This window comes from Peristeroidobacter agariperforans (assembly GCF_004138335.1).
Taxonomy (GTDB): Bacteria; Pseudomonadota; Gammaproteobacteria; order Steroidobacterales; family Steroidobacteraceae; genus Steroidobacter; species Steroidobacter agariperforans.
This window is the reverse complement of the sequence record NZ_RYFW01000001.1, coordinates 859294-1320666: the sequence shown is the minus strand read 5'-3', so window position 1 is coordinate 1320666 and position 461373 is coordinate 859294. Positions and strand designations below refer to the sequence as shown.

The 461373-nt window shown below is 62.3% G+C and carries 400 protein-coding genes, 3 pseudogenes and 3 riboswitches (2 of these 406 cut by a window edge); of the genes and pseudogenes, 187 read left to right on the top strand and 216 right to left on the bottom strand.

Going from position 1 to position 461373, the window contains the following annotated elements; translation table 11 throughout:
• Both EK373_RS05715 and EK373_RS05710 read right to left on the bottom strand, forming a co-directional pair.
• Positions 1-849: the 5' portion of a serine hydrolase domain-containing protein gene (locus EK373_RS05715; RefSeq protein WP_198683091.1), read on the bottom strand. Its footprint begins 444 nt before the window's first position; the window shows 849 of its 1293 coding nt (coding positions 1-849); it begins with the start codon at positions 847-849; its stop codon lies off the left edge, out of view.
• Positions 850-860: 11 nt separating this feature from the next.
• Positions 861-2252: a GntP family permease gene (locus EK373_RS05710; RefSeq protein ID WP_129641757.1), complete on the bottom strand. Its 1392-nt coding sequence runs from the start codon at positions 2250-2252 to the stop codon at positions 861-863.
• Positions 2253-2375: 123 nt separating this feature from the next.
• Here EK373_RS05710 and EK373_RS05705 point away from each other — a divergent pair, with 123 nt between their 5' ends.
• Positions 2376-3647, top strand: a complete 1272-nt coding sequence (locus EK373_RS05705; RefSeq protein ID WP_157994234.1) for a metal-dependent hydrolase — start codon at positions 2376-2378, stop codon at positions 3645-3647.
• On the opposite strand, the gene EK373_RS05700 is transcribed toward EK373_RS05705, so the two are convergent.
• Positions 3641-4030 carry a hypothetical protein gene (locus tag EK373_RS05700; RefSeq protein ID WP_129641755.1) on the bottom strand — a complete coding sequence of 130 codons (390 nt, stop codon included), beginning with the start codon at positions 4028-4030 and terminating at the stop codon, positions 3641-3643. The genes EK373_RS05705 and EK373_RS05700 overlap by 7 nt on opposite strands.
• Positions 4031-4250: 220 nt before the next feature.
• Between EK373_RS05700 and EK373_RS05695 the strand changes: the two genes are divergently transcribed.
• Positions 4251-4721 carry a c-type cytochrome gene (locus EK373_RS05695; protein ID WP_157994233.1) on the top strand — a complete coding sequence of 157 codons (471 nt, stop codon included), beginning with the start codon at positions 4251-4253 and terminating at the stop codon, positions 4719-4721.
• A gap of 84 nt (positions 4722-4805) precedes the next feature.
• The gene (locus tag EK373_RS05690; RefSeq protein ID WP_157994232.1) at positions 4806-5114 is read left to right on the top strand and encodes an antibiotic biosynthesis monooxygenase family protein; all 309 of its coding nucleotides are present in this window, start codon (positions 4806-4808) and stop codon (positions 5112-5114) included.
• Between the two features lie 10 nt (positions 5115-5124).
• Here EK373_RS05690 and EK373_RS05685 read toward each other — a convergent pair whose 3' ends face one another.
• Together EK373_RS05685 and EK373_RS05680 are read right to left on the bottom strand one after the other, a co-directional pair.
• Positions 5125-5754 (bottom strand): FMN-binding negative transcriptional regulator, encoded by a 630-nt coding sequence (locus tag EK373_RS05685; RefSeq protein ID WP_129641752.1) that lies wholly within the window; start codon positions 5752-5754, stop codon positions 5125-5127.
• Between the two features lie 10 nt (positions 5755-5764).
• A complete protein-coding gene (locus EK373_RS05680) occupies positions 5765-7339 on the bottom strand; it encodes a winged helix-turn-helix domain-containing tetratricopeptide repeat protein (RefSeq protein ID WP_129641751.1) in 1575 nt (524 codons plus the stop codon).
• Positions 7340-7485: 146 nt separating this feature from the next.
• Here EK373_RS05680 and EK373_RS05675 point away from each other — a divergent pair, with 146 nt between their 5' ends.
• Positions 7486-7710, top strand: a complete 225-nt coding sequence (locus tag EK373_RS05675; protein WP_129641750.1) for a tautomerase family protein — start codon at positions 7486-7488, stop codon at positions 7708-7710.
• A 50-nt stretch (positions 7711-7760) separates the two neighbouring features.
• Here the strand turns inward: EK373_RS05675 and EK373_RS05670 are convergent, their stop codons facing one another.
• The gene (locus EK373_RS05670; RefSeq protein ID WP_129641749.1) at positions 7761-8018 is read right to left on the bottom strand and encodes a hypothetical protein; all 258 of its coding nucleotides are present in this window, start codon (positions 8016-8018) and stop codon (positions 7761-7763) included.
• Between the two features lie 190 nt (positions 8019-8208).
• On the opposite strand from EK373_RS05670, the gene EK373_RS05665 reads away from it, so the two are divergent.
• Complete coding sequence (locus EK373_RS05665; RefSeq protein ID WP_129641748.1) at positions 8209-9069, top strand: alpha/beta fold hydrolase; 861 nt, start codon at positions 8209-8211, stop codon at positions 9067-9069.
• Positions 9070-9078: 9 nt separating this feature from the next.
• On the opposite strand, the gene EK373_RS05660 is transcribed toward EK373_RS05665, so the two are convergent.
• On the bottom strand, positions 9079-10278 hold the full coding sequence (locus tag EK373_RS05660) for an alpha/beta hydrolase-fold protein (RefSeq protein WP_129641747.1): 1200 nt from the start codon (positions 10276-10278) through the stop codon (positions 9079-9081).
• A gap of 98 nt (positions 10279-10376) precedes the next feature.
• Between EK373_RS05660 and EK373_RS05655 the strand changes: the two genes are divergently transcribed.
• Positions 10377-11345, top strand: a complete 969-nt coding sequence (locus EK373_RS05655; RefSeq protein WP_129641746.1) for a threonine dehydratase — start codon at positions 10377-10379, stop codon at positions 11343-11345.
• Positions 11346-11347: 2 nt separating this feature from the next.
• Here EK373_RS05655 and EK373_RS05650 read toward each other — a convergent pair whose 3' ends face one another.
• A complete protein-coding gene (locus EK373_RS05650) occupies positions 11348-12040 on the bottom strand; it encodes an MmcQ/YjbR family DNA-binding protein (protein WP_232831023.1) in 693 nt (230 codons plus the stop codon).
• Between the two features lie 261 nt (positions 12041-12301).
• Here EK373_RS05650 and EK373_RS05645 point away from each other — a divergent pair, with 261 nt between their 5' ends.
• A complete protein-coding gene (locus tag EK373_RS05645; RefSeq protein WP_129641744.1) occupies positions 12302-13507 on the top strand; it encodes a glycosyltransferase in 1206 nt (401 codons plus the stop codon).
• Between the two features lie 14 nt (positions 13508-13521).
• Here EK373_RS05645 and EK373_RS05640 read toward each other — a convergent pair whose 3' ends face one another.
• Together EK373_RS05640 and EK373_RS05635 are read right to left on the bottom strand one after the other, a co-directional pair.
• Positions 13522-13959: a hypothetical protein gene (locus EK373_RS05640; RefSeq protein ID WP_129641743.1), complete on the bottom strand. Its 438-nt coding sequence runs from the start codon at positions 13957-13959 to the stop codon at positions 13522-13524.
• Positions 13960-14324: 365 nt separating this feature from the next.
• The gene (locus EK373_RS05635) at positions 14325-14750 is read right to left on the bottom strand and encodes a PaaI family thioesterase (RefSeq protein ID WP_129641742.1); all 426 of its coding nucleotides are present in this window, start codon (positions 14748-14750) and stop codon (positions 14325-14327) included.
• A 37-nt stretch (positions 14751-14787) separates the two neighbouring features.
• Between EK373_RS05635 and EK373_RS05630 the strand changes: the two genes are divergently transcribed.
• On the top strand, positions 14788-15249 hold the full coding sequence (locus EK373_RS05630; protein ID WP_157994231.1) for an SRPBCC family protein: 462 nt from the start codon (positions 14788-14790) through the stop codon (positions 15247-15249).
• On the opposite strand, the gene EK373_RS05625 is transcribed toward EK373_RS05630, so the two are convergent.
• Positions 15241-15936 carry a class I SAM-dependent methyltransferase gene (locus tag EK373_RS05625; protein WP_129641740.1) on the bottom strand — a complete coding sequence of 232 codons (696 nt, stop codon included), beginning with the start codon at positions 15934-15936 and terminating at the stop codon, positions 15241-15243. The two genes, EK373_RS05630 and EK373_RS05625, sit on opposite strands and share 9 nt — an antisense overlap.
• 276 nt (positions 15937-16212) lie before the next feature.
• On the opposite strand from EK373_RS05625, the gene rsgA reads away from it, so the two are divergent.
• Together rsgA and EK373_RS05615 are read left to right on the top strand one after the other, a co-directional pair.
• Positions 16213-17259 carry a ribosome small subunit-dependent GTPase A gene (rsgA, locus tag EK373_RS05620; RefSeq protein ID WP_129641739.1) on the top strand — a complete coding sequence of 349 codons (1047 nt, stop codon included), beginning with the start codon at positions 16213-16215 and terminating at the stop codon, positions 17257-17259.
• 115 nt (positions 17260-17374) lie between these two features.
• Complete coding sequence (locus EK373_RS05615) at positions 17375-17764, top strand: TraR/DksA family transcriptional regulator (RefSeq protein WP_129641738.1); 390 nt, start codon at positions 17375-17377, stop codon at positions 17762-17764.
• Between the two features lie 18 nt (positions 17765-17782).
• On the opposite strand, the gene EK373_RS05610 is transcribed toward EK373_RS05615, so the two are convergent.
• The 7 genes from EK373_RS05610 to EK373_RS05580 are packed head-to-tail and all read right to left on the bottom strand — an operon-like array spanning position 17783 to position 22523.
• Positions 17783-18325 (bottom strand): DUF4136 domain-containing protein, encoded by a 543-nt coding sequence (locus tag EK373_RS05610; protein ID WP_129641737.1) that lies wholly within the window; start codon positions 18323-18325, stop codon positions 17783-17785.
• A gap of 8 nt (positions 18326-18333) precedes the next feature.
• A complete protein-coding gene (locus tag EK373_RS05605; protein ID WP_129641736.1) occupies positions 18334-19101 on the bottom strand; it encodes a hypothetical protein in 768 nt (255 codons plus the stop codon).
• Positions 19102-19118: 17 nt separating this feature from the next.
• Positions 19119-19418, bottom strand: coding sequence for a DUF4342 domain-containing protein (locus EK373_RS05600; RefSeq protein ID WP_129641735.1), 300 nt, complete (start codon positions 19416-19418; stop codon positions 19119-19121).
• Between the two features lie 21 nt (positions 19419-19439).
• Complete coding sequence (locus tag EK373_RS05595; RefSeq protein WP_129641734.1) at positions 19440-20180, bottom strand: LytR/AlgR family response regulator transcription factor; 741 nt, start codon at positions 20178-20180, stop codon at positions 19440-19442.
• Positions 20181-20191: 11 nt separating this feature from the next.
• On the bottom strand, positions 20192-21256 hold the full coding sequence (locus tag EK373_RS05590) for a sensor histidine kinase (protein WP_129641733.1): 1065 nt from the start codon (positions 21254-21256) through the stop codon (positions 20192-20194).
• Positions 21256-22140 carry a LiaF transmembrane domain-containing protein gene (locus tag EK373_RS05585; RefSeq protein WP_129641732.1) on the bottom strand — a complete coding sequence of 295 codons (885 nt, stop codon included), beginning with the start codon at positions 22138-22140 and terminating at the stop codon, positions 21256-21258. The genes EK373_RS05590 and EK373_RS05585 overlap by 1 nt, the downstream gene beginning before the upstream one ends.
• On the bottom strand, positions 22137-22523 hold the full coding sequence (locus EK373_RS05580) for a LiaF transmembrane domain-containing protein (RefSeq protein WP_129641731.1): 387 nt from the start codon (positions 22521-22523) through the stop codon (positions 22137-22139). Before EK373_RS05580 ends, EK373_RS05585 begins: the two co-directional genes overlap by 4 nt.
• Before the next feature lie 233 nt (positions 22524-22756).
• Here EK373_RS05580 and EK373_RS05575 point away from each other — a divergent pair, with 233 nt between their 5' ends.
• On the top strand, positions 22757-23701 hold the full coding sequence (locus EK373_RS05575; RefSeq protein WP_129641730.1) for a hypothetical protein: 945 nt from the start codon (positions 22757-22759) through the stop codon (positions 23699-23701).
• Positions 23702-23753: 52 nt separating this feature from the next.
• On the opposite strand, the gene EK373_RS05570 is transcribed toward EK373_RS05575, so the two are convergent.
• From EK373_RS05570 to EK373_RS05560, 3 genes are read right to left on the bottom strand one after another with little or no spacing between them, the layout of a single operon-like run.
• Positions 23754-24671 carry a recombination-associated protein RdgC gene (locus EK373_RS05570; RefSeq protein ID WP_129641729.1) on the bottom strand — a complete coding sequence of 306 codons (918 nt, stop codon included), beginning with the start codon at positions 24669-24671 and terminating at the stop codon, positions 23754-23756.
• Positions 24610-25836 carry an S-adenosylmethionine:tRNA ribosyltransferase-isomerase gene (locus tag EK373_RS05565; protein ID WP_129641728.1) on the bottom strand — a complete coding sequence of 409 codons (1227 nt, stop codon included), beginning with the start codon at positions 25834-25836 and terminating at the stop codon, positions 24610-24612. The genes EK373_RS05570 and EK373_RS05565 overlap by 62 nt, the downstream gene beginning before the upstream one ends.
• On the bottom strand, positions 25833-26567 hold the full coding sequence (locus EK373_RS05560) for an SDR family oxidoreductase (protein ID WP_129641727.1): 735 nt from the start codon (positions 26565-26567) through the stop codon (positions 25833-25835). Before EK373_RS05560 ends, EK373_RS05565 begins: the two co-directional genes overlap by 4 nt.
• 85 nt (positions 26568-26652) lie before the next feature.
• On the opposite strand from EK373_RS05560, the gene EK373_RS05555 reads away from it, so the two are divergent.
• The gene (locus EK373_RS05555; protein WP_129641726.1) at positions 26653-27222 is read left to right on the top strand and encodes a helix-turn-helix domain-containing protein; all 570 of its coding nucleotides are present in this window, start codon (positions 26653-26655) and stop codon (positions 27220-27222) included.
• A gap of 87 nt (positions 27223-27309) precedes the next feature.
• Here EK373_RS05555 and EK373_RS05550 read toward each other — a convergent pair whose 3' ends face one another.
• Together EK373_RS05550 and EK373_RS05545 are read right to left on the bottom strand one after the other, a co-directional pair.
• Positions 27310-28320 (bottom strand): NADP-dependent oxidoreductase, encoded by a 1011-nt coding sequence (locus EK373_RS05550; protein WP_129641725.1) that lies wholly within the window; start codon positions 28318-28320, stop codon positions 27310-27312.
• An 83-nt stretch (positions 28321-28403) separates the two neighbouring features.
• A complete protein-coding gene (locus tag EK373_RS05545) occupies positions 28404-28973 on the bottom strand; it encodes a DUF3617 domain-containing protein (protein ID WP_129641724.1) in 570 nt (189 codons plus the stop codon).
• Between the two features lie 83 nt (positions 28974-29056).
• Between EK373_RS05545 and ligD the strand changes: the two genes are divergently transcribed.
• Genes ligD through EK373_RS05530 form a run of 3 tightly spaced genes read left to right on the top strand, consistent with a single transcriptional unit; the run spans position 29057 to position 32928 of the window.
• Positions 29057-31888: a DNA ligase D gene (gene ligD / locus EK373_RS05540; protein WP_129641723.1), complete on the top strand. Its 2832-nt coding sequence runs from the start codon at positions 29057-29059 to the stop codon at positions 31886-31888.
• A gap of 9 nt (positions 31889-31897) precedes the next feature.
• Complete coding sequence (locus EK373_RS05535; RefSeq protein ID WP_129641722.1) at positions 31898-32731, top strand: CAP domain-containing protein; 834 nt, start codon at positions 31898-31900, stop codon at positions 32729-32731.
• Positions 32728-32928: a DUF3565 domain-containing protein gene (locus tag EK373_RS05530; protein WP_129641721.1), complete on the top strand. Its 201-nt coding sequence runs from the start codon at positions 32728-32730 to the stop codon at positions 32926-32928. Before EK373_RS05535 ends, EK373_RS05530 begins: the two co-directional genes overlap by 4 nt.
• Before the next feature lie 39 nt (positions 32929-32967).
• Here the strand turns inward: EK373_RS05530 and EK373_RS05525 are convergent, their stop codons facing one another.
• On the bottom strand, positions 32968-33642 hold the full coding sequence (locus EK373_RS05525; RefSeq protein ID WP_129641720.1) for a hypothetical protein: 675 nt from the start codon (positions 33640-33642) through the stop codon (positions 32968-32970).
• A gap of 597 nt (positions 33643-34239) precedes the next feature.
• Between EK373_RS05525 and EK373_RS05520 the strand changes: the two genes are divergently transcribed.
• Positions 34240-37182: a TonB-dependent receptor domain-containing protein gene (locus EK373_RS05520; protein WP_198683087.1), complete on the top strand. Its 2943-nt coding sequence runs from the start codon at positions 34240-34242 to the stop codon at positions 37180-37182.
• Here EK373_RS05520 and EK373_RS33000 read toward each other — a convergent pair.
• Positions 37179-37334, bottom strand: coding sequence for a hypothetical protein (locus EK373_RS33000; RefSeq protein WP_157994230.1), 156 nt, complete (start codon positions 37332-37334; stop codon positions 37179-37181). The two genes, EK373_RS05520 and EK373_RS33000, sit on opposite strands and share 4 nt — an antisense overlap.
• A gap of 264 nt (positions 37335-37598) precedes the next feature.
• A complete protein-coding gene (locus EK373_RS05515) occupies positions 37599-38969 on the bottom strand; it encodes a S8 family serine peptidase (RefSeq protein WP_129641718.1) in 1371 nt (456 codons plus the stop codon).
• Between the two features lie 130 nt (positions 38970-39099).
• On the opposite strand from EK373_RS05515, the gene EK373_RS05510 reads away from it, so the two are divergent.
• The 3 genes and pseudogenes from EK373_RS05510 to EK373_RS05500 form a co-directional block, all read left to right on the top strand.
• Positions 39100-39606, top strand: a complete 507-nt coding sequence (locus tag EK373_RS05510; RefSeq protein WP_129641717.1) for an RNA polymerase sigma factor — start codon at positions 39100-39102, stop codon at positions 39604-39606.
• Positions 39607-39615: 9 nt separating this feature from the next.
• Positions 39616-40359: an anti-sigma factor family protein gene (locus EK373_RS05505; RefSeq protein WP_129641716.1), complete on the top strand. Its 744-nt coding sequence runs from the start codon at positions 39616-39618 to the stop codon at positions 40357-40359.
• 75 nt (positions 40360-40434) lie between these two features.
• A pseudogene (locus EK373_RS05500) lies at positions 40435-41760 on the top strand (phospholipase D-like domain-containing protein); the annotation flags it as partial.
• A gap of 15 nt (positions 41761-41775) precedes the next feature.
• Here the strand turns inward: EK373_RS05500 and EK373_RS34130 are convergent.
• From EK373_RS34130 to EK373_RS05475, 5 genes are all read right to left on the bottom strand, one after another.
• On the bottom strand, positions 41776-42456 hold the full coding sequence (locus tag EK373_RS34130; protein WP_157994229.1) for a thermonuclease family protein: 681 nt from the start codon (positions 42454-42456) through the stop codon (positions 41776-41778).
• Positions 42449-43096 (bottom strand): ABC-type transport auxiliary lipoprotein family protein, encoded by a 648-nt coding sequence (locus EK373_RS05490; RefSeq protein ID WP_157994228.1) that lies wholly within the window; start codon positions 43094-43096, stop codon positions 42449-42451. Before EK373_RS05490 ends, EK373_RS34130 begins: the two co-directional genes overlap by 8 nt.
• An 8-nt stretch (positions 43097-43104) precedes the next feature.
• On the bottom strand, positions 43105-44040 hold the full coding sequence (locus EK373_RS05485; RefSeq protein ID WP_129641712.1) for an MlaD family protein: 936 nt from the start codon (positions 44038-44040) through the stop codon (positions 43105-43107).
• Positions 44041-44046: 6 nt separating this feature from the next.
• Positions 44047-44817, bottom strand: a complete 771-nt coding sequence (locus tag EK373_RS05480) for an ABC transporter ATP-binding protein (RefSeq protein WP_129641711.1) — start codon at positions 44815-44817, stop codon at positions 44047-44049.
• Positions 44818-44962: 145 nt separating this feature from the next.
• A complete protein-coding gene (locus tag EK373_RS05475) occupies positions 44963-46081 on the bottom strand; it encodes an ABC transporter permease (protein ID WP_129641710.1) in 1119 nt (372 codons plus the stop codon).
• Between the two features lie 107 nt (positions 46082-46188).
• Between EK373_RS05475 and EK373_RS05470 the strand changes: the two genes are divergently transcribed.
• A complete protein-coding gene (locus EK373_RS05470; RefSeq protein WP_129641709.1) occupies positions 46189-47304 on the top strand; it encodes a mechanosensitive ion channel family protein in 1116 nt (371 codons plus the stop codon).
• Between the two features lies 1 nt (position 47305).
• Here EK373_RS05470 and otsA read toward each other — a convergent pair whose 3' ends face one another.
• Positions 47306-48718: an alpha,alpha-trehalose-phosphate synthase (UDP-forming) gene (otsA, locus tag EK373_RS05465; RefSeq protein ID WP_129641708.1), complete on the bottom strand. Its 1413-nt coding sequence runs from the start codon at positions 48716-48718 to the stop codon at positions 47306-47308.
• A 349-nt stretch (positions 48719-49067) separates the two neighbouring features.
• Between otsA and EK373_RS05460 the strand changes: the two genes are divergently transcribed.
• Entirely contained in the window at positions 49068-50045 is a 978-nt protein-coding gene (locus EK373_RS05460) for a malate dehydrogenase (RefSeq protein ID WP_129641707.1), read from the top strand.
• Between the two features lie 236 nt (positions 50046-50281).
• Positions 50282-52756: an acyl-CoA dehydrogenase gene (locus EK373_RS05455; protein ID WP_129641706.1), complete on the top strand. Its 2475-nt coding sequence runs from the start codon at positions 50282-50284 to the stop codon at positions 52754-52756.
• A gap of 26 nt (positions 52757-52782) precedes the next feature.
• On the opposite strand, the gene EK373_RS05450 is transcribed toward EK373_RS05455, so the two are convergent.
• A complete protein-coding gene (locus EK373_RS05450) occupies positions 52783-53352 on the bottom strand; it encodes a dihydrofolate reductase family protein (RefSeq protein ID WP_129641705.1) in 570 nt (189 codons plus the stop codon).
• A 390-nt stretch (positions 53353-53742) separates the two neighbouring features.
• Entirely contained in the window at positions 53743-54267 is a 525-nt protein-coding gene (locus EK373_RS05445) for a hypothetical protein (RefSeq protein ID WP_129641704.1), read from the bottom strand.
• A 512-nt stretch (positions 54268-54779) separates the two neighbouring features.
• On the opposite strand from EK373_RS05445, the gene EK373_RS05440 reads away from it, so the two are divergent.
• The 3 genes from EK373_RS05440 (at position 54780) to EK373_RS05430 (ending at position 57043) form a co-directional block, all read left to right on the top strand.
• The gene (locus tag EK373_RS05440; RefSeq protein WP_157994227.1) at positions 54780-55172 is read left to right on the top strand and encodes an EthD family reductase; all 393 of its coding nucleotides are present in this window, start codon (positions 54780-54782) and stop codon (positions 55170-55172) included.
• Positions 55173-55433: 261 nt separating this feature from the next.
• Complete coding sequence (locus tag EK373_RS05435) at positions 55434-55874, top strand: DUF4399 domain-containing protein (RefSeq protein ID WP_129641702.1); 441 nt, start codon at positions 55434-55436, stop codon at positions 55872-55874.
• Positions 55871-57043 (top strand): DNA polymerase IV, encoded by a 1173-nt coding sequence (locus EK373_RS05430; protein WP_129641701.1) that lies wholly within the window; start codon positions 55871-55873, stop codon positions 57041-57043. The genes EK373_RS05435 and EK373_RS05430 overlap by 4 nt, the downstream gene beginning before the upstream one ends.
• A 13-nt stretch (positions 57044-57056) precedes the next feature.
• Here EK373_RS05430 and EK373_RS05425 read toward each other — a convergent pair whose 3' ends face one another.
• The 3 genes and pseudogenes from EK373_RS05425 to EK373_RS05415 form a co-directional block, all read right to left on the bottom strand.
• On the bottom strand, positions 57057-57380 hold the full coding sequence (locus EK373_RS05425) for a helix-turn-helix domain-containing protein (RefSeq protein ID WP_129641700.1): 324 nt from the start codon (positions 57378-57380) through the stop codon (positions 57057-57059).
• Positions 57377-57778, bottom strand: a pseudogene (locus tag EK373_RS05420) (type II toxin-antitoxin system RelE/ParE family toxin). The gene EK373_RS05425 and the pseudogene EK373_RS05420 overlap by 4 nt, the downstream one beginning before the upstream one ends.
• A gap of 108 nt (positions 57779-57886) precedes the next feature.
• The gene (locus EK373_RS05415) at positions 57887-58450 is read right to left on the bottom strand and encodes a hypothetical protein (protein ID WP_129641699.1); all 564 of its coding nucleotides are present in this window, start codon (positions 58448-58450) and stop codon (positions 57887-57889) included.
• Positions 58451-58867: 417 nt separating this feature from the next.
• Here EK373_RS05415 and EK373_RS05410 point away from each other — a divergent pair, with 417 nt between their 5' ends.
• Genes EK373_RS05410 through EK373_RS05390 form a run of 5 tightly spaced genes read left to right on the top strand, consistent with a single transcriptional unit; the run spans position 58868 to position 66894 of the window.
• Entirely contained in the window at positions 58868-59476 is a 609-nt protein-coding gene (locus EK373_RS05410) for a FlhC family transcriptional regulator (protein WP_129641698.1), read from the top strand.
• Between the two features lie 12 nt (positions 59477-59488).
• Positions 59489-60442 (top strand): NAD(+) diphosphatase, encoded by a 954-nt coding sequence (gene nudC, locus EK373_RS05405; RefSeq protein ID WP_129641697.1) that lies wholly within the window; start codon positions 59489-59491, stop codon positions 60440-60442.
• Complete coding sequence (locus EK373_RS05400; protein WP_198683086.1) at positions 60421-61359, top strand: NRDE family protein; 939 nt, start codon at positions 60421-60423, stop codon at positions 61357-61359. The genes nudC and EK373_RS05400 overlap by 22 nt, the downstream gene beginning before the upstream one ends.
• 40 nt (positions 61360-61399) lie before the next feature.
• On the top strand, positions 61400-63124 hold the full coding sequence (locus EK373_RS05395; protein WP_198683085.1) for an autotransporter assembly complex protein TamA: 1725 nt from the start codon (positions 61400-61402) through the stop codon (positions 63122-63124).
• The gene (locus EK373_RS05390) at positions 63124-66894 is read left to right on the top strand and encodes a translocation/assembly module TamB domain-containing protein (protein ID WP_129641695.1); all 3771 of its coding nucleotides are present in this window, start codon (positions 63124-63126) and stop codon (positions 66892-66894) included. Before EK373_RS05395 ends, EK373_RS05390 begins: the two co-directional genes overlap by 1 nt.
• A gap of 99 nt (positions 66895-66993) precedes the next feature.
• On the opposite strand, the gene EK373_RS05385 is transcribed toward EK373_RS05390, so the two are convergent.
• Both EK373_RS05385 and EK373_RS05380 read right to left on the bottom strand, forming a co-directional pair.
• Positions 66994-67860, bottom strand: coding sequence for an alpha/beta fold hydrolase (locus tag EK373_RS05385; RefSeq protein ID WP_129641694.1), 867 nt, complete (start codon positions 67858-67860; stop codon positions 66994-66996).
• A 3-nt stretch (positions 67861-67863) separates the two neighbouring features.
• Complete coding sequence (locus tag EK373_RS05380) at positions 67864-68553, bottom strand: NUDIX hydrolase (RefSeq protein WP_129641693.1); 690 nt, start codon at positions 68551-68553, stop codon at positions 67864-67866.
• Positions 68554-68603: 50 nt separating this feature from the next.
• On the opposite strand from EK373_RS05380, the gene rarD reads away from it, so the two are divergent.
• From rarD to EK373_RS05310, 14 genes are all read left to right on the top strand, one after another.
• The gene (gene rarD / locus EK373_RS05375; protein ID WP_129641692.1) at positions 68604-69527 is read left to right on the top strand and encodes an EamA family transporter RarD; all 924 of its coding nucleotides are present in this window, start codon (positions 68604-68606) and stop codon (positions 69525-69527) included.
• Positions 69528-69635: 108 nt separating this feature from the next.
• Entirely contained in the window at positions 69636-70091 is a 456-nt protein-coding gene (locus EK373_RS05370; protein ID WP_129641691.1) for an arginine repressor, read from the top strand.
• Between the two features lie 63 nt (positions 70092-70154).
• On the top strand, positions 70155-71375 hold the full coding sequence (gene argG / locus EK373_RS05365; RefSeq protein ID WP_129641690.1) for an argininosuccinate synthase: 1221 nt from the start codon (positions 70155-70157) through the stop codon (positions 71373-71375).
• Between the two features lie 42 nt (positions 71376-71417).
• Positions 71418-72500 (top strand): hypothetical protein, encoded by a 1083-nt coding sequence (locus EK373_RS05360; RefSeq protein WP_129641689.1) that lies wholly within the window; start codon positions 71418-71420, stop codon positions 72498-72500.
• Positions 72497-73561 (top strand): N-acetyl-gamma-glutamyl-phosphate reductase, encoded by a 1065-nt coding sequence (argC, locus tag EK373_RS05355; protein ID WP_129641688.1) that lies wholly within the window; start codon positions 72497-72499, stop codon positions 73559-73561. Before EK373_RS05360 ends, argC begins: the two co-directional genes overlap by 4 nt.
• A gap of 23 nt (positions 73562-73584) precedes the next feature.
• Positions 73585-74751 (top strand): aspartate aminotransferase family protein, encoded by a 1167-nt coding sequence (locus EK373_RS05350; protein ID WP_129641687.1) that lies wholly within the window; start codon positions 73585-73587, stop codon positions 74749-74751.
• 38 nt (positions 74752-74789) lie between these two features.
• Positions 74790-75788: an N-acetylornithine carbamoyltransferase gene (locus EK373_RS05345; RefSeq protein ID WP_129641686.1), complete on the top strand. Its 999-nt coding sequence runs from the start codon at positions 74790-74792 to the stop codon at positions 75786-75788.
• A gap of 57 nt (positions 75789-75845) precedes the next feature.
• A complete protein-coding gene (gene argB, locus EK373_RS05340) occupies positions 75846-76766 on the top strand; it encodes an acetylglutamate kinase (RefSeq protein WP_129641685.1) in 921 nt (306 codons plus the stop codon).
• The gene (gene argH / locus EK373_RS05335; protein WP_129641684.1) at positions 76763-77950 is read left to right on the top strand and encodes an argininosuccinate lyase; all 1188 of its coding nucleotides are present in this window, start codon (positions 76763-76765) and stop codon (positions 77948-77950) included. The genes argB and argH overlap by 4 nt, the downstream gene beginning before the upstream one ends.
• A 25-nt stretch (positions 77951-77975) precedes the next feature.
• The gene (locus tag EK373_RS05330; RefSeq protein WP_129641683.1) at positions 77976-78404 is read left to right on the top strand and encodes a hotdog fold thioesterase; all 429 of its coding nucleotides are present in this window, start codon (positions 77976-77978) and stop codon (positions 78402-78404) included.
• A 43-nt stretch (positions 78405-78447) separates the two neighbouring features.
• Positions 78448-78747 carry an LPS translocon maturation chaperone LptM gene (gene lptM, locus EK373_RS05325; RefSeq protein WP_232831020.1) on the top strand — a complete coding sequence of 100 codons (300 nt, stop codon included), beginning with the start codon at positions 78448-78450 and terminating at the stop codon, positions 78745-78747.
• The gene (polA, locus tag EK373_RS05320) at positions 78747-81488 is read left to right on the top strand and encodes a DNA polymerase I (protein WP_129641681.1); all 2742 of its coding nucleotides are present in this window, start codon (positions 78747-78749) and stop codon (positions 81486-81488) included. Before lptM ends, polA begins: the two co-directional genes overlap by 1 nt.
• Positions 81489-81635: 147 nt before the next feature.
• Positions 81636-82160, top strand: a complete 525-nt coding sequence (locus tag EK373_RS05315) for an outer membrane beta-barrel protein (RefSeq protein ID WP_129641680.1) — start codon at positions 81636-81638, stop codon at positions 82158-82160.
• Between the two features lie 35 nt (positions 82161-82195).
• Entirely contained in the window at positions 82196-82840 is a 645-nt protein-coding gene (locus EK373_RS05310; RefSeq protein ID WP_129641679.1) for an outer membrane beta-barrel protein, read from the top strand.
• A 409-nt stretch (positions 82841-83249) separates the two neighbouring features.
• On the opposite strand, the gene yihA is transcribed toward EK373_RS05310, so the two are convergent.
• Complete coding sequence (gene yihA / locus EK373_RS05305) at positions 83250-83864, bottom strand: ribosome biogenesis GTP-binding protein YihA/YsxC (RefSeq protein WP_129641678.1); 615 nt, start codon at positions 83862-83864, stop codon at positions 83250-83252.
• 94 nt (positions 83865-83958) lie between these two features.
• On the opposite strand from yihA, the gene EK373_RS05300 reads away from it, so the two are divergent.
• The 4 genes from EK373_RS05300 to EK373_RS05285 are packed head-to-tail and all read left to right on the top strand — an operon-like array spanning position 83959 to position 87349.
• Complete coding sequence (locus EK373_RS05300; RefSeq protein WP_232831019.1) at positions 83959-84585, top strand: c-type cytochrome; 627 nt, start codon at positions 83959-83961, stop codon at positions 84583-84585.
• Positions 84586-84625: 40 nt separating this feature from the next.
• Positions 84626-85501, top strand: a complete 876-nt coding sequence (locus EK373_RS05295) for a thiol:disulfide interchange protein DsbA/DsbL (RefSeq protein WP_129641677.1) — start codon at positions 84626-84628, stop codon at positions 85499-85501.
• A 15-nt stretch (positions 85502-85516) separates the two neighbouring features.
• Entirely contained in the window at positions 85517-86500 is a 984-nt protein-coding gene (locus EK373_RS05290; protein WP_129641676.1) for a magnesium transporter CorA family protein, read from the top strand.
• A complete protein-coding gene (locus tag EK373_RS05285) occupies positions 86501-87349 on the top strand; it encodes an NYN domain-containing protein (protein WP_129641675.1) in 849 nt (282 codons plus the stop codon).
• On the opposite strand, the gene EK373_RS05280 is transcribed toward EK373_RS05285, so the two are convergent.
• Together EK373_RS05280 and EK373_RS05275 are read right to left on the bottom strand one after the other, a co-directional pair.
• On the bottom strand, positions 87350-88306 hold the full coding sequence (locus EK373_RS05280) for an endonuclease/exonuclease/phosphatase family protein (protein ID WP_129641674.1): 957 nt from the start codon (positions 88304-88306) through the stop codon (positions 87350-87352). It lies immediately after the preceding gene.
• A gap of 47 nt (positions 88307-88353) precedes the next feature.
• The gene (locus EK373_RS05275) at positions 88354-88824 is read right to left on the bottom strand and encodes a hypothetical protein (protein ID WP_129641673.1); all 471 of its coding nucleotides are present in this window, start codon (positions 88822-88824) and stop codon (positions 88354-88356) included.
• A 634-nt stretch (positions 88825-89458) separates the two neighbouring features.
• On the opposite strand from EK373_RS05275, the gene EK373_RS05270 reads away from it, so the two are divergent.
• From EK373_RS05270 to EK373_RS05255, 4 genes are all read left to right on the top strand, one after another.
• Positions 89459-91762, top strand: coding sequence for an ATP-binding protein (locus EK373_RS05270; RefSeq protein ID WP_129641672.1), 2304 nt, complete (start codon positions 89459-89461; stop codon positions 91760-91762).
• Positions 91763-91825: 63 nt separating this feature from the next.
• Positions 91826-92245, top strand: coding sequence for a response regulator transcription factor (locus EK373_RS05265; protein ID WP_198683083.1), 420 nt, complete (start codon positions 91826-91828; stop codon positions 92243-92245).
• On the top strand, positions 92235-92684 hold the full coding sequence (locus EK373_RS05260) for a chemotaxis protein CheX (protein WP_129641671.1): 450 nt from the start codon (positions 92235-92237) through the stop codon (positions 92682-92684). The genes EK373_RS05265 and EK373_RS05260 overlap by 11 nt, the downstream gene beginning before the upstream one ends.
• A 61-nt stretch (positions 92685-92745) precedes the next feature.
• Entirely contained in the window at positions 92746-94257 is a 1512-nt protein-coding gene (locus EK373_RS05255) for a TonB family protein (RefSeq protein ID WP_129641670.1), read from the top strand.
• On the opposite strand, the gene EK373_RS05250 is transcribed toward EK373_RS05255, so the two are convergent.
• The 8 genes from EK373_RS05250 to EK373_RS05215 form a co-directional block, all read right to left on the bottom strand.
• The gene (locus EK373_RS05250; RefSeq protein WP_129641669.1) at positions 94254-95612 is read right to left on the bottom strand and encodes an NTP/NDP exchange transporter; all 1359 of its coding nucleotides are present in this window, start codon (positions 95610-95612) and stop codon (positions 94254-94256) included. The genes EK373_RS05255 and EK373_RS05250 overlap by 4 nt on opposite strands.
• Positions 95613-95628: 16 nt before the next feature.
• Positions 95629-97104: a M16 family metallopeptidase gene (locus tag EK373_RS05245; protein WP_129641668.1), complete on the bottom strand. Its 1476-nt coding sequence runs from the start codon at positions 97102-97104 to the stop codon at positions 95629-95631.
• An 11-nt stretch (positions 97105-97115) separates the two neighbouring features.
• Positions 97116-98486 carry a M16 family metallopeptidase gene (locus EK373_RS05240; protein ID WP_198683082.1) on the bottom strand — a complete coding sequence of 457 codons (1371 nt, stop codon included), beginning with the start codon at positions 98484-98486 and terminating at the stop codon, positions 97116-97118.
• A gap of 177 nt (positions 98487-98663) precedes the next feature.
• Entirely contained in the window at positions 98664-100481 is a 1818-nt protein-coding gene (locus EK373_RS05235) for a putative Ig domain-containing protein (protein ID WP_129641666.1), read from the bottom strand.
• Positions 100482-100707: 226 nt separating this feature from the next.
• Positions 100708-100811, bottom strand: a riboswitch (cyclic di-GMP riboswitch).
• A gap of 121 nt (positions 100812-100932) precedes the next feature.
• A riboswitch (cyclic di-GMP riboswitch) is annotated at positions 100933-101017 on the bottom strand.
• Between the two features lie 327 nt (positions 101018-101344).
• The gene (locus tag EK373_RS05230) at positions 101345-102514 is read right to left on the bottom strand and encodes a putative Ig domain-containing protein (protein ID WP_129641665.1); all 1170 of its coding nucleotides are present in this window, start codon (positions 102512-102514) and stop codon (positions 101345-101347) included.
• A 183-nt stretch (positions 102515-102697) separates the two neighbouring features.
• Positions 102698-102799, bottom strand: a riboswitch (cyclic di-GMP riboswitch).
• Positions 102800-102977: 178 nt separating this feature from the next.
• A complete protein-coding gene (locus EK373_RS05225; RefSeq protein ID WP_129641664.1) occupies positions 102978-105578 on the bottom strand; it encodes an HD domain-containing phosphohydrolase in 2601 nt (866 codons plus the stop codon).
• 248 nt (positions 105579-105826) lie between these two features.
• Entirely contained in the window at positions 105827-106261 is a 435-nt protein-coding gene (locus tag EK373_RS05220; protein WP_129641663.1) for a response regulator, read from the bottom strand.
• Entirely contained in the window at positions 106258-108297 is a 2040-nt protein-coding gene (locus EK373_RS05215; protein WP_129641662.1) for a S9 family peptidase, read from the bottom strand. The genes EK373_RS05220 and EK373_RS05215 overlap by 4 nt, the downstream gene beginning before the upstream one ends.
• A gap of 441 nt (positions 108298-108738) precedes the next feature.
• Between EK373_RS05215 and EK373_RS05210 the strand changes: the two genes are divergently transcribed.
• The 3 genes from EK373_RS05210 (at position 108739) to EK373_RS05200 (ending at position 113075) form a co-directional block, all read left to right on the top strand.
• Complete coding sequence (locus EK373_RS05210; RefSeq protein ID WP_129641661.1) at positions 108739-110787, top strand: energy transducer TonB; 2049 nt, start codon at positions 108739-108741, stop codon at positions 110785-110787.
• 102 nt (positions 110788-110889) lie between these two features.
• Positions 110890-112329, top strand: a complete 1440-nt coding sequence (locus EK373_RS05205) for an MATE family efflux transporter (protein WP_129641660.1) — start codon at positions 110890-110892, stop codon at positions 112327-112329.
• Between the two features lie 35 nt (positions 112330-112364).
• Positions 112365-113075 carry a cytochrome b/b6 domain-containing protein gene (locus EK373_RS05200; protein ID WP_129641659.1) on the top strand — a complete coding sequence of 237 codons (711 nt, stop codon included), beginning with the start codon at positions 112365-112367 and terminating at the stop codon, positions 113073-113075.
• A 65-nt stretch (positions 113076-113140) separates the two neighbouring features.
• On the opposite strand, the gene EK373_RS32995 is transcribed toward EK373_RS05200, so the two are convergent.
• The 8 genes from EK373_RS32995 to EK373_RS05165 form a co-directional block, all read right to left on the bottom strand.
• Positions 113141-113311, bottom strand: coding sequence for a hypothetical protein (locus EK373_RS32995; RefSeq protein WP_157994226.1), 171 nt, complete (start codon positions 113309-113311; stop codon positions 113141-113143).
• A 129-nt stretch (positions 113312-113440) separates the two neighbouring features.
• Complete coding sequence (locus EK373_RS05195; RefSeq protein WP_129641658.1) at positions 113441-113821, bottom strand: VOC family protein; 381 nt, start codon at positions 113819-113821, stop codon at positions 113441-113443.
• 46 nt (positions 113822-113867) lie between these two features.
• Complete coding sequence (gene malQ / locus EK373_RS05190) at positions 113868-116060, bottom strand: 4-alpha-glucanotransferase (RefSeq protein ID WP_129641657.1); 2193 nt, start codon at positions 116058-116060, stop codon at positions 113868-113870.
• The gene (glgX, locus tag EK373_RS05185) at positions 116061-118226 is read right to left on the bottom strand and encodes a glycogen debranching protein GlgX (RefSeq protein ID WP_129641656.1); all 2166 of its coding nucleotides are present in this window, start codon (positions 118224-118226) and stop codon (positions 116061-116063) included. It abuts the gene before it with no gap.
• Between the two features lie 92 nt (positions 118227-118318).
• Complete coding sequence (glgB, locus tag EK373_RS05180; protein WP_129641655.1) at positions 118319-120217, bottom strand: 1,4-alpha-glucan branching protein GlgB; 1899 nt, start codon at positions 120215-120217, stop codon at positions 118319-118321.
• 106 nt (positions 120218-120323) lie between these two features.
• The gene (locus EK373_RS05175) at positions 120324-122795 is read right to left on the bottom strand and encodes a glycogen/starch/alpha-glucan phosphorylase (RefSeq protein WP_129641654.1); all 2472 of its coding nucleotides are present in this window, start codon (positions 122793-122795) and stop codon (positions 120324-120326) included.
• 12 nt (positions 122796-122807) lie between these two features.
• A complete protein-coding gene (locus EK373_RS05170; RefSeq protein ID WP_129641653.1) occupies positions 122808-123428 on the bottom strand; it encodes a Cif family virulence factor in 621 nt (206 codons plus the stop codon).
• Positions 123429-123578: 150 nt separating this feature from the next.
• A complete protein-coding gene (locus EK373_RS05165) occupies positions 123579-124040 on the bottom strand; it encodes an OsmC family protein (RefSeq protein WP_129641652.1) in 462 nt (153 codons plus the stop codon).
• Between the two features lie 174 nt (positions 124041-124214).
• Between EK373_RS05165 and EK373_RS05160 the strand changes: the two genes are divergently transcribed.
• From EK373_RS05160 to ybaL, 3 genes are all read left to right on the top strand, one after another.
• Positions 124215-130091, top strand: coding sequence for an alpha-2-macroglobulin (locus EK373_RS05160; protein ID WP_129641651.1), 5877 nt, complete (start codon positions 124215-124217; stop codon positions 130089-130091).
• Positions 130088-132409 carry a penicillin-binding protein 1C gene (gene pbpC / locus EK373_RS05155; RefSeq protein WP_129641650.1) on the top strand — a complete coding sequence of 774 codons (2322 nt, stop codon included), beginning with the start codon at positions 130088-130090 and terminating at the stop codon, positions 132407-132409. Before EK373_RS05160 ends, pbpC begins: the two co-directional genes overlap by 4 nt.
• Positions 132410-132520: 111 nt before the next feature.
• On the top strand, positions 132521-134275 hold the full coding sequence (gene ybaL / locus EK373_RS05150) for a YbaL family putative K(+) efflux transporter (protein ID WP_129641649.1): 1755 nt from the start codon (positions 132521-132523) through the stop codon (positions 134273-134275).
• 15 nt (positions 134276-134290) lie between these two features.
• Here ybaL and EK373_RS05145 read toward each other — a convergent pair whose 3' ends face one another.
• Positions 134291-134707, bottom strand: coding sequence for a GNAT family N-acetyltransferase (locus EK373_RS05145; protein WP_129641648.1), 417 nt, complete (start codon positions 134705-134707; stop codon positions 134291-134293).
• 108 nt (positions 134708-134815) lie between these two features.
• Between EK373_RS05145 and EK373_RS05140 the strand changes: the two genes are divergently transcribed.
• Positions 134816-135229, top strand: a complete 414-nt coding sequence (locus tag EK373_RS05140) for a hypothetical protein (RefSeq protein ID WP_129641647.1) — start codon at positions 134816-134818, stop codon at positions 135227-135229.
• Positions 135230-135436: 207 nt separating this feature from the next.
• Here EK373_RS05140 and EK373_RS05135 read toward each other — a convergent pair whose 3' ends face one another.
• The 8 genes from EK373_RS05135 to EK373_RS05100 form a co-directional block, all read right to left on the bottom strand.
• Positions 135437-136213 (bottom strand): DUF4261 domain-containing protein, encoded by a 777-nt coding sequence (locus EK373_RS05135; RefSeq protein WP_129641646.1) that lies wholly within the window; start codon positions 136211-136213, stop codon positions 135437-135439.
• A 54-nt stretch (positions 136214-136267) separates the two neighbouring features.
• Complete coding sequence (locus EK373_RS05130; protein ID WP_157994225.1) at positions 136268-137677, bottom strand: M48 family metalloprotease; 1410 nt, start codon at positions 137675-137677, stop codon at positions 136268-136270.
• A gap of 2 nt (positions 137678-137679) precedes the next feature.
• Positions 137680-139179 (bottom strand): glycerol kinase GlpK, encoded by a 1500-nt coding sequence (glpK, locus tag EK373_RS05125; protein ID WP_129641644.1) that lies wholly within the window; start codon positions 139177-139179, stop codon positions 137680-137682.
• A gap of 12 nt (positions 139180-139191) precedes the next feature.
• Positions 139192-139602 carry a hypothetical protein gene (locus EK373_RS05120; RefSeq protein WP_129641643.1) on the bottom strand — a complete coding sequence of 137 codons (411 nt, stop codon included), beginning with the start codon at positions 139600-139602 and terminating at the stop codon, positions 139192-139194.
• Positions 139599-139916 (bottom strand): hypothetical protein, encoded by a 318-nt coding sequence (locus EK373_RS05115; protein ID WP_198683080.1) that lies wholly within the window; start codon positions 139914-139916, stop codon positions 139599-139601. The genes EK373_RS05120 and EK373_RS05115 overlap by 4 nt, the downstream gene beginning before the upstream one ends.
• A gap of 66 nt (positions 139917-139982) precedes the next feature.
• Entirely contained in the window at positions 139983-142115 is a 2133-nt protein-coding gene (locus EK373_RS05110; RefSeq protein ID WP_129641642.1) for a putative bifunctional diguanylate cyclase/phosphodiesterase, read from the bottom strand.
• Between the two features lie 193 nt (positions 142116-142308).
• A complete protein-coding gene (locus EK373_RS05105; RefSeq protein WP_129641641.1) occupies positions 142309-144216 on the bottom strand; it encodes a gamma-glutamyltransferase family protein in 1908 nt (635 codons plus the stop codon).
• Positions 144217-144328: 112 nt separating this feature from the next.
• On the bottom strand, positions 144329-147154 hold the full coding sequence (locus EK373_RS05100; RefSeq protein ID WP_198683079.1) for a TonB-dependent receptor: 2826 nt from the start codon (positions 147152-147154) through the stop codon (positions 144329-144331).
• A gap of 275 nt (positions 147155-147429) precedes the next feature.
• Here EK373_RS05100 and EK373_RS05095 point away from each other — a divergent pair, with 275 nt between their 5' ends.
• Positions 147430-148215: a FadR/GntR family transcriptional regulator gene (locus EK373_RS05095; RefSeq protein ID WP_129641640.1), complete on the top strand. Its 786-nt coding sequence runs from the start codon at positions 147430-147432 to the stop codon at positions 148213-148215.
• A gap of 52 nt (positions 148216-148267) precedes the next feature.
• Here the strand turns inward: EK373_RS05095 and EK373_RS05090 are convergent, their stop codons facing one another.
• Entirely contained in the window at positions 148268-150007 is a 1740-nt protein-coding gene (locus tag EK373_RS05090) for a M28 family peptidase (RefSeq protein ID WP_129641639.1), read from the bottom strand.
• A 58-nt stretch (positions 150008-150065) separates the two neighbouring features.
• Between EK373_RS05090 and EK373_RS05085 the strand changes: the two genes are divergently transcribed.
• The 3 genes from EK373_RS05085 to EK373_RS05075 all read left to right on the top strand — a co-directional run bounded on the left by EK373_RS05085 (position 150066) and on the right by EK373_RS05075 (position 153966).
• Positions 150066-150542, top strand: coding sequence for a flavodoxin family protein (locus EK373_RS05085; protein ID WP_232831018.1), 477 nt, complete (start codon positions 150066-150068; stop codon positions 150540-150542).
• A gap of 211 nt (positions 150543-150753) precedes the next feature.
• On the top strand, positions 150754-151323 hold the full coding sequence (locus EK373_RS05080) for a hypothetical protein (RefSeq protein ID WP_129641638.1): 570 nt from the start codon (positions 150754-150756) through the stop codon (positions 151321-151323).
• Positions 151324-151443: 120 nt separating this feature from the next.
• Positions 151444-153966, top strand: coding sequence for an Ig domain-containing protein (locus EK373_RS05075; RefSeq protein ID WP_198683077.1), 2523 nt, complete (start codon positions 151444-151446; stop codon positions 153964-153966).
• Here the strand turns inward: EK373_RS05075 and EK373_RS05070 are convergent.
• Together EK373_RS05070 and EK373_RS05065 are read right to left on the bottom strand one after the other, a co-directional pair.
• The gene (locus EK373_RS05070) at positions 153960-154304 is read right to left on the bottom strand and encodes an ArsR/SmtB family transcription factor (RefSeq protein WP_129641636.1); all 345 of its coding nucleotides are present in this window, start codon (positions 154302-154304) and stop codon (positions 153960-153962) included. The genes EK373_RS05075 and EK373_RS05070 overlap by 7 nt on opposite strands.
• A complete protein-coding gene (locus EK373_RS05065) occupies positions 154285-154731 on the bottom strand; it encodes an SRPBCC family protein (protein ID WP_129641635.1) in 447 nt (148 codons plus the stop codon). Before EK373_RS05065 ends, EK373_RS05070 begins: the two co-directional genes overlap by 20 nt.
• 112 nt (positions 154732-154843) lie before the next feature.
• Between EK373_RS05065 and EK373_RS05060 the strand changes: the two genes are divergently transcribed.
• Together EK373_RS05060 and EK373_RS05055 are read left to right on the top strand one after the other, a co-directional pair.
• Entirely contained in the window at positions 154844-155467 is a 624-nt protein-coding gene (locus EK373_RS05060; RefSeq protein ID WP_129641634.1) for a DNA-3-methyladenine glycosylase, read from the top strand.
• Positions 155468-155536: 69 nt separating this feature from the next.
• Complete coding sequence (locus EK373_RS05055) at positions 155537-157987, top strand: YgiQ family radical SAM protein (RefSeq protein ID WP_129641633.1); 2451 nt, start codon at positions 155537-155539, stop codon at positions 157985-157987.
• Positions 157988-158095: 108 nt separating this feature from the next.
• Here the strand turns inward: EK373_RS05055 and EK373_RS05050 are convergent, their stop codons facing one another.
• Positions 158096-159283, bottom strand: coding sequence for a lipid A deacylase LpxR family protein (locus EK373_RS05050; RefSeq protein WP_129641632.1), 1188 nt, complete (start codon positions 159281-159283; stop codon positions 158096-158098).
• A 404-nt stretch (positions 159284-159687) separates the two neighbouring features.
• Between EK373_RS05050 and EK373_RS05045 the strand changes: the two genes are divergently transcribed.
• Positions 159688-160650, top strand: coding sequence for a LysR family transcriptional regulator (locus tag EK373_RS05045; RefSeq protein ID WP_198683076.1), 963 nt, complete (start codon positions 159688-159690; stop codon positions 160648-160650).
• Positions 160651-160666: 16 nt separating this feature from the next.
• Here EK373_RS05045 and EK373_RS05040 read toward each other — a convergent pair whose 3' ends face one another.
• Entirely contained in the window at positions 160667-161263 is a 597-nt protein-coding gene (locus tag EK373_RS05040) for a class I SAM-dependent methyltransferase (protein WP_129641630.1), read from the bottom strand.
• 104 nt (positions 161264-161367) lie between these two features.
• On the opposite strand from EK373_RS05040, the gene EK373_RS05035 reads away from it, so the two are divergent.
• From EK373_RS05035 to EK373_RS05015, 5 genes are all read left to right on the top strand, one after another.
• Positions 161368-161772 carry an Hsp20/alpha crystallin family protein gene (locus tag EK373_RS05035; RefSeq protein ID WP_232831017.1) on the top strand — a complete coding sequence of 135 codons (405 nt, stop codon included), beginning with the start codon at positions 161368-161370 and terminating at the stop codon, positions 161770-161772.
• A 134-nt stretch (positions 161773-161906) separates the two neighbouring features.
• On the top strand, positions 161907-164312 hold the full coding sequence (gene lon / locus EK373_RS05030; protein WP_129641629.1) for an endopeptidase La: 2406 nt from the start codon (positions 161907-161909) through the stop codon (positions 164310-164312).
• 548 nt (positions 164313-164860) lie between these two features.
• On the top strand, positions 164861-166855 hold the full coding sequence (locus EK373_RS05025) for a PrkA family serine protein kinase (protein ID WP_129641628.1): 1995 nt from the start codon (positions 164861-164863) through the stop codon (positions 166853-166855).
• Between the two features lie 103 nt (positions 166856-166958).
• Positions 166959-168140, top strand: a complete 1182-nt coding sequence (locus EK373_RS05020; protein ID WP_129641627.1) for a DUF444 family protein — start codon at positions 166959-166961, stop codon at positions 168138-168140.
• 7 nt (positions 168141-168147) lie between these two features.
• Entirely contained in the window at positions 168148-169554 is a 1407-nt protein-coding gene (locus EK373_RS05015; protein WP_198683074.1) for a SpoVR family protein, read from the top strand.
• Positions 169555-169566: 12 nt separating this feature from the next.
• Here EK373_RS05015 and EK373_RS05010 read toward each other — a convergent pair whose 3' ends face one another.
• Entirely contained in the window at positions 169567-170442 is an 876-nt protein-coding gene (locus EK373_RS05010; protein WP_129641626.1) for an NmrA family NAD(P)-binding protein, read from the bottom strand.
• Between the two features lie 181 nt (positions 170443-170623).
• Here EK373_RS05010 and EK373_RS05005 point away from each other — a divergent pair, with 181 nt between their 5' ends.
• Genes EK373_RS05005 through EK373_RS04990 form a run of 4 tightly spaced genes read left to right on the top strand, consistent with a single transcriptional unit; the run spans position 170624 to position 173451 of the window.
• Entirely contained in the window at positions 170624-171607 is a 984-nt protein-coding gene (locus EK373_RS05005; RefSeq protein ID WP_129641625.1) for a LysR family transcriptional regulator, read from the top strand.
• A gap of 41 nt (positions 171608-171648) precedes the next feature.
• Entirely contained in the window at positions 171649-172527 is an 879-nt protein-coding gene (locus EK373_RS05000) for a hypothetical protein (protein ID WP_129641624.1), read from the top strand.
• An 8-nt stretch (positions 172528-172535) separates the two neighbouring features.
• Positions 172536-173075: an NUDIX domain-containing protein gene (locus EK373_RS04995; RefSeq protein WP_129641623.1), complete on the top strand. Its 540-nt coding sequence runs from the start codon at positions 172536-172538 to the stop codon at positions 173073-173075.
• Positions 173076-173082: 7 nt separating this feature from the next.
• Positions 173083-173451 carry a YfeK family protein gene (locus EK373_RS04990; protein WP_129641622.1) on the top strand — a complete coding sequence of 123 codons (369 nt, stop codon included), beginning with the start codon at positions 173083-173085 and terminating at the stop codon, positions 173449-173451.
• 12 nt (positions 173452-173463) lie between these two features.
• Here the strand turns inward: EK373_RS04990 and EK373_RS04985 are convergent, their stop codons facing one another.
• A complete protein-coding gene (locus EK373_RS04985; protein WP_129641621.1) occupies positions 173464-174141 on the bottom strand; it encodes a glutathione S-transferase in 678 nt (225 codons plus the stop codon).
• A gap of 276 nt (positions 174142-174417) precedes the next feature.
• Here EK373_RS04985 and EK373_RS04980 point away from each other — a divergent pair, with 276 nt between their 5' ends.
• From EK373_RS04980 to EK373_RS04965, 4 genes are all read left to right on the top strand, one after another.
• On the top strand, positions 174418-175638 hold the full coding sequence (locus tag EK373_RS04980) for an efflux RND transporter periplasmic adaptor subunit (RefSeq protein WP_129641620.1): 1221 nt from the start codon (positions 174418-174420) through the stop codon (positions 175636-175638).
• A gap of 92 nt (positions 175639-175730) precedes the next feature.
• On the top strand, positions 175731-178913 hold the full coding sequence (locus tag EK373_RS04975) for an efflux RND transporter permease subunit (RefSeq protein ID WP_129641619.1): 3183 nt from the start codon (positions 175731-175733) through the stop codon (positions 178911-178913).
• The gene (locus tag EK373_RS04970) at positions 178906-180351 is read left to right on the top strand and encodes an efflux transporter outer membrane subunit (protein WP_129641618.1); all 1446 of its coding nucleotides are present in this window, start codon (positions 178906-178908) and stop codon (positions 180349-180351) included. Before EK373_RS04975 ends, EK373_RS04970 begins: the two co-directional genes overlap by 8 nt.
• 107 nt (positions 180352-180458) lie before the next feature.
• Complete coding sequence (locus EK373_RS04965; RefSeq protein WP_129641617.1) at positions 180459-184847, top strand: DEAD/DEAH box helicase; 4389 nt, start codon at positions 180459-180461, stop codon at positions 184845-184847.
• A 21-nt stretch (positions 184848-184868) separates the two neighbouring features.
• Here EK373_RS04965 and EK373_RS04960 read toward each other — a convergent pair whose 3' ends face one another.
• On the bottom strand, positions 184869-185663 hold the full coding sequence (locus EK373_RS04960) for a head GIN domain-containing protein (protein ID WP_129641616.1): 795 nt from the start codon (positions 185661-185663) through the stop codon (positions 184869-184871).
• 314 nt (positions 185664-185977) lie between these two features.
• On the opposite strand from EK373_RS04960, the gene EK373_RS04955 reads away from it, so the two are divergent.
• The 3 genes from EK373_RS04955 to EK373_RS04945 all read left to right on the top strand — a co-directional run bounded on the left by EK373_RS04955 (position 185978) and on the right by EK373_RS04945 (position 190409).
• On the top strand, positions 185978-187231 hold the full coding sequence (locus tag EK373_RS04955) for a diguanylate cyclase (RefSeq protein ID WP_129641615.1): 1254 nt from the start codon (positions 185978-185980) through the stop codon (positions 187229-187231).
• Between the two features lie 166 nt (positions 187232-187397).
• Positions 187398-188414 carry a class 1 fructose-bisphosphatase gene (gene fbp / locus EK373_RS04950; RefSeq protein WP_232831016.1) on the top strand — a complete coding sequence of 339 codons (1017 nt, stop codon included), beginning with the start codon at positions 187398-187400 and terminating at the stop codon, positions 188412-188414.
• Positions 188415-188561: 147 nt separating this feature from the next.
• The gene (locus EK373_RS04945) at positions 188562-190409 is read left to right on the top strand and encodes a beta-ketoacyl-[acyl-carrier-protein] synthase family protein (RefSeq protein WP_129641614.1); all 1848 of its coding nucleotides are present in this window, start codon (positions 188562-188564) and stop codon (positions 190407-190409) included.
• An 18-nt stretch (positions 190410-190427) separates the two neighbouring features.
• On the opposite strand, the gene EK373_RS04940 is transcribed toward EK373_RS04945, so the two are convergent.
• Positions 190428-190805, bottom strand: coding sequence for a hypothetical protein (locus EK373_RS04940; protein ID WP_129641613.1), 378 nt, complete (start codon positions 190803-190805; stop codon positions 190428-190430).
• A gap of 221 nt (positions 190806-191026) precedes the next feature.
• On the opposite strand from EK373_RS04940, the gene EK373_RS04935 reads away from it, so the two are divergent.
• A complete protein-coding gene (locus EK373_RS04935) occupies positions 191027-192241 on the top strand; it encodes a GGDEF domain-containing protein (protein ID WP_129641612.1) in 1215 nt (404 codons plus the stop codon).
• Here EK373_RS04935 and EK373_RS04930 read toward each other — a convergent pair.
• A complete protein-coding gene (locus EK373_RS04930; RefSeq protein ID WP_129641611.1) occupies positions 192238-193383 on the bottom strand; it encodes an ATP-binding response regulator in 1146 nt (381 codons plus the stop codon). The two genes, EK373_RS04935 and EK373_RS04930, sit on opposite strands and share 4 nt — an antisense overlap.
• A gap of 194 nt (positions 193384-193577) precedes the next feature.
• Positions 193578-194459 carry a LysR family transcriptional regulator gene (locus EK373_RS04925; protein ID WP_129641610.1) on the bottom strand — a complete coding sequence of 294 codons (882 nt, stop codon included), beginning with the start codon at positions 194457-194459 and terminating at the stop codon, positions 193578-193580.
• A gap of 196 nt (positions 194460-194655) precedes the next feature.
• Between EK373_RS04925 and EK373_RS04920 the strand changes: the two genes are divergently transcribed.
• The 4 genes from EK373_RS04920 to EK373_RS04905 all read left to right on the top strand — a co-directional run bounded on the left by EK373_RS04920 (position 194656) and on the right by EK373_RS04905 (position 198951).
• Positions 194656-195789: a citrate/2-methylcitrate synthase gene (locus tag EK373_RS04920; protein WP_129641609.1), complete on the top strand. Its 1134-nt coding sequence runs from the start codon at positions 194656-194658 to the stop codon at positions 195787-195789.
• Positions 195790-196068: 279 nt separating this feature from the next.
• The gene (gene ilvB / locus EK373_RS04915; protein ID WP_232831015.1) at positions 196069-197778 is read left to right on the top strand and encodes a biosynthetic-type acetolactate synthase large subunit; all 1710 of its coding nucleotides are present in this window, start codon (positions 196069-196071) and stop codon (positions 197776-197778) included.
• A complete protein-coding gene (locus EK373_RS04910) occupies positions 197778-198134 on the top strand; it encodes a tRNA-binding protein (protein ID WP_129641608.1) in 357 nt (118 codons plus the stop codon). Before ilvB ends, EK373_RS04910 begins: the two co-directional genes overlap by 1 nt.
• A 28-nt stretch (positions 198135-198162) precedes the next feature.
• A complete protein-coding gene (locus EK373_RS04905) occupies positions 198163-198951 on the top strand; it encodes an acyl-CoA thioesterase (protein WP_157994223.1) in 789 nt (262 codons plus the stop codon).
• Here EK373_RS04905 and EK373_RS04900 read toward each other — a convergent pair.
• Both EK373_RS04900 and EK373_RS04895 read right to left on the bottom strand, forming a co-directional pair.
• Entirely contained in the window at positions 198948-199613 is a 666-nt protein-coding gene (locus EK373_RS04900) for a MarC family NAAT transporter (protein ID WP_129641606.1), read from the bottom strand. The genes EK373_RS04905 and EK373_RS04900 overlap by 4 nt on opposite strands.
• Before the next feature lie 31 nt (positions 199614-199644).
• Entirely contained in the window at positions 199645-200352 is a 708-nt protein-coding gene (locus tag EK373_RS04895; RefSeq protein WP_129641605.1) for a TetR/AcrR family transcriptional regulator, read from the bottom strand.
• Between the two features lie 175 nt (positions 200353-200527).
• Here EK373_RS04895 and EK373_RS04890 point away from each other — a divergent pair, with 175 nt between their 5' ends.
• The 3 genes from EK373_RS04890 to EK373_RS04880 all read left to right on the top strand — a co-directional run bounded on the left by EK373_RS04890 (position 200528) and on the right by EK373_RS04880 (position 205329).
• Positions 200528-202837, top strand: coding sequence for a TonB-dependent receptor (locus EK373_RS04890; RefSeq protein WP_129641604.1), 2310 nt, complete (start codon positions 200528-200530; stop codon positions 202835-202837).
• 81 nt (positions 202838-202918) lie between these two features.
• A complete protein-coding gene (locus EK373_RS04885; protein ID WP_129641603.1) occupies positions 202919-203677 on the top strand; it encodes a 3-hydroxybutyrate dehydrogenase in 759 nt (252 codons plus the stop codon).
• A gap of 425 nt (positions 203678-204102) precedes the next feature.
• A complete protein-coding gene (locus EK373_RS04880) occupies positions 204103-205329 on the top strand; it encodes an MFS transporter (RefSeq protein ID WP_129641602.1) in 1227 nt (408 codons plus the stop codon).
• On the opposite strand, the gene EK373_RS04875 is transcribed toward EK373_RS04880, so the two are convergent.
• From EK373_RS04875 to EK373_RS04830, 10 genes are all read right to left on the bottom strand, one after another.
• On the bottom strand, positions 205326-207146 hold the full coding sequence (locus tag EK373_RS04875) for a sensor histidine kinase (protein ID WP_129641601.1): 1821 nt from the start codon (positions 207144-207146) through the stop codon (positions 205326-205328). The two genes, EK373_RS04880 and EK373_RS04875, sit on opposite strands and share 4 nt — an antisense overlap.
• 82 nt (positions 207147-207228) lie before the next feature.
• Entirely contained in the window at positions 207229-207411 is a 183-nt protein-coding gene (locus tag EK373_RS04870) for a hypothetical protein (protein WP_129641600.1), read from the bottom strand.
• Positions 207412-207425: 14 nt separating this feature from the next.
• Positions 207426-208259 carry a DUF4159 domain-containing protein gene (locus EK373_RS04865; RefSeq protein WP_129641599.1) on the bottom strand — a complete coding sequence of 278 codons (834 nt, stop codon included), beginning with the start codon at positions 208257-208259 and terminating at the stop codon, positions 207426-207428.
• Between the two features lie 15 nt (positions 208260-208274).
• Positions 208275-211937 carry a DUF4175 family protein gene (locus EK373_RS04860; protein ID WP_129641598.1) on the bottom strand — a complete coding sequence of 1221 codons (3663 nt, stop codon included), beginning with the start codon at positions 211935-211937 and terminating at the stop codon, positions 208275-208277.
• A complete protein-coding gene (locus EK373_RS04855; RefSeq protein ID WP_129641597.1) occupies positions 211934-214012 on the bottom strand; it encodes a BatA domain-containing protein in 2079 nt (692 codons plus the stop codon). Before EK373_RS04855 ends, EK373_RS04860 begins: the two co-directional genes overlap by 4 nt.
• A 3-nt stretch (positions 214013-214015) precedes the next feature.
• Positions 214016-214915: a DUF58 domain-containing protein gene (locus EK373_RS04850; protein ID WP_129641596.1), complete on the bottom strand. Its 900-nt coding sequence runs from the start codon at positions 214913-214915 to the stop codon at positions 214016-214018.
• The gene (locus EK373_RS04845; protein ID WP_129641595.1) at positions 214912-215913 is read right to left on the bottom strand and encodes an AAA family ATPase; all 1002 of its coding nucleotides are present in this window, start codon (positions 215911-215913) and stop codon (positions 214912-214914) included. Before EK373_RS04845 ends, EK373_RS04850 begins: the two co-directional genes overlap by 4 nt.
• The gene (locus EK373_RS04840) at positions 215913-218168 is read right to left on the bottom strand and encodes a tetratricopeptide repeat protein (protein WP_129641594.1); all 2256 of its coding nucleotides are present in this window, start codon (positions 218166-218168) and stop codon (positions 215913-215915) included. Before EK373_RS04840 ends, EK373_RS04845 begins: the two co-directional genes overlap by 1 nt.
• On the bottom strand, positions 218165-219079 hold the full coding sequence (locus EK373_RS04835) for a hypothetical protein (protein WP_129641593.1): 915 nt from the start codon (positions 219077-219079) through the stop codon (positions 218165-218167). The genes EK373_RS04840 and EK373_RS04835 overlap by 4 nt, the downstream gene beginning before the upstream one ends.
• Positions 219076-221352 carry a hypothetical protein gene (locus EK373_RS04830; protein WP_129641592.1) on the bottom strand — a complete coding sequence of 759 codons (2277 nt, stop codon included), beginning with the start codon at positions 221350-221352 and terminating at the stop codon, positions 219076-219078. The genes EK373_RS04835 and EK373_RS04830 overlap by 4 nt, the downstream gene beginning before the upstream one ends.
• A 124-nt stretch (positions 221353-221476) precedes the next feature.
• Here EK373_RS04830 and EK373_RS04825 point away from each other — a divergent pair, with 124 nt between their 5' ends.
• The 5 genes from EK373_RS04825 to EK373_RS04805 all read left to right on the top strand — a co-directional run bounded on the left by EK373_RS04825 (position 221477) and on the right by EK373_RS04805 (position 225122).
• Complete coding sequence (locus tag EK373_RS04825) at positions 221477-221902, top strand: encapsulin-associated ferritin-like protein (RefSeq protein ID WP_129641591.1); 426 nt, start codon at positions 221477-221479, stop codon at positions 221900-221902.
• The gene (locus EK373_RS04820) at positions 221899-222726 is read left to right on the top strand and encodes a family 1 encapsulin nanocompartment shell protein (protein ID WP_129641590.1); all 828 of its coding nucleotides are present in this window, start codon (positions 221899-221901) and stop codon (positions 222724-222726) included. Before EK373_RS04825 ends, EK373_RS04820 begins: the two co-directional genes overlap by 4 nt.
• A gap of 230 nt (positions 222727-222956) precedes the next feature.
• The gene (locus tag EK373_RS04815) at positions 222957-223844 is read left to right on the top strand and encodes a LysR substrate-binding domain-containing protein (protein ID WP_129641589.1); all 888 of its coding nucleotides are present in this window, start codon (positions 222957-222959) and stop codon (positions 223842-223844) included.
• 242 nt (positions 223845-224086) lie between these two features.
• A complete protein-coding gene (locus EK373_RS04810; RefSeq protein ID WP_129641588.1) occupies positions 224087-224425 on the top strand; it encodes a hypothetical protein in 339 nt (112 codons plus the stop codon).
• Positions 224426-224648: 223 nt separating this feature from the next.
• On the top strand, positions 224649-225122 hold the full coding sequence (locus EK373_RS04805) for a DUF5658 family protein (protein ID WP_129641587.1): 474 nt from the start codon (positions 224649-224651) through the stop codon (positions 225120-225122).
• Positions 225123-225129: 7 nt separating this feature from the next.
• Here the strand turns inward: EK373_RS04805 and EK373_RS04800 are convergent, their stop codons facing one another.
• On the bottom strand, positions 225130-225537 hold the full coding sequence (locus EK373_RS04800; RefSeq protein ID WP_129641586.1) for a hypothetical protein: 408 nt from the start codon (positions 225535-225537) through the stop codon (positions 225130-225132).
• A gap of 227 nt (positions 225538-225764) precedes the next feature.
• Here EK373_RS04800 and EK373_RS04795 point away from each other — a divergent pair, with 227 nt between their 5' ends.
• The 4 genes from EK373_RS04795 (at position 225765) to EK373_RS04780 (ending at position 229844) form a co-directional block, all read left to right on the top strand.
• The gene (locus EK373_RS04795) at positions 225765-227819 is read left to right on the top strand and encodes a response regulator (RefSeq protein WP_198683072.1); all 2055 of its coding nucleotides are present in this window, start codon (positions 225765-225767) and stop codon (positions 227817-227819) included.
• Position 227820: 1 nt separating this feature from the next.
• The gene (locus EK373_RS04790) at positions 227821-228501 is read left to right on the top strand and encodes an alpha/beta hydrolase (protein WP_129641584.1); all 681 of its coding nucleotides are present in this window, start codon (positions 227821-227823) and stop codon (positions 228499-228501) included.
• 61 nt (positions 228502-228562) lie between these two features.
• Positions 228563-228700 carry a DUF3096 domain-containing protein gene (locus tag EK373_RS04785; protein WP_129641583.1) on the top strand — a complete coding sequence of 46 codons (138 nt, stop codon included), beginning with the start codon at positions 228563-228565 and terminating at the stop codon, positions 228698-228700.
• 226 nt (positions 228701-228926) lie between these two features.
• A complete protein-coding gene (locus EK373_RS04780; RefSeq protein ID WP_198683071.1) occupies positions 228927-229844 on the top strand; it encodes a DMT family transporter in 918 nt (305 codons plus the stop codon).
• A gap of 55 nt (positions 229845-229899) precedes the next feature.
• Here EK373_RS04780 and EK373_RS04775 read toward each other — a convergent pair whose 3' ends face one another.
• The gene (locus EK373_RS04775) at positions 229900-230289 is read right to left on the bottom strand and encodes a UrcA family protein (RefSeq protein ID WP_129641582.1); all 390 of its coding nucleotides are present in this window, start codon (positions 230287-230289) and stop codon (positions 229900-229902) included.
• Between the two features lie 322 nt (positions 230290-230611).
• On the opposite strand from EK373_RS04775, the gene EK373_RS04770 reads away from it, so the two are divergent.
• The gene (locus tag EK373_RS04770; RefSeq protein ID WP_129641581.1) at positions 230612-231682 is read left to right on the top strand and encodes a sensor histidine kinase; all 1071 of its coding nucleotides are present in this window, start codon (positions 230612-230614) and stop codon (positions 231680-231682) included.
• A 24-nt stretch (positions 231683-231706) separates the two neighbouring features.
• On the top strand, positions 231707-232531 hold the full coding sequence (locus tag EK373_RS04765; RefSeq protein WP_129641580.1) for a LytR/AlgR family response regulator transcription factor: 825 nt from the start codon (positions 231707-231709) through the stop codon (positions 232529-232531).
• On the opposite strand, the gene EK373_RS04760 is transcribed toward EK373_RS04765, so the two are convergent.
• A complete protein-coding gene (locus EK373_RS04760; RefSeq protein ID WP_129641579.1) occupies positions 232476-233399 on the bottom strand; it encodes a DMT family transporter in 924 nt (307 codons plus the stop codon). The genes EK373_RS04765 and EK373_RS04760 overlap by 56 nt on opposite strands.
• 69 nt (positions 233400-233468) lie before the next feature.
• Positions 233469-235025 (bottom strand): proline--tRNA ligase, encoded by a 1557-nt coding sequence (gene proS / locus EK373_RS04755; protein ID WP_129641578.1) that lies wholly within the window; start codon positions 235023-235025, stop codon positions 233469-233471.
• A gap of 156 nt (positions 235026-235181) precedes the next feature.
• On the opposite strand from proS, the gene EK373_RS04750 reads away from it, so the two are divergent.
• Positions 235182-235424 (top strand): helix-turn-helix domain-containing protein, encoded by a 243-nt coding sequence (locus EK373_RS04750; protein WP_129641577.1) that lies wholly within the window; start codon positions 235182-235184, stop codon positions 235422-235424.
• 8 nt (positions 235425-235432) lie between these two features.
• Here the strand turns inward: EK373_RS04750 and EK373_RS04745 are convergent, their stop codons facing one another.
• The 3 genes from EK373_RS04745 to tagH are packed head-to-tail and all read right to left on the bottom strand — an operon-like array spanning position 235433 to position 239109.
• Entirely contained in the window at positions 235433-236944 is a 1512-nt protein-coding gene (locus EK373_RS04745) for a serine/threonine-protein kinase (RefSeq protein WP_129641576.1), read from the bottom strand.
• A gap of 42 nt (positions 236945-236986) precedes the next feature.
• Positions 236987-237712: a PP2C family protein-serine/threonine phosphatase gene (locus EK373_RS04740; RefSeq protein ID WP_129641575.1), complete on the bottom strand. Its 726-nt coding sequence runs from the start codon at positions 237710-237712 to the stop codon at positions 236987-236989.
• 5 nt (positions 237713-237717) lie between these two features.
• Positions 237718-239109 (bottom strand): type VI secretion system-associated FHA domain protein TagH, encoded by a 1392-nt coding sequence (gene tagH / locus EK373_RS04735; protein WP_129641574.1) that lies wholly within the window; start codon positions 239107-239109, stop codon positions 237718-237720.
• Between the two features lie 108 nt (positions 239110-239217).
• Between tagH and EK373_RS04730 the strand changes: the two genes are divergently transcribed.
• Both EK373_RS04730 and EK373_RS04725 read left to right on the top strand, forming a co-directional pair.
• On the top strand, positions 239218-239844 hold the full coding sequence (locus tag EK373_RS04730) for an SRPBCC family protein (protein ID WP_157994222.1): 627 nt from the start codon (positions 239218-239220) through the stop codon (positions 239842-239844).
• Positions 239845-239960: 116 nt separating this feature from the next.
• Positions 239961-240740: a hypothetical protein gene (locus EK373_RS04725; RefSeq protein ID WP_129641572.1), complete on the top strand. Its 780-nt coding sequence runs from the start codon at positions 239961-239963 to the stop codon at positions 240738-240740.
• A gap of 2 nt (positions 240741-240742) precedes the next feature.
• On the opposite strand, the gene EK373_RS04720 is transcribed toward EK373_RS04725, so the two are convergent.
• Positions 240743-243232, bottom strand: coding sequence for an ABC transporter permease (locus EK373_RS04720; RefSeq protein WP_157994221.1), 2490 nt, complete (start codon positions 243230-243232; stop codon positions 240743-240745).
• Positions 243229-243906, bottom strand: coding sequence for an ABC transporter ATP-binding protein (locus tag EK373_RS04715; RefSeq protein WP_129641570.1), 678 nt, complete (start codon positions 243904-243906; stop codon positions 243229-243231). The genes EK373_RS04720 and EK373_RS04715 overlap by 4 nt, the downstream gene beginning before the upstream one ends.
• A gap of 139 nt (positions 243907-244045) precedes the next feature.
• Here EK373_RS04715 and EK373_RS04710 point away from each other — a divergent pair, with 139 nt between their 5' ends.
• Both EK373_RS04710 and EK373_RS04705 read left to right on the top strand, forming a co-directional pair.
• Positions 244046-244663: an arylesterase gene (locus tag EK373_RS04710; RefSeq protein WP_407676188.1), complete on the top strand. Its 618-nt coding sequence runs from the start codon at positions 244046-244048 to the stop codon at positions 244661-244663.
• Positions 244664-244686: 23 nt separating this feature from the next.
• The gene (locus tag EK373_RS04705) at positions 244687-246381 is read left to right on the top strand and encodes an AMP-binding protein (protein WP_129641568.1); all 1695 of its coding nucleotides are present in this window, start codon (positions 244687-244689) and stop codon (positions 246379-246381) included.
• On the opposite strand, the gene hemE is transcribed toward EK373_RS04705, so the two are convergent.
• The 9 genes from hemE to EK373_RS04660 form a co-directional block, all read right to left on the bottom strand.
• Positions 246378-247463, bottom strand: a complete 1086-nt coding sequence (gene hemE, locus EK373_RS04700) for a uroporphyrinogen decarboxylase (RefSeq protein WP_129641567.1) — start codon at positions 247461-247463, stop codon at positions 246378-246380. The genes EK373_RS04705 and hemE overlap by 4 nt on opposite strands.
• A 26-nt stretch (positions 247464-247489) precedes the next feature.
• Positions 247490-248653 (bottom strand): deoxyguanosinetriphosphate triphosphohydrolase, encoded by a 1164-nt coding sequence (locus tag EK373_RS04695; protein WP_129641566.1) that lies wholly within the window; start codon positions 248651-248653, stop codon positions 247490-247492.
• Positions 248650-249750, bottom strand: a complete 1101-nt coding sequence (gene aroB / locus EK373_RS04690; protein WP_129641565.1) for a 3-dehydroquinate synthase — start codon at positions 249748-249750, stop codon at positions 248650-248652. The genes EK373_RS04695 and aroB overlap by 4 nt, the downstream gene beginning before the upstream one ends.
• Positions 249747-250295, bottom strand: coding sequence for a shikimate kinase AroK (gene aroK / locus EK373_RS04685; protein WP_129641564.1), 549 nt, complete (start codon positions 250293-250295; stop codon positions 249747-249749). Before aroK ends, aroB begins: the two co-directional genes overlap by 4 nt.
• Before the next feature lie 169 nt (positions 250296-250464).
• A complete protein-coding gene (gene pilQ, locus EK373_RS04680) occupies positions 250465-252687 on the bottom strand; it encodes a type IV pilus secretin PilQ (protein ID WP_198683067.1) in 2223 nt (740 codons plus the stop codon).
• A 20-nt stretch (positions 252688-252707) separates the two neighbouring features.
• Positions 252708-253229: a pilus assembly protein PilP gene (locus EK373_RS04675; protein WP_129641562.1), complete on the bottom strand. Its 522-nt coding sequence runs from the start codon at positions 253227-253229 to the stop codon at positions 252708-252710.
• 37 nt (positions 253230-253266) lie between these two features.
• Positions 253267-253926: a type IV pilus inner membrane component PilO gene (locus tag EK373_RS04670; protein ID WP_198683066.1), complete on the bottom strand. Its 660-nt coding sequence runs from the start codon at positions 253924-253926 to the stop codon at positions 253267-253269.
• Entirely contained in the window at positions 253923-254534 is a 612-nt protein-coding gene (locus EK373_RS04665; RefSeq protein WP_129641561.1) for a PilN domain-containing protein, read from the bottom strand. Before EK373_RS04665 ends, EK373_RS04670 begins: the two co-directional genes overlap by 4 nt.
• 1 nt (position 254535) lies before the next feature.
• Complete coding sequence (locus EK373_RS04660) at positions 254536-255597, bottom strand: pilus assembly protein PilM (protein WP_198683065.1); 1062 nt, start codon at positions 255595-255597, stop codon at positions 254536-254538.
• 525 nt (positions 255598-256122) lie between these two features.
• On the opposite strand from EK373_RS04660, the gene EK373_RS04655 reads away from it, so the two are divergent.
• Together EK373_RS04655 and EK373_RS04650 are read left to right on the top strand one after the other, a co-directional pair.
• On the top strand, positions 256123-258600 hold the full coding sequence (locus tag EK373_RS04655; protein ID WP_129641560.1) for a penicillin-binding protein 1A: 2478 nt from the start codon (positions 256123-256125) through the stop codon (positions 258598-258600).
• A 45-nt stretch (positions 258601-258645) separates the two neighbouring features.
• Positions 258646-259266, top strand: a complete 621-nt coding sequence (locus EK373_RS04650) for a hypothetical protein (RefSeq protein ID WP_129641559.1) — start codon at positions 258646-258648, stop codon at positions 259264-259266.
• Positions 259267-259366: 100 nt separating this feature from the next.
• On the opposite strand, the pseudogene EK373_RS34195 reads toward EK373_RS04650, so the two are convergent.
• From EK373_RS34195 to EK373_RS04615, 7 genes and pseudogenes are all read right to left on the bottom strand, one after another.
• A pseudogene (locus EK373_RS34195) lies at positions 259367-260663 on the bottom strand (citrate synthase).
• Between the two features lie 340 nt (positions 260664-261003).
• Positions 261004-262491 (bottom strand): M48 family metalloprotease, encoded by a 1488-nt coding sequence (locus tag EK373_RS04640; protein WP_157994220.1) that lies wholly within the window; start codon positions 262489-262491, stop codon positions 261004-261006.
• A gap of 252 nt (positions 262492-262743) precedes the next feature.
• Positions 262744-262944 (bottom strand): 50S ribosomal protein L31, encoded by a 201-nt coding sequence (gene rpmE, locus EK373_RS04635; RefSeq protein ID WP_129641557.1) that lies wholly within the window; start codon positions 262942-262944, stop codon positions 262744-262746.
• 456 nt (positions 262945-263400) lie between these two features.
• Positions 263401-264558 (bottom strand): radical SAM family heme chaperone HemW, encoded by a 1158-nt coding sequence (hemW, locus tag EK373_RS04630; protein ID WP_232831014.1) that lies wholly within the window; start codon positions 264556-264558, stop codon positions 263401-263403.
• Between the two features lie 10 nt (positions 264559-264568).
• Positions 264569-265174, bottom strand: a complete 606-nt coding sequence (rdgB, locus tag EK373_RS04625) for an RdgB/HAM1 family non-canonical purine NTP pyrophosphatase (RefSeq protein WP_129641555.1) — start codon at positions 265172-265174, stop codon at positions 264569-264571.
• 10 nt (positions 265175-265184) lie between these two features.
• Positions 265185-265910 (bottom strand): ribonuclease PH, encoded by a 726-nt coding sequence (gene rph / locus EK373_RS04620; protein WP_129641554.1) that lies wholly within the window; start codon positions 265908-265910, stop codon positions 265185-265187.
• A 36-nt stretch (positions 265911-265946) separates the two neighbouring features.
• Positions 265947-266693, bottom strand: a complete 747-nt coding sequence (locus EK373_RS04615) for a PP2C family protein-serine/threonine phosphatase (RefSeq protein ID WP_157994219.1) — start codon at positions 266691-266693, stop codon at positions 265947-265949.
• A 139-nt stretch (positions 266694-266832) separates the two neighbouring features.
• Here EK373_RS04615 and EK373_RS04610 point away from each other — a divergent pair, with 139 nt between their 5' ends.
• The 4 genes from EK373_RS04610 to EK373_RS04595 all read left to right on the top strand — a co-directional run bounded on the left by EK373_RS04610 (position 266833) and on the right by EK373_RS04595 (position 270327).
• The gene (locus EK373_RS04610) at positions 266833-267687 is read left to right on the top strand and encodes a YicC/YloC family endoribonuclease (protein ID WP_232831013.1); all 855 of its coding nucleotides are present in this window, start codon (positions 266833-266835) and stop codon (positions 267685-267687) included.
• Entirely contained in the window at positions 267684-268313 is a 630-nt protein-coding gene (gene gmk, locus EK373_RS04605) for a guanylate kinase (protein ID WP_129641551.1), read from the top strand. Before EK373_RS04610 ends, gmk begins: the two co-directional genes overlap by 4 nt.
• Positions 268314-268424: 111 nt before the next feature.
• Positions 268425-269156 (top strand): SIMPL domain-containing protein, encoded by a 732-nt coding sequence (locus EK373_RS04600; protein WP_129641550.1) that lies wholly within the window; start codon positions 268425-268427, stop codon positions 269154-269156.
• Between the two features lie 31 nt (positions 269157-269187).
• Complete coding sequence (locus tag EK373_RS04595) at positions 269188-270327, top strand: hypothetical protein (RefSeq protein WP_129641549.1); 1140 nt, start codon at positions 269188-269190, stop codon at positions 270325-270327.
• Positions 270328-270336: 9 nt separating this feature from the next.
• Here EK373_RS04595 and EK373_RS04590 read toward each other — a convergent pair whose 3' ends face one another.
• The 6 genes from EK373_RS04590 to EK373_RS32990 form a co-directional block, all read right to left on the bottom strand.
• On the bottom strand, positions 270337-270624 hold the full coding sequence (locus tag EK373_RS04590) for an NfeD family protein (RefSeq protein ID WP_129641548.1): 288 nt from the start codon (positions 270622-270624) through the stop codon (positions 270337-270339).
• Positions 270625-270823: 199 nt separating this feature from the next.
• Positions 270824-272749: a tRNA uridine-5-carboxymethylaminomethyl(34) synthesis enzyme MnmG gene (mnmG, locus tag EK373_RS04585; RefSeq protein ID WP_129641547.1), complete on the bottom strand. Its 1926-nt coding sequence runs from the start codon at positions 272747-272749 to the stop codon at positions 270824-270826.
• 86 nt (positions 272750-272835) lie between these two features.
• Positions 272836-274200 carry a DUF3999 domain-containing protein gene (locus EK373_RS04580; protein WP_157994218.1) on the bottom strand — a complete coding sequence of 455 codons (1365 nt, stop codon included), beginning with the start codon at positions 274198-274200 and terminating at the stop codon, positions 272836-272838.
• Between the two features lie 32 nt (positions 274201-274232).
• Positions 274233-276986: a DUF2339 domain-containing protein gene (locus tag EK373_RS04575; RefSeq protein ID WP_129641545.1), complete on the bottom strand. Its 2754-nt coding sequence runs from the start codon at positions 276984-276986 to the stop codon at positions 274233-274235.
• Positions 276987-277061: 75 nt separating this feature from the next.
• A complete protein-coding gene (locus tag EK373_RS04570) occupies positions 277062-278141 on the bottom strand; it encodes a DNA topoisomerase IB (RefSeq protein ID WP_129641544.1) in 1080 nt (359 codons plus the stop codon).
• Between the two features lie 16 nt (positions 278142-278157).
• Complete coding sequence (locus EK373_RS32990; RefSeq protein WP_157994217.1) at positions 278158-278322, bottom strand: hypothetical protein; 165 nt, start codon at positions 278320-278322, stop codon at positions 278158-278160.
• 136 nt (positions 278323-278458) lie between these two features.
• Here EK373_RS32990 and EK373_RS04565 point away from each other — a divergent pair, with 136 nt between their 5' ends.
• Positions 278459-280492 (top strand): S9 family peptidase, encoded by a 2034-nt coding sequence (locus EK373_RS04565; RefSeq protein WP_198683063.1) that lies wholly within the window; start codon positions 278459-278461, stop codon positions 280490-280492.
• 9 nt (positions 280493-280501) lie between these two features.
• Here EK373_RS04565 and EK373_RS04560 read toward each other — a convergent pair whose 3' ends face one another.
• Entirely contained in the window at positions 280502-281392 is an 891-nt protein-coding gene (locus tag EK373_RS04560) for a hypothetical protein (RefSeq protein WP_129641543.1), read from the bottom strand.
• A complete protein-coding gene (locus EK373_RS04555; RefSeq protein ID WP_129641542.1) occupies positions 281389-282780 on the bottom strand; it encodes a metallophosphoesterase family protein in 1392 nt (463 codons plus the stop codon). The genes EK373_RS04560 and EK373_RS04555 overlap by 4 nt, the downstream gene beginning before the upstream one ends.
• Before the next feature lie 86 nt (positions 282781-282866).
• Here EK373_RS04555 and EK373_RS04550 point away from each other — a divergent pair, with 86 nt between their 5' ends.
• Both EK373_RS04550 and EK373_RS04545 read left to right on the top strand, forming a co-directional pair.
• Positions 282867-284978, top strand: coding sequence for an ATP-dependent helicase (locus tag EK373_RS04550; protein WP_129641541.1), 2112 nt, complete (start codon positions 282867-282869; stop codon positions 284976-284978).
• Between the two features lie 38 nt (positions 284979-285016).
• Entirely contained in the window at positions 285017-287020 is a 2004-nt protein-coding gene (locus EK373_RS04545) for a C1 family peptidase (RefSeq protein ID WP_129641540.1), read from the top strand.
• On the opposite strand, the gene EK373_RS34190 is transcribed toward EK373_RS04545, so the two are convergent.
• The 15 genes from EK373_RS34190 to EK373_RS04475 all read right to left on the bottom strand — a co-directional run bounded on the left by EK373_RS34190 (position 286950) and on the right by EK373_RS04475 (position 300043).
• Positions 286950-287426 (bottom strand): DUF192 domain-containing protein, encoded by a 477-nt coding sequence (locus EK373_RS34190; RefSeq protein ID WP_407676187.1) that lies wholly within the window; start codon positions 287424-287426, stop codon positions 286950-286952. The genes EK373_RS04545 and EK373_RS34190 overlap by 71 nt on opposite strands.
• A gap of 78 nt (positions 287427-287504) precedes the next feature.
• The gene (locus EK373_RS04535; protein ID WP_157994216.1) at positions 287505-288248 is read right to left on the bottom strand and encodes a type II secretion system F family protein; all 744 of its coding nucleotides are present in this window, start codon (positions 288246-288248) and stop codon (positions 287505-287507) included.
• Positions 288249-288409: 161 nt separating this feature from the next.
• Entirely contained in the window at positions 288410-289258 is an 849-nt protein-coding gene (locus tag EK373_RS04530) for a type II secretion system F family protein (RefSeq protein ID WP_129641537.1), read from the bottom strand.
• Between the two features lie 16 nt (positions 289259-289274).
• Entirely contained in the window at positions 289275-290567 is a 1293-nt protein-coding gene (locus EK373_RS04525; protein WP_129641536.1) for a CpaF family protein, read from the bottom strand.
• A gap of 25 nt (positions 290568-290592) precedes the next feature.
• Complete coding sequence (locus EK373_RS04520) at positions 290593-291141, bottom strand: hypothetical protein (protein ID WP_129641535.1); 549 nt, start codon at positions 291139-291141, stop codon at positions 290593-290595.
• On the bottom strand, positions 291138-291332 hold the full coding sequence (locus tag EK373_RS33310; protein WP_129641534.1) for a hypothetical protein: 195 nt from the start codon (positions 291330-291332) through the stop codon (positions 291138-291140). The genes EK373_RS04520 and EK373_RS33310 overlap by 4 nt, the downstream gene beginning before the upstream one ends.
• Positions 291333-291582: 250 nt before the next feature.
• Positions 291583-292734: a hypothetical protein gene (locus tag EK373_RS04510; protein WP_157994215.1), complete on the bottom strand. Its 1152-nt coding sequence runs from the start codon at positions 292732-292734 to the stop codon at positions 291583-291585.
• 8 nt (positions 292735-292742) lie between these two features.
• Positions 292743-294986, bottom strand: a complete 2244-nt coding sequence (locus tag EK373_RS04505) for a TadE/TadG family type IV pilus assembly protein (protein WP_129641532.1) — start codon at positions 294984-294986, stop codon at positions 292743-292745.
• Between the two features lie 34 nt (positions 294987-295020).
• A complete protein-coding gene (locus tag EK373_RS04500) occupies positions 295021-296082 on the bottom strand; it encodes a type II and III secretion system protein family protein (protein WP_129641531.1) in 1062 nt (353 codons plus the stop codon).
• A 3-nt stretch (positions 296083-296085) separates the two neighbouring features.
• Positions 296086-296883, bottom strand: a complete 798-nt coding sequence (gene cpaB, locus EK373_RS04495; RefSeq protein WP_157994214.1) for a Flp pilus assembly protein CpaB — start codon at positions 296881-296883, stop codon at positions 296086-296088.
• A gap of 26 nt (positions 296884-296909) precedes the next feature.
• Positions 296910-297056: a hypothetical protein gene (locus EK373_RS32985; protein WP_157994213.1), complete on the bottom strand. Its 147-nt coding sequence runs from the start codon at positions 297054-297056 to the stop codon at positions 296910-296912.
• On the bottom strand, positions 297053-297748 hold the full coding sequence (locus EK373_RS04490; protein ID WP_129641529.1) for a hypothetical protein: 696 nt from the start codon (positions 297746-297748) through the stop codon (positions 297053-297055). The genes EK373_RS32985 and EK373_RS04490 overlap by 4 nt, the downstream gene beginning before the upstream one ends.
• Before the next feature lie 3 nt (positions 297749-297751).
• Entirely contained in the window at positions 297752-298552 is an 801-nt protein-coding gene (locus EK373_RS04485) for a hypothetical protein (protein ID WP_129641528.1), read from the bottom strand.
• A gap of 2 nt (positions 298553-298554) precedes the next feature.
• Positions 298555-299763 (bottom strand): pilus assembly protein TadG-related protein, encoded by a 1209-nt coding sequence (locus tag EK373_RS04480; RefSeq protein WP_129641527.1) that lies wholly within the window; start codon positions 299761-299763, stop codon positions 298555-298557.
• Positions 299750-300043: a Flp family type IVb pilin gene (locus EK373_RS04475; RefSeq protein WP_198683062.1), complete on the bottom strand. Its 294-nt coding sequence runs from the start codon at positions 300041-300043 to the stop codon at positions 299750-299752. The genes EK373_RS04480 and EK373_RS04475 overlap by 14 nt, the downstream gene beginning before the upstream one ends.
• Before the next feature lie 153 nt (positions 300044-300196).
• Here EK373_RS04475 and EK373_RS04470 point away from each other — a divergent pair, with 153 nt between their 5' ends.
• Positions 300197-301486, top strand: coding sequence for a metal-dependent hydrolase family protein (locus EK373_RS04470; protein WP_129641526.1), 1290 nt, complete (start codon positions 300197-300199; stop codon positions 301484-301486).
• 12 nt (positions 301487-301498) lie between these two features.
• Here the strand turns inward: EK373_RS04470 and EK373_RS04465 are convergent, their stop codons facing one another.
• Positions 301499-302347, bottom strand: a complete 849-nt coding sequence (locus EK373_RS04465) for a dienelactone hydrolase family protein (protein WP_129641525.1) — start codon at positions 302345-302347, stop codon at positions 301499-301501.
• A 93-nt stretch (positions 302348-302440) separates the two neighbouring features.
• Positions 302441-303511 (bottom strand): bifunctional DNA-binding transcriptional regulator/O6-methylguanine-DNA methyltransferase Ada, encoded by a 1071-nt coding sequence (ada, locus tag EK373_RS04460; RefSeq protein ID WP_129641524.1) that lies wholly within the window; start codon positions 303509-303511, stop codon positions 302441-302443.
• 223 nt (positions 303512-303734) lie between these two features.
• Here ada and EK373_RS04455 point away from each other — a divergent pair, with 223 nt between their 5' ends.
• A complete protein-coding gene (locus EK373_RS04455) occupies positions 303735-304637 on the top strand; it encodes a c-type cytochrome (RefSeq protein WP_129641523.1) in 903 nt (300 codons plus the stop codon).
• A gap of 10 nt (positions 304638-304647) precedes the next feature.
• On the opposite strand, the gene EK373_RS04450 is transcribed toward EK373_RS04455, so the two are convergent.
• From EK373_RS04450 to rpmH, 7 genes are read right to left on the bottom strand one after another with little or no spacing between them, the layout of a single operon-like run.
• On the bottom strand, positions 304648-305733 hold the full coding sequence (locus tag EK373_RS04450; RefSeq protein WP_129641522.1) for a hypothetical protein: 1086 nt from the start codon (positions 305731-305733) through the stop codon (positions 304648-304650).
• Positions 305734-305789: 56 nt separating this feature from the next.
• The gene (locus EK373_RS04445) at positions 305790-306170 is read right to left on the bottom strand and encodes an eCIS core domain-containing protein (RefSeq protein ID WP_129641521.1); all 381 of its coding nucleotides are present in this window, start codon (positions 306168-306170) and stop codon (positions 305790-305792) included.
• 14 nt (positions 306171-306184) lie between these two features.
• The gene (gene mnmE, locus EK373_RS04440; protein WP_129641520.1) at positions 306185-307546 is read right to left on the bottom strand and encodes a tRNA uridine-5-carboxymethylaminomethyl(34) synthesis GTPase MnmE; all 1362 of its coding nucleotides are present in this window, start codon (positions 307544-307546) and stop codon (positions 306185-306187) included.
• Between the two features lie 14 nt (positions 307547-307560).
• Positions 307561-309276: a membrane protein insertase YidC gene (yidC, locus tag EK373_RS04435; protein WP_129641519.1), complete on the bottom strand. Its 1716-nt coding sequence runs from the start codon at positions 309274-309276 to the stop codon at positions 307561-307563.
• Positions 309269-309511, bottom strand: a complete 243-nt coding sequence (yidD, locus tag EK373_RS04430) for a membrane protein insertion efficiency factor YidD (protein WP_129641518.1) — start codon at positions 309509-309511, stop codon at positions 309269-309271. Before yidD ends, yidC begins: the two co-directional genes overlap by 8 nt.
• Positions 309496-309966 carry a ribonuclease P protein component gene (gene rnpA / locus EK373_RS04425; RefSeq protein ID WP_232831011.1) on the bottom strand — a complete coding sequence of 157 codons (471 nt, stop codon included), beginning with the start codon at positions 309964-309966 and terminating at the stop codon, positions 309496-309498. Before rnpA ends, yidD begins: the two co-directional genes overlap by 16 nt.
• Complete coding sequence (gene rpmH, locus EK373_RS04420) at positions 309905-310039, bottom strand: 50S ribosomal protein L34 (protein ID WP_116811218.1); 135 nt, start codon at positions 310037-310039, stop codon at positions 309905-309907. Before rpmH ends, rnpA begins: the two co-directional genes overlap by 62 nt.
• Positions 310040-310294: 255 nt before the next feature.
• On the opposite strand from rpmH, the gene dnaA reads away from it, so the two are divergent.
• The 4 genes from dnaA to gyrB all read left to right on the top strand — a co-directional run bounded on the left by dnaA (position 310295) and on the right by gyrB (position 316511).
• Positions 310295-311662, top strand: coding sequence for a chromosomal replication initiator protein DnaA (gene dnaA / locus EK373_RS04415; RefSeq protein WP_129643323.1), 1368 nt, complete (start codon positions 310295-310297; stop codon positions 311660-311662).
• 219 nt (positions 311663-311881) lie between these two features.
• A complete protein-coding gene (gene dnaN, locus EK373_RS04410) occupies positions 311882-312979 on the top strand; it encodes a DNA polymerase III subunit beta (RefSeq protein WP_129641516.1) in 1098 nt (365 codons plus the stop codon).
• Positions 312980-313000: 21 nt separating this feature from the next.
• Entirely contained in the window at positions 313001-314065 is a 1065-nt protein-coding gene (recF, locus tag EK373_RS04405; RefSeq protein WP_129641515.1) for a DNA replication/repair protein RecF, read from the top strand.
• Between the two features lie 28 nt (positions 314066-314093).
• Complete coding sequence (gene gyrB / locus EK373_RS04400) at positions 314094-316511, top strand: DNA topoisomerase (ATP-hydrolyzing) subunit B (RefSeq protein ID WP_129641514.1); 2418 nt, start codon at positions 314094-314096, stop codon at positions 316509-316511.
• A 66-nt stretch (positions 316512-316577) separates the two neighbouring features.
• Here the strand turns inward: gyrB and EK373_RS04395 are convergent, their stop codons facing one another.
• The 3 genes from EK373_RS04395 to glyQ are packed head-to-tail and all read right to left on the bottom strand — an operon-like array spanning position 316578 to position 320371.
• Positions 316578-317336 (bottom strand): lysophospholipid acyltransferase family protein, encoded by a 759-nt coding sequence (locus EK373_RS04395; RefSeq protein ID WP_129641513.1) that lies wholly within the window; start codon positions 317334-317336, stop codon positions 316578-316580.
• An 18-nt stretch (positions 317337-317354) separates the two neighbouring features.
• Complete coding sequence (gene glyS / locus EK373_RS04390; protein ID WP_129641512.1) at positions 317355-319436, bottom strand: glycine--tRNA ligase subunit beta; 2082 nt, start codon at positions 319434-319436, stop codon at positions 317355-317357.
• Positions 319433-320371, bottom strand: coding sequence for a glycine--tRNA ligase subunit alpha (glyQ, locus tag EK373_RS04385; RefSeq protein WP_129641511.1), 939 nt, complete (start codon positions 320369-320371; stop codon positions 319433-319435). The genes glyS and glyQ overlap by 4 nt, the downstream gene beginning before the upstream one ends.
• A gap of 415 nt (positions 320372-320786) precedes the next feature.
• Between glyQ and glnA the strand changes: the two genes are divergently transcribed.
• The 5 genes from glnA (at position 320787) to EK373_RS04360 (ending at position 326258) form a co-directional block, all read left to right on the top strand.
• Entirely contained in the window at positions 320787-322199 is a 1413-nt protein-coding gene (gene glnA, locus EK373_RS04380) for a glutamate--ammonia ligase (RefSeq protein WP_129641510.1), read from the top strand.
• A gap of 176 nt (positions 322200-322375) precedes the next feature.
• On the top strand, positions 322376-323110 hold the full coding sequence (locus EK373_RS04375) for a DUF4124 domain-containing protein (protein WP_157994212.1): 735 nt from the start codon (positions 322376-322378) through the stop codon (positions 323108-323110).
• A gap of 77 nt (positions 323111-323187) precedes the next feature.
• Entirely contained in the window at positions 323188-324303 is a 1116-nt protein-coding gene (glnL, locus tag EK373_RS04370) for a nitrogen regulation protein NR(II) (RefSeq protein ID WP_198683060.1), read from the top strand.
• Positions 324272-325687: a nitrogen regulation protein NR(I) gene (ntrC, locus tag EK373_RS04365; protein WP_129641508.1), complete on the top strand. Its 1416-nt coding sequence runs from the start codon at positions 324272-324274 to the stop codon at positions 325685-325687. Before glnL ends, ntrC begins: the two co-directional genes overlap by 32 nt.
• 115 nt (positions 325688-325802) lie before the next feature.
• Positions 325803-326258, top strand: coding sequence for a tRNA (cytidine(34)-2'-O)-methyltransferase (locus tag EK373_RS04360; RefSeq protein WP_129641507.1), 456 nt, complete (start codon positions 325803-325805; stop codon positions 326256-326258).
• Positions 326259-326261: 3 nt separating this feature from the next.
• Here the strand turns inward: EK373_RS04360 and EK373_RS04355 are convergent, their stop codons facing one another.
• The 5 genes from EK373_RS04355 to EK373_RS04335 form a co-directional block, all read right to left on the bottom strand.
• Complete coding sequence (locus EK373_RS04355; protein ID WP_129641506.1) at positions 326262-326657, bottom strand: VOC family protein; 396 nt, start codon at positions 326655-326657, stop codon at positions 326262-326264.
• A gap of 4 nt (positions 326658-326661) precedes the next feature.
• The gene (gene gpsA / locus EK373_RS04350) at positions 326662-327684 is read right to left on the bottom strand and encodes an NAD(P)H-dependent glycerol-3-phosphate dehydrogenase (RefSeq protein ID WP_129641505.1); all 1023 of its coding nucleotides are present in this window, start codon (positions 327682-327684) and stop codon (positions 326662-326664) included.
• A gap of 7 nt (positions 327685-327691) precedes the next feature.
• Positions 327692-328189, bottom strand: a complete 498-nt coding sequence (gene secB, locus EK373_RS04345) for a protein-export chaperone SecB (protein ID WP_129641504.1) — start codon at positions 328187-328189, stop codon at positions 327692-327694.
• Positions 328190-328266: 77 nt separating this feature from the next.
• The gene (gene grxC / locus EK373_RS04340) at positions 328267-328533 is read right to left on the bottom strand and encodes a glutaredoxin 3 (protein ID WP_129641503.1); all 267 of its coding nucleotides are present in this window, start codon (positions 328531-328533) and stop codon (positions 328267-328269) included.
• Positions 328533-328979: a rhodanese-like domain-containing protein gene (locus EK373_RS04335; RefSeq protein ID WP_129641502.1), complete on the bottom strand. Its 447-nt coding sequence runs from the start codon at positions 328977-328979 to the stop codon at positions 328533-328535. The genes grxC and EK373_RS04335 overlap by 1 nt, the downstream gene beginning before the upstream one ends.
• A 181-nt stretch (positions 328980-329160) precedes the next feature.
• Here EK373_RS04335 and EK373_RS04330 point away from each other — a divergent pair, with 181 nt between their 5' ends.
• The 3 genes from EK373_RS04330 to EK373_RS04320 all read left to right on the top strand — a co-directional run bounded on the left by EK373_RS04330 (position 329161) and on the right by EK373_RS04320 (position 332861).
• Positions 329161-330267 (top strand): murein hydrolase activator EnvC family protein, encoded by a 1107-nt coding sequence (locus EK373_RS04330; protein ID WP_157994211.1) that lies wholly within the window; start codon positions 329161-329163, stop codon positions 330265-330267.
• A 263-nt stretch (positions 330268-330530) separates the two neighbouring features.
• Positions 330531-331823 (top strand): S41 family peptidase, encoded by a 1293-nt coding sequence (locus tag EK373_RS04325; RefSeq protein ID WP_129641500.1) that lies wholly within the window; start codon positions 330531-330533, stop codon positions 331821-331823.
• Between the two features lie 6 nt (positions 331824-331829).
• A complete protein-coding gene (locus EK373_RS04320; protein WP_129641499.1) occupies positions 331830-332861 on the top strand; it encodes a GGDEF domain-containing protein in 1032 nt (343 codons plus the stop codon).
• A 4-nt stretch (positions 332862-332865) separates the two neighbouring features.
• Here EK373_RS04320 and EK373_RS04315 read toward each other — a convergent pair whose 3' ends face one another.
• A complete protein-coding gene (locus EK373_RS04315; RefSeq protein WP_129641498.1) occupies positions 332866-333264 on the bottom strand; it encodes an MAPEG family protein in 399 nt (132 codons plus the stop codon).
• 105 nt (positions 333265-333369) lie between these two features.
• Between EK373_RS04315 and EK373_RS04310 the strand changes: the two genes are divergently transcribed.
• The gene (locus EK373_RS04310) at positions 333370-333744 is read left to right on the top strand and encodes a phage holin family protein (RefSeq protein WP_129641497.1); all 375 of its coding nucleotides are present in this window, start codon (positions 333370-333372) and stop codon (positions 333742-333744) included.
• Here EK373_RS04310 and EK373_RS04305 read toward each other — a convergent pair.
• The 7 genes from EK373_RS04305 to dtd all read right to left on the bottom strand — a co-directional run bounded on the left by EK373_RS04305 (position 333728) and on the right by dtd (position 341154).
• The gene (locus EK373_RS04305) at positions 333728-335674 is read right to left on the bottom strand and encodes an OPT family oligopeptide transporter (protein WP_129641496.1); all 1947 of its coding nucleotides are present in this window, start codon (positions 335672-335674) and stop codon (positions 333728-333730) included. The genes EK373_RS04310 and EK373_RS04305 overlap by 17 nt on opposite strands.
• Positions 335675-335678: 4 nt before the next feature.
• Positions 335679-337496: a M2 family metallopeptidase gene (locus tag EK373_RS04300; protein ID WP_129641495.1), complete on the bottom strand. Its 1818-nt coding sequence runs from the start codon at positions 337494-337496 to the stop codon at positions 335679-335681.
• An 18-nt stretch (positions 337497-337514) separates the two neighbouring features.
• Positions 337515-338993 (bottom strand): peptide MFS transporter, encoded by a 1479-nt coding sequence (locus tag EK373_RS04295; RefSeq protein ID WP_129641494.1) that lies wholly within the window; start codon positions 338991-338993, stop codon positions 337515-337517.
• A gap of 165 nt (positions 338994-339158) precedes the next feature.
• Positions 339159-339926, bottom strand: a complete 768-nt coding sequence (gene tatC / locus EK373_RS04290) for a twin-arginine translocase subunit TatC (RefSeq protein ID WP_129641493.1) — start codon at positions 339924-339926, stop codon at positions 339159-339161.
• A gap of 8 nt (positions 339927-339934) precedes the next feature.
• Complete coding sequence (gene tatB / locus EK373_RS04285; protein ID WP_129641492.1) at positions 339935-340363, bottom strand: Sec-independent protein translocase protein TatB; 429 nt, start codon at positions 340361-340363, stop codon at positions 339935-339937.
• 20 nt (positions 340364-340383) lie between these two features.
• Positions 340384-340614: a twin-arginine translocase TatA/TatE family subunit gene (gene tatA, locus EK373_RS04280; protein WP_129641491.1), complete on the bottom strand. Its 231-nt coding sequence runs from the start codon at positions 340612-340614 to the stop codon at positions 340384-340386.
• 78 nt (positions 340615-340692) lie between these two features.
• Positions 340693-341154 carry a D-aminoacyl-tRNA deacylase gene (dtd, locus tag EK373_RS04275; RefSeq protein ID WP_129641490.1) on the bottom strand — a complete coding sequence of 154 codons (462 nt, stop codon included), beginning with the start codon at positions 341152-341154 and terminating at the stop codon, positions 340693-340695.
• 507 nt (positions 341155-341661) lie between these two features.
• Here dtd and EK373_RS04270 point away from each other — a divergent pair.
• A complete protein-coding gene (locus EK373_RS04270; RefSeq protein ID WP_129641489.1) occupies positions 341662-342477 on the top strand; it encodes a UDP-2,3-diacylglucosamine diphosphatase in 816 nt (271 codons plus the stop codon).
• Entirely contained in the window at positions 342474-343511 is a 1038-nt protein-coding gene (locus tag EK373_RS04265; RefSeq protein ID WP_129641488.1) for a glycosyltransferase family 4 protein, read from the top strand. Before EK373_RS04270 ends, EK373_RS04265 begins: the two co-directional genes overlap by 4 nt.
• A gap of 260 nt (positions 343512-343771) precedes the next feature.
• Here EK373_RS04265 and EK373_RS04260 read toward each other — a convergent pair whose 3' ends face one another.
• Entirely contained in the window at positions 343772-345433 is a 1662-nt protein-coding gene (locus tag EK373_RS04260) for a cation:proton antiporter (RefSeq protein ID WP_198683059.1), read from the bottom strand.
• A 148-nt stretch (positions 345434-345581) separates the two neighbouring features.
• Between EK373_RS04260 and mrcB the strand changes: the two genes are divergently transcribed.
• Both mrcB and EK373_RS04250 read left to right on the top strand, forming a co-directional pair.
• The gene (gene mrcB / locus EK373_RS04255) at positions 345582-347894 is read left to right on the top strand and encodes a penicillin-binding protein 1B (protein WP_129641486.1); all 2313 of its coding nucleotides are present in this window, start codon (positions 345582-345584) and stop codon (positions 347892-347894) included.
• 172 nt (positions 347895-348066) lie between these two features.
• Positions 348067-348498, top strand: coding sequence for a tetratricopeptide repeat protein (locus EK373_RS04250; protein ID WP_129641485.1), 432 nt, complete (start codon positions 348067-348069; stop codon positions 348496-348498).
• A 9-nt stretch (positions 348499-348507) separates the two neighbouring features.
• On the opposite strand, the gene EK373_RS04245 is transcribed toward EK373_RS04250, so the two are convergent.
• From EK373_RS04245 to uvrD, 3 genes are all read right to left on the bottom strand, one after another.
• A complete protein-coding gene (locus EK373_RS04245) occupies positions 348508-349956 on the bottom strand; it encodes a TrkH family potassium uptake protein (protein ID WP_129641484.1) in 1449 nt (482 codons plus the stop codon).
• A 196-nt stretch (positions 349957-350152) separates the two neighbouring features.
• Positions 350153-351541 (bottom strand): Trk system potassium transporter TrkA, encoded by a 1389-nt coding sequence (gene trkA, locus EK373_RS04240; protein WP_129641483.1) that lies wholly within the window; start codon positions 351539-351541, stop codon positions 350153-350155.
• A complete protein-coding gene (gene uvrD / locus EK373_RS04235; protein ID WP_129641482.1) occupies positions 351538-353706 on the bottom strand; it encodes a DNA helicase II in 2169 nt (722 codons plus the stop codon). Before uvrD ends, trkA begins: the two co-directional genes overlap by 4 nt.
• Before the next feature lie 213 nt (positions 353707-353919).
• On the opposite strand from uvrD, the gene EK373_RS04230 reads away from it, so the two are divergent.
• Positions 353920-354693 carry a COG3650 family protein gene (locus EK373_RS04230; protein ID WP_129641481.1) on the top strand — a complete coding sequence of 258 codons (774 nt, stop codon included), beginning with the start codon at positions 353920-353922 and terminating at the stop codon, positions 354691-354693.
• Position 354694: 1 nt separating this feature from the next.
• Here EK373_RS04230 and EK373_RS04225 read toward each other — a convergent pair whose 3' ends face one another.
• From EK373_RS04225 to EK373_RS04175, 11 genes are all read right to left on the bottom strand, one after another.
• A complete protein-coding gene (locus EK373_RS04225) occupies positions 354695-355915 on the bottom strand; it encodes a VanZ family protein (protein ID WP_157994209.1) in 1221 nt (406 codons plus the stop codon).
• A gap of 15 nt (positions 355916-355930) precedes the next feature.
• Entirely contained in the window at positions 355931-356836 is a 906-nt protein-coding gene (locus EK373_RS04220) for a heme o synthase (RefSeq protein ID WP_129641479.1), read from the bottom strand.
• 107 nt (positions 356837-356943) lie between these two features.
• Positions 356944-357933 carry a COX15/CtaA family protein gene (locus EK373_RS04215; RefSeq protein ID WP_129641478.1) on the bottom strand — a complete coding sequence of 330 codons (990 nt, stop codon included), beginning with the start codon at positions 357931-357933 and terminating at the stop codon, positions 356944-356946.
• Between the two features lie 100 nt (positions 357934-358033).
• Positions 358034-358423 (bottom strand): cytochrome C oxidase subunit IV family protein, encoded by a 390-nt coding sequence (locus EK373_RS04210; protein WP_129641477.1) that lies wholly within the window; start codon positions 358421-358423, stop codon positions 358034-358036.
• A gap of 38 nt (positions 358424-358461) precedes the next feature.
• The gene (locus EK373_RS04205; RefSeq protein WP_129641476.1) at positions 358462-359136 is read right to left on the bottom strand and encodes a heme-copper oxidase subunit III family protein; all 675 of its coding nucleotides are present in this window, start codon (positions 359134-359136) and stop codon (positions 358462-358464) included.
• Positions 359137-359149: 13 nt separating this feature from the next.
• Positions 359150-359842 (bottom strand): cytochrome c oxidase subunit 3, encoded by a 693-nt coding sequence (locus EK373_RS04200; RefSeq protein ID WP_129641475.1) that lies wholly within the window; start codon positions 359840-359842, stop codon positions 359150-359152.
• A complete protein-coding gene (locus EK373_RS04195) occupies positions 359839-361608 on the bottom strand; it encodes a cbb3-type cytochrome c oxidase subunit I (protein ID WP_129641474.1) in 1770 nt (589 codons plus the stop codon). The genes EK373_RS04200 and EK373_RS04195 overlap by 4 nt, the downstream gene beginning before the upstream one ends.
• 58 nt (positions 361609-361666) lie before the next feature.
• Complete coding sequence (locus tag EK373_RS04190; protein ID WP_129641473.1) at positions 361667-363019, bottom strand: c-type cytochrome; 1353 nt, start codon at positions 363017-363019, stop codon at positions 361667-361669.
• A 55-nt stretch (positions 363020-363074) separates the two neighbouring features.
• Complete coding sequence (locus tag EK373_RS04185) at positions 363075-363629, bottom strand: hypothetical protein (RefSeq protein WP_129641472.1); 555 nt, start codon at positions 363627-363629, stop codon at positions 363075-363077.
• A gap of 124 nt (positions 363630-363753) precedes the next feature.
• On the bottom strand, positions 363754-364368 hold the full coding sequence (locus EK373_RS04180; RefSeq protein ID WP_129641471.1) for a hypothetical protein: 615 nt from the start codon (positions 364366-364368) through the stop codon (positions 363754-363756).
• On the bottom strand, positions 364352-365107 hold the full coding sequence (locus tag EK373_RS04175; protein WP_129641470.1) for an SURF1 family protein: 756 nt from the start codon (positions 365105-365107) through the stop codon (positions 364352-364354). The genes EK373_RS04180 and EK373_RS04175 overlap by 17 nt, the downstream gene beginning before the upstream one ends.
• A 44-nt stretch (positions 365108-365151) precedes the next feature.
• On the opposite strand from EK373_RS04175, the gene EK373_RS04170 reads away from it, so the two are divergent.
• Positions 365152-365352, top strand: coding sequence for a twin transmembrane helix small protein (locus EK373_RS04170; RefSeq protein ID WP_129641469.1), 201 nt, complete (start codon positions 365152-365154; stop codon positions 365350-365352).
• Between the two features lie 97 nt (positions 365353-365449).
• On the opposite strand, the gene EK373_RS04165 is transcribed toward EK373_RS04170, so the two are convergent.
• The 8 genes from EK373_RS04165 to bioB all read right to left on the bottom strand — a co-directional run bounded on the left by EK373_RS04165 (position 365450) and on the right by bioB (position 372145).
• Complete coding sequence (locus EK373_RS04165; protein WP_129641468.1) at positions 365450-366334, bottom strand: cytochrome c oxidase subunit 3; 885 nt, start codon at positions 366332-366334, stop codon at positions 365450-365452.
• 45 nt (positions 366335-366379) lie between these two features.
• Positions 366380-366919 carry a cytochrome c oxidase assembly protein gene (locus EK373_RS04160; RefSeq protein ID WP_129641467.1) on the bottom strand — a complete coding sequence of 180 codons (540 nt, stop codon included), beginning with the start codon at positions 366917-366919 and terminating at the stop codon, positions 366380-366382.
• A gap of 1 nt (position 366920) precedes the next feature.
• A complete protein-coding gene (locus tag EK373_RS33930) occupies positions 366921-367046 on the bottom strand; it encodes a hypothetical protein (RefSeq protein WP_269813032.1) in 126 nt (41 codons plus the stop codon).
• Positions 367046-368641 (bottom strand): cytochrome c oxidase subunit I, encoded by a 1596-nt coding sequence (gene ctaD, locus EK373_RS04155; protein ID WP_129641466.1) that lies wholly within the window; start codon positions 368639-368641, stop codon positions 367046-367048. Before ctaD ends, EK373_RS33930 begins: the two co-directional genes overlap by 1 nt.
• Before the next feature lie 6 nt (positions 368642-368647).
• Positions 368648-369514 (bottom strand): cytochrome c oxidase subunit II, encoded by an 867-nt coding sequence (gene coxB / locus EK373_RS04150; protein WP_129641465.1) that lies wholly within the window; start codon positions 369512-369514, stop codon positions 368648-368650.
• Positions 369515-369609: 95 nt separating this feature from the next.
• Entirely contained in the window at positions 369610-370131 is a 522-nt protein-coding gene (locus EK373_RS34185; protein ID WP_129641464.1) for a DUF2244 domain-containing protein, read from the bottom strand.
• Positions 370132-370197: 66 nt separating this feature from the next.
• Positions 370198-371073 (bottom strand): malonyl-ACP O-methyltransferase BioC, encoded by an 876-nt coding sequence (bioC, locus tag EK373_RS04140; protein ID WP_129641463.1) that lies wholly within the window; start codon positions 371071-371073, stop codon positions 370198-370200.
• Between the two features lie 13 nt (positions 371074-371086).
• Positions 371087-372145: a biotin synthase BioB gene (gene bioB, locus EK373_RS04135; protein ID WP_129641462.1), complete on the bottom strand. Its 1059-nt coding sequence runs from the start codon at positions 372143-372145 to the stop codon at positions 371087-371089.
• A gap of 129 nt (positions 372146-372274) precedes the next feature.
• On the opposite strand from bioB, the gene EK373_RS04130 reads away from it, so the two are divergent.
• Complete coding sequence (locus EK373_RS04130; protein ID WP_129641461.1) at positions 372275-373015, top strand: double zinc ribbon domain-containing protein; 741 nt, start codon at positions 372275-372277, stop codon at positions 373013-373015.
• A gap of 17 nt (positions 373016-373032) precedes the next feature.
• Here the strand turns inward: EK373_RS04130 and ubiA are convergent, their stop codons facing one another.
• The 5 genes from ubiA to rpoZ all read right to left on the bottom strand — a co-directional run bounded on the left by ubiA (position 373033) and on the right by rpoZ (position 380249).
• On the bottom strand, positions 373033-374064 hold the full coding sequence (gene ubiA / locus EK373_RS04125; protein ID WP_232831009.1) for a 4-hydroxybenzoate octaprenyltransferase: 1032 nt from the start codon (positions 374062-374064) through the stop codon (positions 373033-373035).
• A 996-nt stretch (positions 374065-375060) separates the two neighbouring features.
• A complete protein-coding gene (gene recG / locus EK373_RS04120; RefSeq protein WP_129641460.1) occupies positions 375061-377187 on the bottom strand; it encodes an ATP-dependent DNA helicase RecG in 2127 nt (708 codons plus the stop codon).
• Between the two features lie 60 nt (positions 377188-377247).
• Positions 377248-377631: a Rid family detoxifying hydrolase gene (locus EK373_RS04115; RefSeq protein ID WP_129641459.1), complete on the bottom strand. Its 384-nt coding sequence runs from the start codon at positions 377629-377631 to the stop codon at positions 377248-377250.
• Positions 377632-377756: 125 nt separating this feature from the next.
• The gene (gene spoT, locus EK373_RS04110; protein ID WP_129641458.1) at positions 377757-379928 is read right to left on the bottom strand and encodes a bifunctional GTP diphosphokinase/guanosine-3',5'-bis pyrophosphate 3'-pyrophosphohydrolase; all 2172 of its coding nucleotides are present in this window, start codon (positions 379926-379928) and stop codon (positions 377757-377759) included.
• Between the two features lie 30 nt (positions 379929-379958).
• Positions 379959-380249, bottom strand: a complete 291-nt coding sequence (rpoZ, locus tag EK373_RS04105; protein ID WP_129641457.1) for a DNA-directed RNA polymerase subunit omega — start codon at positions 380247-380249, stop codon at positions 379959-379961.
• Between the two features lie 162 nt (positions 380250-380411).
• Here rpoZ and EK373_RS04100 point away from each other — a divergent pair, with 162 nt between their 5' ends.
• The 15 genes from EK373_RS04100 (at position 380412) to EK373_RS04030 (ending at position 394320) form a co-directional block, all read left to right on the top strand.
• Entirely contained in the window at positions 380412-381047 is a 636-nt protein-coding gene (locus EK373_RS04100) for a c-type cytochrome (protein ID WP_129641456.1), read from the top strand.
• Between the two features lie 54 nt (positions 381048-381101).
• Positions 381102-382094, top strand: coding sequence for an oxidoreductase (locus tag EK373_RS04095; protein ID WP_129641455.1), 993 nt, complete (start codon positions 381102-381104; stop codon positions 382092-382094).
• A gap of 9 nt (positions 382095-382103) precedes the next feature.
• A complete protein-coding gene (gene rsmG, locus EK373_RS04090; RefSeq protein ID WP_129641454.1) occupies positions 382104-382736 on the top strand; it encodes a 16S rRNA (guanine(527)-N(7))-methyltransferase RsmG in 633 nt (210 codons plus the stop codon).
• Positions 382737-382848: 112 nt separating this feature from the next.
• The gene (locus EK373_RS04085; protein ID WP_129641453.1) at positions 382849-383658 is read left to right on the top strand and encodes a ParA family protein; all 810 of its coding nucleotides are present in this window, start codon (positions 382849-382851) and stop codon (positions 383656-383658) included.
• Between the two features lie 15 nt (positions 383659-383673).
• Positions 383674-384612 carry a ParB/RepB/Spo0J family partition protein gene (locus EK373_RS04080; protein WP_129641452.1) on the top strand — a complete coding sequence of 313 codons (939 nt, stop codon included), beginning with the start codon at positions 383674-383676 and terminating at the stop codon, positions 384610-384612.
• A 98-nt stretch (positions 384613-384710) separates the two neighbouring features.
• Entirely contained in the window at positions 384711-387053 is a 2343-nt protein-coding gene (locus EK373_RS04075; protein ID WP_129641451.1) for a DUF5916 domain-containing protein, read from the top strand.
• A gap of 209 nt (positions 387054-387262) precedes the next feature.
• Positions 387263-387631 (top strand): ATP synthase subunit I, encoded by a 369-nt coding sequence (locus EK373_RS04070; RefSeq protein WP_157994207.1) that lies wholly within the window; start codon positions 387263-387265, stop codon positions 387629-387631.
• Positions 387632-387652: 21 nt separating this feature from the next.
• Positions 387653-388495: a F0F1 ATP synthase subunit A gene (gene atpB / locus EK373_RS04065; protein WP_129641449.1), complete on the top strand. Its 843-nt coding sequence runs from the start codon at positions 387653-387655 to the stop codon at positions 388493-388495.
• A 59-nt stretch (positions 388496-388554) separates the two neighbouring features.
• Positions 388555-388830, top strand: a complete 276-nt coding sequence (gene atpE / locus EK373_RS04060) for a F0F1 ATP synthase subunit C (RefSeq protein WP_116808431.1) — start codon at positions 388555-388557, stop codon at positions 388828-388830.
• A 61-nt stretch (positions 388831-388891) separates the two neighbouring features.
• Positions 388892-389371 (top strand): F0F1 ATP synthase subunit B, encoded by a 480-nt coding sequence (locus EK373_RS04055; protein ID WP_129641448.1) that lies wholly within the window; start codon positions 388892-388894, stop codon positions 389369-389371.
• A 24-nt stretch (positions 389372-389395) separates the two neighbouring features.
• Positions 389396-389932: a F0F1 ATP synthase subunit delta gene (locus EK373_RS04050; protein ID WP_129641447.1), complete on the top strand. Its 537-nt coding sequence runs from the start codon at positions 389396-389398 to the stop codon at positions 389930-389932.
• 39 nt (positions 389933-389971) lie between these two features.
• Entirely contained in the window at positions 389972-391513 is a 1542-nt protein-coding gene (gene atpA, locus EK373_RS04045) for a F0F1 ATP synthase subunit alpha (protein ID WP_129641446.1), read from the top strand.
• An 8-nt stretch (positions 391514-391521) separates the two neighbouring features.
• On the top strand, positions 391522-392385 hold the full coding sequence (gene atpG / locus EK373_RS04040) for a F0F1 ATP synthase subunit gamma (protein ID WP_129641445.1): 864 nt from the start codon (positions 391522-391524) through the stop codon (positions 392383-392385).
• Positions 392386-392424: 39 nt separating this feature from the next.
• The gene (gene atpD / locus EK373_RS04035; RefSeq protein WP_129641444.1) at positions 392425-393843 is read left to right on the top strand and encodes a F0F1 ATP synthase subunit beta; all 1419 of its coding nucleotides are present in this window, start codon (positions 392425-392427) and stop codon (positions 393841-393843) included.
• Positions 393844-393900: 57 nt separating this feature from the next.
• Positions 393901-394320, top strand: a complete 420-nt coding sequence (locus EK373_RS04030) for a F0F1 ATP synthase subunit epsilon (RefSeq protein ID WP_129641443.1) — start codon at positions 393901-393903, stop codon at positions 394318-394320.
• 491 nt (positions 394321-394811) lie between these two features.
• Here EK373_RS04030 and EK373_RS04025 read toward each other — a convergent pair whose 3' ends face one another.
• The 3 genes from EK373_RS04025 to EK373_RS04015 form a co-directional block, all read right to left on the bottom strand.
• Complete coding sequence (locus EK373_RS04025; RefSeq protein ID WP_129641442.1) at positions 394812-395549, bottom strand: esterase/lipase family protein; 738 nt, start codon at positions 395547-395549, stop codon at positions 394812-394814.
• Positions 395550-395553: 4 nt separating this feature from the next.
• A complete protein-coding gene (locus EK373_RS04020) occupies positions 395554-395889 on the bottom strand; it encodes a hypothetical protein (RefSeq protein ID WP_129641441.1) in 336 nt (111 codons plus the stop codon).
• Positions 395890-396085: 196 nt separating this feature from the next.
• The gene (locus EK373_RS04015) at positions 396086-396640 is read right to left on the bottom strand and encodes a cysteine hydrolase family protein (RefSeq protein ID WP_129643317.1); all 555 of its coding nucleotides are present in this window, start codon (positions 396638-396640) and stop codon (positions 396086-396088) included.
• Positions 396641-396756: 116 nt separating this feature from the next.
• Here EK373_RS04015 and EK373_RS04010 point away from each other — a divergent pair, with 116 nt between their 5' ends.
• A complete protein-coding gene (locus tag EK373_RS04010) occupies positions 396757-398223 on the top strand; it encodes a protein adenylyltransferase SelO family protein (RefSeq protein WP_129641440.1) in 1467 nt (488 codons plus the stop codon).
• A gap of 7 nt (positions 398224-398230) precedes the next feature.
• On the opposite strand, the gene EK373_RS04005 is transcribed toward EK373_RS04010, so the two are convergent.
• Together EK373_RS04005 and EK373_RS04000 are read right to left on the bottom strand one after the other, a co-directional pair.
• Positions 398231-399190 (bottom strand): response regulator, encoded by a 960-nt coding sequence (locus EK373_RS04005; RefSeq protein ID WP_129641439.1) that lies wholly within the window; start codon positions 399188-399190, stop codon positions 398231-398233.
• A gap of 168 nt (positions 399191-399358) precedes the next feature.
• Positions 399359-400534 (bottom strand): methyl-accepting chemotaxis protein, encoded by a 1176-nt coding sequence (locus tag EK373_RS04000; protein ID WP_129641438.1) that lies wholly within the window; start codon positions 400532-400534, stop codon positions 399359-399361.
• 228 nt (positions 400535-400762) lie between these two features.
• Between EK373_RS04000 and EK373_RS03995 the strand changes: the two genes are divergently transcribed.
• The 3 genes from EK373_RS03995 (at position 400763) to glmS (ending at position 407497) form a co-directional block, all read left to right on the top strand.
• Positions 400763-404083 (top strand): LpqB family beta-propeller domain-containing protein, encoded by a 3321-nt coding sequence (locus EK373_RS03995; protein ID WP_129641437.1) that lies wholly within the window; start codon positions 400763-400765, stop codon positions 404081-404083.
• Between the two features lie 71 nt (positions 404084-404154).
• The gene (gene glmU, locus EK373_RS03990; protein ID WP_129641436.1) at positions 404155-405525 is read left to right on the top strand and encodes a bifunctional UDP-N-acetylglucosamine diphosphorylase/glucosamine-1-phosphate N-acetyltransferase GlmU; all 1371 of its coding nucleotides are present in this window, start codon (positions 404155-404157) and stop codon (positions 405523-405525) included.
• 136 nt (positions 405526-405661) lie between these two features.
• On the top strand, positions 405662-407497 hold the full coding sequence (glmS, locus tag EK373_RS03985) for a glutamine--fructose-6-phosphate transaminase (isomerizing) (protein ID WP_129641435.1): 1836 nt from the start codon (positions 405662-405664) through the stop codon (positions 407495-407497).
• Here glmS and EK373_RS03980 read toward each other — a convergent pair whose 3' ends face one another.
• The gene (locus EK373_RS03980) at positions 407498-408406 is read right to left on the bottom strand and encodes a PEP-CTERM sorting domain-containing protein (protein WP_129641434.1); all 909 of its coding nucleotides are present in this window, start codon (positions 408404-408406) and stop codon (positions 407498-407500) included.
• Positions 408407-408685: 279 nt separating this feature from the next.
• Complete coding sequence (locus tag EK373_RS34180) at positions 408686-408817, bottom strand: helix-turn-helix transcriptional regulator (RefSeq protein ID WP_407676186.1); 132 nt, start codon at positions 408815-408817, stop codon at positions 408686-408688.
• Between EK373_RS34180 and EK373_RS33925 the strand changes: the two genes are divergently transcribed.
• On the top strand, positions 408811-408933 hold the full coding sequence (locus EK373_RS33925) for a hypothetical protein (protein WP_269813030.1): 123 nt from the start codon (positions 408811-408813) through the stop codon (positions 408931-408933). The two genes, EK373_RS34180 and EK373_RS33925, sit on opposite strands and share 7 nt — an antisense overlap.
• Positions 408934-408940: 7 nt before the next feature.
• Here EK373_RS33925 and EK373_RS03970 read toward each other — a convergent pair whose 3' ends face one another.
• On the bottom strand, positions 408941-409426 hold the full coding sequence (locus EK373_RS03970) for a hypothetical protein (RefSeq protein ID WP_129641433.1): 486 nt from the start codon (positions 409424-409426) through the stop codon (positions 408941-408943).
• A 16-nt stretch (positions 409427-409442) separates the two neighbouring features.
• Positions 409443-409859, bottom strand: a complete 417-nt coding sequence (locus EK373_RS03965; RefSeq protein ID WP_129641432.1) for a c-type cytochrome — start codon at positions 409857-409859, stop codon at positions 409443-409445.
• 132 nt (positions 409860-409991) lie between these two features.
• Here EK373_RS03965 and EK373_RS03960 point away from each other — a divergent pair, with 132 nt between their 5' ends.
• From EK373_RS03960 to EK373_RS03950, 3 genes are all read left to right on the top strand, one after another.
• Positions 409992-410474, top strand: a complete 483-nt coding sequence (locus tag EK373_RS03960; protein ID WP_129641431.1) for an FKBP-type peptidyl-prolyl cis-trans isomerase — start codon at positions 409992-409994, stop codon at positions 410472-410474.
• 210 nt (positions 410475-410684) lie between these two features.
• Positions 410685-410954, top strand: coding sequence for a DUF2934 domain-containing protein (locus EK373_RS03955; protein WP_198683056.1), 270 nt, complete (start codon positions 410685-410687; stop codon positions 410952-410954).
• 69 nt (positions 410955-411023) lie between these two features.
• Positions 411024-411452: a CBS domain-containing protein gene (locus EK373_RS03950; protein WP_129641429.1), complete on the top strand. Its 429-nt coding sequence runs from the start codon at positions 411024-411026 to the stop codon at positions 411450-411452.
• 67 nt (positions 411453-411519) lie between these two features.
• Here EK373_RS03950 and leuA read toward each other — a convergent pair whose 3' ends face one another.
• Positions 411520-413217: a 2-isopropylmalate synthase gene (leuA, locus tag EK373_RS03945; protein WP_129641428.1), complete on the bottom strand. Its 1698-nt coding sequence runs from the start codon at positions 413215-413217 to the stop codon at positions 411520-411522.
• 377 nt (positions 413218-413594) lie between these two features.
• Between leuA and EK373_RS03940 the strand changes: the two genes are divergently transcribed.
• Positions 413595-414107, top strand: coding sequence for a hypothetical protein (locus EK373_RS03940; protein ID WP_129641427.1), 513 nt, complete (start codon positions 413595-413597; stop codon positions 414105-414107).
• Positions 414108-414324: 217 nt separating this feature from the next.
• Entirely contained in the window at positions 414325-414489 is a 165-nt protein-coding gene (locus tag EK373_RS32980) for a hypothetical protein (protein ID WP_157994206.1), read from the top strand.
• 10 nt (positions 414490-414499) lie between these two features.
• Here EK373_RS32980 and cysQ read toward each other — a convergent pair whose 3' ends face one another.
• From cysQ to cysD, 3 genes are read right to left on the bottom strand one after another with little or no spacing between them, the layout of a single operon-like run.
• The gene (gene cysQ / locus EK373_RS03935) at positions 414500-415300 is read right to left on the bottom strand and encodes a 3'(2'),5'-bisphosphate nucleotidase CysQ (protein ID WP_129641426.1); all 801 of its coding nucleotides are present in this window, start codon (positions 415298-415300) and stop codon (positions 414500-414502) included.
• A gap of 10 nt (positions 415301-415310) precedes the next feature.
• Positions 415311-417236: a sulfate adenylyltransferase subunit CysN gene (cysN, locus tag EK373_RS03930; RefSeq protein ID WP_129641425.1), complete on the bottom strand. Its 1926-nt coding sequence runs from the start codon at positions 417234-417236 to the stop codon at positions 415311-415313.
• 2 nt (positions 417237-417238) lie between these two features.
• Entirely contained in the window at positions 417239-418141 is a 903-nt protein-coding gene (gene cysD, locus EK373_RS03925) for a sulfate adenylyltransferase subunit CysD (RefSeq protein WP_129641424.1), read from the bottom strand.
• A 270-nt stretch (positions 418142-418411) separates the two neighbouring features.
• Here cysD and EK373_RS03920 point away from each other — a divergent pair, with 270 nt between their 5' ends.
• The 8 genes from EK373_RS03920 (at position 418412) to EK373_RS03885 (ending at position 427378) form a co-directional block, all read left to right on the top strand.
• On the top strand, positions 418412-419908 hold the full coding sequence (locus tag EK373_RS03920; protein ID WP_129641423.1) for an efflux transporter outer membrane subunit: 1497 nt from the start codon (positions 418412-418414) through the stop codon (positions 419906-419908).
• A gap of 44 nt (positions 419909-419952) precedes the next feature.
• Entirely contained in the window at positions 419953-421395 is a 1443-nt protein-coding gene (locus EK373_RS03915) for an efflux RND transporter periplasmic adaptor subunit (protein WP_129641422.1), read from the top strand.
• A gap of 5 nt (positions 421396-421400) precedes the next feature.
• Complete coding sequence (locus EK373_RS03910) at positions 421401-422117, top strand: ABC transporter ATP-binding protein (protein ID WP_129641421.1); 717 nt, start codon at positions 421401-421403, stop codon at positions 422115-422117.
• Positions 422117-423328, top strand: coding sequence for an ABC transporter permease (locus tag EK373_RS03905; RefSeq protein ID WP_129641420.1), 1212 nt, complete (start codon positions 422117-422119; stop codon positions 423326-423328). Before EK373_RS03910 ends, EK373_RS03905 begins: the two co-directional genes overlap by 1 nt.
• A gap of 24 nt (positions 423329-423352) precedes the next feature.
• The gene (locus EK373_RS03900) at positions 423353-424147 is read left to right on the top strand and encodes a phosphatase PAP2 family protein (RefSeq protein WP_129641419.1); all 795 of its coding nucleotides are present in this window, start codon (positions 423353-423355) and stop codon (positions 424145-424147) included.
• Between the two features lie 70 nt (positions 424148-424217).
• On the top strand, positions 424218-425327 hold the full coding sequence (locus tag EK373_RS03895) for an S-(hydroxymethyl)glutathione dehydrogenase/class III alcohol dehydrogenase (RefSeq protein ID WP_129641418.1): 1110 nt from the start codon (positions 424218-424220) through the stop codon (positions 425325-425327).
• 27 nt (positions 425328-425354) lie between these two features.
• Entirely contained in the window at positions 425355-426200 is an 846-nt protein-coding gene (gene fghA / locus EK373_RS03890) for an S-formylglutathione hydrolase (RefSeq protein WP_129641417.1), read from the top strand.
• Positions 426197-427378, top strand: coding sequence for a multidrug effflux MFS transporter (locus tag EK373_RS03885; protein ID WP_129641416.1), 1182 nt, complete (start codon positions 426197-426199; stop codon positions 427376-427378). Before fghA ends, EK373_RS03885 begins: the two co-directional genes overlap by 4 nt.
• Before the next feature lie 44 nt (positions 427379-427422).
• Here the strand turns inward: EK373_RS03885 and EK373_RS03880 are convergent, their stop codons facing one another.
• From EK373_RS03880 to def, 4 genes are read right to left on the bottom strand one after another with little or no spacing between them, the layout of a single operon-like run.
• On the bottom strand, positions 427423-427854 hold the full coding sequence (locus EK373_RS03880) for an OsmC family protein (protein ID WP_129641415.1): 432 nt from the start codon (positions 427852-427854) through the stop codon (positions 427423-427425).
• The gene (locus EK373_RS03875) at positions 427851-428294 is read right to left on the bottom strand and encodes an OsmC family protein (RefSeq protein WP_129641414.1); all 444 of its coding nucleotides are present in this window, start codon (positions 428292-428294) and stop codon (positions 427851-427853) included. Before EK373_RS03875 ends, EK373_RS03880 begins: the two co-directional genes overlap by 4 nt.
• Positions 428294-429772: an NADP-dependent succinate-semialdehyde dehydrogenase gene (gene gabD / locus EK373_RS03870; protein ID WP_129641413.1), complete on the bottom strand. Its 1479-nt coding sequence runs from the start codon at positions 429770-429772 to the stop codon at positions 428294-428296. Before gabD ends, EK373_RS03875 begins: the two co-directional genes overlap by 1 nt.
• A 40-nt stretch (positions 429773-429812) precedes the next feature.
• A complete protein-coding gene (gene def / locus EK373_RS03865; RefSeq protein ID WP_129641412.1) occupies positions 429813-430346 on the bottom strand; it encodes a peptide deformylase in 534 nt (177 codons plus the stop codon).
• 94 nt (positions 430347-430440) lie between these two features.
• Here def and EK373_RS03860 point away from each other — a divergent pair, with 94 nt between their 5' ends.
• Together EK373_RS03860 and EK373_RS03855 are read left to right on the top strand one after the other, a co-directional pair.
• Positions 430441-431070, top strand: coding sequence for a nucleotidyltransferase family protein (locus EK373_RS03860; RefSeq protein WP_129641411.1), 630 nt, complete (start codon positions 430441-430443; stop codon positions 431068-431070).
• 255 nt (positions 431071-431325) lie between these two features.
• Complete coding sequence (locus EK373_RS03855) at positions 431326-431508, top strand: hypothetical protein (RefSeq protein ID WP_129641410.1); 183 nt, start codon at positions 431326-431328, stop codon at positions 431506-431508.
• 10 nt (positions 431509-431518) lie between these two features.
• Here the strand turns inward: EK373_RS03855 and EK373_RS03850 are convergent, their stop codons facing one another.
• Positions 431519-431920, bottom strand: a complete 402-nt coding sequence (locus tag EK373_RS03850) for a response regulator (protein ID WP_129641409.1) — start codon at positions 431918-431920, stop codon at positions 431519-431521.
• 347 nt (positions 431921-432267) lie between these two features.
• Here EK373_RS03850 and EK373_RS03845 point away from each other — a divergent pair, with 347 nt between their 5' ends.
• From EK373_RS03845 to EK373_RS03835, 3 genes are all read left to right on the top strand, one after another.
• On the top strand, positions 432268-432690 hold the full coding sequence (locus EK373_RS03845; RefSeq protein WP_129641408.1) for a response regulator: 423 nt from the start codon (positions 432268-432270) through the stop codon (positions 432688-432690).
• Positions 432691-432793: 103 nt separating this feature from the next.
• Positions 432794-437197 (top strand): response regulator, encoded by a 4404-nt coding sequence (locus EK373_RS03840; RefSeq protein ID WP_407676185.1) that lies wholly within the window; start codon positions 432794-432796, stop codon positions 437195-437197.
• 8 nt (positions 437198-437205) lie between these two features.
• Positions 437206-439272: a response regulator gene (locus tag EK373_RS03835; protein WP_129641406.1), complete on the top strand. Its 2067-nt coding sequence runs from the start codon at positions 437206-437208 to the stop codon at positions 439270-439272.
• A gap of 1 nt (position 439273) precedes the next feature.
• Here the strand turns inward: EK373_RS03835 and EK373_RS03830 are convergent, their stop codons facing one another.
• On the bottom strand, positions 439274-441604 hold the full coding sequence (locus tag EK373_RS03830; protein WP_157994205.1) for a penicillin acylase family protein: 2331 nt from the start codon (positions 441602-441604) through the stop codon (positions 439274-439276).
• A gap of 346 nt (positions 441605-441950) precedes the next feature.
• Between EK373_RS03830 and EK373_RS03825 the strand changes: the two genes are divergently transcribed.
• The 3 genes from EK373_RS03825 (at position 441951) to EK373_RS03810 (ending at position 445289) form a co-directional block, all read left to right on the top strand.
• The gene (locus EK373_RS03825; protein WP_129641404.1) at positions 441951-443459 is read left to right on the top strand and encodes a DEAD/DEAH box helicase; all 1509 of its coding nucleotides are present in this window, start codon (positions 441951-441953) and stop codon (positions 443457-443459) included.
• 728 nt (positions 443460-444187) lie between these two features.
• The gene (locus EK373_RS03815) at positions 444188-444805 is read left to right on the top strand and encodes a hypothetical protein (RefSeq protein ID WP_129641403.1); all 618 of its coding nucleotides are present in this window, start codon (positions 444188-444190) and stop codon (positions 444803-444805) included.
• 28 nt (positions 444806-444833) lie between these two features.
• Positions 444834-445289 (top strand): nuclear transport factor 2 family protein, encoded by a 456-nt coding sequence (locus tag EK373_RS03810; RefSeq protein WP_129641402.1) that lies wholly within the window; start codon positions 444834-444836, stop codon positions 445287-445289.
• A gap of 14 nt (positions 445290-445303) precedes the next feature.
• Here EK373_RS03810 and EK373_RS03805 read toward each other — a convergent pair whose 3' ends face one another.
• The 3 genes from EK373_RS03805 to EK373_RS03795 are packed head-to-tail and all read right to left on the bottom strand — an operon-like array spanning position 445304 to position 448688.
• Complete coding sequence (locus tag EK373_RS03805) at positions 445304-446482, bottom strand: ABC transporter permease (protein ID WP_157994204.1); 1179 nt, start codon at positions 446480-446482, stop codon at positions 445304-445306.
• Positions 446482-447210: an ABC transporter ATP-binding protein gene (locus EK373_RS03800; protein ID WP_129641400.1), complete on the bottom strand. Its 729-nt coding sequence runs from the start codon at positions 447208-447210 to the stop codon at positions 446482-446484. Before EK373_RS03800 ends, EK373_RS03805 begins: the two co-directional genes overlap by 1 nt.
• Complete coding sequence (locus EK373_RS03795) at positions 447207-448688, bottom strand: alpha/beta hydrolase (RefSeq protein ID WP_129641399.1); 1482 nt, start codon at positions 448686-448688, stop codon at positions 447207-447209. The genes EK373_RS03800 and EK373_RS03795 overlap by 4 nt, the downstream gene beginning before the upstream one ends.
• A 164-nt stretch (positions 448689-448852) precedes the next feature.
• Between EK373_RS03795 and EK373_RS03790 the strand changes: the two genes are divergently transcribed.
• Genes EK373_RS03790 through EK373_RS03780 form a run of 3 tightly spaced genes read left to right on the top strand, consistent with a single transcriptional unit; the run spans position 448853 to position 451690 of the window.
• On the top strand, positions 448853-449662 hold the full coding sequence (locus tag EK373_RS03790; RefSeq protein ID WP_129641398.1) for a class I SAM-dependent methyltransferase: 810 nt from the start codon (positions 448853-448855) through the stop codon (positions 449660-449662).
• A gap of 47 nt (positions 449663-449709) precedes the next feature.
• Positions 449710-450513, top strand: a complete 804-nt coding sequence (locus EK373_RS03785) for a DUF3014 domain-containing protein (protein WP_129641397.1) — start codon at positions 449710-449712, stop codon at positions 450511-450513.
• 37 nt (positions 450514-450550) lie between these two features.
• Positions 450551-451690, top strand: a complete 1140-nt coding sequence (locus EK373_RS03780; RefSeq protein WP_129641396.1) for a hypothetical protein — start codon at positions 450551-450553, stop codon at positions 451688-451690.
• On the opposite strand, the gene EK373_RS03775 is transcribed toward EK373_RS03780, so the two are convergent.
• The gene (locus tag EK373_RS03775) at positions 451687-452565 is read right to left on the bottom strand and encodes an alpha/beta fold hydrolase (RefSeq protein ID WP_198683055.1); all 879 of its coding nucleotides are present in this window, start codon (positions 452563-452565) and stop codon (positions 451687-451689) included. The genes EK373_RS03780 and EK373_RS03775 overlap by 4 nt on opposite strands.
• 71 nt (positions 452566-452636) lie before the next feature.
• Between EK373_RS03775 and EK373_RS03770 the strand changes: the two genes are divergently transcribed.
• Both EK373_RS03770 and EK373_RS03765 read left to right on the top strand, forming a co-directional pair.
• Positions 452637-453125 carry a hypothetical protein gene (locus tag EK373_RS03770; RefSeq protein WP_129641394.1) on the top strand — a complete coding sequence of 163 codons (489 nt, stop codon included), beginning with the start codon at positions 452637-452639 and terminating at the stop codon, positions 453123-453125.
• 400 nt (positions 453126-453525) lie between these two features.
• Positions 453526-454464, top strand: a complete 939-nt coding sequence (locus EK373_RS03765) for a putative Ig domain-containing protein (protein ID WP_129641393.1) — start codon at positions 453526-453528, stop codon at positions 454462-454464.
• Between the two features lie 61 nt (positions 454465-454525).
• Here EK373_RS03765 and EK373_RS03760 read toward each other — a convergent pair whose 3' ends face one another.
• Positions 454526-455440 (bottom strand): alpha/beta fold hydrolase, encoded by a 915-nt coding sequence (locus EK373_RS03760; RefSeq protein ID WP_198683054.1) that lies wholly within the window; start codon positions 455438-455440, stop codon positions 454526-454528.
• Positions 455441-455623: 183 nt separating this feature from the next.
• On the opposite strand from EK373_RS03760, the gene EK373_RS03755 reads away from it, so the two are divergent.
• Both EK373_RS03755 and EK373_RS03750 read left to right on the top strand, forming a co-directional pair.
• Entirely contained in the window at positions 455624-456454 is an 831-nt protein-coding gene (locus EK373_RS03755; RefSeq protein ID WP_129641392.1) for an SDR family oxidoreductase, read from the top strand.
• A 2-nt stretch (positions 456455-456456) separates the two neighbouring features.
• Complete coding sequence (locus EK373_RS03750) at positions 456457-457554, top strand: glycerophosphodiester phosphodiesterase (RefSeq protein ID WP_198683053.1); 1098 nt, start codon at positions 456457-456459, stop codon at positions 457552-457554.
• Here the strand turns inward: EK373_RS03750 and EK373_RS03745 are convergent.
• Positions 457523-458338, bottom strand: a complete 816-nt coding sequence (locus EK373_RS03745) for an alpha/beta fold hydrolase (protein WP_129641391.1) — start codon at positions 458336-458338, stop codon at positions 457523-457525. The two genes, EK373_RS03750 and EK373_RS03745, sit on opposite strands and share 32 nt — an antisense overlap.
• Positions 458339-458522: 184 nt before the next feature.
• Between EK373_RS03745 and EK373_RS03740 the strand changes: the two genes are divergently transcribed.
• Positions 458523-460883 (top strand): autotransporter outer membrane beta-barrel domain-containing protein, encoded by a 2361-nt coding sequence (locus tag EK373_RS03740; RefSeq protein ID WP_129641390.1) that lies wholly within the window; start codon positions 458523-458525, stop codon positions 460881-460883.
• Between the two features lie 2 nt (positions 460884-460885).
• Positions 460886-461373, top strand: the start of a protein-coding gene (locus EK373_RS03735; protein WP_129641389.1) for a caspase family protein. 1153 nt of this gene lie beyond the right edge of the window; 488 of the gene's 1641 nt are visible here — the first part of the coding sequence; the start codon lies at positions 460886-460888; its stop codon lies beyond the right edge, outside the window.

The window sequence follows — 461373 nt, the reverse complement described above, 5'->3', positions numbered from 1 at the left end:
CGCCGGGTTGTATCCAATGATCAGCGGTGGCGCGCCGGGCGCCGATTGCGCCTGGGCCAATCGCGCCGTTTGCTCGGAGTCCAACAGGAATGTGGTGTCGCGCATACCGAGCGGCCTGGCGATGCGCTCGACGATGAATCGATTCAAATCCAGGCCGCTGCGCACTTCGACGATCCGGCCGATCACGTCATTCGACATGCCGTACTCGAACGCTGCGCCCGGCTGAAACGCCAGCGGCAGTTGCGCCAGCTTGTCGATCATCTGAGCATTGGTTTGCTGGTCATCCATCGTGCCGGCCGCGCGATAGGCCCGCTGCACCAACGAGTCGCCGAATATTCCGTAAGTCATGCCCGAGGTATGACGCATGAGATCCTGGACTGTCACTTCACGACGCGCCGGCTCGAGCGCCAGACGACGCTCGCCGCTGCCTTCCTGGACCTCGACGCCCACTTGCAGGCTCTTGAGTTGCGGCAGATAGACGGACGCCGGATCCATCAGCTGCAGCTTGCCTTCCTCCGCCAGCATCAGCGCAGCGACGATGGTGATCGGCTTGGTCATCGAAGCGATGCGAAAGATCGAGTCGGCACGCATCGTGCTATTCGCCGCCCGATCCTGGAAGCCGAAGCTCTCGGCATACGCAACCTTGCCATGGCGCATGACCATCACGACCGCGCCGGGGATCTTGCCGCTCTGTACGTCGGCATTAAAAGCATCGCTCAGGCGTTGCAGTCGTTGCGACGAGAGCCCGACGGCTTCGGGCTTGGCAGCTTTGGGCAGCGGCGCCGCGAAGACCGGCCCGCCCGCGAATGTCAAAGTCGCCGCCAGCAACCCACCCATATATTTCTTCATGCTTGGTAAGCTCAAACGATGCCCGTGGCGTAATACACGCCGATGACAAAGAACACTGCCAGCGTCTTCACGCAGGTGATGGCGAAGATGTCTTTGTAGGATTGCCGATGCGTGAGACCGGTGACGGCGAGCAAGGTGATCACGGCGCCGTTGTGAGGCAGCGTATCCATGCCGCCGCTGGCCATCGCCGCCACTCGGTGCAACACCTCAGGAGGAATGTTGGCCGCCTGCGCCGCCGACATGAAATGTTCGGACATCGCGGCAAGCGCGATGCTGAGCCCACCCGATGCGGAGCCGGTGATGCCGGCGAGAGTGGTCACCGTGATTGCTTCGTTCACCAGCGGATCCGGAATCGACATCAACGCATTGCGAATGATGAGGAAGCCTGGCAGCGCCGCGATGACTGCGCCGAAGCCATACTCGGAGGCCGTATTCATCGACGCCAGCAATGCGCCACCGACCGCAGACTTCGTGCCTTCGGCAAACTTCGTGACGACCGCTCGGAAAGCAAACAACAGCACCGTCACGATGCCCAACAGCAACGCGCCCATCACGGCCCAGATCGCGACGACGCTCGACAACTGCGTGACCAACGGCTGCGCAAGCCCTTCGAGATGAGTTTCGATCGTCGCTTCGGAAAGCCGTGGGATGAGCCGCGTGAGGAACAAATTGGCAATGCCGACTACCAGCAACGGCAGAATGGCGATGAGCGGATGCGCGGAACTACCCGCCGTCAATTGCTCCGGCTCGTTGCTGTGACCGGCGCCGTAACCCTCACCACTAAGCAGCGCTTGCCGTCGTCGCCACTCCAGATACAACAAGCCGCAGGTCAGAATGAAGACGCCGCCGATCGTGCCTAGCAGGGGCGCAGCCCAGGTGGTCGTGCCGAAGAAAGTCGTTGGGATAATGTTCTGGATCTGCGGCGTGCCGGGCAGCGAGTCCATCGTGAACGTGAATGCGCCCAACGCGATCGTGCCCGGGATCAGGCGCTTCGGAATATCGCCGCGACGAAACATCTCGGCGGCGAAGGGATAGACCGCGAACACCACGACGAACAGCGAGACGCCGCCGTACGTCAGCAGCGCGCACACCAGCACGATGGAAAGAATCGCGCGCTCCTGGCCGACCAGGCGAATCACGGCAGCGGCGATGGACTGCGAGAAGCCCGACAACTCGATCAACTTCCCGAACACCGCGCCCAGCAGGAACACCGGGAAATAAAGCTTCAGGAACCCGACCATCCGTTCCATGAACAGGCCGGTGAACACCGCCGGCACGGCCGAGGGATCGGTCAGCAGCACCGCCAGCAAAGCGGCCAGCGGCGCGAACAAAATCACGCTGTAGCCGCGATACGCGGCCAGCATGAGCAATACCAACGCAAGCAGGACGATGGCGAAAGTCATTGCGCCCCTCACGGCGCAATCGCTATCGCGGTCGCGCGCCCCCTGTCATGGCCATTGCTGGCCGGATCGGAATTAATTCATCAGATGATGATTTTCGATCAGCTTGCCTTGCCGGGGCGGCGCGTGTCAACCGCCCGGCGCTATCAGTACACTGGCCGGATGGATAACGTTACTCACACCATCATCGGCACGCTGGTCGGTGAAGTTGCGGCCCGAGTCGCGCCGAGCGGGAAGAGCACGCTGCCGTCGACCACCCGCCGTAACCTGTGTGTCACGCTGGCGGCGATCGGCAGCAATCTGCCCGATGCCGATCTGCTGTATTCGTTTTTCGGCGGCAAGCTGAACTACCTGCTGCACCATCGCGGCCACACGCACACGATTCTGATCGCGCTGCTGCTCGGGGCGGCGGCTCTCGCGATCACGCGCTGGTGGTTGCGACGGCGGGGTCTGCAACCTTCATCGCAGGACTACGCCCTGCTAGCCGCGGTGTTGTTATTTACACCGCTGCTCCACATCGCGATGGACTTCACCAACAACTACGGCGTCCATCCGTTCTGGCCGGTGGACAATCGTTGGTTCTATGGCGATGCGGTGTTCATCATCGAGCCGTTGTTCTGGGCGGCTTGCGCACCGCTGGCCTTCATCTTCAAGACGCACATCGCGCGCTTCGCGGTGCTGCTGCTGATGGTGGCTGCGATTGCACTGTGCTTTTTGACCGGCATGGTGCCGCGGCCATTGGCTGCGGCTTATTCATTGTTGGTCGCAGGAATGCTGCTGATCGGCCAACGCGCGTCGGCCAATGTCGCGCTCGCCGCCAGCGTCGTCGTCTGGCTCGGATCGACTGCGATGTTCGCTATAACCGCGCAGGCCGCCAGATCGCGAATCGATGCAATCGCCGCTCAACAGTTCCCGGACAGCACGCTTGTCGATCGCATCGTCACTCCCATGCCCGTCAATCCGGCGTGTTGGGAAGTCATGATGCTGCAAAAGGAGTCCGACACGGTGGTCGTGCGACGAGCGATGCTGGCCATGGCGCCCGGCTTGCTGACGGCCGACCGATGCCTCAGCCGCAGCCTCGATATCGAAATCACCGCACCGCTCGTGCCAGTACCGAAGCAAAGCACCGAGCAGTTGAAGTGGTACGGCCAGATCAGCACACCTCTTGCACGATTGACGCATGTCGCGCAAAAAAATTGCGAAGCGGCCGCCGCGTTCCGCTTCATTCGCATGCCGTGGCTCGCGAACGTCAAAGAAGGCCTGGTGCTCGGCGACCTGCGTTACGACCGCGAGCCCGAGCTGGGCTTCGCGGAGCTCGTCATCGCCGATCCACCGAACTGCCCGCGCTTCGTGCCCAACTGGGTCGAGCCGAGGCGCGACCTGTTACGGGGCTACTGACGCTTGGCCGTGAACGTGCCTTCGCCAAACTGTCCGAATACCGCCTTGCCCTTCATGGTGTCGCCTTCCACCGTGCCGGTGTAGTCGAGCTTCAGGTCGGTGCCCTGGACATTGATGGTGAAGTCGAACGCCACTGCGGCGCCAGTCACCGTGCCCTGGTAATCGACGCTGCCTGCCTGACCGGTGATCGTGCCCGCTAGCGCGGAGCCGGTCTGACGCACGGTCATTTGCGCATCCTGCGCGCCCATCTGGCTCTCGGTGGTCAGCACCCAATTGCCAGTCAGGTCCGCACCCTTCGGCGCGGACGGCTGGCTCGGAGTGGTGGAGCAGGCGCTTACCACAATGGCCGCGACCGCGATAATCCATGCTCGTGTTTTGTTCATTGGTTCTCCCTGATGGTGTACGAAGCATAGCCCAGGGCGCGCGGCCCACGAATGTCATTCGGTAACAACTCGGTCAAGTCGCGTGAAACTTTGTCAGCCCGCTCCGACGCGAGCCTGCATGACAGAAAAGTCAGCAAACTGTCAGCCAAAGATGGCTAAGCTGTGCCCCCCAAAATGTTCCTGTTGTTCTGTCCCCAGCCATAACTGCCAGGTGTCATCCATGAATCGAGTGCTTCGTACTGCCGTGTTCGCGACCTTGCTGGCCCCCGCGCTGGCGATGGTGGCCCAGGCCTCCGAGCCGGCCAATGTCAAAGAGCTGCAGAAGGCCCGCCACGATCATTACCACGAGCTCGGCGATTCCTTCAAAGTGATCCGCGACCAGATCAAGAACGACAAGCCTGACCTCGCTGCGATCAAGACCGCCGCGAAGGTGGTGAACGACGCCGCCGCCACGCAGGAGAAGTGGTTCCCGGCAGGCTCCGGCCCGGAAGCCGGCAAGACGCAGGCCAAGGCGGAAATCTGGAGCAAGCCGGCCGAGTTCAAGACCGCGATGAAGAACTTCGCCGACGCCGCTCCGAAGTTGCAGACTGCCGCGAACAGCGGTGACGTTGGCGCGATCAAGAGCGCGTTCGCCGACACCGGCAAGACCTGCAAGGGCTGCCACGAAACGTTCCGCGCCGAAGAGCACTGATCGCTCCGACCGCTCGTAATCAAAAGCGCCCGGATGAGCTACGCTCGCCGGGCGTTTTTTTTCGCCCCGAATAATGGAGGTCTCATGATCATTCGTGAATGGCGCGGCCGCGCCGCTCGATCGCAGACTGCCGAATACCCCACTCACTTTCGAACGAACGTCGTGCCGGAGCTGCGCAACATCCCGGGATTTCTCGGCGCGACGCTGAGCAAACGCGAGGACAGCGAGCGGGTCGAGTTCGTGGTTCTTACGCGCTGGAAATCGATGGAAGCCGTGCGCGCCTTTGCGGGCGCAGATCCTGATCGAGCGGTCGTAGAGCCTGGAGCCGTTGCCGCGTTGAGCGACTACGATCACACCGTGCGGCACTACGAAGTAATAGAGAGCGTCGAGTAGATCGCGGGACTCATTTGTCGAGGGCTTGCTTCATCGCCAACGCAAGATCCTGACGCCCTCTTTCCTCCAAAGCACTCACCGCGCCCTCGAAGTCGCGAGTGTCGCGGTTCTGGCTGAGCTTGCGCTTGCCCTCAACGCGCGTCAGTTCGACCTCAATGCCGACGATCTGACGCAAGTTCTCGCTGATGTAATCTTCAGGCGCATCGCTCATCTTCCAAGGCTGCGGCTCACTCGCCTCGTGCGCACGGGTTAGCCGCGCCACCACACCTCGAACGAATTTCTCATCGTCGCGTACATGAATGCGACCGTGAGCATGCACGACCTCATAATTCCACGTTGGCACGTGTCGATGCGTTTCCTGCTTGCTCGGATACCAATTGGGCGAGATGTAGCCTTGCGTCCCGCGGAACACCACCAACACCTCCGCGCCATCCGTGACTTCCTGCCACACCGGATTGGCACGCGCCACATGAGCCAAGAGAAAGCCAGAGACACCTCGCTCCTCATCCAGAAGAAAAGGCAGGTGGTTGGCCTCCAGGCCGCTGGCTGTATGGGTTACCAACATTCCAAGGGGATGCTCGCGGACGAGGCGAAACAGCTCGGCACGCCGAGACTCGGCAAATTTCACTGGCAGATACATGTCGAGAAGCTTACCTGAATCCCAACTGCACCAAGGCCCGATCCATCTTCGTCCTCATGGCCTCCGACCTCATCGGAAACGATCTGAAGAAGACCTCGCGCGTGAGTGAATCGTTGCGCTGACGTACGTTGTCCGCCCAGAAGCTGGCGCGACCGGCGTCACCCGCGAGCGTGTGAGCTGCGGCAGCGATGACTCCGATCAATACATGTGCGCCCGGCGAGCGAGCGCCCCGCTCCGCCCAGTGGGCAGCTTGTTGGTCTTCGTTCGAGGCCAGGTGAGTGAGTGCGCGTGTTGCGAGCATCGCATAGTGCAGCGGATCGAGCGGACTCAAGCGCATCGCCAGATCGACGTGCTCGCGACCTTCGATTGCCTTGCCTGCCAGCGCCTCGGTCCAGGCGCGAGCATATATCCCTTGCGCATAGTGTGGACTGATGTCCGTCGCGCGCTCGAGCCAGCTCAGGCTGGTTTCGAGATCGCCTTCCAGCCAGTAGGTGCGACCCATGGTGAAGTTGACGAATGGATCGAATGGATCGAGCTCCAGGCCACGCTCCGCGAAACGACGTCCCTGATGGATCGCGCCGGCGATGTCATCCGTGTAGTGCATGAACGCACTCTGGAAGTGCACGAACGACAGGCCCGCGTTCGCGCGAGCAAACGTCGGATCCAACGTCACTGCCCGTTGAAACAGACTCATCGCCGCGCTGTTGTCGACACGATTGAATCGATACAAATGCTGCAGGCCCAGATGATATGCAGACCACGCATCGAGATTCTCCACCGCGGCGAGACGGGCGAGCGACGCTTCGTGCAGCGGGATTCGGATCTCGAGCGCCATGAGCACTTGAGATCGAATCTGCTCGCGCATCGAGTGCACATCGTCGATCCGTCCGGAGAAACGATCGGCCCAGACCACGGCGCCGTCGTTGGTATCTACCAGGTCGACCAGGATCACGAGCCGATCGCCCGAGACCTCGACGGTGCCCGACAAGCAGTAGCGCACGCCAAGCAATCGCCCGATTTCGCCGAAGTCGGCCTCTGGCGCACGCAGACGAAAAGAGGATCCACGCGCGGTGACGAGCAGCCAGCGCAGTCGCGACAGATCAGTGATCAGCTCATCAGGCAGCGCGCTCGCCAGCGCCGCATACCGTTCATCGCCAGCGACGTAACGAAACGGCAGGACGGCGAGCGATGGGCGGGATATCCGGTCGAGGCGATGGACCATGTCCACCAGGCCGGCATCGGCTCTGCTTGATTCGGCCGCCGACGTCGCCGGCCGCAGGACGCGAGCCTTCGCTACGAATCGGTAGCCGTTGCCGTGCAGGGTCCTGATGAATTGCTGAGACTTGCCATCATCGCCGAGCGCCTGGCGAGCGGTCTTCACCCGGCTCGCGACGGCCGCGTCCGAGACCACACGCCCGTCCCAGACCTTCTCGATGATCTCGTCCTTGGAAACCACGCGCTCGCCGTTCTCCACCAGCAGCGCGAGTAGCGCAAAAACCTGCGGTTCGAGGTCCACGAGCTTGCCGTCCATGCGCAGCTCGACGGTTGCCAGATCCAGCTCGTAGCGGCCGAACGCGTAGATCATATGGCCGCTAGGATAAGGCCAGCCCGCGAGAATCCCAACAATCTCCAGGATTTCTCCAGGCCGTCTGCAAGCTTGTGCAGCGGCGCCGTGACACGATTTCTCCACTGGAGCCGGAATCGTCCGCGCCAGCCAATCAGGAGATGACCATGCCGCTCGTCACTATCGATGTAATCAAAGACGTCTTCACGCCGACCCAGAAAAAGGAGCTCATCGCGAAAGTGACCGAAGCGATGATTGCGGTGGAAGGCGAGAACATGCGCCCCGTGACCTGGGTTCGCATCAACGAGTTCGAAGGAGGCGACTGGGCGATCGGCGGCAAGGCGCTGAAGGCCTCCGACGTTCACGCGCTCGCAGCAGGCAAGGCCGCTTAGCCTTCGTCCGGATCCGCGTCTCGATGGCGCGGATCCGGTCCACTCGATGGCTACTTTGCTTCGAAAACAAACCGCAGCGTGTCGGTGACTGCCCTGGCCGGCTCGGTCATGTGCCCCTCGTCTTCATATCGTAGCAAGCGGCTGCGCAGGCCATAGCCGGAGAGTTGCTCCATCCGTTTCGCGAACTGTGCTTCCACGTACGGATCGTCGTCGATATCACGGCCGCCCGCGACCACCAACAGGCGACTGATTTTCCCCACCTGGCCGCTGTTGAGCCGAGCGGCGAACTCGCGCTCCTCGCTGAGCACACCCTGCTCGTTCCACTATCGATGGGCTCGCAGCGACGATCGAGTGGAACGATTGCGGGCGCGTATACAGCGCGTGAAGGCCGAGCAGCCCACGCAGCGAGTGGCCGAGCGTAGCGCCGAAGATTCGTAGGCCGGAACGCTTGGCCGGCAGCCGCGTTAACGAATGATCGTCGAATGATGGAGCTCGGACATGGACCCAGGAACCCGGCACCGAATTCGTCTGTCCGGCGGCACGGAGTTGTCCTTCATCAGGGCCGGGGATGCCGCAAAGCCCGCCGTGTTACTTCTGCACGGATTTCCAACTTCTGCCCGATCGTTTCGAGACGTGGTGCCCAAGCTATCTCGGGCCGCGTATGTGATCGCGCCGGATCTTCCAGGCTCGGGTGATTCAGACGTCCTGCCGGCGGTCTCGTTCACCGCCTTCGGTGCAGCGATCCTGGAGTTGCTGGACCAGCTCGCGATCGGCCCGCGGTACATCTACTTGCACGACTTCGGCGCGCCAGTGGGATTTCACATTGCCATGCAGGCGCCAGAACAAGTACTCGGCCTCATCATCCAGAACGCCAACGCGCATCGCACAGGCTTCGGGCCGCAGTGGGCCGGGACAATGGCCTACTGGTCGCAGCCAAGCGCGGAAAACGAAAAGGCAGCTACCGCGCATCTCACATTCGAAGGCACGCGCGATCAGTACATCGCCAATGTGCCGTCGGATGTCGCTGCGCGCGTCTCGTCCAAAGGCTGGGAGGAAGATTGGCGAGTGATGTGTCTACCGGGCCGGATGGAGACGCAGCGAGCGCTCATCAAGGACTATGGGAACTATGCCGCCCGCTTCGATGCCATCGCCGAATATCTCGCACGCTGGCAACCGCCTGCGCTGATGCTCTGGGGCAGGCACGACGCCTTCTTCGACATTGCCGAGACGCTCTCATGGATACAGGCGCTGCCGAGAATGGAAGCTCACATTTTCGACGGCGGTCATTTGCTGCTCGAGACGCACTCAGCCGCGGCTGCGTCATTGATGCTCGACTTCATCACCCGCACCGACCAGTGATAGCGGTAATCACCGAAACAGTCGTGGCGCCAGATCGTTCAGGCTGCGACGCCAGGTCTGCCATTCGTGAGACGTACCGTCAGATTCGAAGTACACCAGCTTCACGCCGGCTGACTGCAGCGACTCCACAGCCCCGCCGATACTGCCGAGGAACATATCCGGCTCAGCGCTGCCTACACCGATCCAGAGCAGTCGGACTCGTTTGTTGAATGCCGCGGGATCTGCAAACATGCCGTCGTAGGCGATCTTGGTATCGAAGGATCCCGCAAAATCGATCTGCGTCCGCTCGCCCATCCTGTCGTTGCGAATCATCGGCCCGCTGAGCGACGCGATGTACGCGAACTCGTCGAGATGATGAGACGCAATGAAAAGCGTCTGCATGCCACCCATCGATAAGCCGGCCATCGCTCGATGCTCGCGGTCAGGAATCGTTCGATACGAGGCATCGATCGTCGGGATCAGATCATCGATGATGACCTTCTCGAACGCGCTGAAGGCCACTTGCATGTTCTGTTGCCTGATGTCGGGTGTATTCGGCGTCGTGTAGCCGCGCTCCATCACCACGATCATCGGCTTCGCCTTGCCGGCAGCGATCAAGTTGTCGAGAATGAACTGCGCGCGACCCTGCCGCGTCCAGCCGGTCTCATTCTCGCCCGCGCCATGCTGGAGGAACAGCACGGGGTAACGAACCTTGGTGTCCTTATCGTAGTCGGGTGGCGTGTAGACGAGCGCACGCCGCCACGCGCCGGTGGTCTTCGAGAAATACGTTTTCTCGCGCACCTCGCCGTGTGGAACGTCCTTGATGGAATAGAAATCGCCCGCGGGGTCCGGCACATCCAAGCCACTGGTCGGCTTGCCATATCCGAAGAATGTTTCACTCGCAGGATCGTTGACCTGAACGCGGTCGAGGAGGAACCAGTAGTAATGGAAACCGGGCACGGCCGGTGGAGTGGTCACGCTCCACACGCCATCGGCATCCTTGGTCATGGAGAACGGACCAGCACCCAATCCGTCACCGCCAGCAACGGCGACACTACGCGCCTCCGGCGCCCTGAACGTGAACGTGATCTTGCGGTCGGGGTGAATCACAGGTGCCTGCGCGGCGGGCGGATTGGGCGCAGGCCGCGATTGTTCCGCGCCATACGTAAACGTTGCGAGCAATGCTTGCGCAATCAGGAGGAACGTTGCGCCAATGGATAAACGTTTCATGGCGGACTCGATCGCGTGGTTGCTACGCCCGCCATCATAGCCAAGATGGACGTTTCCTATACACTCTCGTCGGGAGAGACCAGCGAGGATCCTCAGACATGCAGTTCTCACGCGAAGCCATTCAAAGCGCTCTGCGAACCGTTTACTCGGCCATGCCGCCGACGCCTCAGTACCAGTGGCCGTTGCTGCAGCAGGCGTTAGGCTTCGAGCTCTGGGTGAAGCATGAGAACCATACGCCGCTGGGCGCATTCAAGGTGCGCGGCGGGCTGACCTACGTGGACTGGCTTCGCAGAACGCACCCGGACGTCCGACAGCTGGTCAGCGCCACTCGCGGCAATCACGGGCAGTCCATCGGGTTCGCGACTCGCCAGCACGGCTTGAAGGCCACCATCGTGGTCCCGCATGGCAACTCCGTCGAAAAGAATGCAGCGATGCGTGCATTGGGCGTCGAGTTGGTGGAGTACGGCGAAGACTTTCAGGCGTCTGCCGAATACGCCGCCGTTCTCGCGGAGCAGGGCAAGTTGCACCGTGTGCCCTCTTACCACCCGGAGCTCGTGCGCGGAGTCACCACTGCGTACGTAGAGCTTTTCGAGGCGTTACGCGATACGCCGCTCGATGTTTTGTATGTGCCCATCGGCCAGGGCTCTGGGGTCACGGGCGCGTCCATCGCTCGGTCGTATTGTGGCGTGAAGACGCGGCTGATTGGCGTGGTGTCTACCCTGGCGCTCGCCTATCAAAAATCGTTTCAGAGCGGTGTACCTATCGACTCTCCGGTCACCACCGCCATCGCAGACGGCATGGCGTGCCGGTCGGCCGTACCAGAAGCGCTCGAACTCATCCGGCGGGAAGTGGACGACGTGATTGCCGTCAGTGACGAAGAGGTCGCGAGCGCGATGCGCCTGATCTACACGTCCACGCACAACGTGGCCGAAGGCGCCGGAGCGGCAGCTCTTGCAGGCGCGACTCAGCAGCGGGATCGATGGGCCGGCAAGCGAGTAGGTATCGTGCTGTCTGGAGGGAACGTCGATGCAGCGGTGTTTGCTCGCGTGCTCAGGAACGAGATCTAGAACTACTCGACGCCTTGCGCATCGAGCGCCCTGAGCATTCTGCTGAGCGCGAAGTGCCGATAGCTGAATAGCGCGAGCGACCGGATCTCGCGCCAGTTCGCATCCTTCGTGACATCGAGCGCAATCCAGCCGTTGTGCCCGAGGTAGGCGGGAATGCTGAAGCTCGCGTCCCGCGTCAACAACGCCTGTTGATCGACGCCGACCCAGAATGCGAGCTGCAGTTTGCGGTCCGCTCGATAGCAGTACGCCTGCGCGAACACCTTCTTGCCCGCGCGCCACACCGGGTTACCGAATTGCTTATCCTCGCTGGTTTCGGGCAGCGAAAGACAGATGGCGCGCAACTCCTTCAGCACGGCCAGCGCGCGCTTCGATTGCATCGGATCGATGTCTTCCGGCCTCAAGGCCGCGGTCGGCGGTGCGATCTGGATGGTGTCGCCCAGCGATCTCGACAACGACGCCGGTGCAACCTTGGTATACGCCTCGCGCACCAGCGTCGCGATCGTTTTCCAGGAGATGCCCTTGTCGAGATTCACACCCAGCCAGCCGCGAGGACCAACGTAGGGCGGCACGAAGAAATGCTTCGGCTCGTGCTTCACATAGTGAGACTGCGCGCCTTGAGGAGCGTTGAGCCACAAGGCGACGCGGCCGTCACCGTGATGATTGATGACGTAGGTCGCAAACGTTTTGCCCTTCACCCGAAAATCGGGGGAGCCGTGCGCCAGCACTTCTTCAGTTTCGGGAAACCAGAGACAAAGTTCGCGGACGGCCTGACTGATGTCCTTTTTCTTTGCCATGGGCGGGCAAAAGCCGTGCGTAATTGTCTTATTGGGAGGCTACGCCGGACTGAAAAACCGTTCTTCTCCTGGCGTGCTGAGAATATACCGCAGCCGGGGGCTTGCCGGAAGGCCCGCGTCGTGCGCCAGTATCGCCGGCCTTGCCGTAAAGGAGGCCGTGAAATGCGCATACTGTTGAGCACATTCGGATCGCGTGGCGATGTTCAGCCCTTGCTGGCGCTTGCTGTCGCATTGCAAGCGCACGGTGCGGATGCCCGCGTGTGCGCGCCCCCCGATGAGGAGTTTGTAAAGCTGTTCGCCGCTGCCGACGTGCCGCTGCTGCCCGCTTTCAGGTCAGTGCGCGATTGGATCGCGGAGATGCTGCCGAAGCGAGCGACGATCTCCTTGCCCAAAGTGGCAGCGCAGGTGATGGCCGCCCAGTACGAGGCAATCGATAAAGCTGCGCAGGGATGCGATGTGATGTTGGCGACCGGCCTGTTTTCCTCGGTTGCAGCGGCGCGGTCCGTTGCGGAGAAGCGAGGCATGCGTTACGTGCACGCGGCCTACTGCCCGATCTTTCTGCCATCGCCGTATCAGCGGCCATTCGAATATCCCAGCCACCCTTTGCCGCGCGACGTCACAGACAATCAGGTCCTGTGGGATCGGGATGTGCAGGCGATGAACGAGATCTTCGGTGAAGGGCTCAATGCCCTGCGCGTCTCTATTGGGTTGCCGACGGTCGATAACGTACGCGACTACTGCCAAACCGCGCGACCGCTGCTCGCCGCCGATCCTGTGCTCGCACCCTGGCGGCAGGCTGCAATGCTCGACGTGGCGCAGACCGGCGCTTGGATCTTGCCAGATGCACGGCCGCTTCCAGATGAACTGCTTGCGTTCCTCGATGCTGGAGCGCCGCCTGTATATGTGGGCCTGGGAAGTCTTCCCGCACCGAAGGACTTCGCTCGAATGGCGATCGACGTCGTGCGCGCGCAAGGCCGCCGCGTTCTCATGTCGCGCGGCTGGGCGGAGCTTGCGCTGGTCGATGGCCTTGACGATTGCTTCATCGTCGGCGAGGTCAACCAACAGGCGTTGTTTCCTCGCGTAGCTGCAGTAATCCACCACGGCGGCGCCGGCACAACGCACGCGGCCGCACGGGCGGGAGCGCCTCAAGTGATTGTGCCGCAGATTGTAGATCAGCCTTATTGGGGCGGCCGAGTTTGGGACTTAGGCATCGGGTCGACACACGACGGTCCGACACCGACTTCTGGATCGCTCTCGTCCGCGCTCGAAGCAGCATTGAACGATGGAACTCGCGCGCGAGCGCTGTCGGTGGCAGATACGATTCTGGGAGACGGGGCGATGCGGGCGGCCAGGCTCCTGATGGAATAAACAGCGGGGTGCGCTCACCCCGCCATCACGCGCGCGCCCTCGCCATCGAATCGTAACTTCAGCTCTGAGAAGTAGGCCATGGCGAGGGCCGCACCCCAAAACACCATCCCGAGCTCGGTCAGCAAGAATGCCCAACCCGAGTACAGGATAGGGCCGAGGAATGGATAACTTGCCATCGAAAAAACGGTCAACCAGAACGAGAATCCTCGGCTCCATCGTTTGAACAAGTAGAGCCCGACCGTTCCCACAATGGCGCCCACGATGAGGACAACCGCGAACACCCCCATTGCGAGAGCGACCCAGGGCTCCGGCTCCTCGGTGAGGTAGGCTTCGTAGGCGTCGTCGATCTGCTTGGGAAACAAACCCGGCACCAGGAGATCCACCAGCGAGCCGAGCACTGCCAGAACTAGTGACGCCAGGACGAGAAAGCGGAAGATGGCGGCTTGATTCATATTGATTGCCCACGAACATGATGACCGCGTTGCGCGGAATTTCCGGACCCGGAAGCGTCTTGATGCTGCGAATATGCGCCTGATAGATCTCGCCGAGGAAAACGGCGTCAGGACGGCTCCCGAGGGTTCGGCGGCTCGGAATGCACGCTGGAATTTGTTGCAAATAGCCCCGGGCAGAATGCAAGGCGACAGATCCTACGTCTTGTCATGATCAGAACACCATGTTCAGTCAAGGCAGTTCTTGCCAAGGTGACGCGATATATCACGGCAGCCATCGACGCTGCGAGTTGTCTCGTCGCGAAAGCGACGGCTTACGCTCCCGCCGGAGTGCCAACTGTTGAGTTCGAACGAAAAGTGACAGGCCGCTAAGGCAAGGCGTAACCGACGGTAGATTGAGCGATCAGCTGCTCTTCGGGGCCTTGCCACAATCTCACATCCACCGTGGCCAGGCGCTTGCCGAGCTTTATCAGGCGGGCGTCGGCAACCACCGTGTTCCATCGGCAGGCGCGGAGAAAGGCGACATTGATGGTGTGTGTCACAGCCATGGCAACGGGGCCGATATGTGCAAGCACGACGGCGTAAGCAGCGACGTCGATCAACGCCATGAGTGCGGGCCCCGAGACGATATTCCCAGGCCGCGCCATCTCCGGAAGCGGCTCTAGAGTGAGCTGCACGTGATTGAGCTTCACGAATGCCAGTTCCCCCAGCGCAGGGCGCGCAGCCACGGGGAATGCGTCACTGAGGAAGGCGGCGAGCCCTTCCTTGTCGAAGCAAAGTTTATTCTCGATCATGACGTCAGCCGGCTGAAGACGGATGGATACTACGCGCATGACCATCAAACCAGAACCACCGACCGCGACAGCGAACGCAGTCCAGATCGTTCGCGACTTCGACACGAGCTGCGCAAGTGTCTGGCGCGCCTGGACAGACCCGAAGATCGTAAGCCAGTGGTTCGGTTCCGACCCGGCCGGCTCCGTCGTGAATGCGACGTTGGACGTTCGGCCTGGCGGCGCCTATAGCATCACCTTTCGAGATAGCAGCGGACTCGAGCATACGGCCAGCGGGCAGTACCGCGTCGTGCACCACCCGCGGGAGCTCTCCTTCACCTGGACCTGGAAGAGCGAGCCAGACCACCAAACGCGGGTAACGATCCTGCTGGAGGATCACCAGGGCGGCACGCGGATGAAGTTCGAACACTCGCAGCTCTGGGCAGGCTCATCGCATGGCTACGCAGAGGGTTGGCGCAGTACCTTCGATAAGATGGAGCGCGCGCTCGCAGCCTCAGTCTGATGCGGGTGCATACGCGACCCAGCCACGAAACGTGAAGCCGGTATAAAACAAACTCACATCGGTGAAGCCCGCATCGCGCAGGATTGCCTCGTCCTGCTCGGGCGAGAGGATCGGCAGTTGCGCAGCGATGGCGGAACGTGCGTTCGCAGCGCTGGCGGAATCGACACCAGAAGAAACCGCAAAGGAAACGTAGCGCGATAGCCATAGAGCACGCTCGGCCTCACCTTGCGGAAAGCTGAAATGCGCGACTATCAACGGTGCACCGGGTTTCAACCGACGCCGAATTTCCCGCACGGTACGCAATCGCTCATCGAGCGCAACGAAGTGCAGCGTCAGCAGGCAGGTCGCTGCATCGAAAGGACCTTCAGGTGCGACATCGATGTAGCCTTGATGTAAACGCACTCGAGAGCCGAGCGACCCGACGGTCGCTTCGGCGAGTTTCAGCATTTCGGCGGAAGGATCGACTCCATCGAATTGCCAGCCAGACTGGCTCTCTGCAAACACCTTCAACTCCAAGCCGCCGCCGGCGCCGACCACCAACACTCGTGCGTCGTCGGCCGCCCGCTCGGCGATGAGCAGCCTGGCCATACGCTGCAGATCGGCGAAGCCAGGCACGAGGCGGGGCGGACCCTCAGCGTAGCGCGATACAGCTTCGGGATCTGCAAAGACGTCGGCGGGCTTGCTCATGACGATCTTTTCGCAGATTCACCCAGGTGATTCAACGCCGACAACTCAGGCGTCGGTGGATTCCATTGCCAAGCTCCGCTCGCCCGAGTAGGCTTCGCATCCTTCCATTCACCAACCCAGGAGAGGTCAAGAGAACTATGACTGTGCGAACCGCGATCTCCGCCGGGTTGATGCTCCTCGCCCGCTAAACGCTGAGCGTTTGCGTTCACCCCGGCGCCGTTACGCCCGTTCCTCTGACGAGGAGCGGATGTCATCGCGTTTGTTTGGGGTTTTCGCATGGCTTCTTTATCACACCTTGGCTGGCGCTCGTTTCATTCTCAGCAACTGACGCTCGAAGATCTGGAAACCGCTTATCCCGCGCGCGTGAGCGGCGTGCACCGGAGCGGTCTGGCGGTTGTTTCGGAACAGGGTACGAGTAGCGTCACCGTTCCGCCCCGATTGCTCGAATCTCTGGAGCTGCCCATCACTGTCGGCGACTGGGTGCTCATCGAGCACGCGGCGCCGCGCGTCCAACGAGTGATCGCGCCGTATTCCGTGATCAAGCGTCACGCAGCCGGCACCGACCATCGACTGCAAACCATCGCAGCGAATCTGGACACGCTGTTCGTAGTCACGTCGTGCAACGACGACTTCAATCCGTCGCGCCTGGAGCGATATCTCGCGGTGGCGTTCGAAGCGCAGGTCGAGCCCGTGATCGTGATCACGAAGGCCGATCAGTGCGACAACCCCGCATCGTTCATCAACGAGGCGAATGCACTGGGAACGACGGCGGCAGTGATCGCCGTCAACGCGATGGACATCACCACGGCGGCAGCACTCGAGCAATGGCTGCAACCCGGTCAGACCGTCGCATTCGTCGGCTCCTCCGGCGTTGGCAAATCTACGCTGGTCAACACGCTTACCGGCAACACGCAGCAAGCGACCGGCGGCATTCGCGAGGACGACAGCAAAGGTCGCCACACGACGACGTCGAGAGAGATGTTTGCGCTCCATGGCGGCGCGTGGGTCATCGACACGCCGGGCATGCGAGAGCTGAAGATCGGCGCGGTCGAAGCCGGACTGCGCACGGTGTTCGACAACATCGAGACGCTTGCCGCTCAGTGTCGATTCCGCGATTGCAAGCATGAATCGGAAGCGGGCTGCGCTGTGCTCGCCGCCATCGCAGCCGGGCAACTCGATCCTCGGCGTCTGGCGAGTTATCGCAAATTGCAGCGCGAGGCCGCGCTGGCCGAAATGAGCACTCGCGAGCGCCGTGCCCGCGACCGCAGTTTCGGCCGGATGGCCTCATCGGCTATGAAAGTAAAGGAGAAAAACAAACGCTGAGTTTGCACATCTATTACCGACAGCGGAGCGAGGCAATGCCCCTTCATTGCCTCGCTCAGGAACCCGTCGCTCGGCGGCGGGTTACGTACCAGTCGAGGCTTTGAGGTGAGTGCACATGATCGATCAAGGGCAGGCCCTGGAGCTCAAGACTCGCTTGCGAGACCGGGCGGAACAGCTGCGCGATGAAGTGCAGCGGACGCGGGCGAGGTCGCTCGAAGAGAGCCCTGGGAACGTCGCCGAGCGTGCTCGGGATGCCGAGGATGATTCGTTCGCGACACTGGTCGTGGATACCAATCTGACGGAAATCGAGCGGGACGTGGACGAGCTGCGGATGATCGACTCGGCATTGCAGCGGATCAACGCCGGCACCTATGGCACTTGCGTGGACTGCGGAAGAGAGATTCCGATCAAGCGCCTGCAGGCCGAGCCGACCGCCGAGCGCGACGTGGAATGTCAGGAGCTCTACGAGAAGACGCACGCTTCGGCACGCACGCCGAGCCTCTGACGATGGCGAGCGCCGAAGTTACTTCGGCTCTCGATCCGGATACTTCTCCAGAATCCTCGCGACGATCTCGCGCGTCTCATCTTCGTTCGGCTCGGGCTTGAGGAATGAAGCATCGAGCGAGCCGCTCCACACTTGCGCGTTCTTCGCCGTGTCCACGATGTCGATGGTGAAGGTGCCCGCTTGTTCGGCGCGCTTGCCGATCGGCAGCGTGACACCGATGCCTCCACCCACGCCTCCGGAACCGCCGCCGACACCCACGCCAACGCCGGGCTTGTTTGCCGGCCGCTCGTAGATGTCGAGCGCATAAGTGACGCGGCAGTCGCCTTTCTCGGCAGCCTGGGTATAGCCCTTTTGTTTGAGCTGCGACATCACCTCGCTCTTCACTCGCTGCTCGGTAAGCGACGCGGGCTGTTGCTGCGTCGGCAGCCATTCAAAAGATTGGCAATTCGGCAGGCCGGTCTCCGCCATATCGACTCGCACTTTCGACGGAGCCGTGGCCGTGCAGCCAGCGAGCAGCGTCGCACCCAGCAACAAACCAGAAGATAAAACGGCGGTCTTCATAAGCAGCCTCAAGGATCGTACTCGTAGTGCCACGGCTCGTAAGGCGATTGCAGCGGGCCGCGGAAATTACTGCCCGCGATCGCGGCCTGCAGTTTCTTCGTCCACCCCTGCGCGTCCCAATTGCTCTTGACCGTGGCCGTCTCGGTGGGCGCCACGATCGCGCCGTCCTTCATGATCTGAAAATCGATGGCCCGCAGCTGACCGTGTCGAGAAATCCCCGGCGCAGCGAGCGGCGCAGCCGTCGGCGGCCGCCAGCGGGCCAGGAATGACTTGAAACGCTCGACATCGTCAGCTTGATCCGGTGAGCCATAAGCGGGCTTGCTGAGCTCGGCGAGCGCTTGTTTGTGCAGGGATGCGGCCACTTTGCCGACCGAGGTATTCGTGTTGAAACGAACGATCTGCAACTCGAGGCTGCGCGCCTCGGTGTTGGCGTACAACGTGTAACCGGGATTCTGCGACTGGAAACGTGCCCGAACCTTTTCGGTCTCGGCGAGCAGCGCGCGATATTCCGGCGAGCGCGCGTGCTTTTGGATCTCATCCGTCGTCCAGCTCCAGCGCGAACCCAGAGTGTCGCCCGCTCGCAGATAAGAGCGCGCTGCCAACAACCGGCGGGGCGTGCCGTCGATCTGTTTCAATGCCGCGGCGGTCTTCTCGGGCAGGCTGTCCGCGATGTGCTTCAGATACTCATCGAGCGCGCCGTCCGTCGACGCGAACGTCATCTGCAGCGGCGCAAGCAGCAAGGCGACAATCGCTACGATGCCGATGCGCCTCGCCACTTACATCGCTCCACGACTCACAGCGACGGCGTCACCGTCGAAGGAGTCTCGGCTTCCTTCTCGATGACGATGGAGCCCTTCAGCACCAGCGCGGCGATCGCGCCGATAGCAGCGAGCTGCGGCGCGAGCAGAGTGCCCACGACGCCCAGCGTCAAAGGAATATCGATCAATACGCGGCCCTCCTCGTTCTTGATGATCACGCGACGGACGTTGCCGGCGCGGATGATCTCCTTGACCTTGGTGAGCAGCGTATCGCCGCTGAACTGAAATTCTTCTGAACGCGGTGGCTCGTTACGGGTGGAATGCGTCTCGGTCATGGCAGTGCCCTCCGGGTAAGTTCATCCGATCAGCTCCTTCAACTTGGTATGCCCCGTGCGCGACATGGGCAGCTTGCTGCCGTCCGACAGGATCGCCAGCCAGCTGTCCTTGCCGTACAGATCGATCCGCGCCAGGCGTTCCACGTTCAGGATGAACGAACGGTGGATACGCACGAAACGCGTGGGATCCAGCTGAGTTTCCAGGTCGCTCATGGTCTGCTGCTTGCGCAGCCGCTTGCCGCCGGCCGCGAACGACAGGTAATCGTCCTGGGCTTCGATGAAATCAATCCGTTCCAGAGGCAGCACGTGCACGCGCCCCTCGTGGCGGATCAGAATGCGCTCCAGCGTGCGTCCGGGCGGGCGGGCCGACGCCGACAATTGTTCCGGCGAGGGCGCGGGGGTCTTGTTTCGCAGGCGCTCGGCGGCACGCTCCACAGCGGCAGCCAAACGCGGCGGCTCCACGGGCTTCAACAGATAGTCGACCGCGTGCACCTCGAAGGCGCGTAATGCGTACTCGTCGAATGCCGTACTGAATATGACGGCCGGGGCGCGCTCGCCCAACAGCTCCAGCACTTCGAAACCGGACAGCTTGGGCATCTGGATGTCCAGGAACATCAGATCGGGATTGAGCTCCTCGGCCAGCTTCACCGCCTCGAAGCCGTTCGCCGCCTGCCCGACGATTTCGATGTCCGGCAGCTTCACCAGGTGCTCGGCCAGGATGGAACGGGCCAGGGTTTCATCATCGACGATCAGGACACGCACGGAAGATTCCTTTAAGACGTTGCATGAGTGCTGACGGCCGGCAGCAGAATGGAAACTCGAAACGCGGTCTCGCCGGCATCGACATCGACGCTGGCGCGGTGACCGCACAATGTTTCCACGCGCGAGCGCACGTTGACCAGGCCGACGCCGGTGCTGCGCGAAGGCGGTCGATCGGGATCGCAGGGATTCGCAACCACCAGCTCCAGAAAGCCTTCCCGCCGGCGGGCCTGCACGCACACTTCACCGCCTTCGAGCATGTGCGCCACGCCGTGATGAACCGCATTCTCCACCAGAGGCTGCAACATCAGCGGCGGCACTGCCACTTCCTTCACGTCGTCGGCGATGTCGAAACTGGCGCGCAACCGCTCGCCGAAGCGCACCTTCTCGATGGCAAGAAAAGTTTCGGCCAGCGACACTTCCTCGGCCAGCGGAATCGCCTGCTGGCGCGCCAATGTCAGACTTTTGCGAAAGAACGTCGCCATGAGAAAGCACATCTGCCGGGCGGCCTGGGTGTCGTTGCCGATCAGCGCCGCCACCGAGTTCAAGCTATTGAACAGGAAATGTGGATCGAGCTGCGCGCGTAGCGATTTCAACTCCGCTTCGCGCGCCAGCACCTGCAGTTCGAGCGCACGACGTTCAGCATTCCGCGAGCGTTGGAACGCGCCGGCGAGATAATGACCGAGCACGGCGAGCGACATGCCGATTGCGCCCGCGAATATCAGCAACGGCAGCAGCCCCGCCGCGGACTCCGGATAAACCTCACCTTCCGGCAGCAGCCACATCGCCCAGGCGGACGCGATGGCGATCCACACGATCAACGACACCAGCCCCGCGATCGCCCAGGTAGTCACCAAGCGTGCAACCGGCGTGTCGTCGGGCGGCATGGCCTGCACGACATACCAGAACGACAACGATTGCAGGCCGAGCACGATCGCCACCGGCACCGCGAACTCCAGCGACCAGGCCACGGGCGCGTTGCCGCCGAACACGAACACGACGGTCAGCAACAGGCCGAACACCACCCACACGCCGAGATACAGCAGCAGGCGCCCCCGGTGTTTGAAGATCGGGTGCATTAATTTTTGATCTCGACGCCGGCCATCACGACCATGCCTTTGACCACCAGATGTTTGGTCGGCACCACACTGGTGGGGCGTCGCTTGTCGATGAAGCCGGCCAGCAGCGTCGTGACTTCGCTGGTCACGGTCCAGTCCGGCGGCACATAGATTTCCACGCCGCCCCAGAATGCAAACACTTCGATCACAGCGCTGTCGCCTTCCATGCGCGCACTGGTCAAATCCAGTTTGATGCCGCCCATGATGGCATTCAGATCGGCGCCACGAAACGGTCGCGACACCGGCCGGAGCTCGTGACCCGAGAGCATCGCGAACGAGCGTACGAACTCAGCGCTGTCGCTCGCCTGCGCACTGCCGAAGCTGAAGCCCTGGTCCTGGTTCGTGTAACTCGTGCCGTTGGTGCTGGCGGCGCCGTTGCTGTTTGAGGTGCTAGTAGGCGTCGGGGCGTCAGGTCCGCTGGGCGGACCGCTCAACGAACGGAACACCAGCACGCCGCCGACGAACAACAATATGCCCGGCAATATCAGCTGACCGAGACTGACGTGGATCCAGCCGATCTTGTCGGCGAAGATCCAGAAGCCCACCGTGACCAGAACCCAGCCCCACGCGCGACTGCGCTTGTGCTGGGGATTGCGAATCATCGCGACGCCGACCGCGACCAGCGCCAGCGGCCACAGGCTGCGCAATATATGACGCGCTTCGAACCAACCGAGATTGTCGGCGAGCAGCGTGCCGCCGAGCAGGATGATGAGTAGCCCGACGATCAGCCGGGTCGAGAACATCTCGTGACGGGTGCTGGGTTGCGGCGCTGAGCGGGGCGGATGCAACGGCCAATCCTCGTGCTGCTTCCGATTCGGATCATCTCCGGGCGGGACCTGGTTCATGACACACCAGTGCCCGACGGGCCGCTCGCCGCAGGCGGTGGCCGATCTTCATGCCGATGCAGGATGAAGCCCAGGCCCGCGGCGATCACGAAGATCGGCCAGGCGCTGGACCAGCCCAGGCCCCACCATTGATGGAAGCCAATCAAGCAGTACAAGCCTATAGCCATCGACCAGACGCCGCCCACGCGGTCCATGTGCCGGGTCGGAAGGAGCAGGCCGAAGCCGCCGATCACGAACAATCCCCACGGTAAGAACTGCCACCAGCCCCACGGCAGCCCGAAGCCCAGGTTGACCGCCAGCAGCAGCCCACCCAGCACCAGCAGAAAAATGCCCGCCACCAGCCGGGAGCGGCGCGGCCGGTGCTGTGCGGATAAATCGTTCATCGAATGACTCCAGCCGTGAGCGCCCTGAATACAGGCCCGACGGCGGGCGTGAGGGATGTCGCGGGCGCTGACGGACTAACGACCATGGGCTCCGAAACTAAGTCCTGCCGGACGGGCTTACCAGCAACTACCGGTGAACGGCGGATACGCGCCGGTAGACATCCGGGGCGTTGTTTGCGAGCGACGGTTCGGTGTGGCCCATCATCCGGCTGGCATTGCTAAGATTGCCGCCCATGAAACGCGCATCATGGATTGGTCGGGCTCGTTCGTGGCCATTGCTCGCAGTGTTGCTGCTCTCGGCGTGCGCCAGTTCGCCGCCGCAACAGAGCACCTCGAACGCCAGGCCCGCCCCTGGAGAGGGCGATGCAGACCAGATGGCCGCCACCGCTGTGGCGCTCTGGGGTGCGAGCCCAGTCACCAATGGTTCGCAGGCCCTGTCGCAGATTCAGAAAGCAGCGCAGGCCGCTCCGGAGCGTCCGGAAATTCTGTGGCTACATTTGCGACTCTGCACGGAAGTGCCCGGCTGCGAGCCTCAGCCCATCGAAGCGCGCCTGCGCAAGCTCGACCCGGACAACGGCGCCGTCTGGATCGGCCCCCTCGCGCGGGCGCAAGCGCGAGGCGATGCGCGAGCCGAAGCGCAGATCCTGGACATGATGAGCCAGGCGGCGGACTTCAACATTTATTGGACGACGACCGTCGCGAGGCTCACTCCCGCCGTGAGTCGGATGCCCATAGCGACGTCGACCGCGCAGGCGGTCCCGACGCCGCTGACCAATGCCATGAATGTGACTATCGGCTGGCTGTCCGCGCTGGCGATTCCCGCGTTACGGCCAGTGACTGCGGCGTGCGATGAACAAGACGTTCGCGAACCCGAAACTCGCGTGCGCTGTGAGCGAGTGGCGAAAGCATTACAAAACAGCGACACCGCGCTGGTCGAAGGGCTGGGCTTGGGCCTGGCGCAGCGCCTTGCCATTCCCGATTCGGCAGCGGCGATGCAGGTAACGGACAAGATCCAGACGCTGCGCCATCAGAATCAGGCGGCCGGCGCCGTCGTTGCGGCGCAAGTGGAGAAAGAGAAATTCTCCGAGCAGATGCTCAAGCTGATGGATCAGCTGAAGAAGGAGCAGGATGTGTCGCGGGCGATCCTGCGGTGGGCCGGCCAGCCGCTGACGCCCTGACGTAGTCGGCCGGCGATTCGCGGCCCCCTCTTCAGAAGTACCTGCTGCTGCGTTATGCAGCCGCGGCCTGCTTCTGTTCCGGTTCGCCGAGGGCCTTGGCCAAATCGGCCAGCAGCGCGGCGAGCTCGCCGGTCATCAGGGTGAAGTCGATATCGAACTGTTCGCCCGGATTGGCCGACTCGCCTTCCGCGGGCGTGTCCTTGTCCATCAACAGGAACTCCACCTTCTTCACGTGCAGCTTCTCGTTCAGTACGAACGAGATGCGATCCTTCCACGTCAGGCCGAGACGTGTCGCGAACATGCCGCCGGTGATCTGCGCGCGGATTTCTTTGCCGTCGAGCGGATGGCGCACGTAGCGAACCACCGGCTTGCTCTGATCCGCCGCCTGCAATTCGCAATCGTCATCGATGGTGAACGTGACCGGCGCATCGCCCAGCGCCAACCAGGCCGTCATCGAGGACGAGGGAGAGCGCTCCGTCTCCATCAACGTGACCTGCAAGCTGCCCAGCGTGTCCCGCAACGTCTCGACCAGCTCTTCGGCCTTGCCTTCGCTGGATGCATTCACGACCAGCCAGCCGTGCGCCGGATCGATCCACGCGTGCGTCACGCGTTTACGCGTCAACGCGCGACCGCGCAGCTCTTCGGTGACGCGCATCTTCAATTCGCGCATCTGACGGCGGCCGACCGGATAGCCCTGCTCCTTGGCGATCTCCTTGGCGCGATCGGTAGCTACCTGGCGGATGATGGAGCCCGGCAATAACTTCTGATCCACGCCGAGCGCGATCAGGTGCTGGCCGTTGACCGTGTGGACGTAGCGCTCCAGGTCACTGGAGAACACCCAGCCCTTGCTCTGCATGTCGAAGCTGCCGCACGGCATGAGCGAGCGCGCGGCGAGCTTCTCTTCCAGCTCAGTCGCGGAGACAGAGAAGTCGTCGGGCAGGCGATAGACGATGAGATTCTTGAACCACATGGGCGGGCGCCGGCGCAAAACGGCGGAGTATACGTGGCGCACGCCGTCCGACCAGTCCTTGACGTTCCGGAAAATCTTCGCCCCCACTTTTAGTCGCCCTGGTCGGTCCGGCCGGGCGCGAATATCGACGGCTATCGCGTTCAATCAGAACGGAATCGCCGAATTCGTGGCTGCGATAGCCGGCACTCTCCAGCGCGTCATCCGCGCGCAGCAGCGCTGCTTTGTCGGCGAATGCTTGCAGCAACGCGTAGTGACTGGTGCCGGGCTCGTGTGTACCGGACAGAATCACGTCAACCACGCGCAGCTGCGTCTCGGCGTCGATCCGGAGATTCGCGACGCTCTCGCCGGCCGCAACCGAGCCGAAAGTCGCGGCGCTGTGCTCCAGCGCCCGCACGACCGTCGTACCGATCGCGACGATCCGCCGGCCCTCGCACAACGCGGCCGCAATCGCCTCTTCGGTCGCGACCGGAATCCGGTACGGCTCATCGAACGGCAGCTTGCGATCCAGCTCCGGATCTCCCGTGGAGGAAATCCCCGCGGCGTGCGTGAGCGTTGCGAACTCGATGCCTCGCGCCTCGAAGTCCGCGAGCATCTGCCAGTCCAGCACAAATCCGGCTGACGGTGGCTCATAGGCCACAGGCGCGCCCGCAATCGAGGTCCAAACATCCCATAGCGACAAAGGCTCGCTGAGATGAGCGTATTGAATGGGACGACCGTGCTCGGCCAGCCCTCGCCACAACTCATCGACCGCAGCTTCGAAACGCAGCGCGAGCAGTCGCGGATGCCCCAGTACTCGTTCGACACGCGCGATCAAGGAACCCAGCTCGAGCTCATCGCCCGCCTCGAACACAGGTGGCAACGGCCGATCTTCCGTGCGCGTGCGATAGTCGCCGGGCCCGAATGCCACAGCGATGAATCGCTGCACATCTCGATGAGCCAGCGATGGCTTGCCTGCGAGCCGCACCTCGATGCTGCGTCCAGTGCGCACGTGCATTCCCTGCAAGCTCGCCGGCAGCGTCGCGGCGTCATTTGCAATCACCAGATCGCCGGGACGGAGCAAGTCCACCAATTGCGAGCGCGGCGCGTGACGAATCGCGCCGTGCTCGTCGACATATAGCAAACGAGCAGTGGCGGGTCGTTGAGTGGGGCGATCGGCTGGAATCATGATGCGTTTCTCAGCGCCGGGCGCGCCGGCAGCAAATCACAAATGGTTTCCGCCAGCTCGTACGCTGACTGGGCCGGTTGCTTGAGCGTCGACGGATCGGCGTCGGGCAGCGCGGCGGCGTGCATCGGCGTGTCCATGTCGCCTGGATCGAGCGCGATGAAGCGCACTCCTTGCGCGGACAACTCTTCGTTCCAGATGCGCGTCATATGCGCCAATGCAGCCTTGCTAGCGCCGTAAGCGCCCCACTGCGGGTACGCGTTGACCGCCGCGTCGCTGGAGATGTTCAACACCAGCGAACCTTTCCCTTCACGCGCCGACGCGGCCAGCGCACCGAGCAGCGCCTTCGTCAATCGAAACGGGCCGAGCACATTCGTTACCAGCGCGCGCTCGAAATCCTCGCACTGAGTGTCACCGAGCACCGCAAGCGGCACGGGACCGAGATCGGACGCGTTGTTGATGAGCACATCGAGCCCGCCCAATCGGCCGGTGACTTGCAGCGCGATACGGTGAATGTCGTGCTTGTTGGAAACATCGCCGACGATGCCGTGCGCAGATTCTTCCGCTGCCACGACGGCAACGCGAGCGGGCGTGCGAGCGACCAAAGCAACCAGAGCTCCGCGACGCGTGAGCTCCCTGACCAGCGCGAGGCCGAGCCCCGATGTGCCGCCAGTGATCGCGACTCTTACGCCGGTCAACCGGCGCGGAGTTTCGGACTGTCGTTGAGTTTGCATAGGGTCTCCTTCGATGACAGCATCTTAGGGACCTGCAGCAACTAGCCAACCACCGTGTCCAATATATTGGCAAGCGGTAGCAAGCATGGACAAGCCAGAACTCGTCGCCGAACACCTCGCCCGCAATCTCGTCGCCTTTCGCCAGGTGCGCAATCTCACGCAAGGCGCGCTGGCGAAGAGTGCTGACGTGCCGCGCTCGACCATTGCCAATCTGGAATCGAGTAGCGGCAACCCGTCGCTCACGGTGTTGGTCAAGGTTGCCAATGCGCTGGACGTGCCGCTCGATGAGCTGCTCGCCTCGCCGCGAGCGAAGGTTCGGAAGTGGGCGAGCGATGAGATGGCGACACAGAGTGCCGGACGCGGCGTCACGATTCGATCGTTGATTCCGGAGCGCGTGCCGGACGAAGTGCTCCAGGTGATGGATTTCGCACCGGGCGCATCGATGCGAGGCTCGCCTCACCTGCCCGGCACGCGGGAGTTCTTCACGTGCCTGTCAGGCCAGGTGACGATCTTCGTCGCCGGCGACCGCTTCGACCTGGCCACCGGCGATGTGCTCGCCTTTCCGGGGAACGTACCGCATTCGTACAGGAACACCGACGCGAACCGGCCGGCGCAAGGCGTGTCGGCCGTGCTGCTCGCCAGAGCGGGCGTTTAAGCCGTCCGCCATTCGCCAGCGCAACGCCTCTGCTGCAGATCGAAAAAAAACCCTTCTGAAGAAGAGGCCGCGCGAGCGGCCGATGACTCACGCGTCAGCGACTTTCAACACCAACTTGCCGAAGTTCTCGCCGCTGAACAATTTCAGCAGCGTCTCCGGAAATGTTTCCAACCCACTGACGATATCTTCGCGCGTCTTGAGCTGGCCGCTCTGCAGCCAACCTGCCATCTCCCGCCCCGCTTCCGGATACCGATCGGCGTAGTCGAACACGACCATGCCAGTCATGCTGGCGCGATTGACCAGCAGCGACATGTAGTTCGACGGCCCCTTCACACCCGATGTGCTGTTGTACTGTGAGATCGCGCCGCAGATGATGATGCGCGCCTTGCGGGCCAGCTGAGTGAGCACGATGTCGAGAATGTCGCCACCGACGTTGTCGAAATAAACATCGACGCCTTTGGGGCAATGCTGACGCAGCGCCTTCTTCACGTCCTCGGACTTGTAATCGATGGCGGCGTCGAAGCCGAGCGTTTGCGTGAGGTAATCGCACTTCTGCTTGCCGCCGGCAATGCCAACCACGCGACATCCTTTGATCTTCGCGATCTGACCGACGACCGTGCCAACGGCACCCGCCGCGCCTGAAACGACGACCGTCTCGCCTGGCTGCGGCTTGCCGATATCGAGCAGGCCGAAATACGCGGTCATTCCCGGCATACCGAGCGTCCCGAGATAAACCGGCAGCGGCGCGACTGAAGGATCGACCTTGCTCAGCCCCTTGCCATCGAGCGTCGCGTATTCCTGGATGCCGAGCGTGCCGTACACGAAGTCGCCGGCACTGAACTTGGGATGTTTGGACTCGATGACTTTGCCGACGCCGCCGGCGCGCATGACTTCGCCGAGCGCCACGGGTGGAACATATGACTTGCCCTCGTTCATCCAGCCGCGCATTGCCGGGTCGAGCGAGAGATATAACGTCTTCACCAGCACTTCATTGTCGCCAGGCGAGCGGGCCGGTTCTTCGACGTAGTTGAAGTCGGTACGCTTCACCGCGCCCACCGGCCGGGCTGCCAGACGGAACTGATGATTGCGAACAGTCATGCGGCCTCCAGGCGTTATTGCTGGCGGCAAGCATAAGGGAAGTGGCCGCGAGAATCGCGGCCCCTCATTACCGACGGTTGCGATTACTGCTCTGCGGAGTCTTCTTCGTCGTCGGCGATGTCGTCGCTATCTTCCTCATCGCCGCAGTCCGCTCCAAGCCAGCGGCCTTTGATCGTGCCTTTAATCACGAAGGCATCGGGCCCCTCGCCCGCCTTCAGATCGATCGTGCCGTTCATGGTTTCCGGCGTCGGCGTATTCACCTTGAACGTGCCCGAACCTTTGGTCTTGCCGGTACACACCATGCGGAATTCCTGACTGGTGCGTGTGGTGCGCACGACGGTCGAGGTGCAGTCATCCGGGTCGGCGGACTTGAACGGCTTGTCCAGATCCTCCTGCGTGATGCACTCGCTGCTGGTTTCCGGCTCCGGCTCTTCGGCGGCGGCAGCCTTGAGATCTGCGGCCAGCTTGGCGCGCTGCTGCGGCGTCATTTTATCCATCACTTCCTTCGGCAACGGCGGCACGCCGCTGAAACGCACGATGGAGGTCATTTCCCACAAGCCGAGCTTGACGTTGAGGCGCTCCGGAGCGGCCGCAGCCACGCTCAGGGCGGTCAGTGTCAGCGCCGCGATCGCAGTCGTTTTCAGCATTTTCATGGTTGTCTCAGGTTAAGGAACGTGGTCCGCTCTCACAGCGTTTCCACTTACTCGCCGCCGATTGTTTCCCGCAGAGGTGTGATGTGGCAACTCGCAAACTTTCACGCTATCGCTCCATGCGCGATTTCACCCGGACCGCCGAGCCCAGCGGCCGGCAAAAGGTGGACAAGTCGCCGGAGTTGCGTTTCGTGATCCAGAAGCACGCGGCCACCCGCCTGCACTTCGATCTCCGGCTGGAGCTGGACGGCGTCTTCAAATCCTGGGCGGTCACGCGCGGCCCGTCGCTCGATCCCAAGGACAAACGACTCGCGGTGGAAGTGGAAGATCACCCGCTCGATTACGGCGACTTTGAGGGCACCATCCCGAAGGGCCAATACGGCGGAGGTACAGTACAACTCTGGGATCGCGGCTTCTGGCGCCCCGAAGGCGAGCTGTCGGCCGAAGCGCAATTGAAAAAGGGCGAGTTGAAATTTCAAGTCGCGGGCGAGCGCCTGAAAGGCAGCTTCGTGCTGGTGCGCATGAAGGGCGATCGTTACGGCGGCAAGCGCACCAACTGGCTGCTGATCAAACATCGCGACGACTACGCAACGGATGCGAAGGGCGTCGAGAGAATGATGAGCGAGGATCGCTCGGTCGCCTCGGGCCGGCCGATGGCGTCGATCGCCGCCGGCAAGGGGCGCGCGCCGAAACCGTTCATGTTGAGCAGCAAGCCAACCAAAGCGGATGCGGTGTGGAACTCCAACCGCGATCCGGTAGAAGCGGCGCCCGACACCACCGCAGTGGCTCACAAGAAAGCCCGCGCTACGAAGACTTCGCGGTCGCGAGCCAAGCAAGCTTCCGGCAAACGGGCACGCGTTCCTGCGTTCATCGAGCCCGAACTGTGCAAGCCGGTCGACCGCCCGCCCGCTGGCGAGGGCTGGGGTCACGAAGTGAAGTTCGATGGCTATCGCCTGCAACTGCGCATCGCCAATGGCGAAGTCACATTGAAGACTCGCAAAGGGCTCGACTGGACTCACAAGTTCCAGGCCATTGCCGATGCGGCCGCCGGGTTCCCCAACGCCATCATTGATGGCGAAGTCGCCGCGCTCGACGAGAACGGCTCGCCGGACTTCGCGGCGCTGCAAGCTGCGCTGTCGGAAGATCGCACCGACGATCTGATCTTCTTCGCCTTCGACTTCATGTACAGCGACGACGGCGACCTGCGCTCGCAGTCATTGCGGGATCGCAAAGCCGCGTTGCACGACTATTTGGGCGACCAAGGACAGGACTCGAGCTCGCTGATTCGCTATGTCGATCACTTCGAGACCGCCGGCGACGCGGTTTTGCAGTCGGCGTGTCGCATGAATCTCGAGGGCATTATCTCCAAGCGCCTCGATGCTCCGTATCGCGCCGGCCGCAGCGGCGATTGGACGAAATCGAAGTGCCGCGCCGGACAGGAAGTCGTGATTGGCGGCTGGACGCAAACCGGCGCGAACTTCCGCTCGCTGGTGGTCGGCGTGAATCGCGACGGTCATCTCGTTCACGTCGGCCGGGTCGGCACCGGTTTCGGCGGCGACAAGGTCCGGCAGCTGTGGCCGAAGCTGAAGAAGCTGGAGACCGACGAGAATCCCTTTGGCGGCAAGACGGCGCCGCGCAAGAAGCCCGAGATTCACTGGGTCAAACCGCAGCTGGTCGCCGAGATCGAATTCGCGGGCTGGACCGGCGACGGCAATATTCGTCAGGCCGCCTTCAAAGGTTTGCGCACCGACAAACCGGCGAGCGAGATCATCGCGGAGCGGCCGGCCGTGGCCGAAGACGTCGATGTCGTGGAGCCGGCGCCGAAGGCCGCTCGCGGCAAGGCCAAAGCTGCAGCGAAGACGGCCACTCGCAGTAAAGCTGCGAAGCAACGATCCGCCACTGCGAAGTCGAGCAAGTCGGCCGCTGCAGGATCGAATGTCGTCATGGGCGTGCCGATTTCGAGCGCCGATAAAATTCTGTGGCCGCACGCGAACGACAAGAAGCCCGTGACCAAGCTCGAGCTCGCCCGCTATTACGAGAGCATGGGCGAATGGATCATGCCGCACATCGAGGGCCGCCCCTGCTCGCTGATCCGCGCGCCGGATGGCATCGGCAAGGAACGCTTCTTCCAGCGCCACGCCATGCAAGGCACCTCGAGCCTGCTCTCGCTGGTCAAGGTGTTCGGCGACCACAAGCCGTATCTGCAGATCGATCGTGTCGAAGCGTTGGCAGCGATTGCGCAGATCGCGGGCATCGAGTTGCACCCCTGGAATTGCCAACCCTACAAACCGGAAACGCCGGGTCGGTTGGTGTTCGATCTCGATCCCGGACCGGATCTCGACTTCAACGATGTCATCATCGCAGCGAAAGAGATCAAAGAGCGCCTCGAAGCGCTCGGCCTGGTGGCCTTCTGCAAGACCACCGGCGGTAAAGGCCTGCACGTCGTCACGCCGCTGGCCGATGCGAAGAAGAATCGCTTGAAGTGGCCGGAAGCGAAGGCGTTCGCGCAGGGCGTGTGCACGCGGATGGCGGAGGACAGTCCCGATCGCTATCTGGTGAACATGTCGAAGAAGCTGCGCGGCGGAAAAATCTTCCTCGACTACTTGCGCAACGATCGCATGTCGACGGCAGTCGCGCCTTACTCGCCGCGCCTGCGCGAAGGCGCGACGGTTTCCATGCCGTTGAACTGGTCGCAGGTTAGAGCAGGCCTCGATCCGACGCGTTACACCCTGCGAACTGCGGCGGACCATGCAGGCAAGGCCACCGAATGGCAGGACTACTGTGACGCCGAGCGGCCGCTGGAGGATGCGATTCGAAAGTTCGTGCAGGACGATCGTTCGCTGGGCACGGCGGTGAGGAAGCCCCGGCACACGACGCATCGCCGGAAGCACTCGAATCACTCGCACGCGATGACTTAACATCGCTGCATGAGAAAACTCGCGAGTGCGTTGGTCGTTCTGTGCGGCGCGTGGATTGCGATGCCGGCACTCGCGGACATCGCCGACGACCTGAATCAGCTTCGACGCCAAGGCTGCGACAAGCGCCCCGGCGTCTCGCAGCCGCTGCGATCCAGTAAAGGCCTCGATGGCGTCGCGCGTGAATGGTCGAAGGGCGGCCGCCTGCGAGAAGCGATGGAGCGCGGCGATTATCGCTTCACGAATTCCGCCTCGATGCACGTGGAAGGCGCCACCGACCGGAAAGCCATTCTCGAGGTCCTGCGCGCCAACTATTGCGAGACCATCACCGACGCCACGCTCAAGGAAATTGGCGTCTATCAGCAACGCGACGGTATCTGGATTGTCGTGGCCACACCGTTCGTCACGCCTGGCGTGAAGGATACGTCGCAAGTCAGCAAGGAAGTTTTATCGCTCGTGAATACGGCCCGCGGCCAAGCCCGCAAGTGCGGGCGGAAACAGTTTGCGGCGGTTCCGCCATTGACGCTGTCAGCCGTGTTGCATCGGGCCGCATTGATCCATAGCCAGGACATGGCGAGCAAGAGCTTTCTCGAACACCGGGGCTCCGATGGCAGCATGGTCGGCGAGCGCACAGCGCGCGTCGGCTACAAGTGGCGCACCGTCGGCGAAAACATTGCCGACGGCGCCCAGACCGCGCAAACCGTCGTCGAGCTCTGGCTCAAAAGCCCGGGCCACTGCGCGAACATCATGACGCCGGGATTTACTGAAATGGGCATTGCCTTCGCGGTGGATCGCAAGAGCGATGCGGGCATCTATTGGACGCAGGTGTTTGCGGCGCCCCGATGAAGCGGAAGATCGTCTCGTTTCATCAGGACGACGAACAGCACTGGGTGGCGCGGCTCGCGTGTGGCCACAACCAGCATGTTCGTCACAATCCGCCCTGGACGAACAGACCTTGGGTCGTTACGCCGGAAGGACGCCAGGCGGCGCTCGGCGTGGAATTGGATTGCAAGAAATGCGATGAGGGCCGACCGCCGGATTGAGAGACGCCGGGATTGGCCCCGGCGTCTCACCGATGATTGTTACTTAGGCGACGCGCCCATCGAACCACCACCTTCGGTGGAGGCTCCACTGCGCGATGCGGAGGCCGAGCCGTTCGCATTGCCGGCGATGTTCAAACCACCGGATGGCTGCGAAGCCTCCGACGCCGTCGTGCTCTTCGGTGCATCAAGCAACCCCCCGCTCTCAGTGCCCGCTTCGCGGCCGGTCGCTGCGCCAGTCGCGCCGCTCAGCAGGCCAGGCGTCGAACCGTCCTTGCCGTCGCGACTGGCATTTGAGCCCGCAGAGCCGGCCATATCAGCGGCGCCTTCAATCTGCACGTCCTTCACGGCGCTCACTGCGGACGCTGCAGCGGATGACGCCGTGGCCGTCGCCATCTGACGCGTCTCACCCACCTTCTCTCGCGTCTTATCAACCGTCTCACTGGCGCGATCGCGCACAGCACTCGTCGTGTTACGCGCACGATTTGTCGCGCGCTCAGCAGTATCCCGGGTGGTCCGGCGCAGTGTGCGCGTGTCGAGGTCAGCTCCGAGCGAACCATTGAGTGTGCCGTGCGTGGCCATGCTCATATCGCGCAGACCACCCGACAAACCGCCACCCAGGCCGCCGCCCAGCCCACCCACAACCTGGGCATTCGCAGCTGCGCAGTTCAACATGGCAGCCATCGCAACACCGATCAGCATGGAACGAGTTTTCATGTGAGTCTCCTATTCGGCACGCAGCCAATCTGCAGCCTTTGATAGGAGTACGAGGCAGCGCAGCGATTTCTTCCGTTGGCCTCAAAATAAGCTGCGCCTGACAACTCGCCCGAGCGATGTAGGTAGAAACCGCAGGACTCTACCGGCCCCCGACGGCTGGAGAAGGGCCAGATCATTGGACTTGAAGTTGCTCTCGACGGCGTCGCTCTGCTCCGCTACACACGAAAGAGGTGTGGCCGCCGGACGAGACGCAAGCGACATCACCGATTCAGCGCGAGCCCATCTTCGTGACGACTCGACAGGCGGACAAAGGAGGTCCGCCCTGGAACTCCTCGCCAAGTTGCGGGTGCACAAAACATTGGCTGCTCAATTCGTGCGAGCAAATATATCCGAGGACTAAGAGGATTACGCAGTACTGTTGACCGGTCGTGTGCAAATAGGATGTGTGGAAACGGAATTATGCGCAGTCGTCCAGCACAGACCTTTCTCGGCGCTCTCCTGGCACCTGTGCTTTGCGGCCCGTGTGCTAACGGAGCCGCGTCGGAGAGTTCATCATGGCCTGCCCCCGACGAACCAATCGAGTGGAACATCCCGAGAATGCGGCTCGTCGAAGTCGCGAAGCTGGTCAGCGAACGGTATGGGATTCAGGTTACCGTATCCACCACCAGCGATCCCTATGTCGGCCCCATCAATGGGCTCCTGTCCCCCGTCCAACTGTTTAATCTACTCGCCAATGCATCCTGTGGACAAATAAATAGCCCGGCCGACGGTGGCACTTACGCGATCGTAGCCCGCGAAATTCCCCGCCTGAATGATAGATCGTTCGACTACCGAATCCCGCGGGACACGTTCCGCAATGTCGTCAACTCATTGGGCCGTCAATCCGATCTCAGGATCTACTACCTACCCACAAGCAACGCGGAAGAAGAGACCGTTGTCGGACCCTACAACGGTCATTGGACGCCTCTCGACGCCATTCTGAAAATCTTGGCTGAAAAGCCCAACCTCACGTTCCGGTGGATGGACGAGGGAACGATCTCGGTCGAACCGCGAGCGAGCGTGCCTCCTGCGCAGGACCTGATCGCACGCGACCTGGAAGGAGAAATCTGTAAAGTCACGATCCCACCTTCCTCTGACCGGATGCTTGTCACGGCCGCGCGCTGGCCCTCGTTCGCTGACGCCACGTTCCCAACGACCTTCGACCGCCAGCGCCTGGAAGACAGCGGCAAGGACAACCTGCCCGATGTGTTGCAGCAGTTGTCGCAAACCGCATTCCATCGGGGGGTCGGATATCGTGCAACGGGAACTCAGTGTGCAGCGTTGCGAGGAGTCGCGCCAGTCAAAGTGTTGATCAATGGGCGCCCGACATTTGGATCTGCTGCAGACTTTTTCGAGGACTGCGTAGATCTGAATAGTATTCCACTCAGCGCCGTGGAACGTATAGAAGCGAGCCCGGATACGGTGTCATTCGCCCACGGGGCGGATGCACTGGGCGGCGCGATCAACTTAGTGCTGAAGACAAGCGACACGCAAACCGCAGAGGCAAGAATCCAAGGCGCTCGAGGTGGCGCCGGTGTACTACACACCTCCATTGTGGCGGGCGCATTGGACGATTCTTGGCTTGCTTCGTTGGTCCTGGACTATTCCGAGACTTCGTCTCTGCGCGGCGCGGAGCGTGAGCGATGGAGGAATCAGGATTTCAGACGTTTTGGCGCTCGCGACTATCGATCCTCCTTTTCCGCGCCTCCGAACGTCAGCAGTTTGGATGGACGCAATCTCGCCGGCCTCAACTCTTCCACCGCCGCGGTGAGCGCCTCGCCGGCAGGCTCAATTGATTTCGCCGCCGGTGAACAGAATCAGTCCAGCCTGTACGCGTGGCAAGACATCGTGCCAGAAATAAGGAGAATGAATGTTTCGGCGATCGCCGAACGTGAAGTCGGGACGGTCCTGCTGAGGTCCGAGTTTCTGTTGGCTGATCGATCAGTGACGCTTCAGTACGCTCCCAACGTCATTCCCGGCTTCGTGCTTGGCGCGAATCACTACCAAAACCGATTTGGCGTACCGGTCGCTGTTCAAGCGGCTCTCACCGGTCTGCCATTGCCTCAGGATGAAGTCGACTCCACCCTCCTCCGCGGAGTACTTCAAATTGATGGCCGCTGGTCCAAGCTCGACTATTCGATTTACGCATTGCACTCGACGGAAGATGCTGCGACCACATCGAGCAATTGGATAGATTATGGTGCTCTAGCGGAAAGCCTCTCGGGGCTAACAGCCTCCCCGTTGAACGTTCTGACGGACAGGCCGGGCCTGGGCGGCAGCCACGTCTTGTCTCCTGCCAGTACCGTGCGCTCCGTCATTGGGGGCACCGTATTTTCCGCGAGCGTCCGCGGCGACCTCTTCAACATGCCAGGTGGAAACGCATCTGCTCAAATCGGAAGTGAAGTATCACGCGAATTCGCGGACTACGGCAACGTGACAGCCAAGCTGCATCGACAGATCGTGTCTGGATTCGGAATCTTCCAGCTTCCGATCGTTGAAGGCGTGAAAGCGACCTTCGGGGCTCGGCTGGATGATTATGAGCAACTCGATCCCGTCACCAGCTACCAGTATTCACTGGAATGGAAACCGCAGCATCGGCTCCGGTTATCCGCTTCATACAGTGACACGTTCGCCGCGCCACGAATGTTTGATCTCAATTTACCCGTGGGGTCAACCTCGACGGTGATATTTGACCCTTCGTGGGGAGAGATCGTGCCAGTGACGATTGTCTTCGGCGGCAATGAAGGCCTACGCCCCACCATAGGCCGATCGTCAACATTCGGGTTGACTTATGGCTCTGCGGAAGACGCATTCAACACCTCGATCGAGTTCTGGAGTGTTTCACTGCAGGACCGGATCGCGATCGTGCCTCCTGTGACGCTTCTTGCCTATGAGGATACTGCGCTGGATGGTCGCATTGTGCGTGACCCCGCGACATCCGATGACATCGCGGCTGGCCGCCGCGGTAGATTGCGAGCGCTCGACGTTAGGCGCGCCAACTTCGGTGAGATTGAAACACGAGGCATTGATGCTTCCGTGTCAAATACGTTCAAAACACAGATTGCGCGAGTTACTCCTCGCCTGGACATCACGTATACCGATGATTTTCGCTACGCGGACCTTCCCAGCAGCAGCGACCCTGGCAGCGAGCGAACTGGAGTCGCGAATATCCTGGGAACGATCACTCGGTGGCGGCTGCGCGGCTGGTTGCAGATCGCCACCGCGGAATGGAATGCGAACGTTCTCGCCCGCTGGAACTCATGCTATGACGATGTCGATTCCGCGCTTATGCGCACTGGCAGGCGTGTCTGCCCCGGACCGACTGTCGATTTCAATCTGACGAAAGACATCGGCGAGCATTTCGAAGTGACCCTTGGTGCGTCAGATATCTTCGATCGCTCGCCGAGTTTCAGTGAGGTGTACGGTGAGGCCGGCTTTGATTTCAATCAGGACGATCTGGTCGGCAGAACCGCCTTCATTGCCATATCCGGGCGACTCTAACCGCACCCGGGCCTTGCGCCGACTGCAAATTGGCAGTCCGGCCATACTCCATGTGGAACTACTTGCTTGGTCTCGTCGACGGCATCGCCGAGGTCGATCAACTTCACGTCATATTCAACAACCTCAAGCGTCTCATCTTCCTTCTCAGTCATGACACTCTCCCATAAGTGATTTGGAGCTACCGGATAGTGTCATGAGCTACGAAAGAGTCAATTGAGGATTCATGAGATCGGCGCGTTTCCTATGAAACCCATGAAGCGTCGGAGACCGCATATTGCATTGAGTGAGGCGAGCCGCGCGTTTGGTTATGACGAGACGCACAGGTCAACTTTGGGCCGGAGGCACTGCGCCGGCGTTCATAAGACCGCACAGAGCATGACGTAACTTTCAGGAGGCTTCGGGCCGCAAAGCCGCGTTCACTGCGCAGCCGAGGAAAGTTGTTCAGGTGGACGGAGATCCTGGCCCACGAGCCCGTTGCCATAGATCTTGTCTGCGCCGCGCGCCCCTAAATCCGTTGCCTGAGCGATGAGCCCAGCAACAGCAACGTCAGCCTGGGATTTATCGACAGCCAGGAGCTGGCGCGCCAGCAGCCCAGCAACGATCGGCGCGGCAAACGAAGTCCCGCGCACTACCCCGAAGGGAGCCGCGATAGCGGCGGCGGACATGTCCGCTCCCGGCGCGGCGAAATCGACGTGCTTGCCTCGACACGCTTCCACGAGCACTCGTTGTTTCGCATCGACGCCGGTGACCGCGACGACTTCAGGGTAAGCAGCAGGAAACAAAGGCGGAGCACTCGGGCCATCGTTACCCACCGCAGCGACGATAATGTGTCCTCGCGCCGTGACCAGACGAACGATCCGTTCGAGCAACACGTTGTCAGGCCCGACCAAACTGATATTGATGACAGGAACCTTTTCCCTCGACATCCAGGCAAACGCTTCAGCGACGGAATCGAGCGCACCGCCGGTCGCCAACCCGCAATAAACATCCGCTGCAAACAACTCCGCGCCCGGCGCGGCGCCATGAAACACATCGCCCTGCCCGACCATCAAAGAAGCAACCGCCGTCCCATGCGCGCTCGGCACCGCGCCGCCAGCGCAGCCGTGCTCGCGCACGTTCACGCCGTTGAACACGGGATGAGAACGCTGTAGGCCACCGTCAATCAACCCAACCTTGCCCGCGACGGCGGACGAACCAACGCCGGCCGCAATCGCGGCAACCTGCAGGCCGCGAATCGCTTCATTCATCGTGCCGGCCATCCGAGCCAGCGCTGCCTCATTGCTTACAGCTGCCGCACCAACTTCCCCGCTCTCCAAATAAACATGGTTGTAATCGTACGTCCCCTCAGGGTCCTCCCGGCGCAACCGCTCCAGCGCTCGCCGAGTCGACATCCCTTGCGGGGCCTGCAGGACGACGATGGAAACATCCAGCCCTTCCAACGTCCTCGTCCGTCCAATCGCGAATCCAGCCGCACGTGCGCGCTCCAACGCAGCCTGCGTAGGCGACAAGGCCACGACCTCGTTGCGAACGATCGGCGCGCCGCGGGGGTCGGCTTCGAGGACCGTCCGATTGGTCCGAAGCAGACTACGAATCCGCACCCGCCGCAGATCACGCAGCCGCTGCGGATCGGCTTGGTCAAGCACGCCGTTGACGGTGCGATTGAGCGGTTCGGTCGGCAGCCCAGGCAAATTAGGCACCTGTACCTGCGGCAGCATGACCTGCGCGCGCGCCGCCCCGCCGACCGCGAGCAGCAGCACGGCAAGCACGGTGGACTTAGTCGGGAACATGAGTACGCTCAACCATCTTCATGAATATACGCGCCAGGAACCCAGATTCTTCCAAGTCGCCCGCCGGCGTCAGGTTGGGGCACAATCATTTTGACCGCTCGGGAATAAACCCGGCCTCGAACTCGTAGTAATGAGCGAGACACCCGCAAGCTCGAAGTCCTCCTTGCAGCAGGTGCGCGAGCAGATCGTGGCGCTTCTGCCCAGGCTGCGGCGTTTTGGCCGCGCGATCACTCGCAATCCGGCGGATGCGGACGATCTGGTGCAGATTTCGATCGAGCGCGCGCTGGCGCGCTATGAGCAGTGGCGGCCGGAGGCGCCGTTTCACAGCTGGATGTTCGGCATCATGCGCAATGCCTGGATCGATGAAGCTCGGGCTCGCGGCCGGCAGGGAAGGTTCCTGGCGCCGGAAGAGGCCGGCCTCGACGTACCCGATAACGCCAGCGAGGCGCAGCTGCGTTTGTTATCGGTGCAGCGAGCGATGGCGTCGCTGCCGGAGGAGCAGCGGCTGGCTGTGGCGCTGGTGCTGGTCGAAGGGCTCTCGTACAAGGAAGCGGCCGCGGCGCTGGACGTGCCGATCGGGACGTTGACGAGCCGGCTGGCGCGGGGCCGCGAGGCGCTGCAAAAGCAGCTGGAATGAAGGTGGACCATGCAGTTCTCGGATGAAATCCTGATGGCGTATGCCGACGACGAAGTCGACGCCGACCTGCGCCGCCAGATTGAAGCTGCGATGGCGCTCGATCCGTCGATTGCCGAGCGCGTCGCGAAGCATCGCAGTCTGCGGGCCGACGTCGGCGTCGCGTTCGATGGCGTACTCGACGAGCCCATTCCCGATCGTCTGCTCGAGGCCGCAGCGTCATCGCCCGCACAGCCCGCGACCGTCACCGATCTCAAAGCAGCTCGCGTGGCCAAGGAGCGGGCCGCACATCCGCGACGTTGGTCGTGGGTGGAATGGACGTCGATCGCTGCCAGCCTGATCATCGGCATTCTCGCCGGACGCACCGCTCTGCAGCCTTCGCGTTCTGATCTGTTTGCAACCCGGGCCGACGGCATCGTCGCACGCGGCGAGCTGTCGGCTGCACTGACCGATCAAATCGGTGGTGAGGACACGGGTGCAAAGGTTCGGATCGGTCTGACATTCCGCGCTACGAGCGGCGATTACTGCCGCACATTCGTCACCTCTTCGACAGCTGGGTTCGCGTGCCGCGAGCCGGACGAATGGAAAGTCCGCGCCCTGAGCGAAGGCGCTGCCGACGCTAAGGACGGCGACTATCGCATGGCCGGCACCGAGCTGCCGCCGGCCATTCTCGAAGCAGTCGAGCAAAGCATGGCAGGCGAGGCGCTGGATCGCGAACAGGAACAGGCCGCCCGGGCGCGCGACTGGAAAAAGTAAAGAACGGCGCGACGCAGGTCCGGAAACAAACACTGGGTTGCAGCGTTGCCGCGCGAGGCCCACTACAATTCGGGCATGGATTCCTTGTTAGAAGAAGAATCGGCGCCGGCTCGGCGCTTCCAGAAACGCTGGCTGTGGTGGGCATTCCTCGCGTGGTGGGCGGCAGTTGCGGCGTGGAATGTCAGCAAGCCCATGCCACCCGGCACCGAGGTGAGCTCACCGCTCATCACCGCTGCAGCAAGCGACGTGCAGTTTCTCTATGACCTCACGACCGCGCTGCCGGACGGCAAAACCGTTCGCGAGCAGCGCATCTTCGATGCAGTGTTCGACATCATCGATCAGGCGCAGTCGTTCGTGATTGCGGATTTCTTTTTGCTCAACGACATGATGGGCGCGGCCGACGGCGTCTACCGCCCGCTCAGCCGCCAGCTCGCCGACAGGCTGCTCGCGCGCAAGGCGGCCAATCCAGAACTGAAAGTTCTGCTCATTACCGACCCTATCAATGATGTGTACGGCGGCATGCCGTCGCCTCTGTTGAACGAGCTGCGCGCCGCCGGCATCGAAGTCGTCAGCACGGATCTGGACCGGCTGCGCGACTCCAATGCCATCTATTCGGCGCTGTGGCGCATGTTCCTGCAATGGTGGGGCAACTCGCCGGACGGCGGCTCGATGATGAATCCCTTTGCGCCGCCGGGCAGTCCGCCGATTACGTTTCGCAGCTGGCTGGCGCTGGCGAACTTCAAAGCAAATCATCGCAAGGTCATCGTTGCCGATCGTGCGGACGGCACGCTGACCGGCATGGTCACCTCGGCGAATCCGCACGACGGCAGCAGCTCGCATTCGAATGTGGGGCTGCGATTCACGGGCCCGCTGGCGCAGGAGATGGTGAACAGCGAAATGGCGGTGGCGCGCTTCTCGGGCTGGAAAGGGCACGTCTATGCTACGTCGCCGCCGCAGGCCGCGACGACTGAGCCCGCCGATCCCGTGCAACTGCAATTCATCACCGAGGAAGGGATTCGCGATCACCTGGTCGGCGCCATCGACACGACGCGCAACGGCGACGCAGTCAGCATCGCAACGTTTTATCTCTCGGATCGCAAGGTCGTGCAGTCGCTGCTGAGCTGCGCGTCGCGCGGCGTGAAAGTCCGGCTGATCCTCGATCCAAACAAAGATGCATTCGGGCGTCAGAAAGACGGCGTGCCGAATCGTCCGGTCGCCAGCGAGCTGGTGAAAAAGAGCGACGAAAAAATCCAGGTGCGCTGGTATCGCACGCATGGCGAGCAATTCCACACCAAGCTCGCACTGGTAACGCACGGCGACCGGCTGATCGCGTCGCTGGGCTCGGCGAACCTCACCCGGCGCAACATCGGCAATTACAATCTGGAAGCGAACGTCGCGGTGGAGTTGGGCGCGGCGTCACCGCTGGGCATCGAGCTGATCAGCTATTTCGACCGGCTGTGGAATAACGACGGGCCACCGGGAACGAATTTCACGGCCGCGTTCGGCGCCTGGAAGGATGACGACACCGGCCGTTACTGGCGCTATCGCTTGATGGAAGCCACCGGCCTGAGCACCTTCTAACGCAACACGCGCGGCTCGCTTCGGTTTCTGGCGCTGCAGGTATCGATACTGCCACGGCGGCAATCGGTCGTCGGGAGGCAGCGCCCACAAGCCACGACGACTCGCACGCGCCGCGTCTTCGAGCTCGATGAACGACCGATCGTGAATCGTGCGCCGATACACCCAGACGTGACCATCGCGCACCATCGCCTTCGCGACATCGAGCCGATCCGGCTCTCGATACACCCGCACGACCTTGCGACCGTAGCGATCGGTCTCGATCACATCGACGAACACTTGCCGGTCGGCGATCAGTTTGACGAGGGCTGCGCGGGCGGTGTTGCCGTAGGGCTGGGATTTCTCCGGCGCGTCGATGTCCTGCAAGCGAACGTCGACATCGCGGCCCTTCGCAGGCCGCACGAGAAAGCTGTCGCCATCGAAGATCCGTCCGACCGTGCCCGAAAAATCCAGCTCATCCGCACTGGTGGCGGCCGGCAGCAGGCACGCGGCGGCAAGAACCAACCAAGCTCTAGCCACTCTCACCGCGCACTTTCTTCAGGTTTGGCTGATCGTCGGCGACAACCGTTGCGGTTTGCTTCGCCAGGTCCAGGGAGACTTTCTGAGCAGCGGATTCGAACGCCGCCGCGACCGCGCCCATGCGGTCTTCGGAAGCACGCTCGCGAGCTTCGCTCGTCACCGTCGCCACCAACTTACGATCGGCGACACGGATCAAGCGGCCGATGATCATCACGTGCACTTCGGGAAGCTGGCCGTCTGCCGTGCTCACCTCGAAATGCCGAACTTCTACGTCGACGATATAGTCGTTGGCGACACGCGCCTGCTCGGCCGTGACGCTGCGAAAGATGTTCTGATCGTTCCATGAACCGACCAGCACGCTCTGCACGACCTCGACGGTGCGGGCGCCCCAACGCACGCCACGGTAGTAATCGAGGTGCCGCCCTTTCAGCACGGCAATGCGGTCGCTATCCAATCCCGGCGCAAAATCCGGTCGACCGATGGACAGGTCCACCGGTGTAGCCGGCACTCCGGTGAGCGAGCCGGCAGCAGCAGGGGCAATCACGTAAGCGCTCGGCACAGGCACATCGCTGTCGAACAGCGAGCCCGTACTACAGCCGGCAACCAACGCTGCAACCGTAGCGACCAGCACAGTTCTCATGCGCGTGCTCATTTCTTGATCTCGACGCCGCTCTCCGGCGGCTCATACAGAATCTGCGACGGGTTTTCCTGCAGGCTGCGCGACAGGTCGCGGAATTCACGCGCCGCCTGGCGTGTTTCGCGCATCAAGCGCTCCAGCTCGAACAAGCCCTGCTCGGTGAAGTTGCCGAGCTGCACTTCGCTCTTTTGCGTGAAGCTGTCGATGCGCTTGGAAGCGTCGGCGAGATTGTTTGCGATGTCGTTCATGCGAGCCAGCGCCTGCTGCACTTCAGGCCGTGCATCGGTCGTCATGCCCCGCAACGATTCGGACGCGCCGTGAATTTCGGCAACCGTCGAGCGCAGCTCCGTGACCAGCGACTGCACGTCTTTCGCTGTTTGCGGCATGGTCACCATCGTGTCGCGCATACCCTTGATGGTGTCGGCGATGCCGGCGAGGTTCTCATCGGACACCACGCGCTGCATACGTTCGAGCAGCGTGTTCGCCCGCCCCATCAATTCCGGCAGGCTGGCGAGGAAGGCATCGAAATCGGACTCGACCGCCTCGATCACGGGATATTGCTCGCCCTGCGTCAGCGGCGCGCTGCGATCCACATCGGACGCTTCTTTGAGGTTCACATAGAGCAGACCGGTCACGCCCTGCAGTCCGAGGCTGGCGCGCGTGGCGGCCGAGATCGGCGCGGTCTTGTCGACTTCGACCACGACGTGGACCCGAGTGGCATCGCTGGAATCGATGGCGAGCCGGCGCACCCGGCCGACATCGACGCCGAGGAAACGAACCGGGCTGCCGCGGTCCAGGCCGCTCACCGAGCCGGTGAAATAAATCTCGTAGCGCTCGTACTCGCGGCCGTCGTTCGCGTCCGTGTACCAAAGCACGAAGCCGATGGCCATCGCGACCACCAGCAGGATGAAGGCGCCGACCGCAACGTAATGAGCGTCTCTTTCCATGCTGACTTACACGGCCGCCTGCGCCGCCCGGGCGCGGGGGCCGTGGAAGTACTCCTGAATCCACGGATGCGGGTTCTTCATGATGCCGTCGAGCGTATCGACCACGATTTTTCTGTCAACCAGCACCGCCACGCGGCTGCAGGTGGCCAGCAACGTATCCAGGTCGTGGGTGATCATGACGATGGTCAGCTTCAGGCCCCGATGCAGATACGTCACCAGCTCGTCGAAGCCGGCCGCCGAGATCGGATCGAGGCCGGCGGTGGGCTCGTCGAGAAATAACAAGGCCGGATCCAGCGCCAGCGCCCGGGCCAGCGCGGCGCGCTTGACCATGCCGCCGGACAGCTGCGAAGGCAGCTTCCCGCCGGCGTCCACCGGCAGCCCGACCATCCGCAGCCGCAGCTCGGTCAAGGACTCCAGCGCCTCCGGCGAGGCATCGAAATACTCACGAATGGGCAATTGGATGTTTTCCGCCACGGTGAGCGAACTGAACAGCGCACCGTGCTGGAAAGTCACGCCGTAACGCCGCTTGACGGACAGCAGTTCCGAGTCGCTCATCTGGGTGATATCCCGACCCTCGATCCGCACCTCCCCCGACGAGGGCCGCTGCAGTCCGAGCATGGTCCTGAGCAGCACCGACTTGCCGCTGCCCGAGCCGCCGACGACGCCGAGCACCTCGCCGGGCATCACATCCAGGTTCACCCCGTCGTGCACGACTTGTTTGCCGAAGCGATTGACGAGATTGCGCACGGAAATGACAGGCTGCCGGGATTCGCTCATGCAGGCCGCCCATAGCGGTTAGCGGTTGGCGGTTGGCGGTTGGCGGTTGGCGCCGGAAAAAGGCAAAGAGGTAGAGAATGGCCGGTTTGGTTCTTCTCCGAACCAACCGCCAACCGCCAACCGCTAACCGCCAACCGCTTCTCCATCAGAAGTCCAGCTCCACGAACACCACGGCGAAGATGGCGTCGGCGAAGATCACCAGGAAGATCGATTGCACGACCGCCAGGGTGGTGAGCCGGCCCAGCTCCCGGGACGAGTCGCGCACCTGCATGCCGCGATAAGTGCCGACCAGCGCAATCAACATCGCGAACACCGGCGCCTTGATCAAGCCGGCCCAGAAAGTAGTCGGCGCGAGCGCGTCCTGCACGCGAGGGATGAATTGTGACAATTGAATATCGAGCAGCAGCGACGACAGCAGTGCGCCGCCGGCCAGGCCCATGGCGTCGGCGATGATGGTCAGCAGCGGCAGCGCGATGACCAGGCCGATCAGGCGCGGCACAACCAGCACCTCGTAGAAATCCACGCCCATGGACTGCAGGGCATCGATCTCATCGTTCAGGCGCATCACGCCGATTTCCGCCGCAAAGGCGCTGCCGGAGCGGCCGGCGACGATGATCGACGTGAGCAGCACACCCATCTCACGCAGCACCGAGATCGCCACCAGGTCGACGGTAAAGATCTCGGCGCCGAAGGTTTGCAACTGCTGCGCACCGAGATAGGCCACGATCACGCTGATCAGGAACGCAATCAACGAGACGATCGGGATGGCCTGGATGCCGGTCTCATATATATGACGGACCACGGACGGCAGGCGCAGGTGATGGGCGCTGCGCATGGAACGAAGCATGGTCGCGGCGATCCGGCCGAAAAAGCCGACGGCATCGCGGGTCTGGATGCCTTGCTGAACCGCGCCTCGCCCGATCCAGACTACGGCGTCTCGCAACGAGGTCGCGCCCGGCGCAGGCTCGCCCGGCTGGGCCGCCTTGTGCTCGAGCAACTCATCGAGGAAGGCGAAATGCGCAGGCCGCTCGCCCACCACTTCGAAACGACCGCCGGCGTGCTTCGCGCGCTCCAGCCAGTTACGCAGCAGCCAGGCCCCGGACAGGTCCAATGTTTCAATGCCGCTGAAGTCGAGCTTGACGTGCCGTCCCTGCTCGTTCAGTTGCGCGAGCGAGCTTTCGATCTCACGAAGGTTGTCGATGCACCAGCCGCCGCGCAGCCGCAGCGTCAGCCCATCGCCAGATCGTTCCGATTCGAATAGCACCGGGTTGGATGTCCAGACTCCGTAAGAATGTGCGCAAGATTAACAGAGCCTTCTGACCGGCGGCACATCGCGATATCCTGCGCGATTGTCGAGCTTGGGATCCGCACATGACGGACGTTGAGAACCTGGTCGAAGCTACATACATGGGCAACACGCTGTGGGAGCTGGCAGTCGCTGCCGGCGTCGCCGTGGCCGTATTCCTGGTGCTGCTGCTGATCCGGCGCGCGATCCGGTCCCGTTATCAGAAGCTCGCCGCCACGCCGGAAACCGAATTCCTGGAGCTGCCGCTCAAGGTCGCAAGCCGCACGACCGTGCTCACCGTGCTGCTCACTGCGCTGTTCATCGGTTCGCAATGGCTGACGCTGGCGCCAGCTGTGACCAAAGCCATCCTGAGCCTGTTCACGATTGCGATTTTCTGGCAGGTCGGCCTGTGGGCCACGATCGCCGTGATCGCCGCGCTGGAACGCAAACGGCAAGCGGCGGATCCGGCCGCCGCCAGCTCGATGGGCATCATCGGCTTCCTGGCCCGCGCGACCATCTGGTCCTTCGTCCTGCTGCTGACGCTGGACAACCTCGGCATCGAGATCAAGCCGCTGCTGGCCGGTCTGGGCATCGGCGGTATCGCCGTCGCACTCGCCGCTCAAAACATTCTCGGCGATCTGTTCGCCTCGCTGTCGATCACGCTCGACCGGCCATTCGTGGTCGGCGACGCCCTGCAGGTCGATGACTTCAACGGCACGGTCGAATACATCGGCGTGAAAAGCACGCGGCTGCGCAGCCTGAACGGCGAGCAGATCATCATGCCGAACGCGAACCTGATCAGCAGTCGCGTGCGCAACAACTCGCGCATGAATCAGCGGCGCGTCGTGATCAATCTCAGCGTCGATCAGCAGACGCCCGTGGAGAAGTTACAGGCGATCCCCGGCAAGGTGCGCGAGCTGATCGAATCGCATCAGCCGATCAAATTCGACCGCTCGCACTTCGCCAAGATCGGCGCAGCGTCCTTCGATTTCGAGGCGGTGTACATCGTGCTGACGCCGGACTACGCCAAGCACATGGACATCCTGCAGGACATCAACCTGCGGCTGGTGGAGTGGTTCAATAAAGAGCGCATCGTGTTCTCGACGCCGCAGCGGGTGTACTACGTGGAGTCGCAAACCGGCGCGCACACGACGCTGGAAAAGAATGGCGAGCACAGCCCGCCGACGTCGCGAGACAGCTGACCTACTTCAGATTGCTGATGGCGCGGACGCGGCTCTCCGGCGCCTGCGTCTGCTCGAGCGCTTCCATGAAGCGGCGCGTCCAGGCCGCGATGTCGTTGCGTCGGAGCACTTTCATCATGTCGCCGTGCCGCTCTCGCCTTTCATTCAGCGGCATCGATAACGCCGCCTGAATCGCGTGGCTCACGCCGCGAACATCGTAGGGATTCACGAGCAGCGCCGACGCCAGCTCACGCGCGGCGCCGGCGAGATTGGAAAGAATCAGCACGCCCGGATCGGCCGGATCCTGAGCGGCGACGAATTCCTTCGCGACCAGGTTCATGCCATCGCGCAACGGCGTCACCAGCCCCACCTTCGCTGCGCGCAGGAAGCCCATCAACGTGGCATGCGGGAAGTTGCGGTTGAGGTAGCGAATCGGCGTCCAGTCGGTGTCGGCAAAGCGGCCATTGGTGCGGCCCGCCGCCTGTTCGAGCGCCTGACGAATCTCTGCGTATGCACGCACGTCGGTGCGCGACAGCGGCGCGATCTGAATGTATGTAATACGCCCGAGATTTTCCGGATGCGTTTCCAGGAACTGCTGATAAGCAGAGAACCGCTCCACCAGGCCCTTGCTGTAGTCGAGCCGGTCCACACCCATCATCAACGAGCGCCCGACCAGACTGTCGGTCATGCGTCGCACTACATCCGAGCTGCTCGCTTCCAGCGCCTCATTCTCGACCGCCGCTACATCGACGCCGATAGGAAATACTTCGGCGCGGATCGTGCGGTCGCCGATGCGGATGCGCCCATCCGGCCGCACCGCTTCGGCGCCAAACAAATGCTCGATGCCGCTGTGAAATGAGCGCAGATCGTTCTGCGTCTGGAAACCGACCACATCGTAGCTGGTGAGATCGCGCAGCAGCTCCGAGTAGCACGGCAGCACGCGGAGCATTTCGATGTTTGGAAATGGAATGTGCAGGAAGAAGCCCACCGGCCGTTGCACGCCCAGCTCGCGCAAGCGACGGCCGAGCGGAATCAGGTGATAGTCGTGCACCCAGATCAGATCGCGCGGCTGCAACAGCGGCAGCAGCTTCTGCGCGAAGATGCGATTGACGTTCTCGTAGGCCTCGCGCTGCTCGTTCGAGTAGCGCATGCCCTTGGAGAAGTAATGAAACAACGGCCACAACACATCGTTGGAGTAACCGTTGTAATAGAGCTCGAATTCGGCGCGGCGCAGATCGATGGTCGCGTAGCTGACGCCTTCGCGAATGTGAATGTCCGGGTCGGCCGGCTCGGTCTCGACGGTTTCACCGCCCCAGCCGAACCACAGCCCGCCGGTGCGCTTCAGCGCGCTGAGTATGCCCACCGCCAGTCCACCGGGCGCGGCCGATTTACGTGGCAGGGAAATCCGGTTGGAAACGCAGACAAGTCGTGTCATCTAGTCCGTGTGCTCGATATAGGCCCTACAAGAAAAAGCTCTGGCGCAGGCTTGCCGATAACGCCGCCTAACGCACCAAGGGCCGGTAATGTTTCACAAAACCCGTACGCAGGCTTCGCAAATTTCCATGACCAGCGTTGTCGTTGCACCGTGTTCCGAAGCGCAGCTCGTGGAAATTACCAGACGATTCAAACAATTGATTCGAATCGAGCGGCTGACGCGCGAGGCGAAGGCTGCGTTCACCGGATGAGTAGCCGCCTTGCTCCTGAAAGCAGATCGAAAACGCTAGAATTCGCGCCCCTATCGATGCAGTTGTCGTCCCCTTCGTCGTCTTGGAGTGAGCGGTCTCATGAAAAAGCCCGTCAATGTTGCCATCACCGGCGCCGCCGGCCAGATCGGCTATGCCCTCGCCTTCCGTGTCGCCTCCGGCGCCATGTTGGGTCCCGATCAGCCGATCAATCTGCACCTGCTGGAGATCACGCCGGCCCTCGGCGCGCTGCAGGGCGTGGTGATGGAGCTCAACGATTGCGCGTTCCCGACCCTCAACAAGATCGTCGCCACCGATGACGCCAAGGTCGCATTCAAGGATTGCGATGTCGCTCTGCTGGTCGGCGCGCGTCCGCGTGGCCCGGGCATGGAACGCAAGGATCTGCTGCTCGCCAATGCGCAGATTTTCTCGGCTCAGGGCAAGGCGCTCGATGCGGTCGCAAACCGCAACGTCCGCGTGCTGGTGGTCGGCAATCCGGCGAACACCAACGCGCTGATCGCTCAGCGCAATGCGCCTGGCCTCAACCCTCGCAATTTCACCGCGATGGTTCGTCTCGATCACAACCGCGCGCTGTCGCAGCTCGCCGAGAAGACTGGCAGCCACAGCACCAAGATCAAGAAGGCCATCATCTGGGGCAATCACTCGGCCACTCAGTATCCCGATCTGCACCAGGCCACGGTCGACGGCAAGCCGGCGCTGTCGCTGGTCGATCAGAAGTGGTACGCCGAAACATTCATCCCGGTCGTGCAGCAGCGCGGCGCGGCCATCATCAAAGCCCGCGGCCAGTCGTCGGCGGCGTCGGCCGCTTCGGCAGCCATCGACCACATCCGTGACTGGGTGTTGGGCACGCAGGAAGGCGATTGGGTCAGCATGGGTGTGCCGTCGGACGGCAGCTACGGCATTCCGGAAGGCGTCATCTATGGCTATCCGGTGACCTGCAAGAACGGCGAGTACCAGATCGTGCAGGGTCTGTCGGTCAACGACTTCAGCCGCGCCCGCATGGATGCCACCCACAAGGAACTGCTGGAAGAGAAGGACGGCGTGAAGGAACTGATCTAACAGATTCCTCGCCAGCACTTCGATTCGCACTTGAACGGCGAACGCATCATATGGATGCGTTCGCCGTTTTCTTTTATTTAACGCCTTGCCCGACTTGCCGCTGTCCGCCGCGCAAGTTACTGTCGTCGGGACCGCGCGACACAGCAGGCCGTGACCGCATTGTCGGACATTCCGACTGAAACATTCGCTCCCTCTTATGGCCTCGTCCCGCGCACAGCTTTCAAGAGGTTCACATCGTGAGCAGCGTGATCTGGTTCCTGGTGTTCGTGCTCGGCGCACTGACGCTTGCTTATAACCGCGCTTCGTTACTGACGACGACGCTGGTGTACGGCGGCGGCTTGCTCGCCTACGGTTTGTTTGGCGACCCCTCGCTGCCCTTGCTGGTGGTGCTGTGGACGGCGCTCGCCGTGCTGGTGTTCCTCAATATCGACGCACTGCGCATCCGTTTCATCTCGCGCCCGTTCCTGCGCATCTATCGACGCATGCTGCCGTCGATGTCACAAACCGAAAAGGACGCGCTCGAAGCCGGCACCGTATGGTGGGACGGCGAGTTGTTCACCGGCGGTCCGGATTGGGACAAGCTGCTTTCCGCCGCCGCACCGAAGCTCACTGCCGAAGAGCAGGCCTTCATCGACGGCCCCTGCGAAGAGCTGTGCCGTATGATCGACGATTGGGACATCACCCATCGTCGCGCCGACCTGCCGCCGCACATTTGGGAATACGTGAAGAGCAAAGGCTTCTTCGCGATGATCATCCCGAAGAAATATGGCGGCCTGGAATTCTCCGCGTATGCTCATTCGTGCGTGCTCGTGAAGCTGTCGAGCCGCTCCGGTGTGGTTGCGTCCACCGTCGCGGTGCCCAACTCGCTTGGCCCTGGCGAACTGCTGCTCCACTACGGCACGCAGGAACAACGCGATTACTACCTGCCGCGCCTGGCTCGTGGCGAAGAGGTTCCCTGCTTCGCTTTGACCGGCCCACGCGCCGGCTCGGACGCCGCCTCGATTCCGGATTTCGGCGTGGTCTGTAAAGGAACGTTTGAAGGTCGCGAGATCCTTGGCGTGAAGCTGAACTTCAGCAAGCGCTACATCACGCTCGCGCCGATCGCGACCGTCATCGGTCTCGCGTTCAAACTGTTCGATCCCGACAAGCTGCTCGGCGATGACAAGACCGACTACGGCATCACTTGCGCGCTGATCCCACGCAACACCGCGGGCATCACCATCGGCCGTCGTCACTTCCCGATGAACGCGCCGTTCCAGAACGGCCCGATCCAGGGCAAGGACGTATTCGTGCCGCTCGACTATCTGATCGGCGGCATCAAGATGGCCGGCCAGGGCTGGCGCATGCTGGTCGAGCAGTTGTCGGTCGGCCGTTGTATCTCACTGCCCTCCAGCGCCACCGGCGCAGCCAAGGCCGCGGTGTTCGCGACCGGCGCCTATGCTCGCATTCGTCGTCAGTTCAACGTGTCCGTCGGCCAGTTCGAAGGCGTGATGGAAGTGATGGCTCGCATGACCGGCACGACCTACATCATGGACGCGGCGCGTTCCGTCACCGCCGGCGCCATCGATGGCGGAGAGAAGCCCTCGGTGCCCTCCGCGATGTTGAAATATCACCTCACCGAATACGGCCGCGTGATCGCGAACGATGCGATGGATATTCACGGCGGCAAAGGCATCTGCCTGGGCCCGAAGAACTATCTGGGCCGTGGCTATGAGCTGGTGCCCGTCGCCATCACCGTGGAAGGCGCGAACCTGCTGACGCGCAGCCTCATCATCTTCGGCCAGGGCGCGATTCGCTGCCATCCGTTCGTGTTGCGTGAGATGAATGCCGCGAAAGACAAGGACAAGCGCAAAGGCACGATCGAGTTCGACAAGGCGTTGTTCGGTCACATCGGCTTCACGATCAGCAATGCCGTGCGCTCGATGGTGATGGCGCTGACGCTCGCGCGCTTCACAAAGGTCCCCGAAGGCCCGACGCAACGTTTCTATCAACACATCAATCGTTTCAGCGCGTCGTTTGCTTTCGCGACCGACGTGGCGATGCTGTCGCTCGGCGGCTATCTGAAGAAGAAAGAAAGCCTGTCGGCGCGCCTCGGCGACGTGCTGTCGTGCATGTATCTGGCGTCGATGGTGCTGAAACACTATGAGAACCAGGGCCGTCAGGAAGCCGACCTGCCGCTGGTGGAATGGGCGTGCCGCACCCTGCTGTACAAGGCTCAGGAACAATTGCACAGCTTCCTGCGCAACTTCCCGAATCGGTTCCTCGCGGGGTTCATGCGGGTGTTCATTTTCCCGCGCGGCCAGACGTATCACGCGCCGTCGGATCCGCTCAGCCATCAGTTGGTCGATCAGGTCATGCACCCGACGATCACGCGCGATCGCCTGACCGATGGCGTTTATCGCACAGTCGAGCCGACCAATCCGCTGGGCCTGCTGCACGAAGCGCTGGTGCTGAGTGAAACCGCCGAGCCATTGGAAAAGCGCATCCGTGTCGACGGCGTGAAGACTGGCAGGATCACGGCGCTCGATCTGCCCGGACAGATTCAACAGGCGTTGGCAGCCGGCATCCTGTCCGAGACCGAAGCCGCGATGCTGCGTGACTACGATCGGCGCGTGATGGACATCATCAACGTCGACGACTTCAACACCGAAGACATGGCTGCCGGCCATCAGCCGGTCGAGCTGCGTCAGGTCAGGGTCGGCAACGCGTAACGCCGGCTCCACGCCGGTGCCGTTGGCTAGGATTTCGCATTGTATTCCAGCACGACCAGTCCGCCTGTGAACGACTGCGCCGAGACCAGTGACAACCGGCGCAAGCTCATGTCCGACGGGGTAAAGGATCTGCCCCGCCCAAGCAGCACCGGTAGTACGCGCAGGCGCAATACGTCGACTTCGTCTGCGCGCAACAACGCATCGCTCAGGCTCAAACTGCCCCAGACAATCACGTCGCCGCTGAATCGGTGGCGAAGGCCGCGAACCGCGGCCACGGCGTCACCCCTGAGGATCTCCGCCGAATCGTTCGTTCCCCAAGGCGCCGATTCCAGCGCGGAGGAAACGACGAACTTGGGTAGTTCCCTGATCGGAATCGCGATCGGTTCGGCAGCCGGGTCCGCGGATGGCCAGTAGTCCGCGAACATGCGGTAGGTCTTTGCGCCGAGGACGATGGCCGCCACGCCGGACAACATCCGCAATTGTTCAGTATCGGCTTCGTTGACCCAGTTCGCATTGACGAAAAAATCGATACCGCCAGCTGCATCCTCGGCGTACCCGTCGAGGCTGACGATCTGTTCCACGATTACCTTGCCCATGCTGCCCTCGCTGCGTCGGCGCCGGAGATCGGCGCCGGTCCCCCTGAAAGACGAACAAACAAACACGAAACCGACATGGCACTGTCCCAGCGAGCAATCGTTGGGTCACGGCGCTTCGGTCTCTGCTTTCTGCAGAGGATTTGCAGCAAGTGGCTTGAGGATGAAGGACAGGCTCTTGAAGCCGTGCTCATTGCCTCGCAAGAGATGGATCTTTTTCGCCCTTTCCTGCCTCTATGGCGGTCATTTCCTCGAGCTTGGTCACGTAGTCGCTCGGAGGATCTGCAGGCGCAGAGTCGTCATGTTGCTCCGAATCGTGACCGTAGGTCGCAAGAGGAATCCCAGCAATCAATGGCAGTAACGCTCTTGTCCTCAGCCTCCGAATGGCTCCAATCATCGGCTGACCCGCCATCCACTCCCAAGCCCTTCGAACTTTCCAGGCCCATCCCCGATCTTCTCGACGACCGCTACAAACGTCAGGCTGGCATCCGCTACACGGCCGGTTATCTCCCAGCAACCGGGCGTCGGAAAGACAAGGTAGATCGGCTGGAAGCCGATGTCGCCATAGTCGTAAATATAAGCGCGCGCGGGGCCCGCAGGTCCGTCCAGACGACGACCGCTTAGTTGCAGCGGCCCCTTCTTCCGGCGCTCCCACCCGACCTTGATTCCCAAGGCACCGTCTCGGTCTACAAAGCCTGCACCTCCGGGTGCGAACACGAATTTGCCTCCGGGATTCAAGACCACATCGAGCGCTTCGTTGCCATAGACGCCGCCCTTTCCTTCGTTCACGACAGTGACGGGACACACGAACGCATCCCGATTCGCTGTCCTTGCGGGCTCTGACTTCGAGACTTCCGCCGCACCAGCCGAGCCAAACGCGAGCGCACTCAATAAGCAGGTGAGTGATTGGCCGCGCATTGCGCATCCCTCCTTTCTCTCCAGCCGCACTCAAATATGGAACGACCTGAGTGACGCGATATATCACGGCGGCCAAGTACGCTGCGAGGATATTTCTCAATGACTCCCGTGATCTTTGGTTACTTCTGTTAGCTGCTTCCGAGCACGAAAGGCCGCTGGCGAATCGCCTCGGCTGCAACGGCTTGTTATGTTTCTCCTTCCACTGAACGAGGCAGTGAACGCCTCTTCTGCGCCGCTTGTCATCGTTCGATCCAACTGGCCTCGTGCCGCCGTCATGCCTCGACATTGGAGCAGAAGCGCGTTAAAACTGGGCGAATCCGTGGAACAACTGCGTGCGAGCTCGATCCATTGCCTGCATGGATCACCTTGATCGCTCATCAGCTGCGGATTGCGACGAAAGAATGGCTCAGCATCAGGCCTCACAGATCACCGGCCGATGACTACGCGCAAGCACTCTCAACCGTCATACTCCCTGCAACACACATCAGTTCGCCATGCAAAAGGACTCGGAAATGGATCGAAGAACTGCTATCTCGACGCTTGCACTCGGCCTTGCTGCGACCGGGACCAGCGCCGCCGAAGCCAGCCAATCCACTGGCGGAATCAAATTGATGGTCCTCTATGGACATCCCCCGAAGCCCGATGAGTTCGAGAAGTACTATCTCGGCGTCCACATGCCGCTGGTCCATGCCATGAAGGGTGCGCGCAAAATGGAGGCGGCCAAGTGTTTGCCGCAGGCCGACGGCTCACCACCTGCGTTCTATAGAATTTTCGAGGCTTGGTTCGACAGCCCCGAACACATGGCAGCCGTATTCGCAACCCCCGAGGGAATGAAGGTGCGAGCTGACGTTCCGAACTTCACAGAGGGTACGACCGTAACGCGAGTGACCTGTAAGTTGGACTGAGCCAGGCTCTGAACGCTTCCACCGCGATCTCGGCGCGGGTACATTAAAGGGCGTACACCTCGCTGTGTACGCTCCTTTTGCGTGGGGTGAGCGCGGATGCCTGTTCGAGGCGACTTAACGTCGCGTCGAACCGCGCGAACGCCGGTACACGGACGTAACGGCTGGCCGACGCTCCAGGGATGGCTACTGGAACTGAGCGCGGCAGAAAATCCAATCCCCGCATTTGCTCGATTTATTCGCTTTAATCGGAGTCCTCCAAGAATGAACCAACTCAAGGCTCGATTCGCGCTTGCCGCGGTGGCTGCTCTTTCCATCGGCGCCGGCGTCGCGCTCGCTGATGGCCCGAAGCGCACGCCTTCACCCGCCGGCGCTGAGGTGTACTTCATCGCGCCCGCCGACGGCGCGACGGTCACGGGTCCGGTGACGGTGAGGTTCGGCTTGAAGGGCATGGGCATCGCCCCGGCCGGCATCACGTTCGACAACACCGGCCATCATCACCTCATCATCGACGCGGACCTGCCGCCGGCCGGCGCGCCGATTCCGACCGACGCCAATCACATGCACTTCGGCAAAGGCCAGACCGAAGCGACCGTGGAGCTCAAGCCCGGCAAGCACACGTTGCAGCTGTTGCTCGGCGACTTCGGCCACGTGCCGCACGATCCGATCGTGACTTCGAAGAAAATCACGATCACGGTGAAGTGACGCGATCCATCCTGCACGTGGACATGGACGCGTTCTACGCGTCCGTTGAGATGCGCGACAATCCCGAGTTGCGCGGTAAACCGGTGATCGTGGGCGGCCTCGGCGGACGTGGTGTCGTCGCGGCCGCTTCCTATGAAGTGCGCAAATACGGCGTGCACTCCGCCATGCCGATGCGCGAAGCATTGAAACGGTGCCCGCACGCGGTGTGCGTGAAGCCCCGTTTCGAACAGTACAAATCAGTCTCCAACGCCGTCTTCGAGATCTTTCATCGCTTCACCCCTTTGGTTCAGGGACTGTCGCTCGATGAGGCGTTTCTCGATGTGACGCACAGTCAAGCGGCGCTTGGCTCGGCCGAATCGATCGCGAAGCAGATCAAGCAGCTCATCTTGCAGCAGACTCAGCTGACGGCGTCGGTTGGGGTCGCGCCCAACAAGCTGGTCGCGAAGATCGCCTCTGACCTGCGCAAGCCCGACGGGTTGGTCGTGGTGCCGCCGGAACAGGTGACGACGATTCTGGATCCGCTGCCGATTCGACGGCTGCACGGACTTGGCAATAAGACTGCTCCTCTGCTCGAGCGACTCGGCATCGTAACTTTGCGCGATCTGCGGCTCGCCACCGATGCGACGCTGCGGTCTGTGTTTGGAAAATACACATCGCAGATGAAGGCGCGTGCTGCCGGCGAGGACGATCGGCCGGTCATTCCGGATTACGACGAAAAGCAGATCTCTTCGGAAACGACTTTCGACAAGGACATCGTCGATCCATCGCAACTGCACGCTGTGCTCGTGCAGTTGGCCGATCGAACCGCGGCCCGGTTGCGGGCGCAGGGTTGGTTGTCGGAGCGCGTGACGGTGAAGATTCGCCGGCACGACTTCAAAACATACACGCGCCAGTGTGCTATTCGCCCGGCGACCCAGGAAACAAAGCCCCTTGCGACCGCGGCGGCGAAACTACTCGACGAGTGGATTAAAGCGCAGCCTCGCACACCGATCCGCTTGCTCGGCGTCGGCGCTGGCGATCTCACGGCTCAGCCTCAGCTGGAATTGTTTTCGGCGCAGGAGTCGAAGAAGAACAAGCACCTCGATGCGGCGCTGGATGACATCCGCGCCAAGTTCGGGAACGCCGCGGTGTCCCGGGCCAGCTCGCTAAAAAATCGCGAGCCGCACTGAGCACGCGCCGGCACTAGGCAGCCACAGTAATACCTGCCCCGTGAGAGCGGCGCGCGGGCTGCACAACAATCTGGACATGTTGGTCCAGCGACACCAGCGCCTGCATCAGGCGCTCGAGCGAGATGTTCTGAAGCTGATAGCGTCGGACCTGAGAGACCTTGGGCTGACTCATGCCGATGATGGCAGCCGCCTCCGTCTGGCTCAGGCTGCGCTGGTCGATCAGACTATTGAGCTTCATCGCGAGCATAGCCTTCACCGACAGCTCTTCCGCATCCTCGAAACCGAGATCTACCAGGACGTTGGTGGTGCCCTTGGGATTTTTGGCCTTGCGACTCATTGCACTCTCCTGCTCGCCTCGTACCGGGCGAGCACCGACTTCATTCGCTTCTCGATCAGCTCCACATCGGGCCGTGGCGTCGCAGTGCCGGACCTGGATTTCTTCTGGAATGCGTGCAGCACATCGCCAATACGCACCATAGACGGCGCGAAAGGCGCCACCCCAATGATCCTCGACCAACTCGTACTCTCCCGAGCGGTTCCCTCGCCATGGCTTGGCAGAATCAGGGGTGCCGCCCAACTGCACGACGAATAGCGCACGCCCATGTCCTTCTGAACCGGAATCGGGAACTCCTTGAAGTTCTTCTTCGAGGAACCCTCCCAGTGCAAAGGCTTACGATTCTCGGGTATCACAATACCTGTTCGGGTATAGATCTCACGTAAATTGATTTTAGGCATCCTTGCCTCGCAGCTACGACATAGCGTCCGCGACTTCCACTTAAGGCTGTATCTAGCTCGCGAGCGCGCGGCTACATTGGCCGCGTCTCGCCGAGCCGCACGTTTTGTTTATTTGGACTCCTCATCATGGATCGATGTTTTCATCCCCACCGACACCCGCGGCGCCATTTGCAACTTTCTCGCGCGCAGCCGAGGCGAAGCTAACGCGGGAGCGATGCGCGGGCATTGGCGCGAGATTTCGCACGCCACTTCCAGTTCAGCCGCGATCAGTTGAGTGCCGAGCAAGCGCGTCATGTGCAGTCGGCGAGCGTCGTTAGAAGCGGCGAAGCGGATCAGATCTGGCCAGAAGGCGGGATTCGTCGGCCAGCGAGGCATCATCAGTTCGCCATAACTTCCAGCAATGCATCTGATTTGCCAAAGCGGTGTGTTCACCAACCGCTTGGCCGTGGCATGAGGCATCGCGTACACCATGCGCGCGGCCATTGTGTTCTTGCCCGCGACATGCCACGCATGTAGCAGCGCCAATTCACAGAACGAACACTGCGCGGACGCATCTCCCACGCGCGCATAGCGCTGAACAGCCAACGCGCTCGCGGACGACGTCGCGTTCTCGCACACTGCATTCCAAAAATTTTCGTCCTCGAACCCTAGTGAATACAGGGTGTAAGGCATCGCCGCGAGTGCACGCAGGGCGCGGGGCGATAGTGAGCAGAGTGCCGCGCTCTGTCGCGGCGGCAAGTGTTGCAGTTGGGTTGAGCTATTCGTGGAGTCGCGCTCCGCTACGAGCAGCTCCAGGTAGTCCAGATTGAGCTGACGAATCCGCGCGAGCAGCGCTGAATTGAGCACAGGTGCACGCACCTCGACATCACGATCTAGTGTCGCTCTCTCGACAGCAATCGAATGTGCGCTCGCATCGTGAACCAAAGACTCTTCCGTGTAGCTCGATGACATGTCGCTTCCTTGCGAACCAAAGGGGCGACGAATGTATTCGGAGCTTTACGCGCAGGTCAATTGCGGAGCACACTATGCGCGCCCGCAGACAAGTCAACGGGCGCAGCAACGGAACGGCACACCGAACAGGGAGTTCGCATGGATCTGGATAACGATTCGTACAGCAACGAGCGCAGCCGGCACGACCTCGCGCTCCGCATGATTCGTCATGAAGCGCGTACGTGCACGATTCGCGAATGCACGGGCCTCACGGACGATCGCATTCGTCGCCTCTACAAATCCTATGCACATGAGCTGAGCGAAGCGCCCGTGCGCCGCCGCCGTGGCAAATCGCCGCGGCAGGTCACCTTCTTCGTCCGCAACACTCGCGCGCAGTTCGAATCGTCGCTGTTAGCGAGCGCGTTCGCCGCCTTCGGCCTCTTGTATGCAATAAAGAACAAGATGCCGACCGAGCCAGCTGGCGTGCTCGATTATGGCCGCCGGTTCTGCGATGCGTACGAAACACACCAACAGCTACTCAACACGCCTACGCTCTCGTTCGAGCACGCGTGGTTCCTGCTTCAACTGCTGAACCGCAGTGGTGACCTGCGCGCTGTGCGTTGTCGACACTGCGACAGCTACTACTTGCGCGACAAATTCAACCTTTGTCGCCACACCTGTCCGACATGCAGACTGAAACGGGCGCGCGTCCGACGCGCCAGGCCCAGCAGCCCCTGTTCCAGTTCACGCGCTGTAATGCGCGACTGATAAACTGCTTGCATGCTACCGCGCTCGCCCAACATCCTCGCCGGACCTTATCTCGAACGTGCCGCGCACCGTCGCAAGGACGAGGCGCATGTGCAGGCAGTGCTGGCCGATCCGCGGACGCTGTTCGTGCCGGTCTGGCAAACGCGCAATTCCGTGCTTCGGCAGGGCGAACTGGTGACCGCCCATTTCGTCACCGGCGTGCAGGCGCTTGGCGCCACCGTGGTCACCGATTACGTGTGGTTGGGCGAGTTTCGCGGCCAGGCCGTTTTTGCTGTCGGTGTGTCAGGCGAACGCCCGCAACTGGCCGACCCCGCCGTGGACTTCCAGGACCTGCGCATGCTCGCCGGCGCTCTGCCGGCTGACGAGGCCGGGCTGCTGGCGTACGCCCGGGCCATGATTCACTGGCGCGAAAGTCACCGCTTCTGCGGCCGGTGCGGCTCGCGGACGGAGGCCGTCGATGGCGGCCACGTGCTCAGATGCAGCAATGAAAGCTGCCGTTCGCAGCAGTTTCCCCGCATCGATCCAGCAGTCATCGTGCTGGTCACGGACGGCGAGCGCGCCCTGCTCGGCCGCCAGGCAAGCTGGCCACCGGGCCGGTACTCGACGATTGCCGGGTTTGTCGAGCCGGGCGAGAGCCTGGAAGACGCCGTCGCGCGTGAAGTCCGAGAGGAAACTGGCGTGGCTGTGGGCGCGGTGGACTACCATTCGTCGCAGCCCTGGCCCTTCCCCTCATCGTTGATGCTGGGATTTACGGCATACGCCCGTAGCACGGATATCTCGCGAGTCGACGACGAGCTAGAGGACGTACGCTGGTGGACGCGCGCCGAGATCGCTGGCGGAGCGGTCGCGCTGCCGATCACGCATTCGATCTCCTTCCGGCTGGTCGAGGATTGGTACGACTCGGGCGCCGCGCGCCCGCTGCGGGAAGAGCCCGGCGTACGAATGTGGCAATTGCCGCGCCGCTGATGCGCGACCCATGCGCCTATTTTCAGGCGTATTCATCCACCGTTAGACCTGCTGCTCTACAATCCCTCGCCATGTGCCTGCTCGTCCTCGCCTGGAAACACCATCCTCGTTACCGCTTGATCCTCGCCGGCAACCGCGACGAGTTTCATGACCGCCCGGCCGCGCCGCTGAACTGGTGGCAGGACGATCCGCGCATCCTCGGCGGACGGGACCTCAAGGCCAACGGCACCTGGCTGGGGGTGGCCCGCTCCGGGCGGTTTGGCGTCGTGACCAACTACCGCGACCTGCAAGCGCCCGTGGAGAACGCCCCGTCGCGCGGCCAGCTGATCCCGCGCTTCCTCACCGGCGCTACGTCGCCGAAAGAATTCCTGGACGACCTGCGCGGCGCGGCACCTCGCTACTCGGGCTTCAACCTGCTCGTCGGCGGCACGCGCGCGCTGTACTACTTCTCCAACCGCGGACCGAACCCCCGGGCGCTGGCGCCGGGCGTGTACGGGTTGAGCAATCATCTGCTCGATACGCCGTGGCCCAAGCTGGCGCGCACCCGCGAGCGCTTCAACAGCTTGCTGTCGCAACCGGAGGTCTCACCGGAAGATCTGTTCGCCATGCTCGCGGATCGTGAGCAGGCCACCGGCCCCGACCTGCCGTCCACCGGTCTGCCGGAGGATTGGGAACGCGTGGTGTCCGCGCCGTTCATCGTGAACGAACGCTATGGCACCCGCTGCTCCAGCGTGCTGCTGGTGGAGCGCACCGGTCGCACGATTCTTCAGGAGCGTCGCTTCGACGCCGCCGGCATCCAGAGCGGCAATTCGCGCTTCGAATTCACCAGCGCCGAAGTGCCCGAGGTCTGGTTCGAAGCCGAAGATCCCGACGAGACCGTGGCGACCGACACTTCGTTCGATTCTTCACCGGAATAGCCATACGAGCGGCGCTCTCGTGACAGCGAGGATGCGTGCGATGGCGACGGGAGTGCTGGCGACAGCATTGCTGTTGCCATTGCAGGCGGACGCCAAGATCGAGATCACGATCCCCGAGGTCAGCGAAGCGATCCAGACGAACGTTCGCGCCTTCCTCAGTCTCACGCGCTACGCAGAGCGCGAGGATGTGACCGCGGAAGTCATGAGCCGCTTGCAACGGCGCATCGTCAGCGAAACGCGCCAGGCTCTCGAACCTCTCGGCTTCTACGACCCCACCGTCACCTACGATGTGAAGCAGGAAGGCGCTGGCTGGCAGGTGACCATCCACATCGAGCCCGGCCGCCCGGTGCGCCTGTCGGAAGTGAACATCAACGTCACCGGCCCCGGCGCCGAAGAGCGCGCGATTCGCGAGCTGCTCGATGAGCAAGAGATCAAGCCCGGCCTGCGCTTGAATCATGGCACTTACGAGCGCGTCAAAGGCAACCTGGTGCGCATCGCCAAGAACGAAGGCTATCTCGATGCCAAGCTCACCCGGCACGACCTGGTGATCGATCGCTTCGAGCGGCGCGCCACCGTCGACCTCGAAGCCGATACCGGCGAACGTTATCTGTTCGGCGACATCGACATCGCGCAGGACGTGATCACCGACGAAGCGATGCGTCGGCTGTTGCGCATGCAGCCCGGCGATCCCTACACGCTCGATACACTGCTGAGAACGCAGTACACGCTCGACGATACCCAATACTTCTCGGTCGTCGACATCGAGAGCGGCGATCCGGATCCCGTGACGCGCACCGTTCCGATCACGGTGACCGCCGAGCCCAGCAGGAAACATCGCTACGCGGCCAGCATCGGCTACGGCACGGATACCAAGACACGCGGCAAGTTCACGTGGGACAACCGGCGCGTGAACGAGGACGGCCACAAGTTCAAGCTCGAGCTGCTCGGCTCATCCATCGTGAGCGACCTCACCGGTCGCTACGTCGTGCCGGTCATGGACATCGCGCTCGAGAAACTGGAGTTCACCGGTACGCTGCGCGACGAAGAGCTCGGCGACACCCAGTCCAAACGAGCCGAAGTCAGTGCCGGCCTCACACAGGTGATGGGCCGTTGGCAGCGCGTGCTGAAGATCGCGCTGGCGGAAGAAGAGACCATCGAAGCCGATAACACGTCGAGCACGAACTTTTATATCGTGCCCAGCATCGGCTACTCGACACTGCCGAGCTATATCGTCGGTGGACGCAGGCGTCCTTACTCCTTCTCGGCCGAGTTGCGCGGCTCACCTGAAACATTGGGCTCCGACGCCTCGTTCTTGCAACTGCGCCTGAGAGGCGAGCGCGTCTTCGACATGACGGAGCTGTGGCATTTGCACTTGCGCAGCGAGCTTGGCATCAGCCGTATCGCCGCCACCTCCGACCTGCCCGCCTCGCAACGTTTCTTCGCCGGCGGCGAAGGCAGCGTACGCGGCTTCGCGCTCAACGAGCTTTCACCCAAGGATGACCAAGGCCGTACGATCGGCGGACGCAATCTTGTGACCGGCACAGTCGAGGTCGTGCGCGACCTGCCTCGTAACTTCGGGGTTGCGGCCTTCTACGACATCGGCAACGCCTTCGACGATTTCAGCGAGCCGGATCTGCAGTACTCGGCCGGCCTGGGCGCCCGCTACAACATCGCTGTCGCCACCTTCGGCCTCGACGTGGCTCAGGCGTTGTCCGACTCGGGACGCAGCCCGCGCTTCCATCTATACATCGCGACCCAGTTTTGATGCGCACGCGCCTCATCCTGATCATTGTCGCGGTGATCCTGCTGGTGCCGGTGGTCGCGGTGGGCGTGCTGCTGTACTCAGAAGCGGGCCTGCAGATGGTTGCCGGGCAGCTGTGGCGGTTGGAGCGCTTCAACGTAAAGATCGAAGGCGTATCGGGCACGCTGGCCGGCCCGTTGCGCGTCAACCGCTTCGAGCTGAATCATCCACGCGTCCATGTCCTGGTGAACGACATCGTCATCGAGCCCCAGCTGCGGGGCTTGTTGATTCAAACATTGCAGGCCGGATCGGTGACCGCGCGCGAGTCGCTGGTGGAGCTGCGCCAAGCCGACATGCCCCCGAACAAGAAACCGCCGCGTTTCTTGCCGCCGTTCCTGCGCGTTGACGCGCGCAATGTCGAGCTTTCCAACGTTCGCTACGTGCATATGAATGGCACAGCCGTCGATGCGAAGACCATTCGCGGACGCGTGACGATCAACTCCACCCATCTTCGAGCGCGCGACTTCGCCGTCGACGCCGATCTGTTCGATGCCACCGGCAATGTCGAATTGCTGGCCGCGGCTGCGGCGGATCTGCCGATGGGATTGAAAGGCGACACCAGCGGCCAGCTGCACCTGCCGGATGTCGATCTGGATTTGAAGGGCTCGGTCGATGGCACCATCGATGAGCTGAACATCAACGGCGAGTTGCTCAAACCCAGTGCCGTCAGCGTCGCTGCTGTCATGACACGACCGGAGGACAGCTGGAACGTCGCGGGTAAAGTCACGTCGCAGCAATTCTTGCTCGACCCGTGGCTGCCGAATCCGCCGCTGTCGTTGCAGAACATCGCGCTGGACGTGGAGCTCAATCCACAGGGCGTGCGTGCCAAGGGGTTGCTCGGCGTTCCGGAGATCGACGCGAAACAACTGCTGATCGATGCACGCGGCCGATATGCGGACCGCACTCTGTTCCTGACGGATTCCGACATCAAGCTGCAGGATTCGCCGGCGGCGCTGCAGACGACCGGCAAGCTGATCTTCGACGGCTCGGCCCCGACGCTCGACCTGTCCGCACAATGGCAGAACCTGCAATGGCCATTGCGTGGCAAACCGATTGTTACCAGCTCCAACGGCGACGGCACATTGAGCGGACCGCTGCCCTATGACTTCGCGGTCACGACCAGTCTGGCCGGGCCCAATTTTCCTTCGGGCGCCGGCTCGGCCAGAGGCGTGATCTCGAAGGAGCAGGTCACGGTTGCGAGCTACTCGGTAAATGCACTGGGCGGATCGCTGACGGGCAACGGCGAGCTGCAATTCGCTCAGCCGCGTGCGTGGCGCCTCGCGACGCGCACAACCAATGTCAATCCAGCGGGATTGTTCAAGGATTTTCCCGGCACCGTGAACATGACGGCCAACGCCTCGGGCGAAGGCTTCGATAAGAACGCTGCGTTCATCGCCGACGTGAACGAGCTTCGAGGCACGCTGCGAGGCGAGCCGCTGCGAGGTCGCGGTTACATACAAAGAGATCGTCGCGGCGGCTGGACCGTGCGCAACGCGAGTGTGGGCCTTGCCGATGCACGACTGTCATTGGACGGCATCTGGAAGGAAACGATCGAGGCAACCTGGTCGCTGGACGCTCCGTCGCTGGATCGTTTGCTGCCGCAGGCGAAAGGCAGGATCGTTTCGAAAGGCAAGGCCAGCGGTCCGCTCAAGAGCCTGCACATCACCGGCGATCTGACCGCGAATGACATTCGCTATGAGCAGTGGCAGGCGGGGCAGCTCACGATCAACGGCGACATCGACGCCAGCGGCAAGGCGCCGTCGCGGCTGGTCGCTTCCGCCAGCCGGCTCGGCGCCGGTCGTCCCATCGTCGAGAACGTGCAGCTCAGTGGCGAAGGAACAGCGCTCGACCATCGCATCAACATGAATGTCACAGGCGCAGCCGCGACGCCACGCGATACGCCGCCATCCGCCGAGATGCAGATCGCCGGCACCTACGATCAGAAGGTATGGAACGCGACGGTCACGACCACCAAGCTGGTCACGGGCAAGGCCGACGACAAGATTTCGATCGCCGAGCCCGCGAAGATCATGGCGTCGAGCGACCGGGCACAACTCGACAACTTCTGTTTGATTGCGGGCGCAGGTCGCATTTGCGCGAGCGGCAAATGGCAGCGAGCGGGTGCGTGGGAAGGCACGGTGTCCGGGTATGAGATTCCGTTGGCGCTGCTGCTGCCGCCCGCGGGGCACGAAGCGGAGTACGGTGGTCGCATCGAAGGCCGAGTGCACGCGTTCGGCGCGCCGAATCAGCCTTGGCAAGGCGAAGCCGGCATGCGCATCATCGACGCCGCCATCATCTATCGCCCGCCCGGCGCCGAGCCCGAGACCCTGAATCTGGGCACGGGCGGTCTCGCCGCCACCGCGAAGCCGGAGCAAATCGATTTCTCATTCGGTGTGCAAGCGTTCACCGATACCTATCTCTTCGCCAACGCGCATCTGGATCGAAAACAGGGTAACGACCTGATGCACCTGCCGCTGACCGGCGACATGCGCGCACGGGCGGCGGACGCAAACATTCTGCCGCTGCTGTTTTCCGAAGTGGATAACGCGGCTGGGCTGCTGACCGCCAACGCCACCATCGGCGGCACGCTGGCCGAGCCCGAGGTCAACGGCCGCATCGAGCTGGCGAATGGCGAGCTGGATTCGTATCGCGTTAACTTCGCGCTACGCAATCTGAATCTGGTCGCCGATCTTGCCAGTAACGGCCTGGACTTTCGCGGCTCCGGCCGCGCCGGTGAAGGCGAGCTGGCAGCGCAGGGAAGATTCACCTGGAGTGGAGGCAAGTCGCAAGGCAACTTGCATCTACGCGGCAATAACTTGCTCGTGGCCGATTTGCCCGAGTATCGCGTGATCGCCTCTCCCGATCTGCGCTTTCTGATCGATGGCAGCCAGATCAATATCGCTGGCGATGTGCTGATTCCGAGCGCGCGCGTGCAGCCGAATCAGATCTCCGGCGCTGTGCGCGCGTCAGACGATGCTCGTTACGTCAACGAAACCGAATCGGAGCGCGCCGGTCGCACGACCGTGCACAGCGAAATCAAAGTCACGATCGGCGACGACGTGCGCGTCGAGGCGTTCGGTTTGCAAGGCAGGCTCGCCGGCGGCGTCGGCACGACCGTGCGCACGGGCGAAGTCCCCATCGGCCGCGGCGAGCTCAGCGTCGTCGACGGACGTTACGAGGCTTATGGTCAGAAGCTCGAGATCAGTAAAGGCGAGCTGCTGTTCGAAGCCTCACCGCTCGACGATCCGGGATTGGACATCGAAGCCCGCCGCAGGATCGAGACAGTGACCGTCGGCCTGAACGTGCGCGGCACGTTGCAGGCGCCCCGGCTGTCGTTCTTTTCCGATCCGACCATGCCGCAGACTCAGATCGTGACTTATCTGTTGACCGGCAAAGCGCCCGACTCGATGTCGGGCAGCGACACGGCGACCATGACGTCGGCTCGCGATACTTTGACCATGCAAGGCGGCGGCCTGCTCGCTTCGCAGATCGGCCGTCGACTCGGCCTGGAAGAAGTCGGCGTCGAAAGCTCGCTCGGCACCGACGGTAGCGCGAACACGGCTCTGGTGCTCGGCAAGTTCCTCTCGCCCCGACTGTTCATCAGCTACGGCATCTCGCTGACAGAGTCGATCAACACACTGAAGCTGCGCTACACGATCAGCGACAAGTGGGTATTCAAGACCGAGGCCGGCGAGAATCAGAGCGCGGACTTCGAGTACACGATCGAGCAGTGATTGAGAGCTATAAAACTCAACTAGAGGCACCCCAGGCATAGGGATGCGCCCGCCGGCAACCACGGCGGGCGAGCGGCAGCATGCCCGAGTCGCTGTTTATTAGTACAGCAGCGCCCGCAACGTCGCGATCAACGACAGCGGCTGATCCAGCATGACGTGATGGTGCGACTCGGGAATCGCGATCGGCCCGCGGCTATTGGGAATGTGAGCAACGATCTCTGCCGCATGCTCATGCGAAACGACCAGGCTGTGGTCGCCATAGATATACGACACTGGCGTTTCGATGCGCCTCAACATGCCAGCAACATTCCGGTGCACGACTCGACGCGGCCCCGTATCGTCGAACTTCCAGGTATAACCATCGTCGACGCGCTTGATGGAATGCTCGGCGACGTAATTGATGACATATGGCGCTGCCCTGTTGTCGGGCGGGATCAGCCGAAAGCGGGCTCGGGCGGCTTCGTACGTCGGATATATCTTCTTGGCACGCAACTCCGGAAGCTTTTGCTCGCCATCGTGCAGCTGCACGCGCGAATCCACGATGATTGCTCGACCGACCTTGCTCGGATGTTGAGCGCACGCTTGCAGCACTCGTCCCCCGCCGAAGCTGTGGCCAACCACGACCGGCCGATCGAAGCCGGCCGCATCGATCACAGCAACAATGTCGCGTGCATAACTCTCGTCGGTGTATTCATCGCGATTGCCGCTGTCGCCCATGCCCGAGAAATCGAATGCAACGACGCGAAAGCGCTCGATGAAGAAGGGCGCGATGAAACTCCACCAGCGCGCGTGGGCGCGAAAGCCATGCGCAAGCACGAGACCGGGCTTATGCGTCTCGTGCTCGTTCCAGATCAAGTAATGAATCGCCGTGCCGCCGGCATCCACATAGCGGGACTCGCACGGCACGGCAAGCGCCCGCGTGAACCATTCGGGCGGTAGGAAACCCAGGGCCGGAGTGTCGCTCATCGCTCAATCGAACTCGGTGGGCAGCGCGCGATCCAGATGATGCTTGTAGGCGCACTGGATCTGCGCCGCAGTCACGCGGCCGGTCGACAGCTCCGGCAGCTCGGCGACCGGAAAAAACTTCACGTCGGTGGTTTCGTAGCTGGTCCGGAAATCGCCGCCCGTGATTTCGCACACGAAGAACATCTTCCAGACGTGGTACAGAAACTTCGGATGGTTGTGTTTGTTACGGTCGAAGATCGCCGCCAGCTTGACGGCCCGCGCCGTGAACCCCGATTCCTGCTCGATCTCTTTTTCCACGGCATGCGACGGCGTGTCGTTCACGTCCGCCCAGCCGCCGGGCAAAGTCCACTTGCCATCGACGCGCTCTTTCACCATCAATACCTGATCGCCGCGAAACACCGCGCCGCGCACGTCGATCTTCGGCGTCGAATAGCCGTCTTCGACCATCCAGGTGGCGCGCACCTTGTCCGGCGTCATTTCCGACTCGAGCGCTAGCAGCTCGCCGGCGATCTGCGCCATCTCGCGATAACGCTCTCTGTCGTATTCTTCCTGTGAGAAGTGCAGGCCGGTTTGTGACAGCGCCAGCAAGCGGCGAGAGAGGTCGAGCACGGACATAGCTAACAGAGAATTCAGTAAAGAGATTCGAAGCTTCTCGCGCCGGCGCGGCGCGTGCAACTTCAGAAAGCCCGACATGCCACTGCGTACTGCACTATGATTGCCGCCCAGCAGACTGTCCCCCGTCCATGAACGATTCCTCTCACGTGGCCGACGCCACGTCCGCGGCTCAACGCATCGATGGCCGCGGCCTCTCCGCCGCCATCTCCGCCTTCCTGATCTGGGGGCTGATGCCGCTGTATATGAAGCTGTTGCAGGCCATCCCGGTTCTGCAAATCACCGCGCACCGCATGTTATGGGGTTGCCTGGTCGGTTTCGGCTGGCTGGCGGCGCGCGGCGACACTCAACAGATGTGGAGCGCGCTGTCGAATCCGCAAGTTCGCTTGAGGCTGTGCGCGTCGGCGACCTTCATCGCCATCAATTGGTCGATTTTCATGTGGGGCATCGCTACGGCCCACGTCGTGGAAATCAGTCTCGGTTATTTCATCGGTCCGCTGCTCAACGTGGCGCTCGGCGTCGTATGTTTTCGCGAGCGGCTCAATCGTATGCAATGGCTGTCCGTGGCGATCGCCGCGGCCGGTGTGTTGTATCTCACCTGGGCTGCCGGTCGGCCGCCGTATGTGTCGATCGCGCTGGCGCTGAGCTTCGGCCTGTATGGACTGGTGCGGAAGACTGCCAACGTCGAAGCGCTGCCCGGTTTCACGGGCGAAACGCTGTTGTTGCTGCCGTTCGCGGCGGGCTATGTGCTGTGGTGTGAGTTCTCGGGCAGTGGCGCGATGAGCCAGAACTCGTTCGAGACCACTCTTCTCTTATTAGTGGGTGGACCGCTGACCGCCGTTCCGCTGGTCCTGTTCGCCGTGGGTGCGCGGCGCATTCCCTTGTTCACCGTCGGACTACTGCAATACATCGCACCCAGCCTGCAGCTGGCCTGCGCGGTCCTGGTATTTGGGGAATCGTTCAGCGGCCCGCGCGTGGTCGGTTTCTCGATGATCTGGACTGCGCTCGCCGTTTTCGCCCTCGATGGAGTACTGGCCTCGCGCCGTCGGACCTGACGCAAAATCCATCATTGACGACCTCTGCATAATTATGCATGATGCGCGCCTTTTTATGCACAGGCGCGTCTGGGCGCCTGTGCCGCAACCGAGGCTGCTCTCACCGACATGGCTGCTGAGATTCACCAATCCGTCGCGCGCCGAGCCGCGATTCTCCGAATCATCGGAGAGTCGACCGTGCGCAATCAGGACGAATTGGTGAAAATCCTTCACAAACAAGGATTTGACGCGACTCAATCGAGCGTCAGCCGCGACCTGCGCGAGCTCCGCGTCGCCAAGGCCGGCGACCGCTACATCCTGCCCGCCCAAGACGCCGCCGCGGCCGACAACCCATTCGCCGCCGTCTCGCGGTTCGTGCTCGAGATCAAGACCGCCGGCACGTCGCTGACGGTCCTCAAGACCACGACCGGCACGGCGCAAAGCGTGGCCGTCGCCATCGACAGCTCCGACTGGTCCGAAGTGGTCGGCACCATCTCGGGCGACGACACCATTTTCATCGCGACCGACGAGCCCAAAGATCAGAAGAAGCTGCGCGAACGCCTGCGCGGCATCTTCGGCATCTGAGCGGCCGCTGCCTCGCACGCACTCTCAAACCGACCAGCTATTTGTATCGATACGGAAACGAGCATGAGCACACTTCCTCCTGGCAACGAACCGATTCTGCTGGCCTTCTCCGGCGGCCTCGACACGTCATTCCTGGTGCCGTGGCTGTCGGAAAACTACCAGCGCCCGATCATCACCGTGACGGTCGATACCGGCGGCATCGATGCCGAAGCGGCGAAAGTGCTGGATCAGCGTGCGCGCGCGCTGGGTGCGAAGGATCACATCCTGGTCGAGGCGAAGAAGGATTACTTCGAGCAGGTGATCAAGTACCTGATCATGGGCAACGTGAAGCGCGGCCAGATGTATCCGCTGTGCGTCGGCGCCGAGCGCGTCATGCAGGCGCAGACCATCGCTGAATACGCGAAGAAGCTGGGCACGAAAGTGATCGCGCACGGCTGCACCGCCGCCGGCAACGATCAAGTACGCTTCGAAGTCGCGCTGCGCACGCTCGCGCCCGAGCTGACGATTCTCGCGCCGGTGCGCGATCAGGCGTTCAAGCGTCCCGATCAATTGAAGTATCTGCAGGATCGGAATCTCACCATCCCGCCGTACGGCGCTGCCTATTCGGTCAATCGCGGCCTGTGGGGCGTGACGATCGGTGGTAAAGAGACGCTTACGTCGGACGGCAGCATTCCCGATCATGCGTGGGTGCTGTCGAAGGATGCGTACTCGAATCCGCAGGCACCGGAAGTGCACACCATCGGCTTCGATAAGGGCATTCCCGCGAGCCTGGACGGCGTGAAGCTCGATCCGGTGAGCGTGATCGAACGGGTCGAAGCGATCGGCGCGAAGTTCGGCGTCGGTCGGGGCATTCACCTGGGCGACACCATCATTGGCACGAAGGGCCGCGTTGCGTTCGAAGCACCCGCCGCTGAAGTGCTGATCACTGCGCATCGCGAGCTGGAAAAGCTGGTGATGACCGGCCGTCAACAGCGCGTGAAAGAAATGTTGTCCGGCCCGTACGGCGATCTGGTGCACGAAGGCCAGCATCTGGATCCTGTGTGCCGCGACATGGAAGCGCTGTTCGTGAATTCGCAGGCGCGCGTGACCGGTGAAGTGAAGGTGCAGTACCGCCCGGGCAACGCATTCGTCGCCGGCGTGAATTCGCCCTACTCCATCATGGCCGCCTCCAAGGGCGTCTATGGCGAAGCCGCCGGTGAGTGGACAGCAGCCGATGCCCTGGGCTTCTCGAAGATGGTCGGCCTGCCCGGCATGTTCTGGACCCGTGCTGGGCAGAACAAGTGAGTTGTTTTCTTTAACTTCTGAACAGGTGAATCGAACACAGCCATGAAGACAGTAGTCGTCGACAAGATCGCATCCATCACTCAGGCGCTGAACCTGAAGCATGAGTTGCGTGTCGCCACGGACAACATTCCTTGCGAGGAAGGCGTGGTGCTGGTTGTCGAGATCCTCAACAACAAGTCGAACTACAACACCCTGGAGCTGACCAGCGGCCGCATGGCCAAGGTCGCCAAGGGCGACGTCATCGTCGGTGCGCTCGGCCATCGTCAGGCGCTGTTCGGCTACTCGGGTCATTTGCCGACCGCGGTGAAGGAAGGCGACATCATCCAGGTGCTGAACATCGGCGGCGTGCTCGGCGTGGTCGAATCGGTGAACCCGGAGAAGGGCACGCCGTTCGACGCCAGGGTCATCGGCGTGGTGTTGCAGTTCCCGTATCTGGGCGAGCGCATCGGCGTGCCGGCGCGGGTCGGCTATAAACGTCTCGACTACAACGTCGCTGTGAACACGCGGAATGTGCCGGTCGTGGCGCTTGCGGGCACGTGTATGGAAGCAGGCAAGACGGCCGCGGCGTGCGCCATCGTTGCCCGCATGCGGCATCGTGGCTTGAACGTGCACGCGTTCAAGGCCACCGGTGTTTCTCTGCGTCGTGACATTCTGGCGATGGAAGATGCCGGCGCTCGCAAGAGCATGATCTTCACCGATCTGGGCGTCGTCACGACCACTGCGAAGGTGGGCCCAGCGATCACGCGCGCGCTGCTGACGGAAATGTCACAAGGCGAGCCGGATGTGATCGTGTTCGAGCTGGGCGACGGCATCCTCGGCGCGTACGGCGTCGAAGCGATCCTGTCCTCGCCGGATATTCGTAGTGCGCTCACGTCGGTGGTGTTGTCGGCGAACGATCCAGTTGCTGCGTGGGGCGGCGTGAAGCTGCTGCGCGAACAGTTCGGCATCGAGCCGTCGGTCGTCACCGGTCCGGCAACGGACAACGCGGTCGGCGTGAACATCATCAAGGACAAGTTCGGCGTGCCGGCCTTCAACGCCATCACCGATGGCGCGGCGCTGGGCGACTGCGTGATCGATTCGTTGAAGCTGGTTCCGAAGACCAAGGCGGAAGTGACCGAAGAATGAGCGACGCAAAGATTCCTGTCATCGTCCTGGGCGGCACCGGCTACGTGTCGGGCGAGCTGCTGCGCCTGATCGCCGGTCATCCGCGCCTGGAGCTGAAAGCCATTCTTTCGGACAGCCAGCCCGGCGAACCGGTGGCCAAGTTCTTTGCGCACCTGGCGCCGATCTATCCCGAGCTGAAGTTCTCCAGCCTGGACGAGGTGAAACAGCTGGTCGGCACGCTGCCGAAGTCGGCCATCATTTCGGCCGCGCCTCATGGCGTGGCGGCGAAGCTCATCGACGACGTCCTCGCGGCTGCCGAAGCGAAAGGCACGAAGCCGCGCGTCATCGATATTTCGGCCGACTATCGCTACAGCACGGCCAGCGCCTATGAGGCGGTGTACAAGCATGCTCACGGAGCGCCGAATCGCATCGCCCAGTTCAGCTGCGCGGTGCCAGAGCACCTGGACAAGATCACGACACCGCATGTGGCGCATCCGGGCTGCTTCGCGACGGCAGTGTTGCTGTCGAGCGTGCCGTTGCTGTCGCTAGGCCTGGTCGAGCCGCGTTTGTTTGCTGCCGGTATCACGGGCAGCACCGGCTCGGGCCGCACGCCGAGCGCGGGCACGCACCATCCGCAGCGGCACAGCGACCTGTACGCGTACAATCCGCTGTCGCACCGGCATACGCCGGAGATCGCAGCGCTGGCGCAAGTGGCGTCGCAAGTGCCGGCGGAGTTCAACTTCGTTCCGCACTCCGGCCCGTTCGCGCGTGGCATTCACGTAACGGTGCAGGCGAAGGCGCTGAAGCCGATCAAAACGCCCGAGCTGCTCGAGGCGTTGAAAGGCTTCTATGCCGGCAAGCCTTTCGTTCGTGTCGTCGGCGAGATGCCTCATGTAAAAGATGTGGCTGCCAGCAACTACGCGTTCCTGAGCGCGGCTGCCAATGGGGAATCCGTCGCCGTGATGTGCGCCATCGATAACCTGGTGAAGGGCGCAGCCGGCGGCGCGATGCAATGGTTGAATCGCGTGTTCGACCTGGACGAAACCACCGGCCTGACGACGCCGGCGGCCGGTTGGACCTGATTGCTTAGAAGAGTGCAAACAACTTGAGCGCAACTACGACTTCGAACGCCCCCGCCGATCATCTGGCGCCCGTCTACGCACAATTTCCGTTGCAGATCACGGACGCGCGCGGCGTGTTCTTGCACAAGCCCGATGGCGGCAAAGTACTGGACCTCTATGGCGGTCACGCCGTGGCGGCACTCGGCTACGGTCATCCGCGCTGGGTCGAGGCATTGACCGAACAGGCGAAGTCACTTTGTTTTCAGAGCAACGCCGTGGCGCTCGATGTGCGCCGTCGCGCGGCGACCCGGCTCGCGAAGTTCTGCGGGCTCGGGCTGGACACTGTGTTCTTCGTGAACTCGGGCGCGGAAGCGAACGAGAACGCGCTGAAGCTCGCCTGCAAAATGACCGGCGGCACGCAGGTGATCGCGGTCGAAGGCAGCTTCCATGGCCGCACCGCTGCTGCCGGCGCTGTGACCTGGGGCGCGGACAAGAAGTGGTACGGCTTCCCGAACACGCCGTTCGAAGTGAAGTTCATCAAGCCGACGACCACCGCGGCCGAGCTGAGCACGCTGATCAACGATCAAACGGCCGCCGTCATCGTCGAGCCCGTGCAAGGCGTCGCCGGCGCAGTCGATATGCCCAAGGAATTCCTGCAGGCGCTGCGCTTCCGCTGCAGCGAGAACGGTTCCGTGCTGATCTTCGACGAAGTCCAGTGCGGCTTCGGACGCACGGGCCATCCGTTCGCGGCCAACATGTATGAAGTGACGCCCGACATCATCACGACGGCGAAGGCGCTCGGCGGCGGCTTCCCGGTGTCGGCGATGCTGGTGGCGGATCATGTCGCGCCGTATTTGAAGATGGACTCGCTGGGCACGACGTTCGGCGGCGGTCCGATGGCCTGCGCCATCGTCGAAACGGTCGTCGACATCATCGAATCCGAAGGCTTGCTGAAGAACGTCCAGCAGCGCTCGGCGGAAATTCGCGAGACCTGCAAGGTCGGTCCGGTCATCGGCTCGCAGGGCGCCGGCTTGTTGCTGGGCCTGCGCACGTCGCGTCCCGCGAAGGACGTGCAGGCAGAGCTGTTGAAGCTGGACATCCTGACCGGCACCAGCGCCGATCCGAATATCCTGCGAATCCTGGCCCCCTTCGTCTTGGAAAGTGAGCACGTCGAGCTGCTGCGCAAGGCACTCGCTCAACTGCCGAAATAACTGGAGCGCATGAGTCGCAAACTCATCGAGCAATAACCATGAATCGTTTTCTCGACCTGGGCGATTTTCCGCGCGAGCAAGTGAAGGACCTGCTGGGTCTCGCCGCTCGCCTGCAGCAAACACCGCAGCCGCAAGCGCTGGTCGGCAAGGTGCTCGGCCTGCTGTTCCTGAATCCGTCGCTGCGTACGCTGGCTTCATTCCAGAGCGCGATGATGCGTCTGGGCGGCACCGCCGTAGTCATCACGCCGGGCCAAGGCACGTGGCAGATGGAAACGCGCTCGGGCGCGATCATGAATGGCGCCGCCGCCGAGCACGTGCGCGAAGCGGTGCCGGTGCTCGCTTCGTACTGCGACGCTATCGGCATTCGCATGTTTGCCGAAGGCCGCAACCTCGCCGCCGATCTGGCCGAGACGGGCTTCCGCATGATGGCCGACCTTTGTGACAAGCCGCTCGTGAACATGGAGTCGGCGATGGGGCATCCCTGCCAGGCGCTGGCCGACTGGCACACGATGGACGAGTTGCGCGTGCCCGAGCGAGGCAAGTTCGTGCTGAGCTGGGCGAATCATCCTCGCGCGCTGCCGCTGGCCGTGCCGTCATCGACGGTTCACATGGCCGCGATGCGCGGCATGGACGTCGTGGTGTTGCGCCCGGAAGGTTTCGCGTTGCCTGAGCCCATCATGGAGAAAGCACGACAGGCGGCGAAGGCGTCGGGCGGTTCCGTACGTGAAACGGATAATCGCGCCGAAGCGCTCGATGGCGCGCACGTGATCTACGCGAAAGAATGGGGCTCGCCGCAGCACTACGGCGACGACGAGGCCGACAAGCGCCTGCGCGAGTACTTGAGCGACTGGTGCGTGAAGGAAAGCTGGTTCCGGGCGGCGGATCCCGGCTGCCATTTCATGCATTGCCTGCCAGTTCGGCGTAATGTCGCGGTGGCCGACGAAGTCCTGGACGGTCCGCGCAGCGTGGTCATCCGGGAAGCGTTCAACCGCATGGTCGTGCAGATGGCAGTCCTTTACCGGCTGCTCCGAGGCTGATCGGTTCTTCGACCGGTCATCGTTCATTGTCATTCGTTACTTCTAAGGAATATTGCCGTGGTGCTTCGCTCTGATCCCTCCGTTGCCGTTCGCGCTCTGCGCAGCGCCGCACCGTACATTCGCATGTACAAGGGCAAGGTGTTCGTCATCAAGGCCAGCGGCGGTGTGTTCGGCGACATCGAGTCCACCCGCACGCTGATCGAACAAGTCGCGATCCTGCACCAGGTCGGCATTCGCGTCGTGCTCGTGCACGGCGGCGGCCCGCAGCTGTCGCAGATCCAGGAATCCCTGGGCATCACGCCGCGCATGGTCGCGGGCCGTCGCGTCACCGACGAGAAGTCCATGGAAGTCACGAGCATGGTGCTCAACGGCCTGGTCAACACCCAGATTCTCGGCATCTGTCGTGAGTTGGATATCGCGGCGGTCGGCGTCAGTGGCGTCGATGCGGGTCTGGTCCGCGCTCACAAGCGTCCGCCGGTGCAGGTCGAAGGTCAGACTGTCGATTACGGCTTGGTCGGCGACATCGACCTGATCGACGCGAAGGTGCTGCAGCAGTTGCTCGACGACGGCCTGATGCCGGTTGTGAGCCCGGTGTCCGCCGATGACAAAGGCACGCTGTTGAACATCAATGCCGATACGGTCGCCGCCGGCATTGGCGCCGCGCTGAAAGCGGAGAAGCTGATGCTCGTGACCGGCGCGCCTGGCATTCTCGAGTCGCTGGAAGATCCGCGCTCCATCATTTCGTACACCGATCTGGCGGGCCTGAAGAAGCTCAAGGACCAGGGCAGCCTGAAAGACGGCATGCTGCCGAAGGCCAAGGCCATCGAAGAGGCGATTCGCGGCGGCGTGCGTCGCGTGCACATCACTTCATACAAGACCCCTGACAGCATCCTCGCCGAAGTCTTCACGAACGAAGGCACCGGCACGCTGGTCGTCGAGAACGTCAGCGCGCTGAGCCCGGCAGAACAGCACGCATGAGCCGTCTGTGGGACAAGGGCGCGCCGCTCGACGAACGTGTATTGCGATACACGGCCGGCGAGGATCACGCACTCGACAATCGCCTGGTTGAATACGACGTGCGCGCTTCCATCGCGCACGCCGAGATGCTCAATGCCCAGGGTTTCCTGCCTTCGGCGGACCTGGAAGCGATCCGTCGCGGCCTGACCGAAATCGCCGCTGAGCACGCAGCCGGCAAGTGGCAAGTGCTGCTCGAGCAGGAAGACGGCCAGACCGCGCTGGAAAGCTTGCTGACCGAGCGCATTGGCGAGGCTGGCAAGCGCGTCCATCTGGGCCGCTCGCGTAACGATCAGGTGCTCACAGCGCTGCGTCTTTATCTGCGCGACGCCGTCGAAGAATTGCAACAACGTGTCGAAGGCGCGGCCCAAGCGCTCGATGAGTTGGCGGCACGCGAGGGTGACGTTCCCTTGCCTGGCTACACTCACATGCAGCAGGCGATGCCCAGCTCGGTGAAGTTGTGGGCCGGCGGCTTCGCTGCCGAGTTGCGCGACGACGCCGAGGGCTTGCAACAGGTGCAGCGTCGTTTGCAGAAGAGTCCGCTCGGCTCCGCAGCGGGCTACGGCTCGCCGAACCTGTCGATCGATCGGGAAGCAACGGCAAAGAAGCTGGCATTCGCGTCAGTTCAACAACCGGTCACGTCTGTGCAGCTATCGCGTGGCAAGGCTGAAGCGCAGCTGTTGTTCGAGATCTCGTTGGTCATGCAGGACGTCGCCCGTCTCGCATCCGACCTGATGCTGTTCTACACGCAGGAGTTCTCGTTCGTCGCGCTGCCGGATGCATTCACGACCGGCTCATCGATCATGCCGCAAAAGCGCAATCCAGACGTGTTCGAGCTGATCCGCGGCCGCAGCGCCAGCGCGCAGGCCTGTTTGCTCGAAGTGATGGGCATCGTCGCCAAGCTGCCGTCGGGATATCAGCGCGATCTGCAGTTGATCAAAGTGCCTTTGTTCCGCGGCATCGATCTGTGCCTGGACACGCTGGGGATTCTGCCCTCGGCGCTGGCCGGCGTGACTTTCCGCAAGGATCGCATCCGGCTCGATCCCTCGATCCATGCGGCCGCCGAAGCCAATGAACTGGTGGTCAAGGAAGGAATCTCTTTCCGCGAAGCTTATAGACGCATCGGGGACAAGCTGCGTAAAAAGTAGCCGTCGACCTCGGAGTCCAGCAGCCATGTCCATCTGGTTCAAACCGTACAAGCTTGCCGATCTCACCACTCACATCGGCATGGCGAAACATCTGGGCATCGAGTTCACCGAGCTCGGCCCCGACTTTCTCCGCGGCCGCATGCCGGTGGAGGATCGCACTCATCAGCCGCACGGCATCCTGCACGGCGGTGCATCGGTTGCTCTGGCCGAAACGCTCGGCAGCTACGCGGCCATGCTGACGACCGATCCGGACAAATATCTGTGTCTCGGCCAGGAGATCAACGCCAACCACATTCGCGGCGTCGCCAGCGGCTTCGTGATCGGCACCGCGCGCCCGATTCATCTCGGTCGCCGTAGTCACGTCTGGGAAATTCGCATCGTCGACGAACGCGACAAGCTGGTGTGCATTTCCCGTCTCACGATGGCGGTCATCGAGATCGAGGCCAAGAACTGACCGGGACCGGAGCGTCCTTTATACTGCGCCGATGAAATCATCCGTGCGCAGAATCGGGCTGGCCGTGCTGCTGTTCAGCCTGGCGGGTTGTGGGCTGAAAGGTCCGCTGTATTTACCTGACGACAAGCAGCAGGAAGTGCCGGCGCAGACGCCGAAGCCGATCTTCGAAGGCAGCAAAGTTCGTACGCTGCCGCCGGCGCCCCAGGCGCAAAAGAAAGAACGCGAGCGCACGCGCGATCAATCGCCGCCAGATCCGTCGACACCCGCTCAGTCTCAGCCGACGCCGGTCTCTCCGCCCGATCCCGATCGTCCCGCCACCCCGCCGCCGAAGGCGGGTCAGTAATGGCAGCTCAACGCAAGCTCGTCCTGGTGGACGGCTCAGGTTACTTGTATCGCGCATTCCATGCGTTGCCGCCGCTGACCAACTCGCGTGGCGAGCCGACCGGCGCGGTGCTGGGCGTGCTCAACATGTTGCAGAAACTGCGCAAGGAAGAGTCGCCGGATCTGATCGCCGTGGTGTTCGACGCGCCCGGCAAAACGTTCCGCGATGAGCTGTTCGAAGAGTACAAGGCCACGCGCACGCCCATGCCCGATGAGCTGCGCTCGCAGTTGCAACCTTTGCTCGACAGCGTTCGCGCCATGGGCCTGCCGTTACTGCGCATCGAAGGTGTCGAAGCCGACGACGTGATCGGCACCTTGGCGTGCGAGGCGGCCGCGCAGGACTACGACGTGATCATCTCCACCGGCGACAAGGACATGGCGCAGCTGGTGAACGAGCGCATCACACTGGTCAACACGATGACCGGCTCGCGCTTGAATCGCGACGGCGTGAAAACCAAGTTCGATGTCTATCCCGAGCAGATCATCGACTACCTGGCATTGGTCGGCGATACGTCGGACAACATTCCGGGCATTCCCAAAGTGGGCCCGAAGACCGCAGCGAAATGGCTCGGCGAATACGGCACGCTCGACAAGTTGGTGGAAAACGCCGCCGCCATCACCGGCAAGGTGGGCGAGAACCTGCGCAACGGCATGAAAGAGCTGGAGCTCTCGCGCAAGCTCGCGACCATCGACCTCAAAGTGAAATTGGAGCAGCCGTTTGAGACATTGAAGGTCGGCGAGCCCGATAAAGATCGCTTGCGAGAGTTGTTCACGCGAATGGAGTTTCGCGCGCTGCTGAAGCAGCTCGTCGGCGACGAAGGTCCCGGTGCATCGGCGTCGGCCGCTGCAGCTTCTGGAGAACCGCCGGCCGAAGGCGCCCCGCCTCCTCCTGTTCCGCGCAACTATGAAACCGTGGTGACGGCCGCAGCGCTGGAAACATGGGTCGCGCAGCTCAAATCGGCGAGTGTGATATCGCTGAATGTGGCGACGACATCCGGCGGCTACATGCAGGCCGACATTGTCGGTATCGCCTTCAGTGTCGAGCCCGGCACCGTCGCTTACGTACCCATCGGCCACAATTATCCCGGCGCGCCCGAACAGCTGTCGCGCGATGTTGTATTGAAAGCGCTGCAGCCCGTGCTCGAAGCCGAGCAGCCGCTCAAAGTCGGCTACGACCTGAAATACAAAGGTCACGTGCTGAAGCGCGCCGGCATCGAGCTGCGCGGCGCCCAGTTCGACATCATGCTCGAGTCGTATGTGCTGAACAGCACCGCGGCGAAACACGAGTTGGGGCCGATCTCACGTCGCTACCTGGGCATCGATCCCATTGCTTACGAGAGCGTCGCGGGAAAAGGCGCGAAGCAGATCGAGTTCAACCAGGTCGCGCTCGATACGGCCATGAATTACGCCAGCGAGGAAGCCGACCTCGCTCTGCAACTGCACCGTCTGCTCTGGCCTCGGCTCGAAGCTTTGGCGCCGCTCAAGGAGCTGTACGAAAACATCGAACAGCCGTTGGTGCCCGTGCTACTGAAGATGGAACAGGCGGGCGTGTTGCTCAACGGCGATCTGCTTCGCAAACAAAGCAGCGAGCTGGCCACGCGCATGCGGGAGATCGAGGCACAGGCGTACGCAGCGGCGGGCCAACAGTTCTCGCTGGAATCGCCCAAGCAATTGCAGGAGGTCTTGTTCGGCAAGCTGGGGCTGCCAGTCATTCGGAAGACACCGACGGGCCAGCCGTCGACCGCCGAAGACGTGCTCGAAGAACTGGCGGGAAGTTATGAGCTGCCCAAGCTCATCATGGAATACCGCGCGTTCGCGAAGTTGAAGTCCACATACACCGACAAGCTGCCGCTGGAAATCAACCGCTCCACGCAGCGCGTACATACGTGTTATCAGCAAGCGATCGCTGCGACTGGCCGGCTGTCATCGGCCGAGCCGAATTTGCAGAACATTCCGATCCGCACACCGGAAGGCCGTCGTATCCGGCAGGCTTTCGTGGCGCCGCAGGGTTGGTGCATCGTCGCGGCCGATTATTCGCAGATCGAGCTGCGCATCATGGCGCATCTGTCCGGCGACGAAGGTTTGCTGAAAGCCTTCAGCGAAGATCGTGACATCCATCTGGCAACCGCTGCCGAAGTGTTCGGCATGACTCTCGACACCGTGACTGCGGATCAGCGCCGCACGGCGAAGATGATCAATTTCGGCTTGATTTACGGCATGTCGGCGTTCGGCCTGGCGTCGCGCCTTGGTATCGAGCGCAGCACGGCGGCGCGTTACGTGGAGACCTACTTCCAGCGCTATCCAGGCGTCCGGCGTTACATGGATGAAACGAGGCAGCTCGCGCACGAGCGGGGTTTCGTCGAGACGGTGTTCGGCCGTCGTTTGTATCTAAACGATATCAACGCACGCAACGCGGCTCTGCGTCAGGCCGCCGAGCGCGCCGCAATCAACGCACCGATGCAAGGCACGGCGGCAGATGTGATCAAGCGCGCCATGATCGATGTGGCTCGTTGGCTAGCGCAATCGAAGCTCGAGGCGCGCCTGCTGCTGCAGGTGCATGACGAACTTGTCTTCGAAGTGCGACGCGAGCTCGCGGAAGATCTGATCGCACATGTACGGGAGCTGATGAGCGGGGCCGCGGAGCTGCGTGTACCGCTCAAAGTGGATGCCGGCATCGGCGAAAACTGGGACGAAGCGCACTGATCGATCACAGTGCGCCGCCGCGCTCGAGCGCCGTCACCCACATTTCATTTCCGATTCAGGTTGATCATGCATCCTGATGCAACCTGATGCCCTGTCCGACTATTTTCATAGTCAGTCATCATTAGTCACATCAAAGGACTTTCATCCATGCGTAAAGCAATTCTGGCCACCGCGTTGTTGCTGGCGAGCACGGCCACCATGGCCGCCGACAACGGCATCTATCTCGGCGCCAGCCTCGGCCAGGCGAACACCGAGCTGGATCGGGACGCCACCGGCCTGGATCTCGACGGCGACGACACCGGCTTCAAGATCATCGCGGGTATCCGGCCGCTCGACTGGTTCGGCATCGAAGCGAGCTATGTAAATTTCGGCGAAGTGAAACAGGGCCCGCTGGCCGTGGAGAGCGATGGCATCAGCGGCTTTGGCGTGTTTTTCCTACCTGTCGGTCCGGTCGACGTGTTTGCTAAAGGCGGCGTGATCAGCTTCGACACCGACGTCAAAATTCAGAACTTCGGCAACTTCCGCGATGACGGCACGGACTTCGCGTACGGCCTCGGCGCGCAATTCCGTTTTCTCAGCCTGAGCGTGCGCGCTGAGTATGAAATGTTCGATATCGACAACGTCGATGACGCCAACATGCTCTCCATCGGCGTTACGTATACGTTCCTTTGAGCATCCGCTCGTACGAATTACATCGGAGCAACATCATGCGTTTGCCCATCCGCTGGCTTGCACTGCCAATTGCGCTCTGCGCAGCGAGCCCCGCCGCCTTTGCGCGCGACCCCGCGCTGTTAGGTCCGTATCTAGGCGCCTCCATCGGCGACTCGACCGTCCAGTTCAAGGACGACGAGACGCGCCAGGAATTCGATGCCGACGACACCGGGTTCAAGATCAACGCCGGCTATCGCATCATCGATTGGGTCGCGGTGGAGTTGAACTACACCGACTTCGGCCAGCCGGTGGATCGCATCTTCGGCGTCGATATGGAAGCGCAATACACGGCGGTCTCGGTCAGCGCGCTGGGCATGCTGCCCCTGGGCAGTAACTTCGACCTGTTCGGTCGCCTCGGCCTGGCCCGCCTGGATGCTGATTTCAGCGCCCGGGGCTTTGCCGGCTCGGACAGCGACAAGAGCACCGAACCGCTGTTCGGCATCGGCGCACAGTTCCGCGCCAGCAACCTCGCGATCCGGATCGAATATGAAGGCATTCTGCTGGACGCCAACAATCGCGATGACGACGACTGGTGGGACGACTGGAACGACGATGACGACTGGGATGACCACAATGACAGCGACTGGGTGAGCATGCTGTCGCTGGGGTTCACCTATAAGTTCGGTGGCGCGCCGCGCTGAGCGCCGCTACGAATTGGTCAGGCCAATTTGTGGCGTATGTGCCACAAAAGCCACGGAAGCGGCTCCGCCCAACGGTGCCGCGTGTGGTTCGCGAGACGCAACTTAATTGCGGTTAACCACCTGAAACGATAAAGATTTTTTCACACGGATCGGGTGAAAAAGATCCGGAACTTTCGCTTGCGGCGGGCGTCATAACTCCCGAGCGTCGGCCAGGACGCTCCCGTTCGCTGACCTCCCTGAGTGAACGGTAACCCGGTCCATCCCCATGCCGGGTAATACTGCCCCGGTGGCTCCAGAAGTCGCCGGGGTTCTTTTTTTATTGGAGACCGACTCGGGCATCCTGCCACTCGCGGTCTCGCACGGGTTGCACTAGTGCGCCTTCGTTCGAGGCGCGGCGAAGACCTTTTGATTATTCAGCTGTATCCGAAGCACGGTGAGGGGTCGCGGCCAGCATCGTCAGGACCTCTTTGCGGGCTTCATCGACGCCTGTCTTGGCGACCGCGGAGAACAGCTGGGCAGTAACCCCATCCCCCACTTCGGCCCGCACCTTCTTGAGAGTCGCCATTGATTCGCCGCGACCGAGCTTGTCGGCCTTCGTCAGTAGTAAATGCACTGGCAAGTTCTGCGCGCCGGTCCATTCGAGCATCTGCCAGTCGAAATCCGTCAGCGGATGCCTCGAGTCCATCACGATGATCACACCCGCCAGCGAGGCTCGGGTCTCGACATAGCGCCCCATGAGCTGCCGCCAGTGATCCCGCATTTTCTCCGGCACCTTCGCGTATCCGTAACCCGGCAGGTCGGCCAGCCGCTGCTGCTCGTTCAGGGCGAAGAAATTGATCAGCTGCGTGCGCCCGGGTGTCTTGCTGGTCCGCGCCAGGTCCTTGCGGCCGGTGATGGCATTCAAGGCGCTGGACTTACCGGCGTTGGAACGGCCGGCAAATGCCACCTCCGCGCCCTGGTCGGCGGGAAATTGGCGCGGCTGCCAGGAGCTGGTCAGGAACTCGACGGGTGGGAATTGCGGCATGTTGGACTGTATGTTGCGTGAGGCTGAGGCAAGCCATACCGCTAGTGTACAATTCCGCGCCTTTTGGCCAGCCGCCGCTACGGAGTTACGAATAATGAAGTTTCAGTCGATGGTCCTGCTCACCGTTCTGTGCGGCCTGCAGGCGGGCGTTAGCTTCGCTGCCGAGCAGCCTGTCGCAGGCTCGGCCGAGAAAGGCCAGGCGAAAGCCGCGCCGTGCGTCGCCTGTCACGGTGTCAATGGCAGCAGCGTGAACCCCGAATGGCCGAACCTGGCCGGCCAGCACGAGACCTACATCAAGCGCCAGCTGAGCGCGTTCAAGAACGATCAGCGCCAGAACGTACTCATGACTCCGATGGCCAAGCCGCTCTCGGATGAGGATATGGCAGATCTCGGCGCGTTCTTCGCCTCGCAGAAGCCCACGGGCACGCTGGAAGCCGAGCCGTCGAAGGTCGCGCTGGGCCAGAAGCTGTTCCGCGGCGGCGATCCGGCCAAGGGCATCGCGGCCTGTGCGGCCTGCCACGGCCCGGACGGTGCGGGTAACCCGGCGGCCGGCTATGCGCAGATCAAAGGCCAGCACGCCACTTACACGATCAATCAGTTGAAGGCGTATCGCTCGGGAACACGCCAGACCGATCCGAATCAAATGATGCGCAACGTGGCATCGCTGCTGACCGACGAACAAATCGACGCGGTAGCTGCCTACATCCAGGGCCTGCGCTGATCGAACTATCGGCAGGCGCTCAAACTGCTCGGAACGACGCATGAACAAATTCGCTGCTCTGCTCTCGACCCTGGTTCTGCTCGCGGCCTGCGGTAAGCAGGAACCCGCCCCAAGCGCTAACGCCCCCGCTGCGGCCCCTCCGGCGGCTGAGCAACCCGCGGCTCCGGCTGCAGAAGGCGGAGCAGCGGCGCCGACGGATCAGGCCGCGGCCGATCAGGCTGCGACCGCGCCGACTGAAACTGTCAGCGAGATGGACGATGGGCCGGCGGCGACGGAACAGCAGCAGACCGCCTCGACGACCCAGCCCTCGCTGAAGCTGGGCGGCTCGGCCGGCGGCCCGCCGACCTCCTCGAAGTTCAAGGAAGGCACCAACTATCAGAAGATCGTGCCGGCTCAGCCCACCAACGCGCCGCCGGGCAAGGTCGAAGTGACCGAGGTGTTCTGGTACGGCTGCGGTCACTGCTTCGCGCTCGATCCGGCGATCGAATCCTGGCGCGCCAAGGGCAAGGCCCCGTATGTCGAGTTCAACCGCGTCCCGGCGATGTGGAACGAAGGCACCCGCATGCATGCGCGGATCTATTACACCGCCGAAGTCCTGGGCAAGCTCGAAGAGCTGCACTCGCTGATCTTCCGCGAGGTGAACGTGAGCGGCAATCAGCTCAACAACGTCGACAAGATCGCGGCGTTCTTCCAGCAGCACGGCGTCAGCAAGGAAAAATTCACCGAGACGTTCTCGTCGTTCGCGGTGGAATCCAAGCTGCAGCGCGCGGATTTCCTCAACAAGCGCTACCGCATTCAGTCCGTGCCGACGGTCATCGTCAACGGCAAGTACAGCACCGACATCGGCGCCGCCGGCGGTGAGAGCCAGCTGTTCAGCCTGATCGACGAGCTCACGGCTCACGAGCACGGCGGCTGATCTGCAGCTGGCTGCATGCTGAACATCTTCGTCCCGGCAGCGCAGGGCCTGACCAGAGTCAAGGCCGGCATGGGCGACGATGGGCCGCCGATTCCGACGCAGGCGGTGTGGATCGATCTGCTCGAGCCCACCGTCGAGGAAGAGAAGCTGGTCGAAGCCTCGTTCGGCATCGAAGTGCCGACGCGCGAGGAAATGAAGGAGATCGAAACCTCCAACCGGCTGTACGAGGATAACGGCGCGCTCTACATGACCATGACGGTCGCCGCGCAGCTCGATACCGATCGGCCGGTGAGCATGGCGGTGACTTTCATCCTGGCGGGCAATCGGCTCATTACGAACCGATACATGGATACCAAGCCCTTCCAGCAGTTCATCGCCTATGCCGGCAAACATCCGGCGTCCTGCCCGAATGGAGTGACCATCCTCGCGGGCCTGATGGAGGCGTTCATCGAGCGCATCGCCGATGTGCTCGAGCGCGTCGGCGCCGATCTGGACAGCGTGTCCAGCAACATCTTCGCTCGCAACGGCAACGGTCAACCGACCAGCCGCGACCTGCGCGCGATGATCGAGCGCATCGGCTTCAACGGTGAGCTCAACTCCAAGGGTCGCGAGAGCCTGGTCAGCCTCGGGCGATTACTGATGTTCGTGCAGCAGTCGGTGCCGGGCATCAGCACCGAGCAGCGCGACCGCTTTCATTCCATCAGCCGCGACGTGCTGTCACTGTCGGATCACGCGTCGTTTCTAGGCTCGAAGGTTTCGTTCCTGCTGGAAGCGACGCTCGGCCTGATCAACGTCGAGCAGAACAACATCATCAAGATCTTCTCGGTCGCGGCGGTGCTGTTCCTGCCGCCCACGTTGATCGCCAGCATCTATGGCATGAACTATCACTTGCTGCCGGACCTGCCGGGCAAGTACAGCAATTTCTTTTTTTCCATCGGGCTGATGGTGGCCTCGATGGGCGTCACATTCGCGCTGTTCAAACGCAAGGGTTGGTTGTAGATGGCGGCTCACAACATCACCAGCATGGCGCTGTTCTGCGATTTCGAGAACATCGCGCTCGGTGTGCGTGACGCGCAGTACGCCAAGTTCGACATCGACCGCGTGCTCGAACGGCTGCTGCTCAAGGGCAGCATCGTGGTGAAGAAGGCGTACTGCGACTGGGACCGCTACAAGGATTTCAAGAAGCCCATGCACGAGGCGTCGTTCGAGCTGATCGAGATCCCGCACGTGAAGATCTCCGGCAAGAACTCCGCCGACATCCGCCTGGTCGTCGACGCACTCGACCTTTGCTACACCAAGGCGCACGTCGACACGTTCGTCATCATCAGCGGCGACTCGGACTTCTCGCCGCTGGTCAGCAAGCTGCGCGAGAACAACAAGATCGTCATCGGCGTCGGCGTGAAGAGCTCGACGTCGGACCTGTTGATCGCCAATTGCGACGAGTTCATTTATTACGACGATCTGGTGCGGCAGGAAGAGAAGAAGCGCCACCAGCGCGCGCGTCGCAAGCAGCCCGCGGGCTCTAAAGCCGCGGCCGCCGCCGGCAGTGAAGCGCCGAAGGCAGCGAAGCCGCAAACCAGCGAGGAAGATCGCAAACAAGAGGCCTTCGATCTGGTCGTCGACACCATCGATGCGCTCGCGGAAGAACGCGATCAGGACGAGAAGATCTGGGGCTCCATGGTCAAACAGACCTTGAAGCGGCGCAATCCCGGGTTCAACGAAAGCTATTTCGGCTTCCGCACGTTCAGCGATCTGCTCGAAGAGGCGCAGACCCGTAAACTGCTGACGCTCGAACCCGATCAGAAATCCGGCGGCTACATCATCCGTCGGGTGCCGCGCGCGGAATAGCTAGCGACGTAAGGACACGTCTGCCACCAGCGGCAGATGATCCGAGCCGAGCACCGGCCCGAGCCTCGTGCTGACAGCCTGCCAGTGCCGCGACAGCAAACAATGATCGATGCGGATGCCGACCGGTGCGAACTGCGACGGCCAGCTGGGCGCCAGCCCGAAGCCGAGCGCCGCATCGTGCAGCCCTGACTGTTCCAACGCATCGCTGAAGTATTCCGACCAGGGCGTGAGATTGAAATCGCCCGCGACCAGCAGCGGTCCTCGCTGCGCCTTGCTGAAAGCGACCAGCGAATTCAGCTCCTGATTCCGAAACTTCGAATTGCGCGGACCGAGCGGCCAGTTCAGGTGCACGCCGAGCACACTCACCGGGGTGCCCTTCCAATCCAGCATCAATCGCGCAGCGACAGCGCCACCCCGCGAGAGCGGCACCGACTCCGCGGAAATCACTGGCCACTTGGTGAACACCGCGGCGCCCATGCGACTGGAATCGATGTGATAGTGCGGATACGTGGGCAGCAGCGGCGCCAGCATCTCTGCTTGCGGCGGCGTCAGCTCGAGCAGCACCACCGCGTCCGCATGTGACTTCTCGATGTACTCCGCGACCTGCGCCATGTCGGGATTACGGAACCAGACGTTGAAAGACAGCAGCCGGAATGTTTCCTCGCGCGGGGCCGCGACGGCGGCAGACACGGACTCGCTCCCGACATAGGGCAGCAGCGGCACGACGCTGACGCCGAAGCCCACCGCAGCAGCGACGGCAATTCCGAAACGTCGCAACAGCATCAATACGCAGGCAAACAAAACGAAGCACGCCGCGTACTGCACTCGAAAATGAGCGAACAAATCGAAAGGCCACGCGAGCTGCCCCAGCAACCCAGCGAGCAAACACAGCCAGACGCCGGCCGTGCCGAGGATCGCGAGTTTGGTGGTGACGCGGAGGAGTGCTTGACGGAACAATTCGATGAACCCGAAGCGGCTGGCGAGCAGCCGCCTATCGACGGTTGTTACATCAATACTTTGGCCGTGGCGCGAGACGTAGCGGCCCGGCCCGTGGCGTTCGCGTAAAACAAATCCATCGTGCGAATGCCCTTCACACGCCGCGTGGAGCGCCGGACCTCGCGCAACAGCTTCAAGAGCAGTTGTTCATTGGCGCGCCGGCCGCCGCTCGCGAATTCCGAGGTGATGCCGATGTGAACGACGGTGACGTGCTCGATGTCCTGGCGCGCGTAGACGGCGACGCCGACCGGCCGGCCAGTCTGCACATCGATGGCGAACAGCGACTGCACTTCCGGCAGACCTTTCATATGGATGCGCAGCCGGTCGCGATCGGCGACGATCTCCGGCGCACCGAATTTCTCGATGGCGTCGGCGATACAGGCGCTGACCCGTTCCTGGCAGGCATTGAAAAACAGCAGCGCTTCCAGCGCCGCCTTTTGCGCAACGGGCACGTGCGATTTGAATTCTATTTTGCTCATGACCCTACGGCTTCGAATGAAAGTCGGCCCCTGCCACGATCCAGCCCTTGGCTGAACAGGAGCGTTGCTCCATCGCGAGGAGCGCATCATGAGCGGCGGCCACGGGCTTGTCGAGCATCCCCGACTACCTATCGCGGTGCGTAACTGCTTGCAACGGCGTCGAAAACACCTGCTTGTCGCATAAACGCGCCATTGACTTGACCCCACCCTCGCAGGCAAAACTGTCTGCTGCAGCGCCTTCGACTATGTATCGGCGGCGCGCTGTTGCAGTCCTGTCACATCAGCGGGCCGAGCCCAGCCCTAACTTGCGAACGGCAACTTAAGACGGGCCCGGCAGTAGGTTTAAGCCTTTCCGGAACTGAGACCAGCGCGTTTCGCGCAGCCCCCGAATCGAAAGTGGGCGAAACTTTGAACTGGCGCATGTTTTCGCGATTAAAAAACGGGAACTGAGTCGAGCGACAGTCAAAGTGCTTATTGTCAGATTAGATACTTGTTCATCAGGGAGCGGAAAGCCGCAGTCTGGGAAGACATCACGCCGCGAAACGCGGTGCTGAAGGGTGGGCTTTTTCGCATATTCCGGCTTGAGGGTAGGTCTGCGCGGCCCGCGCGGCTCGCGCGACCAAGGGGAAGAGACATGGGAATTCTAGATCTGGGTCGGTACAAAGGAATCGTATTCGCGATCACCGGGTTTCTGGTGTTCATGGCCATCATCATGGCGGTGAACCACGGCAAGGCCGGCCAGTTCTCGGACAACGTCGCGGGCGTGCGCTTCCTCGAAAACCGGGCGCAACAGCCGCACGCGGTGTACGACGCCAGCGTGCAGCTGGCGCAACGGCTGCAAAACGGCGAAAAAATAGACGAGACGCTGGAAAGCCTGCGCAAGGCCGCAGCGGCCTTCGACAACTCCCTGAACAGCCTCGCCAACGGCGGCATGATCACGGACAGCACCGGGGACATCCTGGTGCTGCCGTCGATGACCGAGCCGGCCGCGGTCGAACAGCTGAAGGGCGCCAGCAAGCTGTGGGACGGCTACAAAGCCAAGCTCGACCCGATCTTGCGCTTCTCCGGCTCGCCTTACGTGACCACTCAGCCGGCGCCTGCTCCTGCCCCGGCAGCCAACGGCAAGAATGCAGCCGCCCCGGTTGCCGCTGCCCCGGTGTCGACGGTTCAGCTCAGCCCCCGCGGGCGCCGCCTGCAGGGCGCGCTGAACGATCTCACTCAATACGGCAACACTGCCCATGGTCAGCTCTCCACCGTGCTGGCCAGCCTGTCGAATCAGGTCGAGGCGCACAGCCGTAAGCAGACCGACACGCTGCGTTACATCCAGATCGGCGGCATGGTCGCGGCCTTGCTGCTGCTCGGCGCGATCTTCCTGTTCTTCGCCCGCAACCTGCGCAAGGAAGAAGCTTCCTCGAACCGGCAGCGCAAGGAAACGCAGGACATTCTGCGCACGGTGAATGAAGGTCTGTTCCTGCTGGACAAGGACCTGAAGCTGGGTAGCGAGCGCTCCATGGCGCTCAACGCCATCTTCCGCCGCGAAGACTTCCTGGATCTGACCTTCGACAAGCTGCTCAAGGACATCGTCCCCGAAAAGACCCTGCGCACCGCGATGGACTACGTCGCGCTGCTGTGGGGCGAGCGCGTCAACGAGAAGCTGGTCAAGACCATCAACCCGTTGAACGAAGTGGAAGTGCATTTCGACAACCCGGCCGGCGGCTTCGACACGCACTTCCTGGAATTCGATTTCAACCGCGTGAAATCCGAAGGCTCGCTGTCGCACCTGCTGGTGACGGTGAACGACGTGACCAAGCGCGTGATGCTGTCGCGCGAACTGCAGGAATCGCAGGAAAAGGCGCAGGCCCAGCTCGATCTGCTGTTGCGCATCCTGCACGTGGAGCCGGACAGCCTGACCAGCTTCCTCACCGACGCCGATGTGTCGCTGAAGATGGTGAACTCCATCCTCAAGGAGCCGGCGCGCGAGGAATCGGCGTTCCGCGCCAAGATCGACGGCATCTACCGTCAAGTGCACGCGGTCAAGGGCGAAGCGGCGGCGCTCGGCCTCAAGACCGTCGAGCAGCGCGCCCACGCGTTCGAAGAATCCCTCAACGACCTCAAGGGCCGGCAGTCGCTGTCGGGTAGCGACTTCCTGCCGCTGGTCGTGAAACTGGACGATCTGTTCAACCACCTCGCCCAGGTGCGCGAGATGTTGAGCCGGCTGGTCGACCTGCACCACGCCATCGCCACCAAACGCACGGCCGGCGGCGAAGTCGGCGCCGAAAAAGTCGATCAGTGGCTGGCCGGTCAGGATCAGACGCAGATCACCAAGGCTCTGGTCGCCCCGGCGGATCTCGGCGAGACCACTGGCGCAGTCGGCGGCCTGGAACGCACGCTCGAGGATCTCGCGGCTCGGGTCGCGAGCAGCCAGTCCAAGCAGGTCAACCTGCGTTGCGCCGGCCTGGACGGCGTGCCTGAGGCTTATCGCCGCGCGGTCAAGGACATCACTATTCAATTGGTACGCAACGCGGTCGTGCACGGCATCGAAGAGCCGGGCGAGCGCGCCAAGGTCAACAAGGCCGCGGCTGGCGCCCTGGCCGTGGAATTCACACCTCGCGGCAGCGATGGCTTCGAGCTGATCGTGCAGGACGACGGCCGTGGCTTGCAGCTGGAGCGGATCAAGGAAGTCGCGGTGGAACGCGGCCTGATCACCCCGGCCCAGGCTGCGATGCTCGACCCGCGTCAGACCATGGCGCTGATCTTCCGCCCGGGCTTCTCGACGGCGGATCGCGTGACCACCGACGCCGGTCGTGGCGCCGGCATGGATCTGGTGCGCATCCTGGTCGCCGAGCTCGGCGGCCGCGTGGGCCTGGCCTCGGCCGGCGGCAAGTTCTCCAAGTTCAAGATCTGGCTGCCCGCAACGCAAAGCGCAGTGGCCGCCTGATCGCCCCTTATGTGACGGACCGAATCACTTCGCCTGGAATATTGAAGACTAAGAGGGACTGTAATGGCGAGCGCCAATGCCAAGGCTGAACCGTTGACGAACGGGAAGCTCAAGCTCATGATTTGTGACGATTCGAACATAATTCGCCGCAAGATCGAGCGAGAACTGCAGATCGAGCGTCTGCAAGTGATCGCCACCGCGGCGAACGGCAAGCAGGCCGTCGAGGCCTTCCGCAAGGAGCCGGCCGACGTCGTCACCATGGACATCACGATGCCCGAGATGGATGGCATCGAGTGCGTCGAGAACCTGGTGAAGATCAAGCCGGACGTTCTCATCCTGGTGATTTCGGCGCTTTCCGACAAGGCGACCGCCATCGAAGCTTTGAAGAAGGGCGCCAATGGCTTTCTTTGCAAACCATTCACAGATCGCCAGCTTACGGAAGCGCTGGAAGAGCTGTTGAGGGGCGCCGGCAATGATGACTAAAGTTGAATTGGAAACGTTCGTCGAAGGAACGACGCACTACTTCGCGACCGCGGCCAACCAGCCCGCTTCGGTCGGCTCGCCCTACATCGTGCAGGAAGGCAAGCCCACGATTCAGGAATTCACCGGCCTGATTTCCATCGCCGGCAAGCGTCGCGGCATCGTTTATTTCACGGCCTCACGCCCCATGCTCACCGTCATGCTCATGCGCATGGGAGAGACGGAGCTGACCCAGGAAAACATGTGCGACCTGGTGGGCGAAGTCGCCAACACGATCTCCGGCAACGCGCGCCGCGATTTCGGCAAGGACTTCATGATCTCGGTGCCGACCGTCGTGGCCGGCGAGCCCGAGAAGATCGTTACTCCCGACAACATCCGCTCCTTCGTCATTCCGATCAACTGGCGCAGTCATTCGGCGCAGTTGGTCGTGTGTCTCGAATGACCTTTTCAAGATGATCGAAAGCGGCCCGAAGGGGCCCTTTCGATGACCCGAGAATGGTGACGTGCGCAGTACGCGGCCCGATGATTTTCTCAACACGGTCCGCACCACTGCGGCGCGGCCGGGTCAGATCATTGATGTCGTCGTACTAACGTCGGACGCCGGCTTGCTCGAGGCCCTGCGCTCCTCCGCGGGGTCCGAGCACGCTCTCTGGGATGTTCCTTCCGCCGATGCTGCCGTCGACTATCTGGTCGGCGGCCGCTGCGACGTCCTCATCGTCGACCTGGGCTCGCTCCACGGCGATGTGACTTCGTTGCTGGAACGCTTGCAGGCGCAGTTCCCCGAGCTGATCTTCATGGCCACCGGCCGGCGTGAAGAGGAAAGCGGGGTCGCGTCGTTGCTCAGCACCGGCCAGATCTATCGCTTCCTGCACAAGCCCATTTCACCGGGCCGCGCCTTTCAGTTTCTCAACGCGGCCACGCGTCGTTATAACGAACTGGCCGACATACAGCCGGTCGCTTTGCAGGCGGTGCGCACCATCGCTCGCAAGCGTCCGTATCTCGGCAAAGCCATCGCCGCAGGCTCCGGCGTGCTGGCAGCCGTCATGGCATTCGCTATCTGGTGGCACTCACGCGATCAGGGCTTGCCAGCGACGCTGCAAACCACGCAGGTCAGCGACGCGCCCGTCGAAGATCAGGTCAAGTCCAAGCTGGGCAGCGCGCAGATCGCTTATCTCAGCGGCCGGCTCATCGATCCGCGCGGCGACAATGCCCTTCAATATTATCGAGACGTGCTGTCGCTCGACGCGAACAACGCCGATGCCGAGGCGGGCGTGCAGAAAGTCATCCACACGCTCGAGCAGCGGGTCGTCAAGGCGTTGGAAGAGCGAAGCGCGCCACGCGTCGTGACCGCCTGGACAGCGTTACAGAGAGCGGCCCCCAGTCACCCGCGACTCGATGCTCTACGTGCGCAGCTGTTGGCGCTGTCTCGAGCGGCGCCGAAGCCGCCGCAAGTCGCGGCTCGACCGAGCGCCGCTCCGGCAGCGGCCGCTCAGCTGGCAACTCCCACTGCCGATGCTGTTGCTGCGGCCGCCATCGCCGAGCAGGAGTTAGCAGACGCCATCGCCCGCGAGCTTGCCGAGCAGGAAACCGCAGCGAATGCACCGCCGATCGCGAATGCGCCGCCGGTCGAACAGGTCGCCGAAGCGAACAATGAATCGGCAGCACCCGCTGTCGAAATCCAACCGCAAGAGCCGGCGCCGGAACAGCAGGCGTCCGTGCTGCCCGATCAGGACTTCGCACAAGCGGCCTCGTTGAAGCGGATTCGCGAAGTGCCGCCGGTGTATCCGAGAGAAGCGCAGCGCTCAGGCACCGAGGGCTGGGTGCAGGTCGAGTTCACGATCGCGCCAGACGGCAGTACTCGCGATCTTCAGGTTCGCGACTCGGCCCCCACGCAGGTGTTCGACAAGGCTGCGCTCGACTCCGTGGGCAAATGGCGTTTCGAGCCCGTTCGCAAGAACGGCGCGCCGGTCGCCCAGCGCGCCGTGTTGCAAGTGAGATTCGTGCTGAATAACTAGCCGGCGACCCGGCGACTTTCCGGCGAATGCCCCGGGACCATCGGCGCTTCGCCCTCGCCTTGCAGCTTCTCTTTATTCTCGAAGCTGCGACCCAACAGATAACCCAACACCCCCCACAGCGCCGCCACACCGGCACCGAGCCAGGCCACCGCGGCGATGCCGAAGCCCGCGCCTGCGACCCAGTTGTTCAACTGAGCAGACATCGCATCGGAGAGGCGATACACCGGCACGTCGACGGTGTTCTTGGCCTTGTACTTCGTTTCTTTGTCCAGCGGGCTCCACAACATTTCGCGGCCCGGGCGCACGAACGCATATTCCATCGCGCGACGACCGATCACGACCATCGTCAGAACCGCGAACGCGCCGGACATCGCCAAGCCTGCGAACGCGAACACCATGATCAGCGGCACGAAGGTAATCAGCGCCTTGACTCCGAACTTCTGCGCGATGCGTCCGGTCAGGAAGATCTGCGACAACACCGTCAGCGCCTGCACGATCCAGTCGAAGCGCGCGAAGATCTGGGTGCGATTCTCCAGGCCGGGGAAATGCTCTTCGACCATGCGCAGCTGCTCGAAGTACAGCAAGGTGTTCACGCAGGAAATGCCGACCACGAACAGCGCGATGCCGAGCACGTACGGCGAGCGCAGGATGATCAGTGCGCCGGCGAAGGGATTGCCGCCGATGGGACGATCTTCGCCCTTGTTCGAGGCGTCGGTGCGCGCCGACCAGACCCCGAGCAGAACGCGCTGACAGAAAATCGCAGCCACGAATAACGTCGCGCCGAAGAACAGCACGCCGCTGTTGCCGATGAAGGGCACCGCGATATCCGAGATGAACGGCCCGATCAGCGCGCCGGCACTACCGCCCGCTGCAATGACGCCGAACAGCCGCTTGGTCTGGCCGCGGTCGAACAGCTCCAGCAGGAAGCTCCAGAAGACCGAGATCAGGAACAAGTTGACCACGCTGATGAACACGTAGAAGAACTTGCCCGCGGTCAGGTTGATCTCTTCACCCCGCAGCGCCAGCCCGGTGATCGCCAGCACGAGCGCGACCAGACCGTACATCCAGGGCAAGAACACGCTGCGACGAAAGCGCGCGACGACGACGCCATACAGCGGAATGATCAGCACCGACACGATCGACGTGACGATCCAGATATCGGCCAGTTTGTCGCGGCCCACGATGGTGCCGATGGTCTCGCGCACCGGACGCACGGAGAAGTATCCGGCCCACATGAAGAAGAACAGGAAAAACGCCGCCACCACCGCCCCGGTCTCCGCCGGCTGGATCGGCGCGAGGCGTGACAGCAACCGGGCGAAAGGCGAAGACGGAGCGTGGTGCGTGGGCGTATTCATATAGTTTTACTCGACGTCACATCGGCGTCGCGGGCTCGACGGCGCCGTATTTTTCCAGCACCTTGCCGACCTGCTTGGCATCGCCGACGGCGATGATCTGCAGCTGGCCGCGGTCGTAATATTTCTTCGCGACGCGCTGGATGTCGGCCGGCGTGATCGCCTCGACCCGCTGCGGGTAGGTGTCCCAGTAATCGGCCGGCAACTTGTAGATCTTCTGAGTCGCGAGATTTCCCATGAGCGACAGCGGCGAGTCCAGCGATAGCGCGAAGCGACCGATCAACGCGCGCCGGGCATTTGTCAGCTCCCGTTCTGTTACAGGCTCGTTGGCAATGCGCTGCAGCTCGAAGTCGAGCTCGTGCATCGCGCCCTCCGTCACCGCGGTACGCACGTCAGTGCTCGCGACCACAACGCCGGGGAAAGTCGTGCCTGTGAATGAACTGTAGACCCCGTAGGTATAGCCCTTGTCCTCCCTGAGGTTCATGAACAAGCGCGACGCGGGGCCGCCGCCCAGAATGTGATTCATCACCAGCATGGCGAAGTAGTCGTCGCTATTGCGCTCGATGCCCAGCGAGCCTATCCACAGCGAGGTTTGCACCGAGCCCGGCCGATCGACCAGCAGGACGCGCGCCTTCTCGGGCCCCTTCGGCGGCGGCAGCGAGACCTTGTTCAAGTCCGCCTTGGCCCAGTCGCCGAAGTGATGTTCGAGTTTGGCGACCAGATCTTTCAATGTGATGTCGCCGTGCGCGATCAGGAACGCGTTGTTCGGGCGATAGCGCGCGGCATGGAAGGCCGCGAGATCGGCGCTGGTCAGCCCTTTGATAACTGGTTCACTCGGCACCACCAGCGCACCGGGATGCTCGCCATAGATGGCGCGCATGAACTGCTCCTGAGCTTGAAAGCCAGGATTCGCTCGCTGGATCTGCAGCTGCGCCAGGAACCGCGCGCGAAATTTGTCGAGCTCGCTCGCCGGGAACGTGGGATTGCGAATGACATCGGAGGCGATCGCCAGGGTCTGCTCGACGTTGTCGCTCAGGCCAGTGACCGAAACGACGCTCTCTCCCGATGCCGGGCCGGCAGTCGAAGACAACGCTGCGCCGAGCGTCGCGAGTTGCTCGGCGATCTCACGACTCGAGCGTTGCTTGGTGCCTTCACGCAACTGGCTCGCTGTCACCATCGCGACACCGCGCTTGTCCGCGGGATCGGCCAGGCCGCCGCCATTGAAGTACAGCTGCATCGAGAACGTCGGCAGCTTGTGATCTTCCAGCAGCGACACCCGCAGGCCGTTCTTCAGCACGGCTTCCTGCGGTTTCGGCAGTTGCACTCGCAGCGTCTGTGGGTTGACGGGCACTTTGCCCTTCAACTCGACGCCTTTCGTCGATGCGCCGGCGGGAGCTGCAGAACCGGGCGGTGTGGGGGCCTGCGCGGATGCCTGCACGAACAGCAGCGATGACAGCAGCGCAAGCACGGTGTTCTTGTGTGTGACTGTGTTCATGGCGTGCTCGCTTACGGACCCGGAGCGGCCGGAGCGGCCGGCGCGGCCGGCGCTGGCAGCGTCGTCAGCACGGTGCGGCCGGTGGGAATCAGATATTTCCTGGCGACGCGCTGCACGTCGCCGCGCGTGACTGCATCGATCTTCTGCAGACGCGTGTTGATCAAGTTCGGATCCTTGAACAGGATGGTGTAGCTGCCGAGAATGTTGGCGCGATTCTGCGCGCTGCGGATGCTCTGCAGATACCCGAGCCGCGTCGCGTTGCGCGCCTTCTGCAGCTCCCAATCGGCAATGGGCTCTTCGGTGATGCGCGCGATCTCTTCGTAGATCGCAGCTTCGACGACTTCCGGCTTTTGATCCGGCCGTACCGTCGCGGTGACATAGAATCCGCCGGTGCCGATGCGCTCTTCGACGTAACCGCCGATGCCGGAGACCAGCTCCTTTTCCTTGCTGATGCTTTGATACAGCCGCGAGCTGTCGCCGCCCTGGAGCACCGAGGACAGCACTTGCAACGCGGCCTGGTCCGCATCGTTGCCGACGCCGATCTTGTAACCGATGAGGATCTGCGGCGCGCGCGCCAGCGGATCGGTCAGCGTCTCGCGGCGCTCGGCAGTTTGTTTCGGCTCGATCAGATCCACCGGCGGCGGCGCCGGCTGCCGAGGAATGTCCTCGAAGTATTTCTTGATCGTTGCCAGCGCCTCATCGCGCTTGAAATCGCCCACCACCGTCAGTACGGCATTGTTGGGCGCGTAATAGATGCGGAAGAACTCCGCCACGTCCTGCACGCTGGCCGCGTTCAGATCTTCCATCGAGCCGATGGTGGAGTGCTTGTAGCCGAACTTGTCGTAGAACACTTCGTCGAAGCGCTCGTAGGAGCGGCCATAAGGCTGGTTGTCGACCCGCAAACGGCGCTCTTCCTGCACCGCCTGGCGCTGGTTGTCGAGCTTGGCCTGCGTGATGTCCAGCGAGCGCATCCGGTCGGCTTCCATGTACAGCGCCATCTCCAGCTGATTCGCCGGCAAGGCTTCGTAGTACACCGTGAGGTCGGAGCTGGTGGTGCCGTTCATGGCGCCGCCATTGGTGAACACTTGATAGAAGTGCTCGCCGTCGCCGACGTTCTTCGAGCCCTTGAACATCATGTGCTCGAACAGGTGCGCAAAGCCCGTCAAGCCAGGACGCTCGTTGCGAGAGCCGACGTCGTAGGAGACGTTCACGGCGATGACGGGAGTGGTGTGATCCTCGACCAGTTGCACTCGCAACCCGTTCTTCAACGTGTGCTCGGAAAAATCTACACGTACCGCTGCGGGTGTCGCAGCAGTTGCTCCGACGATGGGGAGCGCGGCAAGGGCCAGGCACAGGCACATGCCGTATCGACGGGCCATCATGGTGACCACTCCATTATCGCGGCGCCGGCCGCGTTGGATTGCAGATCCGGTCGAGAATACAGCATTGACTCGACCCATCGGACATCCTGACAGTCACGTCAGGTTCGAGCCGACGCAAAGAAAAGGCCCGCACACGGCGGGCCTTGGAAGCATATCGCGAGACTGGCTGCTCGAGGCTTACGGGATGGTCTTCTGCCCTGCGTTCGACACGTCGCTCTCAGCGCCACTGGAGTTGTACGCTTTCACGCGGAAGTACCAGGTGCCTGACGACAGACCGGTGACTGTGTACCTCGACGTGCCTGCAGTTGCGACCTGCACCGTCTGGTCGAGGCTGGTGGCGGTGCGTCCGTACACGATGCGGTAGCCCGCCAGATTGGTCAGCGACGTGCCGTCGGTGTTCTGGGTCGGCGGCGTCCAGGACAGCGTCGCGCTGCCGTTCGATGCTTGCACGACGGTGATCGAGAACGACGCCAGCGAGGCGCTGAGCTTGCCATCGCTCACCGAGATCGCGATGTTCGAGTACGTGCCCGCGTTCGCGGCGCTCGGCGTACCGGACAACTGTCCCGTCGAGTTGTTGAACGTTGCCCAGCTCGGGCGATTCGAGATGCTGTACGCCAGTGTGTTGCCGTCGGGATCGCTGCCCTTCGGCTGGAAGCTATACGCCGCGCCCGCGGACGTGGTGGTCGCCGGCGTGCCGCTGATCGTCGGAGCGCGATTGCCCGTACCGACCGTGATCGAGAACGCCGGCAACGAGGCGCTCAAGCTGGAATCGCGCACCGTGATGCGAATGTTCGAGTAGGCGCCCGCCACGGTGGGCGTGCCGGTCAACGCGCCGGTGGAGGTGTTGAACGATGCCCAGCTCGGACGATTCTCGATGGCGAATGCCAGCGTGTTGCCGTCCGGATCGGTGGCGGTCGGCTTGAACGAATAGCTCGCGCCGACAGTTGCGTTGGTCGCCGGCGTGCCGGCAATCGTCGGCGCGCGATTGGTTGTGGGCGCGGTGCCGACGGTGATCGTGAACGCAGGCAGCGACGTGGTCGCTTGGCCATCGCTCACGCTGATTCTCAAACTCGAGTACGTGCCGATGTCGGCCGCGGTCGGCGTGCCGCTCAGCACACCGGTCTGCGCGTTGAGGGTCGCCCAGCGCGGCAGATTCTTGATCTTGAAGACCAGGATGTCGTTCTCCGGATCGCTGGCCGCCGGCGTGAAGGTGTACTGCGCCCCGACTTGCGCAGTGGCGCCCGGCGTGCCGCTGATTTTCGGCGGCTGGTTGACGCCGACATGGATCGAGAACGCCGGCAGCGTCACCGTGGTCTTGCCGTCGGTCACGCTGATGCGGATGTTCGAATAGGTCGTGGCGTTGGCTTGCGTCGGCGTGCCGTGCAGCTGGCCGCTCGCGGTGCTGAACTCAGCCCACGACGGACGATTGGCGATCAAGAAACGCAGGCTATCGCCATCGGGATCGGAGAACGTCGGTTGGAACAGATATTCCTGATCGACGAGCACCGACGTCGCCGGCGTGCCGGAAATGGTCGGCGGCGCGTTCGGCGCCTCCGGGCGCTCGTTCACCTTGATCTTGAACGGACCGACGGAGCGGGTGTCGCGGCCGTCGGTGACGCTGATCGTAATGTCTTCGCTCTCGCCGATGTTCGCGGCCGTCGGCGTGCCGGTGAGGACGCCGGTCTCGGTATCGAACGTCGCCCACGAGGGCTGATTGGTGATGAAGTACTCGAGAAAGTCGTCGTCGGCGTCGATGGCTTCGGGCTTGAAGGAGTACAGCTCGCCCACGGCCACGTCAGGTGCCGGAATGCCATCCACTTCGGGTGGCTGATTGGCAGGCTCCGGCAGTGACGGAATGTCAGCGCCGCTACTGGCTGGCGGCTGCTCGGGGCTACTGCCGCCCGAGCCGCTGTCGAAGCACCCGCCCAGTGACGCGGCGATCAACGCCAGCAGCGCCCGCTGCAGCAGGGTCTTCCCGAAAATGGTTGGAATCATTGGTCGTACCTTGGCTTCGCGCGCGACGACGACGGTCCGAGGACCGGCGCTGAATCGCGCTGCTGTATTCCGGAAATGAGGCAGTCGTCGCGACGCAAACGCGACGCTCGAAGCGCAGGGAAAGATTGGCGCACACAGACGCGTGCGCGATCGGCAGCTCGCTGGTCACACCGTCGCGCGTGCACGCGCTCGCAAGGGGCCTTGCGAACATCGACACGGCGGCGATCGTGGCAACCCCGCTGTCATAGGAGCGCTGCGCACCGCGCGCCGCGTTCCCGTAGACCGGAGGCTTTGCGTCCCCGCCTTTCGACGGGTTTGCCGATATCACTTTCTGCTGCTCCCAGACTTTAGTTTTCCGTGGTCATGAAGACCCCAGGGCCGCACGGCCTTTGATCGAACAGCAGCAAAGGAAGGAAGGATGACGGCTAGCTCGGTGACGCAAGAAGAGCTGGCCGGCAACCCCGCTATCCCCAGCATTCGCTGCAGGACCGGAGGCTTTGCGTCGCCGTCTTACGACGGTTATGCCCTGGTGAAGCGTTGTTCGTTCGTTTCGTTGTTCTCACCACTCTCGCCGCCGTGCAGGCCGCGTCCAGTAGAGAGGTGCGATTCGACAAATGACGATTGAACAAAACTTCGTGGTCGAGGCGGAGTAAATCGTAGGAATATCGTTTTTGCAATTGTCGGTAGCGACCGACATTGCGGCGGTGGAATTGTCACGGCCAATTCACATAACGACGTCAAAATCCAGACGCGCGCTTGCGCGGCGCAGGCGTTGATTCGGCAAATACTGGATCGCGGAAAAAACAAACGGCGGCTGGATTGCTCCAGCCGCCGCTGCTGCCTCAACGCTCTATCGTCGTTGCTTACTGCACGACCTTCGAGGAGACGCTCGAGCCCGCGCTCTCCGTGCCGTTGCTCGTGTAAGCACGCACAGAGAAGTAGTAGGTGCCCGGCGAGAGATTGCTGATGGTGTAGTTGGTGACACTCGGATTCGCCACCTGCACGGTCTGCGTCAGCGCGCTCGACGAAGTGCCGTAGGAGATGCGATAGCCGGCGAGATTGGTCAGCGTGCTGCCGTCGGTGTTGGTCGTCGGCGCACTCCAGCTCAGCGTCGCGCCGCCGTTGGACACATCGACGACCGCGATCGAGAACGCCGGCAGCGAAGCCGTCGCACGACCGTCACTCACACTGAGAACGATGTTGCTGTACGTACCGATCTGCGAAGCGCTCGGCGTGCCGGACAGCTGACCGGTGCTGGTGCTGAAGGTGGCCCAGCTCGGACGATTCGCGATCGAGTAGGTCAGCGTGTTGCCATCGGCATCGCTCGCGGTTGGACGGAAGCTGTAAGCGCTGCCCGCGCTGATCGTTTTCACCGGCGTGCCGCTGATGACCGGCGCGCGGTTCGTGCTGGTCGTGACGCTGATCGAGAAGGCCGGCAGCGAAGTCGTCACTTTGCCGTCGCTCACCTTGATCACGATGCTGCTGAAGGTGCCGGTCGCCGTCGGCGTGCCGCTCAGGCGGCCCGTCGTCGTGCTGAACGACGCCCAGCTCGGACGATTCGTGATGCTGAAGCCCAGCGTGTTGCCATCGGCATCGGCGGCCGTAGGCTGGAAGCTGTAAGCGGTGCCGACCGTCGCGGTCGTCGACGGCGTGCCGCTGATCGTCGGCGCGCGGTTCGCGATCGTGCCAGTGCTGTTCACCGTGATGCTGAAAGCCGGCAGGGACACGGTGTTCACGCCGTCGCTGACACGCAGAATGATGTTGTTATAGACGGCATTGGTCTTCGGATAGCCCATGAGCTTGCCGCTGTTGGTCGAGACCGCCATCCAGCCCGGCTTGTTCACGACACTGAACTTGAGCGCTTTGCCTTCCGGATCCTTCGCAGTCGGCTGGAAGTAGTACGTGGTTTTGACCTTGATGACGGTCGGCGGCGTGCCGCTGATGGTCGGCGGCAGATTGGCGGCCTGGGCGGTGACGGCGCCCGCAAACGAAGCGAACGCCGCGATCGCGGCGAGAGTAGACGAAAAGCGCATTTAGCACTCCAGCAAAGCACTTGTGTTCCGATGCCAGCTCGCGCTTTGCGCACACGCATGTTGAGCGTGGCGGTGCGAGCACCTTTGTCTGGCAGGGAAGCTGGCTTTGCTGGGCCGGCGCTCGAGGAGCGCGGGCGGCAGGCCGAAGGACTTCACGATACAACCTGATGAAGGTCGGGTTGTAACGGCAACCCCGCTATCTTTGGAGCGGCTGCTGGAACAGCGGCGCCAGAGGACCGGAGGCTTTGCGTCACCGTCTTTCGAACGGCTTTGCCCTTACAGACCGGCGCATTGTGTCGAAGACCAGAAATGTGACATATCGGGCTGGCCCCCAAACGCGCTCAGGAAATCTTGCAAGCGCACGCAGGGAACTTTCAGCGACGCTTAATGGCGACGCTTAACGGGCCCGCATGGTGCGCCTTAGAACCGGCGCACCATAGCCTGTTTTTCCCGGGAATTTGTTTTATTGGGGGAGCGTGAAGCCGTGCTGCCGCACCAGCCGTGTGCAGGCAGCCACTAAGTGTTGATCGTAGAGCTTACCGGCGCTGCGGTTGATCTCTTCGATCGCGGCGTCCATGCCGGCGGCCGGCCGGTACGGACGGGGCGAGCACATGGCTTCCACCGTATCGGCGATCGCCAGAATGCGGGCTTCGACCATGATCTCTTCGCCCTTCAGGCCGCGTGGATAGCCGCTGCCGTCGAACCGTTCGTGCGACTGATAAATGATGTCGGCGATGGGCGCGCCCAGATCGATATCCGCGAGCAGTTGGCAGCCTTCCTCGACGTGCGTGCGCATGAGCGCAAGCTCGGTCTCGGTCAGCGGTGCGGGCTTGCTGAGGATGGACGCCGGCACGGCGATGTTGCCGATGTCGTGTAACAGCGCCGCGACTCGCAAGCCATGCTGGCGCTCGCCATCGAGGCCCGCCTCTCGTCCGATCGCCACCGCCAGCGCTGCCAGGCGACGCGACGAACCGGCGGTGTACGGATCGTGCCGTTCGCTCATCCGCACGAACGAATCGATCATGCCTTGAAGCGCCACGTCAGTGCGCTGCAGAGCGCTCAGCGTCACGGCGTGCGCACGCTTCGAGTGCAGCACGCGGCACACGCCGTCCGCCAGAGCAGCAAGCGTGCGCTGATCTTCTTCGGTGTAATTCGCATCCCGATTGCCCACGCCGAGCACGGCGATCACTTCGTCACCTGACAGCATGGGCACGGCCAGGAAGCGCGTAAGGTCGGGCAGGCCATCGTTCTGCGGCTTGCGGGCGACATCGTTGGTCCAGGTGGGATGCTTACCGCGTACGCATTCGCTGAGCATCATCGCGCGGCCCATGGGCTGCGGCTCCGAATCCGCCATGACCACTTGCGGCCGGCTGCCATCGCGCCAGGCGGCGAGCGTCATGGTCTTCTGCACGTTGTCGACGAAATACAGATAGCCGAGCGGGCTGCGTCCCGCTTCCATGGCCTGCTCGATCACCCGGCGCACGATCGCGGATTCGTCGAACGAGTCGGCCTGCTTGAACAGCTCGACCAGGAAATCGGCCTGACGCTGGGCCAGACGGCTCGCGATCAGGTCGCGACGGCGCTGCGCCGTATCGCGAATCAGCACGATGCTGTCGCCGCGCCGGTTCTCCAGCAGGCCGACGCTCACTTCGACGTCGAACAACGTGCCGTCCTTGCGACGATGCTTGGTCTCGTAACGACCGCCGCCACGGACGCGGCCGAGCTGTAATCGCATCGTGGTCTCGCCGGAGGCGGGATCCTCGATGTCGGCGGCATTCATGCGCAACAGCTCTTCCTTGCTGTAGCCGGACATGCGGCAGTAAGCCGCGTTCACGTCTTGAATCTGCCCGTCGCTGCCGAGCAGCCAGGAGCCATCGGCCGCCGCGTCCAGCAATGAATTGCCGGCTTTCGCCTGTTCCTGCAGCTGACGCTCGGTTTCCAGACGCTGCGAAACATCGAATGCGGCGACCAGGTCGGCATTGCGGCCATCGAACTCGATCTGCTGCGTAGAGATCGACAGGAACAGCGCGCGGCCGTCTTTGCGTTGGTGCACGCTAATGGACGGATCCGGCGATTCGCCGCCGGGCAGCGCCAGCGCCGACGCCTTCAAGCCCAGGAATTCGGCGCGCGAATAGCCATACATCGCCAACGCAGCGTCGTTGACGGCGATAAAGCCGCCGGTGGCGTGATCGGCGATCCACATCGGCTGCGGATTGTTTTCGAAGACGCGACGAAAGCGCGCTTCGCCGGCCGCCAGGCGTCGATTGCCCGCTTCGAGCTCGCTGACCTGCGAGCGCAAACGCGCCTGCGCCTGGACCGACTTTTCCAGGGCCTCGGTCTGAGCTTGCGCCTGTTGAGTTCTTTCCTGAGCCTCGGCCTGCAAACGTTCGGCGCGCTCGACGGCCTCCGCCTGCGCGAGCTGTGCCTTCTCCAAGGCTTCTGTTTGCGTAGCTTGTGCGCGTTGCGCACGCTCCAATGCTTCAGCTTGCGCGGCTTGGAGACGCTGCGCTTTTTCGAGCGCTTCGGCTTGAGCAGCCTGCTGACGTTGCGCGGCCTGCGCCTTCTCGAGCGCTTCGGCTTGAGTCTTTTCGAGCACGGCGAAGCGCTGCAGAGCGGCCGTGTCGAGCATGTTCATCGGGCGAGTGTTGCCGCTCGCACCGTTACCGTGGCCGTTGGTGCGCGCGCCATTCACGTGACCTGCCGGCAACAATTCATCGAGTGCGCTCAGCAGTTTATCCGGCGCGGTCGCACGGGAGAGGAAGCGTTCGGCGCCCAGCTCCAGGGCAAAGCGCTCGTACTTCGGATCGTCGTGCCGGCGCGTGTAGAACACGAACGGAATGCTCTGCAGGCGCTCGTCCTGCTTCCATTTGCGGCACAGAGCGAAGCCGTCCATGCGAGGCAGGACTATGTCGGAAACGATGGCTTGCGGCGGCTCGCGCCGCGCTACGTCCAGTGCCGCGAGTCCATTCGAGGATTTCAACACCCGATGACCGCGACCCGACAGCAATGTTTCAAGCGCGCTTTGCTCTGACTCGCGCTCGAATGCGATCAGGATGACACCCATGGCCAAGTCTCCCGGCGCGAGCGCGCCAGCCTAGAAAAACAGTCCCCGCGGAGCCACCGAAGTATGCCCGGCGCCCGCGGGGATTGGCACGATTAGGGGGAACTCTGAGCTGTAAAGGGAGACGCAGAGCACATTTGGGAAGCGGTTGGCGGTTAGCGGTTGGCGGTTGGCGGTTGGTTCGGACGAATTCAGAAGAGGAATGGAATCCCAACAGCCCTCTTAACTAACCGCCAACCGCTAACCGCTTCTCAGGGACCCGCGCGATTGATGCGTGTCCAGTACTGGCCGAGCAGCGAAACCTGGTCGGTGAATTGCTTGAAGTCCACCGGCTTCACGATGTAACTATTGGCGTGCGCCTCGTAGCTGCGCGCCATGTCCGACTCCTGGTCGGACGAGGACATGATCACCACCGGCGTCGAGCGGGTCCTGGGATCGGCCTTGATCTGCGCCAGCACGTCCAGGCCATCGATCTTCGGCATGTGCAGGTCGAGCAGCATCAGTTTCGGATTGCCCGACAGCCGCTGCGCATAAACACCCTGACGAAACACATAGTGCAAGGCGGCCTCGCCATCCTGCACCCACACGACTTGCTGTGAAACGCCGCCGATCTCCAGTGCGCGGATCGTCAACTCCGCGTCGGTGGGATTGTCATCAGCGAGCAGAATGTACCCGGTGTGACTCACGGCGCCTCCCCGATTCTCGCACCTTCCGCCAGTGCGATGACGAATCCATATTCTCGCGCTACTTCGCGCATGTGCTCATATCTCCCCGACTTGCCGCCGTGCCCGGCCTCCAGATTGACGTGCATCAACAGCGGCCGGTTGCCGGTGTTGTGCCGTCGCAGCTTCGCGACCCATTTGGCCGGCTCGTAATACTGCACCTGACTATCCCATAGTCCGGTGGTGACCAGCATGGCTGGGTAATGCTGGTGGCGGATATTGTCGTACGGCGAATAAGAAAGCATATAGGCGTAGGCAGCGGCCTCGTTCGGATTGCCCCACTCGTCGTATTCGAGCGTGGTCAAGGGAATACTGGTGTCGAGCATGGTGGTGACGATGTCGACGAACGGCACGTGCGCGACCAGCGCGGCATAGCGGTCGGCCGCGACGTTGGCAATCACGCCCATCAGCAGCCCGCCGGCGCTGCCGCCGGCAGCGAACACTTTGTCGCGCGCGCAGTAGCCTCGCGTCACCAGATAATCAGTCACGTCGACGAAATCGTTGAAGGTGTTCCACTTCTGTTCCAGCCGGCCGGCGTCGTACCAGCGCCGGCCCAGCTCCTGGCCGCCGCGGATGTGAGCCATCGCATACACGAAGCCGCGATCTAGCAACGACAGCCGTGACGAGCTGAACGCCGGCTCCATGCTCAGCCCGTACGAGCCATAGCCGTATTGATACAACGGCGCGCTGCCGTTCAGCGGCGTGCCCTTGCGATACACGATCGAGACGGGAATGCGCTCGCCATCGCGCGCCGGCGCCCACACGAACTCGCTGACGTAATTTGCTGGATCGAAATCGCCGAGCACCGGCTCACGTTTCAACACGGTGCGCGAGCCGTCGGCAAGATCGTATTCATACGTGGTGCCGGGCGTGGTGAGCGACGTATACACATAACGCAAGCGTGTAGTGTCGAGCTCGGGATTGGAGCCGAGCGCCATGGTGTAAGCGGGATCGTCGGCCCTGAGATGGAACGGCGCTTCGCCCCACCGCTGTACGCGCACGTTCATCAAGCCTTGCGAGCGCTCGCTCACCGCGACGAACGTGCGGAACAACTCGAAGTCCTGAATGAATACTTCCGGATCGTGCGCGATCACGTCGCGCCACTGCTTGCGATCGGCAGCCTGCTCCACCGGCACTTCGACGATGCGGAAGTTCAGCGCCTGCCAGTTGGTCCGCAACAGGAAGCGCTCGTCGAGATGATCGAGCTGATATTCGTGGTCCTCCTCGCGCGCCACGACCACTTTGAAATCGAAGCCCGGATCGTCGACCCGTGCATAACGCCACTCCGAGGAGGTGGTGCTCTCCGAGGCGATCAGCAGATAACGCTCCGACTTGCTGCGCTCGACGGTGAGATCGAAGCTTTCGTCCGGCTCTTCGTAAACCAGCACATCCTCGCCGCTGTCGCCGAGACGATGACGGCGGATGCGCCGGCCGAGCAGCGTCACCGGGTCCTGCTCCACATATAACAAGGTGCGGTTGTCTTCGGCCCAGGCCACGCCGGCGCCGACGTTCTCGATCACGTCCGGCAGCAACGTGCCGGTCGTCAGATCCTTGACCCGGAGCCGATACTGGCGGCGCCCGACCGTGTCCTCGGTGTACGCCAGCAAGCGATTGTCCGGGCTGATCTCATAGCCGCCCAACTGAAAGAACGGCTGCCCGGAAGCGAGCGCGTTGCCATCGAGCAATATCACTTCTTCCGCACCGGGCGCATCCGGCCAGCGCACGACGATGGGATATTCCTGGCCGGCGGCGAAACGGATGGCGTACCAGTAGCCGTGGTAACGCACCGGCACGGTCGAGTCATCCTGCTTCAAGCGCGCGACGATTTCGGTGTACAGCCGGTCGATCAGCGGCTGGGCCGGGGCCAGCATGGCCTCGGTATATTGATTCTCGGCCTTCAGATAACTCAGGACGTCGGGATCGCTGCGCGTGTCGTCGCGCAGCCAGTAATAAACGTCATCGCGCGCGCCATTGGGCGAGGAGACGCGATGTGATCGCATCGGTGCTAACGGCGGTTTGGACACGATGGCTGGTACGAAAAAATTGCTGAACAAAGGCGGTTAACTGAACAGATCCTGCAGCCCTAACGCTTGGGTGGCAACTGTGGTCCTCATCCAAACCCCTATTCGCACCCCAGCGGAGCACGTCGTAGCCACTTGCCAACAACTTTACCGCTGGCACGCGGCTGACAAAGGGGTAGGATCACGCCCGCCACCCGACCGTCCGGATCAGCGGCTCATCGTATCGGCATCAAACCGGCAGCGGGTGTCTACAGAGGGCAGGCGAGAGAGGAAATTCACGCAGGGACATTTGCTGAACGGCGCATGCCAATTTTGCGCGGCAGTTCACGCGAGCGAGCCGGAAAAGACAGATACAGTTCGCAGCCGATCCATCTTGCATAAGTAGTATTACGCGACAAGCAAAAACCCCCGGAGGGGTCTATGGCCAACGCGCAACATAGTCGTTCTTCAGGACACGGAAACACTCAGGACGAGGTCAATTTGGAGATCGACGATTCACAAGCCCTACGGCAGCTAGAGGAAGGCCATCAGCCGCCCATCCTGGTGCTGAGCCGTGACGCCAACCTGGTGGAAACGGTCAAAAAGGCCGCCCCGCGTGGCGTGCCGGTCGCGTTTGCGCCCGACCTCGATCATGTCGCCGAGAAACTCTCCAACCTGAAGCCGGGTGTGCTGGTCGCGGATACTGCGAGCACCGCCGACGTGGCCTCGATGGTTGCGCAGCTGACTCAGCATTTCCCTGAACTGGTCGTGGTGGTAGCCGGCAAGCGCGAAGAAAACTCGCAGCTGATGCAGCTCACCGCCGCCGGCCGGATCTTCCGATTCCTGCTCACGCCGTTGTCACATGGCCAGACGCGCCTCGCGCTGGAAGCGGCGGTCAAACAGCATTTGGATCTGTCCGCCGCCGGGCAGCGCCTGAGCACGGGCGGTGCGGCCGGCGAAGGCGGCAGCAAAAATTACGTGATGACCTACGGCGCGCTCGCCGCTGGTCTGCTGGTGGTCATTGGCGGCATCTGGTTCGGCGTCAACCGCTTCACCGGCGAGCCCGAAGTGCCCCCGGTCGTGAATGCCCCCGCCGCGCCGGGAGCGCAGCAGCCGGGCGGCGTGCCGGAACGTCCGGATCCGGTGAAAGCCGAGCTGGCGCTGGCCAAGGATGCGTTCGCTCAGAACAAGTTCATCGAGCCGCAGGGCGAGAGCGCACTGGACCTGTATCGAAGCGCGCTGGCGCTGGATCCGAACAGCCAGGAAGCGAAAGACGGCATCCGCTCGGTCGTGGACAAGATCCTCGAACGCGCCGAGGCCGCACTGCTGGCCGAACGTTTGGAAGAAGCCATCCGCACGATCGAAACCGCGCGCGATATCGATTCGGCCCACCCGCGTCTCGCGTTCCTGGATACCCAGGTCGCGCGTGAACGTGAACGTTTGAAACTCTCGCAGGCTCAGGACGTCAGCAACCGCGTGCGCTCGCTGCTCAACACTGCGAACGATCGCATGGCCAACGGCCGTCTGCTGACTCCGAACAATGGCAGCGCACGGGATGCGTTGTTGGAAGCACGCCGTCTCGATCCGACGGATCCGACGGTGCTGACCACCATTCGTGAGTTCAGCGCGCAGTTGACCGAAGAAGCCCGCAAGTCGCTCGCTGGCGGCAACATCGAAACGGCCACTGCATATGTGCAGGGCGCGCGTCAGATGGGCTCGGCGGGCAGCGCGCTGGCCGCGGTCGAACGTGCGCTTGCTGAAGCGACCCGCGCCGGTAGTCCGGGCGCTGGCCCGAACACGGCCACGAACGCTCCGGCACAATCCGCTGGCACACGCCGTCCGGCGACGCCGGCCGCCTCGCAGCCAGGTGCGGGTCCGAACATCGACGCGATGGTTGCTGACGTTCGTACGCGCCTGAACGAAGGCAAGCTGATCGATCCGCCGGGCGACAGCGCTCGCGACGTGCTGGCGAATCTGCGTGCCGCCGCACCGAATCGTCCGGAAGCCGACGAACTGGCGCGCACGCTCTCGGCGCGTCTGCTCGACTCCGGCCGCCAGGCGATGAATGCCAAGGCTTATGATCGTTCCGCGCAGCTCATTGCCGCTGCGAAGGATGTGGGTCAGCGCTTCAACGGCCCGGCCATTGCGCAGGCCGAAGCCGATTTGATCGCGGCCCGCGAGCAGAACTCGCAGCTGACGAACGTCGTGTCCGCGGCTTCGTTGAAGCGCGTGCGCATGGTGTCGCCGGCCTATCCGGATGCAGCTCGCAAGCGTGGCATCGAAGGTTGGGTCGAATTGGCCTTCACGGTGCAGACCAACGGCTCGGTCGATCAGGTGGAAGTGCGTAACGCCAGCCCCGCCGATGTGTTCGACGACGCCGCGATCCGCGCCGTGCGTCAGTGGCGCTTCGAGCCGGTCGAGAAGAACGGCGAGCGGGTCGAACAGCGCGCCATGGTGCGTCTGAAGTTCTCGCAGCAGGCTGCGAACTAAACGATCCGGGCAATCGTTGCTAACGAAAGGCGGCCTTCGGGCCGCCTTTTTTATTGCGCGGCCAAACGCTACGCTGCGCGTCCTTTTGCTCACTGGCCGGCCATGGACACCGCCCTCCCCAAAGCGCCCGCTCCGCTCTCGTCCTTGCCGGCGCAACGGCTGGACGCGTCGGGTCGCGCCCACGTGGATGTGCGCGCCATCGTCGCGCTCGCGATTCCGTTCGCGGCAAACAGCGCCATTCAAGCGATCCTGAATCTGACGGACACGTGGTTCATCGGTCGCATCTCCACCAGCGCGCTCGCCGCCATCGCCGCGATTCACTGGCCAGTGATCGCTTGTATCGCATTGTTCGGCGGCGTCGGTCTCGCGGGTCAGACATTGGTCGCGCAAGCGTTCGGCGGGCGACGGCTCAAACGCGCGTCGCAAGCGGGCTGGATTTCGATGTGGGCGGCGCTGGCGGTCGCCCCGCTGTTCTGGTTGATCGCAATCAACGGCAACGCGGTGCTCGATCCGTTCGGCCTCGATCCAGAGGTGCAAGCGTTGTCGGTGCAGTTCTGGGAACCGCGCATGTACGGCGCTCCACTGGGCGTGGCGCTGTGGGGCATCGTCGGCTTCTTCAACGGCATCGGCCGACCCCGGATCTCGTTCATGGTCGAGGCGCTGGTCTGCGTCAGCAACGCCGTGTTCGCTCAATTGTTTATTTTCGAGCTCGGTTGGGGCATCGCGGGCGGCGCCTGGGCGACGAACTGCGCGCAGGCGCTGGGTCTGCTGGTGGCGCTGAGCATATTCGTCGCACCGAAGATGCATCGCGTGTTTCATTCGCGATTGATGTGGCGGCCCCGCGTTCGCAAGCTCGTCGGGCAGTGCAAGCTCGGCCTGCCGATGGGAATGTTGATCGCGGCCGACGTGCTCGGCTTCGCAATGTTTCAACTCATGCAGGTCCATCTGGGCACCGTGGATGGCGCCGCGACCCAGGTCGTGATGATGCTCACGTCGATCTCGTTCATGCCGGCGATCGGCATCGCCATGGCGGGCACGACGTTGGTGGGTCAATCCATCGGCATGGGCGACCGCGGCTGGGCCCGGCGGATCGGCAACAGCATCATTGTGATGTGCATGGCGTATATGGGCACGATCGGCCTGTTGCTCGGGCTTACCGCCCCCTGGCTGATTCCCACGTTTGTAGCCGCAAACGATCCGCAGGCGCTGGCGGTGATCCAGCTCGGCACGACGCTGATGTGGGTAGCGGCGGCATATCAGCTGTTCGATGGGTTGAACTTCGCTTCCTCTTTCAGCCTGCGCGGCGCGGGCGACGCCACAGTGCCTGCGCTGTGCGTCCTGGCGCTGTCGTGGCTGGTGTTCGTGCCCCTGGCGCACATGCTGTCGTTCACGCCGGGCGGCGGCTGGATCGAAGGCCTGCCGCAATTCGGCCTGGGGGCGCTCGGCGGCTGGCTGGCCGCGCTCACCTACATCATCCTGATCTCGACGGTGCTGTGGCTGCGCTGGCGTTCGGGAGCGTGGGAAAAAATCCGGCTGCGCTGAGCTTACAGCCGCGTAAGCCATTTCGATGGCGAGCGATGCTATGGTTTGCGATCGACGGCCGGGCTTACGGATACGACACTGTGAACGACACGAGCGCTACTTCGAACGACACCGCCATTCGCATCTGGGACTGGCCGGTGCGGCTCACGCATTGGTTGTTTGTTTTCTGTATCACCCTGTCGTGGTGGACGGCTGAAGAAAACGTGATGGACTGGCACCGCTACAGCGGCTATGCGCTGCTGGGCCTGCTGGTGTTTCGTATCTATTGGGGCTTCGCCGGCAGCTCGAGCGCGCGCTTCTCACAATTCCTGCGTGGCCCGAGCGGCATCGTTGCTTATATGCGCGAGTCGCGCGAAGCGCATCGCGACGCCGGCCACAACCCGCTCGGCGGCTGGAGCGTCGCAGTGATGCTGGCGCTGATGCTGGCGCAAGTGGCGATCGGTTTGTTTGTAAGCGATGTGGACGGCATCGAATCCGGCCCGCTGTCGCACCTGGTGAGCTTCGATACCAGCCGCACGCTGGCGGAGATCCACGAGGTCGTGTTCAACGCCATTCTCATCTTCGTCGGCCTGCACATCGCCGCCATTTTGTTTTATCTGCTGGTGAGAAAAGACAACCTGGTCGTCGCCATGCTCACCGGTCATCGTCGTAACGTGCGTGTCAAGCCGATGCTGCCGGTGCCGGCCTGGCGCATCCTGCCGGGCATCGTGCTGGCCAGTGGCGTCGTGTGGTGGGTGGCCACCTGAAAAAGAAAAGGGCGATCGACCCGCTGGATCGATCGCCCTGTCTTGTCCCAGATGCGCTGAGTTGGTTATTTCACCAGTCGGAGAACCGGCCGCTCGGTCTTGCCTTGCAGCCGATCGCGATGGAACCCGGTTTCGGGCCGGTACTGGAGCGCCTCCATGCGGCGCTGCAGCTCGGCGGCTCGCTCGGGATCAGGGGTCACTCGCAGACGCACCGGCGGTGAATCGGACTTGCTCATTCTAAACATCACATTTCCTCCCAGGCGGTGTTCCCTTCTCGCCGCGGTGTAACGCACCACACGACGAAATGGATCCACCGACAACAGCAAACTTTGCATCCCCTAATACGGATTGACGGGTATCCCGCCCTATTTCCATTGGTTCGCGGTTGCCGCGAAGTTCTTGTTCTGCGGCCGGACTATACAGAATCGCTGGCCTGTAGGTGCTTCCATGACGATCCAGGTGTGAACCTTTTCGACACGCCGGGCGCCGAGCGCCTCCAGCCGTTGGGCTTCCGCTTCGATGTCATCGGTTTCGATGTCCAGGTGGACGCGGCTGTCGTGCTGCACGGTCTGAACTTCGACGTGCAAACCGAGCTCGTCGGTCTGCATGCAGCGGTAGAGTGGACTGGGCTCTTCGTTCTTTGGCCGCAGCTCATAGCCGAGTGCGGCAGACCAGAATTGCGCGGCCTGCTCGAGATTGTCGGTCTTGCAGTCGATGATGAATCCAGCGAGACGGCTGCGATGCATGCTTCTTCCCTCAACGCGGCGCACGATATCAGAAAACCCACACGGCTCAGGCGTTCGGGTTCACACCTTTGCGAGCCGCATCCATCGCCGCGAGAATATCTTTAGTCTCACTGCTGGAGAATATGTCAGTTAGTGACGCGGTCACCTTGCGTTGCCAGTTGGCGTGCTCGGTGTCGGTGCCTGGCACGTTGACCGGATCGGTCATGCCGATCAGGTCCTCGATCTGCAGCAGTGCAATGTTCGAGCTGGACAAGCCGATGAAAGCATGCACTGCGCGCGACAACGCGGCCGAGTACGTTGGCAGCGACTCACCATCGCGCCAGTGCCATAAGCCCGCAGCAACCAGCGCTCGCAACAAACTGACGCGATCACGCACGCGCGCATCGTGTGCTTGCTGACGCAGCTCATCGGTCGGATACAAATCGAGCTGCGCACGCAACGTAACGTCGCTGCCTTCCCACCAGCCTCGCAGCGTCGGCAAGTCGTGTGTCGTGACGACCGCCATCGCGTGCCGAACATATTGATCGGGCCGCTTGAACGTGCCGTCGGCGAACTGTTCGAACATCAGCACCTTGTAGTGATAGGCGCGATAGTGCTCCATCGCCTCGGTCATCGCTTCGGGCACCGTACCCAGGTCTTCGCCGATCACGATGCAATGATTGCGCTGGCTTTCCAACGCGAGAATCGCGATCAGATCCGCTAACGGATAGTGGACATATGTTCCGTCCTTCGACAGCAGTCCGCGCGGCACCCACCACAATCGATACAACGTCATCACGTGATCGAAGCGCAGCGCTGCCACATAACGCATCATGTTACGGACCAGGCCGACGAATGGCTGGTACTGTTGTGCGCGCAGCTCGACCGGATCCTGCGGCGGAATGCCCCAGTCCTGACCTTTCAATGCCAGCGCATCCGGAGGCGCGCCGACCGACGCGCCCTGCAAATACAGATGACGGTTGGACCACGTTTCCGATCCGGCCGGATTCGCACCGACGGCAACGTCACCATAGATGCCAATGGCCATGCCTGCTTCACGCGCGGCGCTCTGCGCAGCGGCCAATTGCTCAGCAGCGAGCCATTGCAGAAATTGAAAGTATTCGACGTCCTCGGCGCGCTCGCGGGCGAAACGCTCCACCGCGGATGACGTGGGATCGCGATACTCCTCGGGCCAGCTCGGCCAACCCCAGTACTGCGGACCTTGCAGACGCAGATGGCCGTCGAGCGCATCGTAGATGGCGTGCAGGCGTAGCGGCTCGCCCTGGATCTCCTGGAACTGCCGGAAGGCCTGACCGCGCGGCGTGTTTCCATTGAGGTGGCGCGCGCGGAAACTCGCGTACAGCAACGACAGGATTTCAAACTTCGCCGCCGCCACTCGCACATAGTCTACGTTCCGAGTCGCGCGCACTTCCTGCAACATCGCCTGGAATTTTGGCTCGGCAACCCGCTTTCGCGCCGGCTCGCACTCGGCGAAGTCGGGCACATCCTCGACGCTGACATACAGCACGTTCAAGAACTGCCGATTCGAAGGACTGTAGGGACTGATGTGCGCCGGATTCGCCGGCATCAACGCGTGCAGCGGATTCAGACCGATGATGCCGCAGCCGAGCGGCGCCGACAGTCGAATCAAATGGCGCAGGTCTCGAAAATCGCCGACGCCCCAGTTGTCATCGGCGCGCAGCGAATACAACTGCACGGCGATGCCCCAGAGCTTCTTGCCCTCGGCAATTGCGTGAGCCTCGAAACATTGGTCGGGCGTCACGACAACGCGCAGGGTTCCTTGCAGGCCGGTGTCCAGGGCAAGCGAGGCCGTGTGATAACCCAGCGGCAAAGCCGGCAACGACACGGTCAGGCGCCGATAGGAACGATTGTCGATCTTCGCTTCCTCGATCGCCTGCAGCTTGGATAGCTGAGCGCTGCCGGCGCGCGGCTCGCCGCTCTCGAGCGTAATGCCCCAATCCACCTTCTTGGCGGCCAGATCGACCGGCACCGCGATCGGCACCCCGATCGGCTTGCCTTCGGTCACGACCAGCACCGGCGGCACGAATCCCGTCCAGCGGCGCGTGTGATATTCGTGAATGGACGTCTCGGCTGCCTTGGCGTCGGCCGCATCTACGCTCAGGGCCGCCAGGATGGCGGCCTGCGATTCGGCCGAAACCTGTTTGGGCTGGCCGCGAAAATCTAAATAGGAATCCGCGATTCCGTACAACTGGGCGAGTTGGCGGATCGGATTGTCCATTTACGTTTTCAGCGAGAACCCGCTGCGAATCGAGCTCGGGGCATCGCCATCGGCGAGCAATACACAGGAGTGCGGCGCGACCACGCAATTCTCCCCGGCGCCGAGACGGTCGCCGAGATCGTTCGCACGCCAGCGCGACGTGTCGAACACGGTCTGCCAGACCACACCCGTGGTTGGCGCCGGCAAGCGGAAGTCACAAGGTTGGTCCCCAGCATTGCACAGAAACAGCAGATGTCCGTTCGGTGTTCCATAGGGATCGGTGAAAGCATGCCCGATCAGCACGCCGATGGCACGGGCGTTCGCATCGTGCCAGTCACCGGCGTTCAACTCGTGCCCGAGCGGATGCCGCCAGCTGATGTCCTTGTGCTCGCGATCCACCTGGCGCGCGCCTTTCAGGAAGGTGTCGCGTCTCAGGCCGGCCGCATACCGGCGCAACGTGAGCAGTTGCCGTACGAATGCGATCAACCAGCTGCGGCGCTCGGCCAGCGACCAATCCAGCCAGCTGATCTCGTTGTCCTGGCAGTAGGCATTGTTGTTACCTCGTTGCGTACGGCCGAACTCATCGCCGGCCAGCAACATGGGCACGCCCTGCGACAGCAGCAAGGTCGCGAGCAGATTGCGGATCTGCCGTTCGCGCAGCTCCACCACCGCCGGATCGTCGCTCGGTCCTTCGACGCCGCCGTTCCAGCTCAAGTTGTGATTGTGGCCGTCGCGGTTGTCTTCGAGGTTGGCTTCGTTGTGCTTTTGCTCATAGGCGGTCGCGTCGTAAGCAGTGAAGCCATCGTGGCAGGAAATGTAATTGATGCTCGCTGTCGGCCGGCGACCCGAGGCCCGAAACAAATCGCTGGAGCCCGCGAAGCGCTCGGCGAGATTGCCAAGAATGCCGGGATTGCCGCGCCAGAACCCGCGCACGGTGTCACGATACAAATCGTTCCATTCCGACCAGCCGGCCGGGAAATGGCTGAGTTGATAACCGTCCGGCCCCACGTCCCAAGGCTCGGCGATCAGCTTTACGTAACGCAGCGACGGCTCGTTCGCGACCGCTTTGAAAAATGCGGCATCGGTGCGGAACGGAGCGTTGTCCCGACCCAGCACGGCGGCCAGATCGAAACGGAAGCCGTCGACGTGCATTTCCTCGACCCAGTAGCGCATGCAATCGATGATCAGATTGCGGGCGGCAGCGTTGCCGATAGCAATCGTGTTGCCGGTGCCGGAGCGATCGACGTAGCGGCTCAGATTGGTGCTGTCGAGCCTGTAGTACGCAGCATTGTCCAAGCCGCGCCAGCTCAGCGTCGGCCCCTTCTCGTTGCCTTCGGCGGTGTGATTGAACACCACATCGAGAATCACCTCGATGCCGGCGGCGTGCAGCGCCTTCACCATGGTGCGGAATTCCGCGACCGGATCTTCGATCACGTAATCCGGATGCGGCGCGAACCAGGCCAGCGAGCTGTAACCCCAATAGTTCACCAGGCCGCGCCTGGCCAGGAACTCCTCGGGAACGAACGCCTGCACCGGCAACAGCTGGACCGCAGTGACGCCAAGCGCCTTGAGATAGTTGATGACCGCCGGTTGCGCGAGGCCGAGAAACTTGCCGCGCTCACGCTCGGGCACGGCGGGGTGCAGCTTCGTGAATCCTTTGACGTGCAATTCATAAATGATGGTGTCACGCCACGGCACCGCCGGCGGACAATCTTCGCTCCACGCGAATTCGGATTGCACGACGCGCGCCTTGTACACGTATGGCGCACTGTCCGCTGTGTTTATTTGCTCGGTGGGTTGATCCGGCAGATGACCGAACAGCGCCGGATTCCACTCGAACTTGCCGGCGAGCGCACGCGCATAGGGATCGAGCAGCAGCTTGTTCGGGTTGTGTCGCAAGCCGTACGACGGGTCGTACGGGCCGTGCGCACGATAGCCATACACCATGCCGGGCACGCCGTGCGGCGCAGGCAAAAAGCCATGCCAAACATTTTCGGTGCGCTCGGGCAGCACCAGGCGGGTCAGCTCGTGCTCGCCACTGTCATCGAACAGGCACAATTCGACGCGCGCGGCGCCGCTGGCATGGACGGCGAAATTCACACCATCGCCGGTCCAGGTGGCGCCCAAAGGCTGAGGGGACCCGGCTTGCAGGCTGGCGTGCGAGTAATCTGCTGGTACGGCGTTCATCGGTGGAATGGTGACCGATCCGGGGGCCGCATGAAAAGTAGCGAATCGCGAAGATGTCTTATTGACTTGGTACTTTCAGGCTCCGCCGCACATCAATCTCGCGCCCAGATCACCACCGCGAGCGGCGGCAGGTTCAAAGTGATCCGGGCCGGGAAGTCGCGCCACGGCTCGTCATACGCCTGCACTTCCGTCTGTGGTGCATAGCCTGAGCCGCCGAATGCGGCGTCGTCGCTGTCGAGCAGCTTGCGATAGCGCCCGCCGGCGGGCGCGCCAAAAGTGTAATTGTCACGCGGCACCGGCGTGGCGTTGAACGCGATCAGCAACTGCGTGCCACCCTCGCCCGGCAGCCGCTGGCGCATGAACGCGAACACGCTTTCGTTGGCATTGTCGACTTCCAGCCAGCGAAAGCCTTCCCAGCTGTTGTCGCTGCCATGGAGCTCGGGATAGTCGCGATACAAACGATTCAGCGCACGACACCAGGACTGCAGCTGACGATGGTGCGGATGCTGGAGCGCGGCCCAGGCGAGATCTTCGTAGTCGCGCCATTCGTGCCATTGCCCGAACTCGCCGCCCATGAACAGCAGCTTCTTGCCCGGGTGCATCATCATGTAGCCCATCAGGAAGCGATGATTGGCGAGCTTGCGCCACTCGTCGCCCGGCATCTTGTCCAGCAACGAACGCTTGCCGTGCACCACCTCGTCGTGCGACAGCGGCAGGATGAAGTGCTCCGAGAACGCGTACACGAACGAGAACGTGATCAGGTTGTGATTGTGACCGCGATGGATCGGATCGAGCGCCATGTAGCGCAGCGTGTCGTTCATCCAGCCCATGTTCCATTTGAAATGGAAGCCGAGCCCGCCCAGGTGCACCGGCCGCGTGACGCCCGCGAACGATGTCGATTCTTCGGCCATGGTGACGACGCCATGGTGATAATGACCGACGGTCCAGTTCAGCTGCTTCAGGAAGTCGATCGCTTCGAGATTCTCGCGGCCGCCATATTGATTCGGCGTCCACTCACCGTGCTTGCGCGCGTAGTCGAGATAGATCATCGAGGCGACCGCATCCACCCGCAGCCCGTCGATGTGATATTGCTCGATCCAGAACAGCGCGTTCGCAATCAGAAAATTGCGCACCTCGTGGCGGCCGTAGTTGAAGATCTTCGTGCCCCACTCCATGTGCTCGCCGCGACGCGGATCGGCGTGCTCATACAGCGCCGTGCCGTCGAAGTCGGCGAGGCCGTGACCGTCGCGAGGAAAGTGTGCGGGCACCCAGTCCATGAACACGCCAATGCCGGCCTGATGCAGTCGATCGACAAAGCGCATGAAATCCTGCGGTGTGCCGTGCCGCGCCGTCGGTGCGAAATGCCCCAGGACCTGATAGCCCCACGACCCGTCGAAGGGATGCTCAGCGACGCCGACCAACTCGACGTGCGTGTAACCCATGTCGACTACATACGGAATCAGCTGATCGGCCAGCTCGTCCCAGGTCAGAAATGCGGGCTTGCGATGCCACGAGCGGCGCCACGACCCGGGGTGCAATTCATAGATGGAGATGGGCGCGCGCAGTGGATCCCAGTTGCGGCGGCGGTCGAGCCAATCGGCATCGCCCCAGCTGTAGCCGCCGAGGTCGGCGATGACTGAAGCACTGTCGGGGCGCAGCTGCATCTGAAATGCATACGGGTCCGCTTTCATCAGGTGCTGTCCGTGCGCACCGACGATCTCGAACTTATACAGCGAGCCTAAGCCGGCGCCCGGGACGAATGTTTCCCATACGCCCGAGTGGCCGCGCATCTGCATGACATTGCGATTGCCGTCCCAATGATTGAACTCACCGACCACACTGACCCGTCGCGCATTCGGCGCCCACACGGCGAAGCGAGTGCCGGCGACGCCGTCGTGCACTTCCAGGTGCGCACCCAGCTTCTGGTGAATGTGGTGATGATTGCCCTCACCGAACAGGTGCAGATCGAGATCGGAGAGAGCGGAAGACATAGCAGTTGTTGGCGATTTAGGAGTTAGAGGCTGGTCTAACAAGAAGAGCACGATGTCGGCCAAGGTTCCATGACTGATCTCCAACCACCAACAGCCAACCGCCGTCTTACAGCACCGGCTTGATTGACCAGATATTATCCGCGTACTCGCGGATGCTGCGATCGCTGGAGAACGGCCCCATGCTCAGCGCGTTGATCACCGACTTGCGGGTCCATTCTTCAGTGTTCCGGAACAACTCGTCGACGCGCGCCTGGGCCTCCATGTATTCATGGAAGTCCGCCAGCACCATGAAGTGCTCGCCGTGACTGAGCAGCCGGTCGCTCACCACCTTGGAGTCGAAGATATTGTCCGGCGTGAAATAACCGGAGTCGATCAGCTCGATGGCGCGTTTCAGAGCTGGATTCTTGGCCACTTCGTCCGCGGGTGAGTAGCCCTGCGCACGGCGCGCGGCCACTTCTTCGGTGGTCATGCCGAAGATGAAAATATTCTCGTCGCCCACCGCATCCTTGATTTCGATGTTGGCGCCGTCGAGCGTGCCGATGGTGAGCGCGCCATTCAACGACAACTTCATATTGCCGGTGCCCGACGCTTCCATGCCGGCCGTGGAGATCTGCTCCGACAGGTCGGCCGCCGGCATGATCTCCTGCGCCAACGACACGTCGTAGTCCGGCAGGAAACAGACCTTCAGCTTGTCGCCGATGCGTGCGTCGTTGTTGATGACGTGCGCGATGTTGTTGATCAGTTTGATGATGGCTTTGGCCATGTGATAGCCCGGCGCCGCCTTGCCGGCGAACATCACGACGCGCTTCGGCATCGGATCGTCCGGGTTGTCGAGCAGGTGCTGATAGCGCGCGACCACGTGCAGCAGGTTCAGCAGCTGCCGCTTGTACTCGTGAATGCGCTTGACCTGAACGTCGAACATGGCGTCGACGCTGACCGTCACGCCGAGCAGCTGATGAATGGTCTTGGCGAGCCGCTCCTTGTTGGCGCGCTTGATCTCGCGGAAACGATTGCGGAAGTCGGCATCGTCCGCGGCCCACTTCAAACGCTCCAGGTCTTCCAGATCGTTCTCCCACGCCGAGCCGAGCTTCTCGGTCAGCAGCGCGGACAACAACGGATTGGCCTGCTTCAGCCAGCGGCGGACGGCGATGCCGTTGGTCACATTGGTGAAGCGCTCCGGCCAGAGCTGAGCGAAGTCGCTGAAGATGGTCTCGCGCATCAGCCGCGAGTGCAGCTTCGCGACACCATTGACCCGATGGCTGCCGACCACCGACAAATAGGCCATGCGCACGCGCCGATCGCCGTCCTCGTTGATGAGCGACATGCGCCGCCGCCGATCCAGGTCCTGCGGGAACTTCGCGCTCACTTCCTCCAGGAAGTCGCGATTGATCTGATAAACGATCTGCAAATGGCGCGGCAGCAGCCGCTCGAAGAACGACACCGGCCAGGTCTCCAACGCTTCCGGCAACAGCGTGTGGTTCGTGTAGCTGCACACTTCACGCGTGATCTTCCAAGCCGCCGCCCACTCCATGTCGTAGGTATCCACCAGCAGGCGCATCAGCTCGACGACGGTCAGCGCCGGGTGCGTGTCGTTGAGCTGCACGGCGATGGCATTCGACAGATCCTTCAGCGGCCGGCGCTCGGCCATGTGCTGCCCGAGCAGATCCTGCAACGAGGCGCTGACGAAGAAATACTGCTGCTTGAAGCGCAGCTCCTTGCCTTGCGGAGTCGAGTCGTCCGGATACAGCACGCGAGTGAGATTCTTCGCGTCGACCTGTTCGGCGACCGCGGCCGCGTAATTGCCGTGATTGAAAGCTTCGATGCGGAACGGCGTGATCGCACGTCCCGACCAGAGCCGCAAATGGTTGACCGTCGGGCTGCGGTTGCCTGGAATCAGCAAGTCGTAACCGACTGCCCAGACGTCCTGCGTATCGACCCATTCGTATCGCACTCGACCCTGTTCGTCGCGAGTGGCGCGACAATGGCCGCCGAAGCGCACGCGATGGCGTATGCCGCCCTGCCCCGTCTCCCAGAAATAGTGGAAGCCCAACCAGGAGCTGGCGACTTCGCGCTGCGCGCCGTCCTTCTCGATGACCTGGGTAAAGATGCCGTAGTCATAGCGAATGCCATAACCGGTGGCCGCATAACCGAGCGTGGCGAGCGAATCGAGAAAGCAGGCGGCGAGCCGACCCAGACCGCCATTGCCTAGACCGGGATCTTCTTCCTCGGCGGCAATGTGATCGAGATCGTGGCCGAGCGACTCGACGGTCTCGCGCACTTCGGTGAGCAACTCATCTTCGAACGCCGACAGCGCATTGATCAGGCTGCGGCCGAGCAGGAACTCCATCGACAGATAACAGATCCGCTTCACGCGGGCGCGCGCCACCCGGTGACCGGTGGCAATCCACCGCTCGGTAAGTTCTTCACGGACGGCGATGGAAAGCGCGTCGTAGATGTCTCGGCGGGTCGCGTTCTCGGTGGACTTGCCGAGCACGCGCTCGAGGCGATCGACGATCGCCTCACGGACGGCGCCGAGGCGCAGCGGCACCGCCGAACGAATCGCAGAAGTCTGCGCCATGAAAATCCTCGCTTACTTAACCTCGGCCACCTTCTCGGCGACGATCCGCCACGAAGCGCCCTCGCGCACCAGGGTCAACTCCTTACGCAACGAGTTGGTGCCGAACTTCTGCACGAACCGCACGATGCGCTTGTCGGACCCATCCGGTTCGACGCGCAGGCCTTCGACAACTGGATCGGGCACCGGGCCGGTGGCCACCTGCTCACGACGCTGCTCCAGCCAGGCTGCACTCCCCGCCGAATCCGTCGGCGCGGCGAAGCTGCCAGAATAAAGCGCAACAACCGCATCCGCTTCGCGGTTTGCCCAAGCCTGGGCCCAGCTCGCGACCACTTCTTCGGGCGAGCGCGCCGTGGTGCCGGTGGAGCGGAAGTACGAAGGCGGCTCATCCAGGCAGCCGCTGCCAGTGTGCCGGCCGGCGGTGGGCTCCGGAATCGTCAGTGCCTCCGCGCGGTTCGGCTGGGTCATGCCGTCGGGCACTTTTAGCTGCGGATTGTTACGCGACGCCAGATAGGGCTGATCCTTTTCCACGCACACCGCCTGCTCGCCGCCGCCACAGGCGGCCAGCAACGGCAGGAGCAAGGCACAGCCGACGATCAGACGCCGGACAGGCAAAAGCGCGCGAATCTTGTTCATGCAGGCGAAACCCTGGAATTTTCTATGGTCGATGGCCACGGGCCGGTCTGATTCGACGGTCGAATGTGGCCGAGGCCCTTTCGACAGCGCCCGGTAACGTGACTTTTACCGGTCGACAGGCGAACGGCGAATGCTACGCGGCGGACGGATTTACGCAACCGGCTCGCAACGTACGTCGGTTTTGACCGACGAGGCGATGAAACATTCATCGTGCGAGCGATGGTGCAGCTCGTTCAGCTGCTCGGCGGTCGGCTGCTTGCCGGCAAACACCACCTTGGGCCGCAGGGTAACGACGGTCATGGCCATCCTGCCGGCCTCGTTCTTGGCCATGACGCCCACCGCCTGATCCTCGTAGCTGTCCACGACGAAGCCTTTCGCCGCGGCAAATGACAGAAAAAACAGCATGTGGCAGCTGGATAGGGAAGCGACGAACGCCTCCTCCGGATCGACCGCGCTCGGATCGGACAGCGGCACCCGGACCACGTGGGGCGAACTGGAGCCCGGCACCGTCACGCCGCCATCGAATCGCCACTCGTGCGCCCGGGAATACTTCTGGTCGGTGAATACGGCGCCGAGGCGCTGCCAGTAGATGGTCGCGGTGTACTCGCTCATGGGATCGATCCGGGCCGGAGTCGGCCGAGGCCGACGGGGTGGCATTGTCCCGCGGCTGCCACGGCTTTGCCACATTCCTGTCCGGGTTCGGGCAGAATCGCCGCCCAACATGCCGGCTAACGCCGCGATCTGGCTGATTTGGGCTTCAATCTGTCTCGCAATGGGGTTGCCTTGATGGAACGGTTTCGTGCCGCTTTACGGACGATCTTCGGGGAACTGAACTGGCAGCCGCCGGGATGGTTCAACGCTGCCAGTGGCTCGGTTCGCCAAGGCGCAGCCCGCCTCAACGCTTCCGCGCGCGCGAACCCGCAAGGCGCCGCACTCGTGCTCGCCGGGATTGCCGTGCTGATCGCCGGAGCCTGGTACGGCTGGCACTGGTACAAAAATCGTCCGCAACCGGTGCTGACCGAGTTCGCCGTCAGCGCCCCCGGCCCGACCTGCTATGCCTGCGAGCCGCCGGGTCCGCCGAATCCATTGGTCGTGACCTTCTCTGCATCGACCGCAACGCTGGAGCGCGCCGGGCATCCCGTCGACCCGACGCAAGCCGGGATCGATATCAGCCCCGCAGTCGCGGGCCAGTGGTCCTGGGACGACGATCGCACGCTGCGCTTTCAGCCGGCCAGCGACTGGCCCATCGGCCAGCAATACCACGTCGAGCTGTCGAAGCAGAGCTTCGCCGCCTCGCACGTCACGCTCAAAGAATATGAGTTCACGTTCCAGACGCCGGCGTTCGCCGCCAAGCTGGCCAATACCGAGTTCCATCAGGACCCGGTCGTCGCCGGCAACAAGAAAGTCGTCGCCAGCATCAACTTCACGCACCCCGTCGATCCCGAGAGCTTCGAGAAGCGGGTGAAGCTGAAAATGTTCAACAAGGTGACGGACACCATCGAGAAGGAACTGACCGCGCCGGCCTTCACGGTCATCTACGACAAGTTGAAGTTGAACGCCTTCGTGCATTCCGCGCAGCTGGAAGTGCCGCCCAAAGCCGGTCGCCTGCAAATCACGATCGAGCCTGGCACGCGTGCCGCGCGCGGTGGTAACGAATCCAAAGACACGCTGACCGCCAGCGTCGAAGTGCCGGGACTCAACAGCTTGAAGGTTTCCAACCTGGCGCTCGACATCGTGCGCGATGAGCGCAACGAGCCCGACCAGGTGATCCTGATCAACACATCGTTTTCGGTGCTCGAAAAGGACCTGCCGCCGAAGGTGCACGTGTGGCTGCTGCCGGAGAAACATCCGGATCCGAAGTTGCAGGAACAATTCAGTCGCGGCCGCGCCGGGCAGCCCTATCCCTGGACCGACACGACGTTCCGGCCCGAAGTGCTGACTGCGCAGAACGCGCTGAAGGTCGAACAGATTCCGGGTGAGCAGGAGCACTACGAGCTGCACAGCCTGCGCTATCAGGCCAAGCCGGGCCGCTATCTCTATATCAAGATCGACGCAGGCCTGAAGTCCTTCGGCGGCTATGTGCTCGGCGACAGCGTCGAACGCATCGTGCAAGTGCCGGAGTTCCCGCGCGAGCTGAGCATCCTGCACCAGGGCTCGCTGCTGTCGATGTCGGGCGAGAAGACCGTCAGCTTGTTTGCTCGCAACATTCCGGCCGTTCGGGTCGAGATCGGTCGACTGTTGCCGCGCCAGTTGCAACATCTGGTGACTCAGACCAGCGGCAGCTTCGGCGCCCCGCAGTTCAACAACTGGGCGTTCGAGTCCGCCAACATCACCGAGCGCTTCTATGACGTCATTCGTCTGGAAACGGGCGACCCCGGCAAAGCGCAGTACGAAGCGGTCGACCTCGGCAAGTATCTCGACGACAACGCCGGCGATCGGCGCGGTGTATTCCTGTTCCGCGTGCAAGCGTGGAATCCGGATAACGATCAGCCCCTGAGTTACGCACCCGAAGCTTGGAATCAAACCATCGGCGCGCAGCTCGCGGATGCTCGCGTCATCGTCGTCACCGATCTCGGCCTGGTGGTGAAGCGCTCAGTCGACGGCTCACAAGATGTGTTCGTGCAGTCCATCGCGACCGGCGCGCCGATTGCAGGCGCGTCCGTCGAAATCATCGGTCGCAACGGCTTGCCCGTGCTCACCGAGACCAGCGACGGCGACGGTCACGTACGCTTCCCTGAATTGAAAAGCTTCCAGCGCGAGAAGTCGCCTGTGCTGTATCTCGCGCGTCGCGGCGGCGACAGTTCGTTCCTGCCGCTCGATCAGCGCGGCCGCGCGCTCGATCTGTCGCGCTTCGATATCGGCGGCGTCGAGAGCGCTGCCGAACGGACTGCGTTGTCGGCTTATATCTTTTCGGATCGCGGCATCTACCGGCCGGGCGAAGAGATCCACGCCGGCGCGTTGGTTCGCAATCAGGAATGGACCGGCCGCATGTCTGACGTGCCGCTACGCCTGGAAGTCACCGACCCGCAAGGCACCGTCATCCGCCGCGAGACCTTCCGCCCCGGCCCGGCCGGCTTCGGGGAAATCCGGCAACCGACCAAGGAAACATCGCCGACCGGCACGTACACGCTGTCGCTCTCCATCGTGCGCGATCAATACAGCGCCGATCTCATCGGCTCGACGACGGTCCAGGTGCGCGACTTCCAGCCGGACCGGCTGCGCATGAAAGCGACGTTCTCCGCAATGTCCGCCGACGGCTGGGTCCCGCCCGACGATCTGGAAGCGCACATTCAATTGGAGAATCTGTTTGGCACGCCGGCGGAGAGCCGGCGCATCGTGTCGAATCTGACGCTGACGCCGAGCATTCCTTCGTTCCGCGCCTACCCGGATTATCAATTCCACGATCCGCAATACGCGCGCGAAGGCTTCAGCGAGCAGCTCGAAGATGCGACGACCGACGCACAAGGCAAGGCAACGCTGTCGCTGAACCTGCAGCGCTTCGCAAAGGCGACGTATCGAGTGCACTTGGTGTCGCAGGGTTTCGAAGCCGACGGCGGTCGAGGGGTTACGGCCGAGGCTGCACAGCTCGTCTCCAACATGCCTTATCTCATCGGCTACAAACCCGACGGTGAACTGGGCTATCTGTCTCGCAACGGCGAGCGCACGGTCAATCTGATCGCGATCGATCCCAAGGCTCAGCGCACCGAAGTCAGCGGCCTGGTGCTGACGCGACTGGAAACCCGCTTCGTCTCGGTGCTGATGCGCCAGTCGAACGGCACTTTCAAATACGAGTCGCGCCGCAAAGAGACGTCTCTCGGCGATACGCCACTGACGATTCCCGCTGCCGGTCATTCGCTGAAGCTCGTCACCGAGGCGCCGGGCAACTTTGCGTACGTGGTGAAAGACGCATCGGGTCAGCAGCTCGCCCGCTTCGACTATCAAGTCGCAGGCGAAGGCAACGTCACACGCACGCTGGAAAAGAACGCCGAGCTCGAACTGACCTTGTCGAAGCGCGACTATGCGCCAGGGGAGGAAGTGGAGGTTTCGATTCGTGCCCCGTACGAAGGCGCCGGCTTGATCACCATCGAGCGCGAGCGTGTGTACGCGTGGAAGTGGTTCAAGACTTCGACGACCAGCTCGGTGCAGACGATCTCGTTGCCGGAAGGGTTGGAAGGCAACGCCTATGTCTCGGTCACTTTCGTGCGCGACACGGGCTCGTCCGAGATCTACACCAGTCCGATGTCCTACGGCGTGCAGCCGTTCTCCATCGCGGTGGACGCAAGGCGCAATCCCGTCACAGTCGAAGCACCTTCGCTGGTGAAGCCGGGCCAGGATGTCACCTTCCGATATCGCACCGAGCGGCCGTCGCGACTGGTGTTGTTCGCTGTCGATGAAGGCATCCTGCAGGTCGCCGCGTACAAGACACCCGATCCACTCGGCTATTTCTTCCAGAAGCGCGCGCTGGAGGTGTCGACGACGCAGATTCTGGATCTGATCCTGCCCGAGTTCCGCCAGCTCGGCCTGGCCGCCGCGCCCGGCGGTGACGCCGAGGGTCTGCTCGGCAAGCATCTCAATCCGTTCCGTCGCAAAGGCGAGAAGCCGGTGGCGTACTGGTCGGGCATCGTCGATGCGGACGCGACGACGCGTGAGCTGAAGTACACCGTGCCGGATTACTTCAACGGCACGCTCCGCGTGATGGCAGTGGCCGTAACGGACGATCGCGTTGGCGTGCACGAGAGTCGCACGTTGGTTCGTGGCGACTTCGTGTTGTCACCGAACGCACCGACGACGGTTTCGCCGGGGGATGAGTTCGATGTGAGCGTCGGCGTGTCCAACAACGTCGAAGGCTCGGGCGCCGGCGCCACGGTCGCTGTGACGTTGGAAACCGACGCCGGGCTCGAAGTGGTTGGCGAACCGAAACAGGAAGTGGGCATCGCCGAGGGCCGCGAAGGCTCCGTGCGCTTTCGCTTGCGAGCGAAAGATGTGCCGGGTCCCGCGAACATGAATTTCATCGCGCGGACGGGCAATGCGAGCGGTAAGCGGAAGATCGATCTCAGCGTGCGCCCTGCGACTCCATTCATGACGCAGCTGAGCGCGGGTGTATTGCAGAAGGGTGATCGCGAGATTCGCATCGAGCGGCAGATGTATCCGCATCACCGCACGCTCGAAACCGGCGCGTCGATGCTGCCGTTGCAGTTCGCGCATGGCTTTGTCGCGTATCTGTCGAACTATCCGTATGCGTGCACGGAACAGATCGTCAGCATGTCCATGCCTGCGGTGCTGCTGAGTTCGCGGCCTGAATTCGGCTATGTGAAGACGCGCGATGGCTCCGATGTGTCCTCGCTGATTGGCGAGCTGCGCTCGCGCCAGACTGAGACTGGGGCGTACAAGCTGTGGCCGGGCGGCAATGACGTCGTCGAGTTTGTCTCGCTGTACGCCCAGCAACTGTTGCTCGAAGCCGGCGAACGTGGCCAGGCGGTGCCGGGTGACCTGGTCGCGAATGGCAACAACTACCTGCGCGAGATCGCGCAGCGCGATGGAAACAATCTGACCGAAGAGCGACAGAGCGCGTATGCGATCTATCTACTGACGCGCCAGGGTCAGCGCATGGCGGCGGAGCTAACCGCCCTCCGCAAACGCCTGGCTGAGCGGTATCGAGGCCAGTGGGAGCAGGATCTCACTGCTGCCTGGCTGGCAGCATCGCTGGATTTGATGCGCCAGGACCGTGATGCGGAGAACCTGATCTCCGGCACGCGTTTCGATGCACCGGTCGATGAGTTGTACAACGACCCGATGACGCGGGACGCGTTGTTACTGTTCATCGTCTCGCGGCACTTCCCGGAGCGGTTGAAGACCGTGCCGAGCGATGTGTTCACGACGATGGCGAAACGAGTCACCGATGGGTACTACCACTCGCTGTCGGCCGGCACGACGCTGCTGGCGTTGGATGCATACGCGTCAGCTACCGAAGGCGCGGAACGCAATCTGGCGATTGCCGAGGTGCTGAAGAACAAGAGCGTGCGGTCGCTGACGTTGCCGCAGGGTCTGTTCCCGACGGTGAAGTTCACGGATCAGGCCGCGGCGCTGAAGTTCGCGAACAACACGAACCTCAATGCGTACTACCTGATCGAACAGTCCGGCTTCGACCGCAAGCCACCGACGCAGGCGATCAAGCAAGGGCTGGAGGTGTTGCGTGAGTACACGGACAGCAGCGGCAAGCCGATCACGTCGATCACGATGGGACAGCAGATCGATGTGCACCTGAAGTTCCGGGGACTGAAGGAGGGCGGATATTCCAACGTCGCGCTGGTCGACTTGTTGCCGGGCGGCTTCGAGTTGGTTGTCCCGACGGAAGGAGCGCAGACCCTGTTCGCTGAAGCCGTCGAAGGCCAAGAGGACGGCGGATACGAGCAAGCCTACGACGCTTGGCAGTGTCAGATCTGCGTTGGCAACCTGAAGGCATCGCTGCAGTACGCTGATATGCGCGAGGATCGCGTCGTTTTCTACGCGAACGCGAACAGCGACGTCTCGGAAATCGTTTATCGGATCAAGGCGACGAACGTTGGCAGCTATGTGACGCCGCCTGCGTACGGTGAGGCGATGTATGACCGCAGCGTTGTGGGTCGCTCGGCTTCTGGTCGCATCGAGGTGTCACGGCCGTGACGCGTTGGCGGCTCGCCATCATCGCTGGAATCGTGGCGATCGTCGTAGCGGCGACGCTCGTCACGATTCGGCTGTGGCCGCGCGAGCCGCTCGCGGACAAGATTGCCTCGTCGACGGCAATCTTCGATCGCCAAGGCCGGCTGCTGCGGCTGACGTTGGCGAGCGATCATCAATATCGACTGTGGACACCGCTCGAAGAGATCTCACCCGAGTTGGTCGAAGCACTCCTGCTCCACGAAGACCAGCACTTCTACTGGCACCCCGGGTTCAACGCGGCATCGCTAGTCCGTGCGGCAGTTTCGAGTTACTCCGGCGGGCCGCGAGTCGGCGGCTCTACGATCACGATGCAACTCGCCCGCCTGATGTACGGGCTGAACACCCGAACCATCAGCGGCAAACTCCAGCAGATCTTCCGCGCTATTCACCTGGAGCTCCGCTACTCGAAGCGCGATCTCCTCGAAGCCCATTTGAACCTGATGCCGTACGGGGGAAACATCCAAGGCGTCGGGGCAGCGAGCTTGATCTACTTCGACAAGTCAGCGAAGCGACTCGGACTCTCCGAAGCGCTGACGCTTGTTCTCATCCCCCAATCCCCCGCTCGTCGTGCACCTGCACAGGCCGAGCCTGCCGACCTCCGTGATGCGCGCACACGCCTGTTTGCTCGTTGGATCGAGCAGCATCCCGACGCCGCGAGTTCGACAGACTACATCGCCACGCCGTTGCGCTACGCGTCCCTGCGTGACTTGCCCTTCGCCGCGCCTCACTTCACGAATGCAATCTTGCAGCGGCCGCGACCAGCATCGGTCCACTCAGTAAACACGACGCTCGATCTGCGGGCACAGAAGACTCTCGAGCGCGTCATCGCAACCTACGTTCGCGAGCACAACCATATCGGCATGCACAACGCCGCCGCGATGCTCGTCGACTATCGCGATCTCTCGGTGCGCGCGATGATTGGTTCGGCCGATTTCTTCGATACCCAGATCGAAGGCCAGGTGAACGGCACGCTGGCCAAGCGCTCGCCCGGCTCGGCGCTGAAACCGTTCATTTACGCATTGGCTATCGACCAGGGCGTGATCCATCCGCAAACGGTGCTCAAGGACACACCGACCGCCTTCGGCCCGTTCAATCCGGAAAACTTCGACGGCCGGTTCGTCGGTCCGATCACCGCGCGAGACGCGTTGATCCGTTCTCGTAACGTGCCGGCGCTCACCCTCGCCTCACAACTTTCGACGCCATCCTTCTATCAGTTCCTGCGCAGTGCCGGCGTCACGCGCATGGCGAGCGAAAAACATTATGGCCTCGCGCTGACCTTGGGCGGCGGCGAAGTCACGATGGAAGAGACCGCCACGCTGTACTCCATGTTGGCAAATCGGGGTCGCCTTGCTCCGCTGCGCTATCTCGCCGACGAGCCACAAAGCGAAGGCGTCCGCACGCTGTCGGAAGAAGCGAGCTTCATGACCTTGGACATGCTCCGCTCTGCGCCGCGGCCGGAGGATTCGTTCGCACGCCGACGCAGTGGCGTTCAGGCTGCGTGGAAGACCGGCACGTCATGGGGCTTTCGCGATGCCTGGACCGCCGGCACCTTCGGTCCTTACGTGCTGGTCGTGTGGATCGGCAACTTCGACGGCCGGGGCAATCCCGCGTTTGTCGGTGTGCAAGCGGCGGCGCCGTTGTTCTTCCGCTTGCTCGATGCGCTCGCCGCGCAGGAAAAGCTGGTCGAGCCTATTTACCGCCAGCCGCCGCGCATGGAGCGAGTCGAGGTCTGCAGCGCCTCGGGCGACCTGCCGAACGCGGAGTGTCCGCAGGTAGTGAGCACTTGGTACATTCCGGGTGTGTCACCGATTCGCGTGAGTCAGATTCATCGTCGCGTGTGGGTCGATACGAGAACGGGCGAGCAGGCATGTCCACCCTACGATCCGACGCACACGCGCAGCGAGGTCTATGAATTCTGGCCCACTGATCTACTGCAATTGTTCGCGCAGGCCGGCATGCCGCGTCGGCGTCCGCCGCCGCCGGCGGATTGTCAGCGGGATGTTCCCAGCGGCACAGCACCGCAGATTACGTCGCCTGTCATCGCTGTGACTTACACGGTACGCAGTGGCCGCGTCGGCAGCGAAACGATTCCGCTGGCGGCCAACGCGGACAGCGAAGTGCGGCGCTTGCACTGGTTCGTCGATGAAAGTTACGTCGGTACCGGCGCGCCCGGTATCGCGATCGGCTGGCATCCCTCACGTGCCGGTCATTACATGGTGCGCACCGTGGACGATCGGGGCCGCGCCGATAGCCGGGAGCTGGTCGTGGAGCTGGTTCGTTAGTCCGTTCCATCGAGAGAACTGATCGACGATTCGAGCGGAGCGGTTACTATTGAACGCTCTCGCGGGCGCCGGCGCGCTCGCTTCACTCGACCCATAGGTGACCCCTAGCGCATGCATCATCAATCCGAGCTGATTGCCCTGATCGCCATGGGCTTCGTGCTGGCCATGGGATTCGGTTTCCTTGCCTCCAGGCTGCGCATGCCGCCGCTCGTCGGTTACCTGGTCGCGGGAATTGCAATCGGTCCGTTCACGCCGGGCTTCGTCGCCGACGCGGGTCTCGCCGGCCAGCTGGCAGAGATCGGAGTGATCCTGCTGATGTTCGGGGTCGGCCTGCACTTCTCGATCGGCTCGTTGCTCAAGGTGCGCAACATCGCGTTGCCCGGCGCTGTCGTGCAGATCGCGGTGGCGACCATCATCGGCTGGGGGCTGGCGCGCTTGTGGGATTGGGGTACGGCGGCAGGCGTCGTGTTAGGTCTTGCGCTGTCGGTCGCCAGCACCGTCGTGCTGTTACGAGCGCTCGAACAACGCAACGAGCTGGATACCGAGCAGGGTCGTATCGCCGTGGGCTGGCTGATCGTCGAAGACCTGGCGATGGTGCTGGCGTTGGTGTTCCTGCCCGCACTCGCGCACACCGGCGATCGGGCCGGCGAAACCAGTTTGCTCGCCAGCCTCGGTTTGACGACGTTGAAGGTCGCGATGTTCGTGGCGCTGATGCTGGTCGGAGGCCGACGCGTCGTGCCTTGGGTGCTGGCGCAGATTGCACGGACCGGTTCTCGTGAGTTGTTCACGCTGGCGGTGCTGGCGATTGCGTTGGGCATCGCTTACGGCTCGGCCATGCTGTTCGATGTGTCCTTCGCGCTCGGTGCGTTCTTCGCCGGCGTGATGCTGGCCGAGTCGGACCTCAGCCATCAGGCGGCGGAGAATTCGCTGCCGCTGCAGGATGCGTTCGCGGTGATGTTCTTCGTGTCGGTCGGCATGTTGTTCGACCCCATGGTGATCTTGCGTCAGCCGTTGGATCTGCTGGGAGTGCTGTTCGTCATTCTGATCGGCAAGTCGGTGGCCGCGTTCGCCATCGTGCTGGCGTTCGGTTATGCCGTGCGCACGGCACTGACGATCTCGGCGAGCCTGGCGCAGATCGGCGAGTTCTCGTTCATTCTCGCCGGCCTGGGCGTCGGGCTCGGCTTGCTGCCGCCCGAGGGTCGCGACCTGATTCTCGCTGGCGCACTGCTATCGATCACTTTGAACCCGTTCGCCTTTGCGACCATCGAGCCGATCGCGCGTTGGGTGAACGAGCGGCCCCAGCTGCTCGCGTTCTTCACGCGCAAGGAAGGAAAACGTTCGGCTCTGCAGCCGGATCACAAGGTTTCCAATCTGCGCAATCATGCGGTGATCGTCGGTTACGGCCGCGTCGGCAGCGTCGTCGGTCATGGCCTGCAGGCCCAGGGGCTCGAATACGTCGTCATCGAGATGAGCCGTCGCGTCGTCGACCAACTGCGGGAAGACAAGATCACTGCGGTGTATGGCGACGCCACCGCTCATGGCGTGCTCGACCTCGCCCAGATCGAACATGCGCGCTTGCTCGTGATTGCATCACCCGATGGCTTTCACGCCCGTCGCATCCTCGAGCTCGCTCGTGCAAAGAACCCGAAGATCGCAGTGGTCGTGCGTACTCACAGCTCATCGGAGCTGAAATACCTGATCCGCCAGGGCGTGGACCGCGCCGTCATGGGCGAGCTCGAGCTGGCGCTGGAGATGACCGATTACGCCCTTCGCAGCCTCGGCGTGTCCGAAGAGCGCTGCAAGCTGCTAACGCAGTGGTTGAGGAATGAAGGCGTAGCGGGCAATCCGAAGGATCCGGGGGCGTGAGGCAGAGCCCTGATCTCATGGAGCTGACGAATAGCGACCCATCACTTCTTCCGGCCGTCGCAGCGCCTGAAACCCAAATTGCGAATACAGACCCGCCGCATCCCGGGTACGCAACAGCACAACCTGTAGTCCTGCAAGATCCGGATGCGCGAGCATGGCTCCGATCAGCGCCTTGCCGATGCCTGCGCCTCGATGTTCCGGAACGACGAACACGTCGGCGATATAGGCGAACACAGCTCGATCGGTGATCGCGCGCCCGAACCCCACTTGTTGCGCATTCTTGTAAGCACCGAAACAGAGTGAATGCAGAATCGAGCGCTCGACTGTTTGCCGCGATCTGCCGGTCGCCCAATAGCTGGTACTGAGAAATCGATGCACCAGCTCCACATCGATACGGGCCTTGTCGGTGCTGATCTCTATACCCGCTAGCATAGTTCATACTCCCGCGGAAACTTGGCGGCCAGTTTTATCCCGTGCCCGAGTACTTCACTATACTCTCCGGCTAGCTGCCGGCAGGAATAAGAACTCTCGATGGATGCGATGTTTGTAACAACCGCCGCCGAATCCGACATCGCTCGGGCGTTGGGGCTGTGGCCGGAGCTGGCTGGACGGAGAATTCGGCCCTTGATGGTCACAGCGTTCGGCGATATCTACGTGGAGTCGGCCGAGGGCGAGGTTCTGGTTGCAGACCCGGTGGAACTGAAGTGCTCTCACGCGGCCGAATTCGTGACACATTTGGAGCAGTTGTTCGCCGACCGATCCTGGGCGCAGGAGCGGTTGATGACGGAACTGCTCATGCTTGCTCAGGAGCGCGGCGTTAGAAGAGAACAACATCAGGTCTTTGCGATTACTCCGCATCCTTCCTTCACCGGCGCCCTGCGGGTCGAGAACCTCGTTGCGATGGACCTGTATGTCTGGCATCGCATCTGCTCCCAGCTGCGCGAGCCACCATGACAGAGCGGGGTTCTGGAAAGCGGTTTCTGTCAAAAGCACCAAGCTTATCGCGGGCTATCTCATCGCGGGCGCCACTTATTTGCTGTATTTCAGATGGCCGAACTATGAAGGCCATTCTCCCTGGGGAAGACTTGCAAATCCAGGCACGTAATCATCAGGAGGGCGGAAGAATCGAGCGGTCGGTGGTGGCGAGGAAAGCTAGCAAACTCACCATAGCTTCCACCAAGGCTTCGCCTGCGTCTCATACTGAAGCCGCATCACCCTGTTGGTATTTCCGAACGCCGAGTCGGAATAGATAACACGGATTTTCTCCCGCGCATCTTGGCCGACGGTGTCACCGTCCCGGATCACGGGTCCGTTCTGCAGCAGGTAGCGGGCCACGCCCTGCAGGCGGTCGCGCAGGTCGCCGGGTTTCTCGGGCGACTCCTGGGTTTCGAGCTCCATGTGACCCAGTGCTTCCATGCCTTGGGTGAAGCCGCCGCTGGCGGTCTTCGTTTGCCAGCCGACGCGAAAATCGACCCAGATGTCCAGCGGCGGTCCGAGAGGCAGCACCTGCTCGGCGAAATCGAGGAAGATCTGTTTGGGAATGACCAAGGTCGCGTTGCCCCAATACACGCCCATCGCATCGCAAGCCGCCAACACGGCGGCGGTGGCCTTGGTGAGCAGGACCGACTGTTCAACTTCGTTCTGCTCACTCATCAATGTCACGAGGATGTGAGATTCGTGGCGCCGCACCTCTTCCGCAGCATCCTTCCAGAGAAGGCTGGTTGCGCAGGGTCCCTCCAGCTCGGACCAGGGAATGGGCGCCGGCATGTTCGCGAGCATGAGCATCCCCTCCTTGAACTTGAAGGATGGAATACCTTCGGCAGTAGATTCCAGGGTCGCATCGAGATCCGGGTAACGCAGCTGCAGCTCGCGTTCGATCGCAGACGCAGGCAGCTCGATCGGCTGACGCAGCAGAATCATCGAGATCATGATGGACATGGCCGACTGCGACTCCTTGGAAATGAGCCCGCTGTATACCCGAAACCAACTTGATCAACGCAGGATGGCGTGCAGGATGACGGTCGGCAGCATCGTGAACAAGCCGGACAGCGCGATCGAGATCATCACCAACAGATAAATCGCGACGCTCAGCAGTGAGACGACCACCACGCCGGCGACGGCGATTAGAAGTTTCAGCCACACTGGCATGCCAGGAGGCGGCGACAACGTAACAGTCGCACCCATGCGTGCGAGCGCCTTGAGGCGTTTGTCATGCGGCGGATACATGGGCAGGCTCGAGCCACTGAGCAGTCCACCGCGACGGGCGCCGCCGGCGACGAGCATGTGAGCGCACCACGCGGGAAAGCCGCTGCCATTGCCAAGTTGGCCGAGCGCGTCGCTGAGAGCTTGAGGATCGCGAGTCAATTGCACGGCGATGGCGTCGGCGAGATATTTGCGACGGCGCCAGATCAGGGCGAGCAGCGGCTCGAGGAAGACGCTGCTGACCATCCCGCCGAAGAACCCACTGATGACCACCGGCCCGTACAGCGGCATGCGAATCCATTCGCGCCAGGTGAGGTTGTTCGAAGTGTTGCCGCCGGAAGGCTGCGAGCTCTGCGCGCTGCCGAAGGGATTGGTGAGCTCCAGGATCAGACGTGAATCTGCACTCGACGCGCCGTTCTTCAAGGCTTCCCGTAGCGTTTGCCACAAGCGTGACCACGCGGGCGGATCGACGATGCCATCGCTGAGTCGCGCGACGAAACCAAACAAGCTCAGCGTCTGAGCAACTCGCATCCCTTGCACCACGTCGCCGTTGGCGACGAGTCCGATGAGATGGCCCGCGACCGCCTGCATGTGCGAGCGATTCAGCTTCTCCAACAATCCAGTGGAGACCAGCACCGTGACCGATTCGTCGTCCGGGCCATAGACCGCGGCATTGATGCCAGGCATATCGACGATGGCCACCTTCGGCATTTTGATGTTGGCGGCGATGGCCATTTCGGCGACCACATTTGCGAGCCGCTGTTCCGCGAGCACGCCAGGATTCGGCGCGCGCAACGCCAGTTCCTGCGCACCACTCGCCTCTGCCTCGCGCACGATACGTCGCAGCGTCAGCATCACGAGCAGCACTGCAATCAGACCAGGCAGCGCGGCGACGAGCGCCAGATAGAGCCAACGACTGGCCGGCTGAGTCTCGATGTGATCGCTGATGTAGCTCAAGGTCTCCATGACCTGGCCGAGCAGGTCCGGGGTCGGCACGACCAGATTGATCACATCGAGCAGCAACCCGATCAGCGCATAGAAGAGCGGCGAGGTCAGCGTCGCGACGACGAAAGCAAGGATCGCAATTCCAACAGCAGCAACCGCACTCACCTGCCACGCCGCACGACGGTGACGCGCGATGGCCGCGAAGAAACTTTCGCGTTCTTCCGCCGTCCAGAGGGGAAGCTCGGCCGCCGACATGGTCATTCCACCCAGTTGAACGAGCGCGTCACGGCCTTTTGCCAGGATGAATACAAATGCCCGCGATCTTCCTTGCTCATGCGCGGCCGCCACATGTGCGACACACCCCAGTTGCGGCGCAGGTCGTCCGTGCTCTGCCAATAGCCTGTTGCCAGGCCAGCGGCATATGCCGCACCCAAGGCGGTCGTCTCGGTCACTTTCGGTCGCACCACACTCACGTCCAGGATGTCCGATTGAAACTGCATCAACAGGTCGTTCACGACCATGCCGCCATCGACACGCAGCTCCTGCAGTTGAATGCGAGAGTCCTGCTCCATCGCAGCGACCACGTCGCGCGTTTGATACGCCGTCGCCTCCAGCGCCGCGCGAGCGATGTGCCCGCGATTCGCATATCGCGTCAGGCCCGTGATTACGCCACGCGCATGATCCTTCCAATGAGGCGCATACAGCCCGGAGAACGCCGGCACGATGTAAACGTCACCGTTGTCCTGCACACTCGCCGCGAGCGCTTCGATCTCACCGCTGTTACGAATCAGGCCTAAGTTGTCACGCAGCCACTGCACCAGCGCGCCGGAAATCGCTATCGATCCTTCTAACGCAAAGCATGCGGGATTCCTGCCAAGCTGATATGCGACCGTCGTCACGAGACCGGCAGCCGACGACACCGGCTTGTGGCCGGTGTTCATGAGCAGGAAGCAGCCGGTGCCATAAGTGTTCTTGGCTTCGCCCGGCTCGAAGCACGTCTGGCCGACCAGCGCCGCTTGTTGATCGCCGAGAATGCCAGCGATGGGCACGCCTTTGAGGGGCCCCTCGGCGACGTGCCCATACACCTCGCTGGACGATGCGATCTTCGGGAGCACGCTGCGCGGGATCGAAAACGTTCGGAGCAATTCGTCTTCCCATTGCAGCGAGCTCAACCCCATCAACTGGGTACGGCTCGCGTTGGTCACGTCGGTGAGATGCAGACCGCCGTTCGCACCGCCGGTCAGATTCCACAGGACCCAGGTATCCATCGTGCCGAACAGCAGGTGTCCCGCATCGGCGAGGGCCCGCGCGTTCGGCACGTTGTTCAGCAGCCATTTCAACTTTAGCCCGCTGAAGTAACTGGCGAGCGGCAACCCAGTGAGCGCACGAAAGCGATCCTTGCCGCCCTCCCCCGAGAAGTAGGCGACCAGCGGATCGACCCGCGTGTCTTGCCACACCAGCGCGTTGTGTAGCGGCTCGCCCGTGCGCCGATCCCAAATCATCGTCGTTTCACGTTGATTGGTGATGCCAATCGCGACGAGATCCTTGGCAGTGAGGTTCGCGGATCGCAGCGCCTCGGCGATCACCGCGTCGGTGTTGCGAGCGATATCGATGGGCGAGTGCTCGACCCAGCCAGGCTGCGGAAAGATCTGAGGATGTTCCTGTTGAGCGCTGGCGACGATGTTGCCGGCCTGATCGAACACCATGAAGCGCGTGCTGGTCGTGCCTTGATCGACGGCGCCAACGAATGAGCTCATGACATGACTCTCTCAAGTTGCCGGCAACATGAACACGCGGCGGGCCTCGGGCGATTCGAGCTGCGACTTGCTGTAGCAGCGCGCGATCGGGCCGTTGCGGTGATCGAGCAGATCCGGCCGCCGTTGAATCATCGCATCGAACGATTCGCCGGCGGGCGAGCGCAGGCACAGCTCCTCGTTCAGCAGCACCAGGTAAGCCCAGGTGATGGTCTCGTGATATTTGCTCTGCGCGCCGACCTTGGCAACGTAGTTCTGCAAATGCCGGCGGAAGTGCAACGCGCCTTCGGGAAAGCCGTCGCGCTGCAGGTAGCTCCATGCCAGCGATAAGTGCAGCCGATGGTCGAAGCGGGCCGGATCGAGCGAGCCCTGCTCGAACGCGAGCATCGTTGGATCTGCGAGGATTGAACGCGGTAGAGCATTCATGAGCGATTCCTCCCACTGCGACGATTGCCAGTCGCGGCCCGGCGCTTCGCCGTCGCACGGGCCACGGCGCGCTCGGACTCGACCAGTTGATGACTATCGGCCGCAGTCAGATCCAGTCCATAGATCTTCTTGAGCTCGGCAATCTGCGCCAGGGTTGGCGCACTGAAGGCCTGCTCGCCCTCGAAGGCGTGCAGCACGATGCCCTCCAGCAGATCGCCGAGCGAGGTGTTCTTCAGAGCCGCCAAGGCTTTGAGAACGTTGAGCAAACGAGCTTCCAGGCGGACGCCGGTCTGGACCCGGGTGACGGTAGCCATGCTTCGTACCTTGGTAACTTGGTACCAAGGTAGCAACCGCGGCGAAACGGCGCAAGCTGCGCCGCGTTAACCCAGGAACTCGCGCCTGAACTCTTCGCCCGGCAGCGGGCGGCCGAAGTAATAGCCCTGCAGCTCGTCGCAGTGATTGGCGCGCAGGAACTCGATTTGCTGCTCGGTCTCGACGCCTTCCGCGACGACTTTCAGGCCGAGGTTGTGGCCGAGTGCGATGATGGTTCGAACGATGGTCGCATCGTCGTGGTCATGGCCGATGTCCTGCACGAACGAGCGGTCCACTTTGAGCCGGTCGACGGGCAGGCGTTTCAGATAGCTCAGGCTGGAATAACCGGTGCCGAAATCGTCGAGCGCGATCTGCACGCCGAGGTCGTTGAGCTGACCGAGCATGGCGATGAATTGATCGGCGTCGTGCATGACTGCGCTTTCGGTGAGCTCCACTTCGAGATAACGCGCTTCGAGCCCGGTCTCGCGCAACACCTCTGCGATCGTCTGTACGAGGTTGTCCTGTCGGAACTGTCGCACTGACACGTTCACCGAAACAACGAACGGCGGCAGCCCCGCATCCTGCCATGCCTTGTTCTGAGCACAGGCGGCACGCAGCACCCACTTGCCGATCGGCACGATCAGACCGATTTCTTCCGCAACCGGAATGAACCGCGATGGCGGCGTGGCTTCCTCGTGCGATGTGTGCCAGCGGATCAAAGCTTCCGCGCCAGTGATCCGACGCGTCCGCATGTCCACGCGCGGCTGGTAGTGCAGTGAGAACTGCTGACGCTCGAGCGCACGGCGCAGCTTGTTTTCCAGCTCCACCCGCTCCGTAATGAGCGCGTTCAGCTCGGCCGTAAAGAACTGGAAGTTGTTGCGACCCTTCTCCTTGGCGCGATACATCGCCTGGTCGGCGTGCTTCAACAAAGTCTCGGCGCTGGCGCCATCGTCCGGATACAACGCGACGCCCATGCTGCAAGTGACGTTGAATTCGCCCTGCGGACTGGCCCAGGGTTGTGAAATGGCGTGGAGCATGCGCTCCAACACCAGCGCCACGGCGTCCGGCCCGCGTTGACCGTTGATGAGCAGCACGAATTCATCGCCGCCCAACCGTGCCACGGTGTCACCGTCGCGCACGCTCGCACGCAGCCGCTCGGCCATCGCACGCAGCAGTTCGTCACCGACATGGTGACCCAGCCCGTCGTTGATGAACTTGAATCGATCCAGGTCGACGAACACGACGGCCAGGCGAGTGCCATAGGCGGCGGCCGATCGAATGCCTTGCTGTAACCGCTCGTGGAGCAGCGAGCGATTGGCGAGACCGGTGAGCGTATCGAAGTTGGCCTGCTGCTCGATGCGGGCTTGATAGAGCTTGCGCTCCGTGATGTCCTCGACCGTACCTTCGTAACAAACGACGTGACCGCTTTCGTTGAACACGGCGCGCGCGTTCTCGGAAATCCAGATGACTTCGCCGCTCTTGCGATACACCTGCGATTCGAAGCCGCTGACCGAGCCGCGCGACTTCGCCAGCGCCATGAACTCTTCGCGACGCGAGGGCTCGACGTAGAGCTGGTTGCGAATGTCTTTCAGCTGGGCGATGAGCTCGCCGGGACTGTCGAACCCGTAGATCCGGGCCAGCGCCGGGTTGGCGTCCAGATACTGCCCGTCCGTGGTGGTGCGGAAGATGCCTTCGATGGCGTTCTCGAACAAGTTGTAATAGCGCCGCTCGGCCTCGCGCAGCGCCTGGCTCGACTCCTTGCGGACCGTGATGTCCTGAATCAGGCCTTCGATGGCCGCAAGCTTGCCGTGAATGTCATAGATGCCGGTGCCCCGCTCCCATACCCAGCGGATCTCGCCGGTCGCGTGCACGATGCGGTACTCGCAATCGAAGCGGCCCTGCGTGCGCAGGCCCGTGTACATCTCGGTGCGAACCCGCTCCCGGTCGTCGGGATAGGTGATCTGCTCGTACGAAACGCGCTTGTTGAACAGCAGGTCGGAGGCGTCGTAGCCGGTCAGCCGCCGCACCCCGTCGCTGACGAACTCCATGGTCCAGTCGGCATCGTCACGGCAGCGATACACCATGCCATCGAGGTTGCCGATCAGCGTACGGAGCATGCGTGCGGTTTCGGTGCTCCCTGCGGTGTCGTAACTGACAGTCGGTGTTTCGTGCGGGACCAGTGACGTGGCGGTGGGCTGCATGCCTTCTTAGTTATCGTGACAAGAGCGGCTGAATATCAGCTGTGTGCGCGCGATCGCGCGTGGCTTTGTCACAGAAATGATGAGCAACGTCAATGGCTCGGCCGGTCAAATCGAAGCTGTGATGGGCTTCAATGGCGCCTGCCCCGCCGGGGTGCAGCGGCTCGCCCCAACAGCGAGCCGCTCCCCTCAGCTGTTACCAGGCGATGCCGTAGTCCTCACCGTGATACGCGGCCGCGCCCCAGAACGTGCCGTGCCTGGCGTCGATCTGAATGGCGGTGATCGGCCCGGAATTGTTTGCCGAAAATTCCAATTTGTAACCTTTCTTGGTGAGCTCGTTGCGAACCCAAGCCGGCACCGATTCGGCCAGCGTCAGCCGCCCGGGAATGGACTCGTGCGAACCGAAGGAATCGCGCAGCTGATACGTGGTGATGTTGGCGCCTTCGGCCGCCTCCTGCGGCGTCATGCCGAACTCGACCACGTTCAAGAAGAACTGCAGCAGGTTTTGTTCCTGCGTGTCGCCGCCCTGTACGGCAAAGGCGAGGTACGGCTTGCCATCCTTCAGCGCCATCGATGGCGTCAGCGTCGCACGCGGGCGCTTGCCGGGCGCTACGACGTTGAACGGATTGTCGGCCGGGTCGAGCACGAAGCTTTGCATGCGCTGACTCATGCCGATGCCGGTCTTGCCCGCAATGGTCGCCGGTAGCCAGCCGCCGCTCGGCGTCACGGAAACGACCCAGCCTTCCTTGTCGGCGGTCTCGACGGTAGTGGTGCCGAGCCGGAACGTGCGGTCGAACTCGGCCAGCGCCGTCGGGCTCCACTGGTTCGGCTTCGACTTGTCCGGGCCACCCTTGACCGTGCGCCACGCATCGAGCTGCGCCTTGAACGGATTGGTCGCGCCCTGGAACGGATACGGATCGCCGGGACGAATGTCCGGATCGTTGCGATCTTCCTTGATCAACTTGGCGCGCTCGCGCGCATAGTCCTTGGAGAGCAGACCTTTGATCGGCTCTTCGGGCGGAAAGCGCGAGTCGCCGTAATAGAAATCGCGATCGGCGAACGCCAGGCTCATGGTCTGATACAGCGTGTGGATGTAACGCGTGCTGTTGTAGCCCATCGACTTCAGGTCGAAGTTCTCGAGGATGTTCAGAGCCTGCAGCATCGACGGGCCCTGCACCCAATGCGTGAGCTTGTAGACCTCGACGCCCTTGTAGTTGACGCTCACCGGCTCCTCGAGATACGGCTGCCAGTTGGCGAGATCTTCCGGGGTGTGCAGACCGCCGAGCTCTTGCGAGCCTCGGGAGAATTCTTTCGCGATGTCGCCTTTATAGAAGCGGTCGTAAGCGGCCATGATGGCCTGCTTGCGGTTCTTGCCGTCCTTGCGCGCCTTCGCCTCGGCATCGACCAGCTTGCGCAAGGTCGTGGCGAGATCCGGTTGGCGGAAGATTTCACCGGGCTCCGGGCCGACACGCGAATATCCCGGCAGCGGCTTGCCATCCTTGCCTTCGTGAACCAGGAACGTGCGGCGCGACTCGGGCCACTTGCGCAGCTCGTCCTGCCACTTCTCGATCAGGTCCGCGGTCTGCGCTTCGATGGGATAGCCATCGGCCATTTCGATGGCGGGCGCGAGCACCTCGGCGAGGCTGAGTTTTCCGTACTCGGCGAGCATTACCATGATGCCGCCGGGCGTACCCGGCGTGACTGCGGCGAGCGGACCGAACTCGGGCGGAAAGTCGTAACCCTTGGAGCGATAGAACTCCGGCGTCGCGCCGGTCGGTGCAACACCGAGCGCATTCACGCCAATGACTTTGCGAGTGTGCGGGTTATAGATCAGCGCCTGGGTCTCGCCGCCCCAGCTCAACACGTCCCACATCGTGGAAGTCGCGGCGATCATCGCGCACGCCGCGTCGATTGCATTGCCTCCCTGCATGAAGATTCGCGCGCCCGCGGTTGCGGCGAGCGGCTTGCCAGTGACGGCAACCCAATGTTGGCCGTGCAACGGCGGCTTGACTGTCTTGGCTTGGATCGGCGTGGCGATGGTCGCGACGAATGCGGCCAGCGCAATCGTCAGACGCGAGCTCACCCGTTTGGAATCGAATGGCATGACCCTACCTGTCTGATGGCGGCCGCCAGGCGGCGGCGCGAAGGGCAGGATCTTAACGCGGTGGGATCGAAGAAGGAGCGGCGCACGAACGGCGCCGCTCCTGAAGGGGCTATTACAGACGCCACCGCACGCCGAGCGCGAACGAACGGCTGAGGAGCAGATTGCCGAAGTTCATCGTGCCCGGGCCGCCCGCCGAGCCGAAGGCGTAATACGCCTGCTGCATTTCTTCGGTCAGGTTCACCGCATCGAACGACACGGCGAGGTCGTCGGTGATGTTATAGGACAGCTGCAGATCCAGGCTCGCCTCGGACTTGCGCCAGATGCCGATCGGGTTCGCGAACAGACGCGCTTCGTTGTTGTTCTTGAAATCGTCGCGCCACACGTAGGACAAGCGCGCGCCCAGGCCGGAACGATCGTACGCCAGCGTGATGTTGTACGAGGTATCGGACACGCCGAAGAACTCGGATTTCTCCTCGCCGATGATCTCGCCCGCGGAATTGGTCAGCGGCACGGTCTGCTCGGAATCGAGCTTGGTGAAGCTGCCCGTGAGACCCAGGCCTTGCAGCACACCGGGCAGGTAGTCCGGGAAGTAAACGAAGCCCAGTTCGATACCTTCCAGCGTGCCATCGGAGGCGTTGACCGGCTGCGTGACCACGAACGAATCGGTGTTCAAACCGGTGTTCGGGATCGTGATACGACGCGTCAGCGGGACCACCAGACCTTCGATGTCGCGACGGAACAGCGTGGCGTACACCGCGCTGTCGGTGGCGAAGTACCACTCGCCCGTCAGGTCGTAGTTCTTCGACGTGGCGGCCTCGAGCTCCGGGTTGCCGCCGCTGCCCGAGCCGTAGCCGACCTGCGTCAAGTCGCCGGTGAGCGCGAAATTGGCGTTCAGATCGAAGAAGTTCGGCCGTCGCAGCGTCTCGCCGTAGTTGAAGCGTACGTTCACGTCATCGGTGACCGCATAACGCAACGTCAAGGATGGCAGCAATTCGCTGGTGCTCTTTTTCGTGGAAGAGCGGTCGCCCTCGATGATGTCGGTGAACTGCATCGGCGTATCCACCGACACGTAACGCAAGCCGAACTGGCCCTGTAACTTGCCGACCTCGATATCGGTCTGCACATACGCGGACGCGGTGCGCTCCTTAACTTCGAAGGCGCGCAGCAGCTGGGGACCGGCCGTCGGCACGCCGTACATCGCGCGGACTTCCGGCGCATGGTCCAGCAGGTAATAGCCATTCACCACGGCCCATGCAGTCGGCACATCACCTTCGCCATCGAAGAAGCCGCTGTTGGTCGTGACCATTCCGGACGGCAGCGTCGACATGTTCACGCCGAGGAACGGCTCGGGCGTCGGGCGCGGGCTGAACGATTCAGCGGTGCGATCGTCGTAGCGCACGCCGAAGCTCAGCAGGCGGAATAGGCCGTCGCCGAGCTCGTAGTCGCCGTCGATCTGCAGTGTCTCCGCGCCGCCTTTCTGGCGACCTCGGTTTTGGAACAAGGCGCCAACAGTCCAGTCGTTCGGGTCGAGCATTTCGGCATCGTTGCCGAAGTGCCAGGACGGAATGCCATTACCTGCGTTGAAATCGACCGTGATCTGGTCGGGCACGCGCTCGGTGCGTACGGCGATGAAGCGGGTGTTGTATTCGCTATCTTGCAGCGCCAGGTCCGCGGACAGCGAGAACTTGTCGCTGATCTGCCATTTTCCGTTCAACGCGTACACGAAGGTGTCCGTATCGCTCTTCGTCGCGTCACCGCTGTTGAAGCCGAACGGGGCGCCGACGACGCGCGTCTTGATCAGGTTCGTGCCCGGATACATCGTGATCGTCGAGGCGGGATCGGGGCCAAGGGTGCCCCACCAATCGGCGAACGTGAAGTGCAGATTGTTGAATGTCTCCTCGCGATAGCCCTGATAGAACGCTTCGAAGGTGTATTCGGAGGTGTCATTCGGCGCCCACTGCACAGCCACGGTTGCGGCGGGCCGCTCGCGATCGCCTTCGAAGTCGCTGGCGAACAGCGCGTCTCGGCCCAGCAGGTACGGGTATTCGACGCCGTTGAACGTGAGCATGGAGCCGGGCGCGGTCGGCAGACCTTCGTCGGTGCCGGCCTGCCAGATCGGATCTTCGGAAACGCGGCAGTCGCCGTTGAAGATGCGCTCGAGCGGGGTCCAATTGGCGGCAGCGCCGCTGCCGTTGCAAGCCAGGCCTTGCGGCGGATTGTCAGCAGTCGCGAACGGCACCAGCGCGCCGGCGGTCACGCTCTGATCGCGATAACGCACGCGCGAGTAACTGGCGTTGGCCATCACGCCGAACCTGCCTTCGCCCACGTCCCAGGTATCGGCGACCAGGAAGCTGATGTTTGGATCGATGTCCTCGCGCTGTTCTTGCGTCGTGGCGCGAGCGTTCAAAGAAACTTCCAGACCGTCGAAATCGAACGGACGGCGCGTGGACACGTCGATCTGACCGGCGAGGCCGGTTTCGAGCTGATCGGCCGCGCGCGTCTTGTAAACATCGATCTTGCCGATGAGGTTTGCAGGAATATCCTGCAGCGCCAAGCCGCGAGCCGAAGCAGGCGGCGGCGATGCGGTGAACACGTTGCGACCGTTCCAGGTCGTGGTCACGTCGTTGAGACCGCGGATCACGATGCCTTCGGCTTCGCCGCCGCCGCGATCGGTGACTTGAATACCCGAGATACGCTGCAGAGCTTCGACAACGTTGTTGTCAGGCAGTTTGCCGATGTCCTCGGCGACGATGGATTCCACGACCTGCGTTGAATTGCGCTTGTTTTCCAGGCCCTGCACCAAGCTTTCGCGCACGCCGCTGACGATGACCTCTTCGAGCTCGGTCGTCTGCGGTGTCGTCGTTTGTTGCGCGAATGCGCTCACCGACAAAGAAAGCGCCGCCATTGCGGACGCCGAACGAATGACTAGCTTCGCCACGTTGCTATCCCCCCAAAGCTGCCGTCTGTACGGCCGAAGTTGATTTCTCAGACAAATGCTATCTGCAAAATGTCGGACAAATCAAGATTGCGATTGCGAGGCAGCCCGGGCCGGCGTCCGCGTCGAGGCCGAGACTTAAATAAATATCAATCAGAACATATGGTTATGCTATCCCACAGAATGCGACGCAGGCGCCATCCGCGCATTCACTTGTGATCGCCGCGGCGCACCCGGACAATCCGCACGGTCGCATGCGCGATGTCCAGAAGGCGCCGATGCCCGTTATCAAGCCCGATCAAGTTACCGCCGGTGGCGAGCGGAAAAATCGCAAAGAACTGCACCTGCACAGCTCCATTGCGCGCGATCTCGGTCTGCGCATCGTGTCGGGCCGTTATCGTCCGGGTCATGTGCTGGCTGGCGAGATCGAAGCGAGCGGTCAGTTGAAAGTTTCCCGCTCCGCCTATCGAGAAGCGGTGCGCATGCTCGCCGCGAAGGGGCTGGTGCAGAGTCGAACCCGCACCGGCACGCGCGTGAGCGCGGTCGAGCAATGGCATTTGCTGGATCCGGATGTGCTCGCGTGGGTCTTCGCAGGCGAGCCCGAATTGGAAGTGCTGCAAGGGTTGTTTGAATTGCGCACGATCATCGAGCCCGAAGCGGCAGCGATCGCAGCCGCTCGCCGCAACGACAAGAATCTCGAAGTCATGCGCAACGCGCTCGAGCGGATGGGCCTGCACACGGTGAATGTCGAAGCAGGCCGCATTGCCGATCGTGATTTTCACTCCGAGCTGCTGCGTGCGACCCGCAATCCTTTCATCATTTCACTGACAAATGGCGTGGCCGCCGCGGTGCACGCGCTCACGGAATTCAAACAACGCGAGCATGCACTGAAGCGCGATCCGTTGCCCGAACACTGGCGCGTGTTCGAGGCCATCGAAGCAAAAGACACGGAACGAGCCAGAACTTCGATGGCCGAGCTGATTCGCCTGGCGATCACGGATATGCCGGTGAAGCGCTGGCCCGATAACTGGACCGACAGCCGGCTGGTGCGGGATTCAGGCTAAAAGAAAGGGCTCGTCGGCTTGCACCGACGAGCCCTGTTCAATCTGAGAATATTTATTCGGCCTTGGTGCTGAGCTGCGCCTGCGACGCCTTGCGCGCCGCTTCGAACTCGTCTCCCGGCAGCCACTTCGGCAGATCCGCCTCTGCCGCGTTCGCCACGTTGTCGCCGACGTAGAACAGCAGCTGCGCATCTTCGATCATGCCGTCGTAGTTCCAGCTGTCCGAGATCTCGTCGGACTGCTGGTGATAATGGTGCTCTTCGAACTCCGCGTGCTGTTCCTTGCCCCAGCCCTCGGGCTTGCCGATGAACTTGGTGCCGGTATCGAGATACAGCGCAGGCACGCCGATCTTCGCGAAATTGAACTGGTCGGAGCGGTAGAAGAAGCCGCGATCCGGGAATTGATCGGGTGTCACGACTCGGTCCTGCAGCTTGGCAATGGCATTCACGTAATCGTCGATGGTCGATTTGCCTTTGCCGACGAATACGATGTCCTTGGCGCGACCGAGAATGTTGCCGCCATCGATGTTGATGTTCGCGACGATCTTGGCGGGCGGCACGGTCGGATGCTCGGCGTAATACTTCGAGCCCAGCAGGCCCTGCTCTTCGGCAGCGACCATCAACAGCATGATGGAGCGCTTCGGCGGCTGCGGCAGCGCCTTGAAGGCCTTGCCGATCGCGAGCACCTGCGCCACGCCGGACGCGTTGTCCATCGCGCCGTTGAAGATCTTGTCGCCTTCCGCATCGGGCTCGCCGATACCGAGATGATCGTGGTGCGCGGTGTAGATCACATACTCGTCGCTGAGCTCGGGATCGCTGCCCTTGAGCACCCCGTACACATTCGCGGTGCTGGAGCGGTTCAACTTGTTCTTGAAGTCGAACGACGTCGTGACGCCGAGCGAAACCGGCTTGAAATCCTTGGATTTCGCCGCTTGCACCAGCTGATCCAGATCCTGCCCGGCGAGCTTCGTCAGCTCGCGTGACGCTTCCTCGGTGAGCCAGCCTTTGACCTGGATGCGCGGCTCGTCCTCAGCCGGCAATTCCACTTGCTCGCCCGACCACGAGCTCTGCACCACCTGGAACGGATAGCCCGCCGACGGCGTGGTGTGAATGATGATCGCACCGGCCGCACCCTGGCGCGCTGCGCTCTCGTACTTGTAGCTCCAGCGGCCGTAGTACAAGCGCGTGTCGCCGCCGAACAGCTCCGGATCCCAATCCGGATCGTTGTTCAACATCAACAACACTTTGCCCTTCAGATCCTGGCCCTTGAAATCGTCCCAGCCGAACTCGGGCGCCTGGATGCCATAGCCTACGAACACCACCTCGGCGTTCTTGATCGAGCCTTTCTCGGCCTGCACACCGCTGCCGGCGATGTATTGATCCCACCATTTGAACGATGCGGTTTTGCCGTCCTTCTTGAAGGACCATTGCTTGGGCATCTGGGCGGTGACGCCGACCACGTCGAAGGATTGCTGATAGCTGCCATCGGCGCCGCCCGGCGCGAAGCCGATCTGCTGCAACTGGTCCGCGATGTACTGACGAGCCTTGACGTCGCCCGGCGTCGCGGGTGCGCGGCCTTCGAATTCATCGGATGAAATCTTTGTAATCTGCTCGCGCAGATAGTCGGCCGCGATCTGTGACGATGCGCTCTTCGCCTCGTCTCTGACCGGGCTCGCGGCAGTTTCAGGCGTCGGCACCGGCTTCGGTTCCTTGGGCTTGCAACCCAGCGCGGTGAGCATTGCTGCTGCAAGGAGCAGCGCTGACAGCGACCGTACCGGTCGCGAAACGGTATACATTCGGAACTCCAGTGAAACGAGTTACGGTGACCAAGAACTGTAACAGATGTGGTCCGCATTGCCGTCCTCAACTCGCCCTCACCTGTTGTTGATCTACGCCGGCCATGCCGGCGGCCGAACGCATGCGATGGTCGAAGCGGTGAAGCAAGGTATCGCCGATGCGGGCGAGGAGATCGAGCTACGCGCTCTGCCGGCGCTCGAGGCGGGCGTCGATGATTTGCTCTGGGCGCATGGATTGCTGATCGGCACGCCCGAGCACTTCGGCTACATGGCGGGCGCCATCAAGGATTTTTTCGATCGCACGTTCTACCCGGTGCAAGGCCGCGTCGATGCCCTGCCGTACGCGGTCTTCGTCAGCGCCGGCAACGATGGCACGGGCGCTGTCAGCTCCATCGAACGCATCGCCCTGGGTTATCGCTGGAAACAATGCGCCGAACCGCTGATCGTCAAAGGCGACCTGAGCGAAACAGATCGCGAGCGATGCGCGGAGTTGGGTCAGACGCTGGCGGCGGGCCTCGCGCTCGGCGTGCTGTGAGCGCCGCGAGGGAATAAGTTATTTCACGACCATCGAGTGCGTCACAAGCTGTGACACAGTCGCTCGATTTTCTGGCGCCTGGCCCAGACACTCCGGTGACACATTGAGTCGCACGGCGATTGTCAGGACCTCGAACCCGGTCACATCAGTTGCAACGGCGACCTGCCGATAACAAGGAGAAGGACGCTCCTTCAGCGCCCCTAGATGTGAAATGGAATACGTGTTGCAACAGCTTTGGCTCGTGATTGGCCTGACGGCCTTCATCGTCGGTGCACTGTACTGGCGGCGCCAGCACCTGCCCGTGACGGCCACGCGCACTGCCGCCCGGCCGCCCGCTCCCATCGTCTACCGCGACTCGCCTACTGTTCGCGTCGCCGATTCGCAGCGTGTCGATCGCTCGCGCAAGGTCGTTCGCATCAATGTCGGCGAGTCGCTCGACGTGCTCGCCACCGCCGTCGGCCTGCCACCTCGCTTTCGGATCAGTGTCAAAAATATCGTCGACGGTAGCGATCTCGAAGCTGCGCACATCTGTGTCCAGTTCGGTGGAGCGCAACTGAGCTGCGGTCCGCTGGTTCACGAAACCGCATTCAACGAATATGTGATTCCCCGCGCGAGCCGCGACGAGCACCGCAGCTCGGTCTTCTATTACTACGAGCGCGGCGACTCGCTCGAGTTCATGCGGATCAAACTGAAATCAGCCGACCTCGACAGGGGCCAGGTCGAGCTGGATGTCATGCAGTTGCACGGTCACTGGCCGAGTCATCTCGGCGCCGACAGCTGACATAATTTCAGATTTTCAGGCTGACATCGAAGCGACGGGGGCGCTATTCTCCGACCCGTTCTCAGCAAAAATAAATCCAAACATACAGACGAAGTGCGTTTGTCGACGGAGACGATGATCATGCACAGCCGCGTTTTATTGGTGATTCCCTTTCTCGTTCTCGGGGCCTGCGGCGGAGGCGGCGGCGGCGGAGGCGGCGGAAGTTCGAATCCACCACCCGCGGCGGTTGCCGCACCCAGCGGTCTCAGCTACTCCTCCTCCTCCTCCACACCTGTATTCGCGGTCTCCAAGCCAATCACGGCGCTCACGCCCACGGTGACGGGCACGGTGACGAGCTATTCCGTCAGCCCCGCCCTGCCAGCCGGTCTCACTTTGAATTCCACGACCGGCGTGATCTCCGGAACGCCCACTGCCGGCATCGCGGCGACGACCTATACGGTTACAGCGAGCAACAGCGGCGGCAGCACCTCGACCACCATCTCTTTCAGCGTCATCGACGCAGCTCCGAGCATCGGTTACGGCTCAACCGAGCTCAAGCTGGTGCGTGACCTGGCAGTCACGACCATTTCACCGCAAAACAGCGGCGGCCCGGTCGCAACTTGGGCCATCGACAATCCGCTGCCGGCGGGGCTCAGCTTCAACACGGCCGACGGCACGATTAGCGGGACGCCGACCGAGATGAGCGCGCCGGCGAGCTATACCGTGACTGCCGAAAACGCGGTAGGAACCGATTCGGTCGCGTTGACCATCGGCGTCGAATCCGGCGTGTTGATCGATCTAGGCCTCGGCCTTGTCAAGACTGCGTCCTATAGCGACGAGCGGGTTCTCGACCAGGAAGGGGATCGCGTGCTGGGGGCCGACGGCTTTGGCCACTGGGCATTGTGGAATGCTCAGACCCAGGTCAACCTGGCTCAGGGCGAGACGCGCTGTTACGGAATCTACGCTGAGAGCTGCAATGTAAAGATCGACCTTGCGGGACCGACCTTCGCTCTGTGGACGCGAGACGGCCTGGAGCTGCGAGACTCCTCCGACGGACAGTTGCTCGGGACGATTCCCCGCTCGTCGGTCACCGGTTGGTGGCAATTGGCCACTGACGGCAGCTATGCAGCTGTCTCGACCGCCACGGGTCTGTCTGTTTACTCCCCCAGCGGCGCTTTGTTGTTCTCCAAGGCCGGCAGTTACAACTCGGCCAAGGTGTTTGCTGCGCCCGGCGAGCTCCGCCTGCTGAACAACTCGGGTGGCGTCCAGGTGCTGGAACGCATCTCGCTACCGGCTGGCACGTCCACCACCAGCAGCCCGCTGCTGGGGCAGGCGCATTCCTGGTTCCTGGATGGCGAACATTTCATCACCAGTCTTTCCAACACGCTCTGGATCTATTCCGCAGATGGCGTCCTGGCCGATTCGCAGACGCTGCCGCACATCGAGCGTCTCACTGGACAGGGAAACTGGTTCTGGACGTTCCGAACCAATGCGGGGGAAGGCATCAACATCTACGAGATCGACCCGTCGAGCACCACGCCGACCATCAACTACCCCGCTTTCGATGGCGCCCTCAACGCCGACATGGAGCGGGTGTTCGCGTCGGCTGACGCCATCCTGGTGGACTTCGAAGGCCAGGCCGGGCTCGAAGTAATCGATTTGTCCGGCGCCGCGCCGGTGAAAACCACCTACTCCGATCCGATTCGGGACCTGCTGGCGTTCGCCGCTACCTCCAGCACCGATTGGACGGTGCTGAACAACGACGGCGTGCTTGCCGACGTGACGAGTGGCACCCCGGATTACTTCAGCTACGGCTTGGTCAGGGACATCGGCGCCGGCAGCGACTTCATCGCGGTGGCGACCGCCGCCGACAAGATCTTCTATTTCGACGCTGGCACTCTGCAGCCGGCTGGCACGATCGACTTCCGCGCCAGCAAGCTCCAGTCGTCCGACGATGGCACGGTGATAGCGGCAGCCGACCTGCTCGGCTCCAGCGTAACCCTCAAAGCGTTCTCGCTGCCGTCGGCGACCGAGATCACCTCTTTGGCTACTTCTGGAACCACCGTACTGACGGATTTCGCCCTGGCAAGCTCCGGTCAAACATTCAGCACGAGCCGGCGCACGGCGACGAGTAACCAGCTTGCTCGTGCTGTGATTGCCTTGCCGGGCGGCTCGGTACTGTGGTCGGATACGATCACGGTGTCGAACGATGAGCTTGCCGGAGCCGAGGTGGCTCCTGTGCTCTCGCCGAGCGCACTGTCCTTCGCCGCGACGGATCGAGGCCCCGTCTCTCAATCCACCGCGTGGGTCTACACGAACGCGAACCTGGTTGGCACGGCCGCTGGGTTCCCGGTGGGTTGGCTCGATGAAGATCGGCTGTTCGTGAACCGCTACGAACCGGGCTTCCCGGGTGGATATATCGAAGCGGTCGTGGTCAACGCCCAGGGACTGCCCCTCAACACGCCGACGCTTCCGCGGATTCGCCGGTTCCAGGTGGTCTCGGGCGATAGCATTTATGCGCCTGAGCACAACAAGATCTTTTCCGCCACCACCGGCGCGACGCTCTGGTCCTCGCCATCGACTTTCTTGACCGAACACGGCGGAGTCACCGAAACGCACGTGGTATTCAACGCGAGAGCCATGGTCCGCGCCGAGCCCTACTGATCTTTCTCGACCATGGCGCGCAGGCGATCGATTGCATGATCCCAGCGCGAGGTGATGAGCTCGATACAGCGTTGTGCCTCTTCGAGTTGTGACGACTCGATTTGCCACACGCTGTCTCGGCCTTGATAGACGCTGGTGACCAAACCAGCGTCTTTCATCACACGTAGATGTTTCGCGACCGCCTGACGCGTGACGTCGACATTTGCAGTCAACGTCGCGGTCGACGAGGGGCCGGCTGCGGACAGGAAAATCACCAGCCGCAGCCGCGTTTCATCGCCGAGCGCCGCGAAGATCGGGGCGGAGGCTTTGAGCCTGAGCTCAGGCCGCTTGGTTGACATAGCGCTCCAGGTTTCTGACCTGATCGTCCCAGCCTTGATTGTTCTGACCGAACACTTTGGCTCGACGCGCGAGTGAAATGGCGTCGAAGCCGGACTCGGTGATGGTCAGTAGCGTGCCGCCCTCCGCGTCCGCCAGTTTGAATTCCACCAGCGTCGTCGGCTCCTTCGCATAGTCGAGCGACGAATCGTGCGCGCCCGGGTGCCAGCGCCATGTGAACAAATGCTCCGGCTGCATCTCCTGCACGAAGATGTCGAAGTTCCCGCCCTGTTCGGCGCTGGCATTCACGTGCACTCGCGCGCCAGGCGCGAATGCACCCTCGACCGAATCGCCGCAGAACCATTGGGAGAATTTTTTCACATCCGTGAGCGCGTTCCAGACGCGGCTGCGCGGCGCGCGCAGTAAGACCTTTCGTTCGATGCTGTGCATGACCCGCTCCACTGACAACCCGATGGTTGCAATATAACTCTGGCCGGCGATCAAGTGCAACCGATTGGTTGTCAGTCGCCGGCGGCGCGGAGGTTCTCTCTATAATGTGTCGATGGCCACCAAACTCAGCCGCGATTTCTATGCTCGAGAGACTCTGCTGGTCGCCCGCGATCTGCTCGGCATGCATTTGGTTCACGCGGGACCGGAGGGCGAGCAGGTGGGTCGTATCGTGGAGACCGAAGCGTACAAAGGGCCGCATGACCTGGCGGCGCATTCTTCACGCGGGCGAACCAAGCGGACCGAGGTGATGTTCGGGCCGCCCGGACACGCGTATGTGTACTTGATTTACGGCTTCTGGAACTGCCTGAACATCGTGACGGCTGCGCATGGAACGCCGCACGCAGTGCTGTTGCGAGGGCTGGAGCCGGTGAAGGGAATTACTAACTCGTCCCATGGGCCGGGCCTGTTATGTCGTGCCCTACACATAGATCGCGGCCTGAATGGGGCCGATCTGCTCGGCGACACCTTGTGGCTGGAGAAGCCGACCCGATATCGGCCGCCGAAGGTTGCCCGGGCGCCCCGGATCGGCGTGGATTATGCCGGCGACTGGGCCAAGAAGCCCTGGCGGTTCTTCGATAAGGATTCGCCCTACGTTTCCACGGTGAGCGCCGCTGCCCGTAGGCGAGCGCTGGCCCCCGATCAGGGCGGCGTCCGCGCGAAGTTGGCCCGTAAATAGCGTAAGATCCCAACCCTTTTCCGTGGCCCCTTTGGCCGCCGCGGCACCTCTAACCGACTATTCCCCCCGATGCAGGTTGTACCCCGCGAACTGTTCTCCTATCGCAAGCACTGGGCGTCCCGCTTCGGGACCGCTCCGTTCCTGCCCATGTCGAAGGAGGAAATGGACGCACTCGGCTGGGACAGCTGCGACATCATCGTCGTCACTGGCGACGCTTACGTTGACCATCCCAGCTTCGGCATGGCCATCATCGGCCGCGTGCTGGAGGCCCAAGGCTTCCGCGTCGGCATCATCGCGCAGCCCGACTGGCGCTCTGCGGAGGATTTCGCCCGCCTCGGCAAGCCGAATCTGTTCTTCGGCGTTACCGGCGGGAACATGGATTCGATGGTGAATCGCTACACGTCGGACCGGCGCATTCGCAGCGACGATGCGTACACGCCGGCCGGCGAGGGCGGCAAGCGGCCGGATCGCTCGGTGATCGTCTATTCACAGCGAGCTCGCGAGGCGTTCCCGGACGTGCCCATCGTCATTGGCGGTATCGAAGCCAGCCTTCGGCGCATCGCTCACTTCGATTATTGGTCGGAGAAAGTGCGGCGCTCGGTGCTGCTGGATGCGAAGGCGGACCTGCTGGTGTACGGCAACGGCGAGCGCCAGATCGTCGAGATCGCGCACCGACTGGCGAAGGGTCAGCCGATCGATCAGATCGACGATCTGCGAGGCACGGCGTTCGTAAGACATGCGACGCCAGAAGGGTGGACGGAGATCGATTCGACCTCGATCGACGAGCCCGGACCGCTGAATCCGCCCATCGATCCGTACGCGGCGAATGACGCCAAGTCGAAAGCGGCGATGCAGGCCGCAGCGAATAACGCAGCAACTGAAAATATTTCGTCTGCCGGCGGCGCGCCCCGAATGGAGGCGTCCGCGAGTAGCGCGACTGCCGCGAATGGTTCGCAGATCGGCGCCGCGCCCGGCAATACCGCGTCCACTGAAGCAGTTGCCGGCGAGGCGACAGTGAGCGCGCCGCCGTGTGCGACGGCTGCGAAGCAGCCCGTCGCGAAGGTCGTGAAGTTTCATCGCCACGTTCCGACCTCTGACCGCGCGCAATCCGTCATTCGCATGCCTTCCTTCGAAGCCGTGCGTGACGACGCCGTTCTCTACGCGCACGCCTCGCGCATCCTTCATCTCGAGTCCAATCCGGGCAACGCGCGCGCTCTCGTGCAGCGGCACGGGAACGTCGATGTGTGGCTGAATCCGCCGCCGTTGCCGCTCTCGATGAAAGAGATGGATGCGATCTACGAGCTGCCTTATCAGCGTGTGCCGCATCCGTTCTATGGCGAGCAGAAGGGTGCGAACAAGATTCCCGCGTACGAGATGATCCGCTTCTCGATCGCGATCCAGCGCGGCTGCTTTGGCGGCTGCACGTTCTGCTCGATTACCGAGCACGAAGGCCGCATCATTCAGAATCGGTCCGAGAACTCGATCATCAAGGAGATCGAGACGATCCGCGATTCGGTGCCCGGCTTTACCGGCGTGATCTCCGATCTGGGCGGGCCGACTGCGAACATGTATCGGCTCGCCTGTAAGTCACGCGAGATCGAGACGGCGTGCCGCCGGCCTTCGTGCGTGTTTCCGGGCATCTGCCCGAATCTGAACACCAACCACACGCCGCTGATCAATTTGTATCGACGCGCGCGTGCGCTGCCGGGCATCAAGAAGATCCTGATCGGCTCGGGCGTGCGGTATGACCTGGCGGTCGAGTCGCCTGAATATGTGAAGGAGCTGGTTCAGCACCACGTCGGCGGTTATTTGAAGATCGCGCCCGAGGCGATCGGCGAAGGGCCGCTGTCGAAGATGATGAAGCCGGGTGTCGGCACGTATTACCGCTTCAAGGAGCTGTTCGAGAAGTTCTCCAGGGAAGCCGGCAAGGAGCAGTACCTGATTCCGTACTTCATCGCCGCGCATCCGGGCACGACCGACGAGGACATGCTCGAGCTGGCCCTGTGGTTGAAGCAGAACGGCTATCGCGCCGATCAAGTGCAGGCGTTCCTGCCCTCGCCGATGGCAACGGCTACGGCGATGTGGCACTCGGGCAAGAATCCATTGAGGAAGGTGACTCACGGCAGTGAGGAAGTGCACATTCCCAAGGGTCTGAAGGTGCGACGGCTGCACAAGGCGTTCTTGAGATGGCACGACGCGAATAACTGGCCGATTCTGAGAGATGCGCTTCGCCGCATGGGCCGCGCCGATTTGATCGGCCCGGGCAAGCAGCATTTGATTCCGGCCTGGCAGCCGCTCGGCACGGGCGAGGCACATGAAGGGCGTCGCTCGAAACATTCGCCGCACTCGACCAAAGACAACGCACCGGCGCATGGCAAGCGAAGACACGACGCGGCAGGAAACGCGAAACGCGCGGGCGCGCCGCAGGCAGCGCCGAGCAAAGGCCAATCGACGAAGCCGACGAAATTTCGCACTCAGCACACCGGCCTGAAAGGTGTGCGCATGCCTCGCTCGAAGTAACACAACCCTTTTTCTTATCCTCTGTGGCGGCGCTATGCGCGGCGCTCGAATAAAAAAAGGCCCACCAGAGGTGGGCCGATTGCAGGGGCTGGGTCGAGAAACTAAAACTTAGAATGCGTGCGTCAGCTGTACCGCGCCCCACAGGGCGTCGCGGGAGGCCGGGCCGTCGCGCAATTCAGCGGTTTGATAGTGCAGGGCGTAGCTGAGCTGCGTCTGGTCCAGGATTTGCGTAACCACGCCAATCCACGCCTCGGCTAGCAGCGGCTGCACCTCACCTGAGGTGTAGCGGACCTCGCTATCGCGAAACTGGCCCTGCAAGAACGCGTTGTAAGCACGAGCTTTGACGCGAGCGCCGGCGAACACATACAGCTCACGGCCACCGCGATAGCTCTCGCTCGGCACCGGCGCCGCCATGTAGTCGGTCAGCTCCGGCGCGAAACTCCACCAGGGCGAGTTGAAACGACCGGCTCGCACCGAAATCGAAGCACTGGTCTCGGTCAGGAAGCCGACGCTTCCCTGCAGCGTGGTCTTCACATCGATCTGACCGCTCGGATCGGCGATCCAGAGCTGCTGGCGGGCGAGGGTGTAGCGCGCCGTCGGCTCGCCGCCCGCGGAGATCTGATGATCATACCCAAGCGGTCGTTCCGAACCGACCAGCTCGTGGACGGCGCTGTGCAAGCTTTCCGACACCGAAAGGCCCAGCACGCCAATGGTCAGGCTGCTGGTCCAGGCGCCGCGATCGTCCTCATCCACCGTCACCCGGCCGTTGGAAAGGAACAGCAGGCTGGCGTACGGGCGGTCATCCGGTTGCACTTCGCGGACCAGCGTGTTCTTGGGCGTGAACGCCAACAGGCCGATCTGCCGGGCGTAATGGACGTTCGTTTCCTCGCCGTTGAACACCAATCGGTCCAGACGAGCCAATAAGGGATCGAGTGACAACAAGCCGTCGCGAGCGCGTTCGCCAGAGAGGGTGATGCCCAAGCCGCCAGTGTAGTCGCGGTCCTGGTTGCCACCGGCGAACAGGTCGTTGTCGACCTGCACTCGCACCGCGTCAACGCCTTCCAGCCAACCGATGCGCTGATTGGACACGACGACCTCGGCGATAGCGTCTTCGATATCACTAACCGAGGCGGCCACGGTTTCGTCAGTCACCGCCAGCACCGGCGTGATTTCGAGCGAAGACAGCTCATCGGCACGCGCTTCATTGCCAGTAACTACCAATGCAGCGGTGCCTAACGCCGCGAGGACTGCCCATCGCAGCTGTGCTGCCCATCCTGTCTTGTTCGTTGTCGCCATAACCTTGACCTTCCCACTGGCGCTGCGTTTACTGCCACGCCGCCGCTACCTGTTGCTGTTGTTCCGTGGTGCTACTGTCCCCCAAAGCCGGAGCGTCGATAAACGCGGTGAACGGAATGACATTCATGAATCGCTGGTCATGAATCACACCGTGCTGCTTCGTTCTCACTACTCATGCGGCAACCACACCGTCGCTTCGTTATTGCAATCACACTGCTGCAAATGCACTAATCCGCTTGTGATGCACAGAAATTAGCGGGGCGGCGTGAGCACGCTGTTGGCCCAGCCGTGAACGAGCCGTGAAAAATCAAACCGTCTGATTGGTGCCGGGGGCGAACGGGATTTCGCTCGCTTATGGAGCGATGCCTGCTGGGCAATGGAATCTTTCCTGGGGGGAAAGAAAGATGGATAAGTTCACCTGCATGGTGGCGTTGGCGAGAGTGGTCGAATTGGGGAGCTTCGCCGAGGCGGCGCGCCGGATGGGAGTTTCTGCGCCAATGGTGACCAAGTACATCGGGCACCTGGAACAGGAACTAGGCTCGCGCCTGCTGAATCGATCGACGCACTCCCTGAGTCTCACCGACGTCGGACAGCTTTATCACCAGCGTTGTGTCCAGATTCTGGAAGATATCGAGGAAGCGGAAGCGGTGGCCGGCGCCAACAGCGCGGTGCCCCGCGGCGCATTGAAGATCTGTGTTTCGGGAGCCTTCGACCTGTCGCACGTCGGACCGGTGCTGCTGGAATATTCGGCACGCCACGGCGATGTGCGGCTGGAAGTAACGGTCAGTAATCATTTCGTGGATCTGGTGGAGGAAGGCTTCGATCTGGCGGTTCGCGCCAGCGCCCACCTGCGCACCAATCTCACGACGCGCAAGCTGGCCACATCGCGACTGGTGGCGTGTGCGTCGCCGGCTTATCTGAAAAAGAATCCGCAGCCGGAGATCCCGGAGAACCTGCTCCATCACAACTGTCTCGCCTTCACCGACACCGCACCCACGTCGCAGCAATGGCGCTTCGAACGCGACGGGCGCAATTCGATGGTGCAGGCATTGGGAACGTTGCGTGCGACCAGCAATGAGCTGCTCAAGCAAGCAGCGCTTCGCGGCCAGGGCGTGATCCTGCAGCCGACCTTCAATGTTTATCAGGAGCTGCGCGCGGGGACGTTGCAACAGGTGCTGGCCGATTACGATGCCGGCGCGCTGGGGATCTATTTGATCTATCCGCAGCGTCGGTATCTGGCGACCAAGGTGCGAAGCTTTATCGAGCTGTTGGATGGGCGATGGGGTACGGACCCAGAAGCGGACCCATTTTGGAGTAATGGCGAGCCGCCGGTGCGCGTGGTCACGGAGGCTACTGTTATCAAGTAGCCTACTCATCCACGACCTAGCCGCTGCGTTCCAGCTCCCACTGTCCCCAGGGCACGCCCCGGCGCACATGGACGCCGAAGCCGGCGTGTTCGAAATGTCGCGCCAGGCGCGAGCGATACCAGCTCGCCTGGCGTAAGGTGATATTGCTGTCGCTAGTGTCGCGATCCGCGTTGTCGCGCCAGTCCTCCTGCGTCGGAGCATGGAAGTACAAGGCGCCGCGTGACAAACGCGCAAGATTCGCCATCGCTTGCGCGCTTTCCCGGTCAGACAGGTACTGCATCACGTCATAACAAATGATCAGATCGAAGCGACCGCGCGGTCGATAGTCAGCGAGCGATTCGTTCACCCAGCCGTGCTCCTGGCATAGGTGCTCGCTCACTTCCAGCCCGATATACGTAGCCTCGGGAAAAGCTTCGAGCAGCGGCGCGCGCAACCACCCAAGTCCGCAGCCTGCATCGAGAATCCGCTTCACCGGCAACTCCAGCTGCTTGACCAGTGCGGCCACCATGCCGGCGCGTCGGGCCATCTCATCTTGGGTTGTAACCCGCGTTCGCGGATTCATATAGAAGCGCTGATAGAAGCGGGCGTCGAAGCGGTTGGACATCTGATCCATGGACCTGGCTGGCGTCGGCGGGAGTTTACTTGGCTTGCGGGTCGTTCTTGATAGTCCGACTGCCGACCCCACCTAAGTCGCTATGCCTTACCTGGAACTCAATCATGGCCATGCGTAACCCGCCGTCCTGGATGTGGGCCGAGGCCTGCGAAATGTTGGAACGCGCGCAACAACTGCAGCGGCAGTTCTTTCGTTTCGGCAGCACGGTTGCAGCTCAGCCGCGCTGGGAACCGCCCATCGACATCCTCGCTTATGGCAACGAGGTTCATGTCGCCGTGGCGTTACCCGGTGTTGCTCCCGACCACATCGAAGTGCGCACCGACAGCGGGCTGTTGATCGTCAGTGCCACGCGCGCATTGCCGGTGACCAGTCGCGCCACCGCGGTTCATCGGCTGGAAATTCCATACGGAAGTTTCGAGCGGCGCATCGCGCTGCCTGAAGGACATTATCAATTGCTGGAGCAGGCATACACCAACGGCTGCCTGTTCCTGCGCCTGGCACATCGCTAAATGGCGGGGTACGACGTGAAGCCTGGCACCGAAAGTTTCGACTACCCCGCGCCTAGAACAGCCACCGGTCGCAAGACCGTGTTTGTTGAACCTCTGCGCCTCCAATGCCCGAAAAGGGTGGGTGGGACAATTCAATGACTACCGACGCAAATCGCAAAGAATCTCAGCAGCCACAAAACAGCGACACCGATACGCACACCATCACCGATGACATGCTGGTCATCGTACCGGTGCGCAACCTGGTGCTGTTCCCTGGCACCGTCGTGCCCGTGGCCATCAATCGCGACCGGTCGCTAGCGGCCGCGCAGGAAGCCGTGCGTAACAATCGCAAGGTCGGCTTCCTGTTACAGCATGATCCAGATCTACAGGCGCCCACCGGCAGCGACCTGTATGCGACCGGCACGGTCGCGAACATCGTGCGCTATGTGACGGGCGCCGACGGCACGCATCACCTGGTCGTTCAGGGTGAGCGCCGCTTCCGCGTGCTCGACTGGCAGAACGGTCTGCCTTACATGGTCGCGCGTGTGGAATATCTGCCGGATCCGAGCAACGTTGGCAGCGACGTCGAAGCACGCGCGCTCAACTTGAAACGGCTGGCCGCCGAGGCCATCAGCCTGCTGCCGCAAGCGCCGGCGGAGCTGTCCAATGCCATTCAGTCGGTCGAGTCGGCCTCGACGTTGGCCGATCTGGTCGCAAGCTTCATGGATGTGAAGCCGGCGGAGAAACAGGAGCTGCTCGAAACCCTCGATCTGAAGGTGCGCCTGGAGCGCGTCAGCGCTTTGTTACAAAAGCGCATCGAAGTGTTGCGGCTCCAGCGCCAGCTTGAGGAAAAGACGCGCGACGCCATCGACGAGCGCCACAAGGAAGTGCTGTTGCGCGAACAGCTGCGCCAGATCCGCAAGGAGCTGGGCGAAGAAGGCGAGGCCGGCGAAGAGATCGCCGAGCTGCGCGAAGCCATCGAGAAGGCCGGCATGCCCGAGGACGCCAAGGAGCAGGCCGAGAAGGAATTGAAGCGGCTGGAGCGCATGAGCGACGCCAGCGCCGAGTACTCGATGCTCAGGACCTGGCTGGATTGGATGATCCAGCTGCCCTGGTCGAAGCTGGATAAGGAGTCGATCGAGATCGAGCACGCCCGCAGGGTGCTCGACGAGGATCACTTCGGCCTGGACAAGATCAAGCGGCGCATCGTCGAGTACCTCGCCGTGCGCAAGCTCAATCCGCAGGGTCGCAGCCCGATCCTGTGCTTCGTCGGCCCGCCGGGTGTGGGTAAGACGTCGCTGGGTCAGAGCATCGCGCGCTCGCTGGGCGTGAAGTTCGCGCGCGTCAGTTTGGGTGGCGTGCACGACGAGGCCGAGATTCGCGGCCACCGTCGCACGTACATCGGTGCGCTTCCGGGCAACATCATTCAGGCGATCCGCAAGGCGGGCACGCGCAACTCCGTGCTGATGCTGGACGAAATCGACAAGCTCGGCGCCGGCATCCAGGGCGATCCGTCGGCGGCGTTGTTGGAAGTGCTCGATCCGGAGCAGAACAACACGTTCCGCGACAATTACCTGGGCGTGCCGTTCGATCTGTCGAAAGTGGTGTTCATTGCCACGGCGAACATGCTCGACACCATTCCCGGCCCGTTGCGCGATCGAATGGAAGTGATCGAGCTCACCGGTTACACGGAGGACGAGAAGGTGGAGATCGCCAAGCGCTACCTGATGCGTCGTCAGCTCGAAGCGAACGGCTTGAAGCCCGAGCAGGCCTCGATCACGGACGACGCGCTTCGCCAGATCGCGCGGGATCACACTCGCGAGGCCGGCGTACGTAGCTTCGAGCGCATGATCGGCTCGGTTCTGCGTAACGTCGCGGTGAAGATCGCCGAAGGCACGATCACTCAACAGACCGTGGAGGTCGGCGACCTCGCGGGCATTCTCGGCGCCCCGCGCTTCGAGAATGAAGTCGCGATGCGCGTCAGCGTGCCGGGCGTGGCCACGGGCCTCGCGTGGACGCCGGTGGGTGGCGACATCCTGTTCATCGAGTCGACGCGGGTGCCGGGCAACGGCAAGCTCATTCTCACCGGCCAGCTCGGCGACGTGATGAAGGAGAGCGCGCAGGCAGCGTTGTCATTGCTGAAGTCGCAAGCAGCGCGACTCGGCATCGACACCACGGTGTTCGACAAGAGCGACGTGCACATTCACGTGCCGGCGGGCGCGATCCCGAAGGATGGCCCGAGCGCCGGCGTGTCGATGTTCACGTCACTGGTCTCGCTGTTCACCAACAAGACGGTGCGCAGTGACCTGGCGATGACCGGCGAGATCAGCCTGCGAGGCCTGGTATTGCCGATCGGCGGCGTCAAGGAGAAGACAGTGGCTGCGCATCGCGCGGGCATCCGCAAGGTGCTGCTGCCGGCGCGTAATCGCAAGGACCTGGAGGATGTGCCGAAGAGTGTGCGCGACGAAGTCGAGTTCGTGTTCTGCGAACGTGTCGACGACGTGGTCCGCGAGGCTCTCGACATCAAATTGAATGTAGCTCAGGTCAACGCCGCCGCCTGATTCGAAGAGCCGCTATGCCGAGGGTGGGACCTCCACCCTCGGCCCTGAACCCGTCCTGAACTCCTCGCCTGCACCCATGACTTTAGACATGGGTGCTGGCACGCGCCGTGCAGACCAATCAGCATGAATCGCATTGCAAGATTGGCGCGAAGGGAGTAATCAGTGAGTCATGTTCCGCACTCAACCGAGTGAGATGCGCAACTTCAGCGCGTTCCAGCGTCGCCTTCCGCGAGCTGCGCAGGTCTTCATTATTCCTTCTTCATCGGCGCCGCCGATCTTTACGGTTCGACGCCATCGTCAGGCGCACTCGCATGGCGCACCTGTGTACGGAACATGTTCGGCCATAGCGCAGTCTTTGAAAGTAGGGTTGTCGGCAATCGCCCTGGCGATTACCAGTAACCCTCGGCATCTCTCGTCGCAGTACCGGAGTATGCTGGTTACGAATTAGGACAGTGTGAACTGCGTGCAAGAGCATGCTGTCGTAACAGGTATATAGAACCCGCGAGCCCTGACACATTTCATAGGCTCGCTGATTGGAGGGCGGTTCGATGACGTCAGACAGCCCCAGAGGAAGCTCGCAACGCGGCGAGAGCTTCGTCGAGGCCTTGAGCGCCTACAGCCGATTCCACCGGGCCCAACACTGGTCGGGCACGTTCGGTGAATTCCTTCGCACCGTTGTCCCAGGCAATGCGCGGCAACTGGCCCGTAGCAGCCATGAATATCTATGGGACATGCTCAATTGGTTCGGCAAAAACTCTCCCGGCGCCAATGGCATTGGTAATGCCAACGCGAACGGCAATGGCAACAGCGAAGGCGCCGGCTCCAAAGAGTTGTTCAAGCGCGAGCTGTTCGGCATCGATGAGCCGCTCGGCCGCATCGTCGATTATTTCAAGGCGGCCGCCGCCGGCTCCGATGTCGGCAGACGCTTGTTACTGCTGCTAGGCCCGCCGTCCGGTGGCAAGTCCACCATGGCCATCCTGTTGAAGCGTGGTCTCGAGGAATACAGCCACACCGATGAAGGGGCTATGTATGCCTTGCAGGGCTCGCCGATGCACGAGTCGCCACTGAATCTCATTCCCGCAAGCCTGCGCGCCGAGTTCCGGGATACGTATGGCGTAGAGATCAAAGGTGAGCTGAGCCCGTGGGCGCGCGACCGTCTCGAACGCGAGTTCGAAGGCGACTTCCTGCGCATGCCCGTCGAGCGCATCTTCCTTTCAGAAGCGTCACGCGTGGGCGTGGGCACGTATGCACCCCACGATCCGACCACTGCGGACCTCGCAGACCTGGTCGGCTCCGTTGATCTGTCCAAAGTGGCGCAATACGGTGACGAGGGCGATCCGCGTGCGTGGTCGTGGTCAGGCGCGGTGTATGCCGCCAGCCGCGGCGTGCTCGAGATGATCGAGATCCTGAAGGTGAAGCGCGAGTTCCTGTATCTGCTGTTGACGCTCACCCAGGAAAAGAACGTCAAGGTGTCGCGCTTCCCGCTGATCTATCTGGACGAGACCATCCTGGCGCACACCAACCTGGCGGAATTCCACAAGTTCCTGCAGGAGAAGGAGAACGAGGCGCTGCTCGACCGCATGGTCATCGTCAAGGTGCCTTACACACTGTCGTACTTCGAGGAATCGCGGATCTACAACAAGCTGGTGTCCGCGGCGCCCGCGTTTCGCGATGTGCATCTGGATCCGCACGCATTGAAGCTGGCCGCGGTGTTCGCGGTGCTGACGCGCCTTTACAAGCCAGAGCGTGAAGGCCTGGACATGTCGAAGAAGCTGCGTCTGTACGCGGGTGAGAGCGTGGAAGGCTTCCCGGAGACAGAGATCACGCGGCTGCGCGCCGAAGCGCCCGAGGAAGGTCTGACAGGTGTCAGTCCCCGCTTTATCGTGAATTCGATTTCCAACGCCATCACGCGCACCGACAAGAAGAGCCTGACCAGCATGGAAGTGCTGCTCGCGCTCAAGGACTCCATCGAAACCGACGCGCGCATGGATGCGAAGGCGAAGAAGCTGTGGATCGATTATCTGGTGTTGGCGCGCAAGGACTTCTACAACCGCTGGGTGAAGGAAGACGTGCACCGCGCGCTGTTCGCTTCGTTCGAGGACGAAGCCCAGCAGTTGCTGGATAAGTACCTGGATGAAGTGGAGGCGGCGCTCGATCATCGCGAAGTCACCGATCCGATCACCGGCGAGTCGCGTCCGGCCGATGAGCGCTTCCTGCGCTCGGTCGAGGACAAGATCAAGGTATCGGAATCGGGCAAGCTGACGTTCCGTCAGGAAGTGGTGCGCAAGGCCATGGTGGCGTACAAGGCTGGTGAGAAATTCACCCTCAACAGCCACTCGCGCATGCGCGAAGCCATCGAGCAGTACTTGTTCGAGGAGCGGCGTGACGTGTTGCGCCTGGTGACGTCGGCGGCGCGACCGGACGACGAAGCCCGTAAGAAAATCTCCGCGGTTCAGGACCGCCTGACCTCGGAGTACGGTTACGACGATCACAGCGCCAAGGAAGCGCTGAGTTACGTGACGACTTTGCTCGCTCAAGAGTGAACCGGAGCGTGCGTTAAGGAGTAGTCTCTAAGGACCAATCCATGGCGCGCTCAACAGGAGTACTGTAGCTGCGAGGTCGAATGAGACGGGGGTTGCGAGCGACATGAGCGACATCCCAAGGGGTAGTGATTCTGGCAATCGCAGCCCGGGCGAGGCCGGTTGGTACGACCTCTTCTCGCGCGGCGCGCGCGACTGGCTGCGCCACAACGACAAGGTGCGCGATGCCGTGCGCCAGCATCTGCCACAAATCGTGGCCGGCGCCGACGTGCTCACTGGTGGTGCAAGCACCGTGCGCGTGCCGGTGAAGATGCTGGAGCACTATCGTTTCCGGTTGCGCAATTCCAACGAGCAGCAAGGCGTCGGGCAGGGCCAGGCGAAGCCCGGCGATCGCATCGGTCGGCCCCAGCAGGACAGCGAGAATCAACGCGGCCAGGGCGGCAACGAAGACGGCGGCGTGCAGTACACGCTGGAGTTCCGCATCGACGACATCGTCGACTGGCTGTGGGAAGAAATGCAGCTGCCGAATCTCGAGGCCAAAGCCGGCCGCGCCAAGGAAGATGACTGGACGCGCGAAGGCTGGGATCGACGCGGCGCGCGCTCACGACTCGATCGTCGCCGCTCGATGAAGGAATCCATCAAGCGTCGCGGTGTGCAATCAGCCAGCGGCGCCGAGTCGCCTTCTTTCACCGATGACGACCTGCGCTATCGCCAGCTCGCGAAGCGTGAGCAACCGGCCATGCAGGCGGTCGTCGTTCTGTTGCTCGATGTCTCGGGCAGCATGGGCGAGCGCGAGCGGCAGATCTCCAAGACGTTTTTCTTCTGGGCCATTCAGGGGCTGCGCCGGCAGTACCGTCACCTGGAGCTGGTGTTCGTCGCGCACACCTCCGAAGCGTGGGAGTTCGAAGAGGACGAGTTCTTCAAAGTCACCGGCACTGGCGGCACGGTCGCTTCGGCCGGCTTGAAGAAAGTGCGTCAGATCATCGACGAGCGTTACAGCCCGAGCCAGTACAACATCTATTTGTTCTACGCCTCCGACGGCGAGAACTTCCCGTCCGATCAACCGCAGGCGCAGGCCGCACTGGAAGATGTATCCGGCGACTGCAATTACAGCGGCTTCCTGGAAGTCGCCCCGCTCGCCGGTTCCGCGCCGGACAGCGAAATCGGCAGACTGTTCGTCGACCTGTCGCGGGATGACGATAGCGTCGGCGCGTATCGCGTCAGCGGCACCGATGACATCTGGAATGCCGTGCGGCATTTCTTCACCCACGCTTCTCAGGGGTCCTGAGTCGGCCATGCCCGAACCGATGCACACAGAAGATTGGCAATCCCACATCTCGCGCATCGAACAGTTGGCTCGTGCGCAGGGATTGAAGTACCACCCGGTCGAGTTCGAGGTGGTGCCGGAAAGCTTCATGACCGAGATCGCGATCTACGGTCTGCCAGTGCGCATGCCGCACTGGTCTTTCGGTGTTCGTTACATCTACCAGTTGATCCAGCATCGCATGGGGCTGTCACGGCTGTTCGAAGTCGTGTTCCCCGGCAATCCGGGTCGCGCGTATCTCGCCAAGAGCAACAGCGCGGCGGAAAACGTGCTGGTCACGGCGCACGTGCTCGGGCATGCGGACTTCTCCGCGAACAACATGTTGTTCCGTCGCAGCCAGGACCAGGTCGGCGAGCACATCGTCGAACAGGCCGCAGCGCATGCGCGCCAGATTGCGATGGCCATCGAAGAACATGGCTTGGAACGCGTGGAGCTCGTGCTCGACGCGGCGTTGTCGTTGGAACAACACATCGATATCGATCAGGGTCTGCGTCGGCCCCGCTATCCCGAAACGATTGCGGAGCGCGGGCCGCCGGCAAACGATGAGTTCGCGAAGCGCTTTGCCTCGCTCGGCCCGGACACCGCGCGACCGGCGCACAGCGGTCCGGCGAAGAAAGCGCCGATCCCGCCGCATCCCGAAAGCGACCTGCTGTGGTTCATCGCGCAGTACGCGCCGGAGATGGAGCCCTGGGAGCGGGACATCTTCCTGGCGGTCCGCGAAGAGTCGTTCTATTTCTATCCTGTGTTTGCCTGCCAGATCATGAACGAAGGCTGGGCTTCGTATTGGCACGCACGGCTGTTACGCGAGGCGGACTTCCTGCCCTCGGCCGCCTATGTCGATGCGATCAAATGTCACTCGGATGTGGTGCGCCCGACCGCAAGCGGCGAGAACGTCGCGCTCGCGACCAATCCGTATCACTTGGGCTTCTCGATTTGGGAAAAAATCGTCGAGGCGCAGGGCCTGGAAGCCGCTCGCCGGATCATGGCGGAAGACGACGACTTCTCGTTCGTGCGCAACCATCTCACTCATGACCTGGCCACGGAGTTGAAGCTGTTCCGCTTCAAGGGCCCGGCGACCGGCACACTGACTGTGCAGGAAATGGATCTGCCAATGCTTCACGAGGCACTGCTACATCCGAAGTACGGCTTCGGCGCGCCGAGAGTGAGCGCGTCTCGCATTCATGTGGACGGTAAGCTCGAGCTGGTCCACGACCACCTCACCGACGGGCGCGGTCTCGATCCGGAACGTGCGCGCAAGGTGCTGGAATACGTCGCGAGAGTGTGGCGGCGTCCGGTGACCTTGGCCACCATCGACAACGATCAACGCAGTGTCGAGATTTCCGTCTCGCCCGGCCTGACGCCAAGCTTCACTCGCTGAGGAGTGGGCGGCTCAGGCCGCGGAAGCTGACAAGAACCGCGCCTTGTAGTCCTGCACGAACGCTTCGAGAGAGCGCGGCGGACGGCCGGTCACGTCCTGAACGACGGTATTGGGCGGGACATTGAGCATGTTGGACGCGCACGCGTCCCAATATTCCAGCTTCGCTTCAATCATCACCGGCGACAGACCCTTACCCTGCAGCCAACCACGGGCTTCGTTGGCAGTGATGTCATGGTAGCGAACCGGCTTGGCGAGAATATGACTGAGCCTGTCAGCGATTTGCGGAAAGCTAAGCGACTCCGAGCCGGTCACCGTATAGATGCGCCCCGCATGCGAAGGATCTTTCAAAGCAGCGACCGCGACGGCGGCCACGTCCCGTGCGTCGACCCAGCTCCAGGCATTGGAGCGGAACGGGCCGGCGATCAGTCCTTGCTGGGCGATCGTGGGCGCGAATTCGAACAACAGCTGGAGCATGTAAGCCGGCCGCAGACGGGTCACGGCAACGTCCGGACAAGCCGCCACGCCGCTTTCGGCCTGGCCCAGCCAGCGAAGCATGCGGGCGCAACACATCTGCGGATTGGCGCCGACGCCCGACAGCTGAACGAAACGCCTGACGCCGGCCGCCTTGGCGGCGGTGGCCATCTTCAGATGGGCTTCGGCGATGTGAGGGGAATAGCCGGAGGCCAGGAAAGCGGCCTCGACACCCTCGAAGGCGCGCTGCAGACTGCTCGGGTCCTCCGGATCGGGGCGGACTGCCTCGATATTCGGGGCCTTGATCGGCAGATCGACGGGTTCCTGTAATAGCGCACGGACCGCCACGGGCTGATTGGCTAGCTCGGCGAGCACTGCTCGGCCTACATGGCCCGTTACGTCCGTCACCAGAAACATCGTTCAATCCCCCGGTAGCAGGTCTTGATCAAGGGTTGCGAAATTGGGCGATACATTAAGCAAGCTTCGGATTGCGGTAAACCACCGCGGCAGCAAAAACTTCGTGCGTTACGGTCATCAATGGAGAGCCTACAATGCGCCCACGTCACGGTTCCGTGACTGCAGGGAAAGAATTCTTTGAATGAATAATTTCAGTGACATCGTAGCCTTCGTGCGTGTCGTTGAAGCCCACAGCTTCGTCGCCGCCGCACAGACGCTAGGTATGTCCCCTTCGGCGATAAGCAAGGCGGTCAGCCGCCTCGAGGAACGCCTGGGGGCGCGCCTACTCAATCGCACTACCCGTTCGCTGAGTTTGACCGACTTGGGGACCGGCTTCTATGAGCGTTGTCGTGAAGCGCTCGGCCAGCTCGACCAGGCGGAAAACGAGGTCTCGGAGTCGCGGGGCGTTCCGCGTGGCAAACTGCGCGTGGACGTGCCCATTTCCTTGGGCCGCAAGATCATCGTGCCCGCTCTGCCGCGGTTCATTGAACAAAACCCCGAGCTGACGGTGCAGATGAGCATGAACGATCGGGTGATCGACCTGGTGCAGGAGGGCATCGACGCGGCTCTGCGTGTCGGTAATCTCAGTGACTCCAGCTTGATTGCGCGGCGTGTCGGCAACCTGCGCGGCGTCACCTGCGCCTCGCCCGAATACATCGAGCGCATGGGCGGGCCGCCAAAGTCGCCGGAGGACCTGAAGCCCGAGCAGTGCATCGCCATGTTCCGCCCGGGCAGCAATCAGATTCGTGATTGGATGTTCCGGAAGGAGGGGGTCGACCTCAGCATCATTCCGGCCGCGCCGTTGTCGTTCAGCGATCCCGAATCCGCCGTGGCCGCGGCCGTGAGCGGCGCCGGCTTCGTGCGCACCCTGGATTTCACGGCTGAGGCGCAGATCGCGTCGGGATTGTTACAACCGGTGTTGGAAGACTGGAACGACGGTGCATGGTGGCCGGTCTCGGTCGTCTATCCGCAGCACCGGCAGCCAACGGCGAAGATTCGCGCCTTCATCGAATTCGTCAGCGGCCTGTTCCCGCAGGTCACTCCCGATCGAGTGCCGCTCAACGGCGCTAACGCCGACGCGATTCCGGCTCGTGTCGCACGTATGGCGGCAGCCGCGCCGCCATGACCTAACCCTTGCTTGCTTCCAGCAGCTGTCGAATCAGGCCCATGTCAGACGTAGCCATCAGCCGTGCAATGGCGGCGATACTTTTCCTGTTCTCATCGATTTCGTTGGCGCAAGACCTGAAGCAGGTCGACTTCGATGCGCCCGCGGCTACTGCGTGCGCGTTCGACAATCTGACGCTCCCAGAAAATTTACGCGTTTATGCGGCGGGCAGCTATTCCGGCCGCCGACTGGGCTATGCGCTCGATGAGAGCGGACACGAAGCGACTCGCTTCGACATCACCGTGAACAGCCCCTCGCAATCGGTCGCGCTGCTGCTGGGAGCATACGAGCCGAGCGTTTGGAACATCAGCTGGAGCAAAGGCACCAGGATCGTCGCGGTGATGATCTCCGGTTACCACCACCAGGCGGTCGTGGGCCTGGAAGAGTCGGTGCCAGTGTTGAAAAGCAGCTACGACAATCCGGGTCCCTGCGGATATTTCTATGTGAGCGATGCGCAGAGCGGTTCGGTCGACCCCATCGCCCGCAAGCTTTTCCAACAGCCGGTCGATCAGATATTCCCCGGCTACAGCGATGGCCAGATATTGGTCGGCGATTCATTGTCGCTCGGCCTGGAGCTGGTGACTGCGCCGTGGTCGGGGCAAGCGGCTATCGATAGCGCTGTCGCGAGAGGTCTGCTTCGTCCAGCCACGCCCGCCGATGCGGACGCCTGGGCCCTGCTCACGACGGCAAGAACCCGGCCCAACCTGGACAAAGCCTATGTCGTGCTCGCGCCCTTCATCTATCCGAGCGGCCTTTCCGGCGCGGATTCGGTGACCTTCTTCATTCTCCGCAACGTCCCTCGGCCTTCTGGCAACCCCGGTCGGTCGGCCGTTTATGATTTCAATTCGCTGACGTGCAGCGGATCGCAGTGTGTGCGTTGAGTTCGAGTGTGCGCGACGCCATTCGAGCTGAAGTTTGCTCCATTGAACCTTGCGACGCGCTCGAGCGCGCGCATCGTGACGATGCATTGGCGTGGATCGACTCCGGTGCGCAGTTGTGCCGGATTCACAAGCCGGCGACGCCACCCAAACATCTGGTTTCATACTTCGTCCTGGTAGATCAGGACCATGTGCTGCTCGTGGATCACAAGAAGGCGCTACTCTGGCTGCCCACCGGTGGGCACGTCGAGCCGGGCGAGCATCCTCGAGTCACGGTAGTCCGCGAGTTGGCGGAGGAGCTCGGGCTCGCGCTTACGGAAGATGTCAGCGCGCCTTTAATGCTGACTGTTGCAGAGACCGTAGGCATCACGGCCGGGCACACCGATGTATCGCTATGGTACGTCCTGAAGGGAGATCGTCACGCTCCTCTCGAATTCGATACCGAGGAGTTTTACTCGGTACGCTGGTTTCACTTCGATGAGGCGCCGACTTCGCGGAGCGAGCCTCATCTGGCACGGTTCCTGGGAAAGCTGGCCCTGCTTCGAAAGTAACGCACGCGTGAACAAAGTCCTCGCACTCCTGACGCTTGCCATACCGCTGTCAGCACTCCCGGCAGATCCCGCTCCAGTCGCCAGAAGAGAGATCGAGCATCTCATTGCTCATCTGGCCTCATCCGGCTGCCAGTTCAATCGCAATGGCTCCTGGTACAGCGCCGCTCGTGCCGTGAGCCATCTCGAGCGCAAGTACGAGTACTTGCTCGATCGCGACCTCGTTCCCACCGCTGAAGCATTCATCGAGCGCGCGGCATCCGAAAGCAGTTCTAGCGGCAAGCCCTATCTGGTGAAGTGCCCGGGGCAACCGGAAGTCCAGAGCAGCATTTGGTTTCGGTCCGCGCTGGCGACGTTCCGACAAGAATCCAAGCAGTAGCCCGGGCCCTCATCACTCCTTCGGCCCGAAGTCATACCCACCGCCGCGCTCCAAGGCGCGCCGATACGCGGGCCGCGCGTGGATCTTTTGTAGAAACGAGTAGAGCCGCGGCCGACTCTGATCCAAACCGCCGCGCATGGCCGCCGCCTCCAGAGGGAAGCTCAGTTGGATATCGGCGGCAGTGAATTCATTACCCGCGAACCATTCGCTGCGCCCCAGCTCGCCTTCCAGATAGTCCAGGTGCAGCTGTAATTGCGGTGTAATAAACGCCTGCTTGACCTGCCGTGCGATCGCCCGCGCCACCGGACGGATGAAAAACGGCATCGGCCCGCCCTCGATTCGATCGAACACCAACTTTAGTAAGAGCGGCGGCATGGCCGAGCCCTCGGCGTAGTGCATCCAGTACCGGTAGCGCAATCGCTCCTCGGAGCCAGCGGGCGGCGCCAATTTTCCGGCACCGTAACGTTCGACCAGATACTCCAGGATCAAACCCGACTCGGCGAGGGTGCGGCCGTCGTCGGTAATCACCGGCGATTTGCCCAGCGGATGCACCTTCTTCAACTCCGGCGGCGCCAGCATGGTCTTGGCATCGCGCTGATAACGTTGAATTTCATACGGCACGCCCAGCTCTTCCAGCATCCACAACACCCGTTGCGAGCGCGAGTTGTTCAGGTGATGCACCACAACCATCCGGCGTTACTCCATTACCTGTCACGTTATTGCCGCTGTGCCGTCATTGTCGCAATTCTTCAGCCACTGGATGCACTCGATGCGTAGGTGACGGGTTCTTTTGATGACGGCATATAGAGATAACCGATCGTTTCGGTCGCGATTCCTGATCCGACTTCATCAATGTCGTGCGCTCAACCCGATTTCTCCTCTTGCGTCCGGTGCCTAAAGTTGCGCCCCAGTCAGGCAGTGCCGCTGCCGTGTGGATTTGTCTTGCAGGTTTTGAGGGAGTCTCGAATGAACAATACAACTCGTGACAGCCAGCCCGCCGGTCGCTTTGTGACCGTTGTGTTGCCAGCACTGGCCGCTGCCGTGCTGACGCTGCTGCTGCAGGGCTGCAGCAGCGAAGCGCAGACGCAAGCCGCCGCGCCGCTGCCGCAGGTTTCGGTCGCCGCCGCGCTCGAACGCGACGTGCAGGAATGGGATGAATTCACCGGCCGCCTCGAAGCAGTGGAATCGGTGGAGATTCGGCCGCGCGTGACTGGATACATCGAAAGCGTGAACTTCACCGAAGGCAGCATCGTGAAAAAGGGCGATCTGCTGTTTGTGATCGACCCGCGTCCGTACCGCGCCGATCTGTCGAAGGCGGAAGCCGAGCTGGCCCGCGCCATCGCCCGAGCTGAATTGAGCAATACCGATGTGGAGCGCAGTGAAAAGCTGCTCGGCGTAAAGGCCGTCTCTCGCGAAGAGTATGACCAGCGTCTCAACGCGCAGCGCGAATCGCAGGCCAACGTCGAAGCTGCTCGCGCCGCCGTGACGGCTGCGAAGTTGAATCTCGAATTCACTCGCGTCACCGCGCCGATCACCGGCCGCGTCAGCCGCGCTGTTGTCACTGCGGGCAACCTGGTGACGGGTGGTTCGACTCAGGCGACGTTGCTCACGACGCTGGTGTCGATCGATCCGATCTACGTGACCTTCGAAGGCGACGAGCAGGTGTATCTGAAGTACACCGAACTGGCCCGTCGTGGCGATCGTCCGAGCTCGCGCGACGCCGCCAACCCCGTGCTGATGGCGCTGGCGAACGAGCAGGGCTTCCCGCACAAGGGCGCGATGACGTTCGTCGATAACCAGGTCGATCCGCGCACCGGCACGATTCGCGCCCGCGCTTCGTTCGAGAACAAGGACGGCTATCTCACGCCGGGCTTGTTTGCCCGAGTGAAGCTGCTGGGTCACAGCTCGCACAAGACGGTGCTGGTCGACGATCGCGCCATCGGTACGGATCAGAGCCAGAAGTTCGTTTACGTGGTCGATGGCGAGAACAAGGTCTCCTATCGCAGCGTGAAGGTCGGCCGGCTCACCGATGGCCTGCGCATCGTCGAAGACGGCCTGCAACCCGGCGAGAACGTGATCGTCAATGGCCTGCAGCGTGTGCACCCGGGCGTGATCGTCGCTCCCGAAAAGGTGGCGATGGATGCGCGACTGAACGACAACGCGATGCTCGCGTCGACCAAGCCCTGAGAATCAGCTGATTGTTGCCTGACCTGTTTGGCCGCGGCCTCGCGCCGCGGCTGTAGGGGCCGCTTTCGCCCCCGTTTTGTGGGGAAACATTTATGAAATTCGCTCGCTTCTTCATCGATAGACCGATCTTTGCCGCGGTCGTCTCGATCGTCATCTTCCTGGTCGGCGCGATTGCCATGTGGCAGCTGCCGATCAGCCAGTACCCGGAGGTCGTGCCGCCGACCGTGGTGGTCAACGCAAGCTATCCGGGCGCCAATCCCAAGGTGATCGCGGAAACCGTCGCGGCGCCGCTCGAGCAGGAAATCAATGGTGTCGAGAACATGCTCTACATGTCCTCGCAGGCCATGAGCGACGGTCAGATGACACTGACAGTTACGTTCCGTCTCGGCACCAACATCGACACGGCGCAGGTGCAGGTCCAGAACCGCGTGGCGCAGGCATTGCCACGCCTGCCCGAAGACGTGCGACGCGTCGGCGTCACCACCTTGAAGGCATCGCCCGATTTGTTGATGGTCGTACACCTCACTTCGCCCGATAACCGTTACGACACCGTCTATCTGCGCAACTACGCCACACTGCAGATTCGTGACGTACTGGCGCGCCTGCCCGGCATGGGCGACGTTCGCTTGTTCGGCTCCGGCGATTACTCCATGCGCGTCTGGCTCGATCCGGAACGCATCGCGAGCCGCGGCCTCACCGCGGGCGATGTCGTCAACGCGATCCGCGAACAGAACGTGCAAGTCGCCGCTGGTGTCATCGGCGCGGATCCCGCACCGGCCAACGTCGACTATCAGTTGAACGTCACTGCGTCCGGACGCTTGATCACCGAGGAACAGTTCGGCGACATCATCGTAAAGACGCTGCCTGACGGCTCCATCACGACGCTCAAAGACGTTGCGCGAATCGAGCTCGATGCCGCCCAATATTCGTTGCGCAGCTTGTTGGGCAACAAGTCCGCCGTCGCGATTCCGGTCTCTCAGTCCCCTGGCGCCAACGCACTCGAGCTGTCCGATGCCGTGCGCGCCACCATGAAGGAGCTGAGCCAGAACTTTCCGGAAGGCGTCAGCTATGAAATCGTGTACGACCCGACCATTTTCGTGCGCGACTCGATCAAGGCCGTGATCAAGACGTTGTTGGAGGCGCTGGCGCTGGTCGTGATCGTCGTGATCGTGTTCCTGCAGACCTGGCGCGCCTCGATCATTCCGTTGCTGGCCGTGCCCGTGTCCATCATCGGTACGTTCGCGCTGATGCTGGCCTTCGGCTTCTCCATCAATGCGCTGTCGCTGTTCGGCCTGGTGCTGGCGATCGGCATCGTGGTCGATGACGCGATCGTGGTGGTCGAAAACGTCGAACGAAACATCGAGAGCGGCCTGTCGCCTTTGGAAGCGACCTACAAGGCCATGGATGAGGTCAGCGGTCCCATCATCGCCATCGCCCTGGTGCTGGTCGCGGTGTTCGTGCCGATCGCATTCATCACCGGCCTCACCGGCGAGTTCTACAAGCAGTTCGCGCTGACCATCGCCATCTCGACGGTGATCTCCGCGATCAATTCGCTGACCTTGAGCCCGGCGCTGGCCTCGCTGCTGCTGAAGCCGCACGGTGCGAAGCCGGACGCGCTGACTCGCGGCATGGACAAAGTGCTCGGCCGCTTCTTCCGAGCGTTCAACAACTTCTTCCATCGCTCCGGCGACAAGTATGTCGGCGGCGTGCGTGGCGTGCTCCGTCACAAGAGCATGACGATGGGCGTGTTCGCGCTGCTGCTGGTTGCGACCTGGGGCCTGTTCCAGGTCACGCCCAAAGGCTTCATCCCGGTGCAGGACAAGCAGTACCTGATCACGCTGATCCAGCTGCCGAACGCGGCTTCGTTGAATCGCACCGAACAGATCGTGCGTGAGGTGGGCGAGATCGGCATGAAAGTACCCGGCGTGCACAACGCGGTGCAGTTCCCTGGCCTGTCGGTCGCCGGTTTCACCAACAGCTCCAACTCGGCCATCGTGTTCTTCGCGCTGGACGATTTCGACAAGCGTAAGTCGCCCGAGCTGTCGGGCTTCGCGATCGCGCAGCAGTTGAACGGTGCGCTGAGCTCGATCAAGGAAGCGCAGATCGTCACGTTCCCGCCGCCGCCGGTGAACGGCCTCGGCACGCTCGGCGGCTTCAAGCTGCAGCTCGAGGATCGCGCTGACTTGGGCTACGACGAGTTGTACAAGGCGACGCAGGCAGTCATCGCCAAAGCGCGTCAGGCGCCGGAGCTCACCGGCGTGTTTTCGAACTACGAAGTGAACGTGCCGCAGATTCTCGCCGACGTGAATCGCGTCAAGGCCAAGGAGCACGGCGTGCCGCTCAGCAACGTGTTCGAGACGCTGCAGGTGTATCTCGCGTCCCAGTACGTGAACGACTTCAACCGTTTCGGCCGCACCTACAAGGTGATCGCGCAGGCGGACTACGACTATCGCGCGAAGGCTGAAGACATTCTGCAATTGAAGACGCGCAACGAAGCGGGCGACATGGTTCCGCTCGGCTCCGTCGTGCAGGTCTCGCAGACCTACGGCCCGGATCGCGTGTTCCGTTACAACGGCTATCTGACTGCCGATATCAACGGCGGTCCGGCGCCCGGCTATTCGACCGGCCAGGCAAAGGCGGTGATGGAGCGCATCCTTGCCGAGAATCTGCCGAACGGCGTGAAGTATGAATGGACCGATCTCACCTATCAGGAAATCCTGGTCGGCAACAGCTCGGTGTTCGTGTTCCCGTTGTGCGTGCTGCTGGTCGTGCTGGTGCTCGCAGCGCTGTACGAGAGCTGGACGCTGCCGCTGGCCATCGTGGCCATCGTGCCGATGGCGCTGCTGTCCGCGATCTTCGGTGTGTGGATCACCGGCGGCGACAACAACATCTTCACGCAGATCGCACTGTTCGTGCTGGTGGGCCTGGCGAGCAAGAACGCGATTCTGATCGTCGAGTTCGCCAAGGACCGCGAGCAAGCCGGCGTCGATCCGTATAACGCCGCGCTCGAAGCCGCGCGCCTGCGACTGCGGCCCATCCTGATGACTTCGATCGCATTCATCATGGGTGTGGTGCCGCTGGTGCTCGCGTCGGGGGCAGGCGCGGAGATGCGTCACGCCATCGGCATCGCCGTGTTCTCCGGCATGCTTGGAGTGACCTTCTTCGGTCTGTTCCTGACACCAGTGTTCTACGTCCTGCTGCGCGCGGCCGTCGTCAAGAAATTCCGTGCTGGCAACAAATCAGAGGCCATCGAAGGAGCGGCCCATCATGCGTAACCTGAAACAAGTAGCGTTGAATGTGAGCAAGAAGTTGTCCGTTCTCGCGGTGAGCGCCGTGCTCGCCGCCTGCGCGGTCGGGCCGGACTACCAGCGGCCCGAGACGAAGTCTCCCGATGAGTTCGTGAGCACGGACGCGACGCAGTTCGCGACCGCCGATGTCGAGGGCGACTTCTGGAAGGCGTTCAACGATGAGCAGTTGAACTCGCTCATCGAAGAAGCGCTGGCGGCGAACCACGACATTCGCATCGCGACTGCCCGCTTGCGGGAAGCGCGAGCAATTCGTGGCGAGGCGCAGTTGGATTTCGCACCGACCGTGACCGCTTCGGCTGGTCAGACCGAATCACGAGGCAGTGCGCGCCAGGCGCTTGGCTTCGCGCGCGATCAGGACTACTACGATGCGGGCTTCGACGCGTTCTGGGAATTGGACTTCTTCGGTCGCATCCGACGCAACGTCGAAGCGAACACGGCGTTGGTGCAAGCGGCAGAGGCGGGCGTGTACAGCACGCAAGTGAGCATCACTGCTGAAGTCGCACGCAATTACTTTGAGTTGCGGGGCTCGCAGCAGCGGCTCGAGGTTGCTCAGCGTAACGCGGAGAACCAGCGTGAAACGCTGCGAATCACGACCGCTCGACTCGATGCGGGCCGTGGCACGCAGCTCGATACGTCACGCGCGCAAGCGCAGCTGTCGGCGACGCTCGCAACGATTCCGGATTTCGAATCGGACATCACTCGCAGCATCCTGCGTCTGGGCGTGCTGACCGGCAAGTCGCCCGAAGCCCTGCTCCCCCAGCTCTCGGCGGTGCAGAAGCTCCCGACGCTGCCGACGACTCAAAACATCGGCACGCCGGAGCTGCTGCTGCGTCGTCGTCCTGACATCATGGTTGCGGAACGTCAGCTGGCCTCGGCCACCGCGCAGATCGGCGTTGCGGTCGGTGACTTGTTCCCGCGCATCTCGTTCGTCGGCCGCTGGGGCTTCGACGCCATCGACAGCGGCGATCTCGGCAAAGGCAGCAGCGAGAGCTACGCCTTCGGCCCGAGCATTCAGTGGGCCGCGTTCGATCTTGGTCGCGTTCGCCAGCAGATCAAACAGCGCGAAGCTGCCACGGATCGTGCGCTGGCCGTGTACCAGCAAACGGTGCTTCAGGCGCTCGAGGAGACTGATGCGAGCATGACTGCCTATGTGAAGGCAAAGGTGAAGCAAGCTCACCTGCAAGACAGCACCACCGCTTCGCTCGAAGCCGTGACGCTGGCTCGCGCCCGCTACGAAAGCGGCGTCGCCGACTTCCTCACCGTCCTCGATGCGGAACGCAGCGCGCTGACGGCGGAAGATCAGCTGGCATTGAGCGAAACGCAGACAGCGACGGCGCTGCTCGCAACGTACAAGGCCCTGGGCGGCGGCTTCCGGCCGTTGGATGCGCAGGCTTCGCTCAAATAAGACGCCGACTGGCAAGGATGGGCTGCATGCTGCCGCCCATCCCCCAGACCCGCTCTTGAACTCGCGTCATCGTTCTCAACGTCTGGGGTATGCTCGGCGCTGCCCCCATGAGTCACACCCCTTATTTCCACCCGGCGGTCGACGCCTGGTTCACCAGTCGATTTCATGTGCCCACGCCCGCGCAGGCGGACGCGTGGCCGGCGATTCAGTCAGGAAAACATGTACTGATCGCGGCTCCGACCGGTTCAGGTAAGACGCTGGCGGCGTTTCTTGCCGCCATCGATGAGCTGGTGCGCGAAGGCGAGCAGTTCGGGCTCCCGGATGAGACGCGCATCGTCTATGTCTCGCCGCTGAAGGCGCTGTCCAACGACATCAATCGCAATCTCGAAGCGCCGCTCGCCGGCATTCGCGACAAATTGCTCGAGTCGGGCATGCGCGATGTCGACATCCGCACCTGGGTTCGTACCGGCGACACACCGCAGGCCGAACGCAATCAAATGCGGCGCAAGCCGCCGCACATCGTCGTAACGACGCCGGAATCGCTTTATATCCTGCTCGGCTCGGAGTCGGGCCGTGAGATGTTGAGCACGACGCGCACGGTTATCGTCGACGAAATCCACGCGGTCGCCGGCAGCAAACGCGGCTCGCATTTGTCACTTTCGCTGGAACGGTTGGAAGCGCTGGTCGGCCGCCGGCTCACTCGGGTCGGTCTTTCGGCCACTCAGCAGCCCATCGAAGAAGTCGCGCGTTTTCTGGTCGGTGGACGTTACGTGCTGCCGAATGGCGAGGCCGACTGCGCCATCGTCGACAGCGGCCACATTCGCAAACGCGACCTGGCCATCGAGCTGCCGGAAGAGCCGCTGGAAGCGGTGATGTCGAATGAAACCTGGGGTCAGGTTTACGATCGGCTGGTGCAGCTCATCAACGAGCATCGCACGACGCTGATCTTCGTGAACACGCGGCGCACGGCTGAGCGGATCTGTCGTCAGCTCACCGAGCGCCTGGACAAAGACAAGCCCAAAGATGCGCCCCCTTCGGTCACTGCCCATCACGGCAGCCTGGCGAAGGAGCTGCGCTTCGATGCCGAACAGCGGCTGAAGTTCGGTCAGCTCAAGGCGCTGGTCGCCACCGCTTCTCTCGAGCTCGGCATCGACATCGGCGATGTCGACCTGGTGTGCCAGATCGCCTCGCCGCGCACCATCAATGCGTTCCTGCAGCGGGTGGGTCGGTCCGGACACGCGGTCGGCGCGACACCGAAAGGGCGTTTGTTTCCTCAGTCGCGCGACGATCTGGTGGAGTGCACAGCGCTGCTCGACAGCGTGCGTCGAGGCGAGCTGGATCGATTGAGGATTCCGGTGGCGCCGATCGACGTGCTGTGCCAGCAAATCGTTGCTGAAGCCGCGGCCCGCGAATGCACGGAACAAGAGCTGTTCGATCTGGTTCGATACGCCTATCCATTCAAGACGATCACGCGCGAATCGTTCGATGAAATCGTCCACATGCTGGCCGAGGGGTTCACGACTCGTCGCGGTCGGCACGGCGCGCTGCTGTATCACGACGCCGTCAATCACATCATCAAAGGCCGCAAAGGCGCTCGCCTGACTGCGATCACTTCGGGCGGCGCGATTCCGGACACGGCCGACTATCAAGTGATGCTGGAACCCGAAGGCGTCATGGTCGGCACGCTCAATGAGGACTTCGCGGTCGAGAGCATGGCGGGCGATGTCTTCCAGCTCGGCAATTCGTCGTATCGCATCCTGCGTGTCGAGCGCAACACGGTGCGAGTGCAGGACGCAAAGGGCGAAGCGCCAAGCATTCCTTTCTGGCTCGGAGAGGCGCCGGGACGAACCGATGAGTTGTCCGTCGCGGTCTCGCGCTTACGCGAAGAAATCGAAAGCCGCTTCGATGACCACTCCTACAATGGCGACCTCGCCAGATCCGCCGCCTACCAGTGGCTGACTGCAGAAGTGGGCCTCGGCGAATTCGCCGCCGGCCAACTGGTCGCGTATCTGGCGGCGGCGCAGGCCGCGTTGGGTTCGCTGCCAACGCAGCAGAAGGTCATCTTCGAGCGCTTCTTCGATGAGTCCGGCGGCATGCAACTGGTGATTCACTCGCCGTTCGGCAGCCGGATCAATCGCGCCTGGGGCCTGGCCCTGCGCAAACGTTTCTGCCGCACGTTCAATTTCGAGCTGCAGGCTGCGGCCACTGAGGACACGATCATTCTGTCACTGACCGGCTCGCACAGTTTCGAGCTGTTGGATGTGGCGAAGTATCTGCACCCGAACAGCGCGCGCGACATCCTCATTCAAGCCATGCTCGACGCGCCGATGTTCAACACGCGTTGGCGTTGGGGAGCTTCGATCGCGCTGGCGCTGCCGCGATTCCGTGGCGGCAAGAAGGTGCCGCCGCAGATCGCACGCATGAATGCGGAAGATCTGCTCGCGTCCGTGTTTCCGGACCAAGTCGCGTGCGGCGAGAACATCGTCGGCGACATCGTGGTGCCCGAGCACCCCTTGGTTCAGCAGACCGTGCGCGACTGCCTGGAAGAGGCCATGGATATCGAAGGCTTCGAGCGACTGCTGCGCGCCCTGAGCACCCAAGAGGTCAAAGTGGAGGGCCGCGACCTCACCGAGCCGTCGCCGCTGGCGCTGGAAGTGCTGAACGCGCGCCCGTACGCCTATCTCGACGACGCACCCCTCGAGGAGCGACGCACGCAGGCGGTGATGAGCCGCCGTTGGATGGATCCTCAATCCGCTTCCGACATCGGCAAGCTGGACTCAGCTGCGATTGCTCGCGTTCGTGAAGAAGCGTGGCCCGATGCAGGCAATGCCGATCAGCTGCACGATGCCTTGCTGTGGCTGACCTTCATGACGAATGAAGAGGTCGAGAGCCAGCCGAGCTGGCCGGGCCTTTGTCACGAGCTCATGACTCAACGACGCTTGACCAGGCTCGATGTCGGCGCCGCCAGCATCTTCGTCGCGACCGAGCGCGTGCCTTACTTCGAAGCTCTGTTTCCCAATGTTTCCATGGAGCCTCCGATCGTCGTGCCCGCTGCCTATGCGGCCAAGCGCGACCGCGATGAGGCCGTACGCGAGATCGTGCGTGGACGCCTGGAGGGGCTCGGCCCGACGACCGCTGCACAACTCGCAGCCTCGTTTGGTGGAAACATCGAAGACGTCGACGGCGCGCTCTTGGCACTCGAAGCCGAAGGCACGGCCATGCGTGGCAGCTTCGACTCGGATGTATCCGCAGGCACCGTTCAGTGGTGCGATCGCCGCTTGCTCGCGCGCATTCATCGTTACACCGTGAAGCGGCTCCGTGCCGAGATCGAACCCGTGCAGGCGCGCGACTTCCTGCGCTTTCTTTTCGACTGGCAACGGGTCACTCCGAACCATCGTATGCAGGGCCCGGACTCGGTGCCTGCTGTCCTGGCTCAGCTGGAGGGCTTCGATGCTCCAGCCGGAGCATGGGAAACGGAAATATTGCCGGCGCGCATCGCCGAGTACGAACCCGCATGGCTGGATGAGCAATGTCTCGCCGGCCGCATCATCTGGACGCGTCTGGCCACTCGTAACGGCGACTCGGAACGAGGCGCCGCGCCAGTGCGTTCGACGCCGATTGCGTTGCTGCCTCGACGCAATGTGAAACAGTGGTCGCAGTTCTCCAACAACATCGAACGCTCACAACTCACCGACAAGGCGCGCCGGGTCGCCGACTACATCGATGAGAACGGCGCATCGTTCTACGACGAGATCGTGGATCACGTCGGTTTGTTGCCAGTGCAGGTGGAAGAAGCGCTTGGCGAACTGGTCGCACTTGGCCTGGTGAATTCCGACAGCTTCGGCGGTCTGCGCGCCCTGTTGATGCCTGCGGATCGACGCCGGAGCAGCGCGCGCGATCGTCGTCGACACCGACGCATCGCCATCTTCGGCATGCAGGATGCGGGTCGATGGGCGTTGGTCAAACGGAAAGAAACAAAGCTCGATGACGGTAAGCCGGTGCCGCCGCGCAACGACGAAGCTGTCGAGCACATCTGTCGCACGCTGCTGAGGCGCTGGGGCGTCGTGTTCTGGAAGCTGCTGGAGCGCGAAGCCGATTGGCTGCCGCCATGGCGAGATCTGCTGATGTGCTTGCGGCGGCTGGAAGCACGCGGCGAAATTCGGGGCGGGCGTTTTGTTGCTGGATTCTCCGGCGAGCAGTTCGCATTGCCCGAAGCGATCGGTCAGCTGCGCGAAGTGCGCCGGCGCGAAGGGGAGTTGCAGTTGGTCGCGTTGTCTGCGGCCGATCCGCTGAATCTGGTTGGCATTCTCACGCCGGGTGGCCGTCTGCCGGCGCTCACGGGCAATCGCGTGTTGTATCGAGACGGCGTGCCGACGGCGCTGTATGCAGGCGGCGAAGTGAAGTTTATCGAGCAGCTCGACGCCGCCGAGCAATGGCAGGTGCGAGGAGCGTTGTTGAAACGTCAGGTGCCGGCGCCGCTCGCTGACCTCGCTTAGCCCCGAAGGCCCACCCCCGGGTCAGATGACGATGATCCTGCCTTCCTTGTGATCCACCGGCTCTTGTTTCGGATCTTCGCGCTCGAGCTCCAGTGAATCAGGTTCGGCCGGCGGCTGTTCCGACTCGACCTTCGGCTCGCTCGAGCCTTGGTTCGAATCCTGACGGGCGATCGTGCCCAAGCCATTCATGCGCGTGTTCACTTTGCGCGGCGAGCCTGTGTAGAAAATCGCGCCGACGCCGTTCATCGTCGCATCGAGCGATTCCTGCGGGTTCACGATCACGCTGCCGACGCCGTCGACCGTAACTTTCGCGTCAGCAACCGCGAGCTTGCTCAGGTCCGCATGGCCTGCTCCGGCGAGCCGCACGGTGAGCTCGTCCAACTGACCATCCGCTATGATATTGGTCGCACCGGCCGCCTTGATCGCCGTGTCGCCGCCGTGCAGGCCGGCCACGCTCACATCGTTGCCGCCTTCCACCTCCAGCGACTGGAGCTCGGGCAGAGTGATCTTTACGGTGAGGCGCGTGTTGTTCCGTAGCATTCCCCAGTCGCGCACCTTGTTCTTGATGTGCAACGTGCCGCCGCTGACGCGGGTCTCGGTGCGGCCGATGGTTCTCTCGTTGCCGCTGACCTGCACCGACAGCGGCTCGCCAATCCGGATCTCCAGCTTGGCCGCGCCTTCCAGGCTGATGGAGTCGAACGACCCGACATCGCGACGCTCACTCACGACCGGACCGCGATCGCCGCCGCCGTCGTGACCGCCGCCACAGCCGCTCAGAAGCAACGCCACCGCGGCCAGCATGGGAAGTTTGTTCATGACGCGACCTCGGAATTTTACATAGCCCCTGGTTCATCATCGGCCTGGCGATCGGTCCGGTGGAAGCCCACGCCGGCGAATCGCGGCCCGCTACCGGTGAGCCCGAAAGCACCGATTGCTTCCTGGCGCCCGGCCCGACCGCGTGCGAAGGTCCGCGTCCCTCGAGCACCCCGGCTTCAAAATGTGATCCGGGTCACAACTTCGCCACTCCAACCCGCCTTTTTGCCGATTTGGAACGCATGCTGTGAGGGTAATGCGCGCAACGTGATTTTCGTCCGTGTCCTGAGAGCACGTACAGGGTTAACCTTACTTCCGTGCACATCAAGCCTCCGTCCCGAACCAAGCACCGCAACTCCCTGCGCGAGCGCTTCGCGAAGCTGTTGCCGCCGCTGACCTTTGCCGAACCGCTCGAGAGCCAATATCGCAACTGGCACACCGATCATGTGCGCGAGCGCGTGAAGTACACGATGCTGCCGGCGATGGGGCTGCTGCTGATCGTGTCGATGGCCGGCGGTCCGTTTCGCGAGTTGCGCGAAACCTTGTTCGCGCCGGATCAGATGGTCATCGTCGACCTGCTTCGATTCGGCGTGCTCTTGCCGACCTGCACGGCGATGCTCCTGGTGACTTACACCAAGCTGTATTCGCGTTGGCTGACGTTCGCGGCGCCGGCCGTGGCGCTGTTGCAGAGCCTGTGCATCGTCGCTTGTGACTTGCTCATGCACCGGCAGGGCTACTCGCTCAGCTCGGTGCTGCCCATGCTGGTGCTCTCGGCGTACATGTTGTTCGGCATGATGCAGGGGCAGGCGACGATCACCGCGACTGCCATCGTCGTCGCTTACGGCCTGACCGGCTGGGCCGCCGGCTTGAACAGCGGCCAGCGCTCGTTCGATCTGGCCATGACCAGCGTCGCACTGGTGCTGGGATTTTTCTTTCATTACAGCTTCTCGCGCACCCAGCGGTTGAACTGGTTCAGAAACATGATGCTGACCGACTCGGTGCACCGTGACGCGCTGACCAACATCGGCAACCGTCGCATGTTCGATGCGCACATCGAGCGCTTGTGGAATCAAGCGATCCGTACGCGCGCGCCGATCGCACTGCTGCTGGTCGATCTGGATCATTTCAAGGCGTTCAACGACCACGCCGGCCATCAAGCGGGCGATCACTGCCTGGCGCGCGTCGCCGGCGCCATCGCTCAGTCGGCGCGACGTCCGTTGGACATCGCCGCTCGTTACGGCGGTGAAGAGTTCGTCGTGCTGTTGTTCGACGTACAGCGCGATCGCGTCGAGGAGTTGTGTCGCGAGCTGCACTCCAACCTCGCAGCTCTACAGATTCGGCATCCGGCGTCGTCGGTGGGGCCGCAAGTGACGGTGAGCATCGGCGCTGCGTGCGTCGAGCCGCAAGCCGGCCGCAATCACGATGGCTTGATCCAGCTCGCCGACGAAGCGCTGTACGCGGCAAAAGAAGGCGGTCGCAACCGAACCGTCGTCATGGATCGGGAATACGCGACGCTCAAGACTGGTGCGTTCCGCGTGCCTCGCAAGCGCGCGCGCACCGAAGCTGCCTGACTCCATCCAGCGACGTCACAACCTTTTATTTCTCTTGTACAGCGTTATCAATCGACGCTGTTCCCCGGCGCGTTGTTTTCTGATGATACATTTCGATCGAGCGCGGTGGATCCAAACGGTCCGCCGGTGCATTACATCGAACTTCAAATCAGAGCCCATCGCCCGTATGTCCGCCATGATCGATACGCCCGCCGACGCGCCCGCCCGCTCCAACGAGATCGTCACGCTCCAAGCTCACATCCTGCAGCAGCAGACGCGTTATCCCGAGGCGAGCGGTCAGTTCTCCTGGATCCTGTCGGCGCTGGCAATCTCGGCGAAGATGATCGCTTCGCACGTGCGGCGCGCGCGGCTCGACGACGTGCTGGGCACGGTCGGCAATCAAAACGTTCAGGGCGAGCAGCAGCAGAAGCTCGATGTCATCGCCAACGACATCCTGTTGCGCACGCTCGGCGGCCGTGAAGGCGTGGCCATCGTCGCTTCGGAAGAGAACGAGGAGCCGGTGATCCTGCGCTCGGACGATGCCGCCGAGCGCAAGTATTGCGTGCTGTTCGATCCGTTGGATGGTTCGTCGAACCTCGACGTCTGCGGCTCGGTCGGCACCATCTTCTCCATCCTGCGCAAGGATCGTCGCTCGCCACAACCGCAGTCGTCGCTGCTGCAACCGGGCGCCGAGCAGGTCGCGGCGGGCTATGTGCTGTACGGCTCCTCGACCGTGTTCGTGCTGACCATCGGCCTCGGCGTGGATATGTTCGTGCTCGATCCGGCGTACGGCGCGTTCATGCGCGTGGCCCAGGGCGTGCGGATTCCGAAGACCAACAAGTGCTACTCGGTCAACGAAGGTAATCGGCTCAGCTTCCCCGAGGGCTACCAGAAGTATCTGTCCTGGGCGCAGGAGCGCGGTTATTCGAGCCGCTATGCGGGCGCAATGGTGGCCGACGTTCATCGCATTCTGTTGCAGGGCGGCGTGTTCATGTATCCGCCGACCCGGAAGGCGCCGAAGGGCAAGCTGCGCCTGATGTACGAAGCCAATCCGATGGCCATGATCGTCGAGCAGGCCGGCGGCAAGGCGCTCAGCGCCCCGGGCGAGCGCATTCTCGACGTGCGTCCCACCGATATTCACCAGCGCGTCCCGGTCATCATCGGCAGCAGCGAGGAAGTGGATCAGGTAGCCGCGCATTTGTGAGACGAGGCGCCGATCCGGACTCATTTCAGCCAGGCTGGGGTATCCGCAGACCCCAGTAATCCATTGTGGAAGTCCGCGCGTTGCAGCAACCTGTGACGGCGGAGTGTATTCTTCTATCCTGGTGGTTTGGGTCTTTCGGGAAGCTAAGTGCTCACGGCCGATAAAGTTCTAGTCACGGTAGGAACGCCCTGCTCGATCTCTGCAGTGGGCAGCACGGAGACCTATCGCGCACGCGTTACCGACGCGCCGGAATTCATCGCGCTCGCGGCGTTCGATGCCGGCCTGATCGACGTCGATCCGCAGGACGACGGCTCGCTGAAACTGCGCTGGGTCAATGGCGAAAGCACGAGCATCGAGGAAATCGAGCGGCTGCACGGCAAGCAGCTGCGCGCTTCGCTCGGCATTCGTTACATCGACGAGCTCACCGCACTAGGCAACGCCGTCGTCACGGACGTAGCCGCCTCCTTGCCCCATGACTTCGATCGCGGCGGCTTGCGCCGGCTGGCCGGCCTCACCTATCGCGACGTCCGCGATTCGGCGCTCAAGGACATGTATGGCTTGTTCGACGACGATCCGCGGCTCGGCCCGTCGTTGCAATCCCAGTTGTTTGCCTACACGGGATTGGGCGCGCTGGCGGCGCTGCCCGTTTCGTTGGCGGAGCTGATCCCGAATCCCTATGAATTTCGCGTCGCCGGCGCCACCGCCTTCCCCGGCCTGGATTCGCACGGCCAGTTGCGTGCAGCTGGCACGGTCACACCGGAGAACGACAAGCTGCGCGACAAGTTCGCGATGCGCCTGGCGAACTCGCTGTCGTCGCACGGTCCGGCGCTGCTGTCGACGATGCTTGCCCCGTCGTACTCGCTCAGCAAGTCGCTGAAACATCCTGAACTGCTCGATTCGTTGCGCTCGGCCAGCGGCTTCATGCGCGTCCCGCAGACCCCGCTGAACGCCGTTGGGGCGTGTGCGTCCAGCTCCATCGTATTCTCCGAGTTCGCGGCGCAGATGCTGCTCGACTATCCGGGTTATCAGCGTCCGCAGCTGGTGTTGTGGACCGCGGCCGACGCGGCCACCCGCCCGAACTGGCAGATCCTCGATGCCTTCGGCCCGGGCGCCCTGATGACCCGGGGCAAGCTGGAAACACTCAACGCCGGTCGCAGCCCCGCTGAACAGCGCTCGATCGCGGACAGCCTCGCCCCATTCGACATCGACGCGAATGGCACCGTGGTGGGCGAGGGCGGCTCGGGCCTGGTCATTACGACACTCGACTTCGCGCTGCGTAACTTCCTCGATATCACTTCCATCATCGTGGGCTGGGGCCAGAGCGGCGAGGCGGGCGGCAAGGCGCACTTCGCCGGCGTCGGTTTCGGTGGCGAGAACGCGCTGATTCACGCGTTGGAGCTCGCTTATCGCGGTCACGGTTATGGGGTGGCCGATTTCCAATATCTGGTCGCGCACGCCACCGGCACGCGCACGAATTCAAAGACCGATCTGACGACCGCAGCCAATGCGCGTTCGGCCGCGGCAGAGAGACAAGGCATCAAGAGCGCATTGCCGACGGTGGCCGTAGGCACGCCGAAGGCGGTGGGCGACGGCCACACCATGGGCGAGACAGGATTGAAGGCGGTCTCTCAGGCGCTGCAGTTCCTGCTCGGCAAACCCGCGGTGGGCGTGCCGACATTGCGGCATCTCGATCCGGATCTCGGCACAGTGGCCGAATCGTTCAAGCTGCAGTCAGCACCGGTAATTGGTAACGGCGATGGCGGCGCGCTGTGCGCAACCCAAGGCTTCGGTGGTTATAACGGCGCCATGGCTCTGCGTGCGGCGCATGCCGAAGCGTTCGCTCGTTACTCGCCGGATCGCAAAGTGCTCGCGGCGTATCTCGAGCGCTGGCCCGAGCTACGCCGTGAACGTGAACAGCGCGAGCGCCACTGGCGCTTGCGCCGTCGCAGCGCCATCGAGCTGGCGCAAATGCACTGCTGGAAAGGGCTGGATTAGTCCGGAAAAACGGCCCGATCAGCCGGCCTTCTTGCCGGTGAAGGTGCCTTCGCCCAGCTCGCCGAGCTTCACGGTGCCCTTCATGCTCGCGCCATCGACGGTGCCGGTGTAGCTCACCGCCAGGTCCGTGCCCTGCGCATTCACTTGAAAGCTGATGGTGATGTCGTTGCCCTTGACGGTGCCGGTGACCGGCGACTCACCCAGCATGCCCTTGTAGGTGCCGCTGATCTTGTTGCCGTCCTGCTTCAGGCTGAAATGCGGATTGCCGGCGCCGGCCTGAGTCTCGACGGTCAGATCCCACTCGCCGGCCACGTTGGCGTCGGCGGCGAAAGCGGACGTGGCGAGCATCACGGCGGCGGCGGAGGCGGCCAGGAGCATTCTGCGCAGGCTGTTCATGACGATTCCCTGGTAGTGATTATTGAGGTCCGTGTGAATTGTGGGTGGTTGCCCCGAGCACCGGCAACTGCGTTGACGTTTCATGACGCTGGTCCGTTTCGGCCCGCGTAATGGTGACGCGTTTTGCCCTGCGGTTCCGCCTTGTATGCAACAATGGTTCCCTAAGGGATGGACTGACGGACTAAGGACAGCAGCGCTCAGAGTGTTTAAATAGCGAGCTGATGTTCCGCGACTTCCGCAAAATCTCGCCACGCATTTTCTGGCTGGTCACGCTCGCCGCGACAGCGGTGCTGTTGACCGTGGTCGCGGTTCCGCAGTGGCTGTCCAAGAATGCTCGGCTGCAAGTCCTGCGCTCGCACGTCGGCGAGATTGCGCAGATTGCGGCCAGCGTCGTCGATGGCGATCTGCACCGGCAATTGCTCGATCCCGCCAACTACACGCCCGAGCTGTACGAGCGTGTGGTCGCGCCGCTGGTGCGCTTTCACTCGGCGGATCCCGAGATCTTTTATGTCTACACAATGGTGGAGCGCGACGGTAAGAGCTTCTTCGTCGTCGACACCGCCGCCTCGAGCAAGCTGAAGACCACGCGCAAGCTGCGGCCTTCGGCATACATGGAGCCGTTCGAGAGCATCGATGTCGAGCCGGATCCGGACTATCTGCAGCGGATCGCGAGCGGGAAAACCTACGTCTACCCGAGCTTTCAGCGCGACGTTTACGGCACCTTCCTGTCCGGCCACACCCCTATCTACGACAGCCAGGGCCGCTACAGCGGCTTCGTCGGCGTCGACTTCGACCTCACGTACTACCTGGCGTTGGAATCGAGCTTCCGCGCGATCCTTTACGGCTCGGTGGCCGGCGCGGTGCTGATCGCGCTGCTGATCGGTTATCTGGTCGCGCGTTATCACTATCACGTGCAGGACCGCATCGATGAGCAGTATCGAATCTCGATCCGCGACGAGTTGACCCAATTGCTGAATCGCCGTGGCGCGCTCAGGTTCTCGCGCGAGGCGCTGGTCGCACGCGCGTCCAGTTATGCCGTGATCCTGGTCGATATCGACGATCTGAAGGGCATCAACGATCTATACGGTCACGCCGCCGGTGACGAGTTCATCGTGAAGGTCGCGGATACGATTCGTAACAGTGTGCGTGAGAAAGACATCTGCGCACGCATGGGCGGCGATGAGTTCCTGATCTTCGCCACGGGTTGCGACCTGGACGCGGCGACTGAGATCGCGCGCCGCATCCTGGGCAAGGTGTTCTCACACGACAGCAACTCGAGCCGCTCGCACTTTGGCGTTTCTATCGGGATCTGCGTAGCGCCGGGCGCGGATGCGACCTTCGAGTTGTTATACCGGCAGGCGGACGAAGCGCTGTACAAGGCGAAGCAGGCCGGCCGCAACCGCTTCGTGATTTTCGACCCGATGGTCGCCGCTTAAGAAGCCCGAGCCTGCGCCATCAGCCGGTGCAGGACATCGCCCAGCTCTTCCACCGTATTCGGCTTCAACAGCAGATCGCGCACGCCGGACTTCATCACCGATTCGCGATCCTTGGCGCCTACGTACCCCGAGGTCATCACCACGGGGACTTCCGGGCGCAATTGCAGGACCTGCGAGGCGAACTCGATGCCCGACATGCTCGGCATCGACAAGTCGGTGACCACCGCCTCATACGCTGTCGGATCGGAACGGAACGCCGCCAGCGCTTCGTTCGCATCCGTGAAGCCCGCCACCCGATAGCCCAGCCGCTGCAACACGCGGGTTACGAGATATACAAGCGATTCCTCATCGTCGAGGTAGAGAACGCTCTGGCCCTGGCCACGCGGCACTTGCGAGCCGTGCGACGGATGCCGGGCCGCCGCGTCGTGGAATAACACAACGTCCTTCGAGGTTTCTTCTTCATTGCCGCTGAACGCCAGGATTTGAGTGATGATGCCGGCCGCGCGGGCGCTGGCCCGCTGCACTTCGGCGAGCGACAGCTGCGCCGGATGATCGGCCGGAAGGTCTTCCGCCGCGAGCCGGGCATTGCCACAGATCGCCAGCAGAATGTTGTTGAAGTCGTGTGCGATGCCGCCGGCCATGGCCGCGAGCGCCCGGCTCTTCTCCAGCAACTCTCGATCCCGTTCAGCCTGCAGGCGAGCGGTCACGTCGCTGGCGAAGGCGATGACACCCTCGTCGGCCGTACCACGATCCACCAGCGCGAGCCGCCAGTGACACTGCATGTGGCTGCCGTCCTTGCGCCGGGTCTCGAGCGTCACGCCATCGGGGAATTCGACGCCGGAAAGTAACTTGGGACAGACGTCCTCGATGATGGGCATGCTGGCCGGCGTAGCGACCAGCTCATGAATGTGCCGGCCGATGGCCTCCGCTTCCGAATATCCAAAGGTCGCGGCCGCCGCCGGGTTCCAGGCGCGCACGATGTGGTGGGTGTCCCAGACAATGCAGGCGAGCGGCGCTCGGTCGAGATACAGCTGCAATCGTTTATTGATTGCCTGCAGCTGCTGCACGCCGCCGTCCGCATCCGAATTGCCACGCCTCGCAGGCCGGCGGCGCTGCCGCCACCACTGCGTGAACCCGAACATAACGCCCCGCTGAAGACTGAAGTAGGTGACTTATCGCGTCTGCGCTGGACGCGGCTCTTTCTTCTTCCCCGGGGCCAACGTAGCACAGCGGACGCATCCGGCGCGTTGAGCAACTCTACCGGCTATCGCTTAGGAGAATGGAGTAAGCAGCGCGCACCAAGGGGTTCGCTGCAAATATTCCAGTGAATGCCAGTTCAGATATTCCAGCGCTCGCGGCACAGCGCCAGGAATCTGGCTCCGGCCTGCGACAACGGCTGATGGCGAAGGTGATAGACGCCTACCTGCCGCTCGATACTGGAAAACGGCAGGCCTTCGATGTGCTCGAGCTCGGGCGGCAGCTCGGTCACGAGATTGGAGACATAGGTCACGGCCTTGCCCTCGGCGACCAGCGCCAGCCGCAGCTCCATGTGGCTGACCTCCCAAACCGACGCGAAGGCGTTGCGCAACCGATCGCCGCTGGGGCGCCGGGCCGCTTCGTCGAGATAGGAAGTCACTAGAGGCAGCGTGCGCAACGTCGCTTGCGGATCGCGCTTGAGCGCTTCGCGACTGGGGTGATCGCGGGCAATCATCAAACGACGCGTCTCGGCGAAGCACGAGTACACCGTGAAGTAATCGGGCATGGTGTGTTGCAAGGGCCCGAAGCCAACTTCCCAACGGCCGTCGGACACGCCATGGACGATCTCGCGGCTGGGCGCGACCGTCACCTTGAAGCGGGTCAGGGGATTGCGCTCCGAGAACTCGCGCAACAGCGCGATACCGAAACGCGCATTGGTGGCGGGTGAAAGCGCCAGGGACAAAGTGGACAACGCACCGGTCTTGATCTGCGCAATGTCCGCTAATGTCTCGCGCTCTTCGTTCAGCACCGTCTCCGCATAACGCAGCAGCCGGATGCCGGCTTCGGTCAATTGCGGCGGATTGCCCCGACGCAAGAGCACCGCGCCGAGCCGATGCTCGAGGTTGGCGATGGCCTGGCTCACCGCCGATTGCGATAAGTTCAATCGTTCAGCGGCGCGACTAAACCCGCCGGCCTCCACCACGGCGTGAAAACAACGGACTTCATTGCGCTCGATCTGCATGTGGTCAATTTTCGCGCAGCAGTCGCAGCTACTGCAAATTCATTGAAAGAAGCGCTGCCTGTCAGCGCGATCGATAAGGGTATAACGCCCGCCGATGCGATCACAGCCGCTGATAAACGCATCGCCGCCGCGGCGTCGTGGAGTAGCGCGCTCAGGCGTAGCTTGAGCAGTCATCGAGGCGCCGCGGGGACGAGTCATGAGCGAGTCATTGCAACACGTTCACAAGGGTCTGGAAGGCGTGATCGCCGACACCACTGCGGTGTCGCTGATCGATGGCGAAGCCGGCCGGCTCTACTACCGCGGATACGCCGTCGAAGAGCTGGCGCGTAAGCGCTTCGCAGAAGTCATGCACCTGGTCGTGTTCGGAACGCTGCCGGATGCCGATCGACTCCAGGAAGTCGAAGACTATTTGTGGATCGCAGGCCGCTTGCCGCCGGAGCTCGCCGCGTCTCTTCGTCAGATCGCGCGGCATGGCGAGCATCCGATGGCGACATTGCAAGCGATCACGAGCTTGCTCGCGTTGGAACCTCCCGCCATCAGCCTGGGCCGATCGCCGCAGGAAGAAGAGGCGCTCATCGTCGCTGCTCGCATTCCCGCCGCCATCGCCACCATCTACGCAGCGCTGCAGGATCATCCCGAGCATCCGTATCCGAGCTCGCGCCGCTATGGCGAGCGTTACCTGCAACTGTTGCACGGCCGGCAGCCCTCGCCGCTCGAAGTCTCGGTATTTGAAAGTGCGCAGATCTTGCAACTCGATCATGGCTTCAACGCCAGCACATTCACCGCGCGCGTGGTCACTTCGACACTAGCCCCGGCGACTTCGGCCCTCTCTGCCGCCATGGGCGCGTTATATGGACCGCTGCACGGCGCCGCCGATCAGCAAGCACTGGAGATGGCGCTAGAAGTCGGCGAGCCTGAACGCGCACGCGAGTTCGTGGCGCAGTGCCTTGCAACCGGGCGCAAGGTGATGGGCATGGGTCATCGCGAGTATCGCGTGGTCGATCCTCGCTCACGCATGATCCGGGCGCTGGCCCAGCAAGCTGCGCATCGGCCTGAACACATCAAGCTGCTCGATGTGCTGAGCGCCGTCGACGAAGCCTTCATCGAGCAAACTCGTGAGAAACGACGCACGCTGCGCGCCAACCTGGAGTTCTACAAAGGCGTCGTTTATCTGGCGCTGGGTATTCCCAAGGAGTTTTTCACCGCGAGCTTCGCGGCCGCGCGCGTGTTCGGCTGGGTCGCACATGTGATGGAACAGCGACAGGACAATCGCATCATTCGGCCCACCGCGCATTATGTTGGCCCCGCTCCACGCGCCCTGACGCAATAAATGAGGTGTTGCACGTCAGCGCACTTGTCAGGTTACGCGCGGGGTGGCTATAGTGCAGTCACGTGACTTAAGTGACTAACCCGCACGTGTCCCATACTTCCTCCCCCATCGCCGTGATCATCAGCCTGATCAACGTCGTAGTACCGGTCGTAGCCATCAGCGACGCGCCGTAGGGGAACTATTAAATTACGAATCAACGACCCCCGTCGGTGCAAAGCCGGCGGGGGTTTTTCGTTTTAAGCGCCGGTTTTGTGTCGATGGGCCCAACAAGGAGCCCTCGTGATCGCTACACAACCGGCCGCTGCACCGAAACGCACTGGCGCCGAGCTCATCATCCACCTCCTGGAGCGGCAGGGGGTCGACATCGTCGCGGGCATACCCGGCGGCGCGTTATTGCCGTTGTATGAAGCGCTGGGCCGTTCGACGCGCATTCGCCACATCCTTGCGCGCCACGAGCAAGCAGCAGGCTTCATCGCGCAAGGCATGTCGCGCATCACGCGCAAAGCCGGCGTCTGTTTCGCAACCTCTGGCCCCGGTGTGACGAATGTCGTGACCGCGCTTGCCGACGCCAAGCTCGATTCGATTCCCTTGGTGTGCATCGCCGGCCAGGTGCCGCAGTCGCTGATCGGCACCGACGCGTTTCAGGAAGTGCCGACCGTCGACATGGTACGCCCCATCACCAAAGCGAGTTTCTTCGTGCGGAATGCGAGCGAACTGTGGCACGTGATCCCGGAAGCCTTCCGCATCGCCGAGGGTGGACGACCCGGCCCGGTGCTGATCGATGTGCCCAAGGATGTTCAGCTTCAACTCTCCGAGTCTGAGCCTGCGAGGGAAGCACAGCGTGAGCAAGCGTCGATCTCCGTGCTCGAAACGCGGCAGCACTTCGATCTCGCGGCTCAAATGATCAATGCGGCCCAACGGCCGGTGCTCTATGTGGGCGGCGGCATCGTCAAGGCGAGGGCGCACGCGGAGATTCGTGAGCTGGCTGAACGCGCCGCCCTGCCGGTGACTTCGACACTGATGGCATTGGGCGCGTTGCCCGCCGGCCACAGTCTGGACATCGGTATGTTGGGCATGCACGGCGCGCGCTATACCAACTTGATCATCGATGAGTGCGACCTGTTGATTGCCATCGGCGCGCGCTTCGATGATCGCGCCACGGGCGATCCAAAGCGGTTCGCCCCGCACGCTCGAATCATTCACATCGACATCGACCCGCGCGAATTCGGCAAGATCAAAGCGGTCGACGTGTCGATCTGCGCCGACGCGGGCTTCGCGACCCGCGAATTACTGAAACGTGTGCAGGCGACACGGCGAGCACTGTGGCTGTCCCGAGTGAATCAACTGAAGCAGGGTCATCCGCTGCGGACACCAGGCAGCAGCGACGTGTGCTCGCCGTATGGGATCGTGCGAGCGGTCGGTGCGCTCGCGCCGGAGGATGTCATCGTAACTACCGACGTCGGCCAGCATCAGATGTGGGTGGCACAACGTTTCCCGTTCATGCGCCCGGATCGCTGGCTCACCTCGGGCGGCCTCGGCACGATGGGCTTCGGCCTGCCCGCCGCCATCGGCGCGGCGCTGGTCGAGCCGGACGCTACAACCGTGTGCTTCACGGGCGACGGCAGCCTGCTCATGAACGTGCAGGAGCTGGCGACGCTGGCCGAGCTCGATTTGAATGTGAAAATCGTGCTGCTCGATAATGCCGCGCTCGGTCTGGTCCGCCAGCAGCAGGAATTGTTCTATCGGCAGCGGTTCGTCGCCTCGCTGTATTCACAACCGAGTCGCTTCGTCGCCATCGCGGAGGCTTTCGGCATTCCGGCATTGGACCTGGGCGGTGCAGCCGATCCGCACGGTGCAATGTCCCGCGCGATGACCGCTCGCGGTCCGGTGTTGATCCGCGTGCCGATCGCCGCAACTCAGCACGTTTTGCCGATGGTGCCGCTGGGCGCCGCCAATACCGAAGCGCTCGATCATGTAGAGGAAATTTGATGACTCAACCAACGCTCGCGCCGCCCATCAGCTGGGGTGACTTCGAGAAAGTAGAACTGCGCGCCGGCACCATTCTGGAAGTGATGGAATTTCCCGAAGCCCGTCGGCCCGCCTGGAAGCTGCGCATCGATTTCGGTCCGCAGATCGGCGAGCGGGTTTCGAGCGCACAGATCACTGCGCTGTACGGCAAGGCAGATCTGGTCGGACAACAAGTGATGGCGGTTGTGAATTTCCCGCCCAAACAGATCGGCCCATTCCGCTCTGAAGTACTGGTCACGGGATTCCACGATGAGGAAGGACGCGTGGTGCTGGTCCGTCCAGAAAGACGAGTGCCGAACGGCGCGAAGCTGCTGTAATGTGCCGCGTCCGAAACAGGGTCCAGCGATGCGTTTCTCCGAGATTCTCGATTCGATTGGTGCGACGGGCGAAGAATTCCAGGTCACGGTCAGCGACGATTGGATGCAGGGCCGCGCCACCTATGGCGGACTCGTTGCCGGAGTAGGAAACGAAGCGATGCGCAAGCTGGTCCCACGCGACCGGCCGCTGCGCTCGCTGCAAACGACCTTCGTTGGTCCGGCCGCCGCCGGGACGTGGCGCATTCGGGCACGCGTATTACGTGTTGGCCGAGCGGTGACGCTGGCTCAGTGCGAAGTGCTCGATGGCGATCAGGTTGCCGCCGTGCAAGTTGGCGTCTACGGCATGGATCGCGAGTCGGCGGTGCTCGTCAAACCGGCTGCAGTCGATTCGCCGCGGAAGGTCGAGGAGATCAACGAGGTTCGTTACTCACCCGATCGCTTCCCTGCCTTCGTACAACACTTCGCGCTGCGCTGGGCGTTGGGGGCGAAACCCTTCAGCAGCACGCGCTCGCCTTCCAAAGTGTTCATTCGCCATCGCGATCCCGCGCCCCTGACTGAATCGCACATCGTCGGCTTGATCGATTGCATTCCGACGCCCGCGCTGTCCATGTACAAGGCGCCAGCCCCGGGCAGCTCACTGGTCTGGATGCTGGAGTTCTTCGAGCACGATCTGGAATTCAGCCCGGAAGCCTGGTGGCGCATCGACAGCGACATCGATGCCGCGACCGGCGGCTATGTGAATCAAACCGGCCTGCTGCACGATCCGAACGGCCGGCCGGTCGCGCTGTCTCGGCAGTTGTTCGCTGTCTTTGGTTAAGCCGCAGCCGCGGCGTGCGCCAGCCGCACCACATCCAGCACGCCGTTGATCATGAACTGCACGCCGATGCAGATCAGCAGGAAGCCCATGATCCTCGCCATCGCGTTCATGCCCGCGATGCCGAGCACTTTCGACAGCCTGGTGGCGGCTCGCAGCGTGATGTAAGAGATCACGCCGACCACGGCGATGCCCAGCGCGATCAACACGTGGCCTACCACGATGTGCTCGGTCTGCTGCGCCGAAGCCGACAAGCCGATGACGACGGCGATCGAGCCCGGGCCGCTCAAGCCCGGCATGGCGAGCGGCGTGAACGACACATCGGCCTTGCCCGCCGCTTCCATCTGCTCCTGCCGTGACATCGCCACGGTATCCGGGAACAGCATGCGAAAGCCCAGGTAGCTCACGATCATGCCGCCGGCGATGCGCAGGCCGGGAATGGAAATGCCGAAGAAGTTCATGATCAGGCCGCCCGCGACCAGGAACGACGTGAGAATGAAGAACATGTAAATGCAGGCGCGCCGGATCTGCTCGGTGCGCTCGTGCTCGTTCAAGTTCGAGGTGATCGTCACGACCATGCCGACCGCAGACAGCGGATTGACGATGGGCAGCAGCGCCACAATCGTACTCAGCACCAGGGTGAGGCCTTGGACAAACCAATTCATGGGCCGACGTTGTACCTGAAACGGCGCAGCTTCAGGGGGCCTTTTTACGTTTCGCCGCCTGCGGCTTGCACAGACGCTCGAAGCCGCTGGCGATGAATGGCGCCATGCGCCGGCCGATGGCTTGGAAATCGCTGGATTTGCACAGCCCCTCGGATAGCCGGTCGATGCGCCCGGTCTGCGACAGCGTGAGCGTCAGCGCGCCGGAGAGGAAGTGATAGCTCCAGTACAACTCTTCTTCGCTGACATCGGGCAGCGCCTGACGAAGCGCGTCGATCAGATGATGAATCACGTTGTCGAAAGTGCGGCCCATGGTTTCACCGCCCCAGGCCGGCGTGTTGTTCACCTGGGCGATCAACGCAAAGTAATTGTGCCAGCGCTGATCGCCGGTAGCTGCCCGCTGCAGGATGGGCTGTAAAAACGCATCGATCACGCCTTCCACGCTGATGGCGCTGCCGGCCGACTTCACATAGGCGTCGATGGACTCGATGCGCTCCTTGTTGATGATCTCCGCCCGGCGCTCGAACACGGCATCGAACAAGCCGCGCTTGGTATCGAAGTAGTAGTGCAACAGGGCGGTGTCGACCTTCGCTTCCTGCGCCACCTCGCGCACCGTCACGCCCCAGAAGCCATGGCGCGAAAAGTGATCTTCGGCAGCGTCGAGGATCCGCTCCCGCATGTCGGGCGCGGCGTCGGTCTTCAACGGCCGGCCCCGACGGACTTTGCGGCGTTTGGTGCTCATGTTCGTGGGTTGGGTAAAAACCCTGACAGCATACATGGTTAGCTCTCGGCAAGTATTCATCAACTGCTGAATAATTGACAGCGAGCGCCGGTGGAGGCAATCTCGTCAATAATCATCACCTGATGAATAAATCCAGGCCTGCATCGCATGACGGGTCAGTTAGGGGGACTTGAGCATGACTGCCTATACTTCTCGGGGCGCCTTGCGCCTGTCGATCGCCGCCATTCTCGCCGCACAGCTGCCGACACCGGCCAGCGCGCAATCGAACAATGACGCCGCCGTTACCAGCATCGAAAGCGTCGTCGTCACTGCACGCCGGCGTGAAGAAAGTCTGCAGGACGTGCCTGTAGCGATCTCCGCGCTCACAGCGGATCAGCTGCAGACCCAGAACGTCCGCACGCTCGAGGATATGACCGCGTTCGCGCCGAATATCAAAGTGAACGCCGGCCGCGCCACCAGCAGCACGATCAACGCATACATCCGCGGCGTCGGCCAGAACGATCCGCTGTGGGGCTTCGAGCCCGGCGTGGGCATCTACATCGACGATGTTTATATCGCTCGCCCGCAAGGCGCGCTGCTGGACGTTTACGATGTCGAGCGCATCGAAGTCCTGCGCGGGCCGCAAGGCACGCTGTACGGCAAGAACACGATCGCCGGCGCGATCAAATACGTAACGCGAGATATCGCGACGGATGAGGCGGCGCTGAATGTTTCAGCGACTGGCGGCAGTTACAACCAGCGCGAAGTCAAAGTTGGCGGCTCGATGCCCGTGGTCGACGAGCACGTCTTTCTCGGCGCTGCGGTAGCCTACCTGCGACGGGATGGTTACGGCGAGATCGTCGACGACGGCCGGGCACGCTCGTACAACCGCGTCGGACAGGATGTTTCTGACAAAGACGTGCTCGCGGCGCGCGCCAATGCGACGTTTGTCTGGGGCGACAGCTCCAGGCTGCGCATACTGGCCGATACCGTGCAGGACAACTCGAATGCTACCGGCGGCCAGCGGCTCAACAATCTCACCGTCGCGGCCGGTCCGGCGGCCGGCACCTATCCGCGCTTGAACGATCGCTACGACCAACGCACCGACATGCCGGTGGACCGCGATCGCTTCATCAACAAAGGCGTCGCCGCGACGTACACCCAATCGCTCACCGACGCATTGGACCTGAAGGTCGTCGGCGCGTATCGCGAAGGCGAGGGCCGCCAGTTCATCGACTTCGACGAGTTGAACGCCAATCTGTTCCAGGTGCCTGCCCAGTACAGCGACGATCAAACCAGCGGCGAAGTGCAACTGACCTACACCAGCGATCTGGTGCAAGGCGTCGCCGGTGTCTATTACTTCACCGGCCAGGCGACGGGTGCGTTCGACGCCTCCTTAGGCTCGCTGGGCCTGACCTCGCTCACTAAAGGCAGCGTCGATACCGACAGCATCGCGGTGTACTTCGATACGACCTGGTCGCTGACCGACCGCTTGAACCTGAACGTCGGGGCTCGCTGGAATGAGGACGACAAAGAGGCGACCGTGTTCGTCGCCCAATATGCCGGCGTGCTCGCGCCGAACGCTACGCTCTTCAATGAGCGCAATGTGCCTGCCGGGTTCACGCTGATCGCCGTGCAGAGCGACTACACCAATGACCGCAGCTTCTCCAACGTCTCGCCGCGCCTCGGCATGGACTTCAAGCTCAACGACGACCTGATGCTGTATTTCAGCTACGCCGAAGGCTTCAAGAGCGGCGGCTTCGATATGCGCGGCAATCAGCTCGCCAATCCGAATACGAGCAATGGTTACGACTCCGAGACCGCGGACAACTTCGAAGTGGGCATGAAATCGGCGTGGTTCGACGACACCTTGCAGCTGAACCTCACTGCCTTCTACACGCCATACGAAGACATTCAGATCACGACGCAGGAGTTCGTGATCCGCAATGGCATTCCGGTCAACGCCACTGCAGTGCTGAACGCGGGCAAACAGGTGAACCAGGGCGTGGAACTGGAAACGATGTGGCGGCCAGTCGCGGGGCTGACGCTGGTGGCGAATGTGGGTTACCTGGACGCGGAGTTCGAAGAATTCTTCACTTCCTGCCCGACGCCGGCACCCGGCTGTCGCGTGGATCTCAGCGGCTTCAACGAACCGATCAACTCGCCCGACTGGACGACGTTCCTCGGCGGCACCTATGAGTGGTCGCTCGGGGCTGGCGACATGAGCATTCACGCGGGTTATCAGTACCGCAGTGCTACCAAGGTCGCAAACACGACTGCGAGCATCACGGATCAGGATGCCTATGACATTCTGGATCTGGGCGTTGCCTACACGACCGCGGATGAAACCTGGCGCTTCGCCGTCGAGGGCAAGAACATCCTCGACGAGGAATATCGAGTCGCAGGTTATGACTTCGGCGCGACGGGCCCGACGGGTGGGTTCAGCCAGATAGGTTTCTACGGACCGCCGCGGACCGTCTCGGTAACCGCAACGTATCGTTACTAATTGCGAATCGAACGTTCCAGGTGTCGTGTTGTGCGCCCTAGCGCCACAACACGGCTTCTGAAAAGCTGATTGACCGGGCTCATGGCTTCTAAACATCGCATCCTGATCACCGGCGCGGCCAGCGGCATCGGCCTGGCGCTGACCGAACACTTCGCGGCGGGCGGCCACGAGGTCATCGCTTGTGACTTACAGCAGTCCGCGCTCGATTCGTTAAGAAACAGTGTGCCTCGGATTCGTACGCTGGCGTTCGACTTGTCGGATGCGAAGCAGATCGATGCGGCGTTTGCGTCTTTGGGTGAAGACACGCCGGATATCCTGATCAACAACGCCGGCCTGCAATTCGTGTCGCCGCTGGAGGAGTTTCCGCCGGAGAAGTGGCAGCTCCTGATTGCGGTGATGCTGACGGGAACTGCTTTGCTGACGCGAGCTGTGTTGCCGTCCATGCGGAAGAGGAACTATGGCCGGATCGTGAATATCGGCTCGATTCACGCGCTGATCGCGTCGCCGTTCAAGAGCGCGTACGTGGCGGCGAAGCATGGTCTCGTGGGCTTCAGCAAGACGATTGCGCTGGAGACGCACGACGCGGATATCACGGTAAACACCGTGTGCCCGGGGTATGTGAAGACGCCACTCGTCGATGCGCAGATCGCCTCACTCGCCAAGACTCATCACATGACGGAGCAGCAGGTGGTCGAGGAGATCATGCTGAAGCCGATGCCCAAGCGGGAATTCATTACCACGGATGAATTGGTTGGATGCGTCGAGTTTCTGCTCAGTCCGGCGGCGCGGAATATCACGGGCCAGTGCCTGGTGCTGGACGGTGGTTGGACTGCGCAGTAATCCCAGATGTTTGGCAAGGGGAAGCCCGGCCGGAGTTCAGTGCTGCCGCCCCCTCTCCGCGTCCAGCGAAGCGCAGACGCCCGAGAAAGCGCCCCAGCCCAACGCTCCCACCTTGGACGCAGGACAAAGCATCGAGTCGCGCATCTTAGAGCTGGGGAAAGGTGGGGGTCTCGGGAAGTTCGCAAGCACGGTGACTGTACCGCCGCCGCCATTCGAGCAAGCCGTTGCACGTTGGCAGTACCGAAGACGCTCGCCAGTTTCCCGAGACCCCCACCTACGCCCCAGCTCTGCCGTCAGGCTGCGCGCAACGCGAAGCGACAGCGCGAAGCGAAATCCGGCCAGGAGAACGGTGGCGCGTTAGCTCCGCGCGAAGCGAGCGAAGCGCACTAAACTACGCTACCGAGACCAACGAGGCCGAGTGGCCGATGACTCGTAGCTACAAAATTACCCTGCTGATCGCGCTCTACGTGGCGCAGGGCCTGCCATTCGGCTTCTTCACGCTCGCACTCCCAGTGCTGCTCCGAGAGGCCGGCTACTCGCTCACGCAAATCAGCCTCCTCAGCTTCGTAGCACTGCCTTGGGTATTGAAGTTTCTCTGGGCGCCGTTCCTCGATCACACCGGCACCCGCCGCGCCTGGCTGCTCTTCTTTCAGTTGGCCTCGATCATCGGCGCTTTGCTGTTGACGCAGGCCGACCCGAGCAATGGCTTGATGGTGCTGATCATGGCCGCCTTCGCGTTCAACATCCTTGCCGCGTCTCAAGACGTGATCACGGACGGGCTCGCCGTTCGCATGCTCGATACCAAGGAGCGGGGACTCGCAAACGCTATTCAGGTGGGCGCGTATCGCTTCGGTATGATCCTTGGCGGCGGTTTGCTACTCAGCGTCTTCGCGCGCACCAACTGGCAGGTCACCTTCGTTTGTATGGCCGCCTTGCTGGCACTCACGGTGCTACCGACCTTCTTCCTGAAGGAAACAAGGGCCGCTACCGACGGTGCGAAATACAGCGCGAGCGAACTGCTCATCGGCTGGGCACACAGGCTGATGCAGCCGGGCATCCTGTGGTTCGCCGCCATCATCTTTCTATATCGCTTCGGCGATCAGATGGTGGCGACCTTGCTCGGCCCGTTTCTCATCGATCAGGGCATGAACAAGGAAGCCATCGCGTTGATGAAAGGCACCGTCGGCTCCGCCACCAGCTTATTCGGTGCACTGATCGGCGGCTGGCTCGCCTTCAGTGCCGGCCGGCGAACGGCCGTGCTCACCAGCGGCATCGCGCAAGCAGCGTCGTACACGCTCTACATCGCCGCCGCCGTGGGCATGGGCGGTGTTTCACTACTCTGGGTCGCGACCATCTGCGAAGGCGTGATCGGCACCATGGCGACCGTCGCGTTGTTCACCTTGATGATGGACGCGTCCGATCCGGAACACGCCGGCACGGACTACACCTTGTTCGCCAGCCTCGTGGTTGTGATGGGCCCGATCGGTAACGTCTCGGGCGCGGCGGTCGCCGACGCAATCGGCTATGCACCGGCCTTCACGCTGGGATCGATACTGGCACTGGCCGGCACACTGCTAGTGGTCCGCATGCTCGATCACAAGCCCGTGCCCGCTCGCATCGAGCAGGTGTGGCGTCGAGCGCCGGCGAATTAGGGCAGTTCGATCGTGAAGGTCGAGCCTTCGCCCGGCTTGCTCTGCGCCCACACCTTGCCGCCCAGGCGTTCGATCGCCTTGCGGACCAGGGCGAGGCCGATGCCGGTGCCCGGATATTGGTCGTCCCGGTGCAAGCGCTGGAACAGTTTGAAAATGTGATCGTGATATTGCATGTCGAAGCCGATGCCGTTGTCGGTCACCGCTAACAACACGCCACCATCCTTGCGACGACAGACGACCGCTATACGCGGTGTCTTGGTATCGCGCGTGTACTTCAACGCGTTCTCCACGAGATTACGCAGCGCCAACGACAGGCCACTGGCGTCGACACGCACCGTCATCGGCTCGACGACCACGGTCATCACGATTGCGCGCCGTTGTATCTCGTCCTGGTAGGGGCTCAGCACCTGATCCACCAGCGACGGCAGGCTGATGACGCTGGCCTGCATACCGCGACGGTCGATGTGCGAGTACGACAGCAGATCGTCGATCAGCGTCGACATCTTCAACGAGCCGCCACGGATTCGTGACAGGTGCTCGCGCGCCCGCTCGGTCAGCAGCCCTTCCATCTCCTGTTCGAACAAGTGCGCGAAGCCGTTGATCGCACGCAACGGGGCCTTCAAGTCGTGAGCGACGGCATAAGAGAACCCTTCGAGCTCCTCATAAGCGCGCTTGAGCTCGGTGGTGCGCTCGCCGACGCGTTGTTCGAGCGCCGTGGTCAGCTCGCGATAGCGCTGTTCGCTATGGCGCAACTCGATATTCGCGTCCTGCAACTGCTGATTGGCGCTCATCAGCTGATCCGTCAGCTGCTGCGATTCGCTTTGAATCCAGGCTTCGCGTGCGCCCAGGATCACGGCGAACAGGATGAAGATCGTCGCCGACAGCCAGATGACGCGCGGCGTGAAAGCCGCCGAGCTGCTCAATGCCACGACGATCATGATGACGATCAGCAATGCCGGCATCACTGCCTCGAGCCAACGCTCGCGCACCTGCGTCTTCTGCGCGATGTCGCCTTGCTCGCGCTTGCTCAGCCACGACTGCTCATGCGCGGCAGCGGCCACCAATCCGAACATGAGCAGCCAGCTGACGTTGACCAGGTCGTCCGGCAAATAGCTCTCGGTCAGCAGGGCGTGCGCATATGCGAAGTTCGACACCGCATAGATGCAAGTGCCGATGACGATCAGCAGCATGGGCGTCCACGACGCCCCCCAACGGAAGGTCCACAGCGCGCTCAGCGTGAATAGAAACGTGCCGGCGACCAGCACGGTGTGTGCAACACCGATCCAGAGAAACGCGGGCGTAACATCCGCGTTCTGAAGCGCCGGCTCCAGCATGCCCAGCACCACCGTAACTGCCAGGCAGCAAGTCACGAGCCCGAGATTGCCGACATGCTTGAGAGTAAACGGCTCGCGGTTGCGAGCCTCGGGCAGCTGCACGACCCCGACCATGATGAAGAGCGCGAAACCGGTGTAGAAGATCTGGTTGAGGCTCGGGAAGGGCTGCTGCACCTCGAGTATCAGGTGCACATAGTTCCAGTGCAGTTGCCCTAACAACCAACTGGTGCAGGCGGCGGTGATCCACAGCCAGGCGCGGCGTCGGTCGGGCTCGACCTGACGAGCGGAGCGGAAGCAGCAATACGCAGCGGCAGCAGCCGCCACCGTCCAGGCCAGGTCGTTGATCCAGCGCTGGACGTCGTTACTCGCGACGTAGATGGCGACGGCGTATACGACCAACCCCGCAAGCCACGCGTACGCGAGCGCCCAACGCGAATGCGTCGTCTCCATCTCCGTGTTGATCTTGTCTGCTTCGGCTGCCACGGCCGGTAGTATGCCTGCGATGTCAACGATGCGTGCGGCCGTGAGCGGCCGGCAATGACGATCGTGGGCAGCGGCTGCACGCTCAAGTCAGTTTGATGCGCTCTTCGCCGCAGCGCTTGCAGCGCTCGGTACTCACCAGACGTCCCTGCTTCACGTCGAAACGACGACCGGACAGCACTTCCCACTTGTGAAAGCCCGAAGAACACAGCGTCTTGCCTTCGGCGCGCTGCTGTTTGGCCTTCTTCAGATTGATGACGTTGGTCATGGTCGCATGTGAGTTCAGTGCGTCATTGCATACACCACCACATTCACACCGACCATGTAGGAGCGCGTCGAAAAGGTCTCGAAGTACCACTCGCCATAGGCCTCGCGCTCCCAGCCGTCGCCGACATCGGTGTTATGGGTGGCGAGCACCATGATACGGCCATCGTCGTCCAGCCACGCGCGCATCTGCGGTGTGTCGAGGGAGCCGGCGGGAAACTTGTGTGCGCCCGGCGATTCGGCCGTGCTGCCGCCGGGGCTGGCGAACGGCAGCGCCGGAATCTGCGGCATCTCCTGGAGATCGAACACCGTGTGAAAGATGGGATGATCCAGCGTGAGCACGCGCCATTCTCGATTCGGCAGCACGGTGCGCATCACGTTGGCGAACTGCTGCCACTCCGCATCGCCCCAGAAGTCGTCGACCCAAACGAACCCGCCGCGCTTCAAATAGTTCGCGAATGCGGTGCGCTCTTCTTCCGTAATGACCATGTAACCGGGATCGGACATGTAGAGCATTGGGAAATCGCCGAGGTCGGGCGCGGTGAGCAGGCGGCTTGCGGCCTTCGGCGCGACATTGATACGAGTCAGCTGTTTGAGGCGGTGACCGAAGTTGTCGTCGCCTTCGGGAAAATCGGTCTCCCAACGCGCCCATACGCGGCCGTCGTAAGCGTAGTAAGCCTCGCCCATGCCGCCTTCGCTGTCGTAGATGGCGCGAACCAGATTCAGTCGCGACAGATCGGCGGGAGCGGACGCGCGCCCGCCATCGCCAGTGATGAGATTACTGCCCGCGAGCGCGCCCAGCGTCGCGAAGGCGCCGGTGGCGAGCATCGAGAGGTGAAGGAGGTTCCTCATGAGCAACCGTCACGTTCAGCGATTCCCCAAGCGACGGTAGTACTCGGCCACGGCCTCGCGATAACGCGGCGAATCCGGCGATGGCAACGTTGCGTGCGCCGATGAATCGCCCTTGGCGCGAGCCGCGGCATTCAAGGCAGTCAGTTCGATTTGATCGATGACTCGCAGCATGGCCTCGCCCTGATCGGCCAGCGGATCGCCATTCAGCCGTCGCAATTGATTCGCGTGACGGCGCAGCGCTTCCAGCTCTGAATCCGTCAGCTCGCCCCCCGTCATCCGATTCGTGAGCTCGCGAATGCGCTGACTGATTACGCTGGTCTGTCGAGCCAATGAGCCACGACCGTCTTCGAGCGTGTTGAGTCCGCGCGCGGGAATGATCGGATTCCAGGCGGCGAGGCCGTTCTGAGCGCCCGCAGTACCTCCACGCGAGCTCTGCGACTGCGACGTGCCGCCCTGGCGCGAGCCCGGCGAGCCTTTGCTGCCATCGGCCTGCTGACCTTCGCTGTTGTCACCGCCTTTTTTATTCTCGCCCTTCAAGCTTGCACTGCGAGCGTCGTTGTCGCCGGCCTGGTCGCCTTGACCTTGGTTCGCATCGCCTTGCTGTCCCGCTTGGCCGCCTTGTTCCTCGCCAGAGCGTTGCGCGCTCCTCACAGCACGACGCAGCTCGGCGACCTCGGCAAGCAGGTCGTCTGTCGTTGCCGAGTCGCGCTTCTGCGAACGTTCCGTCGACGCTTGGGTCGCCGCCTCGCGCAGGTCGTGCTCGAGCGATTCGAGCGCGTCCGTGATCAGCCCTTCACGAGGCGCTGCCTCGCGGGCGCGGCCATAGTAGACCTCGGCGGCGCTGCGATTGAGCCGATACATCACATCGGAGCCTTCGATATCCCGCACGATCTCACTCAGACGCTGCGTGCTCTTGGGTGTCTTCGTGCGATGCTCGTGGACGGCGCCGCGCATATCGCCTTGCAACTCCGATAGCTCGGAGGCCAGGCGTTGCTTCGCTTCGACCAGGTCTTTGACTTCGCGTTGGCTCAAGCCGCCACGACCGCTGGAACGGAACGTCGACTCAGTTCCCTGCGACATGGATTTGTACAGCTCGCCTTCGATGCGGCGCTGGTCGTCCAGCATCTGGCCGCTGCGATCCGCGAAGCGCTCGAGCGTTTCATCCAGCCGTGAGCCGTCGGGCCTGTCGATCTGCTTCAGTGCCTGGCGCAGATGCTTGCTCGCTTCCTTCGCTGATTGAGCATTCGCCTCGTTCTCGCCTTGCGACTGGTTCGCCGCGCGCATCTGCTCCAGCGCCTGCTCGACCGACTGCAATGCCTGCTCGACTTCGGAGCGCTCCTGAGCATTACTGCCGCTGTTGCGCTGACCTTTATCGCCAGCATTGGAGCCGCTCGAACCGCTCGAACCGCCGCCCTGACTTTGCCGCGATGAGTTATTGGCTTGTTGCTGTTGCTGAGACGACTGCTGCTGACGATTCAATTCATTGAGCCGGCGGCGCAGATCTTCCGCCTCACGCCGCAGTTGTTCCTGCTGCCAGCGCTGCTCTTGCAGAGCCTGGGCATTGCGCTGCTGTTCGGCAAGTTTCTCCTGACGCTCGGCCAGCTCCTTCAGTTTGCGGATGGCCTCGCTCAACTCCTGCTGACTGTTCTGCTGCGACAGCTGCGATTCGCTTTCGTACTGGCTCTTCTCGACATCCATTTCGAGCTCGAACATTTCGCTGAAGTTGCGCGCCGCCTGCGAGCCTTCGCCGCCGCCGTCCTGCTGCATGGAGACCTGCACTTCCCGGAACGCCGATTCGGCACGCAGCAGTTGTTGAAGCGCCTGCTGTTCGGGAGTGACTGCCTGCTGCAAACGGAAGGCGGACAGATGTCCGGCTGCAGGCTCCATCAATCCCGCCGCGCGTTCCAGGCTCTCGACGAACGTCTTCACTCGTTCGTCCGATTCGACATCCATACGTGCGCGCGTTCTTTGCGCCAACGTGCGAGCCTGCGTCGACAGCGTCGTCTGGAAGTCAGCCAGCATCCGCGCGCTGTCTTCGAGTTGTTCGCGAGAGCGGGCATTGCGTTCGTCACTTCGCTGCAGATTCCACGTGGCCAGCAGGATCTCGCGCTGACGCTCGGAGATCGCGCCCTGCTCGTCGGCCATGCCGCCACCGCCGCCGCCACCGCCTTGTCCTTGCTTGAAGGTGCGCTCGAACGGCTGGACCTGAACCATGAACAGATCGGTCTGCACGGTCTGCTTGCGATCCTTGGCGACGGCGTAATACGACACCAGATCGCCCGGCACGAGCCGCTGCGCATCCGCGGCCTTCGCCCCCAGATCCTCCATGCTCAGCAACGACTCGTTCTCGGAGCGCTTGGCGCCGCCGCCCACCGGCATCTTCTTCCACTCGCCGCCATTGACGGAGTAGAGCAATGAAACATCGCGCAGTTTGAAATCGTCTTCGGCCTGGATGTGCACCGGCACTTCTTCGATGCTGGTGGCGCGCCAGTCGCGGCCGGGCTTGCGAATCTCGATGGTCGGCTTTTCGTCCGCGACGATTTCGATCGTGTACTCGTCGCTCAGCGCCACGAACTCATCCGCGACGCGTGCACCGATCTGATACTTGCCTGGCTCCTTGACCGCGATGGTGCCGGTGTTGGCCTGGCCGTCCGGCTCCAGTTCCTGGCTCAACCCGTCGACGATCAATGCCGGCGCATCCAGAGGCGCATCGGCGAAAACTTCGACTTTGACATCCGTTCCCGCGACCGCGCGAATGTCACGCGACTCCTCATCCGTCGTCGCATCGAGGCCGGTCCACTCCGGATACTGATACGTCAGCCTGACACGCTCTATTCTCGGCAGGTCGACGACACCGATGTTGTGCTCGGCGCTGCGAACGCCATCGGCCTCGACGTAATAAGAGAGCGGGCCGCGCACGGCGTACAGTTTGAAGTCGAACAGGCCTTCCTCCGCCGAGCGCATGGGAGCCGCTTCCCATTGCTGTTGATCGGCGAAGCGCACGAAGACCTGCGTCTGATCCGGCCGGAAACCCTCGATGGTCGCCTGGATCGCCACGTCGCTGTTACGCCGGACGGTTGCATTGCCCGGCTCGACCGTCACGCGCTTCAGAGTGATGGCTTTGCTTGGCAGCTCCGCGCCCAACAACAAGTGACGACTGCCGAAGCCCCAATACGATGGGCCGACGCTCAAGAGCAATGCGAGCGCGACGACCGCGACGGCAGCGATCGACGCCGCAAACATGAACCGACGCTGCGAAATGATGGCTGATGGGGGAGTTTTCTCGGCGATCTCAGCCGCGTCCGCGGCGAGCAGCTCGATCAGCGGCGACGCGTGTCCTTCAGCTTCACGTCGTTTGCTATCGAGATAGGTCTGGATGCGGCCGTGCTCTGCCGGCAGGTGCTGCTCGAACACTTTCGAGCCGTCATCGCGTTTCAGCCGCCGCAAAGGCAACCACAGCAGAATCAGCCCGACCAGCAGCAGCAACACCGCCAGCGCAACACGAGCGGAGATCGCGATCGACGCGGCGAAGCCTTCGTGATTGAACAGCCAGACGGCAATGCACGTCAGCAGCAACGTGCCGGCGGCGCCGACCGCGCCGGCGCGCAGATATATATGTGCTCGCAGCCGGCTGCGTAATTCAGCCAGATAGCTTTCGAGTCGTGCACGTGAGGTCATTGCGGCACCTCGCGACGAATGGCCAGATGCCGATTCGCCAACAGTGTTTCCGCCAACAGCAGGATGGCGGCCAACCACAGCAGCCAGGGGCCGAGCGATTCCGGCTTGGCTTCGGCAGCAGGCGCCGGGGCAACCGCCGACGTCGGCTCCTGCGCACGTAATGCCTGCCAGCGCGCGATGAAGTCCGGAGGTAACGTGGCGAGATCCGATTCACGCACATCCACGTTCACCGCCAGCCAGCGCGCCCCTTCGCTGCCGCGAATCTCGTAAAACCCGGCCTGGTCGGGAATCAGACGGTCGGTCGTACTCTGCGCCAGCGCCAATACCCGACGGCCCTGTGGATCGAATATCTGCCCGCCGCCGCCTGCGGTCAATCCGGTGGTAACGGTCGAGCCGACCAGCGCACTGGTCGTGGTCGCCTCGGCCTGCGTCAGGTAACTCGCGGCCGAGCCAATGAAATGAACGAATAGCGGGTGGATCGCCATGTCGCTCCAGCGCCGGTCCACCGGCACCGTCAGGATCAACATCCGACCGGCGCCGAGCGTGCGCTCGATCAGCAGCGGCATGCCGTCGTCGAGCGCGATCAGGACTTTGTCGTCGGCCGTCGGCTGAATGGTGCGCTGTCGGAAGAATCGCACCTGGTTCCAATCCGCCGCTTCGCGCAGCACCGGGTGCGTGCTGGCAACTTCACCGACCTTGCCGGTCCGGTTCTTGACCTCACCGCTGTGCAGATCGCCGAGCAGCGGATCGTCCTTCTCCTGTGCCTCGCCCAACGTGGCCAGTACCGCACCGCCGGCGGCCACATAAGATTGAATGCGCCGAGCCGCGGCGCTGGACAGCGAGCTCGGATCGGAGACGACGATCAACGAATATTTGCTGAGCCCGCCGGAGTCCATGGAGTTAGCCACGCGCTGCTCGACAGTCAGTCGGGGCGCGGAGAGGGCGCCGATCGCCGCGGCGAAGTAGGCCGTATCGTCCGATTCCGTATCGCGCGAGATCAGCAACGCAGTTGGATCGGCCTGCTCGATGACAGAAAAGAAACGATCGTCTTGCGACAACTCGTCGCCGGGCTCGAGCACGACCTCCATGCGATGCGCACCGGGACTCAGGTTCAGGTCGCTGAAGGTGACTTTCGTGAACGAGGCGCTATTGCCAGTTGCCGGCTGCGCGACCGGCTGGATGGAGAGGTTGGCCTCGCGCGCCGTGCCACCTTCACCAGCCACGATTTCTGGCTGGGCCGCAGCGGCCGCGAGCGTCACAGTCTTTCTGGAGATTTCTTTATCGTCGACGCGAAGAATCACTTCGCGCTGCTGCGGTTCAGTGACCGAGCTTCCCACCGTGGCTTGCAGCGAATGCGTGTCGAGGGGCATCACCGTGGCGCCGGCGATAAAGATGTTGCCGGCGGCTCCATCGCTCACGTCGTGCATCACGAGCTGCGTCTGTGCCGGCAGCTGCAAATCGGCGAAGCGTAACGGCGCCGCGCTTCGTTGCATGTCCGAAATCAAGTGCAGCAGGACCTTCGGTCGCGGCGATCCGAGCCAGGAATTCGCGGTGCTCATCGCGAAGCCATAGTCGAGGCGCTCGATGCCGGGCTTGAGATCTTTCAACAAGGTGCGCACTGCACCGGCATTTCCCGCCGGCGTGCTCTGGCTCACGACAGCAATGCGTCGACCCGAGCCCGTCAGCAGCATCACGCGATCCGATGAGGGAAGTGCGGCAATGACACTCTCGGCCTCTTGCAAGGCCCGCTGCCAGCGACCTCGGTGCTGCATGGACAACGACGAATCGACCAGGATCGCGTGCAGCTGCGCGTTGGCATTCGGCTGCGGCACCATGCGAGCGGTCAGCAGCGGACCGGCGAACGCGAGCACCAGCGCGATCAGCAGCAGGATGCGGGTAACCAGCAGCAGCCAATAGCGTAGCGTTCTCTTTGCGGTGCGCTGAGTCTCGCTCGCTTCCAACAACATGAGCGAGGCGAACTGATGCTGAGTCGGATTCGCGCGCGCCACGCGATGCAGCCACAGCGGCAATCCGATGGCCAGCAATCCGAACAGCAGTGCAGGCGCGAGAAACATGGCTTACGTCCGGCCTTCCCTGAGCAGCAAGTAGCGCCGGAGCGCGTTGTCGAGAGGCTCGTCCGTGGTGATCAACAACTGATGCGCGCCGACATTGGCGGCGGCGCGTCGTAACGACTGCAGATGGTTGTCGAGTCGCTGCTGATATTCGGTCGTCAGATACTCGGGCGAGACGTTCAGCGTTCGCTGCGTCTCGACGTCCTCGAGCAGCACGGACTCGCGCCAGTTCGGCCGCATTTCCTGCGGGTCGAGCAGCTGGAACAGCATGATGTCGTGACCGCGATACGCCAGCGGCTGCACCGCGCGACTCATCTCTTCCGGATCGCAATAAAGATCCGAGATCACTGCGACCAGGCCGCGACGGGACAGATGCTCGCCAAAGCGCTGGAAGCAGGCTTCGAGATTGGTGCCGTTGCCCGGAGTCACCGCGTCGATGGCGTGGATCATCGCGGTCAGGCTGCCGGCACGGCTGGTCGCGGGACGGAAGGTTCGCACCTTCTCATCGAACACGATGAGTCCCACGGGATCGTGCTGACGCGCGGCCAGATAAGCGAGCGCAGCGGCCAGGAACTTGCCGTATTGCAGCTTGCTGACCGAGTGCGAGCCGTAACCCATCGAGGCGCTCGCATCCAGCAAGATCATCAGGCGCGTATTGGTCTCGCCTTCGTAACGACGGATGTAAGTGCGCTCGGTGCGCGCGAAGACATTCCAATCGACGAAGCGGGGATCGTCACCTTCGACGTAGGCGCGATATTCCTTGAACTCCTGACTGAAGCCGTAGTGCGGCGAGCGGTGCAAGCCGGTGAGAAACCCTTCCACGGCCGTGCGCGCGATCAGCTCCAGATTCGCTAGTCCGGCCAGCGTTTCCGGCGGCAGCAGGCGATTGGAGGCGGCGGCATTCACCGTTCGACGACCTCGCGCAGCACTTCGTCGACGCTTCTGCCGTCGGACTCGGCCTGGTAGTTGGTGAGCACGCGATGTCGCAGCACCGGCAATGCCAGTGTTCGCAGATCGTCCTCGGTGACGTGATAGCGACCTTGCATCAACGCGCGCGCCTTGGCGGCAAGGCACAGGAACTGAGTCGCGCGAACGCTGGCCCCATAACGAACATAGCGGCGCACCGATTCAGGCGCGTTGGATTCCCGAGGTCGCGTCGACCGGATTAGCTCCACGGCTTTCCGGCGCACTTCGGTAGACAGCGGCACCTGTCGCACCAGCCATTGGAATTTCACGATCTCTTCGGCATTCGTGCACGGGCTCAGCTGCGGGCCTTCCACTCGCGAGGTATTGCGGTCGACGACTTCCATTTCGTGCTCGGCGCTCAGATAGTCGAGCAGCACGTTGAACAGGAAGCGATCGAGCTGGGCTTCGGGCAGCGGATACGTGCCTTCCAGCTCGATGGGGTTCTGGGTCGCGAGCACGAAGAACGGCTCACCGAGCGTATGCGTCGTGCCGCGCACGGTGACCGAATGTTCCTGCATGGCTTCGAGCAGCGCCGCCTGCGTCTTCGGCGGCGTGCGGTTCACTTCGTCGGCCAGCAGCACGTTCGCGAACAACGGGCCGGGCACGAACGTCCAGCGGCGATGGCCCGTGGTGATGTCCTCTTCGATGATGTCGGTGCCGGTCACGTCGGTGGGCATCAGGTCCGGCGTGAACTGAATGCGCTTGAACGACAGGCCCAGCGCCGTCGCCAGCGTCTTCACGAGCAAGGTCTTGGCCGTGCCGGGCATGCCGGTGATCAAGCAATGACCGCCGACCAGCAGCGTCAACAGCAAATAGTCGATGACTTCGTCCTGGCCGACGATGACGAGGCGCACCTGATCGCGGATCGCCCCGATGCGATCGTGGAAGAGATTCACCAGCGCGGCGGTTTCCTGCTCGTTCGCGACGACGTCATTCATTAACTACGCTCCTCGATCATTTTCAGCAGCAGGGCCTGCGCGGGCTTGAAGTGCGGCGCCGTGGCGAGCGCGTCCAGCAGATGACGACGGCTGCCCAGCTTATCGCCCATCTCGCGCAGGGCGCGCGCCATTCCGTAGTGAGCCGGCGCTTGATCCAGCTTGTTGAGCGCGAGCAAGGCCTGGAACTCACGCAACGCGTCTTCGTTACGACCGGCAGTCAACAAGCGCTCGCCGAGCTGTGCGTGCACCTCGGCGTTCAGCGGATCCGAATAGTTGAGCGACACCATCAAGTTGGTGGCGTCCTGGGTGCGCCCGGCTTCGTCGAGCCAGCGAGCCAGCTCGCGCAGCGCGGTCGGGTCCCAACCGCCGGCGCGGCGATAGGCTTCCATGGCGACGATGGCCTCCGAGCGGCGATTCAACTTGTCGAGCGCCTTGGCCAGCATCAAGTGCGCGCTGTCTCCGCCGACGTGCTCGGGATACAGCGCGACCGCACGACGCGCCGGTTCAACCGCATCCGCCCAACGCTCCTTTTGCAGCGCCTGACGCGCGGCCAGCATCTGCTGCTGCCAATCCTCGAAGTTCGCCAGCACATTCGCGAAGCGCGTCCGCACGAACGTATCGAACTCCTTGTCGAAAGCGGCCGGCGCAATCTTGAACGTGGCTTCGATGGCCTGCGCCGTCGTGCGCTTGCCGTCGAACTGCCGGAGCAGCGCGCCGAGTTGCTCGAAGCCCCAGCGCTGCTCTATGAACAAGCACACCAGGCCCGACTGCATGTACGACACCTGCACCTGGCCCGGATAACTCGGGCGAATGAAGCCGGAGTCCAGATCCGCAACCGGCAGGAATTGTTTCTTTTCGAGCGCGGCGATGGCTTCCGGCGTCACCGCGACCCCAGGCGTCGGGCCGGTCCGCCACTCTTCGAACACCGAAATACCCTCGCTCAACCAGCGCGGCACGTGATGATCGGTGACTTCCAGGGTGAACACGTGCGCCATCTCGTGCCACAGCGTGCTGCCCCAGTGAAACTCGCTGGTCGGACGGCTCGACGGACTGTCCATCGCGACGACATAGCCGAATGTGACACCGAGCAGGCCGATGCCGGGCAACGCCGCCACGCGCACGGCGAAATCGTCATGGTCCGGATATAGCTCGACGGTGATGGGCTCGCGCGGCTTGAAGCCGTAACGCTGCGATAAGCTTTGGATACTGCGGCCGGTGAGATCGAGCACATACGGTCGCAGTACGTCTGACTCTTTCTTGTGCAGCCGTAACTGGACCTGATAGGTGTCCTCGCCGATCACGACTGGATCTTCGCTGATCGAGAATTCATCGATGCGATCCAACAGGCGCAGCGAGTTCACCGTCGTCGGGCTGTAAGGATCGCCGGAGTACGCAGCCTGCAGGTGCGTGCGGGCTTCATTGACGTTGCCGAGCCGCAGCAGGTTCGAACCGAGCTCGGCATGTGCGCCCCACAGATCCGGTTGCACTTCGACCGCCCGGCGCAACAGCACGGTCGCTTCCTTATAGCGACGACGCATGATCTCGAAGTGCGCCAGCTGCTGATACATGGCGCCGTAACGCGGGTTGTAATCGAGGATGCGCTTGATCCACTGATCGGGACTATTGCCGCGGGCCATTTCCAACGACGCGCGCAGCGTGTAAACCTCGAGCGGCGGCAGTTTCTCTTTGCTGACGACTCGCATGGCGCGGTCCAGCGCCTTGTCCGCGTCGTCGAGCTGGCCTTCTTCGAGATCCATCGACGCGGTGAGCAGGTGGGCTTCGATCAGATCGCCGTCCTGCTTCAAGGCGTCCTCGACCAGCGGCCGTGCTTGTCCTTCGAAGCGCTCCGCATACACGCTCGCCAGGCCCAGCTTGGCGTGCACGTCATTAGGGAAGACTTTCAGCGCTTCGCCGAACAGTTCGACGGCATCGGAATACTGGTGCGTCTGCAGATACAGTCGCGCCCATCGAACGCGCGGCTGCACGGCGCGTTCGTTGTTCTGCACGGTGTCGCGAAAAATTCGATTGGCCCGCTGAATATCGCCCACGGCCCAAGCCGCTTCGGCTTGAACGATGGGAGTCGGCGATTCCAACAATTTGGCGTAACAGGCGCGTGCCTGCTCGCTGCGGCCGTGATAGCGGTGCTCGTCACAAGGCCGCAACTCGACCGCGCGGCGCGGGTCGTAATCGATGGACTGCGCGCCGGCCGCCGCGGCGAACAGCAACAACACCAAAGTGGCAGTGCGGGTCATCATGGCGTCGCGCCTCCACCGGCTTTGGCATCGATTTCCCTTTGAAGCAGCGCCAGGCGCACCAGCACTTCTTCGAGCTGGTCGTAATACTGAGTATCCGGCAGCGCGGCTCTTTGTTCCTTCACGCGATCAAGGTCCTGCTCGATCACGCCTCGTTGTGACAACAGGGCTGCGACTTCGGGGTTGTCCGGCATCACCTCGCCGGCGCCGAGACGGGCGAGGGTGAAGCGGCCGGCGTCGTCACCTTCCATCCGCGCGTGCTCGGTCGCCATCGACGTCTCGGCCTTGAAGGCAGCTGCGATCTGGTTGGTCGCGAAGGCATAGGCCTCGGCAGCGGTGACGATCTGGTCTTTGTTCGTGTCCGCCGCTTCCGACGCGACGGCCTGGGCCCAGTATTGGGCAAAGCGCGTCGCCGTCTTTTCGCCGCCGCTCTTGGTCGCCGTGATGACGACGCGCCTTGGTTTCTTCCAACGCTCGGCCACAGCGCCGCTGGCGCTGGTCGCATTGATGATCAACTGATCGCGGGCCGGCAGTTCATCGAACAGGCGCGCGAGCTCGCTGTCGGTGAGATCGGGACCCGGAAGATTGAAACGATAGTTTTCGCCGTCGTAACTGCCGTGACCGATGAGCACGATCACCGCCGAGTCGCTGGTACTCATGCGCGAGGCGAGCGATTTGATGTCGCGCTTCACGGCGTCCGCCCGGGCCGCATCGCCGCTCAACGACATGACATTGGCAGTGCTGCCGGCGGCTTTCTCGGCGGCGCTTGCCACTGCGGCGGCGTGCTCGCGAAATCTTTGTTCGTAGCCGGGCTCGCCGCCCAAGCCGGCGACAACGAAAGTGTAGGTGGCTGCGGACGCGGGCAACGTACATGCCGTCGCCAACAAAGCCGAAATGAGGCGCGCTTTGTTCACAGCCGCCCCCATCGCAGTCGAAGCAGCCACTCGCCGAGCTTCAGAGCGAGCAGCACGATGAACACAATGGGCAGATTCCAAAGGTCCAGCGTCTGTCGTTCGACGATGCCGGCCTTGGAATAAGGAATGGCGCCCGCGAGACCATCCAGTTCGCTCAACGGCCAGTAACGTCCGCCAGTGACATTCGCAATGCGTTCCAGCAAATCGCGGTGCTGATAAGTCGCGAAGTGCTCGGCCACGCCGTCGTTACGCAGTACGTGCGTGACGGCCGATCCGACCTCTTTGTCTCCTGCGCGTGCGGTCATCTCGATCCGATACAGGCCGGCGGACGCGGCATCGAGGGTCGCGCTGTAGCGGCCATCGCTCTGCCCGGAGGGTTGCATGGTCTGCTTGAACGGCGCGTCGCGTTCAGGCGCCACCTGTAGTTCGACCGTAGCGTCGCTGATGGGTTCGAAGCGCTCGTCGCGGACTTCCGCTTCGAGCCGCACCGTGCGTTCGTCTTCATACACGGTGCGCTCGCCGTTCACGGTGACCCGAGCCGGCGCCGTCGATGAGATGGCGTGCATGAGCTGGCGCCAGAACATTTCGTGACTCTGATCGTCGGACGGCATGCGCATCTGCCAGCGCAGGGTGCTGGCCGTTGCCAGCACATAAGTAGCACCGCGGCCGTAGTGCTGCCAGACCAGCAAAGGTGAACGACCTTGTTCACCATTCGCCTCCAGCAACACGATCGCGCCCGGCTTGAGCCGTCCCAGCGATTGATAGTCCGCCAGCGGCGGTAGACTTTTCCAGCGATCCAGATTCTTGCGCGGATCGACTTCGAGTCGGGGAATCGGCGACTCGGCGCCATACATCGTCAGCACCGCTTGCCCGGGACGCTGCACGAATTGCGTGGGTTGCCGTCCGGTGAGCTGCACCGGCAGGGTCTGCGCCAAAGCCGCGTTCTGCCAGCCACCGGCGGACAAGCCGTAACGGCCGGCCAGCATCAGCACGGCGCCGCCGCGCTTGTCGACGAACTCCTTTAATAACCTGTGTTGCTCGGCGCGCAGCCCGGCCGCTTCGTAGCTGCCGATGATGACCGCGTCGTAACCGAACAATTCCGCCGGATCGGACGGGAAGCCGTCGACCAGCTCCTCCGGCGCGTTCACGCCCTGGCGATAATGTTTATTCGGCGTGGTGCGGACGATACTGGCGACGCGTAACGCGCGATCGCGATCGACCGCCCGGCGCAAGAACTTATATTCCCAGCGCGGCTCGCCCTCGACGTACAGAATGCCGCGTCGGCCGGCGGGCACATTCACTACTCGAGTGCGCGCGTTGTTGATCACGTTGCGCTCGCCGTCCAGCGGATCGAGCACGAAGCGCAATTCATGCGTGCCTGCCTGGCCGGCGGGCAAATCCAGCGCAAGCTGGGTGGTGGCCGCGTCGGGCCGTAGTTTGACGTCGCGCGCTGCGACCAGATTGTCGCGATCGTAGACGCGCAGGCGCGCTTGGGTCGCACCGTTGTGACGAATGCCGATCTGCGCATCGATGGTCGAACCCGCGGGCGCCGATCCTGCAACCTCGACGCGCTCCAGCTCGAGATCGTCGCTGACAGCTTCCGGACCGAGACCGACGGTGTGAACGGGCACGCCATAGGATGCGATTTCGGCGAGGCGCTCTTCGCTCAGTGTGTCGCCATTTTCCGCGCCGTCGCTGAACAAGATGACACCGGCAAGGGGCGCGCTGCCTGCACTTTGCAACACTTGATGAAGCGCGTCGCCAATGCGTGTCTGCCGGCCGGGCGGCGGCATGGCGTCGAGCGTGTTCAGCGGCGTCGTGGCCTGCGCAAATCCGAACAAGCGCACCGCGAAGGTTTTTTCCAGCCGCTGCAGGGTGCCGTTCTGCAAGGCGGCGGCGACTTCTTGCAGCCGCGATTGCCCGGCATCGCCGTACGCCATGCTGGCGGAAGCATCGATGGCGACCGCGAGCTCGTTCTCGCGATCGCGCACCCGCTCGACATTCAGCACCGGACGCCACAACAGGCAAAGAATCAGCGCGAGCAGCAGCGTCTGCAGAACGCCGACGGGCGCCAGCATTCGCCAGCCGAGCGCGCGCCGTCGCCACAGCGAGAACGCCACCACCGCGGCGGCCAGCAAAATCAAAGTAATGAGCAGCCCTATCGGCCAGGCGCTCGCAAATGCAAACGTGCCGGTTCGATACGCCCAGAGGGGATGAGTGAAGAGCCGCTCGAACACCGGCCAGTAATAGTAGATGCGCCGCCCCAAACGCAAGCCACAATCCTGCTGAAAATCGTGAAGAAGCGGTTAGCCGTAGTCGGAACCGCAGCCGGCTTCATGCGTACTGGTTTGACGTACCCAACAACCAGCGCGCATTCATCTACGCCCAACCGAAGTCATGTCTAGTGAATCCCTGCATGAGAGCGCCAAGGCGCTTCGCCCGGAGACCATCGACCGGCACCGCGCCGTGTCCTCCTTGATGGAAGAGCTCGAAGCGGTCGACTGGTACGACCAGCGGATCGATGCCGCCACCGACGACGAGCTGAAACGCATCCTGGCGCACAATCGCGACGAGGAAAAAGAGCACGCCGCCATGGTGTTGGAGTGGTTGCGCCGTAAGGATCCCAAGCTCGACGAGCACCTGCGGACCTATTTGTTCACCGAGAAGTCCGTGCTCGAGATCGAGGATGAAGCCGAGCACGCCGGCGGCGGCGGCGAGGCAGGCGCCGACGACGGTTGTCTGCGCATCGGCAGCCTGCGCGGTGAACAGCAGAACCCGATTCGCGAGTTGGCGCTGTTTGCCGGCACAGGAATCAAACCATGAATGAGCTGTTGCGCACTCACGCCCCGATCTCCACCGAAGCCTGGAAGGAGATCGACGCCGAGGCCAGCCGCACGCTGAAGACGTTGCTCGCTGCGCGCCGGCTGGTGGATTTCAAAGGGCCCCTCGGCTGGAATTGCTCGTCGGTCTCGACTGGCCGGACGCATACCCTGTCGCCCTCGTTACAGGACGGCGTGGTGGCCAAGCTGCGGCTGTCGCTGCCCTTGATCGAGATCCGCATTCCGTTCGAGGTCGATCGCGAAGAGCTGGATGCGATCGGGCGCGGCGATACCAATCCCGACCTGGACTCGGTTCGCAATGCGGCTCGCGCAGCGGCGATCGCCGAAGATCGCGCCATCTTCCAGGGCTATGAGGCTGGTCATATCGACGGCATTTTTCCCGCTGCTAGCGACCGAGGGCTGACGATTCCCGCAGATTTCGATGCATATCCCGACGTGGTCGCGGAAGCTACCCATCGATTGCGCAGCGAGGGTGTCAGCGGTCCCTACGGCATCGCGCTTGGACCTCGCTGCTACACCGGCCTGACTAGAAGCACACTGCGCGGCTATCCCATCATCAATCATGTGCGCGAGCTGGTGGATGGACCGATCGTGTGGGCGCCGGCCGTCGATGGCGCAGTCGTGATGAGTCTGCGCGGCGGCGACTTCGAGCTGATCGTCGGACAGGACTTCTCGGTCGGCTATCTGGATCACACCAGCACCTCGGTACTGCTCTATTTGCAGCAGAGCTTCACGTTCCGCGTGCTGTCGCCCGAGGCGGCGGTTCCCCTCACGCACGCAGCGGTGGATGTGACTCCCGCGAAATAAAACATTGACGGATTATTAACAAAGGGCGACTTAACCCCTTGACCGCACTCTAATTGCGCGCGGCTCATCGAAGTTGCCTGCGCGTGGGGCGGCCGTTGCCGCGTCCAGCCCCTGGCTGCGGCTGGAGGTCAGGGAATTCGCGGGTTCTGAGACACGGCACAGTACTTGCTGTCATGAAGGCGTGACATCCTGTCTCGCCCTGACCTGCCGCGTTTCTGCGGCTCGTGACCATGCGCCTGCCCTCGCTGAAGTTTCTCAAGACCTTTCAAGTCGCCGCGACGCGCCTGAGCTTCAAGGCTGCCGCCGAGGAGCTGTGCATTACGCCGTCCGCGGTCAGTCACCAGATCAAGGGACTGGAGGAGCAACTCGGCGTCGCACTGTTCGAGCGCGGTCCGAGCTCGCTGACGCTCACCGAAGCCGGCGAGAGTTATCTGCAGCACCTGGAGACAGTGTTCGCCCGGCTCGAAGCGGTCACCGAGCAGTTGCGCATCCGTTACGGCCGCGATGTGGTCCGTCTGCACATCCCGCCGTTCTTCGCGACTGAGATGTTGCTGCCGCGCCTGCCGTCGTTCCTCGAAGTGCGGCCGGACACCGACGTGCACATCAATACGGTGGCGGGCACCTTGCAGTCGCATCCAGCGGAGGCGGATCTATCCATCGTGGTGGACACCTCGCCCGAAGAGCTGCACGACCACGACTGCCACAAACTGTTCTCGCAAACCTTCGTGCCGGCGTGCTCGCCGACGTTGTTGCAACGTCTGCCGATCGATTCGATCCAGGACCTGAACAAACATACGTTGATCATTCATGAAGCGCGTCGCGACGGCTGGCAGCGCTGGGCGCAGACGCTCGGCATCGACCTGCGGCCCAAGAGCGTCGTGCGCTTCGATTCCATGAATACCGCAGCGGAAGCAGCCGAGCACGGCGTGGGCGTCGCGCTCGTTTCGTCGCGTCTCGGTAACGAGCGCTTCGCACAGGGCTCGCTGGTGAAGCTGTTCGACCGGGAGCTCGAGACCGGCGAAAGTTATTTCTTGATCCTGCGCAAAGAAGACGCCGAGCGGCCCGATGTCAAAGCGCTCACTGAATGGCTGATCGAAGAATTCAGCATCGCGGCGTGATGCAGCGCTCGCTTTAGAGCAAAGAAATCCCAGGGGCGAGTTTGTTTTCTATCCGCAGCAGCGGAGGGCGGGGCGCGCCCGTTTGTTTCTAATTTGTTTCATATCGGGGATTGCCTGCATGAGCGCAATTGCTGCCAGCATGAAATCTTCTCGTTTGTCGCGGCGGCTCGCCGGCTCTAGATTGGCTCCATTCCATAAAGAAACGTTCCAGGGGATTCATTGACACCTTTGGAGTTACTTCGATGAACACGCTCAGCAAGTCCTTGTCTATCGCCGCCGCTACTATCGCCTTCGCCGCGCCGTTCGCCACTCAGGCTCACAACTACGACGCCGCGATGGATTCGTGCATCAACGCCTTCGTTGCCTCCAGCTTGCCGAAAGAGCAGCCGGTCAAGGTCAGGAAGGAAGACGGCATCAACAGCCCGCTCAGCGTTCACTCGCGCGCTTACAAGATCGTGGTCACCGCGAAGGGCGTGGAAAGCGGCAAATACTTTGCCCGTGGCACCTGCATCGTCGATCGCAGCGGCGCAGTGGTTGCGCTGAACGGCAAGCCGCTCACCCAGAAGCTGGCTTCTCGCTGATGTTTGATTGATGGCTCACGCTCCGGGAGAGGCGCAACTGACATCCCCCTGAAAGTTCGCGCCCGCAAGGACGCGCCTCCCGGAGCGATTTTCTGCCAACTTTTCCGACAAGTTCCCTTCGACGCAAGTTTCTTTCGCGACTGATTACGGTAACTTCAGCCCATGGCGGCGCACGCTTCACGCACACTGAGTGCAAAGCAGCGAGTCGAGGCTCCTCCCATCCATGCGCGCAACGGAACGCGTCCCCAACGAACGTCGCAGCGGTGTTGAACGCCGTCACTACAGCATTGCCGCGTACTGGCGGGGTGCGCTGAATCCACGTCGTCGAGCGGGACGACGCACGACCGATCGTGTCTACGCCATCATCGATTGGCACTCACCGCGCGTGCTGGCGCTCGTCCTGCTGATTCTTGGCTTGTCGACGCTCGATGGCGTGCTGACATTGATGCTGATGAGCCAGGGTGCGCAGGAAGTGAACCCGGTGATGGCGCTGTTCGTGCCTCACAACCTCGGCTGGTTCGCGGCGATCAAATTGACGCTCACCAGCGCCGGCGCCGCCGTCCTGGTGGTCTGCGCGAGGATGAAGCTGTTCAGGTTGTTTCCCGGCGAAGTGCTGCTGTACCTGGTGGTCGGTTGCTATGTCGCGCTGGTGGCTTACGAGCTGCAACTGCTCGCCAACCCGCCGCCGATGATCTAGGCGCCGGTTAGCTGCGAACCGCAGCCGGCGAACGATAACCGCCGACATACCAACGAAAAGCGAAGTAGGTCCAGGCCGACAAAGTGCCGCTGACCACGGCGGTCACGAAGTATTCGGCATCAAACAGCCGGGCTGCCACCACGATGCCGCCGAGCATCGACAGCGTGGCCTGCCCGAGCCGCAGCTCCCAACGATCCACGTAGTGCAAATATGCCGGCGCGCATTGGGCAATGCGCGTGCGATGGGGGTCGAAGCCAAACAAACGCGATAGCGCCATATAGCTACCGACGCCCATCAGGCTCCACAGCGCCACGTGCCACAGATCCACTGGCTTGCCCGACAGCGCGGAATAAACGACCGCGGCCATGAGGAACAAAGCAAAGGCGATCAGACCGTGCAGCTTGCGCGATTGCATGGCAGTGAACCGGTGAGAAAGAGGTGGCCAGGTATAGCGCCGTCACTTTGCCATTTCTGTGATTCAGGTCAAAGCGTAAACCCCTGAGCATGACCCTGCCCTTTACCGCAGCGGGCTCCCGGTCAATTACCTACGCGACGGCGCTCGCAGCACCTATAGCTATCTCACAACGGCCTCGCGAGGCAGAATATTGTTTTGGCCGATCCCTCACCGGACGAGAACAAAGAATGAGATTTTTCCGGCGTTCGCTGATCACCCTGGGGGTCGCAGCGACGCTGCCCACCGTGGTGTTCATTGCAGTCGGCGCCTTTTATTTCCTGCGTGCCGAACGGGCCCGTGTCGAAACTGACACGCTTGGCCGCAGTGAAATTGCGACCATGCTGGTCGACGGCCGCCTGCGTCGCGACCTGGCCGCGCTCAACGTGCTGACCAGCTCGGTGGACCTGGCCCGGGGCAATATGCCGGAGTTTTATTCCCGCGTGCGACGAGTGCAGGCGGCCAACCCGGCATGGCGCACCATCGTTCTGATCGATGCGCTCGGCGCCAAAGAATTGTTCGATCTGCGCCGACCCATGGGTGAACCTCGAGCGCTCGACGGCGTGCACGCACCGGCGCTCGCTGAGATTCGTCTTAGCCAGGCGCCAATCGCCGGCTCGATCAGTCCGCCGCCCGAAGCACTGGCCTGGGTTTACGCCCCCGTCAGCAGCGATGGAGAGTTGCGTTACGTGCTCGGCGCCGGCATCGAGCCACAAGCCTTTCAAGAACTGCTGACCGCGGTCGCCGAAGCGGGCACGACCGCGGCCATCGTCGATCCACGAGGCAGCTTTGTCGCACGCACTCTCAACTTCGAGACACGCGTCGGCACACCGGCTACGGAGTTCGTGCGCAAAGCGATCAGCGAAGGCGATAGCGGCTTGTATCCCGGCACCACGTACGAAGGGTTGAAGAACTACACGGCATTTCATACGTCGTCTTGGTCGCAATGGTCGGCTCACCTCGCCGTGGCCTCGACCGCCATCGACGCGCCGACGGCGTGGTCCTTCGTTGCTGCGGCATCCGCCGCCACAGGCGCCCTGATACTCGGCGGCGCGCTGGTTCTGTTGATGCTGCGGGATATGGCCGAGCGCCGCCGCGCCGAAGAAACATTGCGTCAGTCGCAGAAGATGGAAGCCGTCGGCCAGCTGACGGGCGGCATCGCGCACGATTTCAACAATCTGCTGACCGCCGTCATCGGCAATCTCGATCTGATCCGCAACAAGGTCCACGACAACGAACGACTGCGCAGGCTGGCTGACAATGCGCTCGAGGCATCGCGACGAGGCGCAAAGCTCGCCTCGCAATTGCTGGCTTTTTCTCGCAGCCAGCGCATGGAGGTCGGCTCGGTCGATCTGCAACAGCTGTTCAACGGCATGAGCGGCTTGCTCACGCAGTCGGTGGGTCCCTCAGTCGAGGTACGCATGTCGCTCGATCCCGATGCGCGTTGGGTCATGAGCGACGCGAATCAGCTTGAACTGGCGCTGCTCAACTTGGCGGTGAACGCGAGGGATGCCATGCCTGCCGGTGGCAAGCTCATCATCAGCGCCCGTCGCGCTGATGTCGTCGACCGACATCTGGCGAACGGCGACTATGTGCAGCTGTCCGTGACGGACACGGGCGTTGGCATGACCGAAGAGGTGCGCGTGCGTGCGGTCGAGCCGTTCTTCACGACCAAACCGGTCGGCCAGGGCACCGGCTTGGGGCTGTCGCAGGTGTATGCAGTGGCTCGCGAATCGGGAGGTTCCCTGCACATCGACAGCGAGCCCCAGCAGGGCACGACGGTTCGTTTGCTTCTGCCGCTTGCGCCCGCCGATGCAGTCGAGCCCGAGCCGGTTTCGGCAGCGCCCGTAGCTGCGGATTCGGCGCCCGAGCCAGTGAAAAAGAGCACCAGCGTGCTGGTGGTCGATGACGACCGGCTGGTGCGACGATTCATGACCGAATCGTTGCGCTCGCTGGGCTACGAAGTGCGCGACACGGACAATGGCATCGATGCGCTGGTGCTGCTGGATGCACAGCGCTGCGATCTGTTGCTCGCCGATTTCGCCATGCCGGGCATGAACGGCGCGGAGCTGGCCAAGGCTGCCCAGATGAAACAACCTGGAATGCCCGTGCTTATAGTCTCAGGCTATGCGGACAGCGCCGCGGTGGAAGCAGTGCTGGGCACGGCCAGGCAGTTGCGCAAGCCGTTCGACATGGCCGAGCTCGGCGCAGCCGTGGCGGAAGTATTGCAATCCTCTCGGAGCTGAAATGCCCCATACGACTCGAGAATCCGCCGACGCCGTCGTTCTCACGCCGGCCGGACCGGCCGTCGCGGCAGTGATCTGGCTGCACGGGCTCGGCGCGGACGGTTTCGATTTCGTGCCCATCGTCGATGAGCTGCGCTTGCCGGCGACACTGCCGGTGCGATTCATTTTTCCGCACGCAGCGCCGCGGCCGGTGACGATCAACAACGGCTATGTCATGCGCGCGTGGTATGACATCAAAGGGTTCGGCCCGGGGCGAGCCGAAGACGACGCCGGCATCCGCGAGTCCGAGGGCGTCGTGCAGCGATATATCGAACAAGAGATCGCACAAGGCATTCCGGCCAGCAAAATCGTGATTGCCGGTTTCTCACAAGGCGGCGCGATCGCGCTACAAACAGCCTTGCGTTATCAGCAGCGCCTCGCGGGCGTGCTGGCGTTGAGCACGTACTTGCCTTTGGCCGCCTCCTTGCGCGCAGAGGCGTCCGCCGCGAACCGAGATGTGCCGATCCTGATGTGTCACGGCGTGCACGATCCCGTCGTACAGGTGCAAATGGGCGAGGCGTCGCGCGATGCGTTACTGGGACTCGGCTATCGCATCGACTGGCGAACGTATCCGATGGAGCATTCAGTTTGCACGGAAGAGGTGCTCGATCTCTCGAACTGGCTGCAGGCCCGCCTGGCCTGAGGAACAATCGTCCGAGCTCTGACGTACCGCCTGTGATCACATCACAAACGAAGGCGCGGGTATGTACGTCAGCATCGGTCCCCTGGTTGCACTGGTCGCCGGCATTCTGATCCTGGTCGTGCCGCGACTGTTGAATTACATCGTCGCCATCTATCTCATCATCATCGGCCTGCTCGGCTTGTTCGGACCGCGACTATAGGGCCTGTGAACACTCATTGGATGGACTGCGACGAGCTATTGCGGTTCAGGGCTAGGCGCGACGACCGCCGTATACTCTCCGTATATGAGGGAGGAGTAACGACGTCCTGAACCGCAATAGCTCGTCCCATCTAAGGATATTCATTCATTAAATGGGTTGCGCCTCCAATGAGTGTTCACAGGCCCTTAGCGTTCCGGTTCGTCACTTTGCGGTAAAGTGCCGCTGAGTGAAGAACCTTACCGCCAGTTACAACCGTCTGCACCGCAATTCCCGTGGCACGCTGTGGATGCTTGCATCCGCCGCGTCGTTCACGGTTATGACGATGCTCATCAAGTTCCTCGGCGATGACTATTCGGCGCCGTTGCAAACGTTTTATCGGAATGCCGCGGGCCTGATCGTGATGATCCCGTTGATTGCGCGAAACCCGCGGCAAACGTTTCGCACCTCTCGGCCAGGGTTGTTGCTGTTTCGCGCGACGGCGGGAACGGTTGCGATGATCCTGGGCTTCTACGCCTATCAAAAAATGCCCCTGGCCGACGCGAATGCGCTGTCGTTCACGCGCACGCTGTGGCTCGTGCCGTTGGCCGCATTCGTGTTGAAGGAGCCGATCGGGCCACGCCGAATCGCCGCCACCATGATTGGTTTCTTCGGCGCGCTGTTGATGCTGCAGCCGTCGAGCACGAGCGGCTTCGGTTTGCCTGCGGCCGCCGCTTTGCTGTCCGCTCTATTGATCGCGCTGACGGTGACCGGGATGAAAGTCATGACCCGCGATCACACGACCATGACGTTGATGGCCTGGTCTGCGGTGCTCGGCTTCGTGCTGACCATTCCTGGCGCGCTGCTCGCCTGGCGTACGCCGAGCTGGTCGGACCTGGCGCTGCTGAGCCTGCTGGGAATATTGGGCCTGGTGAACCAGGCTTGCTACATCAAGGGCATGGCGGAGGGCGACGCCATGGTGATGGCGCCGATCGATTACACCCGCCTGATCTTCGCGATCGTGCTCGGCTACGCGTTGTTTCGCGAAGTCCCGAACGGCGTGACCATGCTCGGCGCCGGCGTCATCATCGCTTCGACCTTGTACATCACCTGGCGCGAAGCGCAGCTCGGTCAGCCCAAGCCTGAAGCGCAACGCGCCGAGTCATGAGGTCCAGCGACGCGCCGTTCGCAGCCGGTCGCGTCGCTTTGAACAGGCCGGCATTTCAGGTGCTGGCCCGGGACTTCATCGAGCGGCTCGCGATCCGTACGTTCTCATCCGCCGCATACACGGCCTGCACCGAGGCATGGCCGACGCTATCGACAGCGCGAGCCAGCGCATCCCGATAGCAAGCGTTGTACACCTTCATCCGGCGCAGATCGCGTGGCTCCTTGTACTGAACGCAGACCCGATCCGAGGCGCGCTGCAGGCGGCTGTACAGCACCTTCGCATCACCCTGTTTGGCAAGATTCAAGTCGGTGTAGTCGACAGTGGTCGAGGGCGCGTCGGCAGTGCCGGGTGCATCGCCAGCGTGAGCCGCGGCGCCGAAAGCCAGGGCAGTGAAGGCACAGGCGGCAACGTAACGCGCAACGCGGAAGGACTTCTGGCTGGACATGATCGAGTCTCCTCTAACTTCGCTTCTCTTTCGTACCGTTCATCGCGCGCTTGTCCTTGAGATGCGAGTGATTCGCCCAGGGTTGCAAGCGTCGCGAGAAATTTTCATCGACGCGAAGTTCGACCGGGCGCAGCGGCCCGACATTCCTTCTGCTCATCGTGCGGCCGAATCGTTTCGACGCACACGCAATTGCCGCTACAACAGCGCCGGAAACGCGTTATGTCGGGCGAAAAATCGAGCTGGAAGCACCGCTTGCGACCGGGCGTGCCGGCGGCGCGACGAAAGGATGGAATGCGTCGCGGCTCTTGCTTACAGTGACCGCATGGACCTCGCACAACTGAAACAAAACAGAAATCTGCTGTTCTGGTCCCTGCACGTACTCGGCTGGAGCGCCTACGGCGTTTCTCAGTACGTCGGCGCACTGCTGTATGGCAAGCCGGTGTCCTATGTACAGTACATCGCAGTCGCAGCCGCCTCGGGCTGCGTGCTCACCATGCCGCTGCGTTACATCTGCCGATGGCTCTGGAAAAAGCCGCCGGCCGTGATGATGGCGGGGGCCCTCGCCGCTGCGTGGGTTACGGCCTGCTTCCTCCGCGTCATCATGAACTGGTTCTACCATCGCTGTGTGGAGCCGGAATGGCCCATCGTGCACTGGCACGAATACTTCAGCGGCGCATTGAGCTCGACTTATCTGATCATGTGCTGGGTCGGCCTGTACTTCGGCGTGAAGTACTACGAGTCCTTGCAGTCACAGCGCATCGCCACTCTGCAGGCGGCGTCGCTGGCGCAGGAAGCGCAATTGAAGATGCTGCGTTATCAGCTCAATCCGCACTTCCTGTTCAACACGCTCAACGCCATTTCGACGCTGATTCTCGACAACCGCAACAGCACCGCCAACAACGCGGTCACCGGGTTGTCGGAGTTCCTGCGCTATACGCTCGATCAGGACCCGATGAAGAAAGTCACGGTCGCGCAGGAGATCGACGCGCTCAATCTGTATCTGAATATCGAGACGATGCGCTTCGGCTCGCGCCTGCGACTGAACTACGCCATCGAAGACGCGGCCAGCACCATGCTGGTGCCCAGCCTGTTGTTGCAACCTTTGATCGAGAACGCCATCAAGTACGCGGTCTCACCACGGGAGCAAGGCGGGCAAATTCGCATCGGCGCTCACGTCACCGGGGGTATGCTGCAACTGGAAGTTGCCGATGACGGGCCGGGCATGATCGATGCGACCCGTTTGGCCAATGGTCGCGGCGTCGGTATTCGCAATACTCGCGAGCGCCTGCAGGTGCTGTACGGAGAACGCGGCACCGTTGCAGTAACGAACACCGACCCCGGTTTGCGGGTGTCGCTGACGTTTCCAGCGGAACGCGCTACGGCTCCCAACTGAGCCAAAGCGTGGCATGAGTAAGCCATGACTGACCAACCCATTCGCACCATCATCGTAGATGATGAAGAACTGGCCCGGCGCGGCATCGAGCTGCGGCTTGCCCAACATCCGGATATCGAGATCGTCCGGCATTGCGCCAACGGCCGCGAAGCCGTCGAATCGATGATGGAGGACAAACCGGACCTGATGTTCCTGGACATCCAGATGCCCGGCATCTCCGGTTTCGAAGTGCTGGCGCGATTGCCGCAGGAGTTGCTGCCGATGGTGATTTTCGTCACCGCTTACGATCGTTACGCGCTGGACGCCTTCGAGGCGCAGGCCATCGACTACCTGCTCAAGCCCATCAACGACACACGCTTCACCCAGGCGCTGGATCGCGTGCGTGGCTATTGGCAACAGCGCAATGCGCTCAGTCAGCGGGAACAGCTGATGAAGTTGCTCGCGACTACCCAAGGAACCGGGCAGGTGGATGAGCAAACGCTGCGGCAATATCTGCACGCCGAGCGCCAGCCACAGTATCCGCAGATTCTTCCGATTCGCGACGACGCCGGCACGGTCAGGGTCGACGTGAAAAGCATCGATTGGATCGATGCTGCCGGCGACTACATGTGCGTGCACGCCGACGGGCGCACCTACGTATTGCGCGAGACCATGAAGTCGCTGGAAGCGGTGCTCGATCCGCAGCTGTTTCAGCGCGTGCACCGTTCGACCATCGTCAACGTGTCACGCGTGCGGCGGCTGCGGCCTCACACCAACGGCGAATATTTCCTGACGCTCGACGACGGCCAGGAGATCAAACTGAGCCGCTCTTACCGGGATCGGGTCGATCAGCTGCTGCAGCGGCGTTGACTGGATGGCGCACCAGCCACGGGTGCAGGAACACGGCCGCCAGCACGATGGCGACGCCTAAATAGAAACTCGGGCTGAGCTCGCGCTGCTCACCGAGCAACACGATCGCCATCACGATCGCATATACCGGCTCCATGTTGAGCGCGATGGTTGCTGAGAACGCGCTTACGTGACGAAGCGCTGCCAGCGATACGGCGAACGGCAGCAGCGTGCAGCCCATCGCGAGCACGGCCAGTAACGTCGCATCCCGCACTGTTGGCAGGACAAACACAGTGTCCGGCGCCATCGCCGCCGAGATCAGCGTGATCAACAACAGACCGGCGCCCATTTCCAAGCCGGTGACCGCCAGCGCATCGGAATGGCCGATGTAACGTTTGTTCAGACTGGCAAACACCGAGACCAGCAACGCTCCGAGCACGCCAACCGCCACACCCAGGCGCATGGTGGTTGGCGTTCCGCCCACTACCAACGCGACGCCCGGAATCGCCGCCAGGCCAAACAACAGTTCGCGCACGTCGAAGCGACGGCCCACCAGAAAGGGTTCGATGAAGGCGAGGAACACCGGCGACAACGCCAGGCAGGTGGCTGCAACCGAAGCGTTGGCCAACCGAATGGAGCCGTAGAACGCCAGCCAGTGAAGCGCGACCACCATCCCGATGCCGGCATAGATCGCAATCAGGCGCGGCGGCAACGCAGATAGTCCGCGCCAGAAACGCGGCACGAGCACCAGCGCGCCGGCCACGAGCAGCAGTCGCCACCAGACCAGCGACAGCGTATCCAGCGAGATCAGCTTGCCGAGAATGGCAGTGAATCCCCACAGGATGACGCAGAAGTGAATTTGCCAATTGGCGCGAGAGACCGCCGACATCCAGACAAACCTTGCCAGTCGCTATCCCCGGGCAGGATAGCGACGATAGTGAACGTTATCGCGTTCGGCTCAGTACGCCTTCGCCCACACCACCCGCTGCGGGCTCGGCTTGCCGGTGAACGGGCAGGTGCCGGGCTCGCTCTTTTCTAACGGAATGCAGCGCACCGTCACGCCAAGCTCGGCCTTGATTCGCTCTTCCAGAGCCGCTTCGCCGCTGAAGTGCGTCAATGCGAAGCCACCGTGAATGGGCGTCGGAGCATTCTCGGCCACGCGCGGCGCGGTGAAGTACTCGTAAAACTCTTCCTTGGTGTCGATGCGCTTCGTGAACTGCTCGCGATATGCCTTCGCCCGCTCGAACAGGCCATCCTGAATGGATTGCAAGGTGGTACCGATCGACGCGACGAACTCACTGCGCGGGATGCTCTGTTTGTCCTTCGGCGCGCGATCGCGACGGCCGACGAACAACGCATCCTTCTCGAGGTCGCGAGGGCCGACTTCAATGCGCACCGGCACGCCTTTCTTGATCCAGTTCCACACCTTGTCGCCGCCGCGCTCATCGCGCTCGTCGACGACCACGGAAACCGGACGATCCGCGTAGCGCTGCGCCCGCAGCTCATTGGCCACCGAGCGGCAGTACTCGATCACGCGCGCCCGATCTTCATCGGACCGGTAAATGGGCAGGATCACGACCTGCACCGGCGCGAGCTTCGGCGGCAGCACCAGGCCGTCGTCGTCGGAATGAGTCATGAGCAGGCCGCCGATCAGGCGGGTCGACACGCCCCAGCTGGTGGTCCAGGCGTGCTGGTGCTGGCCGTTCTGGTCCAGGAACTCGATGCCGCTAGCCTTGGCGAAGTTCTGGCCGAGGAAGTGACTGGTGCCGGCCTGCAGCGCCTTGCGATCCTGCATCATGGCTTCGATACAGAAGGTCTGCTCGGCGCCCGGGAAGCGCTCGTTGGCCGTCTTTTCGCCGCGAATCACCGGCACGGCCATCCATTCTTCGGCGAAGGTCGCGTACACATCGAGCATGCGCATGGTCTCTTCCACGGCTTCTTCCTTGGTGGCGTGCGCCGTGTGGCCTTCCTGCCAGAGGAATTCGGCGGTCCGCAGGAACATGCGGGTGCGCATTTCCCAGCGCACCACGTTGGCCCACTGATTGATCAGCAGCGGCAGGTCGCGATAGCTCTGCACCCAGCGCGAGAACGCATCGCCGATGATGGTCTCGGAGGTCGGGCGGACGATCAGGGGCTCTTCCAGCTCGCCGGTCGGGCGCAGCTTGCCATCCGGCCCGGCTTCCAGGCGGTGATGGGTGACCACCGCGCACTCCTTGGCAAAACCTTCCACGTGGGCAGCTTCCTTCTGCATGAAGGACAGCGGGATGAACAGCGGGAAGTAGGCGTTCTGATGGCCGGTAGCCTTGAACATGTCGTCCAGCACCCGCTGCATGTTCTCCCACAGCGAGTAGCCCCACGGCTTGATGACCATGCAGCCGCGCACGGCCGAGTTCTCGGCCAGGTCGGCGCCGCGAATAACCTGCTGATACCACTCGCCATAGTTTTCATCCCGGGTCGGGGTGATGGCGGTCTTGGCCTTGGCGCCCTGCGGGGCGGTTTGGGGTTTGCTGTTCATGTCTGCGAAGAACTTTTGATGCGCTCGGCATGCGGCCGGGAAGGGGCGCGATTACAGCAGATTTTCCGTGCCAGACGAAATCCGATGGGAGTATTCTAAGTTGGGATAACGGCTCGGGCGGAATATAGACACGGGCGTCATACGGAGCCCGCCGTCTTGAAGTCACTGCGCTCACCTGCTCATGTTCGCTTGCTCGAGTTGCTGCTTGCCGCGCGCGAGAAGGCCGGTTTGACTCAGCAGCAGCTGGCGGATCGTCTTGGCAAACCGCAGAGCTTCATTTCCAAATACGAAGGCGGGGAACGGCGCATCGACGTGATCGAGTTCATTGCGATCGCGGATGCACTCGACATGGATGCGAGCCGCGCCATCCGGGATGTGCGCGCGAAATACCGCCCGTAACGAGCTGGCTACCTGGCCGCGTCGACGACCGGCGCGTATTTTCGGAAGTGGGCGCTCAGCTGCTGCAACCGTTCCGCCATCTCGTGGCGTCGCGCGGGATCGTTCTCGGTCAGCCGTAGAACCTCGTCAGCCGCGCGATTCAGTGCTGCAACAGCTTCGCGGTTGCGCGGATGGATGTCGTAGGCCGCGGCGTAACTCTGCAGCGCCGACATGATCCCATCGGACAAGCCTTCGTTCTCATAGAACGCCCACGCTGCGTCGCCCTGTTTCATGGCGGTGCGAAAGTCCTGCTGGCTGGTCGCCGGCAATTCGGCGAACGCAATGGCCGGGCTGGTTTCGAGATAGTTTTGATATCCGAAATAGCCGGCCGTCAGCGCCAGCACGGCGCTCGCCGCCAGCGTGGATTTCTGTAGCCGCGTGACGCCGCGGAATAACTTGAGAAAGTCACCCGCAGTCTGGGGGCGATCCTTGCGCTCGAAGGACAGACATCGTTCGATCGCACGCGCATGCTTGCGCTTCAGCCCCTTCAGCGGCGTGGGCTTGATACCGAGCTTGCGCGCGTTCGGCGCGCTGTGTCGCTGATACGGATGAAATCCCGTGACCAACTCGTACGCGATGATGCCGAGCGCGTACATATCGTCCGCGGTATGAGGATCGACGCCGGCGACCATTTCGTCCGTCGCATACGCTTCGGTGTACGCGCCAAGCGATCCAGCGTCGAACTCATCTTTGTTTTCTTCGGTGATGGAGCTGGGCACGGCGCGCGCGATGCCGAAATCCAGAATCTTCGCAGTGCCATCCGAGGCAATGAATACGTTGCCCGGCTTGAGATCCGAATGAACGATGCCCTTGCGATGCGCGTAGGCCAGGCCTTCGGCAATACCGCGAATGATCGGCAAGGCGAACTCGGCACTGTTGCCCTTGCCGCGCCCTTCCCGAACGATGGTATCGAGCGAGCGGCCTTTCAGCAGCTCCATCGTCATGTAGACGGTGTCGCCATCGCGATCGAAGTCGAACACAGTGACGACGTTTGGATGCGCCAGCGTTTGCGCCTTGCGCGCCTCGCGCTGCAGGGCCATGAAAGACTGGGGGTGCCGCGCGAAATCCGCGTTCAGCACTTTCAATGCAACGTGAGGATTTGGATCTCGCGCTTCGAGCTTGCGCCGGTCGACGGCGCCGAATACCAGGCCCATGCCGCCTTTGCCGAGCATGGTTTCCAGCACGAAGCGCTGTTTGATGACCGAGCCCGGCTCGAGTGAGCCCGGCTGCTGGCTCAAAGCATCACGCGCGCCTGACTCCGGCGCCTTGAGCGTGGGCGCGAACGCCGCATCCGGGCCTTGCACCGGCCGACCGGCCTGCAGTGTGCGCGCGGCAGTGCCTGAATCCTCCGTCGACTGTCGGACGAGCGTCCCTTCGGGTTCTGCACGCACGAGCGTGTGCAGTTCCGTCCCTGAGCGATGCAGGGTGGCGTCGGGTTCGGCAGCGCGCAGCTTGGTTTGTTGTTCGTCCGTGTTCTTCATGGGGGCGCCGACATTGAGAACGTCAGCCGCTTCCTATGCTGATCAGGTCGCTTCCACAATGACCACCGTCACATTGTCGCGTGCGCCCGCTTTTAGCGTGGCATCGATCAGCTTGCGCGCCGATGTTTTCACATCGTCGGCCGACAGCGCCGAGGCAATCTGCGCGTCGTTCAGCTCGCGCGTCAGGCCGTCGGAGCACAGCAGGTAACGATCCCCGAGCCGGACCCGGTCCTTCCGGATGTCCAGCGTCAATGTCGCCTCCCCGCCGACAGCTCGCGTGATGGCATGGTCCGCTTCTTCATCGGGATGTTGCAAGTTCAGCTCGGCGGCCCAGGTGTGATCGGTCGTCAGCTGCGCCAGCTGACCCTGGCGCCAGCGATACACGCGGCTGTCGCCGGCCCACAGCACGGCGAGCTCGGTACGCCGGACCAACAGGATGGTCACGGTGCTGCCACTGACGATGGGATTGATCGGCCGCACCGACGCTTCATACAAGCGGCGATTCACGTCGCTCATGCGCTGGCGGACGGCGATGACCGCTTCGTCGAGCGAGCCTTCGCCAGTCAACAGCTGCAGCCCCTCGCACACCATGCGGCTCGCGACATCGCCATCGCGATAGCCGCCCATGCCGTCAGCCACCGACCAGACGCCGGCGGCGTGCAGTTCGACGAAGGCGTCCTGATTCGTGGCGCGAAGACGGCCGACGTCAGTCATGCCTGCCGAAACGTAAACGGGCTGAATGTCCTCTTCCACCAATGTTTCATCCATGAAGGTCACTGCCCCACCGGCCGGCTGGATTTTTTCAGCCGCTCCAGGTGTTCCTCATAGGCGCGCGCGAACGCGTCGCCAAACAATGTACGGAAGCCGGTTTCGGCGTCCTTGCTCAGCTCGCCGTACTTGTCCCGGTACAGGTCCCAATAGCGCAGCTTGGCTGGCACGCCGAGGATCGAGCCTTTCATCTGCCGGTCGAACTCGTCCTGCATGCGTTGCGGATCGAAGTGCGACAGCATCGACTCGAACGCCAGGCGCATCGCCGCCAGGAACGCCGACTGGTGATCGCGCACGTCCCGAAACGCATCTTCGAAAGCATCCGGCGGCGCCAGATACGCGGGATTGTGTTTCACCAGCAGGTTGTGAAAAGCATCGTCGACGTTGGCGGAAAACTTCAACGGGTTGTTGTCCGCCGCCTTGAACGAAGTGCCGCGCATGCGCAATTCATCCTTCACGTGCTCGCGGGTACGCAACGCTTCCATCACACCGCCGAGTGCGATCCGCAGAATCTCTCCGAGCATGCGCGCATTCTCCGCGCTGGGCTCGAGACCTTCGATGCCCGCCGCATCGAACAACGCTTTCAACTGCGCCCCATCGCCGCTCGCCGGCTTGCTTTGCTCGGGACGCGGCCGCGGCGCCGGAGCGCTGGGAATTTCTTTGGTGACCGCTTTCGGGACGGCTTTGGCAACCGGGGCCGGGCGTTGCAGCTGTGGCTGCGAGCGAGGCGGCGTGGGAACAGCGATCGTGGATTTCACAACATCAGCCCGGAGGCGAGACGGAACCGCTGAGGGCGACGGCTTCTTCGGCTCGGCAACCTCGGCCATGCCGAACCATTCGGTGCCGTGATCCTCGTCGACCTCGTCCTCTTCGTCCTCCTCATCCTCGTCGACCCTGGCAGTCGAGTCTTGCAGAATGGTGCCATTCCGGGGGGCGCTCGGACGACTTGCAACCAGACTTTCGGTTCTGTCTTCGGCCGCAGCTGGCGCCGGCGTGACAGCGCGCCGCGCGGGCGGTACGAGCTTCGGGCCGCCGTTCTTCAACGCGGCGAACGGATCGTTCTGCAAATCCTCGGTGGCGTCTTTCTGGATGGAAACATTGATCTGATAGGCATCGATATACAGCAGGTCGCCATCGCGCAATTGCTGCGGTTGCCCGCGTGTCAGTCGATTGTCTGGGGAATTGATGAACACGCCGTTGGTGCTGGTGTCTTCGACGAAGTACTTGCCGTTGACGTAGCGGATCAGTGCATGCCGGCCCGACACATACGGGTCGGGGAACACCCAGTCATTGTCCGGCAGGCGCCCGATGGTGCCGCCGAGCGCCTTGAAGGTCTTGCGACCGGCGGCGCCCATGGCCTGGGCCTGCGGGCCGGTCACTTCCAGGGTGAGAATCATGCGAATGCACTGCCCGTCGATGGATGCTGGTCGATAATTGGGTCGATAATTCCGGCATTAGAGCAACCGACCAAGCATCGCAGTATCGGCCAGAGGTCTGCAAGAATGATGAGTAGAACCCCACAGTTCCCTGACAGAACAAGCATTTCGGCACGCCGCACCGGATTGTTACAACGCCTGGGACGCTGTCTATCCGCCGTGCTTCTGAGCGCGGCCTGCTGGTGGTCGCAAGCCACGCTGGCCGCCGAGCCGCAGGTCACCGAAGGATTTATCAACGCGTCGCCGGCCGAGGTGTGGCGGATCTTCACCACTGCCGAAGGTTACAAACAGACCGGCGTCGCCCATGCCGAGGTCGACTTCAAGGTCGGCGGCGCCATCCGCACGCACTACGATCCCAAGGGCCGGCTCGGCGATGCCCACACCATCGTCAACGAAATCCTGGCGTACGAGCCGGAGCGCATGTTGGCGATCCGCATCAAGCAGGCGCCGGCGGATTTCAAATATCCCGACGCCATCGCCGGCACCTGGACCGTGATTTATCTGACGCCCGCCGGGGACAACATGACTCAAGTGCGCATCGTCGGGCTGGGCTATACCGACGAGCCGCAATCCCAGGCCATGCGCAAATTCTTCGCCGAGGGCAACCGCTGGACCCTGGACCGCATCGCCAAGCCCTATTGGCCGAAATGCGCCAAGTGCGTGGCCGAGGAGGCCGCCAAGGCAGGCACTCCCTGACACTCACTAAAGTGTGTGGCAGGTCTCACTATTGAGTGATTTTGCGGACCCGCTCGACATATGCGCCTACGTCCTTTTGTTAACCTGCCACGCGTTATGGCAATCGGACCACGCGGATGGATCGCAGGTACATCGAGAACGAGCACGTCGTAGATCGCTACTTGTCCGGCGACCTGACGGTGCGCGAGGCGCGCGAGTTCGAGAAGTTCTGTCTCGACAATCCGGCCTTCCTGCAGGCCTTGCCGATTCCCGTGCGTCTGAAGACGCGCCTGTCTCGTCGTCCGGCCGACGGCAGCGAGACGGGCGTATTCGAAGCGATTCCATCCAGCTCGACGCGCGCTGTGATGGAAGAAACCGACGATGGTTTCGATCCCGAAGAAGCGCGGGAAGAAATGCGCCGGAGCCGCTCCGGCTTCGCCGTCAACAGCGTGCTCGTCATGGGGTTGGGGCTCGCGCTGCTGATTGCCGCTGCTGCTGCGGTGATATTCGGCCTGCAAGTGCGTTCGCTGTCCGAACAAATGCAAGTCGCCGCGGACGAGCAGAACAGTACACAGATGCAACCGCCTGGCAGCGTGCAGCGCTACAAAGCGCAGCTGGTCGCAGCCAAGCCCGGACAGCCGACGCTCGCGCTCGGCTGGGTCACGCCCGCGCAGCTGCTCGACATCAGCATCGACGCGACCGACGGCAAGATCCAGCAGTTCCAGATCACCATCGACAGAAACGACGGCGTGCGGGTGATGCAGATCAAACGCATCATGCGCGACTCCAACAAGGAAGTGCGCTTCAGCCTGAACTCATCCGCCTTCGGCCCGGGCGACTATCTGGTGAAAGTCGAAGGTTACAACTGGCGCGGCCAGACCCAGACCGTCGGCTGGATGATGCTGGGTCTGCAGTGATCTCATCCGCCGCGCAGCGTAGCCACCGGCGGATGATTTACGACTGAGCGCGTCGCCAGGGTTCCGCTGAGCCCGACCAGCACCGCCCCGGCCACCAATCCCACCGCCCACACGGTCATATCGAACGTGTAGTCGAGATTGAAGATCTCGGTGGCGAGGAAATATCCCGCCGCCGTTGCGCCGATCGCCGCGAGCGTCCCCGACAGAATCCCCAGCGTCGTGAATTCCGCCGCCACTCCTTGCAATACGACGCGACGGCTCGCGCCCAACGTTCGCAACATCGCGCTCTCGTAACGCCGCTCGTCGCGGGTCGCTTGTATGGCAGCCAGCAGCACCGTGACGCCCGCGAGCAGCGTAAACCCGAACACGTACTGCACGGCTAACGAAGCCTTATCCATCACTCCACGCACTTGCGTGAGGATCGCTTCGAGGTCGATGGCCGTCACTTCCGGAAACTGGCGCACGAAGTCCATCAGCACCGGCCGCTGCTCGCGAGGAATGTGCACGCTGGTGATGTAGGTGCCGGTGCTGTCGTTGAGCGTGCCGGGCGAAAACACCATGAAGAAATTCGGCCGGAACGAATCCCACTGCACTTCACGGAAGCTGGTGACGCGAGCCACGATGGTCTCGCCAGCTACGTCGTAAGTCAGCTCGTCGCCGAGCTTCAGGCCCAGCGCTTCCGCCATTTCCACCTCAACCGACACGCGCGGCCCACCGCCGTCGTTCGGACGCCACCATTCGCCGGCGACCAGCTTGTTGTCGTCCTGCATGGTCTCGGCCCAGGTGAGATTCGCTTCGCGATCCAGAAAATCCCGGCCGCGATCGCTCTGGAGTTGCAGATCGCCGGCCGACTTGCCATCGATCTTGATGAGCCTGGCGCGAATCATCGGCACCAGCTGCGGCGGCCCGATCGAGCGCTCTGCGAAGAACTCACGGACCGGCTCGGTCTGGTCCGGACGGATGTTGATCATGAAATGATTGGGCGCATTCTCCGGCAGGCTCGCCTTCCACTCTTGCATGAGGTCATTGCGAACCACCGCGAGCAACAGCAACACCATCAGGCCCAATCCGAAGGCGACGATTTGAATGACGCTGTCGCGACCGCGCCGCGCGATATTTGCCATGCCGTATCGCCACGACACGCCGACGCTGCCACGCAATCCGCTCAATGCACGCACCAGAACCCAGCCGGCAAGCATCAGCGCCGCGAACGTCACAAACGTTCCGCCGAACACATACAACAGCAGCTGCGCATCACGAACCAACCACGCCAGCAGCGCGACGAGCGCGGCGAGTGCCGTTCCGTAGACGGTGACGTAGCGCAGCGGAGGCGGCTCGAGATTGCGTCGCAGCACCCGGGCCGGCGGCACGAAGCGCAGCTGTAACAACGGCGGCAGCGCGAAGCCAATCAGGATCAGCACTGAAGTCACGATCCCCAAACCGCCGGCGCTCAGCGATGGCCTTGGCAGCTCGCCGCGCACCAGATCTTTCAACAGATAGGCAATGCCTTCCTGAGCCGCATACCCGATCACCGCGCCGACGATGCCTGCGATCAAACCGATCATCAGTAACTCGAGCACGCTGATGGACAGCACGAGTCGCTGAGGCGCGCCCATGCTCTTCATCAACGCGACGGTATCGAGATGTCGGGCGACATAGCGTCGCGCCGAAATCGCCACGGCAATTGCAGCCAGCAGGATGGTCACCAAGGCGGCGAGATTCAGGAATCGGCTGGCACGGTCGATGGCGGAGCGGATCTGCGGGCTGGCATCGGCCAGGTCGACGATGCGCTGGCCGGGCTTTTTGATTTCCGTCAGCCGCTGTTTGAACGCTGCGACGGCCTGCTGCTCTCCCGCGAATAGTGCGTAGTGAGAGATGCGGCTGCCTTCCTGCGCGAGCCCGGTCGCCTCGACCTCGTCGAGACGCATGAGCAAAGTCGGCGCGAGGTCGACGAACTGCGAGCCTTGGTCAGGTCGATAGTCCAGCACGCGGGTCGCGGTGAGCTCGCTCGAGCCGACGCGAATCTTGTCGCCTACCTTGGCGCCGAGCTGCGCAAACAAGCGTGCTTCGAGCCATGCCTCGCCGGGCCCGGGAATCGTGGTGACTTCCTGCGCAGGGCCAAACGGTACATCTGCAACTTTGACGCGTCCTCGCAGCGGATACTCGGGAGAGACCGCGCGAATCGCCGTCAGCGCGCTGTCTTCGCCATTGAACACGACGCTCGGGAAGTTGGACAGCTCCGCGGTTTTCAGGCCCGCGTCTTTGGCCATCTGAAAATACTGTGAATCCAGCGCCGAGCGCGATTGCAAGCGCAGGTCTGCCGCCAAAACTTCGCCCGCTTGCTGATCGACCGCGAGACTCACGCGACTGGTGAAGAATCCCACGGCGGTCAGCGCCGACACGGCAACCAGCAGCGCCAGCATCAAGACTCGCAGCTCGCCCGATTTGCCGTCGCGCGCCAGTGCCAGGATTGCGAGCCTCAGCGCTTTCATGCGGCGACCTTGCCGGCGTCGATGCGAATCGTGCGCCCGCATCGCTGCGCAATCGCGTTGTCGTGAGTGACCACGACCAGCGTGGTCTGCGCGGCGCGATTCAGCTCGAACAACAATTCGATGATGCGCTCGCCGGTCGCCGAATCGAGATTGCCGGTCGGCTCATCCGCAAATAACAATGCGGGCCGCGTAACGAACGCGCGTGCGATGGCGACGCGTTGTTGCTCGCCGCCAGAGAGTTGCCGTGGGTAGTGCTCACGCCGCGGCATCAAGCCGACCTTTTCCAGCACTTCCGATGCCGCCTCGCGCGCTCCGGACCTTCCGGCAAGCTCCAACGGCAACATTACATTCTCGATGGCGGTGAGGGACGGCACGAGATGAAAGCTCTGGAACACGAAGCCCACATGCTGGGCGCGCACCGCGGCGCGGCCGTCTTCATCCAGCGCAGTGAGTTCGGCGCCGTTCAGCCAGATTCGTCCGTCAGTCGGTTCGTCCAACCCGGCGAGCAAGGCCAGCAACGTGGATTTGCCCGCGCCCGACGCACCGATGATGGCAACGGTCTCGCCGGCCTGAATACTCAGATCGACGTCCGCCAGGATGGCCAGCGTTCCCTCCGGACTGCTAACCTGCTTGCTGATTTTTTCCGCTCTGAGGACCGGTTGCGCAATGCTCATGTCGAGATCTGAATCTGGATCGTTGGGCAAATCAGAATTGCGGCTGCTCGCACTGTTAAACGACACGGCGCGGGCTGTCTCAGTGTGCCAGCGCCAACTTAGCGGAAACTTATGCCGCGCTGTCGCGATCGGTTTCAGCCTGGCGGTATTCAGTCTGCTGGGGCTGGGACTGGCGCTGCCAGGTTTGGTTCAAGCGGCGGCAGCACCGAAACCCATCCTGGTGCTCGGCGACAGCCTGAGCGCCGGCTATGGCGTCAAAGTGGATGCCACCTGGGTGGCCTTGCTGGAACAACGGCTGGCCAAGCAAGGTTACGGGTACCGCGTAGTCAATGCCAGTATTAGCGGCGAAACGACCGGCGGTGCGCGCAGTCGGCTGCCCCGTGCATTGGAACTGCACAAGCCAGCGGTTGTCATCATCGAGCTTGGCGGCAACGACGGCCTGCGCGGCCTGCCATTGAAACAGGTACGCAGCAACTTCGAGTACTTGATCGAGACCAGCCAGGCGACGCAGGCCAAGGTGGTGCTGGTAGGCATGCGCATGCCGCCGAACTACGGCGCCGAATATGCCAACACCTTCCACGCACTGTATGGTGAGCTGGCGAAAAAATACGACGTGCCGCTGGTCGATTTCTTTCTGGACGGCGTGGCGCTGGACGACACCCTGATGCAGTCCGACGGCATCCATCCCAATGCCACGGCACAACCCAAATTGCTGGACAATCTGTGGCCGGCACTGAACAAGGTACTGAAAAAATGAACGCGATCGCGCAGGGGGCGCCGATGACGGCCGAGTCCACCAAGCCCTGGCTGAAGAGCTATCCAGCCGGCGTGCCGGAGCTGATCAATCCGAATCAATATGCCTCCGCAGTCGAGCTCATCGATGGCGCCTGCACCCGCTTCGCGGAGAAGCCGGCGTTCACCAGCATGGGCCGCACGATCACGTACGCGGAGTACGAGCGGCTGTCGCGCGACTTCGCGGCGTATCTGCAAAGCATCGCGCACCTGAAGAAGGGCGACCGCATCGCTCTGATGATGCCCAACGTTCTGCAGTATCCGATCGCGTTGTACGGCGCGCTGCGCGCCGGCTTGACCGTCGTCAACACGAATCCGCTGTACACCGCCCGCGAGCTGGAGCATCAACTCACCGACTCCGGCGCGAAAGCGATCGTCATTTTCGAGAATTTCGCGCACACGCTCGAGCACGTCATCGACAAGACGCAGATCGAGCACGTGATCATCACCGGCGTCGGCGATCAGCTGAACTTCCCGAAGTCGGTGCTGGCCAATCTGGTGTTGCGCCATGTGCGCAAGCAGGTGCCGCACTACGACTTGCCGAACGCGGTGCGCTTCAACAAGGCGCTGCAGCGAGGTCGTTTCGAAACGTTCACGCCGATCGCGATGACTCACGACGACATCGCGTTCCTGCAATACACCGGCGGCACGACGGGTGTTGCCAAGGGCGCGATGCTGACGCATCGGAATATCGTTGCGAACGTGTTGCAGGCGGAGTCGTGGATCGGTACGTCCGCCAGCGTCGGTCAGGATACGATCATCACGGCCTTGCCGCTGTATCACATCTTCGCACTCACCGGAAATTGGCTGGTGTTCGTGAAGCTCGGCGCGCACGACGTGCTCATCGTCAACCCGCGTGACTTCCCGGCGTTCGTCGCCGAGCTGAAGAAATTCCGCTTCACGTACATCAGCGGCGTGAACACGCTGTTCAATGCGCTGCTGAACACGCCCGGCTTTGCGGAGGTCGACTTCAGCGCGCTGCGCATCACCCTGGGCGGCGGCATGGCCGTACAACGTTCGGTCGCGGAGCATTGGAAAAAGGTCACTGGCAACGTGCTGACGCAGGCGTGGGGTTTGACGGAGACGTCGCCCGCGGCCTGTATCAATCCGTTCGGCGAGGACTTCAACAACTCCATCGGCCTGCCGATTCCTTCGACCGAGATCAGCATTCGCGACGACGACGGCAACGACCTGGGCATCGATAAAGTCGGCGAGATCTGCATCCGCGGGCCTCAGGTTATGCGCGGTTATTGGAACCGTCCGGACGAGACGGCGAAAGTCATGATGGGTGACTGGCTGCGCACCGGCGACATCGGCCGGCTCGACGCGAACGGCTACGTGTTCATCGAGGATCGCAAAAAAGACATGATTCTCGTGTCCGGCTTCAACGTCTATCCGAACGAGATCGAAAGCGTGGTCGCCGCTCATCCCGGCGTGCTCGAAGTCGCCGCGGTCGCGAAGGCCGACGAGCACTCGGGCGAAGTGGTGGCGCTGTTCGTCGTGAAGAAAGATCAGTCGCTCACCGAGCAGCAGCTGATCGATTTCTCACGTCAGCAGCTCACCGGGTACAAGGTGCCCCGGCATGTCTATTTCAGGAACGAGCTGCCGAAGACCAACGTCGGCAAGATCCTGCGTCGCGCGCTGCGCGATGAGTTGAAGAAAGAAGCGACCCAGCGCGCCTAGCGTTGGGCGTGATACTGCGGGCTCAGCTCGTGCACGGCGGCGATCATCGCGCCGGCGTGCTCGGGCGGCACCGCCGGATGAATACCGTGGCCGAGATTGAACACGTGCCCATGGCCGTGCCCGTAGCTCGCGAGCACTCGCGCCACTTCCTCACGAATTCGCTCAGGCGCCGCATACAGGCAGTTGGGGTCGAGATTCCCTTGTAGCGCCACGCGGTCGTTCACGAGACGTCGCGCGTCGCCGAGATCGGTCGTCCAGTCGACACCCAGTGCATCGCAGCCGGTCTGCGCCATGGTGCTCAGCCAGTCACCCGCTCCCTTGGTGAACAAAATAACCGGCACGCGTCGACCTTCGGCTTCGCGCGTCAAACCATCGACAATGCTCTGCATGTAGTGCAGCGAGAATTCCCGATACTGAGCCGGCGTGAGCACGCCGCCCCACGTATCGAAAATCATCACGGCCTGTGCGCCAGCGGCGATCTGCGCGTTGAGATAAGCGCGAGTGGAATCAGCGAGCAGCTGTAACAACGCCCGCAAGGTCGCGGGCTCGTTGTACATCATCGTCTTGATGCGAGAGAACTCACGCGAGCTGCCGCCCTCGACGATATAGGTGCCCACAGTCCATGGGCTGCCGGCAAATCCAATCAGCGGCACACGGCCGTTCAGCTCCTTTCGAATCAAGCTCACCGCATCCATCACGTAGCGCAGCTCGACATTCGGATCCGGAACGCCCAGCTTCTCCACATCCGCCTTCGACCGCACCGGCCGCTCGATGCGCGGCCCTTCCCCCGTCTCGAACTGCAGCCCCAAGCCGAGCGCGTGCGGAATCGTCAGGATGTCGGAGAACAGAATGGCGGCGTCGAGCGGATAACGATCCAGCGGCTGCAACGTCACTTCGCAGGCCAGCTCCGGCGTCATGCACAGCTTCAGAAAATTCCCCGCACGCTCTCTGGTCGCACGATACTCCGGCAGATAACGCCCGGCCTGACGCATCATCCACACGGGAGTGCGCTCCACCGGCTGCCGCAACAGCGCGCGGAGGAACAGGTCGTTCTTTGGGGTCGGTCTGTTGGCTGTGCTCATGGCCGCACTTTACCAGTTGCCCCGCCTCAGCTGCGCTTGGCCGGATCGAAGAGGCGTTCGTGTTCGACGATGGCGTAGCGGTCGGTCATGCCGGCGATGTAGTCGGCGACCGCGCGGGCGCGGCCCGGTTCGCCGGATTGGGCTTCCATCTGGGTGGCGATCTGCTGATGCTCGGTAGGCAACAGCTCGGGGCGGGTGAAGAACGTTTGGAACAGGCTGCTGACGACCGCGTCCGCTTTGTTGGTCATGCGCAGGACGCGATAGTGACGGTATACGTGCTGGAGCAGGTAGCGCTTGAGTTCGAGATGTTCGGCCTGTACCGGCTCGCTGAATTTGACTAACGCGCCGGGCGCGGCGCGCACCGCTTCGACGTCGGCCGGGGCGGCGGCGCGTAATTGGGCGGCGGTGTTTTCGATCAGATCTGTCACGACGTACGCGATCATGCGACGGATGACTTCGTGCACGAGCCGCCGGCCGTTCAACGCTGGATAGGCAGCCATCACCACGTCGTACTGTCGCTGGAACAGCGGCACTCGTTTCAATTCGTCGACGGTGATGAGGCCGGCGCGCAGACCGTCGTCGAGATCGTGATTGTTATACGCGATCTCATCGGCCAGATTGGCGATCTGCGCCTCCAGCGTCGGTTGCCGGCGGTGGATGAAACGTTCGCCCAATTCGCCGAGCTGGCGCGCATTGTTCAGCGAGCAGTGCTTGAGAATGCCTTCGCGCGTCTCGAAGGTGAGATTCAAGCCAGCGAAGGCGGCGTAGTGCTCTTCGAGCTCGTCGACGACACGCAGCGACTGCAGGTTGTGCTCGAAGCCGCCGTAATCTCGCATGCAGGCATTGAGCGCATCCTGCCCGGCGTGCCCGAACGGCGTGTGGCCCAGGTCATGAGCGAGACAAATGGCCTCGCACAGAGTTTCGTTGAGCCGCAGCGCTCGCGCGATCGTGCGGGCGATCTGCGCGACCTCGATGGAATGGGTCAGGCGCGTGCGAAACAGATCGCCTTCGTGATTGACGAAAACCTGGGTTTTATAAACCAGGCGTCGAAACGCCGTGGAGTGCACGATGCGATCGCGGTCTCGCTGATACTCGCTCCGGTAACGCGGCGCTTCCTCCGGATACTGACGACCCTTCGAACGGGTGTCGCAGGAGGCGTAGGGCGCGAGCGGCGAGGGCGCGGCGCTCATGCAGCGGCGTCGAAATGCGTTCGCATCGTGGCGGCGAACGCTTCGCCGGAATAGTCGCTGACGACATCCGCCTTGCCGAGGCTTCGCAACAGCACCAGGCGCAACTTGCCGTCGAGCACTTTCTTATCGAGACCCATCAGCTCGCGCGCACGCTCGGCGCCAATGCGCGGCGGGTCTACCGGGAGGTTGAATCGCTTCAGCAAAGCGATTGCGCGTTGTTTGTCGGCGCTCGGCAACCAGCCCAGCCGCTCGGACAAATCAGCGGCCATCACCATGCCTGCCGCAACCGCCTCACCGTGCAGCCAATTGCCGTACCCCGAGGCTGTCTCGATGGCATGACCGAAGGTGTGACCCAGATTCAGAATGGCGCGCAAGCCGTGCTCGCGCTCGTCGACGCCGACGACTTCGGCCTTGATCTCACAGGAGCGACGCACTGCGTAGATGACCGCGCTGTCGAGTCGTTTCAACAAAGCCTCGGCATGCTCTTCGAGCCAGGCGAAGAACGTCGGATCGTAGATCAAACCGTACTTCACGACCTCGGCGATGCCAGCGGCAAACTCCCGCTCGGGCAGCGTGTGGAGCGTGGCCGTATCGGCGATCACACAGCGCGGCTGATGGAATGCGCCAATCATGTTCTTGGCGCTCGGGTGATTGACGGCGGTCTTGCCGCCGACGGACGAATCCACTTGCGCGAGCAGCGTCGTTGGCACCTGGATGTAGTCGATGCCACGTTGATAACAGGCTGCGGCAAATCCTGCCATGTCGCCAATGACGCCGCCGCCGAGCGCGATCACGGCGGCATCGCGATTCATACGCTCGCTCACCAACGCATCGAAGATTCGCGACAGCGTGTCCAGCGTCTTGTGTTGCTCACCATCCGGCAGCACGAGCGCCGCCGTACGCTGATGCTTCAGCGCCGTTTGCAGCGGCCGCAGGTACAGCGGGGCGATGGTTTCATTGGTGACGACGAGCAGATTGCGGGCGGCAATGTGCTCGCTCAGCAACTCGTCGTCCTCGAGCAGGTGCGGCCCGATCAGGATGGGATAGCTGCGCTCGCCGAGCGCGATGTCGACTCTTTGGTGCGGTTGGTGGCTCATGCTGGGGACAGCTCCTGCAAACGCTGCACGACCTCGTCGGCAACCGCGCGCACCTGCCGGCCATCGGTGCAGACCACGACGGCAGCGATCGATTCGTATAGCGGAGCGCGGAAGGTCATCAGCTCGCGCAGCTTGCACTCGGGATTTTCGGTGTACAGCAGCGGGCGCTGGCGGCCGTGCCGGGTGCGCTCCAACTGCTGGTCGACGCTGGTCTGTAAATACACCACGTGGCCGCGACTCGCGAGGTGCTCGCGGTTGAACGGCGACAGGACGGCGCCGCCGCCGGTGGCGACGATCACATCCTGCATCTGAGTGAGCGAGTCGATCACTTCGCGCTCGCGCTCGCGAAAGCCGGCCTCGCCTTCCTTCTCGAAAATATAGGGAATATCGACGCCGCAGCGATGCTCGATTTCGGCGTCGCTGTCGTAGAAGTGAAGGTGCAGCAGGCGCGCGAGCTGCTTGCCCACGGCGGTCTTGCCGGAGCCCATCGGGCCGATCAGGAAGACGTTATTGCCGCGCGCCGGCTTGGTCGGTTCGGAGGTCATGACAAGGCCGGACTATAAACGAAACAGGCCGCCCGAAGGCGGCCTCACCGTTACTAGTACAGCCCGGGTACATGGATGTACCCCGCCGCTTCAGCGGCGGCGAGCGGGCAAAAGTCACGTCTTTTGCCCTACTCGCAGGAGGGTCGTGGCAGGATGCCCGATCCCGACTTTAATAAAGACTGGAGCCCTCGCGCAGGATGCGCGGGGTCACGAAGATCAGCAGCTCGTCCTTGTTGTCCGTGGTCGTGTTGTTCTTGAACAGACGGCCGACGACCGGGATGTCGCCCAGGTACGGCACCTTGACCTCGGCTTCGCGACGCTCGGTTTCCAGGATGCCGCCGAGCACGACGGTCTGGCCGTCGTTGACCAGCACCTGGGTCACGATTTCGCGGGTATCGATCGAGGGCACGAAGCCGCCTGTGGCGCTGGCGACCAGCTGACCGACGCTGTCCTTGGACACGGTGAGGTCGAGGATCACGCGGTTGTCCGGAGTGATCTGCGGAGTCACCTTGAGGCTCAGCACGGCCTTCTTGAACTGAGTGGTCGTGGCGCCGCTGGACGAAGATTCCTGGTAGGGAATTTCCACGCCCTGCTCGATGGTTGCTTCACGCTGGTTGGCCGTGATCAGGCGAGGCGAGGAGATGATCTCGCCACGGCCTTCGGCCTGGGCCGCCGACAGCTCCAGGTCGACCAGGTAGTCGGAGTCGATCAGCGCGAGCGCGAGACGGCCAGCCGGGTTGGCGGCCGGCAGGTTCACCAGATAACGGTCGGCCGCGGTCTCGGGCAGCGTAAATCCACCCAGCTGACCCGAGTCGCCGTTGGTCGGCGTGCCGATGCCATCGGGGAAGCCGTCTTGGTCGCGGTCCTGGCCGCCAGCCACCGCCGGGTACGGGCTGATGCCGACACCGTTTTCGCCGTTCAGCGGGCCGCCCAGCAGGCCGAGGCCGTCGCTGCCGCCCTGATTGAAGGCGACGTTCGCACCGAAGCGCACGCCGAGGTCGCGGCTGTAATCGTCGCTCACGATCACGATGCGCGCTTCGATCATCACCTGCTTGACCGGGATGTCGAGCGTCGACACCAGGCGACGGATATCCGCCAGGCGCTCAGCCGTATCCTGCAGCAGCAGGGTGTTGGTCCGTTCGTCGATCGCGACGCTGCCGCGCTCGGAAATCAGCGAGCCGGCGCCCGACTTGATCAGCGTGGCGAGGTCGGAAGCCTTGGCGTAGTTCACCTGCAGGTACTCGGTACGCAGTGGCGAGAGCTCCTGAGCTTCCTTGCGCGCGGTCAGCAGCTCTTTTTCGCGGGCCCCGATCTCTGCGGCCGGCGCGATGAAGATGACGTTGCCTTCCTGACGGGAATCCAGGCCCTTGGTGCGCATCACCACATCGAGCGCCTGATCCCAGGGAACGCTCTGCAGACGCAGCGTCACGTTACCGGCGACCGAGTCGCTGATGACCATGTTCTGACCGCTCGTGTCGGCCAACAGCTGCAACACGGCGCGGGTTTCGATGTCCTGGAAGTTCAGCGTCAGGCGCTCGCCGACGTATTCCTTCTTGTCGCGCAGCTCGGGCGGCAGCTTCACGACCGGCTTCACTTCGATCGTGTAGATGTTGTCGGACTGATAAGCGAGCTGTTCGAAGTCGCCGGAGGCGGAGATGACGAGGCGAGTGCCGTCGCCGACGCGCAGGGCGTCGACGCTGCTCACCGGCGTGGCGAAGTCGACCACGTCCAGACGCTGCAACAGGTTTTCGGGGATCGCGGTCTTGGCGAAGTTGACGACGATCTTGCTGCCTTCCTGGCGCAGGTCGGCCGGCACCTTGGAATCGGTCAGCTCGACGATGACGCGGGCCGAGCCGTCACTGCCGCGACGGAAGTCGATATTGTTGACGCTGCGTACGCCGGACACGGAGGCAGCGGTGCCGGGACGCTGAGCCGCGGCGGCGAGGCCGCCAGGCTGTGCGCTCGACTGCAGCGAGCGGCCGGTGCCGGGGGAGGCGAGCGACACCACGATGGTGTTGCCTTGAACGCGGGTTTCGTAGGGAACCAGTGAGTCGACATTGAGCACCACGCGGGTGCGGCCGTTCGCCTCCGCGACGTTGACCGTGTCGAGCACGCCTTGTTTCACGTCGACTCGACGCGAAGTCATCGCGACCGAAGTCGCCGGCAGATCGAGCGCGATGCGCGCCGGATTGTCGACGGTAAATGTGAGCGGTGTGGGCGCGCCCTCGGACAGGCGGAGCGTGAGCTCCACTTTGTTTCCGGCGGTGGCCTGGGCCTCGATGCTTTCCAGTCGATTGGTGGACTGCGCCCAGGCAGCCTGGCCGAACCCGGCCAGCGCGGCCAAGGTCAGGACCAGTCCTGCGGCAGACCGTTGCACGCTTGAGAACAACATTCTGTGTTTCTCCCTGAGAATCATTCGTTCAGCGCCAGCGCCGCTGGCCGCTCGATGTATCCGCCGAGACCGTCCGGGACGATCTCGATGATGGAAATACGCGTGGGCGTGATGCTGACGACGCGGCCGTCGTTCTGACCCATGAAGCTGCCCGGCAGCACGCGATGAACCAAGCCATCCTTGCCCTGGACCAGACCAAAGTTCTTACCCTGCAGCTGCAGAGTGCCAACCATGCTCATGGTGTCGAGCGGGAACTGTTCGAGGAATTCGCGCGTGCGCTTGCTGTCCGGGCGCACGGCGTTGGCCACGTCGCTACGCGTCGGTGCGCTCGGCACGAACGGCGAACGCATGTTCGACGCGTTGTACGCGAAACCTTCGTAGGCCTTGATCTCCGGCAGCGGCTCGACGCGCTCGCCAGGACGGCTCTTGATTTCAGCGACCTGCGCCTTCAGCTTTTCCATATCCGTCGAGCAGCCGCTCAGCCACAGCAGGGCGAGCGCGCCGGTCGCGAATGTTCGAAGATGGTTGCTATGTACCGTCATAAGTGACTGCTCTTGACGTTATCCGTGAAGCCCCGTGTCAACCGCCCGCGTTCGGCCGGCGACCCGCCGGTCCCTGCGGTTTCTGGGCAGCTTGTTCCTCTTCGTCGAGATAACGATAAGTCTTGGCCGTGACGTTCAACTGCAGCTGGTCGGTGCCCGTGTCCTTACCCCCACCCGGCAGAATTTCCACGTCGTGCAACGTCACGATGCGCGGCAGAGCGGCGATGCCACTGACGAACGCTCCGATTGCGTGATAGCTACCTGTGAGTCGCATCTTGATCGGCAACTCGGCGTAGAAGTCCTTGTTGATCTGCGCCTCGGGCTGGAACAGCTGTTGATCCAGACCTGCGCCGGCGCCCTGCTGCGAAATATCGGTCAACAGGTTCGGCACTTCGGTCTTATCGGGCAGCTTACGTAACATGGCGCCAAAGGAGCGCTCCATTTCGGCGAGCTGCGCCTTGTAGTTGTCCAGATTCGCTGCCTTGCGCGCCTTGGTTTCCAGCGTCAGCAACAACTGGGTCTCCTCAGCGCGCGCCGAGTCGAGCTCCGGCTTCTTGTCCTTCCACGCCAGGAAGTAGGACATCACGCCGGCGGCGACCACGAAGATCAATGCAATGGCGCCGAGCCGGAACGGCAGCGGCCAGCGACTCGGATCGTTGGGATCGAGGTCGCGCAATTGCTCGACGAATGTGCTCACGACGCACCTCCCGGACGACGCGCACCCGCAGGCCCGGTCGCGTTCTCCTGCGCCGGCGCAGCCGCCACTTGCGGATTCTCCTGGATCGCGTTCAGCGTGAACTGCGAACCCGCGTCGGAAGCGCCCTTGGTCTCGAGAATCTGCAGCGCCGGGTCCTTCAGCCACTCGGACGCGTCGATGTTGCGCATGTAAGAGGCCACGCGCGTGCTCGACTGCGCGATGCCCTTCAATTCGATCTTGCGGTCGGTCTGTTTCACTGAGGTGAGATAGATGCCGTCGGGCGTGGTGCGCACCAGCTGATCGAACACGTGCACGATCTCAGGTCGGCTCAGCTCGAGCGATTCGATCACTGTGATGCGCGCCTGCAAGCGTTGCTTTTGCTCTTCCAGATCCAGGATCTCGGCAATCTGCTTGTCGAGCTCTTTGATCTCTTCGTTCAGATAGCTGTTGCGCGCCATCTGATCGTCGATCGCCGACTGCATCTGCCAGTTGACTACGAAGTACACCAAAGCGGCGCCCAGCAGCGCAGCGACCGCCCCGACCCCGAATTCCTGACGCTTGCGTTTGCGTTCCGCTTCCCGCCAGGGCAATAGGTTGATTCTTGGCATGTCAGTCGAAGCTCCGTAACGCGAGACCGCACGCTGTCAATAATGCGGTGGCATCTTTCTTGACCGCCTGCGCCTTGGCCTTCTGACTTACCTTCATCTGACCCAGAGGATCGCCTCGTTGTGATTCGATGCCGACACGACTTTGGATCATTTCCGCGGCGCCCGGAATGTTGGCGCAGCCACCGCAAATCAGAATCTGTTCAGGCTGCTCGCGGCCGGCGCCCGAGGCGAGGAAGAACTGCAGCGAGCGGCTCACCTGCTGGCACATATCGTCGATGAACGGGCCGAGCACTTCGGTTTCGTAGTTGCCCGGCAGACCACCTTCTTTCTTGGCACGGCCGGCTTCTTCCATGCTAAGGCCGTACGTGCGCATCACTTCTTCTGTTAACTGCTGACCGCCGAAGGCGAAGTCGCGCGTGTAGATGACTTTCAGATCTCGCAGCACGCTGAACGTGGTCGAGCTGGCGCCGAAGTCGACCACCGCGATCACGCGGCCGAGGCCGCCATCGGGCATCTGGTGAGTGAGCAGGCGGCAGGCGTTCTCGAGCGCGAAGGCTTCCACGTCCACGATCCGCGCGGTCAGGCCAGCGGCAGCACATGCGGCGATCCGCTGTTCGACGTTCTCGGAGCGGGTCGCAACCAGCAGCACGTCGAGCATGTCTGGATCCTTCTCAGAAGGACCGATCACTTCGAAGTCGAAGCTGACTTCTTCCATCGGGAAGGGGATGTACTGGTCGGCCTGCATTTCCACCTGGCCTTCCAGCTCGTTCTCACCCAGCGTGCGGGGCATCTGGATGACTTTGGTAATCGCAGCGTCGCCGCTGATCGCCACCGCCGCTTCCTTGGCGCGCGCGCCTGAACGCTTTACAGCTCGCTTGATCGCCTCGCCGACGGCATTGGCATCGACGATGGCCTTTTCGTTGATGGAATTCGGCGGAGTGGCTTCCGCCGCATACGACTCCACGCGGTATTGACCGCCGCTCATGCTCAATTCAATGAGCTTGACCGAGGAGGTAGTGATGTCCAGCCCCAGGATGGGTCTGGATTTTGCGGTTAACAGCACGCTGGTTCCCTTTCTTGATCAACCACTTAGGGCACGATCGGAGATCGGACGCGAAACACGGGCGGCAACTATATACAGCCGTGACTTAAGTTGAATGTGAGGAGCCTCACGAAATACCATCGCGGTATTCCCGCACCAAAAGTGCTTTTTTTGCAGTAGTCAGCGCATTTCGGCTGCGTTCATTGGCCAGAGACGAAGCAGATCAGAGCCTTACCTCCTGAACAGCGTCGAATCTCTCCTCGGACCGCGCGCTCTCCTGCCGATATCCCTGAACGCCGTTTGCGGTTTCGTGCCGCAGACCCAATCGGTGTGAAACCTCAGAGTCGTGTGCAACGATCTTCAGGGTCTGGCCTCAAAGTCAGCCAGAGGAGGCATTGTTACTATCGGTCGACCCCCAGACCGATGGCGCGATGCCGTGGAGCTTCGTCCCAAAGCCAGATTATGTTCATGGGTTCGGGGCTAATATTGCCTAGCAGCTTTTGATATAGCAACTGGCAAAGCAAGGACTTAGGATTTTTAGTTGCCATGCGACGTTACCTCAAATCCCCTCTTCGGCTGATCCTCGCGGGCATGATCGGAGCGGGCGGCGCGGCGGTCCTCGGACTGGCCGGCGCCTATCAGTACCTCCGACCCAGCCTGCCGGACGTGAGCGCCATCAAGGACATCCGGCTGCAGGTGCCGTTGCGCGTGTTCAGCCGCGACGGGCGACTGATTGCCCAGTTCGGTGAGCAGCGCCGCATCCCGTTGTCCTTCGAAGCCATTCCCGGCCAGATGATCAATGCGGTCCTGGCGGCCGAGGACGATCGTTTCTTCCAGCACGGTGGCGTCGACTATCCGGGCCTGGCGCGCGCCGTGCTTCGTCACCTCCTGTCGGGCAACAAAGCCGAGGGCGGCAGCACGATCACGATGCAGCTGGCTCGCGGCGTGTTCCTGAGTCCGGAGAAGAGTTATCGCCGCAAGATGGTGGAAATCTTCACCACGCTGCGCATCGAGCAGGAGCTCACCAAGCAGGAAATTCTCGCGCTCTATCTGAACAAGATGTTTCTCGGCCAGCGCGCTTACGGCATCGGCGCCGCGGCCGAGGTTTATTACGGCAAGGCGGTCGATCAATTGACGCTGCCCGAGATCGCGGTGATCGCTGGCACGTTCCGTCTGCCGTCGCGTGACAATCCGGTCGCGAATGCGGAGCTCGCCCGACAGCGGCGTTCCTATGTATTGCGTCGTATGCGTGAGAAAGAATTCATCACGCAGGCCGAGTATGAGTCGGCATTGAATGCGCCCGTCGAGTCGAAGCTGCACGGACCGGCGGTCGAAGTCGAAGCGCCGTACATCGCGGAGATGGTGCGAGCCGAATTGTTCGAGCGGCTCGGCGCCGACGCGTACACCGCAGGTTATGAAGTCGTCACGACAGTCGACAGCCGCCTGCAACACGCAGCGGTGAAAGCATTGCGTGGCGCATTGCTCGATTACGATCAGCGCCATGGATATCGCGGCCCCGCAGGACGCGTCCCATTGCCGTCAGGCGCGCGTGAAAAGGAATGGTCGCAGGCGCTCGAGGAATACGCAGTGCGCGGCGGTCTCGAACCTGCTGTGGTCATCGCGACGGAAGAGAAAAGCGCGGTTGCTTACTCGCGCAACGGCGGCCGCATCAACTTGGGCTGGAGTGCAATCAGCTGGGCACGCAGCCCGCTGCCCGATGGTAGCGTCGGCCCCCAATTGCAACGCGCGGCTGATGTGCTTGCGGTCGGCGACATCATCTATGTCGCTCAAGAAGTCTCCGGCAACTGGCGCATGGTGCAGGTGCCGGAAGCGCAGGGCGCGTTCGTTGCCATGGATCCGCAGGATGGCGGCATCGCTGCGCTCAGCGGCGGCTTCGATTATTTCGCCAGCAACTACAACCGCGCCGTGCAGGCCAAGCGCCAGCCGGGATCCTCGTTCAAACCTTTCCTCTACTCGGCGGCGCTCGACCAGGGCTTCACGCCTGCGAGCATCGTCAACGACGCGCCGCTGGTGATCGAGGATGCGGCGCTCGAAGGCAGCTGGCGCCCGCAGAACAACTCTCGCGAATTTCGCGGTCCGATGCGTCTGCGTGAAGCGCTGGTCCGCTCGCGTAATCTGGTTTCCATCCGCGTGATGAATTCGTTGGGGCCTGCGTATGCCACGCAGTTCATTTCGCGCTTCGGCTTTCCAGAGAACAGCTTGCCGCGCAATCTGTCGCTCGCTCTGGGCACGGCGCAGGTGTCTCCTTTGGAGATGGCCAGCGCTTACTCGGTGTTCGCGAACGGCGGGTTCCGCATCGAGCCCTATTTCATTCAACGCATCATCGACACCAACGGCAAAGTCGAGTTCGAGGCCCAGCCCAAATTCGCCTGCGCCGACTGCGTACAGCCGACGCCCACCGAGACCGAAGGCGGCCCGACCAATCTGCTCGATGCGCCGATCACCACCGCCACCAACGACGAGACGCGCTGGGGCGGCCGCACTTATCTGCAGGAGAAGTTTCTGGCTCCCCAGGTGCTCTCGCCGCAGAACGATTATTTGATCACCGACATGATGGCGGATGTCGTCAAGCGGGGCACCGCCGTGCGCGCCCTGCAATTAAAGCGAGGCGACATCGCGGGCAAGACCGGTACGACCAACGATCGTCGCGATGCCTGGTTCTGCGGCTTCAACAGCTCGCTGGTCGGCACCGCCTGGGTGGGCTTCGATCAGGAACGTTCGCTCGGCCCGGGTGAAGAAGGCAGCCGCACGGCGCTGCCGATGTGGATCTACTTCATGTCCGAAGCGTTGAAAGGTGTGCCCGAGCAAAAACGCACCCCACCCCCGGGGCTCGTATCCATGCGGATCTCGGCGGATACCGGCCTGGCCGCACGGCCCGGCGATCCGAACGCTATTTTCGAGACCTTCATGGCCGGCCATCTGCCGCCGCAAGCCGAAGTCGACACAGCGCTGCCCGGCGACGAAGACGAAGAGAACAAGGAAAAGGACGACTCGCTGTTCTAGCCGAAGCGTGCGGATGGCGGATCGGTTCTGATTACGGGAACGAAGATGAGCAAACGAAGTAATCCACGCGCGGAGCAGCTGCGCATGGCATTGGCGCAGGAGGCGGCACGCATCATGTCCGAGCAGGGCATCGATGATTACGGTCTGGCCAAGCGCAAGGCGGCCGAGCGCCTCGGGGCGACTGACATCGCGGTGCTGCCGAAGAACACCGAGATCGAAGCCGCGCTGGCCGCGCACCATCGTTTGTTCGACGGCGACAAGCACTCCACGGCGCTGAGTGCGTTACGCCGCACAGCGCTACAGGCGATGAAGTTGCTGGATAGCTTTCAGCCGCGCCTGGTGGGACCGGTGCTCAGCGGCACGGCGTCGGCGCACTCGGAAGTGAACCTGCACTTGTTCGCGGACAGCCCGGAACGGGTGACGCTGCACCTGATGGACAAGAATATTCCGCATCACCTGGCCGAGCGCCGGCTGCGTTACGAGCCGAATCGGCTGGTTTCGTATCCGGTCGTGCAGTTCGTCGCGGGGGATCGGGAAATCGACGCGGTCGTGTTTCCCATCGATGGCATTCGCCAGTCCCCGGCCAGCCCGGTGGACGGCAAGCCGATGCGCCGCGCAGATGCGGCGGAGTTGGAATCTCTACTGGAATCGGGTGAGCCCGGATGACTTTTCGAGGCGACTTAACGTCGCCTCGAACCGGGCGAACGCCGGTACACGGAATGTACCGGCTGGCCAACGCTCCAGGGATGGCTGCTTGAGATGACTCTCAGCGCTTCTCGATTTCGACGTACTTGCGATTCGCCGGGCCGGTGTACAGCTGGCGCGGACGGCTGATCTTCATGGTCGGATCGGCAATCATTTCCTGCCAGTGCGCCACCCAGCCGACGGTGCGCGCGATCGCGAACATCACCGTGAACATCGACTGCGGAATGCCGATCGCGCTGTAGATGATGCCGGAATAGAAGTCCACGTTCGGATACAGCTTGCGCTCGACGAAGTACTCGTCCTTCAACGCGATCTCTTCCAGCTTCAGCGCCAGCTCGAACAGCGGGTTGTCGGACTTGCCGAGCTTCGCCAGCACCTTGTGAGCCATGGCGCGGATGATGGTCGCGCGCGGGTCGAAGTTCTTGTAGACGCGATGGCCGAAGCCCATCAGCTTGAAGTTGTCGTTCTTGTCCTTGGCCTTCGCGAGGAACTTCGGCACGTTCTCGACGGTGCCGATCTGCTCGAGCATCGCCAGCACGGCTTCGTTCGCACCGCCGTGCGCCGGGCCCCACAGGGCCGAGATGCCCGAAGAGATCGCCGCGTACGGATTGGCGCCGGTGCTGCCGGCGAGACGCACGGTCGATGTGCTCGCGTTCTGCTCGTGATCGGCGTGCAGGATGAACAGCAGATCCAGCGCCTGCGCCTGCACCGGATCGATGTTGTACTGCTCGCACGGCACCGCGAAGAACATGTGCAGCATGGTTCGCGCAGTAATCCAGATCGTTGCGCGGGTACATGAAAGGCTGCCCGAGCGCGTGCTTGTACGCGGCCGCGGCGATCGTCGGAATCTTCGCGATGATGCGATGGGCAAAAATCTCGCGATGGCGCGGGTTATTGATGTCCATCGAGTCGTGATAGAACGCCGCCATCGACGCCACCACGCCCGAGAGCATCGCCATCGGGTGCGCGTTGTACTGGAAGCCGTTGAAGAATCGCAGCAGCGATTCGTTGATCATCGTGTGGTACTGGATGGCGTGCGTGAATTCGGCGAGCTGCTCGGTGGTCGGCAGCTCCCCGTTGATCAGCAGGTACGACACTTCCAGGAAGTTGCTCTTCTCGGCCAGCTGCTCGATCGGGTAGCCCCGGTACAGCAACACACCGTTGTCGCCATCGATGAAAGTAATTTTACTTTCGCACGACGCCGTGGCCATGAAGCCCGGGTCGAACGTAAACATGCCGTGTTCCTTGGCGAGATTGCCGATGCTGAGCACATCGGGCCCGAGCGTGCCGCTCTTCACTTCGGCGAGCGACTTCTTGCCGGTCGCCAGATTGGTCAGTTCAAACTTCTTTTCAGCCATGACGATAACCTGGGAGCTAATTTCGCAAACAGATGCCACAGGGGAAGCCTGACCGGGCGCTTCGGTGAGGGAGCATCTGGCCAAGCCGTGGAGAAACGAGCGAGCCCGTCCGTAGGCATTCGTTCGTCGCGGCTTTTTGCAAGCGCAAAAATCGGAGGCGCAGACTTACACGTCATCGCCAGCGAATCAAGCATGGAGACTGTCGTCAGACATTAGGAATGTGCATCGCTGCGGCTGCGACGCTATAGGCTCGACTCGGCTGCCGCGAAGTCCGCCGTTGTCTATTAGGCGGACTTATCTTTCCTTCGGCGAGATTAATCCTCGCGTCGAATAACTCCGACTACTGCACGATCTTGATGAGCTGGCCGGGCTGCGGCTCTTTGTTCGGGTAGAGGTCGTTGAGCAGGCGCAGTTGCTGTTCGGCGTACTCGGGCAACGGTGAAGTTTTCGCAAGATCGGCAATGCGTGTCGTCTCGGTCGCCCGGATCGTCTTGATCTTGTACGGCTCGGCGAGCGCGAACTCGTTCTGCCTCAGGCGCCGGAAGGTTTTCACCGAGGACATGAACAGCGCGTCGGCCTTGGGCGCGCCGGTGGAACCCTTGCTGGCGCCGGCAAAAATGTAGGCGAGATTGTTGTGATAGAGAACCACGTAGCGGGCCGGCATCAGGCCGAACGGCGTGTTCGCGGCTCGCACCAGGGCGGTGTAACCCTGCAACCCATTCACCTCGATGGGCTCTGACTGACTGGCGCTGGAGCGCGCGAGCAGGCGTGAAAGAAATTCACGCGGCCCGGTGTTCGGCGGCGGCGCCTGCGTCTGCATCTGCAGAACGCTGTCTTTCTGCGGCGAGAGTGCGACGACGCGATCGGCCTGGTTCTCGACCGTCCAGCCGCTCGGGAAGGCCAGCGTCAGTCCCATGTCGGCGTGATAAAAGCGATTGCCTTTGAGCACGCCTTGCGAGCGACTCGGCCCCATCGGCAGACCTTCGATCTGCTTCAGATATTTCTCGCGGCCGGGATCGAGATTATCGGTCGGCCCACCTTTGAGCTTGTCCGCGGCTTTCACCACTTCGGTGAGACGCTGATCGTTGTCCGGGTGAGTCGCGAACACGCCGTGATAGACACGCGGCTCCCGCTTTTCCTCTCGAGCGCGCGCGATCTCGTACATCTCCTGGTTCTTCAGCAGGCGCACGACGTCGATCATGCTCTCGGGCGCGTAGCCGACCTTGGTAAGGTATTCGGCGCCGAGACGATCGGCCTCGAGCTCCTGATCTCGTCCATAGCCGCTGACCAGCGCCGCGCCAGCATAGTTGGCGAGGCCGGCAAGATCGGCGCTGCCCGTGAACAGGCCAACTGCGGCCGCGCCGATATTCGACAACGTCGACTTGCTCTGCTGCCGCACCGGATGCCGTGCGGTGACGTGTCCGATCTCGTGACCCAGCACGGCGGTCAGCTCGGCCTCCGAATTCAAGTAATTCATGATGCCGCGGGTGATGTAGACGTAGCCGCCGCCGGTCGTGAAGGCGTTGATGTCCTCGCTGTCCAGGACCATGAAGTGATATTCGAGCTCGGGACGGTGACTGGCCTTGGCAGCACGCTGGCCAACGTCGTTCACATAGGCCTGCAGCTGCTGGTTCTCGTACGGTCCACCGAACTGCTGCATGATCATCGGGTGAACTTCTTTGGAGCGCTTGATCTCGCCGGATTCGCTCTGGAACACCAGATCCGGGCTGCCGGTCACGGGATTGGAAGCGCAGCCGCTCAGCAGCGCAGCCGGTCCGGCGGCGAGAGTCACGAGCAACACGGCGCGAACAGAGTTTTTCAGCGGCATGGCGGCGTCCAACTCGGCAACGGCGAGGTGGCCATTGCACTCCATAGCTCTATGTCGATGCAAATCGTCGCGAGTTCCCTGACTGGATTCCCTTTACCGGCAGAATGGCGACCGGAACAACGCGAACGACAAAAGGGCGCCCCGGAAACCGGAGCGCCCCTTCGATGTAGAGCCCGCCTGCTGAATGCCTGCTTAACGCAGACTCAGCCGGCTCGCAGATGATCGCTGGGGTATGAGCCCCGGCAACCGGTGTTAGCGAGCGTACTTCTTGCGGAACTTGTCCACGCGACCGCCGGTATCGACGATCTTCTGCTTGCCCGTGTAGAACGGATGGCAGTTGGAGCAGACTTCGATCTGCAGGTCATGGCCCAGCGTGGAGCGGGTAACAAAGGAGTTACCGCAGCTGCAGACCACGTTGATCTCTTTGTACTCGGGATGGATGCCGTCTTTCATGGCGCTATATCTTGGGTCGGACGGGGCCGAAAAAAGGGGGCGAAGTGTAGCGACCGAACGCCACCCCCGCAAGAAAAAAACTTATCGCAGGAGGGGGGCAATCGGATTCGTAGGTACTTGACGGCGGTTATCCACAAAGTCTGTGGATAAGTGTGTGGATGACTCACCACCGCATCGAGCTCGGACCTTGCAGAATTGTGACGCTGTCAAATTGCTCACTTTTTCACCAGGGTATTTCACCCTGCGCGATCAATGACTTACGAAGCCCTGCTGATATATCGCATGTAATTTTGTCATCAACGTGGGGCGCGGACGACACGCTTGGTCGAGTGTGCATAACCCCGCCGCGCGCAGTGCTAAGGGATCGGTTTTCAAAGAAAATTTTGTGGGACGGATCACACTGTTTGCGGTCAGGGGAAGGGAACTTTTCGCTCCGTCGCGACGTTCGGATTTTTCCTACGACGGTAAGAACAGCTCCTGCAGATCGTTGAGGAAGCGCTGCCCATCCACCGTCGCCCGCCAGTGTCGATCTCCGTCGCGCTCGAGCAGTCCTCTTCGTTCTGCCTGGCTCACGCTCTCCGTGAGCACGGCGAATGACAAGCCGGTGCGTGACTCGAACGTTTGCTCGTCGAAACCCTCGATCAGTCGCAGGCCGTTCAACATGAATTCGAAGGGCAAATCCCCGGCCGGCACCACGCGATGCTCGCTCACCCTCGAATTTGCAGTGCGGGACAGGTATTCCCGAGGTTGCTTCACTCGAGCGGTCCGGACGATCGCTCCGCCTGTATCGGGGCGCGTCAGCTTGCCGTGCGCGCCGGCGCCGATGCCGATGTAGTCGCCGAACTCCCAGTAATTCAGATTGTGGCGGCTCCTGCGCCCCGTTCGCGCGTAAGCCGAAACTTCGTACTGCTCATAGCCGCGCGTCGCCAGCAGCTCCTGACAATCGATCTGCATCTGCCAACAATCGTCGGGGTCGGGTAACGCCGGCGGGCGGTGATAGAACACGGTGCCCGGCTCCAGCGTGAGTTGATACTGCGAGAGGTGGGTGGGCTGAAGTGCCAGCGCGCGCTCCAGGTCCTCCAATGCTTGCGAGACGCTCTGTGCCGGCAAGCCGTACATCAGATCCAGATTGAAATTGTCGAGCCCGGCCTGCCGCAGCTCTTCAACGGCCCGCGCGATGTCGCCGGCGCCGTGAATGCGTCCGAGCAACTTCAGCTGCTCTTCGTTGAACGTCTGCGCCCCCAGCGACACGCGATTCACGCCGGCGTCGCGGTAGCCCGAGAAGCGGCCGTGCTCGATGGTGCCGGGATTCGCTTCGAGCGTGATTTCGATGCTCGGATCGAAGGGCAGCTGGCGGCGCACCCCTTCGAGCAGTCGGCCGACCTGATCCGGCGCGAACAGGCTCGGCGTGCCGCCGCCGAAGAAGATCGACGTGAGGGGGCGGCCTTGTGCCGCTGCCAGGTCGTTCTGCAGGTCTTCGAGCAAGGCGTCGATGTATTGGGCCTGCGGCACCAACTCCGGCGCCGCGTGCGAGTTGAAGTCGCAGTACGGGCACTTGCGCACACACCAGGGCATGTGCACGTACAAGGAGAGCGGAGGCAGGACGAGGGACACGAGCAACTCGCTACGGCGCGATCGGATAGATCTGGCGCAACTGGGAGACCAAGCCACGCAGCGCCTTGCCGCGATGACTGAGCAGATTCTTCTCCGCCGCGGGCAACTCCGCCACTGTCAGCGGGCGATCGGCCAGCTCGAAGATCGGGTCGTAGCCGAAACCGCCGGCGCCACGACGATTGCTGGTGATGCGGCCTTCCCAACTCGCCTGACAAATCAGCGGCGACGGATCTCGTGGCGAGCGCAGGTACACCAACGCGCATTGATAACGAGCGGTGCGCTCTGCCGGCGATTTGCCTTCCAGCACGGCGAGCAACTTGCGCAGATTGTCTTCGTCGCTCGCACCTACGCCTGCATAGCGCGCGGAGTAAATGCCGGGCGCACCCTCGAGTGCATCGACTTCGAGGCCTGAATCATCGGCGATGGCCGGCAAGCCAGATGCTTCCGCCGCGTGTCGTGCTTTCAGGATGGCGTTCTCCACGAACGTCAGCCCGGTCTCCTCGACACTCACCGAGGTGAACTGCGACTGCGGCAGGACTTCGAAGGCCGGCGGCGGCAGCAGCTCGCGCAGCTCCTTCAATTTGCCGGCATTGCCGGTGGCGATCACCAGGCGCATCGGGCCCCGCTCAATCCGCGTTCAAAGCTTCGAGCTGGCGCGCCAGCAGCTGACCGCAACCGTTCGCGGCCAGATTCAGCAGAGCATCGAGCTCCTCGCGCCGGAAGGCATGACCCTCGGCCGTGCCCTGCACCTCGATGAAACCGCCGCCATTGTTCATGACGATGTTCATGTCGGTCTCGGCCTCCGAGTCCTCGGCGTAATCCAGATCCAGCACCGGCTGTCCCGACCAGATGCCCACCGAGATCGCTGCGACCTGGCCATGAATCGGGCTATCGCGCAGCACGCCCTTGCGCACCAGTGAATTGACGGCATCGACCATCGCCACATAGCCGCCGGTGATCGAAGCCGTACGCGTGCCGCCATCCGCTTGCAGAACGTCGCAGTCGACGGTGATCGAGCGCTCGCCGAGCGCCTTGAGATCGATCACCGCGCGCAAGGCTCTGCCGATGAGCCGCTGGATCTCCAGCGTGCGACCGCCTTGCTTACCCGACGCCGCCTCGCGCTTGTTGCGAGTGTGAGTGGCGCGCGGAAGCATGCCGTACTCGGCAGTCACCCAGCCTTTTCCCGAGTTGCGCAGGAAGGAGGGAATGGTTTCCTCGACGCTCGCGGTACAGAGCACGCGCGTGTCACCGCACTCGATCAACACCGAGCCTTCGGCGTGACGGGTGAAACGACGAGTAATGCGGATCGGCCGCAGCTCATCGAGAGCGCGGCCACTGGGTCTGGATTTCATGCTTCCTCCCTCGGAAGCTGTAGGAAAGCGATGCTGCTAGTTGCTGAGGTAGCGCATCACGGCAGCGGTGGAATTATCGCTGAAAGGCGATGCAGCCTGAACTGCGCGTCGGCCCAGGGCTTCCAGCCAGGCCCGCAGTTGTTGTGTGTCGTCCCGGAAAAATGCGGCGATATCCGTGTCGCGCAGGTTTGCCCAGATGCCATCGGTACACAACAGCAGCACGTCGCCGGCCTGTAGTGCGTGCCGGCCGCTGATGGTCATCTCGGGAATCGCCGGATCGCCGCCAAGGCAGCACTCGACGAAGTTGCGCATCGGGTGATTGGGCAGCTCTTCCTCGGTGATCTTGCCTTCGCGCAACAGCAGCTCGACATGGCTGTGGTCGCGGGTGCGCGCCACCAGCTTGCCGTGACGGATGTGATAGATGCGGCTGTCGCCGACGTGCGCCCAATAGGCTGCGCCTTCCTGGACCAGGCACACCGCAATCGTGGCGCGCGGCCGCGCATCGATGCTCTGGCCGTTGCCCAGGCGGGCGACGTCGTCGTGCGCGCGACTTAGCGACAAATGCAGGAAGCCGATGGGATCGAACATCGGTAAGGGCGTTTGCTGGAAAGAATCCAGCAGGCTTTTCAGCGCCGTGTCGGCGGCGCGGCTGCCATCGGAATGACCGCCCATGCCATCGATGACCACGAGCAGCGCCGCCTTATCGGTGGCGGCGACGGTCACACGGTCCTGGTTGTCCTCACGATCACCGATCAGACTTAAATCTGCATGCTCGATCCGCAAGCGCGGGCTCCGGCCGGACGGCTCTTCAGCTGATACACTTGCCCCTTTCAAGGCGTCGCTTTATAGCATCGCGTCACGCACCGTGTAAGACAGCGTTTGCCTTAATCTCTCCCAACGGCACGAAATAATGATCCGCAGCATGACAGGTTTCGCCCGGCGCGAGCGCCAGGGCCCATGGGGTACGCTGGTGTGCGAGCTGCGCACCGTGAACCATCGCTACCTCGAGACCTCGCTGCGCCTGCCCGAAGAGCTGAAGGCGCTGGACAACGACGTGCGCCAGGCGGTCACCGCGGCGCTGCGCCGAGGCAAGGTGGACGCCAACCTGTACCTGAAGTCGGCGGCGGGCACGCAGCGGTCGCTGGAGCTGGACTCGCAGTTGCTGGACGAGCTGGTCGCCCGCGTGGAACAGGTCCGGGGTCAGCTGAAGTATCCCGCGCCGGTCAGTCCGATCGATGTGCTGCGCTGGCCCGGCGTGGTGCGCGAAGCCGAAGTGGACATCAAGCCGGTGCTCGCGGCTGCGTTGGAGCTCGTGCAGGAAGCGCTGAACGAGTTGAACGACACTCGCCTGCGCGAAGGGCAACGAATTCGCGAGTTGTTGCTGACCCGGTGTTTAACGATGCGCACACAAGTCCAAGCAGTACGCGCGCGTTTGCCGGAAGTCTCGCGCCGCATGCGTGAACGCATCGTCGAGCGGATCGCGCAACTCGGCACGACGGCGGATCCCGAGCGCTTGGAGCAGGAGCTCGTGCTGTACGCGCACAAGATGGATGTGGATGAGGAGTTGGACCGCCTCGGCGCGCATCTGGACGAAGTGACGTCGGTGCTGAATTCCGCCGAGCCCGCCGGCCGCCGCCTGGACTTCCTGATGCAGGAGCTGAATCGCGAAGCCAATACGCTTTCATCCAAGTCTCAGGACAGCGAGACGACGCGGGCGGCCGTGGATATGAAAGTCGCGATCGAGCAGATGCGCGAACAAGTACAGAACGTGGAATGAGTGCAGTGTCGGGAACCCGAGGAAAACTCTTTGTGATCGCCGCGCCGTCGGGTGCGGGCAAGACGACGCTGGTGCGTGCATTGATGGCGCGCGTGCCGTCGCTGCGCTTTTCCATTTCCTATACGACTCGCAAACCTCGTCCCAACGAACACCACGGCCGCGATTACTTCTTCGTCGATCACGCCGAGTTCGAGCGCATGGTTGCGGCCGGCGATTTCCTCGAGCACGCCCGTGTGTTCGACAATTACTACGGCACCTCGAAACCTCAGGTCGAAAGCATGCTTCGCAGTGGCGAGAACGTGCTGCTAGAGATCGACTGGCAGGGTGCGCAACAGATTCGCCGCGCCATGCCCGAATGTCAGTCCATTTTCATCCTGCCGCCCTCGCGCGAAGCACTCGAACAACGCTTGCGCGGCCGGCAAACGGACAACGATGAAGTCATCGCGCGTCGCCTGCGCGATTCGATCGCCGACATGTCCCATTGGAACGAGTTCGACTACGTCGTCGTGAACGATGACTTCGAGCGCGCCACCGGTGAGCTCGAAATGATCGTCGCGGGCCTCGGGGACAGGTTGCAGCGCGACCGATCCGAGCTACAAACGTTGATACGACGCTTGTTGGGTTGAGCGCAGCGATATTTTTTTCTCGCGCGGCCGGACGCTGAACTTGCCGCCGTCGCCACGGACAAAGCTTCTGACCTGCCGCGGATCAGCGGCTTGTAATCAAGGAACATTCACATGCGATTCAGAACTCTTCAGCTCAGCACTGCCGCCGCTTGCGCGTTGTTGATTTCCGGCTGGGCTGCCGGCGCGGAAGCCGAGCGTCCGCGCACCATCAGCGTCTCCGGTCAAGCTGAGATTCAGGCTGAGCCGGATCGCGCCCTGATCACGCTGGGCGTCGAAGCACGCAAGCCGAAGATGGAAGACGCGCGCAACGAAGTCACGAAGACCGTCGACGCCGTGCTGAAGCTGACGCGCGATTTGAAGATCGATCAGAAATACGTGCGCACCACGCGCGTCAGTGTTCAGCCCGAGTACAACTGGGACAACAACGCCAAGGAACGCAACCTGATCGGCTACTACGTCTCGCGCCAGATCGAGATCGAACTGCGCGATCTGGACAAGCTCGGCCAGCTGATGGAGAAGTCGTTCGACCTCGGCGTGAATTCGGTCGGCGATCCGCGCCTGGACTCGACCAAGCGGCGCGACCTGGAGCGTGAAGCCCTCGCGAAGGCCGTTGCTGACGCGAAGCTGAATGCGGAAGCCGTGGCCAAGGCCGCCGGCGCTCGTTTGGGCGCGCCGCGTACGATTTCCGCCAGCTCTGGCTTCGTGCCGCCGCCGATGCCGATGATGAAAGCCAACATGGCTCGCGCCGAGATGGCTTCCGACGCCGGCGGCTCCTACCAGAGCGGCCAGATGGGATTCAACGGCAGCGTGCAGGTCGAGTACGATCTGATCCCGAATCCGTAATCGAGGGTCGTCGGCGGGGGCGGCTATTCCTATGAATCGCAGCTTTCACGAAACGCTACGCAGCGCTGCCTTTGCGGCAGCGCTGCTCTTGATCCAGAGCGCCGCGCACGCCATCGAGAAGCCGAAGCAGGCGGCTCCTCCTGAAGCACCGCCGGAAGCGCCCCCCGTCACCATCGCGCCGACGGATGAAACTGAATTTCAGCAAACGCTGCAGCGAGTCACCACGTTTCGTAACTTTCGTGGCCTGGACGTCGGTGACGAAGTCATCGATCAGATCGCGCGTGGCGAAGCGCACAAAGCCGTCGCGAGCTTGAGCACGCTCGCCGCGCAGGGCAATCGGAATGCAAACATTGCCCTCGTGCGCATCCAGCACTGGTGCAATTCGGTGTCCCAGTCGCGCCAACAGGATTGGCAGGCGCAGCTGCCTCAAGTCGCCAAACAGTTTCCGGCGGAACGGGCTGGTCGAGTCGCCGGCGTGCTGAAGGCCCAAGCCGAATTCAATCCGCGCGCCAAGCAAGGTTGCAGCCAGGCGCGCTTCGACTTCGCCGGTATCGAATCGCGCTTGCGTGCGGCGGCGGATGCCGGCGATCCGGCGAGCGCTGCCGAATTGGCGCCGTTCACGCGCGATCCCGTCAAGCGCGAAGCTTTGTTACAGGCGGCGATCAGTAAAAATTACGCGCCTGCAATGTATGCAGCGGCGAGCAACCTGTTGGTAGCCGTCCAACGCGGCGAGACCACCGAGAACGTCAGCAAGATTCGCGACCTGCTCAAGGTAGCCGGCCGCAGCATGCCGAAAGCAAAGCTGGACCTGGCGAACTGCATGTCGCTCGGCTGCGATGGTCATCCGGCCGATACGCGCACTGCTCTCGCTTTCGGCACCGACGCCGCGCGCGATGGCGAGCCGACAGCATTCCTGTCGATGGTTCGCATGCCATGGGGCCGGCAGATGCCCCGCGTGCAATTGTTAGCGTGGCAGTACTTCGGGGATCAGTTGAATGAAGCCGGCTGCATGGGCGACGCCTACATCGTCACGTCGCTAGGCTTCGCGCAGAGCATTCCGATGCTGGAAAAAGGCCAGCCCGCGCAGGTGCTGGATGCGGCGAAGTCGCAAGCCGAAACGTTATGGAAAGATAACGGCGAGCGAGCGAAGAAAGAAAACGGCTGCCGCTAGCCGGAGCCTTCAGGCGGCGACTCGATCGACCAGCAGCACCGTGCCGTCCACGCCAGTGACGCGAACCCGCGCGCCCGGCGGGAGGTTCGGCCCGCGAATGCTCCAATCGCGATTGCCCAGGCGAATGCGGCCCGCGCCGTTCTGCAGCCCCTGCTCCAACACCACGACCTGGCCGATGTGGCTATGGCCGGAGCGATGGCTGGCGAGCGGGCTGTTCAACTCGCGCTGCCTCTGTGCGTACTGACGCCAGAAGTACAAGCCGAACACCGTGCTGGCAAAGAGAACGAACCAGATCATGGACGTGCAAAGTCAAAAGAGTGGCAGCAAAGGTAGCAGTCAGCCCTCGGGGAAACGACGAATGAGGTCACAGAGCACTGTGAACCTCGCTCAAAACATCGACCGGGGACCGGGAGACTTTACGGAATGGCAGGCTGCGCCGCCATGCCCCTTCCGCAAGTTGTGAAGCAACTTCGAGTTCCGCGGAAAAGGCGCGAAATCAGCTCGCCCGCTGTGAGGGAACACCCTGACGGCGCTTCAGATGAACCAGCAAAAGTGAAATTGCCGCCGGAGTAACGCCCGGGATCCGCGCCGCACGACCGACCGTGTCCGGCCGTGCTTCCTGCAAGCGCTGGCGCACTTCCATCGACAGGCCACGCACCTGCGCATAGTCGATATTGTCCGGCAGTCGCGTGTCTTCATGACGGCGTTGCCGCTCGATCTCGTCCTGCTGGCGATCGATGTAGCCGGTGTACTTCGCCTGCACTTCGACTTGCAGCTGCACCTGTTCCGCCAGCCGTTCGTCGACGTCGGCAGCATCCATCCAGTCGGCCTTGCCGACCTGTTCGATCGAGGCGAGCGCCGCGTACGACACTTCCGGCCGTCGCAACAAATCGAAACCGTGTGCCTCGCGACTCAGCGTGGTTCCGAGCAGTTCGAGCGAACGCTCTTCGGTGAGGTGCTGCGGACGCACGATTGCTTTGTCCAGGCGCACGACTTCGGCATCGATAGCTGCGCGCTTCGCGTCGAAGAACGCCCAACGCTCGTCGTTTACCAGGCCCAGCTCGCGACCTTTCGCGGTCAAGCGCAGATCGGCGTTGTCTTCTCGCAGCAGCAGTCGATACTCGGCGCGGCTCGTGAACATGCGATAGGGCTCACTCGTGCCGCGAGTGATCAAGTCGTCGACCAGCACGCCGATATACGCCTCATCGCGACGGGGCGTCCACGCTTCACGCTCTTGCGTCAGCAGCGCCGCGTTCAAACCCGCGAGCAAACCCTGCGCCGCGGCTTCTTCGTAACCGGTCGTGCCATTGATCTGGCCGGCGAAGAACAGGCCGCCGATAAACTTCGTCTCCAGGCTGTAACGAAGGTCGCGAGGGTCGAAGTAGTCGTACTCGATCGCATAGCCCGGCCGCGTGATGTGCGCGTTCTCGAACCCTTTGATCGAGCGCACCAGGTCCAGCTGTACATCGAACGGCAGGCTGGTGGAAATGCCGTTGGGATAGATCTCGTGAGTCGTCAGCCCTTCGGGCTCGATGAAAATCTGATGCGAGGTCTTGTCGGCGAAACGATGGATCTTGTCTTCCACCGACGGGCAATAGCGCGGCCCGACGCCTTCGATGACGCCGGTGTACATGGGCGAACGATCGCAGCCCGCGCGAATGATCTCGTGCGTGCGCTCGTTGGTCGCGGTGATATGACAATTCACCTGGCGCGGATGATCGCTGCGACGGCCGAGATATGAGAACACGGGCGCCGGCTCATCGCCCGGCTGCACCAGCAGGCCGTCGTAGTTGATCGTGCGGCCGTCGATCCGCGGCGGTGTGCCGGTTTTCAAACGACCCACGCGGAAAGGCAGTGCGCGCAACCGCTCAGCGAGACGATTCGACGGCGGGTCACCCGCACGTCCGCCCTGATAGTTGGTGAGACCCACATGAATCTTGCCGGCGAGGAACGTGCCCACGGTGAGGACTACGGCCCGCGCACGAAACTCGATGCCGGTCTGAGTCACGACGCCATGAACGCGCTCGTGCTCGACGATGAGATCGGCAACTTCCTGCTGGAACAGCGTCAGGTTCGGCTGGTTCTCCAGCATCGAACGGACCGCGGCCTTGTACAGCACGCGATCGGCTTGCGCCCGAGTGGCGCGAACCGCCGGGCCCTTGCTGGCGTTCAGGGTACGAAACTGAATACCACCGCGATCCGCGGCCTGCGCCATGGCGCCGCCGAGCGCATCGATTTCCTTCACCAGATGGCCCTTGCCGATGCCGCCGATGGCGGGATTGCAGCTCATCTGGCCCAGGGTCTCGATGCTCTGCGTGAGCAGCAGCGTGCGCACACCCATCCGCGCCGAGGCCAGAGCAGCCTCGGTGCCGGCGTGACCGCCGCCCACGACGATGACATCGAAATCTTGCGGAAAGCGCATGGGAATCAGGGGCGCCCGCGCACCCGGCCCAGGAAAAAGGGCGCCCATTCTAGTTCAGACGCCGGACGAATTCTCCGGCTGGCCGCTTAGTTCGTGGGATGCCTTACGCGCTTCAGCAGCGACAGGGCCATTCCAACCAGCAGCGCCACTCCGACGACCAGGACCACCCACAAAACGACTACCTTGGCCGGGGTCTTCTTCGGCAGCGGTTTCAAGGCATCGGCGCCGCCCAACTGAACGATCTGATCCACGAAGCCCTGCTCGATCATCCGCTCCCGGTCGGCGGCGCTCATGTTGGCCAGCAGGCCATCGCAAACCGCCGGTTGAGCCGGTTCCGCCCGGCGACTGCCGAACGCCACGGTGAACGGGCTCGGGCCCTGGGTGAGAAACCGCAGCTTGGCCGGCCGGTAGCCCAGCTCGAGCGTGCTGTCCTGATACACCTGCGGATCTTTCAGGATCTGCAGGCGCCAATATCGATCGGTGGTCGCCTGGAACTGCGCCGGCGGGCTTTCCCGCCGCACGGTGTCCGAGACGATGACATAACTTTCGCCGGTCCAACGACTGCGCCAGGGAGAGCCTTCATCGGCCCGGCTCTGCAAACTCACGCTGACCGTGCTGTTCGGTTGTGGCAGGCGTATGCGCGCATAAGTGACCGGCGCCTGGTGCTGGGAATCGAAGTACAAAACATCCGCTTCCTTGGATGTCATTGGATGCGCGTTGAACCACATGGGTTCGATTTCTTCCGCGGCGGCAACTTGCTCGGCCGTAACCGAATTCAGGACCAACGGCGGACCGCTGTCGACACGCTGCACGCGCAGATAGCTGTACTTGCGATTCGGCAACTCGATGCGCTCGCGACGCAATTCCTGATCGCCCTGCTGCGCGAGTAACAAGGTGCTGGCGGGCACGATGGTTTGCCACCGATCCAGATCTTCGCTGGCCTCGATGCGAACTTTCACCTCGGAAGCGCCGTCGGGACTGCGCCAGTCGAAACGGATGGCGCGCAGCGTCTGAGTCGGGCGGGCATCGATGATGTGCATCAGGCCGCTGACCACTTCGGGTGCGAGCGCCGACGATTCCTCCACGTTCACGCGGGTGCCGGACGATGTTTCGACGGCGACGCGCGAGTTGTCCGTGTAGATCTGATCCCGTCCTCGCAGCACGAACACGAGCAGCGACTGTTCGGTCACCTCCGGAGCCATACTCGAAGGAGCTGCGCAAAACGCATGCGGCACCGGCATTCCATCGGCGTTGAAGACCCGCAGATCGCCCAGATCGGCACGAGTAATCGCGCGATACACATCGTCGGGCAGCACGGTCTCGACTATCGGCTGGGAGTAGTTCGCCCGGACCGACATGCCGCTGGAATAGTCGTTCTGGCTGGGCGGAGCGGCGCCGACACTCGCTGCCAGCAAACAGCCGAATGAAACGAACATTGCGCGCACGGTCATAGACGATTGCAAGGTCCTGTTGGTCGAGCCCATCATTCCGTCACCTGCTCGTTCACCCTGCGGGGAGGCAGAGGTGCGAGATAGCCGGTCACCACCAGCAACGCCCCCACCGTGAGGAACGAGGCGATCTTGCCGATGGCGCTGACATTGGCCAGATCGAAGAACAGTTTGCCGACGACGACGACCATCAGCGCCGCGCCGACGATCCAGACGTATCGCCATCGCTGGCGCGCGGCCAGCGTCATGGCAGTGAAGCCCAATACGCCCCAGAAGATCGAGAGCGAAGCTTGCACCAGCGTGGAATGCGCCATTCCATGGCTTGTGATCGGCGCCCCGAAGTTGTGATGGAGCGTGCGAATCAACGCGGCGTTCAACCAGACGAAGACCAGGCCGGCGACGATTGCAATCAGCGCTCGGGAATCGAACTGCCAGAGAATCGTGCGCTGCTCGTCTGTCAGCGAGCTCCACCACATCGCGAGCGCCGCGAAACACAGTGCGACACTGATATCGAGCGGATTCAGTAGGGGCAGATAGGGCAGCCAGGTCGAGTCGCCCGTGCTGCTCAGGTTGATCACGAGTATCCAAAGGGCCATCGCGCCAACGAGCGGCATGGCGCCGTAGACCCGATACGCCTGCTCGCGTATCGCGACCGGCCAACGAGGACTCAGCTGTTGGCGGCCGAGCCAGGCGACCGCCAGCGCAGGCACGACGCCCCAGGGCAGTAACGCCCACACACCAGTCGTCAGCTCGGCGATTCGATAACTCGCTTCCCACGCGACGATGAGCGCGAACACCCAGGCTGCGCCGGCGTGGAGCCAATTGAGCCCTGGCACGTCGCGGCTCTCGCCCAAGCGTAGCATCGCGAAGTGCGCGACAAACAGCAGCACCCAACCGACCGCGCCCCACCAAACGAACGGATGCCCAAAGTTCATCGCGCCGGTCAAGGCAAACAAGGCAACGAACGGCGGCAGGTACGTCGCGATCAGCAGCGGCAAGCGCCATTCGCGTTTCAAACTCAGCCAGGCCAGCAGCGCAAGCGTCAACGCGACGAAGCTCAACGCCGCGCCATACGCCGCATCGGGGAAGTACGTTTCGATCTCGCGCAATCCCCCCAGCAGCCACCAACCGACACCCCAAAAAGTGAACACCGCATCGGCGCCGGACTCGTAGCGCGCCTGTCGCGGGCGATTACGAAACAGCCAGTAGCCGCTGCAGATGCCGGAGATGCTGAGCATGACTGCGCCGAGCAACGTGCTGTTGAGAATCGGCAGGTCCTCGGCATTCCGATAGTGCATGCCCATCAGATAACCCATGCCTGCCGCGATCTGTAGCAATGCGCCGAACGCTCGAGCGAGCTTGCGCTCCTGGCGCACACCGAGCCACAACAACCCGGCGCCCTCGACTGCCCACATGGCCGCCGTCGTGCGCGTATCGAAGGCAAGGGGAATGGCGAGGCTGGCGAAGATCACACCCAACGCGGCAAAGGCTTCGACCAGCAAACGAAAGCTCTCGTGACGCGTGCGATAAAGCGTCCAACCCAGCGCCAGGTAGAACGCGCCAAGCGCAAACGCGCTCCACGCCATCGCATACTCGATGCGCGAGACCATCGACGCGTGCAAGCCAAACGCGACCACCGGCAATCCGAAGACCAGCGAGCCGGAGACATAGCCCTTCAGATCGGGCGGCTGGCGCACGCAGTTCAGGATCGAGACGCCGACGTACATCAGGAAGAACAGGATGAGGAAGGCGTCGGCGGCGAACAAATCGTCGCTTTCATAGCCGTTGAAGCGCCACAGGCCGGTGATCGTGTACGTGAACAGGAAGCCCAGTACGTTGAGCACCTTCCACGTACGGAACCAAGCCACCGCAAACACTCCGAGATTCAGGATGGCGTAGTAGCTGAACAAAGCGATGTAATTGCCGCTGCCCGTCGACACCATGACCGGGGCGAGGAAGCCGCCCGCGGTGCCGATGACTGCCAGCGAAAGCGCGTTCTGTCCGACCGCCAGAATCGCGGCGGCCAGGGCGACCACGACCAGCAGCCCGAAAGCGAGTCCGGTCGGCAGCAAATCGAAGCGTGTTGCCGCATAGACGGTTAGATACAAACCCGCGATGCCGCCACCCTGTAGCACCTCGGAATAGACGGGCCGCTTCTCACGCAATCGCCAACCCACGATCAGCAGTGCGAACGCGCCGATCGCGATCGCAACGAAGCGCAGCTCGATCGGGAACAAGCTGTTCTCGGCCGCATATTTCGCCAGGAACGTCGCGCCGAAGAACAGAATGACGATACCGATGCGCGCCAGCGGATTGCCGCGCTTCAGCCAGCTCATGAACTCGCCGAACAAGCGCTCGATGCCAGACGGCTCCGGCGGCGGAACGGGCCGCGGCGGCGGTGACGGTGCGGCTCGCTCGCGAGGAGCCGCCGTCGGAGGCGTTGGCTGAACAACACTCGGCGGCACGGCTGAGGTAACTTGCTCTGCCGAGGCTCGAGCTGCCGCGACACCCGGCGAGGCCGTCGGCGCTGGTGCGCTTTCAGCGACAGCTTGCGAAGCAGCGCTGGGCTTCGGCTCGGGAGACTCGACAGTCATCCGCAGCGAGCGCATTTGCTCATCCAACGACTGCACGCGGCCACGCAAATGAAAGATCTGGGCCAGCAATGCCCCGAGCAGCGCAGCGAACCAGAAATTCTCGAGATCCGACGTCATCGACGCGCCGGCCGCGCCGAACAGCAACGCCAGACCGATCGTCATTCCTTTGGAGGATGTTTGTTTTTCCGGCTGCATGCCCGCACCGCTTCTGTGCCGGGCTGCGCCCCGGCGGGCGCATCTTGCTGGAGAGCCGTACGAAGCGCAAACGGCCTATTTAGCGGTTGTCTTGTGCTGAGTCTTGAGCAACGCCAGCGCGGCCTGCTCCATCTGGCGCGGCGACATCGATTTTTGCGGGACTCGTTTCTCGACGATGCCTGCCTTCCAGGCATCGAACACCACTGGATTGATGTATGACTTGCGGCACACCGCCGGGGTGTTACCCAATGCCTCGGCAACGTTGCGAGCCGTGGCGGCCACGCAGCCATTGAAGGCGCGCTGACTCATGGGTTCCTGGCGCGCCTGGCACGCCAGGAACGCGATGGCTCGCACCGTGCCACCCCAGGTCCGGAAATCCTTGGCGGTGAAATCGTTGTCGCCGCCCATGGCCTCGTGCAGGTACTCGTTCACCATGCCCGAGTCCACCGGCTGGCGCTTGCCGTCATCGTCCACGTATTGAAACAACGCCTGCCCGGGCAGCTGCTGAATGTGTCTGATCAGGCGCCCGAGCCTGCGGTCGTCCAACACCACTTCGTGCGGGCGGCCACTCTTGCCGCGGAAGTTGAACGACGCCCGCCCGTCCCTCAGAAACTTCACATGTTTGTTTCTAAGGGTGGTCAACCCATAGGACTGGTTGGCGCGGGCGTACTCTTCGTTGCCCACTCGAATCAATGTTTCCTCGAGCAAAGTGACGATGACCGCCAGCACCTTGTTCTTGGGCAGGCCCGGCAATGCCAGATCCTGTTTGAGCCGGCGCCGCAGCTTGGGCAGCTGCGCGCCGAATTCGATCATCTTGGTGAACTTGCCGTTGTCGCGCGTGGTGCGCCACTCGGCGTGATATCGATACTGCTTGCGCCTGCGAGCATCGCGGCCGGTTGCCTGCAGGTGCCCGCGCTCCTTGGTGCAGATCCAGACATCGGTATAGGCCGGCGGAATGGCCAGCTTGCGAATGCGGGCTAGGACGCGCTCCTCGGTAATGCGCTTGTGGTCGGGGCCTACATAGTAGAAGCCCGTGCCGCGCTTGTGACGCCCGATACCCGGCTCGGCGTCCGATACATAGATCAATCCGTTGGCTCGTGCGTGCTGATGAGCCTGCACTACCGATTCGGGGAGATCTGGCGGCAGGTCACGCATGGCCAGCTATCAAATGTTAAGACGAACTGTCGGCATGCCCTCGGTGCAGCAGGCCCCAGCCGATCAGGGCCACGCCGATCAGCAGCAGCGCGTGCACGGCGAACACGGCCATCTTGATGCCGAGCCAGAGAACGGCCCACGCCACGACTAATGCAAATCCCAACCACACCAATGGCTTCATGCTCTCGCCTCTTGCCCTATCGAAGGGTTGCCGTGGCAAAACGTTCGGAAAAAGCCTTGGTTCCGAGGTGCTGAATTGACGAAGGATTTGCCGTACGACACTCTGCGCTCCTCTTCCTCCGGGAGTCCCGTTCCAAATGCTGAATGTCACGTTGCGTGCCTTGCTACTCGGCTGGGTCGCTTGCCAGTTTGTTCCATCGATAGCTATGGCCGCGGCCGAGCGCCGGCCGCTCACCGCCGAAGACATCAACGCCGTGCGGGAGATCAGCGATCCACAGGTGTCGCCGGACGGGCAGTGGGTCGCCTACGTGGTCCGCACGGCCGATCCGGTCAAGGACAAAGGCAACAGCCACATCTGGATGTCGAGCTGGGACGGCAAACAAAGCGTGCAGCTCACCAACTCCGATGACAGCGAGAGCTCGCCCCGCTGGAGTCCCGACGGCAAGTACCTCGGCTTTCTCACCGCCCGCGGCGAAGACGATCCGCCGGAACAAGTGTGGTTGCTGGATCGCCAGGGCGGCGAAGCCAAGCCGCTGACCGGCTTCAATGGCGACGTGGTCGATTTCGAGTGGTCGCCCGACGGCAAGAAACTGGCGCTGATCGTCAGCGACGAAGATCCCCGTAAACAGCGCGGCGCGGACAAGGACAAGACGCCGGCGCCCATTGTCATCGATCGCTTCTACTTCAAAGAGGACGGCACCGGCTATCTGGGCACGCAGCGCCGTCATTTGTATGTATTCGACGTAGCCACGCGCAAGGCGGACAACCTCACGCCGGATCGTTTCGACGAAAGCATGCCGCGCTGGTCACCCGACGGCAGCCGTATCGCCTTCTATAGCAATCGCAACGAAGATCCGGATCGCAACAACGAGTTCGGCTTGTACACCATCGAGCCGCGTGCCGGCGCGAGCGCGACGCTGGTTACCAGGTTCCAAGGCGACACCGGCGACTCCTCATGGATGAGCGCACCGTCGTGGCGCCCCGATGGGCGAGAGCTGGCGTTCGTGACTGCAGGCGACCCGAAGCTCATTTATTACTCGGTTCACAACCTGGCGGTTGTCGCGGCGACCGGCGGCACGTCGCGCATTGTCACAAAGACTCTGGACCGCAATGTGATCCAGCCCCACTGGTCGGCAGACGGCAAAGCCATTTACTTCCTGCTCGAAGACGATCGCAACCAGGTGCTGTCGCGCCTGAATGTGGCGAACGGCAAGATCGATCGCTTGCTCGACGGTCGACGCGAAACGACTGACTACGATCTGGGCAGCAAAGGTCGCATCGCCGTCCTCGACAGCACCGTGGACTCGCCGGATGCGGTGTATGCATTCGATGGCAAGCAAACGCGCGTGCTGTCTCATCACAATGACGAGTGGCTGGCGAGCGTGCAACTCGCCACGACCGAAGAGATCTCCTTTCCGTCGAAGGATGGCACGCGCGTGAGCGGCTTCGTTGTGAAGCCAGCGGGCTACGTTGCTGGCCAGCGCTATCCGACCTTGCTGTGGATTCACGGCGGGCCGGTCTCCCAGTACGCGAACTCGTTCACGCTGCCATGGCAGATCTTTGCGTCCCAGGGGTACGTGATCGTCTCTGCGAATCCTCGCGGCAGCTCGGGGCGAGGCGAAGCGTTCACGACCGCCATCTATAAAGATTGGGGCGGCAAGGACTCGGAGGACGTGCTTGGCGCGGTGGACTATGTCGTGCAGCAGGGCATCGCCGATCCGAACCGGCTAGGCGTCGGTGGCTGGAGCTATGGCGGCATTCTCACCAACGTCGTGATTGCCAAGGACACGCGCTTCAAATCGGCGACCAGCGGCGCGTCGATCTCGAACGTGCTGGCGGGCTATGGCACGGACATGTACATCCGCGAATATGAGATGGAGCTGGGCCTGCCCTGGAAGAATCTCGACACCTATCTGCACAACTCGTACGCGTTCTTGCACGCCGACCGCATCAAGACGCCGACGTTGTTCCTGTGCGGCGAGCAGGACTTCAACGTGCCTTTGCTGAATTCAGAACAGATGTATCAAGCGCTCCGCAGCCTCGGCGTGCCGACCCAGCTGATCATCTATCCGGGCGAGCACCACGGGATCCGCAAGCCGACGTACTTGAAAGATCGGATGCAGCGCTACCTGGATTGGCACGGCAAGTATTTGAACCCGCCGCACACTTGATAGCGGGCGCTACTTCTTCTTGGCTTGCGCCCCTCGCTTGGCGGTGGGGCGCGGCTTCGATGACTCCGAGTCGCCACGCCGTCGCAGACCTTCGATCAACTCATCGCTGCGCGTCGTGCCGACGATCTGATCGCCTTGTACATCGTCGCGAATGCCCAGCGCCGCGGCAGCGGACTGGCGAATCAGATAAGCGCCCCGCGGCGTGAACGAGGACGATTCCGCAGCGTCGTACGCCTTGTACCACCACCGCGCCGCCTGCCAGATGGCCTCGGGACAACTCGACGCTGATGGCAACCCCGGACTGAGATCGATATTTGCCAGGCCGTGCGCCCGCTCGAGCAGCGTCGCGGACGGAATGCCATGTCCGTGCATCAGCGGATTGCCGCGATCGCCAACCGCCCAGCAATAACCCAACCACGCAACGATCTGAGCCAACAGATCGACGATCGTGCGCTCCTGCCCGATGCGCGCCACGTGTTCCCTGATCGCGGCGTGATCGTCCGTAAACTGCAGAATCGCAACGTTTGGATAGAACATCGAATCCCCGTAGCGCGACTCCGCATCCAGCTTCACCGCCTCCAAGCCATTGCGCTCGACTCGCGCGCTGCTGTTGCTGATGGCGTCCACGCGGGCCGTCATCAGCACGTTGCCGTCGATGAGCAGGCCACAGGTGGACCAGAAGCTCGGCAATAAATCCTGGCGCAACTCCGACTGCGCCACCCTCATCCGGAAGTCGACGATGGACGTGCCGCCGAGCAGCACCACACCATCGCGATAGCCGGTCGAGCTCAGCCAGGTGAAATTCGCCGCCGCGCCTTGTGGGGCCGACTCCGCGGGCGTTTCCTTCAGCAGAGGATTGCCGCTGGCAACATCGGAGCGGCGCAGTCCGGAAAGATTCATTGGCTGATCCCTAAGAAATATTCCTGGCGAAACGACGGGCGACTGGCATCGAGATCGTTCAGCCGCCACTGCGAGACCGTACAGAACACGCGTTGTCCGCGACGATAGAACTCCAGCAGCATTGTGCCTTCGGCGGCGGACTGCAGCGACTCGTCGCTGTGCACGGTAGTGCCGCTGAACGAATGCCGGGCCGGCAAGCTCGCCTTGGCCGGCGCAGCGACCCAATCGCCGAGTACAGATAGCAACCCTCCGCCGGCCACCAATGCAAGCGGCGAACTGATCAGTTCGGTAACACGCCGTTCGTTGCGTGCCGTTGCGCTCGCTGGAAACGAAGACCACGTGGCGCGGCTGAAGTGCACGTCGCCGGTGAGCAGCGTCGTACTGCGAGTTGCACGACCCAGCAAGTCCATCAGCTCGCTGTAGTCACGCTCATAGTCCGCGAGACGATAATCGCCAAGCTCGCCTCTGCGTTTCGAGGTGCTCTCGAAGATCGGCTGGCCCAGCACCAGCACACCCAATCCCTGAGGCTCCGCGGCCCAGGCGCGAAGCTGTTGCCACTGCGTGTCGGAGAACAGACGTTCCTGGGTGCGATTCACTCTGGTGTCCAATACGAAGAAATCCAGCGGCGGCACGCGGAAGCGGTGACCGTTCGCTGTGTCGCCTTGAAACGCTTGTCCGAGCGCACGAGCGATTGCCCGCCATGCCTTGCGCTTGCCGGGATCGCCTGTATCGCGAGCGACCATGCTCGGGTGAGGTGCGTTGTTCCAAAGTTCGTGATCGTCGGTGCAGAACACGTTCGCTCCCTGCGGCAAGACGGTGTTCAGTCCCTGATCGGCAAACCAGGTGCGTGCATAGGTCGCGGAGTGCAGTTTCTCCAACTCGGAGACGCTGTGAGTTTTGATCGCGAACTCGTACCACGGTGCGTCCAGATACACCTGATCGCCCGCCCAGATCCTCAAATGCGGGCGCACGCCATTGCGATCGAGCTGCGCGAACAACGCTGAAGCGAGCCTCGAACGCTTGTTGCCGGTGAAGTAACAAGACGACAGCAACACGCGCAGCGGCTTGGTTTCCTCGCCCAACTGCTCGGGCAAGGTATTGAAGCGCGCGCGCGCCGGCTCGCCGTTGCCGAGACTGGCGCTGGCTTCGTACGCGCGATCCGGGTGCAAGGTACCCATCTCGATGAGCTGGTAAAGCAGTGGCATGGCGCCCACGGGTTGCCAGTCACTGGAGCGGGCGGGCGGGAAGGCCTCCCAGTCTTTCACCGGCACCTCCTTCCCGTTGACTCGCAATGAGATCGAGCCCAGCTGCCCCGTGTCGACGCCCCGTGCACACAGCCAGAGGCGGGCAGTGTGCTGTGTCACCAGATGCGGCACGAGTTGGAGCATGGAGCGAAATTCTGCCGATCACGGCGTTACATCGGCAAGCAAGCAGCTCTGTCGTTATATACAGTTTTGCGCCATCATAGGCGGCGATGAGCATTGCAGCCAGCACCGCCCCCGATTCCGCGCCCGCCTTTGGAGACACCCTGAACGCCGCTCAACGGCGGGCGGCTCTCTATGGCGCGCGCTCGGCCGAAGGATTCGGCTCGGGTCCGCTGTTGATCATCGCCGGCGCCGGCACGGGCAAAACCAACACGCTCGCCCATCGAGTTGCGCACCTGCTGCTCGAAGGCGTGGCGCCCGAGCGCATTCTATTGCTGACGTTTACGCGTCGTGCCGCCCAGGAGATGCTCCGGCGGGCGGAACGGATCGCGACTCAAGCATTGGCCAACTCGCCGCGAGCCGGTTCGATTCACATCAATGCCGCGCGCCTGCTCTGGTCGGGCACGTTCCACTCCATTGGGAATCGACTGATCCGCGAGTATGCGCACGTGGTCGGACTCGAACCGTCGTTCTCGGTGATGGATCGAGGCGACGCGTCCGATCTGCTGGACGTGGTCCGCCAGGAATTGGGCTTCTCGAAGAAAGAAAAGCGCTTTCCGCGCAAGGACACTTGCCTTGCGATCTACTCGCACAAGGTGAACAGCCGCGCCCCACTCGCACAAACCCTGCAGGATGCGTTTCCCTGGTGCGCCGAGTGGACAGACGATCTTGCCAAGCTGTTCCGCCGCTACGTGGAGCTCAAGCATTCACAGCAGCTGCTCGATTACGACGACCTGTTGCTCTACTGGCATTTGCTCGTTCAGCAGTCGGAGCTCGCGCAGGCCATCGGCGCCCGCTTCTCGCACGTCTTGATCGACGAGTATCAGGACACGAACACGCTGCAGGCGGAAATCGTGACGGCCATGAAGCCGCAGGGAGCCGGTGTCTGCGTGGTCGGCGACGACGCGCAGGCCATTTATTCGTTTCGTGCGGCGAGCATCGAGAACATCCTCCAGTTCCCAGCGCGCTTCACGCCTGCGGCGGAAATCATCAAGCTGGAGCACAACTATCGCTCCGTCCAGCCCATCCTGGACGCCGCCAACATGTTGATGGGCGACAGCCCGCGGCAGTACCAGAAAGAGTTGCGCTCGGGGCGCACGTCCTCGCGCCGCCCCTTTTATGTATCCGTTCAAGACGACAAGGCCCAGGCGCTCTACATCGTCGAACAGATCCTGGCGACACGCGAACAAGGCGTTGCGCTACGCCGGCAAGCGGTATTGATGCGCAATTCCCATCATGGCGACATGCTCGAGCTGGAGCTGATCCGGCGCAATATTCCTTACACCAAGTACGGCGGCTTGAAGTTCCTGGAAGCCGCGCACGTCAAGGATGTGCTGGCGCTACTGCGCTGGGCCGACAATCCGCGCAACCGAATCGCCGGCTTCCGTGTGCTGCAATTGTTGAGCGGCGTCGGGCCCGCGGTGGCCGATCGCTGCCTGAAGGTGTTTGAGGCGAGCGGCTATGCGTGGCCGACGCTGGCTTCGTATCGCATGCCCTCTGCAGCGGAGCGGGAGTGGGCAGGCCTGGTGGAATTGGTAGGCGATCTCTCCCAGGCGCGCGAATGGATCGGTCAGCTCAGCCGCCTGCGGAAATGGTACGAACCCCAACTCGAGCGCATCTACGACGCTGCGCGCGTGCGCATGGGCGACATCGAGCAGTTGGAACGGCTGGCTGGCCAGTACGCGTCACGCGAACAGTTCATTACCGAGCTCACGCTAGATCCGCCCCAGGTCACCAGCGATCTGGCCGGCGATCCGGCGCGCGACGAGGACTACTTGATCCTTTCGACCATTCATTCGGCGAAGGGCCAGGAATGGGACTCGGTGTATGTATTGAATGTGGCCGATGGCAATTTCCCCAACGAACACGCCACCGGCCGGCCCGACTTGATCGAGGAAGAGCGGCGGCTGTTGTACGTCGCCATGACCCGTGCGAAGCATGACCTGCACCTGGTGGCGCCGCTGAGGTACTACATCACTCAGCAGAGCCGCACCGGCGATGCTCATGTTTACGGCGCGCGCAGCCGCTTCCTGACCGATCAGCTCATGCAATGTTTCGAACAACGAGCATGGCCGGCCACACCGCAAACGCCTGGTAACAAAGCCTCTGAGACCAAAGTACGAATTGACGCAGCCGCAGCGCTGCGCGCAATGTGGGATTGACCTCTTTCCATAACTAACAACACTTCGGTCCACTCACTATGGCGAAGCGCACGACCCGTGCGGCGGCTGGCCGCAAGCGCACGAAAGCTAGAACCTTCGACGTCCGCCGGGACACGCTCGATTTCCGGGACAAGATGTTTGTTCCGACTTTGATCGAAGTGCCCACCGAGCGCGAGCTGGCGCGCTATCGAGAGCATCGCGTCCCCATCCTGGATCAGGGATTCGAAGGCGCCTGCACGGGCTATGGCCTCGCAACCGTCGTGAACTATCTGCTGACCACGCGCAAAGTGGTGAGCGACTGCAATCCCGTCAGCCCGCGCATGCTGTATGAGCTGGCGAAGCGTTACGACGAGTGGCCGGGCGAAGGTTATTCAGGATCGAGTGCGCGTGGCGCCATGAAAGGCTGGCACAAGCATGGCGTTTGCTCCGAAGCGCTGTGGCCGGCAGTCGCCACTAAGAGCAACAAGGGACAGTTGTTGACCGGACTGAATGACGGACGCACCGCCGATGCTCTGCGCCGCCCGCTCGGCGCCTACTATCGTGTGAATCACAAAGATCTGGTCGCCATGCACACCGCGATCGCTGAGGTCGGCGTGTTGTTCGCCACGTCGAACGTGCATCAAGGTTGGAGTCAGCCTGGCGAAGACGGCTTGATCGAGTACTCCGATGCGCTGTTGGGTGCACACGCGTTCGCTATCGTCGGCTATGACAAGCGCGGCTTCTGGATTCAGAATTCCTGGGGTGACGAGTGGGGCTACGAAGGCTTCGCGTGCATCAGCTACGACGACTGGCTGCAGAACGCCACCGATGTGTGGGTTGCACGCCTCGGTGCGCCGATCGAACTGAAGAAGAGCAGCTCGACCGCCGTCGCGCACTCTGCTTCGGCAGGCCAATCGGCGGCGTACTCCTATCCGGATCTGCGGCCTCACATCATCAGCCTCGGTAACAACGGCGAGTTCAAGGCCGGCGGCAACTACGGCACCTCGGCCGAGGAAGTTGCGCAGCTGTTCAAGAACGAGCTGCCCAAGGCCATCGAGACTGCGGGCTACAAGCACATCCTGCTTTACGCGCACGGCGGTTTGGTGAGCGAGAACTCGGCGGTGCAGCGGCTCGCGGACTACCGTTCGACCATGCTGTCGTCGGGCATCTATCCCTTCACATTCATCTGGCACAGCGACTATTGGACCACGGTGAAGAACGTGCTCGACGATGCGTTCCGGCGTCGTCGGCCGGAAGGCGCGCTCGATGCGGCCAAGGATTTCATGCTCGACCGGCTCGACGATGCGCTCGAGCCGCTGGCCCGCGTGTTTTCAGGCAAAGCGGCCTGGGATGAGATGAAAGAGAACGCGCTGGGAGCGACTCAGAACACCAAGGGCGGTGCGCGCGCCGTGGTTGCTCATCTGAAGCGGTTGATGGACAAGCTGCCCTCCGCGCAGGTGCCGAAGATCCATCTCGTCGGTCATAGCGCCGGCAGCATCTTCCATGCGCCGCTGCTCACTGCACTGAACGAGGCTGGCATCGACATCGAGTCGGTCACGCTTTGGGCCCCGGCCTGCACGGTCGAGCTGTTCAAGCAGCACTACCTGCCCGCCATCAAGAAAAAGCGAATCAAACGGTTCGCGCTATTCGCGCTCTCCGACAAGATGGAGCAGGACGACCACTGCGCCAGCATCTATCACAAATCACTGCTTTATCTGGTCTCGCACGCCTTCGAGGACCAGCCGCGCATTCCGTTGTTCCGGGAGGGCGTGCCCATCCTCGGCATGCAGAAGTTCCTGCGCAAGGATGCCGAACTGACCACCTTGTTCAAAGGCGAGAATGCCAGCTTGGTCATCTCGCCGAACAACAAGCCAGTGGACTCGATCGATGCGTCGACCTCACTCCATCACGGCGATTTCGACGATGACGCTGCGACCGTGCGGGCGACGTTGCGCAGGATTCTCGGGGATGGCGCCGGCAAGAGCGAAGTCATCAACTTTCAACGCTCGGCTTCATCGTTGCGCGAGCGACGGGTTCGGGCCGACAAGGCCGCGGGGTTCTAGGCTCCTCGCACTGGCGCGGCAACCGCAACGAGAATTGAATGGACGTTCGGTCGCACTGAAGGTAACCCCCACGCGGCAGTTTTCGCGTCGACCGTTCACTGGGATCGTCCGAGGGACGGTCGACGATCAGATATATGCCGACTGCCAGTTGCGTAGCTGCGATCTTGCCGGCTGCAAACTCCAGGACCCGGGCCGTGCCCTTCGGTGCGATCACAATGCGCCACGGCGTCACGTTCTCTGCCAGTGCCAGTACTCGCATCTGACGGCTGAGAAACACCACGTCGATGTTGAAGCGCATTCCAAGCGTGTGCACGCTGCTTCCCGGCATCAAGAGCAAGCCCTCATCCTCAGGCATGCTTCGGCGACGTAGCAGGCCCGTGCATCGTGAGCGGAACGAACAAGCCATGTGCACGCGACGCGCGATGCACCGTCCGGTGGCGGTGCGCAATTCCAGGGGTCTCATGAGCTTCCTTGCACTCCTCGATCAAAACAAGTCGAGCGCGCCCGCCTCCAACAGCTGAATCACGATCGGAAAGCCGATGATGATGAACGTCGTGGGAAACAGCAGCGCGATCAGGGGGAACAGTATCTTCACCGGCGCTTGATTCGCCAGCTTCTCGGCGCGCAGGAATCGTTCCTGTCGCCGTTGGCGTGCTTGATCGGACAGCACGTCACCCAGTGAACCGCCCGTCTGCTCGGCCTGCGAGACGGCGGCGGCGAAGTTCGTCACCGACGGCAACATGATACGGGCGGCGAGCCGATCGAGCGCTGCCCGACGTGAAAGTCCGGCGCGCGATTCACGCAAGCAGCGGGAGAATTCTTGCTTGACCGGTCCATCACGCAGCGCGCCGACGGCTTGCTCCAGGGCAGCAATGAAGTTCAAGCCGGCCTTCATCGCGAGAACCAGCACGTCGAGGAAAAAGGGGAAGTCCTTTTCGAAGCGTGACTGGCGGCGCTTTGTGACTTCACGTAGCCGAAGGTCGGGGTAAAGGAACGAGAGTGGGACGAGGGCGGCGGCGATTGTTATGTGGAGCGGGTCTCGCAGACTGAATCCGAATATGACGGCGACGGAGACGGCCGCGCCGGCTGCACCGACGATGCGGCGAATGACGAGGAATTCCGCGGGGCTGATCATGTACGCCGCGCCAGCCGCATCGAGCTGAGCTTGAAGTACCTCACGTCGCTGCGAAGTGAGCGAGACGTCGACGGCTTCGCTGTACCAGCGCATTGCGGGCCGAAGAAGTCTCAGCAACCACGGCAGCTGGTCACGCCACGCTTCATCACGAACTGGCGATGGTTCAGCGCCGCTGCGCAAGGCGAGCGGGAGCAGTAAGACCAGGCAGCAACTCAGGCCCGCTAATGACATTGCTACGTAGAGATTCATGGCTGCTACACGTCGATTCGCACGATCTTGCGAATCAGCCACGCGGCCAACGTCATCATTGACGCGACGATCGACAGCACGACCCAGCCATACCACTGCGTGAACAGCAGACTCATGCGCGCCGGTTGCTGCTGATACAAGACGAAGCCGATGAAGATGGGCAGTAGTCCAACCACCCAGCCCTGCGCGCGCCCCATGGAGGTCAGCGCATCAATCTTGCCTTCCATGTGCGCCTTCTCTTGCAGCGTTCTGGCGAGGGATTCGAGCGTGTCGGCGAGATTGCCGCCAACGTGTCGCGAAACATTCATTGCGGTGTTCATTAAATCCAGCTCTGGCGCACCGACGCGCCGACGCAGGTCGTCGAGCGAATCGGCTAACGGCCGACCGACTCGATGCTCAGCGATCACGATGCCGAATTCCTGACTCAGAGGCACAGGTTGACGCGCAGCCGTCAGCTCCAGACCTCGCGCGAGATTGGAGCCTGCTCGTAGCGCCGAGCTAAGGGCGAGTAGCGCGTCCGGAAGCTGATAGACGAAGCGCTTGCGCCGTTGCGTGGCGATGCGCCTTGCGATCATCCACGGCCCGACGAGACTCGAGATCGTGGCGCTGACCAGGCCGACCGGGCCTGCCATGGCATAAGCGAGCGACCCTGTGGCGACAGTCATGATCAGGCTGATCGCGAACAACGAACGTGGATTGGTGAGCACGAAGCTCTGCTTCAGGCTGGCGCCGATTCCGGCGATGAAGGAGCGGCGATAGCCAAGCACAGCTCGCAGGATTAGTGCTGCGACCAGCAGCGCGGCGACGGCCGTGAAGACGATTGGTGTCAAAGGTGTGTGAGCGAGCTGTTGCATGCTTCGTCTGCTCCGATCAACCAACGTCGGAAAAGATGCTTCGGTCGAGGCGTACACCGGCGTCGTCCAGGGCTTCGTAGAACGCCGGCGGCTGACCGCATCCTTGATGGCTCCCGACCACAGCTCCGTGCGCGCCGATGCCTTTTTGGCGAAAGTTGAACAATGGCTGCGTGAGTATCACGTCGCCTTCCAGGCCTTCGACAGCAACGATAGCCGTGACCCGCCGCCGTCCATCGCTGAATCGGGACAGCTGCACGATCACATCGACGGCTGAGGCGATCTGCTCGCGAATCGCACGCACCGGCAGTTCCATGCCGGCCATCAACACCATCACTTCCAGGCGCGACAGCAGATCTCGCGGTGAATTGGCATGTCCTGTGGTCAGCGAGCCATCGTGGCCCGTATTCATCGCCTGCAGCATGTCGAGCGCTTCGCCACCGCGGCACTCCCCGACGATGATGCGATCAGGTCGCATGCGAAGAGCGTTACGCACCAGATCACGAATCGTGACTTCCCCCCGACCTTCGACATTCGCCGGTCTGGCTTCAAGCGACAGCACATGCGGCTGCGCGAGCCGCAGTTCGGCCGCGTCTTCGATGGTGACGATGCGCTCGTTACTCGAAATGTATTCCGACAGTGCGTTCAGAAAGGTCGTCTTGCCGGTTCCGGTGCCACCCGAGACGATGATGTTCTTTCGATACTGGACGCAGACCTTCAGAAACTCGGCCATCGCTGCGGTGAGCGCGCCGATGTCCACCAGCTTCACCATGGAATAGCGCTGACCGGCGAAGCGCCGGATCGTCAGGATAGGGCCAATCAGCGATAGCGGCGGAATGATCGCGTTCACGCGCGAGCCGTCTGGCAATCGCCCATCGACCATGGGCACGCCTTCGTCGATGCGACGACCCAGTGGCGCAACGATCCTTTCGATGACGCGCATCAAGGATTCTGCGCTGATGAAGCGAGCGGGCACGGCGGACAGCAATCCGTCGCGCTCGACGTAAATTCTGTTCGGGCCGTTCACCATGACTTCGCTGATCGAGTCGTCGTGCAGGTACGGTTCGATAGGGCCGTAGCCCATGATCTCTGCGGCCATCTCCTGCACGAAGCCGTTGAACTCGATGCTCGGCGGCAGACGAATGGCGCCCGATGCAAGGATGGTCTCGATGGCCTGCTTTGCTTCGGCTCGCAGGTCCGTACCTGCGAGTGTGTTCAACGCTGTGCGCCGGAACAGATCCAGCTCACGCAGGATCATCGGCTGCAGTTGTTCCTTCAGGGCCGCTGACAACTCGGCGTGCGGTGTGCTCATCGTGCGCTCCTTCGCGGCTGCTGCGTCAATCGAGATAGCGAAGATGGGTCCAGGAGCGACGGATGTGCTCGGCGACGTGCGACAGCTTGCCCTTCAAGGTCACGACTTGCATCACGACCATCGGCTTGCCTTCGCGATGACCGCAGAAGACCCGGACGTCGACCGGTACGTTCTGGGCTTCGGCCTGGAAGGTGGCTTCGTAGCCGACGAGGTCGCCGTACTGCGAAGGGCTGATTTGCTCGGGCGGAAGCGTGCGATAACGAACCGCCATCTGATGCAGCACTCCGTGCGCGGCTGACTCGAGCTCATGAGGCGCGAACTTCAATACTGGCGCGATCGTCCAGCTCATGTGCGTCGGCGGATAAGTGAGTGCGGGCGTTTCAGCGGTGAATGTGAGTGAGTTGGTACTCTGCTTCAGCGCGGTTTCCCACTCCGGATCGTGCTCGGTCCAGATCTCGAGGTCCATTTCGGGAATGCGATGAATGTTCATGGGACGGCCGGCTCTGGTTCCTGCGATGGCGTCGATCGAGGTCATTGCGCATAGGGCGGCGATGAGCAGCGGTGTTCGCTTCATGGCTCGGCTCCGTGCGCTATCAGACCGATCAAGAATGTTGTCGTCGTTGCGATCAGGGCGCTCCAGTGATTCGTTCGTCTGAACGCGTCTCGCCAGTTCAGGCGTGACAGTATTAGAAACATTACTAGCCAGATGAGCGCGTACGAGAGCAGGAAGCGGCCGATGAGGTTGCCGAGCAGGTGGGCGGTCATGCGAATGGCCCCGCGATGAACTTCGCGCTGCGCACGCCTTTGGTTCGTGCGCGAGTTCGCTTGCAAGGTGGCTTGCTTTTGACCAGGCGGCTGCTTCGTTCGCAGACGTAACTTGTGCGACAACGGATGCTGGCTACGCAATGGCAATTGCGTGCGGATCTTGGATCTGCGTGGTGGGGTCGACGGTTTCGCGGTTTCATTGGCGTTCCTTGCCGTTGGTTCCTGTTTTGGGCGCGTGGTCGCGGTGCCGTTACGGTGGCGGCCGGTTCAGTGCCTGTTCCAGTGGCGTGTAGATCACGCGGAGCTGCTTCTCGGTGATGTTGGTGTGATCGGCCAATAGCTGGCGAACTTGGTGGACGGGCTCTTCCAAGCCAATGTGCCATTCAATCGGCACGCCGCCCGCTTTCGCTGCGGCTCGCACCTGGCGCTTCGCTTCGTTCAACACTGGACCGTCCCAGCCGCGGAAGCCCCATTCCTTTGGGTGTCTCTTCAGCCGTCGGAACAGCTTGGCATAGAGCAAGACTTTGCGGTCGGGGTCGTAGCCGTCGAAGTTGATGCAATGGACGGTGTACTTGCGATCCGCCGGCGCGCCGCTGATGAACTGCTCGTAGATCGTTTCCTCCTGGTCCGGCGGCCAGCCCTCGATGGCATACGTCGCGTCGTTCACCAAGCCGAATTCATCGAGCACGTCTCGCACTCGCTTGCCCGCTTCGACGTCGGCTGGATTGTTGGCGTCGGGCATGTGAGGGGTTGTTTCGATGAGAATGCCGTTGGCGAAGGGCTCGTGACGGATGTCGGGAGGGAGGCATTTCGAGAGATGAGGGAGGGGGAGGTAGAAGAGCCATTGGCCGGCGTAGGAGCCGCGATTGGCACCACGCACGCTTTGCTGAAACTGAGGGATGGATGCGCCACCGAAGCTGGCCGGCCAACTTGCTACTAAGATCTGCAGGATTTGGCGGAGCTGTCTGCTGTGCAAAGGCGCTGCCAGCTCCAGGACTGACGAAGTCGTTGGTTCATCGCTAGCAGATGTTCCTTGAAGTGCGAGATAGGCACCGCCCTCCTCAAGCGACAACATCGACTGCCCTTCCGCATCGGTCAAACCGTATGTTAGTGAGAAGCCGATTCTGGACAGCGACTGCGGGCCCAGCCTGCCCGAGTCAGTAAGGTGCAAGTAGTCTGAAAGATGAGCGTCGTCGAAAACCGAATCCGCAATCGCATGATCCATTTCGATGAGATTGGTTGGTAAGGCTTGTGCATCATTTTGGCCAATGATCCAGGATCGCTTGAACTCTGGGAGAATGTTTTCTAGCTCAGCTAGCACTACGCGGCTTTGATATTGATATTCCTGCAGCGTCATCGGTCGACGATAGGCAGCTGCTGTCCATATCAAGGCCTTGTCCATCGCACTACTCATCGGCTGGTGGCCTGAACATCAGAAATGGGTGTGTAGATCACGGTGATCCTTTGCCGAGCGCTGGCAGGCTGAATTCGCTCGTCGAGAATTGAGCCGATCCGCAAAGCCATCTCTTCGTCGACAACTCGCCATTCAATTGAGGACGCAGTAGCTCGCGTCGCATCTAGCTGCCGCCGCGCCTCGGTAACTAGCCCGTCCGCTAGTTGTCGTTTCAGTGGCTCATACCGACACTTGTCCCCCAACGGGCACTCCTGCGTCCAGTGCTTCGCATCCAACAACACATCGCGGTCCGCGTCGTAGCCGTCGAAGTTGACGCCGTTGACATTGTACTCAACGCCGCGGGGTGCGCCGGTGATCAACTCTTGATAGCGATAGGCATCAGTGTCGGGGCGGGTGATGGAGGACCAGGCGCCGGGACCGCCGTCGGTGGCGCCGATGGTGAAGTTGCTTGGGCTGCGAGGGATGGAATAGCGGACGCGGAGAGTGCACGTGGCGTTGTGCGCCCAAATGCGTTCGTCCCCGACGAAGTAACTGGCATCCTCCGCGACCGTAAAATTGAAAACCTGCAGCGACGCGTCGACGCGGCGGTTCTCGAGGACCAGCGTGTCGCCACCCGCAGTGGCAACCGGCGCGCCGAGTTCGATGTCGCGAACGGCGGTCCAGCCGCGGCCCTGCACCCACAACGGATGCTCTTCCGTAGCTGCAAACCGCGACGCTTCAGTCTCAACAACGTGATAAGAAGACGCGCGTCGCGTGAAGGCGTGAGTAACGAGCCGCGGGCGATCGAGATAGTCGCGCTCGCTGCGCGCACCCACCCAATCGCCAGGCGAGAGCGATTGAATGGGAACATCACGATCGCCGCTCCAAACTGAAGTGTCGGCGGCGAAGCTGGCGCAGCCGAGCTCACGCTTGGTCGCATCAGCTGCCGCATGAAGTCCAGCGCGACCGAAGCGGGCGAGCTTGGCCGCGAGCTTGAGCATGAACGCCGGGCTGACGTAGCTGCCCAACACGCGGCCGCGATCGAAGGCATCGCACTCGATGAGCTGGCTGAGGTCGTGACCCAGCGCGGCGCCGATGGTCTGGGCGGTGCCGACGGGGTCCTCCATGAAGGACATCGCCAGCTCATAAATGCCCCGCGCCGTTTCGATCGGATCGGTGATTGCAGCGACGAGGTCGCCGATCTGATCCCGCAGTCCTTCCCAGAACCCGCGGACAAATTCATAAGCGTCAGCGGCGAGACTGCGAAGCTCATCCCAAACGCGGCCGAGCGCACTTTGATCTTCAGCAACCGGCGGCGCATCAAGCTCAGTAGCCGTGCAAAGAGGCGGGTCATTGACAGTGCCCGAACTGCCGCCGCTGCCTTGATCATCTCCAGCGTCATCGTCCGCATCGCTCGGAGGCGGTGCATCTCCCTGACCGAAGCCGAAGAACCCGTCACCGAGCGAACTGCCTGCGTCATCTGCGGAAACCGGCGAGCTATCCGTACCCCCGGACGCACCTTCATCGTCGTTGTGACTTTCGCCACTGCCCGGTTCGCCAGCACCAGCAGCGAATCGTTCGACCTCGGGGAGATCCGCACGCGAAACCAGCAGCTCGCTAAAGCGCAGCGGACTTTGCATGCGCACGGTCGCCGTCGACGTGATCGGCAACCGAGTCCGACGCAGCAACTGCCGATGAAACGCATCGCTATCGTGCGTCAGCCCGAGCAGGCGCGAGATGAAGCCGCCGATCAGCGGAACCTTCAGCTCGTATCCATACGTAACCTCGACGCGCAGCAGGTTCGCGTCTTGAATGTTGAGTCCACCGCTGGCGCCCGGCTGCGTGTCACGCGCGTGGAGGCGATCGTTCGGCAGCTCACGAACACCGTCGGCGTCAACCGCGAGATCCTCGAACGCCTCACGCGTTGGGTTGAGGATGCGAATGCGTGCATCAGTGAGCAGTTGGCTTTCGAGCCGAGCAACCGACTCAGCGAGGCCTTGCAGCGAAGCGTCTGGTGAACTGAGCGGCGCCAGCCCCTGAGCGAGGCCGTGTCGAATAGCCGCGGGGGTCGCATTGGAAACAGCACCTGCGCGCGCCGCTTGCAAGGCCGCATGATTGAGCGTCGCCTTCGCCTGGTAGACGAAGCCGAACTGAATCAGCGCCAGAATGACGACGAGCAGCACCGGCAGCGCGATCGTCGCTTCGACGATTGCAGAGCCGTATTGCCGCCACGCGCGGCGGGTTGCTTTGGTCACATCCATGTGACGCTCTCGCTTCCTTGCGATCTTCAGTGATCTAGTCTTTCAAACGTGGCTCGAGTGCTTGGTCCGATTCGCGCTTGAGCCGGTCGAACCGTTGCACGGCTTCGCCAACGACATTCGAATCGGCGCTGATGATTTCTGGCGTAACCAGCACTACCAGCTCCGTCTCGCCGCGGCGGAACTGTCGCGACTTGAACAATTCGCCAATGACCGGCAGGGCGCCGAAGCCGGGAAGTTTCGTGACCGTTTTCGCGTCGTCCGCGCTGAACAGACCGGCGACGACCATCGGCTCGCCGGAGTGCACGTTCATTTCTGTATTGGTCTTGCGAGTCGCGAAGCCGGGAATGCCGAGCACGGAATTGGCTTTATCGACGCTGCTAACCTCGACACCGACCTTGGTGCGAATCAGCCCCGCTTCGTTGGCGAGCGGCTCGACATTGAGCAGGATGCCGAACTGCTTGAAGACGACGTTGAGCGCGCCGTCCTGGTTCTGAACGGGGATCGGCACTTCGCCGCCAACAACGAAGTCCGCCTGGCCGCCACTGATGCATGTCAGCGTTGGCTCGGCGAGCAAACGAGCGTCGCCGCGATTCGTGAGCAGATGAATGACCGAGTCGAGGCTGGATGTCAGATCCACACCGTTGTCCGTGCTGAACACGGGACCCGCGGCAACGTCGGCCCAATCGACGCCGATATCGCGCAGCGCCGACTTGCGAACTTCGATGAGCTTCGCCCTGATGAGAATCGTGGTCTCGGCTTGCAGGGCCGGCGCCGGTGTCGCGATGGGATCGACGATGCCGAGCACTTGCACGAGATAGGCCACGCTCGAGCCGTCACGAGCCCAGATGCGAAGATCGGTCGTGCCCGCTTTGCGCCCGAGCACCAGGATCTCCTGCGTGTCGTCCAGCACTTTGATGTCGATGGTCGCGCCGTCGCCGGCCGACACCCGCTTCGTGCCCGGTGAGCGAATCAACAGGCTTTGACCGACCGGCACCGAGAGAACGCCAACCGGTGCGTGCTGCAGGGCTTCCGTCGCCGGCGTGCCGAGCATCAGCGCGCTCATGAGCCAAGCGCCAACTACGAGACTGACGCTCATGATTCAAACTCCGCCCAGGATCACTTGGACGCGCAGCCGTGGCTTCGCAGGAACATCGGCCGTCTCGCCTCTCAGCAAGCTCGTTTTCGTGACACGGGCGATGCGCGTGATCGCCTGATCATTGGGCTGGCGAAGCGCCACCGTGATTCTTCCCGCTTCTTGCGCGAGTGTGATCTTGGCGGCGTCCGCGGGACTCACAGCTACAGTGATGGTTCGGAACGGACCTGACTGCAGTCGATCCGGCAGCGAATGTTCGTTGGCCTGGGTTCGCAAACCGGTCGCGATAACGGGCACCGAGAACAGCAATGGCAAAGTGACACTGTCGTTCGCGGCCGCGGTCGTGAAGAGCAGATCGATGCGATCGCCCGGCGCGAGCATCCCCGCAATCGAGGCCTCTTCATCGACCGGGAACGTCAGCGCCCGCATCCCCTCTGGAAGCTGCGCGGAGAAACCCGCGCCTGCGCCCTGAGCAAGATGCGAACCAAGAATCGTCTCGCCGCCTCGAACGGCGCGCGACAGCATCCGCCCGGCAATCTCACTCCATTGCTCCGAGCGCACCGCATCTGCGTGCAGGAATGTATTGGGGACTTCGCGAACTGCGACCGTTTGACTTGAAAGCACTGAGCCGGATGACAGGTCGGTCTTCGCAACGACGACGTTTATCAGTCGATACTGCTTTTGCAGTTGCTCGCGCTCTGCTTGCACTTCGCTGGCGATATAACCTTTGACGAAGTACGCCGCTCCGCCGCCAGCCGCGAGCGCGCCGCCCAGCATGAGTGTGGTGATCCAGATACCTTTCATTGCTCGTTCCTTGAGCGATTCGACCATCAGAACGGAATCATCAGGGCCCAGGAGAACTCATCGTGATGCTCGGCCAGCAACTCCAACGCGGCCTGCGCGCCTCGCCACAGCACCATCAATCCGGCGAGGATCGCGAGATACTCCGCTGTGCCCCAACCGCGCTGGCAGTTCATGACTTCTTCCAAGTGACAACGATTGCAGTAGTCGCAGGGCGAACTGCGTCAGGGATGATGACGAGCAGTGCCTGCTCTGCCTGACGCTGCGCTTCCAGTACGAAACCGCGATGGCTCTCTCGCGTCGGGCGCGTGTCGATAATGTTCCAGCCGTTGGTAATCAGGAGCTGCGAGAACGCCTGCGCTTCGATGTAAGGAGCGCGCTCGCTGTACAGGCTGATGTGCTCCGACTGCATCCCTGAGTCGTCGTACTGCTGTAGATTGACGATGCGAACTGTCGACGGCCGCGGGAAATCAGTCCTTAGCTCGAGCTTCGCGGGATCCAGCGCGGGGCTGACCAGGATGGTTCCCTCGCTTCCTGCTGAGGCTGCACGCGCTTGCACTGTGATGAAGTGCTCGCGCGATCTAAGCATCAGCACTTGCCAGGGTGAATTCGCCGAGCGACGCGCTTCATGACGGCCCGACGACTTCAGCTCGGATTCGTAGTGAGCAAGGACTGCGCCCGGCGAAAGCCGCGACTCAAAAGCCTTGAGCGACATCGGCAGGCCGTTCAGTCGCATGCTGCGAGCAATCCATTGCGTCGAGCCCTGAGGCGGAGCAGCGAGATCGGGCAGCGTTATGCGTTCGGCATTGGCCGGCAGCACCAACAAGATGAGAAGTACCACGACCATTCGGCTGGTGTTGATCAGCATGGCTCACTCGCGTTCGCGCTCGACGACGTACGCGGCCGGCAGCGCAGTGGAGCGAGGACGCAATTGCGGATCCCATCCATACTGACCTTCGCCATACAACGGGCCGCCCTTGCTCGGCGCTTGCATCGAGAGGACTCGTCCTGGGAGCTCGAGATCTTCGATCAGTTCGTTGGCCGTGATGCGGTCCACTCTTCGGCCGAATTCGTTTTCATCCCGCGGTGACCACGTGTCGCTCAGCAGAGAGCCCGTTGCACGTTGGATAAGTGGAGCAGAATTGCGACCTGCGAGCAGCGGTTGCATGTTTGCTTCAATCGTGGCGCTGGCGAAGGAGCGACGATTCAAATTGAGATCGTCCATCCGCAACGCATTGGCAGCCAGGCCGACCGGCCCAGTTCCGTGCGCCAACCCAGGCACTAACACGTACCCTGCGTCGACCGGAACTGTGTCGTTCGACGATTGCAGTGAGATGGCGCTTCCGACGGGTGAGGTCAGCATCGACTGACGGTAGTGCCGCCAGAATGAATTTCGCGACACGCCTTCCGAACGCAGCGAATCGATTGCAACCAGGCCGGTGCTGGAATCGCCAAACGAACGATCGAGCGCCTCAATCGTCACATCCGCTGCCGACTTCCCGGTGGCGCTCCACACGGTGCGCTCCCAAACCGAGTAACGAAGTGCGTCGAAGCTTTTATGTTTCAGATCGAGCTGCTTGCCGAGCAGCGCGATGCAGCCGAGGAACGGCGAGAGCACGGCCAAGGCGACGACAGTCTCTACCATGGCGTTGCCACGATTCGTGGAGCGCATGATCAGAAGCTCCACGTGACGGGCGCGAGCTTCGCTTCCCAGAACGGATTGAACAAGTTGGCGTACTCGTGCCGACGCTCACCCAACGACGCGAACGCCGAGCCGCGCGGCCGCCGAAACTCCACGCGAGCAACAGCGGCAACGGCCAAGGGTTGCGCCGTCGCGGTCATGCCGAGCAGATCGGCGGTTGCGACGTTCGTCTGAGCCTTGGTCGCAATCGCGGCGATGCGAAGAGAGGTGTCGCCAGGTGAACCCGCAACGTTGTAGTAAGCCGGCACGCCCGCGTAGTTCGAATCGAACTCACGCGCACTTGCAGTGCTGACTCGATCGCCGATTCGTTGCCACCTGTGCCAGCCGAACACGCCGCGAGTGCGAAACTGCATCTGATCCTCCGCACGCCAGTCGGCCAAGTTCGCATTTTGATTGACCGACGTGGCGCCGCGCTTGCGCAGCTGGACCGCTAGCAGGTTCTCTCGCCAGCCACGCTCACCGATCACCCAACGCTGCAGATCGGAGTTGCCGCGAAGGCTTGCATTCACCAGTTGCTGCAAGGAGTTGCTATCACGGGTTGCTGTGTAGCGCTGTATGAACGCTGGTATAGCCGCCGATTGCGTCATCAGCTGTGCTTCGAGCAGCGGCTGCAATTCGCCCGGCATGCGCGCTAGAGCATCGCCGTCGTTGATGCGAATACGCGGATCGTAGGTACGACCCGTCTGCTCCATCAGGCTCTGCACATTGCGGAAGGCGAGCGAAGCATGTGCTTCCGCCTGCGCGGCGCGAATGTTTGCACTCCACGCATCGATGGCGGGGACCGTGATCTCCGCCGCTTGCTCGGTCGCGTCACGCACCTGAGCGGAGATCTGCTCGGCCAGGTCGACATACTGGCCCACGTATGGAATCCACTGCGTGACCCGGTCGATCGCTGAGATTGAGTCGTTGATATATCGCACCCAGCTCACATATGAGATGAAGTGCCCGACGGCGACGTGATTGGCAACCATGGCTCGATTCGCATAAGCGATGAAGTTGAGATGGCGTGCAGTCCACACCGCACCGCTATACGCTGCGGCGTCCGCAGCGTTCGCGACCTGCGATCGTTCCGTGACCTTCTGTCCGGTGTTGAACATCACGGCGAGCACTGCGCTGCTGATGAGCACACCGAACAGCGCGACCGGCGCGATCTGCCCGCAGTGACGGTTACTGAGCCGCATTGGTTTGCTGGTTGTAAGTGGAGAGGCTGTCTGCCTGAGCCGCGCGGTTCTGAGCAGTCGTCGCGGAGGCCTGCGCGTCGGTGATGTCTTGGGTGGCCGATTGGCCCGCCATTTCGCGGCTCATGCCGGCCATTTGGTTTTGCAGCACATCGCCGAACGCTGCGAACAAGCCGATGCCGGCTACCGCCACGAGCGCGGTGATGATGATGTATTCGCTCATTCCCTGGCCGCGCTGTGCACTGCGCGCGTGCGCCATCGACTTCATGCGCTTGCTATCCATTGCAGATCTCCGTGGGTTGGTGGCGACACAGTAATTGCGCGGGGCTGGCGAAAAACGCCAAATAAATGCGCATTCGTCGAGAAATAGCCGCGCTGTTTTCCTTTGAAACGTGAGCGAGTATCGTGCGGCACCATCAAAGATCGGGAGGACGCGATGCGTTTAGCAGTGAAGTTGGCGTTGGGATTGGCTGCCCTCGTCGGTTCGGCGCAAGCCGCCGAGCCCAATCAGCCCATCGTGCTGAAAGCGGCTTATCTGTTCGACAGCAAGTCGGGCAATCTCACGAACGGCGGCGCCGTGCTCGTGGAAGGCGACAAGATCAAAGCGCTCGGCTCACAGGCCGCGCCGGCCAATGCGAAGGTGATCGATCTCGGCGACGCGACGCTGCTGCCGGGCTTTATCGATGCTCACACGCACATCACCAACGAAGGCCATGACGATTTCTACAAGGGCTTCCACGCGGACATGTATCGGTTCGCCGCCGAGCAGTCCTTCTACGCCGCGATCTACGCAAAGCGCACTATCGAGGCCGGCTTCACCACCGTGCGCAATGTGGGCGCGGGTGAGTTTGTCGACGTGGGTTTGCGTAATGCCGTCAACGCTGGCTTGACGCCGGGCCCAACCATTCTGACGGCAGTCCACTCGGTGGGCTCCACCGGCGGTCACTGCGATCAGGGTCCGTTCCCGCCCGATCGCATCGCGCCGCTCGGCGTGATGGACGGTGTATGCAATGGCGCCGACGAGTGCCGCGCGGCCGTGCGCTATCAGCTGAAGTGGGGCGCTGACGTGATCAAGATCTGCTCGTCCGGCGGCGTGCTCTCAGAAGCCGATCCAGTGGATGTGCCGCAGCTCACGCCCGACGAGTTGAACGCGATCATGTCGGAAGCTCACGCGTGGAAGAGGAAAGTGGCGGCGCACGCGCACGGCGATCTCGCTGCTCGTCAGGCCGTCGAAGCCGGCGTGGATTCCATCGAGCACGGCAGCTTCCTCAGCGATGAGACGCTGAAGCTGATGAAGGCGAAGGGCACTTACCTGGTGCCGACGCGGTTGGCGGTCTGGTGGGTGAACCAGGTGGCCGATAAGTTCCCGCCGGCGATTGCAGCCAAGGCTCGCGCGACCTTGCATGAGCACGAGCGCATGTTCCGCTCGGCGATGAAGATCGGTGTGCCGATTGCGTTCGGCACCGACTCGGGTGTGTCACCTCACGGCATGAACGCCAAGGAGTTCAAGCTGCTGACGGACATCGGCATGCAGCCGGCCGCGGCGCTGATCTCGGGCACGCGTGAGTCAGCCAAGTTGCTGGGCATTGCCGACCAGGTAGGCACGCTGGAAGCGGGCAAGATCGCCGACATCGTCGCGGTCAAAGGCAATGTGTTGAACAACATCGCCGCGACCGAAGCGCCCGTGTTCGTGATGAGGCACGGCGTGGTGGTGAAGCAGCCGTAACGAAACGCTGGCTCAACTGAAGCGGCTGGCGAGGAATTCTTGCCAGCGCTTCCTCGCCAGCATCTGATAGCCCTTGTCGAAGTTCGGCGACGAGGACTGGTAGAAGCCTGGGCCGGCGCCTCCATATAAATAGAGCTCGCGCCGGTCCGGGTCGACCGCGACGAACCGCCCCAGCCAATTCAGTTGCTCGCGAGGGATGGCCGGATCCGCGGTGCCGGCGTGAAACTGCACCGGCACATTCAATCGCGCCAGCAATGTGATCAAGTCCGGCCGGGGATCGGTCTGGGATTTCTCGCTGGCTTCGATCGGCGTGTACAGGGTGATCACGCCGACCACGCCGAGCGGATCGTTCAGCGCCATCCGTAACGCCGTATAGCCCGCCGAGCCGAATCCCACAATCACGACAGGATTAGCGTTCGGCATGCTGCCATTCAACGTCACGATGCCGGCGCGCACGTCGCTCTGAACATCGCGACTGAAGGCCTCGCTCAGCATCGCATCGGGGTGAGTGGAAATCTTGGCGGTGCCCCGCTCGGCGCAGTCGATGATCAGCGCGACGTATCCGGTGCGCGCGACCTCGCGCGCCATCTCTTGCAGTTCCTTGGGGATTCCGGGGCTGTCGTGAAGAAGGACGACAGTAGTGCGGTTGTCCGCGCCCATGGGAGTCGCGACGTACGCGGGCAACAGAGTTCCGGCGTTATCGACGGTGAGCCCGCGGGCCTCGATGTCCCACACTCGAGTAGCGGCATCGGCAACCGCCGTCGCGCCGAGCGCCGACGCGGCGGTCAGTTGCAGGGCCGTGGCGAGGAACTCCCTTCGCGTTGCTGGTGGCTCATCTTCGTCTAAACATCCCAGGCACATACCGCCTCCCGCAGCATGCTCGTCGCATGCGCGCTCATTATCAGCACGAGAGGCGAGTGCGCAAGAATGTGGCCCGAAGATGTGAACTGCCGCTCACCGCTTGCTCGCCGCGCGTTCCGTATCGAGCAACACCCGCTTGCGCTGCATGCCCCAGCGATAACCGCCCAGCTCGCCGGTCCCGCGCACGACACGATGACACGGAATCAAGAGCGCAACTGAATTGGTGGCACACGCCTTCGCAACCGCTCGCGCCGCGCTGGGTTTGCCGATAGCAGCCGCGACTTCCGAGTACGATCGGACTTCGCCGTACGGCACCTTCTGCAAGTAGCGCCATACGATCAGCTGGAACGCCGTGCCTCGCACGTCCAGCGGCAGATCCAGCCGCGGCTCGAGGCCTCGGAGGTGCCGATTGAGCGCGCCCATCCACGACTCGAACTCGGTCCGCGAGCTGTCCGGCATCGGTTGCACGGTAGCGGCCGAGAATTGCAACCGCAGATCGTCGAGCAGCGCTTGATCGCTGTCGCCAAACTGCAGGAAACAAATGCCGCGATCGGTTGCGCCGATCATCATCAATCCCAGCGGCGTCTGGCCGCTCGCATAGGAGATGGTCAGCCCTTTACCGCCGCTGCGATATTCACTCGGCGTCATGCCGAGCTGGCCGTCGGCCTTCTCGTAGACGCGGCTGCCGGAGCCGAAGCCCGCTTGATAAATCGCATCTGCCACAGGGGCTTCGTTGCGCAGTTCCTTCTTCAGCATGCGAACGCGCGCGGCCGTCTGATACTCCTTCGGGCTGCTGCCCATGATGGCCTTGAAGCTACGCTGCAGATGGAACGGGCTGTAGCCGGAACGCCTGGCGAGTTGTTCCAGGCTGAGCTTGCTGTCCGGCGCGGCCTCGATTTGCCGGGCCAGCTCGTGCACTACCTGAGTCAACACATTCGCCGACGCGCCCGTCGGGCGACATCGTTTGCAGGGTCGCAATCCGGCGCGCTCCGCTGCTTCGGGCGTTTCGAAGAAACGAACGTTCTTGCGCAACGGGCGGCGTGAATTGCAGGAGGGCCGGCAGTACACGCCGGTGGTCATGACGCCGTAGAAAAACTCACCGTCGCGGCTCGCGTCACGGCCCTGCACGGCGCTCCACAACTCCTCATCTTTGGCATTCGACATGGCGGTTCTCCTCTTTGCCTGGGTCGCAGTTTTGCGCGCGGCCCGCTCGGAAGATTCCCGCCTCTTGCTGTGCAATTTTTTGGACTGGCGCTTGGTCATGTCAGCTGCCCGCAGTGTAGCCCGCCCCTGGCGAAAGTGAGCATTGCGCATGGCTCTTCAGGGCCAGTGTTGGCTGCCCGTTGGTACGCTGTAATCGAGCCTTCGATATGCAGAATACGCCGCCATGAACAAGCTCATGAAAATCGTCGGGGGCTCGCTGGTAGTGCTGGCGGCAGGTGCTGGTATTGCGGCTGGCGCTGCGGTGTGGCTCAGCGAGCGCAAGATGCACCGGGTCGTCGATGTGCAGAGGGCATCGACGAGTTTCGCAACCTTCGATGCGAGCCTGGAACGCGGCGAATATCTCTTCGTCACCCGTGGCTGCTCGGAATGTCATGGCGAGCGCGGCGAAGGCAAAGTGATGATCGACGATCAAAAGGCGGGGTTCTATGTTCACTCGCCGAACATCACTCGCGGCGGCGGTGGAGCGGCCGCAACCTACACCGATACCGACTGGGTTGCGCTACTCCGGCACGGTGTGAAGCCGAACGGCGCTCCGGCTTTCATCATGCCGAGTGAAGACTACGCGCAGATGGCGGACGAAGACGTAGCTGCGCTAGTGACCTACATTCGAGGCATGGCGCCCTCGGCCGAGCGTAAGGTGGAGATTCGTCTGCCGCTCATGATGAAGGCTTTGTACGCCTTTGGCGTATTCAAGGACGCCGCGGAGAAGATCGATCACACCAAGCCCGCGCCAGCCCGGGTGCCGAACGATATGCACGCGCAGGGCGAGTACATCTCCAAAACATGTATCGGATGTCACGGGCAGGGTTATGCGGGTGGCCAGATCCCCGGTGCTCCGCCGACCTGGCCGGCTGCGGCGAATCTCACAGCGGCGGCGGACGGCGCAATGACTCGTTACACGTCGGTCGAGCAGTTCCGTCAGATGATGCGAACAGGCAAGCGCGCCGACGGCACCAGCATCGGCGTGATGCCTTTCGAAAGTCTGCGCGCGATGAGCGATGCGGAACTCGATGCGCTGTTCGGGTTCTTGAAGACCCTGCAGCCCAAGGCTTCCGGCACTCGCTGATTGGCGTCCGTTATTGACCGGCGGCGACTTTCTTGTAGCCCGCCGGTGGCTCGAAGGACTGCGGATCGACCTTGTCCGTACTGACGGACACGAGCTCGGTGCTCATCCCCATCAAGGAGAAGAGGCCGCCCGGCAACTGCGCAGGTGGCGCTGCCGCTTCGGGCGCGGCCGCGGCTTTTTTCTTTCCAAACATGCCGCCCAACGCGCCACCCAGCGCTTCGCCGAGACCTGCCGGTGAAGCTGTGCTCGGCTGTTGACCGCCGGCTTGCATCTCCTGAGTGCTTTGGCACTGCGGGCCGCCCACGCCCAGACCGAAGCTCAACTTGACCGGGTAGCCTTTCACGTCGCGCATCTTGTTCGAGACTTCGCCCCACAGGCCCTGGTATCGCCCGAACATGGACTCCGCGCGCTCGGCGAAATCACGCGAACCCGCGGTGGCCAATCCCATCTTTTGTGCGAAGGCCAGCTGATACGCCTGCGCTTCTTCGGACGCCTTGAAATCGGGCGCGACCCACTGATCGAGGACCAAACCGAAATCGCAGACCTGACCGGTCTTTTTATCTTTGCAGGATTGGGTTGCGGTGACCGTCACTCGCTCGGCCTGATAACCCGCGATGTCGGCTTTCTCGCCCGAGCGGATGACCTCGCCTTTTGGTTCGGACCATTCGCACTGTGAGTCATCGACGCCCGAAGTCCCGCGTTGCTGTGCCGCCTGCGCCTCCTGCATCTGCTGCGACACCTTCTCCATCTGGGCGCGGGTCTCTGCAAAGGTGGTTTCGGTATAGGTCTTCTTCTTATCGTCCACCGAATACATCTTGTCCTGATCCAACCGAACAATCTCGGTGGAATCGCCAATACCGCGCGCGAAGGTGCGCATCAAGCCAGATTCGAACTGCAAGTTGCTGTCGGTGCGGGCCCGTTGGCCCGAAATCGACGTGGTCGTCGTGCCGTTCATGTTGGCCATCTTCATCAACCCGGCGCCGCTGATACTCATGCGCTCGGTGATGATTACGTCGGCCTGCGCCGTGGCGCTCAGAATCGCGGCGAGGGCGCCTGCCAGAAGGGCGCGCGTAGGAATTGTTCTGAACGTTTGCATCGTAACCTCCATCTCCAGCACCGGAGCGCTCGAAGGTAACTAACGCAATCCTCCGCTCATTCCTGCCACTTTTGCAATCGCGAGTTCAGCGCACGCCAGTGCGCCGCCGCAAACGCCCTCGCTTCAATTTCGTAACAGTTATGCCAGTAGCCCATTCGCGCCGACTCCTTCAGGTATTTCCAGATCGTGAGCCGCCGGGTCTGCCACTGCCGCAGCACATGGAAATACTCGTGCAGGATCAGCTCGGGATCGTTCCAAAAATCGTTCGCTGAACCGCGAAGCAAGATGCGCCCGCGTCGCGTGGTCGCGCGTGCGCCGAGGTGCATGCGTGCGTAGAAAGAATTTTCTATGACTCTGATGTGATCGACCGATTCCCCGAAGATCTCGCGGAGCGCGGTGGCGATCGGGGCGGGGATGGAGGAACGATGGCCCAACATTTGGCCGCCGCTCGCTACTTGCCGATGCAGAACGTCGTGAAGATGCGGCCGAGCAAATCATCCGGCGTGAACTCGCCGGTGATTTCGCCGAGACATTGTTGAGCCTGGCGGAGCTCTTCGGCCATCAATTCGCCGGCGCGCTTTTCCATGAGCTGGCGTTGCGCTTCATTCAAATGAGCGTAGGCGCGATCGAGCGCATCGAGATGGCGGCGGCGGGCGGAGATGGTGCTGGTGCCGGCGCCTTGGAATCCCATGCACTCTTTTAAATGTTCGCGAAGCAGATCGATGCCTTCGCCGGTCGTCGCGGATACATGCAGCCGCGGCGGTTGGGATTGTTCGTAACGAGACTGCGCCTGCGCGAGATCGATCTTGTTCAGTACGACGGTCACGGGAATTTCCGCGGGCAAGCCGGCGAGCTCGGCGGCCATGCTCTCGTCGTCGAGAGCGCGAGTCGCATCGATGACATAAAGAATGCGGTCGGCGCGAGTCATTTCGTTTCGGGCGCGGCGGATGCCTTCGGCTTCGACGACATCGGCGTCTTCACGAAGGCCGGCGGTGTCGGCGATGTGCAGCGGCATGCCATCGATATGAATACGTTCGCGGAGCACGTCGCGAGTGGTGCCGGGGATGTCAGTCACGATGGCGGCTTCGTAACCGGCGAGGCGGTTCAGCAAGCTCGACTTGCCGGCGTTCGGGCGGCCAGCGATTACGACGGTCATGCCTTCGCGAAGCAGTGCGCCTTGTTGAGCCTTCGCGGTGATCTGTTCGCAGAGATCGATGGTCGAAGCGATGCGCTCGTGCAGAACGTTGTCGGCGAGGAAATCGACTTCCTCTTCGGGAAAGTCGATCGCGGCTTCCACGTGCATGCGTGTTTCGGTCACCGCTTCGGTCAGCGAATGAACCGCGACAGAGAACTCACCTTGTAACGATCGGAGCGCCGCGCGCGCAGCCTGACTCGAGCCGCTGTCGATCAGATCGGCGATGGCTTCAGCCTGTGTCAGATCGATCTTGTCGTTTAGAAATGCTCGCTGCGTGAACTCCCCTGGCTGCGCGACACGCGCGCCGAGACCGAGCACTCGAGCGAGCAACATATCCATGACGACCGGTCCGCCGTGGCCGTGCAGTTCCAAAACATCTTCGCCGGTAAATGAGTTCGGCGCCGGGAAATACAGGGCGAGGCCGCCGTCGAGCATTTCCCCGTCGGCGTCACGAAAGATGCGCAGGGATGCGTGCCGTGGCTCGGGAAGCTCGCCGAGCACTGCGGACGCGATGGTTGGAACGAGCCGGCCCGAAATTCGCACCATCCCGACGCCACCGCGACCCGGCGGCGTTGCGATCGCCGCGATGGTGTCAGTGTCGCCGGGACGGGTCGTCATCTCGATCGACCGGGTCAGCTCCGGTCTTTCTCTTTCTTATCTTCCGCCGCGACCAGCTTGTTGATGCGCCACTGCTGGGCGATCGACAGCAAGGTGTTGGTCAACCAGTACAGCACCAGGCCGGCCGGGAACCAGGCCATGGTGACCGACATGATGATGGGCATGAACATGAAGATCTTGGCCTGCACCGGATCCGTGCTCGGCATCGGTTGCAGCTTGAACTGCGCGAACATCGCACCGGCCATCAGGATCGGCAGAATGAAGTACGGATCGCGCGAGCTCAGGTCGGTGATCCAGCCGAGGAACGGCGCTTGCCGCATCTCGACGCTTTCCAGCAGCACCCAGTAGAAGGCCAGGAAGAACGGAATCTGGATCAGGATGGGCAGACAGCCGGCGAGCGGATTGATCTTCTCTTTCTTATAGATCTCCATCATCTGACGGCCGAGTTGTTCGCGGTCGTCTTTGTAGCGTTCCTGAATCGCTTTGATGCGCGGGCCGAGGTTGCGCATCTTCGCCATGGAGCGGCCGCTCGCCGCGGTCAGCTTGTAGAAGGCGAGTTTGATGAGGAACGTGACGATGATGATCGCCCAGCCCCAGTTGCCGACCAGGCCGTACACGAACTCGAGCACGGTGAACAACGGCTGGGAAATGATGGTCAGCTTGCCGTAATCGGCCACCAGCTCCAGACGCGGGCCAGCTTTGGCCAGCTGTTCCTGCAGCTTCGGACCGACGAACAACGTTTCATTGAAGGTGTGCTTGCCACCGGCCGGCACCGCTGCGAGCGGACCGCGATAAGACAGCACGAAATCGTTATCGGAATCGAGGCTCAGCTGATAGTCGTAGGTCGCACCGACCGGCGGCACGGCAGCCGCAACGAAGTGGTGTTGGAGGGCAGCCATCCAGCCGCCGGCAAACGTGCCTTTGAAGGCGCGATCGTCCTCGTCTTCGATATTCAGCTTGCGATACGCCTTGCCATCGAAGATCGCCGGGCCGCGATAGGCATACGTCTCGACGTTGAAGTACGAACGCTCGACGTGTTCGTAATGACGAATCAGCTGCACATACGAAGCAGCTCGGTATTCGGCGCCCGACTGGTTATCGACGTCGTAGCTCAGGTCGACCTGATAGCTGCCCGGCTTGAACTTGAACGTCTTGGTGACCGTGACGCCCTGGCCGTCGGTCCAGGTCAGCGGCACGACCAGTTCTTTCTGCCCGACCTCTAATTTGTATTGGTTCGATGCGGCTTGATAGCTGACTTGATGCGTCGGCTCGGCGCGGTTGTCGGCTGCTCGCAAACCAGAACGCGCTACATACAGCGGCGGATTCGCAGTGAACAGGCGCACCGGCACATCCGGGCGATTCTTCTGCACGGGATATTTCAGCAGGTCGGCGCGAATCAGCTCGCCGCCGCGAGTGCTGATATCCATCGAGAGCACGTCGGTGACAACGCGAATGACGGGCGCGGTGCCTGCGATGGTCTCGTTGTTGCTCTGATTTACGGTTGCGGCCGATGTGCCGCTCGCCGAAACCGGCGGTGCGGTCGGATCGCTCGACGGCAACTCCGGCAACGTATCGTTCGCTTTCGGGGCAGCGCCGTTTGCAGACTGCGTTTGGCTGGCCGCAGTGCTGGCCGGCGCGGGCGCAGGAGCGTAGTCCTTCTGCCAGGCCATGAAGTTGAGGTACAGGACCAGCGCGAGCGCGGCCCAGATGAATACGCGTTGGTTATCCATGAGGAACCGGCTTGGTATTGTGAGGAGGTGGCACCGGGTCGTAGCCGCCTTCGTTCCAGGGGTGACACCGCATCAGGCGGCGCACCGTCAGATAAGTTCCGCGAGCCGCGCCGTGTTGTTGCAAGGCTTCTTCGGCGTAGCAGGAACAGCTTGGGTAGAAGCGGCAGGTCGGCCCAAGCATCGGACTGATCAAGTAACGATAGGCGCGAACGGCGGCGGTCAGGATGGCGCGCATTGCTTTACAACCGTGCGCCAATGCTTTTCCAGGCTGCGAACGATGACGGCATTGTCCGCATCGCGAGCACCGGAGCGCGCATTGACGACGATGTCCACCGCAGGCAGTTCATGCTGATGCTGACGAAACGATTCCCTGACCAGACGCTTGATGCGGTTACGCCGCACGGCGTTTCCGATAGTGCGTGCGGCAATCGATAATCCAAGTCTCGGAATCGAACCGCCGCTGTTCCGAGTAAGGACTGCGAAACAGGCGTCGGTGGAGCGGCGTGAATCCCGGTAGACGCGATCGAATTCGGATTTATGCCGGAGACGTTGCGCCGGTTGAAAGCGTCGGGCCGGGGCTGGCAAGTCTGGGGTCGGACGAGTGCGAGCGCCGCTGCGATCGACGCTGTTAAACGGTAAGGCGCTTGCGGCCCTTGGCGCGGCGACGAGCCAGCACCTGGCGACCAGCACGGGTGGCCATGCGCGCGCGGAAACCATGGGTGCGCTGACGGTGAACTTTGCTGGGTTGGTAAGTACGCTTCATGCGGGCATCTCAACGATGTCGTAACTTGGGCTCGGGCCAGAAATCGCGCTAAAACAAGTACATGCTGGCGCGCGTAGAGGGGCGGCAAGACTACGCACCACCCCCCTCACTGTCAAGCGCGAGAGTGCCTTTCGACGCACAAAATTCGCGGCGACTGCCTGTGGATAACTGCCTGTCCAACGGTATAGACTCGCCGCCTCTCGCGTTGACCTGGCGCAGAACAATTCTTTCTTGATTCGATTAGGGGACGAAACCGTGCAGGGTTCGTTGTGGCGCCGCTGTCTCGCGCAATTGGAAGTGGAATTGCCGGAGCAGCAGTTCAATACGTGGATCCGGCCACTGCAGGCCGTGGAGGACGGACGGACCTTGCGCCTGCTCGCGCCGAACCGTTTCGTCGTCGACTGGGTGAACGAGAACGTCGCTGGCCGGATCACCGAGCTGGTCGATGCGGTGGGCGAGGAGCCCACGCCGGCGGTCGTGCTGGAAGTTGGCTCTCGACCGGCAGCTCCGGCGATGACGATCAACACTCATCAGCCTGCCGCTGCTGCGCGCGCCCCTGCCTTCATCGCTCCCGCTCCGGTGCGCGATATCCCAACCGTGCTGGGCAGCCGGCTCAATCCCGATTTCACCTTCGCGAACTTCGTCGAAGGTAAGAGCAATCAGCTCGGCCGCGCCGCGGCTTTCCAGGTGGCCGAGAATCCCGGCCGTGCTTACAACCCGCTGTTCATCTATGGCGGCGTGGGTCTGGGCAAGACGCACCTGATGCACGCGGTCGGCAACATGATCAGAGCTCGTAACGAGCATGCCCGGGTCGCCTATGTGCACTCGGAGCGATTCGTCGGCGACATGGTGAAAGCGCTTCAGCACAACACCATCAACGACTTCAAAACCGCCTATCGCTCGCTCGATGCCCTGCTGATCGACGACATCCAGTTTTTCGCCGGCAAGGATCGTTCGCAGGAAGAGTTCTTCCACACCTTCAACGCGCTGTTCGAAGGCCAGCAGCAGATCATCATGACCTGCGACCGCTATCCCAAGGAGCTCGACGGTCTGGAAGAGCGGCTCAAGTCGCGCTTCGGCTGGGGATTGACGGTGGCCATCGAGCCGCCGGAGCTGGAAACCTGCGTGGCCATTCTCATGAGCAAGGCCGCTCAGACCCGCGTCGATTTGCCGGACGAAGTGGCGTTCTTCATTGCCAAGCGCATCCGCTCCAACGTGCGTGAGCTCGAGGGTGCCCTGCGTCGCGTGGTGGCGAACTCGCAATTCACCGGCCGCGCGATCACCATGGAGTTCGCGAAAGAGTCGTTGCGCGATCTGCTGGCCTCCCAAGATCGCATGGTGACCATCGAGAACATTCAGAAGACCGTCGCGGAATACTTCAAAATCCGCGTAGCCGATCTTCTGTCGAAGCGTCGCAGCCGCTCGATCGCTCGACCGCGGCAAGTCGCGATGGCGCTGGCCAAAGAGTTGACCAGTCATAGCTTGCCGGAGATCGGCGATGCGTTTGGCGGCCGCGATCACACGACGGTGCTGCACGCTTGCCGGGTGATCAAAGAGCTCAGGGAGTCGAATACGCGCACCAGCGAGGACTACTCAAACCTGTTGAGAACCCTGGCTGGATGACTGTGGATAATTTGTGAGTTGCACGTGGGCCTTATTTATCCACAACCAGCACACAGTTTCGATACAAGCTCAGGCGAAGTTAGAAGATGAGTTTTGAGGATGACAAACGATTGATGGGACTCGTAAAAAGCGGGTTATACACAGCGTCGTGCGTCCTTCATAATCATCATAAATTCTTTAAATACTTAATCTCTAATTAAGATTGCTAAGGTGACCACGATGAAGTTCAGCGCTGAGCGGGAAAGCATCCTCGCGCCACTCCAAGCGGTAATCGGCGTTGTGGAACGGCGCCAGACCATGCCGATCCTGGCCAACGTCCTGATTTCCGGTCGCGGCGAGCAGCTCTCGATCACGGCGACCGATCTGGAAGTGGAGTTGGTGGCCAAGGCCAACGTCTCGCTGCAAACCCCCGGCGAGATCACTCTGCCCGGCCGCAAGCTGCTGGACATCATCAAGGCCCTGCCGGACAAGGCCCAGGTCACGATCTCGATCGAAGGCGAGAGAGCCACGGTTCGCTCTGGCAAGAGCCGCTTCACCCTGGCGACTTTGCCGGCGAGCGACTTCCCGACGGTCGAAGACATTCGCGCTCAGAAGGCGCTGCTGATCTCCCAGTCCGCCCTGCGCCGCCTGCTCGACAAGACCCATTTCTCGATGGCTCAGCAGGATGTGCGTTACTACCTCAACGGCATGTTGCTGGAAGCTGACGGGAAAACGCTGCGAACGGTTGCGACTGACGGGCATCGCCTTTCATATTGCGAGACTATGCTCGAACACGAGGCCGGCGCGGCCCAACAGGTGATCGTTCCACGCAAAGGCGTGCTCGAGCTCCAGCGCCTGCTCGCTGGTGAAGGCAATGTCGAGCTGGCGATCGGAACCAATCACGTTCGCGCCCAGATCGGCGACATTCGCTTCACTTCGAAGCTGATTGACGGTCGTTTCCCGGAATATGGCCGCGTGATCCCGAGCAATCCGACCAAACGGATCAATGCCAATCGCGATGTGCTCCGCTCGGCGCTCCAGCGCGCAGCCATTCTTTCGAACGAAAAGTACCGCGGGATTCGCTTGGCGGTCCGCCCCGGCGTTTTGCTCCTGCAATCCCATAATCCGGAGCAGGAAGAGGCCGAGGAGGAGTTGGAGATCAATTACGCCGGCGAGGAGCTGGAGATTGGTTTCAACGTGAACTACCTGCTGGATGCCCTGGCGGCTGTTGATAGCGGCGACGTGGTGATCGGCCTCACCGACGCCAACAATAGCTGCCTGCTGAGCTCGGACAGCGCACCGCAGGCCAAGTACGTCGTCATGCCGATGAGGCTGTAAAGCAATGACGGGCGTGCACCGGTGCTGACTGCGATCACGGTAGACAACTTCCGTTGCATCGAACACGCCAGCCTCGATTTCGATTCACGCTCGACCGGCGTTCTCGGTGACAACGCCTCCGGCAAGACCAGCTTGCTGGAGGCGATTTACTTTCTAGGGCACGGACGTTCGTTCCGGGCTGCCCAAGCAGAGAAGCTCAGGCGCGAGGGCGCCAGCTTCTTTCGGGTCGTTGGCCGAATCGCCACGCATCGCGGCTTGCTGACGGCGGGCCTCGAACACACCCAAGGCCGCACTCAAGGCCAGCTCGCCGGGCAGGGCATTTCCGGGATCGCGGACATCGCTGAAGTCCTGCCCCTGCAGATCATCGATCCCGGTGTCCATCGATTGGTGGAGGAGGGTTCGGCGCGCCGGCGCCGACTGATGGACTGGGGAGTGTTTCACGTGAAACGTGAGTTCCTCGGTTACTGGCGCCGCTATCAGCGCGCCCTATCTCAACGGAATGCCGCCCTGAGAACCGCTCACGGTGAGGAGCTGCTGCATGCCTGGGATCAGGACTTCTGTGCTGCCGGCGCAGAGGTCGACCGCTTGCGATCGCACTATGTCGAGGAGCTGAAGCCTCACTTCGAATCCCTGGCGACTCGCCTGGTGGGCCCCGGCACGACGCTGACCTATCGTAGGGGCTGGCCGGCAGAGGTCGACTTGAGAGAGGCCCTTCGCGACTCCATTTCTAGAGACCTGCGGCTCAAGACCACCCATGTCGGCCCGCACCGGGCGGATCTCGGATTTTTGATCGACGGGACGCCGGCGAGGGACCGGGTTTCGCGCGGCCAGCAGAAGATGCTGGCGGCCGCATTCATCCTCTCTCAGTTGCAGTGTCACACCGCTCTAGGGGCGGTGCCGACCACCCTCATGTTGGACGATCCGGCGGCCGAGCTGGATGTGGATAACTTGGGGAAACTCCTTCTGGCGATCGCCGAGATCCCCAGTCAATTGATCGTCACTTCGGTCCACGAGCGGGGACTGAAGGGCATCGAAATCGGCCGTAGGTTTCACGTGAAACAAGGCCATTTCGAGCCGATGGTATAATGCCGCCGCACTTATTTCAGGCCGGACCATGACAGATAAAGACGTCTACGATTCCAGCAAAATCAAAGTCTTGAAGGGCCTCGACGCGGTCCGCAAGCGCCCCGGAATGTACATCGGTGACACCGATGACGGGACCGGTCTACATCACATGGTATTTGAGGTCGTCGATAACTCAGTCGACGAAGCACTGGCGGGTCACTGCTCCCAAGTGATCGTCACGATCCACGCGGATCAGTCGGTCACGGTGTCCGATGACGGCCGTGGAATACCTGTGGATATCCATCCGGAGGAGGGTGTTTCGGCGGCCGAAGTCATCATGACCATCCTGCACGCCGGCGGTAAGTTCGACGATTCCTCCTACAAGGTTTCCGGCGGACTCCACGGCGTCGGCGTCTCGGTGGTGAACGCCCTATCCGAGTACCTGCTGCTGACCATTCATAAGGAAGGCCGCCTGTACCAACAGGAGTACCGCCTGGGTGAGCCGCAAGCGCCGCTCGCCGAGGTCGGTACCACCCAGAAGCGCGGCACCATCATCCGCTTCAAGCCGAGCTCCGCGACTTTCACCAATATTGAGTTCGACTACAGCATTCTGGCCAAGCGCCTGCGCGAGCTGTCGTTCCTCAACTCAGGCGTCCGCATCGAACTCATCGACGAGCGCGACGACAAGCACGAGACCTTCCACCACGAGGGTGGCATCAAGGAGTTCGTCCGCTACTTGAACCGCAATGCCCAGGCCATCCACGACACCATCATCTGGTTCCGGACGCAGGAAGGCCCGATCACCGTCGAGTTGGGGCTGCAGTGGAACGACTCCTACCAGGAGAGCATGAGCTGCTACACGAACAACATTCCTCAGAAGGACGGCGGCACCCACCTGGCTGGCTTTCGTAGCGCCCTGACCCGCACGCTCAATGCCTACATCGACAAGGAATTCGCGGCCAAGGACAAGGTGGCCATGAGCGGCGACGACGCCCGCGAAGGCCTGACCGCGATCCTGTCCGTGAAGATGCCGGACCCGAAGTTCTCGTCGCAGACCAAGGACAAGCTGGTCTCGTCCGAGATCAAAGGCATCGTAGAGTCGGCGGTGGGCGCCAAGCTGGAGGAGTTCCTGATGGAGCATCCGCCGCAGGCCAAAGCCGTCGCTAATAAGGTGTTGGAAGCTGCCCGTGCCCGCGAAGCGGCCCGGAAGGCTCGCGAGATGACTCGCCGCAAAGGCGCCCTCGACCTGGCCGGTCTGCCGGGCAAGTTGGCGGACTGCCAAGAGAAGGATCCGGCGCTGTCCGAGATGTTCCTGGTCGAGGGTGACTCCGCAGGCGGCTCGGCGAAGCAGGGCAGGGATCGGCGCACTCAGGCCATCCTGCCGTTGAAGGGCAAGATCCTGAACGTCGAGAAGGCGCGCTTCGACAAGATGCTGTCATCGGCCGAAGTGGGCACCCTGATCACCGCGCTCGGGTGCGGAATCGGCGCGGACGATTTCGATGTGACCAAGCTGCGCTATCACCGCATCATCGTCATGACCGACGCGGACGTGGACGGCTCGCACATCCGTACCCTGCTGCTCACCTTCTTCTATCGCCAGATGCCGCAGCTGATCGAGCGCGGGCACATCTACATCGCTCAGCCGCCGCTGTTCAAATTGAAGAAGGGCAAGTCCGAGCACTATGTGAAGGACCAGGCCGAGCTCGATTCCATGCTCCTGACCTACGCCCTGGAAGATGCGCAGCTGTTCGCCGATCCGGCCCAGCCGACGCCGATGACGGGTTCAGCTCTGGAGACTCTGGCTCGCCGCTGGATGGAAGTCGCCTCGATCATCCGACGATCGTCCCGGCGCTACGACGAGCGAGTGCTCGAGCAGCTGCTGTACATGCCCGAGGTCACGCCCGCGAATCACGATCAGCTCGACTGGCTGACGCAGTGGGGCCGCACGCTGGAGACCCAGCTCAACGCTTACGACGATGCCGCTCGGAAGTATCGCGTGCGAGTGCTGGCTGCTGTGGATGGCGGAACGCCTCGCTTGCTGGTTGCTCGCATCGAGCACGGCATCACCCAGGAGAAGCACATCCATCGCGAGTTCTTCGAGTCGGCGGAGTATCGGAGCATTGCCGACCTCGGGACGACCCTCGCCGGACTGTTCAAGCCGGGCGCTTACATTGCGAAGAACGACAGCAAGCAGGAAGTGGGTGGCTTCAAAGAAGCGATCAACTGGCTGCTCGAGTCTGGTCGTAAAGGGCAGAGCATCCAGCGCTACAAAGGTCTGGGCGAAATGAATCCCGAGCAGCTTTGGGACACGACCATCAATCCGCAGACTCGTCGTTTGATCCAGGTGCGGATCGAGGATGCCCTGGCGGCGAACGACATCTTCGCGACCCTGATGGGCGACCAGGTCGAGCCGCGGCGTGAGTTCATCGAGAAGAATGCACTCGCGGTCGCCAATCTCGACATTTAACTAAAAGCTAATGTTGGGTGGCAGAAATTCTGGATTCTGCCACCCAACAATCAAGAATAATTATAGCTAGCCGGCAGCGATCGGCCGACCCGACGCATCCGACACGCCACTCTCCCCAGTCGAGGACAGCGTTGCGAGCTTCTTCTCGATCCACGTCCGCACTTCCTCATTGAGCTCACGAGGATCGCGGCCTGCCGCATCGATGGGCGGGCCGATGACGACGCGAATCGTGCCCGGCTTCTTCACCCAGCCGCGGCGAGGCCAGAAGTATCCGGCGTTGTGAGCGACCGGAATAATTTTGCACCCGGCTTTCGATGCGAGCAGCGAGCCGCTGACGCCGTACTTGCGAGTCTCGCCGACGGCCACGCGTGTGCCCTCAGGAAAGATCAAAACCCACAGGCCTTGTTCCAGGCGCTGCTTGCCCTGCTCTACCACTTGAGTCACGGCTGTCGCGCCAGCCTTGCGATTGATGGCGATAGGCTTGAGACATTTCACGGCCCAGCCGACCAACGGGATCCACATCAGCTCGCGCTTGAGTACCCAGGCCTGCGGCGGAAAGACAGCGGCCTGCGCGATGGTTTCCCAGGCAGATGAATGCTTCCACATGGAAACATGCGCGCCCGGCGGAATGTTTTCCCTACCCTCGACCGTATAAGTGAGACCGCAGAGCTTTGCGAGCAGCCACATATTCACGCGACCCCAGCTCCGCGCAATCGCGTACAGCTGTTGGCTCGGTAGCCAGCCAAACGCGAGCACGACTACTGCATAGAGCAGCGTCCCAACGAACAGCGAAGTGGTAAATAAAATCGACCTCAGCAGCTGCATTCAGATGCCTCGTCCTTCCTAACCCGGCAATCGCGACAAATCCGCCACCTGCAGGAACAGTCCACGCAGCCGCACCAGCAAGCCTAATCGATTCGCGCGGACGTCCGGATCTTCGGCCATCACCATCACCGAATCGAAGAAGCGATCCACGTCGTCCTTCAAGGTCGCGAGCTGCGTCAGTGCGCCGGTGTACTCACGACGGGAGAACAAGGGATTGACCGCCCGCTCCATGGAAACAACGTGATCGAACAGCTGGCGTTCCGCCGGCTCGCGGAACTGGCCGATTTCCACGATCCCGGAAAGGTCGCCAGTGGCTTTGCGCAGAATGTTGGCAATACGCTTGTTCGCGGCGGCCAGGCTCGCCGCTTCAGGCAATGTCAGGAACCCTTCCAGCGCCTGCAGGCGGATGTCGAGATCGAGCGTCGATTGCGGCTTGCTCGCAAGCACGGCATCGAACATTTCAGTCGTGACCGCACGGCCGCCCGCATCTTCCAGGTACGAGGAACGCAGGCGCTCCATCAGATAACCCCAGATCTCATCGCCGATGTTTTCAGGTGCCGTAACCGGCTGCAACGAGACCGCCGCGTCCACCAGCCGGCGCAGATCCAGATCGAGCTTGTGCTCGTTGATCGTGCGCAGGATGCCCAACGCCGCACGCCGCAGACCGTATGGATCTTTGGTGCCGGACGGCTTCTGGCCAATGCTGAAAATGCCCGCGATGGTGTCGAGCTTGTCGGCGACCGACAGCGCGATGCCGGTCTTCGTGGCAGGCAATTTGTCACCGGCGAAGCGCGGCCAATATTGTTCCTCGAGCGCTGTGGCGACTTCGGCAGCTTCGCCGTCGAGCTGCGCGTAGTACTTGCCCATCAAGCCTTGCAGCTCGGGGAATTCTCCGACCATCGCCGACAGCAAATCACATTTGCTCAGCTTGGCCGCGCGTGCCGCGAGTTCAGCATTGCCACCGATGCTTTCGGCGATCCGCTGCGCGATCGTAACGACGCGAGTGCTCTTATCAGCCAGCGATCCCAGCTTCGCCTGGAAGGTCACCGCCTTCAGTGCGGCGAAACGCGCCTCGAGACGTTCCTTCCGATCGGTGTCCCAGAAGAATGCCGCGTCGGCCAGGCGTGGACGCACGACCCGTTCATTGCCATCGCGCACCCGATCCGGTTCGCGGCTGGCGATGTTTGCAACGGTGATGAAATAGTTCATCAAGTGCCCGTCGTTGCTGCGCACCGGGAAGTAACGTTGATTGTCCTGCATGGTCGCGATCGGCACTTCCTGCGGCAGACGCAGGAACTGTTCATCGAAGCGCCCCGACAGAGCGACCGGCCATTCGACCAGCGCCGTGACTTCGTCGAGCAACCAGTCTTCGATGACCGCCTGGCCGCCTATCGCGTCGGCCAGCGAATTAACTTCGGCGCGGATGCGCTCACGACGAGCTGCAACGTCGGCGACGACATGCCCCTTCTCGAGCAACACTTCGGCGTACTTTGCGGGATTGCTGATCGCCAACTGCTTCGGCCCGTGGAACCGGTGGCCCTGCGACTGCTTGCCCGCCGGAATGCCCAGGATCTCCGCCTCAACGACGCTCGTACCGAACAACATCACGACCCAGTGAACGGGACGCACGAACTCCTGTGAGCCCGCGCCCCATCGCATGCGGCGGGCGATGGGCAGACCCTCGAGCGAGGTGGTCACAATGCCCGGCAGCAGCGTCGAGGTAGCGGCGCCCGGCTTCGAGCCTTCGAACTGCAGCACCTTGCCCTTGGGACCGTCGACCTGCACCAGCTGTTCGATAGTCACGCCACACGATGCCGCGAAGCCCAGCGCCGCCTTGGTCGGCTGACCATCGGGACCGAAGGCATTCGCAACCGAGGGGCCCTGACGTTTGATCTGTTGATCCGGCTGTTGATCGGCAACACCGGCCACGAATACAGCTAACCGGCGCGGCGTGGCGTACCACTTCACGTCGCCGTGTTTGATAGATGCGTCATCGAGGCCTTTGGTCACACCGGCCGCAAAGGCCTCGGACAAAGTGAACAACGATTTCGGCGGCAGTTCTTCGGTGCCGATCTCAACCAGAAAGTCACGTTTGCTCATGCTGTGGTTCCAGCTTCGGCGCCCGCGCGATTCAACATCGGGAAGCCCAGCGCTTCGCGGGTCTTGTAATAGGTCTCGGCGACTTCTTTCGCGAGCGCGCGCACACGAAGGATGAAGCGCTGGCGCTCGGTGACCGAGATGGCCTTGCGTGCGTCGAGCAGATTGAAAGTGTGCGATGTCTTGAGCATCTGCTCATACGCCGGCAGTGCGAGACCGCTCTCGAGCAGCTTCTTGCACGCCGCCTCGTGATCGTCGAAGTGACGGAACAGCAGCGCCGTATCCGCCAGCTCGAAGTTGTACTTCGACTGCTCCACTTCGTTCTGGTGATAAACATCGCCGTAGGTCACGCGGCCGAGCGGGCCGTCCGCCCACAGCAGGTCATAGACGCTCTGCACGCCCTGCAGATACATCGCCAGGCGCTCCAGGCCGTAAGTGATCTCGCCCATCACCGGCTTGCAGTCCAGGCCGCCCACTTGCTGGAAGTAGGTGAACTGCGTGACTTCCATGCCGTTCAGCCAGATTTCCCAGCCGAGACCCCAGGCGCCGAGCGTTGGCGATTCCCAGTTGTCCTCGACCAGGCGAATGTCGTGAGTGAGCGGATCGAAGCCGAGCGACGCCAGCGAGCCGAGGTACAGATCGACGATGTTCGGCGGCGACGGCTTCAACACCACCTGGAATTGGTAGTAGTGCTGCAGGCGGAAGGGATTGTCGCCATAGCGACCGTCCGTCGGCCGGCGCGAAGGCTGCACATACGCCGCGCTCCACGGCTCGGGGCCAACGGCCCGGAGCAGGGTGCCGGTGTGAAAGGTGCCTGCGCCCATCTCCATGTCGTAGGGCTGCAAGATCACGCAGCCTTGCTTCGACCAGTACGACTGGAGGGCGAAGATCAGGTCTTGAAAAGTCCGCGGCGGGACGACGGCTTTCGATGCGGCCATCTGGGGTCCGGTCAGTGGGGAAAAGCGCGCGAGTATACCGTGCGGGTTATGTTCCAAGGCCGCACACGTTGAGCAGTAGGTCTCACCGGGCGCAGGCCGCAACCCCCGTGAAACGACGACCTGCTACAGATTGGGGCTGGGGCATGACAGGGGATGCACACGTATGGTGCAGTCTCCAGACGGTGTGCTCCAATTTGGAGCGTAGTTCTGTAATGTTTTCCGGGCCGCTCCATCAAATCCAAGCATTTGCGCCATGACGGTGCGCTGGCATGCTTCCTGCAATTTTGTCTGGCGATTCGGTGGGCCCCGCTCGAAGAACACTCAGCCATGGCCCGCAGCCCTCAACAACCTCCTGGCGTCGTAGCGGCGAGCGGCCCGGGACATCTCAATCTCGCTGTCTACCGGAGGAGAACTCATGACGACCCCCGCTGAAGTCCTCAGCATGCTGAAAGAGAAGGAGGTCAAATACGTTGACTTGCGCTTCACGGACACTCGCGGCAAAGAGCAGCACGTGACCGTCCCGGCGCACACCGTCGACCAAAGCTTCTTCGACGACGGCAAGATGTTCGACGGCTCCTCGATCGCCGGCTGGAAGGGCATCAACGAGTCCGACATGGTGCTCATGCCGGATGCCAGCACCGCCGTGCTCGATCCGTTCTTCGAGGAAACCACGCTGATCATCCGCTGCGACGTGCTCGAGCCCGCGACCATGCAGGGTTACGAGCGCGATCCGCGTTCGATCGCCAAGCGCGCCGAGGCCTACCTGAAGTCCACTGGCGTCGGCGACAAGGCGCTGTTCGGCCCCGAAAACGAATTCTTCATTTTCGACGACGTGAAGTACGGCACCAACATGCAGGGGTCGTTCTTCGAGATCAATTCCGTCGAAGCCGCCTGGTCTTCGGGCAAGAGCTTCGAGGGCGGCAACATGGCGCACCGTCCGGGCGTGAAGGGTGGCTACTTCCCCGTGCCGCCGGTCGACTCGTTCCAGGACATCCGTTCGGCCATGTGTAATGCCCTCGAAGAGCTGGGCATGAAGGTCGAAGTGCACCACCACGAGGTGGCGACCGCCGGCCAGTGCGAAATCGGCGTGAACGCCAACACGCTGGTGAAGAAGGCTGACGAAGTGCAGATGCTCAAGTACGCGATCCACAACGTCGCGCACGCCTACGGCAAGACCGTGACCTTCATGCCGAAGCCCATCGTCGGCGACAACGGCAGCGGCATGCACGTGCACCAGTCGATCTCGAAGGACGGCAAGCCGCTGTTCGCGGGCGACAAGTACGCCGGCCTCTCCGATCTCGCTCTTTATTACATCGGCGGCATCATCAAGCACGCCAAGGCCATCAACGCGTTCACGAACGCCAGCACCAACAGCTACAAGCGCCTGGTGCCGCACTTCGAAGCGCCGGTGATGCTGGCGTACTCGGCGCGCAACCGTTCTGCTTCCATCCGTATTCCCTGGGTGTCGAACCCGAAGGGCCGTCGTATCGAAGTGCGCTTCCCGGACTCGACCGCGAATCCGTATCTCGCGTTCGCGGCCATGATGATGGCCGGCCTCGACGGCATTCAGAACAAGATCCACCCGGGCGAAGCCGCGGACAAGGATCTGTACGACCTGCCGCCGGAAGAAGCGAAGAACATTCCGGAAGTCTGCTACTCGCTGGAACAGGCGCTGCAGGCTCTGGATGCGGACCGCGGCTTCTTGAAGGCCGGCGGTGTGTTCACCGACGACGTCATCGACGCGTACATCGCGTTGAAGATGCAGGAAGTGACCAAGGTGCGTATGTCGACGCACCCGCTGGAGTTCGAGCTGTATTACAGCGTGTGACGACAGCAGTCAGCGGCGGTTCACGTTGGACGCCGGGTTTTACCGCCCGGCGTTCAGCCCGGAGCCGGCATTTTGGATGCAGGCCGCTGATACGTTTTTGATTATGGTGACGGCCATCACAAATGCGCCGTCGCCGCTTTTGTCAGGTCGAGGTGGAGCGGCTATGCTCATTACATATGCGTACGGCGCTTTATGTTCTCCTCGCACTGGCGGCACCGGCCTTCGCCGGTCAGACCGTTTACAAGTGGGTGGACGAGAAGGGTGTCACGCACTTCTCCGATCAACCCACGGCGGGTGCGGAAAAGGTGGAAATGAGCGGCGGCGTGAATCGTCCCGCCAGTCCGCCGCCTACTTACGCGCCATCAGCGCCGCAGGAAACGCAAGCCAAAGCCGGTCCGGCTTATTCGCGCTTCGTCATCGTCAGTCCCCAACAGGATCAGTCCATCGTCAACACCGGTGGCAACGTCACCGTGCAGCTGGCGGTGAGCCCGTCGATGAGCCGGGGCCATTCCGTGGCGTTGTATCTGGACGGCGCGCCCGTATCGGATTTCAACCCGAGCGCGGAGAGTTACGAGTTCTCGAACATGCCGCGCGGCACGCACACCGTGAAGGCAGTCATCACTGCGAGCGGCCGGACGATTCAAGAAACGCCGGTTGTTACTTTCCACGTGCGCCAGGAGTCGGCCGCGCAGCCGCCGGTCGGTCCGGCCATGCGCAGCAAACCGCCGAAGCGTGCGGCGGGCAACAAGCTGGCGACCAAGCAGCCGAGCTACGCCGCGTTGAACGGCAGCAAGGCAGCCATGGATCCGCGCACCAACTTGCCGGTGCGCACCAAGCCCGCCCCCGTGGTGCCCCCGAAGGCGCCCGCGAAGCCGAAGCCCGCGCCCGTGGGCCCGAACACCGGCAAGTAATATTTGTTTCCGTCCGCGTGCCGCTCGAGCGAGCGGCCGCGTCGCTCCTTCGCACGTGGCCACGGTGAAGGACGCGAATGGCTGCACAGCCCTCACATCTCATGGCCACCGCTGACTCCGCGCGCATCCTCGACAGCCTCAGCACCAGCGTGCTGATCGTCGATCGCACGCGCTCGCTGCTCTTTTTGAATGTTTCGGCCGAGACGCTGTTCGGCGTCAGCCGCAATCAGGTGCGCGGCCGTCCGCTGGCTGAATTGTTAGAAGACTCTGCCGTGCTCGACGAGGTCATCGCTCGCGCGGCCACGACATCGCGTCCTTTCTCTCGACGTGAGCTGCAGCTGCGTCCGATCTATGGCGACGGCGAGCTGGTCGTCGATTGCACCGTGGCCCCTTATGAGGAGAGTGGCGCCCCAGGCGCCGTGCTCATCGAGATCAGCGACGCCACTCAGCACCAGCGCATCACGCGCGAAACTGCACTGCTGACTCAGATCGGCGGCAGTCGCCTGATGATTCGTCAGCTCGCGCACGAGATCAAGAATCCACTCGGTGGATTGCGAGGCGCCGCGCAGCTGCTGGCACGTCAGCTCGACGATGCATCGATGCGCGAATACACGACGGTCATCATCAGCGAAGCCGATCGCCTGGTGACGCTGGTCGACACGTTGCTCGGTCCCGGACACCTGCCCCGCAAGAAATCGATCAACATTCACGAGCTGCTCCAGCACGTGGGTCATCTGCTCGGGGCTGACGCGCCACCCGGCGTCGTCATCGATCGCGATTACGATCCGAGCCTGCCGCCGCTGCACCTGGATCGCGATCTGATCATTCAAGCGATGTTGAATCTGGGCAAAAACGCCATGCAGGCGCTGGCCCAAACCGCCGGTCGCAGCGGACGGCTGGTGTTGCGCACTCGTGCGCTCACCAATGTGAATATCGGCGCGCGTCGGCATCGACTGGTTGCCAGCGTGCAGTTCGAGGACAACGGCCCGGGCGTGCCCGAGCATCTGCGCGACACTTTGTTTTATCCGCTCGTTACGGGGCGAGCCGACGGTACTGGACTTGGTCTGGCAGTGGCGCAAGACCTGGTGAGTCGTCACGACGGCCTGATCGAATTCGAGAGCAGGCCGGGTCTAACCATCTTTACTATTTTGTTGCCATTCCATGTTACAGACCACACCGGTGAAGCCTCTTAACGTCTGGCTCGTCGACGACGATGCCTCCATCCGTTGGGTGCTGGAGCGCGCGCTGCGCCAGGGCGGCATGGCGCCCACAGCCTTCGATCACGCGGACACGGCGCTCGCAGCGCTGCGACGGGATCGACCCGATGTTTTGATTACTGACATTCGCATGCCCGGTCGCAGCGGCCTGGAGCTGTTGACGGAGATTAGAGATAACCAACCCGACTTGCCGGTCATCGTGATGACCGCGCATTCGGATCTGGATAGTGCGGTCGCTGCCTATCAAGGCGGCGCGTTCGAATATTTGCCGAAGCCGTTCGATATCGATCAGGCGGTCGATCTGGTGCGTCGCGCGGCTCAGCAAAAGACGCGCGTCGAGGAAGCTTCGACGGAAGCGCGGCGTATTCCCGAAATGCTCGGCCAGGCGCCGGCCATGCAGGAAGTGTTTCGTGCGATCGGTCGGCTGTCGCGCTCGAGCATGACGGTGTTGATCACGGGCGAATCGGGCACAGGTAAAGAGCTGGTTGCCCGCGCCTTACATCGTCACAGCCCGCGTGCGAACAAGGCGTTCATCGCGTTGAACACGTCGGCGTTCACGGCTGATCTGCTCGAGTCCGAATTGTTCGGTCACGAGAAAGGCTCGTTCACCGGCGCGGACTCGCAGCGTCGCGGACGTTTCGAGCAGGCGGATGGCGGCACCTTGTTTCTCGACGAAATCGGTGACATGTCGCCGCAGCTGCAGACCCGTCTGCTGCGTGTGTTGGCGGAAGGCGAGTTCTATCGCGTCGGCGGCCAGGTGCCGGTGCGAGTCGATGTGCGAGTGATCGCGGCGACTCACCAGGATCTGGAAGGGCGAGTGAAGCAGAACCTGTTCCGCGAGGACTTGTTACATCGCCTGAACGTGATTCGAATCGAAGTACCGCCACTGCGTCAGCGCCGTGAAGATATTCCGGAGCTGCTGATGCACTACCTGACCGAGGCAGCGGTCGAGCTGGGTGTCGAGTCGAAAGTGTTGACGCCGGAGGCGGCAGCGGCGCTGTCCAACTTTGACTGGCCGGGCAATGTTCGCCAGGTGGTGAACGCGTGCCGCCGCCTGACGGTGACTGCGCCGGGTCGCGAGATCAAAGCCGAAGACATTCCAGCCGATCTGGGCGGTGTGCCGGGACCGGCGAAGTTGCAGGACGAATGGACCCGCCAGCTCACCAACTGGGCCGAGAAGCGCCTCGCCGCTGGCGAGACCCCGCTGCTCGACGACGCCATGCCCGAGTTCGAACGCACGCTGATCCGGGCGGCCTTGCGTAAAGCAGAAGGTGGCCGCCAGGAAGCGGCGAAGCTGCTCGGCTGGGGCAGAAATACCCTGACGCGCAAGCTCAAAGAGCTGGCGATGGACGACGAATAACGCGGCCATCGGTATCAGGTGTTGCGCGGCTTCGCCGCGCTGATCAAGACAGCGCCATCGCTCATCAACGCAGGCGCTGTTAATCTCCGCGACTGTTCGCTAGCAGGGCGCTGAGTTGTTCCACGTCATTCTTTTCCAGCCGGAGATTCCTCCGAACACGGGCAACATTATTCGCCTGTGCGCCAACTCCGGCTCGTCGCTGCACCTGATCCGGCCGCTCGGTTTCGACATCAGCGAGAAGGCCGTGCGCCGCGCGGGGATGGATTACGCCGACCTCGCGAATGTTCGTGCGTGGGATTCGTTGGACGAGTGCTTCAACGCCATTTCCGTGAAGCGCTGGTTTGCAATCTCGACGCGCGGCAAGACTCGTTACGATCAGCCGCAATTCGCGCCGGGCGACGCCTTCGTTTTCGGGCCCGAAACCCGCGGCCTGCCGCAAGATCTACTCGAGACTTGCCCGGCCGAGCATCGGCTCACGATCCCGATGCGTGCCGGCAATCGCAGTTTGAATCTTTCCAACGCTGCCGCGGTGATCGTGTACGAAGCGTGGCGACAACTCGGATTTGTCTGAGCCTCAGGGCAGGTTCAACTGCCAGGACACACCGAAGCGGTCATTCACCCACGCGAACTTGCGACTGAAACCGTAGTTGGCGAGCGGCATCAGCACCGCTCCGTGTTCGGACAGCGCCGTGACCAGCTTGCTTTGCTCTGCTTCGGAGCTGCAATCGATGAAGAAGGAAAACGCCGGCGTGAAAGTGAAAGCATGCTTCACGGGACTGTCGATGCACATCACGCTCTGACCGGCGATCGAGAGCGTGGCTCGCAGCACCGAGCCTTCCTTGCCGGCCGCTCCCGGGCCGTAGCGCTGGATATCGGTGATCCGGGTATCGGGAAACAGCGAAGCGTAGAAATTCATCGCCGCTTCGGCTTGTTCTCCCTGGAACATCAGAAAGGGTTGGATCGATTCCATCAGCTCACTCCGGCTTGAGCGCCCGACTCATCAATTCCTTCACCGCATCTTTGGGCGCAACGCCTTCATAAACGACGCGGTAAACCTGCTCGCAAATCGGCATCTCCACGCCCGCTCGCTGCGCGACGGTTCGAACTGCATTGGCGGCGAGCACGCCCTCAACAACCTGGCCGATCGTCTTCTGTGCGGCGTCCACCTTCTCGCCCGACGCCAGCGCCAAGCCAAAGCGCCGATTGCGCGATTGATTGTCCGTGCACGTCAGCACCAGATCGCCGAGCCCTGCCAATCCCATGAATGTTTCTTTCTTCGCGCCCAGCGCAACGCCCAGGCGAGTCATCTCGACCAAGCCGCGGGCGATCAAAGCAATGCGCGTGTTGGCGCCGTAGCCCAGGCCATCGGAAATGCCCGCGCCGATCGCCATCACGTTCTTGATGGCGCCACCGACCTCGACGCCGGTGATATCGGTCGACGTATAAGCGCGGAAGTTCTGGCCGGAGAAACGCTGGGCCAACTCGGCAGCGAAACCAGGATCTGAGGCAGCGATTGTCATCGCCGTCGGCAGCCCGGCGCCCACTTCCTTGGCAAACGTCGGTCCTGAGATCACGGCGGTAGGCACGCTTTCGCCCAACACCTCGCGCGCAACCTGGTGCGGCAATAAGCCCGTAGAGACTTCGAATCCTTTAGTCGCCCAAGCCACGCGGGCATCCGGCAACAAATGAGGAGCGATTTCCTCGAGCATCCCGCGCAGGGCATGACTGGGCACAGCCACGATGACATCGCGACTCGCCTGCAGAGCTGTCTTTAAATCGGGCTCGATGCGCAGCTGCTCCGGAAACGCAGCAGCTGGTAAATAGCGTGCATTACGCCGATCGCGTTGAAGCTCGGCGAGATGCGTCGGATCGCGCCCCCACAGCACGGTGGGAAGCGCGACGCGAGCTAACTGGATCGCGAGCGCCGTGCCCCAAGAGCCGGCGCCCAGCACTACGCATGTTGAGCCGTCGGCCGCCGCCTCTGGCGCGACAGACATGGCGCGATCAGTTGACGGAAGGAGCGCCCGGAGCCGCCGGCTGCTGCCCTTGGCGAGCCGCCGCTTGGGCGAACAGCGCGTCGAAGTTCACCGGCGGCAGCAGGAACGGCGGGAAACCGCCCTTCATGAGCAGATCGGAGATCACCTGGCGAGCATAGGGCAGCAAGTAGTTCGGGCAGAAAATGCCGAGCAGACGCTGCATGTCGGCCTGCGGCACGTTGCGGAGGCCGAAGGCGCCCGCCTGCTGCAACTCGACCAGCCAAAGCGTCTTGTTGTCCGCCTGGGCTTCGACGCGCACGGTCAGCACGACTTCCTTCATGTCACCGCCAATGTCGTTGACCGCGGTGTTGAGGTTCAGGTTGATCGTGGGGTTGGTGTTCGGATTGACGCGCGGGCCGGTCGGCGCCTCGAAAGACACATCTTTCAGATACACCGCCTGCGGCGCGAACTGCGGCGCATTGGGGTCGGCGTTCTGGCCGTTGGAGGCGGGTACTTCGTCAACCATGTCGAGTCCTCTGTCGTATTCGTCGAATAATAATGAGCGCGGACATGAATGTGACTGGACCCGCGCCTATAGCGCCCTTACCTGGGCAATTGAGCGAGCAGTTTATCCAATTCGCCGGCTCTATCGAGAGCCGCGAGGTCGTCGTAGCCGCCGATATGGCGTTCGCCGATGAAGATCTGCGGCACGGTGCGGCGGCCGTTACTCTTTTGCAGCATCACTTCGCGCTCGCCCGGCACTTCGTCGACCTTGATCTCACGAAAAGCCGCGCCCTTGCGCTCCAGCAGATTGCGCGCACGCTGGCAGTAGCCGCACCACCCGGTTGAATACATCACGATTTCGCTCATCAGTGCTTACCGTCCTTCTTGGCGGCACCTTTGACCAACGGCAGGTTTTCCTGCCGCCAGCTGTTCAGACCACCGCTCAAGGTCACCACTTTGTTGAAACCCGAAGCGCGCAACTGGCGCGCGGCTCCGGCCGAGGTAAAGCCGGCATCGCAATAGACGATGACCGGCTTCTCCTTGAATTTCTTCAAGGATTCCGCGCGGCTGCCTATTTCAGCCGCAGGGATGTGGCGCGCCTCGATGATGTGTCCAGCCTCGTAATCCTTGCTGTCTCGAACGTCGACCACCAGCGCGCCGGTGTTGGCGAGCCGGACCGCATCCGCCGTGCCGATGGCGCTGGCGCCGCGAGAGCGATGACGCATCTCGATCACGATCGCAAGAACGGCGAGAATCGCCGCAGCGGCGATCAGGAACGGATGGTTGGTGGTGTATTCAAAGAATCGATTCATTGCAGCAGATCGGGATTCAACCCGTGGGGCTGGCAAAAGGGCGCGAAGTATAACAGCCGGGCCGATGTCCCAGTTTCCCGAGGCCCGGGATCCGGGTTTAGCCTAGCCAATGTCAAATTTGCGTCTCGCGGCCGCGCTGGCGGCTCTGATCACAGTCTTGGGCACACTTGGGTTGGGGACCGTGGCTTTTCAAGCCTGGGCCGCCGGCGCGCCCACCCCTGCCGCCAAGGAAGCCGAGCTCAAGCAGGTTCGTAATCGAATCGACTCCATCCGCCGGAGCATCCAGGCCGAAGCCGAACGCCGTGACGCGCTGGCCGGGCAGGTGAAGGAAGCCGAGCTGAAGATTCAATCGGCCCGCGAGCGGCTCTCGGATGTACGCGCCCGCCGGATTGCCGCCGAGAACCGGCTCTCCGATCTGAAGGCCGAGCAGCAGACTACCAACAAGCGCATCGACGATGAGCGGGATGCGCTCGCCGCCGAAGTGCGCGTTGCTTATATGAATGGCCGTCAGGAGCAGCTGAAGCTGCTGCTCAACCAGCAGGATCCAGCGCAGCTGGGACGCATGCTGGCGTATTACGGATATTTCGGTCGCGCTCGCGCCGAGCGCATTACAGCGATCGGTGAGCATCTGGCCCATCTCGAGCTGCTGGCCGAGAGCATTGCCACCGAAACCGACCAGCTGCGACAGCTCGAGGAAGATCAGGCGAAGAACGTGAAATCGCTCGCCGGCGCCCGCGATCAACGCGCCCGCACGCTCGCCCAGGTGCAATCGAAAATCAAAAACCGCAACGACGAGCTCGCGAAGCTACAGCGTGAAGCGCAGGCGTTGGAGAAACTCGTCGAAGAGCTGCGTCGGGCCATCGAAGAATTTCCCGAGCTGGCTGAACAGCCGTTCCAGCGGGTGAAGGGCAAGCTGCCCTGGCCGGTGAAGGGCTCGCTACTGGCGCGCTTCGGAACGTTGCGTGCCGGCGGACCTCTGAAATGGCAGGGCATGGTCATCGCCGCCGACCGCGGCACCCAAGTGCGCGCGCCGTATTACGGTCGTGTTGTTTACGCCGACTGGTTGCCGGGCTTGGGACTGCTCGTCGTGCTCGATCACGGCGGCGGCTATATGAGTTTGTATGGTCACAACGAGCAGGTCTATCGGCGCGTCGGCGACCGCGTTCAGCCGGGCGATGTGCTCGCCGCTGTAGGCGACGCGGCAGGCATGGGCAAGCCCGGTTTGTACTTCGAGATTCGCAAAGGCCGCACGGCGCTCGACCCGGCCGACTGGCTGGCCAAGCGCTGACTGCGCAGCGGGACGGAGTCCGAAGCGGCTGGTCAGCCGATTCAGCCATGGACTGATTGTCGCTACCAGCGTCGGGCTGACAGCCTAGAACCACTGCGCTTAGACGGGGCTCACGGTTTGGGTGCCGTGATCTCTCTGTCACAGGATTTTTCACCATTCCTTGAACGGCGTCCCGGATTCGCGACCGCCGTGGGCCGCATTGTCGCCGCGAGCTGGACGTGTACTATGTTTAAAGGCCGCCGAACTTGAATTCTCATCCCCTCATGTCACGTGTAGTCATGCCGTTTCGTTTCGCGCTCGTGCTGGGCGTCGGCGTCATCATGGGCTTTGGCCTGTCGGTGGGGCGCACGGTCCAGGCGCAGCGGGAGATCGAGCCGCCGACGGCCGTCATGAATGACGAGAGCGATGATGACGGCGAGAAGTCCGTGCCGTGGCAGGACGCGCGCCTGCTCGCGGAAGTGCTCGAGCACGTCCGTAAGGAATATGTCGAAAAGATGTCCGACCAGGAGCTGATCGAAGCCGCCATCCGCGGCATGATCGCCGACCTCGATGCGCACTCGGCGTATCTGGACCCGCAGGAGTTCGACGAGATCCGCATCAGCACCACCGGTGAATATTCCGGCGTCGGCATCGAGGTCGCGCTGGAGAACGGCGTGGTGAAGGTGGTGAATCCCATCGACGGCACCCCGGCCCAGAAGGCGGGCGTATTGCCCGGCGATACCATTCTCGCAGTCGACGACGTACCGGTCAGCGTCGAGAACCTCAGCGACACGATCGATCGGATGCGCGGCAAGGCCGGCACCGCGGTGAAGATCAGCATTGCGCGCGCCGACGCGAAGGAGCCTCTCGAATTCACTTTGTCTCGCGCAGCCGTGCAGGTTCACAGCGTACGTGACCAACTGCTCGACGGTGGCGTCGGCTACGTGCGCATCTCGCACTTCAGCGAAACGACCACGACCGATCTGGAACGCTCGCTCGCGTCGCTGAAGAAAAAGAACGGCGCTGCGCTGAGCGGCCTGGTGCTGGATCTGCGTAACAATCCTGGCGGCGTGCTGGAAGCAGCGGTCGGCGTATCCGACGTGTTCCTCGAAGACGGCGTCATCGTGACGGCTAACGGCCGCGCCGCCGACGCCCGCTTCGAAATGGATGCTCACCCCGGCGATACGCTCGAAGGCGCGCCCATGGTGGTGCTCGTGAACGGCAGCTCGGCTTCGGCGTCGGAGATCGTCGCGGGCGCCTTGCAGGATCATCGTCGCGCGACGCTGGTGGGCCGTCAGACTTACGGCAAGGGCTCGGTGCAGACGGTGCTGCCGCTGTCCGATGGCCATGCCATCAAGCTCACGACGTCGAAGTACTTCACGCCGTCCGGCGCGTCGATTCACGAGAAGGGCATCAAGCCCGACGTGCTCGTGAACGAGAACGATGTGCCCAAGCCGAAGGATGGTGTGGACGTCACCGAGTCCTACGGCAGCAAGGACGACGTCGAGCTGCAGCTCGCACTCAGCACGTTGCAGCAGAAGGCGGTCGGCGCCATTCGTCAGAGTCGCGCCCCGTAACATTGCATGCGCTCGGCTCAGCCTGCTGCGGCCCAAACCCAGGGATTTGCCGCCAGAGCGTTGTTGTGCCTGGAGCTGCTGACGCTCGCGATCGGCGCGCTGCAGTTCGCTTTCGTTCCTGATTCGGTGGAGCGGCCCTTGCTGGCCGCCACTGCGCTCGGTCTGCTCACCGTCAGCATTCTCTTCTCGCGCGTGGTGCCCGCGTTTCAGCGGCCGATCGCGCGTCAGCACTGCATCGACATCGCTGCGCTGATCGTCTGTATCACTTTGTTCGCAGTGGCGACCGGCTCGGCGCACAGCTTCCTCGTACCGCTGTATCTGATTCCGCTGGTCGGCGCGTCGTTGGCCTTCGGTCGCTGGTGGGTTGTGCTATTGCTGACGACCGTCATCGCGGCGGTCGGCTTCCTGCTCGGTGCACTGACACCGCAGATGGACATCGCCGGTCCCGAGTTCGGCGTGCAATTGTTGAGCGTGCTGGCGCCGGGCGCCGCGGTCGCGTTGATCATCGCGGCGTTGATCGAACAGATGAACAGCGCCGTGCAAAGGATCAGCGATCTGGCGTCCACCGATGCGCTGACCGGCTTGCTCAACTTGCGCTCGTTCGAAGAGATCCTGCAGCAGGAACATCGCAAGGCCGAGCGCTTCGGCCGGCCTTACACCATTGTCGTGGTCGACGTGGACAACCTGGCCCACATCAACGAAACGATGGGTCATGAAGCGGGCAGTCAGATCCTGGGCGCGGTGGCCGCGGCCATCACTCGTTCCATTCGCACTTCGGATGTGGCGGCCCGGCTCGGTGGCGACGAGTTCGTGGTGTTGTTGACCGAGGCGGATACGGCGATGGGCGGAGCCATCGCCACGCGCATTCGTAACAACGTTTATGCGGGCACCGTGTCCGTCGCGAATCGGTTGATCCGCGCCAACGTCAATGTCGGTACGGCCAACTTCCCCGAGGATCATCTCTATCCCAAGGAGTTGATGATCCTGGCCGATCAGAACATGCAGCAGGACCGCGCGCTGCGCCGGCCGCCGGAATAAATCCTCAGCCCGCCGCGCCCATCAGAATCGCGCGGATCGCCCAGACCCCGATACCGATCAGCATGATCAGGACCGGGAAGATGCTCAGCCCGAAGCCGAGCGAACGGCTCTTGGGATCGCGCACATATGAAATGGCATAGATGGCGCGGCCCAGAACGAACACCACGCCGAGCGCCGCCGCCCACAGCGGGCTGACGTAAGCGGCGAAAATCCATAGCGTCGGCAGGAACATCACCAGCAGTTCCTGTGTGTTCATGTGTACGCGGAAGTGGCGTTCGAAGATTTCGTTGCCGCTCGTAGCCGGCGCCGCCACACCATAGCGGGTTCGGGCAAAACCGACCTGGAGCGCCAGCCAAAAGAACTGCAGCAGGGCGACTACGGTGACGATTGCGACAAAAGGCATTGCGTTCCCTCATTGACGTACTTGTCGGTCGGCTCCATATCGGACGTATCATTGGCGCGACGGATGTGGGCCGTAGCTTACCCGTCACGTTACGAGGATCGCATCATGACCGGATTTATCTTTCGCGCCGCCATCGTCGCCCTGGGACTATGGCTGGCCACTCAACTCTTCGACGGGCTGCAGTTCGACGGCCCGATGACGTTGCTCGCGGCCGCGGTGCTGCTCGGAATCGTCAACGCCATCGTCCGGCCGATCGCCGTGATCCTCACCTTGCCGTTGACGCTGCTGTCGCTGGGGCTGTTCCTGCTGGTCATCAACGCCGGCATGCTCGGCCTGGTGGCCCTGCTGCTCGGCGGCTTTGCCATCAACAGTTTCTGGACCGCGCTGGGCGCCTCGCTCATCGTCAGTCTCACTTCCTGGCTGGCCTCGGGCATGATCGCCAACAACGGCCGCGTCGAAGTGATCACGATGAAGAAGTAAGCGCGCCCTTCACCGCGACCCGATACAGGATCCAACCGATCACGGCGAAGATCGCCAGGCCCACCAGCTCGCCGAAGTGCAGGAACTCCGGCAACGCCAGCACATCCGCACGCCCGCTGTACACGATGGGAATGGCGATCACGATGCCGAGCAGCGCCTCGCCGGTGATCAAGCCGGCGGAGAACAACACACCCTTGCGATGAATGCGCTCGGCGGCGTCGGGATCGTTGTGAACTCCCGAGGCTCGCTCGACCAGATGGGCCAGCAAGCCGCCAAGGAAGATGGGCACCGTCAGGTCCAATGGCAAATAAATACCGACAGCCGCTGCGAGCACCGGCGTGCGGAAGTTGGCGCCGCGCTTCTTCAGGACTTCATCGCAAATGATGATGGCGGCACCGATCGCCACTCCGATCCAGATCAAGTCCCATGGCAGCTCGCCGCCAAACAAACCTTTCGCTACTGAGGCCATCAGCGTTGCCTGCGGCGCCAGCAGCGGATTCGGATGATCCGGCGTGGGGACGCCGATGCCATACGCCTTCGCAAGCAGGTTCAACACCGGCGCCATCACCACCGCGCAGGACGCTGCGCCGATCGCGAGCATCACTTGCTGTCGCCACGGCGTCGCACCGATCATGTAGCCGGCCTTCAGATCCTGCAGGTTGTCGCCGGCGACGGCTGCCGCACAACAGACCACCGCGCCGATCACGATCGCAGCGACAGGGCCGAGTGGAGCATTACTGCCCATGAGAGCCGCCAGCACCAGCGACGCAAACAGAATCGTGCCGATCGTGATGCCCGAGACCGGATTGTTCGACGAGCCCACCAGACCGGCCATGTACGCCGACACCGAGCTGAACAGGAAGCCGGCGACGATCATGATGAGGGTCATGGGGATCGATACCGCGAAGTTCTGCACGATCGCGTGATACAGCCCCGCCAGCGGCAGGGTGAACACGACTAAGCCGATCAGCACGGCCTTCATCGGCAGATCCTTCTCCGTTTCGGCGACCACTTTCGAGGCGCCGGCGCGTGCCGCTTCGAGACCGCTGCGAATGCCGGACATGAGCGACTTGCGCAGCGAGATCAGCGTCCAGATACCACCGATCAACATCGCCCCGACGCCGAGGTATCGGATCTGCGCGCTCCAGATGGCGCCGGCCGCGTCTTCAGCGCCCGCACCGGCCAGACGAGCCGCGAGCTCGGGATTGCCGTCGAGAAAATAGGTGCTGTAGATCGGGATGGCGATGTTCCAGGAGAGAATGCTGCCGGCCACCACAACGATGCCGATGTTCAGACCGACGATGTAGCCTACCCCGAGCAGCGCCGGCGACAGGTTCGTTCCCATGTACGCGATGCCCTTGCCGATGAAGCCGCCGAACGCAGCTGAGTCGGGCACCAGGCGCAGACCGCTCGCCGCGATGAGCTTGCCGAGGCCGCCCAGTCCAGAAGCAGCTGCGAGCACGCGAATACCGCTGGCGGGATTCTCACCGGCCTTGAGCACTTCAGCCGCGGCTTTGCCTTCGGGAAATGCCAGCTGTTGATCGACGATCAGCGAACGACGCAACGGCACCGAGAACAACACGCCGAGGATGCCGCCCAGACCCGCGATCGTCAGCACCCACCAGTACTGGAAATCGGTCCAATGCCCGAGGATTACCAACGCGGGCACCGTGAAGATCACACCAGCGGCGATCGATGAGCCGGCAGACGCGCCGGTCTGCACGATGTTGTTCTCCAGAATGTGACCGCCGCCCAGCAGGCGTAGCACAGCCATCGAGACGACAGCGGCCGGGATGGCGGTGGCGATCGTCAGACCCGCAAACAGACCAAGATAAGTGTTCGCCGCCGCGAGAATCATCGCGAGCACGACCGACAGAATGATCGCGCGCGGTGTCAGCTGCGGCGGGCTTTGAGTCGCGGGTGTATTCATGGGATCACCAGCCGCAGGTTTGGCCTTTGTTCTGTTCTTCCAGCCAGGCGAGCAACGGCGCGAAATATTCCGTGATCGCCGATGCATCCATCTCGCGCGTGCCGGTCAGTTTCTCGAGCGTGTCCTGCCAGGGCTGGCTCTGTCCCAGCGCCAGCATTTCGCGGAAGCGTCTGCCCGCCTCCTCGTTGCCGTAGATCGAACATTCGTTCAGCGGGCCCTGGAAGCCCGCCGCCTGACAGAGCGCGCGATGGAACTGGAACTGCAGGATGTAAGACAGGAAGTAGCGCGTGTACGGCGTGTTCGCCGGAATGTGATATTTCGCACCCGGATCGAAATCCTCTTCGGTGCGAGGCACGGGCGCGGCCACACCCTGATACTGCTCGCGCAGCTGCCACCACGCGGCATTGTAATTCTCCGGCTTGATCTCGCCGGAGAACACTTTCCAGCGCCATTCGTCGATCAGCTTGCCGAACGGCAGGAACGCGAGCTTGTCGAGCGCCAGCCGCATCTGCTGATTGATGGTCGCTTCCTTGCTCGGCTTCACGGCGCCAGCCAGGCCGATCTGGTGCAGATAAGCCGGCGTCATCGACAGATTCACCGTGTCGCCGATGGCTTCGTGGAAGCCGTCGTTCGCGCCGCTCTGATACAGATACGGCTGGTCCTTATAGGACAAGTAATAAAACACGTGACCGAGCTCGTGATACACCGTCATCAGGTGTTCCTGCGTCGGCTCGATGCACTGCTTGATGCGCACGTCTTCCTTGCCGTCCATGTGCCACGCGCTGGCATGACACTGCACGTCACGATCGCGCGGCTTCGCGAGCAAGGAACGTTCCCAGAAAGTCTGCGGCAGTTTCGGGAAGCCGAGAGACACGTAGAAATTCTCGGCCGACTGCGTGATCTTCACCGGATCGTATTTTTGTTTCTCCAGCGCCGCAGTCACATCCAAGTCGGTGGCGCCAGGGTAGGGCTCGACCAGGGGATAAATCTCACCCCACTGTTGCGCCCACATGTTACCGAGCAGCTGCGCTGGAATCGGCTTGCCGGCGGGCACGTGCTCCTGGCCGTAAGTTTTCTGCAGCTTGCCGCGAACATAACAGTGCAGCGAGCCGTACAGCGGCTTCACTTGTTCCCACAGTCGCGCGGCTTCCTTGGTGAAATCGTCCGGCGGCATGTCGTAATTCGAGCGCCACATCGCGCCGAGATCGGCGAAGCCCAATTCTTTCGCGCCTTCATTCGCCAGCTCGACGAAACGCACGTAGTCCTTGCGGATCGGCCGCGCTGTTGAATGCCAGCCAGTCCACGCGTCGGTCAATTCGTCGTAGTTCCGACTGTTGGCGAGGATGTCGCTCAGCTCGGTCTGGTCTTTACACGACTCGGGGCCCTTGGGGCAGTACTTCGCGGCGCCGTACATGCCTTCCATTTTCGAAGTGAGGGCGGCCAGCTCGGCACGCTTCGTAGCATCGGCGGGCGCGGGCGCGGCGACGCCGAGCTTGAGCAATTGCACCGAGCGAGCGGCGTTCGGGCTCAGCTCATCCGGTTTGTAAGCCTTGGCTTTTTCGACGGCGCCGCTGAAATACTCCAGCACGCGCTCGTTGGCCTTCGCATTGAGGAACTCGGTGTCGACATTGATGAAGGTCGCGTACGCGAACCCGGCCGAGCTTTGCTCATGCGACCGCTCCGCGAGCTCGCGATTGAGACGCTCGATGAAAGCGTCAGCGTTTTCGGCCTGGGCCGCGGGAGGCTGTGGCTTGCGCTCGCAGCCGGCAATGGCAAGCACGGAAGCGACCGCTGCAGTCAGTCGCACGCATAGACGAGTCATGGCTGTTCTCCGACGGAGTTACTTCACACCCGCCATCATCTTGCGGATGAACGGGGTCAGCACCAGCAACACCACGCCGGCAATGAAGCCCCACCAGAACAGATACAGGAATTGCCCGGGCATGCTGGGCAGATCGTTCGGATCGATCTCGCCGGCGAACTGACCGGCGAGGTTGTTGCCGAGCGCGGTGGCGAGAAACCACAAGCCCATGACCTGGCCGACGAAGCGCGGCGGCGCGAGCTTGGTCATCGAGCTCAGGCCCACCGGGCTCAGACATAACTCGCCGAATGTATGCAGCAGGTACGTGAGCATGAGCCAGGTCGGCAGCACCTTCTCGCCTGCGACGACGTAGCGCGCAGCGAGAAACATCACCAGGAAGCCGAAGCCCATCAGCATCAGACCGATGGCGAATTTCGCGGGCGCCGACGGATCGAGATTGCGTCGACCCAGGTTCACCCAGATCGCCGCGAACACCGGCGCGAAAATAATGATGAAAGCCGGGTTCACTGCTTGCAGCGTGCCGGCCGGCAATTCCCAGCCGAACATCATGCGATCGGTGTGACGCTCGGCGAACAGGTTGAACGATGCGCCGGCCTGCTCGAAGCCCGCCCAGAACATGGCACAGGCGATGAACAGCGCGATCATCGCGACCACGCGCTTGCGCTCGTCGAGCTGCAGGCCGGCGGCGAACAGCAGGTAACCGAAGAAGCCGGCGGCCAGCGCCACCAAGGCCCAGTTGAGCGCCTTCGAAACAGCGAGTGGATCGAGCTGCAGCATGCCGAGCAGCACCGCTGCCATCACGGCGACGAGCACCACCATGAAACCGACGATGGGAGTCCAGCTGGCGGGCTCGCCCATCGGCACCACACCGGAGGTGCCCAGGTAATGTTTGGTGACCTGGAACTGCACCAGGCCGATCAACATGCCGATCGCCGGCAGTGCGAAACCGGCATTCCAGCCGAAGGCCTCGGCGGCCATCGGGACCAGCAGCGAGCCCAGCGTCGCGCCGACGTTGATGCCCATGTAAAAAATGGAGAAGCCGGCATCGCGTCGCGAGCCGCCCTCGGGATAGAGCTGCGCGACGATGGCGCTGATATTGGGCTTGAGCAGGCCGACGCCGAGCACGATCACCATCAGGCCGATGAAGAACAGCTGCGTGTTGCCGGTGGCGAGGCAGCCGTTGCCGAGCATGATCATCACGCCGCCCCAGAACACCGCGCGCTGTTGACCGATCAGACGGTCGGCGATCCAGCCACCCAGCAAGGACAGCAAATACGTGCCGGAAATGTACAAGCCGTAAATCGCGCTGGCGGTGCGATCGTCCAGGCCGAGCCCGCCATCGGCGATGGCCGCGGTCATGAACAGGATCAAGATGGCCCGCATGCCGTAGTAGGTAAAGCGCTCGAACGCTTCGGTGGCGAACAGGGTCATCAGGCCACGGGGATGACCGAACACCTGCGGCCCATGGGTGGAATCGCGTTCGATGCTTTGATTCATACGGGAAGGATCTCCCTGCGGCAGCTCGCGGGCGCGGCGCTGCTGTTGTTATGGATGGCAACCATGACAGAAATCATGGAGGCGCAGTCTCACCGAAGAGCGCGCCGCGGGGCAAGCTTGGGTCGCGGCGCGGAGCTCAAAAGCTTTCGATGTATACCGAGACGTTCAGGTCTCGTCGTCGCTCGGCTTGCTCTCGGCCCGCTTCTTCAACAGGAAGCGCGACAGCAGGATGCCGATCTCGTACAGCAGGTACATCGGCCCCGCCATCATGGTCTGCGAGATCGCATCCGGCGGTGTCAGGAACGCGGCGACGACGAAAATTCCCAGCAACACGTAGCCGCGGTTCTTGCCCATCGTGTCGACGCTGACCATGCCGGTCGAGGCGAGCAGCACGGTCGCGACCGGAATTTCGAACGCGATGCCGAACGCAAAGAACAGCAGCAGCACGAAATCCAGATAGTTCTGCATGTCCGTCATCATCTGCACGCCGGCCGGCGCGCTGGTGGTGAAGAATGCAAACATCAGCGGGAACACGACGAAGTAGGCGAAGGCCACGCCGGCATAGAACAGCACGATGCTCGAGACCACCAGCGGCACGGCAAAGCGCTTCTCGTGCTTGTAGAGGCCGGGCGCAACGAAGGCCCAGGCCTGATACAGCACGTACGGCATCGAGATGAAGAGCGCAACGAACAGGCCCAGTTTCAGCGGCGCGAGAAACGGCGAGACCAGGCTGGTTGCGATCATCGACGTGCCGGCCGGCATCTTTTGAATCAGCGGCGTCGCCACCAGCGTGAACAGCTGGTTCGAGTAGATCGCACACGGGATGAAAACGATGCCGATGCAGATCACCGCACGCAGCAACCGGTCGCGTAATTCGACCAGGTGCGAGATCAGCGTGCCTTCGGCTAATTGTTCACGCTCGTCAGCACTCATGCGCGAGCTCATTGCACAGCTTTTGTCGCGGGCGTCTCGGCAGCCGATTGTGGCGGCGGCTCCATGCCAGAAACCATGGTTTGCAGATCCAGTCCCGAAGCATTGTGAGGTTTATCGCTGGCGGGTTGTGGCTCGCTCGGCGCGACTGCCTCCGCACCGGCCGTGGTCTCGGCGTAGGGAGGTTGAGCCGGCGCAGCGGCGGTATCGGTCGAAGGTGGAGGCGATGCTGGCGGCGGCGACTGCATGGGACGGGACTTGGTCATCTCGTCCAACGAGACTTCCTGTTCCAGCTGCGTTCGTAACTGACGCGCCATGGCGCGGGCACGGCCGGTCCAGCGGCCGACCTTCTCGGCCAGGCCAGGTAACTTTTCCGGTCCCAGCACCAGCAGCGCCAGGCCCAGGATCAGGACGATCTCGGTGAATCCGACTTCGAACATCGCGCGCCCGGGTCAGAGCATCAAGCGTTGGAGCTCTTGCTGCCCGACTTCTCGGACGTTGAATTGAAGTCAGCGTCCTTCTGAGGGGAATTGAGCTGCTGAGTCTCCTTCTCGTCCTCGCTGTCCATGGCTTTCCGGAAGCCTTTGACGGCGCCACCCAGATCCGAGCCGATCGTCCGCAGCCGCTTGGCGCCGAAGATCAGCAGCGCAATGGCGAGGATGATCAGAAGTTCTTTGAAACCGATGCCCATTCGACTCTCCCGCTTCGCAAAGCCGCCGGATCATACGCCACCCATCTGTCGATTGGGTGTCGGCGGCCGTGGAAAACTCTAGCCCTTGCCCGGTCCTTCCGGCGGCGCCTGCAGCCAGAACGTCACCGGACCGTCATTCGTCAGGCTGACCTGCATGTTGGCGCCAAACTCTCCACTTTGGACCGCGCCCAAGCGCGCGCGTGCCCGCCCGACCAGGTAATCGAACAACCGCCGCCCTTCCTCGGGCGCGGCGGCCGGACTGAATCCCGGACGAGTGCCGCTGCGAGTGTCCGCCGCCAGTGTGAACTGCGAGACCAGCAACAGCTGTCCGCCAATGTCCTGCAGGCTGCGATTCATGCGGCCTTCGCTGTCTGGAAAAACGCGGTAGGTGCACAGCCGTTCCAGCAACCGGTCGGCCTGCGACTCGCTATCGCCGCGCTCCACGCCCACCAACACCAACAATCCCGTCTCGATGGCGCCGACTTGCCGATCGGCCACACGAACTTCGGCGTGGGTTACGCGCTGGAGCAGGCCGATCATGGGAAACCGTGATGTGGAGGGTTCCGCAGGATAGCGGACGCGGGCCGGACATGAATGAAGATTCCGTAACAGCGCATAGCTTCCACAAGGCTGGGCAATCTGGCGACATTCCGGCGTAGCAACTCCACTTATCGGCCGATACTTCACCCTTGACGCTATCAGCTCGGGACATCGGCCGCTCCGAGGCTGAGGGAGAAGCCTTCGGGGGCATGGCTAGGGCCGATGGCCATGAAAGTGGGAAAATCAAGCACAATTACGGCACGGTTCAACCTTGAGGTGCATCTCCGGAGCGAGCGGCGCCTTAAAACAGAACCTGCTGCTGGCGCGAGCTACTGGGACCTGCGGGCCAGAGCCGTCGGCTTCGTTATGACAGCTGCTGCACTGTCATGGAGTTTTCTTCACCCAACCCGCTGAACCGTAAAACAATCTTCCCGCCGCTGTCATTTACCGGTCACGTTGCGGGCCGAGTCTGCGCGCACTGCAAAGCCTCGTCGCAGGAGGTGAACCATGAGCCCGACTCCGAGCAAACCGGTCTTCCGCTTCCGTAGCGTGTTCATTTCGGACATCCACCTGGGCTTCCGCGGCTGTAGCGCGGATTACCTGCTGGACTTCCTGCACTCGGTCGAGTGCGACACGCTCTACCTGGTCGGCGACATCATCGACCTGTGGAGCCTGAAGCGCTCGTTCTTCTGGCCGCAGCAACACAACAACGTCATCCGGACCATTCTTGGCAAGGCCAAGGCCGGCACGCGCGTCATCTACATCCCGGGCAATCACGACAGCGTGTTCCGCGAGTACTGCGGCATGGTGTTCGGCAATGTCGAGATCCATCGCGAGTTCGTCCACGAGAACGCCGACGGTCGCAAGTTCCTGGTCTTGCACGGCGATGAATTCGACAGCGTCATCAAAGCCAGCCCGCTGCTCGAAGCGCTGGGCAATCGCGCTTACGCCTTCATTCTCAAGCTGAACCGCTATGTGAATTTCTTCCGGCGCGCGTTTGGCGCCCCGTACTGGTCGATCGCTGCGTTCTTGAAACACAAGGTGAAGAACGCGGTGAAGTACATCGCCAACTTCGAGCGCGCTCTGGCCGACGAAGCGAAGCGCCGCAATCTCGACGGCATCGTCTGCGGCCACATCCACCGCGCCGAGATCACCGAGATCGACGGCATCACTTACTGCAACGACGGCGACTGGGTCGAGAGCTGCACGGTGCTGACCGAAGACGACGAAGGGCGCATGTCCCTGCTGCGCTGGACGGAGCAGAAGCAGGTCGTGGCGCACACCGGGATGGTCGCGACGTTGCCTATCGGACAGGCCGCGTGAAGATAGCGATCGTTACCGATGCGTGGCGGCCGCAAACGAATGGTGTCGTCAAAACGCTGAGCACGACCGCCGACGGCTTGCGCGCGCTCGGTCATGATGTGCACATCGTCGAGCCGAATCAGTTCAAAACATTTCCGTGTCCGACGTATCCGGAAATCCGGCTGGCTTGGCTGCCTTACGGTCGTGTATCTGAGTTGCTCGAGGAATTTGGCCCGGACGCAATTCACATCGCCACGGAAGGAACGTTAGGCGCTGCCGCTCGAAAGTGGTGCTTGCGTCGACGGTTTCCGTTCACCACGTCGTATCACACGCAGTTTCCCGAGTACGTTCGCGCGCGAGTACCAATTCCACTCGCTGTGAGTTATGCACATTTGCGACGCTTCCATTCGGCGGCTGCACGCACGATGGTCGCCACACCGGCCATGCAGCGTCTGCTCGAGTCACGCGGGTTCAGGAACATCGTGCGCTGGACGCGAGGCGTGGATGTTTCTTTATTCAAGCCGCGCTCCAAGAGTTTCCTCGATTTCCCCCGGCCTATCGCGATGTATGTGGGCCGAGTCGCCATCGAGAAGAACATCGAAGCGTTCCTGAAGCTGGACCTGCCCGGCACCAAAGTCGTGGTAGGCGACGGCCCCGCACGCGCCGAGCTCGAGGCGAGATATCGGAGCGCGAAATTCGTCGGCTTCAAATTCGGCGAAGAGCTCGCGGCGCACGTCGCTGCAGCGGATGTGTTTGTATTCCCCAGCCGAACCGACACGTTTGGTTTGGTCTTGCTGGAGGCGATGGCTTGCGGCGTTCCCGTTGCTGCTTATGCCGTCACTGGCCCCATCGACGTCGTGAATCAAGGCGTCACTGGCGAACTCAACGAAGATCTCCGCGCTGCTGTCTTAGCCGCACTCAAGCTCGACCCGAACCAGTGTCGCGCCTATGCGCTGGCGAACACGTGGGAAACAGCAACGCGGCAGTTTCTTTCTCATCTCGCGCCGAGAACGGCAACTGCGGGCGTTGTTGAGTCGGCGCTCGATTCGGCGTAGCGGTAGGAGAAGAGGGCGTCGGTGGTTCGGCAGCGCCAGGGCCGGGGGTGTTCTCCCGGCACCGCGCACCCGCCTGCGCACGCTTCGCTCCCGCTAGCGCGGGCGCCCTGCTTGTACGTCCCCGTAGCGCTGCTACGAAAGGTCCATGCTTTTCGAAGCTGCCGGGAGGACACCCTCGGCCCTGACGCTGCCGAGCCACCGCCGCATCAAGCGCACTCTGAAACGGGCGATCCCGAACGACCGCCGCATCAAGAGCGCTCCTAGCGAGCCGCCCCCAACATATCCAACGCTCCATGCAACAACGCCGTCGCTCCGGCCAGCTCAGGCACAATGACCAAGTGCGCGCCGGCGGCACGCAGCGCCGGCTCATTCACCGACTGCTCAGCCCGGGCCGCTATAACCACCGACGGATTCAAAAGGCGCAGCTGATTGATCGCCGCCCGGGCCGGGGCGAAGTCGGGCAGGGCGACGACCGCCAGTCGGGCATTGGCGACATGAGCAGCTTCCAGCACGGTAGGCGAGAATGCGTTGCCATAAATTGCTGGCAAGCCATCGGCGACGCCGTCCCGCACCCGTGACAATCTCGAATCGATGACGGCAACGCTGATTCCCGCCTCCCGCAAGCCGCGGGCGACACTCTGGCCCACTCGGCCGTAGCCGATGACGATCGCATGAGCTTCCAGTTGCGCGCCTTCGCCGCTCGCGCCGGTGCCGGTGTCGAACCAGCGGCGCAGCCTGCGATTGTGCAGCATGAATTCGCCGACCTTGGGCGCGATCGCGAACGCCGAAGGTGTCAGCACGATGGTCACCAGCGCCGAAGTCAGAATCAGATTGTAGAGCTGCGGCGAAAGGGCCTGAGTCTGCAGTCCGATTTGCGCCAGTACGAAGTTCAGCTCGCCCACCGGGATCATGCCGAGCGCGGTAAAGGCTGCGGTGCGGGCCGTCAAGCGGAACGGCACGATGCCGATCGCGGTGGCCGCGAACTTGAGCAGCACAGTGAATGCCGCCACCGCGAGCACTGCCGGCCAGTTGGTGATGATGAAATTGAGATCGATCAGCATGCCCACCGACACGAAAAACAGTGTCGCGAACAGGTCGCGCACCGGCACGACCTCGGATATCACGCGATGATCGAACTCGCTCTCCGACAACAGCAGCCCGGCTACGAACGCCCCGAGCGCGGGCGACAGGCCGAGCAAGGTGCTGACACTCGCTGCACCCAGCGCCAACACGGCGGCAGTGACGATGAACAATTCGGACGAGCGCATTCTGGAGATGTGGCCCATCAGAAACGGCACGGCTCGCAGACCGACCGCCAGCGACACGCCGATGAACACCGTCGCTTTCAGAATGGTGATGCCGACATCGATGGCGACCTCCATCGGCGTTGCGCCGGCTTGAGTCGCGACCAGCTGCGGCAGCACCACGATCAGCACGACGATGATCAGGTCCTGCACGATCGCCATCGACAGCAGCAGCCGGCCGTGGCTGGAGGCGATCTCGCCTCGGTCCAGCAATGTTTTCAGGATCACCATGGAGCTGCTGGCCGCCAGCGCGACGCCGAACACGGTGCCGGCCAGCACACCCCAGCCCATCACCAGCCCGGCCAGCGTGCCGCCGAGAATCGTCAATACCACCTGCACCGTGGTGCCGATGGTCGCGATGGCACGCACCCTCGCCAGGTCCTTGAGCGAGAACGCCACGCCCAGGCCAAACATCAGGAAGATCACGCCTACATCGGCCAGCAGCGCAATTTGTTCGCGATTGCCAACGAATCCCGGGGTGAACGGTCCAATGGCCACGCCGGCCAGCAAGTAGCCGAAGATCGGCGACTGGCGCAGCCAGCTGGCGAGGAAGCCGCCGGCCACCGCGATGGCGAGCGCGACCGCGACGTTCAGGACCAGGGGTATTTCATGATTCATGCATGATTCGTCGGGGCCTGAGGGCGGCGTGGGTTCCGGCGCAAAAGGCGAGGGCAATGTAGCATGCGTCGCGGCCTTGCCACGGGTTTGCCCGAATCCTGCCGCAAGCTGGTCGCAGTAATCCTGCAGTGGACGACACGTATTCGAGATGAGAGCACTGAAAAAATATCGCAAGCAGATCTTTGCCGGCGTCGCCCTCGCTTTCGGCATCGCGGCGATCGCGTTCACGATCTGGGTGTTCACGCTGGACCGCAAGGTCACCAGTCAATTCGAGGGACGTCGCTGGACCCTGCCCGCGCAGGTTTATGCCCAGCCCACGGAGTTGTATGTCGGCCAGACGTTCAGCGCCGAGACGCTCGAGCAGGATTTGCAGCGGCTCGGTTATCAACGCGTCGACAAGCCTCAGCATCCGGGCAGCTACAGCCGCAAGGGCGCGCGCATCGATTTGATCAACCGTCGATTCCAGTTCTGGGACGCGTTGCAAGAGCCGCAGCTGCTGACTGTCAAAACAAACGGCAACGCCATCGAGGATCTGCGCAATGGTCGCAACGAGGAAGTGCCGATCTTTCGGCTCGACCCGCTGCTGATCGGCAGCATCTTCCCGATTCACGGTGAAGACCGCGTCGTCGTCACGCCCGAGGAAGTGTCGCAGCTGTTGCCGTCGGCGCTGAAAGTCGTCGAGGACCGCAAGTTCGACACGCATTGGGGCGTCAATCCCACCGCCATCATGCGCGCCGCGTTCGTGAACTTGCGCGCCGGCGCGATCGAGCAAGGCGGCTCGACGCTCACTCAGCAGCTGGTGAAGAGTTATTTCCTCGACAACCGGCGCACGATCGGTCGCAAGATCGAAGAAGCCATCATGGCCATGCTGCTGGAAGTGCACTTCAGCAAGCAGGACTTGATGAATGCTTACATCAACGAGATTTATCTCGGCCAGGACGGCCAGCGGGCGATTCACGGCTTCGGTCTCGCCAGTCAGTTCTACTTCGGCAAGCCGCTAGCCGAATTGCAGCTGCACGAAGTTGCATTGCTGGTCGCCATCGTGCGCGGGCCGTCTTATTACGATCCGCGTCGTCACCCGAAGCGTGCGCGCGAGCGTCGCGACATGGTGTTGAAGCTGATGGCCGATTTCGGCGTCGTGGCGCCGGACATGGCGAAGAAAGCGGCGAAGCGTCCACTGGGCATCGTCAGTGCCGGGTCGCAGGCGGGCGGCGGTTACTACCCGGCGTTCCTCGATCTGGTTCGTCGCACGCTGCGACGTGACTATCGAGAAGAAGATTTGACCGAGGCCGGGCTGCGGATCTTCTCGACCCTCGACCCGACCGTGCAGACGCAGGCCGAGAAGGCGCTCACGCAGGAGTTGGATCGACTCGACAAGACCCGCAAGACGAAGTCGAAAGCGCCGCTCGAAGGCGTGGTCGTGGTCACGGCTCCGCAGAACGGTGAAGTCATCGCCATGGTCGGCGGCCGGCAGGCGAGCTTTGCGGGCTTCAATCGCGCGCTGGATGCGAAGCGCTCGATCGGCTCGCTGGTCAAGCCGGTGATCTATCTGGCCGCGATCGAAAGCGGGCAGTTCAACGCCGCGTCCATCATCGAAGACGGTCCGGTGTCCGTGAAGCTTGCGAATGGCCAGCTGTGGGAACCGAAGAATATTTCCGAGCAGTACTACGGCCCCGTGCCACTGGTGCGTGCGCTCGCGCAATCCATGAATCTCGCGACGGTGAACCTCGGCATGTCGGTGGGCTTGCCGAAAGTAACGCGTGAGTTCCTAGCCCTCGGCCTGGAGAAAGAGCCGCCGCAGTTGCCTTCCGTGCTGCTCGGATCGCTCGATGTTTCTCCGCTGGAAGTCGCGCAGCTGTACAACGCCTTTGCGAACGGCGGCTTCAGTACGCCGTTGCGGGCGGTGCGTTCGGTGCTCGACACGGAAGGCAAGCCGCTGAAGTCGTTTGCCCTGGAAGTGACGCCAGTGGCGAGTCCCGACGCTGTTTATCAGGTCAATCGGATGATGGTCGAAGTCATCGAGCACGGCAGCGGTCGCGGCGCGCGTGCGCAGATTCCGCCGCAGATCGTGGTGGCCGGCAAGTCGGGCACGTCTTCGGATTATCGCGACAGCTGGTTCGCGGGCTTCTCGGGCAGCCATCTCGCGGTCGTGTGGATCGGTCACGATGACAACACGCCCACCGGCTTGACCGGCTCGTCGGGTTCGCTGCCGGTGTGGTCGCGCCTGATGGCGAATATTGGAACAACTTCCTGGAGTGCGCCGTTGCCGGAAAGCCTGGAAGAAACCTGGATAGAATTCCCCACTGGCCTGGGCGCCCGGCCGGACTGCGGCGAGGAACCGATTGCCATTGCCGTGCCGAAGGGGACCCAACTGCCGATGCAGCCGTCATGTGGAACCAACGTGTTCGGCGAGTTCGGCGAGAAGGCCCGGGACTGGTGGCGGGGCATTACCAGGCAATGACGGGGAACCTGAGTCCAGCGGTTCAGTTTCGGGCGAACACTTTTTCAGTCGATAACGGTCTAACAGTCGCGTGATTACCTGGCAGCGGAAACTTCCCTCGCTCGTGGCGGTGCTCGTCGTTTCGGCGTGCGCCGTTCCTCCGCCTTATCGGGCGCCGGCTCCGCCGGCTCCCGTGCCTCCTCCGACGCAGGAGCCGCCGGTCGAAACACGTCCGGCTCCGGCGCCCGAACCACCCGTCGAACAACCGCTGCCCCCCGCACCGGTCGTTCGCGAGCCGGTGTTGAGCGCCGCTTCACGAGCGCTAGTGAATCAGGCACAGATCCAACTGCAGTCGAAGAACTATCCGGTTGCCGCCTCGTCGATCGAGCGCGCGCTGCGTATCGAGCCGGACAATCCGCTGCTGTGGATCGAGCTGGGCAAGGTGCGACAGGCCGAAGGAAATTACGTCCAGGCCGAGAACATGGGCCGCAAGGCGGCGTCCATGTCCGTCAACGCACCGAAGGCATACTCGTCTGCGTGGACTTTGATCGCCGAGTCGTTGCGCGCGAGAGGCAAGAACTCCGAGGCGCAGGAAGCGCTATTGCGAGCTCAGGGCGTCCGCTAAAGCGCTGTCTCAGCGGCGCCAGAACGATGGCGTCGCGATGACCAGCAGCGGGAAGATTTCCAGACGCCCGAGCAACATCGCGATCACGCACAGCCACTTGCCGGGCTCGGAAATCGAACGGAAGTTCGACGAGACTTCGCCCAATCCCACGCCGTAATTGTTGATGCACGAGGCGATCGCCGAGAACGCAGTAACGTGGTCGGCGCCCGCGATCATCATCAACACCATCAGCACCGCGAACAGAATCATGTAAGCGGCGAAGAAACCCCACACCGAATCGATGATGCGCCAGTCGACCGGCTTGCTGCCGATGCGGACTGGAATCTCGGCGCTCGGATGGATCAGGCGCTGCACTTCGCGCTGGCCTTGTTTCCAGATCAGCAGCCAGCGGATCACTTTCATGCCGCCCGAGGTGGAGCCCGCCGAGCCGCTGATGAACGTCGCGAGCAGCAGGATCACCGGGATCGCGCCTGGCCACACCGAGTAATCGGTCGTAAAGAAGCCGGTGCCGGTCTGTGCAGAGATCGCAGTGAATACTGCAAATCGCGCCGCCGTGTCCGGCGTGTAAACCCGATCGACCAGCAACATGCCCAAGGTCAGCAGGAACAAGCAGGCGACGAGTAACAGGAAGGCGCGGAACTCTGGATCGCGGAAGTAATCCTGCAGCCGCTTATAGCGCCACACGAAGAAGTGCAGCGCGAAGTTCACTGCGCCCAGGAACATGAACAACGACGCTACGATTTCGACGGCGACGTTATCGAAGTAGCCGAGACTCAAGTCGTGCGTCGAGTGGCCGCCGGTCGACACCGTGGAGAAGCTGTGCGCGATCGCATCGAACGGCGACATGCCCGCCATCCAGTAACAAGCGGCACACAGCACCGTGAGCGTCACATAGATCACCCACAGCGCCTTCGCCGTCTCGGTGATGCGCGGTGTGAGTCGCACGTCCTTCGCAGGCCGCGGGCTTTCCGCTTTCAACAATTGCATGCCGCCGACGCCCAGCATGGGCAGCAGTGCGACGGCCAACACGACGATACCGATGCCGCCGAGCCATTGGATCTGCTGGCGGAAATACAAAATGGAGATCGGCAGCTCCTCGAGGCCGACCAGCACCGTCGCACCGGTCGTCGTGAATCCCGAGACGGCCTCGAACACTGCATCGGTCAACGTGAGATCGGGGCGGTCCGAAATCAGCAACGGCACCGCGCCCGCCAGACCCAGCACGATCCAGAACATCGAAACGATCAAGAAGCCGTCGCGCACCCGCAATTCACGGTGCGCCTTGCGCGCCGGCCACCAGATCAGCGCCCCGACGACCAGCATGCCGGTGAACGAGTCCAGGAACGGCTGCCAGTGACCGTCGCCGTAGTACAGCGACACGCCCACCGGCGGCAACATGGACACGCTGAATATCATCAGCAACAGACCCAGGATGCGCTGGACGGTTAGAAAATTCATTTAGGGCCTGCGAACACGCATTTGATGGGCTCGTCCCATCAAAGGATATTTATTCATTAAATGGGTTGCGCCTCGAATCGTCTGCCGCTGCGTTACAAAGCTTGCCCATATCGACATATGGGCTGCGCTTTGCGCCTTGCTGCAGGCGATTGGAGGCGCAACGCAGCCCACCAAATGCGTGTTCACAGGCCCTAGCTTATCTGGCGTGCCGGCGCGGCACATCGAACAGGCGCTCGACCGCTTCGACGTGGCGGCGGTCGGTGAGGAACAGGATCACGTGGTCGTCGCGCTGGATGACCGTGTCGTGGTGCGCGATCAAGACCTGATCGCCGCGTGCGATGGCGGCAATGGTTGTGCCCTCGGGCAATGGAATGCTCTCGATCCGTTTGCCGATGACACGACCTTCGCCTTGCACTCCGTGCACGATGACTTCCAGCGCCTCGGCCGCGCCATGTCGCAACGAGTGCACGCGAACCACGTCGCCACGCCGCACGTGAGCGAGCAGCGAGCCGATGGTGACCTGCTGCGGCGACAAGGCGATGTCGATCGAGCCGCTCTGCATGAGCTCGGCATAGGCAGGGCGATTGATCAGCGCCATGACCTTGTGACAGCCCAGCCGCTTCGCCAGCATCGCCGACAGAATGTTTGCTTCCTCGGCGTTGGTGACGGCGACGAACGCGTCGGCGCTGTCGATGTTCTCTTCCAGCAGCAGCTCTTCATCCGCGGCGTCGCCAGTGAGCACGATGGTGTTACTCAGTTGCTCCGATACGCGCCGGGCGCGACGCGGGTCGCGCTCGATCAGTTTGACTTGATGATTGACTTCCAGGGTCTGCGCGAGCCGAAAGCCGATGTTGCCGCCGCCGGCGATGACCACGCGTCGTACCGGATCTTCGAGCCGCTGCATCTCGTTCATCACGAGGCGGATGTCTTCGCGAGCCGCGATGAAGAACACCTCATCGCCGTGCTCGATGACCGTGTCACCCTCGGGCTTGATGCTATGGCCGCCGCGATAGATCGCCGCGACGCGCGCATCGCGGCCTTCGATGTGAGTCGGCAATTGCTTCAATTGCTGACCGACCAGTGCGCCGCCTTGCAATGCCTTGACGCCGACCAGGCGAATGCGTCCGTCGGCGAAGTCCAGTACCTGCAGCGCGCCCGGATACTTGATCAAGTGCACGACGTGCTCGGTCACCAACTGTTCGGGGCTGATCGGCACATCGACGGCGAATGCGCGATCCTCGTGTGAGAACAGCCTGGTGTGCTTCGTGAAATCGGCGGAGCGGATGCGGGCCACGCGCGTCGCGTCCTTGTTGAACAGGCTCCACGCGATCTGGCACGCGACCATGTTCACTTCGTCGCTGTTGGTCAGCGCGATGAAGATATCGGCGTCGCGCGCGCCCGCGGCTTCGAGAACGCTTGGCTGCGTGCCGCTGCCGACCAGAGTGCGAATGTCGAGACGGTCCTGCAAGTCGCGCAGCAGTTCATCATTCACGTCGACGACCGTGACTTCATTCGCTGCTTCGCGCGCCAGGTGGTAGGCGGCGGTGCGACCCACCTGTCCGGCGCCGAGGATGATTATTTTCATACCGGTTCCAGGTTCGCGTACGCCAGCATCAGCCACTTGGTGCCCTGGCGCTCGAAGTTCACCTGCACGCGCGCATGGCTGCCTTGGCCTTCCAGATCGAGCACTGTGCCTTCACCAAACTTGCCGTGACGCACTCGCTGGCCGAGGCGCACGCCGCCCATGCTGCCGGGATCTTCCTGCACCCGACCGCCCATGGTGCGAGGCGTCGAGTAGATCGGGCGCGAGATCTGGATGCGGGGGCGGATCTCTTCGAGCAGCGAGGCGGGAATTTCCCTGATAAAGCGCGATGGCGTGCCATAGCTGTCCACGCCGTGCAAGCGTCGTTGCTCGGCGTATGTGAGGTAGAGCTGTTTCATGGCGCGCGTCGTGCCGACGTAGCAAAGGCGGCGTTCTTCTTCGAGCCCGTCCACATCGCTGATCGAGCGCTGATGCGGAAACAAACCGTCTTCCATGCCGCACAGGAACACCACTGGGAATTCCAGGCCCTTGGCCGAGTGCAACGTCATCATCTGCACGGCGTCTTCGCCGGCGCCGGCTTGTTCTTCGCCCGATTCCAGCACGGCGTGCGAGAGGAAGTTGGCCAGCGGTGAAATATCGACGTCGCCTTCGGGCTCATAACCCCGCGCGGCGGACACCAATTCATTCAAGTTGTCGACGCGAGCTTCGCCGCGGTCGCCTTTCTCTTGCTGATAGTGAGCGACCAGGCCGCTCGCGTGAATCACGTGATCGACCTGCTCGTGCAGCGGCAACGTGCGCGTCTGTTCCGCCAGCTGCTCGATCAGCAACAAGAAGGCATGGATCGCCTGACCGCCACGTGTGCCCATCTCCTTGATGCTCGCGCCGGCAGCCTCCCACATCGAGGTGGCATTGGCGCGGGCGTAGTTGCGGATCATGTCGAGCGTTTTGTTGCCGATGCCGCGGGTCGGCAGGTTTACGATGCGTTCGAACGATGCATCGTCGGTACGGTTGTGCATCAAGCGCAGATAACCGAGCGCGTCTTTGATTTCGGCACGCTCGAAGAATCGCAGGCCGCCGTAAACGCGATACGGAATGCGGTGCGTGAGCAACGCTTCTTCGAACGTTCGCGATTGCGCGTTCGAGCGGTACAGGATCGCGCACTCGCTGCGCAGGCCGCCCTTCATCACATAGTCGCGAATCCGATTGACGACGAAGTCCGCTTCGTCGCGCTCGTTGAACGCGGCGTACAACTTGACCGGATCGCCCTGTTCGCCGCTGGTCCACAGATTCTTGCCGAGGCGGCCGCCGTTGTTGGAGATCAGTGCATTGGCAGCCGCGAGGATGTTGCCGGTGGAGCGGTAGTTCTGCTCCAGTCGAAACATCTGGACGTTGGGATAGTCGCGACGATATTGGTGCAGATTCTCCACGCGCGCGCCGCGCCAGCGATAGATCGACTGGTCGTCGTCGCCGACCGCGAATGGCAGGCCTTCGGGCCCGGCGAGCAGCTTCAGCCACGAGTACTGGATCGTGTTGGTGTCCTGGAACTCGTCGATCAGCACATGCCGGAAGCGCTGGCGATAGTGCGCCAGCAGATCCGGGCGATCCCGGAACAGCTCGTAGGCGCGCAACAGCAGCTCGGCGAAATCCACGACTCCGGCGCGGTCGCACTGTTCCTGATACAGCTCGTACAACTTGATGAACATGCGCCGCGTCGGATCGCCGTCATCCTTGAGCTGCCTGGCGCGCAGCCCTTCGTCCTTGCGGGCGTTGATGAACCACATGATCTCTTTCGGAACCCAGCGCTCCTCGTCGAGGTTCTGCGCTCTCAGCAGCCGCCGGATGGCGCGCAGCTGATCGTCCGAGTCCATGATCTGGAAGCTCTGCGGCAGATTCGTGTCGCGCCAATGAATGCGCAGCAGACGGTGCGCGATGCCGTGGAAAGTGCCAATCCACAGCGGAGCGCTCGGCACGCCAAGCATGGTTTCGATGCGCGCACGCATCTCGCCGGCGGCCTTGTTGGTAAAGGTCACCGCCAGGATGCTGTGCGGAGAGGAGCCTTCAACCTGCACCAGCCAGGCGACGCGGTGGGTGAGCACCCGCGTTTTGCCGGAGCCGGCGCCGGCCAGGACCAGAGTCGGCGCCAGCGGAGCCGCGACGGCGGCGCGCTGAGCGTCGTTAAGTCCTTCAAGTAGATCAGAAACGTCCAGGGTCAGTCCTCACGTCAGCCGAGCCTACGTCGGGTACAGCCACCCAGGCACAGGGATGTGCCCGACGCCGCAGGCGCCACAGCGCGAGTGGCAGGATGCCCGAGTCGCTGTATTACAAGCATGCCCGAGTCGCGTATTAATCAGGTCGCGCATTCTAGCAGGCTGGCCGTTTCTATATGCTGTGCGGCTACAGCGGGTTGCCGGGAGGCGTGCATGCGTGTTTGGCGCGGGATGTTACTTTCCCATTGCGCGGTTTTGCTGACGTTGGCGGGATGCTCCAAGGCACCCGAGCCCGTGGTGCCGGCTGCTGCGCCAACCTCCGATACCGGCACCTCCAGCGTGCCGCCGGAAGCTCCGGCGACATCCGAGCCGCCCGCGGAGTCGGGGCTCGCCATCAAGCGCGGTATTGTCACACTGGCCGCTGATCGCAGCAGTTTCCGTCCCTGCGGCGAGCAGAAGGATCTGCTGCTGGTCGATCAGACCGATGGCGTGTTGAAGCGTGAGTTCGCCGGCGAGAAGGATGCGAATGGCGCGGATCAGGGGCTGAAGCTGTACGTCGAGGCGTATGGCGAGCGCGCCATGGATCAGCCCGCGCCCGAGGGCTTCGCGGGTACCTTCTTGTTGGAGGAAGCGTTGTACGCCGCGCCGGATGGGCAGACGCGCGGCTGCGGTTTACCGCCGCAGGATTACATCGTCGCCGCTCGCGGCAACGAGCCGTTCTGGGGCGTAGAGGTCAGCGAAGCGGAATTGCTTTGGCGCCAGCCCGAGGAGCCGAAGGAAATTTCCATTGCCGCGCCGCAGACGCAGGATTCCGAAGGCGCTGTGAGCTTCGTGGCCGCCAATGCCGAGCATAAGATCGAACTGCTGATCGAAGCTCAGGCGTGCCGAGACGACATGTCCGGCGAGTACTTCGCGTACTCGGCGCGCGCGACGCTGGATGGCAAGAAATACGCTGGCTGCGCGCGCGTCGGCAACATGTCCTTCTGACTCAACGTTCGCGCAGTGACAGGCTGTTGGTCGGGCCCGCGATGCGTCGCGGGCGATGCCGTCGATACAGCGAACGAAACACCAGGCCGATCGTCAGTGCCAGCAGCGGATCGGTGATCGAAGCATGTTCGGCGGGCAGCCAGATTTGCAGCAGTTCGACGACCGTGGCGATGGTCAGCATCACGCCAAAGGCAAACTCCGTGGACGCCCCCCATTCACGCACCACCCACAGCAAGGCGCCATAAAGAAACAATTTGCCGAACACCTGCACCCAGTCGACCACCGCCGGATTCCAGCCGGAATCGACCAGCGCCAGGAACGGCCAGAAATCGAACTGCGCGGCTTGTCGAGAGAAGTCGAACGGCGCGAGCTCTTCGATGATCAACAACGCGACGACCGCGAGCACCAGCGCAGCTCGCCGTGGGCGCGGTCGCAGCCGGTGCATGAGTACGACCATCGGCAACAACAACAGTAGCGCCAGCAATTCGGCGGGCACGAACGCCTGGCTCGCAACGACCAGGCGGCCGATCAGCACCGCTGCCATCAGCAGCAGCAATGTTTCCAAGCGTCGCGGCCGGCTCACCATCGCAGCGACCGCCTGATTCACGACCAGCCAGCAGGTGAGAAAGATCAGCACGGTGACGAAGTCGAACGTGGGATCGAACAGCGGCCGCAACGCCGCCTTCAGCTTGCCCAGATCGAACTGCGGCACGAACGGTGCGAAGCGCCACGCGAGCCACAGGCCGATGAGGAGTGCCGCGCCCGGATCGCGCGTTTGTTTCTCTGCGCGCGACGGCATGTGCATGAGATGACTGAGCGCTGTCCAGCCCATGCCGCCGATCGCACCGAGCAGCGTTCCACCGGAATTCAGCGCGAGATCGGCCAGGCTCGGCACGCGCTTCGATACATAGACCTGTGCGACTTCAATGCCGAGAGACAGCAGCGTGCCCAACACGGTCGCAAGCGTCACTGACGGCCCACGTCGGAGCCGCTCGTTCAGCCACAGATACAAACAGAAGCCGAGCGGCAGATAGAGCAATACGTTGGAGATGCGATCGCCGCGGCCGGCGCGCGCCCACGACAACTGACCAAGTGCGCCGAGCAAATCGCTCTGGGCATCGGGCTTGAGGTTGAACGGATACAGCGAGCCGTAGAGGATCAGCGCGATGACCGCTGCCGTCAGCCAGGGAATCGAGCTTCGTGGTGTACGCGCCGGAGCCACGATGTCGGAAGCGAGCTACGTCAGCCGGATGGTGACATAGTGATCGATCAGCAACGCTGCGAACAGCAGTGCCAGATAGGTGATCGAGTAACCGAAGGTCTGCATGGGCAGACGGGCGTCCTGGCGCACTTTGAGCTGCAGGGCGCGGAACAGGAAGAGCGAGCCGAGGATCAGCGCCGCCGCGAGATAGATCAGGCCGCTCATGCCGGTGAGGTAGGGCAGCAGCGTCACGATCACCAGCAGGATCGTGTAGAGCAGAATATGCAGCCGCGTGAAATCGCTGCTGTAGGCGACCGGCAGCATCGGAATGCCCGCCTTCGCGTACTCATCGCGTCGTGCAATCGCCAGCGCCCAGAAGTGCGGAGGCGTCCAGGTGAAGATGATCAGGAACAACAGCAGCGCGTGTGGATCGACCGAGCCGGTGACGGCCGTCCAGCCCAGCACCGGCGGAGCCGCTCCGGCCGCGCCGCCAATCACGATGTTCTGCGGAGTCGCGTGCTTCAGCCACACCGTGTAGATCACCGCGTAGCCGATCAGCGAGCAGAAAGTGAGGACGGCTGTCAGCGCATTCACACAGCCCCACAACAACACCATCGACACCACGGCTAGTACGAGTGCATAGCCCAGCGCCTGACGCTCGGTAACGTGGCCGGTCGGCAGCGGGCGATTACGTGTGCGCGCCATCTGCTCGTCGAAGCGACGATCCAATACGTGATTGATCGCAGCTGCCGAGGATGCCGCCAGGGCGATGCCCAGCGTACCGAAAATCAGCGCATTGAGCGGCGGCAAGCCGGGCGCTGCCAGGAACATGCCGGCAATGGCCGTGAACATGATCAGCATTACCACGCGGGGCTTGCCCAGCTCGTAGTAATCGCGCCAGGAGGCGGCAGGCTGAAGTGAGGAGGTTTCCACGGCGGACATAGGGGGGCGGCAGTGACCAACGGCGGATTCTACAGGCAAGTGGTTGGCCGTTGGGCGTTAGGAAGCAGTTCCGATCCTAATCCGCGACGCCTTACGTCCAACCACTTCTAGCGCAACAATCTGTTCATCCGCACCGTCGCGAGCAGCAGCAATGCGGCTACCCCGTTGTGCGCCGTGGCCAGTGCCAATGGCAACGCGCGCATAACCATGACGGGGCCGAGAATGAGCTGCGCAACCAATATCAACCCGAGCACCACGCCCGCGGTCCGCACTGCCGGCGTCGTGCCCCGTCGCCAGGCCAGGTAACTCAATGCGCCCAGGATGAGAGCCGCCGCGATTGCGCCCAGCCGATGAACGAAGTGGATGGCGACGCGCGCCGGATGATCCAGCACGCCGCCTTCGTAATCGATGCCCAAGCCCCGCCACAGCACGAAAGCGTCCTTCATGTCCATGTCCGGCCAATAGCTGTTCTGACAGGTCGGGAAGTCCGGGCAGGCGAGCGCCGCGTAGTTACTGCTGGTCCAGCCGCCGAGCATGATTTGCAGAGCGAGCATCGCCAGACCGAGGGCCGCGAGCTTGCGCAAGCCGCCGTTGTCCGAGCGCTCCACGACTTCCGGCGGACGCATTGCCAGCCAGGCGAGCAGCGACAGTGTCGACAAGCCGCCGATCAGGTGCAGAACGACGATGAGCGGCTTGAGCAGCAGCGTGACGGTCCACATGCCCAGCAGCCCTTGGAAAATCACCAGTGCGACCAGCGCGAGCGGCAGAGCCACCGGCTGCTGCGGATCCTCGCGATTGCGGATGGCGAGGCCGGCGAGCACCAGGATCAGCAAGCCCAGGCCGGAGGCGAAGTATCGATGCACCATCTCCTTGATGGCCTTGTGGTACTCGAACGGCCGATGCGGGAACGCCTGGTTGACGGCGTCGACGTTCTCGGCGGCGCTGCCCGCGCTCAAGTGACCATAACAACCCGGCCAGTCGGGGCAGCCCAGGCCCGCGGCGCTCAATCGCACCCAGGCGCCGAGCACGACCACGACCAGCGCGAGCAGCACGCCGGCCAGCGCCAGGCGGCGGAACAGAAGCAAACTTGAAGTCATGAACTGCTGAGATTCAAGGCGATTTTGAGCGGGGCGCAATGATAAGCGCCCCGACGCCGGATTTGTGTCGGTTGGGCGATTTGCCCGCACCGTCTTACAGTTATTTCACGAACGAAGCGAGCCGCGTCAGGAACGTGTAATCCCCCTCGATGGCCATCAGCGCGATCAGGATCAGCAGCGCCAGCGGCGGCACCAGGATCGCCAGCTTCAGCGCCAGCCGTTCCCAGGCCATGTGCATGAAGATCGCCACGATGAAGCTAGCCTTGATCAGCATGAACACGATGATCAGCGTCCAGCGCAGCGCGCCCTGCAGCTGGAAGTAATCGACCATGTAGGAAAATGCGCTGAAGACGAACAACAGCAACCAGATCCACAGATACAGCTTGATGGGGTGCTGCTGACCTTCCGCATGGGCGCCGTGCCCGGCTGCGTGTGCGGATGAATGATCCACAGGAACGTCCGTCTCGATGTCGTGCTGTCTTACCGCCATGCCGCTCTCCGCAAGTAGTTCGGGACGGGCGCGACCCGTCACCACAAATAGAAGAACGCGAAAATGAACACCCACACCAGATCGACGAAATGCCAGTACAGGCCGGCGACCTCGACGGTCTCGTAAGTGCCTTTGCGATCGTAGAAGCCGCTCAGCACGCGCCACGCGACCACGGTGAGGTAGATCACGCCGCCGGTCACGTGCAGGCCGTGAAAACCGGTGATCATGAAAAACGACGAGCCGAATTGCGCCGCGCCGAGCGGATTGCCCCATGGCCGGACGCCTTCATCGACGATCAGCTTGGTCCACTCGAAAGCCTGCATGCCGACGAAACACAGACCCAGCGCCGCCGTAGCAAACATCAACTGGGCAGTGCGCTTGCGATCGCGTCGATAGCCGAAGTTCACCGCCATGGCCATCGTGCCGCTGCTGGTGATCAGCACCATCGTCATGATGGCGATGAGCAACAGGGGAATGTGGTGACCGCCAACGGTCAGTGCGAAGACTTCGGCGGTATTGGGCCACGGATCGGTCGTCGACATGCGCACGTTCATGTACGACGTGAGGAAACAGGAAAAGATGAACGTGTCCGAGAGCAGGAAGATCCACATCATTGCCTTGCCCCAGGGCACCGGGAAGGCCTGCTTGTCCGCAGACCAGTCCGCGGTCACGCCTCTGAAACCAGGCTCCAATGTGGCAGGTTCGTGGCTCATGCTTGCCTCTCGCTCACGTCGATAACAACACAGCGAACAGTCCCAGCCAGACCAGCAGCAGATAGTGCCAGTACACCGAAGTGAGCTCGACGCTCAAACGCACGTCGATCAGCTCCACGTCTTTGCGCAGCGCGCGCGCGAAGGTGCGCCCCCATACCACCAATCCTCCTAGCAGGTGCAGTGCGTGCACGATGGTGAGCACGTAGAAAAATGCGACTGCTGGATTCAGCGGCGTGAACAACTCGGAATAGCGAATCTCGCGCCACGCGAGCCACTGGCCGACCAGGAACGCGAAGGTCAGCAGGCCCGCTGCAAACAAGCGCACTCGAGTCTGTTGGACCTCACTCCTGGCGACCGAAGCTCGCGCCGACTGCATGGTGATGCTGCCCAGGATCAGCAGCACCGTGTTGAACCACAGGATCGTAGGATCGCGAATCGCCTTCCAATCGCCCGCAGCCATCGGCGAGCCGTGCCCCGCGTGCTGGCCCATCCGCATGTAGTAGGCTGAAAGGAACAAACAAAACAACGAAGTGACGACGGCAAGGAAGATCCACAGGCCGATGCGCTTCGCCGAAACAGAAAAGCCCGTTGCCTGAGGAGCCGCAGCCGCGGTCGCTTCCCACGGCTTCGAGCGCAACTTCATCACCAGGATCGCCCAGACGACGATGCCAGTCGCGAGCGCGGCGTATGCGACCGTCAAGCTCATGTCGGAACCCCGTGCTCGCGACCGACCGGCGTCTTCTCGGAGTGCGGCACGTTCTGAGGAATGAAGTCCTCCGGCGCGCCGGGCACGCTGTAGTCGTAAGCCCAGCGATGCACTTCAGGCAGGTCCTTGCCCCAGTTGCCGTGCTTCGGCGGCGTCTGCGGCGTCTGCCACTCGAGCGTGGTTGCGCGCCAGGGGTTGCCATCCGCGACCGGACCTCTGAAGTAGGAGTGGATGAGGTTGTAGAGGAACACCAGCTGTGTGGCCGCGACTATCATCGCCGAGATCGAAATCCATTCATTGGCTTCATGGACCGAGGGTGGAATGAACTGAATGGCGTCGCTATAGCCGTAGTAACGACGCGGCACGCCCAGGATGCCCATGTAGTGCATCGGCAAGAAGATCGCGTACGCGCCGATAAACGTCATCCAGAAATGGAACTTGCCGAGCGCCTCGTCGAACATGCGCCCGGTGATCTTCGGATACCAGTGATAGATGGCGCCGAACACCACCAGAATCGGCGACACGCCCATCACCATGTGGAAGTGCGCGACCACGAAGTAAGTGCCCGACAGCGGCACGTCGACCGTCACGTTGCCAAGAAACAATCCGGTCAGGCCGCCATTGATGAATGTGAAAATGAAGCCGATGGCGAACAGCATCGGCACGGTGAGGTGCACGTCGCCGCGCCAGATGGTCAGCACCCAGTTGTAGACTTTGATGGCGGTCGGCACCGCGATGATCAGCGTGGTGGTCGCGAAGAAGAAGCCGAAGTACGGATTCATGCCGCTCACGTACATGTGGTGCGCCCACACGACGAAGCTCAGACAGCCGATGGCCAGGATCGCCCACACCATCATCCGATAGCCGAAGATGTTGCGGCGGGCGTGCGTGCTGAGCAGATCCGACACGATGCCGAACGCCGGCAGCGCGACGATATAAACCTCCGGATGCCCGAAGAACCAGAACAGATGCTGGAACAGCAGCGGACTGCCGCCGGTGTGCACCGTCTTCTCGCCCATGGAAGCGACCGCCGGCATGAAGAAGCTGGTGCCGATCACCGAGTCCAGCGTCATCATGATCGCGGAAACGAACAGTGCAGGGAACGCCAGCAAGCCGAGGATGGAGGCCATGAAGATGCCCCACACCGACAGCGGCATGCGCATGAACGTCATGCCCCGGCAGCGGGCCTGCAGCACCGTCGTCACATAGTTCAGACCGCCCATGGTGAACGCGACGATGAAGATCGCGAGCGACGCGAGCATACAAATGATGCCCCAGGTCGCGCCCGGCGTGCCCGGCAGCACCGCTTGCGGAGGATACAGCGTCCATCCGGCCCCGGTGGGACCGCCGGGGACGAAGAAGCCGGCGACCAGCACCAGCACCGCGAGCAGGTAGAACCAGAAGCTGAGCATGTTCATGTACGGGAACACCATGTCCCGGGAACCCAGCATCAGCGGAATGAGATAGTTGCCGAAGCCGCCCAGGAACAGCGCCGTCAGCAGATAGATCACCATGATCATCCCGTGCATGGTGATGTACTGGTAGTACTCCTGCGGGGCGATGATGTTGAACGTATCCGGAAATCCCAGCTGCAGCCGCATCAGCACCGACATGGTCAGCGCCACCAGGCCGATGGCGGTCGCCACCAGCGCGTACTGAATGGCGATGACCTTGTGGTCCTGACTCCAGATGTACTTGCGGATGAAACTCTGCGGATCGTGCAGGGCGTGTTCGTGATCGCGATCGGCGATTGCTACAAAAGCCATCGACACACACTCCTTCTACATGTTCGGATAAGTCTTCTGGTCTCGCCTGTGAGCGGGTTTATAAAGTCCGTATGTAATCGAGCACGTCGGCGACGGCCTGATCGTCGGCGAGCACCTTCGCCATCGATCGCATCTGGGCGCCATGAAAGTCTTGTGGGTGACCGCCGCGAACGCCGTCGCGGAAGTGCTGTAGCTGGCGCGCCATGTACCAGTCGCTCATGTTGGACAGCCGGGGCGCGTTGGTCGCCCAGATGCCCTTGCCGGTGTCGCCGTGACAGGACGAGCAGGTTTCATACAGTTCCTTGCCGCGCACCGGATCGCCCACCACGCTGGCCGGCGGCCGCACTTCTGGCAGGGTCTTGATGTAAGCAACCACGTTTCGAACCGCAGCGTCGTCGCTGAGCATGGACGCGAACGGAATCATCTGTTTCGCAAACGCGTCCTGGTCATTCGAGCCGCGCACGCCCGCTTTGAAGCTCTGCAGTTGCCGCACCAGGTACCAATCGGATTGGCCGCTGAGCTTCGGCGCATTCAATTCGCGATTGCCTTCGCCCTTTGCGCCATGACACGCAGAGCACGCTGTAAACAACGCCTGGCCCGCGGCCGGATCGCCTTTGGTCGCGGCGAGCGTTTGTTCGAACGTCGGCTGCGCATCGAGCCACTTATCGAAGTCCTCTTGGGTGTTCACGACGACCCGGCCACGCATGGCGAAGTGAGCCATGCCGCAGAGCTGCTCGCAGAGCACGTCGAATTCGCCGGTGCGCGTGGGCGTGAACCAGAAGTGCGTGACCATGCCCGGCACCATGTCCATCTTCACGCGGAATTGCGGCACGGCGAATTGATGATTCACATCCTTCGCGCGCAACAGCACTTTCACAGGCTTGTCGATGGGCAGGTGCAGCTGCGGGTTGGCGACCAGCACGTCGTCCTGACCCACGGCATCGTTCGGATCCATGCCGAACGGATTGTCGACGCTGATCAGGTGCGCGTGCGACGCGCCGAGCTCACCGTCCTTGCCGGGAAATCGATAAGTCCAGGCCCACTGCTGACCCAGCACTTCGACTTCCGATGCGTCCTCCGGCACGGTGACGAACTTGGCCCACACCGACAGACCCGGCGCGAGCATCGCGGCGATGCCTACCGACGTGATGCCGGTCAGCCACCATTCGAGTTTCTTGTTCTCCGGCTCGTAATGGGCTTTGTTGCCCTGGCGGTGCCGGTAACGAATGATGCAGTAGGCCAGGAACAGATTGACCGCGACGAACACCACGCCGGTCACCCAGAACGTCACGTCGACGGTCGAATCGACGGTGTCCCAGTTGGAGGCGATGGGCGTGAAGTACCAAGGGCTCAAGAAATGAAACAGCACCGTGGCCACGACGAGCACGATCAGTGCGATCGCTATCAGCATTGGCGGTTCCCCTCTTCGTTTCCCTGAAGCGCACTTGTTGGTTGTTGTTGTGTCTTCAGGTTCTGGGTGCGGCTACTCGCTCCACGGAGGTGAACGGGTTGATGAAGTGGGAATCGATGCCGACCATCTCGCAATCCGCATGACGCTCTGCCATCACTTTGCGGACCGCTCCTTCCTGGTGCTTACGAACATAGACCAGGACCAGATATTTGCCGGCGGCAATATCGTCGTGGAATTTCTTGAGCTTGTTGTTCTCGGTGGCGATGCCGGTGAGGCCGCCTTCCCACGCACCGAACAATGTCGCAGCGCCAACCAGAATGGCGTAGACCAGTGTCGGGACTTCGAAGTCGGGGCCGAAGGGTTTGAAGTACATCAACAGCCCGACGCCGATCAGGCCGGCGACGAAGCCGAGCGCCGCGCCGATGAAACCATCCCGGACAATGTCCAGTGTTTCTAAATAATTCGAGGAGTGAATGTGCTGTTTCTTGAGGCCGCACTCGTCCTTGGAGATGACGTGGATATAGAAATCTTCGACGCCCACTTCATGCAGATCATCTGAAACATCCTGTGTGCACTTCAGCGTCGACGACAGGTAGTACATGCATTTCATGGCAATCCCCCGGGCTGCTGCAGAACTAATCAACCGTTACGCGATACCTCTTTATGCAAATCCAGCCTGCGCGCGATGAAATGCCGTGGCGCACTCCTTCGCTAGCGGCACGAGTGTGTCACAGTTATCCGATATGCGACAGCTTCAGTAATTTCTTTAAATCTTCCAACAATGCCTTTTGCGGCGCATCAGCCTCATATTTCATCATCAGGTTGCCCAGCGGATCGACCAGATAAATGCGTCCGAGCCCGGGCGCCTGAGCTGCATCCGGGAATGTTTCTAACAATGTTTGACCCGGGGAATTGTCGATGCGTCCGAGCAACAGGCCGCTTTGTTCAGTCTCGAGATAAGCCTGGTCGCAGCAGTTGCCGGTCGCCAGAAACACGCGCTGGACTCGTTCCATTTTGTCGCCGAGCGCCAGTCTCGTTTGACGCATCAACGTAAGTGCTTCCCGACACCTGGTGTCACAGGCGCCATCGCCGATGAACACCATGCTCCATTTGCCGCGCAGAGCGTTGGCTGCAAGCGGTTGATTCGTCGCCCCCGGCAGTTCTACTTCCGGTAGTGGCCGCGCCGGATGGATCAAATCGCCTTTGTTGGTATTGCCGTGGGGACGTACGCCCACGCCGTAATAAAGCAGGAACGCCAGCGCCAGCGGCGCGAAGAATGCGCCGACCAGGATCCAGATTTGCTTGCGGGCGACCGGTCGAGGCTGGGCCGGATCAACGGGACGATTCATCTGTTGCCTTCTTGGTACGGAAGCCGGTGATAACGAACAGAACGACGGCAGCGATGGCGAACGCGAACCACTGCACGGCGTAGCCGATGTGACGGTCGGGACGAAAGCCCAGATGGGCCTCCCAGATGCGTTCGAAGCCGTCGGGTTGTGAAGCATCGAGCAACAACACTCCGGGAAGGAGCTTCTGACCCAACTGCTGCTCTAGTACAGGCTGCTGAGGAAAGCTGAGCACACGCGGCCACGGAGCGTTCGCATCCACCGGCGGCGCCTCGAGCTCAATCCCGGCTCGAGGCAGCTCATCGACGGTTCCGGTAATCGTGCGCTCCTCATTTCCGACCCGGATGTCGGGCAACTGAGTGCGAGAGCTGCCGAGCGGCAACCAACCCCTATCTACCAACAGCCAACCTGCTGCCGTCTCGAAAGGGGTGAGCACTCGATAGCCCGGCTGACCCGAATGCGAGGGCATATTGTCGAGCAGGATCTGGTGCGCTGGATCGAAACGACCCGAAACCTCGGCTCGCTGATAGCGCGGCAGGCTGGCGGCGTTCTGCGGGGTGATTGCGACCTGGGTCGTCTGCGCTGTCGCGTACTGATCGAGCAGGGCCTGCTTCTGGTCCGCCCGGCCGAGCTGCCAGAAGCCGAGCCACATGAAGAACGCCACGCCGAACACGGTCAGCGCGGCGCCGAACATGCTCGGGCGCCAAACGCGGGTCTTCGGCTTTGTGTCGGTAGCGCTCACGATATACTGCTTGCGATCCGCGTCTGTCGGATCAGGAGAGTGCCATGGTCAAGTTCTTCATCATCGCCTGCCTGGTTGCCATCGTGCTCAGCATGGCCTCCGGGCTGTTCTATCTGGTCACCGACAAGGGTACGTCGAAGAAGATGGTCAATGCGCTGTCGGTGCGCGTCGGACTGTCCGTGTTGCTGTTCCTGCTGTTGCTGCTGGCCTGGTCGCAAGGCCTGATCACGCCGCACGGCATGTAAAGCAAAAAGGCCGCCGCGTTCAGTTGAAGCGGCGGCCCCGGGAAATCGCGGAGCGCTCTGTGAGAGTCAGCGCTCCGCCCAATAGTGCTGTGGCGGCTTACAGCCAGTACACGAATACGAACAGGCCCAGCCACACCACGTCGACGAAGTGCCAGTACCAGGCCACGCCTTCGAACGCGAAGTGATGGGTCGGCGTGAAGTGGCCCTTCAAGCAACGGAACCACACCACTGCCAGCATGATCGCGCCCATGGTCACGTGGAAACCGTGGAAGCCGGTCAGCATGAAGAAGGTCGAGCCGTAGATGCCCGAGGTCAGCTTCAGGTTGTAGTGCTGATAAGCCTCGATGTACTCGTGCGCCTGCAGGTACACGAACAGGAAGCCCAGCGCGATGGTCAGGCCGAGGAAGATGTTCAGCACGGCGCGGTTGCCGGCCTTGATGGCGTGGTGCGCGATCGTGATCGTGATGCCCGAGGTCAGCAGGATCGCGGTGTTGATCGCCGGCAGACCGAACGCAGGAATCACGTCGAAGTCGCCGCCCACGTCGCCCGGACCGTCGGTCGGCCAGGACGCTTCGTAGTTGTCGCCGCGAATGATTTTGGTCAGTGCGCGCGTGCCTTCGCCACCGAGCCAGGGCACCGAGAAGTTACGCGCGTACCACAGCGCGCCGAAGAACGCCGCGAAGAACATGACTTCGGAGAAGATGAACCACATCATGCCCATGCGGAACGAGCGATCCACCGCGTCATTGTAGAAGCGGCCTTCGCTCTCCTTGATCACGGCGCCGAACCAGCCGGCGAACATGAACAGCAGGATGGCAAAGCCCACCGTCATCACCCACGGACCGGCGTTCGAGTGGTTGAGCCACATCGCCGCTCCGCCCACGGTGAGGAACAGCGACACCGAGCCGACCAAGGGCCACGGGCTACTGTGGGGAACGTAATACTTCTCGGACGGCGCGTGCGTGGTCTGTGCGTGGGCCATAGTTATCTGCCACTCATTTCAAAACGAATCAGTTCAGTACGAAAATCAGCTCGTGCTCTTCGCGTCGTACATGACATACGAGAGCGTCAAGCGATCGATGTTCACGGGCAGCTTCGGATCGACGATGAAGCGCACCGTGAGCTCCCGCTCCTGTTGCGCTTCGAACGGCTGCGGCGTGAAGCAGAAACATTCGGTCTTGTGGAAGTACTTGGTCGCTTGCAGCGGCGCGATGCTGGGGATGGCCTGCGCCACCACCGCCTGATTGCGCAAGTTGCGCGCATAGAACTTCGCTTCGCTCAAACGCCCGGGATGCACTTCGAGGCTGCCCACTGCCGGCCGGAACTCCCAATCGCCGATCGCCGGCGAATCCGACAGCAGCTCGATCGTCACCAGCCGGTTCTTGTCTTCCGGCGCGGTGAAGCTGCTCGCCTCCACCAGCTTGGTGCGATCGCCGTAACCGGTGACGTCGCAAATCACGTTGTACAGAGGCACCAGCGCGAAGCCGAATGCGAAGCTGCCGGCAGCAAAAATCCACAGCTGCCGGGTCAGCGAGCGATTCGCCTTCTTGAGCGGTGCGTCTGTCATGTCAATGCGACCGCATCACCGCCATTGCGATGAAACCGAAATAGAACGTCGCGGCCAGCAGCAACAGCCAGATGACTGTGCGCTGGATACCCCGCTTGCGTTCCGGATCGCGAATCTCGGTAGCCATTATTTCACTTCAGGAGCGGTTTCGAAGCTGTGATACGGCGGCGGCGAGCTCAGCGTCCATTCCAGGCCGTGCGGACGGCCGCTGTCCCAAACCTTGTCGCTCGCCTTCTCGCCGCCACGGATGCACGCGACGATGACGTAGACGAACAGCAGCTGCGACAGGCCGAAGCCGAATGCGCCGATCGAGGAAATCATGTTCCAGTCGGCGAACTGCGTGGAGTAGTCCGGGATACGACGCGGCATGCCGGCCAGGCCCAGGAAGTGCTGCGGGAAGAACAGCACGTTCACGAAGATGGTCGACAGCCAGAAGTGCGCCTTGGCCAGCTTCATGTTGTACATGTGGCCGGTCCACTTCGGCAGCCAGTAGTACGCAGCGGCCATCAACGAGAACACCGCGCCCGGCACCAGCACGTAGTGGAAGTGCGCCACCACGAAGTAGGTGTCGTGGTACTGGAAGTCCGCCGGCACGATCGCGAGCATCAGGCCGGAGAAGCCGCCGATCGTGAACAGGAACAGGAAGGAGATCGCGAACAGCATCGGCGGCTCGAAGCTGATCGAGCCCTTGAACATGGTCGCGGTCCAGTTGAACACCTTCACGCCGGTCGGCACCGCGATCAGCATGGTCGCGAGCATGAAGAACATCTGACCGGCCAGCGGCATGCCCACCGTGAACATGTGGTGCGCCCACACGATGAACGACAGGAAGGCGATCGAAGCGGTCGCGTACACCATCGCGTCGTAGCCGAACAGCGGCTTGCGGGAGAACGTCGGGATGATCTCCGAGACGATGCCGAACGCCGGCAGGATCATGATGTACACCTCGGGGTGACCGAAGAACCAGAAGATGTGCTGGAACATCACCGGGTCGCCGCCGCCGGCCGCCTCGAAGAAGGTCGTGCCGAAGTAGTGGTCGGTCAGCAGCATGGTCACGGCGCCCGCGAGCACCGGCATCACGGCGATCAGCAGGTAGGCGGTGATCAGCCAGGTCCACACGAAGATCGGCATCTTCAGCAGCGACATGCCAGGCGCGCGCATGTTCATGATCGTCACGATCACGTTGATGGCGCCCATGATCGAGGACGCGCCCATCAAGTGCACGGCGAAGATCAGCATCGGGAACGCCTCGCCGGTCTGCTGCGACAACGGCGGATACATGGTCCAGCCGCCGGCCGGCGCGCCGCCCGGCACGAACAGCGTGCCGATCAGCATGGTGAAGGCGAACGGCAGGATCCAGAAGCTGAAGTTGTTCATGCGGGGCAGCGCCATGTCCGGCGCGCCGACCTGCAGCGGAATCATCCAGTTCGCGAGACCCACGAATGCCGGCATGACGGCGCCGAAGATCATGATCAGCGCGTGCATGGTGGTCATCTGATTGAAGAACATCGGATCGACCAGCTGCATGCCGGGCTGGAACAACTCGGCGCGGATCACCAGGGCCATGGTGCCGCCGACGAAGAACATCAACAGGCTGAACAGCATGTACAGCGTGCCGATGTCCTTGTGATTGGTCGCGAACAGCCAGCGACCGATGCCCTTCGCGGGGCCGTGATCGTCGTGGTGATCGTGTGCAGCGTGAGCGTCGTGTGCGTGTGCCATGGTCTATTACTCCGCGGCAGCGGCCGTTGCCGGCGCTGCATTCTCAACCGTCTGTGCCTGGGCAGCGGCGGGGGCTGCGCCACCCTGCTGCTCCGCGAGCCAGCTGTCGTACTCGGCTTGCGGCTTCACTTCCACGACCACCGGCATGAATGCGTGGTCGCGTCCGCACAGCTCGGCGCACTGGCCGCGATACGTTCCGGGCTCATCGGCGCGGAACCACAATTCATTGACGAAGCCCGGGATGGCGTCTTTCTTCATGCCGAAGGCCGGCACCCACCAGGCGTGGATCACGTCGTTCGAAGTGAGCAGCACGCGCACCTTCGCGCCCACCGGCACCACCAGCGGCTTGTCGACGCTCAACAGATAATTTTCCACGCTGTTCGGATCGATGCCCGAACCGGTCTGGCGGGCGGCGTCGCTATCGCGGGACAAGGTGGAGAAGAAGCTCACCTTCTGGTCCAGGTAGTCGTAGTGCCACTTCCACTGATAACCGGTGACCTTGATGGTCAGGGTCGAGTCGCGGGTGTCCTCGATCTTCACCAGGGTGGCGGCGGCCGGAATGGCCATACCGACCAGGATGGCGACTGGAATGATGGTCCAGACGATCTCGGCTTTGGTGGAGTGGTCGAACGTGGCCGGCACCGCGCCCTGCGAGTGACGGAATTTCACGATCGAGTAGATCATCATGCCGAACACCGCGATCGCGATCAGCACGCAGATCCAGAAGATCATCATGTGCAGGCCGTGGATGTCGCGACTCAGCTCCGTCACGCCGACCGGCATGTTGATTTCCCATGCCGCCAGCGCCGCCCCGGTGGGCAGTAACGCTGCCGCCGCTAGTGAACCGGCTGCGGCGTATTTCACGATCTTCATTGGCCCTAATGCTCCCAAGTGCTTCGTTCTGCCCGCGCTCGCGCTCGAAGTGCCCAGCACTCCGAGCCGCGCACGCAGTTCAACGCCGCGCTAACTCATAGCGCGGGCGTTTCGTTCATATTCCCCACCAGCTGCTTTAGACGCACCGCGAGGCTGCGGCGCTCGTCCTCTGTGAGAAACCTGCCCACCTCGCAGGCGTGACCACGCGACTCCAAGACGAGTCGGCTGGGATGTAGCGCCGCCGGCGGGGCGTGGAGTGTAACCCTCGACCAATGTCTAGGAAATACCGATGACTGCACACCACGGCGGTCCCAGTGTCTGATGATCACCGAGTCCTCGGTCACTGTAATGGTTTCCCGCTCCAGCCCTGAACGCATGGAGGCACGAAGCGCCCAGGTCAGTAACCCGATTTCCAGGCCGGCAAAGGGCAGGACCGGCCAGAACCCCTGGGCTGTAAACATAAGAGCGACGGCAAAAGTGGGCACGGCGACCGACACGATGAAGATGCGCGCGGTCTTGGGAGTGAGCGACCGGTGGGGCACGAGCTCGAGCACCCGTTCCGCGGGAGCGGGGTCCGGGGTCGGGCGAGGCGGCGGCAAGTCGGCCCGAGCGTTCATCGTGTAGATAATTTTGCCAAAGAGCTACATTTTCGTTATCGATGCTATGGGTCGATCTCTAAAAATTTAACGCTTCAATCGGGTGACGTTGCTCACTGGAATGCGCACTTCACCCCCCGAACGTGAGCGCGGACGCAGCTCGCCCGCCCAGGCATGACCGTAGACCACTTCGACGGAGACGGGTAGTGCGGCCTGTTCCTGGGCCGGCCGGACCGCTTGTCGCAGGGACTCGATCCGGCTTTTGGCAGTCAGTCCGCGCGCCCGGCCGTGGGCCAGATTGCTCGAGCCGCTGGCGACCAGCTCGGTCAGCAACGCATCGAGGTGGGGGTAAGTTATCGTCAGCCGCTCGGTGTCCATGACCGGCTCCGCCAGTCCGGCGCGCATCAGCGCATCGCCCAGGTCGTGCATGTCGATAAAGCGATGAACGTGGGGGTGGGCGTCGATTTTTCGCCAACCCTCGCGCAATTCGCGCAAAGTGTCCGGCCCCAGGGTGGCGAAGGTCAGCAGCCCGCCCGGTTGCAGGACCCGGCGGATTTCCTGAAACACGACGTCGGGGTCGTGGCACCACTCCAGCATCAGGTTGCTGAAGACCAGCTGGGCGCTGGCGTCTTTGACCGGAAGTCGATGCGCGTCGGCGGCCACCCGATGGAATTTGCGCAACCAGCTTTGCTGCCGATCGGCTTCCGTCAGCATGCGCGGCGCGAGATCGATGGCGACGACCTCGGCGGTCTTGTAGCGATGCTTGAGCGCTTTGCTCCCGTGCCCGGTGCCCGCGCCGAGGTCGAGTACGACCTTCGGCTGCAGCTTTACGAAATCGAGCCGTTCGAGCAGGCGATTGCGGATTTCGGCCGGCACAACGGCCGCGGCGTCGTAAGTTTTCGCGGCCTGGTCGAAGGAGCGGCGAACGAGCGCGGGATCGAGATAGAACTCATCGGGCAACATGGCCCGACGCATCTTACCCGCTAATGGCGAGCTGCTCGTCCTCTAAACGCCGCGAGCAAGTCGGAGCGCTTTGTTCGGCCAGTGGCTCGGGCGTGATGCCGAGCTTGGCGAACAGCTGGCGGTCCTTGTCCTCTTCGGGATTTTCCGTCGTCAGCAACTTGTCGCCGTAGAAAATCGAGTTCGCGCCAGCGAGGAAGGCGAGCGCCTGCGTTTCGTCGCTCATGCCCGAGCGGCCGGCGGACAAGCGCACGTGCGCCTTCGGCATCAGCAAGCGAGCGACTGCAATCACGCGTACGAAATCCACCCCATCTGGTTTCTCCGCGCCGTACAGCGGTGTGCCCGGGACCTGCATGAGCTGGTTGATCGGCACGCTGTCCGGATGTTGAGGCAGCGTCGCGAGTGTATGTAACAGCTCCGCGCGATCCTGCTCCTTCTCGCCCAGGCCGAGAATGCCGCCGCAACACACGTTGATACCCGCGTTGCGCACGGCTTCGAGCGTGTCGAGACGATCCTGATAGGTACGCGTCGTGATCACCTTCTTATAGTGAGACTCGGACGTATCCAGATTGTGATTGTAGTAATCCAATCCCGCGTCCTTGAGCTGATGCGCCTGTTCCGGCGTCAGCATCCCGAGCGTCACGCACGTTTCCATTCCCATCGCGCGCACGCCTTTGATCATCTCGGCGATCTGCGCGAGTTGCTTGGGCTTCGGGCTGCGATATGCCGCGCCCATGCAGAAGCGAGTCGCGCCATTCGCCTTCGCTGCGCGCGCCTTCTCCATCACATCGTCGAGATCCATCAGCGGCTCGGATTTCAAACCGGTCTCGAAGCGGATGCTCTGCGAGCAATAGGAGCAGTCTTCCGGGCACGCGCCGGTCTTGATCGACAGCAGCGTGCTGATCTGCACCTGGTTCGGGTCGAAGTACAAGCGGTGCACGCGTTGCGCGTGATAGATCAGATCGGAGAACGGCAGCGCGAACAGTTCGCGCACTTCCGCCAGCGTCCAATCGGTGCGCACGGCACCCAGGCGATCGACCAGCGTAGCGTTGCGGACGGCTTCGGAACGGGTCATTTCCACGGCAAACCTCAATTTATTCGGGCGCTGCGCGCGGCTCGGCAGCTCCATGCTCCCGTTTGGCCGTCACGCAGGGTCAGTCATCACGGACTGAGTATTCGTGGCCGCCGGGAAGCCTGTCAACCGATGTTGGGAATCCGAGTCGACATTATCGGCCGATGGGCCGGCGCGGCCGCACGCTGCGTATGGCCACGCCGCTGCGCACTGTGCGGGCAATCCTGCGCTCCCGATCGGGAAAATCTGGATCTGTGCGCCGGTTGCGCGGGCGATCTGCCGCTGAATGACAATGCCTGCGAGCACTGCGCCGAGCCGTTGCCGGCTGTGCATTCCGGGCTGACGCTGTGTGGCCGCTGTCTGCAGCGGCCGCCGGTGTTCGATGCCTGCGTCGCGCCCTTTCGTTACGCCTTTCCGGTCGATCGCATGATTCAGGGGCTGAAGTACCGCCGCGAGCTCGTGTATGGACGAATCCTCGGGCAGCTTCTGGCCCGGCATCTGTCCCGACGCGAAACGCGGCCCGAGTTGGTCATTCCCGTGCCACTCGGTCTCGCGCGATATCGCGAACGGGGTTTCAACCAGGCGCGCGAGCTCGCGTTGCCCGTGTGCAGGTCGCTCGGGCTGACAGTGAGCAGTCATCTGGTTGTGCGTCATCGCGAAACGCAGGAACAGGCGTCGCTGGATCGGAATGAACGGCTCAAGAATACCCAGCGTGCCTTTGCGTTGACGGCGCCGCTCACGGCGAGGCATGTCGCAATCGTCGACGACGTGGTTACGACTGGCAGCACCGCCAATGAAATCTCGAAAGTGCTGCGCGCGGCAGGGGTGGAGTGGATCGAAGTGTGGGCGGTCGCTCGGGCCGAGCGGAAGTGATCATCCTGCTAATCGCATCACCGAAACGTATATTCCAGCACGATGCCGATGAACACCGACATGCCGAAGTAGTTGTTGTTGAGGAAGGCCTTGAAACAATCCTCGGGCTTGCGGCGGCGAATCAGGAACTGCTCATACAGAGCAAACATCGCTGCGAACGCCAGCCCCAACCCATACCACAGGCCCAGCTCCATCTCGTGCCCGATCAGCCAGAGGCCGAGCAGGGTCATCAGCTGCATGATGCCGATGATGAAACGATCGGCGTCGCCGAACAGAATGGCGCTGGACCGAATGCCGAGCTTCTTGTCGTCCTCGCGATCCACCATCGCGTACATCGTGTCGTAAGCCACCGTCCACAACAGCCCGGCCATGAACATCACGATGGCCGGGCGCGGTACGGCGCCCGTCTGTGCGGCATACGCCATCGGCACTGACCAGGTGAAGGCGATGCCGAGATAAGCCTGCGGCATCGGAAAGAAACGTTTGAAGAACGGATAAGTGAGCACCAGCACGCCGCCGATCAGCGTCAGCAACTGCGCGAGCTGATTGAGCGTCAAAGCCAGGCCCAACGCGATCAACCCCAGTCCCGCGCACAGCCCGATTGCTTCCATCGGATCGACTGCGCCAGTCACCAACGGACGATCTTTGGTGCGCTTCACGTGGCCGTCGAAGTTGCGATCGGCAAAATCATTGATGGCGCAGCCGGCGGAGCGAGTAAGCACCGTGCCGAGCACGAAGACGATGAAAACGTGAGGATCCGGTTTGCCGCCGGACGACAGCCACAGTGCCCAGAGCACGGGCCACAACAGCAGCCAGATGCCGATCGGTTTGTTGAGCCTCGTCAGCGCCGCATAAGCGTGTAACTTCGCCGCCGCGCCTGGAAGGATTTCGGTGACGAAGGTAGTGGACGCAAGCTTGTGCCCTAGCCATTGCAGGCGCTGGCGGAGCGGCGCCAATGGCTGAGGGGCGCGCAGTTGTTCGATGTCAGGCGGCGGTATCGGCTCAGGAGGCGGCGACGCGGGCGTCTGTGTCGATGGTGAGGCCATCATCGCGACGGTTTTGATGTAGTCGCGTTGAGAGGGCGCAGGTTCTTGCGGCGGCGTGGCCGGTGAACTCGGCGCCTTCGTCGCCCCGCTGTGAGACGGCGCTGGTTCTTGCAGCGGCGTGACTGGTGAACTCGGCGCTTTCGTCGCGTCGCTTTGAGACGGCGCAGGCGCGCTCGACGACGCCAGAGTCCTTGGCGGCGGCGTTACAACCGGCGACGGTGTCCTCGCGCTCGCTTGATGTGTCGCTGGCGTGGCCGAAGATACCGGCTTCGGCGGCTCGCTTCGCGGCGGCGTCGACGCTGTCGCTGCGTCGGAAGACGCTGGAGCCTTCACGTTCGCATGATGTGTCGCCGACGGAGCCGGCGACGCGTTTGCTAGTTCCGTGTGTGGCGTTGGAGCAGCTACTGGCGGTGTCGCGGGCGCCTTCGCATTTAGGTGATGTGCCGGCGGTGGAGCAGGCGACGCGCTGGCACCTTCAGTCTCCGACGCTGGCGGCGGCGCAACTGTATTTGCACTGGCCGGCGTTTTTGCTGCTTCGTTCTGCGGTGTCGACGACGCTGTGCCCGACTGTGACTTCTCCGGTCGGCGCTTGGCTTGAGTCGGTGCAGGTGGAGCTACCGCGGGAGCCGCGGTTGTCGAACCCGCGTTCGGCGGCAGCGTCTTATCCGGCTTGTGCTCCGCTCCCGACGGCGGCACTTCGTGATGCGCAGGTGCGGCGATAGCAGTCGCTGGCGGAGTCACATTTAACGGCTGCGCCTTCTCTGGAGCGTGACTCTCTGCCGTCGTGGCCGCTGCTGACTTCGCGATCTCTTGAGGCGTCGGTGGCGGCGGAATGACGTGCAGCGGCTGAGTCTTGTCCAGGTTGTGCTTGGCCGGCGGCGCCGGCTTCAGCATATCCATCTGCGCAGGCGGGGACTTCGGCGCGGCTGGCGTCGCTTCCAGCGGCTGCGTCTTATCCGGGTTATGCGCGTTTTGTGAATCTGCCACGAACCTGACCGTTTAAACCTTGCCGAACCTTTCGCCCTGTCCAATCCAGCGCCGCAACAGCGGCGCTATGTTGGCCTCATTTTCCTTGAGCATCAATTCCGCCACTTCCTGAACTTTCGGCAGCAAATCGGCATCTCGCACCAGTTCCGCCACGCGCATTTGCATCAGGCCGGTCTGTTTCGTGCCCAGCAGCTCGCCGGGTCCGCGCAATTCCAGGTCGCGACGGGAAATCTCGAAGCCATCGTTGGTCGCTCGCATGACGGATAAACGCTCACGCGCCACCTCCGTCAGCGGTGTCCGATACAGCAGCACACACGTGCTCTCCGCCGCGCCTCGCCCGACGCGTCCGCGCAGCTGATGGAGCTGCGCCAGGCCCATGCGTTCAGCATTCTCGATGACCATCAAACTCGCATTCGGCACGTCGACGCCGACTTCGATGACCGTCGTCGCCACCAGCAGATCGATCGCGCCTTCCTTGAAGCGCCCCATCACCGCATCTTTCTCTTTGGGCGACATGCGGCCATGAACCAGCCCGACCTTCAACTCCTGCAGCGCCTCGGCCAGTGCGGTGACCGTGTCTTCGGCGGCTTGCGCCTCGAGTTGCTCGGATTCTTCGATGAGCGGGCAGACCCAATACGCCTGGCGCCTCTGCCGACACGCATCGCGAATCCTCAACACGACTTCATCGCGCCGATTCTCGGGCAGCGCGACGGTCTTCACCGGCGTGCGCCCGGGCGGCAGTTCATCGATCACGGAAACATCCAGGTCGGCGTAGGCGGTCATCGCCAGCGTCCGCGGAATCGGCGTCGCCGTCATGATGAGCTGATGCGGATAGCGCCCGGAAGCCAGGCCTTTTTCCCGCAGCAGCAAACGTTGGTGCACACCGAAACGGTGCTGCTCATCGACGATCACCAGGCCGAGTCGTCGAAACTCGACTTCCTGTTGGAACAACGCGTGCGTGCCGATCGCGATCTTCGCTTCGCCCGACGCCAGATCCGCCAACGATCTCGCACGCGCCGCGGCCGTGCGCTTGCCGGTGATCAACGCCGGAAATAACTCGAGCGGCGCCAGCCAGTTTGTGAAATTGCGAGCGTGCTGCTCGGCGAGCAGTTCGGTCGGCGCCATGACCGCGACCTGAAAGCCCGCTTCAACCGCTCGCAGCGCTGCTAGCGCGGCGACCAACGTCTTGCCGCAACCCACGTCGCCTTGAACCAAGCGAAGCATCGGGCTCGACTGCGAAAGATCACGCTCGATATCACGCCAGGCGCGCGTCTGCGCGCCGGTCGGTTTGAAAGGCAGACTCTGGAGAAAACGATCGATGAGCGGCTCGCCGACGGTGAACTGCCAGCCGGGATCGCGCTGAATCTCACGTCGCAGTAATCGCAAGCTCAGCTGATGCGCGAGCAGTTCCTCGAACGCGAGACGTCGCTGCATCGGATGCTGTCCCGCCGCCAGCAACTCGAGATCCGCATCCGGCGGCGGCCGATGAACGTACTGAAGCGCTTCACGCAGCGGCGGCAATTTCAGTTGCGCAAGCACTGCCGGCGGCACCCAGTCCTGCACGGTTCGATTGGCGAACTCACGCAGCGCCATTGCAGTGAGTTGCCGCAGGCGACCTTGCTGCACGCCTTCGGTCAACGGATAGATCGGCGTGAGCACATCCTCGTTCGCCGTCACCGCGTCGCTGGCGACACGCCGATATTCCGGGTGCACGATCTCGAGCCCGCCCGGCCCTCGCCGGACCTCTCCGTAGCAACGCAAGCGCGTGCCACGGCTCATCTGCTCGTGTTGTGAGTTGCTGAAATGAAAGAAGCGCAGCGTCAGCCAGCCGGAGCCATCGCCGATACGACATAGGAGTTGGCGCCGTCCGCGGAATGCGATTTCAGCAAGCTGCACTTCGCCTTCGACGACGGCGCGATCGCCATGACTCAATGAGCCGATAGGAATGACCTGAGTGCGGTCTTCGTACCGCAGCGGCAACAGGAACAGCAGATCCTGAATCGTCGAGACATTGAGCTTCGCCAGCTTGGCCGCGAGCGAATCCCCCACGCCGCGCAGCGCCGTCACCGGACGAATCTCCGGCGACACCGCCGCCGCGGGCAGGTCAGGGCGTTTGCTGTTTGAAGGGGAAGAGCTCATTCACAGCAAGTGTACGGCAGCCGGCGCTCCGCCAGCCGCCGAAAGCGCTGATGCAGACTCTTAATCGAGCTCGACGATGCAATCGATCTCAACGTTCGCATTCTTCGGCAGCGCCGACACCTGCACCGTCGCTCGCGACGGATACGGCTCGGCGAAATACTCCGCCATGATCTTGTTCAAGGTCGGGAAGACACCGAAGTCGAGAATGAACACCGTCGCTCGGGTGACCTGCGAGAAATCGCCGCCGGCCGCCGTGACGATCGCCTTCAGGTTGTCGAACACGCGGCGGATCTCGGCATCGATCGAGGTCTGCACCATCTCACCGGTCGCTGGATCGAGCGCGATCTGGCCGGAGACGTAGACGGTCTTGCCGACCTTCACCGCCTGGGAATAGGTGCCGATGGCCTTGGGAGCGTTCGGAGTCGCAATGATTTCGCGCGCCATGATGATCCAACCGTTGCTGACGAGGAGCGCGGATTTTGCGCGCGTTCGCGCGCAATGGCCACCGTGCTACTGCCTCTCCCGCGGAATTTCACCGGCCGCGCTCTTTGAGTCGCGCAGCCTTCGGGTCAGGCAATGACTCGGGTCACGCGCAACACTTCCGGCATCTTGCGAAGATTTTTGATTACGTGCGCCAGGTGCTTACGGTCACGCACTTGCAGATCGAAGATCAGCGTCGACGCGTCGCCGTCCCGCTCGTCGACCGCAACGTGTTCGATGTTGGTCTCGGTCGTCGCAATATTCGAGGCAATCGCCGCGAGCACGCCCATGCGATTCGCCACGTCGATGCGTACCTCGACGTTGAACAAGCGATCCACATTCGGCTGCCACGTAACCGTGAGCCACTTGTCCGGCTGCTTGCGATAGTTGCGCAGATTGCCGCAAGCCTCGCGATGGATCACGACGCCTCGGCCGCTCGACAGGTACGCCATGATCGGATCGTTCGGGATCGGGAAGCAGCAGCGCGCGTAGCTGACCACCATGCCCTCGGTGCCCGCGATGGCGAGCGGCTCGGCTTGCGAGGTCGGTTCTGGCTGATGGGTGCCGTCCGCGGGCAACAAGCGACGCGCGACCAGCGCGGCCAAGCGTTCGCCGAGGCCGATCTTTTCGAATAACTCGTCCGGCGTTTTGAGATTGAGCTCCGCGGCGGCCGCCTGCAGGCGCTCCTCGGGAATTTTCTTCAGCACCAGCGACAGATCCTGCAGCGCCTGGCTCAGCATCCGTTTGCCCAGCTCGACTGCTTCGCCGTGTTTCAATCCTTTCAAGTAGTGACGAATTGCCGCGCGCGCTTTCGCCGTTACGACGAAGTTCACCCACGCCGGATTCGGCGTTGCGCCTTTCGCAGTGATGATTTCCACCGTCTGACCGTTACGCAGCGGCGTCCGCAGGGGGACGAGGCGGCGATCTACTTTCGCGGCCACGCAGTGATTGCCGATATCCGTGTGCACGGAATAGGCGAAGTCCACTGCCGTGGCATTACGCGGCAAGCGGCGAATCTCACCGCGCGGCGTGAAGACGTACACCTTGTCCGGGAACAGGTCGAGCTTGACGCTCTCCATGAATTCCTCGGCGGAATTGCCGCTGTGGGGCATCTCCATCAGGTGCTGCAGCCATTCGCTCGCGCGATCGCGATAGGCGCGGCCCGCGTCGCCGCCGTCCTCGCCCGATTTGTATTGCCAATGCGCGGCGATGCCGGACTCGGCGATGCGATGCATGTCTTCGGTGCGGATCTGCACTTCGATGGGCATGCCGTTCGGACCGAACAGCGTCGTGTGCAACGACTGATAGCCGTTGATGCGCGGAATCGCGATGTAATCCTTGAAGCGTCCCGGCATCGGTCGATACAAACCGTGCACCAGGCCGAGCGCGCGATAACACGTGTCGATCGAGTCCACGACGATGCGGAAGCCGAACATGTCGACGATGGACGATAGCGGCACGCGTTTACGGCGCATCTTTTGATAGATGCTGTAGAGGTGCTTCTCGCGGCCCTCGACGCGGCCTTTTACCTGTGCTTTCTCGAGCGCGGTGCGCAGGTTGTCCGCGATCTTGCCGACGAACTGCTTCTGATTGCCGCGCGCCTTCTTCAGCGCCTTTTCGATGATGCGATGACGGCCGGGGTAGAGCGCCTTGAAGCCGAGCTCTTCCAGCTCCGACTTCACCGTGTGAATGCCGAGACGATTCGCGATCGGCGCGTAGATTTCGAGCGTCTCGCGCGCAACGGTGCGGCGTTTTGCAGGCGGCACGGAGCCGAGCGTGCGCATGTTGTGCGTGCGGTCGGCGAGCTTGACCATGATCACGCGAATGTCGCGGACCATGGCGAGCAGCATCTTGCGGAAGCTTTCGGCCTGAGCCTCGGCGCGCGAACGAAACTGAATGTGATCCAGCTTCGAGACGCCATCGACCAACTCCGCGACATCGGCGCCGAAGCGCTCGGCGATCTCGTCCTTGGCCGTGGGCGTGTCCTCGATGACGTCGTGCAGGATGGCCGCCACGATGGTCGGCGCATCCATGTGCAGGTCGGCGAGAATGTGAGCGACAGCAACCGGATGCGCGATGTAAGGCTCGCCGCTCAGGCGCTTCTGGCCCTCGTGGGCCTCGGCGCCGAATTCATAAGCGTCGCGGATCCGGTCGACCTGCGCGGGGGGCAGGTAGGTCTCCAGCTTATTGAGCAGCTGGTTGACCCCTATCGAGCGTCTTCCGGTAGGTAACAGGTTGAGGATGGAAGACGCGTAGTCCATAAGCTGGAGCTGGGGACTTTAAGGCGCGACTCAATCTCCGAGGCCGAGATGAGGCGCGCGCAGCTCGCCCGACATACCCGCCATATCCGGTTCAGGCATGAGCTCGGGCTGCGGGGCGCGCTCGGCTTCCTCGAGGATCTCGGGGCCGATGTGACCGGCGGCGATTTCACGCAGCGCGACCACGGTGGGCTTGTCGTTTTCCCACTCCACCGTCGCCTCGGCGCCATTGGCCAGTTTGCGGGCGCGCTTGGCGGCGACCAGCACCAGCTGGAACAGGTTCGGGATGTTGTGGAGGGAGTCTTCGACGGTAATTCGGGCCATGGAAAACCTCGGACAGATTCAAAAAACCGGGGGATTGGCTGGGCAGTATACCCGAGGCAGTGCCCGGAACAGTGACTTCAGGTACCATACCGCGCCCCGCCGGCCGGGGTCCCTAAGGTTTTCTGGCAACAGTACGCCGGTTAGAAGCGGAGAGAGTGGGTTATGACGTTTCGATTGAGCCCGGTAACGGTCATCGGGCTGGGCTTGCTGGCTGCGATGTCGATCTCGACTGCGAGCGCCGCGGGCGATGCCGCCAGAGGCAAGGTCCTGGCTTACACCTGCCACGGCTGCCATGGCGTTCCGGACTATAAGAACGCTTACCCGAACTACCGCGTGCCGAAACTGGGCGGCCAGAACGAGGCTTATCTGGTCAGTGCGCTGAACGCCTACGCCAAGGGCGAGCGTCCGCACCCGACCATGCACGCGCAGGCCGTAACGCTGACCGACCAAGAGAAGGCCGACATCGCCGCGTTCCTTAGCGCGGGCGGCGGGATCCCGAACAAGGAAGTCGTCGGCACGCCGCCGCCGGCCACTCAGACCTGCGTTGCCTGCCACGGCGCCGATGGCGCCAAGACCGTGGCTCCGGATTACCCGAAGCTGGCCGGCCAGCCGGCGGATTACATCGTGCACGCGCTCAAGGACTACAAGAGCGGCAAGCGCAAGAACCCGATCATGGCCGGCATCATCAGCGGCGTGGACGAGAAAGACTTCGAGGCGCTCGCCGAGTTCTTCTCCAAGCAGCAGGCGGTTTGCACCACCGACCAGGTTCGCGATCACGGCAAGTGCGAGACCGAGTAAGCGCGTACTCGCTTATTGATTGTTTATTGACGACGCGCGCGGGAGCGACCTTTTATGCAGAGCTTTCGCGCGTTTCGCATCCACCAGGAAGCCGGCAAGATCGTCTCCCGCATCGAGACGATCGGACTGAACGATCTCGCCGAGGGCGAGGTCGTCGTCAAAGTCCGCTACTCCACCATCAACTATAAGGACGCGCTCGCCGCGACCGGCGCCGGCAAGATCCTGCGGCGTTATCCGCTGGTGGGCGGCATCGATCTCGCGGGCGAAGTCGTGTCGAGCAGCGATTCGCAATTTCAGCCCGGCCAGAAAGTGCTGGTGACGGGCAGCGAGCTGTCCGAAACGCGCGATGGCGGCTATGCCGAGTACGCTCGGTTGAAGAGCGATGCCGTCGTGCCGATCCCTGCGGGTCTCGATGAATTCCAAGCCATGGCGATCGGTACCGCGGGCTACACCGCTGCGCTCGCCGTCCATCGCATGGAGCAGAATGGGCAGCAGCCGGACGGCGGCGAGGTCGTTGTAACAGGCGCGACGGGCGGCGTCGGCAGCATCGCCGTCGACATGCTCGCCGCGCGCGGATACAGCGTCGTTGCCGTTACGGGCAAGCAGGCCTCGATCGATTATCTGCAGCGTCTCGGCGCCACGCGCGTGTTGCTTCGAGATCAGATCAACACCGGCTCCCGGCCGTTGGAAGAGGCGCAGTTCGCTGGTGCCATCGACAATGTCGGCGGCGAGTTGCTCACCTGGCTGACGCGCACGGTCAAGTTCTGGGGCAACATTGCCTGCATCGGGCTGGCAGCCAGTCCCGAGCTGAAGACCACGGTGATGCCGTTCATCCTGCGCGGCGTGAATTTGCTCGGAATCAACTCTGTATACACGCCGCGACCGCTGCGCCTGCAGGTGTGGCAACGGCTCGCGACCGATCTCAAGCCGCGCCATCTCGACAGCATCGTGACGCGCACGATCCCGTTCGAGCAGTTGCCCGGCGCGTTCGATGGTTATTTGCAAGCGGGTGTCACCGGCCGTACGGTCGTGCGCATCGCAGGTTGAGCGTTGTTCGTGAGCGATCCCACTCTCATTGCCGGTGCGGCTCAGCTGGGTATCGAGCTGACCGAGCGCCAGTCCCAACAGCTGATCGGCCTGCTCGACGAGCTGGACGACTGGAATCAGCGCATGAACCTGACCGCGATCCGCGAGCGGCCGGCGCAGATCACCAAGCATTTGCTGGACAGTCTGTCCGTGCAGCCGTTCCTGCAGGGGGAGCGAGTGCTGGACGTGGGCACCGGCGCGGGTTTCCCCGGGTTGCCGCTGGCCATCGTCAATCCTTCCAGGCAGTTCACGCTGCTCGATTCCACCGCCAAGAAACTGAAGTTCATAGAACATGCCTCGGCGTTGCTGGAGTTGCCTAATGTGCAAACGGTGCATACGCGCGCGGAAAGTTTCCGCCCGGCGCAACGATTCGATATCGTGTTGTCGCGCGCGGTGGGGCCGGTAGAGCAATTCGTCAAATGGGCCGGTCATTTATGTGTCGGCGGCGGGCGACTGCTGGCGATGAAGGGCCGGCATCCTCAGGAGGAGCTCGCCAAGTTGCCGAGCGGCTGGAAACTCGCGGCCGTCCATCGACTTAACGTGCCCGCTCTGGACGAAGAGCGGCATCTTGTGGAACTCTGCCGCAGCCACGAGCGGCTGTAGCGCCAAGGCCGGCGGTCGAAGCCCACTGCCCTCAAGCCCGAAGATCAATTTGCAGATTCAGCGTTGTGCCGATTGCGTGACTCACTAACGGACTGGTCCCATTCAACATTCCATGCATCGCATTCTCGCCATCACCAACCAGAAAGGCGGCGTCGGCAAGACCACGACGAGCGTCAATCTGGCCGCATCGCTGGCGGCGACCAAGCGACGCGTGCTGCTGATCGATATCGATCCGCAGGGCAATGCCACCATGGGCTGCGGCATCGACAAGCGCACCGTGGAGCGGTCAACCACTGACGTGCTGCTCGGTGACAGCGACGCCGCTTCGGCGATGCGCTCGGTCGACTACGCGGATTTCAAGGTGATGCCGGCAAACCAGGACCTGGTCGCCGCCGATGTCGAGATGATGGGCAAGCCCGGCTGCGAGTCTCGCTTGCGGGACGCGTTGCAGCCGGTGCTGTCGGAGTTCGACATGGTGCTGATCGACTGTCCGCCGGCGCTGAACATGCTGACGGTGAACGCCCTGGTCGCGGCCCAAGGCGTGCTGATTCCGATGCAATGTGAGTACTACGCGCTCGAGGGGTTAACCGCGTTGATCAACACGATCGAACAGATCAAGGCCGGGCCCAATCCGAAGCTGGAGATCGGCGGCATCCTGCGCACTATGTTCGACCCGCGTAACAATCTGGCCAACGAAGTCTCGCAACAGCTGATCGAGCACTTTGGCGACAAAGTGTTCCGCTCCATCATTCCGCGCAACGTGCGGCTCGCAGAGGCGCCCAGCTTCGGCAAGCCGGCGTTGCACTACGATAAAGAATCGCGCGGCGCGCTGGCCTACCTGGCGCTGGCCGGCGAAATGATTCGTCGAGAGGAAGAAACATTCAACGTGGCGCCGCCCGCTGCTGACGCGGTCGCGTCATAGTGACGAACCATGACAATGGCGAATAAACAACCACGTCTCAGCCGTGGGCTGGGTGCCCTGCTCGGGCAGCCTGCCGCGGCCGCCTCTCCTGCCGCTGCAGCCGTGGTGACGGCGCTACGGCCGGTCGACGAAGAGTTGCGCAAGCTGCCGGTGGACTTGTTACAGCGTGGCAAGTACCAGCCGCGCATCGATCTGCGTCAGGAAACATTGCAGGAGCTGGCCGACTCGATCAAAGCGCAGGGCGTGGTGCAGCCCATCGTCGTGCGCCCGATCAATGCCGATGGTTCGTACGCGAACAACCCTGCGGAGCATCAGGCCGAGCAGCGTTACGAAATCATTGCCGGTGAGCGCCGCTGGCGCGCAGCTCAGATTGCCGGCTTGCACGAGATCCCGGCCGTCATCCGGCGCGTGCCCGATGAAGCCGCCATCGCCATGGCGCTCATCGAAAACATCCAGCGCGAAAACCTGAACCCGCTGGAAGAAGCACGCGCCCTGCAACGCCTGATTACTGAATTCGAGATGACGCACGCCACGGCGGCGGAGGCCGTCGGCCGCTCGCGTTCCGCGGTGAGCAACCTGTTGCGCTTGCTGGAGCTGGGCGAAGACGCCAGCAGGCTGGTCGAGCATCGCGACCTCGATATGGGTCACGCGCGCGCCTTGCTCACTATCGAAAACAAGCGTCAGCAGGCTGAAGTGGCCGCGCAGGTCGCGCAGCAGAAGTTGTCGGTGCGCGAGACCGAGGCATTAGTGAAACGGCTGCAGTCGCAGCCATCGGCGAGCTCGCACGATGCCGCGACCCGCGCCGATCCGAACATTCGCAAGCTCGAGGCGGACCTGAGCGAGAAGCTCGGAGCGAAAGTGCAGGTCCAGCACGCCTCATCCGGCAAGGGCAAGCTGGTCATCAGCTACCATACGCTGGAAGAGCTCGACGGCATTCTCGAGCACATTCGTTAGAACGGCGTCGCCAAGCGCACGCCTCGCCATCAGCAATACCAGGTAAGGTTCATGATCCGGCGTCTCAGGGAAGTCTGTTCGCGGGAGGTCCGTTCAAAATGCGAACGGCGCCAGTGCTGAACGGCGCGGCGCCGCGCACCTCGATCGCTCCAATTCCGTGTGCGTTGCTGCTGCTGGCTTTCGCCACGGTCTGTTGTACGACTGCGCACGCCGAATTGGTTATCGACGGCCGCATCGATGAGCCGGAGTGGCAGGGCGCGATCGTCTGCAAAGACTGGCAGCGCACGTTGCCATTCGCGCGCGATCAGCCTCGCTACGGCAACGAGCTGCACATTCTCTCCACCGAAGGCGGGCTGGCCGCGGCGTTCGTGCTCGATCAGCCGCCCAGCGAGCGACGCATCAAGCCGCGCACGCCGCGCGATTCGGAACGCTTGATCGGCGACACCATCTCGCTGATGGTGGACTTCGACGCCAACGCGCAGATCGGCTATGAATTCACGGTCGGCCTGGGCGGCGGCATTCGCGACGGCCTGATCACCAATCAAAACAAGTTCGATCGCGACTGGGACGGGGCCTGGCAGCACGCGGTCCACGAAACCGAGCAGCAATGGTTCGTGGAAATTTTCATTCCCTGGTCCAGCATCCGCATGCGGGAATCGGGCGCCGATACGCGCACCATCGGCGTGTATGGCACGCGCTATCTGTTCGAGCGCGGCGAGCGCTATGCGTGCCCCGGCATCACCAGCGACGCGGCGGTGTTTCTTTCCGACTTTCGGCGCATCCAGATCTCACAGCACGCGTCGGTCGCGAGTCTGGATGTCGTGCCGTACGGAACGGTGATCTCCGACTTCGTCGATGACCACACGCGCTTCAAAGCCGGCGCCGACATCAATTGGAAGGCGTCGCCCAACCTGTGGCTGTCGGCGACGCTGAATCCCGACTTCGGCCAGGTGGAAAGCGACGAACTGGTAGTGGATTTCTCCGCCATCGAGGTCGTGTTCACCGACAAGCGCCCGTTCTTCACGGAGAACCAGGGCATCTTCGATCTGCGCACGCCGACCAACGGACAACTGGTTTACACCAGACGCATCGGTGCGGCGGCTGACGACGGGAGTGCGGCCTCATCCGACATCGATGCAGCGCTCAAGCTCACCGGAACGGCAGGGCAGCTCACGTACGGCGGCTTCGTCGCGCAAGAGCATGATTATCGCAACGGTGCCGGCCGCTTGTTCGCGGCAACTCGCCTGGCGCTGCCTATGGATCATGCGCGCATCGGTTATCTGGGTACTTGGGCGGATCGGCCGTTTCTCGATCGCGACGCGTTCGTGAACGCTGTCGACTACGAGCTCACGCCGAGCGAGGACTGGCGCATCAGCGGCCAGGTGATCCGTTCCGATATCGGCACCAGCGGCATGAATCTCATGGGCCTGGACATGGCCCTGGCGCGTGGCACCGAGCCCAGTCGTTTCGAACAGAACACCTACGGCTACGAGAGCTGGCTGCAGGCCGACTTCAATCGCAGCTCGCCGCTGACGCACACGATGAAGCTGCTGTACATCGACGACTCGTTCGACCTGAACGATCTCGGTTACATGGAGCGCAACGCGCTCAAGCAAGTCGAGTGGGAAACCAATCTTCGCATCGCCAGCGACGGCGGGCGGGTCAGCGGCGAAACCCAGCGGCTGTACACGTTTTATCGTGAGAACACCGACGGGCAACGGCTGCAATCGCGCTTCCTGTTGTCGCGCGATGTGAGTTACGCGAGTGCGTGGAAAGCTTTTCAGGAAGTGCGCTATGTGACCAGTGGCGTGGACGATTTGATCTCACGCGGCAACGGTCCGGTGCGGCTGGACGAGCGCGTGTCCGCATATATGGACATCACCACGCCGCGCTATGGCGACTGGCAATTCACATTGGGCAGCTATCTGTTCCAACAGGGGGTCGAGGAGTATTCGGGCTGGCTGCAATTCCTGGCTACCTGGTATCCGACCGAGAAGCTGACCCTGCGCGTGGATGTATTGCCGCAGTATTCCGCGGACTGGCTGCTTTGGGAGGACAGCAACCTGTTCGGCTCCTATCGCGCCAAGCGGTTCGATTACGACTTCCGGCTCGACTGGATTCCCGCGCCGCGCCATGAGTTGCGCGTCAAGTGGCAGTGGATCGGCATCGACGCCGATCTGCGGCGCGCCTATCGCACCGATGCCGCGGGCAACCTGTTCCCCACCAGCGACCCGGTCGCGCCGTTCACCGTCAACAATCTCGGTCTGCAGATCCGTTACCGGTACGAGATCGGGCCGATGTCGGAATTGTTTCTGGTCTATGCCCGCGGCGGTTACAATTTCATCGACGACGACGAGCGCGGTGTGAGCGAGTTGTTTCGTGACATGACCGATGTGCGGGACGCGGATCAGTTCCTGATCAAGCTCCGATACAAGTTGTAAATCTGGCGTGGCGCTGACGCGCCGAATGGTGTAGGTGGCTGCTGCTGTCAAGGCCCTGAGACAAAATGCACCACCTGCACGGTGTCAACGCAGACCTATAGTCATAATTCACGATAAGACACGCTTCATCTTCCTTGTAGCACTGCAAAACGCTGCGTATAATTCGCCGCCGTTTCCGGCCGGGCGGTAATCCAATACGTGCCAAACACGTGAACGTCACTGCGCGCCGCGGCAAGCTCCTGGCGTTGAAATTCGCCGCGATACAGCTGGTAAGCACGGGCCTGGCAGCACTCGTGTTCTTGATGTCGAGCGGCTGGAACGCGGCCCGCTCGGCGGTCGTGGGCGGTTTGATCATTGCGTTGGGGACTCTCGTGTTCGCATGGCGGTTGTTCGCCACAGACTGGCCGGCGGCCAGCGCGGCGCGCGGGTTCTACGCAGGCGAATTGTTGAAGTGGATTTGGGTAATCGGCGCATTTGCGCTGGCTTTGACTCGCGGCGGTATGGAACCGCTGCCCCTGCTGATCGGCTTATTGGCCGCGCAGTCCGGGTTCTGGGTCGCGATGGGAATCTTCAAATAGCTTTGCAGGCGAGGTGGGTTGATGGCTGAGCATGGTGGTCCGGCGACCATGACTGATTACATCAGGCACCATCTCCATCATTTGGAGATGCCGGTCGGTGAAGGCCGGTTTTGGGTGCTGCACCTCGACAGCATCTTTTTCAAGCTGCTGTGCGCGGCCATTTTCCTGTTTCTGTTCCTGCGCGTGGCGCGGCGTGCGACCACGGGCGTTCCCGGCAAATTCCAGTGTTTCATCGAGATGATCGTCGAGTTCGTCGACACCTCGGTGAAAGAAACCTTCCATGGCAAGAGCAAGCTGATCGCGCCGCTCGCGATCACGATTTTCTGCCTGGTGTTCCTGATGAACTTCCTGGACATGATCCCGGTCGACTGGCTGCCGGCGGCTGGCGCCGCGGCGGGCATTCCTTACCTGCGCGTGGTCCCGACGGCCGACCTGAACACCACCCTGGCCATGTCGCTGACCGTGTTCCTGCTGATCCAGTATTTCGGCGTCAAGCACAAAGGCGTCGGCACGTTCTTCGGCGAGATGCTGACCGCGCCGTTCCATGCGCCGAACATGATCGGCAAGATCCTGCTGGCGCCGGCCAACCTGCTGCTGCGCCTGATCGAAGAAGCGGTGCGCCCGATTTCGCTGGCGCTGCGCTTGTTCGGCAACATGTACGCCGGCGAGCTGATCTTCATCCTGATCGCCTGCCTGACGCTGGGCGCGAGCTTGAACAGCGCGATGACCTACATCATGGCGCCGCTGCAGTTCGTCGCCGGCTTCGTCTGGACCGCGTTCCATATCCTGATCATCACGCTGCAAGCATTCATCTTCATGATGCTGACCATCGTGTATCTGAGCATGGCCGCCGAGCACCACTGATTTCGTTTCGATCGTTCGATTACTAACTAGCTGTTTTTCTGCACGCACCGGAGATTCAAATGGAGAACATCACTCAGATTGCCGACGTCATGAGCTTCACCGTGATTGCCGCGGGTCTGCTCATCGGCCTCGGCGCGCTCGGCACCGCGATCGGCTTCGCGTTGCTCGGCGGCAAGTTCCTGGAAGGCTCGGCTCGCCAGCCGGAGCTGACCGGCATGCTGCAGACGAAGATGTTCATCGTCGCCGGCTTGCTGGACGCGATCCCCATCATCGGCGTCGCCATCGCTCTGCTGCTGATCTTCGCGAACCCGTTCATCGGTCAGCTCGGCGGCTAATCGCCGCGAAAGTGGATCGGCCAGGCGGTGTCACAGCCGCCGCAAGTGAATCGGAGCAAGCATGGATCCCACAATAACCATCGTCGTCCAGGGCATCGCGTTCTTCGCGGTGGCCTGGATGGTCATGAAGTTCGGTTGGCCGCACATCATCGCGGCGATCGAGGATCGGCAGCGCAAGATTGCCGAGGGTCTCGCGGCTGCCGAGAAAGGCGAGAAGAGCTTGGCGGAAGCCAGGAATTCGGCCAACGACATCATCAAGGAAGCGCACGCGCGCGCCGCGAAGATCGTCGAACAGGCCAATCGCCGCTCGGTGGAGATGGCCGAGGAAGCTCGCGGTGTCGCATCGGCGGAAGCCGAGCGTCTGGTCGCCGGTGCACGCCAGGAGGCTGCGCTGGAATCGACCCGAGCCCGCGAAGAGCTGCGTCGCGAAGCCGCCAACCTGGCGGTGTTCGGGGCCAGCAAGCTGCTCGGTCGTGAGATCGACGCCAAGGCCCACGCCGACTTGCTCGACAAGCTGGCGCTGGAGATCGAGCGCGGTTAACGCGCTCATCGCAACGGAGCACTCATGGCCGAAAAAGCCACCATCGCCCGCCCCTACGCCAAGGCCGCGTTCGAGTCGGCGCGTCAACACCACGCGCTAGAGAAATGGTCGGCAGTGCTGGCAACCGCCTCGTCGGTGGTGCAGGACGAGCGCGTTGCCGGACTGCTTTCGAGCCCGCGCGTCACGCCGGAGCAACTCTCCGGCTTGATCGCGGACATCGTCGGCAGCGACCTGGACGAGCAGACCCGCAATTTCCTGGCGACGCTGGCGAGCAATCGCCGCCTGGCGCTGCTGCCGGAAATCGCCTCGATGTACGAGGGCCTGCGGGCAGAAGCCGAGAACACCGCCGATGTGCAGGTGATTTCGGCGGTGGAGCTGAACGAGGCGCAGAAACAGCGCCTCGTCTCGGCCCTGAAGAAACGATTGAAGCGCGAAGTGCGCTTGCACGTCGCAGTGGACGCATCGCTGATCGGCGGCGCCATCGTGCGCGCGGGCGATTTCGTCATCGATGGATCGCTGAAGGCGCGCCTCGACCGGTTGGCGGTCGAGATGAGTCATTGATAGCGCCGGCCCCTACACCGAATTGACCGAGGATTGAGCATGGCCATCAAGGCATCTGAAATCAGCGATCTGATCAAGTCACGCATCGAGAAGTTCTCGAGCGCCACCGAAGAAGCGAACATCGGCACGGTAGTCACCGTGACCGACGGCATCGTGCGCGTGCACGGACTCGCCGACGTGAAGTACGGCGAAATGTTGGAATTCCCCGGCGGCAGCTTCGGCCTCGCGCTGAACCTGGAGCAGGACTCGGTCGGCGCCGTGGTGCTGGGCGAGTACAAGCACATCACCGAAGGCGATACGGTGAAGACCACCGGCCGCATTCTCGAAGTGCCGGTCGGCGAAGGCCTGCTGGGCCGCGTCGTCGACGCGCTCGGCAATCCCATCGACGGCAAGGGCCCGATCCAGGCCACCTATCAGTCACCGATCGAGCGCGTGGCGCCGGGCGTGGTGTCGCGTAAGTCGGTGAGTCAGCCGGTGCAGACCGGTTACAAGGCCGTCGACTCGATGGTGCCGATCGGCCGCGGTCAGCGCGAGCTGATCATCGGCGATCGTCAGACCGGCAAGACCGCGCTGGCCATCGACGCCATCATCAACCAGAAGAACAGCGGCATTAAGTGCGTCTACGTCGCCATCGGCCAGAAGCAGAGTTCGATCGCGAACGTCGTCCGCAAGCTCGAAGAGCACGACGCGATGAAGCACACCATCATCGTCGCGGCGTCTGCATCCACTCCGGCCGCGATGCAGTACCTCGCGCCGTACTCCGGTTGCGCCATGGGCGAGTACTTCATGGACAACGGCGGCGACGCCCTGATCATTTATGACGATTTGACCAAGCAGGCGTGGGCGTATCGCCAGATCTCCCTGCTGCTGCGTCGTCCGCCAGGCCGCGAAGCGTATCCGGGTGACGTGTTCTACCTGCACTCGCGTCTGCTCGAGCGTTCGGCTCGCGTGAACGAAGAGTACGTGGAGAAGAAGACCAACGGCCGCGTCAAAGGCAAGACTGGCTCGCTGACGGGTTTGCCCATCATCGAAACCCAGGCGGGTGACGTGACCGCGTTCGTGCCGACCAACGTGATCTCGATCACCGACGGCCAGATCTTCCTCGAAGGCGATCTGTTCAACGCCGGCATCCGTCCCGCCATGAACGCGGGCGTGTCGGTGTCCCGCGTCGGCGGCGCCGCGCAGACCAAGATCATCTCGAAGCTGGGCGGCGGTATTCGTCTCGCCCTCGCGCAGTACCGCGAGCTCGCGGCGTTCTCGCAGTTCGCTTCCGACCTGGACGAGTCGACCCGTCGTCAGCTGGAGCGCGGCCAGCGCGTGACCGAGCTGATGAAGCAGAAGCAGTACGCGCCGATGTCGGTGGCCGAGATGGCGCTGTCCATCTACGCCGTCAACAACGGCTACATGGACAAGGTCGAGATCAAGAAGATCGGCGCGTTCGAAACCGGGCTGCAGGCGTTCGCCAAGACGAACTACAAGCAGGCCATCGACGCCGTCAACTCGAACCCGGTGTTGTCGCCGGAGAACGAAGCTGCGCTGAAGAAGATCTGCGAAGAGTTCGCCACCTCCGGTACTTACTGAGAACGTAGATGCCCGGCGTAAAAGAAATCCGCATCAAGATCGCGAGCTTCAAGAGCACGCAGAAGATCACCAAGGCCATGGAAATGGTGGCCGCGAGCAAGATGCGCAAGGCGCAGGAGCGCATGCGCGCGACGCGTCCGTACGCGGAAAAGATTCGCACGGTGATCGGTCACTTGCGCCTGGCGAATCCGGATTACAAACATCCGTTCATGGTCGAGCGCGATGTGAACGCCGTCGGCTTCATCATCATCACGACCGACCGCGGCCTGTGCGGCGGCCTGAACGTCAACTTGTTCAAGGCCACGCTGGCCGCGATCCGCGACTGGCAGAAGCAGGGCAAGAAAGTCTCGGTGTGCCTGATCGGCTCGAAGGGCGTGCAGTTCTTCCGCCGGCTCGGCGGCGTGGACACGCTGGCGACGGTGACCCACCTGGGCGACCGTCCGCACGTGAACGATCTGATCGGCACCGTAAAAGTGATGCTGGACCAGTATCGGGAAGGCAAGCTCGACCGACTGTTCCTGGTCAACAACGAGTTCGTCAACACGATGAGTCAGAAGCCCGTCGTGCGCCAGCTGCTGCCGGTCGTCACGCAGGACGAAGACAAGCTGCAGAAGCTGTGGGATTACATCTACGAGCCGTCCGCGGCCGAGCTGCTCGATGGCGTGCTGATGCGCTACATCGAATCGCAGGTCTATCAGGGCGCGGTGGAAAACGTCGCTTCTGAAATGGCCGCGCGCATGGTCGCGATGAAGAGCGCGACCGACAACGCCGGCAAGCTCATCGAGGAATTGCAGCTGATCTACAACAAGGCTCGCCAGGCGGCGATCACCAAAGAGATCAGCGAAATCGTCGGCGGCGCCGCTGCCGTTTAATGGCGCGCACCCGAATACAGAATTATTGAGGAACGACACATGGCAAGCGGCAAGATTGTCCAGATCATCGGTGCGGTCATCGACGTGGAATTCCCGCGTGACCAGATTCCGAAAGTGTACGAAGCACTGAAGCTCGAAGACGTCGACCTGACGCTGGAAGTGCAGCAGCAGCTCGGCGACGGCGTCGTGCGCACCATCGCCATGGGCGTATCCGAAGGCCTGAAGCGTGGCCTGAAGGTCAACGCGACCGGCGCTCCGATCTCCGTGCCGGTCGGCAAGGGCACGCTCGGCCGCATCATGGACGTGCTGGGCGCGCCGCAGGACGAGAAGGGCCCGGTGCAGACCAAGGATCTGCTGCCGATCCACCGGCCCGCGCCGTCTTACGACGAACAGTCGGGCGGCCAGGACCTGCTGGTCACGGGCATCAAGGTCATCGACCTGCTCATTCCGTTCGCCAAGGGCGGTAAGGTCGGTCTGTTCGGCGGCGCCGGCGTGGGCAAGACCGTCAACATGCTCGAGCTGATCAACAACATCGCCAAGCAGCACTCGGGTCTGTCGGTGTTCGCGGGCGTGGGCGAGCGCACTCGCGAGGGCAACGACTTCTATCACGAGATGATCGAGTCGGGCGTCATCGACACCAACGACCTCACCAACTCCAAGGTGGCGATGGTGTACGGCCAGATGAACGAGCCGCCGGGCAACCGCCTGCGTGTCGCGCTGACCGGTCTGACCATGGCCGAATACTTCCGCGATGAAAAGAACGAAGCCGGCAAGGGCCGCGACGTGCTGCTGTTCATCGACAACATCTACCGTTACACGCTGGCCGGCACCGAAGTGTCCGCGCTGCTCGGCCGTATGCCTTCGGCGGTGGGTTACCAGCCGACGCTGGCCGAAGAAATGGGCGTGCTCCAGGAGCGCATCACGTCGACGAAGACCGGCTCGATCACGTCGATTCAGGCCGTGTACGTGCCTGCGGACGACTTGACCGACCCGTCGCCGGCCACCACGTTCGCGCACTTGGACGCGACCGTCGTGTTGTCCCGCCAGATCGCCTCGCTGGGCATCTACCCGGCCGTGGATCCGCTGGACTCCACCAGCCGTCAGCTCGATCCGCTGGTCATCGGCGAAGAGCACTACAATGTCGCTCGCGGCGTGCAGGCTGTGCTCCAGCGCTACAAGGAACTGCAGGACATCATCGCGATCCTGGGCATGGACGAGCTGTCTGAAGACGACAAGCGCACCGTATCGCGCGCTCGTAAGATCCAGCGCTTCCTGTCGCAGCCGTTCAACGTCGCGAAGGTGTTCACCGGCCAGGACGGCAAGATCGTCCCGCTCAAGGACACCATCCGCGGCTTCAAGGGCATTCTCGACGGCGAGTACGACCACCTGCCCGAGCAGGCGTTCTACATGGTCGGCGCCATCGAAGAAGCCGTCGCCAAGGCGAAGACGCTGCAGTAATTGAAATCGATCGGCGGGCGATGTTTGTTACATCGCTCGCCTATCTAGTGAGAGCACATGGCAACCATCCACGTCGACATCGTCAGCGCCGAAGGCCAGATCTTCTCTGGCGAAGCCACCATGGTTTTCGCGCCGGCCGCCATGGGCGAGATCGGTATTGCGCCCCGTCACGCGCCGTTGCTGACGACGCTCAAGCCGGGCGAAGTGCGCGTGCAGACGCCGAGCGGTGAAGAGCAATTCTTCTTCGTCGGCGGTGGCGCCATCGAAATCCAACCGCACCTCGTCACCGTGCTCGCCGACACCGCGCTGCGCGCCAAGGACATCGACGAAGCCGCCGCTCTGCAAGCGAAGCAGCGTGCGGAAGAAGCGCTGAAGGATCGCGCCGGCAAGATCGACGTCGCCGAAGCTCAGGCCGAGCTCGCCCGCGCCGTCGCTCAGATCAAGGCGATCGAGAAGCTGCGCAAGATCAAGCAGTGATCCGCTAGCGGGTGTCGCCCGCCGCCAATGTTTCTATACGCAGCGCCTCGCCATTCAGCGAGGCGTTTGCCTTTGGGGCTTGATGACGCACGGGCGCATATCACGGCGAAGACACTACTGCGGTCCTTCGCGAGAGCTCATTGCTCCTCTGGTGCTGACTCGCTTGCCGCAGTGGATGCAAACAACCGAGCCGCTGAACCATTTCACTACGAGGCCAGACCAGTCGCTCCACGCGGCCCTGGAAAAATCCTGAGCCGTTATCTTCTCGTTGCAGTGGGGGCAGCGAATCCAGCGCGCCAGCACGAAGTGAACGAGCGCTAACGCTGCAAACAGTCCGAACAGAACGATGAATGGCAATGCGCTGCCATCCGCGGCCGTAGCTTTTGCGTAAGCCAGCCACGCAAACGCCGATAGTAGACAGGCCCAAGCTGCCAGAACGACCGCGGCATTCAGTTTGCCCAGCAGCGGATTTCTCACGCTCGCGAGCGAGCTCATCGATCCGCCTGGCATGTGAGCCTGCCTTGTGACAGAAAGAGCAACGTTTGTTCGATTGCGAGCCGGTCTTTCATGATGAAGGGATGACTCGCCGGAATCACGCAAAATCCCGCCATCCCCTCCAGCTTCGCGCTCTCGATCGACACCTTGCCGTCGTCGGGCCCGGGAATCAGCAGCGACAAGATCAGGTTGATCGTCCGATTACCCGTGATGATGCCGACACGGAACGGCGGCGCACCGAGGCTCTGCGGGACAGATGCGTGCCCAGTGCCCAGCTCCAGTCCTGCCGGCCCGTTGATGAACTTGAACAACGCCAGTCCGCCAAGCTTGTCCACGACCTCGCTGCCATGATTGGGCGGGCTCAACATCACCACGCGACCAATCTTCAGGTCCGGCGCCGACTTCGCGAGCTGCCGGACGATAATGCCGCCCAGCGAGTGAGTGACGAAGTGAACCTCGCCCGTTGGATCCGTCAGGCACGCACGAACGGCCGGTAACGCGAAGTCCCTGGTCAGCACCTCGATGGAATGCTGGCGCGACGGATAGGAAACGTTGCACACGCGATAGCCCGCCGCCTCCAGCGCCCGATTCATCTTCGACATGGAGTCGGATGTTCTAGCCAATCCGTGCAGCAGCACCACTGAACCGGTCTGGCGCACGTCGGCATCATCGGCCAGACCTGCTTGGGGAGCGACGGAGAGAAGGGCGACGAGCAGGGCTGCGACGCTTCTCATGAGCCTACCGGCGCGTGAACAACCAGGCGATCAGAACAGTCAGGGCCAGATTGACTGCGTGGAGCAGGAGCGAGACGGCGAGCAGCGGCACGCGTACGGCGAAGCTCGGCTTGCGGAACATGGCAGAGATACCGGTCTGAAGCAGCAGTACGGGGAGGTGCCACGCCGCCCAGATACGGAAGAACGCGACGCTCCACCAGGGGCCATGGTCGAACGGGTTGCCGCTGAAGCCCTGCCGGGCCAACACCCAGAAGCGGGATTGCCAGAGGACCAGAAAAAGCAGCTCCACGGCAGCGAGTCGGGGCGCCATCTCGAGGGCGCCTTGGATCGTCGAATTCACGTCGGCCCCGGCCATCCCTTGACAGCCAGTCCACAGACGAGCGCCGTCGGATCAATGCGATCCAGCGCAGCTAGCTTCCGCACCGAAACACCGCTGAGTAATCGTTATGAGGCCGATAATACGATCATTCGGCCGGCGGCGCGCTCGTTATTTTGGGAAATATGTCAGGTCAGTGGCGTTTGCTCGGGCGCGTTCACTAAGTCGTTTCGAGCAGGCGCCGCGTAGTGGTGATGGTCGCGTATTCGCCATCGAGGTTGGCGAGCGCCATTGCGTGGACTTCCTCGGCCGTTCGCTTCGTCCCGTGATAGTCGACCTTATCGAATGCAAACGTCGCATCGGCCACGACCTGAGTCTCGAACCCCAGGTTGCCCGCGGTCCGCGCCGTTGCTTCGACTGAATTGTTTGTACTGACGCCGACGATCACCAGCTTGGTGATGCCTCGCACTCGCAGCCACTTCTCAAGCCCGGTGTTCACCACAGCATCCGGCACATTCTTCTCGACCACATGCTCGCTCGGAAGCGGCGCAAGCCGATCCTGAAACTCAACGCCCGGCTGCCCCGGCCAGAACGGCGAGCCACGCGTTCTCGACATGTGCCGAACGTGCACCACCGTCGCACTCGCCTTACGCCAGGCATCTAACAAAGCCGCAATATTCCCCTCGGCATTCGGATTGTTCCGCGGCCCCGCGGCAGGGCTCGCCATCCCTTTCTGCATGTCGATGATGAGGAGTGTCGGCATTGGTGTATTCATGGCGTGCAGGCGAAACGTGCAAGCTTGAAACTTCGGGAAGATCCCAGTGTAGATGAACGCACGGGTCGCATACATGTGCGCATGCAGGGGGCCGAAGCGCACGGTACGATGCACGCATGAAACTCGGCTTCGAACACACCTACGCGACCCTCCCTGCCCGATTCTACGCACGCGTCGAACCTGCGAAGGTTACTGATGCGCAGGTGGTCATTTTCAATCGTGCCCTAGCCGCCGAGCTGCGGTTGGATCCGGATATGGACGTCCGGCAGGCCGCAGCGTTGTTCTCTGGAAACGAGCTGGCTGAGGATTCGACGCCGATCGCGATGGCGTACGCGGGGCATCAGTTCGGTTCGTTCGTGCCGCAGCTCGGCGATGGTCGGGCAATTCTTCTCGGGGAAATCCGTGATCGCCAAGGGGTCCTGCGCGATGTCCAACTGAAAGGCTCTGGCCGCACGCCCTTCTCCCGCGGCGGCGATGGTCGCGCGGCGATTGGGCCGATGCTTCGCGAGTATTTGATCAGCGAGGCGATGCACGCCTTGGCCATTCCCACCACGCGGTCGCTTGCGGTAGTCACAACGGGCGAGCAGGTCTATCGAACCGAGATCCTGCCCGGCGCGATATTGACGCGAGTCGCCGCAAGCCACATCCGAGTGGGAACATTTCAATACTTTGCGGCGCGTGGCGATCAGGAGGCAGTGAAGGAGCTACTGGACTACGTGATCGCTCGCCACTACCCGGAGACGCGAAACGCCGAAGCACCAGCGCTCGCAGTGCTCAAAGCGATCACAGCGCAACAGGCGGCGCTGATTGCGGATTGGATGCGCGTTGGGTTCATCCACGGCGTCATGAACACCGACAACATGGCGCTGTCGGGCGAAACGATCGACTACGGTCCCTGTGCATTCATGGATCGATACGACCCGAACACCGTCTTCAGCTCCATCGATCTCGGCGGCCGCTATTCCTATACGAACCAGGCCGGCATCGCGCAATGGAATCTGGCGCGACTGGCAGAAACGTTGCTGCCGCTGATCGATGCCGACGAAAAGAAATCGATCGAGCTGGCGACCGAAGCGATCGAAAACTTCGTCCCGCAATTCGAGACCGCGTTTCTCGCACACATGCGACGGAAGATCGGCCTGGCTTCCAGCGAAGACGGCGATGCCGATCTGATCTCTTTGCTATTGGCGGCCATGCAAAATGCCCAGGCCGATTTCACGCTGACGTTCAGTGCGCTATCACGCGTCGCAGACAATCCGGCAGATGACGCGACAGTTCACGAGCTGTTCGACACGCCCGCTGACATCGATGGTTGGCTGAAAGCCTGGCGCGCACGACTGGTGCTGGATCCGCAAACGCCAGCGCAGCGAGCGGAAACGATGCGCTTCGCCAATCCCGAGTTCATTCCTCGCAATCACCGTGTCGAAGCGGCATTGCAAGCCGCAACCGCGGGCGACCTGCAACCCTTCAACAAATTGCTTGGAATCCTGCAGCGGCCTTACGAACGGCAACCGGACGCCGCGGAGTACACGCAACCGCCACCGTCGTCAGATCCGAAATACAAGACGTTCTGCGGGACTTGAGAAGCGGTCAGGCCGCGTCTTGCGCCGGCACCGACTCCGAGCGCGATGCCGATGACTTCGACATCATGTCGCTGGTCCGACGGCTGCGCTCCGCCTGGCCGAGCAGCTCGAGCGCTGCAGGCGCATCCTCGTCGCCAGCGAATGCGGCCAGGCCAGTCGAGAGCCGAATGCCGCTGGCGGCGGAGCTGAGGCCCCAGTGAACGAACGCATTACGAATGGTTTGTTCCATCGCACTGGCTTCGATCGGTCCGCTCTCCGGCATGACGACGACCAGTCGGCACGTGTTGACCGGCGCGGGCAGTCGCACCACCCAATCGAGCTTCGGCCGCATGGCATCGTGAGCCGCGCCGAGCAAGGTGTCTGAGATCGCTCCTGTCGTGCTGTGTTGATGGAACGCAGCGGCATCCGCCGCGTCGAGTCCGATGCTCAGCAACTGCAAGGTTTTCCTGGAGCGACCCGCCTGAACGATCTCCGCACGCAAGCGGCCTACCAGGTGACGTGCCGTGTGCGCGCCATTCTCCAAGTCGACGGTAGCCGGCTCATGCGCGCGACCGGTCCTTGAAGACTGGCGACGGCGAATGGCGGTTACTCCGGCCTGCACTCGACCGACGATCTCGGCGAGCGCGTTCTGACGCATCAGATATTGATCCACGCCCATGCAATAGCCTCGCTCCTGAAACCGCACGTCCGCGATTTCCGTGAGCATGATGATGTAGACGGGCGCAAGGGAAAGAATACGCAGCCGGGCGATGAACTCGATGCCATCGACCGCCGGCACGGAGCTGTCGGTGATGACGACGGGGAACCATTCGCGGGCGAACATCGTGAGCGCTTCGACGCCGTCGGCAGCGGCCGCGACTTCGAATCCCTGCAGCTTGACCAGCGCCGCCGCCGACTCGCGCATGCCCACATCGGCGTCCACGATCAGGACGCGGCGGGGCGGCGAAAAATCAGGCGAAGCGCTCATGTCTACAGGGTTCTTATGTGAGATGGAGCTACGGTACTCCTCTGGCCAGCGGGAGCGTTAACGTGCTTGCCATTTCTGTGAGGCGGCTCCCGGCGCGGGTGCGACCTGGCGCACATATCGCCCGGAAAGGCCGCTTTCCGGGCCGGGCGAGCGAGCTGGTTGCAGTGCTCAAGCCGCACGCCGACGCCCGAATGTTTCTTCCGAGCCGAAGGCTGCACGTGCGTGCACCGGTTGATCGCCCACATCGGCGGCGCCCAGTTCGAATACGCCAACAGCCGTACTGAGCTCTTCGCCGCGCTCCTTGAGATTGCCGGCGGTCGTGGCCATCGAGCGCACCAGCTCACCGTTGCTCTGCGTCACGGCTTCCATTTTTTGCAACGACTGATCCACCTGTTGCAGGCCGCCGGTTTCGTGAGCAAACGAGGCCTGCAGCTTGTCCATGATGTTCGCGATGCCGCGGACGCCCGCCACCAGATCGTTCATCGTGACGCCCGCTTCGCCGACCAGCGTGCTGCCGGCAGTGACGTTGTCGACCGAGCTCTCGATGAGCTGCTTGATTTCTTTCGCGGCCGTGGCGCTGCGCTGGGCGAGGCTGCGCACTTCGGATGCGACTACAGCGAAACCACGACCGTGCTCGCCGGCACGCGCCGCCTCGACCGCGGCGTTCAGCGCAAGCAGGTTCGTCTGAAATGCGATCTCGTCGATGACGCCGATGATGTCCACGACCTTGCGTGACGACGAGCTGATCTCACCCATCGTCGAAACCACGCGCGATACGACATCACCGCCCTTGGCCGCAATCGTGACCGCCGAATCCACCAGCTTGCTCGCTTCGCGGGCCTGCTCGGCATTGCGAGCGACGATATCGCCCAGCTGCCGGACAGCATTGCCCGTTTCAGCAAGCGCGTCGGTCTGCGTCCGGTTGCGATCGGCGAGCTCTGCACTGTCGCTGGCGCCTTCACGGGCGGCCTTGGCGACCAGCTGAGTACTGTGGGAGAGTGCTGAGATAGTGTCGCGCAGGCGAGTGATCACGCCGTTCAAAGCAAGACCCGCATGACTGACGACGGTGTCCTCGGATTCGCGCAGGTCGATGGTGCCCTGGCGATCCATCACTTCGACGAGCCGCTGCAACTCCGCCGCTTGCAAACTTTCAGCCCGCATCTGATGGGCGACGTAGGAAAGGTCAACGGTCTCCGCGACCACATACGACGCATGGACCAGGACGATACCCAAGCTCGGCTTGGTGAAGCACATGACACCGTAGCCCAGCTCCTGAAAATAGTAGAACGAGAGGTGATGGACCGCGGCGATGCCGGCGGCATCGCGGGGTACGCAGACCAACAAATGTTAATGCTGTTTCGTCCCGCGACGCCCCAAGGTTGAGGCCGCAACGTGCCCGACCTCCCAGTTCAATCACGACGCGCTTCTCAAACTAGACGAATGCCCCGGCTGGTGAAAACCTGAATAGAGGCGTTGCCTAGGGGCATCGATGCAGCGCCCGTCAGCCGCTTCTCTCCTGGCAAGGGCACGCCCACAATACGGCTTGGCGTGTTCGCTACCGGAAGTGTGCGCATGAGGGAGCCCGTGAAGGCTGCGGTTCTGGGACTCTGCCTGGCACTGACCTCGGTCGCCGCGCCAGCGCACGAAGATGACATGTTCTTTCCCATGCTGGCCCAGGGCGTGCCTTCCGAAGCGGGCCCCGCGTCCAACCTGGTGCGGCCCAGGCAACCACCCGATCAAACGCTGTCGCTGCAGCCAACGCGCCAGATCAAGTTCGATACCGACGAAGGCACGTGGCTGTCCGTCGATGTGTCACCCGACAGCAAGCGTGTCGTGTTCGACATGCTTGGCGACATCTACACGCTCAGTACCGTGGGCGGGAAGGCAACCGCCATCACGCGCGGCATGGGATTCGATACGCAGCCGACCTATTCGCCCGACGGCGCCTGGATTGCGTTCGTCAGCGATCGCTCCGGCGCCGAGAACGTCTGGGTCATGCGGCCCGATGGCTCCGAGGCTCGGCAGATCAGCTTGGGCGGCGACGATAGTGTCTTGGTGTCTCCGGCATGGAGCGCCGATGGCAAATCCATCTATGTGAGTCGCTTCCTGTGGAGCGCGGACAGCTATCAGCTGTGGTGTTATGACCTGGACGGCACCGAAACATTGGTCGCGCCGATCAAAGCACCCGGCCAGCCGCGCGACAAAGGCCAAAGCTCGCTCGGCGCGGTTGCTTCCTCCGATGGCAAGTACATTTACTTCGCGCGTCGTAATGGCACGTCAATCGATCGTAAGGTTGACGACTGGTCCATCGTTCGTCGTGAGATCGAGAGCGGCGCCGAGCAAACACTGGTGCCCACGGCGGCAGGTCGCGGCCGCCCGAACGGCGCCTATTTTCGACCGGCGCTTTCAGCAGACGGAAAGCTGCTGGCGTACGCCACGCGTTTCGAAGGCCGCACCGGGCTGCGCCTGCGCCATCTGAAAACAAACGAAGATCGCTGGCTGGCGTTCCCGATCGAGCACGATCAGATCCATGCCCAGAGCTGGCAGGACCTCGTGCCGCGCTACGCGTTCACCCGCGATGGCCGATCGGTGATTCTCAGCCGCAATGGCAAACTGGAAAAGCTGTCAGTCGACGGTGGCGCCAGCACTCCGATCCCATTCACGGTGACCGTCGATGTTCCGCTAGGGCCACTCACGCGCCTTGCTGTGAAACAAGAAACAGGCCCGGTGCGTGCGCGCCTCATACAAGCGCCGGTGCAGTCGCCCGATGGCGGATTCGTGGCGTTTTCGTCGCTTGGACATGTGTATGTCATGCCGTTGTCTGACGGCGCGCAGCCGAGGCGGCTGACATCGAGCGAGACACCGGAGTTTCATCCGAGTTGGTCGCCGGACGGCCAGCAGATCGCTTTCATCACTTGGACTGCGAAGCAAGCCGGCCAGGTATGGATCGTCGGCGCGAACGGCGGCGCGCCTCGACAGATCACGAGCGTCGCTGGCTATTACTCGCATCCGGTCTTTACGCCGGATGGAAAGGCGGTGCTGGTCGTGCGCTCGGACAATGAGGCGCGTCTGCGCAGCTCGATGGAATTCGGTCAGCACGTCCGCGATGCCGCGCTGATTTCGGCGCCGGTCGAAGGCGGCGTAGCGAAAGTCGTGGCGACCGGCACGTTCGGTGGCAAGCCGCATTTCTCGGCGAGTCCCAATCTCGTCTATCTGCGCCAGGCGGAAGGGTTGAGCAGCGTCGATCTCACCAGCGGCGAAATCGAACCCGCGGTGGATGTGCAGGGCCCGAACTGGTATTTCGCCGAGAATCTCGCGCAGGTGGATGACAGCCGCTTGAGCCCCGATGGCAAGTGGGTGCTGGCCATCATCGCGCAGCAAGCTCACATCGTCGCTGCGCCCAAGGCAGGAGAGATGATCGATCTGCTCAATCCCGGGCGCCAGCATCGTCGCATCACCGATGTGGGCGCCGACTTCATCGAGTGGGCAGACGGCGGCAAGACAGTTACCTGGTCGGTGGGCTCGACGTTCTATCGTCGCCCGCTCGCAGACATCGAACTGAATCCGGCGAGCAGCCCGGGCTGGAGCGCCGATGTATCCAAGCGCAGCCTGGATTCGTTTCCAGCAGTCGTCGAAGTGCCACGCGACGATCCTCGCGGCAACCTGGTGCTGCGTGGCGCTCGAGTGATCACCATGCACGACTCGGAAGTGATCGAGAATGCTGACGTGTTGATTCGCGACGGCCGCATCGCTGCCGTCGGCCCGAATGGCTCGCTGAAGCTGCCGGCCGACACCGAGGTTCGCGAAGTCGCAGGCAAGACCATCGTGCCGGGCTTCATCGACGTTCACGATCACGTAGCCGACATTCGTCGCGATGTGCTTGCGATGGAGAGCTGGGGCCTGCGTGCGCGCCTGGCGTACGGCGTCACGACCGCCTTCGATCCGTCCTCGCTCAGCATCGATATGTTTGCTTATCAGGATCTGGGCGATGCCGGGATTCTGGTCGGCTCGCGCGTGCCGAGCACGGGACCGGCGATGTTCTCGTTCAACCGCTTGTCTTCAGTGGATGAGGCCCGTGCGCTGCTGACCCGTTATCGAGATCACTATCGCACCCGGAACGTGAAGCAGTACCTGATCGGCAACCGCCAGCAGCGGCAATGGCTGGCGCAGGCCGCGAAGCAGGTCGGTGTGATGCCGACGACCGAAGGCTCGCTGTCATTGAAGCTCGAGCTGTCGCAGATCATGGATGGTTACGCCGGCACCGAGCACGCTTTGCCGACGGCGCTATATAACGACGTCATCCAATTCGTCGCGCGCAGCGGCACGAGTTACGACGCCACGCTGCAGATCAAGAATGGCGGCCCGGGCGCGCAGGACAACTTCGTCGCTCGCGATCGGCCCTTCATGGATGATAAGTATCGCCGCTTCCGACCGTACTACATCGCGGCTCAGCAAACCCTGGCGCGGGAATGGATCGAGCCGTCGACCCTGATTTACCCACGCATCGGCGGCGACGTGGCTCGCATTCAACGCGCTGGCGGCGTCACGGCGATGGGCTCGCACGGTGAGATCCAGGGGCCGGGATTCCATTGGGAGCTGGAGGCGCACGTGGAGGGTGGCATGACTCCGCTCGAAGCGCTTCGTGCCGCCACATTGGGCGGCGCGCAGGCGATCGGGCGTGCCGCTGAGTTCGGCAGCATCGAGCCGGGCAAGTTTGCGGACCTGGTCGTGCTCAATGGCGATCCGCGCGAGGACATCCGGCGCAGTCGGGATATCGAGTTCGTCATGAAGAACGGCCGACTTTATGACGCCAGCTCGCTCGATGAGCTCTGGCCGCGCCAGCGCCCGCTCGAGCAGCCTTGGTTCGGCGTCGACGGCCCGCCCGTCCACTAGCGATAGCGGGCGCATGTCCCGATAATGCGGCCCTATTCTGGCCGCGTTGGCCTGCCACCGCTCAATCGCCCATGCCCTTGTCCATCGTCATCCTGGCCGCCGGCCAGGGCAAACGCATGAAGTCGGACCTGCCCAAGGTGCTCCAGCCCCTGGCCGGTCGACCCATCCTGTCGCACGTGCTGGATACCGCCAAACAATTCAACGCCGACGCGATTCATATCGTGTATGGCTACGGCGGCGAACAGGTGCAGAAGGCACTGGCGGCCGAGCCGGTGAAGTGGGTGCTGCAGGCCGAGCAACTCGGCACCGGGCACGCGGTGGCGCAGGCCATGCCGGCGATCCCCGACGATCACGATGTGCTGATTCTGTATGGCGATGTGCCGCTGGTTCGTCAGCCGACCTTGCAAACGTTGCTCGAGCAATGCAATGCCAGGGCCATGGGCGTGCTCACGGTCGTGCTCGCCGATCCAACCGGCTATGGCCGTGTGGTTCGTGACAACGCCGGCAATGTCGTGCGCATCGTCGAACAGAAGGATGCGAACACCAAAGAGCGCGCCATCGGTGAGATCAACACTGGCCTCATGGCAGTGCCTGCGGCCTCGCTGCGCAAGTGGCTCGCCGAGCTGAAGAACGACAACGCGCAGGGCGAGTATTACCTCACCGACATCATCGTCATGGCCGTGCGCGCCGGCATGAAGGTGAATGCGGTGATCGCGCCGACGGAAATGGAAGTGCTCGGGGTCAATGACAAAGTGCAGCTCGCCCAGCTCGAAGGCTCGCTACGCGCCGAGCGGGCGCGCGAGTTGATGATCAACGGAGTTACGCTGGCTGATCCGGCGCGTATCGATATTCGCGGCAAGGTCACCGTTGGTCGTGATGTTTTCATCGACGTGAATGCGGTGCTCGTCGGCGATGTGGAGTTGGGCGACCGCGTCCGCATCGGGCCGAATTGTTATTTGAAGGACTGCCGCATCGCTGCCGACACGGAGATCCATCCGAACTGTGTCGTCGATCGCGCTGTCGTCGGGCCACGCAATGTCATCGGCCCGTTCGCCCGCCTGCGTCCGGAAAGCGTCCTGCACGATGACGTGCACATCGGCAATTTCGTCGAGGTGAAAAAGAGCGAGATTGGTCAGGGCAGCAAAGCCAATCACCTGACCTACCTGGGCGACGCCACCGTCGGCAGCAATGTCAACGTCGGCGCCGGCACGGTCACCGTGAACTACGACGGCGTCAACAAACACCGCACCGAAATCGGCGACGGCGCCTTCGTCGGGTCCGGTTCCATGCTGATCGCCCCCGTCAAGATCGGCCCGAACGCCAACACCGGCGCCGGCTCGACCATCACCAAGGATGCCCCGGAAGGCAAGCTGACCCTGGCTCGCGCCCGCCAGGTCACCATCGACGGCTGGAAACGGCCCCAGAAGAAGCCCAAGGAGTAAGGGGGGGCCGGAGCGAGCGGCCTTAAGGCCGCTTCCCGACCGCCGGCCGAGCTGTGAGACTTTCCACAGCCCCAGGGAACCCCGGTCGGCTACACTCACTTTTTATAACCTGCGGCTAACACGGACCTCTATTCCCATGTGCGGCATCGTCGGCGCGATTGCGGATCGCAACATCGTTCCCATCCTGATCGAAGGCCTGCGGCGCCTGGAGTATCGAGGGTATGACTCGGCCGGCCTCGCCATTCTGAATGGCACCGGCCACCTGCGCCGGCTGCGCACTGTCGGCAAAGTTCGTAAATTGCAGGACGCCCTGGCCGAGACCCCGGTCGAGGGCCACCTCGGCATCGCGCACACGCGCTGGGCGACCCATGGCGTCCCGTCCGAGCGCAACGCGCACCCGCACATCTCGCGGGACGGCATTGCCATCGTTCACAACGGCATCATCGAGAACCACGAAGAGCTGCGCGAGGAGCTGAGCAAGCTCGGCTACCAGTTCACCTCGGAGACCGACACCGAGGTGATTGCGCATCGGATTCACTTCCACAAGCAGAAGCTCGGTGACATTTTCCGCGCGGTTCGGGCTACGGTCGCGGAGCTGGAAGGCGCCTATGCGCTCGCCGTCGTTTCCGAAGATGCGCCCGACAGCATGATCCTCGCTCGCGCCGGTTGCCCGGTCGTGATCGGTATCGGCAACAACGAAAACTTCGTCGCCTCCGACGTCGCTGCGTTGCTGCCGGTGACTCGCAAGTTCATTTTCCTCGACGAAGGCGATGTCGCCGAGATCCGTCGCACCGGCGTGCGCATCGTCGATCACGAAGGCAACAACGCTCAGCGCGAAGTTCGCGAAAGCTCGCTGTCCGCCGATGCTGCCGAGAAGGGCGAGTACGCGCACTACATGCTCAAAGAAATTCACGAGCAGCCCCGTGCCATCGCTCAGACGCTGGAAGAACGCGTGGCCGGCGGCAAGCTGCTCGAAGCCGCGTTCGGTCCGCTCGCAACCGAAGTGTTCCGTCGTTGCGAGGCCGTGCAGATCGTCGCCTGCGGCACCAGCTATCACGCCGGCGCAGTCGCCAAGTACTACATCGAGCAGATCGCGCGCCTGCCTTGCTGGGTCGAGATCGCGAGCGAATATCGCTATCGCAATCCGGTCGTGCCGAAGAACACGTTGTTTGTTTCGATCTCGCAGTCTGGCGAGACCGCCGACACGCTGGCCGCGCTGCGCATGGCCAAGCAGTCCGGCTATCTCTCGACGCTGTCGATTTGTAACGTTCCGGAGAGCTCGCTGGTGCGCGAGTCCGAATTGGTGCTGCTGACGCGCGCCGGCCCGGAAATCGGCGTGGCCTCGACCAAGGCGTTCACGACCCAGCTGTGCGCGCTAGGCATGCTGGTCATCGCGCTCGCCAAATTCCATGGCACCGATCCGGAGCGTGAGCGCGGCCTGGTGCAACGATTGATCGAGATCCCCGGCCTGATCGAGAAGACCCTGCACCTCGACGACACCATCAAGAAGCTGGCGGAGCGCTTCGCCGACAAGCACCACGCGCTGTTCCTCGGCCGCGGTCAGATGCACCCGATCGCAATGGAAGGCGCGCTGAAGCTCAAAGAGATCTCATACATCCACGCCGAAGCCTATCCGGCTGGCGAGCTCAAGCACGGCCCGCTCGCGCTGGTCGATGCCGACATGCCGGTCATCGCCGTCGCCCCGAACAACGACCTGCTGGAAAAGTTGAAGTCGAACCTGCAGGAAGTGCGTGCGCGCGGTGGTGAGTTGTATGTATTCGCCGATCCGGATTCCGGCTTCCAGCCGTCCGAAGGCGTCACCGTCATCACCATGCCGAAGCACGTCAGCCACTTCCAGGCTTCCGCCGTCTACACAGTGCCCCTGCAGCTACTGGCGTATCACTGCGCCATCCTCAAGGGCACCGATGTAGACCAGCCGCGGAATCTGGCGAAGTCGGTGACGGTCGAATAATCAGATTGGGGCGCGCCGACGGCGCCCCATGAATGCAACCAGCGCCAAACCGAACGCCAACAGGCCCGTGGTGCCGGGTTCCGGCACAGAGACCGGTTTGCCAGGTCCTCCATTGCCAGGAACACCGTCGTCAGGAATACCGCCGCCAGGTGTGCCGTCGCCAGGATTGCTGCCACCAGGATTGCTGCCACCAGGATTGCTGCCGCCAGGAGCGCTGTCACCAGGATTGCTGCCGCCAGGGGCGCCATCACCAGGAGTTCCGCCACCGGGAGCACCGTCCCCAGGAACACTGCCGCCAGGAGCGCCGTCAGGAGCACTGTTGATCGGAGGGCTGCCGCCAGGAGCGGTGCCGTCAGGAGAGCTGCCGCCGCCGGAGGACCCACCGCCGGAGGAGCCGCCGCCAGGGCCGCCGATGCCGGGCGAACCGCTCTTCGAAATGCCGCCGCCGCCACCGGCGAACAACCTCATCGAAGCGAAATGCTCGACCGAGTTCGCTCCGGAGGCGTCCGGCTGGAACTGATCCTGGGGGCCAATGTGGTAGGCGCCGCCAAGTTGAGCGCTGATGTCCGAGAACAGTTGGCGATCTTCGAACGAAAAGCGCTCCTCGGGAGTGGCAAATTCGTCGGCATAACGCCATTGCGCCGACTCGCCATACGTCGCTCCGACCAGATCGGAGAGCGCCGAATACGTTGCCAGAGCCGTGTCGGCTGCAAAGTCGAGCGCCAGAGGCGCTCCGTCCCAGGCGAGCGGGGTCAATTCACAGGCGCTCTCGATCGAGGCGAGGCAACCTGCATCCCCGGCTACCTGTGCGGAAGGGGTTCTCGAGTTGGCCACCAGCACGGCAGCAGTGGATGACGCCAGCAACCCTGCGAGCGCGATGACAAGTCTTTTCTTTGTCTTTGATGACATACGACCTCCGTTCAGTTGCGTAGGTAATCAGCAAGAACTAAGCCAGCCCGGTCGATGTGTCAGTTTTCAAAGGATTGCGCTGTAACTGAACCGCAGATCAGATACGTCTCGTAAGTCTTTTCGACGCGACGCCACACACGCCGTAAAACGAAATTCGAAAACTGCGCGACATAATTCGCGCTGTCGTTGTCATAACTTCAAAGTCATGTCCAACGCGCTCAGATCAAGTGATATCGACTGGGAGATCTGTTCGTATATTTTCGTGAAACAGATGCTTGACTAGAGAGCTCGATCCTGTGAGCCGTCGAGCAGCTTCTGCTCCCGCGACAGCCGCACGGCATCTCTTCGTGAATTGACGCCGAGCTTTTCGTAAAGCGACTTCAAGTGATACTTCACCGTGTTCGGTGAGATCTTCAGCAGGCGTGCGATCGCTTTATTTGTATAGCCAGGGCCAGGTCGTGTTCTCTGGCGAGAGCAGCGCGCTGCTGGATCATCCGGAAGTGAGGCGCGCTTACCTCGGCGATTGAGCTGCTGTTACGCCGGACGAGTGTTCGCCGATTCCATCTGCGACAGAAACGACGCGGGATCCAGTACGAAATGTGCCGCCCTCGATTCGGCGGCGGCCCGTAACAGACGCAGCACGTCCAGCGGCACGATACTCATCGTTTCGACTGTCACTATCGCAAGGCGCAGTTGCTGTGCGATCCGAATCACTTGCTGGAAGAGCGCCATGTTCGGCTGCCGCAGATCGAAGCGTACGACGACAGAGTCCACCCGGTCTTTGCTACGAAACAGCTGAATGTCGTTTGTCTGTTCGCTGCCCCAGAGGGTGAGCTGCGAGCTCCACGACTTGCCTTGGCTCAAGGCGCTCCCGAGGATTTGCTCCAGCTGCGGATGACGATACGAGCGCCATGCAGAGCTGGCATCGAAGCAGCCTTCTGCAAACAAAGAGAGCACATCGCCGCCTGCGTCCAGCCAGTCTTGCGGCAGCAGTGCAATGGTGAATTGCCAGACGGCCATGAGCTGAGGATCGACCTCACTTCCCGCACTGGCTCGGATCCTTGCTGACCTCTTTCAGATACGCGATCACATCCGCGCGATCGGCCTCTTGGGAGAATCCAGGGAAGCCCATGATCGTGCCCGGCAAGGTGAGGTACGGTGCGCTGAGGAACTCATCGAGCGTCTTCTCGTTCCATACCCATCCGGACGAGCGCATCGCTTCGGAATATGGGAAGCCGGCGACGGTGCCGGCCTTGCGACCGAACAGGCCACAGTGCATGGGTGCGTTTTCGGTGCTGGCGGAGAGGGAATGGCAGGCCGCGCACTCCTTGGTGTACAGCTCGCGGCCGCGAGTCGCATCTCCGCCTCCGGCGTCTTTGGAGCCGCACGCCGACAAAAACAGCGGCAGGGCACAGGCCAGCAACCAGGATCGATTCAACTTCGGCAAAGACATTCAGACACCCAGCGTCGCCCCAGACGGCGCCGGAGCATATCCAATCTGGCCCGGACCGGCGATGGCGCGGGCGTTTGCCCTTTCGATGGTCCATAATGCCCGGTTTCGGCCACCTGACTTTCGGGCCCTGTCATGCAAATCACCAAAGACGCCGTCGCACTGATCCACTACACGCTGACCGACGATGAAGGCAAAACCATCGACAGCTCAGCCGGCGGCGAGCCGCTCGCCTACATTCATGGCAACGGCAATCTGATCCCGGGCCTGGAGCGCGAGCTCGAAGGCAAGGGTGAGGGCGACAAGCTGGACGTGAAAATCACGCCGGCCGACGGCTACGGCGAATTCGACAAGGCGCTGATCCAGCAGGTGCCGCGCCGGGCCCTGAAGGGTGTAGGGAATCTTCATGTCGGCATGCAGCTGCACGCTCAATCCGAGCACGGCGTGCGCGCTGTGACCATCACTAATTTGCAGGGTGACATGGTGACGCTCGACGGCAATCACCCGCTCGCCGGTAAGAATCTGAACTTCAAGGTCGAGATCGTCGGCGTGCGTACCGCGACCGAGGAAGAGCTGGCGCACGGCCACGTGCACGGTCCGGGCGGCCATCATCACTGATTAGCGAATCGTCACGGCGTGCGCACTATCCGTGTGCGTACGCCGAAGATCCTGCACCAGCCTTCATTCAAAACAAGTCGCGGTCGGCAGCTGGTTGATCGCGAACTTCCGACATTCCTGGTCATATCCGCACCGTAGAATGGCGCCGCCTCGGTGGCACATTCCATGCTTGATCGAGGGAGCTCTCCCTCACGGTTCGAGGAAATGTCGATGCAATTCACCCCTGATTCCTCACCCGCCAAGCGCACCCGCGCTCAGCCCAAGCCCGCAGCGGCAAAAAAACCGCGCGCTGCTCGAAAATCACCCACAGCTACAGCCGCTGTAGTCGCCGCCGCGCTCGAGCCGACACCGGAAGATGTGGGCAGCATGATTGCGACGGCCGCTTACTATTTGGCGGCAGCTCGTAATTTCTCGCCGGGTCACGAGCTGGACGACTGGCTGGAGGCCGAGCGCGCCGTGCACGCCAAGCTGTACGGCTGACGTCTGCACGCATTTCATCGCATCCGCCTTTGGGAGTAGGCTGGTCCTCGCATAAGAAGGAGGGCCGCGATGCTACGCGTTAGTTACCTGCTTGCCTTCAAGAACAAGACCGTCTGGACCATCGGTCCCGAAGAGCCGGTGCTGGAAGCCATTCAGCTGATGGCCGACAAGCACATCGGCGCACTGCCAGTCATGCGGGACGAGGAACTGGTCGGCATCGTCTCGGAGCGAGACTACGCCCGGAAAGTGATCCTGCTGGGCCGTTCCAGCTCCGACACGCCGGTCTGGCAAATCATGACCTCGCCGGTGACGACGGTTTCTGCCGATGAAGGAGTCCACCGTTGCATGGAGCTGATGACGGAGCTACGCATCCGCCACCTGCCGGTCATGGAAAAGAACCGGCTGGTGGGGATGATCTCGATCGGCGACCTGGTGAAGGCTGTGATCGAAGAGCAGCAGCAGACCATCACCCAGCTGGAACGTTACATCGCAGGGTGACCCGACCCGCCCCCTTGTTCCCCTCCCGTGGACGGGAGGGGAACAAGGAACGTTCGTTTCCTCTGGATCAGCCCTGCGCGGTCGCGACGGGCATCGCATCGTCGAGCAGGCCGCGCTGAAGGGCGCGATTGACGGCGCTCAGCACCGCCAGCAGCGAGGCGGTGACGATGTTCTCGTGATAACCGACGCCGAACAGAGTGGCGCGAGCCGGCGTGGTGATTTCGACGAACGCCATCGCCTTAGCGCCGCTGCCCGTACCCACCGAGTGCTCTTCATACGACAGCACGTCGAAGCGCAGCCCCAGCGCATCGACGATGGCGTCGATCGGGCCGTTGCCTTCGCCGTGAAGCAGCGCGCCCTGGCCGTTGCACTTCAGCTTCAGGGACAGTCGCTCGATCTCGTGCTGATCGCGCAGCGACGTCAGTTGATGACCGCCGTACACGTACGCGCCGTCGTCGCCGAGGAATTCCTTCTGGAACAGCGACCAGATCTGCTCGGACGACAGTTCCTTGCCGGTGGCATCGGTGACTGCCTGCACGACCTGGCTGAATTCGATCTGCAAGCGGCGTGGCATGGTGATGCCGTAGTCGCGCTCGAGCAGATACGCGATGCCGCCCTTGCCCGACTGACTGTTGACGCGAATGACCGACTCGTAAGTGCGGCCCACATCGCGCGGATCGATCGGGAGATACGGAATCTCCCAAATATCGCCCTCGCGGCGGGCGGCGAAGCCTTTCTTGATCGCGTCCTGATGCGAGCCGGAGAAGGCGGTGAACACCAGGTCGCCGACATAAGGATGTCGCGGATGAATCGGCAGCTGATTGCAATGCTCGGCAATGCGCGCCGCTTCGTTGATGTTCGAGAAATCCAGGCCCGGGTTCACGCCTTGCGTGTACATGTTCAACGCCAGCGTCACGACATCGACGTTGCCCGTGCGCTCGCCGTTACCGAACAACGTGCCTTCGACGCGATCGGCGCCAGCCATCATGCCCAGTTCGGCGGCGGCGACACCGGTGCCGCGGTCATTGTGGGGGTGCAGTGACAAGATGATGCAATCGCGGTTCTTCACGTGACGGAGGAACCATTCGATCTGGTCGGCATAGATATTCGGCGTGGCCATCTCAACGGTCGCGGGCAAGTTGATGATGACCCGGCGCTCCGGCGTCGGCTGCAGCACCGCGTTCACGGCGTCGCAGATCTCCACGGCAAAATCCAATTCCGTGCCGGTGAAGCTCTCCGGGCTGTACTCGAAACGCCATTCGGTTTCAGGATGGCGCTCGGCATGCTCGCGTACGCACTGCGCGGCCTTTACAGCGATATCCGTGATGCCGGCGCGGTCCAATCCAAACACCACACGACGTTGCACCGTCGACGTGGAATTGTAGAAATGAACGATCGCGCGGCGGGCGCCCTGGAGCGCCTCGAAGGTGCGAGCGATCAGCTCGGGCCGACACTGCACCAATACCTGAACGGTCACATCGTCCGGAATCAGGTTCTGCTCGATCAGCTCGCGGCAGAAGTCGAAGTCGGTCTGCGAAGCGGCGGGGAAGCCGATTTCGATTTCCTTGAAGCCGGTTTTCACCAGCAGATCGAACATGCGCCGCTTGCGGGCGCCGTCCATCGGTTCGATCAGCGCCTGGTTGCCATCGCGTAGATCGACGCTGCACCACATGGGCGGCGTGCTGATGACTTTGTTCGGCCAGGTGCGGTCTGGCAACGGGATCGGGGCGAACGAACGATACTTGGTAGAAGGTTCCTGCAGCATGGTTTCCGTTTCCTGTATCGCAGCTGGCAATGACCTTGTCAGCCGCTGAAGCGAGTCGAACTAGAAGCTTGTTTTTTTGCGCCGGTCCCGAATCTCATTTCAGAGGGGGAGGCGAGGGTGTGATTTGTTGCGTCTAGCGACGCAGGTGCAGGCGCGCACGCAGCAGCCCACTGCCATGGGGGGGCAGAGCAGACATTTGCTGGATCGTACGCATGTGCATGAATCTAGCAGGGCGCTTGCGCGAAACGCAAGGAGTTCCTGCGGCAATCCGTTATCGGCGTCACACCGGGGTAGGGGAACTGCTCCCCGTGGCCCTGGGTTGGTTTGATATGGTGCAACGGACCAATCCTAGGTTTAGTCCCTGGAGGATGGGCTGGATGGCCCTGCTGCTGCTGGCGGCGTTACAGCCGGCCGCGAGCCAGGAAGGCCCTTTCCAGATCGTCTGGGTAGTCATAGGCGAGGCGTCCAGCGGTTCTGACAAGGATCCCGCACATGCTGGACGCCAATTGTTCATGGCGTCCGACCTGGTCTCCAAGAGCCTCGCCAACGTGCGGATCGAACAGGTCGAAGTCGAGCCTGTCGTCAACGAGCTCGCCATGGGGCAGCGACTGTGTCTCGCGAAGATGAGCATTCGGACGCTCGGGCCCGGCAAGGAGAAGGTCGGCGGAGCGCCACTATCGATCTCCGTGCGACAAGATCAAAAGCCTCGTCTCGGCCTGAAGCGAAGCAAGCGAGATATTTGTTTGCAACCGACCGCAGCCGGTGAATATCCGGTGCGCCTCACCAGTATGTTGCCGGCAAGCGATGGCAGCACGCGCGGCGCGCAAGTGTACTTGCGGGTGAGCGATCCGGACAAAACGAACGACCCGACCGCCGCAGACATTCCCTAAAGTCGTTAGCGAGTATTGCCCTATCGGGCGGACCGCAAATTTCACGCGTTCTTCACGCGTGCTATCACTTTGCCGTCACGAGGCGACGGCACAGTCTCCACCATGAAAACCAGACACTCATTGCACGACTGCATGGCCGCGCCTCCGGTTGCTGAAGCGCTCATGTCGCGCAACTGGGGCCGCTCTGGACAGGTTTTACAACTGTGGAGTACGACTCGTGAACATTCATACCAGGCTCGTTGGCGCTTTCGATGCCATTATTCTCTCTACCCTGGCGGCCATGACCGTCGTGGTGACGGTCGCGTTGCTGAATCCGCTCGGCGGCGGCTTGTTTGAAACGATGGGCAAGCGGGCGACGGTGACGATCGAGCAGATCGCGTAAGTCGCCAGAACTAGCGCAGGGATAGAATCTGCAGCCAATCGCGCCCGCGATCGCCGTACACAAGGAAATGCGGGTTCAGCAGATCCGCCTTGGTGTTGTAAGCCAGGCGTTCACCGTTTGTTTTGACCACTACGCCACCGGCCGCCTCGACGACTGCTTGCGCGGCCGCCGTATCCCATTCGCTGGTCGGACCGAGGCGCGGATAGAAATCCGCGCTGCCTTCCGCGACCAGGCAAAACTTCAGCGAGCTGCCGACGGCAACCAGTTCGTACGGCGCCAGCTTCGGCAGATGTTGGTCGAGCGAATCACCACGGTGCGAACGGCTACCGACGATGCGCAGCGGAGTGTTGGCCGGTGAGCACACCCGCAATGGCTCTGGCCTTTGTCCATCCACTTGTTTGAACGCACCGACGCCAGTCGCGCCCGTGTACGTGGTGCTCGTCACCGGCACGTGCACCACGCCGAGCGTAGGCACATGATCCTCGATCAACGCGATGTTGACCGTGAACTCGCCATTGCGAGAGACGAATTCCTTCGTGCCATCGAGCGGGTCGACCAGCCAATAGCGGGTCCATTGACGTCGTTGCTCGAAGGAAATATCGCTCGCTTCCTCCGACAGCACCGGCAGCTCCGGTGTCAGTGCACGCAATCCCTTGCTGATGATCTCGTGCGAGCGCAGATCGGCGACGGTCAACGGCGACTGGTCGGTCTTGTGCGTGACTTCGAACTGTTCGCTGTAGACGCTCAGGATCGCGTCGCCGGCCTGCTGGGCCAGCTTGACGACATTCGCCAACAGTTCTGATGCAGCCACGACAGTTTCCTTACAGGCCGGACAATTCGTCCGCCGGATACAGCATACCGGCGTCGCGCAGCCTGTTCATGATGTCCTCGGCCGCGGCTTCCGGAGACGAGAGTGCGGTCCGCAGATGAATCTCCGGCTTCTCCGGCGCCTCGTACGGCGAATCGATGCCGGTAAAGTTTTGCAGCTCGCCGCGACGAGCCTTCTTGTACAGGCCCTTCGGGTCGCGCTTCTCGGCTTCTTCCAACGGCGTATCGACGAACACTTCCAGGAACTCGCCCGGTTGCATCAGCTCGCGCGCCAAACGCCGCTCTGAGCGGAACGGCGAGATGAACGACACGAGCACGATCAGGCCCGCGTCCACCATCAGCTTGGAAACTTCGGCGACGCGACGGATGTTCTCGACGCGATCGGCGTCCGTGAATCCGAGATCCTTGTTCAAGCCATGACGCACGTTATCGCCGTCGAGCGTGTACGTGTGCCGACCGAGCGAGTGCAGGCGTTTCTCGACCAGGTTGGCGATAGTGGACTTGCCCGCGCCTGACAAACCCGTGAACCACAGCACGCAGGCACGCTGGCCCTTCAATCCCGCACGCGCATGTTTGTTCACATCGAGCGCCTGCCAATGAATGTTCTCCGCACGACGCAGCGCGAAGCTGAGCAGGCCCGCGCCGACGGTGTCATTCGAGATCTTGTCGATCAGGATGAAGCCGCCGGTCTCTCGGTTGTCCGTGTATGGATCGAACGCCACGGCGCGGTCCAGGCTGAGATTGCACACGCCGATTTCGTTGAGCTCCAGCTGCTTCGCGGCCAGATGTTCGAGCGTGTTCACGTTCACCTTGTACTTCGGCGCAGTAATGCTGCCGGTGACCGTGCGTGAGCCGAGTTTGATGAGATACGGACGGCCGGGAAGCATCGCTTCCTCGTGCATCCAGATGATGGTCGCTTGGAACTGATCGGCGACCGCCGGCGGCGAGGCCGCTGCGGCGATCACGTCGCCTCGGCTGATGTCGACTTCATCGGTCAGCGTGAGCGTGATCGATTGTCCTGCGACGGCCTGCTCCAGATCGCCATCGTGAGTGACGATGCGGGCTACCTTGCTGGTGCGTCCTGACGGCAACGCGCGAATCGTGTCGCCTTTGCGAATCACGCCGCTGGCGATGGTGCCGGCGAAACCACGGAAGTCCTGGTTGGGGCGATTCACCCACTGCACCGGCAGACGAAACGGCCGGTGTTGCAGATCGTCTTCGATCTCGACGGTTTCGAGGTACTCCATCAGCGTCGGGCCCTGATACCAGGGCGTCGCGGAGCTGCGTTCCAGCATGTTGTCGCCGCGCAAAGCGGACAACGGCACGGGCACGATGTTGTCGAGGCCGATCTGTGCGGCGAACTCGCGATATTCAGTGACGATGGTGTCGAAGATCTGCTGCGAATAGCCGACCAGGTCCATCTTGTTGATGGCCAGCACGACGTGCTTGATGCCGATCAGAGACACGATGTAACTGTGCCGACGTGTCTGCGTCAGCACGCCTTTACGAGCGTCGATCAGGATCACTGCGACATCGGCGGTCGAAGCGCCGGTCACCATGTTGCGCGTGTACTGCTCGTGGCCCGGTGTGTCGGCGACGATGAACTTGCGACGGTCGGTCGAGAAGAACCGGTAGGCGACGTCGATGGTGATGCCCTGCTCGCGCTCGGCGGCCAGGCCGTCGACCAGCAACGCGAAATCCAGCTCGCCGCCCTGCGTGCCGACCTTCTTGGAGTCGGCTTCCAGCGTGCTCAACTGGTCCTCGAAGATCATCTTGGATTCGTACAGCAGCCGGCCGATCAGGGTCGACTTGCCGTCATCGACGCTGCCGCAGGTGATGAACCGCAGCAGGCTCTTGTGCTCGTGCGACTTCAGGTAGGCCTGAATGTCGGTGGCGATGAGATCGGATTTGTGAGCCACGATTAAAAGTAACCTTCCTGCTTCTTCTTCTCCATCGACGCGGCGCTGTCGTGATCGATCACGCGGCCCTGTCGTTCGGAGCTGGTCGTCAACAGCATTTCCTGGATGATCGCGGGCAAGGTCGCAGCCTCGCTCTCGATGGCGCCGGTCAGCGGATAGCAGCCGAGCGTGCGGAAACGCACCGACCTCATTTCCGGCCGTTCGCCGGGCTTGAGCGGCATGCGGTCGTCATCGACCATGATCAGCGTGCCGTCGCGCCGGACCACCGGGCGCATGGCGGCGAAATACAGCGGCACGATGGGAATGTTTTCCAGATAGATGTACTGCCAGATGTCCAGCTCGGTCCAGTTGGATAGCGGAAACACGCGCAGGCTCTCGCCCTTGTTCTTGCGCGCGTTGTATTGGCTCCACAGCTCGGGGCGCTGACGTTTCGGGTCCCAGCGATGCTGGGCAGAGCGAAACGAGAACACCCGCTCTTTGGCGCGCGACTTTTCTTCGTCGCGACGGGCGCCGCCGAAGGCCGCGTCGAAGCCGTATTTATCCAGCGCCTGCTTCAGGCCCTGGGTCTTCATCACGTCGGTGTGCACGGCCGAGCCGTGCGTGAACGGGCCGATGCCGCGATCGAGGCCGTCCTGATTGATGTGCACCAGCAGCTGCAGGCCGAGCTCCTGGGCCATCCGGTCGCGAAACGCGATCATGTCGCGGAATTTCCACGTGGTGTCGACGTGGAGCAGCGGGAACGGCGGCTTGGCTGGATAGAACGCCTTCATCGCCAGGTGCAGCATCACCGCGCTGTCCTTGCCGATGGAGTACAGCATTACCGGCCGCTCGCACTCGGCAACCACCTCACGGAGGATGTGGATCGACTCGGCTTCGAGTCTTTGTAAATGGGTCAGTCTGGTCATCGAAGAATTGTGCGTTAACACCCTTATGCCTGCATATCGCAACTGGTACGGCGCCGCTCACGTCTGGTTATAAGCAGGTCACCGCTCGGCGCGCCGTCAGCTCGTGAAGCTAAAATCGCGGCCTTTTCAGATACATATGCTTACAATTGTTTAACACTACTTGGCCTGTCCCCGTGCTGAACTTGCATCCTGGCGCGGCAACCAACAGCAGGCCAGCTCCTGGCCGGCCATGTGTGTCGAGGGCTGGCCATCACGATTGAAGCCGTCAGCATGCCCAGAACGCTCACACACCTGCCTTTGCCGACGCCGTCGAAAACGGCATCCCGCGCCGGGGCCTTCCGCTCGGTCGTCGCCGGCGCCGTAGCCCTGGCGCTGACCGGCTGTGCCGTGGGGCCGGACTATCGCCCACCGCAGACAGTCACGCCGGACGAGTGGCACGAGTTGCCGGCAACGGGCGTGCGCGTGGAGTCTCCCGACGCGCCGTCACTCGCCGCTTGGTGGACGACGCTCAACGACCCGCAATTGAACGAATTCATAGAGCGGGCGCTCGCCGAGAATAAGTCGGTGAAGCAGGCCTACGCCCGTCTCGTTCAGGCTCGTGCTCAACGCGCCATCGCCGGCTCGGGTTTCTGGCCGAATATCGGCGCGTCGACCAGCGCCAGTCGCAGCGAGTCCGAGTCCAATTTCAACGAGCGCGGCGAAGCGGTCAGTACGGTCGGTGAAACCTATAGCGGCGGCCTGTCAGCAAGTTGGGAATTGGATCTTTTCGGCGGTCAGCGGCGCTCGTACGAAGCCGCCACTGCGCAGCTCGCCGCAACCGAGGCTGACTTGCGCGATGTTCTCGTCGTCCTGCTCGGCGATGTGGCGTTGAGCTACGTTGGCGTGCGGACCGCGCAGTCGCGGCTCGATTTCGCCGAGCGCAATCTCGAATCACAGCGCGAGGCGCTCGACATCACTCGCTGGCGCGCCGATGCCGGTTTGACGACGGTGCTCGACGTCGAGTCGGCGAATACCAGCTATCAACAGACGCGCTCGCAGATTCCGTTGCTGGAATCGAGCCTGGTCCAGAACATGAACCGTCTGGCCGTGCTCACGGGCCAGACACCTGGCGCGCTGGAAGCGGTACTTCAACAGCGCAAACCGATTCCGATTGCGCCGGTCGATATCGTCGCGGGTGTGCCTGCCGATGTATTGCGACGCCGTCCGGACATTCGCAGTGCTGAACGCCAGCTCGCCGCGCAGACAGCGCAAGTCGGCGTCGCGACGGCGGCGCTGTATCCGAGCTTGTCGCTGAACGGCTCCATCTCCTGGCAATCGCTCACCGCCAGCGATCTGCTCGATGGTTCCAAGGTCGAGCGCAGCGGACTGACGCTGAGCCTGCCGATCTTCAATGGCGGACAGCTTCGCCAGAACATTCGAGTTCAGAACGCGCTGGTCGATCAAGCGCTGGCTTCGTATGAGTCAGTCGTGCTCGCCGCGTATGAAGAAACGGAGAATGCGTTGGATGCCTGGACCAGCGAGCAACGGCGCCATGCAGCGCTGATCGAGGCCGTCGAAAGCGCGCGCCGCGCGTCCGAGCTGGCGCTCGTTCAATACAATTCCGGCCTGGTCGATTTCCAGACCGTGCTCACCGCCGATCGTCAGCTGCTCTCGCTCGAAGATTCGCTCGCGGTCAGCGACGGCGAGATGACTTCCAATCTGATTCGTCTGTACAAGGCGCTCGGCGGTGGCTGGTCGGTGTTTCCGGCTGCGACCACCGGCAGTTGATGCCGCATCCAATCTAAGCACCCCAGCGCAGTTGCAAGGCCCGCATGGATACCGAAACCACCAACTCCACCGATCTCTCGCGCACGTTGCGAGAAGGCCTCGACGCTGCGCCGGCGTGGCAGCGCTACCTCAAATCGGCAGCGATCGCGCTCGTCATCATCGCGGCGGCGTATTTCACTTTCGGTCGCGGCGACAGCAAAGAGGTCACCTACACGACGCAGGAGGTGGTCAAAGGCGATCTGACCGTCACGGTCACGGCGACCGGCAATCTCGAGCCGAGGAATCAGGTCGAGATCGGCAGCGAGCTGTCCGGCACGGTCGCGAAAGTGAATGTCGACGTGAACGACGAGGTCAAAGCAGGCCAGGTGCTCGCATCGCTCGACACGACTCGTTTGAAAGCGCAGGTGCTACAGCAGGAAAGCTCGCTCGCTTCGGCCGAAGCGCGGGTGTTGCAGGCGGATGCGAGCGCCAAAGAAGCTCGAGCGAACATCGCGCGCTTGCTGAAGGTGCGAGAGCTGAGCGGCAACAAGCTGCCCTCGCAACAGGATATGGATGTAGCGGAAGCCGCGGTTGCGCGTGCTGATGGTGAGCTGGCGGCTGCGAAGGCGGCGGTTGCGCAGTCGCGTGCAAGTCTGGAAACCGTACGCACCGATCTCGGCAAGACCGAGCTGCGCTCTCCTATTAATGGGGTGATTCTGGTGCGGTCGGTCGAGCCAGGTCAGACCGTCGCCGCTTCGCTGCAAGCGCCGGTGCTGTTCATCATGGCGGAAGACCTGAAGAAGATGGAATTGCACGTGTCGGTGGACGAAGCCGACGTGGGCTCGGTTCAAATCGGTCAGGAAGCTTCGTTCACGGTCGACGCATATCCGAACCGTCGATTCTCGGCGCACATCACTCAGGTTCATTTTGCGTCGAGCAACACCAAGGCGTCTTCTTCTTCGAGCAGCTCCAGCCAGGCGAGCGCGACGTCCACGGGTGTCGTGACTTACGAAACCGTGCTCGAAGTGGACAACCCCGAGTTGCTGCTGCGCCCGGGCATGACGGCGACCGCCGAGATCGTCACAACGAATATCCAGGACGCGGTGCTGGTGCCGAACGCGGCGCTGCGCTTCTCCCCGGAAACCGCCGACTCTGCCGCGGCCGCGCCAGGCGGCGGCCCGTTGTCGGCGATCATGCCGAGAATGCGTTTCGGTGGTCCTCGACAACAGCAGAAGGGCACCGGACGCCGCATGGGCCGTGCTTATATTCTGGAAGATGGCAAGCCGGCGCTGGTGATGTTCCGGGCGGGCGCGACCGATGGCCGCATGACTCAAGTGCTGCCGTTCGAGCGTCCGCCCAATGCTCCCGAAGGCGGGGCTGTTCGCATGGGCGGCGGCAATGGCAATGCGCCTCCGGGCATGACACCGGAGGAAATGCAAAAGGCCTTCGAGCGCAAACTCGAGCCGGGCACTCAGGTCATCACGGACTCCGGGACGTCTGCGCCGTGACCGGCATGCCTTCGAGCCCGACGCCGGTCATCGACCTCTCGCAGGTGACCAAGATCTATGGTCACGGCGAAGGTGAGGTGCGCGCGCTGCGTGGCATCGACCTGCGCATCAACGCGGGTGAGTTCGTGGCCGTGATGGGACCGAGCGGCTCCGGCAAATCGACGTGCATGAACATACTCGGCTGCCTCGATACGCCGAGCGGTGGAGCTTATAAATTTCTCGGCGTGCCGGTCGGCAACATGAGCGCCGATCAACGCGCGTTGTTGCGCCGGAATTATCTGGGCTTCGTGTTCCAGGGCTTCAATCTGCTGAGTCGCACGACGGCGCTGGAGAATGTCGAGCTGCCGCTCGTGTATCGACATGTTCCCAAAGAAGAGCGCCATGCACTGGCGCGCAAGGCCTTGCAGGAAGTCGGACTCAGTGGCCGTGAGACTCACGTTCCCAGTCAGCTGTCCGGCGGTCAGCAGCAGCGCGTCGCGATTGCGCGCGCCATCGTGACTCAGCCGCAAGTGCTGTTCGCGGACGAGCCCACCGGCAATCTCGATACGGCGACCAGCGTCGAAATCATGAAGCTGCTGACAAGTTTGAACGAGCAGCGCGGTATCACCATCGCGATGGTCACGCACGAGCCCGACATCGCTGGCTGGACCCGTCGCATCGTGCGCTTTCGCGACGGCCACATCGAGAGCGATCAGGCCAACGAGCCGGTGCGGGAACACTAATGTTCGGTAACGCCATCATCCTCGCGTTGCGAGAGATTCGCCGGAACGTATTGCGTTCGACGCTGACCATTCTCGGCATCGTCATCGGCGTCGGCGCGGTCATCACCATGGTCACCATCGGTGAAGGCGCCACCGCGCAGGTGCAGGCGGATATTCAAAAGCTCGGCTCCAATCTGCTTCAGGTATTTCGCGGGCAGGGCTTCGGCGGCGGCGGCGGTTCGCGTCAGGCGGCTCCGCCGTTTTCCATGGACGACGTCGAAGCGATCAAGAACGAAATATCCGGCGTGCGTACCGCGACCCCGACCATCGGCACGGGCACGCAGGCGATCTACGGCAATTCCAACTGGGCGACTCAGGTTCAAGGCACCGACGATCAATACATATCGGTGCGTGACTGGCCGCTCGCCAGCGGCCGTAACTTTTCGGAGTCCGAGCTGCGCGCCGGCGCCGCCGTCTGCATTCTCGGCGCCACCGTGCAGCGCGAGCTGTTCGGCTCGGAAGATCCGCTGGGCGCGAACATCCGCTTGAACAAGCTGTCGTGTCAGGTCATCGGCACCTTGTCGTCGAAAGGCCAGTCGGGTTTCGGGCAGGATCAGGACGACCTGGTCGTCGTGCCGCTGCGAACCATCCAACGGCGCGTGGTCGGCAACTCCGACGTGAGCTCCATCATGGTGTCGGCGCGCGATGGCGTGTCGACCGAGAAAGTACAGGCCGACATCGAATCGCTGATGCGCGAGCGGCGCAAGATCCGTCCGGGCGCCGATCCCGACTTCAACGTGCGCGATCTCAAGGAGATCAGCAGCGCGATGACTCAGACCACACGCGTGCTCACGACTTTGCTGGCAGCCGTTGCGGCGGTGAGCCTGCTGGTCGGCGGCGTCGGCATCATGAACATCATGCTCGTCTCCGTCACCGAGCGAACGCGTGAAATCGGTACACGACTGGCGGTGGGCGCCATGGCGCGAGATGTACTACTGCAATTCCTGATCGAAGCCGTCACGCTAGCCGCGTTCGGCGGCATCATTGGAATCGCATTGGGATTGACGGCCGGTGCGCTCGCCACTCACGCCTTCAATGTGCCGTTCGTACTCAACGTGGGCATCGTGATGCTGTCCTTCGGCTTCTCGGCGGCGGTCGGCATCATCTTCGGTTATTTCCCTGCACGGCGCGCCGCGCAGCTCGACCCCATCGAGGCTTTGCGGCACGAGTAGTGGGGATCCAGATGAGTGACGGTCATGCCATCACGCTCTGCGATCATCTTGTGTGCTCTGCTGCTGTCCGCCTGCGGGACGTTGCCGGATGGCAAGGGCTGGGGTGAAGAGGCGACGCTGACGCCCGGTTGGGATCGCGTCCGCGAATCTGCCGTTGATGCCGTCAAGGATCCCTGGACCTGGGGGCCGCTGCTCGGCGCTGCCGCTTTTCAAATCGACGACTTCGACCGACGCACCTCCGATTGGGCGCGCGAGCACACGCCGGTGTTCGGCTCACAGAGCAGCGCCGAACAATGGAGCGACGACCTGCGCTCCGCGTCCAGCTTCGCTCATTACGCCACCATACTGGCCACGCCGAGCGGCGGCGAGCCCGGCGAGTGGCTGTTCAACAAGGTCAAAGGAACATTGGTCGGCGTGGCAGCCGTGAGCGCGACCGGCCAGATCACCAACGTAATGAAGGAAGAGTTCGATCGCGAGCGGCCGAACGGCGCCGACGGCGAAAGCTTCCCCTCCGGCCACACCTCCGCGTCCGCCGTACACACACGACTCGCATCTCGCAATTTGCAGTCGATAGAAATGTCCGACGCCACGCGCACTACCCTCGACGTTGGATTGCACGCGCTGACCATCGGTACATCGTGGGCTCGTATCGAAGCAGGATGGCACTACCCGGCGGATACGCTCTTCAGCATGGCGCTCGGCAATTTCATCGCATCGTTCGTCAACGACGCCTTCATGGGTCTGTCCGAATCGAATGCGGCGCTGGCTGTGCAGGTGGTCGATGAAGGCGCAGTGCTTCGGGTACAGCTGCGCTTTTAGGCGGGTGGCGCGGCCCGGCGCGAAGGAGGACAATCCTCGAGTCCTCAATCAATAACACCAGCAATCCGACATGAAAACTCGCGCCGCCGTTGCCCTTGCCGCTGGCAAGCCCCTCGAAGTCCTGACCCTGGACCTGGATGGGCCGCGCGACGGCGAAGTGCTGGTTGAGATCAAGGCGTCGGGCGTCTGTCATACCGACGAATTCACGCGCTCGGGCGCCGATCCGGAAGGGCTGTTCCCGGCCATCTTCGGTCACGAAGGGGCCGGTGTCGTGGTCGACGTGGGCCGCGGTGTAACGACGCTGAAGAAGGGCGATCACGTCATCCCGCTGTACACGCCGGAGTGTCGGCAATGTAAGTCGTGCCTGTCCCAAAAGACGAACCTGTGTACGGCGATTCGCGCCACGCAGGGCAAGGGCGTGATGCCCGACGGCACCAGCCGCTTTTCCATCGGCAAGGACAGGGTGCATCACTACATGGGCTGCTCCACGTTCTCCAACTTCACCGTGATGCCGGAGATCGCGCTCGCGAAGATTCGCGAGGACGCGCCGTTCGACAAGGTCTGTTACATCGGCTGCGGTGTCACGACGGGCATCGGCGCCGTCATCAACACGGCCAAGGTCGAGCCGGGCGCCAACGTCGTCGTGTTCGGCTTGGGCGGCATCGGCTTGAATGTGATTCAAGGCGCGCGCCTGGCTGGCGCGAACAAGATCATCGGCGTGGATATCAATCCGGCTCGCAAGGCGCTGGCCGAACGTTTCGGCATGACTCACTTCGTCAACCCGAAGGAAGTGCAGGGCGATCTGGTGCCTTATCTCGTATCGCTCACCGATGGCGGCGCGGACTATAGTTTCGAGTGTGTCGGCAACGTCGATCTGATGCGCCAGGCGCTGGAGTGCTGTCATCGCGGCTGGGGCGAGTCGATCATCATCGGCGTGGCCGGCGCGGGTCAGGAAATCAAGACGCGTCCGTTCCAGCTGGTCACGGGCCGCGTGTGGAAAGGCACGGCATTCGGTGGTGCGCGCGGCCGCACCGACGTGCCGAAGATCGTCGACTGGTATATGGACGGCAAGATCAAGATCGATGAGCTGATCACGCACCAGATGCCGCTGGATGACATCAACAAAGCGTTCGACCTGATGCATTCGGGCGAATCGATCCGCTCGGTGGTGATCTATTGATTCCAACCTGAATGAGAGGGCGCGGTCATGACACTCAATCTGGTTTCGGAGCACGCCTGTTTCGGTGGCTGGGTGCGTTTCTATTCGCACGAGTCGCGCGAGTGTCGCACGGAGATGCGTTTTTCCGTGTACGTCCCGCCACAGGCGGAGCAGGGCAAAGTCCCCGTGATGTATTACCTCGCCGGCCTCACCTGCACTGAAGAAACATTCATGATGAAAGCCGGCGCGCAGCGCGTCGCCGCCGAGCTGGGCTTGATGCTGGTTGCGCCGGACACCAGCCCGCGCAAGGCGCGGCAGCCTGGTGACGACGCCAGTTGGGATTTCGGACTCGGCGCCGGCTTCTATGTCGATTCCACCCAGGCGCCGTGGTCGCAGAACTATCGCATGTACAGCTATGTGACCAAGGAGCTGCCGGAGATCGTTCAGTCGCTTGGCTCGGGTCGTGCGGATCGTCAGGGGATCTTTGGTCACTCGATGGGTGGCCATGGTGCGCTGGTGTGCGCTTTGCGTAATCCGAACCAATATCGGTCGGTCTCGGCGTTCGCGCCGATTTCGGCGCCGATGGAGTGTCCGTGGGGGCAAAAAGCGTTTGGCGGATACCTGGGCGCGGATCAGAGTCAATGGAAGCAATATGACGCCAGCGAGCTGATTCGCAGGGAGCGTTACGCGCGCCCCATCCTCATCGATCAGGGCGCTCGCGACAAATTCCTCACCGAGCAGTTGAAGCCGGATATTTTTGCGGACGCCGTGCGTGAATCGGGCAGTGAGTTGCAGTTCCGCATGCATCCGGGCTACGACCACGGTTATTACTTCATCGCCACGTTCATGGAAGATCATCTGCGGCATCACGCGAGGCAACTGATTACTTCGTGAGCCGATCGCCGCGTCGCTTACCCGGCTGGCTGATACTCGTCGCTGCGATGACCGCCATCGGGCCGGTCTCGATCGACATGTATCTGCCCGGCTTTCCCGCCATCGAGCAGGAGTTCGCCACCCGTGGCGTCGAAGTCACGATGGCGGCTTTCATCGTGGGCATCGCGGTCGGGCAGCTGTTCTACGGTCCGATCAGCGATCGCTTCGGTCGCAAGCCGCCACTGTATTTCGGGTTTGCCGTTTACATGATCGGCGCGCTGGGGTGTGCGCTGGCCGTCAACATGACGATGCTGACGGCGATGCGCGTCGTGCAGGCGTTGGGCGGGTGTGCGGGCTTGGTCATCGGCCGGGCGATCGTGCGCGATCGCTGTGAGCCTCACGAAGCGGCTCGCGCCTTCACTACGCTGACAATGATTGTCGCGCTAGGCCCGGTGCTCGCGCCCGCGGTTGGCGGCGTGATCGTCACCTATCTCGGGTGGCGTGCGACCTTCGTTGTGCAGATGGGCATCGCGCTGGTGCTGATGCTGACCATGCACCGGGTGCTCACGGAGTCGCATGTGACGCGCGATACCTCCGTGAGCTTCGGGGACATTCTCCGCAACTACGGGCGGCTGAGTCGCGATCGTCACTTCATGGCGCTGTCTCTGCTGCTGGGCTTCTCGATGGCGTCGATGTTTTGTTACGTCACCGGCGCGCCGAAGGTGATCACGCAGAACTATGGGCTGTCGGCCCAGCAGTTCGGTGCGCTCATCGGGTTGAATGGATTGGCCTTCATGTCGGCCAGCATCTTGAACATGCGCGCCCTGCGGACATTGGGCCCCCGTCAAGTGCTGGGCCGCTACGTGTGGGCGTCGCCACTGCTCGGGCTCGCTTTGTTTACCTTGAGCCTGTTATTTGCTCTGCCGCTCTACGTGGTTGTCGGCTTGCAGCTTCTCTTCTTTCTCACCGTCGGCCGCGTCGGTCCCAACGTGTCTGCTCTCGCCCTCGCCCCTCACGGCCGCGCCGCCGGCACCGCCTCGGCGTTGATGGGTGCTACGCAATCCGCTCTAACGACTTGCGCCGGCATCGCGGTCGCCATCTTCAACGACGGCACCGTGCACACACTCGCGGCCATCATGGCAACGGGCGCGTCGCTCGCGTTGCTGTGTTATCTGTGGGTCCGTCGCACGCTTTGCTAGCTTGGCGCAGGCGTTAACTCCGGCGAGCTAACGCCGCTGTCCGGTCAGGTCCAGCCTTCCAGCTTCGTCTCCATCGTGATCTCCGCCTTGAGCAGGCGAGAGATCGGGCAGCCGGCCTTGGCGGCTTCGGCGGCCTTTTGGAAATCGGGAGGTGTCGCGCCGGGGACCTTGGCGCGGACTTTCAAATGGACGGCGGTGACGGTGAAGCCGGCATCGGTTTTCACCAAAGTGACCGCGGCCTCGGTCTCGATCTTCTCGGCCGTCTTGGTCTCCGCCTGCAGCTGCGCCGACAAGGCCATGCTGAAACATCCGGCGTGAGCCGCGGCGATCAGCTCTTCGGGGTTGGTGCCTTTGCCTTCCTCGAAGCGGGTCGAGAAGGAATATTGGGTATCGCTGAGCACACCGCTTTCGGTGGAGATCGAACCCTTGCCGTCTTTCAGGCCGCCTTTCCAGACGGCGGATGCGGTGCGTTTCATGCCGTTGCTCCAGTGGGAGTAGGTTGAGACTCGACGAGAGTGATGGTGTGCGACAGCTGCGCCGTCTTCGCCATGATGGCGCTGGCCGAGCAATATTTCTCGGCCGACAGCTGCACGGCGCGTTCGACTTTTTTACGGTCGAGGGCGTGACCCATCACGGTGTAGTGCATCTGGATCTTGGTGAACACTTTCGGATCGGTGGTGGCGCGTTCGGCGTCGATGTCGACGACGCAATCGGTGACCGCCTCACGACCACGCTTCAAGATCAGCATGACATCGAAGGCAGAGCAGCCCCCCAGGCCGAGCAGCAACATCTCCATCGGACGGAATCCGAGATTGCGGCCGCCTGCGTCCGGGGCGCCGTCCATGACGACGGAATGTCCCGAGCCGGACTCGCCGACGAACATCACGTCCTGAACCCACTTGACGCGTGCTTTCATCAATTGATTCCACCGATGCACAGATACTTGATCTCGAGGTAGTCCTCGATGCCGTACTTGGAGCCTTCGCGGCCGATGCCGCTTTCCTTCACGCCGCCGAACGGTGCGACTTCGGTGGAGATGATGCCTTCGTTGATGCCGACGATGCCGCTCTCCAGCGCCTCGGCCACGCGCCACGCGCGGGAGATGTCACGCGTATAGAAGTAAGAAGCAAGGCCGAACTCCGTGGAGTTCGCCAGCCGGATGACTTCTTCTTCGGTCTCGAACTTCATCAGCGGCGCCACCGGGCCGAATGTTTCCTCGCGCAAGACGAGCATGTCGGCTTTGATCCCGGTCAACACCGTCGGCACATAGAAATGTCCGCCGCCTTCGACGCGCTTGCCGCCAACGACAACTTTGGCGCCCTTGCTCACGGCATCGCGCACGTGCTCTTCGACTTTTGCGACCGCCTTGTCTTCGATCAGCGGCCCGATGATCGTGCCCTGATCCAGGCCATTGCCGACCTTCATCGCACCCACCTTCTCGGCGAGACGCGCGGCGAAGCGGTCGTAGATCCCGCTCTGAACGTAGATGCGATTGGCGCAAACACAGGTCTGGCCAGCATTGCGATACTTCGACGCGATCGCGCCGTTGACCGCCGCTTCGAGGTCCGCGTCGTCGAACACCACGAACGGCGCGTTGCCGCCCAACTCCAACGAAACCTTCTTCACCGTGCCCGCGCACTGAGACATCAGCAGCTTGCCGACCGGGGTGGAGCCCGTGAACGTCAGTTTGCGCACCAGGGGATTGCTGGTGAGCTCACCGCCAATGGGCTTCGAATCGCCCGTGACGACGGAAATGACGCCGGCAGGCAGGCCCGCCTTCTCGGCCAGCACGCACAATGCGAGCGCCGAGTACGGCGTCAGTTCGGACGGCTTGATCACCATCGTGCAGCCCGCCGCGAGTGCCGGGCCGACCTTGCGAGTAATCATCGCGGTCGGGAAATTCCAAGGCGTGATCGCGGCACACACACCGATGGGCTGCTTGAGCACGACGATGCGCTTGTCCGGGCCGTGCGACGGAATCACATCGCCATAGACGCGCTTGCCTTCTTCCGCAAACCACTCGATGAACGCCGCGCCATAAGCAATCTCGCCGCGGCTTTCCACCAATGGCTTGCCCTGCTCGACGGTCATGAGCACGGCGAGGTCTTCCTGATTCGCCATGATCAGATCGAACCATTTGCGCAACAGCTGCGCGCGCACTTTCGCAGTACGCGAACGCCAATCGGGCAGCGCTTTATCCGCAGCCTCGATGGCTTCACGGGTCTCCTTGGCGCCGCAATTCGGCACGGTGCCGATCAGTTGCCCATTGGCGGGATTGAGGACTTGCTTCACTTCGCCGCCGCTTGCATCTACCCAGCGCCCAGCGACGAAGGCTTGCTGGCGAAACAGACTCGGATCGCGAAGGGAAAGCGTGCTTTGAGGGGCGGCGGCCATGAAATGCTCCGGCGGGAAATAAGAGGGCAGCGCGGCGACTTCAGTCGTCGACCAGCTGCTGACCGGGAAACAAAGCTTCGTTGAAGCCAAAACTGCGCAGATCGCGGATGCGCATGGGATAGAGGATGCCGTGCAGGTGATCGACCTCGTGTTGCACGACGCGTGCGTGAAAACCGTCCACCGTGCGATCGATGGGCTCGCCCTTGGGGTCGAAGCCGCGATAGCGCAGCTTGGTATGGCGCGGCACCAGGCCCCGCATGCCCGGCACCGACAGGCAACCTTCCCAACCTTCTTCCATCGTATCGGTGAGCGGCTCCAGCACGGGATTGATCAGCTCCGTGTACGGCACTTCCTCGGCCTGCGGATAGCGGGGATTCTTGCCCACGCCGAAGATCACGACTTGCAAAGACGTGCCAATTTGCGGAGCTGCGATGCCGGCCCCGTTCAGCGCGGCCATGGTGTCTTTCATATCCTGCAGCAGGGCGTGCAGTTCGGGCGTATCGAAGCGCTCCACAGGCTTCGCTACCTGCAGCAGCACGGGATCGCCCATTCTCAAGACCGGTCGGACCGACATAACTCGTCGCGCAGGAGTGGAGTGAGATACCAGTATAGTATCGCCCCGCGCCCTGGAGCTTGACCCAAAACGCCTGTCATCCCACTGTCACCCCATGTCCGCTCCTCCTCATGTCCTGGTGCTGGCCGCCGGTGCGTCCCGGCGCCTGGGCCAGCCGAAGCAACTGGTGAAACTGGCCGGCCGGCCGGCGCTGCACATCGTCGTCTCCAATGCGGTGGCCGTCGCGGGCCATGCCGTCACTGTCGTTGTGGGTGCGCACGCGAAAGAGATGACTCATTTGCTGGCGCATTCGCCGGCATCGGTGATCGTCAATCGTCATTGGGAAGAGGGCATGGCGTCGTCACTGCGCTTCGGAGTCGCATCGCTGCCGCCCGGATGCCAGGCGGCGATGGTGCTTCTGGGCGATCAAGTGGCGGTGACCGCCGACGATCTCAAGCGCCTGGTGAGCGCATGGAAGGGCGAGGAAAGTATGATTGCGGCGAGCGTGTATGAGCAGCGCGTCGGCGTTCCGGCGATCTTTCCACGCTTGAGCTTTTCCGAGCTGGCCGAGTTGCGCGGCGATCAAGGCGCGCGCATGGTGCTCGAACGTAACAATTACCGTCTGGTCCGCGTGCCCATGGCCAACGCGGCCATCGACCTGGATACGCCGGAAGATCTAGCCCTGCTGAACGAGCGCTTCCAGCGGGCCGGGGAATCGGCCTACAGCGTGGGGTACGGAAGCTAGGAGTAATCGAGTACCCTGCGCTCAGCAAAGTGCAACTGGTTGAAATGCTTCTTCGATCGAAGTCGCTACCAACAAGATCGCTATTCACTTAACGAGAGTTCCTTGCGCGTCGTCATCATCCTGCTGCTGGTTGCCTTCGTGATTGCTGTCATTTGGATGCGCGCCAAGCGCAAACGTTGAGCGACTCCTGCCGGCGGCGGAAACATCGCCAGTCGCTCAGCCGTTTACCTCAGCACATTCGCAGAGGTAAGCGCCATGCAGGAATTCTTCCAACAGCATCTGGCTTGGGTCATAGGGCTGATCGTGCTTGCGATCGCGTTGACCATTTTCGTGTTCCGCAAGCGGCTGTTCGAGCGCGGCTATCGCAAAGGCGAGGCGGCGAACCCGCAACGGGTGAAGGAGCAGAACCGGCCCGATGAATGGAGCCGGAGCCACTGACGGCCGATGGCTAGTCCTGTGGTGACGGCGCTGCTACGCCCAACGATGCGAGCGCGCCGATGAGCATCGATGCCGTGTACGGTTTCACCAGTACGCCGATACGCTTGTCCGCCGCGAACTTGTCCTTGAGCTCGCGCTCGCTGCGGCCGCTGGCGATGAGGATGGGCAGATTCTGTAATTTGGCCCGCATTTCCGCCGCGAGCTGATCGCCGGGTCGATCCGGCAAGCCCATATCGACGATGACCGCCAGGACATTCGGTTGGTCGGCCAGAGCGGCGGTCGCCTCGCCGGCGTCCCCCGCCTGTAGTACCTGGAAACCCACATCTTCGAGGGCATCCACGGCAAACATGCGCACCAGCATCTCGTCTTCGACGATGAGAATGCTAGCGGGTCCCGAGTGCTGATCTGTCATGGGTTGTGGTTGTTGCGTGGCTCTGCCATGCGATCCGTTTTGCGCCAAGCGGCGAAGTGTACTGCAGTCGTGGGGTCGAGCGTATAACCCGCGGTAAAGCCTGAGGAAAGTACGTCATAACGCACCTCGTGTAAGATTTTCAAGGACATATTTGCCGTCATACCGTGGCAGCGCGGAACTTTCTACACGAGCGGCGCATTGGGTGGTCTGCGTCGCGACCTGACTCGAAACAACGACATATTCTCAAGGTGCCGCGAGTTCGGGTGCAGTAGGGCGTGACACCCCCACGGGTCGTTTTTGGCGCAACACATTTCCGGGAGTAGCGGCGCGGTGGACGTGCTCATCGCATGCAAATGAATTCCGATCCCTCCGCAACGGCCGCTCCGCGCGTATTGCGTGTACTGATAGTCGAGGACGAATCGCTGGTGAGCCTGTTCCTGCAAGGCGTATTGCGGGATCTGGGGCATGAAGTCAGCGGTATCGCCCCGTCGTTGAGAACTGCCCTGGCGTTTGCCGCGGGCACGCCAACGGACCTGGCCATCGTGGATGTCGGCCTGGCCGGGGACGGCGGGGACGGCATCGATGCGGCCGTCGCCTTGCGCGCGCGCCATGGAATTCCCGCCCTACTCATGACTGGAGCGCCCCTGGCTTCATTGGGTGAGCGGATCAAGGACGCCCAACCTCTGGGCTTCCTCGCGAAGCCTTATACAGAAGCGGATGTGGAGCGAGCGTTGACAGCGGCAGTGGCACAGCTGCCGTCACAGATCTGATCCGGGAGGCTGCGACTGCAGGCGCGCAGTCGAGCGATTCCCGCGAGAACCAGCGCCCTCCCGCCAAGAAACGTCGACGGGTGAGCTAATGGCCCAAGCTGTAATTGATACGACATCGTCATTGGAACGCGGCGACATTCTCAAGGCCTTGCGCCTGTTGAAGCGCGGCGACTTTTCGGTGCGCATGCCGATGGATCTGGCCGGCATCGATGGCGAAATCGCCACGGCCTTCAACGATGTCGTCGAGCTGAACGACTCCATGACGCGGGAGTTCGCCCGCCTGCGCGAAATGATCGGCCGCGAAGGTCGCATCTCCGAGCGCGCCCGCCTCAATACCGCCAGCGGCAGCTGGTCGCAATGTATCGATTCGGTGAACGGCCTGGTCGGCGAGATGGCGTATCCGGTGTCCGAAGTGGCCCGAGTCATCGGCGCCGTCGCGAACGGCAACCTGTCGCAGACCATGAATCTGGAGGTCGACGGCCGGCCGATGCGAGGCGAATACCTCCGCATCAGCACCGTCGTGAACACGATGGTGGATCAGCTCGGCTCGTTTGCTTCCGAAGTGACGCGCGTCGCGCGTGAGGTGGGTACAGAAGGCAAGCTGGGTGGTCAGGCCAACGTGAAAGGCGTCGCCGGCACCTGGAAGGACCTCACCGACTCGGTCAATCACATGGCCGCGAACCTGACCGGCCAGGTGCGAAACATCGCCGAAGTCACCACCGCGGTGGCCAGCGGCAACCTTTCCAAGAAGATCACCGTCGACGTCAAAGGTGAAATGCTGGAGCTGAAGAACACCGTCAACACGATGGTCGACCAGCTCAACTCGTTCGCCTCCGAAGTGACCCGCGTGGCGCGCGAGGTGGGCACCGAAGGCAAGCTCGGCGGCCAGGCGAAGGTGGAAGGCGTCGCCGGCACCTGGAAGGACCTCACCGACAACGTGAACCACATGGCCGCAAACCTGACCGGCCAGGTGCGAAACATCGCCGAAGTCACCACCGCGGTGGCCAGCGGCAACCTTTCCAAGAAAATCACCGTCGATGCGCGCGGCGAAATTCTGGAGCTGAAGAGCACCGTCAACACGATGGTGGACCAGCTCAATTCGTTCGCGTCCGAAGTGACGCGCGTGGCGCGTGAAGTGGGCACCGAAGGCAAGCTCGGCGGCCAGGCGAAAGTGGAAGGCGTCGCCGGCACCTGGAAGGACCTCACGGACAACGTGAACCACATGGCCGCGAACCTCACCGGCCAGGTGCGAAACATCGCCGAGGTCGTGACCTCGGTGGCCGACGGCGATCTCAAGCGCAAGCTGGTCGTGGAAGCGAAAGGCGAGATCGCCGCGCTGGCCAACACCATCAACGGCATGATCGACACGCTCGCGACGTTCGCCGACCAGGTGACGAACGTGGCGCGCGAAGTGGGCACTGAAGGCAAGCTCGGCGGCCAGGCAAGCGTGCCCGGCGCCGCCGGCTTGTGGCGCGACCTCACCGACAACGTGAACCAGCTCGCCGCAAACCTCACGACGCAGGTGCGCGCCATCGCCGAAGTCGCGACCGCCGTGACCAAGGGCGATCTCACACGGTTCATCACGGTGGAAGCCTCGGGCGAAGTGGCCTCGCTCAAGGACAACATCAACGAGATGATTCGTAACCTCAAGGACACGACTCAGAAGAACAACGAGCAGGACTGGCTGAAGACCAACATCGCGCGCTTCAACCGACTGTTGCAGGGCCAGCGCGATATTCGCCACGTCTCGAACCTGATCCTGTCGCAGCTGGTGCCGCTGGTGAATGCGCATCAGGCGCTGTTCTATCTCACCCGCCAGGATGGCGGAGAAAACATTCTGGAGCTGGTGGCGAGCTATGCCGCGCCGAACCGTCGACGTCCGCCGCCGCGGTTGCGGTTGGGCGACGGCCTTGTCGGCCAGTGCGCAGTCGAGAAGCGATCGATGCTGCTGACCGATGCCCCCCACGACTACATGCGCATTACTTCCGGCCTCGGCGAAGCGAAGCCGTCCACTGTGATTGTGCTGCCCGCGCTGTTCGAAGGCGAAGTGAAAGCCGTGCTGGAATTGGGCTCGTTCGAGCGCTTCAGCACGATTCACACGCTGTTCCTCGATCAGCTGATGGAAAGTATCGGCATCGTGCTCAACACGCTGGCCGCGAACATGCAGACCGAAGCGCTGCTCGCGCAGTCGCAGTTGCTCACCGGCGAGCTGCAGAGCCAGCAGGAAGAGTTGAAGAAGACCAACGACCGGCTCGAGCAGCAGGCCACGACGCTGCAGCGGTCGGAAGACCTGCTGCGCTCCCAACAGGAGGAGCTGCGCGCCAAGAACGAAGAGCTGGTGGAAAAGGCGAACCTGCTGTCGTGGCAGAACAAGCAGGTGGAAGCGAAGAACCAGGAAGTGGAGCGCGCCAAGGAGATGCTCGAGGAAAAGGCCGAGCAGCTGGCGCTCACGTCCAAATACAAGTCGGAGTTCCTCGCGAACATGTCGCACGAGCTGCGCACGCCGCTCAACAGCCTGCTGATCCTTTCCAAGCTGCTCGCCGACAACGCCGACGCCAATCTCACCAGCAAGCAGATCGAGTTCGCGCAGACCATCAATCGCGCGGGCACCGAGCTGCTGGCGCTCATCAACGACATTCTGGACCTGTCGAAGATCGAGTCGGGCACGGTGACCCTCGATGTGAGCACCGTGCACTTCGCCGAAGTGGTGGACAACCTACAGCGCAGCTTCGAGCAGGTGGCCAGCGACCGGAAGCTGCAGCTGAAGATCGAGGTAGATCCGTCGCTGCCGCGAACCATGATCACCGACGAGAAACGGCTGCAGCAGATCTTGAAGAACCTGCTGTCGAACGCGTTCAAGTTCACGCACGAGGGCGGCGTCGAGCTGTCCATCTATCGCGCCAGCAACGGCTGGAATCCGGGCAATCAATCGCTCAATTCGGCGTCGTCCGTGGTGGCGTACTCGGTGCACGATACGGGCATCGGCATCGCATCGGACAAGCTGCGCGTGATCTTCGAAGCGTTCCAGCAGGCCGACGGCACGACCAGTCGCAAGTACGGCGGCACTGGCCTCGGTTTGTCCATCAGCCGTGAGATCTGTCGCTTGCTGGGCGGCGAGATCATGGTCGAGAGCAAGCCCGGCGTTGGCAGTACGTTCACGCTGTACCTGCCGATGACCCACGATTTCTCGAAGGCGCCGGTGACGCACACTCCGGTGCAGCCGACCACGCTCCTGCACACCCATGCGCCGTCGCAGATCGTGGTGAGTCGCGAGTCGACGCCGCTGCTGGTCGCGTCCGAGCTCACCGACGATCGACAGAACATTCACCCGGGCGACCGCGTGCTGCTGATCATCGAAGACGATGCGAAGTTCGGCCGCATTCTGCTCGACCTGGCGCACGATCGCGGCTTCAAGGCGGTCGTGTCCGCGACCGGCAGTGGCGCGCTGCCCCTGGTGCGGCGGTTCAATCCGTCCGTCATCACGCTCGATATCAACTTGCCGGACATGGACGGCTGGCGTCTGTTGGACATTCTCAAGCGCAGCGCCGAGACACGGCACATTCCGATTCACATCATCTCAGTGGATGACCCGCGCGAGCGTGGTTTGCAGATGGGTGCCTTCTCGGTGCTGGAGAAGCCGGTGGACCACGCCACCCTGCAGCAGGCGTTGTCGCGCACAGAAGATTTCATTGCGCGCAAGGTGAAGGAACTGCTGCTGGTCGAGGATGACGACCTGCAGAGCGGCGAGATCCAGAAGCTCATCGGCAACGGCGACGTGCACCTGACGCGGGTGACGAACGGTCGCGAGGCGCTGAAGGCGCTGAAAACCAAGGAGTTCGATTGCGTAGTGCTCGACCTGGTGCTGCCGGATATGGACGGCGTGCAGCTGATCGAGACCATTCGCCGCGACACCTCGCGCCGCCTGCCGGTGATCATTCACACCGCGAAGGACCTCAACCCGGCCGACGAAGCGAAGCTGCGCAACCTGGTCGAGTCCTTCATTCTCAAGAGCCCGGAGTCCCATGAGCAATTGTTCGATGAGACCGCGCTGTTCCTGCATCGCCACGTCGAGGGCATGCCGGACGATCAGCGCCAGATCATCGAGAAAGCGCGCCGTCGCGAACCCGGGCTCGCGGGACGCAAAGTGCTCATCGTCGACGACGATATCCGCAATATCTTCTCGCTGACCGGCGTGCTCGAGCAGCACGACATCGAAGTGCTGCACGCCGAGAGCGGCCGCGAAGGCATTGCCATGTTGAACGACACTCCCAGCATCGACATGGTGCTGATGGACGTCATGATGCCGGACATGGATGGCTACGAGACCATGCGACAGATCCGCAACAGCGACCGTTTCCGCAAGCTGCCGATGATCGCGATCACTGCCAAGGCCATGAAGGGCGACCGCGAGAAATGCATCGAAGCCGGCGCGTCCGAATATATCTCCAAACCGGTTGATGTCGATCAGCTGGTTTCGATGATGCGCGTGTGGCTGCGGCGCGTTTGAACAGAGGCATGCAGGCCCTGGGCCCGCACGTTGCTGGCGCTCACGAGGAAGCGCCGGCGTTGGACGCTACTGGCACTTTGCCGGCGCTGCCGATGCGCGCGACCATCCTCATCGTCGATGACGAGCCGAACAATCGCTTCGCGCTCGCGCAGGTGCTGGCCGAGCTCGAGGAAACGGTCGTCGAAGCGGCGTCGGGTGAGGACGCACTTCGGTTCCTGCTCCGCGAGGAGTGCGCGGTCATCCTGCTCGATGCGAACATGCCGGGGCTCGATGGCTACACCACGGCTGAGCTGATCCGCCGTCGCGAACGCTCGCGGCACATTCCCATCATCTTCGTCAGCGCCATCGATCGCGACGACGAGCACATCGCGCGCGCCTATTCGATGGGCGCCGTCGACTATGTGTTCAAGCCGGTCGATCCGGTGATCCTGCGCTCCAAGGTCGCGGTGCTGGTCGATTTGTACCGCAAGAGCGCGGAGGTGGAGCGCAAAGCCGCGCTCGAACGCTTCCTGCAGGAAGAGAACTTCCGTATCCGTCAGGAGAAGCTCGAAGCCGAGCGGCAGTTGCGCCAGTTCGAGGAGCGGCAAGCAGCCATCGTGCGCTCGCTTCCCATCGCGCTGTACAGCGCCTCGATCGACTCGGGGTTCTCCGGACCGCGCTTCATCAGCGATGTGATCGCCGATTTGATCGGCTTCGCGCCGCATTTATTCGTCGAAGATCCGCAGCTCTGGGTCGATAACATCCATCCCGACGACCGGGAGCGCGTGCTCAACGAAGTCGCGATGATTCCCACCGTCGGCGGCATGTCGACCGAATACCGGTGGATCTGCGCCGACGGCTCGCACCGCTGGTTCCTGGATCGGGCCGTGCTGAACCGCCAGGACGGCCGGCCGTTCGAAATCTTCGGCAGCTGCCTGGACATCACCGATCGCCGTCGCGTCGAGCAGCAGCTCATCCAGTCGCAGAAGATGGAAGCCGTGGGTCAGCTGACCGGCGGCATCGCGCACGACTTCAACAACATGCTGACCGTCGTAATCGGCAATCTCGACTCGCTGGCTCGCGCGCTCAAAGGCACGGGCCGCAACTTCGACCGCGCGCAGATGGCGCTTACTGGCGCTTTGAGCTGCGCCGAACTGACGCGTCGTATGTTGGCGTTCGCTCGCCGCCAGCCATTGCAGCCGAGCGCCGTGAATCTCGGCGAGGTCAGTCGGAATATCGCGAAGCTGTTGGGTCGCACGCTGGGCGAGCGTGTCGAGATCGAGGTGCTCGTGCATGACGACTTGTGGAATGTGCTGGCCGATCCGGCGCAGGTCGAGTCATCTCTCATCAACCTCGCCGTCAACGCGCGCGACGCCATGCCTGAAGGCGGCACACTGACGATTGAAGCCCGCAACGTCAGTCGAAACGAGCGCGATCAGGATCTGCCGGAAGGCGAGTTCGTGTTGCTGTCCGTCACCGATACGGGCGCCGGCATGACGCCCGATGTGCTGGAGCGCGCGCTCGAACCGTTCTTCACCACCAAGGGCATGGGCCATGGCACCGGCCTGGGATTGAGCATGGTGTATGGCTTCGTCAAACAATCCGGCGGCCACGTAAAGATCATCAGCACGCCGGGCCGCGGCACCTGCGTGAGAATCTACTTGCCGCGCACAGATGCCGTATCGAGCATAACGGCCGGGGTTGGCGAAGACCTGTCGCTCTCCGGACACGACCGAACCATTCTGCTGGTCGAAGATGATGCTGGCGTTCGCGCCGTCACGGCGGCAATGCTGAAGGAGCTGCAGTTCAACGTCATCGAAGCGGATAACGGCGCCCGCGCCTTGGATATCGTCGATCGGGAGTCGGAGATCGATCTGTTGTTCACCGACATCGTCATGCCGGGCGGCATGAACGGTTTTGAGCTTGGTCGCCTGGCGCGGGAGCGTCGGCCGCAGTTGCCAGTGTTGTATGCGACCGGCTACTCCGCTTCGTACGCCGCGCCCGAGAAGGGCGCGGATATGTTGGCTAAACCGTATCGGGAGGCTGACCTGCGCAGCAAGTTGCGCGGGCTGTTGCCTGTTCGCGCGAGAGCGTGAGTCAGCTGCCTTTCAACTCCAGGCTTCGCACTGTATCCGCAGCAATCTCGGCCTCCGTGAACGGCAACTTCAACCACTGCCCCATCGAATACAACTTCGTCTGATCGGACGCAAACGCCGAATCCTGTTCCTCTGACTGCGAATACGACAGCAGACCCCTCGCATCCACTTCGCCCCGATCGTTCCACGTCACTACTTGCATCCAGCTATTGCCCGTGACGATGGGCGTATAGCCTTTGCCCGGCTGCAGCTTTGCCAGCACCATACTAAACATCCCCGTCGCGTGTGCCCCGCCCGGGATGCCGATTTTTTCGCCATTGCGCTCCGTGTATTGGACCTCGCCCCACGGCGCGTCCAGCGCGATCTGCGCCTCGTTCAATTTCTGCGTCGCCGTCGCTAACGCAAGCATCACAGCTTCCCGCACTTTCGCGTCGCTCGCATCGATCTGCCTCGGCGTATTCACTGGATCCTTCGCGTCGAACGGCACGGCCCACAGATTCGGCGTCGTGCTCATCAGCGGCCATGCTTCCGTCCACACCTGCGCGCCTCGACTCGTAACGTCTTGCCTTCGATCCCACGCCGCCAGCACTTCGCAAGTTTTAGTCACATCGACGCGGCTCTTGTCCACCTTCACCCTCTTCGGCTCGCGCCTGCAGATCGCCAGCACGTCATCGAGCAACAACTCGGCGCCGAAATTACGATGGCTGAACAACAAGTCCTGCAGGCGCTGCGCATCGAATCGGTTCGCTTGCTTGGCCTTCAATACCTCGTTCACGAACACGAGGCCCGCACGCGTGCGCAGTGAGCGCTCCGTCCGCTCCGGCCCGATGATGGGCGAATAGCCTTCCAGCGGTTGCGATGGATTGGACAGCCAATAGCTGTCGTTCGAGTTCGTCACATAGTCGTCGCGCACCAAGTGCGGCGACTGTTCGGCCGGCAGAATCCCCGGTTGTTGAGCGCGCTGATCGATGCGCCACTCGCAATCCGGCGCGCCGCGCATCACTACCGCCGGCCACGGTCCCCACTTTTTCACCGTCGTGCTCGCGCAGGCCTCGAGCATCGCTTCATCCACATTCGGCACGACGGAGAGATCTGCGTAAAGAGCTGTGCCTTGTCGATCGGCCGCGATGGTGTTCACCCAGGCGACACCCTGTGACGTTTGCATCGCCGCCAGCATGTCTGCAACCGACCTGGCGCGTGCAAACTTCAGGTATTGCTCCGTGGACCGGTTGTTATCGAGATTGGAATCGCGAATTGCGTACGCTCGCTCGCGGGTCCATGGCAGATCGTTGTCCTCGAGCATCGGGCCGAAGTGGCTGTAGTAAGTCGTGTGCTCTTCGCCTTTCACCGAGCCGTCCGGCTGCTTCACGTCGATGCCCACCGCTCGCGATGTGAGCTTGCGCGTCTCGTCGCCATATCGATAAGCCAGCGGATCCTTGGGATCGAGCGTCAATTCGTACAGCGTATATCTCAACCCCGTGGACACAGTGTGTGACCACGCGACATCGTGGTTGAAGCCGATGCTGACGAAGGGCGTGGTGATCAGCCCGACGCCCATGACGTCCAATTCGCCCGGTACGGTGAGATGCGCCATGTGAAAGCGGCTTCCGCCGGACCAGGGATAGTGCGGGTTGCCCAACATCAAGCCTTTGCCGTTCACGGTCGCCTGCTTGCCGAAGGCGATGGCGTTCGAGCCATACATCGTCGCGTCTTCGGCGGCAGGCGGCGCGCCGAACGTGACCTTTTTATCTTTCTCGGGAGGCGAGGCGTTGGCGATTGCTGCCGGCGAGCGGCCGAGGCCATAGCGAATGCCGACGCCGATGCCCATGCGTGCCATGTCCGCGGCTTCGATCGGCCTGACCCAGGGCTGGTTACGACAACTCGCGGGGAGTTGCTCTCCAGTGTGGTCCGCCAGATAACGGTTGTATCCCGCGACGTAGCCTGCCTGAAGATCGGCCATTTGCTCCGGAACGCGCGCGGCTGCGTGAGCGAGCGCCTGCTCGGTGATCACCGATTTATGGAAGATGTCGGCTTCCAGGCGGCCTTCCTCCGGGCCGAAGAACTTGGATTGTTCGCCTCGCGCATTCACAAACTCACGGGCCAGCGTGCACACGGCATCAGTAGCGACTGCATATGCGAAGCCGTAGCCGAGGCTGCCCCAATCGTCGGCTTTGATATGAGGTACACCGTGAGCTGTCCAGCGCACCATGGCGTTGTAGCGTTCCTTGCTCGCCGCGTCGTTCGACGGGGGCTTGCTACAACCGACGGTAACAGTTGCACAGGCCAACATGAGCGCCGCGCTTCGAGCTGTTCGATGGATTCGAGAAGTCATGTCCATTTCCTCCCCAAGATTGCGCACATCGATCCCGCAAAATTACAACGTCGCTCCCTCCAGCGCTTTGCCTTCAGGGCCACACTCACGCAAACGGGCCATTCCCGCCTCTTGAGTTCCCGGAAGTCGGCCCCATGGTGCGGGCAGGTCGTCGCCAAAGCGGAATTGCGCTCGTCAAAGTGCGTCAATCAAGGTAGAGTGCGCGTCCATCTCAGCCGCCATCCGGTCGGCTTCACCCCTCGGGTTCGTCGGCCCCGCTCTTTGAACATGGGCCCGCCTCGATTTGTCTCCCGCCTCACTGGATCCGAAACGTAAGTTTCTGCAGGCTGGTTGAGGATACGTTTCCATGCCTTTTGCTGCCCTCGGGCTCATCCCCGAACTGACTCGTGCGCTCGCCGATCGTGGCTACACCGCACCCACTCCCGTACAAGCGCGAGTGATTCCTGAAATCCTCGCTGGCCGTGACGTGCTGGCCGGCGCCCAGACCGGCACCGGCAAGACGGCCGGCTTCACGCTGCCGTTACTGCAGCGTCTGCAAGGCGGCGCTCCGTCGAAAGCGCCTCGTGTTTTGATTCTCGTGCCGACGCGCGAGTTGGCGTCGCAGGTCAATGAAAGCATCCAGAGTTACGGCAAATATCTGCGCCATCGCAGTCTCGTGATCTTCGGCGGTGTGAGCATCAATCCGCAGATCGAGAACCTGCGCCGTGGCGCCGACATCCTGGTCGCGACACCCGGTCGCTTGTTGGATCACGCTCAACAACGGACCGTCGACTTGTCGCGCGTCGAGATCTTCGTGCTCGATGAAGCGGATCGCATGTTGGACATGGGCTTCATCGCCGACATCCGCCGCGTGATCAAGCTGCTGCCGAAACAACGGCAGAATCTGTTGTTCTCGGCGACGTATTCGGATGACATCCGGAAACTCGCCCAGGGTCTGTTGCACAACCCGGTGGAGATCGAAGTTGCGAAACGCAACGCCGCGGTCGATACGGTCGAGCAGCGTGCGTATTTCGTTGGAAAGGAGCAGAAGCGTGCGTTGTTGTCGCACCTGATCCTGGACGGCGATTGGCAGCAGGTGCTGGTGTTCACGCGCACCAAGCATGGCGCGAACCGGCTGGCCAAGCAGTTGGAGCAGGACGGCATCGAGACGGCAGCGATTCACGGCAACAAGAGCCAGAACGCGCGTACGGCTGCACTCTCGGACTTCAAGAACTTCCGCATTCGCGCGCTGGTCGCGACGGAAGTGGCGTCTCGCGGACTCGATATCAAAGAGCTGCCGCACGTCGTGAATTACGAGTTGCCCAATGTGCCCGAAGACTACGTGCACCGAATCGGTCGCACGGGGCGCGCAGGCGCGACGGGATTGGCAGTGTCGCTGGTTTCGTCGGATGAGTCGGGACTGCTGAAAGATATCGAGCGGCTGCTGCGCAAGCAGGTGCCGAAGGCCGACGTGCCGCACTTCAAGCCGGCGCCGCCGCCGGTTCGCGGTGAGGAGTCTCACGAACGTTCCTCACCACGTCAGTCGCAGTCCGAGTTGGCTCGCTCGCAAGCCCGGCAAGGTCGACCACAAGGTCAGCAAGGGCGGTCCTCGCATCAGCAGCATGGCGATGCTGCTCGCCCGACTGGCGACGGCCAAGGCCGCCGTCGTCGGAAGCGCGCCGGCGGCGGTGGGCAGCCGCAGGCTCAGCAGTCGCATCAGAATCCAAATCAACCGCGTCACGCGCACGGCCAGCGGCCGCAACGGTCGCATGGACACGGGCAGGGACAAGGACACGGCGGCGGCCAGGGCCGGTCGAATCAACAGCGCAATTCATCTCGCGGCCATCGCGGTGGGGATCGGAACAGAACGGTCTAGCAAGGAACAGCACGGCAAAGGCGTCGCCGCCGCCCCATGGCCGGCGGCACTCACGGAACGTTGCACCGAGTGACGTTCTTTGCCTGCATCAGTTGGAATTTCCGCGGAAGCGCGGAAACTCCCCTCGATCGCCATTGGCTGCCACGCCGCTTCTTCTCGGGGCGACAGGTACGCGATTGACCTCCGTTTGCTCTCTCACCTGGCGCAAGCCAGAGCCGCCTAGTCTTGATCCATCTTGCCGCTGCATGCGCTACCTCTGCATGCATGACGCCGTCATTGTCATCTGAGTACTGCAGTACCTCGCAGCACTCGCGCGCACCTCCGGCAGGAGGGAGCGGGGCGAGCACGGCCGTGTAACCAGGTGCCCTCCGTGTCCAGTATCCGAGAGCAGACGGGTCTGTCACCGGCCGTATTCGCCCGATTGCTCGGGGTGTCTGTCCGAACGCTGCAGAGTGGGAGCAAGGGCGCCGTGCGTACCTTGCTTCTCGTCGCAGCTAAGAACCCTCGCGCGCTCCTAGATGTAGCGTGAGAATCTTGTGCTTCGGACGGCTGGAGTGTGCCTGGTCTGAGGGGGCGGTCCCTGGCTTCCCTACAGTCGTGCCAGGCCTTCATATATTGGGCGGGTGCAGGCAACCTTCGATTCCCTCCATGGGGAGCCCGGCACGACGCACGTCGCTGAGGTGTAGATTCGACGCATTTCGGGATGGCCAGTCGAAAGAGAGACATCGGTGAAAGGTGTAGCCATGCCTGCAGTACCAACGTTCGAAGCGGAGACGGCGGAGATCAGTGGGCACCTGTTCGAGAACCCGAGTGTGGGCGTGCCTCGCGGCATTTACTGGTCCTGCACGATCGGCTTTGCGCCAATATCAGCCTCACCGGAGGGTGAAGAACGTGACGAGGGCTGGCCGTGTACGCTACTTTGCGACTGGATAACGTGGCCCGTTCGCAGTTGGCAGGAGATTCATGGACTGTCGCTTGAAAGCTGCGTCGGTCCTCTAGCAGTCGAGGCTTCGTTGTACTTCTTCGGACAGCACCAGTCGCTCTCACGCCTCGAGCTATCGTTCCAGCGATCGCAGGCTGATCGTTTTCGTGTCCGCGGCAGCTTTCTGGCAGATCTCGAAGACCTCGACGGAAAGACGCTTCGCGCAGTGACGTCTGCGCTGGATATTGAAGGCCGGTTCGTCGGGCTCAGTGTGCTCCCGGACAACCTCTTTCCCAAACCGAAGTCCGAAGCAGAGGCGATCGAGGCCCTTGGGCAGTTCGCTGACCTGCAATCGTATGAAAGACCGCAGTGGGAAGATCTAGTCTGGATGTTCAGGCCACGGCGCAGCGATTCGGTGGGATGACTGCCTTCTATTCGCTTGTGCTGATAGGGTGTCCGCCGATAGGCCACTCGAGCTCGACGTTGAGTGGTCGGATCGTCGGCTCGACATCAACACGACCGACGCAACATTGGAGAGATTTCCAGTGAATGAGATGCACGAACTGATCGAACTCGAGGAGCGGGGATGGCGCGCTCTGTCGACGGCAGGCGATGCTGGCAAGAAGTTCTATGCGTCCGTCCTGCGCGAGGACGCGGTCATGTTGTTCCCAGGTGGCATGCGTATCGTCGGGCGAGAGCGCATTCTTGAATCTCTCGGCGCGCAGCCCTGGGATTCATTTCAGATAGAGAACCCGGCGATAATTCCGCTCGCAGCGAACGCGGCGACCTTGGTCTACAAGGCGAGCGCGCAGCGAAAGGGGAGCGAGCCGTACGTCGCACTGATCAGCAGTACTTACGTACACGACGGAGCCTGGCAGCTGGTGGTGCACCAGCAGACGCCCGCATGAGGCGTCGCCGGCTGTCATCCCAAAATAGCTTCACGCTGATAAAGCTTGATCGCGACAGCGACGAGCAGCGCCCCCAGTGCCAACGTCGTCCCGGCGCAAATCAAAACATGTAGCGCCGGGATCGAATCCCCGCGCATCAAGCTGGTCGCGATCAGGTGCTGGCTCAGGCTCGGCACAGCCATCAACCCGGCGCTGGGCTTCGTGCCAGTTACGACCGCGAACATGATCGGGGCGATCGGGAAAATCATCACGACCGACAGCCATGACTGCGCCTCGCGATTGCTCCTGGTGAATGACGCGACGACTGTCATCAGGCCCGCCCCCATGGGCACGAACGTGATCATGATGGCGAAGATGGCCAGGATGACTCGCGGCCCGAAGTTGGCCGACATTCCCAGCGCTTCCAGTGGAATGAAGGTGAGCACGACGCCAAACGTCGCGAGCGTCAGCAACAGCGAGACCGACATGAAAGCCGATGTCGCGAGCATCTTGCCGACGATCAATTGCGAGCGACTCACGGGCAGAGTCAGCAGCGGCTCCAGCGAGCCGCGCTCGCGTTCACCCGCGGTGGTATCGATTGCCAGATAGAAGCCGCCCACCAGCATCGACATGAAACAGAAGTAAGTCATCATGCCAAGGATCAGCAGCGACCGCCCCGCCGGCGTGGCCACGTCCAACGTGTGAACACCCACCGGGTCGATCACCGTGGGATTGATGCCTCGAACCATCAATCTCAACACCGCTAGCTGATGCCCATACGCGCTGAGCAACTGCCGTGCGCGATCCGCACTTGGCGACGTATTGCTGTTCGAGGTATCGACGACTAATGACAACGGCGCCGACTCCCCGACCTGCAAAGCCTTGCCATAGTCCTCGCCGATGAGCAGGACCATGTCCTGCTGTCCCGAGCGCACCGCATCCATCGCCTGATCGCTCGTGAGCTCCACGTCTTCAGTCTTCACGCCGTTCTCACGCAGGAACTGCACGAGATTCGGCGCGTGCGTCGCGCCGGCGATGGGCAGGTTCAGCGGCTTGTCTTGATTCGCGACGGCGCGTTTCGACACCATCGTCGTCGTCAGGCCAAAGATCACCGGCGCGAGCAGCACGCCAAAGAAGAAGGCCGAGACGATCACGCGACGGTCGCGCAGGTTCTCCAGCACTTCCTTGCGGAACACAGTCCACATCGCGCCCATCACGCCACCTCGCCTTGATCGGCAGCGCGCACGAACGCTTCTTCCAGGTCCGGAGCGCCGGTAGCTTTGAGAATTTCCGCCGGCGTGCCTCGTACGACGACGCGGCCGTGCGAGATGATCACGATGTCGTCGCACAAGGCCGCGACTTCTTGCATGACGTGACTGGAGAACAGCACGCAGCGGCCCGACTCGCGCAGCTCCCGAATCAGTTCGCGCAACATGCGCACGGCATTGACGTCGAGGCCGTTAGTCGGCTCATCCAGAATGATGGTCTGTGGTCGATGAATCAGTGCACGCGCCAGTCCGACTTTGAGCCGCTCGCCTTGCGAGTAGCCTTTGGCGCGCCGTTCGGCGACTGCGCCTAAGGCGAGACGCTCGATCAGCTGATCGATGGAGCGATTCAATTCAGCGCCGCGCAATCCGTGCAGCTCGCCGTAGTAGCGAATGTTCTCGCGGCCGCTCAGATGCGCATACAGCCCGCTCGCGTGCGGCAACACGCCGAGCGAGCGGCGTACCGCCAACGGGTCGGTGCTGCAGTCGTGGCCATCGATCAACGCACGACCTTCGTTAGCACGAATCACCGTGCTCAGGATGCGCAGCGTCGTGGATTTGCCGGCGCCGTTGTGGCCGAGCAGGCCGGTGATCTTGCCGTCGCCGGCCGAGAATGAAACATCCTGCAACGCCTGCACCGCGCCGAAGCGCTTTTTCAATCCGTCGACTTCAATCATGGAGCGGGCGCCGAGCGTGACAGCAGGAAGGGAGCGGGGGCGACGGTCTTCAGGCACTCATCGTCCAGCGATTTCACATTGCCGGCGGCGATGAAGTTGGCGACGACGCGCGGCATGCAGCCTACGGCGATCTGCCCATGACCCTGTCCGTCGAGCACCAGATGCCTGGCATTCTTCAACCCTGCCACGACTTGCTCGCCGTAGCGCGCCGGGGTCACAGGATCGTTGCCGCCGGACAGCACCAACGTCGGAATCGCGCTCTGCAGGGGCTTGCTGAATTCCTCATCGACCGGGCCGCGAGGCCATTGTTCGCAAATCGTCCGCATTGCCTGCATGAACGTCTCGCCGATGTAGGTTTTGGCGAGCTCGGCGTCCGAAACAGGGTGCTCGTGCCAGCGTGGCGCGTCCTCGCTGCAGACCACCGCGAAGTGCATGCCGTTGGCGATCTGCGTGTCGAGGCTTCGCTTGATCATCAGATACTGCGCAGCCAACCCTTGCGGCTGTCCGAGCTCGGCCTCGTGGATGAGCAGCGGCAGCGTCGACAAGGTCTCGTCGGAGTAGCTCAGCAGTCGAACGGCGGCACTCAGCTCAGCAGCGCCAAGCTGCGCGTTCGTGGGCTCGGCGCTCAGCGGGTCCGGGATGGAAAGCGAAACCGGCTTCTCGAGCACGCGAGTGCGCAGCGTCGCGAATGTGCCCGCAATGTTTGGAAAGGTGCGCTTGCAGTCCACGTTCGAATCGCAGCGGGCGAACGCGCTGTCGATAGCGGCTTGCGCATCGAGTGCGACATCCGGTCCCAGCGGCAATTGCGGCGGCACGACGCCATCGAGAATGGCAACGCGCACTCGTTGCGGATAACGCCGCATGTAGTGCTGCGCCACTCGCGTGCCATACGAAACACCGTACAAATCCAGCCTTTGATAACCCAGCGCCGCGCGAACATCGTCGAGATCGCGCACAGCGACACTGGTCGTGTAGTAACGTGGGTCGCCTGGCAATCGGGCGAGACACGAACGGGTCAGCTCGCGCAGCTGCTGCGGATCGCTGAAGGTGATATCGCTCTCGTCGGGAAACGTGCAATCGAGACGATTCGATCGTCCCGTGCCGCGTTGATCGACGATCACGATGTCACGATCGCGCCGGATTCGCGCTAAGGCAGGGGCAATGGAGATATAGAAATCGCTCGCCGCCTGGCCGGGTCCGCCACTCAGCACGAACAGTGGATCGCCCGCAGCCTCGGTACGCAGCGAGCGAACCACCGCGACGTGCAGCCGAAGCTGCTTGCCCGACGGATTCTCGCGATTCTCCGGCACCGACAGCCAGCCACAGCGAGCCGCGACGCCGCCACCGGCAATCTCACTCTGCAGCCGGCAATCTTCGAGCTCCAAGCCCGCGCCATGAGCTTGGAATGCGCTGCAAAAGGTCAAAGGCGCCAGGCCCCATAACGCCAGAGTGCGCAAGCGCTTATGAATCGCCGACATCGATTTCCCGGGGTGAACGATCACGGGCGGCAATGGTAGACGAGGCCGCGTCGCGCGTCCCGCGCTGCCAGGGCCCCTGCCCACGTCCGGGAACCTGTGTGCGCCCCTGACGGTCTGTTACATTCGCATCAACAACTATCCCAACGACCCCCTGGAGTTACGTCATGCGTTCATCGCCGTTACTCGCCACCGTCGCCGCCGTTGCCTGCGCGCTGCCGCTGACGGGAGCCTTCGCCAAGGACGAGGCTTTGGCCAAGGCAGTTGCGTCCGAGCACCGTTCGCCGAATTTCGTGGCGCGCGATCAGGCTCGCAAACCGCAACAGGTGCTCGAGTTCATCGGCGTGAAGCCCACCATGACCGTGGTCGAAATTTCCCCGGGCGGCGGCTATTGGACGGAAATCCTTGCGCCGTACCTGCACGACAAGGGCACTTATTACACGGCCATCACACCGCGTACCGCCAGTGAGCGGGCCGCAGCCTCTGCCGACACCTGGCAGAAAAAGCTCGACAGCGACAAGGCGCGCTACGGCAACGTGAAGATCGGCGATTTCGGCGGCGGTAAGTTCGAGCCTGCGCCGGCCGGATCGGCGGACGTGGTGTTCACTGCCCGCAACGTGCACAACTGGATGGGCCAGGGCACGGCCGAGCAGGCGTTCGCGTCGTTCTACAAGACGCTCAAGCCGGGCGGCATCCTCGTCGTCGAGGAGCATCGCGCGGCCACCGACAAGCCGCAGGATCCCAAGGCCGCCAACGGCTATGTGCGCGAGGACTACACGATCGAGCTCGCGGAGAAGGCGGGTTTCAAGCTGGCCGGCAAGTCCGAGCTGCTGAGCAATCCCAAGGACACGAAGGATCATCCGAAGGGCGTGTGGACATTGCCGCCGACGCTGGCCCTGGGCGATACGGACCGCGCCAAGTACCAGGCGATCGGCGAGGCGGACAACTTTCTGCTCAAGTTTCAGAAGCCGCAATGACTCGGTCAGCGAACTGACTGAGCGAATACGGCGGCGAGGAGCCAGGCGTGGAAGACGAACAAAAGAAATGGTTGTACTGGGCGATTCCCGCCGTGGTCGCGGTGGCCATCGGGGCTGCGTTGTATTACGGGCGTTCGCATCGGCAGGCTGAGCAGGCGAAGCAGACGCCCGCGGTGACGGTGCCCGACGCCCCGCCGGCGTCGACGGAGCCGCCGGTGCGCAATCCATTGGGCGAAACCACGCCGCCGAAGCCGTTGCCGCCGCTGGCTGACAGCGATCCTTCGTTGCAAGAGTCGTTGAGCGGTGTGTTCGGTCGCGCGCTCGATCCGTTCCTGGTGCCGAAGAACATCATCCGGCACACGGTCGTGACCATCGACAATATGCCTCGCAAGAAGACGGCGGTGCAGATGTGGCCGGTGAAGCCCATCGGCGGTGAGTTGATTGCCACCGGCGAGGGCGAGGAGCTCACGCTCGGTCCCGGCAACTACGCGCGCTACGAGCCGGTGATCAAGATCCTGAGGAACACCGACACGGCGCAGGTCGCGACGCTTTACAAACAGTATTACCCGTTGTTCCAGGAAGCGTACGTGTCGCTGGGTTATCCCGACGGCTATTTCAACGACCGGTTGGTCGAAGTGATCGATCATCTGCTGGCGACGCCGGACGTGCCGGGACCGGTCAAGCTCAAGCGGCCGAGCGTCAACTTCGTGTTCGCCGACGCGCAGCTCGAAGAGCTTTCGTCGGGGCAGAAATTGCTCATTCGCATGGGCAGCGCCAATGCGGCCATCGTGAAGGATAAGCTGCGCGAGTTACGCCAGGCGATTGCCAAGCAGGAGGCTGCGGCGAACTGATTGATCGGCGAGCGTCATTGAAGACAGGAGTGTCGTCATGAGCAAAGTCGTAGTGATCTCGGTGGCCTCGGCAGTGGGCCTCGGTCTGTTGAGCCTGCACTTGGTGAAGCAGCTGAAGGAAGGCGAGGCCGCCATCGAAGATCTGAAAGCGCAGGTCGCAACGCTGCAGGGGCGGCAGCAACCAGAGCCTGCGCCGCTGCCGCGCGAAAACAATCTACCGCCCGAAGTCATCGCCCCGCAGCCGAGCGAAGTCATCGGCACACCACCCAAAGTGCCGCCGAAGACCGTCGGCGTCTTCACCGTGAACGGCCAGTCGATGCCGCCGAGTCCGCCGAGTCGCGATGACCGCATGCGCATGATGCGCGAGCATCGCGAGCGTCAGCGGCAGTTGATGCAGGATCCCGAGTATCGCGAGGCCATGCGTGTACAGACGCGAGGCAACTTCGCGCGGCAATATCCAGGCGTGATTCAAGAGCTCGGACTGGATTCGCAGCAGGCGGATGAATTCTTCGACCTGCTCGCCGACCAGCAGATGCGAGCGAACGAACAGATGCAGCCGATCTGGGAGCTGGACAGCGCCGATCCCGCCGATCAGGCAGCGATGCAGGAGCGTCATCGCAAGATTGCGGACCAGGCTGCAGAAAATCAGCGCAAGAGCGAAGCGGAGATAGCGTCGCGCTTTGGCCAGGACAAGCTGCAGGCATGGAAGGACTACCAGTCCACCATGGGTGTGCGTTACGAGTTGGAAAACGTGCGCAGAACGCTCGCGTCGAACGGGATGCCGCTCGATGAGGACTTGAGCAAGCCCATGCTCAAGGCACTGGCGCAGGCCCAGGCGCAGGCGAGCCAGGCCGCGGCGAATGAATATGCGGCCGCCGTGAGCCGCGGCGCCGCACCTGCGCTCACGGCACGCGTAATGACCACCGACAGCTTCGACGACACCAACATGGAGCGTCACATCGAGGCGCAACGCAAGCGCAATCAGCACATGCTCGACGCGCTTTCCTCCTATCTGTCGTTCGAGCAGCGCCAGGCGATCGAGAAGCAGCAGGACGCTCAGCTGAAAATGCAGGAAGCGCAGTACCGGCTCATGCGCGCCCAACGTAAGGCGGACCCCAACAGCAATGGCACGTATTTCGTGGAAGGCGGCTCGACCCTGGTGCCGCTCCGGCCCTAGTTGCGAGCGGCGTGCACGCGACCGAGAAAGTCACGGATCAATGGCAGCACAGTCTCGAAGTGAGACTCGAGCAGCCAGTGGCCGCCATCGGTGAGGTGCAACTGCGCGTCAGGCAGATCACGTAGATAGGCGCGGGCTGACCCTTCCGGCATGTAGCCGTCGCGCGGACCCCAGACGATCAACGTCGGCGGACGGTGCTCGCGCAGGTACTGCTGGTAGCGCGGAAACCAGTCGACGACATTGGCCTCGATGGCCTCCATCAACTGCACGCATATCCGGCGTCGAACTGGCGTGTTCATGAGCGGCCAGTGCAGTTTCCACAGATCGGGCGGCATCGACTCGGCGTGCCGCTCGTCGGTCTCGCCGATGAGCTCATCGCGAAAGCCGTGTTCGCTGACCGCCTCTTCCAGCACGGCATGATTGGTCGGCGACGGATCATCCCAATAGCGCTTGATCGCAGCGTACTTCGGGCCCATCGCGTCCTGGTAGATATCGCCATTCTGGATGATCAGAGCCGCGACTCGCGCCGGCGCACGCATCGCGAGCCGCAAACCTATCCACGAACCGTAGTCGTGCAAATAGAGTGCGTAACGGGTCAGCCCCAGCGCGCCTGCAAATTGCTCCAGAAACGACGCATATGCCCCGAACCCGTAATCGAAGTCGTTGGTATCAGGTGTCTCGCTGTATCCGAACCCGGGATAGTCGGGCGCAATCAGGCGCCAGCGGTCGGCCAGCGCAGGCAGCAAGCGACGATATTGGAACGAGGAACACGGGTAACCGTGAGGTAACAGCAGCACCGGCGCGTCGCGCCGGCCCGCCTCTCGATAGAAGATTTTCAGTCCGTTGAGGTCGAGATAGCGGTGCAGCGTGCTCATACCGCTAAATGAGTTGTCACCGGGCCGGTTCCGGCGGCCCATGACTACCGCTGGTGCATTGGTTGGGTAATATGGCGAAGGTTCGGCTGGGTCAGACTTCCATGTACAAACAATCATCCGCTTCGTTCGCCGTGTTGATGACCGTGGCCCTCTTGGGAGCTACCGCATGTAGTAAAGAACAGCCGGTCGCCCAGACGGCAGCTCCGCCGCCGGCGCCCGAGGCGCAGTCGCCGGATACAGAGGACCTGGGCCAGCCGTCGGATCCACGTTTCATCGGCAGAATCTGGGTGTCGACGACGCCGGGTCACTCGCGCGGCACCTTGATGATCTTCCTGCCGGATCGCACGCTGTTGATGGACTCGTGCTTCGAGACCTATCGCGTTTCCAAATGGGGCGCCGAAGGCGATCGCATTCGCTGGATCGAGGATTCCATTCCCATCGAAGCGACTGTTTCGATGCCGAACGAAAACGAGCTGCGCTTGCAGCTGGCGGGACAGGACCGGGTGCAGTCATTCGTGGTCGCGGCGGTGCCAACCGTTTGTCCCGATATGCCGCGCTGATGCGCGGCAGCTCTTCTCGCAGCGAGCGAGCCGTCGGTATTTCACGTAAGCGAAATCACCCAAATGTTTTTGCTGCGATCCGCCCCTTGCAAATCGCGCACTGCGAATTTCACCGAAAAATAAAACCTGCCTCGCGAGTGCGCTGCGTCCAATGTTTGTAATTCAAGCGCACTGAGTGCATTTGCAGACATGTCTGGACGTTACGACATTTTGCGCAAACAAATTTCTTTTCGTTAACTGCCCGCTCCCGAGAGCGACACTTCGTCGCATCGACACGCCTCAATGCGTGCGATCGCCGACCAGGATGAGTCAGGCAGAACGATAGATCGCGGCTCCGGGTGAGCGCCGTTTCGCACGCGTAAGCGACGCGGCTCCCGTGTCATACCCGCGAGGATCGTCCATGCGCACTTCACTCAAGTGCACGCCCACTCTGGGCGTGTCCGCACTATTTTTTGCCCTGCTCTGCGCGTTGTCTCTGCTGAGCAGTATCGCTCAGGCCGCACCGACGATTTCCGGTACGCCGAAAACGAAGGTGCTGGTGAGCACTTATTACAGCTGGGCGCCGACTGCCCGCGACCCGGCGGTGGCGCAGCGGACGCTGCGTTATTCCATCGTCAACAAGCCGTCGTGGGCCGTGTTCTCGGTGTATTCCGGAAAGCTCGAAGGCACGGTGCCGCGGACGCCGGCCACTTGGTCGAACATTCGTATTTCAGTGAGAAGTGCGACAGGCACGGCGACGCTGCCGGCGTTCTCGATCACGTCGTACCGTTCCGACACCAGCGGTGGCACGACCAATCGTCCGCCGGTGCTGAGCGGCACGCCGTCGAGCTCCGTGACCGCAGGCAACGCTTATGCTTTCCGGCCGACCGGCTCGGATCCCGAGGGCCGCACGCTCACCTGGTCGATCACGAACCGTCCGAGCTGGGCGACGTTCAGCACTTCCTCGGGCGCGCTCACCGGCACGCCGACCTCGTCGCACGTGGGCACGTATTCGGGTATCGCGATCAGCGCGAGCGACGGCACCAATCGCACTGCGCTGCCGTCCTTCAGCATTGCCGTCAATGCCGCCGGCAGCAGCAACGGCTCGGCGACGCTGAGCTGGACTCCGCCGACCAACAACACCAACGGCACGACGCTGACCAATCTGGCGGGTTATCGCATCTATTACGGCACCAGCTCGAGTGCTCTGAATCGCACCGTCCAGGTGGCGAATGCCGGCGTGACGCGCTACGTGGTGCCGGATCTGTCCGCGGGCACGTGGTACTTCTCGGTCCGAGCGTACACCTCGACTGGCGTCGAAAGCGGGAATTCGAACACTGCGTCGAAGACCATTCGCTAATAAGAAGAATCGCGAGCTACGCTCCCGGCCCACGGGAGCGTAGTTTCGCTGAGCGCAGCAACTACTGGCGACGTTTCAGCCAGTCCACCATCGTGTTGCTGACCAGCTCCGGCGCGTCCTGTTGCACGAAGTGATTCGCGCCTGGAACCGTGACGAGAGTCAGATCCTTCTCCACCCACTGCCACGTGCCATTGAGCGCGCCCGGCAGCAGCGCCTGATCCTCCAGGCCGTGGAACATCAGCACCGGCGCTTGCACCTTCGGGAAAGTGAAGTTCTCCGGCGGCGGCGGTGCATCCGGTTTCGGATAATTGGCCTTGTAGTAATTGAGCATCGCCTCGACGTCCGATTGCTGGAAGGCCTGCAGATAACGGGGCCGGGCAGCCGGGTCGGTCACCCATTGCGTGAGGCGCTCCAGTGAGATCACCTTGTGCGCGTCCGGCTTCTGGAAGTTGAAGGCGTACTCGCTATTCTTCTTCTGTTGTGGATTGGTGGCGATCTCGCGTGCGATGCCCGCCGGGTGCGGCAGATTGCAGATGATCAACAGTCGCGTGATCTCGGGCTTGCGCATCGCTACGTTCCAGGCCACCGAGCCGCCCCAGTCATGGCCGACGATCACGGCGCGCTCGACCTGCTCGGCCTTGACCACCGCGGCAATATCGCCAACCAACAACGGCATGGCGTAGTTCTCCACGCCTTTGGGTTTATCAGAAAGGTTGTAGCCGCGCAGATCGACGGCCACCGCTCGATAACCGTTGTCGGCGAGCGCGCGCATTTGTTTGCGCCACGAGTACCAGAAATCCGGAAAGCCGTGGATCATCACGACCAGCGGTCCCTGGCCCAGTGCCGCATAGTGGATCTTCACGCCGCCGGAGTCGGCGTACTTGTGCTCGACCTGATCCCACACATCCGTCGTGTCGGCCATCGCGATTCCCCCTTGCAGGACTAACAAGACTACGGCCCACGCCCAGCTACGCATGCGAGCTCCGTCCCTTCCGTTTCCGAGTGGTCTGGCACGCCGACTATATAACGCTGCAATGTGCGTTACTGCCCGACAGTCGGACTGAGCGAATCGTGAGCAGACGATTGTGACAGTCACTCCTATGCTCGCTGTGCAGATCGGGCCTATGATGATGCGTCCTCCAACCGGTCGGAGCTTCGTATGTCTCTTCGCGGCAAGACACTCTTCATCTCGGGCGCATCGCGCGGCATCGGCCTGGCGATTGCGGTGCGGGCGGCGAAAGATGGCGCCAATATCGCGATCGCAGCCAAGAGCGATCAGCCCAATCCCAGGCTGCCCGGCACCATTCACACTGCGGCCGAAGCCATCGAAGCCGCGGGCGGCAAGGCTCTGCCCATGCAGGTCGATATTCGCGACGAGAATGCGGTCGCCGAAGCGGTGAAGAAGACCGCCGCACATTTCGGCAGCGTCGATATCCTGGTGAACAATGCCAGCGCGATCTCGCTGACCGGCACGCTCGACACGCCGATGAAGCGCTTCGATCTGATGTTCGGCGTCAACGTCCGCGGCACCTTCGTGTGCTCGCAGGCGTGCCTGCCTTATCTGAAAGAATCGGCAAAGGCGGGGCGCCATCCTCACATCCTCAATTTGTCGCCGCCGCTGAGCATGAAGCCGCGCTGGTTTGGGCCGCACGTCGCTTACACGATGGCGAAGTACGGCATGAGCATGTGTGTGCTCGGCATGGCCGAGGAGTTTCGCGCCGACGGCATCGGCGTCAACGCGCTGTGGCCTCGCACGGTCATCGCGACGGCTGCGTTGAATGTCATCGCGCTGGCAGATCCGAAGAAAGGTCGCAAGCCGGAGATCATGGCGGACGCGGCGCATGTCATCCTGACGCGCGATCCTCGCAGCTGCACTGGCAACTTCTTCATCGACGACGAGGTGCTGGCGAGTGCGGGAACGAAGGATCTCGATCAGTACGCGGTCACGCCTGGCAACAAACAGTTTCAGCCGGACTTCTTCGTCGACTGATCGTGAACCGTTTGCTTCGCTTTGGTTTCTTGTTCGCAATGGTGTCGACGATGAGCGGACCGGCGCAAGCGCAGCCTTCCTTGCACGACAAATGGGCGACATTGGACGGCAAGCCGCCGCTGGTGATCGCTCATCGCGGCGCCTCGGGCTATCGGCCCGAGCACACGCTCGCCTCGTATCTGCTGGCGATCGAGTTCGGCGCCGACTATGTCGAGCCCGATCTGGTCGCGACGCGCGATGGTCAGCTCATCGCGCGACACGAGCCGCTGCTCGATGACACCACCGATGTGAAGTCGCGGCCCGAGTTCGCATCGCGCCGGAGCACCAAGACGCTCGACGGCAAGGAAGTCACCGGATTCTTCGCTAGCGACTTCACGCTTGCGGAGATCCGGCAGCTGCGTGCCGTGCAGCCCAATCCGGCGCGTTCGAAGGAGTTCGACGGCAAGTTCACCGTGCCGACGTTCGAAGAGATTCTCGATCTGGTCGAGCAGGAGTCGGCGAAGCGCGGGCGACGCATCGGCCTCTATCCCGAAACCAAGCATCCCGCGTTCCATCTGCAGCTGAACTTGCCGCTGGAAGATCGATTGCTGGATGCATTGACTCGGCGTGGCTTGAACAAAGCAGGCACGCCTATCTTCATCCAGTCATTCGAGAGTGCGAATCTGCAGTACCTGCGCGCGAGGACACCGTTGCCGCTCGTGCAGCTGATGGACGAGGGATCGCTCATCTATGACAACAGCGGCCAGCGAGTGGAGAGCGTTCTCATTCCTGACTACGGCGATCGTCGCGGCGGCGAGCGGCCGAAGAGTCTCGCCGACGTGGCGAAGTACGCAAATGCGATCGGACCCTGGAAACGGCAGATCCTGCGCGACGCCGGGCAGCCGAAGTTGCTCACGACCACGGTGATCGAGCAGGCTCATCAAGCCGGCCTGCGCGTGCACACCTATACATTCCGCAATGAGCCCGCGACGTTGGCGCCCGAGTACCACAACGATCCGCAACAGGAATACCGGCGCTTCTACGAGCTGGGCATCGACGGCGTATTCTCCGATTTCTCCGACACGGCGCTCAAGGCGCGGGCAGCGTGGGGATCGCGCTGATCGTCGGCCAGTCGCGCACCCAGCAGCAAACGTGATCGAAGCCTTCGATGGTTCGTTGTTGCGCCCGTGGGTAACGCAAGAAATATCGTTCGATGGTCGCGAGCGGCACGACCCGATCGTTCGCGCCGCGCAGATGTAACTCGGGCCAGGGGTGCGGCTGGTCGCTCAGGGCGGGATTCAACGATTGCGACAATCGCAGATATCGGTGGTGCTCGGTCCAGGCGTCCGTATCCAGATTGGCAGCGACAGTAACCACAGAAAACACATTCTCCAGCCGCTCCGCGATCAACACAGCGAGCGAGCCGCCGCCACTGTAACCAACCAGCGCGACTTGCTCGGCGCCGACGCGACGCTGTGCTTCTCGCACCGTCGCTACCATGCTATCGACGACGTCGGCTGAATAACGCGCGCCGGTCCAGAGCTCGACGTTGCATTTGTCTGAGCGAAGCCCGTTGTAGCACGGACGGGTGACATACGCGGCGGGCGCCGCCGAGCGCATCAACATTTCCAACGCGACCGGCTGACGCGTGGTGGGATCGTCGCTCGGTGCGCGGCCGAGCCAGGGAATGCCGTCGCTTTCGAGGAATATCGTCAACGGTTGCCTGGCATGATCGGCAGCAGCACCGCGTTTCAGATACACGATGCTGGGAAACTCGCCGGCCGTAACATGAACGATCTCGAGCCCGGCCTGCTGGGCACGCCGATCCAGGCGCTGCCCTGCAGAGGTGCAGCCGCCCAGGAGCAGCAAGGCGGATATGGCATTAAGGGCAACCCTGACGTTCATGACACGCGATTGCGACCTGCATCACAACGGAAGTCAACCTCCGGCGGCACAGTTCGCCCCGCTATAAGGGCGCGCCTGCACTTATGGCCCGTTGCAGTCGAGCGAGAGCGGCGGATAACTACGTGCCGCGGAATTGTGGCGATTGGCGAGCCAGCTCATACGAAAAACCAAGGGAGAGCTTGCAATGAAGGCAGCGGCGCTCAGAGCAGCCGGACGGACGTTGGCAACATGGATGGGCGGCGTGGCGCTGCTCGCAATGGCGCCGTTGGCGCAGGCCATTCCGCCGAGTTTCAGCAGTCAGGTCAATATTCCGATTCCCGCGCCCGGGCAGGACGTGTTCATCAATCTGCGCACGGCTGGCGCGGTCAGCGGCTCGCCCCGGATCGATATCGATACGGGACAAGGTATTCTGTTTCTCAATGGCAATGTGACCGACAGCCTGAGCATTCAGCGCTACGATCCGAACGATGCAGGCGGGGTCTGCATCCAGATCTCGAACATCGACTACACACCTGCCAGTGGCGACACGCTGTCCGTGCCGCTTTCAGCCACCAACCCGCTGGGAGACACTGGTTCGACCGGCACACCTGGCATCACCATTATCAATGCCCCGGGTCCTGGCATCGTGATTCCGGGCAACGAGGCGCAAGAAGATACTTGCGCGGATCTCAACCAAGCACCGGCGGTGAGCATCAACGGCGGCAATCGCACCGTGAACGACAGCGATGGCGCGCCGGGCGAGAACGTTTCGTTCAGCGCCACCGCGAGCGATCCGGAAGGCGAGATACTCAGCTATGCCTGGTATGGCACCGACGGCGAAACGCAGCTGTCGACGTCACCGGCGCCGACGCTCCCGCTGCCCGACGGCATTTCGTTCATCCGCGTAATCGTGAGCGACGCAAGCGGTGAGAGCACTCTCACCGAAGTGACGATCACTGTCGGCAATGCAACCGGCCCCGCCGCGAATGCGGGAGCGGATCGCAGCGTTGCCGATAGCGACCGTGAAGATGGCGAGGACGTGACGCTGGATGCGAGTCTGTCTACCGATGCCGATGGTCAGATCGTGACGTATCGCTGGTCCAGCATCACTGACGGCCAGACTGAAACGCTGCTCGGCACGAGCAGCTCGCCTACGCTGCAAACACGCTTGCCGAACGGCGAAAACCTCATTCAACTGCTGGTGACCGACAACGCCGGCCTGCAGGCTTCGGACACCGTGACGATTACCGTCGACGCGGGTCCGGTGATCACGACGCTCGCCGATATTCCCAACCTGTCGCCGAATCAGCGCCGCGTCGCGCTGGCGTTGGACCGCATCTGCAACCAGTTGCGCGATCTGTCCGGCCTCACCGCGGATCAGCAAGATCTGCTGATCCGTTGCAACGGCCTGCAGATCAATAACACCACGGCAAATCAGATCGATGCGCTGGATGAAATGGTCGCCGACGACTTCGCCGTCGCGCGCACGCAGACGCTGCTGTTCGCGAACACGCAGTACGCCAGCGTCATGGATCGTTTGATGGCGCTGCGTGGCGGCGCCAAAGGACTCAGCCTCGCGGGCCTCAACATCATCGTCGATGGCAAGTCCGTGCCGCTGGCTCAACTGCAGGACATGGTGAAGGGCCTGTTGGGTGGCGGCGCCAGTGCCGACGAGCCCGGCGGCCTGCTTAGCGACAAGTGGGGCATGTGGGCGCGCGGCAACTACAGCTTCGGCGAGAAGGACCGCAGTGACAGCAGCCCGGCCTTCGATGCGAATCAGTGGGCGCTGGTGGGTGGCTTGGATTACCGTTTCAACGACAAGCTGGTCGGTGGCGTGTCGCTCGCGTACGGACAGTCGAGCATCGAATTCAATCCGCGGGATGAAGGCGGACTCGATACCGACACCTGGGCCTTCTCACTTTATGGCTCCACCTATGCGGCCAAGAATTTCTATTTCGATGCCATCGTCAATGTCGCCAACGCCGATTACGGCGCCGATCGGAACATCACCTATGTGGATGGCGCCGGCCTGGTGAACGTCGACGCCCATGGCGACACCGATGGCATGACGTACAGCGCCGGCCTCTCGGGCGGTTATGACTTTCTGGTCGGCGGGCTCACGTTGTCGCCGACGTTGGGCCTGTTCTATATCGATGCGACGATCGATGGCTTCACCGAGAGCGGCGCTGGCGGCTTGAACCTGATTTACGACGAACAGACCTTCCAATCGTTCACTGGCAATCTGGGCTTCCGCGCCACATATGCGTGGAATCTGAGCTGGGGCGTGCTGCTGCCACACCTGCGCATCGACTACGTGCGTGAGTTCAAGGACGACGCCGATGTGTTTGGCGTGCGCTTCGCCGCCGACCCGAATGCGACCGGCACGCCGCCCATCCTCGTGGAAACAGACAACCCGGATGAATCGTACTGGCGCTTGGCCACTGGCCTCTCGGCGCAGTTCATCCACGGCATTTCAGGGTACGTCGAGTACCAGCGCCTGGAGAGCTTCGAGTTCATCAACTTCCAGGACGTGAGCATGGGCCTGCGCTTCCAACGTAGCTTCTAAATATGAAAACGCGCCACCTGCCGAAGACTCTGGGCCGAATCACGGCACTGCTCGCCCCGAGCTTGTTCGTCATCGCCTCGGCCGCAGCGCCCGGCGTTACCGACAAAGCGGCGACCAAGGGCATGGTGAAGCGCTCCGAGCTGGAGATCGTCGACTGCCTGTTGCCGGGGCAGGTGCGCCAGCTCGGCAATAGCAGCTTCCTTTCGCAGCGACGGCCAATTCGGACCACCGCATCGGATTGTTCGATCCGCGGCGGCGAGTATGTCGCCTACGATCGCGCCGACCTGCAGTCCGCGCTACGCATCTGGATGCAAGCGGCGGAGTCGGGCGATGTCGAAGCCCAGACCAATGTTGGCGAGATCTACGAGCGCGGCATGGGCGTGCCGCCGGACTACGAAGCGGCGGCCAGGTGGTATCAGAAGGCTGCGGATAAGAACTACGCACGGGCGCTGTTCAATCTGGGCACGATGTATGAGCAGGGTCTGGGTGT

Coding starts and splice junctions, on each gene's coding strand:
- EK373_RS04315 (WP_129641498.1), bottom strand. CDS start 333,264: ATGCCTTTTGTCGCAATCGTCACCGTAGTCGCCCTGCTGCAGTTCTTT.
- EK373_RS03765 (WP_129641393.1), top strand. CDS start 453,526: ATGCGCACTTCACTCAAGTGCACGCCCACTCTGGGCGTGTCCGCACTA.
- EK373_RS04820 (WP_129641590.1), top strand. CDS start 221,899: ATGAATGAGCTGTTGCGCACTCACGCCCCGATCTCCACCGAAGCCTGG.
- EK373_RS04305 (WP_129641496.1), bottom strand. CDS start 335,674: ATGAATACACCCGCGACTCAAAGCCCGCCGCAGCTGACACCGCGCGCG.
- EK373_RS04800 (WP_129641586.1), bottom strand. CDS start 225,537: ATGCAATCGCGCAAGCTGCACGGTCTGATCGCCTTTGCTTTGTTCCTC.
- EK373_RS04310 (WP_129641497.1), top strand. CDS start 333,370: ATGACCGGATTTATCTTTCGCGCCGCCATCGTCGCCCTGGGACTATGG.
- EK373_RS04880 (WP_129641602.1), top strand. CDS start 204,103: ATGACTCGTAGCTACAAAATTACCCTGCTGATCGCGCTCTACGTGGCG.
- EK373_RS04525 (WP_129641536.1), bottom strand. CDS start 290,567: ATGAGCACACCGCACGCCGAGTTGTCAGCGGCCCTGAAGGAACAACTG.
- EK373_RS05535 (WP_129641722.1), top strand. CDS start 31,898: ATGAGAAAACTCGCGAGTGCGTTGGTCGTTCTGTGCGGCGCGTGGATT.
- EK373_RS05380 (WP_129641693.1), bottom strand. CDS start 68,553: ATGTCGGGCTTTCTGAAGTTGCACGCGCCGCGCCGGCGCGAGAAGCTT.
- EK373_RS05245 (WP_129641668.1), bottom strand. CDS start 97,104: ATGAACACAGTCACACACAAGAACACCGTGCTTGCGCTGCTGTCATCG.
- EK373_RS04445 (WP_129641521.1), bottom strand. CDS start 306,170: ATGTTGGGCCATCGTTCCTCCATCCCCGCCCCGATCGCCACCGCGCTC.
- aroK (WP_129641564.1), bottom strand. CDS start 250,295: ATGACCTCCGAACCGACCAAGCCGGCGCGCGGCAATAACGTCTTCCTG.
- EK373_RS03900 (WP_129641419.1), top strand. CDS start 423,353: ATGCCATCACGCTCTGCGATCATCTTGTGTGCTCTGCTGCTGTCCGCC.
- ybaL (WP_129641649.1), top strand. CDS start 132,521: ATGCATCATCAATCCGAGCTGATTGCCCTGATCGCCATGGGCTTCGTG.
- EK373_RS04870 (WP_129641600.1), bottom strand. CDS start 207,411: ATGACCAACGTCATCAATCTGAAGAAGGCCAAACAGCAGCGCGCCGAA.
- EK373_RS05315 (WP_129641680.1), top strand. CDS start 81,636: ATGCGTAAAGCAATTCTGGCCACCGCGTTGTTGCTGGCGAGCACGGCC.
- argH (WP_129641684.1), top strand. CDS start 76,763: ATGAGCCGTCTGTGGGACAAGGGCGCGCCGCTCGACGAACGTGTATTG.
- EK373_RS03995 (WP_129641437.1), top strand. CDS start 400,763: ATGAGGGAGCCCGTGAAGGCTGCGGTTCTGGGACTCTGCCTGGCACTG.
- EK373_RS04050 (WP_129641447.1), top strand. CDS start 389,396: ATGGCCGAAAAAGCCACCATCGCCCGCCCCTACGCCAAGGCCGCGTTC.
- EK373_RS34190 (WP_407676187.1), bottom strand. CDS start 287,426: ATGGCTTGTTCGTTCCGCTCACGATGCACGGGCCTGCTACGTCGCCGA.
- EK373_RS04355 (WP_129641506.1), bottom strand. CDS start 326,657: ATGGAATCGATCCAACCCTTTCTGATGTTCCAGGGAGAACAAGCCGAA.
- fbp (WP_232831016.1), top strand. CDS start 187,398: ATGTCCGCCATGATCGATACGCCCGCCGACGCGCCCGCCCGCTCCAAC.
- tatC (WP_129641493.1), bottom strand. CDS start 339,926: ATGAGTGCTGACGAGCGTGAACAATTAGCCGAAGGCACGCTGATCTCG.
- EK373_RS05035 (WP_232831017.1), top strand. CDS start 161,368: ATGGCCATGCGTAACCCGCCGTCCTGGATGTGGGCCGAGGCCTGCGAA.
- EK373_RS05295 (WP_129641677.1), top strand. CDS start 84,626: ATGAACAAATTCGCTGCTCTGCTCTCGACCCTGGTTCTGCTCGCGGCC.
- mnmE (WP_129641520.1), bottom strand. CDS start 307,546: ATGACGACCCGTCCCGGCGACACTGACACCATCGCGGCGATCGCAACG.
- tatA (WP_129641491.1), bottom strand. CDS start 340,614: ATGGGCATCGGTTTCAAAGAACTTCTGATCATCCTCGCCATTGCGCTG.
- EK373_RS03745 (WP_129641391.1), bottom strand. CDS start 458,338: ATGAACGTCAGGGTTGCCCTTAATGCCATATCCGCCTTGCTGCTCCTG.
- EK373_RS05630 (WP_157994231.1), top strand. CDS start 14,788: ATGACCATCAAACCAGAACCACCGACCGCGACAGCGAACGCAGTCCAG.
- pilQ (WP_198683067.1), bottom strand. CDS start 252,687: ATGTTGTTCTCAAGCGTGCAACGGTCTGCCGCAGGACTGGTCCTGACC.
- EK373_RS05310 (WP_129641679.1), top strand. CDS start 82,196: ATGCGTTTGCCCATCCGCTGGCTTGCACTGCCAATTGCGCTCTGCGCA.
- EK373_RS04005 (WP_129641439.1), bottom strand. CDS start 399,190: ATGAGCGCTTCGCCTGATTTTTCGCCGCCCCGCCGCGTCCTGATCGTG.
- EK373_RS05530 (WP_129641721.1), top strand. CDS start 32,728: ATGAAGCGGAAGATCGTCTCGTTTCATCAGGACGACGAACAGCACTGG.
- EK373_RS04570 (WP_129641544.1), bottom strand. CDS start 278,141: ATGCGTGACCTGCCGCCAGATCTCCCCGAATCGGTAGTGCAGGCTCAT.
- EK373_RS05095 (WP_129641640.1), top strand. CDS start 147,430: ATGCCCGTTATCAAGCCCGATCAAGTTACCGCCGGTGGCGAGCGGAAA.
- EK373_RS05210 (WP_129641661.1), top strand. CDS start 108,739: ATGGCCAACGCGCAACATAGTCGTTCTTCAGGACACGGAAACACTCAG.
- EK373_RS32985 (WP_157994213.1), bottom strand. CDS start 297,056: ATGAACTGCCAGCGCGGTTGGGGCACAGCGGAGTATCTCGCGATCCTC.
- EK373_RS03740 (WP_129641390.1), top strand. CDS start 458,523: ATGAAGGCAGCGGCGCTCAGAGCAGCCGGACGGACGTTGGCAACATGG.
- ada (WP_129641524.1), bottom strand. CDS start 303,511: ATGTCGAATGCCAAAGATGAGGAGTTGTGGAGCGCCGTGCAGGGCCGT.
- EK373_RS04170 (WP_129641469.1), top strand. CDS start 365,152: ATGGTCAAGTTCTTCATCATCGCCTGCCTGGTTGCCATCGTGCTCAGC.
- EK373_RS04720 (WP_157994221.1), bottom strand. CDS start 243,232: ATGAAAGCGCTGAGGCTCGCAATCCTGGCACTGGCGCGCGACGGCAAA.
- EK373_RS03875 (WP_129641414.1), bottom strand. CDS start 428,294: ATGAAAGCACGCGTCAAGTGGGTTCAGGACGTGATGTTCGTCGGCGAG.
- EK373_RS04520 (WP_129641535.1), bottom strand. CDS start 291,141: ATGAAGCGAACACCGCTGCTCATCGCCGCCCTATGCGCAATGACCTCG.
- EK373_RS04935 (WP_129641612.1), top strand. CDS start 191,027: ATGTTCCGCGACTTCCGCAAAATCTCGCCACGCATTTTCTGGCTGGTC.
- EK373_RS05090 (WP_129641639.1), bottom strand. CDS start 150,007: ATGTATACCGTTTCGCGACCGGTACGGTCGCTGTCAGCGCTGCTCCTT.
- EK373_RS03970 (WP_129641433.1), bottom strand. CDS start 409,426: ATGGCCGTCTGGCAATTCACCATTGCACTGCTGCCGCAAGACTGGCTG.
- EK373_RS05485 (WP_129641712.1), bottom strand. CDS start 44,040: ATGGAAAGAGACGCTCATTACGTTGCGGTCGGCGCCTTCATCCTGCTG.
- EK373_RS05135 (WP_129641646.1), bottom strand. CDS start 136,213: ATGTCCATCATGATCTCGATGATTCTGCTGCGTCAGCCGATCGAGCTG.
- EK373_RS04920 (WP_129641609.1), top strand. CDS start 194,656: ATGAGCGAGTCATTGCAACACGTTCACAAGGGTCTGGAAGGCGTGATC.
- EK373_RS05170 (WP_129641653.1), bottom strand. CDS start 123,428: ATGAACAAGATTCGCGCGCTTTTGCCTGTCCGGCGTCTGATCGTCGGC.
- EK373_RS04740 (WP_129641575.1), bottom strand. CDS start 237,712: ATGGATGAAACATTGGTGGAAGAGGACATTCAGCCCGTTTACGTTTCG.
- EK373_RS04940 (WP_129641613.1), bottom strand. CDS start 190,805: ATGAACAGCCTGCGCAGAATGCTCCTGGCCGCCTCCGCCGCCGCCGTG.
- EK373_RS04550 (WP_129641541.1), top strand. CDS start 282,867: ATGAGCATTGCAGCCAGCACCGCCCCCGATTCCGCGCCCGCCTTTGGA.
- bioB (WP_129641462.1), bottom strand. CDS start 372,145: ATGACCCGTTCCGAAGCCGTCCGCAACGCTACGCTGGTCGATCGCCTG.
- EK373_RS05300 (WP_232831019.1), top strand. CDS start 83,959: ATGAAGTTTCAGTCGATGGTCCTGCTCACCGTTCTGTGCGGCCTGCAG.
- EK373_RS04770 (WP_129641581.1), top strand. CDS start 230,612: ATGGACCTCGCACAACTGAAACAAAACAGAAATCTGCTGTTCTGGTCC.
- EK373_RS04745 (WP_129641576.1), bottom strand. CDS start 236,944: ATGAAGAACACGGACGAACAACAAACCAAGCTGCGCGCTGCCGAACCC.
- EK373_RS04845 (WP_129641595.1), bottom strand. CDS start 215,913: ATGAATGACGTCGTCGCGAACGAGCAGGAAACCGCCGCGCTGGTGAAT.
- EK373_RS04100 (WP_129641456.1), top strand. CDS start 380,412: ATGACGTTTCGATTGAGCCCGGTAACGGTCATCGGGCTGGGCTTGCTG.
- EK373_RS05435 (WP_129641702.1), top strand. CDS start 55,434: ATGAACCAACTCAAGGCTCGATTCGCGCTTGCCGCGGTGGCTGCTCTT.
- EK373_RS04640 (WP_157994220.1), bottom strand. CDS start 262,491: ATGCCGCTGAAAAACTCTGTTCGCGCCGTGTTGCTCGTGACTCTCGCC.
- def (WP_129641412.1), bottom strand. CDS start 430,346: ATGTCGGTCCGACCGGTCTTGAGAATGGGCGATCCCGTGCTGCTGCAG.
- EK373_RS05080 (WP_129641638.1), top strand. CDS start 150,754: ATGGAATACGTGTTGCAACAGCTTTGGCTCGTGATTGGCCTGACGGCC.
- EK373_RS05410 (WP_129641698.1), top strand. CDS start 58,868: ATGGATCTGGATAACGATTCGTACAGCAACGAGCGCAGCCGGCACGAC.
- glyQ (WP_129641511.1), bottom strand. CDS start 320,371: ATGGCCGCATCGAAAGCCGTCGTCCCGCCGCGGACTTTTCAAGACCTG.
- recG (WP_129641460.1), bottom strand. CDS start 377,187: ATGAGCTCTTCCCCTTCAAACAGCAAACGCCCTGACCTGCCCGCGGCG.
- EK373_RS04910 (WP_129641608.1), top strand. CDS start 197,778: ATGACTCAACCAACGCTCGCGCCGCCCATCAGCTGGGGTGACTTCGAG.
- EK373_RS05225 (WP_129641664.1), bottom strand. CDS start 105,578: ATGGGTGTCATCCTGATCGCATTCGAGCGCGAGTCAGAGCAAAGCGCG.
- atpE (WP_116808431.1), top strand. CDS start 388,555: ATGGAGAACATCACTCAGATTGCCGACGTCATGAGCTTCACCGTGATT.
- EK373_RS04600 (WP_129641550.1), top strand. CDS start 268,425: ATGCGATTCAGAACTCTTCAGCTCAGCACTGCCGCCGCTTGCGCGTTG.
- EK373_RS04775 (WP_129641582.1), bottom strand. CDS start 230,289: ATGTCCAGCCAGAAGTCCTTCCGCGTTGCGCGTTACGTTGCCGCCTGT.
- EK373_RS05610 (WP_129641737.1), bottom strand. CDS start 18,325: ATGAAGACCGCCGTTTTATCTTCTGGTTTGTTGCTGGGTGCGACGCTG.
- EK373_RS05110 (WP_129641642.1), bottom strand. CDS start 142,115: ATGCAGCCCACCGCCACGTCACTGGTCCCGCACGAAACACCGACTGTC.
- trkA (WP_129641483.1), bottom strand. CDS start 351,541: ATGAAAATAATCATCCTCGGCGCCGGACAGGTGGGTCGCACCGCCGCC.
- EK373_RS04085 (WP_129641453.1), top strand. CDS start 382,849: ATGCATCGCATTCTCGCCATCACCAACCAGAAAGGCGGCGTCGGCAAG.
- EK373_RS04215 (WP_129641478.1), bottom strand. CDS start 357,933: ATGACTTCAAGTTTGCTTCTGTTCCGCCGCCTGGCGCTGGCCGGCGTG.
- EK373_RS03960 (WP_129641431.1), top strand. CDS start 409,992: ATGCAAATCACCAAAGACGCCGTCGCACTGATCCACTACACGCTGACC.
- EK373_RS05520 (WP_198683087.1), top strand. CDS start 34,240: ATGCGGCTCGTCGAAGTCGCGAAGCTGGTCAGCGAACGGTATGGGATT.
- EK373_RS04200 (WP_129641475.1), bottom strand. CDS start 359,842: ATGAGCTTGACGGTCGCATACGCCGCGCTCGCGACTGGCATCGTCGTC.
- EK373_RS04705 (WP_129641568.1), top strand. CDS start 244,687: ATGACGGCCGAGTCCACCAAGCCCTGGCTGAAGAGCTATCCAGCCGGC.
- glpK (WP_129641644.1), bottom strand. CDS start 139,179: ATGAGCTCATTCGTTGGCGCCGTCGATCAAGGCACGACCAGCACGCGC.
- EK373_RS03775 (WP_198683055.1), bottom strand. CDS start 452,565: ATGAGCACGCTGCACCGCTATCTCGACCTCAACGGACTGAAAATCTTC.
- EK373_RS03850 (WP_129641409.1), bottom strand. CDS start 431,920: ATGACAGATCAGCACTCGGGACCCGCTAGCATTCTCATCGTCGAAGAC.
- EK373_RS05680 (WP_129641751.1), bottom strand. CDS start 7,339: ATGATCTACGCGTTCGGCCGCTACGAGCTGGATCTGGCAACCGTCGAG.
- EK373_RS05045 (WP_198683076.1), top strand. CDS start 159,688: ATGGATAAGTTCACCTGCATGGTGGCGTTGGCGAGAGTGGTCGAATTG.
- EK373_RS05230 (WP_129641665.1), bottom strand. CDS start 102,514: ATGCGCTTTTCGTCTACTCTCGCCGCGATCGCGGCGTTCGCTTCGTTT.
- atpA (WP_129641446.1), top strand. CDS start 389,972: ATGGCCATCAAGGCATCTGAAATCAGCGATCTGATCAAGTCACGCATC.
- EK373_RS04815 (WP_129641589.1), top strand. CDS start 222,957: ATGCGCCTGCCCTCGCTGAAGTTTCTCAAGACCTTTCAAGTCGCCGCG.
- EK373_RS05655 (WP_129641746.1), top strand. CDS start 10,377: ATGCAGTTCTCACGCGAAGCCATTCAAAGCGCTCTGCGAACCGTTTAC.
- EK373_RS04965 (WP_129641617.1), top strand. CDS start 180,459: ATGAGTCACACCCCTTATTTCCACCCGGCGGTCGACGCCTGGTTCACC.
- EK373_RS04760 (WP_129641579.1), bottom strand. CDS start 233,399: ATGTCGGCGGTCTCTCGCGCCAATTGGCAAATTCACTTCTGCGTCATC.
- EK373_RS04180 (WP_129641471.1), bottom strand. CDS start 364,368: ATGAATCGTCCCGTTGATCCGGCCCAGCCTCGACCGGTCGCCCGCAAG.
- EK373_RS04865 (WP_129641599.1), bottom strand. CDS start 208,259: ATGAGGAACCTCCTTCACCTCTCGATGCTCGCCACCGGCGCCTTCGCG.
- EK373_RS05555 (WP_129641726.1), top strand. CDS start 26,653: ATGGACAAGCCAGAACTCGTCGCCGAACACCTCGCCCGCAATCTCGTC.
- EK373_RS05510 (WP_129641717.1), top strand. CDS start 39,100: ATGAGCGAGACACCCGCAAGCTCGAAGTCCTCCTTGCAGCAGGTGCGC.
- EK373_RS05445 (WP_129641704.1), bottom strand. CDS start 54,267: ATGCGCGGCCAATCACTCACCTGCTTATTGAGTGCGCTCGCGTTTGGC.
- EK373_RS05205 (WP_129641660.1), top strand. CDS start 110,890: ATGGACACCGCCCTCCCCAAAGCGCCCGCTCCGCTCTCGTCCTTGCCG.
- atpB (WP_129641449.1), top strand. CDS start 387,653: ATGGCTGAGCATGGTGGTCCGGCGACCATGACTGATTACATCAGGCAC.
- EK373_RS04075 (WP_129641451.1), top strand. CDS start 384,711: ATGCGAACGGCGCCAGTGCTGAACGGCGCGGCGCCGCGCACCTCGATC.
- EK373_RS04790 (WP_129641584.1), top strand. CDS start 227,821: ATGCCCCATACGACTCGAGAATCCGCCGACGCCGTCGTTCTCACGCCG.
- mnmG (WP_129641547.1), bottom strand. CDS start 272,749: ATGCGCTTTCCGCAAGATTTCGATGTCATCGTCGTGGGCGGCGGTCAC.
- EK373_RS05390 (WP_129641695.1), top strand. CDS start 63,124: ATGCGCACGCGCCTCATCCTGATCATTGTCGCGGTGATCCTGCTGGTG.
- EK373_RS04510 (WP_157994215.1), bottom strand. CDS start 292,734: ATGGACAAGGCCTTGATATGGACAGCAGCTGCCTATCGTCGACCGATG.
- EK373_RS04500 (WP_129641531.1), bottom strand. CDS start 296,082: ATGAGCGTCAGTCTCGTAGTTGGCGCTTGGCTCATGAGCGCGCTGATG.
- EK373_RS04725 (WP_129641572.1), top strand. CDS start 239,961: ATGGATCGCAGGTACATCGAGAACGAGCACGTCGTAGATCGCTACTTG.
- EK373_RS04695 (WP_129641566.1), bottom strand. CDS start 248,653: ATGAGCGCCGCGCCCTCGCCGCTCGCGCCCTACGCCTCCTGCGACACC.
- EK373_RS04665 (WP_129641561.1), bottom strand. CDS start 254,534: ATGCCAAGAATCAACCTATTGCCCTGGCGGGAAGCGGAACGCAAACGC.
- EK373_RS32990 (WP_157994217.1), bottom strand. CDS start 278,322: ATGAAGCCATTGGTGTGGTTGGGATTTGCATTAGTCGTGGCGTGGGCC.
- EK373_RS05615 (WP_129641738.1), top strand. CDS start 17,375: ATGATCGATCAAGGGCAGGCCCTGGAGCTCAAGACTCGCTTGCGAGAC.
- EK373_RS04730 (WP_157994222.1), top strand. CDS start 239,218: ATGAGTAGAACCCCACAGTTCCCTGACAGAACAAGCATTTCGGCACGC.
- EK373_RS04325 (WP_129641500.1), top strand. CDS start 330,531: ATGTCACGTGTAGTCATGCCGTTTCGTTTCGCGCTCGTGCTGGGCGTC.
- EK373_RS05560 (WP_129641727.1), bottom strand. CDS start 26,567: ATGCAAACTCAACGACAGTCCGAAACTCCGCGCCGGTTGACCGGCGTA.
- EK373_RS05130 (WP_157994225.1), bottom strand. CDS start 137,677: ATGTCGGCGGCCGAGCTTCCCCTCTGGACGGCGGAAGAACGCGAAAGT.
- glnL (WP_198683060.1), top strand. CDS start 323,188: ATGGCTGCACAGCCCTCACATCTCATGGCCACCGCTGACTCCGCGCGC.
- EK373_RS04825 (WP_129641591.1), top strand. CDS start 221,477: ATGTCTAGTGAATCCCTGCATGAGAGCGCCAAGGCGCTTCGCCCGGAG.
- nudC (WP_129641697.1), top strand. CDS start 59,489: ATGCTACCGCGCTCGCCCAACATCCTCGCCGGACCTTATCTCGAACGT.
- fghA (WP_129641417.1), top strand. CDS start 425,355: ATGACACTCAATCTGGTTTCGGAGCACGCCTGTTTCGGTGGCTGGGTG.
- EK373_RS03910 (WP_129641421.1), top strand. CDS start 421,401: ATGCCTTCGAGCCCGACGCCGGTCATCGACCTCTCGCAGGTGACCAAG.
- EK373_RS05050 (WP_129641632.1), bottom strand. CDS start 159,283: ATGGCGACAACGAACAAGACAGGATGGGCAGCACAGCTGCGATGGGCA.
- EK373_RS05345 (WP_129641686.1), top strand. CDS start 74,790: ATGAATCGTTTTCTCGACCTGGGCGATTTTCCGCGCGAGCAAGTGAAG.
- EK373_RS04980 (WP_129641620.1), top strand. CDS start 174,418: ATGAACAATACAACTCGTGACAGCCAGCCCGCCGGTCGCTTTGTGACC.
- EK373_RS04505 (WP_129641532.1), bottom strand. CDS start 294,986: ATGGATGTGACCAAAGCAACCCGCCGCGCGTGGCGGCAATACGGCTCT.
- EK373_RS04465 (WP_129641525.1), bottom strand. CDS start 302,347: ATGTGCCTGGGATGTTTAGACGAAGATGAGCCACCAGCAACGCGAAGG.
- EK373_RS05160 (WP_129641651.1), top strand. CDS start 124,215: ATGGAACGGTTTCGTGCCGCTTTACGGACGATCTTCGGGGAACTGAAC.
- coxB (WP_129641465.1), bottom strand. CDS start 369,514: ATGAAGATCGTGAAATACGCCGCAGCCGGTTCACTAGCGGCGGCAGCG.
- EK373_RS05590 (WP_129641733.1), bottom strand. CDS start 21,256: ATGCACCCGATCTTCAAACACCGGGGGCGCCTGCTGCTGTATCTCGGC.
- gabD (WP_129641413.1), bottom strand. CDS start 429,772: ATGGCCGCCGCCCCTCAAAGCACGCTTTCCCTTCGCGATCCGAGTCTG.
- proS (WP_129641578.1), bottom strand. CDS start 235,025: ATGAACAGCAAACCCCAAACCGCCCCGCAGGGCGCCAAGGCCAAGACC.
- EK373_RS05055 (WP_129641633.1), top strand. CDS start 155,537: ATGCAGGTTGTACCCCGCGAACTGTTCTCCTATCGCAAGCACTGGGCG.
- EK373_RS05550 (WP_129641725.1), bottom strand. CDS start 28,320: ATGACTGTTCGCAATCATCAGTTCCGTCTGGCAGCCCGGCCGGTGGGC.
- polA (WP_129641681.1), top strand. CDS start 78,747: ATGGCAGCTCAACGCAAGCTCGTCCTGGTGGACGGCTCAGGTTACTTG.
- aroB (WP_129641565.1), bottom strand. CDS start 249,750: ATGAGCCACCAACCGCACCAAAGAGTCGACATCGCGCTCGGCGAGCGC.
- EK373_RS03965 (WP_129641432.1), bottom strand. CDS start 409,859: ATGTCTTTGCCGAAGTTGAATCGATCCTGGTTGCTGGCCTGTGCCCTG.
- EK373_RS05075 (WP_198683077.1), top strand. CDS start 151,444: ATGCACAGCCGCGTTTTATTGGTGATTCCCTTTCTCGTTCTCGGGGCC.
- EK373_RS05165 (WP_129641652.1), bottom strand. CDS start 124,040: ATGAGCGAGTACACCGCGACCATCTACTGGCAGCGCCTCGGCGCCGTA.
- EK373_RS05120 (WP_129641643.1), bottom strand. CDS start 139,602: ATGAATGCTCTACCGCGTTCAATCCTCGCAGATCCAACGATGCTCGCG.
- atpD (WP_129641444.1), top strand. CDS start 392,425: ATGGCAAGCGGCAAGATTGTCCAGATCATCGGTGCGGTCATCGACGTG.
- EK373_RS04030 (WP_129641443.1), top strand. CDS start 393,901: ATGGCAACCATCCACGTCGACATCGTCAGCGCCGAAGGCCAGATCTTC.
- dtd (WP_129641490.1), bottom strand. CDS start 341,154: ATGATCGGCCTGCTCCAGCGCGTAACCCACGCCGAAGTTCGTGTGGCC.
- EK373_RS04960 (WP_129641616.1), bottom strand. CDS start 185,663: ATGAACAAACTTCCCATGCTGGCCGCGGTGGCGTTGCTTCTGAGCGGC.
- bioC (WP_129641463.1), bottom strand. CDS start 371,073: ATGTTGCCCGATGAGTTCTATCTCGATCCCGCGCTCGTTCGCCGCTCC.
- glmS (WP_129641435.1), top strand. CDS start 405,662: ATGTGCGGCATCGTCGGCGCGATTGCGGATCGCAACATCGTTCCCATC.
- gyrB (WP_129641514.1), top strand. CDS start 314,094: ATGACAGATAAAGACGTCTACGATTCCAGCAAAATCAAAGTCTTGAAG.
- rsgA (WP_129641739.1), top strand. CDS start 16,213: ATGGCTTCTTTATCACACCTTGGCTGGCGCTCGTTTCATTCTCAGCAA.
- EK373_RS05015 (WP_198683074.1), top strand. CDS start 168,148: ATGCCCGAACCGATGCACACAGAAGATTGGCAATCCCACATCTCGCGC.
- EK373_RS04890 (WP_129641604.1), top strand. CDS start 200,528: ATGACTGCCTATACTTCTCGGGGCGCCTTGCGCCTGTCGATCGCCGCC.
- EK373_RS05460 (WP_129641707.1), top strand. CDS start 49,068: ATGAAAAAGCCCGTCAATGTTGCCATCACCGGCGCCGCCGGCCAGATC.
- EK373_RS04765 (WP_129641580.1), top strand. CDS start 231,707: ATGACTGACCAACCCATTCGCACCATCATCGTAGATGATGAAGAACTG.
- EK373_RS33930 (WP_269813032.1), bottom strand. CDS start 367,046: ATGGCTACCGAGATTCGCGATCCGGAACGCAAGCGGGGTATCCAGCGC.
- EK373_RS04610 (WP_232831013.1), top strand. CDS start 266,833: ATGACAGGTTTCGCCCGGCGCGAGCGCCAGGGCCCATGGGGTACGCTG.
- EK373_RS05580 (WP_129641731.1), bottom strand. CDS start 22,523: ATGAACGATTTATCCGCACAGCACCGGCCGCGCCGCTCCCGGCTGGTG.
- EK373_RS04245 (WP_129641484.1), bottom strand. CDS start 349,956: ATGAATTTTCTAACCGTCCAGCGCATCCTGGGTCTGTTGCTGATGATA.
- EK373_RS05480 (WP_129641711.1), bottom strand. CDS start 44,817: ATGAGCGAATCCCGGCAGCCTGTCATTTCCGTGCGCAATCTCGTCAAT.
- EK373_RS04260 (WP_198683059.1), bottom strand. CDS start 345,433: ATGAATCATGAAATACCCCTGGTCCTGAACGTCGCGGTCGCGCTCGCC.
- EK373_RS04985 (WP_129641621.1), bottom strand. CDS start 174,141: ATGGTTGTGGTGCATCACCTGAACAACTCGCGCTCGCAACGGGTGTTG.
- EK373_RS05145 (WP_129641648.1), bottom strand. CDS start 134,707: ATGCTAGCGGGTATAGAGATCAGCACCGACAAGGCCCGTATCGATGTG.
- EK373_RS05440 (WP_157994227.1), top strand. CDS start 54,780: ATGGATCGAAGAACTGCTATCTCGACGCTTGCACTCGGCCTTGCTGCG.
- EK373_RS04190 (WP_129641473.1), bottom strand. CDS start 363,019: ATGCTGATAGCGATCGCACTGATCGTGCTCGTCGTGGCCACGGTGCTG.
- EK373_RS04395 (WP_129641513.1), bottom strand. CDS start 317,336: ATGCAGCTGCTGAGGTCGATTTTATTTACCACTTCGCTGTTCGTTGGG.
- EK373_RS04375 (WP_157994212.1), top strand. CDS start 322,376: ATGCGTACGGCGCTTTATGTTCTCCTCGCACTGGCGGCACCGGCCTTC.
- EK373_RS04010 (WP_129641440.1), top strand. CDS start 396,757: ATGAAACTCGGCTTCGAACACACCTACGCGACCCTCCCTGCCCGATTC.
- EK373_RS03950 (WP_129641429.1), top strand. CDS start 411,024: ATGCTACGCGTTAGTTACCTGCTTGCCTTCAAGAACAAGACCGTCTGG.
- yidC (WP_129641519.1), bottom strand. CDS start 309,276: ATGGATAACCAACGCGTATTCATCTGGGCCGCGCTCGCGCTGGTCCTG.
- EK373_RS03795 (WP_129641399.1), bottom strand. CDS start 448,688: ATGTCGGCGATTCATAAGCGCTTGCGCACTCTGGCGTTATGGGGCCTG.
- EK373_RS05260 (WP_129641671.1), top strand. CDS start 92,235: ATGATGACTAAAGTTGAATTGGAAACGTTCGTCGAAGGAACGACGCAC.
- EK373_RS04590 (WP_129641548.1), bottom strand. CDS start 270,624: ATGATCTGGTTCGTTCTCTTTGCCAGCACGGTGTTCGGCTTGTACTTC.
- EK373_RS05140 (WP_129641647.1), top strand. CDS start 134,816: ATGTTTGTAACAACCGCCGCCGAATCCGACATCGCTCGGGCGTTGGGG.
- EK373_RS05040 (WP_129641630.1), bottom strand. CDS start 161,263: ATGGATCAGATGTCCAACCGCTTCGACGCCCGCTTCTATCAGCGCTTC.
- EK373_RS05640 (WP_129641743.1), bottom strand. CDS start 13,959: ATGAATCAAGCCGCCATCTTCCGCTTTCTCGTCCTGGCGTCACTAGTT.
- EK373_RS05415 (WP_129641699.1), bottom strand. CDS start 58,450: ATGCCTTACACCCTGTATTCACTAGGGTTCGAGGACGAAAATTTTTGG.
- EK373_RS05200 (WP_129641659.1), top strand. CDS start 112,365: ATGCTATGGTTTGCGATCGACGGCCGGGCTTACGGATACGACACTGTG.
- EK373_RS05425 (WP_129641700.1), bottom strand. CDS start 57,380: ATGAGTCGCAAGGCCAAAAATCCCAAGGGCACCACCAACGTCCTGGTA.
- EK373_RS05565 (WP_129641728.1), bottom strand. CDS start 25,836: ATGATTCCAGCCGATCGCCCCACTCAACGACCCGCCACTGCTCGTTTG.
- argC (WP_129641688.1), top strand. CDS start 72,497: ATGAGCGACGCAAAGATTCCTGTCATCGTCCTGGGCGGCACCGGCTAC.
- glgB (WP_129641655.1), bottom strand. CDS start 120,217: ATGTCTTCCGCTCTCTCCGATCTCGATCTGCACCTGTTCGGTGAGGGC.
- EK373_RS04160 (WP_129641467.1), bottom strand. CDS start 366,919: ATGACAGACGCACCGCTCAAGAAGGCGAATCGCTCGCTGACCCGGCAG.
- EK373_RS04480 (WP_129641527.1), bottom strand. CDS start 299,763: ATGCGGCTCAGTAACCGTCACTGCGGGCAGATCGCGCCGGTCGCGCTG.
- EK373_RS05275 (WP_129641673.1), bottom strand. CDS start 88,824: ATGAGCAAAATAGAATTCAAATCGCACGTGCCCGTTGCGCAAAAGGCG.
- EK373_RS04560 (WP_129641543.1), bottom strand. CDS start 281,392: ATGAATCTTTCCGGACTGCGCCGCTCCGATGTTGCCAGCGGCAATCCT.
- gmk (WP_129641551.1), top strand. CDS start 267,684: ATGAGTGCAGTGTCGGGAACCCGAGGAAAACTCTTTGTGATCGCCGCG.
- EK373_RS05625 (WP_129641740.1), bottom strand. CDS start 15,936: ATGAGCAAGCCCGCCGACGTCTTTGCAGATCCCGAAGCTGTATCGCGC.
- EK373_RS03835 (WP_129641406.1), top strand. CDS start 437,206: ATGCAGGCCCTGGGCCCGCACGTTGCTGGCGCTCACGAGGAAGCGCCG.
- EK373_RS03845 (WP_129641408.1), top strand. CDS start 432,268: ATGCAAATGAATTCCGATCCCTCCGCAACGGCCGCTCCGCGCGTATTG.
- EK373_RS05600 (WP_129641735.1), bottom strand. CDS start 19,418: ATGACCGAGACGCATTCCACCCGTAACGAGCCACCGCGTTCAGAAGAA.
- leuA (WP_129641428.1), bottom strand. CDS start 413,217: ATGCTGCAGGAACCTTCTACCAAGTATCGTTCGTTCGCCCCGATCCCG.
- EK373_RS05290 (WP_129641676.1), top strand. CDS start 85,517: ATGCTGAACATCTTCGTCCCGGCAGCGCAGGGCCTGACCAGAGTCAAG.
- EK373_RS03940 (WP_129641427.1), top strand. CDS start 413,595: ATGGCCCTGCTGCTGCTGGCGGCGTTACAGCCGGCCGCGAGCCAGGAA.
- EK373_RS04335 (WP_129641502.1), bottom strand. CDS start 328,979: ATGAATCGATTCTTTGAATACACCACCAACCATCCGTTCCTGATCGCC.
- ntrC (WP_129641508.1), top strand. CDS start 324,272: ATGTTACAGACCACACCGGTGAAGCCTCTTAACGTCTGGCTCGTCGAC.
- EK373_RS04130 (WP_129641461.1), top strand. CDS start 372,275: ATGTTGGGAATCCGAGTCGACATTATCGGCCGATGGGCCGGCGCGGCC.
- EK373_RS05065 (WP_129641635.1), bottom strand. CDS start 154,731: ATGCACAGCATCGAACGAAAGGTCTTACTGCGCGCGCCGCGCAGCCGC.
- EK373_RS04970 (WP_129641618.1), top strand. CDS start 178,906: ATGCGTAACCTGAAACAAGTAGCGTTGAATGTGAGCAAGAAGTTGTCC.
- EK373_RS05395 (WP_198683085.1), top strand. CDS start 61,400: ATGGCGACGGGAGTGCTGGCGACAGCATTGCTGTTGCCATTGCAGGCG.
- tatB (WP_129641492.1), bottom strand. CDS start 340,363: ATGTTCGAAGTCGGATTCACCGAGATCGTCCTGATCCTGGGCCTGGCG.
- rarD (WP_129641692.1), top strand. CDS start 68,604: ATGAACGATTCCTCTCACGTGGCCGACGCCACGTCCGCGGCTCAACGC.
- glnA (WP_129641510.1), top strand. CDS start 320,787: ATGACGACCCCCGCTGAAGTCCTCAGCATGCTGAAAGAGAAGGAGGTC.
- EK373_RS04295 (WP_129641494.1), bottom strand. CDS start 338,993: ATGAATCAAAGCATCGAACGCGATTCCACCCATGGGCCGCAGGTGTTC.
- EK373_RS03905 (WP_129641420.1), top strand. CDS start 422,117: ATGTTCGGTAACGCCATCATCCTCGCGTTGCGAGAGATTCGCCGGAAC.
- EK373_RS04580 (WP_157994218.1), bottom strand. CDS start 274,200: ATGACCGTGCGCGCAATGTTCGTTTCATTCGGCTGTTTGCTGGCAGCG.
- malQ (WP_129641657.1), bottom strand. CDS start 116,060: ATGGACAATCCGATCCGCCAACTCGCCCAGTTGTACGGAATCGCGGAT.
- ctaD (WP_129641466.1), bottom strand. CDS start 368,641: ATGGCACACGCACACGACGCTCACGCTGCACACGATCACCACGACGAT.
- EK373_RS05675 (WP_129641750.1), top strand. CDS start 7,486: ATGCCGCTCGTCACTATCGATGTAATCAAAGACGTCTTCACGCCGACC.
- EK373_RS04925 (WP_129641610.1), bottom strand. CDS start 194,459: ATGCAGATCGAGCGCAATGAAGTCCGTTGTTTTCACGCCGTGGTGGAG.
- EK373_RS05645 (WP_129641744.1), top strand. CDS start 12,302: ATGCGCATACTGTTGAGCACATTCGGATCGCGTGGCGATGTTCAGCCC.
- argG (WP_129641690.1), top strand. CDS start 70,155: ATGAGCACACTTCCTCCTGGCAACGAACCGATTCTGCTGGCCTTCTCC.
- EK373_RS03760 (WP_198683054.1), bottom strand. CDS start 455,440: ATGCGTAGCTGGGCGTGGGCCGTAGTCTTGTTAGTCCTGCAAGGGGGA.
- EK373_RS03755 (WP_129641392.1), top strand. CDS start 455,624: ATGTCTCTTCGCGGCAAGACACTCTTCATCTCGGGCGCATCGCGCGGC.
- EK373_RS04855 (WP_129641597.1), bottom strand. CDS start 214,012: ATGTTTCTCGCGCCTGCACTGCTGTTCGGATTGCTGGCCATCGGATTG.
- EK373_RS05690 (WP_157994232.1), top strand. CDS start 4,806: ATGATCATTCGTGAATGGCGCGGCCGCGCCGCTCGATCGCAGACTGCC.
- glyS (WP_129641512.1), bottom strand. CDS start 319,436: ATGAGCAAACGTGACTTTCTGGTTGAGATCGGCACCGAAGAACTGCCG.
- EK373_RS05370 (WP_129641691.1), top strand. CDS start 69,636: ATGGCTGCTGAGATTCACCAATCCGTCGCGCGCCGAGCCGCGATTCTC.
- otsA (WP_129641708.1), bottom strand. CDS start 48,718: ATGACACGACTTGTCTGCGTTTCCAACCGGATTTCCCTGCCACGTAAA.
- EK373_RS05195 (WP_129641658.1), bottom strand. CDS start 113,821: ATGCATCGCAGCCGTCTCGCTGGATTCATCATCGACTGCAAGACCGAC.
- EK373_RS04795 (WP_198683072.1), top strand. CDS start 225,765: ATGAGATTTTTCCGGCGTTCGCTGATCACCCTGGGGGTCGCAGCGACG.
- EK373_RS03825 (WP_129641404.1), top strand. CDS start 441,951: ATGCCTTTTGCTGCCCTCGGGCTCATCCCCGAACTGACTCGTGCGCTC.
- EK373_RS04320 (WP_129641499.1), top strand. CDS start 331,830: ATGCGCTCGGCTCAGCCTGCTGCGGCCCAAACCCAGGGATTTGCCGCC.
- EK373_RS03895 (WP_129641418.1), top strand. CDS start 424,218: ATGAAAACTCGCGCCGCCGTTGCCCTTGCCGCTGGCAAGCCCCTCGAA.
- EK373_RS05215 (WP_129641662.1), bottom strand. CDS start 108,297: ATGCGATCACATCGCGTCTCCTCGCCCAATGGCGCGCGCGATGACGTT.
- yihA (WP_129641678.1), bottom strand. CDS start 83,864: ATGCCGCAATTCCCACCCGTCGAGTTCCTGACCAGCTCCTGGCAGCCG.
- grxC (WP_129641503.1), bottom strand. CDS start 328,533: ATGAGCGAAATCGTGATGTATTCAACCGGGTGGTGCGGCTACTGCCAG.
- EK373_RS05450 (WP_129641705.1), bottom strand. CDS start 53,352: ATGGGCAAGGTAATCGTGGAACAGATCGTCAGCCTCGACGGGTACGCC.
- EK373_RS03855 (WP_129641410.1), top strand. CDS start 431,326: ATGCAGGAATTCTTCCAACAGCATCTGGCTTGGGTCATAGGGCTGATC.
- EK373_RS04715 (WP_129641570.1), bottom strand. CDS start 243,906: ATGAGCATTGCGCAACCGGTCCTCAGAGCGGAAAAAATCAGCAAGCAG.
- EK373_RS04475 (WP_198683062.1), bottom strand. CDS start 300,043: ATGGATAGCAAGCGCATGAAGTCGATGGCGCACGCGCGCAGTGCACAG.
- EK373_RS05060 (WP_129641634.1), top strand. CDS start 154,844: ATGGCCACCAAACTCAGCCGCGATTTCTATGCTCGAGAGACTCTGCTG.
- EK373_RS03830 (WP_157994205.1), bottom strand. CDS start 441,604: ATGACTTCTCGAATCCATCGAACAGCTCGAAGCGCGGCGCTCATGTTG.
- rdgB (WP_129641555.1), bottom strand. CDS start 265,174: ATGCGCCTGGTGATCGCCACCGGCAATGCCGGCAAATTGAAGGAGCTG.
- EK373_RS04055 (WP_129641448.1), top strand. CDS start 388,892: ATGGATCCCACAATAACCATCGTCGTCCAGGGCATCGCGTTCTTCGCG.
- EK373_RS04895 (WP_129641605.1), bottom strand. CDS start 200,352: ATGAGCACCAAACGCCGCAAAGTCCGTCGGGGCCGGCCGTTGAAGACC.
- spoT (WP_129641458.1), bottom strand. CDS start 379,928: ATGGACTACGCGTCTTCCATCCTCAACCTGTTACCTACCGGAAGACGC.
- EK373_RS05385 (WP_129641694.1), bottom strand. CDS start 67,860: ATGAGCGACACTCCGGCCCTGGGTTTCCTACCGCCCGAATGGTTCACG.
- EK373_RS03955 (WP_198683056.1), top strand. CDS start 410,685: ATGCAATTCACCCCTGATTCCTCACCCGCCAAGCGCACCCGCGCTCAG.
- EK373_RS04470 (WP_129641526.1), top strand. CDS start 300,197: ATGCGTTTAGCAGTGAAGTTGGCGTTGGGATTGGCTGCCCTCGTCGGT.
- EK373_RS04675 (WP_129641562.1), bottom strand. CDS start 253,229: ATGACGGTACATAGCAACCATCTTCGAACATTCGCGACCGGCGCGCTC.
- EK373_RS05545 (WP_129641724.1), bottom strand. CDS start 28,973: ATGAAAATGCTGAAAACGACTGCGATCGCGGCGCTGACACTGACCGCC.
- EK373_RS03770 (WP_129641394.1), top strand. CDS start 452,637: ATGGCGAAGGTTCGGCTGGGTCAGACTTCCATGTACAAACAATCATCC.
- EK373_RS05470 (WP_129641709.1), top strand. CDS start 46,189: ATGACGGACGTTGAGAACCTGGTCGAAGCTACATACATGGGCAACACG.
- rpmE (WP_129641557.1), bottom strand. CDS start 262,944: ATGAAAGACGGCATCCATCCCGAGTACAAAGAGATCAACGTGGTCTGC.
- EK373_RS04115 (WP_129641459.1), bottom strand. CDS start 377,631: ATGGCGCGCGAAATCATTGCGACTCCGAACGCTCCCAAGGCCATCGGC.
- EK373_RS05525 (WP_129641720.1), bottom strand. CDS start 33,642: ATGAAAACTCGTTCCATGCTGATCGGTGTTGCGATGGCTGCCATGTTG.
- EK373_RS04205 (WP_129641476.1), bottom strand. CDS start 359,136: ATGAGCCACGAACCTGCCACATTGGAGCCTGGTTTCAGAGGCGTGACC.
- EK373_RS03860 (WP_129641411.1), top strand. CDS start 430,441: ATGTCCGCTCCTCCTCATGTCCTGGTGCTGGCCGCCGGTGCGTCCCGG.
- EK373_RS05575 (WP_129641730.1), top strand. CDS start 22,757: ATGAAACGCGCATCATGGATTGGTCGGGCTCGTTCGTGGCCATTGCTC.
- EK373_RS05330 (WP_129641683.1), top strand. CDS start 77,976: ATGTCCATCTGGTTCAAACCGTACAAGCTTGCCGATCTCACCACTCAC.
- EK373_RS05660 (WP_129641747.1), bottom strand. CDS start 10,278: ATGAAACGTTTATCCATTGGCGCAACGTTCCTCCTGATTGCGCAAGCA.
- EK373_RS03980 (WP_129641434.1), bottom strand. CDS start 408,406: ATGTCATCAAAGACAAAGAAAAGACTTGTCATCGCGCTCGCAGGGTTG.
- EK373_RS03800 (WP_129641400.1), bottom strand. CDS start 447,210: ATGATTGAAGTCGACGGATTGAAAAAGCGCTTCGGCGCGGTGCAGGCG.
- EK373_RS05025 (WP_129641628.1), top strand. CDS start 164,861: ATGACGTCAGACAGCCCCAGAGGAAGCTCGCAACGCGGCGAGAGCTTC.
- EK373_RS05685 (WP_129641752.1), bottom strand. CDS start 5,754: ATGTATCTGCCAGTGAAATTTGCCGAGTCTCGGCGTGCCGAGCTGTTT.
- EK373_RS04575 (WP_129641545.1), bottom strand. CDS start 276,986: ATGCAGCCGGAAAAACAAACATCCTCCAAAGGAATGACGATCGGTCTG.
- ubiA (WP_232831009.1), bottom strand. CDS start 374,064: ATGATGGCCTCACCATCGACACAGACGCCCGCGTCGCCGCCTCCTGAG.
- EK373_RS04860 (WP_129641598.1), bottom strand. CDS start 211,937: ATGACCTCACGTGCACGACTCGAAAGCTATCTGGCTGAATTACGCAGC.
- EK373_RS05710 (WP_129641757.1), bottom strand. CDS start 2,252: ATGACTTTCGCCATCGTCCTGCTTGCGTTGGTATTGCTCATGCTGGCC.
- EK373_RS04450 (WP_129641522.1), bottom strand. CDS start 305,733: ATGCAAACGTTCAGAACAATTCCTACGCGCGCCCTTCTGGCAGGCGCC.
- EK373_RS04785 (WP_129641583.1), top strand. CDS start 228,563: ATGTACGTCAGCATCGGTCCCCTGGTTGCACTGGTCGCCGGCATTCTG.
- EK373_RS04655 (WP_129641560.1), top strand. CDS start 256,123: ATGCGACGTTACCTCAAATCCCCTCTTCGGCTGATCCTCGCGGGCATG.
- EK373_RS05695 (WP_157994233.1), top strand. CDS start 4,251: ATGAATCGAGTGCTTCGTACTGCCGTGTTCGCGACCTTGCTGGCCCCC.
- EK373_RS04530 (WP_129641537.1), bottom strand. CDS start 289,258: ATGCAACAGCTCGCTCACACACCTTTGACACCAATCGTCTTCACGGCC.
- EK373_RS04805 (WP_129641587.1), top strand. CDS start 224,649: ATGCGCGCAACGGAACGCGTCCCCAACGAACGTCGCAGCGGTGTTGAA.
- EK373_RS04270 (WP_129641489.1), top strand. CDS start 341,662: ATGAGCCCGACTCCGAGCAAACCGGTCTTCCGCTTCCGTAGCGTGTTC.
- EK373_RS33310 (WP_129641534.1), bottom strand. CDS start 291,332: ATGACCGCCCACCTGCTCGGCAACCTCATCGGCCGCTTCCTGCTCTCG.
- lon (WP_129641629.1), top strand. CDS start 161,907: ATGACTACCGACGCAAATCGCAAAGAATCTCAGCAGCCACAAAACAGC.
- EK373_RS05250 (WP_129641669.1), bottom strand. CDS start 95,612: ATGAATACGCCCACGCACCACGCTCCGTCTTCGCCTTTCGCCCGGTTG.
- EK373_RS04485 (WP_129641528.1), bottom strand. CDS start 298,552: ATGCGCTCCACGAATCGTGGCAACGCCATGGTAGAGACTGTCGTCGCC.
- dnaN (WP_129641516.1), top strand. CDS start 311,882: ATGAAGTTCAGCGCTGAGCGGGAAAGCATCCTCGCGCCACTCCAAGCG.
- EK373_RS34185 (WP_129641464.1), bottom strand. CDS start 370,131: ATGAACGCTCGGGCCGACTTGCCGCCGCCTCGCCCGACCCCGGACCCC.
- EK373_RS04165 (WP_129641468.1), bottom strand. CDS start 366,334: ATGGCCCACGCACAGACCACGCACGCGCCGTCCGAGAAGTATTACGTT.
- gpsA (WP_129641505.1), bottom strand. CDS start 327,684: ATGTCTGTCGCGCCAGAGGCGGCGGCCGACGGCTCAACATGCGTAGTG.
- EK373_RS03805 (WP_157994204.1), bottom strand. CDS start 446,482: ATGGGCGCGATGTGGACTGTGTTCCGCAAGGAAGTGCTGGAGAACCTG.
- EK373_RS03915 (WP_129641422.1), top strand. CDS start 419,953: ATGGATACCGAAACCACCAACTCCACCGATCTCTCGCGCACGTTGCGA.
- EK373_RS05490 (WP_157994228.1), bottom strand. CDS start 43,096: ATGAGAACTGTGCTGGTCGCTACGGTTGCAGCGTTGGTTGCCGGCTGT.
- EK373_RS04080 (WP_129641452.1), top strand. CDS start 383,674: ATGGCGAATAAACAACCACGTCTCAGCCGTGGGCTGGGTGCCCTGCTC.
- EK373_RS05010 (WP_129641626.1), bottom strand. CDS start 170,442: ATGTTTCTGGTGACGGACGTAACGGGCCATGTAGGCCGAGCAGTGCTC.
- EK373_RS03920 (WP_129641423.1), top strand. CDS start 418,412: ATGCCCAGAACGCTCACACACCTGCCTTTGCCGACGCCGTCGAAAACG.
- EK373_RS03790 (WP_129641398.1), top strand. CDS start 448,853: ATGCGTTCATCGCCGTTACTCGCCACCGTCGCCGCCGTTGCCTGCGCG.
- rph (WP_129641554.1), bottom strand. CDS start 265,910: ATGAAATCCAGACCCAGTGGCCGCGCTCTCGATGAGCTGCGGCCGATC.
- EK373_RS04455 (WP_129641523.1), top strand. CDS start 303,735: ATGAACAAGCTCATGAAAATCGTCGGGGGCTCGCTGGTAGTGCTGGCG.
- EK373_RS33000 (WP_157994230.1), bottom strand. CDS start 37,334: ATGACTGAGAAGGAAGATGAGACGCTTGAGGTTGTTGAATATGACGTG.
- EK373_RS04535 (WP_157994216.1), bottom strand. CDS start 288,248: ATGCGCTGGTACAGCGAAGCCGTCGACGTCTCGCTCACTTCGCAGCGA.
- EK373_RS04900 (WP_129641606.1), bottom strand. CDS start 199,613: ATGAATTGGTTTGTCCAAGGCCTCACCCTGGTGCTGAGTACGATTGTG.
- EK373_RS04930 (WP_129641611.1), bottom strand. CDS start 193,383: ATGTTCGGGTTCACGCAGTGGTGGCGGCAGCGCCGCCGGCCTGCGAGG.
- EK373_RS05005 (WP_129641625.1), top strand. CDS start 170,624: ATGAATAATTTCAGTGACATCGTAGCCTTCGTGCGTGTCGTTGAAGCC.
- EK373_RS04905 (WP_157994223.1), top strand. CDS start 198,163: ATGCGTTTCTCCGAGATTCTCGATTCGATTGGTGCGACGGGCGAAGAA.
- tagH (WP_129641574.1), bottom strand. CDS start 239,109: ATGATTCTCACCCTGGAAGTGACCGGCCCGCAGGCCCAGGCCATGGGC.
- EK373_RS04650 (WP_129641559.1), top strand. CDS start 258,646: ATGAGCAAACGAAGTAATCCACGCGCGGAGCAGCTGCGCATGGCATTG.
- atpG (WP_129641445.1), top strand. CDS start 391,522: ATGCCCGGCGTAAAAGAAATCCGCATCAAGATCGCGAGCTTCAAGAGC.
- rpmH (WP_116811218.1), bottom strand. CDS start 310,039: ATGAAGCGTACTTACCAACCCAGCAAAGTTCACCGTCAGCGCACCCAT.
- hemE (WP_129641567.1), bottom strand. CDS start 247,463: ATGAGCACAGCCAACAGACCGACCCCAAAGAACGACCTGTTCCTCCGC.
- EK373_RS05505 (WP_129641716.1), top strand. CDS start 39,616: ATGCAGTTCTCGGATGAAATCCTGATGGCGTATGCCGACGACGAAGTC.
- EK373_RS05570 (WP_129641729.1), bottom strand. CDS start 24,671: ATGTGGTTCAAGAATCTCATCGTCTATCGCCTGCCCGACGACTTCTCT.
- EK373_RS04230 (WP_129641481.1), top strand. CDS start 353,920: ATGCGTGTTTGGCGCGGGATGTTACTTTCCCATTGCGCGGTTTTGCTG.
- EK373_RS03880 (WP_129641415.1), bottom strand. CDS start 427,854: ATGAAACGCACCGCATCCGCCGTCTGGAAAGGCGGCCTGAAAGACGGC.
- EK373_RS04015 (WP_129643317.1), bottom strand. CDS start 396,640: ATGAATACACCAATGCCGACACTCCTCATCATCGACATGCAGAAAGGG.
- EK373_RS04565 (WP_198683063.1), top strand. CDS start 278,459: ATGCTGAATGTCACGTTGCGTGCCTTGCTACTCGGCTGGGTCGCTTGC.
- EK373_RS04220 (WP_129641479.1), bottom strand. CDS start 356,836: ATGTCCGCCGTGGAAACCTCCTCACTTCAGCCTGCCGCCTCCTGGCGC.
- EK373_RS05270 (WP_129641672.1), top strand. CDS start 89,459: ATGGGAATTCTAGATCTGGGTCGGTACAAAGGAATCGTATTCGCGATC.
- mrcB (WP_129641486.1), top strand. CDS start 345,582: ATGAGAGCACTGAAAAAATATCGCAAGCAGATCTTTGCCGGCGTCGCC.
- EK373_RS05700 (WP_129641755.1), bottom strand. CDS start 4,030: ATGAACAAAACACGAGCATGGATTATCGCGGTCGCGGCCATTGTGGTA.
- EK373_RS05000 (WP_129641624.1), top strand. CDS start 171,649: ATGTCAGACGTAGCCATCAGCCGTGCAATGGCGGCGATACTTTTCCTG.
- EK373_RS04975 (WP_129641619.1), top strand. CDS start 175,731: ATGAAATTCGCTCGCTTCTTCATCGATAGACCGATCTTTGCCGCGGTC.
- EK373_RS04095 (WP_129641455.1), top strand. CDS start 381,102: ATGCAGAGCTTTCGCGCGTTTCGCATCCACCAGGAAGCCGGCAAGATC.
- EK373_RS04885 (WP_129641603.1), top strand. CDS start 202,919: ATGGCTTCTAAACATCGCATCCTGATCACCGGCGCGGCCAGCGGCATC.
- EK373_RS04840 (WP_129641594.1), bottom strand. CDS start 218,168: ATGATGACCCGCACTGCCACTTTGGTGTTGTTGCTGTTCGCCGCGGCG.
- glgX (WP_129641656.1), bottom strand. CDS start 118,226: ATGAACGCCGTACCAGCAGATTACTCGCACGCCAGCCTGCAAGCCGGG.
- EK373_RS04025 (WP_129641442.1), bottom strand. CDS start 395,549: ATGAGAAGCGTCGCAGCCCTGCTCGTCGCCCTTCTCTCCGTCGCTCCC.
- EK373_RS05240 (WP_198683082.1), bottom strand. CDS start 98,486: ATGATGGCCCGTCGATACGGCATGTGCCTGTGCCTGGCCCTTGCCGCG.
- EK373_RS05020 (WP_129641627.1), top strand. CDS start 166,959: ATGAGCGACATCCCAAGGGGTAGTGATTCTGGCAATCGCAGCCCGGGC.
- EK373_RS04810 (WP_129641588.1), top strand. CDS start 224,087: ATGAACACGCTCAGCAAGTCCTTGTCTATCGCCGCCGCTACTATCGCC.
- EK373_RS05285 (WP_129641675.1), top strand. CDS start 86,501: ATGGCGGCTCACAACATCACCAGCATGGCGCTGTTCTGCGATTTCGAG.
- EK373_RS05175 (WP_129641654.1), bottom strand. CDS start 122,795: ATGGCGCAGACTTCTGCGATTCGTTCGGCGGTGCCGCTGCGCCTCGGC.
- EK373_RS04555 (WP_129641542.1), bottom strand. CDS start 282,780: ATGCTCCAACTCGTGCCGCATCTGGTGACACAGCACACTGCCCGCCTC.
- EK373_RS04210 (WP_129641477.1), bottom strand. CDS start 358,423: ATGGCGGTAAGACAGCACGACATCGAGACGGACGTTCCTGTGGATCAT.
- rpoZ (WP_129641457.1), bottom strand. CDS start 380,249: ATGGCCCGAATTACCGTCGAAGACTCCCTCCACAACATCCCGAACCTG.
- EK373_RS04545 (WP_129641540.1), top strand. CDS start 285,017: ATGGCGAAGCGCACGACCCGTGCGGCGGCTGGCCGCAAGCGCACGAAA.
- EK373_RS04300 (WP_129641495.1), bottom strand. CDS start 337,496: ATGACTCGTCTATGCGTGCGACTGACTGCAGCGGTCGCTTCCGTGCTT.
- yidD (WP_129641518.1), bottom strand. CDS start 309,511: ATGCGCGCCATCCTGACCGCCGCCGTTCGCGCCTATCGTTACTTGATC.
- cysD (WP_129641424.1), bottom strand. CDS start 418,141: ATGACCAGACTGACCCATTTACAAAGACTCGAAGCCGAGTCGATCCAC.
- secB (WP_129641504.1), bottom strand. CDS start 328,189: ATGGTTGACGAAGTACCCGCCTCCAACGGCCAGAACGCCGACCCCAAT.
- EK373_RS05665 (WP_129641748.1), top strand. CDS start 8,209: ATGGACCCAGGAACCCGGCACCGAATTCGTCTGTCCGGCGGCACGGAG.
- EK373_RS04490 (WP_129641529.1), bottom strand. CDS start 297,748: ATGCTGATCAACACCAGCCGAATGGTCGTGGTACTTCTCATCTTGTTG.
- EK373_RS05360 (WP_129641689.1), top strand. CDS start 71,418: ATGAAGACAGTAGTCGTCGACAAGATCGCATCCATCACTCAGGCGCTG.
- EK373_RS04195 (WP_129641474.1), bottom strand. CDS start 361,608: ATGGCTTTTGTAGCAATCGCCGATCGCGATCACGAACACGCCCTGCAC.
- cpaB (WP_157994214.1), bottom strand. CDS start 296,883: ATGAAAGGTATCTGGATCACCACACTCATGCTGGGCGGCGCGCTCGCG.
- EK373_RS05515 (WP_129641718.1), bottom strand. CDS start 38,969: ATGTTCCCGACTAAGTCCACCGTGCTTGCCGTGCTGCTGCTCGCGGTC.
- EK373_RS03780 (WP_129641396.1), top strand. CDS start 450,551: ATGAGCAAAGTCGTAGTGATCTCGGTGGCCTCGGCAGTGGGCCTCGGT.
- EK373_RS32995 (WP_157994226.1), bottom strand. CDS start 113,311: ATGAGCAAGTCCGATTCACCGCCGGTGCGTCTGCGAGTGACCCCTGAT.
- EK373_RS05635 (WP_129641742.1), bottom strand. CDS start 14,750: ATGATCGAGAATAAACTTTGCTTCGACAAGGAAGGGCTCGCCGCCTTC.
- EK373_RS05235 (WP_129641666.1), bottom strand. CDS start 100,481: ATGATTCCAACCATTTTCGGGAAGACCCTGCTGCAGCGGGCGCTGCTG.
- EK373_RS04185 (WP_129641472.1), bottom strand. CDS start 363,629: ATGAAATGCATGTACTACCTGTCGTCGACGCTGAAGTGCACACAGGAT.
- EK373_RS05115 (WP_198683080.1), bottom strand. CDS start 139,916: ATGGCTACCGTCACCCGGGTCCAGACCGGCGTCCGCCTGGAAGCTCGT.
- EK373_RS05070 (WP_129641636.1), bottom strand. CDS start 154,304: ATGTCAACCAAGCGGCCTGAGCTCAGGCTCAAAGCCTCCGCCCCGATC.
- EK373_RS05265 (WP_198683083.1), top strand. CDS start 91,826: ATGGCGAGCGCCAATGCCAAGGCTGAACCGTTGACGAACGGGAAGCTC.
- EK373_RS05585 (WP_129641732.1), bottom strand. CDS start 22,140: ATGAACCAGGTCCCGCCCGGAGATGATCCGAATCGGAAGCAGCACGAG.
- EK373_RS05105 (WP_129641641.1), bottom strand. CDS start 144,216: ATGCCATTCGATTCCAAACGGGTGAGCTCGCGTCTGACGATTGCGCTG.
- EK373_RS04595 (WP_129641549.1), top strand. CDS start 269,188: ATGAATCGCAGCTTTCACGAAACGCTACGCAGCGCTGCCTTTGCGGCA.
- glmU (WP_129641436.1), top strand. CDS start 404,155: ATGCCCTTGTCCATCGTCATCCTGGCCGCCGGCCAGGGCAAACGCATG.